Source organism: Bacteroides sp. 3_2_5 (assembly GCF_000159855.2).
In the GTDB taxonomy this organism is placed as follows: Bacteria; Bacteroidota; Bacteroidia; order Bacteroidales; family Bacteroidaceae; genus Bacteroides; species Bacteroides fragilis.
Window position 1 is genome coordinate 1 of the sequence record NZ_JH636046.1, and the last position, 389,325, is coordinate 389,325.

The window sequence follows — 389,325 nt, forward strand, 5'->3', positions numbered from 1 at the left end:
GACAACCAAAGGCCCTCGCTCTGCGAATCGGACTGCAAAGATAACAACTTTTATAATAATGATCCAAATAAAAAGGAAATTATTTTTGTTATTCTGTAAGGCACGTCCTACGCCGTTGCAACATGTCAAAATTAAATGCTGTCCGTCTCTTGGAAAGCGGATGCAAAAGTAAGGCATTAGGAGATAAGAGACAAATATAAAAGGGGATTTTTTTGAAAATATTTTGAATAAAAACGTAAAGGGCTGAGGAAGAGGAAGGTTCTGATAATTGATTATGGAAAAGGGAAAGGTCGGGGAAGGAAAGGGACACATTATTATATTATATAGGGGAAATTTATAGGGGAGAGGGAAAAGGGGATTTGCCGAGAAAGGGAGAAGGAGAAGTGTTTGCGGGAGGAAATTGAGGAGAAAATAGGGAATTTAGCGGGAACTTGACGGAAATTAAACGGGGTTTAAGCAAAAAACTCGGTGGGACCTTGGCGGGAATTGAACGGGAATCAGACAGGAGTCAAACAAAAATTGAACGGAAGCCCGCGTTAACATTGTTAATGCGGTTGGGGAGAGATTTATTTCAGGGGCGGAAAGAACAAAGCTTTGGATTCGAAAAGACTTGTTATTTAAAAACAAAAGGCTTGATTTAACAGAGGGTTAAATCAAGTAATAGGAAGAGGAAAAACAAAAGGGGGAAAAGGATTGAGAATGAAGAAAATAGAGAAAAAAGGGGGGATTTTCTGGGAAAAGGGATAAGTTGCGGATGGAAAGGGATAGTTGCGATTAGGACAAGCATGGGGGCAGGGGATTTTTAAAAGCAAGGTTGGGAGTGAAAGCAAGAGGAGTACAATTACGAAAGACAGGAGAACAGCAAGACAGTCACAAGGACAGGAGGACAAAGAACTAAAGATCGGTTAATTAGTTACGAATCGATTACAAAAAAAGAAGCCATTGAAGAAAATCTATAAAAGAAATAACTCAAAAAGCATCAGACAAAAGCACAAAAGGGAAAAAAGAAAAAGCAAATAGCATAAAGCAAGTGAGTTTGTAATTTGAACTGTGTCAGCAACAAGAAGATATGAATTATTAGCTTTGCTAACACAGTTCAAATTACAGACTCCGATAATACTATCTTTCCCACCATGGGCAACCTTGTTGGTGAGTATGGTATAGAGTTCACCACGCGAAAGGGCAACTTTATCAATAAAGCGATATTCTTTTCAAAAAGCAGCTAATCCTGTGCATGGGTAAACTGATCCCAGTGAAGATAACCACTAATGATTGCAGTATTACTGCTTCGGAAGAACACCGTCAACGTTATACAAAATCCTCAATAACTTACAACTAACCGGATAATTATCAATATAACTCTTTTATAAAAAAGACGCAAAATAAATACTGTGCCATACGGAATCTCTTGTTGCAGGTTTCCCGTCCAGAATATTGCTCAGGAATAACATTCTTCTATTCAAAATAAATAACAACATCACTAGGACTTTCCTGCATATTGACAAGATCAAAATAAGCTAAAATACTTTCAAGAAGTAAAGGCGATAACTACTAGAACTGGAAATAGATGAACGGCTGAATCTCACTGCTCTTCATCTGGATGACCAGATAAATCATAGCCACCATTACAATAGCTTTACCTAAGAAAGGAAGCTTGATCACTCCACGGCAAACGGCATTTTCCCAACTATCCGGAGCAAAATGGAGCAGGAAACCAACTGCCATCAGTGCAAATACCCGCCAATACCCTTCTATCAGTTGTGGGAAAAGCTGTGGACGGAAAGCAGTAAAAATCTGATTCAGCATGTCCATCGAATTGTGAAAGTCAGCATTACGGAAGAAAATCCAACAAAAGCAGACAAAGTGGAAAGTAATGATAACACCCAATACCCGGCGAATACCGTGACTGGTCTCCCCCTTTTTACGCCCAATAATGGACATCCATGCTTTATGAAGAGCAAGTGCCACTCCGTGAAAAGTACCCCAAAGCACAAAATTCCATGAAGCCCCATGCCATAGTCCACCAAGGAACATGGTAATAATCAGATTGAGGTATTGACGGAACTTCCCGTGACGGTTACCTCCCAAAGAAATATAAAGATAGTCGCGTAACCAACTCGACAAAGAAATATGCCAACGTCTCCAGAACTCAGTGATCGACGCTGATTTATACGGAGAATTAAAGTTCAAATTGAAATGGAAACCAAGTAAAAGAGCAATGCCGATTGCCATATCACTATATCCTGAAAAATCACAATAAATCTGCAAAGCATAACCATAAAGCCCCATCAGGTTCTCGACTCCCGAATAGAGTGTCGGGTTATCAAAAATACGCTCAACAAAGTTAATACTTATGTAATCGGAGATAACCGCTTTCTTGAACAAACCTGCCACAATAAGAAAGATACCCCTGCCGAACATTTCCTGCGACACATAGAGCGGTTTACGAATTTGCGGAATAAAATCACGTGCCCGGACAATGGGCCCGGCCACCAACTGTGGAAAGAAAGAGACATAAAAGGCATAATCCAGCAGACTGGTCAAAGGTTTGATCTCTTTCCTATAGACATCAATGGTGTAGCTTAACGACTGGAATGTGAAAAAGGAGATGCCGACAGGCAAAAAGATGTCAAGTGCCGTAAACTCCCCTCCCATCAGCGAGGCAATGACCCCACCCAGAAAATTGGTATATTTAAAGTAGCAGAGTAATCCCAAATTGACCGATACACTGAGTACCACACAAAACTTACGTTTCCAGCGGACATCGGTTCGATCCATCAGCCAGGCTATCACAAAATCGGTAACAGTAACGATGGCCAACAGGAAAAAATAGGTTCCACTACTCTTGTAATAAAAATAATAGGAGAAAAGAGCAACAAACAGAATCCGTGCCGTATTGCAATGTTGCAACAGTGTATAGATTACCATAAACGCAGCGAACAGCCAAAGAAAAATTCCGCTGCTGAATATCATCGGCGCATCCGGATTATATTTGAAAGCCTCCAACAGGCGGCTGAAATCAATATCAATGGGAAACATATTCATTATAGGCTTTAATAATGGCTTCATATAATAATTCTCCCTGAAGCGTATAGCCTTCAGGCAGATAATGTACGTGATCCGGACGCATTAATTGGGCGTCTGACCAGTTCTTGCAGGCGCGCAGGCTTCCGCCCACAACATTATACATATCCCACACCACCAGTTTATGGCGGCGGGCAAAATCATGAATCGTGTTCACTGCCGTTACCGTTCGGGGATTAATAGCGTATGTGCGACGCCGACGACGTTGACGGAAACTTTCATAAGATCCCGGAGGCGTAGTCATCAGGATAGGAACATCAGGCAGACTGTCATGCAACAGTTCAAGCAATTCCTCCATCTGCCGGTAATGTACATTCGAATTGTATTTTCGGTTATGGCTTTCGTTCGTTCCAAACGAAAGTATTAATAGTTCGGGTTTCAGGGCTGCAATGGCTGCAATACGGTCGGGATGCGTAAAAGTCAGGCAAGTGGCTCCGTTCACCCCCATATCCGTATAGGAGATCGCTCCGAATGTTTCGGTCAGACGGGCACCGGTAGTACGAGGAAAAATATGCCCGCGAATGTGACTGTCACCAATATGAACAATGCGCACAGTATCTTCCGAACTCCCGTTTTGCACCAGCCGCAAATGTTCGAGCACCGGAGCCAGTATCCCAAGACTATCCACGACCTCATTCCTCCCTACACCTTTGAAAGCTACGGGAAAAACAATTTTTACCGAAACAGTATCCCCCAATGATCCCGGTTCACGCATCGGCTTACAAGCCTTCGTGCCTTTATCCACCTGCGGACAGGCTGGCAAAAGGTCCTGTGCCCGAACCGACCAAACACCGGAAAGCAAAAGGATCAACACCCCCAGCCATCTATTCAGCCTCATAGGCCTTTCTCCTTTCATACTGTTCTTTTCCATAAATCAATGTTTCGTATAGTAGTCCTGCCAAGTGACGTCCACCCCGGAAGTTGATGTGTGTATAATCATAATTAGCCAAAGAGGGCTTGGCATGCACCAGCTCGGCCATACTACCCTCTCCTCCCATAGCCTCGAACATGTTCCAAAAAGCAATACCACTCTCTGCCGCTATATTCTGCTGGTAGCGGATCAGATTCTTCACTCCGGGCATTGTTCGCAGTTCACCGGTATCAGTCTTATAGTCACGATCGCCCACACTCAACAAAAGAAAACCGGCCTGCGGAAAGCATTCTTTCAGGTGGTTAATGGCTGTGAGAAGTCCTTTCTTATAAGGGTCGTAGTTTCTTCCGCGTTCGGTTGCAACGTTCAGTCCATATTCCAGAATAATCAAATCATAAGGCCGCTGGGCATTAAACTCTTGCAGCATTTTGGATGGTATGCTGCGAAGGGAAAGTCCTGAACTACCACGCAAAGAGAAGTTGTCGACAACAACTCCTTGTGTGCCGTCCATTGCCACCCCATAGAACAAAGTGGAATCTGCCCGATTGATATCCCAGCGTACCGAACCGATACGACCATTCACTTTCATCTGCTGCAAACGACCAGTAGTAGAAAAGTCCCGCGCTTCAGCTTCCCCACGGTTGACACATACAGAAAGATTGACCTCGCCCTTATTATAGAAAAAGATGGATGCTATCTGGCAGGTATCGAGTAAAGAAGCATATTTATTTTGTCCGCGAAGTTCAACGTAAGCTCTTTCACGGGGAACAAAATAGTGCCCGGAAATACCTTGTTTCTTTTTATCAAAGTAAACACTGTCGGTCACTGCATGACTAGACCATCCGCCAAAAGAATGACGTACCGTCGGACGATAGCCGCTGGTCATCGAAGTTATGGTGACAAAGCCTACACCACATCCGCCGAAACGCTTCTGCAACATCTCGCGCAGATCGGCTGTGAAAATATCCGCCTCAATAAAGGAATCACCGAACACAGCTATACGGACCAAGCGACCTTTGGACTGAATTTCGTCCAGCGCACGATAAAAAGGAGTCATCCCTCGCATCGTCGAGTCACTATAATCTTCGATACAAGTCATTCCGCTGCGGCACGTATCTACAAATGCAGGTTTCACAACCGGGACCGGCGGCAGACTGTCTGCCACTACTTCATCTTTATCAGGTTCAGGCATACGGACATCACTCAGCAAATCGACACGCCTCATCGTATGTCCGTCGATCGTTATAGCAGGCAGCCAGTGCATTCCAATTAATGCGAACAGGACGATCAATGTCAGCCATAACGAATATTTCAAATAATTTTTCATGCACGCTCTTAATTTAATAAGAAGTTGCAAAGATAGATAAAACCCATAAAAAGAGAGGAGAATCTGCATGAAATTCACGCAGATTCTCCTCTGATGTTATCTGTGTAGGCAAAGGATTAAATGCTTCGCTCCACGTTAGTGACAAAAGCCCGCAGACCGAGCTGTTCTGTCTGCATGTCCATCCGATGCAACGCATCCAGCAACGGGTCCACCTTCTTGTCATCCACCACCGTTATGATGGCCGAACACATACTAGGCCAGGCGTGGCTGCCGAAATGCGGATCACCGGTCTTCGAACCACGTCCCTGCACACGCTCCAAATAGGTGAAGCCCCGACAACCCAAACGGTCCAGCAAAGCAATGATACGTTCGTAGTAAGCCTGATCGAATGTGATTAATACTGATTTCATATCTTGATTTCTTCTTTATTATTTCTTAATCATTTCATCTTTATGCTCTTCAAAGTAAGCCTCCAGCTCACGTTTCCGTCTCAATACCTTACGCTGATGCTTGATACCTGTACCGGCAAAGACGCAGTACAAAGTAGGAATCAGGACCAAAGTCAGAATAGTGGAAACAGTCAGACCACCGATTACGGCAATCGCCATCGGGCTCCACATCTCCGAACCCTGTCCACCGCCAATTGCCATCGGGATCATACCGAGAACTGTAGTAGCAGTGGTCATCAATACCGGACGAAGACGGCTCTTACCTGCTGTTACGACAGAGTTGAGCACAGCCAGTCCACGTTCGCGGCAAAGAGTGATGTAGTCGATAAGTACAATACCATTCTTTACAACGATACCGATCAACATGATGGCTCCCAAGAGGCTCATTACACTCAGCGTGCTCTTTGTAAAGAAAAGCGCCATCAACACTCCACTGAAGGCAAACGGCAGTGAGAACATGATGATGAATGGATAAGTCAATGATTCGAACTGCGCTGCCATCACAATAAACACCAGTACCACAATAAGAATAGCCAGCGTACCCAGGTCGCGGAACGAATCTTGCTGGTCTTCGTACGAACCGGCTACCTGAATCGTTACGTCCGACGGAATATCCATCTTATCGATGATAGCATTACCCGCATTCACTACATTACCCAACGCTTCGCCCGAGATAACAGCCGAAACGGTCACAATGCGTTCGCGGTCTTTACGTTCGATAGTAGGAGGAGCAAAGCGCTCGACAACTTTACCCAACTCTTTCACACGTACGGCTTCGCCACGACTGTTATAAATAAGAATGTTCTCGATACTTTCAATACTGGTACGATACTCCGGTGCATAACGCACTTTGATATCGTATTCGTCTCCATCCTCACGATACTTGGAGGCAATGGCACCATTGATACGGTTGCGCAGATAGTTACCTGCAGTTGCCAGGTTCAGTCCGTGCAAAGCCAGCTTCTCACGATCGAAGTCTACCTGATACTCCGGCTGATAATCACTACGGCTGATGTTTACTTCCGATACACCTTTCACATTCAGCAGTTCACGTTTCAAACGTGCAGCTACACTGTCGGTTTCTTCCATACTATAACCATATACCTCGAAGTCGGCACTTGCCTGAGCAGACATACCCGTGTTGCTACCACCCAGGATCACCTGTGCTTTGCTGAACTCCGGATATTTCTTCAGGTCCTCACGCATCTCGTCGCAGACTTGTTCAAGGCTGATGTCACGATCTCCCGGATCGACCAGACTGATATTGAACGAAATGATGTGGGAACCATTGTCCTGCATAGAGGCCCAGGTATTGTCTGAGTCGGCCTGACCTACGGTATAGTTACATACGGTCATTACACCTTTGTATTTATTGAGCCACTGGTTAGTCAGTTTCTCTGAGACCTCCTGTGCCAGCTCCTTGCGTGTTCCGATAGGCAACTCCAACTGAACCGCGATACGGGCATTATCCTGTGCCGGGAAGAACTCGGTTCCGATACTCTTGGCACAGAACAAGCTGACCACAAAGAACACGATACAACCGAAGATGACAATCGGACGATGGCGAACCGCCCAATTCAACATACGGGCATAGCCTGTATCCAAAGCATCCAAACCTTTCTCAATAGGACCGAAAAGAAGTTTGAAAGTCCTAGACTGTTTCTTCTGCAAACGTAACAATTGCGAACAGAGCATCGGTGTCAGTGACAAAGCAGCTACTGTAGAAATGAACATGATGGCACACATCATCCAACCCAACTGCTTAAACATCACCCCCGACATACCGCTTACCATTGTCAGTGGGAAGAACACTGCAATCATGGTCAGTGTAGAGGCAATTACGGAAATAGCCACCTCATTCGTTCCGTGCACGGCAGCCTGTTTCGGATCGGAACCGCGCTCGATATGGGTAGTCACATTTTCGAGTACCACAATCGCATCGTCCACCACCATACCGATGGCAATAGAGAGAGATGAAAGCGAGATAATATTAATTGTATTTCCGGTGACTGCCAGGTAAATAAACGAGGCGATCAATGAAAGCGGAATAGTAATACAAATAATCAATGTGGCACGCCAGCGTCCCAAGAAGAGGAACACCACGATAACTACAAACAAAAGGGCGTACAGTACGGTTTCGGCCAAACTGTCGATGGTGTTGAGAATGTTGTCGGATGTATCGACAATCACTCCGAGCTTCACGTCGCTCGGCAAATTCTTCTGCAACTTCGGTAAAGCCTCGGCCACTTTCTTTGAAATATCCACAGAGTTGGCACCCGACTGTTTCTGCACCACAATCATGGCTCCTTTTACCCCATTATTATATGTTTCCTGAGCACGCTCCTCCACGGTATCGACCACGCGGGCCACATCGCGCAGATAGACATTCGCTCCATTGTAGCTACCCACCACAACATCTTCCAATTGTCGCGAATCGTCAAACTCTCCTTCGACACGCAACGAATAGGTCTCATTACCGATATCGAAGTTACCGCCCGGAATATTCTTATTCTCGGCTCCGATAATCGAACTGATTGTTTCGATAGTCAGATTATAGGCTTCCAGTTTGCCGGGGTCGCAATATACCTGGATCTCACGCTGGGGAGCACCACTGATGGATACCGTACCCACACCGGGAATTCGTGCTAACGGGTTCACAACGCGATCGTCCAGGATTTTATAAAGTGCCGACTGACTTTCATTGGCCTGTACCGACAGCAACACAATCGGAATCATGTCGGTGCTAAACTTAAAGATGATGGGATTCTCCACATCATCCGGAAGCTGCGAGCTGACCATATCCAGCTTGTCACGCACATCATTAGTCAGTACGTCGATATCATTACCGTATTCAAACTCCAATGTAATCAGAGACATATTTTCAGACGAACGGGAGGTGATATGCTTCAGGTTACTGACAGCATTCAGCGTATTCTCCAACGGACGAGTCACGTTGTTCTCTATATCCGAAGCACTGGCTCCGGGATAGGCGGTCATTACCATAATCGTATTTGTATCGATGTCCGGATACAAGTCGATAGGTAATTTTGACAAAGAGAAGAGACCAAAAATCACCACTGCAAGGAAGCAGAGGGAGGTCATAATCGGTTTTTTTACCGCTCCTTCGTATAAACTCATTTTTGCTAATTATTAAAATGTGGATAATGCGCCGTATGTCATCGGATTGTATAGCTTTCAACTTATAAAGCTGTACACAACATACGGTTACATTGATTCATTATTTTTCTACCTCTACCTCAGTGCCGTTGATCAATCGGGTCTGACCGGCAATGACTACCTGAGAATTATTGGGTACACCGGATTTCAATTCATACTCGGTACCCATGCGACGTCCCAGTTCCACTTTGTTGTATGTCACTTTTCCATCCTTGTATACATACACATAACGGTCGCCGGCACCAGCTTGCTTCACAATAGCCAAATCGGGAACAACGACGTTCTCTTCCGTACCAAAATTCAGGCTGGCACGGGCAAACATTCCCGGACGTACTTTCTGATTCTGGTTAGGCAATTGAATCTCCACCTGGAATGTACGGGTAGACGGATCGATCGTCGGATAAATCAAGCTGATCTTGCCTTCGAAAGCCTCATCACCGTAGACATCGAGCTTCACATTCACGGGAGCACCTTTCTTCACCTTGGTGAAGTAAACCTCGGATACATTGATCAAAAGTTTGACCGGAGTAATCTTTTCAACGGTCAGCACCGGATTACCACCGCTATACATATCGCCGCTATCGTAATTGCGGGCAGTTACCACCCCACTGATAGGACTCAGCAGAGAAGTATTTTCCAACAAGTTCTGATAAGCAGTTTTCTTCACGTCATAGGCCATCTTTGCAGCATCCCATTCCGATTTTGAAGCACCACCTACCTTATACAGTTCATCGATACGATTGAATTCCACTTCCTGATTGTCCAGTTGCAGCTTAGTCTGTTTCAAGTTGGCAGCATCCATCTGCACTAGTTTCTGGCCTTTGGACACATGATCGCCCACTTCCACAAAGATTTTATCAATACGCACCGGTGATGACGGAGCAATGTTATTCTTCACTTCAGCTTCTACGGTTGCCGTGTATTCCTGTATCTGTTCTACCGGGCGTGCTGTCACATCGGCCAATTTCACTTTCGGCTTTTCCTCTGTTTTTTCAGCAGCACTTTTGTCTTTTCCTCCAGTGCACGAGCCCAATAGCACAACGGCGAGCAGGGCTACTAATTGGAAACATCTTTTCATATTCAAATTTTAATTGTTGTGTGTTTAGTTACTCTGTTACTTCTTCTCTTCCCAATACCTGATCGAGATCAGCCTTAGCAACCAAATAGTCGTAGATAGACTGGTTGTAAGTCAACTGGGCCTGTGTCAGCGCCACTTCCGAATCGTTCAATTCAAGGATAGTCCCTTTACCTACTTCATAACGTTTTTGGGCTATCAAACGTCCTTTTTCCGCCTGTACGATTCCTTCTTTGTTGCTGACTACCTGCTCGGTACTTGCAGCCATATTATCCAGATAACTGGTGGCTTGCATGGTGAGTTGGCGATATACGTTGGTGCGGTTCTCGGCCAGTTGCTGCATCTGGATCTTAGTTTGCTTTACCTTCGTAAAGTTACTTGCCTTAAACAAAGGGATACTCAGACTCAGACCGACAGTAGAATATGGGAACCACTTGTAATGCGACATCTTGAAGTCATTATTCAGCGATGTATACGAATAGTTGAACGATGCAGCCAATGTCGGCATGAAATTGGTTCGCTGCACAGCCAGTGTTTTCTTCAACAAGTCGGCATTTAAGTCTAACTGCTTCAAATCGCTGTTGTTATTCAGATTCAACTGGTTGCTTTCCATCTGACGACGGAACATCACCATTTCATAGTCCTTCAGATTACCATCGGCAGCAATTTCCACCTCCGTATCCATACCCATCAGTACCTGCAACTGCAAGCGGGCAAGATTCACTCCGTTACCGGCAGATACTACCGAGGGTTTCAGGCTACGCACCTGTACGTCGGCGCGTATCTTATCATACTCGCTAACCGTTCCCTGCTCATATTTGGCTTTCACCACTTCATAGTTGGCTTCTGCCTGCGCATAACTCTGCAGGAGCACTTTGTAGCTGTCCTGGGCCAACAACAACTGATAATATGCCTTGGTCACCTGATTCACCAAGTCGAGTTTCGACGAGCGTGCTTTTTCAACAGCCAGTTCCACATCTGTCTTGGTCAGATTGATACTCTTGTAAAGCGTCGGAGCAAATACAGGGAGACTCACATTGAGTCCTCCGTTATACGAGTTGTCCGAACCTACCTGGATGGTCTGCGATTCTCCGCCAAAGTCCATCACCATTGTCTGTTTTTTTAGTGTCCGCGAGTAAGAACCCGTCAATGAAACCTCCGGAAATAGTCCGCCGTATGCCTCCTTCTTAGCCTCTTTTTTCAGCTGAATCTCTTGGCCGGCCACTTTCATTGTGGGGTTTTCGCTCAATGCAATTTCCAGTGCTTTGTCAAGCGTCAGTAGCACGATGTCCTTTGCCTCCTGTGCCTGTACATAACCCACCGAGAGCAGTACAACCACCGCCAAAAGCATCTTTTTGCTTAAGAAACATTTCATTTTGTTCATACAATAATTTTAGTTGTTTATCTTCTTTGGGAATCTCTTTATTCCCTGTCTTAGTGTATCCTTTGTTTTCTATATTCCGTTATAAAATCTTCCAATACCTTTGCCCCTTTCTCTGTCGAGATTCCCCGGATGTAGGTAAACATAATCGCTTCGTAAACCTCAAGGAAGGAGTATTTGTTGCAAATATCCGTATTCATCAATAAGTCGAGCTGTTCGTGAACCAGCAGGTTGACAATGGCAAAATTGACATCATCCCTGAATATGCCCTGCTTAATGCCCATCTTAAAAAATTCGATCGTACTGTCCGAGTCCCGCTCCCGATAGTTCTTCAGCAGACTGTGTACTTTCGGATACTTCTTTATATCTTCAAAAAAACGCTTGTTAGTCCGATGGAATGTCTCAATGCTCCGCTGATAACACACAAGAATGACTTCAAGAACATTCTTTGAGTTGGCCAAGGTCTCTGCCAGAAAAGCATTCATCTCTTCCTGACGTTTTAAAATACACTGGGTCAGCAAGCTCTCTTTATCCTGAAACACTTCGTAAAGTGTACGTTTTGATATACCCAAGGACGCGGCTATGTCGTCCATCGTTATACTCTTGATACCATGTGTAGTAAAAGCCTCCGAAGCTGTCTCAATAATTCTGTCTTTCAATTCTACTCTTTGTGAGTTCTCTTTCGCATTCTCAATCATTAACCCGTTCTTTTGTTGTTAGACTATCGATTATCAGCGTTTTCGTCCAATAAAAACGAAAAACTGAACAAAGATAAGCAGAAAACTCGACGAGTTAATTCAGTTTCCTGATTTAAGCACACATATTTGATAAATATTATAACTTCCGAAACAAATATCAAAACAAGTGTTAACAGAGAATGAGGATACAAAGATAGGGCGAGGAAATACCCTTATAAAGGTATTCCCGCCCATCGGAAGAGAAAAATCGATAAACAGCGGATATACTTCGATGAATGAAGAAGTGAGAGGAATGACAAAGAAGACTCTACTAATACTCGGATCTGGTCCGATTGAGAAAAGCTACCGTTTTATGAATTTCTTTGTACATCACGATATCATCCTTTACAAACGGAACCTCTTTACGATATGCAGCCAGATAGCGCTCAAGGATGGGAGAAGTTTTTGCCGGACGACGAAACTCAATTCCCTGCGCAGCATTCATCAACTCGATGGCAAGGATGTGCTCCAGATTATCCATGATCCGGAAAAGTTTGGTAGCGGCATTGGCTCCCATGCTAACATGATCTTCCTGACCGTTGGAAGAGACTATTGAATCACTCGAGGCCGCATAGCAGTACATCTTATTCTGGCTGACCATAGAGGCAGCAGCGTACTGAGGAATCATAAAACCGGAATTAAGTCCCGGATTGGCGACCAAAAATTCTGGAAGACCACGCAACCCCATAATTAACTGGGCTACACGCCGCTCGGAAATGTTGCCCAGTTCGGCCATTGCGATGGCAAGAAAATCGAAAGAGAGGGCCAGCGGTTGTCCGTGAAAGTTGCCGCCGGATATGATCTGATCTTCATCCGGGAAAATGGTCGGATTGTCCGTCACTGAATTTATCTCAGTCAACAAAACAGAAGAGACGTACCGGATGGCATCTTTCGTTGCCCCATGCACCTGAGGAATACAACGAAAAGAGTAAGGGTCCTGTACATGTTCTTTGGTACGGGCTATCAGCTCACTTCCATGCAGCAGGCGACGGAATATCTCTCCCGTCTCAATCTGACCGGGATGGGGACGGATCTGCTGAATACACTCCATAAAAGGATCGATGCGCCCATCGAACGCTTCAAGTGAAAGGGCAGCAATCATATCTGCCTTCTTTGAAAGCCTCCGGGCTTTGAGCAATGCAAAAACTCCGTTGGCACTCATGAACTGGGTACCATTCAGCAAAGCAAGTCCCTCCTTACTCATCAATCTCACAGGCTCCCAACCAAACTCGTCGAGCACACTGATGGCTTCCCGCTTTTTACCTTTATAATAAACATCGCCAACTCCAATCAAAGGCAAAAAGAGGTTGGCCAACGGCGCCAGATCACCCGAAGCCCCCAAGGATCCGCGATCGTAGACAATAGGCATTACGTCGTTATTGAAAAAGTCGAGAATGCGCTGTACGGTGATGACCTGTACCCCGCTGTGACCCAGGGAAAGAGCATGGGCTTTAAGCAACAGCATCAGCTTGATAATGACCGGGCGTAACTCCTCACCCACACTGCACGCATGGCTTTTCACAAGATTCTCTTGCAAGGTGTTGAGTTCATCGGACGATATGTTTTTACTGCACAACGAACCGAAACCGGTAGTGATGCCATACAGCGGCTCGGTGGAAGCCGCAATTTTCCGGTCGAGATAATCACGGCATTTCCGGATGCGCTGTTCGGCTTCGGGAGCCAGTTCAAGTTTCAGGTTTTCGTTAATGATGCGTTCGATGATACTGAAAGTCAGTTCACCGGAGCCTACATAATAAACATTGTTCATTGGTTCAGTTCTTGGTTGACAACTTCAAGTAATTCTTTCTCACGCATGCATGCCAATTGTTCCAAATGGTCGGCTTCCCGCTTCAGCTCGTCAACAAAGGTTTTATCCTTGAGCGAACCCAGATTGATGCGGACGTTCAGCAAAGCGCCCAATACTGCCGAACGGGCAGCCATCATGGCTACACATGCGTCCGTAATGGCATTCTGATTGCCTAAACGCGCTACATCAGCTATGATCTCCATCAGCTCACAGGCATTGCGCGCCACCTGCATCGGAACGAGGGCCGCAAAACGAGTGGCCTCCTGGATAGCAGCACTACGAGCGGCCTTTTCTTCATCTGTAGATTTGGGTAACTTGAAACAACCGAAAACATGGTCGTATGCCTCGGAATCACGGTCAATGTATTCAACAAAAAGCTCCTGCTGCCGGATGCTCAGACGGGAAATATGCTTCATCAACTCTTCATGTTCTTCGTATCCTTTCTTCCCGATGGTAAGTCCGGCCACCATTGCAGTCAGCGCCGAGGCCACCGCACCGTTAAGAGCAGCCACACTGCCGCCTCCGGGTACAGGATCACTACCGGCTACTTTATCTAAAAATTCTTTTACGGTCAATTCTGCTAACATAATTCTTCAAGTATTATCGGGTTTATATCTCAATTCAGACAGACGGATAAAGCATTCCGCCTTTGATAGTCGTATTTACACAATTCATCCCGACATAATAGGGAAGAATATGGTAATTATCGGAGTCGAGCACTACGAAGTCGCCTTTTTTACCCACTTCGATACTGCCGATAGAGTCGGCACGGTTGAGTGCAGCCGCCCCATTCAGGGTAAGGGCCGTAATTGCTTCTTCTACAGTGAGCTGCATGTGAATGCAGGCTAAGGCAAACGTCAGTGGAATGGAACCGGAGAAACAACTGCCCGGATTCAGGTCGGTAGCCAGGGCTACGGCACATCCGGCATCAATCATGTCGCGTCCCCGTGCATAAGGCTCCTTCAAGGCAAACGCTGTGAGCGGGAGGAGTGTGGCAACCACTCCCTTACGCGCCATGGCTTCGATACCGGCATCGGAAGCATGAAGCAGATGGTCGGCAGATACAGCTCCCAATTCGGCAGCCAGTTCGGCACCTCCCAAAGGGACAATCTCGTCGGCATGAAGTTTTGGTAAGAAACCATAATCTCCGGCAGCTGTAAGCAAACGACGTGACTGTTCGATGGAGAAAACGCCTTCTTCGCAGAACACATCACAAAATTCAGCCAGTGAATCCCGCTGAATCACCGGAAGTAACTCACGGATCAGGAAGTCAATATAATCATCAGGACGCTCTTTATATTCGTCAGGCAACGCATGTGCACCCAGGAAAGTAGGCACAATATCCACCCGTACACCCTCATCTTTATTCAGGCTGCGCATCACCTTGAGTTGCAACAATTCCGTTTCGCGGTTCAGACCGTATCCGCTCTTGCCTTCGACGGTCGTAATTCCCATGGCTGTCATCTTCTTGAGGAGTCCTTCTGCCTTAGAGCGCAAATGAATGAAAGAGAGTTCACGGGTAGCCTGTACTGTACTGGCTATACCGCCGCCACGCTGCATGATAGACATATAACTCTCCCCTTTGAGGCGCCACGAAAATTCTTCGGCCCGCTCTCCCCCAAATACGAAATGGGTATGTGAATCGACAAAACCCGGCAAGAGACACTTCCCACGAGCATTGTAATGCCAGAAGTGATGATAATATCCATCACGCACTTCACCCCGGTTGGGACCGACATAGGTAATGATCCCATCTACAACTTCGACTGTCGCTTTCTCCAAAATTCGCAGTTCCGCCATCTCTTTCCCTTTCCGAGCCGAAAAGCCGAGCGGAGTCACTACTTTGGCATTGAATATAATTAAGTTCTCACTCATGATTCTCTATTCCATTATACGTGATTCAAGCACTTGCCGCATGGAGAAATTCTCCAGACCGAGGTAGTAGGAAGCAGTATCGATCAGTGCTTCCATCGGGACGAGCCCTACGATTTCGCTACCGAGAATGATCACTCCATAGCGACGGGCTTCGATGCGCACCAACTCGAAAGCACGATAAAGTGCCGTACGGGTATAATCGGTCATGTTGATAGACACCTGGGTAATGTTCCGTTCCTTCAGTTCTACCCCCATCGCTTTGACATAACGCAAACCACCATTGATATGACGGATATTTTTGGCTATCTTGGTTGCAATTTCAAGATTATCAGTACTCAGATTGATATTATAGGCCACCAGCGGCATACGGGCACCGATAGCGACTACCCCGGCTGTAGGATGGCATCCGGCAGGACCGTAATCGGGATGCCATTCGGGCAGTTTCATTTTCTCGGCCATCCCTTCGAACTCTCCTTTGCGAACAGCTGCCAGATTTTCACGATGAGGGGCTGTCGCCGATTTCTCATAAAGGAAGACAGGAAGGTGATAAAGCCCGGCTACCTTCTCTCCTATCTCCCGGGAAAGAGAGACGGCTTCGTCCATCGTCACGTTTTTAATGGGAATAAAGGGCACTACATCAACGGCCCCCATGCGGGGATGCTGCCCCCGGTGGTGATTAAGATCTATCAATTCCACAGCCACTCCAATAGCCTCGATAACAGCATCACGCAGAGCTTCCGGCTCGCCGATAAGGGTTACTACCAGTCGGTTGTGATCTTCATCATTGCTATAATCGAGCAATTTCACCCCAGACCGGGCACGGAACGGAGCGACAATACGATCTATCTTTTCCAGATCCCGCCCTTCACTGAAGTTGGGGACGCATTCTACTATTTTATTCCAGTTCATACTACATCGTTTTAAGGGCACCACAGATTACACGGATTCTTACAGATTAAGATTTATTTTTATTCTCATTATTCCGCAACTATTCTCTTTATCAACTCTTCATCTGCCAGATAAGGCAGCGTGATGTGGTAGGCATCACCATGTGACAGATTGAACGCTTCGCTGGTTTCCATCGCATGTTCATTGCGGGCCCACGAACGGCGGGCCACTCCCCCCATCACATCCCAAAGCATAGAAGAACGAAGGATTTCGTCTACTCTCAGGCTCCCGTCACACACCATACCGAAACCTCCGTTGATAGCTTTGCCAACGCCAACTCCGCCTCCGTTGTGCAAAGCTACCAGGCTCATGCCCCGGGCACAATTCCCGGCAAAACACTGTACGGCCATATCGGCCATTACATTGCTGCCATCTTTGATATTAGAGGTTTCACGGAAGGGTGAATCCGTACCACTCACATCGTGATGATCGCGTCCCAGCATAATAGGCCCGACTTCTCCGTCACGCACCATTTGGTTAAACCGGAGAGCTATCTTCAAACGACCGACAGCATCCTGATACAATATACGGGCCTGTGTACCCACCACCAACCGGTTCTTGCCGGCATCCCGTATCCAGTTATAATTGTCCAGATCCTGTCCGCGACGTTTCACATCGATACATTCCATCGCAGCACGGTCCGTTCTGGCAAGATCTTCGGGGTTACCACTGAGACATACCCAACGGAATGGACCGTAACCATAGTCAAAGAGCTCCGGTCCCATAATATCTTCCACATAACTCGGCCAGATAAAGCCGTCTTTTTCATCGGTTCCGTTTCGTGAAATCTCTTTGACTCCGGCATCATAGACAGCTTTCATAAACGAGTTGCCGTAATCGAAAAAATAAGTTCCGCGGGAAACAAGTTTCTTGATCACTGCAAAATGACGATGGAGGGATTCGTCTACCAACCGACGAAACGCTTCGGGAGATTCATGCAACAACCGGGTACGTTCTTCGAAAGTAACTCCGGCAGGACAATACCCACCTTCGTAAACAGCGTGACAGGAGGTCTGATCGGATAAAAGTTCAATAGGAATATCTTCCTGAACGGCATATTCAAGCAGGTCTACTACATTGCCATGATAGGCCACCGAACAGGATTCATGCCGTTCAGCAGCGCTCAGTGCCATCCGGAAAGCGGTATGGAGATCAGTCGTGACATGCTCCACCCACCCTTGCTTGTAACGGGTTTCAATACGCGAGCGGTCCACTTCGGCTATAATCGAAGCAGCACCGGCTATTTCGGCTGCCTTGGGTTGGGCACCGCTCATACCACCCAAACCGGAGGAAACGAACAAATGTCCACTCAAGTTCTTATCTTGAGGGATGCCTAGCTTGAGCCGGCCGGCATTCAGCAGAGTATTGAATGTGCCATGCACAATACCCTGCGGCCCAATGTACATCCATCCGCCGGCTGTCATCTGGCCATAGTTGGCGACTCCCATCTGGGCTGCCTCATGCCAGTCATGCTGATTGTCGAACATGCCTACCATCATTGAATTGGTGATAATGACCCGAGGGGCATCGGGACGGGAATGGAAAAGCCCTAACGGATGTCCCGATTCGATAACAAGCGTCTGTTCACGCGTCAGGAGTTCGAGGTATTGTTTTATCAACCGGTATTGCATCCAGTTCTGACATACCTGCCCGGTCTCGCCATAAGTGACGAGTTCATAAGGATAGAGAGCGATATCAAAACAAAGATTATTGTCGATCATCACCTGAAAGGCCTTGCCTTCAATACAGTTCCCCTGATATTCGTCGACGGGTTTGGCTTTGAGGTCGCCTGCCGGACGAAAACGGTACCCATAGATTCGTCCCCGGGTCCGCAACTCCTCCAGAAATTCAGGAGCCAGTTTTCTGTGCAGTTCCACAGGGATATAACGCAATGCATTTTTTAAGGCCGTGACGGTCTGTGCCGGCGAAAGGGTATATCCACGGTCGGGCGCCCGGCGAATACCTTCGGCGAATACCGGATATTCAGGTAACTGATTGCTGAGAGTCATTTTCATAATAAAAGGAATTAAGGATTACAAACTGTCAGCTCTACAATTTGATAACTCTTCGCAATATAGAAAAAAGGTGGGAATCTACCAAGATTTCAGCAGATTTATTATCAAAAGGTTAGAATAATAAAGAGAGGCAAATGAGTAGTCGCCTGTTGGGTTGTATAGTGGCAAGGCAGCAGTCCCTGCTGCTGATCGAAACGCTACTTCTCTTCCGCCTTCAGCAGTCGCAGATATTTGTCGGTAACTTTGGCAGACTCGCTATTTTCATTCAGATAGGCGGCTTTCCAATCAGGATGCCCCCCAAGCAGTTCTCCCATCCGCTCTTTTCCGACAAATCCTACCTTATTGGTTTCAGGATCTATTTCATAATATACCCGTTTGGATATTAAAGCGGAAGCAGCAATCGCATCGCCGAATTGACCACCCAGCATCACATCCATCGTGGCATCGCTGCCGGCAGCTACGGAACCTAAAGGAATGGCACTAAAATAAATATGGTCTCCAATGCGCAGGGCGGGAGCATACCAACCTCCGAAACGAAACTTCTTATAGCGTAATCTCTTGCAGTTCACATAAAGGGAAGTGTCCGCCTGCACGGCATAACAGCGGGACTTCAGGTATTTGCACATGGAATCGTCCGGACTGGCACTGATCTTATAGTCGGCACCACCGGTCATCAGAATATGATTCTTTGTACGTTTCTCCACTTTCAGCGAGGCAACCGTATCTCCTTCACAAGCGAGCAGCCCTTTCAGATTGGAATATACGACATTCTGCGCAGTAACATCCATCACTACCCAACTCATCAACAGCAGGAAACACAATTTCTTCATAAACGCATCCTATTAAAGACTTTCATGGCGGAAAGGTACACCTTTTAACGAATCGGAGCAAGTTTTCAGAAGAAAAGTTTAAGAAAAAGGAGAAAACACTTGACTTTTGCTCTCCAATGTCGTATCTTTACTATCAGAATCATAAAGTACGTTCAATTTATATTAGGAATGAAAGAGGGAGGCTATTGCTCCCTTTTTTTATGGAATCACTTCACCCAACCTCCCCATAACAGACGGAGCTAAAGATGAGTTCAGGCTCCGTTTGCCCTAAAGCAAGGCTCTGCCGAAACGAAACAGCGGCTCTATTTCACTCGGATCCCGGCTCTGCAAACTCTCTACCCGGCAGCTTCGGCAAGAAAAGACCGGGATATCCGGAGATATACCAAGAAGAATATGAAGAATCTCCGGAAGAGACGGGAAATGTACCTGAAAGGAAAGCGGAAACCGGCTCCAACGTTAATAATAAGTAAATCTGCTCTTGACAAAAACAAGCTCATGCCAAGAGAGCGCCGTACTCACGCTAAATATATTATTTTTGCGGGTCAAACAATCAAGGAAATATGGAACAACTAAATCTCATCATAGACACTTATCAACGGATTATTCTCGAATCGGAATCGAAGCTGGCAAAGGTAAAACAACACATTTACCGTATCGGTACACTCCGACTGATACTTTTCGCGGCAGGAATTGCAGGTATCATTTATTTCTGGGACGAGGGCAGGCTGGTGATCGGCGGTATCGCGGCTATCACCTTCATCCCCTTCATATTATTGGTGAAACTGCACAACCGGTTGTTTCATCAGAAAGATTACCTTGAAAAGAAGATAGAAATCAACCGACAGGAATTACAAGCCCTTACATACGATACGTCAGCTTTCGATAATGGGGAGGAGTTTATCAATCCATCACATCTTTATACTTATGACCTGGACGTATTTGGAGAACATTCACTCTTTCAGTACATAAACCGGACTGCCACGCAACCCGGTAAAAAAAGACTGGCAGAATGGATGAATATGCACCTGAAGAGCAAAGCGGAGATAGAGAAACGACAGGAAGCAGTACGGGAACTGGCTCCGGAGTTAGAAATGCGCCAGCATTTCCGTGTACTCGGATTGCTGCATAAAGGTAAAACTGCTGACGAAGAAGAAATCAGGAACTGGGCTTCGAGTCCGGAATATTATCGGAAGAAATGGTATTTCCGAACTTTGGCTATCCTTATCCCCACCGCCAATGCTGTCTGCATCGGGCTGGCCATAGCCGGAATCATCTCATTCACCACATGGGGAATCGTCTTCGCAAGTATAGGATTGTTCAGTTCTTCATTCTCAAAAGGTATTAGCCGAATGCAGTCTGTTTACGGTAAAAAGATGCTGATACTGACAACCTATGCACGACTCATTCACATTATTGAGGAGAAAAAAATGCGATGCAGCGCATTAAAGGAAATCAAGGAATTGGTGGGAGGTGAAAAACAAACGGCTTCACAAGCCGTAAAACGCCTCACCGAACTCATGAATGCACTGGACCAACGAAACAATATGTTAATGCAATTTGTCCTGAACGGACTATTTTTCTGGGAATTGCGGCAAGTCATGAAGATAGAAGCCTGGAAGGAAAACTATGCAGCCCACCTGCCGGATTGGCTTGAAGCCATTGGCGAAATGGATGCTTACTGTTCGCTGGCCTGTTTTGCGTATAATCATCCCGGATATGTGTTCCCCGAAATTGCATCCAAACCATTTTGCGTGGAGGCCGAAGCATTGGGTCATCCATTGATGAATCGAAATAAATGTGTACGCAATGATATCCGGATCGCAAAGCGTCCTTTCTTCATCATCATAACAGGTGCGAATATGGCAGGGAAAAGCACCTATCTACGTACCATAGGAGTAAGCTATCTGCTGGCATGTATCGGAGCCCCTGTCTGGGCAGAGAAGATGAAGCTATATCCGGCACAACTCGTCACCAGCCTGCGCACGACCGACTCATTGGCAGACAATGAATCGTATTTCTTTGCAGAACTGAAACGACTGAAACTTATTATTGATAAACTGAACTCCGGCGAGGAACTGTTCATCATACTCGACGAAATTCTGAAAGGAACGAATTCGATGGATAAACAAAAGGGCTCCTTCGCACTGATCAAACAATTCATGGCTTTACAGGCGAACGGCATTATTGCCACTCACGATCTCCTGCTAGGCTCTCTTATCAATCTATTCCCCAAAGATATCCACAACTATTGTTTCGAAGCGGACATCACTAACAACGAACTGACTTTCTCCTACAAGCTCAGAGATGGAATTGCGCAGAACATGAATGCCTGCTTCCTGATGAAAAAAATGGGAATAGCCGTCATCGACGACTAATCCCCATTTCGTATTGAAGCTTGAATTAGAATCAGTGTCCTTTTGTCTTAGTCAGGAAAGCGGCAATAGAAGCTGCTTCACCATTCGTGAAATAACGTACGGATGTAACCGGGTTATAAGTATAGGGTACAAATTGGAACAATTGTACGGCGGCAAACTTTCTGTCTTCGGACAGCATTACATCTAAACGCAGATTTCCACTTGTACCACCTTTGGCAGTCGATTGCATAGAGAAATCACCCGACTTCACCATGTCTGTCAATTCATCCAGATGTTTCAAATCAAAAAAGATACTTTGCTCTTTAGCAACACTGCCCGTCGGCAAGTAAACAATCTCCTTGGATTTCCAGAACAACCGGAAAACGCCAATCAAGAACAAGGCGGTGCCTAGTACCATAAGTCCCATACTGATAGTCGATGAACGGTCTTCCATCTCAAAAGTAGAAACAAATGCAATCACTCCTGCCAATAACATAATGCAAGAGAAGATAAGTCCGGAAACACTGGTGCGTTTTGCAATATCTGGGTGTGAAGATGCAAAAATTGTTGCATCGATAGCTTGGGTTGTCATAATATTGAAGTTTAAATTATTAGTAAATAATAGCTGATAAATACTACCACACCTATAACTAACAGGCACGGCAACATAAAATAATAATAGAACTAATAAGTTAAACTCCTATACAATAATACGCCTTAGAGCGAAAACATAGTATTCGCTTACAGGATGACAACAATAAGAAGTAGTGGTTTCATAAAGCTTCCCCCAATGCTGAGATAAAACAGCATCACGGTCTGCCAGCCTTTGAGCAAGGGCTTTTAAAGAAAAAATAGATTCGGCCGCTTGTATACGCTGTATGCGCGACATTGCGATCTGATGCGTCTGAATTCCGGTCCCGGCCAATTCGGCATCAGGGAAATAGGGTGTCTGGGGACTGCTGACTGTTTCGTGCGTATCCCCTTTCATTGTTGACATAGCCATATAGATATCTTGTTCCGCCTGTTTTTCAGCGAAATAGTCGTTAGCTACACTATGAAGTGCCACAGCAAACAACATGAACAATATAATTTTAATGAACTTTGCCATATCTGCCTGCAAATATAACAGATTATTCAGTCCGACTGTTCACCTTCAAATGTTTTTAATGTATCTTTAGTAAAATCAACAAAAAAGGCCACTCTTTTCAGAGCAGCCTTTTTTATATCTATAAGAATAATAGTTGAATTATTCTGCTGATTCAGCTTTCGGTTCTTCAGTTGCAGGTACTTCGGCAGCAGGAGCAGCTTCAGTAGTTTTCTTTGAACGACGAGTACGAGTTGCTTTCTTAGCAACTTTCTCTTTAGCCATGTTTTCGTTGTAGTCAACGAGTTCGATGAAGCACATTTCAGCATTGTCACCCAGACGGTTTCCAGTCTTGATGATACGAGTATAACCACCCGGACGGTCAGCAATCTTCACAGAGATTTCCTTGAACAATTCTGTTACAGCGAGTTTATCCTGCAAGTTGCTAAATACAACACGACGAGAGTTTGTAGTGTCTTCTTTAGACTTTGTGATCAAAGGCTCAACGAATTTCTTCAGAGCTTTCGCCTTTGCTACAGTCGTAGTGATTCTTTTGTGCTTGATCAAAGAACAAGCCATGTTAGATAACATAGCACTTCTGTGAGAAGCAGTACGACCTAAATGATTGAATTTCTTATTATGTCTCATTTTTTATTCTTTATCTAATTTATATTTAGAAATATCGGTTCCAAACGACAGATTCAGACTTTCCAGCAAATCATCAAGCTCGGTAAGCGATTTCTTTCCGAAGTTTCTGAATTTCAGCAGGTCAGTTTTGTTGAACTGTACCAAATCGCCCAATGTTTCAACATCAGCAGCCTTCAAGCAATTGAGGGCACGTACTGACAGATCCATATCGACAAGTTTAGTTTTCAACAGCTGACGCATATGCAATACTTCTTCATCAAACTCTTCATTACCGTCAACGTCATTACTTTCAAGAGTAATTTTTTCGTCAGAGAATAACATAAAGTGATAAATCAGAATTTTAGCAGCTTCTTTCAGCGCCTCTTTCGGGTGAATGGAACCGTCGGTAGTAATTTCAAGTACCAGTTTCTCGTAGTCAGTCTTCTGCTCTACACGGAAGTTTTCTACAGCATACTTAACATTACGTATCGGCGTATAGATTGAATCGATTGGAATTACATTAACATCGGTACAATATTCGCGGTTTTCGTCAGCGGGGACATATCCACGACCTTTGTTAATTGTAATGTCAATCTGCATAGTTGCTTTAGAATCTAAATGACAAATAACTAATTCCGGATTTAACACTTCAAATCCAGTCAAATACTTACCTATGTCACCTGCTTTAAATTCACTAGAATTCTCGATAGTGATGCTCACCTTTTCGCTCTCGAATTCTTCAACTACTTGCTTGAATCTCACTTGTTTCAGATTCAAGATAATGTTGGTAACATCCTCTTTTACTCCAGGAACACTAGAAAATTCGTGCTCAACACCTTCTATACGGATAGTGGTGATAGCAAAACCTTCTAATGAAGAAAGGAGGATACGGCGCAAAGCATTACCAACGGTAATACCAAAACCGGGTTCCAAGGGACGAAATTCGAATTTACCGAATTTGGCATCCGCTTCCAACATTAATACTTTATCAGGTTTTTGAAATGCTAATATCGCCATGAAATTAATTATTATTTAGAATACAATTCAACAATCAAATGCTCTTTAATGTTTTCAGGAATGTCTGCTCTTTCAGGAATGTGCAGCAATTTGCCCACCTTTGAAGCTTCATCCCATTCCAACCAAGCATATTTGCTGTGATTGAAACCAGCGAGAGAATTAGCAATTACTTCCAAAGATTTAGATCTTTCACGAACGCCAATCAACTGACCCGGTTTAACTACGTATGAAGGAATGTTTACTACCTGTCCATCAACTGTAATGTGTTTGTGGCCTACCAACTGACGAGCTGCTGCACGCGTAGGAGCAATCCCCAAACGGAACACGATGTTGTCAAGACGACCTTCAAGCATCTGGAGAAGTACCTCACCGGTAATACCTTTAGCTGTAGCTGCCTTTTCGAACAAGTTGCGGAATTGTTTTTCTAATACTCCATAAGTATATTTAGCTTTCTGTTTCTCACGAAGCTGAATACCATATTCAGAAGTTTTTCTTTTTCTTGAATTTCCGTGCTGTCCGGGAGGATAGTTTTTCTTCGACAAAACTTTATCAGCTCCAAAGATACCTTCACCGAATTTACGGGCTATTCTTGATTTTGGTCCAGTATATCTAGCCATTTCTTTTTAAATATTTAATTGTTTATTCATGAACTCAATTTGTTGCAGCCGCGATTACAGAGAAGAAATTAATGCAATCCAAAAACAAAATCAAGTATCATTTTTATTAAAGGTAAATCTTAAACTCTACGTCTTTTCGGAGGACGACAACCGTTATGCGGAAGCGGAGTTACGTCAATGATTTCTGTAACTTCAATACCGGCACCATGAATCGTTCTGATAGCAGATTCACGACCGTTACCCGGACCTTTAACATATGCTTTTACCTTTCTCAGGCCAAGATCGAATGCAATTTTAGCACAATCCTGGGCAGCCATCTGAGCTGCATAAGGAGTATTCTTTTTAGAACCTCTAAATCCCATCTTTCCTGCAGACGACCAAGAGATAATCTGCCCTTCACTATTTGCAAGAGAAACAATAATATTGTTGAAAGATGAATGAACATGCAATTGTCCATTAGCATCTACCTTAACATTTCTCTTCTTAGCTGCGACTGTTTTTTTTGCCATATCAACAATTATTATTTAGTAGCTTTTTTCTTATTTGCAACGGTTTTCTTTCTACCCTTACGAGTACGCGCATTGTTCTTAGTGCTCTGACCTCTTACAGGCAGACCAATACGGTGACGTACACCACGGTAGCAACCAATATCCATTAATCGCTTAATGTTCAATTGTACTTCAGAACGAAGATCACCTTCAACCTTATACTCTGCACCGATGATCTCACGAATCTTTGCAGCCTGATCATCTGTCCAGTCTTTCACCTTCAGATCTTTGTCTACACCAGCTTTATCTAAAATTTTTGCTGAACTACTACGACCTATTCCATATACATAGGTCAACGCAATCTCACCTCTCTTATTTTGAGGTAAATCTACACCAACTATTCTTATAGCCATATACTAAATTATTTTTTTTGCAAAAATAATAAATTATCCTTGACGTTGTTTATACTTAGGATTTTTCTTGTTAATAACATACAAACGGCCATTACGTCTAACGATCTTACATTCTGGCGTACGTTTCTTTAATGATGCTCTTACTTTCATATCTTATTTTATTTATATCTAAATACAATTCTTCCTTTCGATAAGTCGTAAGGAGACATTTCGACTCTGACTTTATCACCCGGTAGGATTTTAATGTAATGCATTCTCATCTTACCAGAAATATGAGCAGTAATCTCATGTCCGTTTTCTAATTCAACACGAAACATTGCATTAGACAATGCTTCAACTATAACTCCATCTTGTTCTATTGCAGATTGCTTTGCCATATATTATATCGCTTTATCTCCTAAAACTTCTTCTATGAATTTAAATGATGACAGAATATCAGCCTCGCCTGCACCTACCGCAATGGTATGTTCAAAGTGTGCGGCACATTTCCGATCTCTGGTTCTCACTGTCCATCCGTCACGTTCCATAATAACTTGTCGGTCACCTTGCGTAATCATCGGTTCAATCGCAATGCAAAGACCTTTCTTTAAAAGTGTTCCGTATCCTCTTTTACCATAATTCGGTACCTGAGGGTCTTCGTGCATGTCTTTACCAATACCATGACCGACAAATTCACGCACAACACCATAAGAATGGGACTCACAATATTGCTGAATAGCATATCCGATATCACCGATTCTTTTTCCCTGCACAGCATTTTGAATGCCAATATACAACGCCTCTTTAGTTACCTTCAACAACTGACGAACTTCTTCGTCCACTTCACCAACGCAAAAGGTATAAGCTGAATCACCACAGAAACCATTCATGTAGGTACCACAGTCGACCGATACAATATCACCGTCTTTCAACACGATATCTCCCGGAATGCCATGCACTACCTGTTCATTAACCGATGTGCATAAAGAGGCAGGAAACGGATCTCCATATTGATTGGGAAAACCTTTAAAGGTAGGAACAGCACCATGATCTCTGATAAACTCTTCCGCTACCTTATCCAGCTCTTTAGTGGTAACTCCCGGTTTCACAAGTTTGGCAACTTCAGCCAACGTTCTACCAACAAGTAAGTTACTCTGACGGAGCAGCTCTATTTCATCTTCAGTTTTAAGAAATATCATTTCTACTCAAAGAATTAATATGCAGCTACACTACTACCGGTGCGTCCTTTGATACGACCAGACTTCAACAAACCATCATAATGTCTCATCAACAAATGACTTTCGATTTGTTGCAGTGTATCCAAAACAACACCTACAAGAATTAACAGAGACGTACCACCGAAGAATTGAGCAAACTCAGCCTTCACACCAAAGATACCGGCAAATGCGGGCATGATAGCAATGAAAGCCAAAAAGAAAGAACCCGGCAAAGTAATACGTGACATGATATCATCGATATACTCAGCAGTTTTCTTACCTGGCTTAATTCCCGGAATGAAACCATTATTTCTCTTCATATCCTCGGCCATTTGAGTCGGGTTAATGGTAATCGCAGTATAGAAGTACGTAAATAAGATAATCATTACTGCAAAAACAAAATTATACCAGAAACTCGTATGGTCAGTAAATGCATGAACGAAACCACTCACATTGTTAGTGTTAGAAAAACCAATGAAAGTGATCGGAATAAACATAATTGCCTGGGCAAAAATGATAGGCATTACACCGGCAGCATTCACTTTCAAAGGAATGTACTGTCTTGCACCGCCATACTGTTTATTACCAACGATTCTCTTTGCATACTGTACAGGAATTTTTCTTGTACCTTGTACCAAAAGAATAGCTCCGGCAATTACGATCAGCAGGAATACTATTTCAAATAAGAACATGATCAAACCACCAGTCTTGTCGGTCATACGGGAAATCAACTCCTGGAATAATGACTGCGGAAGACGAGCGATAATACCAATCAAGATAATAAATGAAATACCATTACCAATACCTTTATCTGTGATTCTTTCACCAAGCCACAGGATAAACATACTTCCAGCTGCCAAAATAATGGTAGAAGTAACCATGAACAGAGTCCAATCTAATGAAGCATTTAAGGAAGGTCCAGCCTGCATTTTAAGATTGAGCAAATAAGAAGGGGCCTGAACCAACAAAATAGCAATCGTCAAATAACGAGTATATTGATTCATCTTTCTTCTGCCACTTTCTCCCTCTCGCTGAAGTTTCTGAAAATACGGCACAGCGATTCCCAGCAACTGGATAACGATTGATGCAGAGATATAAGGCATAATTCCTAATGCGAAAATAGATGCATTAGAAAATGCTCCTCCTGAGAACATGTTTAACAAGGCTAAAAGGCCCTCGCTTGTTTGTTGATGCAATTGTGTCAGCATACCCGGGTTGATTCCAGGAAGCACGACGTACGAACCGAAACGGTAAATCGCCACAAACAATATGGTAATGAGGATCCGTTGTCTCAGATCCTCAATTTTCCATATATTCTTTAATGTTTCAATAGCTTTTCTCATTGAATCAGAGTTTTACTACATTTCCACCAGCAGCCTCGATAGCAGCAACTGCACTCTTAGAGAATGCGTGAGCTTCTACACTCAGCTTAGCAGTCAAAGTTCCGTTACCTAATACTTTAACCAACTGGCTTGAAGAAATGAATCCAGCTTCAATAAAGTCATTAACACCTACTTTTTCCAACTTCTTAGCTTCAGCTAATTTCTGGATTGTTTCTAAGTTAATAGCTTTATATTCAATTCTATTGATGTTCTTAAAACCAAATTTAGGTACTCGACGTTGAAGAGGCATCTGACCACCTTCAAAACCGATTTTCTTAGAGTATCCAGATCTTGATTTAGCACCTTTATGACCTCTTGTAGAAGTACCTCCTAAGCCAGAACCCGGACCACGTCCGATTCTTTTTCTTGTTTTAGTAGAGCCTTCTGCAGGTTTTAAATTACTTAAGTTCATATTGTAATTCGTTTTATATTCAACAAATAATTACTTAACAATGGCAACCAAGTGTTTAACCTTATCTACCATTCCAAGAATTGAAGGAGTGCTTTCGTGTTCAACCACACGGTTCAATTTGCGAAGTCCCAGTGCATCAAGAGTTCTTTTCTGATCAGCCGGAGCACCAATTCTACTTTTAACTTGTTTGATCTTTATAGTTGACATATCTCCCTCCTTATCCTCTAAATACTTTTTCAACACTAATTCCTCTGTTCTGAGCAATCATTCTTGCATCACGCATCTCGCCTAAAGCCATGATAGTGGCTTTTACAAGGTTATGCGGATTTGAAGATCCTTTTGATTTAGCCAAAACGTCAGTTACACCAACACTTTCCAATACGGCACGCATAGCACCACCGGCTACAACACCAGTACCGTGAGAAGCAGGTTTGATGAATACTTCAGCACCACCAAACTTAGCTGACTGTTCGTGAGGAACAGTACCTTTCAGTACAGGCACTCTTGTCAGATTTTTCTTAGCCGATTCAACACCTTTAGCGATAGCTGCTGTTACTTCACCAGCTTTACCAAGTCCCCAACCGATAATACCTTCTTCGTTACCTACAACTACAATTGCAGAGAAACTAAAAGTTCTACCACCTTTGGTTACTTTAGTAACACGATTAATAGCAACTAATCTGTCTTTCAGTTCTATATCGTTAGTAATCTTAACTCTATTATTAACTCCTGCCATAATGATTAAAATTTAAGTCCACCGTTACGAGCAGCATCAGCTACTTCTTTTACTCTCCCATGATACAAGTAACCATTACGGTCGAAAACAACAGTCGTAATACCTGCTTCCTGAGCTTTTTTCGCAATAATCTCACCCACTTTAGCAGCAACTTCTTTCTTAGGCAACTTCTCAGTCATACCCAGTGAAGAGGCAGCAGCCAATGTCTTACCAGACAAATCGTCGATAATCTGGACATAGATTTGCTTGTTACTTCTAAATACACTCATACGCGGACGTGCAGCAGTACCTGACACTTTATTGCGTACTCTATATTTGATCTTAATTCGTCTTTCTATTTTTGTTGTCATAATAATACAAATTTACGTAAATTACTTAGCACCGGCTGATTTACCAGACTTTCTGCGAATTTCCTCGCCAACAAACTTAATACCTTTACCTTTATACGGTTCGGGCTTACGGAAAGAACGTATCTTAGAGCAAACTTGACCAAGCAATTGTTTGTCACAAGACTCTAAAAGAATAAGAGGATTCTTATTTCTTTCTGATTTTGTCTCTACTTTGACTTCAGGAGGCAACTGTATAAAGATATTGTGTGTATATCCTAATGCTAATTCAATGATATTTCCTTGATTAGAAGCACGGTAACCAACACCAACAAGCTCCAATTCTTTCTTATATCCTTCAGAAACACCAACAACCATGTTGTGTACTAACGAACGATACAAACCGTGAAATGCATGTTTCTGCTTGGGATTATCCAGCATTGCATTTTCGTTTTCAGTTAAAGTGATGTGTCCATCTTCAATAGCAACATTGATAGCCGGGTTCACATACTGGCTAAGTTCACCTTTGGGTCCTTTTACGGTAACCACATCATCTTTCAGAGTAACTGTTACTCCAGCGGGAATACTAATGGGTAATTTTCCTATTCTTGACATTGCTTTTTCCTCCTATTAATATACATAACACAATACTTCACCACCGATTTTCAGTTCAGCAGCTTCTTTGTTTGTCATTACACCTTTGGAAGTAGATATTATAGCAATACCCAAACCATTAATAACACGCGGCATATCTTTGTAACCAGTATACTGACGCATACCCGGAGAAGATATTCTTTCAAGTTTTTTGATTGCGTTAACTTTGTTAACAGAATCATACTTCAAGGCAACTTTAATAGTTCCTTGAGGACCATCTTCTACAAACTTATAATTAAGGATGTAGCCTTTTTCAAAAAGAATCTTAGTGATTTCTTTTTTCAAATTTGAAGCAGGAACTTCTACAACTCTGTGCTTTGCATTAATTGCGTTCCTTAACCTCGTCAAATAATCTGCTATTGGATCAGTCATATAAAAAATAATTAAATTAATCAGGACTACCCTGACAATATTTAAACAATATATTTACCAGCTTGCTTTCTTAACACCTGGGATCAGCCCATTAGATGCCATCTCACGGAACTGGATTCTTGAAACACCGAACTGACGGATGTATCCTTTAGGACGACCAGTCAATTTACAGCGATTGTGCATACGAATCGGATTAGAATTCTTAGGAAGCTCCTGTAATTTCTGTGCAGCTTCAAAAGCTTCAGCAGGACCTCCGGTTCTCACAATCTGCTTCAAGGCAGCTCTCTTTTCGGCATATTTGGCTACTAATTTAGCACGCTTTATTTCGCGTGCTTTCATTGATTCCTTTGCCATAATTTATCAGTCTTTTTTAGCGTTTTTAAACGGTAAACCGAATTCTTTCAATAAGGCATAACCTTCTTCATCTGTTTGCGCAGAGGTTACAAAGGTAATATTCATTCCGAGAATTCTGGTAATACTATCGATATTAATTTCAGGGAAAATGATTTGTTCCTGAATACCAAGGGTATAGTTACCCTTACCATCGAACTTAGTTTCAATACCTTTGAAGTCACGGATACGCGGCAAAGCCACACGAACCAATTTTTCCAGGAATTCGTACATTCTTTCACGACGCAGAGTTACCATAACTCCGATCGGCATTTTCTTACGCAACTTAAAGTTAGCGATATCTTTACGCGAAATAGTAGCTACGGCCTTCTGACCAGTGATAGCTGTCATTTCGTTGATTGCCACTTCAATAATCTTCTTATCAGCAACAGCCATACCTAAACCCTGATTGATAACAATCTTCTTAAGTACGGGTATCTGCATTGTAGAAGAATACTGGAATTGTGACTTCAATGCAGGAACAATGCGCTCTGCATATTCTTTCTTAAGGCTTGCAGTATTACTCATTACTTAATCTCCTCTCCTGATTTTTTAGAATAACGCACTAAAGTTCCCTCAGAACTTACTTTTCTACCAACACGCGTTGCTTTACCAGTTTTTGGATCAACCGGATTCAAGTTTGAAATGTGGATAGGAGCTTCCTGCTTAACTATACCACCCTGCGGGTTCTTTGCATTTGGTTTTGTGCTTTTAGATACCATATTGATACCTTCAACTATTGCACGTCCTTCTTTAACAAGAACCTTCAATACACGACCAGTTTTACCTTTGTCTTCACCAGCATTTACGTAAACTGTATCGCCTTTTTTAATATGTAATTTACTCATTACTTAAATCTTTTACAAAATTAAAGTACCTCAGGCGCAAGTGACACAACTTTCATGTTTGTAGCACGAAGTTCTCTTGCTACAGGACCGAAAATACGACTACCTCTAATTTCACCTGCATTATTCAACAACACGCAAGCATTATCATCAAAACGTATATAAGAACCATCGGGACGACGGATCTCTTTCTTAGTACGTACGATCAAAGCTTTTGACACTGCACCCTTTTTAACATCACTTGAAGGGATGACGCTCTTTACAGAAACGACAATAACATCCCCCACTGAAGCGTAACGACGACCTGTACCACCCAAAACGCGGATACACAGGGCTTCTTTAGCTCCACTGTTGTCACATACTGTAAGTCTGGATTCTACTTGTATCATAATTACTTAGCTCTTTCAATTATTTCTACTAATCTCCATCTTTTAGTCTTGCTCAAAGGACGAGTTTCCATGATGCGTACAGTATCACCTACATTGCATTCATTCTTTTCATCGTGAGCATGGTACTTCTTCGTTTTGCTAACGAACTTACCATATATAGGGTGTTTTTCCTTGAACTTAGCAGCAACGGTAATGGTTTTTTCCATCTTATTGCTCAGCACAACCCCTGTTCTTTCTTTTCTTAAATTTCTTGCTTCCATCAAGCTGATCATTTATTGTTAAGTTCTCTTTGGCGTAACTCTGTTCTCATACGCGCAATCGTCCTGCGTAATTGTTTGATCTGCGCAGGATTTTCCAAAGGAGAAATAGAATGATTGATAACCATTTGGTTGTAATTAACCACTTCTGCTTCTACTCTTTCTACCAAATCATTAGTAGACATTTCTTTAATTTCTGCAATTTTCATAAACCTTACGCATTTTGATTTTGAATATCATAATCACGTCTCACGACAAACTTCGTAGTAATCGGAAGTTTCTGAGCTGCCAAACGCAAAGCTTCTTTCGCGATCTCGTAAGATACTCCTTCAGCTTCAATAATAATTCTACCTGGTGTAACCGGAGCCACGAATCCTTCGGGGCTACCCTTACCTTTACCCATACGTACATCAGCAGGTTTTCTAGTAATCGGTTTATCCGGGAAAATACGAATCCAAATCTGTCCCTGACGTTGCATATATCTTGTCACTGCAATACGAGCAGCTTCAATCTGTCGGCCTGTGATCCATTTAGTTTCTAAAGCCTTAATACCAAAAGATCCAAAAGCGAGCTGGTTGCCTCTCTGTGCATTACCTTTAGCGCGGCCCTTTTGTTGTCTTCTGAATTTTGTCTTTTTCGGTTGTAACATAGTTTCCTAAAATTCAAATTCGTTTAGCGATTATTTTTCTTTCTTTTGAAGTTCTTTCCGCCGCCGTTGTTTCCACCATTGTTTCCACGACCACTCTCTTTGCTTTGTGTAAAGTTGGGAGCTAATTCTCTCTTACCAAAAACTTCACCTCTACAGATCCAAACTTTAATACCGAGAAGACCCACTTTTGTCAATGCTTCTGCATGGCAATAGTCGATGTCTGCTCTGAAAGTGTGCAACGGAGTTCTTCCTTCCTTATACATTTCAGAACGGGCCATTTCAGCTCCATTCAAACGTCCTGAAATCTGAATTTTGATACCTTCCGCACCCATACGCATTGTATTTGCGATAGCCATTTTAATGGCACGGCGATAGGCAATTTTACCTTCTACCTGACGAGCGATGTTGTTAGCAACAATCACAGCATCCAGTTCCGGTCTTTTCACTTCAAAGATATTGATTTGAATATCTTTGTCGGTAACCTTTTTCAACTCTTCCTTCAACTTATCAACTTCCTGGCCACCTTTACCGATAATAATACCCGGACGAGCAGTGCAAACAGTAATAGTAACGAGCTTCAGCGTACGTTCAATTACGATTCTTGATACACTTGCTTTCGCAAGTCTTGCATTAAGATATTTACGGATCTTGCTATCTTCCAGCAAAGAGTCACCGTAATCATTTCCACCATACCAGTTAGAATCCCATCCTCTGATAATTCCTAAACGGTTGCTTATTGGATTAACTTTTTGTCCCATCTACCTTAATTTTGATCTTCGTTATTACTTTTAGAACCAACGAACAATGTTACGTGATTTGAACGTTTGCGAATTCTGTATCCTCTTCCCTGCGGAGCCGGTCTCATTCTTTTGAGTGTAGCACCACCATCAACAAAAATCTTCGTTACGAATAATTCGCCACTTTCAGCTTTACGTTCGTTTTTCTGCTCCCAGTTAGCAATTGCAGAGCGCAACAATTTTTCCACTCTTGCAGCTGCTTCTTTTGAAGAAAACTTCAAAACGCCAAGTGCTCTGTTCACTTCCATCCCACGAATCATGTCAGCCACGAGACGCATCTTACGAGGAGAAGTAGGAACATTTTGCAATTTAGCAAAATACATGGTTTTAAGGGCTTCTTTTCTCTTTTCAGCCGATATTTTTTTTCTTGCTCCCATTATATTTATTACTTTATTATTTCAGATAAATCCTGTTATTTTTTCTTGTTACCAGCGTGTCCTCTGAATGTACGAGTTGGAGCGAATTCACCCAACTTGTGACCTACCATATTTTCGGTAACATATACAGGAATAAATTTATTTCCGTTGTGAACTGCAACTGTATGGCCTACAAAATCAGGCGAAATCATTGAAGCTCTGGACCAAGTCTTAACGACAACTTTCTTGCCTGATTCATTCATAGCAAGCACTTTCTTTTCGAGTTTTACGTTAATATATGGACCTTTTTTTAATGAACGACTCATAGTTTACTCAATTAATCAGATTACTTTTTTCTTCTCTCAATAATGTACTTAGACGATTGTTTCTTCGGAGCTCTAGTCTTAAGTCCCTTAGCGTACAATCCCTTACGAGATCTTGGGTGACCTCCGGAAGCACGTCCTTCACCACCACCCATCGGGTGATCAACCGGGTTCATAACAACACCACGGTTGCGAGGACGACGGCCCTGCCAACGAGAGCGACCTGCCTTACCTGAGCTTTCCAATCCATGATCTGAGTTACCAACACTACCGATAGTAGCTTTACAAGTGCTAAGTATTTGTCTTACTTCACCTGAAGGCAATTTGATTACACAATACTTACCTTCTCTTGAAGTCAGCTGAGCGAAGTTACCTGCTGATCTAACCAGAGCAGCACCCTGACCCGGACGCAATTCAATGTTGTGAATTACTGTACCGACCGGGATATTCTGAAGCGGAAGCGCATTACCAATCTCAGGCGCAGCGTTCTCTCCCGACATCAAAGTCGCACCAACTTGCAATCCATTGGGAGCAATAATATATCTTTTTTCACCATCAGCATAAAATAACAATGCGATACGAGCCGAACGGTTCGGATCGTATTCGATCGTTTTTACAACTGCCGGAACACCGTCTTTATTTCTCTTGAAATCGACAATTCTGATCACTTTTCTATGACCGCCACCTAAGTAGCGCATTGTCATCTTACCTTCGTTGTTACGACCGCCAGATGATTTTTTACCATATACAAGCGACTTTTCTGGTACTGATGCAGTAATTTCCTCGAAAGTACCAATAATCTTATGTCTTTGCCCCGGTGTTGTGGGCTTAAATTTACGTACTGCCATTTTTATTAAATATTGCTATAAAAATCAATAGTATCTCCTTCTTTCAATGTCACGATGGCTTTCTTAAAAGCGTTCGTACGACCATTGATGATACCTGCTTTTGTATAACGGCTCTTATTTTTGCCAGCATACTTCACAGTATTCACATCAACTACCGTAACATTATAAAGGGCTTCAACTTCACTCTTAATTTCCAGTTTATTAGCTTCAGGACGTACAATAAAGCCGAAACGATTCAGCTTATCAGTTATTGCAGTCATTTTCTCTGTCACCAACGGTTTAATAATAATTCCCATTATTTAAGCCTCCTTTTTAGATTAAGATATTGTCAATAGCCTTCAAAGAGCTTTCAGTAAGCACAACAACCCCAGCATTCAATACTCTGTAAGTATTTAATCCTGAGATAGTCTGAACGTTAGCACCTTCGATGTTACGAGCTGACAAATATACATTTTTATTTGCTTCTGGTAAAACTACAAGCAGTTTTTTGTCAGAAACTTTAAGATTTTTTGTCATTTCAACGAAAACCTTAGTCTTCGGAGCCTCAAAGTTGAAGTCTTCTACCACTACGATTGCGTTGTCCTGAGCTTTATACGACAAAGCTGACTTACGAGCCAATGTCTTAACTTTTTTATTCAGCTTGAAGTAGTAGTCTCTTGGTTTAGGACCAAATACACGTCCACCACCTACGAGTACCGGTGAATTCATGTCACCACGACGAGCACCGCCGCCACCTTTCTGACGACCGATTTTACGAGTAGATCCGCTGATTTCGCTTCTCTCTTTTGACTTGTGAGTACCCTGACGCTGGTTAGCCATAAATTGCTTTACGTCCAGATAGATAGCGTGGTCATTGGGCTCAATTCCGAAGATAGATTCGTTTAACGTAACCTTTCTTCCAGTGTCTTCACCTTTAATGTTATATACGTTAACTTCCATTATTTTTCAATTAATACGATTGAACCTTTGCAACCCGGTACAGAACCCTTGATCAAAAGAAGATTGTGTTCCGCGATTACTTTTAATACCTGTAAGTTTTGAACAGTAACTCTGTCGCCACCCATTTGTCCGCCCATGCGCATTCCTTTGAACACTTTTGCAGGATACGAACAAGCACCGATAGAACCCGGTTTACGGGCACGGTTGTGCTGACCGTGAGTAGATTGACCTACACCACCAAAGCCATGTCTTTTAACTACACCCTGGAAGCCTTTACCTTTAGAAGTACCAACAACGTCTACATAGTCTGCGCCGTCGAACAGTTCTACTGTAACAGTATCACCCAGATTTAACTCGTTTTCAAATTCCTTGAACTCGGCCAAGTGTCTCTTCGGTGTTACTCCAGCCTTTTTGAAGTGACCCATCAACGGTTTAGTTGTATGTTTTTCCTTTTTGTCCTGGAAACCCAACTGAACGGCTGCATAGCCATCTTTCTCTACGGTCTTTACCTGAGTAACAACACAAGGACCTGCTTCGATAACAGTGCATGGTACATTCTTACCATCGGCACTGAAAACGGATGTCATTCCGATTTTTTTTCCTAATAATCCTGGCATTTCACTAATTTTTAAATACTACACTTTAATTTCTACTTCTACACCACTCGGCAACTCTAACTTCATCAGAGCATCTACAGTCTTAGCTGTTGAGCTATAGATATCGATCAGTCTCTTGAATGAAGAAAGTTCAAACTGCTCTCTTGATTTCTTGTTAACGAAAGTAGAGCGGTTTACTGTAAAGATACGCTTGTGCGTCGGAAGGGGAATCGGTCCGCTAACAATAGCACCGGTAGCCTTCACTGTTCTAACGATCTTCTCAGCTGATTTGTCAACCAAGTTGTGGTCGTAAGATTTCAGTTTAATTCTAATTTTCTGACTCATTAGTTCTTTTAATTAATAAATTTATAAATAAGATAAAGCGGCAGGCTAAGAGTCATTCGCTAGCCTGCTGCTTAAGATATTTTAGAGTAAATCAGCACGTCCTTTTACTTCTTCCAATACCGCTTTAGCGATAGAGCTAGAAACCTGAGCGTGATGAGAGTATACCATTGATGAAGTGGCACGACCAGAAGTGATAGTACGCAACGCGGTTACGTAACCGAACATTTCTGCCAACGGAACCATTGCTTTTACGATACGGGCTCCTGAACGGCTTGACTCCATACCTTCAACCTGGCCACGGCGTTTGTTCAAGTCACCGATAACGTCACCCATGTTTTCTTCCGGAGTAACGACTTCCAGCTTCATGATAGGCTCCATCAATACAGGACCTGCCTTAGCACAAGCATTCTTATATGCCTGGATAGCACAGATTTCGAAAGACAACTGGTCAGAGTCAACCGGGTGGAATGAACCATCGACCAAAGTCACTTTCAATGAATCCAGCGGATAGCCAGCCAGCACACCATTCTTCATTGCAGTCTGGAAACCTTTCTGAACTGAAGGAATGAATTCCTTAGGAATGTTACCACCCTTCACTTCATCAACGAACTGCAGACCACCTTGAGTAAAGTCTTCATCAACCGGGCCGATGTTCACAATAATATCAGCGAACTTACCACGACCACCAGATTGTTTCTTATAAACCTCACGCAAGTTAACTGTCTTAGTGATAGCCTCTTTGTAGTTAACCTGAGGTTTACCCTGGTTACATTCTACTTTGAATTCACGTTTCAGACGGTCGATAATGATATCCAAGTGAAGCTCACCCATACCAGAAATAACTGTCTGACCTGTCTGTTCGTCAGTTTTCACTGTGAATGTCGGGTCTTCTTCAGCCAGTTTAGCCAAACCGTTAGACAGTTTGTCCATATCCTTCTGAGTTTTCGGTTCCACAGCAATACCGATTACCGGTTCCGGGAAGTCCATTGACTCAAGAACGATCGGAGCTGTTTCGTCACACAGTGTATCACCAGTGTGAATATCCTTGAAACCTACACCGGCACCAATATCACCGGCACCAATCACTTCTACCGGATTCTGTTTGTTTGAGTGCATCTGGAACAGACGAGAAACACGTTCTTTCTTACCTGAACGAGAGTTGTAGATATAAGAACCGGCTTCAATCTTACCAGAGTATACACGGAAGAAAGTCAAACGTCCTACATACGGGTCAGTAGCGATCTTAAATGCCAAAGCTGAAGTTTTATCGTCTTCGCTCGGTTTACGATCTTCTTCGGCACCGGTATCAGGGTTTGTACCAACTACGTTTTCAGCATCCAACGGAGAAGGCAAGAAAGCACAAACATAGTCAAGCAAAGTCTGTACGCCCTTATTCTTGAATGAAGAACCGCACAACATCGGAACTACAGCCATCTGAACAGTTGCATTGCGAAGAGCTCTCAATACTTCTTCTTCTGTAATAGTAGAAGGATCATCAAAGTATTTTTCCATCAACGCATCATCAAATTCAGCTACTTTTTCAAGCATTTTATCTCTCCATTCGTTGGCTTCGTCAACGAGATTAGCAGGAATTTCTTCTATGGTATAGTCAGCACCCATTGTTTCATCGTGCCAGTAGATAGCTTTCATTTTGATCAGATCAACCAATCCTTTGAAGTTTTCTTCTGCACCGATAGGAATAACAACCGGACACGGATTTGCACCCAAAACAGCCTTCATCTGGCGAACAACTTCAAAGAAGTCAGCACCCGAACGGTCCATTTTGTTAACGTAAGCGATACGCGGTACGTTATATTTGTCAGCCTGACGCCATACAGTTTCCGACTGAGGTTCTACACCACCTACAGCACAGTAAGCAGCAACAGCACCATCAAGGATACGAAGTGAACGTTCTACCTCAGCAGTAAAGTCCACGTGTCCCGGAGTGTCAATCAGGTTGATTTTATAAGTATCACCAGCATACTTCCAACGAGTAGTTGTAGCGGCAGAAGTGATAGTAATACCACGTTCCTGCTCTTGCTCCATCCAGTCCATTGTTGCAGCACCATCGTGTACCTCTCCGATTTTGTGAGTCAATCCGGTGTAGAACAGGATACGTTCAGAAGTTGTTGTCTTTCCGGCATCGATGTGAGCCATGATACCGATATTACGAGTCAAATGTAAATCATTCTTTGCCATTTTCTTTTTCCTTTACTTTAAGTTTTTAATCAAATAGGTATTTCTTATAGTAATTAGAATCTGAAATGAGCAAATGCACGGTTAGCTTCAGCCATTCTGTGCATATCTTCTTTACGTTTGAAAGCACCGCCTTGTTCATTGAATGCATCCATGATTTCAGCAGCCAATTTATCAGCCATAGATTTACCGCCTCTCTTGCGAGCGAACAGAATCAGGTTCTTCATTGAGATTGATTCTTTACGATCCGGGCGAATTTCGGTAGGAACCTGGAAAGTTGCACCACCCACACGGCGTGATTTTACTTCAACTTGAGGAGTTACGTTATCTAACGCTTTCTTCCAGATTTCAAGAGCAGTTTTTTCTTCGTTAGGAAGTTTTGCTTTTACTGTTTCCAGTGCAGCGTAAAAGATTTCATAAGAAGTGTTCTTCTTTCCATCATACATCAGATGGTTTACAAATTTAGAAACCTTCTGGTCATTGAACACGGGATCCGGAAGGATAACGCGTTTTTTTGGTTTTGCTTTTCTCATTTGTTCGAAAAATAATGTTTTTGTTCTTGGTTGTCTATTTCTTGACGTCTTCAACTCCCCCTCCGGGGAATTTACTCAACCTTTATAGCTTATTCCAACAAACTAAAACGAAAGTTATTACTTTTAATTAAAATAAATCGAATTCGGAATCACTCCGGATTATTTCTTCTTAGCCGGTGCTGCTTGTCCCGGTTTCGGACGCTTAGCTCCGTATTTAGAACGTCTCTGAGTACGTCCGGCTACACCTGCTGTATCAAGAGTACCGCGAACGATGTGGTAACGTACACCCGGAAGGTCTTTCACACGACCACCGCGAACCAGTACGATTGAGTGCTCCTGCAAGTTGTGTCCTTCTCCCGGAATGTAAGAGTTCACCTCTTTCTGGTTAGTCAAACGCACACGAGCTACTTTACGCATTGCAGAGTTCGGCTTTTTCGGAGTAGTAGTATATACTCTCACGCAAACGCCACGTCTTTGAGGACAAGAATCCAAGGCCGGAGATTTACTTTTCTCGACCAGCACTTCGCGTCCTTTTCTTACTAATTGCTGAATTGTAGGCATTTTAAATTGTTTTTTAATTTATATTATTGTTATATTAATTTCGTAACTATACATTTTGGGCTGCAAAAATACGAATAATATTTGAATAATCAATGCACTACATCTTTTTTTTAATTTTTAAGAGCTTATTTCCGGAAAATCATTTCATCAGAAAGATTTTTAGGTGTAGCCATCCGTACATTAAGGCTACACCCTCCCTCTCGAATGGCTACACCCATCGCACCGGATGGCTACACCCTTTTTATTTTCAGGCTTCTCCTTTTATATCTAATATAGGAGGAGTATCCACTCCGTCTTCCTGCAATCGGATAGGACCGAATGCACGTTCATATTTAGCTATATTTTCTTCAAGCGCCCTTTGCAAACGTTTGGCATGTTCGGGAGCAAGAATCACACGCGACTGTACCCCTGCTTTTGGCAACCCGGGCAATACACGCACAAAGTCGAGTACAAACTCCGAACTTGAATGTGTAATGATAGCCAGATTCGCATAGGTTCCTTGAGCCACTTCCTCTTTTAATTCTATTTGTAATTGATTATCGGGATTTTGATTTTCCATATCTTTTATTATTGATTGATTCTAATTCTTCTGCTACAAAGATACAGATTATGTTTTATAGTAAAGACAAATGCCTTGCACTCTTTTCCATAGAATGCAAGGCATACGAAAACAATTTTTTATTTGAATCCAAAGCATTTTTTAATCAATATCTGGAAAAAGCAGATATTTGAAGAAAAAACAGGAATGGATTTTAAATTATCTCAGGCTATATTAAAAGCGGTAATCAACAATAAGCAGCGAACGATAAACTCAATACATTAATTAGTGTATTCCAATTTACCGTTCACCGTTCATTATCTACCGCTCACTATCAAGAGTTAGGTGTCAATTTTTCTTTCACCTCAGTCGCTTTATCAGCTACTTTTCCGGCTACTTTGGCACCAGCCTTCACGGCTTTGTCTTTTGCTTCGACTACTGCCAGTTCGGCATCAGCCTCTATTTCATGAAGAGCATTGAACACATCATTTTTCAGTTTTTTAGCTTTCGCCGTGCGCGAAAAATGATAAACCAGCGCACCGATGGCAGAACCGATTCCAAGTCCTACCAGGAATTTTGCATTTCCACTTCCCATAAACTATTAATTTTTATATAACCACAATAAACGATACTGTCTCATTGCGAGAAATACTCCCCTCATCGGGAGCGGCTGAAGAAGGAGGCTATCCAGAGAAATAAGATCGCGCCGACAACCGAAGTAATCAGACTACCGATAATTCCGGTTGCTGCCAGTCCCAGAAGGGCAAACACCCAACCGCCCAGCACACCGCCTATAATCCCTAATAAGAGATTGACCAAAAGGCCGAATCCTCCTCCACGCATTATCTTACCGGCAAAATAACCGGCAAGGATACCTATCAAAATGTACCAGATAAAATTCATAATGCTTGATTTATATTGTTTTGATATAGGAACGCTGCAGGCACAGGAATGTTCGGTAAATAAAGAGGGAATTAACGACTATTGATAAACCGGACGCTGAAAACAGTAAAATCTGATCTGTTTTTCGAATAGACACATTGTAACACTTGGTAAAAGAGATTATCTTTGTCCAAAAGAAAATCTTAAGGCCTATGAAAAATATTAATTACAGTATAAAAAAGCAATTTAAAATATCGGACGAAGGAATCTGTTTGTTGCCCATGCTCCTTAGAGCGCTCTGTCGGCTTACTAAAAAACAGCTGTTACTACTGGAAGAAATCTATTCCAATTACTCCTCGTCCACAGAAGGGGAAATCATCACACAATCTCACCGGACGGTGAATGCAAAAAGGATCCCGACTTCTTTTTCGTATGAAGGAGGCATCACACTCGACACGGAAACATTACACTATAGCAGCCCAAGTGAGAAGTTTGCAACAACTTGGAAAAATATATTATTTCATACCATTTCTATCAGAATAATTATCGGACTCCATAAAAGTAATATGGAACCGTCCGAGTGGAGAGAAATCATTCACCAGAACACATATCAGAAATTTCACCGCAAACATAGAAGACGATTGCCATTATCATTCCGTGAACGGTATACACAATACAAAAACAAGGCTTCCGACGCATTCAACCAAGACGCTCCAAAGTAAACCGGCTTCTATCGGGGGGAACACATTACCCAACCTGAACAAAGTAAAGGCAATAGAATGAATTTAATAATAATGACAGCAGCACAGATTGTACATTTTTCACATTAACACATTTAAATCAATTATATCATGGAATTAAAAAAGAAAGAGAATATAGGTTGGATTGACCTGTTAAGGGTACTCGCCTGTTTCTTTGTTGTTTTCTCGCATAGTTGCGATGCATTTATCGGCCAATTTGATGCCAATCGGGAATCGTTCTTAACAGGAGTGTTTTTGGGAAGCCTGATGCGCCCGTGTGTTCCCATTTTTGTTATGATGACCGGGGTATTGCTATTACCCGTACAAACCGACATGGCAGCGTTCTATAAGAAAAGGATAGGACGCCTGATCCCTCCAATGATTTTCTGGTCACTGGTCTTGCCTGTTTTGTATTTCATATATCTGAACTATATCAATCCCGATACTCAAAATCCACTGATCTCGATGCCAGATCACAGTCTTGAAGCTTTATGGTTCAAACTATATACATTTATATTTAATTTCAATTTTGACACAGTCCCGTTGTGGTATCTTTATATGTTGATTGGGTTATATTTGATAATGCCTATTATCAGCGGTTGGTTGGAAAAAGTTTCAAAGAAGGAACTAAAATTATTCTTAGGCATTTGGGGAATCAGCCTGATTGCTCCATATGTAAAAATGTTCGCTCCAGCACTAGGCTATCAGGGCAATTACGGGAATATGGGTCTATGGGGAGTATGTGACTGGAATGACTATGGTACCTTTTATTATTTCTCCGGTTTTATCGGATATCTTCTGCTAGCTTATTATCTCACAAAATATCCACTGAAATGGAGTTGGAAGAAACTATTGAGTATTACCATCCCAATGTTTCTGACAGGATACCTGATCACATCTTATGGGTACGTCATCACACAAAATTACTTCCCGGGAAATTATGCTTATCTGGAAATTGTATGGTACTTTGCAGGTATCAACGTATTTATGATGACCTTCCCGGTTTTTGTAATCGTACAGAAGATAAAGGTACCTTCAAACCACAGGTTATCACACATGGCATCACTCGCATTCGGCATTTATCTGAGCCATTATGTATTTGTATTCATTGCTTACGATTTACTGGATACAGAGTTGCTGCCATATACTGTACGAATTATTTGTATGGCCTGTATTGTATTCCTGACATGTTACGCCATCGTTTGGCTAATGTCAAAAAGCAAATTGACCAATCGCTTCATCCGGTAACGTAACATAAACTAAAAAAAGAGCAATCACCTTTACGGCAATTGCTCTTTTTCAGCTATAGTCAATTGAATGTATTATTCTACTTCATTATAGTCAAGCACTGTCTTCTTATTAGCCAGAATACGATCGTATTCTTCTTTAGAACCTACAATGATCTTGTCAAACTCGCGAAGACCTGTACCGGCCGGAATCAGATGACCGCAAATTACATTCTCCTTCATACCTTCCAACTTATCTATCTTACCATTGATAGCAGCCTCATTGAGTACCTTAGTTGTCTCCTGGAAAGAAGCGGCAGACATGAAGCTTGAAGTTTGCAATGCGGCACGAGTAATACCCTGAAGAATCTGGGTAGAAGTTGCAGCAACAGCATCACGCACCTCAACCGGTTTAAGGTCACGGCGTTTCAGCATACTGTTTTCGTCACGCAACTTGCGGGCTGTGACAATCTGACCGGCTTTCAGGTTTTCAGAATCTCCGGCATCTACAACCACTTTCTTACCCCAAATGCGGTCGTTCTCTTCCATGAACTCGAGTTTGTCCACTACCTGCTGTTCAAGGAAGCGTGTATCGCCCGGTTCGTCAATAGTCACTTTACGCATCATCTGGCGAACAATGATCTCAAAATGCTTATCATTGATCTTCACACCCTGTAAACGATATACGTCCTGAACTTCATTCACGATGTATTCCTGTACAGCCGTAGGACCTTTAATAGCCAAAATATCAGCCGGAGTCGTAGCACCATCGGACAATGGAGTACCTGCACGAACGTAGTCATTCTCCTGTACCAGAATCTGCTTAGACAGCGGAACAAGGTATTTCTTCACTTCACCGGTCTTAGACGTAACGATGATTTCGCGATTACCGCGTTTCACTTTACCCATAGTAACCTCTCCATCGATTTCGGATACGACGGCAGGATTCGACGGGTTACGTGCTTCAAACAACTCAGTAACACGGGGAAGACCACCGGTAATATCACCGGCTTTACCCACAGCACGCGGAATCTTAACGATTACCTCACCTGCTTTCACCTTTTGGCCGTTTTCGATCACTACGTGTCCACCTACAGGTAAATTATATGTACGGATAAGATCACCATCTTCGGTCAGGATGTGGGCCGAAGGAACTTTAGTCTTATCTTTAGACTCAATAATAATAATTTCTCGAAGTCCGGTCGCTTCATCCGATTCAATCTTATAAGTAACATTTTCAATGACACCCTCAAACTCAATCTTACCGGTAGCTTCGGTTATGATAACAGCGTTGAATGGATCCCATTTCGCAATCAGTTTACCTTTTTCTACCACTTCACCATCGGCTACATAAAGTGTAGAACCGTAAGGAACGTTATGGGTAGAAAGTACAATGCCTGTATTGACATCAATGAAACGAACCTCAGCCAAACGACCTACTACCACTTTGGCAGACTCACCAGTTTCGTCCACAATATCTACCGTACGGAGTTCTTCAAATTCCAAACGGGCATTATTTTTAGCAACAATACTTGCATTGGCCGCAATGTTGGCAGCCGTACCACCAGCATGGAATGTACGCAATGTCAACTGTGTACCCGGTTCACCGATAGACTGGGCAGCGATTACACCGACAGCCTCACCTTTCTGAACCATATGGTTCGTAGCCAGGTTACGACCGTAGCACTTCGCACAAACACCCTTCTTCGATTCGCAAGTCAATACCGAACGAATCTCAACGCTTTCAATCGGAGATTCCTGAATCTTCTTGGCGATATCTTCTGTAATTTCTTCACCACCGGCAACCAGTAATTCACCGGTCTGAGGATGAATAATATCGTGTACGGATACACGTCCGAGGATACGTTCGTACAGAGTAGCAATAACTTCGTCATTGTTCTTGAGGTCAGTACAAACCAGTCCGCGAAGCGTACCGCAGTCTTCTTCATTAATAATCACATCATGCGAAACGTCAACCAGACGACGAGTCAAGTATCCCGCATCGGCAGTCTTCAAAGCGGTATCGGCCAAACCTTTACGGGCACCGTGAGTAGAGATAAAGTACTCCAACACAGAAAGTCCCTCTTTAAAGTTAGACAAGATAGGATTCTCGATGATCTGACCACCTTCAGCACCTGCCTTCTGCGGTTTTGCCATCAAACCACGCATACCGGAGAGCTGACGGATCTGCTCTTTAGAACCACGGGCACCGGAATCAAGCATCATGTACACAGAGTTGAAACCCTGATCATCTGAAGAAATAGTCTTCATCAAGATATTAGACAATTCTGAGTTTACATGTGTCCAGATATCAATTACCTGGTTGTAACGTTCATTATTGGTGATGAAACCCATATTATAGTTACTGATCACCTGCTCTACCTCTTCATAACCTCTCTGAACGAGTGTCTCTTTCTCTTTCGGGATAATGATATCACCCAAGTTGAATGACAGACCACCCTGAAAGGCCATCTTGTAGCCTAAATTTTTAATTCCATCAAGGAAGTCAGCAGTCCGAGCAACACCACAAGCTTTGATTACAGCACTAATAATGTCACGCAATGATTTCTTTGAAATAATAGTATTGATGTATCCGACTTCAGGCGGAACAATTTCGTTCACAATTACACGACCTACTGAAGTCTCACGCATTACATCAACGATATTTCCATTTTCGTCAAGGTCTTTTACGATAACCTTCACCGGAGCGTGAATATCTACTTTACCTTCATTGTAAGCTATCAACGCTTCTTCGGGTCCATAGAATGTGAGTCCCTCACCTTTGGCGCCTTTACGGAGTTTGGTGATATAGTACAAACCAAGCACCATATCCTGTGAAGGAACGGTAATAGGAGCACCATTTGCAGGATTCAGAATATTGTGAGAAGCCAGCATCAACATTTGTGCTTCAAGTACTGCCTCATTGCTCAAAGGCAAGTGAACAGCCATCTGGTCACCATCAAAGTCGGCATTGAACGCTGTACATGCCAACGGATGCAATTGGATAGCTTTACCTTCGATCATCTTAGGCTGGAAAGCCTGAATACCCAAACGGTGAAGTGTCGGAGCACGGTTCAACAATACTGGATGACCTTTCATTACGTGTTCAAGAATATCCCAGATCACCGGCTCCTTACGGTCCACGATCTTCTTAGCAGACTTCACAGTCTTTACGATACCTCGCTCGATCAACTTACGGATAATGAACGGCTTGTACAGTTCGGCAGCCATCAGCTTAGGAATACCACATTCATGCATTCTCAACTCCGGGCCAACAACAATTACCGAACGGGCCGAATAGTCAACGCGTTTACCCAGCAAGTTTTGACGGAAACGTCCTTGCTTACCTTTCAGGCTGTCAGACAAAGACTTCAACGGGCGGTTGGCATCAGTCTTAACTGCACTGGATTTACGTGAATTATCAAACAGTGAATCGACAGATTCCTGAAGCATACGTTTCTCGTTACGGAGAATCACCTCGGGAGCCTTAATCTCAATCAATCGTTTCAAACGATTGTTACGGATAATCACACGACGATAAAGATCGTTCAAATCGGATGTAGCGAAACGCCCTCCATCCAACGGAACCAACGGACGAAGTTCGGGCGGAATTACCGGTACAATACGTACAATCATCCATTCAGGTTTATTCCGTCCACGTGATGCACGGAATGATTCTACCACCTGAAGACGCTTCAAAGCCTCATTCTTACGCTGTTGCGAAGCATCATTTCCGGCACGGTGACGCAACTCATAGGATAATGCATCAAGATCGAGACGGGCAAGCAGATCATAGATCGCTTCGGCTCCCATTTTAGCAATAAACTTGTTGGGGTCTGTATCTTCCAGATACTGATTATCTTTAGGAAGAGTATCAAGAATATCCAAGTATTCTTCTTCTGACAACAGATCAAATTCGGCGATACCGTCTTCAGCTTTCACACCCGGCTGAATGACAACATAGCGTTCGTAGTAAATGATAGAATCGAGTTTCTTGGTGGGGAGTCCCAACAAATAACCGATCTTATTAGGCAGCGAACGGAAATACCAGATGTGAGCTACAGGCACGACAAGCTGGATATGTCCCATACGTTCGCGACGTACTTTCTTTTCAGTAACTTCTACACCACAACGGTCGCAGACAATACCTTTATAACGGATGCGTTTATATTTACCGCAATGGCATTCGTAGTCTTTGATCGGGCCGAAGATACGCTCGCAGAACAAACCGTCACGCTCAGGTTTGTATGTACGATAGTTGATGGTTTCAGGCTTTAATACTTCACCACTCGAATTCTCAAGGATTTCTTCCGGAGAAGCCAAACCGATAGAGATTTTCGAGAAATTGCTCTTGATCTTATTTTCTTTTCTAAAAGCCATACTTTTATAATTATATAATATGCTAATTAACTAAATAATGTGCCGATTGGCTGATGCCAATGTGCCAATAAGAAAATATGCTAATTATGAAATGCCACAGCCAATGTACCTTGATCGATACATTGGCATATTGGCACATTAGTTCATTATTCCAAATTGATGCTCAGGCCCAATCCTCTTAATTCGTGCAACAACACGTTCAGAGATTCCGGAATACCCGGCTGTGGCATGGGTTCGCCCTTTACAATGGCTTCGTAAGCCTTAGAACGTCCAACAACGTCGTCCGACTTGATTGTCAGAATCTCCTGGAGAATATGCGATGCACCGAAACCTTCGAGTGCCCAAACCTCCATCTCTCCGAAACGCTGACCACCAAACTGAGCTTTACCACCAAGAGGTTGCTGAGTAATCAATGAGTATGGTCCGATAGAACGTGCGTGCATCTTGTCTTCAACCATGTGACCGAGTTTCAACATATAGGTAACACCTACGGTTGCTGGTTGGTCAAAGCGTTCGCCTGTACCACCATCACAAAGATAAGTTTTGCAATAGCGTGGTAGACCGGCTTTGTCTGTCCACTCGTTCAAGTCATCCAAAGTTGCACCGTCAAAAATCGGCGTAGCGAACTTCACACCCAAATTCTTTCCGGCACGTCCGAGAACAGCCTCAAAAATCTGACCGATATTCATACGAGAAGGCACACCCAACGGGTTCAATACAATGTCTACCGGAGTTCCATCTTCAAGGAACGGCATGTCTTCTTGACGAACAACACGTGACACAATACCTTTATTACCGTGACGTCCGGCCATCTTATCACCTACACCAATCTTACGTTTTTTAGCAATATATACTTTCGCCATCTGAATGATACCTGCAGGCAGTTCATCACCAATTGTGATAGCGAACTTTTTACGCTTCAGTTCAGCATCAAGTTCTTTGTACTTCTTGATAAAGTTCAGGATCAAGTCACGAATCATACCATTCGCATGATCATCATTGGTCCAGTCGCTCAGCTGAATCGCAGTGAAATCAAGTGAATCGAAGTCAGAAGCACTAAACTTAGAGCCTTTAGCTATGACTTCAGCTCCCAAGTAGTCTTTCACGCCCTGAGATACCTTTCCTTCTGTCAATACCATCAATTTCTTTACCAAGATACGTTTCAAGTCAGCTACCTTAGACTCAAATTCATCGTCAATTTTCGGAAGCAACGCCTTATCAGCCAACTTAGAACTACGATTCTTGATGACACGTGAGAACAGTTTCTTATCAATAATTACCCCCTTCAGAGAAGGAGATGCTTTCAAAGAAGCATCTTTCACATCACCGGCTTTATCACCAAAGATAGCACGAAGCAATTTTTCTTCCGGAGAAGGATCAGATTCACCTTTCGGTGTAATCTTACCAATCAATATATCACCCGGCTGAATACGTGCACCGACACGTACGATACCATTCTCGTCCAAATCCTTAGTGGCTTCCTCACTCACGTTAGGAATATCAGAAGTCAACTCTTCCATTCCTCGCTTGGTTTCACGAACTTCGAGTGAATACTCTTCTACGTGTACTGAAGTCAGCAAGTCTTCACGAACCACACGTTCATTCAACACGATAGCATCCTCGTAATTATAACCTTTCCAAGGCATGTAAGCAACCAATAGATTCTTACCCAAAGCGAGTTCTCCATTTTCAGTAGAATAACCTTCTGTCAGAATCTGACCTTTCGTCACACGATCACCTTTATTGCAAGTTGGCCGAAGGTCGATTGTCATATTCTGGTTCGTTTTACGGAACTTCGGTATTCTATATTCTTTTAATGCCGGCTCAAAACTTACAAACTCTTCATCTTCTGTACGATCGTATAGAATACGAATAGTAGTAGCATCTACAAAATCAATCACTCCATCACCTTCGGCAGCAATCTGAGTACGTGAATCACGTACCAGCTGGCGTTCAATACCTGTACCTACGATTGGAGCTTCGCTTCTCAGCAAAGGAACAGCCTGACGCATCATGTTCGATCCCATCAACGCACGGTTAGCGTCATCATGTTCAAGGAAGGGAATCAAAGATGCAGCGATAGAAGCAATCTGTTGAGGAGCAACATCCATCAACTCTACTTCCGAAGGTTCTACAACCGGATAATCGGCATCCTGACGAGACTTAACCTTATTACGGATAAATGTACCGTCATCATTCAACGGAGCATTACCCTGTGCTATGATCTTAGCTTCTTCTTCCTCAGCCGTCAGGTAAACGAGTCCGTTCTCAGACAGATCTACCTTTCCGTTATCTACCTTACGGTAAGGAGTTTCAATAAAGCCGAGATCATTGATCTTGGCAAACACACAAAGTGACGAAATCAAACCGATATTCGGACCTTCCGGTGTTTCAATCGGACAAAGGCGTCCGTAGTGTGTATAGTGAACGTCACGAACCTCAAATCCGGCACGTTCACGAGACAAACCACCAGGACCAAGAGCAGACATACGACGTTTGTGAGTGATTTCAGCCAACGGGTTTGTCTGGTCCATAAACTGTGACAATGCGTTAGTTCCGAAGAATGAATTGATCACAGAAGAAATAGTCTTCGCATTGATCAGGTCAATCGGAGTAAACACCTCATTGTCACGAACGTTCATTCGTTCGCGGATGGTACGTGACATACGTGCCAAACCGACAGCGAACTGATTGGACAACTGTTCGCCTACAGTACGTACGCGACGGTTGCTCAAGTGGTCGATATCATCTACATCTGCTTTTGAGTTAATCAGCTCAATCAGATATTTGATGATCTCGATAATATCTTCTTTAGTGAGGACACGCACGTCCATGTCTGTCGTCAGGTTCAATTTCTTATTGATTCTATAACGACCTACATCACCAAGGTCATACCGTTTTTCAGAGAAGAACAGGTTATTAATAACTTCACGGGCACTGGCATCATCGGCAGGGTCTGCATTACGCAACTGACGGTAGATATAAAGCACAGCCTCCTTTTCCGAGTTACTCGGGTCCTTCTGAAGGGTATTATATATAATAGAGTAGTCGGACTGGTTCGGTTCTTCCTTGTGAATAAGGATGTTTTGAACGCCCGAGTCAATTATTTCATCTATATGTTCCGGTTCGATTACTGTTTCACGGTCGATAATGACTTCATTACGTTCAATAGAAACAACTTCACCGGTATCTTCATCAACGAAATCTTCAATCCAGGTTTTCAAGACACGCGCAGCCAGTTTACGACCTACTACCTTCTTGAGATTAGTCTTATTAACCTTCACATCTTCAGCCAGGTTAAAAATCTCAAGAATGTCCTTGTCGTTCTCAAAGCCGATAGCTCTTAACAGCGTAGTAACAGGCAATTTCTTCTTACGATCAATATAAGCGTACATTACGTTGTTAATATCGGTAGCGAACTCAATCCATGATCCCTTAAACGGGATGATACGGGCTGAGTACAACTTTGTACCATTAGCATGTACACTCTGACCGAAGAATACGCCCGGAGAACGGTGAAGCTGCGACACAACTACACGCTCAGCACCATTGATGACAAAAGTTGCCTTGTCAGTCATGTAAGGTATAGGACCAAGGAACACATCTTGAATCACTGTATCGAAATCCTCATGGTCGGGGTCTGTACAGTAAAGCTTGAGTTTCGCTTTCAATGGAACACTATATGTGAGCCCACGCTCTATACAATCATCAATGGTATAGCGCGGCGGATCAATATAATAGTCCAGAAACTCAAGAACAAAATTGTTTCTTGTGTCGGCAATTGGGAAGTTTTCGGCAAATACTTTATACAATCCCTCTTTTTTACGCTTCTCAGGTGGGGTATCTAGTTGTAGAAAGTCTTGGAATGACTTCAATTGTACTTCCAGGAAATCCGGATATTCAAGCGGATTCTTAGTCGAAGCAAAATTAACTCTTTGATTTACAGTATTTGAAGACATCTGTCAATGAATTTGGAGAACTTAATTTTAAATATATACACAAAAAGGTTAAGAATCCTCTTGTGAAGGATTCTTAACCGAATTACCTGATAACCAGGCTAATGTTATTTAAGTTCAACTTCAGCTCCAGCTTCTTCCAATGTTTTCTTCAATGATTCTGCTTCGTCTTTAGCCAAACCTTCTTTTACTACACTAGGAGCACCGTCTACCATGTCCTTAGCTTCTTTCAAGCCAAGACCACAAGCTTCTTTAACGGCCTTAACAACCTGAAGTTTAGCTGCACCAGCGCTCTTCAATACTACGTCGAAAGAAGATTTTTCTTCTGCGGCAGCAGCACCAGCTGCAGGACCAGCAGCAACAGCTACAGCTGCAGCAGCAGGTTCAATACCATATTCTTCTTTAAGGATAGTTGCAAGTTCATTAACTTCTTTTACTGTCAAGTTAACTAATTGTTCTGCAAAAGCTTTCAAATCTGCCATTTTTTGTATGATTTTAATGTTTAATTTACTAAATAAAATGTGTTATAATTATCTTTCACCAAGAGTTTTGAGAACTCCGTGAAGGGTGTTGCCACCTGATTGAAGAGCAGAAATAACATTCTTGGCCGGTGATTGCAACAGGGCAACGATATCGGCAATAACTTCATTTTTACTCTTAATAGCTACGAGAGCATCCAACTGGTCAGCACCAACATAGAAGCTTTCTTCTGCGTATGCGGCTTTCAGTCCCGGAATACCATCTTTAGATTTATCCTTGATCAGTTTAGCAGGTGCGTTTGCAACATTGCAAAACATCACAGCTGTTGTACCTTTCAAAGAATCGTAAAGAGGAGAGAAATCACCTTCAATGCTTTCAAGTGCTTTATGAAGCAATGTATTCTTGACTACCATCAATTTGATGTCAGCCTTGAAACAAGCTCTTCTCAATTCACTTGTTGCAGCAGCATTCATAGCTGTTGTATCTACCAAATAGAAGTGACCATATTCCTGTACTGTAGCAGCAATCTGCTCAATAATCGTATTTTTATCTTCCTTTCTCATTGTTACTCTGTTTTATTAGATTTCCTCTACTGATTTCGGGTCAATTTTGATACCCGCACTCATTGTACTAGAAAGATAAATACTCTTAATATATGTACCCTTGGCTGCAGTCGGTTTCAACTTATTCAATGTAGAGATGAATTCTTTCGCGTTGTCGCGAATCTGCTCTGCAGTGAATGAAACCTTACCAATTGAAGTATGAACAATACCGCTCTTATCAACTTTGAAGTCAATCTTGCCTTGTTTTACTTCTCTTACAGCTTTAGCAACATCCATAGTTACGGTACCACTCTTCGGGTTCGGCATCAATCCACGAGGACCGAGTACACGACCGAGTGCACCAATTTTACCCATGATAGATGGCATAGTGATAATCACATCAATATCAGTCCATCCACCTTTGATCTTTTCAATATATTCGTCAAGACCAACATAGTCAGCACCAGCTTCTTTTGCAGCAGCTTCAGCATCCGGTGTACAAAGTACCAATACACGTACTTGCTTTCCAGTACCGTGAGGAAGTGAAACGACACCTCTCACCATTTGGTTTGCTTTACGTGGATCAACACCTAAACGTACATCAATATCTAATGAAGCATCAAACTTAGTAAAAGTGATTTCCTTTACCAAAGATGCAGCTTCTTTCAGTGAGTATGCTTTCCCTGCTTCAATTTTTCCTGCAGCTAACTTTTGATTTTTTGTCAGTTTACCCATTACAATTGAAGTTTATTAATTATTAACCGGGAACTCCCCTTTTACAGCGATACCCATACTTCTAGCTGTACCTGCAACCATTCTCATGGCAGCTTCCACAGTAAAACAGTTCAAGTCAACCATTTTGTCCTGAGCAATCGCACGAACCTGTTCCCAAGTAATCTCGGCAACTTTCTTACGGTTAGGCTCAGCAGAACCACTCTTTACCTTAGCCACTTCAAGCAACTGAATGGCAACGGGAGGAGTCTTGATTACAAAATCGAAAGACTTATCTGCGTAGTAAGTAATGATAACAGGTAAAATCTTACCTGCTTTGTCTTGGGTTCTGGCGTTGAATTGCTTGCAAAACTCCATGATGTTGATTCCCTTAGAACCTAATGCAGGTCCAACGGGAGGTGATGGGTTTGCCGCGCCTCCTTTAATCTGTAATTTGATTAGTCCAGCAACTTCTTTAGCCATTTTTTTATTAATTTATATATAACATTAAACGAAGGACAACTACAGCGTAACAATTCTGCGTTATTCCTTTTCCACTTGCATAAAGCCTAATTCAAGCGGCGTCTTGCGCCCGAATATCTTTACCATGACCTTCAGTTTCTTTTTTTCACTATTAACTTCTTCAATGATGCCACTGAATCCGCTAAAAGGACCAAAAGTAACCTTTACAGTTTCGCCTACAATATACGGAACATTTAAGTCTTCACCCGTTTCTTGCAGTTCATCCACTGTACCAAGTATACGATTCACTTCCGACTGTCTGAGGGGAACCGGTTTATCGGAACCTCCCAAGAAACCTATCACATTAGGAGTATTTCTCAGATGGTGAGAAACCTCACCAACCAAAGCAGCCTCCACCAAAACGTAACCAGGAAGATAACTTCTTTCTTTCACAATTTTCTTACCATTGCGAACCTGATATACCTTTTCGGTAGGAATCAATACCTGAGACACATATTCGCCAAGGTCGCTGTTTTTAATATCAGCTTCAAGATACTCTTTCACCTTAGCTTCTTTTCCGCTAATAGCACGCAAAACGTACCATTTCTTTTCAATCTCAGACATCGTAATTCCTCTCTTTTTAATGTGGATAAATTATTTTTTCCATAAAATTCTGGAAACAGAAGTCCATCGCGAACACTACCAATGCGATAAGCAGGGAAGCATATAAAACAACTACCGCACTGTTAGTTAGTTCTGAATACGTAGGCCACGACACTTTATGAACAAGTTCGTCGTAAGATTCTTTAATATAAGCTACTACTTTTTTCATTTCATAAATATTAGCACGGGAGGAGAGGCTCGAACTCCCGACACCCGGTTTTGGAGACCGGTGCTCTACCAACTGAGCTACTCCCGTTTGTACATAATCAGTTCCCGATATTACTACCGGGAACTGATTAATATTTGGTTTTAGTCGATAATTTCAGTAATCTGACCAGCACCTACTGTACGTCCACCTTCGCGGATAGCGAAACGAAGACCGATGTTCAGTGCAACCGGATAGATCAACTCTACAGTGATAGTTACGTTATCACCCGGCATTACCATTTCAGTTCCTTCCGGAAGAGTGATTTCACCTGTACAGTCCATAGTACGCAGATAGAACTGAGGACGATATTTGTTATGGAATGGAGTGTGACGACCACCTTCTTCTTTCTTCAGGATATAAACCTCTGCTTTGAATTTAGAGTGAGGTTTAATCTGACCCGGTTTACAAAGAACCATACCACGTTTGATTTCGTTCTTGTCAACACCACGAAGCAACAGACCTACGTTGTCACCAGCTTCACCCTGATCCAGAAGTTTGCGGAACATTTCAACACCTGTTACAACTGATTTCTTATCTTCACCCAAACCGAGGATTTCGATTTCATCACCTACATGGATAACACCAGTTTCGATACGACCTGTAGCTACAGTACCACGACCTGTGATAGAGAACACGTCTTCTACCGGCATCAAGAAAGGTTTATCAACATCGCGCGGAGGCAGTGGAATCCAAGTATCAACAGCTTCCATCAGTTCCATTACTTTGTCTTCCCATTTTTCTACGCCGTTCAATGCACCAAGAGCAGAACCCTGAATGATCGGAGTATTGTCACCGTCGAAATCATAGAATGAAAGCAATTCTCTCATTTCCATTTCAACAAGTTCCAACATCTCAGCATCTTCAACCATATCGCACTTGTTCATGAATACAACCAGCTTCGGAACGTTTACCTGACGAGCCAAAAGGATGTGCTCACGAGTCTGAGGCATCGGACCATCAGTAGCAGCAACTACAATGATAGCACCGTCCATCTGAGCAGCACCAGTAACCATGTTCTTTACGTAGTCAGCGTGACCCGGACAGTCAACGTGTGCGTAGTGACGGTTAGCAGTTTCATACTCAACGTGTGAAGTATTGATAGTAATACCTCTTTCTTTTTCTTCAGGAGCATTATCGATAGAATCGAAAGAACGAAGTTCAGAAAGACCTTTCTTTGCCAACACAGTAGTGATAGCAGCAGTCAAAGTGGTTTTACCGTGGTCAACGTGACCGATTGTACCAATGTTTACGTGCGGTTTGGTACGTTCAAATTTCTCTTTAGCCATAGCTTTACTTGTTATTTATTTGATTAATAATCAGCATTTACATCTTACAGAGCTGTTACCGGGATTTGAACCCGGGACCTCTTCCTTACCAAGGAAGTGCTCTACCACTGAGCTATAACAGCGAAAAAAGAGAGCGGAAGACGGGGCTCAAACCCGCGACCCTCAGCTTGGAAGGCTAATGCTCTATCAACTGAGCTACTTCCGCATTTGCCAAAGTTTTCACTCTGTCTTCTTTGTGGGCAAAGATGGATTCGAACCACCGAAGGCGTAAGCCAGCAGATTTACAGTCTGCCCCATTTGGCCACTCTGGTATTTGCCCTTTATACGAAACCCAAACATTGAAATAGATAATAAAACTCCCGATTCCACTTATTTAGGTTCTTCTTTTTCTTGAGCCTCTTGTCGGATTCGAACCAACGACCCCGAGATTACAAATCACGTGCTCTGGCCAACTGAGCTAAAGAGGCGTTTTTACTTAAAAAATGCAACCGTCACGTCCTAACGCGAGCGAAACGGCTGCAAATTTAGTTATTTATTTCTTTCCCGCAAAATATTTGCGATATTTTTATTTATTTCGTTGCTTTTCCTTGTATTTAACCAACTGTTTTTCCAATGCTTCCACACACAAGTCGACTGCTTCCTCAAAAGTATCGCATATTTTACTTGCATGAAAATCATTATTCGGAACCAGCACCGTAATGCCGGCTTCTTTATTCTCCGCAGTTTCTGGTTTAACTACCTTTAATGACACCTCCACTTTCTTTATATCTTCGTAATATTTTTCCAACTTAGACACTTTCTTCTGAATGAAAGCCTGCAATTGTTCTGTTGCATCAAAGTGAATCGATTGAATTCTAATTTCCATACTTACCTCCTTTTTTAGGCTCGTGGATGAGCTTGTTTATACACTTTTTTAAGTTCTTCAAAAGTGGTATGCGTATAAATCTCCGTAGTCGCCAGACTACTGTGACCCAAAAGCTCTTTCACCGCACCCAACTCCGCATCATTATTCAGCATCGTTGTGGCAAAAGTATGTCTCAACACGTGAGGACTACGCTTTTTAAGCGTTACCACCTTCGAAAGGTTCCGTTTCACTAAATTATAGACTAGATTCTTATAAAGCCGCTCACCATTCTCTCTTACAAAAAAGGCATCCGACCTTCCGGAAATCATTTCGTTTCTTATATCAACATACTCAAGCATCGTCTCTTTCAACTCATCGCCAAAAGGTATCAAACGCTGCTTATTCCTCTTCCCCGTTACTTTCAGAAGAGAAGCAGAGAAATCCACATCCTTATCATCCAGACCGATCAACTCAGAGAGACGCATGCCCGTAGCATAAAACATCTCAATAATCAGACGATCCCGACAACCTTTAAGCCCTTCACCAAAATCTGTATCATCCAGCAATTTATTCATTTCACTCTCTTTCAAGAAAGAGGGAAGTGGCTTTTTATTTTTCGGTCCTGTTATTTTACGCAATGGATCGACGCTCACCTCTCCCTGTCTGAGAAGATATTTATAAAATGACCGGAGAGAACTTAGCTTACGGTTTACCGAAGTTGAAGTATACCCCTGATCCATCAGTGAAACAATCCACTCACGAACCAGTTCTGGCTTCACCTCCGCCGGATCAAACTTCTCCATCCTTTCCTGAGCAAACTCCCGCAACTGCGAAATATCCTCGCCGTAAGCCAGTACGGTTTTCTCAGAATAATTCCGCTCGTACCGGAGATAATCAAGAAAAGAATCTGTTAACATAATATCGCTACATCTATAATTCTGCAACGAATGTATGAAAAGAATTCAATAATTCAAAGGAAATTACGAATTATTAATCTTCTACTTGCTGAAGTTTTTGCACGTAAACTGCACGTTCTTTCTTAAGTCTTTTAGTTACAGACGGTTTATCAAACTGTTGTCTGCTTCTCAACTCTTTAACGATGCCAGTTTTTTCAAATTTTCTCTTAAACTTCTTCAGCGCTTTTTCAATGTTTTCGCCTTCTTTTACAGGTACTACAATCATTTTGTTATTATTAAATATGTTATGGTTTAAAATTTCCGCAGTCAAATTGCGCCGCAAAATTACACATACTTTCTTTATTCACAAAACTTTCGGCAATTATTTCTCAAAATCAATGCAAAAGGTACAGAAAGTAGTTATCTTTGGAGAGTATAACGATATAATATATATAATGTATGAAACAGTCAATCAGTGAACGGATACATGCATTACGCATGTGGTTTAAACCCAACATTCAAGCATTCATCATTCCCAGCACAGACCCTCACCTCAGCGAATACGTAGCACCGCACTGGAAATCAAGAGAGTGGATATCAGGATTTACCGGCTCGGCAGGTACGGTAGTGATTACTGAAAAAAAAGCCGGACTTTGGACTGACTCAAGATATTTTCTACAGGCAGCAGAGCAATTGCAGGGAAGCGGTATCGATCTATACAAAGAGATGTTACCGGAAACTCCAAGTATCACAAAATTCCTTTCCGACGAGCTACAGCCGGGCGAATCCGTAGGTATCGATGGAAAAATGTTCTCTGTTGAACAAGTAGAAAGTATGCAAGCGGAACTTTCAGCAAAGAACATTCAGATTGTGTTCTGTCCCGACCCCATGGACGAGCTTTGGGAAAACCGACCGCCCATGCTGGAGTCTCCCGCTTTTGTATACGATATCAAATACGCCGGCAAAAGTTGCTCTGAAAAGATTGCAGCCATTCGTACAGAGTTGAAAAAGAAAAGCGCAGAAAGCGTGATGCTGTCAGCTTTAGACGAAATAGCCTGGACTTTGAATCTGCGTGGCAATGATGTACATTGCAATCCGGTAGTAGTGAGCTATCTGCTTATAACAGAAAAAAAAGCAGTATTATTCATTGCACCGGAGAAAGTGACAGAAGAGGTACGGAATTATTTAGAAGAGCAACAGATAGAGATACAAAACTATTCAGATACAGAGATTTACTTATCTGATCTCAATAGTTCAAGTATCTTAATGAATCCTGCAAAAACCAACTATTCTGTTTTCTCTTCGGTAAATCCCCAATGCCGGATTATACGGGGAGAAGCGCCGGTAGCTCTATTGAAAGCCATACGTAACGAACAAGAAATCAAAGGCATTCATGCAGCCATGCAACGTGATGGCGTAGCATTAGTCAAGTTTCTGAGATGGCTGGAGTCGGCTGTTCCCTCCGGAACAGAAACAGAATTAAGCATTGACCGTAAATTGCACGCATTTCGTGCGACACAAGATTTATATGCAGGCGAAAGCTTCGATACCATCGCAGGCTACAAAGAACATGGAGCTATTGTACACTATTCGGCAACCGAGGAAAGCAACGCAACATTGCACCCGAAAGGTTTTCTTCTCCTCGACTCAGGAGCTCAATACCTGGATGGTACTACGGACATTACACGTACCATTGCGTTAGGCGAACTGACTACAGAAGAAAAAACAGATTATACATTGGTTCTGAAAGGACATATCGCACTGGCGATGGCCGTATTCCCTTCAGGTACCAGAGGGGCACAGCTGGATGTCCTCGCACGCATGCCGTTATGGAGTCATAAAATGAACTTCCTACATGGTACAGGTCATGGTGTAGGTCATTTCTTAAGTGTACACGAAGGACCGCAAAGCATTCGCATGAACGAAAACCCCATTGTATTGCAACCCGGAATGGTCACCTCAAATGAACCGGGAGTGTACAAAGGCGGTAGTCATGGAATCCGTACGGAAAACCTGACACTGGTATGCAGCGCCGGTGAAGGCCTGTTCGGTGAATACCTGAAGTTCGAAACAATTACGCTCTGCCCTATCTGCAAGAAGGGAATCATCAAAGAGTTATTAACTGCCGATGAGGTCGACTGGTTGAATAATTACCACCAGCAGGTATACGAAAAGCTGTCTCCCAAGCTGAACGAAGAAGAAAAGGCATGGCTGAAAGAAGCTACAGCAGCAATCTGACAAATCGGAAAAATAGCTCAGTCCTTACTGGCTGCAAAATAGTTATTTATGCAAGTCAGCGGCTGAATTTGAAATAAGTATAAAACAACAATCTATGGCTTTAATAAAATCAGTAAGAGGTTTTACTCCCGAATTTGGAGAAAACTGTTTTCTGGCCGATAACGCCACCATCATCGGCGATGTAAAAATGGGACAGAATTGTAGCATTTGGTTCAGCACCGTGTTGAGAGGAGATGTAAACTCGATCCGCATGGGTGATGGAGTGAACATACAGGACGGAAGTGTCTTACACACTCTTTACGAAAAATCAACCATCGAAATAGGTAACTATGTATCGGTAGGGCACAATGTGACAATCCATGGTGCAACAGTAAAGGACTATGCTTTGATCGGCATGGGATCGACCTTGCTCGATCATGCAGTCATTGGCGAAGGCGCAATCGTTGCCGCAGGCTCACTTGTACTGAGCAATACCATCATCGAACCGGGAAGTATTTGGGGAGGTGTACCGGCCAAGTTCATAAAGAAGGTAGATCCGGAACAAGCTAAAGAACTGAACCAGAAAATAGCTCACAACTACCTGATGTATTCTGACTGGTATAAATAATTCCACCTCTACATAATATACAAAATAGAGGGTGTTCAAAACTCGTATTCACCATAGGCTGCACGGATTTACACAGATAAATATTATCGGTTATCAGCAGATTAAAAATCGTTTTGTGTAAATCTGTGTAATCTGTAGTGAGTTATGAAACACCCTCTATTTTATTTATCTCCTTTCGAACAGGAAACTTAAAAGTTTATCATATGCAGTACTTTCTCCGTTGCTCCGGAATTACCAATGACATAATTACCGGCATTCGTGCCGGTCTTCTTCAGGAATGCTTCATCGGTTAAAAGTCTGTCGAGCAATATTTTCAGTTCATTGTAATCCTTAATGGAATAGGCTCCCCCGGCTTCGATTAGTTGCATAGCTTCCATAAATTTCTGGTATTTGGGTCCGAAAATTACCGGAATGCCATATACAGCCGCTTCAAGCGTATTGTGAATCCCGACTCCAAAACCACCACCGATATAAGCAATTTCCCCATAACGATAGATCGAAGAGAGCAAACCGAAACAATCGATTATCAAGCAGTCCGCCTTCCGGACATTCTTTTCATCTGCACGGGTATAGCGTACAGAAGGACGTTTCAATTTACCTATAATCTCTACCAGATGATTTTCATCGATTACGTGAGGAGCTATAATCAACTTCATCTCAGGGTGACTATTAAAATATTCGATGAAAAGATCTTCGTCCGGCCCCCATGAACTTCCTGCCACAAAAGTAAATGCACCGTTTTTAAACTGCTCCACCAACGGCAACTCTTTTGCCTGCTCCCGAATCTGCAGGACGCGGTCGAAGCGGGTATCTCCCACTACCGTTACCCTTGTGATACCGATCTTGGCAAGAAAACGCTTTGAAGCCTCATTCTGCACAAACAGATGATCAAAATCTTTCAGTACATTTCGATAAGTCCCTCCGTACCATTTGAAAAAAATCTGATCTTTGCGGAAAATAGACGAAACACTGTAAACGGGAATACGACGTTTGTGCAATTCGTCCAGATAGTTCTTCCAGAATTCATATTTAATGAAGAAAGCCATACAAGGATTCACGATATCCAGAAACTTCTTCACATTACGAGGTTTATCAAACGGCAAATAGCAAACAATATCTGCTCCTCTATAGTTCTTCCGGACTTCATATCCCGAAGGAGAAAAGAACGTTTGCAGTATTTTATAATCGGGATATCGCTCCCGTATACTCTCAATTAAAGGACGTCCCTGCTCAAACTCCCCCAGAGAAGCGGCGTGAAACCAAATGTAACGCTCGTCTTTCTCTACCTGTTGGCGAAGAAGATCGTACACCACCCAGTGCCCCTTCATCATCTTCCGGGGTTTGCGACTGAATGGTGCAGCCAAATGCACCAGAAGGTCGTAAATTCCTATTGCCAGATCGTAAAACATACCTCCGGATCCTTATTTCAAAACCTCTACGGCACGTTTCATGCGAGCCAATGTTTCTTCTTTTCCCAACACCCAGGAAATATCGAACATATGAGGACCTTTGCCCTCACCTACCAGCGTCAGGCGGAAAGCATTCATAATATTACCTGTATGATAACCCTTCTCGGCAATCCAATCCATTACTATTTTTTCTTGACCTTCAATGCTGAAATCTTCAATTCCGGCCAATACCTCCGCCAGTTCGGTCATACATTTAGCCGAATCCTCTTTCCAGCGTTTCTTAACCGTCTTTTCGTCATATTCCGTCGGAGCCACAAAGAAGAAACTGCATACCTCCCATAGTTCTTTAACAAAGCTGACACGGTCTTTCATCATACCAACCACCGTCACCACCTTTTCGAAAGGAGCTTCTACTCCATGCTCTTTCAGCACCGGTACAAACAGCTCGGCTATCTCTTTGTCAGATTTCTGCTGAATGTAAGTATGATTGAACCAGATACCTTTTTTATAATCAAATTTTGCACCCGACTTGCTGCAACGATGCAGGTCGAACAGACGGATCAGCTCGTCCATAGACATCACTTCCTGGTCGTTACCCGGATTCCATCCCAGCAGAGCAAGGAAATTGATAACAGCCTCGGGCAGATAACCTGATTCACGATAACCGGAAGAAATCTCACCGCTCTTCGGGTCATGCCACTCAAGAGGGAATACAGGGAATCCCAAACGATCACCGTCACGTTTACTCAGTTTTCCATTGCCTTCCGGTTTCAGCAGCAAAGGCAAGTGGGCAAAAGCCGGCATAGTATCTTCCCAGCCGAATGCACGATACAGCAGCACGTGCAGCGGAGCGGAAGGCAGCCACTCTTCACCACGAATCACGTGTGACACCTCCATTAAATGGTCATCTACGATATTGGCCAGGTGATAAGTAGGCAGTTCGTCGGCCGATTTATATAAAACTTTATCATCAAGGATAGACGAATTGATAACCACTTCGCCACGAATCAAGTCGTTCACATGGATATCCTCGTTCGGTTCTATTTTGAAACGTACCACATATTGTTTTCCGTCAGCGATCAGCGCTTCCACTTCTTCTTTCGGGAGCGTCAACGAATTGCGCATTCCCACACGGGTAGACGCATCATACTGGAAATTAGCTATTTCAGCACGCTTGGCATCCAGTTCTTCCGGAGTATCGAAAGCGATGTAGGCCTTTCCGTTATCAAGTAACACTTGTACATACTTCTTGTATATTTCACGACGTTCCGACTGGCGGTACGGTCCGTATTCTCCTCCGAAACTTACACCTTCATCAAACTGTATTCCTAACCATTTGAAAGACTCCAGAATATATTCTTCCGCACCCGGAACGAAACGGTTGGAATCCGTATCCTCGATACGGAAAATCAAATCTCCCCCATGCTGGCGGGCAAACAGATAATTATACAAAGCGGTACGCACACCACCTATATGCAATGCTCCTGTTGGGCTCGGAGCAAAACGAACTCTTACTTTTCTTTCTGCCATAATTTGCGTTAGTATAGGTAAATCGTGGCAAAATTAAACCTTTTTTTCCACACTATTGTTTTTTTTTGTACTTTTCGCAAAAAATTCAAGGGTTATGGAACACTGGAAGAAGAAAAATAGTTTCTCATACAAAGATTTGTTATATAAAGCGCTGATTTTCGTCGGTACTGTGGCGTTCATTGTTTACTTCCTGCCCCGTGACGGGAAGTTTAACTATCAGTTTGACATTAACAAACCATGGAAGTATGGCCAGTTAATGGCAACTTTCGATTTTCCGATCTACAAAGACGAAGCGGTAGTAAAACGGGAACAAGACAGTCTTCTGGCTTCTTTCCAGCCTTACTTTGAACTGGACAAAGAAGTGGAGAAGAGTGCCCTTGCCAAACTGAAAGAGAATTATCATGCCCATCTGAAAGGCATATTGCCTTCGACGGACTACATCCGATACATCGAGAGAGGCCTGAAAGCCATCTATCAATCGGGAGTCGTATCGACAGAAGAGATGCGAACCCTCCTCCACGACAGCATCTCTTCTGTCATGGTGATTGAAGATAAGTTGGCCAACCAACGGACGACCGACGGCATCTATACCGTAAAGAGAGCCTACGAGAATCTTATATCGGGTGATACCGCCCATTATAACAGAGACATCCTGCGGCAATGTGCACTCAACGAATACATTACCCCCAATCTCATTTACGATTCTGTGCGTACGGAGACAGCCCGGAAAGAATTGCTCGACAACTACTCCTGGGCAAACGGAGTAGTACAAAGCGGCCAGAAAATCATTGACCGTGGAGAGATAGTCAACAAACAAACCTATAACATCCTGGAATCTTTGCGCAAGGAATCTATCAAGCGAAGCGAATCCATCGGACAGAAGCGACTGATCTTGGGCGGACAAATCTTGTTTGTCGGCATATTGATACTCTGCTTTATGCTTTACCTGGAACTGTTCCGCAAAGATTATTATGAACGCAAAGGCAGCTTATCGTTACTCTTCGCCCTGATCGTGTTCTATTGTGTCATCACGGCGCTTATGGTGACAAACAATATATTCAATGTGTACATCCTGCCCTATGCCATGCTCCCGATTATTATCCGGGTCTTCCTCGATTCGCGTACGGCATTCCTGACACATGTCATCACCATACTGATCTGCTCCATCACCCTAAGGTATCCCCACGAATTTATCCTGACACAAATAGCCGCCGGCCTGGTAGCTATCTTCAGCTTGAGAGAACTGTCACAACGTTCGCAGTTGTTCCGCACGGCCCTTCTGGTCATACTGACGTATGCAGCTATCTATTTCGCTTTTGAGCTGATCAGTGAAAACGATCTTTCGAAGCTGAACGTAAGTATGTATATCTACTTCATTATTAACGGTGTACTATTGCTTTTCGCTTATCCTCTGCTATTCCTGCTTGAGAAGACTTTTGGCTTCACGTCGAATGTTACGCTTGTAGAATTATCGAACATCAACAATGATCTGTTGAGAAGAATGTCCGAAACTGTTCCGGGTACCTTCCAACACTCCATGCAAGTGGCCAATCTGGCTGCTGAAGCTGCGATACGTATCGGAGCCAAAAGCCAGTTGGTACGTACCGGAGCATTGTATCATGACATCGGCAAAATGGAAAATCCGGCTTTCTTTACCGAAAACCAGTCCGGAGTGAACCCCCATAAGAATTTAAGTTATGAACAGAGTGCCCAGGTGGTTATCAGCCATGTGACGGACGGATTAAAACTGGCCGACAAGCATAATCTGCCTAAAGTGATCAAGGACTTTATCAGTACTCACCACGGGCGCGGAAAGACCAAGTTCTTCTACATATCCTGGAAAAACGAACATCCGGGCGAAGAACCGAACGAAGAAGTTTTCACGTATCCGGGTCCCAATCCGTTCTCGAAAGAGACAGCCATACTGATGATGGCAGACTCCGTAGAAGCCGCCTCACGCAGCTTGCCGGAGTATACCGAAGAGAGCATCAGTAATCTGGTAGATAAGATTATCGATTCGCAAGTACAAGAGGGGTATTTCAAAGAATGCCCTATCACATTCAAAGACATCGCGACGATAAAAGCTGTATTCAAAGAAAAACTGAAAACGATTTATCACACACGCATCAGCTATCCTGAGTTAAAGAAGTAAGGAGTCCGGCACAAGCATCCTCAAGTATGTCGAGCACGTATTCAAAGCCCTCCGCACCTCCATAATAAGGGTCTGGCACGTGATCGGCAGGGATGCGGGTACAGTATTCCGTCATCCGGTGGATCTTTTTCCACTCTGCCGGAGAGGGTGCTTTCTCCTTCAGATCGTCCATGTTCCGATCATCCATACCGATTATAAGATCGAAGTTGTAAAAATCTTCCGTACAGACAGGACGCGAACGATGTACTAGTTCATATCCTCTGCGGGCGGCATGGGCACGCATACGGCTATCGGGCAGTTCCCCCTGGTGATAAGCCAATATACCGGCTGAATCAATCACAAACTCTTTTTCCAGGCCGGCTTCTTTAATCAGATGAAGCATCACGCCTTCTGCCGTAGAAGAGCGGCAAATGTTGCCGAGGCAAACGAAAAGTATTTTCATTTTCTATCTATTTTTCAATATATTATAAATGATATAAAATCATTGGTTTACACTGTAGTTTACTTTTGCTAATATTGTATTCATGTAGTGGAAAACCATTTGTATAGCAAAAATAGATTTTTTTCTTCATATTAGAAAAAATCTCCGTACCTTTGTGCCGACATATTAAGATTAAAACGAAGAAGCGTTTAGTCATATCCTTGCTGCCAAAAATCGCCAAATTTTAAGCACCACAAAGGATATGGACAACTAAATGCTCACGCACTCGTTATACGGGGGCGTGGGCTGTTGTTCTTTTGTGGTGTGGGTGTTTGGCGATACCTTGGCGGCAGATGAACTAACAGTTCCCACGCCTCTTATTTATATTAACCGTTCGGTTGGGTCTGTCGAACACACAAAATCTTATTTTATATGAAGAAACATGTAATTGGCTTTGCACTTATTGGGTGTATTGCTCTTTCATCTTGCAGTACAGTGAATTATATGAGTACTGACAAATTGAAAGCGAATTATGAGACAAAAATCAATCACACTACATTTCTTGGTAAAACTTTGTTCAAGACTGATAAGAAGAAAAAAGACACCTATGAAAATGTAAAAGTGTACATGAATGAAAATGAAGTAGGAAAAGATTTTGAAGTAGTTGCATTGGGGTCATACACTCCTTGGATTCTGCCATTAGTAAGACCCGAACGTCCAAGACTTGAAAAATACCTCTTATGGAAAGCCGCACGTAAGGCTCGCAAACTTGGCGCAAATGGTGCAATTATTGATAACAAGAACAATTTTCGTGTTATTAAAACCAAGTAAAAACGACATAAATCTATCTTAACAGCAAAAAACATGAAGAAGTATATATATTTTTTTTCTATAACACTATTAGCCACGTTATCATTTACTCTTATGTCATGTGGTGATGATGATGAAAACAATGAAACGAATGGTAACACCATTGAAATTAATGGTGTAATGAGAACTGTATCCACTATTGCAGGATTGGAGGGTTCTTGGAGTAATGGTAGCGGAGAGTTTACACTCACAGTTGACAATGTAAAAAACGGTACTAATGACCTTGAATATTACATGTTTTCCTTTCAAAATGCTGCTGACCTAAAAAAAGGAGATGATGTATCAAAGATGCAACTCACTTTATCCCCTCCCGAAGCCTCTTATTGGGAAAGTTATTCATACCAAAGCGGCAAAGCAACCGTAATGGCTACCAACAAAGAAAAAAGGGAAATAACCATCCAATTTGAACAACTTGAAATGGTATATAAAGGCGACATTTACAAATTTAATGGCACTGCAACCCTTATGTATGATTTTGGGAATTAACACAGTTAAAACAAAACAAGAGGGCTACAAACCCTCTTGCTTCATATTAACCTACAACTTAAATTCTTTTTTCAAACGTTGCACCGTTGAGGCTGATGTATCAGTAAGTTTTGCCACTTGACGCACGGACAACCCTTGTCGTAATGCTTTTAATACGTCCTTGTATTCCTCCCTTTTTTTGTCCACAGATTTAGTACTGCCCTCCTTTCTGCCAAGCCTCCCACCCTTGGCAATATACTGTTGCCTCCCACTATTCAAACGGAATTTGATATTCTCACGCTCTAATTGCGCACAAGTTGAGAGGGTGGCGAGCATTATAGCTGCGAACATGGACGGTTGTTTTTCATCATCCAATAATGTAAACTTTTCTTTCTGCATATACAGATTGATTTTATCATCTACAAGCCCCTTAACGGTTTCCAATACTTCAAAGGCATTACGTCCCAATCTGCTCAACTCCGACACTAACAGCATATCGATACGCTCCGTCCGACAAAACTCTAAAGCCTCAACGAGAACTGGACGTTCCGTATTCCTCTTCGCTCCGCTAACTTTTTCCTCAAATACTTTTACAATTTCCATTTTGGCATATTCGGCATAAGATTTAAGGTCTGCTACCTGCCTATCGGTTGTTTGTCTATCAGTAGTAGAACTAACACGTGCATAGATTATTGCTCTCATATCTTGACTTTTTAATTATACCACAAAGATAGTTCTTTTCTTTATTGTATGCAAATTAATCAAAGAATATTTTGAATACAATTTAGATGTATTCTTTTATATCATTATAGATTTATTTGAATACAATTATTATTTGAATACATAATAATATAATGCTACGCATTTTGTACCACATAAAACTTTAATCTATAATTAATTAAATCAAGAAAGGCTGCTTTCGCAGGGTGCTTTGTTAATACCCCTACGAGAGCGGTCTTATACATCTTAATCAAAGTTGGAAAATTGAAATGCTCTTTCCTTTATAAGAAAAACGTAGCAATCTATTGGTGAAATAATATAGCATATCAAAAAGCAAATCTTGACTTTGGGATTGTGATGCCAATGTAGCCATTAGTAATTCATCGGGAAATGTCTCGCCTTTCCATTGGTAAAACTCTTTGAGATGTTCATTCTTTATTGTCAATTCTACCCGATAGTTTTTATTTTTAAGCCCATTCCATTGTGGAATATAATTTTTGTTTGATTTTTCCAATTCTCGCTTTTTATCATATATCTTCAAACTTAATCCGTCTTTCTTTTTAGGACTAACATAGACACTCAATGTCTTTAATCTACGCTGATTTCCTGTTTTTACGTGTAAAATATCGTCTAAGATTTCATCCTTATTGGAACGTATAGTACCATTCAACACCACTATATAATCATCATCAAATTGTGCCTTACTAATTTTTTTCGCAAAATCAATATTAGTATCTAAAGCGATATGTAAATCTGTAATGTTGTTGAGGCTTAACCCTAATTCGTCTGCAATGTAATCAACGCTGCTCAACCAATTACATTTATTACTGTCATATATGCTAAAGACCTCATAGAATGCCCAATTCTCTATATACAGCCACACATAGTTAACCTTATCGTCTCCCATGCTACGCAGTTTCGTTTTTAATGTAGCGAATTTCCTTTCAACGAAGCCGTGTCCGGCTTCGCCGAAAGGAAACTTTATCATCACATGGAAACTATTAGCAAATAAAGCCTCATCACTTGACACACGCACAAGCCTAAAACTGTCATCGCTATCTATTAATTCATTATATTCATTCAGTTTCTTTATAACTTCATCCGTTGCCCGATAACAGAGAGTCAATTTATCAATGCTTATTATACTCTTTTTCTTTCTCATGTCTTTCTGATTTTATTCTGTTATTTTTATGATATTCTTTTAGGGAAGCACTAAGATGTTCTTTGTGCTCCTTAGTCTTCTTCAATGCTTGAAGACTTTGGGAAATATGTTTGCAGTGGGTTGCCGACTTCTTTCGCCCTCGCAAACGCATACTAATTTTCCTTTTAGTTTCCTCTTTCATATTAATCTATTATTATATAAATAAGTAGTCAGATAAGTAGGAAAGTTCAATATTTGGCTGTACTATTTTTCTGGAAAAAATCTGATATATATGCGCCAAACGGTTATGAGGTAGATAAGTTAAAATATACGCCAATTTTAAGAGCGAGGATACGTAGTACCGTACTTGCGTATTCTTATTTCATTTTTAACCCCTCCTATTCTAATAAACCAAGCTACAAATATGCCAAAAGGGGGATTTTGATAAATTCTGTAACCGCACAATTTTAAATAAGACACACCTACCTAACAGTGTTATTTCAGTCCTCTATTTATAAACTAATGCTCCTCTCGCCACTTTAGATAAGCCTCATACCTTTCTAATTCCTCCACATTTCCATTAGCCATTAAAACTTCTCGGATATTATCTTGACGTTCTTTTTCTTGCTTTTTCGCCATCTCTTTGAACAAATCTTGACCGACAATTAACGACTTATTATTAGCCGAAACAATGCTATTGACATTAAACTCTTTAAGATATGTTTCAATCTCGGACGTATTTCTACCCATATTTTGAGCGATTAGTCCTATCGGTACATTGGCATGATACAACTGACTTGCATAACTATGCCTTGCCGAATAAAAAGTCATAGGTGGCATTCCTAACCGTTTAGCTATACGTTTAAGATTGACATTAACAAGATAATTCATATAAGTCATGCGACAAAATTTAGTTTCCGCATCATCATTATTATGGTCAAAAATCGGAAAAAGATACCTTTCCATATCTTCTTCATCTAATTGGTCGTAATCGTCAAAATAACTACCAAAAGGATTGAGATACGGCATTAAATTCTGACATTCAGCAACTATATGGGTATTTTTATGTGTTTTTGCCCTACAAGTTGATATATCATAATGTAAAACTGTTCGCTTATGTGCTTCGGCATAATCAACACCTCTTAAAGCCGCATCACGCTGATATTTTTCATCATCTACGACTTCAAGCAAATGCAAATCCTTTAATTTCAAATTGGCAATATCCACCAATGCCAAACCTTGAAAGAGATAACTTGTAAGGTATAACGCTAATGAAAATTGTTCGGCATTTATGGGCGTTAACTTGTTTTGACCTTTCAATTTAAACTTCTGATTAACCCAATATTGTTTAAGGTCATGTTCACCAAACACATTGTTATCCTCTATACCTAACATACCATAACGCTGATAATAATACCTCATCAGTTTGGTAATCTCATCAAGCGATAACGCTCTTTTTCGCGTATGGGTATCTAATTTCTTACTGAAAATAAAATTTACAAATGGTGTTTCCTTTATATATTCCTGCCTTTTCGCGTAGTTAAAAACCGCCTTAAATACGTCAAAAAATTTCCTTATTGAATTATCACAATAATGGCAGTGAAGATGTTCTTCAAACTCACTTAACCAATTTGATGTTATTTCAAACAACTCTAAATCAATATTATTAGTATATCTTTTTATGCGGTTTAGCAAGGTACGATAACCTACGGCATTATTATGGCTTTGTTTTTCTTCCTTAAAAAAAGCTATTCGTTCTTCAAACAGCATAAACAAAGTAACTTGTGTCGGAAAAGACTTAGAAAGATGTTTAACAATGGTTGCGGCTGTATAATCATCTTTTCCCTCTAATGACAAAACATAATCACTTGCCTTTGTTAATTCACGAGTAATAACCATGTTATATTTACTCGCACGACTTCCTTTAACCCTTTTTTTGTCCTTATTCCATTCTGTTGATTTACAATATATACCAAGACTTTTATACGAGCGTTTACCATTATAACAAACTCGCAACATAATAGGATGCTCACCGTTAGCAAGTGTCTTACTTGTATATAATATCGGTGTAATGGTCGGTAAAGTACGTTTCATACCCTGCAATTGGTTTACTTTATGGTTTACATTATACTAATATAAAATCCTAAATTGGTTTACATTGCAAAGATATAAAATTATATAATTAATTGATTAATAGAGATAAATAAATTATTAAATATATTCTATTCGTTTCCTAAACAAACAAAAAGTATTTTCTTTTTCATGCTTTCTTACTTTTGAAATATAAAGATATAAAAATCCGCATGCAACAACGTGCCGCATGGATCTCCCAGCTACGCGTTTCTGCATGCGGTATCATATAAGTACAGTCAATAATTCTACAACGAATTCAGTATTTTGTTCGCCTTATTCACTGTTTCGGCAGCCGGAACTTCAGGGAAGTCTCTCAAGTTAAATGTGGAGAGCATTTTTTCCAGCTTCTTAAATCCGGTCTTGTTTTTCTTATCCGTAAATTCCTTGCGAAGGATCGTTATCTTTTCGTGAGCCTGAACACCCTCGATCAATTTCTCGAAACGAATGGAAGAGCGTGCTCCCGGATAAACCAGATAAGTGTCTCCACCGGCCCAGGCCTCAAAACGTGAATCGAGCAGCGGCTCTTTCGGCCAACTATTATAAGCCCAACGCAGATAGCCGTCAAGATGATCTTTGGCAGAATAATAACTCATCCAGGCAGCCTCGGCAGGATCGGAGAAGGTAAAGGTATTCGGGAAAGCTTCCGTACAGCACGTATAATAGGTAGTAGGAAGATTGTTTTGTGCACGACGTGCCAATACCTCCGCCGGATAAGAAGCTCCGATAGGAATACAATAGTCGTAGATATCCGCTTCCAGTTCTTTGTGGAAGTTACCCGCCAGCGATACTTTAAACTCAGGATCGGCTTTGCGGATCACCTGCAATGTTTTCTGCATAACCTCCATCGGGCGTTCGTCCATGGCAATGGTACAAATATCGAACCAACCTTTCTCACGTAAATGTTTAGAGAATGACTTCAACATAGCCACCCACATCTCTTCGTAAGCTTTTTCGCCCGGAGCGGTTTTCACATACTGCATACTGTTTGTAGCCTGATCGAAATATTGGAAAGACAACTTCCACGGAACCATCGAGTAGCAATTGATCTGCTTGTCGATGCCCACGCTCATCATCATCTCTACCCACTTGTCGAACACATCATAATCGAAAGCCCAAGTGCCGTCCACTTTCTTTGTCCAGGTGACCATCGATTCAAAGTAGTCATAAGTCTGTCCGTTCCAAGGTTTATGCATGATGGAAGCCGTAATAATCTTCTGTCCGGCATCCGCCAGCATCTTCATCACAGGACGCATGGCATCTATGTGTGCCTGACTCCAGAGCGGAACCTGATAATAACGTGCCACGGCAAACGGACTCTGCCACAAATCGAGGTGGAAAGCCCACTGAGACGGGGCAGGCAACACGCGTGAAGAGACTTTGATATCCATCTTCAAGGTAGACAGACGGTTATCTCCGTCTTTCACCTCGACCGTACCACGATAGACTCCCGGTGACACAGTCTGGGGAACCTGGCAATTGATCCAGATGGCCTGAGTGCTTTTAGCTTCCATAGGCATCGAAGTCAGCAAGTGGTCAATCGGATCGGCAACCAACAGAGAGTCGTAAATGGAGTGATCGGGACGATAACCACAGCCGCCACGTCCGTCTTTATTCAATTCGTCGGTCATCACATAGCGGACAAAACCTCCGCTGAATGCATCGGCCGGAAGTACATCTCCCTTAGAGTTTTTAAATTCGGAGAGAGAATAGTTCAATCCTTTCAGGTCGGTACCGGTCCAGACAACAGCCTGCGCATGGAGTTTCTCACCGCGCCATCCCTCCAGCGTAATGCTTTTCTGCGGCTGAATCACAGGTACGGCATGTTTCGCATACCGGGTATCGGTATTTCCCCATTGTACCTGAGGGGCTTTGACTGCCGCCCATTCTTTTTCGGAAGGAGCAACCGGATCGGGCAATTCTTTATAAGACTGGATGGGGAACGGGGCCTGTCCGGTCGGTGTTCCACATTGTGTCACTCCTTGCTGGGCAAGAAGCGGGCCTGTACTAACCAGGCAAGAAAGCAAAAGTGTCGTGATTCGCTTCATGGTTTCATTTTTTAAGGGTAATATATTAAGATTGGTTTTCATTACATAGGATCTACATCATAGTAAACAATCAGCGATTTAAACCGTTCGTCTTCTATCATTTCACGTTGTACCCGCAAAAGTAATTCACGGGCACGACTCATCGGCGCATTTTGTTCTATTTTAACAACTATTTTTCGTATGAACAAAGTTTGAATACGGGCAACGGGCGGTTTATCCGGTCCCAGTATCCGGTTTCCGAACAATGCGCGCAGTTTCTCGGCCATGGTGTGTGCCATCACATCAAGCAACGTCTCGTTCCGGTTTTTCAGATAGACATACACCATCCGGTAATATGGAGGATAATGAAACATCTGCCGCTCAGCCAGTTGTCCCGCCACCATATCTTCATAATCGTTCGTCATCACCTGACGGATGATGGGATGGTCTATACTTTTGGTTTGCAACACTACCCTGCCCCGTTTATTTTTTCGTCCGGCACGTCCGGCAACCTGCGCCATCAACTGGAAGGCACGTTCGTACGAACGGAAATCGGGATAATTCAGCATCGTGTCCGCATTGAGTATCCCCACCACGCTGACGTGGTCAAAGTCGAGTCCTTTGGATACCATCTGGGTACCGATCAGTATATCGGTCTTTCCCTGTTCAAAGTCTGCAATAATTTTTTCGTATGCCGACCGCGTACGTGTAGTATCGAGATCCATACGTGCTACGGAAGCTTCCGGAAAAATCAGCTTCACATCATCTTCTATCTTTTCCGTACCAAATCCTCTGTGCATCAACTCGACCCCTTCGCAAGCCGGACACGAACGGGGCAACTGGTAAGTATACCCGCAATAGTGGCAAGTCAGCTGATTGATACCTTTATGATAGGTCAGGCTGACATCACAGTTCTTGCACTTTGGTACCCATCCGCACGTGCGGCACTCTATCATCGGAGCAAATCCCCGGCGATTCTGAAACAGAATCACCTGCTGTTTATTATCGAGTGCCTCGCGGACATATTGCAGCAGCAACGGAGAGAACTGCCCCGTCATCCGCTTCTTGCGGTGCAACTCCTTTATATCTACCGGAATAATCTCCGGCAATTGAATTTCCTTATAGCGTTCTTTCAGTTCCACCCACCCGAATTTGCCGGTAGTGGCATTCTGCCAAGTCTCCACCGAAGGAGTGGCAGTACCCAGCAACGTCTTTGCCCCATACATCGAAGCCAGCACGATGGCAGCATTCCGGGCATGATAGCGCGGTGCGGGATCTTGTTGCTTATACGTATTTTCGTGTTCCTCGTCCACAATGACCAGTCCGAGATTCCGAAACGGGAGGAACACCGAAGAGCGTACCCCCAGAATAATATCGTAACCCTCCTCCGTCAACTGCTTTTGCCAGATCTCTACTCTCTCGGCGTCGGGGAACTTGGAGTGATAGATTCCCAACCGGGAGCCGAACACCCGTTTCAGCCGTTCGGTGATCTGGGTAGTCAACGCTATTTCGGGCAACAGATAAAGCACCTGCCTGCCTTGCCTCAACGTCTCTTCTATCAGGTGGATGTATACTTCGGTCTTTCCACTGGAAGTCACTCCGTGGAGCAGACAGACATTCTTCTCCTGAAAGCTCTGCATGATTTCATGATAAGCCCGTTGCTGGTGCTCGTTCAGCACGTTCAGTTCTACCGTCTTTCCGACCAAACGGTTCAACCGCCCGATTTCCTGATAATAGACCTCGAATATCTGTTTTTCTACCAATCCGTTGAAAATAGCGGGAGAAGCAGAGGCACGTTGCAGAAGTTCTTTCTTGGACACTTCTTTGGATGCACCGTCCCCCAACACGCCGGAAAGCTCCACATACTTCATCAACAACGCCAACTGTTTCGGAGCGCGCTCCAGCTCGTCAAAGATACGCCGGAGATTCTCTTCACCGGAAGCGTCTGCCGCCAGCCGGACCCGGGCTTCCGTTTTGGGTTTATAGGTGCGGCGGAGCTCTTCTTTTACAAACAGAGCTTCCTTGTCGAGCAGCGACTTGATAACGGTGAGAATGTTTTTCAATCCGCTCTCTTTCTCAAGTTTGGTGACACATTGCTCGGGTTCTTTGGCAAGCAGGTCGAGCACCAGTTGCTCGCGTTCAGAAAGAGGAGCATCCGCCTCGAAGTCGGGATTATACTCCACAATCGTCTCGCTCTCCAACTTCAGGCCGGAAGGCAATGCGGCTTTGTAAACATCACCCTGCGTACAAAGATAATAATCGGCCAGCCATTCCCAGAACCGGAACTGACCGGGCAGCAGTATCGGAGAGGTGTCAAGTACGGTAGAGATCTCTTTGACTTCATATTCGGTCGGTGCATAGTGATGCACATTGCGAACAATGGCTGTATAGTACTTCTTCCGCCCGAAAGGTACAACTACCCGGCAACCTATTTGCACCTCTTCAGCCCCTTCGTCCGGAAGGGAATAGGTAAAGCAACGGGGCAGAGGCAAAGGTAATATGACATCTACATACTTTTTCATTGTGAGGACAAAGATACAAAAAATCCCCGACGCAAGCGCCGGGGATTCGTTTATCATAAAATGATTCTGTCTTCTTAGAAAATGTAGGCTGCGGAAATCTGCCACATTTTAGTCTTATAAGAGAAATCAGCCTCTTTCCATTCTGCCGTTTTATTCAACGGAATGTTATAATTGGCACCTACTTGTAAGTGTCTCAACAGCTTCACACCAGCACCTACATTGATTCCTACCTGAGCATTTTTTTTATTCAACCGTCCAAGCTCTCCATAGTTTTTATCACCGGAGAAGTTGAAATAGAAATCCGGACCGGCTGCTACATAGATACCCAATGCGCTACCCAAACCGATAGTATACTTTAAGTTGATTGGAATATCAAGCCCATTCTGTCTGATAGACTCATCACCGACTTTTACACCTCTCTGAGCAAATAAAAGGGCACCGTCAACACCCAGACCTACCAATGGAATAGTAACCTCAGCCATCGGACCGATAAAGAATCCGGTGAAGTTGTCTGTTTTTAAATCAGACTTATTAAAATCAGCTTTTGCCAGGTTTACACCACCTTTCACACCAAACTTGATAAGTTGTGCCTGAGCAGGCATAGCCATACCGATACATACAGCTATCATTAAAGCACTAATAATCTTTTTCATAACTAAGTTGTGTTTAAAATTCGGGACAAAGATATAGTTTTAAATTAAAAAAACATTAAATCTGTTTGCATATTTTCAGCAAAGCTTTCTATTCTATAACATTACGCTACCCTATTTTGTTTTTTGATAACGTTCATATAAAGGCACATGCCATCTATCGGAAAGCCCGTGTGAGCATCTTCCTAAGGCAGCATATACCAGTTGTACAACTCGAGCAGTACCAGTTGTACAACTCGTCATACACCAGTTGCACAACTGGTATCGTCCGGGTTGCCCATCCGGTAGCTTCTCTCCTTAAAAGATACCCTTATCGTCTCAGGATGGAAACATTCAGATGCAGGCAAGAAGAAAAAAACACCTTTTCCGGAACAACGGACCGAAAATCCATGTACCTTTGTGGTACTTCAAGGAAAGATGCCAGAGTGATCGAATGGGCCGGACTCGAAATCCGGTGAACGGCTTGTCCGTTCCGTGGGTTTGAATCCCACTCTTTCCGCAATAATTTTGTTGTTTGTCCATCTCCCCCACAAGTGGAGTCACCAAAAAAGAAGAGATGCACCGAGAAATAAGAATCTACGGCACATCTCTTTTTTTATGTCAAATGCAAGCGGAAGCTTTCTATGCCGGACGAGAGCATACGACGCGACTTTCTTCTTGCGTCCTCGGCGAGGAAGGCTTCCTTACTTTTTGAAGTGAATCAACATCAATACCGGGTTGTCATCGGCTTTCAGGCCGGCTGCTATCTCTTTCAATTCACCGCTCAGCTGACCGGCTTCGTAAGCATCCATCAGGTCTTCGGACTTCAGAACAGCCAAGCCGCAATCTTCGGGATAGCAAAAGAACATGATACCTTCCACACGTTTCGAAGCATCGTCTTTATTCTTCAACAAGTAACGGCAGACTTCCTGCGTGCGACAGTCGTACAGCCACTCTTCACTTTTCAGATCCAATGACTCGATACTGTTCATCGGCACTTCCATAGGTTGCTTAGTCAGAAAGAAATAAGCCCCCGCCGCTCCCCGTAAAAACAAACCATACTTGTTTCCCTCCTCCGAATGTGAAGGAGTACGGACGAGCAATGGCTCTAAGGTGCGGTCCGGATTCATTGCAAACAAGGTATCCGAGTCGGGATTGCCGATATAAAAGCGGGAGCCATTACGAATCAAAGAGGGTTCCAGAAGATAAGCGTATGAATGGTTTTCCGCATTGACAATAAGCTTGACGAGAATATTTCTTTTCTGCACATAGTCCAGTGAATCCAGATGCCCGTCCCGGGTGGAGACCAAAAGATAAGGATAGAAGTTGGCATCCTGATCGTCCGGCACCTTTGACTCCTGTTCCGCTATCAAATAGTCGGGAGAGAACAGGCACATGCGACTCATCCGTTTCCCTTCAGGGAAAGTAAAAGAGTGCTTGAACTTTCCGTCCAGAGAATAGACGTGAATCTGCTGACGGTTCATCTCCTTCAGGTAAAGTTCGCCGTTCGCCGGGTTTACATCTATCGAACCGATATCCTTGTATTCACCCGGGCCGTTACCGACCCTGTGGATGCGGTTGAGTACTTTCCCCTGCCGGCTGAAGAAGCAAACGTCGTTTCCCCGATGTCCTTTGGTTATCACATATTGATCGGTGACCACTTCTACCGAACCGTCGAACAGAAATTCGTCGTTAGTCTCCAAAGGAATATAGCTTATGTCAGCAATATCCTGCAACACGATCTCCTTTTCGGGATAATCTTCATTCATATCAATCACAGGCAGAGCCTGATTCACTGCTTCCTTGCCACCCTGACACGAAGCCAATGCAAGGGATACCCAAAAATAAAACGGGAGTCTTTTCATAGTACAAATTATTAACCGACGGGAAAGATACATATTATTACTGAAACCGATGTACTACTATACCCTAAAAATAAAAAAGAAGGAGATACCCGAACGGTCATCTCCTTCCTCCTACTTACTGAAAATTATACTTCATATTCCTGATATCAATGATTGGGCTTAATATCGAGTTTCACCGGATGAATCATATTTTCCGGTTTAAGGATCGTATCGAGGTCTTCTTTTGAAAGAATGTCATGTTCCAGCACCAGTTCATAGACTCCCTTACCGGTCTCCTGTGCTTCTTTGGCAATCTTGGTAGAGTTTTTATATCCGATAACAGGATTCAGTGCAGTCACCACACCGATACTGTTGTGAACATCTTTCCGGCATTTTTCCTCATTGGCCGTGATGCCGTCTATACACAAGGTACGCAGCGTATCAAAACCATTCATCAGCAAATCGGCAGATTCGAAACAGCACTGGGCCATGACCGGTTCCATCGCATTCAGTTCCATCTGGGCCGCTTCACCACTCATAGCTACACAAAGGTCGTTACCTATTACTTTATAGTCAATCTGATTCATCACTTCGGGAATAACCGGATTGACCTTACCCGGCATAATGGACGAACCGGGCTGCATGGCCGGCAGATTGATTTCGCCCAACCCGCAACGCGGGCCGGATGCCAAAAGGCGCAAGTCATTGCATATCTTATTCATTTTTACAGCTATACGGCGCATAGCAGAAGAGTAACCTACCAGACAAGAAGTGTCGGAAGTAGCTCCTATCAGATCATCGGCCAAACGGATATCTAGTCCGGTAATCTTCCGGAGAGCCGCTATGCATTTGCTTGCATATTCCGGCTCGGCGGTGATTCCGGTTCCGATGGCAGTAGCTCCCATATTGACGGTCAGGAAGTCCTGAGCAGCAAAGTCCAGGTTCTTGACTTCATCCTGAAGGATACTGGCAAAACCATTGAACGTCTGTCCGAGCGTCATCGGCACCGCATCTTCCAGCTGGGTGCGCCCCATCTTGATCACGTGTGCAAACTCTTCGCCCTTTCTTCTGAAAGCATCGATCACCTCCTTAAAATGTTTCACCAGTTTGAGGTGCGTATAATACATACCGATATGAATAGCGGTCGGATAAGCGTCATTGGTAGACTGCGAACGGTTAACATGATCATTGGGCGAACAATATTGATATTCCCCACGTTTATGTCCCATCAACTCGAGTGCGCGGTTGGCTATCACCTCGTTGGCATTCATGTTGGTGGTAGTTCCGGCTCCACCCTGGATCATGTCTACCGGGAACTGGTCATGATGTTTCCCTTCCAGAATTTCTTTACATGCACGAAGAATGGCATTTGCCTGCTCTTCGGTCAGCAGTCCAAGTTCAAAGTTAGCCATAGCGGCTCCCATCTTGGTAATGGCCAGTGCATTGATAAATAAGGGATACTCACAAAGATGATATTTGCTAATGCGGAAGTTCTCTATTCCCCGAAGGGTTTGTACGCCATATAAGGCGGTTTCGGGTACTTCACGTTCACCTATTAAATCACTCTCTGTACGAGTTGCTTTCGATAATTCTTCTTTCATAATATATCTTTATTAACAATTACATTCTTAACTGTGTTTACAATAACCAAACTTAAGCAATATTGTTTTGAAAGCATACATATTCGCAATTTAGTTAACATACTTTAAACAAGGAACAGTTTTTATACATGAAGACAAATAGATGTATCATATTGTAAACCTCCCCTCCCAACAGGGATTTTAATAAAATCTCCTTCATAATGAAAAAATATACTAATAGACAAAAACCTATTAACTTCTTTTTTGTTGATTAGCATATCATTTACCGATTCAGAGACAATTTATTCAATTATCTTTGCCAAAATAAAAAAGAAAGATATGATTCTACAATTGGCTTTTGTACTGACAGCTATCATTATCGGTGCCCGTCTGGGAGGTATCGGACTCGGAGTAATGGGCGGCGTAGGTTTAGGAATACTTACTTTTGCCTTCGGATTGCAACCCACAGCTCCTCCAATCGACGTGATGTTGATGATTGCCGCAGTCATCTCGGCCGCCTCCTGCATGCAAGCAGCCGGCGGGCTGGATTATATGGTGAAGCTGGCAGAAAAGTTATTGCGTAAGAACCCGTCACATGTCACCATATTAAGTCCCATTGTGACCTACCTGTTTACTTTTGTTGCGGGAACAGGGCATGTCGCTTACTCCGTATTGCCTGTGATTGCAGAGGTAGCCACCGAAACAAAGATTCGTCCGGAACGTCCCCTCGGCATAGCCGTCATCGCTTCGCAACAAGCCATCACGGCAAGTCCCATCTCGGCAGCCACGGTCGCCTTACTCGGACTGTTGGCCGGTTTCGACATTACCCTGTTCGATATTCTCAAAATAACGATTCCCGCAACCATTATCGGCGTACTGGTAGGTGCACTTTTTTCTATGAAAGTAGGTAAAGAGCTGGTAGACGATCCGGAATACCAGAAACGATTGGCTGAAGGATACTTCAACTCAAAGAAAATAGAGATTAAAGATGTACACAATAGGCGCAATGCAATGATATCGGTGTTGATTTTCATCTTAGCTACCGCCTTTATTGTATTTTTCGGCTCTTTCGACGGCATGCGCCCCACATTTCTGATCGATGGCGAAACAGTCACCCTGGGCATGTCTGCCATTATCGAAATCGTCATGCTTTCGGCAGCTGCACTTATCCTGCTGATCACGAAGACAGATGGTATCAAAGCGACGCAAGGTTCTGTTTTTCCGGCAGGGATGCAGGCGGTAATCGCTATTTTTGGTATAGCCTGGATGGGCGATACGTTTCTGCAAGGCAACATGGGGCAACTGACCGAATCGATCGAAGGACTTGTCCGCCAGATGCCGTGGTTGTTCGGCATTGCCCTGTTCATAATGTCCATCCTGCTCTACAGCCAGGCTGCTACGGTACGTGCACTGATGCCGTTGGGCATTGCTCTCGGCATTTCACCGTATATGCTGATCGCCATGTTCCCGGCTGTAAACGGATATTTCTTCATTCCGAACTATCCGACAGTAGTGGCCGCCATCAATTTCGACCGGACCGGTACAACAAAAATCGGTAAATACGTATTGAATCATTCGTTTATGATGCCCGGACTGGTATCGACCGTTGTAGCCATCGCGCTCGGATTGCTCTTTATCCAGATATTCTAAAAGAACGGAACTATCTATTTTTTTAACCTAAATAACAGTTGAGTCATGAAAGAATTAAAAAGACTAAGCTTTGTAGTGGTCACACTACTACTTTCCACGATGATGGCTTTCGCGCAAAAGCCTAATATTCACATCCTTGCTACGGGTGGCACAATTGCCGGTACAGGCGGTTCTGCCACTTCCACCAACTATACGGCCGGCCAGGTAGCAATCAGTACGCTGCTCGATGCAGTACCCGAACTCAAGGATATTGCCAACGTGACCGGTGAGCAAATTGTACGTATCGCATCGCAGGACATGAGCGATGAAGTGTGGCTGATACTCGCCAAGAAGATCAACCAACTCCTGAAACGCCCGGACATCGACGGTATCGTTATCACTCACGGAACAGATACGATGGAAGAGACTGCCTATTTCCTGAACCTGACCGTAAAAAGTAACAAACCCGTGGTACTTGTAGGAGCCATGCGCCCTTCTACCGCGCTGAGTGCCGATGGCCCGCTGAACCTCTACAATGCCGTAGTCACTGCCGGAGCCAAAGAATCTATCGGCAAAGGTGTGCTGATAGCCATGAACGGACTGATTCTCGGAGCTGAAAGCGCAATAAAGATGAATACGATCGACGTACAAACTTTCCAGGCACCCAACTCCGGTGCATTGGGCTATATCTTTAACGGAAAAGTATTCTATAACCAGGCTCCGCTCAAGAAACATACGACCCAATCTGTTTTCGACGTAACCAACCTGAACTCTCTTCCCAAAGTAGGCATTGTCTACAGCTACTCGAACATCGATCCCGATATGGTGACCCCACTGTTGCATCATGACTACAAAGGTATCATCCATGCGGGAGTAGGAAACGGCAACTTCCACAAAAACATTTTACCGGTACTGCTGGAAGCACGCAAGAAAGGAATCCTCGTGGTTCGCTCCTCCCGCGTACCTACCGGTCCTACCACAATGGATGCCGAAGTAGACGATACTCAATATCAGTTTATTGCTTCTCAGGAACTGAATCCGCAGAAGTCACGTGTATTGCTGATTCTCGGACTGACCAAAACCAATGACTGGAAACAGATTCAGCAATATTTTAATGAGTATTAACCGGACATCGGACCGATAAAACCTGAACACTTATGAAAAAATTAATGGCCATGTTGCTCCTTGCGGGCAGCATACAAGGAGTCTATGCCCAAAAGACGGAAAAGAAAGAGATGTTTCTTGAAAATAAATCGTTGTATGAAGAGCTGACCAACGTGCAGAAGAAGACGGATAAGTTCAATCTGTATCTCAATATGCAAGGTAGTTTCGACGCCAACTTCCGCGACGGTTTCGACGAAGGAGTATTCAAGATGCGCCAACTTCGTATCGAAGCCAAGGGCAACCTCAACAGCTGGCTCTCCTATCGTTATCGCCAGCGTCTGAACCGTTCGAACGAGGGAGGAGGAATGATCGACAACATACCGACTTCGATTGACTATGCCGGTATCGGTGTAAAGCTGAACGACCAGTTCTCTTTCTTTGCCGGTAAACAATGCACCGCTTACGGCGGTTTCGAGTTCGACCTGAATCCGATTGACATCTACCAATACAGCGACATGATCGAGAATATGAGCAATTTTATGACCGGATTGAACATCGGTTATAACATTACACCTACCCAGCAGCTCAACTTGCAGATCCTGAACAGTCGCAACAGTTCGTTCGACAAGACGTATGGAATCACCGAAGACTCGGAAGGCAAACTTCCGGACCTCAAGTCGGGCAAGATGCCTTTGGTCTATACCCTGAACTGGAATGGTAACTTTAATGAGGTGTTCAAGACCCGCTGGTCGGCTTCCGTCATGAGTGAAGCCAAAGGCAAGAACCTCTATTATTATGCAGTGGGCAACGAACTGAATCTGGATAAGTTCAATATGTTCGTCGATTTCATGTATTCGCAGGAAGGCATCGACCGTAACGGTACCATCACCGGGATTGTAGGCAATGCCGGCGGACACAATGCTTTCAACGCCGGCTACTTGTCGGTAGTGACCAAGCTCAATTACCGTTTCCTCCCCAAGTGGAATGCTTTCGTGAAAGGCATGTACGAAACGGCCTCCGTCACCAAAGCAGCCGACGGCATTGAAAAAGGTAACTACCGTACTTCCTGGGGCTACCTGGCGGGGGTAGAGTTTTATCCAATGAAGACTAATTTGCACTTCTTCCTGACCTACGTAGGGCGTTCATACGACTTCACACATCGTGCCAAAGTACTGGGACAGGAGAATTACAGTACTAACCGATTGTCTTTAGGCTTCATCTACCAACTGCCGATGTTCTGACCTGAAATAAAATAGTCCCGATAAACCGGATGGTTTATCGGGACTATTTTATTATTTTCAATCAATTCGTTCGTATCAATACTCCTCCTCGTTAAAGAAGAAGTCCTCTTTACTGGGGTAATCCGGCCAAATATCTTCTATGCTTTCATAGATTTCGCCTTCATCTTCCATTTCCTGAAGGTTTTCAATCACTTCAAGAGGAGCACCCGACCGCATGGCATAATCAATCAGTTCATCCTTAGTTGCCGGCCAAGGAGCATCTTCCAGTTTAGATGCTAATTCCAATGTCCAATACATAAGCTTTCGTATTTAAAATGTGAATATTAATCCTACTCTCTATTTTTCGGCAAAAGTATAATAAAATATTTCACTTGCAACTATTATTCCAAAATATTTCGTCTTTTCCTTCATTAAAATTCATTTTACGGGACAAGACAAATAAATAATCCGATAAACGGTTGATATAGGCCAGTAAATCGGCTGAGATTGTACAGCTTTCGGATAATGCAAGAATCCGGCGTTCGGCCCTCCGGCAAACGGTACGGCAAACGTGGCAAACCGCAGAGCCACGACTCCCTCCCGGAATAATAAAAGAATGTAAAGGTGGAAGAATTTCGTCGGCGGCATCGATTTCGCGCTCAATGGCTTCCACCTCAGCGGGAGTAATAATACTGACATCATTCAATTGCACCTTCTCCTGATCAGTGGCCAGATGCGACCCGATGGCAAACAATTTATCCTGCACGGACTGCACAAAATTCAAATCATGCTCGTCCATCAAATAAGTTGCCAGCAAGCCCAGATTCGAATTCAGTTCATCGACCGTTCCATACGCTTCCAGACGGATATGGGTTTTCGGAACACGCGTCCCGCCTATCAGGCCGGTCGTTCCCTTATCACCCGTTTTTGTATATACAAGACTCTTTTTCATAATGATAGTATGTTTATTATTTCTGTAAAGGTTAACACATCAAAGGATTCAGAAGTTGACGAGATAGTGCTGTTTTATCTTGGTACGGTCGAAAAAGACAATTCCCAAATCATACAAATCGAATGTAATGCCTGTCCGGTCGTCCTGCTGTATCTTTTTCCAGAGTGCTTTCATCTTCTTCGTATAGCGGATGCCCTCAATAACAAAGAGTCCTCGTCCGGTGGTTCTCGATGCACAAAGGTCAAACACCTGCTCCACAAACTCCTCATTCCGATAATGGTGCAAATACAAAAAATCGACAGGCGTATCTTTCTCCAGAAAGAGCTCCGACAAATCGGAAGCACCCACATAATCGGCTTTAGCATGTCCGGCCTGCAAATACAAAGACGATGCCGATAATGTTCCGGCATCCACAATCGTATCGGGCTGAATATAGTTGACCAGCCGAAACAGCAACCGGTTCACCTTCTTCGATTCATGCTTCCATTTCCTACCGGAGTTTGCCGACATTTTTTTCTGTTCGGCTTCCAACGAACTGTAGGCATAGTAAGGGGTACGCTCATAAATGACGTTGGTTATCAAGTCGAAAGCAAATGGTGAATGAACCCCATATCCACAACGGTGGCGAAAGCGGGCCAACCAGATAAAAGGACGTTTCAAAAGAAAAAATCCGTTCATAATAAATTGAAATATATCGCGTTCAACGCACAAAGATATATAAAACCATTTGAGAAGTAAAGTGTTATATGCAAGTAATTAAAAACCTAAACCTGGAGATTTATGAAGAAGTTAATGTTACTGTCCCTTTTGAGTACCTTTATATTTTACAGTTGCTCGGATGATGATTCATGCACAACCTGTAAGGAAGATAATGGAAATTTGGTCACCCCCGATTTGAGCGTTACCCTATCCGATACACAGAGTCCGATGACGGGTGTATTGGAAGCCTACCCTTGCCAGGCAGGAGGTGCCATTTATTACGGCAATTATATCGAAGGCAAACTGACCCCCTTTCCGGGAATGTATTACCTCCAGAACGGAGAGATCTATGGAGATAAGAACAGGGAAATATCTCTCCCGGTGGGCACTTACAACATGATATACTGGGGTACTCCGAAATATGAAGAGCCGATTTACAGCACCCCGGTCGTCGTCGACCCCCAAATCACTATCGGAGGAGACCTTTCACAACAGTATTTCGGGCTCCGGAAAGTTTCGGCGGATACGACCTATTATCCGGTATTCGACTTAGTGTATACAGTGAAACCGGCACATATCGGCACGGAAGAACTGAGTGCAGCCATGCAACGTGTTGTAGCCGGGCTGAAAGTAATCGTCAAAAACAAAAACAACGGTATCCTAAGTTCCAGTATTGCCGGCATGGAAGTACATGTAGGAGGCATTGCCGAGAAGCTGAACATGTATACAGCCGCTCCGGTCAACCAAACCAAAACAGTATCTTTCCCGCTTGTACTGTCGGCAGACGGCACACAGATGAGCAATGCCACGGTCATGCTTTTTCCATCATCCGCCAAACCAATGTTCAAGCTGATCATCAAGCTTAAAAACGGAAATACCAAAGTCTACCAACAACCACTCAATGCTCCGTTAAAAGCTAATAACAAGTTGACTCTGACATTAACCTTGGGTGATATCTTCTCGGAAGAAACTTCCGGGGGATTCACCATCGATAACTGGCAAGAAGAGAACGAAACAATAGATATACCGACACTGGAATAACCATCAGACTGGCTTCACCGGCATCCGGACTCCACCCGATTGGAGATCAGACTGATCGCTCTTTTAGCGTACATTCATGCCGGACCTACCAAAAAACCGGAAACCTCCTCACGGAGCCTTCCGGTGTAACACTAAAAGTACCGGGCAGGCAGAAGCACTAGGTAAAACTCCCGCCTGCATGTGTTCCGGTATGTCTTCCCTAACCGATGCCGAGCGTTTTCCGTGCCTCGGTTTGTTGATTTTCGCTTAGTTTGTTCTGATAGGCTTCGTACAGATAGTTTCCTACGGGACTGCCGGCATGTTTCACAATCTGTTCCAGCACGAATCCGCCGAAAGCCTCTTTAATTTCATTTATCTCTTTCCCGGTAAAGTCCCGCCCTCTGAATTCGTCGAGAGCCATCAAGGTTTGCATCATCTCCTCGTTCAGTCCGGTTCCTTCCACCAGTACGATATCTCCTATTTTTGCGTTGATCTCTCCCGGTTCCAAAACCACGGGCAGAGTAACGGGAAAGCGGTCACTGTCATTCTCCTGAATAAAGAGCTCCCTCACTTGCGGGGCAGTCACTTTTCCATTGAACACAAAGCGTCCTTCACTGACTATAGTGCTGTCATATCTCACCACACCTTCCATAGCGTCCCGCAAATAAATCGTCCTGCCTTCCAATTTCTCGTTAGTCACCACCCCTCTGAGGTGGTAGGCCCCCTCTTTAGGCGTATGATTACAGGCTCCCATGATGAGGCCCATCAGTAAGACCCCTGTCAAATTCCTTTTCATCTTCTTTATCATCCTATAAGTTATAAAAAATCACCCCATACGTACCCGAGGGCAGAACGGGGTGATCTTTTCGTAATATTCTGGACTTATTTAAAATCTAAATCCGAGTTTCAGGTTGGGCAACGCAAACAAGTTGATGTTGTGATGCCCCACCTTGTAGGCCGACATGCCTTTGGGGCATATCTGAATCATATCGTAGCGGTAAGCTACCGGCTGAACTTCAAATCCCAAAATCAGTCCCTTACCAAGGCTGTATTCGATACCCGCTACAGAGGCTGCGCGCAGTCCGAATATCTGCCCGGTCCGGGTGTTAGGGATATAGACTTCTAACGGAGTGCCGTTGACATCGCTGCCATCGACTACCGCCGCATTGTCCTGCGAGTTCGGGTTTTCACTCGGGTTCAAGTCAGTTCCTCCGGGCGCGTCAGCATCGTCTGTACTCATGTCCGGATCCTCGACCATAATTCCCGTATAAGGAGTTGTTGTCTGGATTCGTCCCATTTGCCAACCTAAAAGCCCACCTACGTACAGATTGATACGTTCGTTCTTTGTATTGAAATAATAGTTTGATCCAATATTGATCGACCAATTGTTCTTGATTTTTCCTTCCAGGTATTGTTTTGCCGGAATTTGCATATCTTGAACGGTTCTGTCTCCCTCAATATAATCTTTCTTGGGCGTAACACCAATATTCATGCTGAACATCAGGTTGATGTCCCAACGGTCAGTCAGAAAATACTTTCCCTGAACACCTATGATATTAACCAAACTGTTATTATTCAAATCTCCTAAAGTGAGGTAGTAGGCCGGATCTGCCGACTGGTGTCCGCTTCCGTTTCCTATTCCTATGTTCGGTGCCAAGGCACTCTTCCCATCCCAGTATCTGGGCAGCAGATAGTCTTCCGTACTGTTGTTGAACATCTGCGAACTACCGAATACCATGGAAACCTGCCACTGACCTTTTTTAGGAGCAAACGACGCATCATCGCTGCTGCTGTATTGCTGCGCCGAGAGTGGCGCAACAGTACATACAGACAGAAGGATTATGCATAGTTTCTTTATCATACTATTTTTCTTTAGAGTTTTTTATTATTCAGCTGCATAAGCATCCAAAAGTTTCTTCAGTGTAGCGTTCAGGCGATCAACCTCAGCCTGTATGAAAGCAACTTCCTGTTCTGCATTCGTAATAGCAGCTTGTAAATCAGACTCGAATCTGTTCTTATCGTCTTTACCCAAAGTCTGGTAAGCTTCAAGTTTTCCTTCAGCGGTAGCAACGGCATCTTTAGCTATCGCGATCTTGCTTTCCTGGTCGGAAATCAATTTCTCAATAGTACCTTTGACTGTTTCGAAGCTATGGTTCACCGGATCGTAAGTTACATAAGTAACCTGTCCACCATTATTTATAGCATTCTTGATTGTTGTCATTAAACTGTTTAATGCCTGAATTTGGCAAGCAGAAGAATTGCTGACAGAATAAGGATTACCGTTACTCATATTCTGAGTATAGTCAAGTAATTTCACTTCCAGTTCAGCTTTCCAGATAGCATCTTGCTTGTCGGCGATACCGGCTTGCAGTGTGGCTATATTGTCTGCTATCGGTTTCTTGGCATCATCAAATTTCTTCAGATCGGCTGTCAGGCTGTTGTCTAAAGCAATCCATTTCTCGATATTGGTAAAGATAGCCACATTTTCCATAGCTGTTGTATACAGGTAATAGCTGCATGTATTGTTTCCGGCTTCTACGTCTTCCGGAAGGTAGTATTTGTCACCTACTTTCTTCGGCTCAACAATACTGCTCAAGGCATCATCTGTTCCAAACAATGTCTTGGAAGCAAGAATCAGTTTTTGGGTAGCTCCGTCGAAATCAGAAAGAGCATTGTTGGAGAAACTAGTCACCAACTGCTGGCTACCTAATATCCAACTATTACTATTACTATTACTCATAGAATTATTAAAGCTACTAAGTGTCACTTGATTGCCTGTCGGAGTTTCGCTATCGTCAACGATTGTGACATTATAAAGTCTGATTTCTTTATTATCTACGTTGTATATTTTTCCCGTTGCTCCGTCCACAGCGTCTCTCAACTGTCCGTAAGCTTTCAAGTCGGCGAGCAATGCGTTGGCTTTATCCTTAGTCTGTTCGGCGGAAGCTAATACTCTATAAGCATCTACTTTTGCGACGATAGCATCGTAAGTGGTAGTCTGCTGATAGTTCTTATAATTAGTTAGCGCTGTCATATAAGCCTTGTAAGCATCCATCCATTCGGTAGAGTCTTTCTTGAAGATGGCATATTTATCTGCTTTATCGATAGCCATTCTGGCCAGCTCACCTTTGGCTTTAGCTATTTCGGCATCGGTAGGTTGAATATTGCTGTTATTTCTATTGGAGGAGAATACACGCTCATAAGCAACATTAAATAAGTTAATATAACCATAAGAGAAAAGCTGACTGCCTCGCCATATGTTTGCAATTTTAATACATTCTAGCATTTGACTCGCCTCGTCATAATTACTTAATGACAAGCCAGACAGATTCAAATCAGCGATCATCGTATATTCGCCCGTTACATTATCCTGTTTGAATACTTTGTTGAACTCATCAGATGTTAAAACGCTGCTTTCTTGAACAAATCCGGCCAGATCATTCTGCAATGCTGCGTCTACCACCGGTATGGTGAAGCTTTTATCTTTCGTATTCAACTTGGCTTTCTCTCTTTCAATATCGGCAAGTACCGGCTGAATCTCCGCTGTTTGCTTAGCAATAGCCTCACTCTTCGCTACCACATCAGCATTGACTGCGGCAATCTGCTTAGAGATCTCCGCCAGTTTCGTGTTCCATTCCGAGGTCGGAGTAGCGGCAAAGGTCTTCATATCTTCCAATACCTTTTCTTGGGTAGCAAGGGCTGCTTTGGCTTCGTCAATACCTGCATTCAGTTTGTCTTCCAGGTATTTGTTATCTGAAAGGAAGTCCAACAAATCACTTTTGGCTTTTAGCAAGCGGGCATTAGAATCTTTGAGGTAATCTAATGCTCCATAAGTGTGCAATTCTCCTTCAGTAATGCCTGCTAAAGCTTCTTTTACGTCCTTGATAGCTTCACCGAACGCTTCGTCTTTTGCAGTAACCATTGCCACTTCTAATGCAGCCAATGACTCTTGAAGGTCTGCGTTAGTATCAGCTTCTTTCTTCTGGATAGCCAGCAGTTGTTCTTTTAGTGAAGCAGCCAGTGTGTCCTGACGCGCCTGGAGAGAGTCTTTCACCCAAGCAGCAGAAGCCTGTTCTTTTTCGAGAGCCACTTTCTTTAATTCCAGGTTCACTTTGTCAGATTCTAAAGACACCTGTTCTCTTTCAATTTTCACTCTTTGGATTTCGGTTAATACGGTTTCAAAAGCAGCCTTTGCCTTAATGAATTCCGCTTTCGCTCCGCGAAGTTGTTCGATTCCCGCCGGTTCATCGTTATCGATACATCCGGTGAATGTTGTAGTTGCTCCTCCCACTAAGAGCGCAGCTACGAGATAAGTCCATTTTCTCATACCTCTGTTTTTAAGTGTTAATAAAAAAAATGTTATGTAAGTAAATCAATGTTTTCTCTTGCCGATGACGGCCTTGCCTCTATCTTATGTAATACCTCTATCTACAGTTACTTTGTAGGTACCCCCAAACAGACTATTGAAGGATGCAAATGGCGTTTTGCCAAAAGGAATAGCAGTAAAAGGGAATCCTTATTTATAATAAGGTATAAAAAAGAATAGTTCTTTGTTTCTGTGTGAAGCAAGGAAGGGAGAAGTATGCAATTCTCTGGATAACTTCCCAACAAGCCGAAGTCTGTAGAAGCTATTATCTGTCTATGAATGAATTATTTTCTCTCTGTCTTTGAAAAAGATGTTTTTTAATTTGCTTTTTTGTGAAAAATGGTTTATGTTTGTCGGACACTTACAATAAAGTTACCTACAAAGTAACTCCACAGAAATCAGCACTTTATCCCTCAAAAGATCGTTTGGCATAACCGATAATACTTAAATTTGTTTCATCCAGTTTCTTTATATTGAATGGTTTCAGATAAGTCTCTGTTACTTTGATAGACGAGTGCCCCATCGCCTCCCGGATAATACCCGGGTGCACTTCCAAATAATAGGCTAAAGTGGCCCAGGTATGGCGGGCTGTATATGAAGTCAATTCGGTAGTCAGTCCCAACAGTTCTCCCAATTTTGTCAGTTGATAATTGAAGATGCGCAATGCCTGCTGATACTCCCGATAGATGGTATCCTCTCCTCCCTCTGCACTCAGAATAGGGAATAAATAGGGAGACTCCGTAGTAGTATCCATATATTCCCGAATGATATTCATGGCATCTTTAGTAACTGTAATGGTGATCTGACGTCCGGTTTTCCTGCGATGATAGGTCAGGATATTCCCATTCAGGTCCTTCTTTTGTATATAAGCCAAGTCAACAAAAGGAAGCCCCCTTAAAAGAAACATCAGCACGAACAGGTGATGAGTTTTCTGCAATAGTTCCGATTGCTTCCGGGTGCACTTCGTGTCGAGCAACTGCCCCATTTCTTCGGCTTTCAAAGCTCGTTTGATATCAGCCTGAGTACCGGTATATACAGCTTTGAACAGATGTGGCACGTGAGGTGCCAGACGCCGGTCGACCGCCCGGTTATAGACAGCCCTGAGCACCCGCATATAAGTAGACACCGTGTTCCAGCTGTTTCCCCGCCGTCTGAGAAACCGTTCGAACTGCTTCAATAACTCAGGTCTTACTCTTTTGAACGGAATGTCGTGTGCTTTCAGAAAAGCAGAAAGGGCATTTCTGCTCGCTTGATAAATGTGAGCCGTACCTAATGCATATTCCGCTTTTCGCTCTTCAATCATGCGATCCATAAAACGGATTAAATCTTTTTCTTTCATCTTATTTTTGTTTTACCTAGTTTATCCGATCAAGATATTGATTTTCGTACACAAAGAAAAATTATCCGCAGGGTTTGTATGTAACCACAGTACTACGATTGAGTACGTTTTATTATAGTCTCATTCGATATACTTTCCTAATATTGCCATCACGAATCATTAATCGAATTATGGCATGAACACAAAATCAAAACAACCCTTACTATCGTTCCCGAAACCCAAGTTTACAACAGGAATGATAAGGTTGAGCATCACCTTGCTCTTTTCCACTCTATGCATTGGTTCATTTGGACAGAAGAAGTCATCGATCACCGTAGAAACCCTCTTGGAAGAGATGACTTCATACGATGAAATGACCCGCTATCCCGCCCTGCCCTACCGCAGCATGCAGCAGAGCAGTTACGATCGCAGATCCGTTTCTCCCGATCGGCCCGGCTGGTTTGCCAATGACGATGGCGAAGGATTTATCCGCCTTGAAGAACACAACGGACGGAAAGAAAAAGTTCTTTTCGAAGACGAAGGTCCCGGCGCCATTACCCGTATATGGCTCACGACCTTTGGCAGCATACATACAATCTTGCGTTTCTACTTTGACGGAAAAGACGAACCGGGCTGGGTGGTGCCCTCTTATGATCTCCAAAAGTTCGGTGTACGAGGACTCAAGAAAGGATTAATCGAACCGGACGATAAATGGATCAGGGGCAGCCTGATTTATCTACCTATCACTTATGCCGACGGTTGCAAAGTAACCATGGAGGAACTCACTCCCGAACGGACAAACAGACATTTTCTATTCAACTACCGCAAATATCCTACAGGCACTCCGGTCGAAACCTTCTCCCGGAAAGTTGCAGAACGTATCCCTCAATCGGTCGAAAAGACATCGGCTACATTGTATAGAAATATAGATAAGGGGTTTGATCCACAGGCCCGCTATGGAAAAGGTGCACTGATCCACCGGCAAAATCTGTCATTAAACAAAGGAGAAAAGCAGCAACTAAACCTCCACAAAGGGAAAAGAGCGATCAGCCTTCTCCAATTCAACGTGAAAACGGATCCGGATCTAAAACCCGGAACAGATGATTTCGCCCGGTTGATGCGCAGTCTGATCATATCCATAAGCTTCGACGGACAGCAAACCGTATGGGCACCATTATCCGATTTTGCAGGCTCCGGTATGGGAGCATTTGCATCTCGGAGTTTTTTCTTCTATTCTGATGGTAAAGGAATCGTTTGCAGTAAATGGCTGATGCCCTATCGACAGAATTGTGAGATCTCTGTTTTAAACCTCTCACCCTACAAAACCGATGTACATATCGATATTGTATCACAACCTTACAAGTGGGACAACCGTTCCCTCTATTTCCATACAGTCTGGAAACAAGAGCGCGGACTGCCCGTTGTCACTTGGATGGAACATGAAAAATGCATGGACTGGAATTTCACCACTATCTCCGGCAGAGGAGTCTATCGAGGAGACCTGCTGTCTCTTTTCAATCATACGACAGAGTGGTATGGAGAAGGCGATGAAAAAATAACAGTAGATCACGAAGCGTTTCCCTCCCATTTCGGGACAGGTACCGAAGACTATTACAGCTTCGACGGATACTTTAAAAGCCAGACTCCATTTGCCGGACAGCCCCGACAAGATATGAAGGACTTTTATGGTTATAACAGTTTCTTCAGAGTCAGATGTTTGGACGGCATACCTTTCAACCAGCAACTAAAATTCGATTTTGAATTACTAGGTTGGGGAAATGGCACAGTAGACTATTCCTCGACTGTATTCTGGTATGGAGACTTAAACTCTCAGGCAGCGGGTTCTTCCGGTATAGAAGAAATAGAAGCAGGTTTGCTACCCACCCCACCCAGTCCCCCGTCTGTAGCATAGCCAATGCTATCGACTTCTGCCAAATCCAACCAACCTCCAAATCTGAAAGGCTGCGTTATGACAGACAAAGGCTCAGCGGACATCCGGGCAAGTGGAATTTAAAAGACCATCTGGTGTGTCATGGCGGTAAAAAAGGTGACTACATCGAATTCGAATTCTCCGGTTTTGAGGACCATGAATACAGTTTGAATCTATTCTGTACCAAAGCAGCCGATTATGGTAATATAAAGTTTTACGTAAATCGTCAGGAAAACGGTAAACAGCTGGACTGTTACAGCCAGGAAGTCGAGGCCACAGGTGCCATAAACCTCGGAATGCACAAACCCATAGATGGTAAGTTTATCCTAAGGATAGAATTGACCGGACAGAATGCATTATCTACAAGTACTTTATTCGGACTGGATTGTATACGGATTGAATAGTTTAAACTTTCATGATCGATAATAGGGTCAGGAGAGGAATGGCCTATCTACTTTTCTCCCCTGATCCCATTTTCAAACTTATCCTAAAATATCAGGTTTGGTTTTTATTCAGTAACCGACGTGATTATTTCCTCACTGAATGCCACGCTATTTGCAAAGACATGATTCACCAATCTACTTTGCGCTTCATTGGCTTTCTCTGTAAACAGTGATAATTTGTCTATATTAGAATTTATTAATTCCTCGCAATGCTTATCAATATTATTTTTATCACTCTTAATCCAATTGATCATATCTTCAAAATCCCAATAATAGTGCCCGATAAGATTATTTTTTCCATGATCATCATCATTCAGAATAGCTACGATTATGCTCTCAATCTCTTCACAAGACCCTTTCAGAGAAGAAATATCTTTAGAAAAAATGGCTTTACCTATCGACTCAAAATATACCCATAAGAAACTTCCATTCGTCGCTACAAATTTATCTTTGAGGTGTTCTCCTTCTTTCACATAATGGTCGAACAGCTTTTCCTGACAAGTCAAAATAGACAGTTCAAGTAAATAAAAGATCACATCATGCCCATTGTTTTCCCAATCTCTATGTTCCAGATATAGCTTCCATAAGCATTCGGCCATTTTCATGGCACTCTTAAAATCATCCTTATCGTAGTACAAATAGATAAGTTCCCGATAAGCATCATAAATCAATCCATGATTTTCATTATTAACCAATAAGTGCTTAACAACTTCATAATAGTTTAAGATAGCTTCATCAATATATCCTCGATCTGCATTCGCACGCCCCCGCCAGAAAGCAATTTCTCCCAAGGTATAACAACAGAATTTTTTGCCGTTTATCTTCCTTTTACATTCATAGTTATCTTTATTTCTGCACCTGAGGCACTCTATAGCTTCATCCAGATAATTGACGGCAAGAGAATACTCTCTCTTTTTTATATTCTCTTTTGCAGCAGCTACACAATTCCTGGTGGAGAGAATGTTTTCACTAACAGGGACTTTTACATCATTTGCATTCAGAGAATAGCCCGAAAAATCATGAAACACCGTTTCGGCACTTATACCAAAAAAATGTTCTAACTCTTCCCTAATCTCTTTTTTCTTTTCATTTGGAATAAGAATCGTACCAAATTTAAGGTTATCATCCTTAGGATCGGAAACTGTGGGAAAAGCTCGCAAGCCAAATAAGAAAACACTGTTTTGCTTCATGATACGACTATTCAGACAGGGTGGTTCCCACAGCCAGAAACAAGGCTCAGCCTTATTTTGATTTCTAGTTTGTAAACTGAAATCGAGTCCTTTCAACAATTTTTGAATACTGCTTTTTTCATCCTCCCCATTGCAATAATTAATCAACCTGAAGTTTGTAGGCTGTCCAAGATCCAACCAAACTAATTTACCATCCGCATCTTCCTTTGGAGAAGTAGCAAACCAAAGCGCAATCAAGAAGTTAGTAGTAAAGTCCGTCAGACAAGTGGCTCCACCTAAATGCTGGATTTCTGCAAGAATCTCTAAATCGGAAAGTTCGGTTTGCAGATCCAATTTGCCATATCCCATTTTTCTGGCATTCGACACTAAATTGACATGGTAACGAATAAAATCATTTTGCTTATTCAACTCCTTTAATCGCCGTCCAGCACTAGATAACACGTGGTATTTTTCATCAGACACCCCTCTGAAAATGAACTTTCCCGGAACATAAGGTTTCGGATCCGCTTCAAGCTTTTCCATTCCTTTCTGAACTTCCTTAAACTTTCTAAAACAGGAGGCCACATCATTTATTTCCAACACTTTCTCCTCATCCTTAGGCAGCATATTCTTTTCCATAATAAACAGTTTTAGTTATAGATTCAAGATCATTATCCCCATAAATATTCCTCAGCATTCTTCATCAATTTCCAAAAAGTAGTTTCGCCCATACAGGAACGTATATTGATGCTGAACCATCGCTCATTCCTGCTCAAATGAGCCATGTAATAATCCGACCCAAACAGCATCTTATCTCCTATCTGATAAGACGATTTTTTATTAACATCATACACATCTTGGGCATAAACATGAAACAAAGCCATCAAATCAGAATTTCCACCACTATATGACATATCGGCATATACCCCCTTATATTTCCTTATCAGTTGGGTGATACATGCAAACCAATTTTCTTTTTGATTGTCACCGTCTTTATAGAATCTAATGCATTCTTTATCCCCTCCAAAATGCGCAAAACAGACTTTCACATCAGGATGTTTCTCCAATATCGACAAAAAATTAGCAGGATCTGAGAAACGATTGCAATATTGCGTTCCCATCTTTTTATTATATACCGCACCATCTTTACTGCAATGTACCATTACTGGAATCTTTTTTTGTTCAATCCAATCCCATAATTCGTCCAAACGTTCATCCTGAGGATAATATCCCAATGCCGGATACAACTTTACACCACAGAATCCTTTATTTTCGATATAATCTTTCACTATCTCAGCAATATCAGGCCGTCTCGGATCTACACAGATAAATGGAAAGATCCGCTCTTTCCATTCCGGAGACGCCACAATCCTCGCTACTTCATCCAATTGTTCCATAAACCCATATCCTTTACGGCACTTGCCAGCTTCCATATACTCAAAGTCAATCGTATGAATGGCAAAACAAGCATCAGATGGATAATAATCTGTAAGCTCTCTCAAAATTTCGAGTTGGTCACAGCGAGTTCCCCGTTCTAAAAACGCCGCTATTTTTTCAGGCAATACTTTGTTTAAAAGTTCAGGTGCGTATTTATGAATCCATAAAATAACATTCATAAATGGAATGAATTTGAGTGGCACATGGTTGAATGTAAAAACATGTGTGTGGACATTAATAAACCTCATAATACAGATTTTTGTTAACACTCAGTGCTGTATTGAAAATTCTAATTAAAATTCAAACAGCGAATTATCCAAATATAAAACTTATTTTTCTAACAAAAAATCCTCAAAAATCCATTTAGCAACTATACATCAAAATTTAAGGGTTATATTGTCAAAAGAAGCGATTATATCGCAATAAATACTTATACATGTTCATTCTTCCGGCTATCAACTAACCGATAATCTTCTTGAAGTCAGATATAGTGACGTTTCTCCTTACAACTCCACCACACAATAGAAATTCCCATTTTTCATTTTCTTGCAAGGCACTCCCAATTTACGAAGTATTCTGCCAAAATGCACGATCTTCGTAGCCGACAGCTTAAAGCCACTCTTCTTTTGTATGCGCCCCAAAATATCGACGGCGAGCAACGTTTCACACTTCTCTCCCTCACGGGCCGAACGGAAGTACTGTTGGAAGAGCTGTTCAACCGGAGTCTGTAGCTCGAACTCCTGATTGTTCTCCACCAGAATAGCCTCTTCTTCGGAAGAGAAATGAGAACGTTCGCCATCACGAAGCTCTTGCACAGCCTGCGCATAAAGTTGCGGATAGTTGATGACGGCATCATTACGGATCTTGCCGGTGATATTGATGCAAATGAAACGGCGACTCCCCGAAGGGTCGGACAGCAGATCACTGTGATTGCTGGTCGCTATGAACGAGGCATAACGCTTCAACTCGCTGACAGCCGATTCGTTAGGCTTGCGCACATTGAGCACCGGCTTTTGGAGTATATGCTTCAGAAAACCCTGATGATTGGCACTCACCTGATCGAACTCGTCCATATTGATCAGCATGAAGCGATTGAGATAAAGCTCGGCATCACGCTTCCGGCTAAAGTCGATGCTGTCGGTATAATAGGCTCTCAAGTCGGGCGGCAGGAGATTGCGGCAGTAAGTGGACTTACCACATCCCTGCGCACCGATCAACAAGGGTGAAACGGAGTTGGCATACTGCTTGTCATTCCCTTTCCAGTGCGCCACCATCGACAAGAACCAACGATGAAAAAAATCGGGCCAATGCGAATTGTCGCAAGGCACGTAGCTGGCTAACGCCCGGATGCGGTCTTTCCCATCCCAACGGGGCAAACTATACAAAAAATCGGTAATAGGTGAATAAATCGGGACACGCTCTGAATTAATCCAACGTTTCACATCCCTGTCCCAGAGTTCAAGCCCCTCGCTGATAGCATTAACAGCAATGGTATTTAGCACCCGGTCGGTCACCGGACGGAAATTGAAACAAAACGTTTTGCGTTCACGATATTCTACCACTCCCGCCAAGGTGTTATAACGAAATTCATAACGCCTGCCCATAAACTCATCGGTACGTACCGCCATGGTCTGCTTGGGGGAGATGCAAGGATTGCTGCCAAAGCGCTTCTCAACCGTATACACATTGTGAACCGTTTCGCGAACCAATATCTCGGGCACTTTACCCCGGAAATGGATTAATGTCCACCCCACCACCTCTTCTTCGGGAATGCCTGAACGAAAACAATTCCGAGTCAGTTCCACAATCAGGAGTTTAGAACCCTCCTCGCGGTCGCAATCTACCGCATTCAGAGCTTCGTACAGCGAGGTTTCAAATAAAGTCGAAATAATTTCGCTCCGTTCGTAACCGGGCATCATGCGTTGCAATGGGTCGGTTTCCGCCTCCACCGTCTCCCGATAAGTGACTTCTTCGGGCATCGACAGGGGCTGTTCCAGACGAATCGGATAAACATCGGGATTGAAAAAGAGTCCCGGATCGAACGAATAACGGCAGCTTTGCTCCGGTACCGGATTCTCAAGAGTGATGTCACGATGCTCCGGCAAGAGTTGTCCCCTGTAGAAGTTCACCGCCCACTGATAGGCATGGGCATGGAAAAGCCTTGCCTCCTCTACGGTTGCGGGCAACGAACCGTCCGGCCGCAAGAAAGGAACAAGTATCTTTACACTCCGCCCACTCGATCCGACAAAAGTGATCATCGTCTGAGGCAGTCCCGCCAGCTTATCACGCAAGCGGACAGCTTCATCAAATCCTGCCAATCCCCTCACATTCAAGAGTATCAACCCATGATAGGCTTTCATCACCGAAACTTCTTCCTTTCTGCCCATCTCTACCGAAAAGTAAATCCGAGGTAGCTTGTCTACCGCCATAATATGCCCACTACCCCCGGCAAACTTCAATGCCCGCCGCAAAGCAGTCACCGGAGAGGTTTTTGTTTCGGTTTTCATATTTTCCAACACGGTTTCAAGTTTCACCGTACGCTGCACTATAAGGGTTTCATCCTTTCGGATGAGGGTTATTTTCATGGTCTTTCCAGTTTTTGATCTGATGGTAAAGATACTCTTTCTTTCTGGGTAAAGCAAGGATATCAGTCAAGAATAAATCAAATATATTTAGTTGAAAACAAAGAGCCATTTACTTGCTTTGACGATAAATATTATGTATCTTTATAGGAACATTATCTAAGCCCGCATGCCCAAACCCATGAGCCCGCGTGCCCGGGCTGACGGGCCTGCATACCCGGGCTTATGAGCCCAGGCATGCGGGCTCAGATGAAGAGTTCGGGAAAAGGACTAAAAGAAGGAAGAAAAACTAAATAAGTAAATAACTATCAACAACTAAAGGACAAACAGATTATGGCAGCACGTTATGATTTCAGAGAAGTCCCTTCGAAGAAAGGGAATGGAGAAGAACCTAAGCTTTACCCTCACATCGTTTCGGGTGGAACCATCCGGACACGCACCATCCTGGAAGAGATCTCGGAAGCCTCCACCTTTACGGTAGGCGACCTGGAAGGGGTACTTTGTGCCTTGACCGAGAAGATTTCCAAATATCTGGTAGACGGATATCATGTAGAGTTGGGCAAAATCGGTTATTTCTCGGCCAGCCTGAAGGCAACACATCCGGTGAAAGACAAAAAAGAGATTCGGGCCCAATCCATTTACTTCGATAACGTTAACTTCAGGGCTTCGATGTGGTTTCGCAGGCACACCAGCGGCTACGTGGAGCGTGCAGGCAAATACGGTTCGCGAAGCTCGTCGCAGCTCAGCGAAGAAGAAAAGCTTTTTCGACTGGAAAGGTATCTAAATGAAAATGCTTTTATCACCCGTTCGGACTACACCCGGCTGACGGGACGACTGAAAAATAAAGCGTTGGAAGATTTGAATCATTTTGTATCTCAGGGAGTTATCGAACGAAGAGGACGAGGAAGCCTATTGGTATTCATCAAAAAAACACCTTCAAAAGAGGAAATTTAACGGGTGGAAGATGGAAGATGAGGGTGGAAGATAAACGGCTAAAAAACCGCATCTTTCACCCTATTAATTTACTGTACACCAACACATTACTTCAAAAAGGTGGAAGATGGAAGATCGAAATGAATTTTTCGTATGAGAGGAGGATTCTTTTCATGAAACTGCCGAACTTCGGTTCCTCTTTTATAAGCTCTGTACACTCAACGTCGGTATCTTCCATAGAGGACAACATCCCCGTAAGACTCTCCTCTATTGACTCAAAAAGTTTCGATTGCTCGGAAATGCATTCATTCGACAACTCAATCTGCTTTTCCAACAAACTGATCTTTTCCAATGCATTGACATACTGTTTTGCTATTATTTCGATATTTTCAAAGGTAACAGCGCAACCATACTCCTTTCCTGGTTCGGCAGGAAGACTATGCGATTCTATAAAATAACACACACTATCATCATTCAATAGCAAAGTATGATTTATGTAGGTAAAAGTTATTTCGGGAAGTTCAGACCAAGAAAGAATATCCTTTATTGTGGTCTCGTATTTTTCAGCAGCTTGCCGTAAAGTAATCCAATTAGCCATACAAGAAAAAGGTTAAAGTTAAATCATCTCCCCTGTACGGTTTTTTGAATGTAATTATATGAAAAGGTACGGGGCATTACTCAATCCCTAAGGTAAGGTATGTGGCGCACCCCTAGCACAAGGACGAGTAAGCCCGTACCAATACAGATACAGGCTACGCTCATCCGGATGCTAGATTTCAATTGCCACATTTTCACCTTACCGGAGGAGGGCATGATATATAGAATATGACCATGCCAATTTTGTTGTTCTGCAAAGATAGATTTTTTTCAGCAGAAACAACATATATCAATGAATGTTTTTAAACTTCACTAAAAATCTTTAGAATGATTCGTTTACCACAAACTGCCTGATCTGGCAGGACGTACCCTTACTCTGCGGATGATGGTCTTTCGACATCCGAAGAGTCAGGCGATGTTTTCCCATCGGTAACTCCGTATCGAACATATACACCCAAGGGATATACAGTCCGCCACTCCAGGCTGTAAACGTATCCAACTTTTTGAATGGGCCACCATCGACACTATATTCCAGTATCCCGGCAGCCGGACCACTCACACAAAAGATACCGACAGCAGTCCCTTCAAAGTCAAGTGTTAACTTCGCTCCGGGACGATTGGTCTCAAGCATAGGTACGTCGACAAAGCCCGGACGCGTTTCGGCAGCAAGCCGGGGAGTCCATGGAGCAACCAACTGCCAACCTTTACCTATATGGGCTTGCCGGATATCGACCAATCTGCCATTTGTATAACTATATGCATCCAGTGGCACGGCAGGAAGAGCATGAGGCTTGGCAGCATCTTTGGCAGTAGCGCAAGGGGCATACATTTCATCGAGTACCTTGTTTATGGTAGCTGCATAATAGGCATGTCCCAAAAGGTTGGGATGTGTGCCGCCAAACTGTTCCCATGTGAATTCACCACTCCGCATCCGGGCAGCAATCTCAGAAGCAAGATTAACAGAAGGAAGCAGGTAATGATTGGCCACCCGCTCATGGTTCAGAATTACATCAGGCATCTGCCCTTTATCCAACTTCGGAATAAAAGGATCGTAAATGAAATGTAACATCATGATATCCATTGACGGATTGGAGACCAAGGCATGCCGGACAATGCCTTCCATGCCTCTTACCTGCTCAATGGCACTAAATCCATTGGTGTCATCATTCACCGCAGCCTCTACAAAAAGCAGATCGACTTTGCCTTTGGACAACACATCATCCGTCAGGCGGAATGCCCCGGGAGTACTGCCGGTCGAAGGAATTCCGGCTGCAACAAAAGTGAACTTTGTATAAGGAAAACGCTGTTTCAAGTCTTCGCAAATCATATCCCGCCATCCCTTCATTTCGGTGATGGAGCCTCCCAGGAAAGCAACCGTACCCACCCGTTCTTTCTCAAACTTCCGATATGAATTCTGATAATTGCCTCTCAGCGTATAACATTGTCCGGCTTCATAGCCAGCCTGATGGCGAACAATAAAATCGACTACCGGAGTAGGATTCTCCAGACTGTGGGGATGATGGTCCCCCCCGGGTTTCAGAATAAGTTCGAACGGAGCCCCCATTGCTGTATAACGTTGACGAACCACTGCCGAGTTTTCGGAAAACGGCACTACCCTGTCACTATCGCCACATACACAAATCACCGGAATACGAGCATCCACCAGAGGTTTCAACCGGTCGATCGGATTACCGGGAAATGTATTCATCCGGGCTTCTGTCAATCCCCATTCGTCCAACATTCCTTTCCATAATCCGGCATTTCCGGACGAACGTCCCGGCCAGCTGAACACATCGCAAACCGGAGCATCGACATAGATACAAGCTACTTTATCCGGATGATCGGCTGCCCAATTATAAGCAAACAATCCTCCCCGACTAAAGCCTTCGAGTGTCACACGGGGAGAGAGACCGTACATCTGTACCATATTCCAATAAAAATCGGTACCTGACTTCCGGGCACGCGGACTTCCGTAAAGGTGGGTCAAGTCATAATAAACCACATGAAAACCCCGCTTCAGCAAAGCCTCATCTACCGAAGCAAAAGCACCGAAAAAAGCAGGACGCCAAATCCAGGGATTACCTGCCGCCGCCCGTTCGGGGCAAACAACAATCGCCTGACGATCCTGATAGGTAAAAGTATATTGATCGAATCCCTGCCACTTGCTTTTATGACCGGGGAAAGGCTGGGAGACGTGTTCAGGTGCTTCTTTACCCGTCAGTTGCCGATAAATGACCCGGGCAATGCAGGCAGCGGCCTTTTCATTGGGATGCACATGATCGGCAAAACACTCTTTCATACCTGTCAGCGGAGTATGCAGATCGATTACTTTCAACTGATATTTAGCAGCCAACTGATCGATAACAGGCATCACGCCGTGTACAATCGTACTGTCATTAATCCCCCACTGTACAGCATAGGCGGGAATAGGGTAACACAGGTAGATTTCAGGTTTTGAGGGTAAAGCGCGAATCGTCCGTATCATCGTTTCCATATCCTTCTTAAAATCCGATTTGTACCGCCAGTTCTGCGGTTTCGTATCATTGGTTCCAAGCTTGATGGTCACAATATCGGGATTATAAGCCAATGCCTGCCGATAGCGTTCCTCCTTCATATAAGGATGGTCACCCTTCATCAACATGGTACGGGCACTGACTCCAAAGTTCCGGACTTCATAACCGTCGCCCAGCATCTGCCCCAGCACAGCGGGATAACTGTCTTTCGCAGGATTGCGCGTACCTACACCATACGTTATACTATTGCCGATACAGGCTATCTTAATCACTTTTTTCTGTGCCGTCACATACTGGGTGACCATCAAAAGCAGGAGTAAGGAAACAATTGCGTTTTTCATTTTTCTATTTGTTTATTCGCCCCCAAAGATACACAACGATTTTCAATAAACATAACCCTATACTACTCAAATAGTGACCCTATATTTAAGAATCTTCCCTGGCCGGAAAAGTAAAAGAAAATAGTAGGAACGATCATTGGTCTTTGCAAGAATTCTCATTACCTTTGTCCGAAACCACTATCAACTAAGTAATGGAAAAAAAAGACGAAGTCTGGCAGGTAGTCAGCAGTAAATATCTATTTCGGCGCCCATGGCTAACCGTACGTTGTGACGACATGCTTTTGCCCAACGGCAATCATATTCCGGAGTATTACATCCTTGAGTATCCCGACTGGGTGAACACCATCGCCATCACCAAAGAAGGAAAGTTTGTATTCGTCCGCCAATTCCGTCCGGGAATAGGTAAACAGCTATACGAACTCTGTGCCGGCGTATGTGAGAAAGAAGACGCTTCACCACTTGTTTCGGCGCAACGGGAGCTACTTGAAGAGACCGGATACGGCAAAGGCAACTGGAAAGAGTATATGGTAATTTCGGCCAATCCGAGTACTCATACCAATCTGACACACTGCTTTCTGGCTACTGATGTGGAGCAAATCGACACACAACACCTGGAAGACACGGAGGCGCTTACAGTACATCTGCTCAGCCTTGAAGAGGTAAAAGAACTACTGGAAAACGGACAGATCATGCAGTCACTGCATGCAGCCCCACTTTGGAAATACATGGCAGAACATAAACAGATCTAAATAAAAAGCCTTGGGGCGTAGGGAGTTTCTCATCGGATGTTGTCTTTATAGGAAAGAACCTATAAAACCAACAAACATTATGAAAGAATTTATGCTGATCGCTTCTCTCGTCTTGTCATTCTGCATTCTTATTTTATGTAGAGACTATATCGTATTTATGCTGAAAAAATGAAAAAGTTTCGCTTTTATGCTTCTTTTTTCGTTTTGACATGACATTACAAAATAAGGAATCATTATTTTGCTTTTCTTTGCAGTGAGAAAGAAGAGCATCATGGATTCCTTTGATAAATATATATCCCGAAACCTTCCGCTGGTCAGCCTGATCAGTGCGGTTTTCATCATATATCCCAATATAGCCTGCACCCCGTGGGAGCTAAACTCTTTGGAACCATCGGAATACCTTGGTTTCTTTTCTTACTTCATATACCGTTTCCTCTTCTTTTGGGGGATGATCGGTTTCCTGATAAACTACAATCTGCGGCAGATCCCGACAGCGCTGTTCAGGAAACGCCTGACTCACAACTTCCTGTTTGCACTGACCGGTTATCTGTTCTTCGCATCCGTTTCGTACACCATCTCTTCGCATGGTTTCCATACGGATTTTCTGGGAAGCACTTTAATCTCCCAGTTCTTCACGCTCTGCTTTTTATGCACTTTGGTAGGATACATCTCCATGCTTTATACCCGGCAAAGAGAAAAAGAACAGGAAATAGAACGTCTCCGTTTTGAAAACTTGCAAAGCCGTTGTAATGCACTGGCCAACCAGGTAAACCCGCACTTCTTCTTCAACTCACTGAACGGAATATCTTCACTGATCCGAAAGAAGAACGATGAAAACACGCTGACGTATGTCAACCAGCTATCCGATATTTTCCGGTATATCTTACAGAGCGACCGCAAAGGAGTGGTTACACTGAGAGAAGAACTGGAGTTCATCCAGTCCTTCCGATACGTAATGGAGGTACGCTTTGCCAATAAACTGAGTTTTACTATCGACGTGGATGAAGCACAGAAGGATGTACTGACACTGCCTGTACTCTCACTCCTGCCATTGGTAGACAACGTCACGGTACACAACAGGATAGACAGTGAACACAAAATGGATATCTCCATCCGGCTGAACGAACAATACGAACTGGTGGTATCCAATCCCATTTACCCCAAACTGTCACCTCCCGACACCAACGGAACGGGATTAAGCAACCTTGAAAACCGCTTCAACTTATTAATGAATAAACAAATCCGGATAGAAACTGATGAAAAAGTGTTCCGGGTATATTTACCTCTAATATAGTGGCTGTTATGAAAGTATTGATTGTAGAAGACGAAACTGCTGCCTATGAAAATTTAACGGATATTCTCACAGAGATAACTCCCGATATCCGGATCATGGCAAATACGGAAAGTGTCACACAAACCGTCGGGTGGTTACAATCTAATCCGGCTCCGGATCTGATATTCATGGATATTCATTTATCGGACGGATCGGCTTTTGCTATTTTCGACAGAATAGAACTGGAGACTCCCATCATATTCACAACCGCTTATGACCGATATGCCATCGAAGCTTTTAAGGTGAACAGCATAGATTATTTATTAAAGCCGGTCAAAGTGGAAGATGTAGAACACGCATTGGAGAAATACAGTAAGCTGACCCGGCAGGACTTATTACAATATTTGTCACAACTGACTCTATTGAAACCTGCACCCAGATACAAAGACAAGTTACTGATTGCACACAAAGACAAACTGTTACCGGTAAATATAAAAAATATTTCTTATTTTTACGCAACCGGCAAAAATACGTATGTATGCTTAAAAGACGGCAATCGTTATCCATACTCCAAGACTTTGGAACAAATTGTTTCCTCACTGAACCCGGAAGACTTCATCCGGGCCAATAAGCAGTTTATCGTAGCGAGGAATAGCGTAACGGATATAACCATCTGGTTCGACAACCGTCTACTTATCACGCTCGATACAGAAGTACCGGAACGTATTTATGTCAGCAAAAACAAAGCATCGGAATTTAAAACATGGCTTGTAAACGATAAATAACAAACTCAATAAAAACAAACGCAATGTTACGAAAAATCAGATTAACATGTGGCATCATCTGCCTGACACTGATCACCTTGCTATTCCTTGACTTTACCGGAACCCTTCACGGTTGGTTCGGCTGGCTGGCAAAGATCCAGTTCCTCCCTGCAGTACTGGCATTGAACGTAGGAGTAGTAGTCCTTTTAATCATCCTGACAGGAGTATTCGGCCGAATCTATTGCTCGGTGATTTGTCCGTTGGGAGTATTTCAAGATGTAGCAGCCTGGATTGGCAAAAAGCGGAAAAAGTTACCCTACTCCTATTCTCCCGCTCTCTCCCTCCTACGCTATGGGGCATTGGCAATATTCATCATCACCCTGGTGGCAGGAGTAAGTTTCATCGCAACTCTATTTGCTCCCTACAGTGCTTACGGGCGTATCGCAAACAACCTGTTCCAACCCATTTGGCTGTGGGGAAACAACCTGTTCGCCCATTTAGCCGAACGGGCCGGCAGCTATGCATTTTATGAAGTAGACATCTGGATAAAAAGTCTGCCTACTTTCATTGTAGCCGCAGCTACTTTTGTCATCCTGATATTATTGGCATGGCGGAACGGACGCACTTACTGCAATACAATCTGCCCGGTAGGGACGGTACTGGGATTTCTTTCACGTTACTCCTTGTTCCGCATCACAATAGATACGGAAAAATGCAATAAGTGCGGACTTTGTGCACGTCATTGTAAAGCGGCCTGCATCAATGCTAAAGAACATACGATCGATTACAGCCGATGCGTGGTTTGCATGGATTGCCTCGGTAAATGCAAGCAGAAAGCACTCAGTTACCAATTGCGGACAACCAAGGCCCGGCCAGCAAAAGCAGAAGAAAATGCTCATGCAGCCTCATCCAAGGAAGTCAATGAAGCACGTCGCAATTTCCTTACCGTAACGGCAATGGCCGCTACGGCATCAGCCCTAAAAGCACAAGAGAAAAAAGTAGACGGAGGACTGGCGGCCATAGAAGATAAAAAGATCCCGAACCGCCAGACTCCCATTACACCTCCCGGTTCGTTGAGTGCACGAAACATGGCAGCACATTGCACAGCTTGCCAATTGTGCGTATCAGCTTGTTCCAACCAAGTATTGCGTCCTTCCACTAACCTGATGAACCTGATGCAACCTGAAATATCATATGAACGCGGATACTGCCGTCCGGAATGTAATGACTGTTCACAGGTATGTCCGACAGGAGCCATACACCCCATTACAGCAGCCGACAAATCTTCCACTCAAATCGGACATGCTGTCTGGATCAAAGCAAACTGCGTGTCGCTGACCGATGGAGTGAAATGTGACAACTGTGCCCGTCATTGTCCGACAGGAGCTATTCAGATGATTGTCGCCGAACCGGAAAAAGAGACTTCTCCCCAAATTCCGGCGATCAACACCGAGCGTTGCATCGGCTGTGGAGCATGCGAGAATCTTTGTCCGGCACGTCCGTTCAGTGCCATCTACGTCGAGGGGCACGAAAGGCATCGTATCATATAACACATCTCAAAAATAAAGACATATCATATGGAAAAACAGAATAATCATATAGACCGAAGAGGATTCCTGAAAATTGTGGGCATCAGTGCCGCTACAACGACAGCAGCTCTTTATGGCTGCGGCTCCGGAACTAAAAGCAGCCAGGGACGGAATGCCTCCTCTCCTGTTCCGACAGACCAGATGACTTACCGCTCAGTAGGCGGAATCAAAGATAAAGTATCCCTCCTGGGATATGGCTGTATGCGTTGGCCTACCGTTCCTTCACCGGAAGGAAAAGGAGACCTTATCAATCAGGAAGCTGTCAACGAATTGGTAGACTATGCCATTGCTCATGGAGTGAATTATTTCGATACATCACCTGTATACGTACAGGGCTGGTCGGAAAAAGCAACCGGTATCGCTCTCAAGAGGCATCCGCGCGAGAAACTTTATATAGCCACCAAGCTATCGAATTTCTCTAACTTCTCACGCGAAAACTCACTTGCGATGTATCATCAATCATTCAAGGATATGCAAGTGGAGTATTTTGATTACTACCTGCTGCACGCCATTGGCGGAGGCGGGATGAAGGTATTCAACGAGCGTTATATCGATAACGGTATGCTGGATTTTCTTCTCAAGGAACGAGAGGCCGGACGCATACGTCATCTCGGCTGGTCATTCCATGGTGACGTTGAGGTTTTCGACCAGGTACTTGCCATGCACGATACGGTGAAATGGGATTTTGTACAGATTCAGCTCAACTATGTGGACTGGCGCCACGCAACCGGAAACAATGTAAATGCGGAATACCTGTACGGCGAACTGGCCAAACGAAATATTGCCGCTGTGATCATGGAACCGCTATTGGGCGGACGGTTATCGAATGTACCGGAGCACATCGTGGGACGGCTAAAACAACGACGTCCCGAAGACAGTGTGGCATCGTGGGCATTCCGCTTCGCCGGTTCACCGGAATTGGTACTGACCGTATTGAGCGGTATGACTTATATGGAGCACTTACAGGATAACATCCGCACTTATTCACCACTGGTTCCGCTGACCGATGACGACAAAGAGTATCTGGAAGAAACCGCGCAACTGATGATGCAATACCCTACCATCCCCTGTAATGACTGTAAATATTGCATGCCCTGTCCATACGGCATCGATATTCCTGCCATTCTCGTACATTACAACAAGTGTGTCAACGAAGGGAATATTCCGCAAAGCCAGTCAAGTGAAAACTACAAAGAAGCACGACGCGCTTTCCTTGTAGGCTACGACCGCAGTGTACCTAAATTGCGACAAGCCAGTCATTGCATCGGATGCAACCAATGTACCCCGCATTGTCCGCAATCCATCCACATACCGGAAGAACTGCATCGCATCGATCGTTTTGTAGAACAGCTCAAGCAGGGGACACTATGATGGAAAAGATAATTGATCTTCTACACTCCGGAGGATATTCCTGTGTCATCGGAAACGGAACAGAGATACGAACCTTCACCCAACGGGGCGTTGCCGATTTATATGACTTATTTCGGCAAGACCCGTCCTTTATGAAAGGAGCCGGCATCGCCGACAAGGTAATTGGAAAAGCAGCAGCAGGTCTAATGGTATTGGGAGGAATCCGGCAGGTATACGCGGATGTTATCAGCCAACCTGCACTTGCACTCCTGCACAATGCCAATATAAAGGTAAGTTATGTACGGCTGGTGCCTTTCATCGAAAACCGGGATAAAAGCGGATGGTGTCCGTTGGAAACAGCTTGCTATGGAATAGAATCCATACAGGAAATATTCCGGATCATCGAAAACTTCCTTTCCAAGATCAGGATGAAGAAAAACCTGCTCGGCATTCTATTGGTATGCGCTTTTCTCAGTTCATCTTTACAGGCACAAGTCCGGAAAGATACGACACAAGCAGGGCATAATTATGAAATAGACGACGTGGTAGTGACCGGTACGAGGAATGAAACCGATATCCGTCACCTGCCAATGACAATCTCCGTGGTGAACCGTGAAACCATCGGGCAACGCTCCGAACCTTCCCTGCTCCCCACATTGACAGAACAGGTTCCCGGATTGTTCACCACCAGTCGTGGGGTGATGGGATATGGAGTGTCAAACGGTGCGGCAGGCGGTATCAGCCTGCGTGGTATAGGTGGCAGCCCCACTACAGGATTATTGGTATTGATTGACGGGCATCCCCAATACATGGGATTGATGGGACATCCCATTGCTGATGCTTACCAATCGATGCTGGCCGAGAAAGTGGAAGTTGTGCGCGGCCCCGCATCCGTACTTTATGGCTCGAATGCCATGGGTGGAGTAATCAACATCGTAACCCGCCGGCAACGGGAAGACGGAGTGAGAACCGGAGTCCGACTGGGATATGGTTCGTATGACACATGGATGACCGAAGCTACCAACCAAGTAAAAAAAGGACGTTTCAACAGCATTATCACCGGATCTTATAACCGGACAAACGGTCATCGCCCCAATATGGAATTTGAGCAATATGGGGGATATACGAGGTTGGGTTATGAACTGGATCACAGCTGGAACGTATCGGCCGATCTGAACCTGACACATTTCAATGCTTCCAATCCGGGAACTGTCAGTACACCGGTTTTTGATAATGACTCGCGCATTACACGCGGCATGACTTCTTTTGCTCTGGAAAACAGATACGAACGTACATCGGGGGCACTCAAGTTTTTCTATAATTGGGACAAACATCACATTAATGACGGATATGGTACGGGAGAAGAACCGTTAGACTACCGCTTCAAATCCAAGGACCGGATGATGGGAATCTCCTGGTATCAGAGTGCCTCTTTATTTTCCGGCAACCGACTGACTGCAGGAATAGACTATATGCAATTCGGCGGTGAAGCCTGGAACCGTTTCATTGCGGACAAACATAAAGAAGGTATCTCGGATAAATCGGAAAATGAGATTGCCGGATATCTCGATTTCCGCCAGGCAATCGGCAGTTACCTGACAATGGATGCAGGGCTCCGTATAGATCACCACACCGTCACCGGAACGGAATGGATACCACAAGTCGGTTTGTCGGTACAATTGCCACAAAACGCAAGCCTGAAAGCAATGGCCAGTAAAGGATTCCGTAACCCAACGATTCGTGAACTGTATATGTTCCGACCGGCCAATCCCGACTTGTTGCCGGAACGGCTGTGGAATTACGAACTATCTTATTCACAACGCTTACTCAAAGGTACTTTTTATTACGGAGTCAACCTTTTTTACATCAACGGGGACAATATGATTCAGACCATTCGCACAGACGGACGCCCACTGAACGTAAACACAGGCAAAGTCGAGAATTGGGGAGCAGAAGCCGACATAGCATATCACATTCACCCCATGTGGAGACTGACAGCTAACTACAGTTGGCTTCATATGGAGCATCCCCTGATAGCCGCACCCGAACATAAACTATATACAGGCATCGATTTCACACAGAAGAAATGGAGTTTCTCCACCGGAATACAATATGTGACAGGACTCTATACGACAGTCGACCCTCAGGAAAAGAAAGAAAACTTCCTCCTGTGGAATCTTCGCGGCAGTTATCGCATTTGCTCTATTGCCGACCTGTTTGTAAAAGGGGAGAATCTGCTGGCACAACGTTATGAAATAAACGCAGGTTACCCCATGCCGAAAGCTACATGTATGGGAGGAATTAATATTAACTTTTAATTATTACAATCATAATTATGGAAACAACATCTATCAAGCTTTATTCATTGAATTACAACGATACGAAAACGTATCTGGCAACACTGCTATTCGTAGTGGGCAATATGGCACTCCCCCAACTTTTCCATCTCATTCCGCAAGGTGGTATCACTTGGTTACCCATCTATTTTTTTACTCTGATCGGAGCTTATAAATACGGATGGAAAGTAGGGTTACTGACAGCACTTCTATCGCCTGTTTTAAACTCATTATTGTTCGGCATGCCCCAACCGGTGATCTTACCCGCCATACTCTTAAAATCGACACTTCTAGCAATAGCTGCCGGTTATGCAGCCCACCGCTACAAACGCATTTCCATCCCTATCCTCCTCCTGGTCGTGTTATCCTATCAGGTGGTCGGCACTTTAGGCGAATGGATCCTTGTCAACGATTTTTTCAGTGCCGTACAGGATTTCCGTATCGGTCTGCCGGGAATGGCTCTGCAAATATTCGGAGGCTATCTGTTTATAAGTCGTTTGATTTATAAATAAATGCGATAACAGACAATCTGCTTGATATAGCCCAACCACAAAAAAATGGAAGATATGACTTTCCGAACCGTCTATCTTCCATTCTGCTTATTTATTCTGCATTCTTCTTCAGCCACTCCACTCTGCGCTGGTCCGGCAGATGCTTCACCTGGAAGTATTCAAACTTAGCATTGAATCCACTACCATCGGGACAAGCCGCCATCAGTCCAACTTTCACAGGAATATGATCCTGCAACCAGGCATTACGCATCAGCGTGTAAGTTTTATCATCAAATGAATAGAAAATCTCTACTGCATCCAGCCGCCTGACAGCCTTTATCCAGATATAAGGTACCGTTTTATCTAACGTTATCACACTCCAGTCACTCGTTTTATGAGTAACAACGGTACTTAAATTAAATTTCCCATCGACAAACTCAATACCCGCTTTAATGTAATTTTCATGATCGATACGGAGCATCAGACCGGCCTGATCGAAACGTTCTTTATACTCTCCGACAACCTTGACTTTCGCTTCAAATTCACCGCCATAAGTGGCATAATAGAAAGGTGCGTCATCTACTGTAAAACCGTAGTGAGAAATACGCCAGTAATCACTTTGCGGAGTAACGGACATGGACAATACATTATTTTTTATCTCCCATTGTTCCGGTTCGTTGAACCATTGCATTTTTTCCAGTGTCTGCCCAAAGGTCATTTGTACCATCAGTCCCATAAGCAGGCTTAAACATACTTTTTTCATTTCTACTTTTTGATTATGTTTATTCTATAATAAATATTTTGTTTTATCTTCTTCCGTAATTTCCCGAATCACGCGACAAGGATTACCCGCAGCAATCACATTGGCAGGAATATCTCTATTTACTACACTTCCCGCACCTATCACTGTGTTGTCACCAATCGTCACGCCCGGTAATACGCACACTTGTGCCCCAATCCACACATTATTTCCGACACGAATGGGACGGGCATATTCCAACCCTCGATTTCTCTGTTCCACATCCAAAGGATGCCCCGCGGTATAGAATCCACAGGATGGAGCGATAAAGACATTATCACCGAACGTTACTTTAGCCTCATCCAGAATGACACAGTTCATATTGGCATAGAAATTTTCACCAATCTCAATGTTATAGCCATAGTCACAATAGAAAGGCTGTTCCAACAGAAAACGTTCTTTCGTCTTGCAAAACAGCCGACGGATAATGGCCTCCCGTTCAGCTATCTGCGAGGGAGGCAAATGATTTAAGGTATAACACAACTCTTTGCAAGCCCGACGTTCGGCTATCAATTCTGTATCATAATTAGCATCGTAAAGCCTGCCTGTACCCATTTTTTCTTTTTCACTTTCCATAAATAACTATGTTTTATGATTACCTTTGCAAAGGTAAAAGCTTGTATCTAAGTACACAATGCTTATTAATAACCATTTCTTTTCCCGATATGGACATTGTTGACAAACTGAACAAAGAGTTCCTGACTCAGCCCTTCTGCAAAAACGAACAGCTGCCGGAAGAACTGAATGAATATAAACGAATCGCATACAACTATGCACGAATAGAAAATTCAATCGCCGTTCTAAGTGATATGCATACCAATATCAGCTATATCTATTATGGAGGAACAGCTGAGACATTGGGCATAGCCCGAAAAGGAGACAATCAAAATCTTGAATCAATCTGGGAAAAAGAAGTCTTTAAATATATCCATCCGGATGACTTGGCGGAAAAGTATGTACAAGAACTTCGTTTCTACCATTTTCTGAAACAGATTCCACACAAAAAACGTGCAGATTACTTTCTTATGAGTAAACTCCGTATGCGTGATCCTTCCGGGAAATATATCCCTATCCTACACAGGATGTTCTATGTAGCTACCCACTCAAACGACAGTATGTGGCTGGCTCTGTGTCTTTACAATTTGTCGGTCGACCCTACTATGAGTTGTAGAGTGATCAACTCGACAAACGGACAGGTCATAGAACTGGAAAAGCAAGATTGCAGCAGATTGCTATCCGATAGGGAGAAAACAATATTACAGTTGATCGATATGGGGAAAACAAGTCATGAGATCGCCCGGGAACTATTTATAAGCAAAAATACCGTCAGCCGACACCGACAAAATATATTGGAAAAGCTTCAGGTAAAGAACTCCATTGAAGCTTGCAGAATTGCCAAAGAACTTAAGTTACTCTTCTAATCAGTTTAGACTGCCTTTCATTAATAATGCGGTCAGTCGTTCATAAGCCTGAACAGTTAGAATAACCTATCGGAAGACTCCAAGTCAAGCAAGATCTTCTTAGCAGGCAGCCCACCGCCATACCCTACTAATTTACGGTCACTGCCGATCACACGATGACAAGGAACAAGTATCGAGATAGGGTTCGCTCCGTTGGCGGAAGCTATGGCACGGATAGCTTTAGGATTCCCCAACTTTTGAGACAACCCTGCATAAGAGATTGTTTTTCCATAAGGAATGTTCAACAGTTCATTCCAAACAGTTTTCTGAAAATCAGTACCTACAAGAAGCAAAGGAATATCGAATGTAGTTCTTCGTCCGGCAAAATATTCATCCAGTTGACCGATCGTTCGTGTGATTACTTCAGATATGCCCTCCTTATAAGAAGCTTGCAACTCTTTTTGTATTCTTCTGTCGATGATGATCCTGCGTTCTTCTATCTTCCAATCACATAAGCAAAGTTTTTCCCGATATGCCCCCAATATCAGTTCTCCACATGGCGATTGATAATATTGTATCTGAATAACATTTTCCATATTTTTTTTCCTTTCTGTTTAATAAGAAATTAATGATCACCTTACATACCACATACCCGCAATCTATGCCCTACACAGCAAATGTACAGAATTTCCGGATGAAACCAGCCGGAGAGTTACTAAAATTACTTTCTATTTTTTGTTTTTACCTAAAGATCTTACCACAGCTAAAAATATTAATATCCGAATTTTCTCTACTGCCATAGACTTCCATTATATCCAATCCCTACAGTTGCTCACGTTTCGGAGCCATACTCCGTAAAATATCTAAAAAGGCTGTGCCATCATGACTCTTCATCATGGACACAGCCCTTCATTTTACCGGTTTTATCAACTATTTTTTATTGTACGACTCCATCAGTCATGGTATAACCTTCCAAGGAGCCTGCTTTCACCTGAATACAAATAAAACCGATAGGACTGTCAGATGCAGCAGAAATCTGACGTTTTCCATCCGGAGCAATACGGAGCCAATCCCCAGCCTGCAATTCTATCTTTTCGCCATCAATAGTGATAAAGCCCTTCCCCGAAAGGATGCCGTAAATTTCTTCATTCTGTTTATGTGAATGAACAAAAGGGACTCCGGCACCGGCCGGAAGATGATTGATAGATACTTCGGCACCCGTCAGGGCAAGACTGTCATGCAACTCTACACGTGCATCTTGTGCTACGCTCATTTTTTGATAATTCTTCATAACTCCTTTATTTATTAATCAATAATAGTATTAAAAAAGATCTCCTTTTCTGTGTTTGAGAGATGATACAAAGGTAAGTAGTTTATAATCATCTAGCAATAAGGTACTTCTATGTCAGTCACTTACCTCTGTGTTACTAATATTGTTTATTAAGTTGTTCAGAAAAGCAGATTTAACCCTCATTAACAGAAAAGACTCCAAAAGCTACCTATCGTAGCATTCCACTTTTATCCCAATGATAGCAAATTATGGCAAGACATACCTCTTCTTACACAAATTACAGATATCATAACCTTGATTACGGATATAAGTGACAAGGAAGAACAATATTGGCCGGAACATCCTATCTTCGCAGAAAATAAGTGACTCCTATGAAAGAAAGAATATTAAATATAGAGACCGTCCATCAATGCAACTGCTGCCTGGGCTGCAAAACACTCCATCCGCTGGTAAGTGTAATCGACCTGTCAAAGAGCAATCTGGAACAGCAAATTATTAAATTTGATTTTTATACCATCCTGATGATGGAAGGGGAGATCGATGGTGTTTTATATGGGCGCAAGTACTATGATTATTCCAATGCATCATTGGTATTCCTCACGCCGGGAGAATCTATCAAAATAAACAAAAGCAAAGCACTTCCCTCAAAAGGGTGGCTGCTGGCATTTCATCCGGACTTGATTTCTCAAACCTCTTTGGGAGAACATATAAAAGATTACTCCTTCTTTTTTTACAATCCGGAGGAGGCACTCCACCTATCTCAACGGGAGAAGGCCAAGGCTGTAGAATGCATATGCAACATCGAAGAGGAACTTCGTCATGCGATAGACTGCCACAGCCAAATTCTGATTTCACGGTACATAGAATTGTTATTAGATCATTGCAACCGTTTCTACGAACGTCAGTTTATCACACGTTGCGAAGCTAACAAAAAGATTATGAAGAAAACAGATGTATTGTTGAAAGATTATATTCTATCCGGAAAATTAAAATACAATACATCGCCTTCATTGGGATACTGTGCAAAAATACTTCAACTGTCATCTCATTATTTCAATGACCTGCTAAAATTTGAAAGTGGAAAAAATATCGATGAATATTTCGAGTCAAAACGTTTGGAAATGGCTAAAAGCATGCTGCTCGACTCTAATAATACGGTAAGTGTAGTTACGGAAAAACTGGGATACCCCAATATACGATACTTTAGCCGTTTATTTAAAAGAATTACCGGAGTGGCTCCGAATAATTACAGACTCTCACAGAATTAGAAACTTTTTCTGATAATAATGGAGGAACTACATCACGTAACTCCTCCATTGTTTCTACGACAACAGCCTATGCTGGATATAAAGCCAGCGTCGCACCCAAATTCTTTTTCATAATATCTCTTTTATTCTGAATTTTCATCCTTTTTACTTATTCCACAGATTGGTGAGTGTTCTCACATAACGTGCTCTCTGCATACGGATTTTATATCCTCTACTATTTGCTCTACGGATAATCCATTCTCTCTCATCAGTTCTTCAGGCCGAAAATCTGTGGGGAATGATTTCTTTATTCCATAATTTTTAACCTTCATATCCGATAAACCATAAAAACTTGCAATTGTTTGCCCGAATCCTCCTTCCACTATGCCGTCTTCAAGAGTAAGCACAAGTTTATGGTCCGTTTTTAAGCACTCCAGCAGTTCTTCATCAATACCTGTGATGAATTTAGGATTTATCAGTGTTACATCATTACCCGTCAGGATTTTATATTTATCGGCAATTTGTACACCCAGTTCAAAGAAATCTCCAAGTGCAATAATCGCAACACCTGAACCTTTTCGTACGACCTGATATTTATTTAGTAAAGAGTAATCCGTGGTATCCTCAATTCCCGTCTCAGGCATCATCATTGGAATTCTGATAGCAATGGGATGCGCTTTCTGTGTAGTGGCATACTTAAACATGGCAAGATACTCCTCCTTGCTCGTCGGAGCAAGATATACCAGATTGGGTATATGTGAAATCATCGGAATATCATAGATCCCCAAATGAGTATTACTATTCATCCCATATACTGAAGCCATAAACACCATGATTACAGCCGGATTATTATTTAAACACAAGTCTGACGAAAGTTGGTCATACGTTCTCTGCAAGAACGGACTGAAAACTCCAAAAATCGGTGTTCCTCCATTCCTGGCAATACCACTTGCCATTGCAACAGCATGTTCTTCCGCAATACCTACATCAACAAACTGTTTGCCGGCACGCTTCCGATAGTCTTCCGTAAATCCTATTACAGACGGTGTTCCCGCAGTAATTGCAACTATATCCGACCTCTTTTCAATCAAGTCTAAAACAGACTCCCTGACAGTTTCATTCACCGGCCATCCGGGTCCTTTGGGAGAACCGTCTTCGATGTGAAAAGGACCTCCTGCATGCCAGTATTCTTTATTTTCTTCTGCATATTTCAATCCCTTACCTTTGATCGTATGGATATGCAATACTACTGCACGGTCTATATCTTTGACAGACGTAAATAATTTTATGAGTGCTGACACGTCATGCCCATCTCCAAGGTAATAATACTCCAACCCCATAGCCTTAAAAATATTATCAGGACTCTCCCCATTCGTGTCTCTAAGCTCTTTCAATCCTTTATAAAGTCCTCCATGATTTTCAGCAATGGATTGATCATTGTCATTGACTATAATAATCATGTTAGACCCAAGCATTGCCGCATTGTTGAGTCCTTCAAAAGCCTCTCCCCCACTCAACGAACCATCACCGATTACAGCGATGATGTTTTCTTTGCCACCTGTGAGATCACGTCCTTTTGCAAGTCCCATTGCCAGTGAAACAGATGTTGAGGTGTGTCCTATCGTAAAGAAATCATGCTCGCTTTCATCCGGATTAGTATATCCGGTGACATCATCATATTTAGCCGGATCAAGAAATGCAGCCATTCTTCCGGTAAGCATTTTATGAACATAGCTCTGATGGGATACGTCAAAAACTATTTTATCAATGGGAGAGTTAAAAACATAATGCAGTGCAATTGTAGTTTCCACCATACCAAGATTCGGGCCGATATGACCACCGTGTTCACTTAATTTCCTGATTAACGCAGTTCTTACTTCCTCAGCCAGCACACTTAGTTGTTCAACTGACAATTTTTTTATATCTTTCGGTAAATTAATATTTTCTATATACATTTTTTATACCTCCATTTAATTTACAACCTAATTTTTTCAAACCATTCCGTAACCAGATCCCGCGTTATCCGTCCATTTAAAAGTTTTCCATCTTTCCACACGATATCCGGATATGCTTTATGAAGATTCTTTTCACAATTTCCTATGCCGCTGCCTCCCGATGTAGCGAACGGAACAACTATTTTACCGGCAAAATCATAACTTTCCAAAAATGTATTAATTATAGTAGGGGCAATATACCACCAGACCGGAAAGCCTACAAACAGAACTTCGTACTTTTCCGGATGAAACAACGTACCGGAAATGGCAGGACGCGAGAGAGCATCTCTCATCTCCACCGAACTACGGCTTTTCTTATCATTCCAGTCCAGGTCAGCCTCCGTATAAGGAACCTCCGGCTTAATTTCATACAGATCTGCTCCAGTAATTGCAGCCAATTTCTCTGCCACAGCTTTAGTTACGCCGCTACATGAGAAGTACGCTACTAAAATCTTTCTGTCATTCATAATCATAACTCTTTCTCCTTGATCTAATTCTAATAATATTTAGTACTCTACATTCACTATGCAAAAGTATGCCGTTACAACAAAATCTACCGTATACAAATTACGGATAAGTGTAACACGATTACGGATTTTGCAAGATATCCGGACGGAGCTTGAACAACAGACCTTGCGACAAATTCCCGATAGAAGAATGTACATACGATACACCTCATTACATAACACTTGAAGAAAAGGACAGAATTATCAATGCCGACCTATCAGCCACTCCGCAACTGGCAATACAGAGGGATATATTTATATTCCAAACACTGATAGGCTGTCGAGTGAGCGACCTATACCGCATGACGCAGAGCCGACCCACGCACGCTACCCGAACTTCTGATAGAAAGGCATGACATTCTAATTGAAAAAATTGGCACACGGTTGAAAACCCATGCCACAGAAACAGATATAGCACGGTTGTTTATCGCATTAGTGGAATACTGTTTCATGCGGAAGTGTCCCATCAAGACTTTCAGAAATGCCTGTACAACCAGTTTAATAAACAAGAAATCGTTCATGAAAGAGGTATTCAGAAAGCATACAAAAATCTCATTTCGCCACTTGGAAACGGCAAAAAGTTGATAAAAGACGTTGGCGAAGACCATGATGCCATCGAAAAATTGAAAGCCTATCTATCCGATTAAAACTCGTTTAATTCGCTTTTGGATTTCACAAATCTAGCTAACTGAATATCATTGTTTTACGATTAATTTTCATTATATATTTGCGCCACTATCCTAATCGGGGTAGTGGCTTTTCGTTTATAATACTGCCAGAACGAGAAGCCTTACAACCGGCAGTTTTAAGAAGGCTATGACAGACTTATTGGCAATTATCCAAAACGGAAACGGCAACATCAAGCTGGAAATCAATGACGAGGATATGGCAGCAATGCAGACTTTGGCTTACGACAGTCTGCGGAAGAACCCAGAAAAAGTAGAGGATTCAAGTTATAATTCCGTTCTATATAATACAAAAGATCAATTAAATAGCTAATTTTGTATTCGGATAAAGGCAACTCTTTCCAAGACATTAGAGAAAAGAAGAAACGTTATGTTTATCTTGTAGGTGAAAACGTAGGAAATTTTCAGACTGATGTAAGAGATAGCATAGTGGTTCTCACGCATATAGCGTGGACCGTTCTTGTTACATCTGCATCAAAGGTTTCCTATGAACTTCACTTAGACGTGGCATAGGTGGCTCACGTTCTTTCATTATAAATTTAATAACCCAATAGAGCCATAGGGATTATTACGAATATGAATAAATTGCTTATGCCATTTATGACGCTTGTTTGCTTGCTTTTTACGGCTTGCAACAAGGATGATATTTTACCCGGTGGACCGATGCTCTGGACGTATGAGATTCTGACACCGGAAAGTGTAGAGTATGAAGGTGGCACCGTAGGTTGGATACCTAAAGAATGTTTCAAGGCAAACGGTAATGAGGGATATATCGTGATGACTTGCAAGAATTTCGATATGCTCAATCCTATTTCGGGCGGTTCTTACACATACGATTGTGGATGGGCAACGCTCAAGGTAGAAGCCAATCAGTTGAAGATTCATTTTCCCCGTCAGGTTTCGGAAGCCCCGGATGCATACGAGGAGATTACAATCTCGACAAATGATGGAAAGAGAACAGCAAGTACAATTATCTGTTTGTCTAGAACCTTTAAGGACGAAGGGCAACCCGATCCAGAGCCGGAACCTCTGCCCGAAGAAGCCAAGTTCAAGATGAAAAAGGCATACTTCACTCCGTTTATGCACCTTGACACCCAATTCCCGGCACCGCTCGATCTGGTGACGTTCAGAATCACGGATATAAACGACAATTACACCCCGCTGGGCTTTCCTGAGTTTACACAATATTACGACTCTATTGTTTGGAGTGCCGAGGGTTTCCCTCATACGTTCAGAGTCTATGAAAGCAATACAACGGAGGGAGGGATGGAAACACATCTTGCTACGGAATGGAGTTCGCACTTCTTCAAAAGCGGTACCATCAAAAATTACCTGAAAGGCTATCGCAAAGGAAAGGTTGAATATGAGACCTCACTCGCTGTGAGACTGTACGAACGTGATTTCTTGGGGATTGAATGGGGGACAATCGTGTTGCAGAGCCCACAGAACCTTACAACCTATTGCCTGCTGGACACAGATTATGAGTATCAGGTGTATGACATCGTGGCAAAGGATTATAACCCCTTTTCTAAAATAATCCCGGTGAACCATAAGCAACTCTCGGATTCAGACTTCCCGGCAGCAGCGCAAAAAGCCATCAAAACACTGATGGAGAATAACATTGGTGAAGGGCAAAATGCTGGTGGAAAAGAGAACCTGTTCAAATGCCTGCCCGAAGAGGGTGTGAAAGCTGAATTGTATTGGGAAAACAAGACTACCCGTATACTGATGTTGCATCAACTCTCCACTGACCCCGATGACCTGACACAAGAGAAGTATTATCTACACGTTGAACCTAAACAATAAAAAAATGAATAAAGTAATAGTCACATTCCTCCTTTTAATTGGTATAGTAGCATCATCTTGTACAACCTCTAAAAGTGTAATATCACAAAAGGCGGACTTGTCGAGGTATGAATATGCCTCAATTATCAACAACGACACTTATCATATTCCGGCTCAACTGATGGAATATGAAATACAACTATTTGATGCCATAGAGAGTTCCCGTCTTAAACTTGTCAATGATATACGTATTGGCGAACTTTCTCCGAATCAACAATCAAAGTTGCTTATGGTAAAATATGGAGTAGATATTTTAGAAGAAGAATCTGTCGTAACTGTAAATTTCATAGATTATCTCACTGGTCGCCCGATAGCTTCATGCCGTGGCGCATATACAACCTTAGGATTCAGCGTATCAGCAGACATTAGAGGTGCTATAAAACGTGTTGCTAAACAAATAGCAGAAACATTTCCTAAGTAATTTATTTCATACAGCGAATTTATAATGGTAAATGAATTGAATAAAGAAATGGATGTGGATAAATACAAAATAAGAAGTTGGTCTAAAGACGATTTTTCCACTTTAGCTAAATATCTTAATAATAAAAAGATATGGGATAATTGCCGTGATAGCCTACCATATCCTTATTCTGAAAACGATGCGCAACAATTCATCCTGTCCGTTTCAAGTCAAAACGAACAAAATAATTATTGTATCGAAGTAAATCAGGAAGCGGCTGGTAATATAAGTTTTGCTCGTGGTATAGATGTAGAGCGCTACAATGCAGAATTAGGTTATTGGCTTGCTGAACCATATTGGGGTAAAGGGATTATGACCCAAATGTTAGCACTGGCTATTAGCAGCTATTTTCATCATACAGATGTGATGCGCATTTGTGCAAATGTTTATGCTGGCAACATAGCATCGATGAGAGTATTAGAGAAAATAGGTTTTCGTAAATGTGGCATACATCGTAATGCCTGTTTCAAGAATGGAGTATTTACAGATTGCCATTATTTTGAATTGCTAAAAGAGGAATTTAGGAATTTGGTTAAATAGTACAAAAACACCCGGCTTTACATTATTGGGTATAAAACTGGGTGTTTATTTGCAAATTACTAATTTTCAGCGTTTATTGCGGAAAGATAGGCTCTCAGACCTCTAAAACATAAAACTGAACCCTCTCTTTTGTGAAGCATTGAAACGTTCAATCTCCAAAGAGAGGGATTTCTTTAATTGCCTTGCCATAAAGTCCAAGAAAACCTGATTGGTTTCTTCATCCTGACATTGGCGTAGGGAAAGGATATATTCTTCTCTATCCTCTTTAAATATCTTCGTCGGGAAAAGGTGATAGCAAAATTGGATGTAGTTCATCAGCAACCGAGCCATTCTGCCATTACCATCCACCCACGGATGTATGGTTACTAAATTCAGGTAGGCATTGAAACTCAGTTCATATTGTTCCCGAAATGTCCCCACTGTTTTCTACTTCGCTTGCAGTATAGCGCAAAGTTCATCTACCTTAGCAGGAACTTTCAGATAGTTCATATAAGCATGTCCACCGACACCAGCCGTAACACCACATAGAGGAAAATCCCCATTCGAAGAATCGAAAGAACCGCCCATTACACTGCGTACACTGCCTGTAGTGCGCATCAGTGTTGCATTCAACCTTTGTAGCAAGGCAGGAGTTATCTGTACAAGGCTACTGGATTCGGTTTTGGCAAGTTCATACGCTTGCTTCAAATCCTCATTCATCAGATGATGCACAAGCGGTTTCCCTTTCGCTGTTACTCCCTCGTCAAAAAGAAGCTGCGTATCAAGTTCCGTAAGCGTTGAGCCTTCAATGGCTGTGGAATGGGTAATAAGAGAAACAGGTAGTACTTATCATAGTCCACCGCTTCATTGATACCAAGTTTCTGAAACTTTTGGTATAACTGTTCTATCTCTTGCCAAACGCCTTGTTCCATTGCTTTTTATTTAATAGGCTTTATTCTTTTCAAAGGTAGTGTATTTACTATGTTCAGCCAAAGAAAAACATTCATTTAATATCGTATTTTTTGCACGTGTGGGGAAAATGTGAGGAAAATTCAGATAAAAGAAAAAGCTAAGTAATTGACTATTCAATACTTAGCTTTTTTCTTCGTACCCAGACCCGGGGTCGAACCGGGATGGAAGTGAATCCACTGGTGTTTGAGACCAGCGCGTCTACCGATTCCGCCATCTGGGCATTGGTTTCAAATGCGGTGCAAAGATACGGCTTTTTTTTGAACTTGCAAGAGTTTTATAAAAAAAAGGAGAAAAAAAGAATAAAAGATCGCATAAACACTTCTATTTTCAGAGAATAAACCGTATTTTAGCAGAAACATTTAAAACAGTCAATATCATGACAAGCAAAGATAATTATTGTGTCATTATGGGCGGAGGTATCGGCAGTCGTTTCTGGCCGTTTAGCCGCAAGACAATGCCTAAACAGTTTCTGGATTTCTTTGGAACAGGTCGTTCACTGTTGCAACAGACTTTCGACCGATTCAACAAAATTATTCCTACGGAGAACATACTTATCGTAACCAATGCGATATACGCAGACTTGGTAAAAGAACAACTTCCGGAATTAGATCCAAAACAAATCTTGCTGGAACCGGCAAGAAGAAATACGGCTCCGTGCATTGCATGGGCATCATATCATATACGTGCTTTAAATCCAAATGCCAACATCGTAGTTGCCCCTTCCGATCATCTGATCTTAAAAGAGGGAGAATTTTTAGCCGCTATAGAGAAAGGACTGGACTTTGTATCAAAATCTGATAAACTTCTCACTTTAGGTATAAAGCCCAATCGTCCAGAAACCGGATACGGATATATCCAAATAGCAGAGCAGGAAGGAGACAACTTCTACAAAGTAAAGACATTTACTGAAAAACCGGAACTGGAACTTGCTAAGGTTTTTGTTGAAAGTGGAGAGTTCTATTGGAATTCAGGCCTCTTCATGTGGAATGTCAATACAATCATTAAAGCAGGAGAAACTCTTCTACCGGAATTAGCATCTAAACTGGCTCCCGGAAGAGAGATTTATGGTACACCTGAAGAAAAAGACTTTATCGAAGAAAACTTCCCGGCATGCCCTAACGTTTCGATAGACTTCGGAATTATGGAAAAGGCTGATAATGTATATGTCTCTTTAGGAGACTTCGGATGGTCAGACCTTGGAACCTGGGGATCATTATATGATTTATCACCTAAAGACGAACAAAGAAATGTAACTCTAAAATGCGACTCATTGATTTACAACAGCAATGACAATATCGTTGTATTACCCAAAGGTAAACTTGCAGTGATAGAAGGTCTGGAAGGGTTCTTGGTTGCCGAATCAGATAATGTATTACTGATCTGCAAAAAGGACGAAGAACATGCCATACGCAAGTATGTGAATGACGCACAAATGAAATTAGGAGAAGATTATATTTAGTACTGTACGAAGTTAATTTCCTAAGTATAGGAAGTTAACTTATTACAGCTAAGAAGTTAACTTCCTATAATTACGAAGTTAACTTTATAAGTGCCACGAAGTTAATAAGAAAAAGGGGCTGAACGTTGCCGTTCAGCCCCTTTACTATTATTTAATGAAGGAAGAATTTTATTTGGCTGTTTCGTAAGCAGAACTAATAGCTTTGGCAATAGAAACAAACTCGTCGTCTGCCAGTTTCAATTTTGGATTAGAGAAAAGCATATCCGATTCTTTTTGAATAGGAATCAAATGAATATGAGCATGTGGAACCTCAAGTCCGATCACTGCTTCACCCACTTTTTTACAAGGAAAAGCTTTTTCAATAGCACGGGCTATTTTTTTGGCAAAAACGTGCATTGCAGCCAGATCTTCATCACTCAAATCAAAGATATAATCAACTTCCTGTTTAGGAACAACCAAAGTATGTCCCTTCACCAACGGATTGATATCAAGGAAAGCAAAAAACTTTTCGTTTTCAGCTACCTTATAGCATGGAATTTCACCCGCTATGATTCTACTGAATATTGTTGCCATAATCCTAATATATAAAATAGGGCAAGCCCGAATATGGACCTGCCCTCATGTTAAAACGAAATGTTTACTACTTCAAGACTGATTTTACCCTGTGGAACTTGGATCTCAGCAACATCACCTACCTTTTTGCCAAGTAATCCCTGAGCAATCGGTGTGCTAACGGAAATCTTTCCTTCTTTCAGATTTGCCTCGCTTTCTGAAACGATGGTATAAGTCATTTTCATACCATTCTTGGTATTCTTCAATTCTACTTTATTCAGAATCTGTACTGAATCTGTTTTCAGTTTCGATTCATCAATAATCTTAGCATCTGCTATAACAGCTTTGAGTTTGTTGATTTTCATTTCAAGCATACCCTGAGCTTCCTTCGCAGCATCGTATTCGGCGTTCTCCGATAAATCACCTTTATCGCGCGCCTCAGCTATAGCCGCAGAAATTTTGGGGCGTTCCACTGTTTCCAGTTCTTTAAGTTCCGCCATCAATTTCTTGTAACCTTCTTCTGACATATAAGCCATGATGTTTTCCTCCTTTTATTTTTAACGGTCATATAAAACAAAAAAGAATTCCAACATGAGTCATGCTGGAACCCTCTTTTCAATTATTTCTTCGCAAAGATAACCTTTTAAATGACATGTGTCAAGCAAAAAGCAATGCTATGTAACATATTTAAACGAAATCTTCTAATTTATAACAACTTAAAGCATAGACTTGATAGTACCTTCCAGATCTTTCACCGTCTCCCCACGGGCCCTCAGTTCATTGTTTCGGTTGATCAGGAAGAAAGCCGGCAGGTTCTGTACGCCATACAAAGCTGCATTGGTTGAGTAAATTCCATTCTCATCGCGCACGCATACCCAAGGCAGATTATCAGCTGATGTTTTCCAGAAATGCTCGTCGGCATCCAATGAGACCTGATAAATCTCCAAACCCTGACTTGCATACTTATTGTATAAATCACGCAGCATCAAGTTATGAGGAGCTGCCACCGCACTTTGATAAACAGTAAAATCAAGCAGAACCACTTTACCTTTCAAGTCAGTCAGCTTACGGATATTACCTTTCATATCTCTCAAAGCAATATCAATCACACCGGTTTCTGCAATTTTTTCTTCCGGTATCTCAATGGTCTTCTGTTGTGGAGTACGGGTATTCTTCATACCTTTTATCACTATATTATATAGATTCTTTGAACGCACCGCGTGCGGATAAGTATTGTTCAGACTGGTAGCCACTGCACCAAAACATTTAATATCATCCTTATTATTCAACGGATCAAAGATCATATAATTGTTTAATTTCTGAAATAGTGCAAAATAAGCAGAAGCAGTATTGGGTGCCGCAAAGATATAATTGATTTTCACATCATCTTTATAATTTTTCAGTAGTACGGCCAAGCTGTCTTCAAAAACATCGTTACCCAATTGATGAGCCTGTGCAGCCTTTACCAACGCATCTACATCTTTTTGCAGACGAACCTGTTTCAGAGTCAGCTCTTTAATTTTTGCAGAGTTCTCCGACCCTTCCACTGTATAAGCAGTAGAGAAATCTGTATAAGGTGCTTGAATGCTAACAGTTTCTGTTGAGTCAACCGAGAAATTAATTACTTTATCTTCAACCCGTAAACGATAAAACTCAGGAGATTCGGGACGCAATTGTTTAAAACTGAATGAACCGTCTCCTTTCAATTTTATAGAATCCAAAGGCACAATTCCTTCAAGTCCGGAAGCTTCCAGATAAAGCATTTTTCCATCTGCTCCCGAAACATCTCCCTTTACATTAAATTTAGGGTCAGAATTACAAGAACTTAAAGCAAGAGCCACAAGAGCTACTAACGTTACTTTTTTCATAATATGCGTGTTATTTTTCAAGCTGCAAATATACTTCTTTTCAAGATTAGTCAAAGCATTTTGCCGCGTTCTTCGTTCCAAAATTGAAAAAAATCAAATTCCTGCTAACTTTTTATCTCATTTTCACGATATTAGTGCAATAAATGTATATCTTTGCGGGAATTTTGAAAGAAAGATATTAGATAAAACAATTTTTATGATTAACCCAATTGTTAAGACGATCGAGTTGGGAGATGGCAGAACCATCACACTCGAAACGGGAAAGCTGGCAAAACAGGCAGATGGTTCTGTGATGCTTCGCATGGGAAACACCATGTTGTTAGCTACTGTTTGTGCCGCTAAAGATGCAGTTCCCGGAACAGATTTCATGCCGCTTCAGGTAGAGTATAAAGAAAAATTCGCAGCATTCGGCCGCTTTCCTGGTGGTTTTACAAAAAGAGAAGGAAGAGCATCTGATTATGAGATCCTTACTTGCCGTTTAGTAGACCGTGCTCTCCGTCCTTTATTCCCCGATAACTATCACGCAGAAGTTTACGTAAACATCATCCTTTTCTCAGCAGACGGTGTAGATATGCCTGATGCATTGGCCGGATTGGCTGCTTCCGCAGCACTGGCTGTTTCAGATATTCCTTTCAACGGACCAATTTCAGAAGTACGTGTTGCGCGTATCGATGGTAAATTCGTTATCAACCCGACTTTCGATCAGCTTGAACAAGCTGATATGGATATCATGGTTGCCGCTACTTATGAAAACATCATGATGGTAGAAGGTGAAATGAGCGAAGTGTCGGAAGCCGAACTACTGGAAGCAATGAAAGTAGCTCACGAAGCCATCAAAGTACATTGCAAAGCACAGATGGAACTGACTGAAATGGTTGGTAAGACTGTTAAACGCGAATATTGTCACGAAGAAAACGACGAAGAACTCCGTAAAGCCGTTCATGATGCCTGCTATGATAAATCATATGCTATCGCAGCTTCCGGCAACAGAAACAAACATGAACGCCAGGATGCTTTCGATGCAATCCGCGACGAATTCAAAGCACAGTTCTCGGAAGAAGAACTGGAAGAAAAAGGTGCTCTGATCGATCGTTATTATCATGACGTAGAGAAAGAAGCGATGCGCCGTTGTATTCTTGATGAAGGAAAGCGTCTGGACGGACGTAAAACAACTGAAATCCGCCCGATTTGGTGCGAAGTAGGCTACCTGCCCGGACCTCACGGATCGGCTATCTTTACTCGTGGTGAAACTCAATCATTGACTTCAGTGACTCTGGGTACTAAACTGGATGAGAAAATCATCGACGATGTTCTCGCTCACGGAAAAGAACGCTTCTTATTACACTATAACTTTCCTCCTTTCTCTACAGGAGAGGCTAAGGCTCAACGTGGTGTAGGACGTCGTGAAATCGGACATGGAAATCTGGCTCACAGAGCATTGAAAAGAATGATTCCGGAAGACTATCCTTATGTAGTACGTGTCGTTTCAGATATCCTTGAATCAAACGGTTCTTCATCGATGGCTACCGTATGTGCCGGAACTTTGGCCCTGATGGATGCCGGTGTGAAAATTAAAAAACCTGTATCGGGTATCGCTATGGGATTGATTAAAAACGCAGGTGAAGAAAAATATGCAGTGTTGTCTGACATCCTTGGAGACGAAGACCACTTGGGCGATATGGACTTCAAAGTGACAGGTACTAAAGACGGTATCACAGCTACCCAGATGGATATTAAGGTAGACGGTCTGTCTTACGAAATCCTGGAACGCGCCTTAAATCAGGCAAAAGAAGGACGTATGCACATACTCGGTAAAATAGAAGAAACAATTTCCGAACCACGTACTGAGCTGAAAGATCACGCTCCTCGTATCGAAACAATGACTATTCCGAAAGAATTCATCGGTGCTGTAATCGGCCCGGGCGGAAAAATCATTCAGGGAATGCAGGAAGAAACAGGTGCAACAATCACTATCGAAGAAATCGACAACGTGGGTCGCATCGAGATCTCAGGAACTAACAAGAAATCGATTGATGACGCAATCCGCTTGATTAAAGGTATCGTTGCTGTTCCCGAAGTAGGTGAGGTATACAAAGGTAAAGTTCGCTCTATCATGCCTTACGGTGCATTTGTTGAATTCCTTCCGGGAAAAGACGGTTTACTCCATATCTCTGAGATTGACTGGAAACGTCTTGAGACTGTAGAAGAAGCCGGCATTAAAGAGGGTGACGAGATCGAAGTGAAATTGATCGATATTGACCCGAAGACAGGTAAATTCAAACTTTCAAGAAAAGTTTTATTGCCACGTCCGGAAAAGAAATAAATAACACTAGTCTTTACTGACAGAGTGATAACCTGGCTATTATTAATAGTCAGGTTATTTTTTTATGGACAATCAGTATAAAAGTCATTCTTTCATTTTGATATTACGAAAAGTTTATGTTGCTTTGTCATAAGAAAATCCAATTAACCTTTAAAATCTATTCATGCCAAGCAACAACAGCCTTCACACCATGGACTTATTCAGCCAGTTCTTTCAAGAAAACCAGAAGAAGTTTCTGTCGTTTGCTTATTCATACACCCGAAATAAAGCCGCAGCCGAAGATATTCTGATGGAAGCAATGGTCAGCCTGTGGGAGAATCGCGAAAAATGGGAAAAAGATTCCAACCTGCATGCATTGCTGCTTACTATCATCAAAAACAAATCACTCAATTATCTTGAACACGAACAAGTGCGTATGAAAGCTGAAGAGGCGATCAATACACATAAGCAACGTGAACTCGATCTCCGTATCTCCACCTTGGAAGCATGCGAACCTGCGACAATTTTCGATACTGAGATACAACGCATCGTATATAAAACACTTGAACAGCTGCCGGAACAAAGCCGCCACATTTTCATATTAAGCCGTTATCACAATACTCCCAATAAGAAGATAGCCGAACAACTCGGCATTTCTATCAAAAGTGTAGAATTTCATATCACCAAAACATTGAAACTGTTGCGTCTCGAACTCAAAGATTATCTTATATCCCTACTTTTTTAAAAAAAACTTCATTTTCTTTTAGGGTTGTCCCAGGGTATCCTGTTATATATACAGAAGGAGGAAATAAAGCCTCTGACAATACATAAACTAAAAACATTTTATGGAACAGGAACTGCTATACAAGTATTTTAAAGGAACCACTTCTGAAGAAGAAGAAAGGCTGATTCTGGATTGGGTGGATGCCTCCCCCGAGAATCGGAAAGCATTTCAAAAAGAACGCATGCTATATGACATAGCCTTATTCACAGACGAAAAACAGATGAACCGGAAAGATAGAAAAGCCCGGATCATCCCTATGCTGAGGTGGAGTGCACGTATTGCCGCCGTAGTCATTGTAGCCATCAGTTTCGGATTCTTGTTTAAGAACTATCAGTATGAAAAATCAGCCTGCCAACAAACCATAACAGTACCTGCCGGACAACGTGCACAAATCACACTGGCGGATGGAACCAAAGTATGGTTGAACTCCAAATCGACCTTAACCTATGCATCCAACTTCGGTCGTAAAGAAAGAAATGTAGAGCTGGATGGAGAAGCCTATTTTGAAGTAGCCAAGAATAAAAAAATACCATTCTTCGTCAATACGGAGATTAATCGGGTGAAAGTGGTAGGAACCCATTTCAACGTCTGCGCCTACAAAGGCAGCAACGAATTTGAAACGACTTTAATTGAGGGAATTGTCGACATCTATCCGATAGGGAGTGATCAGGTAATTACCCGGTTGACAAAAGACGAATTTTTCGGATCGTACAATGGAAAATATAAAAAGACCACTTTGCCTTCGTACGAATATCTGAGATGGAAAGAGGGATTATACTGTTTTGATGATGCACCCTTTAACAGCCTGCTCAACAAACTGGAAAAATATTATAATGTGAACATCAGCGTGAGAAACCTGAACATACTCAACTACCGTTGTACCGGTAAGTTTAAAGAACAGGATGGCATAGAACATATCCTGAAAGTTATTCAGAAAGATCATAAGTTCACCTATAGTATCAACGAAGAGAAAGACAGCATCATCATTGAATAGAAATAAGGAAAGAGCTCAATATAAACCTTAAATTAGTACGAACCATTAAAAACCAGATACGCATGAAAAAATAGAAAAGAAAGTCCATTATTCTCAAAAAAAGAGAATCGGAAAGTACCCCCATACTTTCCGATTCGAAACAGTCAAAAATCGACCTTAATCAATTTATTAACTTAACACGTTACAAAGATATGAGAAAAATTTCTTTGCCGAGGCATTTATGCCCAAAAAATTTTGTTTCAAAACAAATATTGTTAGCCATGAAGATCACTTTATTCCTTCTCTTTTTCGTAGCATTCCAAGCTTACAGTGAGAATGGATACTCTCAAAGCACTAAAATAAGCATACCGCGTTCTAGTCTGAAAGTAAGCGAATTACTATCAAAAATAGAATCTCAGACAGAGTACCTGTTCGTCTACAATAAAAAAAACGTAGACACCAGACGCTGGGTAAACGTGCAAGCCGATAACAAAGCTGTATCCGAAGTTCTCGACCAAGCATTCAAAGGTACCAACATTAAATATGTGATGGAAGGTAACAACATTGTTCTGACCAGAAACAATGATAATGCCATAACTGCACAACAGGACAGAGTAACCGTAAAAGGAGTTGTTACTGATCAGAATGGTGACCCCATCATAGGTGCCAATGTACTCGAGAAAGGTACTACCAATGGCTGTATCACCGATATGGAGGGTAATTTCACCCTCAATGTACCCAGTAACGCCACTCTTGCAATCACCTATATCGGTTATCAGCCACAAAATATCCAGGTGAACGGACGGCAGAGTTTCAACGTTAAACTGCAAGAGGAAGCCATGGCACTGGAACAGGTAGTGGTAACCGCTATGGGTATCAAGAAGAAAGAAGCTTCCTTGACTTACTCAACCCAACAAGTGGGCGGTGACGAATTGACCCGTGCCAAAGATCCGAATATGATTAATGCCCTTGCCGGTAAAACAGCAGGTGTACAAATCACTAAAAGTTCATCCGGACTGGGTGGTTCGGCCAAAGTTTCCATTCGCGGTAGCCGTTCGATCAGTGGAAACAACCAGCCTCTGTATGTTATCGACGGTGTACCGATGCTGAACAGTAGCAATGAACAAGCTTCCACAGCTATTGGTGGTACAGCCGACGCAGGTAACCGTGATGGCGGTGACGGTATCTCAAACTTAAACCCGGACGATATTGAAAGTATGAGTATCCTGAAAGGAGCCTCTGCAGCAGCTCTCTATGGCTCACAGGCTGCCAACGGTGTGATCTTAATTACCACAAAGAAAGGCAAAGCCGGTATTCAAAAAATCACTTTCTCTTCTAATCTGACTGTAGACCACGCCATTTGTTTGCCCGAATTCCAGAACAATTACGCCATGGACCCTGAAGCCAAAAACAGTTGGGGAAAGAATCAAACACTGAAAGATTATAATAACGCCGATAATTTCTTTCAGAATGGTGTAACAGCCATCAACTCCGTATCTTTTATGAACGGCAGCGAAAAGATGCAAACTTACTTCTCTTATGCCAATACTACAGCCAAAGGTATCGTTGAGAAAAATAAGATGCAAAAACACAACCTCAACTTCCGCGAAACGGCTAACTTCTTTAATGATTACCTGAAGCTGGATGCCAACGTGAACCTGATGACACAAACTATCAAAAACCGTCCCACCTCCGGTGGCTATTATATGAATCCGTTGGTAGGTCTCTACGGTTTCCCGAGAGGTGAAGATTTATCCGAATACAAGAATAATTTCGAAGTCTTCGATCCTGCCCGTAACATGAACGTACAGAATTGGTATACTTCTTATCAGGACATGGAACAAAATCCCTACTGGATTACCAACCGCATCAACAGTAATGATAAACGCACACGCGCGATCGCTTCACTAACAGCCAATGTAAAAATTACCGACTGGCTGAATATCCAGGCACGCGGTACAGCCGACTACACACACGACCAGTATCAACAGCGCATGTATGCCTCTACCGCTCCTGCCTTAGCGGGGCAAAACGGACGTTACATCGACCTGAATCATACTGAAACATTGTATTACGGCGACGTCATGGCTATGGTAAACAAAAAATGGAATGACTTTTCATTGAACGGAGCCATCGGCGGCAGTATCAACAGTACAAACGTAAACTCCCTGAGACTGGATTCTAAAACAGCTTCCCTGTACTATCCGAATGTATTTACGGTAGCCAACATTAAAATGACACAGGCTGCCTACATCGATGAACAAATGAATCAGAAGCGAGTGTTGCAGTCTTTGTTCGGAACCGCTCAGTTGGGTTGGAAAGAGAGTCTGTACCTGGATGTTACCGCACGTAACGATTGGTCGTCGACACTGGCCTATACCAAACACAGCAGTTTCTTCTATCCCTCGGTAGGTCTGTCATGGGTACTGAACAATACAGTGAAACTTCCCGAATGGATTTCTTTCGGTAAGATCAGAGGCTCTTGGTCTAAAGTTGGCAATGACCTTCCATTGTTCATCAGCAACACGATCCCGGGCAGCAATGATATCATCGGAGCAGGTGGTGCCATCGTGACTTACTCCAAAGCCCCCTTCAACGATCTGAAACCGGAAATGAGTACTTCTTATGAAATAGGTACCGAATGGAGATTCTTCAATTACCGGCTCGATTTCGATATTACTTATTACCGCACCAATACCAAAAATCAGTTATTCACATTGCCTTCATCGGCAGGTGCCGACTATAAATACTACATGGTAAATGCCGGTAATATACAAAACGAAGGTGTTGAAATCACTCTTGGAGCTACTCCGGTAATGAATGATGCTTTCCGTTGGAAAACCCAATTCAACTTCTCCACCAACAAAAACAAGATTATCAAGCTTCATCCGGATCTCAAGACATTCGTTTATGGTGACGAAAGCTTCTCTTCTTCTTACTCCATGCGTCTGGTAGAAGGAGGTTCATTCGGTGACATTTACGGTAAAGCATTCGAACGTGACGAAAATGGCAGAGTGGCATTTACTACAGATAAAGACGGAGACAAGATCCCGAACGTTATCGGTGGCGGCAATACAGAAAAAGTAGGCAACTGTAATCCGGACTTTATGTTAGGATGGAGCAATACATTCACTTACAAAGGGTTCTCACTCTACTTCTTGATCGACGGACGTTTTGGCGGCGATGTACTCTCACAGACTCAGGCCGAACTCGACCAAAGAGGTGTCAGCCTGAACAGCGGTAAAGCCCGAGATGCAGGATATATCAATATTGACGGAACACAAGTGAAGCCGAGAAAATTCTACACCGCAGTCAGTGGACGTGACGGATGTACGGAGTACTATATGTACGACGCTACCAATATTCGCCTCCGCGAACTCTCTTTGGGCTACTCACTCCCTCAAAGCTGGTTGGCTAAAGCCGGCGGTGCATTTAAAGATGTCCAGTTGTCATTTGTAGCCCGCAACCTGTTCTTCATCTCAAAGAAAGCTCCGTTCGATCCGGATGCCGTTCTTTCGACAGGTAACGATAATCAGGGTATTGACGTATTCGGCATGCCGACTACCCGTAGCTTAGGTTTCAATATTAAGTTCACATTCTAAAAGAGATTCATCATGAAAAACAATATCAAATATATAGCAGGCATACTCTTAGGAGGATTGATCGGATTTTCAGCTTGTACTGATTCTTTTGAGTCGTTCAACACCAACGAAGCAGGATTCGATAATGATAGTAAAAAACAGGATTTCAATTATTATGGCATCCCTTTGGGAATCATTCAGCAAGGAATCTACTTCAACTACGACTGGGGAAGCGGCAAGAACTGGCCTTTTCAGACCATGCAAAACCTGGGGGCAGATCTATTCTCGGGATATGTGCATGACTTCAATCCCTTCAACGAAGGAAAGAACAACAGCACTTACTACATGATGGACGGCTGGAACGGTTCTACATGGGATAACACCTATGGATACATTATGCCGGAAGTACAGAAATCAGAGACTATTAATGAAAAAGACAATATAGGATTCTACGGTATTACCAAGATACTGAAAGTGGAATTAATGCACCGTTTATCCGACCTGTATGGACCGATCGTCTATACTCAGTTCGGATCAAAAACGGGTTCTACACCCGATACGCAACAAGAAGCATACAAAGCTTTCTTCAATGACCTGGATACAGGTATTGCCAAGATACGTGAATATCAGAAAGCCAATCCGGACATTGAGAGTTTTGCAAAATTCGATATCCTGATGCCGCAGGGAAAACGCACATTCAGCGAATGGATACGGTTCGCAAATTCTCTCCGTCTGCGCCTGGCTGTCCGTATTGCCATGGCAGACTCTAAGCTGGCTGTGGCAGAAGCCCAAAAAGCACTTACGGATGAAGAAGGATTGCTGGAAGGCAATGATGAAGTCGTAGCCGTTTCTACCTCTTCAGGTTATACTAATCCTTTCGGAGAAATCAATAAAGCATGGGGCGAAGTGTTTATGAACGCCAACATGGAGTCTCTATTAGTGGGTTACGAAGATCCCCGCATGGAAAAGTATTTTGATAAAGCAACCGGCTCTGATGCAACAAGCCTATCGACTATAAAGGTACTTACAAAGGTATCCGCCAAGGAACAGGCTTTAGTCATAAAAACTACAACGGACATTCAAAAAGTACCATTACCCAACAGACAGACGCCGTACTGATGACTCCTGCCGAAGTATGGTTCCTGCGTGCCGAAGCAGCTCTGCGAGGCTGGAGCAGCGAATCGGTGAAGGATTGCTATGAAAAAGGCGTAAAAGCATCATTTGCACAATGGGGTGCTGCCGGTGCCGAAGCATATCTGGAGAGTGACAGAAAGCCATCCGACTATGTAGACGCTTTCAAAGCAGCCAATAATGTGAAAGCAGTCAACACACTGACCCCAAAATGGGACGATGCCGCCGGCAATGAAGACAAGCTGGGACGCATCATTACACAGAAATGGCTTGCCATGTTCCCTGAAGGAGGAGAAGCTTGGGCAGAACAACGTCGTACAGGCTATCCGAGACTGTTCCCGGTATTGGTCAACCAAAGTGAAGGTACGGTAGATACCAACCTCGGACCACGTCGACTGAACTTCTTCGTAGGTATCAAAACGACCAATCCCGAGCAATATACCCAATTGGTAAATGCATTGGGCGGAATCGACAACTGCGGCACTCGCCTGTGGTGGGACACCGGAAGAAATTTCTGACACACAAAGGTATAAATTTTAATTAGTGGGTTTTCTTCGTATTAGTTGCGGGGAAAAGATTGGGAAGGGGCAAAGTCGAGGGGGACTTTGTCCCCTTTTTTATTAAAAACAGAATCAAAATAGCAAAGAATGAAGAATCCAGATCATGATCTATAACAGATTAACAATAAGCATATTACTCGCCACAAGACGTTTCAAAAGACGTTCGTCTGATGCAACAAAGATAAGATGCTTTTTTTACTTGTGCAAATCTTTTCGCATCGTTTTAATTATCAGTCATTTATCTATTCCCTTTGCATTTTGTACAGAGAGCAAGAATCCTGTTTCAAAAGACGAACGTCTTTTGAAACACAAGAGTCGTTCTATCTATCTAACTTACACAAACTTACCTCAAAATAAAAGCTGTATTCACAGCCTGCCATAGCCGGCCTGTCCATTCTTAATGGGAAGGCCCTGCTGAGTATGATCTATTTTATTCATTTTTAAACATTTGAGTTATGAATACGAAGATAAAACTTCTGTATGTAGGCTTTCGTGCGTTAAGCACATGCTGTCTGTACGCGGCTTTTTTAATGATAACATCGTGTGGCGACAATGTTGTGAACCCCGACAGCCCGGAACCGGACGGGGAAGATATGATTCCTGTTACAGTCAGCCGGGTTGAGGATGGCAGCTATATGGAAAGCCATGTTGATACTCCCGACACAACCGGGGGAAGAACGCTTGTGGACGAATGGGTGCCGGTGAAAGAGCCACCCGCCAGCAAGGCCATACCGGCTGCCGTGCCTTACGAGGGGCCTTCAGCGGTACGGATGACGCTCCGCGAAGAGCCACAAGTCACTACCCGTGCCGCTACATTGGGTAACGGCATTTATTTCCGGTTGATCGCTTTCCGTAAAGTAGGCAGCAATTACGTGTTCCAGTCGGCTGCGGATTTTACGACGAACGGGGCTTCCGCTCCCACACTCAGGCTAGGAAATCTGCTCACCAGAGCGGGAACCGTCCGTGTGATCGGATACTCGTTCAATAGTACGGCAGCGATGGGAACGATCCCTTCATCCTATACTTATAACAGTACTTCCGTCACTATCCCGAATATGAACAGTGACTTTATGGTCTATGACTCGGGGGACATAGCGAATGTGAGCACAATCAGCCACAACCTGTCGGTTAGTTTCACGCAAAAACTCTGCAAGCTGACGGTTAAACTCTCCTTGTCGCAGTTTGTAAGCAACACGTTCACCAACTGTACGGGCGTATACGTTTCTCAGGGCGGCAATGCGTCCGCCTGGACGATAGGCCCCTCTACAAATAATGTAAGTGCCAATACCGGAAATACGTCCACATTCAATATAGCCGATAATTCGACTGCCACTGTACGATTAGTCCCTTTTTCGGGTTCCCGGGCGATCACGGTGCATATCGGTACGCTGACTCTCAGTAATTCCTTCAACGCAAATAACCGGAATATCACCTCGAGTCAGAATGTCCAGTTGCTGCCGGAACGGAGCTATACCATAACACTACAGATCGGACTTGGGATACAAGTGGCGGCAAGTGACATTAACCTGACACAAAACGGATGTACAGCGAGTGATAAAAATGATTTGGCAAAGCTGAGATGGGGCACGGGAAATCTGAAAAGTACAGGAGCGAGTAATAATTATATATGGGGAACAAATACAGATAGAGGTTATTATTACACATGGTACAGTACCTATACAGGAAACACAAATATTAATAATACAGATCCATGTACAAGACTTAATCCTACAACGTATGGTTCAGGATGGCGAACACCAAGTAAAAATGAATTTGACAAATTAGCCAGATGCACAAATAAAATATTACAAAACAACGGTACATGGTTTATGAATGCAACCAAAGGATTATTTTTACCTGCTGCAGGTTGTCGGCAAGACGGAAAGGGTAGTAATACTTCGCCAACAACAGATTCCGGAACTGATGGCTACTACTGGAGTAGCGATATAGGTAATGGAAATAATACAGGGAAAAGACTATATTTTGGTAAACGTTATAACACCGCAGATGTGGCGGACCATGCCAAAAACAAAGGCGTTGACAGTTCGTTGCGTAAAAGGCACTAAACAATAATATTCACTTTTAAAATAGATAAATCATGAAAACAGAACTCAAAGGCTGGCTTGCGGACAATACCGTAACCACCGACAACAAAGAAGACAAAATCCTGGTATTGGAGAGCGCCGGAAACCTGACACTATCCGATGTACTGGATGAAATGAAGAAAGAAGATACCGGCTTGCGGGCAGAGACTTTAAAGCATGCCGTCGATCTTTTTCAGCGTACAGTATCGGAATTGGTACTGAACGGATACTCTGTCAATACGGGGTTATTCCGTGCTGTACCACAGTTTCGCGGTGTAATAGACGGTGGAGTATGGAATCCTGAGAGAAATTCTATCTATGTTTCCTTCAATCAGGATAAGGATTTACGTGAAGCTATCGCACGAACCGGCGTGAAAATTCTGGGAGCCAAAGGCGATTCAGCCTATTTTATCGGTGGTGAAGACGCCGCCACCCGTGCTACGGACGGTAGTGCAACTGCAGGACGTAACTATCGCTTACAAGGCAAGAACATCAAAGTAGCAGGTACAGATCCTGCCGTAGGTATCGTCTTGATTGATGAAAAAGGCACGGAAACAAAACTGCCGATGGATATGATAGCAGTAAACAACCCTTCGGAAGTACTGGTACTCTTACCGGCAGACCTGACAGACGGAATATACAAACTGCGACTGACCACACAATATACCAGTGGCAACCGGCAACTGAAGACACCACATGTCATCAGCCAAACCATCGTAATAGGCAATACAACCGAGGGCGACGGAGATATTGTGGACGACCCGACAGCATAAATCATACCGCATCGCTTCCCTTATGCAGGGGTGCATCGATATCTTGTGCAGTTCTGCACAAGGTGCCGGTGCGCCCCTACACAATGCGGCAATGCAACCAAGCTCTAAAATTACTGATAAACCTGTACCGGAAGTTCTCCCCTTAAAGCCCCCAAAGCATTCAATGCCAAAGCCTCCATCTCATCTTCTCCCGGATACACGAAAACGGGAGCAAGGAAAGAGATACGTTCCCTTAAACGGGAAATTACATAATCGGAATAGGCAATGCCTCCGGTCAGCAGAATGGCGTCTACCTTTCCACATAAAACAGTAGAGGCAGCACCGATACTTTTGGCCACATTATAGATCATAGCATCGAGCACCAACCGGGCATGGTCATCACCTGCCTCAATGGACTGAATAATGGCAGGAATATCAGTAGTTCCCAAATGGGCGGTAAGCCCGGCACGACCCGAAATTCGTTTCTTCAATTCATCTTTGGTGAATTTCCCGCTGAAACAAAGGTCTATCAGTTGTCCGGCAGGAAGAGTTCCGGCTCTTTCGGGTGAGAAAGGCCCTTCGCCATCCAATGCATTATTGGCATCGACTGCACGCCCATGACGATGGACTGCAACGGAAATGCCTCCTCCCAAATGGCAGACGATCAAATCAAGATCTTCATAACGAGTGCCATGTTCGGCAGCATAACGACGGGCAATAGCTTTCTGATTCAGTGCATGCCAGATAGTGATACGCGGCATCAAAGGCGAACCGGTAATACGGGCAACCTCTTCCAGTTCGTCCACCACACCCGGATCTGCAATAAACGCCCGGCATCCGGGTAAAGCTGCGGCCAATTCATCGGCTATCAAACCTCCCAGATTGCAGGCATGTGTACGCATAGCGTGAAGGGTATCCCGCTTCATGGCTTCGTTAACCTCATAAACTCCACCGGGAATAGGCTTCACCAAGCCTCCGCGTCCAATGACAGCATCGAACCGGAAAGGAATATCGTTTACCTCCAACTCTCGGAGAACAAGCGATTTACGAAATTCGAACTGATCGATCACCCGGGGGAAGGCAGACAACTCTTCCACCGTATGGCGGATGTTGCGTACCAACAAAGGAGTTTCATTTTCATAAACAGCGATCTTTGTTGAAGTGGAACCGGGATTGATAACAAGGAGCCTTTCCCCCCGTCCATTCTTCACAGAAGACGGAGTAGAGTTTATATTCAGTTTATCCATATTCTTAGTTTAATTATGATCATCATTCGGAGCATCTTCCTCTCTCTGCCGACCGGGTAGAAGCTGTCAGACACGCCATCGCAATACTATAATACTTGGAAAGTCCGGAATCACTGCGTGACGGTAACACCACCGGGCAAATGGGGCCTTGCAGCAACCCTGCCATATCGGCTTTGGCAAACAACGAAACAGATTTATAGAAAGCATTGCCCGACTCGATATTGGGGAATATCAATACATCGGCCTGTCCGTTGATGGGCGATACAATTCCTTTAATATCCCCGCTGGCCTGCTCGCAAGAGGTGCGTACATCCAACGGACCATCGATAATCACATTACCAAACTCTCCGGCTTCGGCCAACTCCACAATATTAACATAATCGAGCGAATGGGGAAACTTGGCACTTACCTTCTCCGTACAATGGATCAAAGAGATACGGGGTTGTTCTATCCCAAACCGCCGGCAAGTACAGATGGCATACCATATCATCTCAATGCGTTGTTGCAAAGTGGGACGAGGAATAACAGCGGCATCTGAGAAGAACAATAATTTATCATACGTCGGAATCTGCATTACGGCCAAATGAGTCAGAATCTTCCCCTTAGGCAGCAAGCCTTTCTCCTTGTCGAGAATGGCATGAAGCAAATTGTCAGTATTGATAATACCTTTCATCAGAATATCGGCTCCCCCTTCCCGAACAATACGAACAGCTTCACGCGCTGCCTCATCGGGATCTTCAATGTGGAGGGTCTTCACATATTCCGGGTACTTCTGCAGACTGGGATACTTTTGCAGGATGGCCGAGTCACCAATCATCAGGAATTCCGCAATCTCTTCGTCGAGTGCACGGGCAATGGCATATTCTGTATTCGGATCGTTGGCACAGACAACGGCAATCCGTTTCCGTCGGTTTAAGGTTTTGAGATGGGCTGTCAGTTGGTCAAAGTTTCTAATAGGTTCCATAACGTTAGATTTTTAGCAAATATCAGAAAAAGGATCGAGAAGTACATCATGGAATACTGAAAAAATAGACAAACCGAGTAACATTTTGATATAATACAACGCTTTCATTTCTACGGATGCAGGTAATTTCGTTTTTTAATGTAAATTTGTGTCCTGTTAAACTCCTATAATCAAACAGAACCATGAAAACAAAAACATTTCTCGCTCTTTTCTGCCTGTTGTGTATCAGTTCAGGCTTTTCATCGTGCCAACGTCATTCATCCGACCAGTGGAAATTGGTTTGGGAAGATAATTTCGACCAAAAAACAGGCTTTGATCCACAGGTCTGGAGTAAAATACCACGTGGCAAATCAGACTGGAATAACTATATGACCGACTTCGATTCCTGTTTCGACATGCGTGACGGCAATATGGTGCTGCGAGGCATCATCAATCACAGCCAGCCCAATGATACAGCACCCTATCTGACCGGAGGAATCTACACCAAAGGGAAAAAAGCATTCAGCAACGGACGCCTCGAAATACGCGCCAAACTGAACGGTGCACGTGGTGAGTGGCCAGCCATCTGGATGCTCCCGATAGATGCTCCCTGGCCGATGGGTGGAGAAATCGATATCATGGAACGTCTGAATCACGATACAATCGCTTATCAGACTATACATACCAATTATACGCACAATCTGGGTATCAAAGACAATCCGTTATCACACTCCGTAGGTGCGATCAATCCCGACGACTACAATGTATATTCAGTAGAAATGTATCCGGACAGCATTGCATTCTATATCAATGACACACATACTTTCACCTATCCCCGCATCGAAACAGACAAAGAAGGGCAGTTTCCTTTCGACCAGCCTTTCTATCTACTGATCGACATGCAGTTGGGTGGCTCGTGGGTAGGGGCTGTAGACCCGAAAGAACTTCCGGTGGAGATGTATGTAGATTGGGTAAGATTCTATCAGAAAGAGAAATAGAACCTTTTTACCCTACAAGCGTTAAAGACAAATCAGATATCAGCTTATTAAATCACTTTATTAAATGAACTTACAATTTCCCCCATTTCTGCACGAAGGCGATAAAGTAGCCATCGTATCGCCTTCAAGCAAAATAGACAGTATATTCCTGAAAGGTGCCAAGACGCGTCTCAGCTCCTGGGGACTTACTCCTGTCATGGGAGATCATGTCCGAAGTTCATGGGGCTCGTATGCCGGTGCCACCCATCAGCGCCTCAAAGATTTTCAGGCAGCCATGGACGATGAAGAAATTAAGGCCATTTTGTGCAGCCGTGGTGGTTACGGAGCGGTTCACTTGCTGGATAAGCTGGACTTCACACGCTTTCGTAACCACCCGAAATGGCTGATCGGGTTCAGTGACATCACTGCGCTCCACAACTTATTTCAATACAATGGTTTTGCCTCACTCCATGCTCCCATGGCACGCCATCTCGCTGTAACAGGAGAGGAGGATCCATGTTCATTATATCTCCGCGACATTCTTTTCGGTAAACTGCCCGGATATAAATGCCACCGCCATAAGTTGAATCATCTGGGACAGGCCAAAGGCATCCTGCGAGGCGGCAACATGGCTGTGTTCCACGGTCTCCGCGGAACACCATACGATATTCCTCCCGAAGGTACGATCCTCTTCATCGAGGATGTGGGCGAACGTCCTTATGCCATCGAACGCATGATGTATAACCTGAAATTGGGAGGCGTACTTGAAAAGTTATCCGGACTTATCATCGGACAATTTACCGAATACAAAGAAGACTATTCACTGAAAAAGGACCTTTACAGCACACTGGATGCCTTGGTGAAGGAGTATGACTTCCCCATATGTTATGACTTTCCGGTGGGACATGTGACAGAGAACCTACCACTAATCAACGGTGCGGAAGTGGAGTTCGTATCCGGAAAGAAAGGAGTGGAATTGTTAATAAACCCTCCTATCTGACTCACCCTACAGTGAAAATCATTAATTTTGAGGCTTTAAACTCCAAAAGCATAATTATGAAAAGAAACTCTATGTTCATACTGTCAGCTTTCATCCTGTTTTCTGCTTTCTCCTGCGGAACAAACGGCAGCAAGACCACTTCGACCGACATCACCGAGAAAAAGGTAATTGTCCAAGTGCCCCAATTTGACGCAGACAGTGCTTACAAGTACATACAGGCGCAAGTCGACTTCGGACCGCGCACACCAAATTCTAAAGGTCATGTTGCCTGTGGAGACTACCTGGCCGCCAAACTGGCCGAACATGGAGCCAAAGTGATCAGCCAAAACGCTGAATTACCCGCATACGACGGTACACTGCTGAAAGCACGCAACATCATAGGATCTTTTAAGCCCGAAAGCAAAAAACGCATCGCACTCTTTGCGCATTGGGATACCCGTCCATGGGCCGACAATGATCCGAATGAAAAGAATCATCACACACCGATACTGGGCGCCAATGATGGAGCAAGCGGAGTGGGTGTATTACTCGAAATTGCCCGCCAGATCAATCAACAGCAACCGGAACTGGGAATCGACATCATCTTTCTGGATGCGGAAGATTACGGAGCACCTCAGTTTTATACAGGCGAACATCGGGAAGACCAGTGGTGTCTCGGCGCACAATATTGGGCACGAACCCCGCACGTAGATGGCTATAATGCCCGCTTCGGAATTTTACTCGATATGGTGGGCGGCAAAGATGCTACTTTCTTTAAAGAAGTATATTCCGAGAAATATGCCAAAGGTATCAACAAGAAGGTATGGAAAAAGGCTAACGACGCCGGATACGGACGTTACTTTATTAACGAAGTAGGCGGTCAGATCACTGACGATCATCTGTTTATCAATCGCTTGGCAGGTATCCCGACTATCGACATCATTCCAAACGACGAAAATTGTGAACTGTCCAGCTTCGGACCGACCTGGCACACCGTGAATGACAATATGGATGCCATCGACCGCTCTACACTCAAAGCTGTGGGACAAACGGTACTGGAAGTTATTTATAACGAGAAATAATTATTTATCATGTCAATCAACGAATTACAAGACGAAGTCGTTGCTGAATTCAGCGACTTTGATGACTGGATGGATCGCTACCAGTTACTTATCGACTTAGGAAACGAGCAGGAACCGCTCGACGAGAAATATAAAACGGAACAGAATCTGATTGAAGGTTGCCAAAGCCGTGTATGGCTTCAGGCAGACGAAGTAGACGGGAAAATTATCTTTAAAGCAGAAAGCGATGCACTGATCGTGAAAGGCATCATAGCACTGTTGATTAAAGTCGTATCGGGACATACACCCGACGAGATTCTTAATTCGGAACTCTACTTTATCGACAAAATCGGTCTGAAGGACCACCTATCCCCCACACGTAGCAACGGATTGTTGTCGATGGTGAAACAAATGCGGATGTATGCACTCGCATTCAAAGCCAAAGAGGCCAAAGGCTAAATCTCCAGATAAGGATGTGTCAGGACTCGTACTCACCACAGATCACACCGATTTACACAGATAGATATTACTGGTTATCAGCAGATTAAAATCATCCTGTGTTAATATCTGCGTAATCTGTGGTGAATTATGACGTACCTCCATCTTCTTCATCCACCTGATACTCCAGAATATCCCCCGGCTGGCAATCTAGCACTCTACAGATCGCCTCAAGGGTAGAGAAACGAATCGCTTTGGCCTTTCCCGTTTTCAGGATAGAAAGGTTGGCAGGCGTAATGTCAATCTTCTCTGCCAACTCCCCCAAAGATATTTTTCTTCGGGCCATCATTATGTCAAGGTTTACTATTATAGCCATAATTCTATTAATTTTTCAATATTCGGATTCAGATAGTAAGATCTTGTTCTTCTTTCATCTTCAACCCGATGGCGAATACCTCGCCTACAATTAGTGAAACCAGTCCCAGAATGACCAGCATCACAGAATCTATGCTTGTCTCCATAGAATATCCGGACAACGAGAAGACTGAAGACAACTCATAATCATTCATCAGGGCCGGCACTGCCTCACTAATAAAGTTCAGCAACAAGGCGACTCCCAACCATCGCAACCGACGGACATTCTTCCAATTAAAAATATCCGATTTATTGATAGCTACAATCAGCTGAATAAAAAGCACTGTTGACGCAATGATGGCAAAAACAGCCAGAAGCCCGGAAATCACCTGGGCAACCATCATCCAGGTACTCCTGTCGACTTTTACATTCGTAACCATCTGTGTATAGGCAACGGGGACATAAGAGCCGGTCTTTTCATTATAGACAGAATCTTTAAAGGACGAAAAATCCTTGGGCATCAGTGTGGCAATCCGAAAGTTGATAGCCTGCTCTACACTTTGATTACCGGAATGACTTATCTTCATCCCTTCGGAAAAGCCATGACCGAAATCACGCCCCATATTAAACACCGAATAACAGAATACCAGAAAAACCAGTAAACATAGTATGTTCAATCTTCTTTTCATATTATGACTTATTATTCAATCTTTATCGTTTATTTTCATTCATCTTTCCGCCACGTTCCCGGAACCGTAACCTGCTTTATCCGAAGAAAACAGCCTACGAACACCATAGCCGCCACTGCTATCAATAGATAATAGGGAGTCGTACCCGTCACATCCCTGATTGTATCTGCATCGGGATAGGTCAGACTCAGCATGACAGAAATACTGTTGTTCACAATGTGTATCAGGATACAAGGAATCAGACTTCGTGTCCGATAATAAACCCATGCCAGCAAAAGGCCTCCAAAGAAGGCTGCAACTATCTGAGCCGGATTCAAATGAAATACTCCGAAAAGCAGTGCCGAAAGGAAGATGGCTTTCCGGGGAGAATAGCGTTCAAGCAATGCCTTAGTGGCACCACCACGGAACAGAAGTTCCTCAAGAATCGGCCCCAACAAAGTAATGGCCACAATGCCTAACCAACCGGACTGGAGAGCGTCGAACTGCTGTTCCAGAATATCAGGTACCCAAGATAAGACGGCAGTCAACAGATCCATCAGGACAGTCATCGACAAGCCTATCAGAAACGTTATGATCAGAAATGGAAATGAAATGAATGACCAACTTGTCTTGTCTTTGGGTATATAGTGTGCTTTCCATAAATAAAAAAACATCACTGCCATGGAAAGCAGCATCGAAGGAGCCAATGTCAACTCCGAAACCCGGGTGGCATCTACGCTCCCACCATTCATACGGGCAATGATAGTAAAAGGAATACCGATCAGCCCACCGCAAATAAGCTGGATTCCCAGATAAATCAGAATTAATTTGATCGCCGTTTTCATTCAGTCTTTTGTTTTAAATATGTACAAAGATAACGGTTTTAATTGACTACCGCTTCGGTAGAAGAGCCATTTGTATGGTGACCATGCAAAACTGAACTACATACAAACAAAGCTAACATGGAGATGGATACTACCAACATCGTAATGCTCATCAATGACTTTCTCATAAAACTTACTTTGAAGATTCGTTATGTTATTCAATAATAATTTATCGTTTTTCGATATGCAAAGATTCATATTAATTTTCACCTAAACAAGTAATTCGATAATTATTTATCGATAAACAATAAATATAGAATGTTTTTCGATATTTGTAGAGGATAAACGCTGATATAAAGAAGCCTCAAAGAACCAGCGTCAGGGAGAGTATATCCATTTGATAGCGTATTACACCTTTAGACGTCACTCTGACACTATTCATCCTAATCTACTGACACGCACTAAAACACAAATCATCAAACAGGAAGAAGAAAATGCATACAAGACGCATATAACATGCAATAAGATGCAACATCGACCGAAGATTTCCAATAAATATGCATGATATCTTTAGAAGAGAGGTCACATACCATTAAAAGAAAGACATCATTGGGTTAAAACAAAAGCTTCATTAGTTCAAAACTTCACCTGCATGAAGCCGGAAGAGAGACAAAAGAGGACATTTACATGCCTGCAATCATTTTTCAGCACGCATAGAATGATCAGGGAGAGAATAACGATTTGCACCTTAAAACAGAATATTCTGCAAATTAAAGAACACAGAACAGGCTCAAAACAGAACAAGAGACATGTATTATCCGCAATCAGGATGACTATCTGAAAAGCCGAATTCACAAAATAAGCTCCTATTTAAGAGCCGGAAGATAACGGGCCGAATATAACTCACTCAGTGGCAAACAAAAAATACAAAATGTCAATTGACATTTTGTATTTTCCCCAAAAGCGCTTCCACATCGGCTGCATCCTGATGAAGCTGCGCTATCAATCCTTCAATCCCATCGAACTTCAGCTCCGGACGGAGATATTTTACAAAAGAGAGCCGGATAAATTTATCGTAAATATCGGAATGAAAATGGAGGATATTCACTTCTATCGAACGTTCGGGGCCATTCCCTATCGTGGGACGAGTACCGATATTGAGCATACCATTATAAGTATGCCCGTCGAACGTGACATGAACTGCATAGACACCATCGGCAGGAACCAACTTATCAGGATCGTCTACACTGAGATTGGCCGTAGGGAATCCGATTTTCCTTCCTACCTGATAACCGCTCACCACCGTACCATCCAGAAAATAGTCGTAACCCAGACAACGTGCAGCCCGATCTACTTCGCCCTGATGCAACATCTTACGAATGACAGAAGAGCTTATATGGAGATCATCACACACACAGGCACGAGCACGAATCACCTCTATTCCCATTTCAGAGCCATAACGGCAATAATCCTCAAAGCCTTCACTACGATTGTGTCCGAAGCGGTGGTCATATCCGATGACAAGTGTCTGCACCCGATAACGGTCTCTCAGGATATCGGACATAAATTCATGGGCAGTCAGATGTGATACTTCACGTGTAAAATCAAGCATAAAGCAATAATCCACGCCCGTTTCTTCAAGCAGCGCCAGTTTCTCTTCCGAAGTGGTCAATAACTCCGGACGATAGTCTGCATTCATCACCTTACGAGGATGAATGGGAAAAGTAATCAGTGCAGAACGCAATCCACGAGCCGCAGCCAACTCTCTGACTTGTTCTATCAGAAAGCGATGCCCCATATGTACTCCATCGAAGAAACCGATGGTGGCAACACATGGTTCGGGTAGAACTCCCGGTATATTACGGATTATCTGCATGCTGTTTCTCCTATTTATTTTAATTCTCGGCAAAAAGCGGCCTCCAGTCTTCACCGGGTTTCACTGTATAGGTAGAGATGCCCAATGCCTGGGCGCCCTGGCAGTTGGCTTCGGAGTCATCTATGAAAAAAGTTTCGCGCGGATCGAGGTTTGCATCATCAAGCACTCCCCGGAAAATCTCTTCAGCGGGCTTTACCATTTTCATTTCATACGAGAGGTACATCTTTTCAAAATAGTCTTCTACACGGAAGCCCCGATACGGAAACGCATGCTCACATGCCCACTTCCAATGTATCTCGTTGGTATTGCTCAGCAGATAGACCACATATTTCTCGCGGAGTTTCAATAACATATCAAGCTTAAAACGTGGGATATCCACCAAGAAACTATTCCAAGCAGCATCAATTTGCTCATCCGTCACCTCCTGGGTTATCTGCCCGCGGATACTATCACGAAACTGGGCTGACGAGATCAACCCTTTCTCATGTTGCATAAAGATTCCCTGCTGAGAATACATGCCTAACAATTCGTCCACCTTCTCTAATCCCAACTTCCGGAAGTTTTCTATACAACGCTGACGGTCGAGATTAATCAATACACCACCAAAATCAAAAATAAGGTTTTTAATTCCTTTTCTTTTCATCTCTATTCTGTTTTTGAAAGCTTATACACGACAGAGCACGCAAAGGAAACGGAGTTTTTATATCCTGTTCATAAAAGACACTTTCTTTGCGTCCACTGTGATAAATAGCTTTCATTTTCATTTCTGAGTTAAACGTTTAACCAAGCGAATCAATTCTCCAATCCACAAGACGAGAGAAGAAGAACCGATGATGATAAGCCATGTTTGCCAGTCGAGCGGTTCTGTACGGAATACAGCTCCACCGAACTGCACTATAAGAAACTGCCCACCCAGGATGGCCAGTACAATCAATTCCATTCCGTACGACTTCGTAAGACCCTTGAATGCTGAATCGGTAGTGCCAAACACACGAGCGTTGAACAGATTCCAAAACTGAAGCATTACAAAGAAGGTGAAAAAAATGGTCAACCGCTGTACCGTCATTCCACCGTCGGCATTTGTAAAGTAGTATATCATCGCCATCAGTACTACCAGAAAGAGTGTACCGACACCGAATATATTATGTTGCATCGCTTTACTAATAATAAAATCAGTACTGCGACGCGGTTTATCGTTCATAACACTCTCACTTGGCGGAATAGAAGCCAAAGCTAAAGCGGCAAATGTATCCATGATGAGATTTACCCATAACATTTGGGTCACAGTCAACGGTAGTTCTGTTCCCACAATAGAACCGAGCAATACGATGAGAAGTGCCACAAAGTTAATGGTCAGCTGAAATACGATGAAACGCTGGATATTCTTATAAAGTGACCGCCCCCACATCACAGCAGTCCCGATACTGTTGAAAGAGTCGTCCAGCAAAGTGATGTCACTGGCCTCTTTGGCAACTGAAGTTCCGGTACCCATCGAAAGCCCTACCTGTGCATGATTGAGCGCCGGCGCATCGTTCGTTCCGTCTCCGGTCACAGCCACAACGGCTCCTTTCTGCTGCAGCAATTGTACCAGACGCTGTTTGTCGGTAGGACGGGCACGCGACATAATTTTCAAGTCCATCACTCTATCCAATGCTTCTTCATCACTCAATTCGGCAAAAGCAACTCCGGTAATGCGATTGTGTTCCGTATCTTCCGGTTTCCACAGCCCGATCTGACGCGCAATCTCAGTTGCGGTGCCCGGAGTATCCCCGGTCACAATCTTGATACCGATACCTGCCGACTGGCATTTAGCTACTGCCGCAGGCACATCGGGACGTATAGGATCGGAAATAGCAACGACTCCAAGGAAATTAAGGTTATTTTCTGAAACAAGTGCCACACAGTCATCCGGTTCGTTATCTTCCACCAAACGGAATGCAAAACCAAGTGTACGCATAGCCATATTCTGATAACCCAGTAATTGTGCTTCGACAGTCGAACGATATTCCACACTATCCACACGACGGCCATCGAGAATCACCTCCTTACATTTGCCAAGCACGATTTCGGGCGCACCTTTTATATATAATACCTTTTTGCCTATCAACGGCGACTTCACCAAAGTAGCCATAAACTTACGTTCAGTCGAGAACGTCAATTGGTCGAGCACCCGTGCTCCTTCTCTGAGTTCAAGATAGTTACGTTTCTGGCTATTCAGCCACAGCAACAAGGCAACTTCCGTAGGATTACCTACTCCTTTCGGCTTCTCACCCTTTCCCGTTTCTTCAAGAAAAGCAGTGGAGTTAGCACTAATCCCTTCCGAAATCAGTCTGCTGATATCGTCATCTGCCAGTTTCCCACCATCTTTCAAACCATAGAAATTGGGCTCGTGCACCTGCATCAGATTTTGTGTCAACGTACCGGTCTTGTCTGTACAAATCACGGTAATCGCCCCCATTGTTTCGCAAGCGTGCATCTTACGCACCAAATTGTTAGTGGCAAGCATACGGCGCATATTCAGTGCCAGGCTGAGTGTCACACTCATAGGCAATCCCTCGGGAACGGCAACCACGATCAGGGTAACCGCCATCATGAAATATTTCAATGTACGCTCCAACACCGGCAACCAGTCATGCCAACCGTTCAGAGCCCCAAAATCGAAATACAGTACAACGTCTTTTATAAAGAAAATAAGGAAAGCAAGTCCGGCTACGGTAAAACCGATCTTACCGATCAGGTTGGCCAATTTGGTCAGCTGGATATTCAATGGTGTAGGCTCCGTAGTTTGTTCCGTACTCTGACGTGCCACTTTCCCAATCTCCGTAGCATCTCCCACACGAAGTACCTTCATCGATCCATGGCCATCGACCACAGTTGTACCGCGCATCACCAGATTGGAAGCATACGTAGCTTCTTCATCAAAATCGGCTTCGATTATTGTTTTATTAATCACCGGTTCCCCGGTCAGGTTCGATTCGTTCACCTGCAAAGAAATAGCTTCTATCAGTTCGCCATCTGCGGGAATCTCTTCACCGGTCTCCAATACCACAATGTCACCTACTACCACATCTTTACGCGGAATCTCCTGAATACGCCCGTTACGAATCACCTTTACTAAAGTCTCTTCATTAACGGCATTCAGTAAATCGAATTTCTTATTGGCATCGTATTCGAAATAGAAACCGATACCGGTTGCCAACAGGATAGCGGCTATAATACCGATCGTTTCGGCATACTCATTCTCGATAACGGAAATGATAAGAGAGAATACAGCTGCAATAAGCAGCACACGTACAACAGGATCTTCAAATTTTTCCAAATAAAGCTTCAGGAGCGAAGGACGCTTAGGAGGCGTCAGTAGGTTGGCACCATATTTCTCCCGGCTTTGGAGAACTTCTTGATCAGTCAGGCCCAAATGAAAATAATCGTCGTTCTTTGCAGTCATGCAGATACATACATTAAATTAGAAGTTGCAAAAGTACAACATAAATCCGGTATAAGATGTTTCTTAAATCTTTTTTAAGGATTCCAGTTTTCCCAACAGTACTTTTGACGAAATGGGCTTCGTCAGGAAATCGGTAAAGCCGCTATGCATGATTTTCTGGCGGTCTTCTTCATACGCAAAAGCAGTAAGAGCAATGATAGGCACTGTAGCCGACATCTGTCGGATAGCCTCCGTAGCCTCGTAGCCATTCACCTCAGGCATACGGATATCCATCAAGATAATGTCCGGTTGGAATTTCAGGAAAAGAGAAATGGCCTCTTCACCATTGTGAGCCCAATGTAATTCGTAACGTGAAGCGAGGATAGCTTCGCAAAGACGATAATTGTCTTCCATATCTTCGGCCACCAGTATGCTCAGTTTTTTATCACTTCCCGCATCGATAACCGGAACCCGTACTGCAGAAGGCAATTCTTCCTGCTCTTTCTCAATGATGACTTTGGGTTTAATATCGGAATGTTCGGGCAATGTAAACCAAAAGGTACTTCCTTTGCCTACCTCAGATTCGGCTCCGATTTCCCCACCCAGCTTATTTACAATCGTCTTACAGATAGAGAGTCCGAGTCCGTTACCGTTTTTATCACTTTGCAAACGCACAAAACGATCGAAAACGCCCTCCAATTTATCCGCCGAAATACCCGAACCGGTATCGCTAACATAAAACCGAAGTCCATTCTCGGAAGACTGATATCCGATACGGATACTGCCCTCTGTGGTAAATTTGATTGCATTAGATACAAAATTGGACACAACCTGAGCAATTCGGTTACGATCCGTATGAACCATACACGAAGGCAGCCCGGGCTCTGTTATAATCTGTACAGGCGAGTTAGAGCCTATCTTCATACGGAACAATTGTTCCAAATCATTCAGTAACAAGTTGATATCGACATCAGAATAAACAAACTCCAATGTACCGGCCTCAATCTTCGACAAATCAAGAATATCATTAACCAGCTGTAATAGCAATTCGCTGTTCGTATGGAGTATCTCCAGGTATTTTTGCTTTTCTTCTTCTGTATTGGCCGCTGCCAGCAGTTCGGAAAAGCCGACGATGGCATTCAGCGGCGTACGGATTTCATGACTCATATTGGCTAGAAAAGCAGACTTGGAACGATCTGCATTTTCCGCTTTTTCCTTCGCTTCAGCCAACGCCTCTTCCGTTTGTTTAATCGAAGTAATGTCATGCACCGTCAGCACCATGCGCTCTTCACTATCCAGAGTCATAAATACTCCCGAGATCATTACGTCGCACTTTACAAATTCATGCTCGTCTATGGCAATATTCAGTGATGATTGCAAATCAGTAAATTCTTTCTTCTGGCGGAAAGCGTTTCCTATTGCTCCCCTCACCGGACATTCCTGGCAAAAAGCATGGGTTCCGCATCCCCCTTTGGCAGACAAGGCATTCCGGCATTGCAACAGATCACCTACACGCTTCTCTTTACCGTCCGGACTGAGATGAGTCAAATCATAATAATTAGTTTTCAGGACTTTGAAATCAGAATCGATTACCAAAACATACGCATGAATATGCGTCAGAATCGCATCAAACAGACAATTTACATTCTCCAGTTTCCGGTCCGATGCAGATTGCATTAACTTACCTTGTCTCTTTTCCCACAGAATAGCTCCTAAAAAAGCCACACATACCAGTGATAATACAATCTGCCACATCATAGTTTATAATTCCTTGATTAATGTTTTGTTGCTACAGACAAAGGTAGTGCTTTATTAATGAAAAAAGAAAAAATAAATGAACAATACGTCCGATACTTTTGTTATATTTGCATAAACTTAAAAAAAGAGACGACATGAAGTACATTTGCACCGTTTGTGATTTCATTTACGATCCGGAGATAGGTGATCCGGAAGGCGGAATCGAACCCGGAACACAGTTTGAAGATATTCCTGATGATTGGGTATGCCCTCTGTGTGGAGTTGGAAAAGAAGATTTCGAACCGTATAATGGCTAAACGATTCATTAACGATGAACGATAAGCGATGAGCACTCTCAATTACACGCTTTATCGTTCATCGTTCATCACTTTTCTCAAGACGCTTTCTTTTCTTTTACGTCACTGCTCGCTTCTACTACATTTACTACATAGTCACCGAGTTTTTCACATTCGGCGATAATATCCATGTAATAAACTCCCATCTGATAATCATATTCTTTATTATTCACATCCAGGATATTCTGATTCTTCAGTTGATTACGATAGTTATTAATTTCATTCTCAATATTGAATGACTTATTAACATCGATACTCTGATGTTCGGGTTTCTCGACCACGACAATCATTTGCGACAGAGCATCATTGGTCAGTTTCATCATGAAATGAATGTGCTCATATTGCTTCTCTGTGAAATCCTGATTGGTCTGACGCTTCCGGCTGATGGTACGTGCCAGGTTATAGCAACTGTCACCAATACTTTCAATCTCGGTTACCTCACGAAGCATGGCACGTATCTGAAGCTTACTTTCCGAGCTCAAACGCCCTTCAGATACCTGATTCAAGTAATTGGCAATCTCCAATTCCATATTATCACTGATATTCTCGTATTTCTCAATCCGGCTGAAAAGTTTATTGAAGTCATCATCCTTTTCAGTATGCAACAGATCTTGTACCATACCAAACATACGATGAATACGCTCGGAAAACAGATGAATCTCCTTACGGGCCTGAAGTATGGATAATTCGGCCGTAGAAAGCATACCTCCGGTAATAAAGCGCAAGCGTGGCTCTTCATCTTCTTCCTTGGGACGAATAATGGCACACACGGTACGCTCAATCAGTTTCACTCCCCAGATCAGCAGACAGACGTTACATATATTAAAAATAGAGTGGAAAGCGGACAACTTATAAGAAATAGCCACCTCTGCACTTCCCGGATGGAAGAAGGTATCGACCACCCAATTGACGAATACCATAAAAGGATGGAAAATAATTAGCACCCAGATCACACCAAAAACATTGAAAACAAAGTGAGCCAAAGCAGCACGTTTTGCTTGTGAATTAGCAGTCAAGGCAGCCAGGTTGGCTGTAATAGTAGTTCCGATATTCTCACCCAAGACCAATGCGGCACCCAATTCCAGGCTGATCCATCCGTTGGCACACATAATTAAAGTAATAGCCATCGTCGCGGCGGAAGCCTGTACGATCATAGTGAGAATAGTACCGATAAATAAAAAGAGCAGAACCGAGAAAAATCCCATATCTGTATAGTTCTGTACAAAAGCCAGCATTTCCGGGTTGGCATTCAGGTCGGGGGCATTTGCTTTGAGGTACGAAAGCCCCATAAAGAGGAAAGAAAAACCAAAGATAAATTCACCGATAGACTTACGGTTACTTTTACCCGAAAAAATAAGAGGAAGGGCAATGGCTAAAAGAGGAAGGGCAAAAGCAGCCATGTCGACTTTAAACCCAAAAATAGAAATGATCCATGCGGTGACTGTCGTACCGATATTAGCACCCATTATCACACTAATGGATTCGGCCAATGTCAGCAGACCGGCATTTACAAAACTGACCACCATCACCGTCGTTGCCGAAGAAGATTGGATAAGGGCGGTGATCAACACACCTGTTAAAACTCCCGTTACCCGGTTTGTAGTCATTGCTGTCAGAATTCCTCGCAATCTGTCACCTGCGACTTTCTGTAAGCCCTCGCTCATGATCTTCATTCCATAAAGAAAAAGTCCTAACGAGCCAATGAGCTTTAAAAAATCATAAAAAGAATATTCCATCTATAATTATTTTAGTGGTTGTTTGTCTTCTTAGCAATTATGTGATATATTTATCCGTACTATTCACCCCAAAATGACGTGAAATGAAACAGATGTTACAAATATATTGCAAAAATAATAATATTTCTAAAGAATTCCCTATTGGGAGCTCACTTTTGGATATTTATTACGGCTTTAATCTTAATTTTCCTTATCAGGTAGTCAGTGCTAAAGTAAATAATCGCTCTGAAGGACTCAATTTTCGTGTATATAACAATAAAGATGTAGAGTTTCTAGATGTAAGAGATTCTTCGGGAATGCGTACGTATGTGCGTTCTCTCTGCTTTGTGCTCTACAAAGCTGTCAGCGAACTCTTTCCGAATGGCAAACTTTTTGTGGAGCACCCGGTATCCAAAGGATACTTCTGCAATTTGCGGATCGGGCGCCCCGTCACACTTGAAGACGTGTCACAAATAAAGAAACGTATGCAGGAAATTATAGCGGAAGACATTACCTATCACCGCATTGAGTGTCATACAACTGAAGCCGTACGTGTATTCAGTGAACGGGGCATGAATGACAAGGTAAAATTACTCGAATCTTCCGGTTCTATCTATACCTATTATTATACTTTGGGAGGTACTGCCGACTATTATTACGGTAATCTGCTCCCAAGTACAGGATTTATCCACTTATTCGACCTCGTTAAATACTACGACGGACTGTTGCTGCGTATTCCTAACAAAGAAAACCCATCTGTACTGGAAGATGTGGTAAAACAGGAGAAAATGCTCGATGTTTTCAAAGAGCACCTGCGATGGAACTACATCATGGGATTGAACAATGTAGGAGATTTCAATATTGCTTGTGAAGAGGGACATGCCACGGACCTGATCAATGTGGCAGAAGCTCTGCAAGAGAAGAAAATAGCACAAATAGCCGATAGCATTTTCCACCGCGGAGAAAACGGGACTCGTGTAAAACTGGTGTTGATTTCCGGACCGTCATCATCCGGGAAAACAACTTTTAGTAAGCGACTCTCCATCCAGTTAATGACCAACGGCCTGAAACCATATCCCATCTCACTGGACAATTATTTTGTAGACCGTGAAGACACTCCATTGGATGAAAACGGCAATTATGACTATGAATCCCTTTATGCCCTCGACCTGGAGTTATTCAATACACAACTACAGGCTTTGTTGCGTGGCGAGGAAGTAGAACTGCCCCGCTATAACTTTATGTTGGGAAAAAAAGAATATAAAGGTGATAAATTGCGGATCGACGAACATACGGTATTGATTCTTGAGGGAATACACGCCCTTAATCCGGAACTGACTCCGCAAATCCCGGCAGCAAATAAGTTCAAAATATACGTCTCTGCCTTGACAACCATCTCGCTGGACGATCATAACTGGATCCCAACGACGGACAACCGACTTTTGCGCCGTATTATCCGGGACTTCAACTATCGCGGCTATTCTGCCCAAGAGACTATCTCACGCTGGCCCAGCGTACGCGCCGGAGAAGATAAATGGATTTTCCCTTATCAGGAGAATGCCGATGTGATGTTCAACTCCGCCCTTTTATTTGAATTTGCCGTGCTCCGCTGTCATGCCGAGCCCATTCTTACCAGCGTGCCACGTAACTGTCCGGAATATGCTGAAGCATACCGGTTGCTGAAGTTTATCAAATATTTCACTCCTGTACAGGATAAGGAGATTCCTCCAACCTCACTTTTGAGAGAATTCCTGGGAGGAAGCAGTTTTAAATATTAGATAGAGCCATATTCCAAATCATTATCAGACATAGACTTTACAAATACCGGCTTCGGAGAGAGCCTTATTTGTAGAATCTATGCCTGAATTATCAAATTTTATCCACCTTTCAACCAACCGGTAATGCCCGCCATTCCTCTTTGAAGAAGAATCAAAGAAGAAATGAAAAATAAGAGGGGGAAATGAGAGGTTTCTACAAAGATTTTTTAACTTTGTCACTGTTTAAAACCAAATCGCATGAAAATATCGACTTTAATCCTGACCATCCTCGTTTGTTTTAGCACAATCGTCGATGCACAAGGCACACAAAACAGAGCAAATGAACTGATGAAACAAGCGCAGAGTAGTCTGGAACAAAAAGAATACACTAAGGCGCGTTATCTTTTCATCCAGGCCTATGGCGCTTTCGCAACGCAGGAAAATTATCCGAAAGCCGTGGAATGCGGAATTCAGGGAGCAGCTCTGTACCATCGTGAAAATTATTACAAAGAGGCATTCGACCTCTGTAGAGGAATGGATCAGCTAGTCTGGGCCGGTGAACAAAAACAGCAGAAACAATTTTACCCGCTACGTTTCCAAATCACCAAAGAGAGACTGCAGATGTACATCGGACTAAAGAATGCGGCGCAGGCTAAAATTCAATTGGATAAGTTGGCAGAAACCGTAGGCCTGGCCAAGAACGATTCATTAAGCGAGAACCTACTATACACACAGGCAAGTTATTACTACACATTCGGGCAAAACACTCAGGGAGACGCGTGCTTTCAGAAATTAATCAACCAATATAAAGCTCAAAAGAATTACGATAAGGTCAACGAATGCTATAAAAAACTGATTGCCATCGGACGTAAATCTAACAATGCCTCACTGGTGGCCCGCACTTACGAGAACTTCATCGTCTGGACCGATTCGGTAAAAGCAATGACGGCACAAGACGAACTGAACGTACTGAAACGCAAGTATGACGAAAGCCAGCAGATCATTCAGGAGAAAGAAGACACACTTTCGGGCAAACAGTATATGATCGTCGGGCTGTGCACACTGGTAGTAATCCTGATTGCCGGTCTGATATTTGTGGCCATCGTACTGCTTCGTTTCATTGCCGGTAACCGGAAACTGAAAAAGAGCGTACAGATAGCCAATGAACACAATGAACTGAAGACACAGTTTATCCAGAATATTTCAGCACAGATGGAACCTACGCTGGATACACTCGCCTCTTCTGCCGCCGAGCTGTCGGACAAAGCACCTCAACAGGCACAGCAGATGCAAGGACAAGTAGCAGCCCTGAAGAAGTTCAGCAATGATATACAGGAACTTTCCACATTGGAAAACTCTCTGACTGAACCTTATGAAATGAAGGAGATCAACGTAAATACTTTCTGTGAAGCTACCATGGATAAGGTGAAAGAGTTTGTACAACCCGAAGTTTCGACCGTAGTCAATGCTGCCAAACTCCAGATCAAGACCAATCCTGAACAACTGGAACGGATCTTGATTCACTTGCTGAAGAACGCTGCGGAATATACCGAAAGCGGAAAGATATTCCTTGATTTCAAAAAGAGAGGCGCACATACGCACCAATTCATTATATCGGATACCGGTACGGGTATTCCCGTTGAGAAACAAGAGAACCTGTTCAAGCCCTTCACTGAAATCAAAGACCTGACAGAAGGAGACGGTTTAGGACTACCCATCTGCGCCCTGATAGCAACCAAAATGAACGGCAGCCTGACACTGGATACCAGTTATACCAAGGGGAGCAGGTTTATACTCGAATTACATACATAATTAAATAAAAGAAGTGAATGTGCCGCAACTAAAGTGAGCACTCTAAAAAGTTACAGACTGTAATCCATAAACATAAAAGAGCCATATCATTACTCAAAAATAGAGTTTGACATGGCTCTTTTCATTGTTCATAAGGGCAGGCAAATTTCAAATGAGAAGCTCTCCCTTTCTAAATCAGGATTTAAACACATCCTCTCCCGCTATTTTTTTCGGAAGGGAGACGTTATCAGACGGTAAGTTCCAACAACACTTCTCCTTTGGTATTGAGTACTTTCACCTTAAGTATGTCCTTCTTCTTTTCAATCACCATTACCGTTGCACTTTTCATGCTATAACCGCCACCGATAATCACCGGGAAGTTATTGCCAAGGCTGCCTTTGGGATGATAGGCATATTCATGTGTGTGCGCGTTAAGGCTGATATTGAAAGGTGCTTTCTCCAGAAGTTTACCCCAAAGCCCGGAACACAGATTCTCGTAGTCGTTTCCGTAAAGCGGAATGTGATGAATCAGAATCCGCTTAGCGGCTTTCTTAAATTCTTTGGAAGCGAGCTCACGCTTCAAAAATCCTACCTGGTCATTACGCAGCTTCGTAAAATCGTTGAGTCCGTAATATACCCAATGATCATCCGGCTTATCTTCACCGCAATCGAGCATTACGATACGGGTATCTCCCCAGTTGAAGGAGCCGTAAGTCTTATCGCCTACATAATCGAACAGGCTGTGCAGGCCTACCGAATAGGCATTCCGGATCTCGTGATTGCCGCGCATAAAGAAGACAGGTACGCGGTCACCCTCTACGCCTTCGGTCAGTTCGCTGATAAAGGCTGTTGCCTGATCGTGATTGGCGGGGTCGTCTACACAATCGCCGTTGAACACTACAAAATCATAGTCAATCCCCTTTATCTGTTCGCACAATGCCTGAAACGTCTTCGATTGTTTATGCAGGTCGTTGAACACCACAGCCGTAAAACTGTCATCACCGGCTGCGGGTAACGTGAACTCCCTGAGTTCTGTACGGGCTGTATTGCCAAACACCTTTTTGTAGGCCTGGTAAAGCAGGATCTCCTGCGAACAGGTACGATAATAATATTTCTGTCCGGGCTGCAAACTATCGAGGCGAATCTTGTGAAGAGTATTGCCACAAACAACTTGACCATCCAGAAGGGTACGTGCGCGCTTCAGGTTGGAAGGGTCCGTGCCGTACTCCACCCAGCAATAGGCCGGCACGTTGGTCTGCCACATCACTGTGATTCCACCTCCTACGGGATTCTGAAGATAGGGTTTGGTACGGCAAATCCGATTCTCGGGTACCGCCATCCGTACTTCTACCAACAAAGGACGATGATCGGACGCCAGAGGCTCATCGATCACCCGAGCCGAGTTGACAACAAAAGTAGGCGTTTCCTGTTTCAGAGCAATCAGGTAGTCGAGCGTCTCCTTCGGTTCGGAAGCCGGATAAGTGGGCTGCTTCGGGTTGGAAAGTATCTGGAATGTACTCTTCAAATCTTTGATAAAGCCGGAGTCGGCATCCGAGTTGAAGTCACCGGCAAGGAAGAAAGGTTTCCGGGTATTGGCTGTAACGGACTTCAGGATTTCGAGAGACTTCATCCGATCCTCTTCGGTCAGAGAGAGGTGCGTACACGCAAAGACATACTCTGGGAACTCGGCGACAAGCAGCGTGCGTGGCTCTTCACGTCCCGGAAGGGCGAAGGTTTGCACACGGAGCGGAGTCTCTTTCGAAAGTATACCGATGCCATACTTTCCTCCGTCATAATCGATGGCAGGCGCAAAGCAGGGATGCAATTGAGTGCGTTCCGCCAGTTCCTTGAGAACATCGGTCCGGTTGCTCCGGGCAGTCATGCTGTCCAGTTCCTGGATGGCAACGATGTCCGGACGGGCGTTGTTGATCACATTGGCTACACGCTGATAATTGCATATACCGTCCATGCCATTGGCGTTACGGACGTTGTAGGTCATCAGGCGCAGCACATCTTCAGCCTGGGCTGACAGCACAAAAAGTGCTGAGAATAAGAGCAATAATAGTTTTCTCATAAGGGTTCCTCCCTAAAAGATGTCGCGGAAGCCTGTTTCACTACAGAGCTGCATAGGCAGAGAGGCACAGGAGAGGAGCTCTACGGAGCGTGACCTGCAGAACGGGGGTATGCCATAACTCACCACAGAGTGATACAGAACTTCACAGGACGAACTTAATCTATTGATAGATAACAGTATCCATCTGTATACATTCGTGTAATCTGTGGTGAATGCGAGTTTCGACATATCCTCATTCCACGAATCACCGCTTATCGTTTGGAGACCGTTCCACCGGATACCGGCCTATGTCCTTTGCGGGCAGCTCCCGCTACATCTTCATTGTTATATTTTGAGTTATTAAATCTGAATAATAGCACATATACTGTCTCTTCCTGTCGAAAAGAGGGATCAGGGAAGAGGTTTTCTGTACACCAGCGTCAGCCCGTCCACTGCCCCGTACTCTGTCATCAGTTGACGGAAAGCGGCATAATCCGCCGGGCGAATCATCTGTTTCTTCAACTTCAGGCTCCGGGTCACTCGCGTTTTCGCTCCTTCGGGACGGATGGAAATGGTTAATGTACCTACGGCATTGTCCATCTTCTTCTCCATCGGCCGAGTGACAGATTCCATACCTGCAGGAGTATCTACGGTATAGGTGAAAGATTCATCCGCCAGTCCGGGCAACAAGAGGTTGGAAGTGCGCTTGCTATTGAACCGGACGTACTGGGAATCGGCCAGGCTGCCACGCTCTACGGGGAGGGTGAAGACCAGATAGCCATCTTTGGCATTTGCCGCGTCGGGCTGCAATGCATAGTCTTTTCTCAGGGTAACCGGTGGAAGATTCAGTTCAAACGGCTGCGTCAATGAAGCTACATAGGCATAATCTTTCTGCCAGGAAACGGCTGAGGGAGTTTTGCCTTTCAGTGACAGAGCCTGTTGGCTGCCTCCGGCGTCGGTCCACACAAACAGTTCGCGGATGCTGCCTACTCCCAGTGATGCCGTATTCTCAGACGGAGCGCAGACCGCCCCTATCCCGGCTTTCAGTCCGGCCGCTTTCAGCAATGCGGCCATCAGATTCGCCTTCTCGGCCTCCGTGCCGTATGCCGAACGGATCACCTCTGCGGCGGGACGGATGCGATAACCGCTTTCCGCCAACGGGAGGGACGAATAGTAAAGATTATCAATCACATAGTCACGTATCGCGGTTACTTTTTCTTTATCGTCCTTCGCTCCGGCAGTCAGTTTTCCGGCCAGCGCACGAATCCCTGCATCTCCTTCCGGTTGCCATTGTGACGTCAGAAACGACAGGGGTTTCTCCTCAGTCGTGGCAGTCAGCAGAGGCAAATCACCGCCGATCACCGACACCTGCGGCTCACGGCTGAGGGCGGGCAGATTCTTCAGGGTCCAGCTGACTTGCTTCATCCCTTCGGATTCGGTTACGGAAGCTTTCGCCTTGTGGTTGTTAAGGGCATATTCCAGATGTTGCCCCCGGGGAACGGTGATGCTGATCTCGTACTCCTTCACCGGCGAAGAGTGCTCCAGCAACCGGCAGATCTGAATCCCCGGCAAATATCCCGGTTTGGTTGTAATGGAATAGTCCAGATAGATGGTAGCTCCGAGTTCCAGCCCGGTGTGTACGACTACCATCTCGCGCAAAGCATTGAATGCCGGCGCATTGGCTGCTGCCGAGGGGAGCACTTCGACCAGAGCATTGGCGGGGGTCTTGACGATATTTCCGTCTTTCTGGCGGGTATACGACTCGTGAATCTGCAAAGTCTGATAACGGGGATCGTACGTAATGAACGACTCCCCATACGTGCGGTTCATGGCCGTGTGAGTGTACAGCGTCAGGACTTTCGACTGACGATAAACCTGCGTACCATCAGCCTGCAGGGTCCAGCTTTCTTTGATTTTCTTAAATTCCGCTTCCCGGGCGGTGACCGGAAGAGTCAGCGCAAACAGGCAGAGGAGCAGAAGGGTATATATTTTAGTCATGTGTGACGATCATCTTTTTAGAGTTTAACAATCAAATAATCCGCAAAGCTTTTGTAGGCATTCACCGCAGCACGGAATCCTTCCCAGTCGGCTGCCCGATAGATGCGCTTCTTCAAGGCGAGTTTCTGTTTCAGCACCAGTTTGTTGCCAACCTGCTGCAACGAGCCTTCGAAGTCGGCTGCCGGAGCGGCCTTTTGTTCGCTGCGCGGCTCTCCCGCCAGACGATATCCCCGAGGCAGGGCAATCGTTTCGTCCAATTCGACCAGACGAGAGCAAGCATCACGGAAGCCGTATTGGCGGGTTTCCAAGCCGGTATCGATGCGCAGGAACGAGAGAACGCTCGCATAGAGGTTGTTCATCACCATCGGTTTCAACAATAATTCCCGGTCACCGACCAGCGCATAGTCCGGTATCTCGTAACGGAACGTGATGCGAATGGGGCCTGTCTGATAATCCTTCGGCGCCTTTCCGTAGTCCACTCCGAGCATACGGGCTTTGGGAGATACGTTGAGCAACTGGCTTTCCATCGTGCTTTGCCATTCGGTCTGCCAGCCCTGCGTAAAGATGCGGCGGATGCTGCTGTCCGACTGACCTTCGGCGGTGATGGTAAACGAGCCTTTCAGCGTGCCCTTTGCATCGATTTTGTTATCGGCAGTGATGCGGACATAATGATTCTCGGGAGCCGAAACCGGAGTCAGGCACAAGTCGGAACCTCCCGGAATGCCGGGCAGATAGTTCTGCTGCTGCTCGGCACTGCTCCACAACTCGCGGCAGAAAGGAACCCAGGTAGGATCGAGGGGCATATACGTCCCATTCGCCAGCTTCACCACTGCCACACAGTGGTTAAAGTGATCGGCAGGGATGCTTTCGATGCGGCTTCCCGCCATCGTCATGGCCGGATAGGCCTCAAATCCCGCCATACGCAGGAAAGAGATCAGCGTGCCGGCAATGTCCTTGCATACTCCGCAGCGGTCGGTGTAGTTCATCTTCGTGTTATGGAGCGTAAAGCCCTCGCCTTCGCCCATGGTGATGCCCGCATAACGGATATTATCGGCTACCCAATGGGTCAATACGGCGATTTTCTCCATTTCGGTCTTTTTTCCCTTTATCAGTTCGTCCACTTTCTTCTGAGCCTCGGGCAGTGCGGCAAAACTGCCGTATGCCTCGTTCAAGTCGTGAAACCAGAGCGACTTATCCTCCCATTTCGGGGTAGACGACATCATCAGCTTCGGGGCTTCGTCAAAAAGATCCACCATATTGGGCTCTTTCCGGAAAGGAAGCACTTCGTCCACGGCAAACGTATATACCTTTCGCCCGTCCTCATAACGCATTGACGAGGTACAGGCACCGTTATAGAACTGGAACTGAAGCTCTTTTTCCATCGGCATACTGACAACGTATACCTTGCGGCGGGTGGGTTCATTCACCCAAAAAGGAACAATGTCGTAGAACTGCCCGTGCATGGGCGGAATGAAACGCGCGTCATCATCTTCAGCTCCTGCCAGCAGAGCATAAGTAAAGCCTTTCTTACTGATTTCGTAGGAAACGACATCTCCCGGCTCCAGGCGTCCGAGTTCGAGCATGATCTGACGGGCTCCCCAATAAATAGCCCTTGCCGGAGCGGCATAATCGCAGGTCTTGGTCACGTCCACCTGTATGGTTTCGCCGTTGGCACGCTGCACGGTGACTTGTTTGAAACGGGCAAAGGCTGTCAGCGGATCATAATCATACTTGATCACATGGTTATTCACTGCCCCTTTGGGAGTCTGTACTTTAAACGATTTGTACACGGCAAAACTTCCGGAGCCGTTTGGCTGCACAGTTACCGAGGTACTGTCCAGCAGGGTCACGCAGTCAGCTTCGCTCCATGCATTCTGCCCGGCGGCCGGGAGACACATTAAGATTGAAAAAGCACAGCATGAAGATGCCCGGAGGACATTTTTTAATTTACGCATAGTTTATGAATTGAATATTTGTGAATGGTTTTATCGTTTTTCTGTCTGTAACGGACAAAAGTAATATATCGATGGGTAAAAACAAAAGTAATCGAAAGAAGTATTTAAAAATAAAGTATGAGAAAGAAGAAGAGCCTGTTTACACCTGTATCCTTTTAATACCTATTTATAGGAGAGGATAATATATACTTATTTTACCAGAAGCAAGAAATTGTTATTTCAATCTTTAAAAATCGAGATCGAGACGATGATTTTTTGTCATCTCGATGACACTTTTCTGTAGCCCTGAGAACGGCATATTGATATTTCCCAGTCAGATTACCGAGAAATCCTATTTGTAATAAAAAAGCCGCTGTTTCCAGCGGCTTATCTAAAGTTATAAATAAATATTTGATACTATTTATGCAGTGGGATCATCTACGATATCACCTCCCGGATCCTTTTCTTTAATTACATCGTTTAAGTTTGTCAATGAGACACTTCGGGTTAATGCACAACGGCTCAACACTAAGTCAGTCTCTTCTTTAGTAGAAAAGCGCAAGTTGATGGCCTTTATCTGTGATGCTTTCGCCTCATCAAGCGTTTTTACGCCGGTACTGCTCGCCGTTAGGTTAAAAGTACCCAAATGCGGAATATCCACACTTCGCCCGTCTTGCAGATAATTGATAACGGCTGCGCCTAATTTTGAAATCATTGCTAAGCACAAGGCCTCTTGAACCCCGGAAATCTGGCTCAGATAATTGACAAATGTTTCCTGGTCCACCATTCCTCTGTTTTTTAAAACACAATAATACAGTTTTTCAGATTCTTTATTTCCTACATCACTGTTTCGCAACGCCAAGTTATAATACAATCCACTCATGTTTTTATAGGATTAGTAAAGGTTAGTATTAGAAAATTATTTAATTCTCCCAAAGGTATGCCCTTAAAATTTTAAAAACAACTCTTTCTTCTCTTTTTTTCAAGAAACAACAAAAAAAAGATTGCCCGGATTCACATCCAAACAATCTTTGTCAATTAGAAAAATTCATTAATATTATCTTATTATAAAAGAGATCTGCCACCCCGATTCACATCTAAGTGACATCATAATGCTATGAAAAAAAAAAAGTTAAGTTATCTCCGTATAATGTCTTATCAGAATCAGTAACATTCTTATTTCGTAAACGGCAAATATCCGTTTCAATGACTAAATTCCGCCTAAGACAGTAAACGATTCAGATTTTCAACAAAAGTATCTTATTAAAATCAGAAAAACAATCCTTTCCTGATTTTATTTAAAAAAATCGATAAAAAAAAAGATTGCCCGGATTCACATCCGGGCAACCCCATATTAACAAAATTTAAAATAAATCGACCGGATCACTATCCGGACATAATAAAAACTTAATATGTATTACCTGGATTCACATCTTAGTAATACTTCAACTAATGAAAAAAAAAACTATCTTAACGCTTCCACCTCGTCCGGTGTCAGCGGAATCTTCTTTCCTAAGCGGCGGGCGCCTGTCTCGGTTATCAGATAATCCTCCTCATTGCGGATGCCTCCGAAGTCTTTGTAAGTCTCCACTTTATCGTAATTGATAAAGTCGGTGAACTTCTTCTGGCCCTTCCAGAGATCTATCAGTTCGGGAATAAAGTAGATGCCCGGCTCCACGGTATGTACAAAACCCGGCTCCAACGGAATGGCCAGACGCTGCGACTTACGGCCGAACTGCGTGCTCTTGGGCTGTCCGTTATAGCCCACCCAGAGTTCACCCAGATTCTCCATGTCATGCACGTCGAGCCCCATCATGTGTCCCAGCCCGTGAGGATAGAACAAAGCATGTGCACCCTCGCGCACGGCGTCTTCGGCATTTCCCTTCATCAGCCCGAGTCCTTTCAAACCTTCGACCATCACACGTGCCGACAAGTCGTATACATCCATATAAGGAATACCCGGACGAAGTGCTTTCACCGACTCCAGGTGCATGGCGTTCTGTATCTCGTAAACCTCGCGCTGGCGCCGGGTAAACTTTTTATCGGCAGGAACGGTAGACGACATATCGCCTGCATAACCCATCTCCGTTTCTGCGCCGGCATCGATCAGGAACAGATCGCCCGGCTTGACGATATTGCCATGATAATGGTTGTGGAGCGTCTGTCCGTTCACCGTAGCGATGGTAGCAAACGAAAGGTCACCCCCTGCGGCATGCGCCACGGCTTCCATGGCTGCCGATACTTCCCACTCGCGCATCCCGGGACGCAGGATCTTCATGGCCGTAATGTGCATATCCGCCGTAATATCGCAGGCCTTCTCGATTTCGACAATCTCCTCGGACGACTTGTAGTTACGCTGCGCGATCACCGCACGGATAAACGGCACCGAACCCTCCTGACGCGCGGGAGGCACTCCCAGCCAGTCCATCAACTTCAGTTTATGCTCTGCACGGTAGGGCGGCAGGTAATGGATGGCCTGTCCCTTCTGTACCGCCTTGTGCAGATAGCTCACAATGTCGGCCGAAGGCATGGTGATGTCCACTCCCACCCGCTCACTCTTTTCCTTCAGTGTGGGCTGAGTCCCCATCCATACGATATGATCGATGGTCAGTTCATCACCGAATATAATTTCCTTATCTTCATCAATGTCGATTATAGCCGAAAGCCCGGCAAACGAAAGGCCGAAGTAGTAGAGAAAGGTAGAATCCTGACGATAGCGGAACGTATTGTCCTCGTAGTTCAATCCACACTCGTCGTTTCCCAGAAACAACAGTACTCCGGAGCCTAATGTTTTTTTCAGCAGGGCTCTGCGCTGCGTATATGTCTCTTTGCTGAACATAATGGTATATATTAAAGTTATGATGGCAAAGATAGGAACAAAGGATGAATTGACAAAGGAGATAAAGCAAATAAGATTCACAGCAGAGCAATAACCGTCCCGCCATGGAAGAGGCCGGGAATATCTTTCCGGAACACCCCTCCATGTCTTCCCCGCTCCCTCCGGTTTTTCCTTTAACTCCTTTTATCGGATAAATCATTTCGCTATATCGAACAATTCATTACTTTTGTAGCGAGAAACAAAAACTGTAAAGCATTAAACGTATGGCACAAGGTTCCCGTCAGATACAATCGCAGGCGCAGCAGCAGATACAAACGCTCTCACCGCAGCAGATTCTGGTAGTGAAACTACTGGAGCTACCGGCTGTGGAACTGGAAGACCGTGTACATGCCGAACTGCTGGAGAATCCCGCCCTTGAAGAAGGCAAAGAAGAAAGCACCTCCGACGAGACCACTCCTGCCGAAACCTCCGAAGGAGAGATGGAAGGCGATACGGACTATGACTCGCTGAGCGACTATCTGACCGAAGACGACATCCCCGACTATAAACTTCAGGAAAACAACCGCTCCAAAGGCGAGCAAGCAGAAGAGATTCCGTTTTCGGACGCGACGTCATTCTACGAAATCCTGAGAGAACAGCTCGGCGAACGCAACCTGACCGAACATCAGCGCGAACTGGCGGAATACCTGATCGGTTCGCTGGACGACGACGGCCTGCTCCGCAAATCCCTCGAAAGCATCGGTGACGAACTGGCCATCTACGCCGGTATCAACGCTACGGAAGAGGAACTGGAGGAAGCCCTGAGAATCGTACAAGATTTCGACCCTCCCGGACTGGGCGCACGCAGCCTGCAGGAATGCCTGCTGATACAGATCCGCCGCAAAAAACAGTCCCATGGCACAGATCCTCTGCTGGAAACGGAAGAAGAAATCATCAGTGAATGTTACGAAGAGTTCACCCGCAAGCATTGGGAAAAGATCATCAAAAAGCTGGGACTGGACGAAGAACACTTCTATAAGGCACTTGAAGAGATCACCAAGCTCAACCCCCGTCCGGGCGCATCGCTGGGTGAAGCCATCGGACGGAACCTGCAACAGATCGTCCCCGATTTCATAGTAGACACCTACGATGACGGAACCATCAACATCAGCCTCAACAACCGCAATCTGCCGGAGCTGCGCATGAGCCGCGACTTCACGGAGATGGTAGAGGAACATACGAAGAACAAGGCCAACCAATCAAAAGAATCGAAAGAGGCCATGATGTTCCTCAAGCAGAAGATGGACGCCGCACAAGGCTTCATCGACGCCGTGAAGCAACGCCAGAATACATTGATGACCACCATGCAGGCCATCATCGACCTGCAACGCCCCTTCTTCCTCGAAGGCGACGAGTCATTGCTCCGCCCGATGATCCTGAAGGACGTGGCGGAACGCACCGGGCTGGACATCTCGACCATCTCACGCGTCAGCAACAGCAAATACGTGCAAACGAATTACGGCATTTATCCCCTGAAGTTCTTCTTCAGCGACGGATACACCACCGAAGACGGTGAAGAGATGTCGGTACGCGAGATACGGAAGATCCTGAAAGAATGCATCGACAGCGAGGACAAAAAGAAACCGCTGACCGATGACGAACTGGCCGAAATACTGAAAGAGAAAGGATATCCCATCGCACGCCGCACGGTGGCCAAGTACCGCCAGCAACTCAACATTCCGGTGGCAAGACTGAGAAAATAAAAAAGCATAATAAAAGAAACAAACAAAATGGCTGAAGAAGAGAAGATAGAGCAACATATCATAGCTGACAGGACACTGATCCGTACGGCCAGAATCATTTCGGGAATACTGACTCCATTCTCTATCCCCTTCCTGGCTTTTCTGGTATTGTTCCTGTTCTCTTACCTACGCATCATGCCGTTGCAGTACAAACTCATCGTATTGGGAATTGTCTACTGCTTCACCATCCTGATGCCTACCATGACCATCTTCCTGTTCCGCAAAGTGAATGGCTTTGCCCGCCAGGACCTGAGCGACCGTAAGAAACGCTATGTACCGATCCTGCTTACCATCATCTCGTACGTATTCTGCCTGATGATGATGCACAAGCTGAACATTCCCTGGTACATGACGGGCATTATACTGGCTTCACTGGTGGTGCTGGTCATCTGCATCATTGTCAATCTGAAGTGGAAACTGAGCGAACACATGGCAGGTATGGGCGGCATCGTGGGCGGACTGGTTTCGTTCAGCGCGCTGTTCAGTTATAATCCGGTGTGGTGGCTATGCCTCTTCATCCTCGTGGCGGGGATATTGGGTTCGGCACGCATCATCCTGCAACATCACACCCTCGGCGAAGTACTTGCCGGCTTTACCGTCGGTTTCGTCTGCTCACTGCTGGTGCTCCATCCGCTCAGCAATGTTTTGTTCCGTATATTTTTATTTTAAACATAGTATCAATCCTAAAAACTAATCATTATGAACTTCCCACAGAATGTAAAGTACACTAACGAACACGAATGGATCCGCCTCGAAGGCAATGTAGCTTATGTAGGTATCACCGACTACGCTCAGGAGCAACTGGGCGACATCGTATTTGTCGATATTCCTACTGAAGGCGAAACACTGGAAGCGGGAGAAGTGTTCGGTACGATCGAAGTAGTTAAAACAATCTCTGACCTCTTCCTGCCCGTAGCCGGTGAAGTGGTAGAACAAAACCCGGCACTGGAAGAGAATCCGGAATTAGTGAATAAAGATCCGTATGGCGAAGGCTGGCTCATCAAAATGAAACCTGCCAATGCAGCAGACCTTGACAACTTGCTGGATGCCGAAGGATACAAAGCAGTGGTAAATGCATAAAGGCTTTCCCGATTCATTCATTACCACTTGCTTAGTCTTGAATGGTCTCACCACAGATTACACAGATTCTCACAGAACTTTTAATCTTATTATCGATAAAGTAAATCATTAATCTATGAGAATCTGTGTAATCTGTGGTGAAGTTGATTCATTCCATCTCGTTATCAATCAATCTCAAAAGTAGAATAAATATGACTCCAATCGTAAGCATTATCATGGGTAGCACTTCCGACCTTCCTGTCATGGAAAAGGCCGCACAGTTGCTCAACGATCTCCATGTACCGTTCGAAATGAACGCCCTCTCGGCTCACCGCACTCCCGAAGCTGTGGAAGAGTTTGCCAAGAATGCCCGCTCACGCGGCATTAAAGTAATTATCGCTGCTGCCGGTATGGCTGCCCATCTGCCGGGCGTGATTGCCGCATCGACCCCGCTGCCGGTCATCGGTGTACCCATCAAATCGTCTCTTGACGGAATGGACGCCCTTCTGGCGATCGTACAGATGCCTCCGGGGATTCCTGTAGCGACTGTGGGTATCAACGGCGCACTGAACGCCGCCATCCTTGCCGTACAAATGCTTTCATTGGAAGATAAAGAACTCGAAACAAAATTCATAGCCTATAAAGAAGGACTGAAAAAGAAAATCGTGAAGGCCAACGAAGAACTGAAAGAAATTAAGTACGAGTTTAAAACAAACTAAAAAGATGGATTTATTCAACTACTCCCGACGGGAAACTTCGGAAGTGAATATTGGGGCCGTTCCGTTGGGCGGCCCCAATCCTATCCGTATCCAGTCGATGACAAATACCCCCACACAAGACACCGAGGCTTGTGTGGCCCAGGCAAAGCGCATTGTAGATGCCGGCGGAGAATATGTCCGTCTCACTACACAGGGGGTAAAAGAGGCCGAAAACCTGATGAACATCAATATCGGCCTGCGCAGTACCGGCTATATGGTTCCGCTTGTGGCCGATGTACACTTCAGCCCGAAAGTAGCCGATGTAGCGGCACAATATGCCGAGAAAGTGCGCATCAATCCCGGCAACTACGTAGATCCCGGACGCACTTTCAAACAACTGGAATATACCGACGAGGAATATGCCGCCGAACTGCAAAAGATACGTGACCGCTTCGTCCCCTTCCTGAATATCTGTAAAGAGAATCATACAGCCGTCCGTATCGGGGTGAACCACGGCTCACTGTCCGATCGCATCATGTCACGCTACGGTGACACGCCGGAAGGTATGGTAGAGTCGTGCATGGAATTCCTGCGCATCTGCGTAGACGAGAAGTTTACGGATGTCGTCATCTCAATCAAAGCATCCAACACGGTGGTAATGGTAAAGACCGTACGCCTGTTGGTATCAGTGATGGAACAGGAAGGCATGTCATTCCCTCTCCACTTAGGTGTTACGGAAGCTGGCGACGGAGAAGACGGACGTATCAAATCGGCCTTGGGCATCGGCGCATTGTTGGCTGACGGGCTGGGCGATACGATCCGTGTCTCGCTGAGTGAAGAACCGGAAGCTGAGATTCCCGTGGCACGCAAGTTGGTGGACTATATTACAAGTCGCCGGAACCATCCGTACATTCCCGGCATGGAAGCTCCGGATTTCAACTACCTTTCTCCGGTACGCCGTAAAACACGGCCGGTACGCAATATCGGCGGAAACCATCTGCCCGTGGTACTTGCCGACCGCATGGACGGACGTATGGAGACCCATCCGCAATTTACACCGGATTACATTTATGCCGGACGTGCTTTACCCGAACAGACAGAACCCGGAGTTCAATACATCCTCGATGCCGACGTATGGAAAGGAGAACCTGATACGTGGCCTGCCTTCAATTATGCACAATTGGAGTTAATGGAAACATGCGCAGCCGAACTGAAATTCCTCTTTACCCCTTACATGGCGCTTACCCGGGAAGTTGTCGCATGCCTGAAGCAACACCCCGAAGCAGTCGTTGTCTCACAAAGCAACCACCCGAACCGTGTAGGCGAACATCGTGCCCTGGCACATCAACTGGCGGTGGAGGGATTACAGAATCCGGTTATCTTCTTCCAACACTATGCCGAAGATACAGCTGAAGACTTGCAGGTCAAAGCCGGCGCGGATATGGGAGCCTTGATCTTTGACGGATTGTGTGACGGAATTTATCTCTTCAACCAAGGCAAACTGAGCCATGCAGTGATTGATGCCACTGCTTTCGGAATTCTGCAGGCAGGACGTATCCGTACCAGTAAGACTGAATATATTTCTTGCCCGGGATGCGGACGAACACTGTTCAACCTGCAAAGTACGATTGCCCGCGTCAAAGAAGCCACCTCCCACTTGAAGGGGCTCAAGATAGGCATCATGGGATGCATTGTCAACGGACCAGGCGAAATGGCAGACGCCGACTACGGTTATGTAGGAGCCGGACGTGGCAAAATCAGTCTTTATAAACAGAAGGAATGCATTGAAAAGAATATTCCGGAAGAAGAAGCCGTAGAAAAGCTGATAGAACTGATTAAAGCAAACGGGGACTATGAAGAGAAGACTTCTTCCCTGTCCTCTCCCAAAGAAAAGGAAGACAAATAGTTCTTGCGGACGATGGATAACCGTTACCTCAAAGAGAGTATATCATAGTTCACCACAGATCGCACAGATTTACACAAAACGATTTTTAATCTACTGACAATCAATAATATTTATCTGTGCAAATCTGTATTATCTGTGGTGAATACGAATTTTGACTTCCTCTTTAAATAGTATACTTAACTATAAAGTTCTTTATCTCTTACGCTGAGCAAAGACCCACTCCATGAATCCGGGATAGTTGAATGCCGGATTCCAGCTTCCATGATTACAACCGGGAAACTCAATATATTCCACTTCCACTCCTAAGTTCTTCAACGCTTTATAAGCCTCACGCGAGCCTTCTACAGGCACTACATTGTCGGCATCACCGTGAAAAATACGGAAACGAACATTTGCTGCATCGGCCAGACGCACCGGATTCACGGTCCCGCAGATGGGAACGGCAGCAGCAAACGTATCGGGAAAACGGACAGCAAGATCGTACGTCGCCATGCCTCCCATAGAAAGACCGACCACATAGATACGGTTACGATCCACCTGAGGCAAATCAAGATAGGTATCCAACAACTCTTTTACTGCACGCAGTACAGGAGTGATCTCTTGTCCTGCCGGCATCTCCGAAGGAATAAAGGAAGAGGGACGGGAGGTATACGCCCAATAGTCTTTTTCGGGACATTGAGGTACAAGGACAAATGCCGGATACTTCTCCCGGTTCACCGGATTGAGAAACATCTGACCACCATGTGTCAACTGCTTCTCGTTATCACTCCCCCGCTCACCGGCACCGTGCAGAAAGAGTACCAAAGGATATTGCAGTCCCGTCTTTTCCACCTCGGGACGAAGTAGACGGTAATTGAGAGAATCACCCCGGGAAGAGATAAAAACTTTCTTTTGATACATCTCTTGCGAACGGGTACCCACGCCCAAAAGAAAGAGACTGATAAAGAAAAGGACAAACTGTTTCATGGTTATTCGGTATTATTCTACATATTTAGTTTCGGAAGGTAAAGATACACCATTTTCGTTAAAGGCTTCCACAGCAAAATAATAATCCTGATCGATAGTCAGCGATTTCATCTCCAACTCATTGCCACCGTACACCATCCACGAACTGTATAACTTATCAGGGGCGACCCCCCACAGGACGTTGTATCCCTGAGCTCCTTTCACCGACTCCCAGCGAACAGTAACATCACGACGGTCGGTGTGCCGATCCAGAGCCAGCTTTTGAGGTGGCCGGGGAGCCTTGCCGAACCCAAGTCCGAATACACGCAGTTCAGAAATAGCCAGATTCGGAGTAGGTACGTCTATATTCTTATAGCGGATATAGCGTGCGGTAGTCGGGACTTCAAGTTCTACATAGTCATTCGGCGTATCCTTATAGCTGCTCCGGCGATCGACCAGTATATTCCAGGTCTCCCCGTCGGAAGAGCCCTCAATCACATAGCGGTGACGCAATCCGGGAATCCGACCGTATAGATTACTCCGATAGTCGTGATAATTCACCTGTACGGCACAGACACGGGCAGGTTTCTCCAGGTCGATCAGTACCCACTGACGTTCATCATTTGCTTCCGCCAGCCAGAAAGACTTGGTTCTTTCATCCGTCAATGCATCCGGTCCGAACTCACCTTTCGCAGTAGATGCCGTCACCGGTTTGCGATAAGAAAGGAGCATCCATCCACGAAACTGCCCCTTCTTGCCGGGTACGGCCGGAGCATAGCGGGGATAATCACCGAAGCGGGTGTCCACGTACATAATACCGTCTTTATCGAATCCGGCAGGAAACATGCAGAGCCGGCGTTCCCAGTTGACGTTGATGGAAAGAGCCATCGAAGCAAAATGCCAATACTCTCCGCCGGGTCCCTGAACCGTACTGCCGTGTCCGGCTCCGTTCATATATCCCCCCGGTTTGTATGACACGGGATTGTGCTTCTGATAGGTGTAAGGCCCCATCGGATGATCGGCTACATAAACACCGTCGGCATAGACATTGAATTCGGTACCGGGAGCACCATACTGCATATAATACTTCCCATTGTGCTTGGTCAGCCACGGGCCTTCGATATATCCTCCTAAAACGGTATCGCTATGATTCTCACCGAAACGTTCCCAGCCGTGGCGCGGCATGTCGAGATTGAAAAGCTCCTTCACTTCTCCTTTCGGAAGGAACCGGTGATTCTTATCCAGTTCCATACCCCGGATGGGATAAACATTGGACGAACCCCAGAACATATAGGCTTTGCCATCGTCGTCGATAAAAAGATCGGGGTCCTGCAGGTTATGAAGGATGGCGGGTGTAGCTTTCCATTCGCCGCTCTTCGGATTGTCGGAATAGAGAATACTCATAGAACCCGAAGGATCACCGGTGACATAAAGCACTGAGTCTTTATAGTTATGCGCGGCCGGAGCGTTGCTCCCCTGCGGATACCAGTCTTTGGGGGCGATAAAATCCCAGTCCAGCAGATCTTTAGAGTGCCAGTATCCATTGGAACGGGTGACGAACATATAATACTCTCCACGGAACCTGACCACTGCCGGATCGGCACCCGAGCGGTAGGAAATGTCCTTGTCGGAGTTATAGATCATATAGGTATAATCTATGTTCAGCGGGTTGCAATAAGTATCTTGCCGCATGTCTTGCGCAAGGGCAAGGGCGGGAGACCCCAAAGCGAGTAAAAGAAGGAATAGTTGTTTCATGGTTGTAATCTATGGTATATCTTATTCTTCTGAGCCGAACCCCAGTCTCTTCAATCCTCTCTGTACATCGGGATGACTCATGAAGAGTTTCCATATCAAGCCTGAGCGATAGTTTTCAATCATCACAATAATCGGTCCCTGATCGATGGCGAGATAAGAGGAAGCAAACCAGTTTTCTGTCAGGTTGAAGGCATCCTTAAAGCCATATTCTCCCCACAGGCGGTCGCCCAATTCTTCGTAGAAATAACGCATAGCCTCCAGAGAATGTTCCGGAGTATAAGGAATGGAAGAGATGGCTGCGGTCGGGGTAATCACTCCCAAGTCGTTCTGCGGGCAATGTGCCGAGTAACCCTGATGATTGTCGCTCGCTGTCAGTCCCCAGCATTTGCGGCCGTATCCTTTATACTTCTTCGGATTATCGATGCAATAAGCACGGTTGATCAGGGTATGTGCTTTCATCTGCTCACCGTAGTCGGCATAACTGTCTTTGAGTCCGCGCGGATCGAGTCCGAGATAGGAATAATGTGTAAAGAAGAGAGGGCCGCCAAAGTCGGTGCCCAGGGGCAAGCGGATGCCGTAATATTCTTTTCCGTTCTTGAATGTAATGGAGTTGGCCCACCCCTTATGATACACCGATTCACGAATCGGATAAGTAGGCGAAGAAGCCGCCAGAATATAAGTGATATGGCACTCGTTCTGCCCTTTCAGCTGATGGTTCATCGCCCATCCGTTATTGGGTGACCAATGCCAATAAAGCACATCTTCACCTCCACGGGTGAACCAGTCCCACTCTGCCTGATGCCACAGGGTATTGATCAGCCCTCGTATCCGATTCTCTGTCGGATTATCGTGAGTGAAATACTGGTGTGCCGCCAGCAGTCCTTCGAACATAAAGGCAGATTCCACCAAATCGGCTCCATCGTCTTTCCTGCTGAAAGGAATGGTCTTTCCGGTAGCCCCGTCCATCCAATGTGCCCAGATACCATGATAGCTATCGGCTTTATTGAGGAACTCCACTATTTTGAGCAGCCGCTCAGCGCCTTGCTCACGGGTGATGAACCCACGTTCCACACCGACTATAATTGCCATTACCCCAAAGCCCGAACCACCGATGGTTGCTATCTCGAGGCGGTCATTGCTGCGCTCACGGGCCAGACCGGACTCGGGATGGGCAAAATCCCAAAAGTAACGGAAAGTTTGTTTCTGGACAAGAGTCATCAACTCATCATCGGTCAGTCTCGGCTGTTTGCCTGTAGCGGTGGCTTGCAACGTACAAGCACAGATCATAAGAAGAAATAAAAGGGTATGTTTCATTGTTGTTGTTAATTCAAGATTTTATCCCCCGAGAGGGCATGTCGAGACTCATATTTGGTGAATAATGACACGCCCTCAGGTGGCTGCACGGCAGAGACACGGAGATTCCATCGTGCAGTGGGGATAGCGGCTTCCGTTGCCGCAAAGGGCAATCGGAAAGACGCTGTGTGTAATCATGGAATTGATATTATTGGAATGATTCTATTTTAATGAACTGGTTATACATGTTTCATATCAGTTTTTGAGGACTCCCTGCGAGATATCCACCTGCTTCTGCGGGATGAAGAACGTTGCATGTTTTGCTATCGAGAAGTTTGTCTTCCCGTGTGCCTTCATCATCTTCTCCGCATAGCCCGGCACCATCTTGTCCGCACGGATCAGGTCGAAGAAGCGGTGTCCCTCCAAAGCCAGTTCGATGCGGCGTTCGTTCCAGATGATCTCGCGGAGCTTCTCTTTACCGGTTTCCGTAATCTCGGGCAATCCCACTGTCATATCCGCCGGATGCACCGTTCTGCGGGCACGGGCGCGCACCATTTCCAGCTTGTCGAGTGCTTCCCGGCTTTCGCCCAGTTCATTGCAGGCCTCGGCATACATCAGCAGTACATCGGCATAACGCAGGAAGATCAGGTGACAATTCTGTTTGGCAAACGAGTTCTCGTTCCAGTAACCGGTAGGCCAGATGGTCTTTTTGTTGGCACGGGGCGGCACTTCTTTCTTGAAATGAATCTCGCCCTTTCCCTCCAATGTCTCTCCATCGTAGAAAATGGTTGCCGTGCGTCGGGGATCTCCCGCTTCATAGGCTTGGTCGAGAGCTTCGGAAGGAGAGAACATCCCCCAGCCCATCTCACCGCGAATACCCTGCCATTTCACATATTCCGACTCGAGGTTGCGTTCGGTCGATTCGCCCCAGAGGTATTGGTCGGCAAGCATCACTTCGTCCGAATAGTAAGAGTTCGGATTGAACAGGTCGCGATAATCCCGGTGCAGGCTATACTCGCCGCGGCCAATCACCTGACCGGTGTATTTCTTCACGTTGGCATAGTCCTGACGGAAGAGATATACCTTGGCCAGCAATCCTTCGGCTGTTCCCTTGGTGGCGCGTCCCGACTCTTTCGCACCCCACTCCTGACGGGTAGGCAGATGCTCGGCTGCATAGGTCAGGTCTTCGATGATCTGTTGATAGACAGCCTCTTCGGTTGCACGGGGCTGATTGTATTCGCCGGGCTGCAACACCTTGGTCACCAGAGGCACCCCGCCGAAGGCGCGTACGAGATTGAAGTAGAAGAATCCCCGGAAAAAACGGGCCTGGGCGACGCACTTCACCCGGAGCTCTTCGTTCTTCACCGCACCCAGATTGTCCAGAGCCACATTGCATGAAGCGATAGCTTTATAATTGCCTTCCCACCAGCCGTTGATCTCGGAGGTAGAGGCGTCGTAAGTAAAGTCGTTGAACTGGTTCAGACGTGCCACACTGCCGTCCGCCAGTTCGCTGCCTGTATCGGAGTTATCACCGGGTAGCTCGGTGATGGCAAACCATGAGAATCCGATGATGTCCCACGCCCGGAGTTGGGTATAGATGGCGTTAATACTCATCAACGCGCCTTCTTCTTCGCCGAAGAAGACATCTTCGGTCAGCTTTCCCTGCGAATCTACATCGAGGAAATCGGCACAAGAAGAAAGGGTCAGTGCCGAAGCCAGTAATATTGAATATATCTTTTTCATTGTAATGGTTTTGGGTTCACCACAGAGTAACACAGGGTCTCACAGAGTTTAATCTCATAGAATGTTTAAAAGGGAATCATCTCTGTGAGACTCTGTGTTACTCTGTGGTAAATCGTATTCATGTCTATATCATTTAATATTAGAAAGTTACGTTCAGGCCGAAGCGGCAGGTAGCTGTCACCGGATAGATCTGACGGTCGATGCCGCCCAGCACTTCGGGTGTGAAGCCGTTATAGCCGGTGAAATAGGCCAGGTTGTTGCCGGAGAAGTAGACTCTCAGATTCTGCACGGATACCTTCTGCATCCATGATTTCGGGAAAGTATATCCCAGTTCCACCGTTTGCAGTTTCACGTACGAACCGCTCTCTACGTAGCGGCTCGACACCTGATAGTTATTGCCTTCCAGAGTCATTCGCGGTGTCATGGTATTCGGATTTTCGGGTGTCCAGCGGTCGAGGAAGGAGCGGTCCCAGTTGTCCGAACCGGAGAAACGTTCCACCTGCTTGGCATTGAATATCTTGTTTCCGAAGTTGCCTTGGAAGTCGATAGAGAGGTCGAATCCTTTCCAGGAAGCACTGATGCCCAGACCGCCGATGAACTTGGGAGTGGGACTGCCCAGATCCTTGCGGTCGTTGGCCGTGATGTATCCGTCACCGTCTACATCTTCGTATATCAGGTCGCCGGGACCTACGTTGTTCTGATACTGTTGTCCGGCATTTCCGGTGGCAGCGGCGGCACGCTCGTTGTACTCCTTGATCTGCGCTTCGTTCTGGAAGATGCCGATCACGTTGTAACCATAGAAATATTTAATCGGCTTTCCTTCTTCGGTCATCTGTACGGATTTCCCGGCGCCGATATCACCGCTGGCGATGCGTTTGCCGCCCAGACTGATGACTTCGTTTTTGATGGTCGTTCCTGTCAGACGGATACCATACCGGAAGTCTTTCAGCGAATCTTCCCATTTCACGGTAAAGTCCACACCGCTGTTGCGCACCGCCCCTACGTTTGTTTCTACCGGGGTGAGGCCTACGGAAGCCGGTACATCCACCGTCACCAGCATGTCTTTCGTGTCTCTACGATAATAGTCCAGTTCAAGTGAAAAGCGGTTGTTCAGCAGTCCGAGGTCGAAGCCGAGGTCCATCTGCTCCGAACGTTCCCAATGGACGCTCCGGTTGGAGAGTGACGTGATGGTTCCGCCGGGATAGAACACGCCGCCAAACACGGCATCATAGGACGGAGAGATATTGGCGAGCGCCCGGTATTTGTCGTTACCTATTTTATCATTACCGATCTGTCCCCAGCTTCCTCTGAGCTTCAGGTTGCTCAGCCACTGCACGCGGTCTTTCAGGAACGCTTCTTCGGAGACTCTCCATCCGGCAGCTACTGAGGGGAAGTAGCCCCAACGGTTGTCAGGACCGAACTTGGATGAACCGTCGGCACGGACCGAGACAGTCAACAGATAGCGGTCCATCAACGCATAGTTGGCACGGAAGAGATAAGACATCATTGTTTCGTGGTATCCGTTGTTGGCCACCGACTTGGAGCCGGCCGAAGCCTGGTCGAGATACCAGTAGTTTTCGTTATCGGAGAAGAAGTCGCGTCCGGTGCCTTCCAGCAACTCGTAAACACGCTTCTGCGCCGTGATACCTCCCAAGAGGTTGAGCCGGTTCTTATCATTGATCTTCCAGTCATAAGTCAGCAGGTTCTCCCACAACCAGGTGAAGTCGCGGTCCCAGGTTTTGGAGAGGCTGTTGGTTTCGTTCTTCTGTGTTTCCGAAACGTAGTATTTCGGCACGAAGTTGCGGCGGCGTCCGTTGATGTAGTCGATGCCGAGGCTGGTTTTAAAGTCAAGCCCGTTCAGGATATTCCAGTTCAGGAAGGCGCTGCCCACGATACGTTCTTTCCAGTCGTCATTGTTTGTATAATGGAGTGTGGCGACGGGATTGGCAGAAGAGGCGCTTTCGGAATCCATAAAACTCCCGTCTTCATTGTAGGGACGCTTCACGGGACTGATGGTATAGGCAGCTTTCACCACCGCGCTGTTTTCGTTCTTCTTATGGCTGAAAGAGGCCGACAGATTGTGCCCGAGGGTCAGCCGTTTGCTGATCTTGTAGCTATTGTTGGCACGCAGGGTGAAGCGGTTGTAGGTGTTTCCGGTGATGATGCCGTCCTGCTGGTAATATCCAGCGCTGAGGTTGTAGCGCACCTTCTCCGATCCGCCGCTGACGCTGAGCTGATAGTCGCGTACGGAAGCCACACGGAAGATTTCGTCGAACCAGTTGGTTCCTTTGCCCAGTGAAGCAGGGTCGTCAAACTTGGGTTTTCCGCCTGTGTTGACCAGTGCTTCGTTCAGCAGTGTCGCGTATTCGGTGGCATTGGCCATCTCGAAGCTGCTGTTGTTGAACTGGAATCCTTCGCTGGCGGTGAAGTTCACCACCGCTTTTCCCTCCGTTCCCTGCTTGGTAGTGACGATAATCACACCGTTGGCACCGCGCGAACCGTACATGGCGGTCGCCGATGCATCTTTCAGCACCTCCATCGACTCGATGTCGTGTGTGCTCAGGAAAGAGATGTCGTCCATAAACATTCCATCCACCACATAAAGGGGATTGCTGTTATTCGTTGTGCCGATACCACGGATACGTACTTCGGGCGAGCTTCCGGGAGCACCGTTAGCCGAGATATACACACCGGAGACACGTCCCTGAAGGGCATTCGCCACGTTGGGAGTGGCAACTTTCGTGAGGTCTTTGCTCTTCACCGCACCTACCGAACCGGTCAGGTCGGACTTACGTTGTATACCATAACCGATCACGACAACTTCGTCTATCAATTGGTTATCTTCTTCAAGAGAGATATCCAGCTTTGAGGAGGCAGTCACCTTGACCTCCTGCGTTTTCATGCCGATATAACTGAAAACAAGAGTGGCGCCCGAAGGAACATTCGAAATAAAATAGTTGCCGTTAAAGTCCGTAATGGTTCCGGACGATTGACCTTTCAGCAGGATACTGGCGCCAATGATAGGCTCCCCTGTCTTTTTCTCGGTAACAACACCCGAGATGGTCAGACTGCCCTGCGCAAAAGAAAGCATGGAGAGCAGCAACATCATACATAGGGTAAACAGATTTTTTTTCATCGTTTGGTACTGATTTAAAATTCTGCTGCAAACTTAGACGGTAAATTGATGTAAGTCAAAAAAAGGGGTACTACAAGAGTACCATGCAGAAAAAAACAAGATTTCCGCACTACTTCATCCCTACTGCAAAGGAATATAATTAATTAATATTCAATAAAATAAAAAATAGATTCTGAAAGGAGACCGGAATATGACTACTTCATCTGTTCTATTCCTTTCCGTCGATGAAATATTTGCTTTAAAGACTCCGGAGAGGAAAAAAGACTTTTTAGATTCTGCACTCCGGGATGAAAATATCAGAATCGGTTGGTGCATGAACAGGACTTTTTCCAAAAGGAAAAAGGAGAAGAAAAAAAGCTAAGGACATAAGGTAGTTTTGTACAAATAAAGAAATAGGATTATGCCTTATTTAATGTTCGAACTAATTACTAAAAGCTATATAAGAGCATTTCATCCATTAAAAATTGAGATCTCGACGATGATTTTTCATCATCGAGACGATGTCTTTCTGTCGTCTCGATGACAGCATATCGGTATCTGAGCGACAATTTTCATTTTTTTGAATTTTGTATAAAAAGAAAACCGCTACTTGTAGCGGTTTTCCGTATAATATATAATTATTTATGATTTAGTATCAGATTCTCTTTTCCGATCATGTTTTATCGTAACGGGGAGTACATTCGGATTGATTCTATGGTTCTACAAAGATAGGACAATAAATCAAAAATACAATCTTATTTTCTTTATTATTCTCCCTTCAGAAGAAATCGTGCCTTTTTTACATCCCGGCTGTTTCCGCCAATCATTACATCGAAATCACCCGGTTCGCAGACAAACTGCAAATCGTAATTATAGAACTTCAACAATTCCGGCGTGATGCTGAAGCTTACTTTACGAGACTCTCCGGCCTTGAGGAAAATCTTCTCAAAACCTTTCAGTTCTTTCACCGGACGGGTGATGCTGCCCACCAGGTCGCGGATGTAAAGCTGAACCACCTCCGCTCCGTCACGGCTGCCGGTATTGGTGACGGTAACAGTCGCCGTCAGTTCGCCATCAGCACTCATCTCCGTGCTGCTCAGGTGAATATCACTGTAGGCAAAAGTCGTATAAGATAATCCGTAGCCGAACGGGTAGAGTGGCTCGTTGCTCACGTCGAGGTAATTGCTGCGGAACTTCTCAAACCAACGTCCCTCTTGCAACGGACGCCCGGTGTTTTTATGATTGTAGAACAATGGAATCTGGCCTACATTTTGCGGAAAAGTAGCGGTCAGTTTTCCACTGGGATTGACATCGCCGAAAAGCACATCGCTGATGGCATAAGCGGCTTCACTCCCTCCGAACCATACGTTGAGGATGGCAGGCACGTGTTCTTCTTCCCAGGTGAGCACCAGCGGGCGACCGGTAAAAAGCACAAGCACAACGGGCTTTCCGGTTTTGAGTAATTCCTGCAACAGCGCTCTCTGTACATCCGGCATCTCCAGGTTGGTACGCGAACTGCTTTCTCCACTCATTTCGGACGACTCGCCCAGTGCGGCGACAATGACATCGGCCCCGGCAGCCACTTTCAGAGCTTCGTCCAGAAGTTCGCGATCCGTACGGTTATCCCGGTGCAGTTCACGTCCGAACATGGTGGCACGCTTCTCATAGTCGGCATCGCCAATCAGATTACTTCCCTTGGCGGTTACCACTTTTGCCCGGTCACCGACTACTTCCCTGAGTCCTTCGACCAACGAGGGAGCGTTATCCAGCACAGCAGCTACGCTCCAGGTGCCCGGCATGTTGGAACGGGTGTTCGCCAACGGACCGACTACGGCAATGGTTCCTTTCTTGCTGAGTGGCAACACACCTTCATTCTTCAGCAGCACAAAGCTCTCCGAAGCAGTCTTACGGGCAATGGCACGGTGTTCCTTGGTGAAGATCTGCTTCTTGGGACGATTCACGTCGCAATACTTATAAGGATCGTCAAACAGTCCCAGCTTATACTTCGCTTCCAGAATACGGCGGCAGGCGGCGTCGATGGCAGCTGCGGATACTTTGCCTTCCTCCACCGACTTCTTCAGAGTGCCGCTGAAGGCATCGCTCACCATATCCATATCCACCCCGGCATTCAGGGCGAGGGCGGCAACAGTCTGCTGGTCACCCATGCCGTGGTCTATCATCTCGTTGATACCGGTATAGTCCGTTACCACAAACCCGTCGAAGCCCCACTGCTTGCGCAGCACATCGGTCATCAGCCACTTGCTTCCGGTGGCAGGCACACCGTCCACTTCATTGAACGAAGCCATTACGCTGCCGACACCTGCCTCGACTGCGGCCTGGTAGGGTAGCATGTATTCATTGAACATACGCTGGCGGCTCATATCCACCGTATTATAATCGCGCCCCGCCTCTGATGCTCCATAAAGGGCGAAATGCTTCACACAAGCCATTATCTCGTCATTCCGGCTCATATCCTTTCCCTGGTATCCGCGTATCATGGCACGGGCGATGGCTGCGCCGAGGAACGGGTCTTCACCGTTTCCCTCCGACACGCGCCCCCAACGGGGATCACGGCTGACGTCCACCATCGGGCTGAATGTCCACGAGATACCGTCGGCACTGGCTTCGACGGCAGCTATACGGGCGGACTCTTCGATGGCTTTCATATCCCAGGTACACGACAGGCCGAGAGGAATAGGGAAAATGGTTTCGTATCCGTGGATTACGTCCATACCGAACAACAAGGGAATGCCGAGGCGGCTCTCCTCCACCGCCTGCCGCTGTACTTCACGGATGCGTTCCACTCCTTTCAGGTTGAACAGTCCTCCCACCTCTCCGTTACGGATTCGTTTGGCTACATCGCTGCTTTTCGCCTGTCCGGTAGTGATCTCTCCGGTCACGGGCAGGTTGAGCTGGCCGATCTTCTCCTCCAGCGTCATCTTTTTCATTAACTGGTCGATAAAACGGTCCATATCCCGGGGAGCCTTCTGTGCCTGTAACCCGGCGGCCACTACGACCAAAGAAGCGGCAAGCGCCTGCATTCTTCGTACAAAATGTTTCATGGTCTTTACAGTTTTAGTATCTATTTATGAATGTTCTGACTTTCCGGATGCAAATAAAACAAATCTGCGGCAAACAGACTCCATTTACCCATACGGCAAGAATACTGCAAACCGGGAAAAACAAAAAAAGAAGTACTGCATTGGTACTTCTTTCCATATCAAACAGTTCATTGCCAACTATTTGAACGCAATCATAAAATCCGTCAGGCTGCTCTCCGGAGGAAGGCCCAGCTTCTTGCGCAGACGATAGCGGGCAGCATCGACACCTCTCACGGAGATGTTCATCAGCTTCGCAATCTCCTTTGTCGGCAGATTGAGCCGGAGCAATGCGCACAAACGCAAATCGCCGGAAGTCAGGTCAGGGAACTTCTCTTTCAGGTTTCGGAAGAAGTTCTCGTGGATGCGGTCAAAATTGGACTGGAACATGTTCCAGTTCTCTTCATCCGAAACCATATTCTGGTTGATCATTGAAAGCAGCTTATCCAGGTTCTTGCGCGTATACTGCCCCGAGAGTTTCTGCTGTTGCAACTCCTCTTTGAGTGAATTCAGAAATTCCTGATGCGCAATATTGGTCATCACTACCCCCGAAAGCTCTTTGCTTTTGAAACGGAGGTCGGCCTCGAGTTGCTCTTTCTCCAGTTCCATGATCTTCTTCTCCTGCTGCTCTATCTCCGCTTCGTGACGGGCACGTTGCCGCTCAATGACGGCATCTTTTTTCTTCTTGGTGTATACGTAGACTCCATAGAGCAGCCCCAGCAGCAAGGCTATCCCGGAAAGCGCATAGACAGCGACAGCCGGATACGAAAGATACCAGGGCCTCAAAATGCGGAATGGAAGGTCGACAGAGGAAATCACTCCGTTCTCGTCGTATACCTCGGCACGGAAACAATAAGAGCCGAACGGAAGACGGGTAAATTCTTTCTGCAAGTCCGGAAGGCCTTCGGTCCACTTACCGGAGGCGGACAGCCCTTCAAGCCGGTAGCGCACGTTCAGCGCAAAATCGTTGTAGACAGGATAGGCCAGGGAAATGCTGATATTATTGAAAGCTGAAGCTATCTCGTCGGTACCGGAAACGGGCAGTTGTATCCGCTCTCCCGTCTGCTCGTCGGATGCCGAAAAACCCGAAACCCACAAAGACGGCTTCTGACGTGACTTGTACAAACCGGTGCTGTCGGCAGCAATGCGGGCAAAAGAGTTGTTCAGGCAGAGGTAGGAGCAGTCGTTCCGCCTGTCGTATACCATCCGTGCCAGTCCTTCGATGGGAAGGTTGCCGAACATAGAGAAAGGTATTCTCCTCTCAACTTTAAAGTCGCTCACGGTACATCTCACCAGATAGGCTTCGCGGTCACTGAGAAACCAGTAGAGATCTCCCTTCATGACGTCGACGGTATGAATGCCCCTGAGCGTTGCCAACTGTTCGTTCATCGCTTTGTAGGGGATGATGGAATCCGCCATGTCATCGTAAGTGTAGAAGTTCCGCCCATCCGAGAAAGCGACACGCCCGTTCACCTTGAACAAACAGCAGTTTCCACCCTGATTGCCGGACAAGGAATCATACTGTTTCAGGTCCGTCACCTGCTTCAGCTCTTCATCGAGACGTAGCCGGTAGAGCCCCTTTCGCATGTGTTGCACCCAGATATTCCCATGAGCGTCCACTTCGATATTCTTCGCCATGTGACTGAAGTTGCCCACCGAGTTAGCGAAGTACCATTCGCCGGCAGCACTCTTCTTGTAAATATTCAAAAAGGTATAGGTGCCCTGTATCAGGAGTTGCTCGCCGTTGATCTGCGCCTGCCGCATACACATAGCCCCCCGCACATCGGAAAGAAGCCGGGCTTGCATGCCTTTAATCTGGAAAGTACCTTTATTATGACCGCAAAGCACCTGGCCGCCCCACTCTCCAATGGTCCATGCCTGCTCTTCAAGGCCCGGAACCAACTCCAGACGGGTATCTTCAAGCCGGTACAGTCCTTGATTGGATGCGATGTAAGCGTCCTTATCGCGTACCAGCACATCATAAACCATCCCGACTTTGCGGCGAACCGGCTCGAAATGGTAAATCAGCGAATTATTGCGGACATAGGCAATACCATTGTCAAGGGCTGTCCAGATATTATTGTCCATATCACAATACAGGCCCAGAACGGTATTATTCTCCAACTGGTTATCAGCATTCTCCTTCCAAAGCAAGTGTCCCTCTTTGCTGAAAGCATACAGCCCGTTGGAGATAGTGCCTATCACGTAACAAGAGTCTTTTGTCATTACCGCGCGATTAACAGTATGGCGCTTCAGTTCTTCATCACTATCCGTGTGCCAGGGGCGGATGCCGGAAGAAGTATGGATATATCCTCCGCTATTGCGGGTCAGCAACAACATTCCGCCGGGATAAGGCAACCCTGCCAGAACATCGCTATCACCCAACTCCTGACGAGAAATCAGGGGAATAAACTTATCGCCTGCAAAAGTACAGACGCCTCCATTGATCAGTTGGGAATACAGCGTGTCCCCGATCCGGAAAAGGTTCAGGGGAAGTTCAGGGCAACGGACTCCCTTCGTCCCCTTACCGTCGTATATAAAATAGGATCCGAATGACTGGAAGATTATATTTCCTCCCTGCTCTACAATGGTCCATATCTCGTCATTATGGAAATCGAATCCTTTTACCTGCTCTTTCAGAGAATGATACTCCAGCAAGTTCAGGTCGTTCTGTTCAAAATAACCGAACTCTTCGAACGATCCGACATAGATCCGCCTGTCGGAAGCCACATAGACCGCACGCACAATACCCGAAGTCGGCAGTGGAAACAGCTTCCATCGGCTTCCGTCATACCGGAGCAGTCCACTGTTGTTGCCAAAGTACATCACCCCGCATTCATCTTGGGCAACCGCCCAGTTTTCATTTCCGGCATTATAGTCAAGAACAGAATAGTTGCGGACAATGGGTGAGAAAGGGACAGGACTCCCCAGGCAAGAAAAAGAAAAGGTACAGGCAAAAACTAGGAACAATAACAGATTCTTCATCAGTCAGTCGTCTTTAGAAAAATTCTTTGTGCGGAAAAAGCAGAGCTACCCAATCGAACGTTGATAGTTTGTTTTCACCACAGATAACCCGGATGCACAGAATGTATGCTTCCTAAAGGAACTTCTGCGAAAATCGGAGTTATCCGTGGTGTTCTGATCCGGCCGGCCGGATATTTATTTCTTTACCGGAGCACTCAAGGTCTCTTTATATTTCACCGGATCGGCCAATATCTTAAGAGCAGCTTGTAGCCCGTCGTCATCTTTTAATTGCTGGATGATGCCGCCACGTGTGTAGTAGTAACGCTTAATGATTTCATCGGCGATCATCGACCTGATATCTTTAGAGAAATAGTCGAGGTCACGGTCCAGGTTATGAGTCAGCTTCTTCTCCAATGCCTTAATTTCTTCCGAAGCCTCATCCAGATAACCTTCGAACTTGGCAGCCTCTTTTAGCGTCTTCATAATCTTCTCACTTTGCTGATCGTACTTGAAATCAGCTTTCTTCACCATCGCTTTAAAGTCGTTATAGTCGGCATCGGTCACCTTGAACTCCTGTGGAGAAGGAATACTCGGATGCTTCAGGCAATACTGCGTCGCATAGTCGAAAATCAGGTTATCACGTACCAGATAGAAAAGAATATTAGGCAATTTCTCCTGCTTGACTTCGATGTCCGGCATCACTCCTCCCCCATCACGAACTTCACGACCGGCTGCCGTATGGAACACGGTAGTCAGACTATCGGGGATAGTACCTACACTGCCATCTTCATTGCGGTGTTTATAGTCGATGGCCTGCACACAGCGTCCGCTGGGAATGTAATACTTAGAAGTAGTAAGCTTCATTACTCCTCCATAAGGCAATGGGCGAGTGGTCTGCACCAGTCCTTTTCCAAACGTACGGCTACCTACAATCACAGCACGGTCGAAATCCTGGAAAGCTCCGGAAAGGATTTCGGAAGCGGAAGCCGTAGCACCGTTCACCAGTACAGTAATCGGGATATCGAGATCCAGCGGTTCACGTAATGTCTTATAAGTATTGCTGGCCTGTTTGGTCTTTCCCTTCGTCGTTACAATCACTTTACCACGAGGCAAGAAAAAATTAGCAATCTCTACCGCTTCTTCCAAGCGTCCGCCACCGTTACCACGCAGGTCAATCACCAATGAAGTGATACCTTCTTTCTTCAGTTTCAGAAAGGTCTTCTTAAAATCTTTCGAAGGAGTGCCGGAAAAAGTACTCAGATTGATGTAACCTACATTCTTATTAAAAATGGTATCATAAGGAATCATCGGAGTCTGGATGGTTTGACGCACAATATCAAATTCCAATGGCCGTGTTCCTCCTTTTTCGTCCGGACGCTCCACTTTCAGCTTGAAACTGGTACCTACTGCTCCCCGGAGCATCTGGCTGACTTCCTGGTTATTTTTCCCCGCCAAATCTTTTCCGTCAATCTCCATCAGTATATCACCGGCCTTCAATCCGACCTTAGCTGCAGGAGTTCCCTCAAACGGTTCGGCTATCATCGAACGTTTCAGCTTTTGATTGTACGTGATCAAAGATCCGATACCTCCGAACGAGGCATTCAACATTTGCTGCAGTTCGGCCTGATCGTCCTCCGGATAGTATTCCGTATAGGGATCAAGCGAAGACAACATATAGTCGATCCCTTCACGGACCGTCTTATTCGGATCAAGCGTATCTACGTAAAACATATCGAGTTCTTTGACGATAGAATTAAAGGTATCCAGATTTTTAGCAATCTGGAAGTTACGGTCGTCACCGCTCTTGAAACTAAAGAATGCTACAGCAACCAACACTGCTGCCAACAGGACACCATTTCGTCTATTCAGAAACTTTTTCATACACTTTTCGTTAAAATGAGACGTAAAAGTAACTCATTGCCTGCTTACTCTGACAGAACTTCGTTAATATTTAACTTTATTTCATCCCAACGCTCACCGGGAATCGTGGTTCCAACTATCTGTATAACATTTCCGGAGAGAATTGAACCAATCTTAGCACACTTCTCCAAAGAATATCCGCAAGTCAGTCCGTACAGAAATCCGGATGCGAAATAGTCGCCTGCTCCTGTTGTATCAATCACTTTTTTCACCGGAATAGCTTCTACCTTAATTTCTTCAGTACCCTTACGAATATAAGAACCATTGCCGCCTACCTTTACAATGGCAATACTGCATTTCTTACTGATCAACTCAAGAGCTTCTTTCGGATCTTCTTTGCCCGTAAACGCTTTCGCTTCTTCTTCATTGGCAAAAACAATATCTACATATTTATTTATTAATAAGGTGAAGAATTCAAGATCACCCGCTACGATATTATAACTGGCCATATCCAGACAAACCTGCAATCCGGCCTCTTTTGCCAACTCGATGGCATGAAGAATCATATCATGATCCTGTACCAGATACCCCTCGATAAGCAGATATGCATACCCTTTGAACATATCCAGCGTTAAATCTTCGGCTTTCAGCGTAGAGGCAGCACCGAGATAAGTACCGAAAGTACGTTCTCCGTCCGGAGAAATAAAAGTAGAAGCAACTCCCGATGGCAGATCAGACACTAATAATTTATCTTCGATGCCATTTCTTTGCAGATTTGCCCGAAAAAAGTTTCCGTAAGCGTCATTTCCGATTTTTCCGATAAAACCGGTCCCGGCACCCAAACAAGCGAGTCCGAGGATCGTATTTGCAGCCGCTCCACCGGTTGCCAAGTGGGTTTTCATTCGGCTAAATCGTTCGTTAATCTGCTGTAACTTAGCATCATCAATAAGTTGCATGCTTCCCTTGGGTAATCCCATTTCATCAAGGAGTGTATCATCTTTCAGGGTTGCAAGTACGTCTACCAGGGCGTTGCCCAATCCAATTATTTTATCCATTTCACTAATTTTTTTTGCAAAGATATTGCATATTTCAAAATATCCTATTACTTTTGCATCGCAATTGAGAAAAACAAAACATTCTTCCTTAGCTCAGTCGGTTAGAGCATCTGACTGTTAATCAGAGGGTCCTTGGTTCAAGTCCAAGAGGAAGAGCAGATATTCAAATTCTCAGTTATTTAAATTCTTCCTTAGCTCAGTCGGTTAGAGCATCTGACTGTTAATCAGAGGGTCCTTGGTTCAAGTCCAAGAGGAAGAGCAAAAAAGGTTCGTCAACAAGACGAACCTTTTTTTGTTTATACACCCTAGAAAAATAGAGAAAGAGAATGTTGCCTCTGCTGCACAACACTCTCTTTCCTGCTGATAAAAAAGAACCTACTCAAACCTTATCTCTGAAACACCTATTGATTTTCCTTTCTGAGGTTCTATAAGAATACGAACGGATTCCACTTCAAGACTACCGGATGGATGTACTACGTTGAACCGATCGGTACCCATCTGATAAGAGTCCGTCACATAGAGTTCAAGGGGAGTCCAACCGGCATCCGACTTATATTCCACCGACCAACCGGACGGAACAGTTATTTTGTCTTGATCATCCAGCCAATACACGGAAAGTGAATTTAGTAGGAATGGCTCTCTAAAGTCTACCTGCACCCATTGTTTACCCGATCCCTCAGACAGCCACTGTTCTGTAAGCTTGTCTGCAGAAGATTCAGACACTTTTCCATCACAAAGTGCACGCACGGAGATATTCTTCCCTCCGGCAACAGATGAAGCATTCACTCCTTTTACATTACGCAGATAAGCCATGGTCTGCTGACCGATACTGGCTGTAGAAGCCTCTTCGTTTAGCCAAACCAGCATTGTACGGTTATCTCCCCGATTACACCAAGCATAATAAGGAATCATCGTAATCTCTCGTGAAGTGATTCCTCCGACCTTCTTTTCCATTCCGGGCAAAGTGATCCTCTCCAATCCTTGCAGCACGCCGGAAGAGATGTTTGCTACCTTAGCCTGTGCTTCGTTCGTATCCCCCAGATAGAGCCGCTGAACAGGTCCCGCATTATCTACCTCTTCCGCACAATAGACCAGTGGTCCGCGAGTTACAGCAGTTTTACCTATATTTTCACTGACTTCGGGAATACAATCAACAAAACGTACGGGCATCGGTATGTTAAGTTCAACTACGTCACCGGGCTTCCAGTCACGTTTGATAACGGCAAATCCTTTCTCCATCTTGAAGTCGGTTTTCTGCCCGTTGACACTCAATTCTACTTCCGCCTGCTTGGGCTGCTTGTAGGGATAAAGTCCTCCCGGCACAAATTCGTCGGATCGTGCCCACGTAGGAATACGCATACAAACCGAGAATTTGCTTCCCTTTTCAGGTTGTACCGTCAAGCGTACTTTCCCATCAAACGGATAAGCAGAAGTTTGCTCCAGTTTCACACGGGTTCCTTCCAGAGGAATAGTTGTCTGACTGCCACCATAAAGGGTCAGGTAAACTCTGTCTTTACTGTAAGCATACATATAACCCGGCACTTGCAGAATCAAACGAGAAATATTAGGAGGACAGCAGGCGCACCCGAACCATTTGGCACGTCCGCCATTCCCATGATTAAAACGTCTCACTCCATCTGCTTCAAGAGGATTGACATAGAAGAAACGATCACCATGCAGATTGATCCCTGCCAACGAATTGTTGAAAAGTGAAAGTTCCGCTATATCGAGAAACTTAGCATCGCCACTATCCAGATACATGCCATAATTAAAGAAGACATTTGCTACTGCCGCACAAGTTTCATTATAGGCTGTTAAGTTAGGAAGTTCGTAGGGAGCTCCAAAACCTTCCATTCCTTCTACAGCCCCGAGTCCACCTGTAATATGCATGCGGGTCGTCACCAGATTTGTCCAAATGGAATTGAGAGCCTTGGTATAATCGTTCAATCCGGTCAAGGCATCCACCTGCGCCATAGCCGTGTACAAATAAGCCGCACGAACCGCATGTCCCACAGCTTCCGTCTGCTCCTTCACCGGTGCGTGTTGCTGTGCATAAGTGGGTGCCATCACTCCTTCACCCTCAGGACGATAGGTCACTCCCCTGATCTCCAGAAACTTCTTCGCCATATCGAGGTATAGCGGATCATTAGTCACCCGGTATAGTTTACAAAGTGCCAGTTCAATCTCTTCATGTCCCGGAGCCTGGTTAATAGGTTTACCCCCATTATAATTCGGATCACCTCCTTCAAAGAACACTTTATTCACATGCTTGGCACTTTTGATAGCAACGTTCAGTAGTTTATCTTTACCTGTAGCTTGATAGTAAGCTACTGCGGCTTCGTACAGATGCCCCACATTATAAAGCTCGTGACTATGAACCACCCATGAGTAAGGCTTCTCACCCATCTCACGAGGATCGGGATTACCACAAATATGTGAAATATATAAATATCCGTCGTCTTTCTGCGAAGCAGCGATCAGGTCTGCCACTCGATCCATAAACTCTTCCAACTCCTTATTTGGTTGAATCATCAATGAATAAGACACCCCTTCCATCACCTTATAAAGATCAGAGCTTATAAAACGATGAGTTTCAGGAAGAGCGGTAGAGTCTCCTGCCAAGAAAGCGGCACAACGCCGGAAACGCTCTACTGCCGGGGCACTTTGTTCGACAGAGAACGGTACTGTTACATTGATTTCCGTCTGCATCCTATTCTTCCAAAACCCATCGGTCAAAGTTACCTGATTAAAAGGAACGGGTGTTATTGTCTGCGGCTCCTCCTCCGAGCAAGCTGTCGCAAGGATAAGCAGAAATAGCCCTGTTAGTACATTTTTCATTCTAATTTGTTTTTAAAAGTTTCACTTGGGTATGTTTGTCCGTAACGGGTACCTCTATATAATAAGGATGATGTGCATTACCCGCCTCAATATTGAATGTCGTTATCATTTTGTGATCGGTCATGACAGTATATTTACCTTCAGGCATTCCCTCAGCCCGGATAGTTGTGTTATGAGGTTTATCAGAACGGTTTTCTATGCAGAAACTCAGTTCTTCCGTCCCTCTCAGAGTGATCGGGTAATCTTTCCGGAATCCGTCTTGCATCAACTCGACCGAAAAACGGACAGGAGTCATGATACGGACCTGACGACGTACTCCGTCAAAAGGAATGATACTCACTGTTCCATCTTTATCCATTCGGACATTTCCTCCATAACCGATTAATCCGAAATCAGGATCATCGAGCAGATAAACTCCTGAACCGTGAATACCTCCGGTAAGCCCATGGTCTATCTCACCATCAAACCGCCAGGGAGCACGCCCCACTTTGATATAATTCATATAGGTACGTGAGTTCTGATAGGGTGAAAAAGCCCAGCCTACAGCACCGTCATTTTGTTCTCCCCGATACCAATAGCCAAAATCTGTCTTTTTAGTCCCGGTATTCATCAGTGCCCACGAAGCCAACAAAGAATTATATCCATAATTAATATACCTATCCGGCCGGTCCGAAAACCGGTAAGCATAATCGAGTAATGCCACTCCGCCCATTTGGGTCATATAATCCAGATTTACATATTGTCCACTCCATGCTGTACCCAGATTAGCATAACCTGGTTCAAACAACCCTCTCAACGCCAGGTTTCCATCCAACTGACTCTGCATGAAACGATCAATCATCGAAATGTCAAACGAAGTATACGAGTACCATTTTTTCCGATTCTTATCATACCAGAATTGTTCTTCGGGCTTAATGGGATTTAACTTTGCATACTCTGCCACATAATAGGAGGACTCAAAAGCTGTACGGTCAACAAACATCTCGGATCCAAAAGGCCAGGGATCTTCGTAAACCATATAAGTTACCTTCTTCTCCCATTCACGACGCAACTTGGCTGCATCTTTTAATCTACCTTTCTGTTGCAGGGCATTGATAATATCCAGCAGATATCGCTCATGAAAATTACCTTGTTTATAGGCCCAGTCCGTCCAACCATGAAAAGCCCATTGTTTACCCATCAAAATATTATAGGGTACTTCAAAATAAGCCATCGCTGTCCGATAAGCACGTTCCAGATAGCCATCAGCATCCAGATAAGATACCATTTCAGGATTATCCTCTGCTATCCGGTAGAGATTATAATAGATGGCAAAATGAGTGGTATAATCAAAAGTTCGCCACATACGCCCCTTACCGGAACCCCCGTCTTCATATCCGCCATATTTCCCGCTGCGGTTCTGATACCAGTTTTCACTGCCGTAAATGCCATATGGATAGGGATATTCCTCATCCGTGCGTTGCAGCTTGCCCCACACAAAATTTTCTTCATAATACTCCAAAGAAGCAATTTCTTCTTTATTAGGATAAATGACATTCTTCTCACTCACATAGACTGGTTTACTATTGGACGGATCATCAGATCCGCCTACCATAAACTCCTCCCGCAAATCGCCCAAGTGGTCAGGTGAAAGTAACTCGGATTTCTCCATATCCCAAAGACTATAAAGTCCATTATACCATTTGGAAGAATCACGATGTTGTTGTTTGTCCACAATGAAACGCGCCCGTTTTTTTATCAGGGTTTCCAAAGGCTCGGTCACAAAGAAATCGAGAAAGCATATCAAATCATCTCCATAATGAACCGTAATCAGGTTTTCTCCCAAATGGGAGAAACGGAACTTATAGATATATTTATCTCCTTCCTTTTGTCCAAGACTGGTTATCTGTATCTCCTCTGGATATTCTGCCACTAATTCAACAACAGGCAGTTTCGATTGCAAGGCACAATAGACCTCAAACTCAGGAGTGACTACCATACCGGGAGCAACTTTCACAACCACTCCGTGTTTATCATAAATCTTCGTTTTTACCTCTTCATGATTTCCAGTGAGTGTGAAGTTGAAACCTGTCATGTAATGCTCGTAAGGCTGTACGTTTTTTGAGGTAGACGGTAATCTCCAGCTATCATTGGTACGATCTACAGCATTCATTGAATGCAGATAGTACTTGCCATCTTGTGTAGCATATTCTATCGCAGTTCCCTTATGCATAGTCATCAGCAGAATATCACCTTGCCCTGTCAGCGGAGTCCAATAAAAGAAAGAGGCATTTCCATTCAGAGAGAAATGACGGTTCAGGTTCTGATGTGCCTGAATAGACTCATCCAAAGCGCCCACAGGCAGAGCGAACCACATATCCGTCACCTTCACCGGATGATGACTGCGATTAAAAAAATCAATCTCCCAGTCTACTTCTTCTCCTTTAATAGTAAAAGTTTGGTAAAGACGCACATCCGAAGGAAGCTGCCAGAATATCTGTATCTTATCCGGAGTATTCGACAAGACCAGAGGAGTAATATCAGCCAAAGAAACGGCATAACTCTTCCCTCTTACTTCATAAGTCAGACTCAAATCGCCCAGATATTTCCCGTGGTCTACATAATTCCGAACATTGCCCGCACCTTGAAAAACGAGCGAACTCACACCTCTCTCATCCGGACTGACTTCCATCTGTGGTATTACGGCCTGGATAGAAGAAATATTCAGATAAAAAAAGAGTAGAGATAAAATACAATACTTAAGTTTCATAGGCACTATTCTTTATATTAATAAAGTAATCTACAGTAGTTGAGTATTGCTGCCTTCCACAGGTCCTAAAAGGATTGTGCAAAACCCCTTATTAATGGATACCGCGACCGGGCAGACACTCAACTACTGATTTACATTCTACCGAAGGATACTACGGTTTTACCGAAACCTTCACACTGCTAAGTGCTCTCTTATGACTATAGTCATCCAAAGAATTACTTCTTTCCTCGCTATAATCTATTCCTTTATAATCTTTATCACCTACATTGGTAGCAACAGCAGTAATTGTAAAGTCACCGGCTCCGGTGTAAATATACTTATAAGTTTTCTGAATTCCTCCGGTAGTATATACAGAACCTAATGAAACACCGGTATTCCACGGTTCATATTCATCAGTTCCCATCTCTATAAAAGAGAGATAAACATCTCCCTGAAAACCTTTGTACTTTGTATAGTCGGCTTCATGTACCGGAAGACCGGTAGCAGGATCGAGTTCACATTCATACGATTCCAATACTCCGTCTCCGTCCAAATCATATTTATAAGGCGAATCATCAGCTGCCACAAAAGTCGAACGACCATTCACGTACATATCCACTTGACGAAGAATGATTTTTTCTCCATGATCCAAAAAAGGCTGCAAGTAAGTATCCCGGTTGTACATATCACCCAGTTTATAAAATCCTTCCGTAGGACGGCGGGATAATGGATCGTTAGTCTGGAACGCTCCATACGAACGCTCATCTTGGAACGTATAATATTTGTATCCTGCACTATATCCCTGAAAGTCTTCCAACTGTTCGGTATGTAAACCAAAATAAGCAGCTACCCATGCATCATTAGAGTATTTACGTATTGCACGATCAGCATCACACGCTACAAAGCGACTCTCGATAATTGTATTACCCGGTTGATTGGCAAGTCCTCCAAAGATATGAATATTCGGCTTCATCCGGATGCCCGAAGGAATCCGCCGATCTGTCACCGTAAACTTCAATTGATTCGTCCCTATATAGCTCATTTCCATCAGTGCCTCCGGAAAGTCTCCTTTTTTGTAGGGCACTAACTGGATATTATCAATCGCTCCGAAAAACTCAAAATCCTTTTTTACGTCTTCTATACTCTGATAGTCCTTAAAATATTTATAAAACAAGGTCTTCTCCCCATTCTTTGCATAAGAGACCCGATAACATTCTTCATAAAAGCTATCCCAATCATGTTCCATAATAGCTTTAATACGCGAACGCTCAAAGTTTTTTCCTTCATCACCCGTAAAAAGTGTCAGGTACTGAGCATCGGTATTGATCGTTACCGTCACCTCTTCGCCGACTTTCGGATTTTCGGGGGACACAGAGATACTGACAGACGGTGTTTCTACATCTGCACCAAATTTCTCACAAGAAACCAGTGAAGTAGCTGCCACAGCAAGCAGCCCTATAATCAGTTTATTTGTTTTCATATCCATTCGTTTTTAACATTAAAAATATCCCGGATTTTGTTTCATTTCTGGGAAGAACGATAACTCGGTAAACGGTATCGGCATCAGCACACGGTACACTTTCTCTTCATTAAAAAGATGCCAAAGGTATTCCCCACGCGCCGGATCACCAAACGGATCAAAGAATTGTAGAGGATCGCGATAACGGCAGATATCAGCCAGGTCAACCATTGAAACATCAGGAAAGCGTGCTACATCGAGCCATCCGCAATCATCCTCGGCTGCCAATTCGCGTAAACGTTCATACATCAACTCTTTCAGTGCATTAGCCGGACTGATATTAGTCGGAATCATCATAACCGAACCCGGTTGATAAGTATAAGGAGCATCTCCCTGAGAAACAAACATATCTTTAATAGATCCTTGATGGCAAGCACGATCACGGATAATATTCATCGTTTTCACTCCTTCCGAAACATGGCCCTGCATGATTTGTGCCTCCGCTTTCAGCAAGTAAATCTCTGCCAAACGTAAAACAGGATAGTCCACTCCACCATAATTAATATCAAAGGTTGAACTCAACTCACTCGGATTCAGGTTACGGAATTTACCTAATTGCCACCAATTACAGTTCCACAAGTTAGGCTTGTTCTGCCCATTCGTTTCATTCTTCCACCACGCCCGTTCATGACTTTCAAGAGCTACATCCATTACTTTGAGCTGTTCTTCGGTGTAATCGTTCACCTTACCCGGCTCAATATAAAACTCGGGGCCTAATTCACGTCCGGCAGGTTCAAACACCCACAACCCGATAGGAGCTCCACCACTGTTAGGACCGGTTACCCAGCCTTTCACCGAACTCCACATACGACGGGTAATATCTCCAGTTATGGTGTACTTTCCGGTACGATCATAGAGATTCTGCAAGTCATAAGGAGTCGTTCCGGGCTTCGGACTTTCGGCATTGAAACGATCTACCTGGCCATAGTCCATACACACGTCCTTGAAACTGTAATTATGTTCCCACATCGGTATATCATACAGCAACGTCAGCCACGAAGTAAGATTTCTTCCACCGGTTGCTCCGTATTTACCTTCACCGGCAAAACCCATAGGTATCTTGTTTCCTGTACCGACTCCTTCTTCTGCCAATACACTGAACATAATCTCGTTATTTCGTTTGGTAAATACAGCAGGGAAATATTCTTCCAACTTATAAGTTCCGTACACACCGGCAATGATATCGTCACACAACTTCACTGCATCAGCATATAACGTTGTCTTATCTACATCATCAGCTGTTGTTTCATTAATCTTGTTTCCATACATTTCTGCACGGCGGATATAAGAAGCGTGGAATATTTTCATTTTTGCCAACATACCGGCTACGGCACCTTTCGTAACACGACCATAAGCAATGCCCGAACGGTTATCCAAACACTTGTCCAATGCATAGGCCATCTCGTCATAGAGGAACTTGAACATCTCCTGGCGGGTTGCTCGCGGCACATAATCCGGCTTCGGTCCGGTAGGCTCTATAATCAGAGGTACACCGCCATAATAACGATACAATGTAAAGTAAGCATAAGCCCGGAGGAAACGAACTTCTCCCATCAGCATTTCAGTAGCTGATCCGGTGATCGTAGCTTTATCCAATGCAGAATGTCCTGCATTCTCATCAATCACCTCTTTATTGGTTTCCAGCCTCTCAAGTATCAGATTTGCCTGTGCAATATACGCATAATGCTTTGACCACAAATTCAGTACGCTACCCGATGTCGAAGTCAGGTCGAACGGACCTTCATTCATCAATGAAGGCATCATAAACCGGTCACTGGTCATAATTCCATCATTGACATGCCCTGCATTAGCATACAATATAGCTACATTACGTAAAGCAGCATCATAGGAAGTATAGAAAGTTTCAGACGGAAGTTCTGTTTTCGGTAACTGGTCGAAATACCCCTCACACGACACTAAGGCGCAAGAGGTTAAAAGGGCTAATAATATTTTTTTCATGGCAGTACCTTATTAGTATTTAAAATTAAGTGAGAATATATGAGACCGGGCATACGGATAAGCCGAGATATCGACTCCCGGAAGAATACGATTATTTACAGAGCTGCCACTACGTACCTCAGGATCATATCCCGAATAGTTCGTTAAACAGAAAACATTGTTAATCGTATATGTCAGAGCCAGGTCCTTAATTTTCCAAGCCTTTAATATATTTTTCGGCATACGGAAAGTTACAGCCAGGTTATTCATCTTCAGGAACGAACCATCTTCCACCATTTCAGAGTTGGAAGCAGCCCACATATACCCGGACCAATCAATTGCACCAGGACCTGTAAAAGTACCGGTAGGATTATTAGCAAACCAAGCATCTTTATAGTATACAGCCGACTTATTACGAATATCGCCATTGTTCATCAGATTGTATACATTACCATTGATTATATCATTTCCGTATGACCAGCTGAAGTCCATAGCCAGTTCAATGAATTTCCAGCGCAAACGGGTGTTCAAGCCACCGATAAATACCGGATTCACATCTCCTATCACGACACGGTCACTCATATCCACTTTCCCGTCTCCATTAGTATCTGCAAAAGATGGGAATCCGTATGGCATCTCTCTTTCAGTAGCATACCACCAAGGAGAATCAGCACTGCCTATACCATTATAGTCAGAATGCCAATTACTGCGAATGCCTTCCATTTGCAGACCATAGAACAGTCCGAGAGGATATCCCTTTTTTATCAGGACATTTTCCGAACCCGAAGCAGAACCCACCGGACGCCCTTCCAACATCTGTGTCTCAGCACCTAGACTCAGTACTTTGGACTGATTGGAACTAAAGTTCACTGTTGCATTCCACGTAAAGTCTTTCTTATCAATCAGCACACCGCCTACACTGATTTCAAATCCACGGTTACGTACCGAACCGATATTCCTGGTTACTTTTCCAAAACCGGAAGTACGTGGCAGATTCTGTTCAAGCAGCATATCACGAGTTGTCTTGGTATAGAGATCCAATGAAATATTCAGCCGGTTATTAAACATATCTAAATCGAGACCGCCGTTAAACTCTTCCGTTACTTCCCAACTGATTTCGGGGTTTGCCATACGGCTGGTGTACAAGGCCGGAATAGCTCCGTCACCAAAAATGGCTTGTCTCTGGCTGGAAGATAAGGTCTGTGCATAAGCATACGGAGCAATCTGATCGTTACCTACCTGACCATAGCTAAAACGTAGTTTCAAGTTATTAACGTTCTTCTCCAACCAAGATACATTCTTAAAAAATTCTTCTTCTGAAACTCTCCAACCCAATGCTCCGGACGGGAAAAATCCCCAACGATTATCAGGGCTGAATTTAGAAGAACCGTCAGCACGCATAGATGCTTTCAATAAATAACGCCCTTTATAAGAGTAGTTAGCCATCAATACCCCCGAAAGCATTGCTATCTTCTCGTAAGATACACCGGGAGATTTCACATGATTACCACTTTTTGCATCATAAATACCTTCCCATCCCAAATCGGTATTAAACTGAGAATATTCCTGATTAAAGGTTTCATACTTGTTGGTATTAGCCTCGTATACGGCATTTACCGAGAGACTATGTACTTTGTTGAACACTTTATTAAATCCGGCCTGGACTACTCCACGCATATTTAATCCACTTTGCGTAGCGTATGTGGCCAATCCGTTGTTATCGTAGCCTCTCTGAATGGTTTTCGGGATAAATTCTTTCACTTCACCTTTGGGTATACGCACACCAATACCTCCTTTTACAAACCAGTTATCATTGATATTGTAAACCAACTCTGCCTGACCGAAGAAAGTATTATTCTTGTTAGAGTAATCAATATCTTTTAATTTTCTATAAGGGTTATCCATCTTACCTGTATAGTAAAGGTTATCATCTATCTCCTGAAAAGTCCATTCTTTAGGAACAAGCGGAGAGAAAGTCTGTATTTCGTTAAAAATATTCCCTTCTGTCCAGAAAGCACCGCTACGAATATTGTGTTCATATGAAAGATTTGTGTTCAAAGTCAATTGCGGAAGCAATTTAATGCCATTATTCGTTTGGAAATAGAATCGTTTAAATCCGGTATTGATGGCAATACCGTCTTCATTCATCAACGAAAAGATTGTAGAGTTCTGTATGCGGTCTGTCCCCCCTCTGTAAGAAACTTCATAATTCTGTTTAGTACCATTCTGCAAACAAAGATCGGGATAGAATTGGAAACGGGAAGGATTGGTATTCCATATCTGATCTTTATATTCCTGATAGAAATCAGCATTTTGCCAGCGTCCGCTCATAATCATATCACGCATATACGCACGCATATAGTCTTCCGCACCCAGCATTGGAATAGAATTTGCCAGTTTACTGATACCGTAAGTAGCCTTCACAGAGATTTCACTCATACCGGCCGATCCTTTCTTCGTAGTAATCAACACAACGCCATTAGCCCCCTGTGCCCCATAAATGGCAGTTGATGATACGTCTTTCAGGATAGAGATACTCTCGATTGCATCAGGAGAGATAGTAGCCAAAGGACTTTCCAGAGGATCGTCCGAAATAGGGAGAGGAAAACCATCTATGACATACAGAGGTGAACTACCTGCCGTAATAGAACTGGCTCCACGAATCTTAATCGTAATTCCACCACCCGGCGCACCATCATTGTTCATTACCTGCACACCGGATATTTTTCCTTTCAAAGCCTGCTCCAGACTTAACGGGTTGGTTTGCATGAACTGATCGGAACTCAAACTGGATACAGATCCGGTCAAGTCCACTTTACGCTGAGTCTGATAACCGGTCACTACCACCTCGTCAATCAATACTCCCGCATCCATCAGTACATCTATCCGATTTTGGCTACCTACAGTTTTTTCAACCGTATTCATACCAATCATTGAGAAAACAAGTACTTGTCCCGGAGATACATTTTTAATCGTATACTCCCCATTCTCATTAGTAATCACCCCATTGTGTGTTCCTTTCACTTGTACAGTGGCACCAATAACAGTTTCATTACTGCCTTTCTCTCTCACCGTACCCGAAATGCTCTTTGTGTTTTGAGCAAATCCACCTGCAGACACCAGCACAAACATGCATATTAAAAAGACGGCTTTTATCCTGCCTTCCGTATCTGCTCTAAGGTTGTTCAGATCTTTTAGATTCATAATATTAGTAATTTAGTCATTAAAAAGGATTCATACATTTTTAGTTTGTTTGTTAAGTCCCGAAGTCGGATCAGGACGAGTCCATTTTGTGTGGTTCCATACTGAGTTGTTGTTTCATGCATATTTTACTGTTTGTTGTTTCAGCAAAAGTAAGCGAAAAGAGAACCGAACCGTAAAACAATAGATTATTCACTGATACGCATATTCATATTTACATTAAATATTTCTATAGTGAATATAAATATCAGTTTGTGACCATAAGTATCTTTTTGATTCGTTTTTATTTCAGACTTTTGTGTTGTACGTAATTAAGAGACGAATGAAGAAGAGCACTTTTACCCTGATTTTATTTTTTTCTTCTGTTATCCTATATGCACAACAGAATGAACTTATGTTCCACTCCCTGGGTAGTCAACACGGACTTACCTATAGTGCCGTACGGGATATTCTGCAGGATTCAAAAGGATATATTTGGATTGCAACCCTCAAAGGACTGAACAGGTATGATGGATACAACATCAAACAATATTATAAGTCAGATGACGGACTCTCTTCAAACTGCATCGAGAAACTGCTACTCCTCGGTCAGGATACTCTATTGATGGGTACCAATGAAGGACTGTGCTTGTATGATATGATGAGAGAGAAGTTCACCACTATTGTTCCGCAAACCAAGGCCCCACTATATGTATTGGACATGGCCTACGACGGACGTTCAGTTTTCATTGCGTCCGATTCCGGGCTATATGCATATAGTAAGACAGAGCAAAGTATGCCACTACTCCATAAGGGATTGATTGTAAAAGTAACGCTGGATATGAATGGAAATGTATGGGCAGTGAGTCCAAATACGATTTATTGTTTCCGCCCAAACGGACAAATGACCAGAAAAATCACAGCTACTGAGGTTTCTCCGGATTATCCTGTCGAGTTTACTTCTATTTATAAAGATTCGCAGGGGACTCTATGGCTGGGGACGACCGAAAACGGACTGTACCGATACAACAAGAACTATAATCAATTCGTATCCGTGGAGTTCGCTTCACAAGACAGAAAGGATATGCGTTATATTCGCTGCATCCAAGAAGATATGCGTGGAAATTTATGGATCGGAACCGAAAACGGACTTTTCATCTATGACTATACAGATAACAGCTACATACAATATCGGCAGCATGCAAAAGATGTCCAATCCGGACTGACCGATAATGCGATCTATACTATTTATAAAAGCCGGGGTGACATTATGTGGATCGGCACTTTCTTCGGAGGGGTCAGTTACACCAGCCTGACCGAAAATAATTTCCACTACCTGATAGCAGATAATGGGAAACAATACCTGAAAGGAAAAGCAATCAGCAACATCATTAAAGATAAAAACGGAGCTTTGTGGTTTGCATCCGAAGATCATGGAATTTCTATTCTTTACCCGGATGGTCACATCAGGTATTTAAACAAATCGACACACCCGTCATTAAACGGAGATAATGTCCATGCATTAGCCGAAGATCACTCCGGTAATATCTGGATTGGCAACTTTATCGATGGGTTGCAAAAAGTCGATTTAGCAAAAGGCTATATTCGTTCATATAAAAACATAGCAGGGGGACACGCGGGACTATCCAATAATTCAATCTATAAACTTTATGTTCATAATCCTGATACTATGTTTATAGGAACCAGCCAAGGTGTCAATATCTATCATTTCCGGACCGATTCATTCACTCCCTTCCTTCCGGATGTATTCCGGCTTATACGTATTGACGACATCACACGTGATCTCAAAGGAAATATCTGGTTTTCCACACATTTCAACGGTATTTTTCGGTATCATATTCCGACCCATAGTATCCATCGATATCAAAAAGGAGTGACAGGCTGTAAAACAATGACCAGCGATAATATTTATTGTAGTTTTGTTGACTCCAAAGGAGAGGTCTGGTTCGGTACCAGCAACGGAGGATTGATGAAATACAATGCACGTGCAGACAGTATACAGGCATTCGGAAAGGAGAATGAACTCCGGCAAAGAGATATTTATTCCATACAGGAAGATAGCTTTGGCTATTTATGGATGAGTACGGATAACGGTATCTTCTCTTTCAATCCGGAAAGTCGTAGTTTTGCCCATTATAAAGTATCCGATAATCTGGTTTCCAACCAGTTCAATGCCTGTCCGGGCTATAAAGATCCTGACGGTACCCTTTTCTTTGGCAGTATCAATGGGGTATGCTTCTTCCGACCGGAAGGACTGAACCATAACAGTCCTACAAACGATATTCATCTGACTTTCTCGGATTTCAGGATTTTCAATAAACACGTACAACCATCACCGGACGGCATTCTACAGAATAATATCGACAGCACATCTGCCATTCGCTTACCTCACGGCATGAATACCCTGACTTTTGATTTTCTGGTGATCAACTATAATGAAAATTGCCAATCACAACTTTCCTGTGAATACTATCTGGAAGGTATGGAGACCGAATGGAATGCAACACAACAAATCCCACAATCAGTCACATATACCAACCTTGATCCGGGCACCTACCAATTTCACGTACGGGTCATAGGAAAAAACGGAGTTGTATTCGACCGTCGGAAAATAACCATTAACATTCGTCCTCACTTTTTGCTGAGTGGTTTCATGATCACTATTTATTCTCTTATCGGACTTCTTATCAGTTTTATAATTGTCCGCTTCTACCAAGTGCGTATGCGAGACAAAATGGATATCCGCATCGAAAGAATGGAAAAAAACAACCTGCGCGAACTGAATAAACACAAGCTGAATTTTTTCACTTATATCACCCATGAGTTTAAGACTCCTTTATCTATCCTTATGGCTGTATTCGAAGATATATCAATCGGACGAAACAATACAATTACCGGTGAAGAAATGAAAATCATCAATCGGAATATCCAACGGCTTCAATTCCTGATCAATCAACTTTTGGAATTTCGTTCTGTAGAAACCGACCATGCACGCATCGAATATGTCAAAGGAGATATTATGACTTATGGACGCAGCATCTTCGAACTGTTTATTCCCGTCTTCAGACAAAAGCAGATTGTTTTTCAATATGCAACTTCAGCCGACTCTTATTATACGGTATTCGATAGAGACAAGATAGAGAAAATCATCAGTAATCTGCTCAGCAATGCTTTCAAACATTCTGATCCTCAAAGTGAAATCAACTTCAGGATTGACGTAGACAAAGCTTCCGGACAATTGATTCTCTCCTGTCATAACAGCAGTTCATATATTCATCCGGAACAGCGGGAAGCTGTCATGCAGCCTTTTCACAAAACCGATTCATCCGATCAAAAGTATTCCAATACGGGTATTGGACTGGCTTTGGTGAATGGTCTAGTTCAGCTGCTTTCAGGAACAGTTGAGATAGAAAGTCATCAAAATAGCGGTACGACCTTTAAAGTAAAATTACCTTTGGTCGAAGACTCTAAGGATATGATTGCACCGGACGAAACTTTGGATATCGTTAACTCACCCGACGTAGTGGCAGATACTGTATACCTGCTCAATAACTCCGGACTAAAAGAGGATATGAATGCTGCAAATGCCGAGAAAAAGATAACTGTACTTTTGGTAGAAGATAATCCGGATATCAATAACATTTTAAAAAGTAAGCTACTCCGTTTATATAAGGTGAAAACGGCTTATAACGGACAGGAAGCTGTAGAGTTGCTAAAAACACATATCATCGACATTATCATCAGTGACATTATGATGCCTTATATGGACGGATATGAATTGAGTAAATATATTAAAACTTCTCGTGAATACTCCCATATCCCAGTCATTCTCATCACTTCACAGCCTTCGAAAGAAAACGAATTGCAAGGTTTATCTGCAGGAGCCGACGCCTATATCGAAAAACCATTCACTTTCGATGAATTGAATCTTAGAATTACCAACTTGCTTAAAGCCAAAAATAATATCCGCGAACATTATCACGACATGAAAATATTCCAACTCAATGAAGAACTCAACAACAAAGACGAGGAATTTATCAAATCATTGACACAATTCGTCATCGAACACATTGAGAACCCGGAATTGAGTGTCGACCAACTGACCACTCACATGAATATCAGTCGAACTCAACTATACAATAAACTGAAAAAACTATTAAACCTGAGTGCAACCGAGTTTATCAATAAAATCAAGATCGATGTTGCTAAAGTAAAGATTATAAAGACTAATCTGACTATTGCTGAAATCTCATGGCAACTCGGATTCAATAATCCCAGCTATTTCAGTAAGACATTCAAGCGTTTTTGTGGAGTGACACCTAATGAATTTAAAAACGGTAAAAGCCAATAGACAGACCGTTTTGCCATTTTATTCGGTCCATTACGCCTTAACAGTGATCTGAGACATCCATTATTTGTAAATGTCGAATAATCGTCTTTACTCCCATAAACATTACCTATAAAGGTAATTTGAGCTATTAATATTCTTAATATTATATGAATATATGCTCAACAACATTCATACCAGTTCGTACCTGTTTAAAATATTATGTATATATTTGCCATTGTTAATCCAAACACAATGAAAACAGGAACAATATTCAGTGTCGAGGAATTTGCCATCCATGACGGACCGGGAATCCGAACAACGATATTTCTCAAGGGATGTCCTCTACGCTGTGCATGGTGCCATAATCCCGAAGGTATATCGCCACAGCCGCAATACATGATTAAAAAAGGAGTTAAAAGTATTTGTGGATATCAGATAACTGTGGAAGAATTGGTTACCATGATCGAAAAGAACCGGTCCATTTATACGCTCAACCGGGGAGGAGTTACACTAACCGGCGGAGAACCCTTATTTCAACCGGATTTTGTTATCGAACTGCTCCGACAACTTCCGGACATACATACGGCTATCGAAACAAGCGGATACGCAAACACTCACATTTTCAATGAGGTTACTTCTTTAGCTGATCTTATTTTATTCGACATCAAACATACGGACCCGGAAATGCACCGGAAATATACAGGAGTGGATAATGCGATTATACTGGAAAATCTTGCTTTACTCTGTAATTCCGGACGAGATTTTATCATTCGGATACCTTTAATCCCGGGTGTTAATGATACCCGGGAAAACATGAGTGCCATTCTTGAAAAAATCAAAGATGCCAGGAACCTGATACGTGTCGAAATCCTTAGATATCACCGTACAGCAGGTGCCAAATACGCAATGATCGGAGAAACGTATCATCCTCCGTTCGATACCGGAAAGGCGCCACAAATCTATAATGTATTTGAAGAAAATAATATCAAAAATCTAATTGTATGAACGAAAGAATTAACTATCTAAAAACGTATATTTTAGATAAACGACACCATTCACAAAGGAGAACACCGTCAAGTATCGGGCTGGACAAATTGAACACAATTTATGCCCAACAAGGTTTATCTCCTGTAGAACGTGCTACAGCCTGTTTTGCTGCTTTGATGAACGCTGAGCTCCCGGTTATACTTCCGGGTGAAAAGATCGTTTTTACCCGTACCCTTACGCAAGTACCGGATATATATACCCCTGAAGAATGGAACGAAATAAAAAACAAATATTACATCCACGAAAAAGGTACGGTATGTAATATCTCCCCCAATTACGCTTATACCATTCAACACGGACTGGAAGCGAGAAAACAGGAGATCCGAAAGCGTCAGGAAAATCCCTCCTTAAATGAAAAAGAGAGAGTATTCCTCAATAGCATGTACCAATGCATCATATCCATACAGAAACTAATTGAGAAGTATGAACAATATGCATTCCTCAATAACGAGACAGAAATTGCGCACACTTTACATACCATAAAGACCGAAGGCGCTCAAAACTTCAGACAAGCTCTACAGCTTTTGAGAATTCTCCATTTCTCTATTTGGGAAGCAGGCAACTATCACAATACCCTCGGCCGCTTCGATCAATATATGTATCCTTTCTATCAGAGGGACCTGGAAAATGGAACACTCACCAAAGAAGAAGCATTCGATCTGCTTGAAGAATTTTTCCTTGTATGCAATAAGGACAGCGACCTGTATCCAGGTATGCAACAGGGTGACAATGGGCAGAGCCTGGTTTTGGGAGGACGCGATCCGGAGGGCAAATACTTATTCAACGACCTGTCCCGCATGTGCCTGCAGGCAAGTTACGAATTAAAACTAATTGATCCTAAAATCAACATTCGTGTAGACCCAAAGACCCCTGACGAAATATTCACTTTAGGTTCCCGTCTGACCAAAATAGGGCTGGGTTTCCCCCAATACAGCAATGATGATATCATCATTCCGGGACTTATACGGAAAGGCTATTCCAAAGAAGACGCATACAATTACGTAGTGGCTGCCTGCTGGGAATTTATCATCCCTAACCGAGCTATGGATATACCCAACATTGATGCCGTTTCTTTAATCGGATGTGTAGACCGGTGCCTTGAAAAACTAAATACCTGTTCGGACTATTCATCCTTTTATACATTGATGGAGCAGGAAATACAAAAGGAGGTCAATGCGATCTACGAGAAACACCGCAATCTCTACATCATCCCTTCTCCAATGATGTCTTTACTGATGGACGGCACCATCGAAAGAGCCAAAGATATTTCGGAAGGTTCCTACTACAACAACTACGGAATCCACGGAACAGGCATTGCAACCGCTACCGATACCCTTGCTGCCCTGAAAAAATACTATTTCGAAGAGCAAAGCCTGGATTATACAACCCTGCTTACTGCCATAAGAAGCAACTTCAAAGGCTACGAAGAGTTACAAAAAAAATTAAGAGAAGAAGCGCCCAAAATGGGACAGGATGATGACTATGCCGACTTGATAGCCAAAGATCTTCTCGACTCTTTTGATCGGTCATTAGCCGATAAACGAAATGAACGCGGAGGGGTTTACCGGGCAGGTACCGGCACCGCTATGTACTACATTTTCCATTCCAATCAATTACGTGCCACCCCCGACGGACGTAATGATGGCGAGATGATTCCTGCTAATTACTCCCCCAGCCTGTTTTTAAAACAAAAAGGTCCTATATCCGTCATAAAATCTTTTACCAAACAACATCTGGACCGTGTTGTCAACGGTGGTCCCCTCACCCTGGAGTTCGATCAATCCGTATTCAGCAATGACGAAACCATTGAAAAGCTGGGTATGCTCGTGAAAACCTACATCGTTTTAGGCGGCCATCAACTACAACTAAACACAGTCAGCCGAGAGACACTGCTACATGCCCGGAAACATCCCGAACAACACAAAAATTTGATTGTCAGAGTATGGGGATGGAGCGGATATTTTGTGGAATTAGACGAATGTTACCAAAATCACGTTATCAATCGGATCGAATTCGGTCTATAATACATCTGCATTATGAAAAATACAGCAAAGAATTTCATGTTTTACGTTGCCTTCGTGGCATCATTGGGAGGATTACTTTTTGGATTCGATACCGCAGTGATATCCGGAGCCGAGAAATCCATCCAGGTGGTATATGATCTATCCGACTTCAGCCATGGCTTCACCATTGCTATCGCTTTGATCGGTACAATCATCGGAGCTTTCGTCTGTAGTAAACCGGTAGAAAAACACGGACGTCTGAAAGCACTGAAAATTATTGCTTTTCTCTACTTTGTTTCTGCAGTGGGCAGTGCTGCCATCATCGATTGGCATTCCTTTTTATTCTTCCGTTTTGCCGGAGGTTTAGCTGTCGGAGCCTCATCCGTAGTCGGTCCCATGTACATTGCCGAAATATCCCCCTCGCGTTGGCGCGGCCGTTTTGTCGCATTCTTCCAGTTTAATATTGTACTGGGTATTGTACTGGCTTACTTTTCCAACTATTGGATTCATGGCATTGCGCATGATTGGCAATGGATGTTAGGAGTTGAAGCCATTCCTGCCATCGCATTCGCTCTTCTATTATACACCGTACCTGAAAGTCCTCGTTGGCTGGTAAAGCAAGATCGGGAAGCCGAAGCCCGACACGTCATAAAGAAGGTCAGCAATGCAGATATTGAACAGGAAATTCATGAAATCAAAGAATCCCTGGTAACAATAGGAGCCAGTGGCGAAAAACTGTTTCAGCATAAATACCGGAAACCGATCCTCTATGCTTTCCTTATAGCTACTTTCAACCAGTTATCAGGTATCAATGCCATTCTCTATTATGCTCCGAGGATTTTTGAGATGTCAGGTGTATTTACCGACTCAGCCATGATGCAGTCTATTGTTATCGGACTGACCAACCTTACTTTCACTATGATCGGAATGATCCTGATAGATCAAGTAGGACGAAGAAAACTCCTCTATATCGGTTCCATCGGTATGACCCTCTCTTTGGCCTTAGTAGCCAAAGGTTTCTACCAAGACGCATTTTCAGGTTACTATATGCTTATCTGCCTGATGGGGTTTATCGCTTTCTTTGCCATTTCACTGGGTGCCGTCATTTGGGTATTAATCTCCGAAGTCTTCCCAAACAATGTGCGCTCCAAAGGGCAAGTATTAGGCAGCATGACACATTGGGTGTGGTCCGCCCTCCTTTCATGGATGTTTCCCGTTTTCATCCGTACAGGAGGTACCTTCATTTTCAGTTTCTTTGCCATTATGATGTTCCTAAGCTTCTTCTTTGCTCTCAGGCTACCCGAAACAAAGAACAAGTCTCTGGAGCAGATACAAAAGGAATTGACCAATTAACAACTTACGAATAATGAACTAAAAATATGAATCGTATGAAAACAAAACTGATCATTTTATTAATACTCACAACCATGATACACACAAACACCGTAAATGCCCAACATTCACAATTGAAAAGAGCCGATTTTCAACAAACAATTGACGGAAAGCAAACCGATCTCTACTTTCTGAGAAACAAAAACGGCATTGAAATTGCCATCACCAATTTCGGAGGACGAGTCGTTGAATTCTGGACTCCGGATAAAAAAGGGCATTTTGAAGACATCGTCCTCGGACACGATCATGTGGACAAATATCTCCATTATAAAGGTGAAAGATTTTTGGGAGCCACTATCGGACGGTATGGCAACCGGATCAACAAAGGAAAGTTTACCCTGAACGGACAAACTTACCAGTTACCCATCAATGATACTCCCAACAGTCTACATGGTGGCTTTAAAGGATTTGATATGGTAGTATGGGATGTTGAGCAGCCGGACAGCCAGACTTTACAACTCACGTATTTATCCAAAGATGGTGAAGAGGGGTATCCGGGAAATCTCCAAGTATCCATGAGTTACAAGCTTACGGATAAAAACGAATTTATTATCACTCACCAGGCTCAAACAGACAAAGAAACGGTCATCAACCTCACCCATCATTCCTTCTTCAACCTGCACGGTGCAGGCAATAAGGATATCAATGACCATATACTCATGATCAATGCGGATAAGTTTACTCCTGTCGATCAGACCCTAATCCCCACCGGTATTCTCCAGGATGTAGAAGGGACCCCGATGGATTTTCGTCGCCCCACACCTATCGGAAAGCGAGTAAATGATTCGTTCGAGCAACTGGAGTTCGGTCACGGCTACGACCATAATTGGGTATTGAATCGCAAAACCTCCAACACCCCCGAACTGGCAGCAACCGTTTATGAACCCGCCTCAGGAAGATATCTTGAAGTATGGACCACCGAACCCGGACTACAATTCTATGGCGGTAACTTCTTTGATGGTACAATGACCGGAAAGCACGAAAAGAAATACAACTACCGGGCTTCCCTCGCATTGGAAACCCAGCACTATCCGGATAGTCCTAACCAACCGGCATTCCCGTCAACAACCCTCTTACCCGGAGATACTTACAAACATATATGCATCTATAAAATCAATGTACAATGAAAACCACAAAACATTTATCTGTCGCAGCAGTACTAACCGTACTGATGCAAATGGGGTGTCAGTCTCACACAGACAATACCCGGCAAACACTCCACTTGCCCGAGCTAAACGAAGTCCGGATAGAAGATGCTTTCTGGAGTCCGAAACTCGATATCTGGAGGAAAATAACCACTAATGATGTATTAAACAAATTCGAAGGGAAATACACTCCTTTTCCCGGATCGACCGACACGCGTAATGCTTTCCGGAATTTCGATCGTGTAGCTGAAGGGCAGAGAGATATCAAACAGCACGATGGTCCCGAATGGTATGACGGACTCGTTTATGAAAGTATCCGGGGTATCGCCGACTTTCTTGCAAGCCACCCCAATAAAGAACTGGAAAAACGAATCGACGGATATGTAGACCGCATCTATGCCGCTCAGCAAACAGAGCCGACCGGATACATCAACACCCATACCCAACTTATGGAAAACAACCATAGATGGGGAGACAATGGGGGACTCCTTCGTGGACAACACGATGTATACAATGCCGGGATGCTGATCGAAGCCGGAGTACATTATTATCAGGCAACCGGCAAAACACGTTTGCTTGAAATTGCAACCCGCTTTGCCAATTACATGGCAGATTATATGGGTCCGGAACCACGCATGAATATCGTTCCCGCACATTCCGGCCCCGAGGAAGCCGTAATGGCATTATACTGGTTGTATAAAAACGAACCGGAACTGAAAGATAAACTTTCCATACCGGTCCGGGAATCAGATTATTATAATCTGGCCACTTTTTGGATAGAAAACAGAGGGCATCACTGTGGCTTTCCATTATGGGGAACGTGGGGATACCGGAAATCGGAAAAATGGATTAAAGACGCTTGTTATCACCAAGCTGAATTCGGCACACACTCTCGTCCCAGTTGGGGAGAGTATTCACAAGATTCGATCCCTGTACTCGAACAAAAAACAATTGAAGGGCATGCTGTGCGAGCTACCTTGATGGCAACCGGTCTAACCGCGGCCGCACTCGAAAACCAATCACCTCAATACATCGAAACAGCTAAACGTCTTTGGGAGAATATGGCAGGCAAACGGATGTTCATCACAGGTGGAGTCGGTGCTATTCACGAAGACGAAAAGTTTGGTCCGGACTACTTTCTGCCCACCGATGCATATCTGGAAACCTGCGCAGCTGTCGGAGCCGGTTTTTTCAGCCAACGCATGAACCAATTAACTTGCAATGCCCGCTATATGGACGAGGTGGAAAGAGTGCTTTACAACAATGTACTGACTGGCGTTTCTTTGTCCGGTGATAAATACACCTATCAAAATCCCCTGAATACCGATAAGCCCGACAGGTGGGAATGGCATGTATGTCCATGTTGCCCACCGATGTTCCTGAAAATCATGGCTGCCATGCCTAGTTATATCTATGCCTATCAGGGAGATAATGTCTATGTCAATTTATTCATAGGAAGCGAAGTACGTGTCCCTGTCGGTAAAAGCAACAGCGTCCGATTGAAACAATTAACCTCTTATCCCTGGCACGGCGCTCTTTCCATTCAAGTCAATCCCGACAAGGCAAGCACCTTCTCTATGAAAGTCCGTATTCCCGGATGGGCACAAGGTACAGAAAATCCATACGACCTTTACCAATCGAATCTAAAAGCACCGGTCAAGTTAAAAGTTAATCAAGAGGATGTACTTTTGAGGATCGTAGACGGATATGCGGAAATCAACCGGGAATGGAAAAAAGGCGATCACATTGAGCTTGAACTACCCATGCAACCTCGCCTGATCACTGCAAATAAAGCAGTCGAAAACTTACGGGGACAAGTCGCATTGGCATCAGGGCCTATCATTTACTGTTTTGAGGATGCCGATAATCCGGAACTGCAGACATTCAAACTTCAGGCACAAACACCTTTGGAACTCTCCCATGACAGTAATCTGCTCAATGGAGTCAATATCATCAAATGTCAGGGTGATATTCCGGCAAAAGCCATCCCATATTATGCTGTGGCCAACAGGGAAGAGAGCCATAGCTATAAAGTATGGATTCCTCAGAAATAAGAGCCAGACGATTCCTACAAACAAATTTATTCAAGATGAAAAAGAAAGTATCACCATTTATACGTAAATTTGCGGAACGAGAATCATCTTAATTATAGATTATCATTATGGAAAAGAAAACAATCGTAGCACGTGTAGAAGTGCTACCCGGCAAAGAACAAGCATTTCTACAGGCGGCTGATGCTCTAATCAAAGGTACAAGGGCAGAAGAGGGGAATATTAGTTATAACTTATATCAAAACCCGTCACAACCCGTAGCTTTCATTTTCTACGAAGAGTACAAAGACCAGCGTGCCATGGATATACATGCGGCATCCCCCCATTTCCAGGCTTTTGGAAAGGCGATCAAGGAAATGCTGGCATCCGATTTGATAATTGAAACTTTTTAAATAGATACAAGGGTGCTTCAATGCACCCTCATATTTATCACTTCATTTATTCGGCCACGGCCAATGTCAACACACTGATCCGTACTCCTTCAACTTCAAAAAGCGTAGATGCACAGGCCACAGTTGTAGATCCGGTAGTCAGCACATCATCAATAATCAGTACATGTTTCCCTTGGAAACAAGCTACATCACACAATTTGAAAATACCTTCCACATTTTCCGAGCGTTCAAAAGTCGATTTACGGGTTTGAGTCTCTGTATTCTTTTCCCGTATCACGCTCTTCGCATTCAGCGGAATCCCCGTCACAGAAGATATACCACGGGCAATCCATTCACTCTGATTGTATCCTCTCAGCTTCTGTTTTTTCTTATGCAAAGGTACAGGAACAATCACATCCACATGATCAAAGAAACCACAAGAAATTAATTCTGCCGCCATATAGCGTCCCATCACTTCGCCCAGTTCTTTATATCCGCTATATTTCAGCAGATGCAAGATGCGTCTGAAATCACTACCTTTACGATAAAAGAGAAAGGAAGAAGCTCTTTCAAGAACCGGAATACGTCCCCAGAAAAGACACTCAACCGGATTATCCTTTCGCAGATGAAATCCGGTACGGGGTAAGTTCATATTACAACGAATACACAAGCACTCCTCTTCTTTCGACAGCGGAGCTCCACAAACCACACAACAACGTGGGAACAAAAGAGACCAAAAAGAGTCGAACCAAGTATTCATGTGATGTTTTTCAGTTTAGTCAATACCCGGAAAGTTACATTTCCAGTGGAGGCATCTCTTTCAGCAGCCGTTGAAAGACAGGATGTAAAGGGCCATTCGTCGCAATGATATGATGTCCTTCAATAAAATACTCACTTCCAAAGAAATCAGTTACTTTTCCGCCGGCTTCCAACACAATCAGTGCCGCAGCCGAGTAATCCCATTTCCCGATAAAAGCTTCCGCCCAGGCATCAAAACGTCCGGCCGCCACATAACAAAGAGCCGATGCAGCCGAGCCATTCATACGAATTCCTCCTACCACTCCATACAATTGTTTCAGTAAATATTCCGCAGTCCGTTTGTATTGCCTATGGTTATAGGGAAGTTCAGTGATTACAAACGCCTCTTCTATGTTTTCTATTTTCGAGACATGCAGTTCATCTCCGTTCATCCAAGCCTTCCCACCTTTCCAGGCGTAAAAACATTCATCCCTGCAAACTTCATACACCACTCCTAAAAGTAATTCTGTACAGCTCCTCAATGCGATACTGACACAATAAGGAGCATTGTCATGAATGTAGTTAGTTGTCCCGTCCAACGGATCAATAACCCAGCAATAAGGCTCATTCTTATAAACGGCAGAACCTTCTTCCGCAATAAACCCGGCTTCGGGCAGCAACGCAGACAGTTGTGCCACTAACAAGCGTTCAGATTCTTTATCAACATACGACACATAGTCATGCGCATGCTTTTCCACCACACGCTCCCGACTAAAGCTCCTCCGTTCTTTTCTCAAAAAATTCCCGGCTTCAGTTGCTATCCGGCATACTTCAGTAGTAAGTTGTTGAAGATCCAGTCCCATATTCGATTTTTAACGTATTTCGGCAAAGATAAATGATTCTTTTGAAAAAACATTGCAGCATTCGGCATATCTCTGCGTCTAAAAGACATAAAAGACTTAACTATGCAAAAATTCAGATTGACAATGCTATTTATCATTTGCGGCAACGGATTTGCTTATGCGCAAACATTCAACGAAACGCCCATACCTGCCTTTATACTGCACAAAGAAATGAAAACCCCTCAAATCTTCAAACTACCCGAAATAAAGAATACTTTGTCAGAAACCAACCCTGCTTTCAATAACAGTATGCCGTTAGTCAAACAATACGAACTGAGAAAAAAATTCTCCTATCTGGATCCCGTCTTCACCGGTTATTTTAATCAGCAACAGTACCGACTGTTCAATTCCCGCTATTTCGGATACGAATTATACGGTTCCAGTTATTCACTCCGGGGAGTAGGTACACAGAATATGGCAGGTGGCAGATTGGTATATCGTCTTAACAGACAACTGGCTATCCGGATAGGTGGCAACGCCTATCAATACCGCTCTAACGGACGGATGTTTAATGATTTTACTCTTAACGCAGACCTTACCTATCGTCTGAATAATTGGCTGACCGCTTATATTTACGGACAATACCGGCTGGACTGTAATCCCAACTCCGGTGTACAAGGTTTCCCGTTATCTCCACAATCCCATTACGGCGCTTCATTCCGGATAAACCTCCTGGAAAGGAAAGAATATGGTCTCGACCTGAATCTGGGTACCGACAGAAGTTACAATGCTGCTACCCGGCAATGGGAAAATACTTATAAGATAGGCCCAACCATACGATTAAAATAACCAACCCAATATAAACCTGACTATGAAGAAAGGGCTATCCGGTACCGCCAATTTTACCGGATAGCCCTATTTTACAATCAATCTTATTTACATATAAACACTTTACACTCACCGGGAGCAAGCTTTACGACCCATCCGGTAGAAGCCTCAGCCACAAGGCTGCCTTCTATAACATCATATACCCGATCCAATGACAATCCTTCTACCGTCTTTACATTCAACTCCACGTCTACGGGTCCGGATATCCGGTTCAGACAAGCTATTGCTTTGCTTCCGTCACTCAACGGCTTCACCCAGACATCATAATGATCGGCACGAATGGCACGCTCTGCCTGAATGCCCAGCGGATCCTGATCGATAGCAATCAGATCCTTATTCAAAAGTATTTGTAACGTACTATCATTCATCTGCCGTACATCATTGCCACAGAGTAATGGAGAAGCCATCATGCACCAGAGAGCAAAGTGGGACTGATATTGTTCATTCGTACAACCTTCCGATTCATAACCGATACTCTTACTTTTTCCGCCAATCCCCACAACAAGCATATCCGGATCATTCCATCCGCCGGGTCTTGCATATTCACTAAGCGGTGCATTTATTTCAAGAATGTTCAAAATGCCACGTAAACCTCCCTTTTCGTCTGTCGAACGATTCCACAAGTCGCCAATATCACCGGATACTCGCCATAAATGTCCGCCGACTTTCTTCGCCCATTTCCAAGGTTCACGCTGTCCCCACTCACAAATTGAAAAGACGATAGAACGGTCGGTCGCTCTCAATGCCCTCCCCATCTTCTCATATCTTTCCATCGCTTCTACTCTTCCGGCAGGTGCATTGCAATAGTCATACTTCAAAAGATCAACACCCCAGGATGCGAAATCCCGTGCATCAATTTCTTCATATCCATAACTGCCACAAACCCCACCACAAGTTTTATCAGCGGCATCCGAATAAATTCCAAGTTTGAATCCTCGCTCATGCAAGTAATCGGCCACATATTTGATGCCTCTCGGGAACTTTGTTTTATCAATTTGGATATGACCGTCAGCTCCCCTTTCAGGCAACTGCCAAAAGTCATCGATATTAATATAAGCATACCCCAAATCACGCATTCCGTTTTCTACCATTGCATCTGCAGTTTGCAACAGTAGCTCCTCTGTCAGGTGACGTCCGAATGTATTCCAACTGTTCCACCCCATCGGAGGAGTCAGCAACAACTCATCTCCTATATTAATCAGTAGTTCCTGTGTATCGGTTCCAAGGGCATTCTCAGCTTTCAGCATCACTTTGTACGTTCCCTTTTCTACTACTTTTCCCTTGATTATCCCCGTTTCTTTATCCAGCTTCAATCCCTTGGGAAGATTTTCAGCATGCCACTTTATCGGTCGTTCTCCGGAGGTGGGAATATAAAACAAAAAAGGGGTAGCAGGATAGTTTCCCACCACATGAGGGGGATTAATACACGGTTTCCCCTCAAAAATAGCGGTTCGCACTTCGCTCGCCTGTACTGTCGGACTCGCCAGCATCAGACATAAGCAATATAAAAAAGAAACATAACTTGTAATTTTCATACGTTTAAAAAGAATTTATATAGATTTTATTTTAATGTTACAACAACCATTACCGGATTATCCTCTTCATCCAATCGGTTTATCAATTCATCCAGTTCTTTTTTTCTTTCCGGCAGTAAAGCTTTCGAATAGCGTTTACCTTTACTCAGATAACCTACCATCCGGGCATTTGCCAACTGATTTCCCAACCCTGTTCCGGGAGGAGTAAAATCAAATCCTGCCGCCAAATCATCTTTTATAATCACATTTGAAAAACTCTTCTTCTGTTTATCATACAATCCCACAAAGCTATCATTCTTCAGGACATAAAGCACAAAGAAATAACGGTCTGACTCAAAAACCTGTTGTACTGCAATTGATTGAAAACGTTTTCCGGGATCTATTTCATTGGCAGATACATCCACATCCTTCCCCGAACAATCAAATTTCCATGCCAATGTCTTTTTTCTGTTGGCATCAATTTTATAAATCAGATTCTCCAACGCAGGTTTAAAGTAAATATCGCCCCCATAACGATACATTACATCGCGGGTAGATAGGTTAACACCATATTTCTTTCCAGGTTCCATATATCCTTTCCAGATCTTTAGTTTCTTCCCATTTTCATCGATAAGGAACAATTGTTGGGGATTATCCTTTCTCATAAAATAATTATTATCACAATAGAGAATAGATCCCTGACCGTCTACAGCTCCGGTACCCATATTCAGGTGAGGAGCCGGTATACGACGGAGAAATTTACCATTGAAGCCATAACAGATTATATCCTGGAAATCCTGAACATACAGTTTTTGGTTATCAGGGTCAGTAAAAAACAATAATCCTACCGCATATTCTTCAGGCCCCTGTCCTTGCCGACCTATCTTATTCATAAACTTACCATTTTTATCGAACCGATAAAAACTTCTGGTCTGTGCGTCACCCGCAATAATCGAGTTTCCGGCATAAATAATACTACATTCATTCCCCAGCAGACAATTATCAGTAGTTTCTAAAGGGAAATAACGTACATCAGATGCCAGTTCACTCATTAATACCGTCTTAGGACTTTGTGTAACAGCCTTTGCCAAATTCAGCGTGACGGCAGCTGCATTCTTCTGAGCAAATAGTGGAAAAGCCAACACATGGGCTAATAAAATGCAAAATGTAAATGATTTCATAATACCTCCTATCTTTTAAATGTATAAAGAATCACTACCGGATTGGCTTCATCCCCGATATTCAATACATCAGGAGCCTGCTTTAGATATCCTTTTTCACGTAAAGCCAAAAGAATATCAGCATTCACCACTTGTGCGCGTCCCCCATCCGCCATTACATACTCCGGCCAGAAAGGTATCCCTCCATCTATATCATTATCCATGCCAATTACATTGCCGCCTGGAATGGCAGCACTACATTCCAAATAATCATCCGGAATACGCTGCGATTTCAGTTCACCGGTCTTCTTATCGAATCTTTGTATAAAAATAGCATCTCCTTTGTACAGACGCAAGTAAAGATAGTGAGGAGATTCGAACAGATCATAGACTCCAATAATCTGATCCGTTTCAACTGTATTATCCCTGAATTTATTAATATTAGCAATATCCATATAATATTCAGTCGGGTTTTCCCGTTTCAGAACATAAGCCGGCTCTATTCCATTAGCATAAATCCCGGCCACCGTATCATTGCATGCAGTAAACAGCAGTACCCCTTCTGTAGAAGGAGAAAAGCAGATTTCTTTCATGAAACAAACGTCCTGAGAGAGTCCTTGTGGAAAAAGAGACTTAGACTTTAACAGCAAACCATCAGCCTGTTGCAATGCGCCTGCCCATGGTGCTTGTTCAAAAGGCTTCATGACCAATCCTTTCAATGCTCTCTTCCCATCCGCAAAGACATACATTCCACCGGCCTGCTTCGCCGTTGTATCATTCCGTAGAAAAGTTCCGTCATACGAATACACCAATGCATCCCCTCCATACTGGAATATAGATAATTCTTTATTGCTATCATCAACCGCAAGTTCACTTATCATACTATACTCTCCCGGCCCATTTCCCTGGCGGCCGACCCGACGTATGAACTTACCCTTTCGATCAAATTGCAACACTTCTTCAGTCTTTCCGTTATACATAAACATGTAATCCGTCGTCACCTGCAGATTCAGCAGATTGCTAATCAGGCATGAGTCTGTTGTTTCCAAAGGAATATATTGTATGCTCACCACATCTTCTTTCATGGAGATAGGTGTCTCTTCCTGCAAAGCAGAGCGTACATTGACAATCGGGCATTCGGATAAAGAAGAAGATTTTGGCTGGCAGGCCACCAGCCCGAGCAGCCATAAACCGTTTAACAATAATATTGTGTTTTTCATAATGACTGTCTCTCAATATTTATTTTTCAGGGATATGTATACAAAGATACATTTTCAATTTGAAAAATCACTTAAAATCAATCATTTTTATCCCTATTTATAAACCCGACAATCAAATACCATATAAATTTAGTGTGATCAGTCCGGAAAGGTTGGTTGTTCAAGCCACCTTAGCATCTCCGCCTTACTCCTTCTGCAAGTAGCCAGCAATGCTTCTAAATTACGTTTATCCCGTTCACCCATATCAAAACCCGAATTGATGCCCCTCGGATGATGAAGATGATATAACGGTCCTTTTACACGTGCAATGGGCAACTCTAATATCTCCAGACGTTTCACTCTTTCGGCATCTTCGGGACCCCAACCATAAAACGCTTCATTCTCTCCGCCTGCCCGCAGATAGGCAACCCTGTTCACTAGAAAAGCTCCTCCCACCGAAGGTCTCATCCCTATTGAAGTAGCATCCACCTTTTCCAACACCGATACGTCCTTGCGGATTCTGTCACTCATAGCTTCATTCAGAAAGATAAAACGCCCGTCATACGGGAAACACATCACACAGCCCGAACAAATCCTGCCGACCGCTTCTCTCAACTGAACCGGCGGAATAATCACATCCGTATCCCAGATGCCTGCAATCGGAAACTTAGCCGATCTCAACAATATATTTAAATAACGTGTCCGGTAGAATACCGGATCATCATCTTTCACAAACCGATAGCGTAACCTCTCACACGTCTCAGACAAATAAAAACGTTGCTCTGTATCCGCTTCAAGAATATCCACTGATACCTCTGTCTGCTGTAGCAGCAAAGAAAGGATAAACCGAAGATTCTCCGCCCTCTCCGGATTATCTACCCGCAAGGGGATGACAATGCTAACCCCTCTTGTCAGATCCATACCGCCTCCTTTCCAGATATAATCATGCCCTTCTCACAGTACTCCATCAATTTCTCGACTTTAGCATTGAACACATTCAACCGATGCAACAGGCAAAGAATAAAAAACACCTCTTCGAAAAGTGAACTTTCCCTGACTCCGGGCAGCGAGTCTGCTATCCAGTCAATCAGGTAAATTAAATGCTCTTTCATTCGCAGCACCTTGATGTCTTCCTCACCTTTCCTCCGGGACAACCGGTAATACAGATAATAAGCGAGACCACAAATACCTTTCCCGATGCCTAAAGTTCCGATCGCCCTACTATTAATCGTGTTAAATACCCTGCAATCGATCTGCCACAGAATCTCGTCGGCATCCCCTTCCACAAAGCCCTCCTGCAACAGATACTCAATTCCGACACCTACTCCGCACAAACCGTCACCATAAGTCACCGGAAGTTCCAAAGAACAATTCTCCATCACCTCATCCAGCAACACTTCTGCTTTCTCTTCCCACTCTTCTTCAGCCGTCTGCCGATAAAGACGATAGAATCCGATGATTTTCCCCATTTCTCCCATCATCCCCGGATTTTCTATCCCTCTTACGCTTTCCATATTTTCTTTATTGACGTAATCAATCATTTTATTACACCGACCAGGCAACCACTTCCGGAATTTGCCTTTCCTCCTCCGGGGGAAACGTTCTATAATCTCCATAACAACGGGTCAGATAAGTATCGTATCCTGACGGAACCGGAAACTCCACTCCTTCAAATCGTGCAGTATCCAGATATTCCACCTCATCCAGCCGCAAATGAATACGGCTCTCACTCAAATTCCGTTCAAAACTGTTCGACAAAGCATTCTCATACTTACCATCCCAATCATAGATGAAAAGATCCAACTGTAATCCACCGAACTGCATCGGCTCGGCCGGAGTCTTTTTATCCGGAACATACCGGCTGTGCCGATCTCTCAACCGCGCCTCAACCAACCAGCTCCATGGAGCCATGGCCGGTTCTGTTTCCGGAGTCTGAAAAAAATATCCTGAGGCAGTTCCGGTACACCCTTCTCCAAAAAGAGTGCATAATCACTCCTTAACATCCCCACATCCGTATCTGTATCCCAAGGAATAAACCCCTGATGCCGGATAGCTCCCAGCAGTGTACCATAATCGAGCCAATAATCAATATCGTGCTTCTTGCAGACAGTATCGAAAGACTGCAATAAATAAAGCATCCTCCGATGTGCCTCCTTTATATCTATATTCATAATTTATATTTTAATATTCCGGCCAAATACCGGTTTTCCTCTTTACTCCTGATAGCAATACGAATATACTGCTTTCCATACATTCCCCTCTTCAGGCTACAGTCTTTTACCAGAATATCATGCTCTCTCAGCAAAACTTCCGCAAGCTCTCGGGCGTTGTACTTATGGGTCACTTCACATAAAAAGAAGTTTGCTTGTGAAGGAAATACCGCTAAATAGCCTACCTCCTGGAGTTCTTCAAAAAAGAGCGCTCTTTCCTCTCTAAAGCAGGCACATGCCTGCCGGTAGTCGATTGTATATTTGTCCAGAATCTGTAAATAGTACTCCGCCAAAGAGTTTATATTCCAGACCGGAAGTTTCTGCTGTAATTCATCCATTAATTTATGGTCACCGGAAACAGCAATTCCCAATCGTAATCCGGGAATTCCATGTGACTTAGACAGGCTCTTTATCACCACCAGATGATTATACTCCTTCAGTATCTTGTCATCAATCAGAGAAGTTTCTTCTCCTCCCTCCGAGAAGTCAATAAAAGACTCATCCACAATCAGCCGTATCGAACGCTCCTGAGTCCATCCCGCTAATGAAATCAAATCCTCGTAAGGGATACTATTTCCGGAGGGGTTATCCGGATTCAGCAACAGTAATGAAGTCACTCCCTTATCCTCAAAAAATGTTTTCAGGTCGCTTACGGTATAGCGATAACCTGGCCCCAACGGCAAGAAAGTCTCTATCCGGTCATCACCTACCAGATATTCTTCAAATGTAGGAAGAATCACCCCCATTCTACCGGAAAGCAACTCCATCAGCTTTCTTATCAACTCTGCCGCCCCATTCCCCACCGCGACAGCCTCCGCAGGAATGCTCCAGTGCTTCGCCACCAATCGCCTGTTTACATAACTCCCCGAAGGGTATTGCCTGAGCAGTTTATCAAAATTAGCTTTCAGTTCTTCCAGCATCCTTTCTGTCGGGAAATGCGGATTCACCAGATAAGCAAAATCAAACAAGAAAGGGAAACGCCAATACCCTCCATAACGTTTCTGGTAACCGGGCAAAAGCCCTTCTTTCTTACCAAATAGCGTTTCGGCAATATCTAAATCCTGCATGTCGTCTATCTCATACCACTTTTCACCCTCAAGCGGCAAAGCCTTCAGCCCGGCTTTATCCAACAAAGACAAAACGGCCAGTATTTGTTCGTAATATGCACTATTATCAAAACATTTGCAATAGGCTTCCAGAAAAGGTACGTACTTACCTACAGAAAACTCCTTACTAAAACGATAGATATTCACCGTCTTAAAATAAGTAGGAGTTTTTTCGTACGAAAAAGTATGTTTAGATACAAAGTCCACAATAAACTGCTTTTCATCCACAGTCACCATAGTCCCGTCCATCCAACTCTTATAACGGTCTACTACTGCTACATCCGGATACGGTTCTTCGAGCACTCTTTCAAGTATTCTCTTCTCAAAAACAATATCCGATTCTAACAATAAAGTATCATCAGACGCTAAGTGATGCCGCGCCAGAAACAGAGAATAAATATTATTGGTATATGCATAGTAAGGGTTTTCCAGATAATAAATAGGAATTCCGCAATATTCATTTCCCAGATACGCCCGTAGTTTGTCACCTTGAAAACCAATCACAAGCACAATCCTCGATAGTCTTGCGACTGCCAGGTTTGCCAGTAACCGATCTATGATCCGGATACCGTTCACCTCAATCATACACTTAGTGTCATACCGGGTCAATTCTCCCAGACGCCTGCCCATTCCTGCTGCCAATATAATAGCCTGCATATCTGACCCCTTATTAAGTTCCTAACTCCGGCTGACTTTTTGCCAACCGATAATAAAATCCCTCTTTGTCTGCCTCAAACAAGAAGTGCCGCAGTCCATGGCATCCAACCGAATATTATAAAAACAAGCTAATATTTTATGATTTAACATGGCACAAATTAGACTTTCCAATTGCTAATTCATAGTTAGAGGGTGAAGGACAAAGATATTTACACAAACATTCTTTACAAACAGGCAATGAATCACGGGTTCTACGCCAAGACGTTCCTCTTTTTAATTCATTATAAACGATTTCCCTATAATCATCATGCCATTTACCTATAGGGGAAAAGTTCAAATTTGCATACACAAATCCATTCTCTAGCATCCTAATTTTGCCAAAATCATTTGTATTAAGTTTTTGATTTGCAAATATCTCATTTTTAGTCCACTTAGTAGACAATATATCTTGCATATTCAAAAAGACATTGTCTTCAAAAAAAGAATAATTACCTACATTATAGAAAGGAATGATCTTTGCATTTAAGCATAATCTTTCAATTATATCACAAGCCTCATTATATTCATTCCAAGAAGTTATTTTAAACAAATATTCAAACGGTCCTCTACTTTTAGAAATCAGAAGTAAGTTCTCAACATCAAAATCTGCGAAATCAACAAGTATTCTAATAACGGAATTTTCCAAATTCAAAATATGATCAATATCTTCATCATAGCCTCTAAGCTGTGAGTAATGAACATAAAAACTCTTTTTATAGGATATTTCATTAAGTTTTATGAGTAATTCCCTCCAATAAGGATACAAAAACATATTACCACCTGTAAAATGAAGTTCAAATACATTTAAATACTCTAGTTTTTTCAAAATAGCTTCTAATTTTTCAAATGCCAAACTCTCATTACTCTTATGACACCAACACATTTGTTTATAAATCAAATTACAATCTGGACAGTTTTTATTACATTTTCCTGTTAAGCAAATGAACACATCAGTTAAATTACGTAGAACATTTCCTCCAAAAACAGAATTATCCACACCTTCTATATCCTCACCAATATTCACATCAGGAACAGCCACAATTGGCTTCTGAGGAAATTCATCAACATCAAACAAACTACCACAGAAATTAGATTGCATTGAAATCACAAATTCGCCAATAGACTTTCTTCTCAACAGTTCTTCATCCACTTGTGAGCAATACAAATTCTCAGGTAACATCAATTGATCTATAAAAGATAATAAATCCGGGGAACAATTATAAATATATCCTTTCCCACTGATAGAATTATAAACCAATATATGATCTTCTTTTTTCCAAAGAAAAACATATGTTTCTACAATAAACCAATACTTTTTCATGCAAATACCATTTTATTAACTTCTTCAAATAAACTTGGATTCTTCTCAAGCACTCCAAATATCTCAGACAAATAATGTTGATATTGAATTTCATTCATCTTTACGTGACATACCGGTACCCCATTTTTCAAAGGAAACTGTAAGAAGCACTCACCACAATTCTCTATTAAATAGCATCCCCGGCACTGAGATCTCATTTTTTCATAATAAGAATTATATATGCTAGCAATCTCCTCAAAGTTCAAATGTACTTCATTATCTACAGTGCCCAACACATGATGTAAACTGATCCTCTCACATGTTAACAATTTATTATCAGCTGTCACAAACATCTTTTTAAAAAAAGGCAAACAGGTTCCGGTAGGTATTCTCTTTTTCTGCTTGATAGTCCCATACAATACCTCACAATAATGTTTATAAGCGTTATCTAATTGATAATAAAAGAAGAATCCCAATTCCTTATATACTGGAGACCTATCCTTTCTTTTAATCATCATTTCTGGAGACTCTTTATAATCTTTAGCTATTTCTTGATATTTTTGTTCATCACTTAGTGCTGTATGTGAAATCGTCTCTATTAAAGGAATTTTACCAAATTCATTGAATATAAAGTCATGTATATCATCGACCGAAGAATGGCTATTCAGGACTGAGTTAAATTCAACCTTATTCTGAAAGTAATCAGGGTATTGCTGTTGTAGCTTTTTCACATTCTCATACACCGTTTGAAAGGATTGTTCCCCATCAGCCTTTATTCTCAACACATTATGTGCTTCATTGCCATCCATACTGATCAATAAAGAAAAATTGTGTCTAACAATAAAGTCTTTATACCGGTCAAGCAGTAAGGCATTAGTAGTCATACTATATATAAATACCAAACCTGTCCTTTCAGTAATACTTTCGCATAGAGAAACAATTTTTTCAATCAAAGAAAAGTTAACCAAAGGCTCTCCACCATAAAATCCTATTCTGATCGGATGTTCATAAGAAAGATTTTTATTGGAAGTCCACAAAGACATTAAATAATTCAATACAGTTTCAACTGTTTCAAAACTCAGATTTTTTTTCTCCACTTTATCTGAGTACATGTCTCCATAGCAACAATATTGACATCGCAGGTTACAGTTACCTGTTACTTGAAAAAGAACATTATCTATGAATGCAATTTGCTTCTCCACAATTTCCGGAGTTATTTTTCCATCGATAAAATCTTCCTCATTAATCTCTTCAAAGAAACCATTATCCCTCAAAAATAGATATTTATCCAATAACAAACGTTTTTCATCATCACCTATTTCTAAATTCTGATTCATTATTTTAGCAAACAAAGTTTCCTCTCCATCATTGTTGTCCAATGCCTCTATCACCTTTATCACAGGGTGTACATTCAGCAAAGACGACTTTCTACTATTATATAGGTAATAGTTTCCTTCCTCAGTTCTAAAAAAAGTAAATGATTTCATTTTGTTTTCAAATTAGCTATTATCAATATCGGGTTATCATCTTCTCGCACACGTTTCATCAGGTTCAGTATTTGTGGAGCCACAGTCCGTCCGGCAGACTGTTCCTCTTCTATAAATTCTTTCAACTTATAAGGCCAGATGGTAGCTAAAAGCTTTTCATTATACGCCCCCCAAGAAGGAGAGAAGGTCTTCATACCACCCAGATCATCTATAATCTGTTTCACCGCAAACGTCTCACCCGTACGTTTATTGTAAATAGCTGTTAATGGAGAAGTCTCAGGCAGTTTACGCAGCTCCCTGAATGGCATACATTCATAGACAGATAAAAAAACGAAACACTCTGTTTCAAAAACACCGGATACTATATATTTGTGATCCAGCATTTTAATCATTTTTGCATTTTCCAAGTTGCCCGATTCCCAACATTTAAAAGCATCAGAAAACAATCCATCCTCATATAGATACTGGATAGGAAACCGTAATTCTTCATCCAACTCCACCACCCAGCGAGGCATCAGGGAAGTGGGGGTAACAGTAAAAACTGTATCCGTATAAAAATTATAAAATAAGGTCGTATCTTTATAGTAACTCGTGTACTTAAAACGAGGATCTCCGCCACTCATGGACGGTGCGCCCCCTTTCCTGCCCCACGGCATCATACTGCGTTTGGCTACAAACTCGTAATCCGTATTTATGAAATAAACCGTATCCGGAAAATTATAAAACATCAGGTTTTCTCCTGCCGGAGCAAAGCAGACCTTATTGACCATACGCCCAACCGGCGCAGTGTCCATCGTTTTCTGGGCATACCAGCTTAGCTCTTTCCCCGTACACTTCCCCCGGTCATCATATTCTATTATTTTAGAGGCATTCCCATAGAAATGATTATTCAAATACACTATATCAGCCACATGCGCATAGATATCTTCACAAGCCCCTTGACCCTGGCTCCCAATACGGAACAAGAACTGCCCATTCCAATCAAAACAATAGTTTGAGTAAAATATGTATTGGGGAGAAAAGGTCAAACGCTGATAATTGCCTAACATACAATTCGGATTCGTTTCCAAAGGAATATAACTGACACTATCCACCAGCTCCGAAAGCATCATTTCCTCTCGAACATTCTTTATCGCAGTTGACAAATGAATAATATCATCCCGAACAACAGGATTAGGATTCACTGTTTTTTTGTTACTACAAGCCGTGAAGCCCAATATCATAGCACCCAGTATCAATATCATTCGCATAGTTCTATACTATCATTAAGTTAAAAAATAGTTTATGTTTGCTACTTTTCCTGCGAAAAGACAGCAAACATAAACACTTTATTCTCGCTACAGGCTATTACAGATTGTCAAATCTACTTTACTGGACTCATATAATTAGTAGATTTAAAAATTAGAAGATTTAAAAAATTCCGCTTCATGTTTTAATCCCAAATCCGAGTAATAATTATGCTCATTGTATTGATTTGAACAAGCACACGAACATTTACCTGTATCTGTATTGGCCTGAAGATTCTCCTTTCCAAAATAACAATAATTGCCACCGTAAAGATTTGCCATATCACGAGATTCCAAATTAGACTTATTAAGTCCATTCAGTTTAATTGAGTTTAATTTTTTCATAAATATAATTTTAAAAAGTAAAACAATAAAACAGTCACACACTGTATAAAAACAGACATTTTTCTTTAATACAAATTTCTCCTTCAGCCACTTTTCGGATTTAAGGTTCAACCATAATGGACTATTACTAAGGCTATGGGCGGCTCTATTTCCCTAAAGTTCCACGCTGTTTAGATTGACTACTGTCACAAACAATCAGAACCTACAAAGCCTTTAATAATAGTGCCATTCTATCAGACATAGTTTTTAAACTATACATTCTCTCATAATGCGCTCTACAGTTTCGAGATATAATGCCCACCTGGTCATTAGAAAAAAAATCCAAGAAAGCTTGTACAATTTCACTCTTCTTATAGAAGAATGATCCATCCCTTTTTTTCCTCATTTTAATCTTAATACCATGAATGCCGTCTTCAAACATTTCCGATAAACCTGGTGCCGTAGTACCAATGATAGGCAAACCAAACATAAGCATCTCTATAATTGTATAACTACATTGTTCGGTAAAAGACAGTAATACTCCAACATCTGCAATTTGGTATATCTTATACAATTCTTTCTGGTTTAACTTACCTACAAAAGTTATTCGGGAACAAAATCTTACCAAATGAAAGTATCGGTTAAAATCTCCACTTCCAGCTATCACCAAGCGACAAGCGGGCATTTTCTTTAGCAAAATAAGAAAAGCTCCTATCAAGTCATCCACCCCCTTTCCTTCTTCTAAACGACCTGAATAAAGGATAATTCTGTCATTCTGTAGAAAGCCGAATGAATTTCTAATCTTATTCCTTACACTCTTACTTATTTTTATATCATAATCTGCTATTCCATTAGCTATCACAACACTTTTACACATGTCCAACTTATACTCATCACATAAAGTTTTTTGAGTCTGGACCGAAAGAAAAATAACCTTATCTGCAAGTCGCAACATATTGCCACTATCAATGTAATCCTTTAATATGAGACTCTCTTTCAATATATGCTCCCTAAGCAGGCTATGCAATTTATCAACATTTCCTTTCAACGCCAGTACCCAATTGACAAAATGGACTGTCACCCAAATAATTGCTTTGGGACATAGTTCTTTCATCTTATAAGCAATATCATATTGATGCAAATAATTAAAATGAAAGATATTAATTTTATCATCATCCATCATTGTACATAACAAATAAGCCACAGTTCTATAGTACACTCCACTATCACGATATAGTCCTTTGTATCTTAATGGAATCTTCAAATATTTTAGGCCATCCACCTCAATCTCCTTCAACTCTGATTCAGAAGAATCCAATTCAACAATAGTGACAGATAGCTCTATCTCTCCCTTCAGGTATTGAAGCATTTGTTCAACATAAGTTCCAATGCCACAATTCTCCGTATCTACTCGATCAACAACTAAGTAAAAGTGCTTCATAATACACTAATTTACTAATTCTACCATCATTCTTAGCCCAACACCGGCACATCCGTTGGATATACCTATTCCCCACTTCCATAAGTCTTCATCCTGAGGAATATTTGGAAAATCGATCACATCACTCAATAACAAAGGGGCACGATAAACTACTTTCCCTTCAAACCAATCCATATATTTACACCGGAAAATGGATATATGACTATCTCCTTTCTCTATCTTCTGCTTTTTTGCAACTTCATATAAGTCTTCCAAATAGATTTTATCAAAAGGGGTTCCCAATAGATTACCCATTGATCGTGTTAAGACGTACAAGAAAACACCTTCCAAACCCGAAGACAAAGTTTCATCCGATATTCTTCGCACATCTCGCTCCATTATTTTTTCATCAAGATTTCTCAATATCTCATTAATATTCCCTTCAATAAATTTTTGCTCGGAAAGGTATTCAATTGCCCATCCAATTCCACAATACCCATTTGCTAAATCATAGGGCAAATAATTATGCACTTCCTCAAGCACATTATCAAGTAACTCTCCTGCTATTTTCTCATATAAATCATTATGAACATAACGCGAATAATTATAAAGAAAGAGGACAATCCCCATCTTTCCATAATAGAGTCCTATATCATGTACAGAGTTGCTAACCAAAACTAAATGATTAACAATCTTACTCAATATTGCTGACTTATTTATCTCCAAACGATCCATATACTAAATTTATTCAGTATATTATACCTGCTATTAATACCTTTATTAATTCGATCGAAACACTCTTTGGGAATGAAAGCCCCCCATATAATAAAATTGGAGAAAAGCTTTCATTGAGCAAATAACCAAAACTATCTGTAGCATTTGTAAGTTCATATTTTTCTGTTATTAGATTTGTTTGCAAGGTATGCCCACCTTACTTCATATCCAAATATTATCAGAAAAGATGTACCGAACGTAGCCTTTTTTTATACCGAACGTCATATACCTATAGAAATAATCCTTATAAACAGAAATATATCTAAAAAACAGATATATTTGCCTCTGACAAATAATCCTTTTTAACCACACAAGCATGAAAAACACAATACCAATCTTCTTTGCAATCAATGAAGAATACATTGACCATTGCTGTACCTCTATAGTATCTATTCTTGAGAATAATAGATATTTGAATATAAGCATATACATTCTGACAGATTATATTTCGTTAGAAAGCAAAGAGTTCCTTCAGGAAATAAAAAATGTATTTACCTGTGTAACTATCCAATGGGAAATAATAGATTCAGAATCATTCAAGCAACTCAAGAAAAAAGGAGGATACATCACCGAACACACTCTTTATCGTTATGCCATCGCAGATCTTTTTCCCAATCTGGATAAAGCCCTATACCTGGATGCAGATTTAGTAATCAATGGCAGCATAGAGCCATTGTGGGAACTGGATTTGGAAGGTTATTATTGTGCAGGAGTGGATGATATCTTTATAAGACGAATCAATTATAGAAAGATACTGGAACTAGCGGAAAAGGATGTATACATCAATGCAGGCGTACTGCTGTTGAATCTGAAAGACCTTAGAAAAGATAAAATACAGGAAAAGCTATTGCAACACACATCAATTTATATAAACCGGGATCGATATCAGGATCAAGATGCAATTAATTGTATATGTAAAGGCAAAATAAAGCTAATTCCCAATATCTATAATTTCACTACCAGTGAAACTTTGCATACCCCTGAAATGTTATCCGACATCATCATCATTCATTATACCGGAAGTATAAAGCCATGGCATCAAGAGTACACTTGGCAAGTATTAAAAGAGCTATATTGCAAATACAATAGCTCTATGAACAAAATCAAAAATCGACTTTTATCAAGGTGGATGGAACGAACGATTGAGCTTTTTCAATTAAGCCAAAAAACGAACGATACAGAATTAGAAGAGGAGGCAGATAAATTACTGAACAAGATAATAGACCACTGCTCTCTGGCTGTTCCTATCACTTACGAGAATGGGTTATGTGGCATTGGAACGGGAATTGAATATTTACTGCAAAAGAAACTGGTCGAAGGCAATAGTGATGAAATACTACATCAAATAGACTCCGCTGTATATTCAGTCATTGAACAAAAGTCTTTGACTGACCTCGGATTAGGAAAAGGAGTTTCGGGCTTAGCTTACTATTTCTATTCACGTCTATGTACAAGAGAAAACTTCAACACTCCCACAGCCTTAAAAATAAAAGAATATCTCTTCCACCTGATAAATTGGATAGCAGAGTTGCTTCCGGATACAAATAATCGGCCTGTATTATGCGAAGTTTATCTGGTTCTTAGCCTGTTACACGAACTAAACATCCCTCAAGCACCAATAGAGACATTAATGCGCAATAGCCTGTCCCAAATAACAGGCTATTAGTTCCGCAGCTACTAATACTTATATAAAAATCAGAAATCTATCAGTGTCAGGCCATATTCATTATTTCAGCTTCACTACAATCAACGCAGGATTCAATTCTTCTTTTAAAGGTTGAGTTCTGACAGAAATCAAATAATTGCCATCTTGGGAAATATACTCCGGGAAAAAAGTATCACCCTCCAGATAAGGAGGAAGCTTACCTGTAGGTTCACCAAAATAATCCATCTCTTTTTTTGATAATTTTAGTTCGAAAAGATCCGCCTGATGATTTGCCTTATCATAGAATGCAGTTAAGTAATATTGCTTCTTCTGATCTATGTCTACTGTAATAGCCCCTAAGACTAATCCATTAGCAGTCATACTGAACAAAGGAACGTATGGCATGTGCAAAAACAATTCTTCGTCCGGATTTTCCAAAGAGTAGCGCAATCTATCGTTAGATCTCAGCTTTCCCCAGTCGATTATATATTCAGGAGAAAGAGAGTGCTTTACCGTATCCACAGAGAAAATAGTGTCATTAAGCAACTGCTTAAAGTACAACTTATCATGTAAAGATGAAAATTGGGCTTCACGAGGGAAAAAACAAACTCTTTTTGCCTGATAGTTTTGTTGATATGGAATAGCCCCTCTCTTTTCATCCCGTCGATAGAACACAAGACGTTCTTTTTCATCTCCTCCACTCTGAGCTTTAAAACCTATAAAGTTCTTGTCCGACATTGGATAAATGGCAGAAAACATGTCCGGAAGTGCCTGATAGGATTCAATAAACTTCCCATTTAAGGAGTAAACATTAACTTTATTATTTAAGTCTGTAATCAAAACACGATTGTTTATATAAAGCAAATTCATCAACATTGTATATTCCTCCGGACCACTCCCTTTCTGAGCTATATCACAAACAAATTTTCCGGAATGAGAAAAAAGAGAGCACTTCTTACCATATCCTATGATAAAATACTGATCGGTCATTATTAACTGGCTCACGTATGGAATCAGTAACGAATCATTCGTCTCTAATTGCACGACCTCTACACTTTCCGCAATATCATATACAGATTTCTCCACCGGATTCTCGATAGCATCGGCTAAGTCTATTACAGGATAAAGACTATTTTCTTTCTTACTACACGAGTAAAAGAGAAATGTACTTAAACAAAAAAATAAAAGTGATTTCATAATATCGGTAACTTTAAATGATTAATAATGATAATATATCAAAATGGGATTATCTCCAGGTTTGTTGCTTCTCAGTGTTTCATCACTATTTGCATTGATATACCCCGACTTTCGCAATTGCTCTATTTCGCCAGAATTAATACTCGATACATAAATCTTTTGAAGAGGAAACGAATACTGGAAACGGATTGGAATATCACCATTCAAATGGTTTATATATCCTCCGGAAATACCATTAGGAGGATAATTGACTCCCTGAAGAACCTTATTTTTTATATCATATCGCATAAAGCATAAAGTCGGACACGGATGTGGAGCTTTTGGATGATAACAACATAAATAGAGGCTGGAGTTTGTTTCTATGGCCAAAGAGTTGCCGCTGACTCCAATTCCTTGAACATGATCTATTTTATCGCGTGTATTACCACTAAACAAACGATACACCGGAAAAATAGAATCAACAGTTACCTTATACAAAGTGGTATAAGGCTGAACAATTGGGCTGCCACTTCCCCCATTATTCCAAACCAACATGCTTCCATCTGATTGATAAGTGAAACTATAATAGCTAACCTTACACAAAGCCAAAGTGTCAGACGGAACAAAATAGTTCAACTGATGTACCATTTCCCCCTTTTCTGAAAATACGGCTCCGCCAAAATAATTCTTATCAGTCAATGGCATACACCATGGTGAAAAAGCAGCCAGGAATTTTTCATTCAGTCGATGTACATATTGAGAATGATATGGCATATTATACAATTCAGCAATATTTCCTTGATAGTTACCATCATAATCATAGACTTCTGTAGTGCCCTCTGAACCGCCTTCCTGATTCAGATAAAGTAATTCCTTGAATTCATCAGCTCCAATCCATAATTTTAAAGACGAATAATCGTTGGATATAATCTTCTTTATAAGCTTTCCTTTCCTATCGTATTTAAAAACTCCCGCATCACTACCGGCCAATACGAAAATATAATCTTTAGTTACCGCCATACTGAGTATACTGGCACGAACCGGCAATTTCACAAAATTATCCAACTGGACATACGAAATGCTATCTACCAATTCCTTCACTGAGATGGGGTCCTCTCTATCTAAAACACTGGTCATCTCAACAATCGGACAATCAGATGGCACCTGAGCTAACAAATCAATCTTCTCTGAATGAAAAGAAGAGCAACCGATCAGATGCACCAATATACCCAAATACAAGGCCAATCGAACTTTATTCATACCAATTTATATTTAAAACAACAATCCAACATTCTAGATTTCGATAAACAGACAAATCTATTTTTTCAAATGAGCTATTATAAGAACCGGATTATCATCTTCTCGCACGCGCTGCATCAAGTTCAGTATTTGCGGAGCCACAGCCCGTCCGGCAGACTGTTCCTCTTCTATAAATTCTTTCAACTTATAAGGCCAGATGGTAGCTAAAAGCTTTTCATTATACGCCCCCCAAGAAGGAAAGAAAGCCTTCATTCCACCCAGATCATCTACAACCTGTTTCACGGCAAACGTCTCACCCGTACGTTTATTGTAAATAGCTGTTAATGGAGGAGTCTCAGGCAGTTTACGCAGCTCCCTGAATGGCATGCATTCATAGACAGATAAAAAAACAAAACGCTCTGTTTCAAAAACACCGGATACCATATATTTGTGATCCAGCAGTTTAATCATTTTTGCGTTTTCCAAATTACCCGATTCCCAACATTTAAAAGCTTCAGACAACAATCCATCTTCATATAGATACCGGGTAGGAAACCGTAATTCTTCATCTAACTCCACCACCCAGCGAGGCATCAGGGAAGTGGGGGTAACAGTAAAAACTGTATCCGTATAAAAATTATAAAATAAGGTCGTATCTTTATAGTAACTCGTGTACTTAAAACGAGGATCTCCGCCACTCATGGACGGTGCGCCCCCTTTCCTGCCCCACGGCATCATACTGCGTTTGGCTACAAACTCGTAATCCGTATTTATGAAATAAACCGTATCCGGAAAATTATAAAACATCAGGTTTTCTCCTGCCGGAGCAAAGCAAACCTGATTGACCAAATGTCCAACCGGTGCAGTGTCCATTGTTTTCTGGGTAAACCAGCTAAGCTCTTTCCCTGTACACTTCCCCCGGTCATCATATTCTATTATTTTAGAGGCATTCCCATAGAAATGATTATTCAAATACACTATATCAGCCACATGCACATAGATATCTTCACAAGCCCCTTGACCCTGGCTCCCAATACGGAACAAGAACTGCCCATTCCAATCAAAACAATAGTTTGAGTAAAATATGTATTGGGGAGAAAAGGTCAAACGCTGATAATTACCTAACATACAATTCGGATTCGTTTCCAAAGGAATATAACTGACACTATCCACCAGCTCCGAAAGCATCATTTCCTCCCGAACATTCTTTATCGCAGTTGACAAATGAATAATATTATCTCGAACAACAGGATTAGGATCCACTGTTTTTTTGTTACTACAAGCCGTGAAGCCCAATACCATAACACCCAGTATCAATATCATTCGCATAAAAAATTCCATATCCACCTATTCTTTAAATTAGCAATTACAAGAACCGGATTTTGCTCCTCATCCAGTGAATCGGTAAGCATAACCAAACGCTCACTCACAATTCCTCCCTTTTCTTTCTTCTCTTGAATATATTCCTTCAACTCAAACGGCCAAACCGAAGAAAAAAAACTTTAGATTCAAAATAATAATTCTTCTATTTTAAAGTTGCAATCATCAAAATCGGATTGCTATCCTCAGTCGCACTTTCCAAAACTCGGATTAGCTCCTTTTTCTTGGATTCATCTATTACGGTAGATGATTTTATTTGGTCTATATCAATCCAGTTTTCATCACCGCCAGGTTCTAATATATCTATCCAGTATTTACCGGAAGAACGGCTGTCAACAGTAAAATCACCTCCACCTAAATCATTATCTAACACAAAATCACGTTTCATTTGGCGCAAAGGAAAGCTAAACCAGGGGACATCACGCTCGGTTATTGCACTTTGTCGCTTCTGCAGTCTAACACTTCCATCTTTTTTATTATAGCAATAGGTATATACCTCCTCGCCTTTACTACCCACCAAATAAATGAAAGCTTTAGTCGGATAGTAGGACTTGATCGAAAAATAATCGAAAGCCTTTCTATCTTTAAACCATAAGTGAGTAACCTCATAGTCTCCTTTCTCTTCTCTTGTACAAATTACATATTGAGACAAGAGGTCATTCGTCGCATCGTCATAGCAATAAATTGTATCAGTATCTGGATATTTAAGGGTCAGTTGATTATTGTAAGTGTCTATACTGGTTTGATATTCCATCCAAAGATTAATCATTCTACCTTTATCGACACAGTTAGCTATAATTTGCTCTTCTCTACCCATATGTGCTGGATTCTTAAATAATTTTTTTTCTTGAAAAGCCGTGTCCAAAAAAGCAAAAGACCACAATGAATCTTTATCTATTAATTTATATAAAGCTATATTCTGAGCAGCAAAGAAATTTCCATTATATAAGATATATTGACTATATACAGATGAGAATAGATTATTGATTGTCTGCTGATCAACTATTTTCTTTTTAAACTCTCCCTTGAAATTATATACCAAAATACCATTGTTATTAGAAATAATATAGACCTCCTTTTTATATTCATCAACGAGAAAGGTTGAAAAATTGACATATTCTCCTGGAGCTTGCCCTATACTGCCAATTCTATTCAAAAATTTCCCCGTTCGGGAAAAACGATAAATATAAAATTTATTAAAATCATGAATCCATATATCATGTTCTGTCACTTGTATTCGTCTTATTTCACCTAACATAGATTGATCTGTCATTTCCAAAGGAACAATTTCTAGTTTTTCAGCAGATTCACTCAGCAAAAGTGAAGGTACAGTCGATACATCCTCAGAAAGATTAATGACAGGTATTCCTGACTTGGATATAGGCTCTTGCTTCATATTGGAACTGCATCCCAATAGCGTAATTATTAGTAATAATATAGACTTCATCACAATTTATTTATTAGAAACAACATATTTTTCCATCATAGGAACCTACTCTATTATTTTAAAGTTGCAATCATCAAAATCGGATTGCTATCCTCAGTCGCACTTTCCAAAACTCGGATTAGCTCCTTTTTCTTGGATTCATCTATTACGGTAGATGATTTTATTTGGTCTATATCAATCCAGTTTTCATCACCGCCAGGTTCTAATATATCTATCCAGTATTTACCGGAAGAACGGCTGTCAACAGTAAAATCACCTCCACCTAAATCATTATCTAACACAAAATCACGTTTCATTTGGCGCAAAGGAAAGCTGAACCAGGGCACATCACGCTCGGTTATTGTGCTTTGTCGTTTCTGCAATCTAACACTTCCATCTTTTTTATTATAGCAATAGGTATATACCTCCTCGCCTTTACTACCTACCAAATAAATGAAATCTTTAGTCGGATAATAAGAAAAAATGGAAAAATAATCGAAAGCCTTTCTGTCTTTAAACCATAAATGAGTAGCTTCATAATCCCCTTTTTCTTCATCTGTAAAGATTGCATATTGAGGCGAAAGTTGGTTTGTCGCATCATCATAACAATAAATAGTATCGGTATCCGGATATTTAAGGGTCAATTGGGCATTATAAGTATCCATACTGGTTAGATATTCCCTCCAATAATTAACCATTCGGTCCATATTGGCACGGTTGGCTATAATCTGTTCTTCTCTACCTACATGCGCCGGATTTTTAAAATATTTCTTTTTTTGAAAGTCGTCGCCCAAAGAAACGAATGACCACAATGAATCTTTATCTATCGGCCTATACAATCCGAAATTTTGAGTAGCAAAGAATTTTTGATTATTCAAGATATATTGATCATACGGAGATGAAAACAACTGCAAAATCATTTGAATGTCAATAATTTTTCTTTTAAAGTTTCCTTCAAAATCGTATGCTAAAACACCGTTAGTATTGGCTATAATATACACCTCTTTTTTATCTTCATCGACAAGAAAAGTTGAATAAGTGGTATATTCACCCGGACCCTGGCCGATGCTACCTATTTTATTAAGAAATTTTCCCGTACGGGAAAAACGATAAATATAGAATTCGCGTCCATGATCTATCCATATATTATGATCAGTTACTTGCATTTCCGTAATATCACTCAATACAGATTCATCTGTCATTTCCAAAGAAACAATTTCCAATTTCTCCGCCGCCTCACTCAAAAGAAGTGAAGGTACAGTCGATACATCCTCAGAAAGATTAATGACAGGTACTCCTGACTTGGATATAGGCTCTTGCTTCTTATTGGAACTGCACCCCAATAATACAAATACGCCGATTAGCAATAAGGACATGTGTTTCATAGCCACAATTGAATTAAGATTTATTGTTTGTGCATAAGGTCCCCACTATCCAATATTAGAGACGAGAATCTCCCTGCAAATATTTTCACGGCTACAATATACTACATTTTCGTAGTATATAATCTTTTTTTGCAGTTTTTTTTCTCCCATACATCTTTTATAACCTAAACCTAAATAGTATCATTTTGTACCATAAAATATTTCTTAACTGTAGCCAGCTTACGAGTGCTAATCCTATAAATTTTATTATTATCCATCTTTATATGATATGCCCCGTCCTGAAGTACACAATCTACAATACGCTCTTTATTTACTATAATTCCTCTATTTATCAGCAGAAAATCGGCAGGCAATTTTTCCAGAATCACACGTAGGCTTATTAAAAACAGAATACTGTTCCTACCTCCTATTTGTAATATACAGTAAGGCTTGCTATATTCCACAGCAATTAAATCCTGATACAAACATTCTCCATAAGATTTCTTATATGAAAACGTTATCTTATCTTCTCTAAACTCTATTTTATCCATGGCTAACAGATTTGAATTACATCACTCAAAAAGGGACCTCCCTCCTTGGTTCAAAGTTAAATCATGTTGAACCAATTCGCAAATTATCTACCCGGACAAATTCATGAAAAATAATACGATATAAACCACTGTATATAAGCACAATAGACATGAAGCGCACGATTTTAACCCTAAATACCCGGACAGTTACAAGCTTGTAATACAAGTCAATTTTACCATTATACCTACTTTTACCCTCTATATCCACCAATATAATGCCAACGGTTCTTCCAAAAACCTTCTTATGGTCCACTCCTATAAAAGACAATATTTAGTCCATACCTTCTTTTGAATTTTATAAAAAAACATTCGTTCTTTTACTCCAATATTACCACTATAGGATTGTCTTCTTCTTTACTACCCGTTTTCTTTTTCACTTCATCACACAACTCATCAGGTTGCAGCAGAGCTATAAAACAGCCATCAGAACTTACTCCCCTAACTCTGAGAGATTGTCTATTAACTGTATCCAACAGTCTATCTCCGCACATCAACACAACTCTATGATCAGCTTTATAATATAGTCCACAAAAAGCCTGCCTATTTTTAGTATAGAACCCTGTATGAAAATGAAAATAAATACATCTCTCATTTTCCAAAGCATAATCAATCATGATTTTCTTTTCACATCCACCTTCTTCCAACCGATCTTGATATTGCCAAGCCCAATCCCCTAGCTCGAAAATTAAATAAGGTTTAATTTTACTATCCGACAGCGTATAGATCGTATCGTTGAATGTTTGTTTTAATCTAATATCATTCTCAAACCGCCATAAGGAAGGACTATTAATGGCTGTGTAAAACTTTCCACCATTGGCAAATGAAGCCATTGTCAAATCACCGCCATAAGATGCATAATCCCCTAAAAGTTCCGATACAGATTGCAAATCATCCATAGGAAGTAAATCTACCGGTAAACCTACTATATCTGTAATGTGATTAGAGTTTTCGTCTATACAAAACAAGGGTGACGTCCGATTGGAAATATAAAGTTTATTATGTCCCCATAGTTTACCATAAGTAACATATAGATAGCTTTGCTGCAAATTATAGCGTACATTATCATCTATACAAATTCTATCTTTATAATTACCAGCTAAATCATACAATATTAAATCATTACCCCAACCTAAAACATATATTATGTTTTGGTCATAATCAACCCAATAGTTCACTTTTCCCCAAGCATCTTTAGCATATCCCTGCGGATCTGTTCCGACATGACCTATATCCCGAATAAATTTACCGGTAGATCGATCAAAAAGTTTCAGGCATTGATTTACGGAAGATACAAGTATGGCATGCTCTAACACCCGCATATCCGGCATTTCTCCCACAAGGCTACTATCATTTGTTTCCAATGCTACATATCTCACATTAGAAGATATTGTCTGTGCCGTTATCTTTCCCAAAGCATTCATTGCTGCACCCACACTTATCTTATTATCCGGCTCAACATTTTGCATACATGAATACAAAACACATATAAAAATTACATACAAAACTTTCATACAGAATTCATTTTAAGATGTCATTATTATATCACAACCTTTGATCTGTATTATACAGATCAAATTCAGCAGACCACATAAAGTACAATGACGAAATAAACAGTTTCATACCCTATGAAATTAAATTAATTAACGGGAGCGCCTCCAAGCAGTCCTTTCCACAACTACTATTCTCTATATTGCAGTCCATAAAAGCACATATTGTTTTCACCGATTTTATCACCTCCCGTATACGGCAACAAGATCAAAGAATCTGTAAAAGCCAAATCGGGATAGATAGATGCACCGGCAGGAATCACATACTCTGCACTATTCAAAAAATCAGGTGATATACACATGACGGAAAAGGGCTTTCCTCCCACTCCATGACCATCTAAAGGCCCCTGTTGAATACGCCAGAACACATTATGATAGGCATCGTAACACAATGGGAAATAATAACCGGTTTTGAGGCATCCGAAACCGGGCTCCGACCCATTTATATCCGGTAAATGGAAAAAAGGATCTGTAAAGGTAGAAGGAAAATCATATTCTTTACTCTTTTTTACAGACAGATCGTAAACATAAACTTTGGAAGACGCAGGGAAATTATAAATCAACCGGTCACCGTAGGGAAGCACGTTGACACAACCCAGTAATTGCATATCTCCCTCTTTCCTTATCACATCAGGACAATGTATCTCCACTTCATCCCGTATATTCCAATCGTCACACGAAACAATCAGCACTTTCTTCGGATATTCTCCCGTAGTATCTTTCTCATAAAAGTAGAGGGGTAAAGCCACTCTTCCATTCGCAGCATCAAATCCGAAGAAGCTATACACGCTAAAGTAAACAGTAAGATCGGGAACGGCTATTCCATACCCTTCTTCCTTAATCTGCGGAAAATCATTGAGAAGTTTCTTAGACACCACTTTTCCATCCTGACCAACCCGATACAAACCACCGGTATTCAGTATGATAAACGAATCTTTATAATAGCCGATCCCTTTGGGAGCAAGTATCTGATCCGGACCATCCTTAGCCAGAGCTATTTGCTTTAATGGCCGGCGATCAGCCAGATTCAGAATGTCAATGGAATGAAGTTTTCCATTATAAACAATCAGGCACTCTTTACCATCGATCCGGGCTGAAGTAGAATAGCAAAAAGTACCGGCATAGCTTTGTAAATAATCATCATTAACATCAAATGCAAAAGCTTCTATTCTCTGAAGTTCAGTTTTCACCTGCGTTTTTTTCTCTCCACAAGCAATAAGACCCAGAATCAGCATCAAGGTCCATACATTAACAAAAAAGGTGTTCTGTTTCATATTAGTCGTTTTAGTCGTTTTGCAACAAAGCTTTGGGTTCATGAGCAACGTATCAATCCCCTAAGGCATCAAGTAAAAACATATATTCCGCTTCATTCTTCTGCCTGTTTATCAAAAAATAAGGCTTAAAATTATTTCTCCAAAAATAAGGATTGCATTTAATAAAAGCAAACTTTTCAGCGAGAAACAATACATATATTTATTTGCGAATCAATAAAATACGAACATATCGTAATTTAGTGTTGATAATCAGGCGGGTATTAAACAAATCATAGAGACGACCACACACTCAATAGACAAAGCTCGACCAAAGAAATAGAGAAACGTAAGGAAACAGAGTGTTTCTATGACAAATAGTTGCAATATACCGTTCCCAGCTAACCGAACATTGGTAGAATCGGCAAGAAATAGAAATGAAAATGAATAAAAAAAGCAATGATATACAACAAAAGCGAATAAATCCAGAGAAATGGCATAATCATGCAAGCAGGATATGAATAAACAGAATATGGTAAGTTAACTTCATGAAAGGAGTAAGTTAACTTCCTGTCGGTAGAAAACTAATTCTTTGCCAACAGGATGTTAACTTACTAAAAACGGAGGATAAATCAGTGACCCAATTGGGGAAGAAAGAGGCTGGTTGCATACTGAAAAAGAAAAAGCACCGATAGAAGAAAGAAAGCAAACAGCAAGCACAGGAGACAAGTAGACAGACGGATCAAGGAATATCATATCCAAACATCCGCCAATCAGCAAAACAGCTACAATATAGACAAACACAGAAGCCAAATGCAGCGCATTTTTTGCGCTGCATGAATCTTCATCCGAATTTATCCGGTTACAGACAGAGCTTACCGGACAAATTGTAAATTTGACAAAATGAAATTAACTCGTCATTTAGGAGGGAAATCGACTACAATAACGAATTTACTTCTGACCGGTATTTTTTTATCTGTCATTCCGGGTAAAAGTTTAGCCTGCCGGATCAGCCTTAAGGCTTCTTCATCCAATTCTTTCAGCCCACAAGTTCCCTCGCTCTTATTCTTCATAGCCCCGCTCTGAGGATCGAGATCCCATCCATAACTGATGCCTACACCTGTAATTGTTCCGTCTTTTTCTGCTATGCCACGCACAAGGACGCGCTTGCCCTTTTTCGGATCCCAATCTTTATATTTATTATGAGTACGGAAATAATCAATGGCATCAGGAAGTATAGCTGAATATGGAGATACACTCCACACTGTATCCGCCTCCGATGCTACTTCGGACTGAACGGCAGTCTTTACCGGTTCCTCTTTTGCCGGTTGTTGTTCCTGCTCCGTTATTTTCTGAACCGGATTAGCAGAAAGTATCAGACTTTCTCCTTTTGACTTAAACTTACCGACCAGAATATAGTTATTATCGTCAACGGAAATCGAATTCTTTAATTTTGTAAGTCGATCTGATTCTTCTTTAGAAAAACGTTCGGGTCTAGCAAGGACTTTTTCCAATTCATCAATCAAATCTCCCGGATCGAGATTCATCAGAAAACGTCCGTCCTGAAAACAGTCGTACGGATACTCGACCGGAATGCCCCCAAGTTCATCAATCACCAATGTACAATAGGTCCCTTTCAGGCTATGCTTATCTATCAAAACATTCATTGGAGGCATACCCTGCCCATTAACAACCTCTGTTATGATGTTGACCCAATAATGTCCGGGAAACTCCGTATACGTATGCTTGGGAATATCCTGAGTCCCGAAATTGGCGGTAAAAACAGGAACCAAACGATTCTCTTTCGCATCATAGTGATACAAGGAATCTTGTACGGCAGACCAATTAAAGATGAAGAAGTCAAAAGAACCGGCATTCCGGTTACTGCTCACTTCATTGCTGTAATCATCATAAGTATAATAAGGAGTCGAACTGATGGATTGCAATACATTTCCTTTGAGATCTTGTTGCCAAAGCACAAACTTATTTTCTAAATCCTGGAAAGGCAAGATGCCCATAGTCAATAGATTCTTTTTCGTATCTACCCGGAACACTCCTTTAGGAACTCGGGCCGGCAAAGGTATCGGAGGAAGTATATTTCCATCCAAGTCAAAAACCAATAGTTGATTTGAAGTCCACGGAAGCATATAAATCCGATTATTCACTTCATCGATCTGAGCATCATAAATATTGGTATACTCACCGGGACCTTGCCCAAGCCCGCCAATCTGACGCAGGAAAGTCCCATTCTTATCAAATAACTTACAAGGCATTAAATAACTTCCCAAAAGCATGTACCGGTCAGAGACCGCCATATATCCGGACTTGACTAATGCCGTATCCCGGGTTTCAAGCTTGATAATCTCCAGGTCGTCTACCAACTGGCTGAGCCGTATCTGCATGGTATCTTTTATCAACCCGACGTCCAATACCACTATACTGTCAGTACCGGCCTGTTTCCAGGTCGCTACCAAAGGACAATCATCCAAAGATTTCTCATCTGATGTTTTTATTCCCGAACAAGAAGCATGCAAAAGAAGTACTCCGCAAAATAAAAGAGAATGAAGTGATTTCATAGTTTGTGTATTAATAAATAAATCAATGGCAAAGGTAGAGAAAGAAAAAGGAAAAGAAGAAAAAGGAAGCGGACATTACAGTAGTCATTTCCCATTCTTTATCAACACTTTATATTATCAAACATACAATACTGGCGGACATATCACCTGAAACTGCTTCTTTTTCGTTATTTTTGCCTGCACAAAAACAAATAGAATGATGGAACATCCACTTAATCAATTTAAATACTGTCCGAAATGCGGTTCTGCCGCTTTTGAGATTCACAACGAGAAGTCTAAACAATGTACCGATTGCGGGTTCGTTTATTATTTCAACCCGTCATCGGCTACAGTGGCACTGATCTTAAACGAAAAAGACGAGTTACTGGTATGCCGCCGTGCCAAAGAGCCGGCGAAAGGGACGCTGGACCTTCCGGGTGGCTTCATCGACATGAACGAAACGGGTGAAGAAGGAGTAAGCCGGGAAGTAGAAGAGGAGACCGGACTAAAAGTGAAAAAGGCAACCTACCTGTTTTCCCTTCCGAACATTTATATCTATTCCGGGTTTCCTGTACATACGCTCGACATGTTTTTCCTTTGCCAAGTGGAAGATACAAGTCACTTTGAAGCAATGGATGATGTGGCGGACTCGTTTTTCGTCCCATTGTGCCAAATTAATCCCGAAGAGTTCGGGCTGGGCTCTATCAAAAAAGGGTTAAAAAGATTCCTGAAAGAGAGGTAAAATACATAAAAACAAGTACTTTTGTCAAAACTCTGAATTATGAAAAAAAAGATATCACGATTGATATGTGCCGTGGCATGTTGTGTGCCTGTCGCCTTGCAGGCACAAACCAGCGAGAAAATAACGTCTCCCGTAAATCTGTATAAAGAAGGGAAAGAGCTGTTCCTGCAAAAGAACTATGCAGCCGCAATGCCTCCCCTGCGCACATTTGTCCGCCAGAAAGCGGACGTGAACCTGAAAGAAGAGGCTGAATACATGTTGGTATGTTCGGCGTATGAATTGAAAGACCGTAATGCCATCGCGCAACTACGCAACTATCTGGACACCTATCCGGATACTCCTCACGCAAACCGTATTTATGCACTGATTGCCTCTGCTTATTTTTATCAGGGCAACTATGATGAAGCTCTCGCCTTGTTCAACTCTTCCCGCCTTGATTTGCTGGGCAACGAGGAACGGGATGACATGACCTATCAGTTGGCTACCTGCTACCTGAAAGTCGGCAATGTCAAAGAGGCCGCCATCTGGTTCGAAACCCTGAAAGCAAGCAGTCCCAAATATGCGAATGACTGTTCTTACTATATCTCATACATACGTTATACGCAAAAACGGTATGACGAAGCACTGAAAGGCTTTCTCCCCTTGCAGGATGACGCAAAATACAAGGCATTGGTGCCCTATTATATCGCTGAGATTTACGCCGTCAAAAAGAATTATGACAAGGCACAGATCGTAGCACAAAATTATCTGTCTGCCTATCCGCAAAACGAACACGCCGCGGAAATGTATCGGATTCTGGGAGATGCCTATTATCATTTTGGAGATTATCACAAGGCGGTCGCCTCTTTCCGGAATTATCTGGAAAAGGAAAATACTCCACGAAGAGACGCACTTTATATGCTGGGACTGTCTTACTTTCAGACCGGCGTATTTTCCAAAGCTGCCGAAACACTCGGAGAGGTCACTACCGAGAGCGATGCACTCACTCAAAACGCATACCTGCACATGGGACTCGCCTATCTGCATCTGGCTGAAAAAAACAAAGCCCGCATGGCATTCGAGCAGGCTGCCGCCTCGAACGCAAACCTGAAAATTAAAGAACAGGCCGCCTACAACTATGCATTGTGCATCCACGAAACATCTTATTCGGCTTTCGGCGAGTCGGTAACTGTTTTTGAAAAATTCCTCAATGAATTCCCGAACTCAGAATATGCGGAGATGGTAAGTAGCTATCTGGTAGAAGTGTATATGAACACACGGAGCTATGAGGCGGCCCTGAAGTCAATCGACCGCATCGCACATCCCGGTAAACGCATTCTGGAAGCAAAGCAACGTATCTTATTCCAACTGGGCACACAAGCATTCGCCAATACACAATTCGAACAAGCCATCGGTTATTTCGACCGCTCGCTCGGACTCGGACAATACAACCGCCAGACCAAAGCCGACGCCCTCTACTGGAGAGGCGAAGCTTATTACCGCTTGAACCGTATGGAGGAAGCTAAACGGAACTTCACCGATTATCTGCAATTGACCCAGCAGACCCATAACGAGATGTATGCCCTGGCACATTATAACTTAGGCTATATCGCATTTCACCAGAAAGACTATACACAGGCACAAAACTGGTTCCGGAAATATATCAGCCTGGAAAAAGGGGAAAACAAAACGGCACTGGCCGATGCTTATAACCGCATCGGAGACTGTTATCTGGATGTGCGCAACTTTGACGAAGCCAAACATTATTACTCACAGGCAGAAGCGATGAATACTCCTTCGGGAGACTATTCATTCTATCAACTCGCACTTGTATCGGGCCTGCAAAAAGATTATTCAGGCAAAATCACTTTGTTGAATCGCCTGGCAGGTAAATATCCCGCTTCCCCCTATGCCATCAGCGCCCTGTACGAAAAAGGCCGTTCTTATGTATTGATGGACAACAATCAACAGGCCATCGCTTCGTTCAAGGAACTATTGGCTAAATATCCCGAAAGTCCTGTCAGCCGCAAAGCAGCGGCAGAGATCGGATTGCTCTATTACCAAAACGAGGACTACGACCAAGCTATTAACGCTTACAAGCAAGTCGTACAAAAATATCCGGGAAGCGACGAAGCACGTCTGGCCATGCGTGACCTGAAGTCGATCTATGTGGATATGAACCGTATCGATGAATTTGCGGCGCTGGCTTCGGCTATGCCGGGCAACATCCGCTTCGATGCGAGCGAGCAGGACTCACTGACTTATATGGCAGCTGAGAAGATTTACATCCGGGGACGAGTGGAGCAGGCCAAAGAGAGCTTCGGAAAGTACCTGCAAACTTTCCCGGATGGAGCATTCGGACTGAACGCACACTATTATCTCTGCTTGATAGGCAAAGAACAAAAGAACTACGACATGATTCTGGAACATTCGGGCAAGTTGCTTGAGTATCCGGACAATCCTTTCTCGGAAGAGGCATTGATTATGCGTGCGGAAGTACAATTCAATAAAGTACAGTTTGCCGATGCACTGGCAAGCTACAAAATGCTGAAAGAAAAAGCAACTACCGCCGAACGCAGACTGCTGGCCGAAACCGGTATGCTCCGTGCGGCTTATCTGCTAAAAGACGATACGGAAACCATTCATGCGGCAACTGCCTTATTATCGGAAGCCAAACTAAGCCCGGAACTTAAGAACGAAGCCCTGTATTACCGTGCCAAAGCTTATCTGAATCAGAAAGCAGACAAAGCCGCCATGGGCGACTTGAAAGAACTGGCCAAGGATACACGTAACCTATACGGTGCAGAAGCAAAATTCCTGGTAGCCCAGGAACTGTATAACTCACAGAACTATGCCGCTGCCGAGAAAGAGTTGCTGAACTTCATCGATCAAAGCACACCGCATGCCTACTGGCTGGCGCGTGGCTTCATCCTCCTGTCCGATGTATATGTGGCTATGGATAAAAAGTTGGATGCCCGCCAGTATCTGCTGAGCCTGCAACAAAACTACCATGCTGACGATGACATTGAGAGTATGATTGAAAGCAGACTGAACAACCTTAATAAGTAACAGAGTATGAAATATAATAATTATATCCTTTTAGGAATTGCTTTTACTGCACTGCCCGTTTCGATACAGGCTCAGACGCAGCCCAAAGATACGACTGTAAACCGCACCGTAATAGTGGAGCAGCAATATAATCCGGACATAATGGATGCTGCCAAGGTAAATGTCCTCCCCAAAGTTGAAGAGCCCTCCGTAAGCAAAAAGGAGGTGGAGTACGCTACATTCACAACTCCCGCCACTTCGATTCCGGCAGGGACTATAGGCGCTTACACCGGCAAAGAGATACAACCGGGATTCATCCCGGGTTATGTTCGCCTGGGATATGGCAACTACGGTAACCTGGACGTTTTAGCCAATTATCTGTTCCGTCTCTCGGACAGGGACAAACTGAACGTGAACTTCAAAATGGACGGAATGGACGGTACGCTGGATATGCCCTTCGGTGATACCCGAAAATGGAACGCTTTCTATTACCGTACACGGGCCAATGTAGACTATGTACACCAGTTTGCAAAACTGGATTTGAACGTAGCCGGTAATTTCGGCCTGAGCAATTTCAATTATGAACCTTACGGATTCAAAAAGCAGAAATTCACCTCCGGTGACGTACACTTCGGAGTAAAATCAACAGACGAAACCCTGCCCTTGCAATACCGGGCGGAAACCAATCTGATGCTATACGGACGGCAGCAATGCCAACTCTTCGGAGGGGTAAACGAAACAATGGTACGTACTCTGGCAACCGTAAGCGGTTCAGTCAGTGACGAGCAGACAGTAGCTATCGGATTTGCCATGAACAACCTGATCTACGGGAACGAACTGAAAGAAAATAAAGACCGGATAAAGGATATTTTCAAAAATCGTACAACACTTGATCTGAATCCTTACTACGAATTGAATAATGACAGTTGGAGAGTACATGTAGGCGCCAACGTAGACCTCTCTTTCGGAAACGGGAAAGCTGTCCGCGTGTCTCCGGACGTGAAAGCTCAATATGTATTCTCGGACAGTTACGTACTATATGCCAAAGCAACAGGAGGCAGACAATTAAATGACTTCCGCCGGCTGGAAACTTATAATCCGTACCTCGATCCGGGACAGGAGGTAAAAGACACTTATGAACAACTGAATGCCGGACTGGGATTCAAAGCCAGTCCGACACCCGGACTTTGGTTCGACATCTTCGGCGGATACCAAAATCTGAAAGATGATTTATACCAATCGGCAGACGCCTGGGACGGTGGAGACGGAGCAAACTACATTGGTTTGGGACAGACCCATACGGATAACTTTTACGCAGGTATCAAAGCCAGCTATGAGTACAAAGACTTATTTGCTATTTCAGCAGGCGGAACTTATTATCATTGGAATGCGGACGCTCAAACAACCGGTTCAAAATCCTCCGATTATAATGAAGCGTTACTGATGAAACCGGAGTTTGACCTCGGAATTCACACGGAAATTCATCCGATAGCCGCGCTTTGGCTAAACGCAGGCTACCAATATACCCGCAGGGCCGAACGTTATACCGGACTTTACGCGAAAAGTATTCCTGCCGTCAGCAACCTGAGCTTGGGAGCCACCTACAGAATCTTTAAAGGAATTTCGGCATATGTAAAGGCTGACAATCTGCTGAATAAGAAATATCAGTACTACTTATACTATCCGGTTGAAGGAATCAATTTTGTGGGGGGACTGAGCTTCCGGTTTTAAAAGATCCTCAAAACCAGATCCGGTTATTTAGTAAAACTCAGGAGTTAAAGAAGTCATCGGTCTGACCGGAGGTAAAAAGGCCGAAGTGAATTATTACCGGGAATTTACTTCCGATTAAAGGCTTTCACTCCTCTAACTCCTGAGTACAAAAAATTTAAAAGATTCTTATAAAAAAGGTCTTTTTTTGCAAAAAAAATCAGATTCTCTCTATATTATAAGGTAAAGAAAACGTTTTTTTCTACTTTTGCGGGCAATTTATATGTTTTAATATCACAGATATGCAGAAAAACCTTGTCATTGTCGAATCTCCAGCAAAAGCAAAAACGATTGAAAAGTTTCTTGGGAAAGATTTTAAAGTCCTCTCAAGTTACGGACATATTCGCGACCTGAAGAAAAAAGAATTTTCTATCGATATAGAAAAGAATTTCAAACCCAAATACGAAATACCCGCAGAGAAACAAGAGCTGGTTGATAAACTGAAAGAAGAAGCAAGCAAAGCAGAAACCGTATGGCTCGCATCCGATGAGGACCGGGAGGGAGAAGCCATTTCATGGCACCTTTACGAAGTCCTGAAATTAAAACCTGAAAATACGAAACGTATCGTTTTTCACGAAATCACCAAAACAGCTATACTGAAGGCTATCGAACAGCCACGCGACATTGACATCAACCTGGTGAATGCTCAGCAGGCACGCCGTATCTTAGACCGTATCGTGGGTTTCGAACTTTCACCTGTTTTGTGGAAAAAGGTAAAACCTGCACTTTCTGCCGGTCGGGTACAATCGGTTGCCGTACGTCTGATCGTAGAACGCGAACGTGAGATACAGGCTTTCAAGAGCGAAGCTTCTTATCGTGTCACAGCTGTTTTCCTCGTACCGGATGCTGACGGCAAGCTGGTAGAGATGAAAGCAGAACTGGCACGCCGCCTGAAGACAAAGAAGGAAGCCCAAAAATTCCTTGAATCATGCAAGGCAGCCACATTCTCTATCGAAGATATCGTAACCCGCCCGGTAAAGAAAAGCCCGGCAGCCCCATTTACCACCTCAACCCTACAACAGGAAGCTGCCCGCAAACTCGGCTTCACTGTAGCGCAAACCATGATGGTTGCACAGAAGCTTTACGAATCGGGATTAATCACCTATATGCGTACCGACTCGGTGAATCTGTCTGAATACGCCACAGAGGGAAGCAAAGTTGCCATCGCACAGATGATGGGCGACCAATATGTGCATCCACGCCATTTCGCTACGAAGACCAAAGGAGCTCAGGAAGCGCACGAAGCTATCCGCCCGACTTACATGGAAAACCAGACCATCGAAGGATCGGCTCAGGAAAGAAAACTATACGACCTGGTTTGGAAACGTACCATAGCCTCACAAATGGCAGACGCCGAACTGGAAAAGACAACGGCAACCATCGGTATCAGCAACGGTAACGATAAATTTACCGCTACCGGAGAGGTGATCAAGTTCGATGGTTTTCTGCGTGTATACAAAGAATCGTATGATGACGACAATGAACAAGAAGACGAAAGCCACCTGCTGCCACCCCTGAAGAAAGGACAAATGCTGGAACATCAGGGAATCGTAGCTACCGAACGTTTCACACAACGTCCGTCACGCTATACCGAAGCCAGCCTGGTGCGCAAGCTGGAGGAACTGGGAATCGGACGTCCGTCAACCTACGCACCGACCATCTCTACCATCCAGCAACGCGAATATGTGGAGAAGGGGGATAAACCGGGAGAAGAGCGCTCGTTCGATATACTGACCTTGAAAGATAATCAGATTACGGATATCAAACATACGGAAATTGTCGGAGCAGAGAAATCAAAACTATTGCCAACGGACATCGGCACTGTAGTCAATGACTTCCTGACCGAATACTTCCCCAATATCCTGGATTATAACTTTACGGCAAACGTTGAAAAACAATTCGACGAGATAGCTGAAGGCGATAAGAAATGGACAAGCATCATGAAGGATTTCTATAAGGACTTCCATCCTTCAGTAGAAACGACACTGGCTACCAAAACCGAACACAAAGTAGGTGAACGGATTCTGGGAGAGGAACCTAAAACCGGAAAGCCCGTATCGGTGAAGATCGGACGTTTCGGCCCGGTAGTACAGATCGGTACGGCCGATGACACAGACAAGCCACGCTTTGCACAGATGAAGAAAGGACAGTCTATGGAGACCATCACTCTGGAAGAGGCACTGGACTTATTCAAACTGCCGCGCAAAGTCGGAGAATTTGAAGATAAAACCGTAACAATCGGTACCGGACGCTTCGGACCTTATGTATATCATAATTCTAAATATGTGTCTTTGCCCAAAACTTATGACCCGCTGGAGGTCACACTGGACGAAGCTATCGAGCTAATCCTGGCTAAACGTGAAGCGGAAGCGAAAAAGCACATCAAGAAGTTTGATGAAGATGCAGAAATGGAAATCCTCAACGGCAGATACGGACCTTACATCGCTTACAAAGGAAGTAACTACAAAATTCCCAAAGATGTGGTACCGGTCGATCTGAATTACCAGACCTGCCTGGAAATCATAAAACTGCAAAGCGAAAAAGCAGAAAACGCTCCGAAACGCGGACGCTACGCTAAGAAAAAATAGCCACATTCGGGCATCCCGACTGAAAAGTACAAATAATACAGATTATACTTACTTTCTCTAAAAAGTAGATAAGGTCTGTATTGTTTGTACTTTTTTTGTTTTTCAAACTATTATTCAGCAAGTTATCATTTTAATTGTTTATCTTTGTAGAACAAACAAAACGAACAGTCTATGAAGAAAGTCATTTTAGCAGTCGCCTCCATTGCATTGTGGGCTTCTTGTATCGAGGATGAGAAAGATTATTCTCAGATTATCGAAACACGTGTAGCAAATTGCGAAACATCCAAAGATTTCAGCGTACCTGTCAAAGAGGGGTATACCACCTTTGTCACCTCCGGAGAAGATACCCTGGCAATGGCTAATGAACCTATCACCATCCGTATCCCCAAAAACGCCACAATATCGACTCGTGCCGAAGGAGACGGTATCAACATCAGTTATACGATTCTGGACGAAGGATCGGAAACAACTTACGCAAAGGTGTGGCAGGCCATCATGTTCGAAGATACGCAGAATGGTGATTACGATTACAACGATTTGATTATCCATGTAAAGAATACCGCCAGTAATCACGCCTACCAGCATCCCACCGAGACTTGGCAAACGATAGAGATCCAGCCCATCGCATTGGGAAGCACCAAGACGATCAAACTAGGGTGTATCCTATCCGATGGCTCAACGCACATGATCAGCGATGACGTCAGAACTGATTTATTCGGCGGAAGACAGGGATTCATCAATACGGTCAATGACAATGACCCGATACGTTACAAACTGGCTTCAACCAATATAAAAAACTATGCCATGCCCAAGAAAGAAAAAACCTCAGCAGCGTGGGTAGCCTGGTTCATTGAGGTAGACGGAAAACGGATGTACGCTGCCAGCTCAGACATCGATTACAAATCCTACGATATGGTAAATAAGGAAAATATGCCTTATGGCCTGGCCGTTTCGAATGGTAATGGCACGTTCAGCTATCCACAGGAAAAGAACAGTCTTTTTGAGACGTATCCGGGCTTTAGCGATTGGATCAACGGTAAAATAAGCTCCATCGGCAGTTTCCAAAAAGAACTTGTCTACAAATATTGCTCCGGCGGCATTATCGGCGAAGACGGTAAATCACATAAGATCTGGGATTATCTGGATTTAAACTAACCTGAAATAACCGGTCATTATTGGCAGTGGCGATCCATGGCATAAAAAGTGCTTGGATCGCCACTGTCTGTTTTATCCCCTACCTTATGGCAAGACTCCCCCGTAATACAACATACGGGATCTCTTTAGCAGTTGTGTCCCGGCTAAAGAAACCCCGTAGTTTCTATTTTTGTTCAAAGAACTTCTTACATTCTATCCGGCACCTCAATGCCCAGCAATCCCATACCTAAACGGACAACCTTGGCAATATTGGCAGACAGAGCAATACGGAATAACTTCACGTCTTCATTTTCTTCACGCAAGATACTGAAATCATGATAGAACTGATTGTACTCTTTCACCAGGTCGTAAACGTAGTTGGCGATACCCGACGGGCTATAATCTTCACCTGCCTGGCGCACTACCGCAGCAAAATCGGCAACCATCTGAATCAATCCCTCTTCCTTCTCGCTGAGTTCGATATTGGCCGGAAGTACTTCCGGAATCACGATACCCGCTTCGGCGGCTTTGCGCAACACAGACCGGATACGTGCATACGTATACTGGATAAAAGGTCCTGTATTACCGTTAAAGTCGATAGACTCTTTCGGATTGAAAGTCATATTTTTACGGGCATCCACTTTCAGGATAAAGTATTTCAGTGCACCCAATCCAACGATACGTGCAATATCGTCCGCCTCTTCTTGTGTCAAGCCGTCCAGTTTGCCCAATTCCTGAGAGGTTTCTTTGGCTGTCGCAATCATTTCGGCCATCAGGTCATCAGCATCCACCACCGTACCTTCACGTGACTTCATCTTGCCTTCAGGCAGTTCGACCATACCATAAGAGAAATGCACCAGGCTCTTGCCCCACTCAAATCCGAGTTTATCCAGCAAGATAGACAATACTTGGAAGTGATAGTTTTGCTCGTTACCTACCACGTAGATCATTTTATCGATGGGATAATCGGCAAAACGCAGCTTAGCCGTACCGATGTCCTGAGTCATGTATACCGAAGTTCCATCGCCGCGAAGCAACAGTTTGTGATCCAATCCTTCGGCTGTCAGGTCAGCCCAGACAGAACCATCTTCCTTTTTGAAGAAGAAACCTTTCTCAAGGCCTTCCATCACTTTCTCTTTACCTTCCAGGTATGTATTGGATTCATAATAGATTTTATCGAAACCGACTCCCATCTTACGGTACGTTTCATCAAAACCGGCGTATACCCAGTTATTCATCATCTGCCAAAGCGCACGCACTTCCGGATCACCGGCTTCCCATTTCACCAACATCTCACGCGCTTCATTCATCAACGGGGAGGCAGCTTCCGCCTCTTCCTTCGACATGCCTTTCTCCATCAGCTCTGCTACTTCAGCTTTGTAATGCTTATCGAAAGCGACATAATAATCACCTACCAGATGATCGCCTTTTTTGCCTGATGATTCGGGAGTTTCACCCTTGCCATACTTTTGCCATGCCAGCATCGACTTACAGATATGGATACCGCGATCGTTGACAATATTGGTTTTAACCACCTTATTGCCGTTCGCCATGACGATATTGGCCAACGCATTACCCAACAGGTTATTACGAACGTGGCCCAGGTGAAGGGGTTTATTGGTGTTGGGAGAAGAGTACTCAATCATCACCAGCGGGGCATTTTCATCTGCCGATACAATGCCATATTGCGCATCGGCATGAATTTCATTAAGCAGTTCGATCCACGTAGCCGACGCAACGGTCAGATTCAGGAAACCTTTGATCACATTAAAAGCTGCCACAGCCGGTTCATTGGCTTTCAGATACTCACCGATTTCCTGTGCGGTTTGCTCCGGGCCCTTCTTCGACATTTTCAGGAAGGGGAATACCACAAGGGTGAGGTGTCCTTCAAACTCTTTTTTCGTCTTTTGCAGCTGCACCTGCGCGGCAGGTACATCCTGTCCGTAAAGTGCTTTGAGTCCGCTGATTACGGACGTCACAAGTTTATCTTCTATCTTCATATCCAAGTTATTATTCTGCGCGCAAAGATACAAAAAAAGGAGACGCTAAAGCGCCTCCTCTCTTAATTTCTTTTCAACTATAAATGCTTATTTTATAGCATCTGTCAGCTCAGCACCCGGTTTAAATTTAGCAACTTTCTTTGCAGGAATCTCAATTGCCTTCTTGGTAGAAGGATTGATTCCCATTCTTGCTGATCTTTCAGCTACAGAGAATGTACCAAATCCAACCAAGGAAATTTTGTCACCAGCCGACAAAGCTTTTGTAACCGAAGAAAAGAAAGCTTCAAGCGCTTTCTTAGAATCCACTTTACTCAAGCCGGATTCCGCTGCCATTGCATTAATAAGTTCAGCCTTATTCATAATACGTAAATGATTAATTAATATATGTTACACAAAAGATATCCTTAAAATCCTCACAAATATAAAGTAACAAAACAATATATCAAATAAAAACATCAAAAAAACACATCAAATTGTTGAAAAAGAACTAATAGTAGATTATTTTTCTGTTGTAGAACAGAATTTATTCGTATTTTTGCGTTCATTATGATGTGCGAAGAAGCTAATACGCACATTATCACATTAATTACATTAACAAATAAGAAGGATGCCTACTGTAACAAAAAACCTGATAATTATCAATGTTCTCCTGTTCCTCGCACAATTTGTAGCACAAAGCTATGGGATCAACTTATCCGACTATCTGGGTCTGCACTTTTTCCTTGCCGACAATTTTAATCCGGCACAGCTATTCACTTACATGTTTATGCACGGGGGATTCACCCACATCTTCTTTAATATGTTTGCGGTATGGATGTTCGGACGGATTCTCGAACAAGTATGGGGCCCGAAACGTTTTTTATTTTATTATATCCTCTGCGGCGTGGGCGCAGGCTTACTTCAGGAAGGAGTACAATACATACAATACGTGACCGAACTGTCGCAATATACCAGTGTAAACATCGGTACGGGTATCATCCCTATGAGTGAATACCTGAACATGATGACTACAGTGGGAGCTTCGGGAGCCGTGTACGCCATCTTGCTGGCTTTCGGAATGCTGTTCCCCAACCAGCAGTTGTTCATCTTCCCGCTGCCTTTCCCTATCAAGGCAAAATTCTTCGTTATCGGATATGCCCTGATAGAACTGTATGCAGGTTTTGCCAATAATCCGGGCGACAACGTGGCGCACTTCGCGCATCTCGGAGGAATGATATTCGGATTCATCCTGATCATGTACTGGAGAAAAAAGAACAGAAACAATGGGACATATTATAACTGACCTGAAAGAAGCGTTTCGTAGAGGGAACGTCTATATTCAACTGATATTCATCAACGTTGGAGTATTTGTCATTACAACGCTGATCGGTATCTTACTGCAGTTGTTCAACCGGAGTGCCGCCGGTATCTTCGAGCTGCTGGCTTTGCCGGCTTCTTTTACCCGATTTGCATGGCAGCCATGGTCTATCTTCACCTACATGTTCATGCATGCGGGATTTCTGCACATCCTGTTCAACATGCTATGGCTCTATTGGTTCGGGGCACTGTTTCTGTATTTCTTCTCGGGCAAGCACCTGAGAGGCCTTTATATAGTAGGAGGAATCTGCGGCGGACTGCTTTATATGATTTCTTATAATGTTTTCCCGTATTTCCGTCCCATGACCGCCTACTCCACCATGGTAGGCGCATCGGCTTCGGTGCTGGCTATCGTCGTGGCAACAGCCTACCGGGAGCCGAACTATCCCGTACGCCTTCTCTTCTTCGGCAATGTACGGTTGAAATATCTGGCCCTGATCGTGGTACTGACCGATCTGCTGTTCATCACATCGAGCAATGCGGGCGGGCACATCGCCCACCTGGGCGGAGCACTGGCAGGACTCTGGTTTGCAGCAAGCCTGAACAAAGGGAAAGACATCACTTCATGGGTCAACAAGGCGCTCGATGCCATCGCCGCCCTGTTCAGCGCCAAAACCTGGAAGCGGAAACCCAAGATGAAGGTGCATTACGGAAACAATACCCGTCAGAACGACTACGATTACAACGCCCGCAAGAAGGCACAATCGGACGAGATAGACCGGATTCTCGACAAGCTGAAGAAGTCGGGATACGAGAGTCTGACAACAGAAGAAAAAAAGAGCTTGTTCGACGCAAGCAAAAGATAGCACATGAAGCATATAGGCAGATTAGCCCTATTCTTATGTCTGGCTGTCAACGCATTCTTCATCGGAATGTTACTGTTGACAGCTTACAGCCCGTATATCAATCCCGAAGTGCATCCGGTGCAGTCATGCCTGGGACTGACTTTTCCCATTTTTCTCGTCATCAACTTCTGCTTTCTGATCTTTTGGCTCATCGTGCGTTACCGTTTCGCACTGGTACCCCTACTGGGATTCCTCCTTTGCTATCCGCAGTTGCGTACCTATATGCCTGTCAACCCGGGAACGGCCGGACAACCGGAAAACAGCATCAAACTCCTTTCGTACAACATCATGTCCTTTGGGAACATGAAGAAAGAGAACGGACAAAACCCCATCCTGAATTATATAAAAAACAGCAACGCCGACATCGTCTGCATGCAGGAGTATGCCGGCTCCGAAACCGCCAAGATACATCTCAGCAATAAAGAGATCAGGCAGGCATTAAAGGATTATCCGTATCACAACATCAAGCAAGTGGGAAAAACCGGAGCAGGCAGTCAACTGGCCTGTTACTCGAAGTTTCCGATTCTATCGGCACGCATGCTCGACTACCGGAGCAACTACAACGGCAGCATGGTTTACGAGATCAAGATAGGAAAAGACACCGTGCTGCTGATAAACAATCACCTTGAGTCGAATAAACTTACCCGAGAAGACAAAGTGGTATATGAAGACATGCTGAAAGATCCGAAGGCGGGAAAAGTGAAAAGCGGTGTACGGCAACTCGTCAATAAACTGGCAGAAGCTTCGGCCATCCGCTCGGCACAGGCGCGCACCATCGCTCAGGAAATAGCCCATTCACCTTATCCGTCGGTCATCGTTTGCGGCGACTTTAACGACTCCCCGATTTCGTATGCCCACCGGGTCATCTCGCAAGATATGGACGATGCTTTTACTGAATCGGGATGCGGGCTGGGCATCTCATACAACCAGAATAAATTCTATTTCCGGATTGACAATATTTTGGTCAGTAAAAACCTGAAAGCGTCCGGATGCACGGTGGACAATTCCATCAAAGACTCAGACCATTATCCCATCTGGTGCTATATTACGCTCCCCGATTAATCGCAAACGACAATCCCTTTCAGAAGAATCTGAATAGCTTCGCCCGTTACGGCTCTTCCCCAAAGCACGCAAAGGAAGAATTGTTCTTTTGTTCATGATTCATCAGCCTTGCAAGCAAAAAGACAGGAAAAAGACCGATCCGCTAACTCGTCTTTACAAAAAGAATGCCCAACCGGAGGCCGAACAGGAAGAAAACCGGGTCATTGAAGGGTCAAAGCCGGGGATTAAGTAAGAATAAGTCCGGATTCGATACTAAAAGCCTCTTCGTTTTCCGAAAAAGAAGTAAGCATTTCCTTCAAAAGACGGTTACATTTTCTAAAAACGCTTACTTCTTTGCACTGACATCTCCATACGTTTTGAAAACTACGTTTACTGCTCCGGAAAACACGACTTATTCCGGCTCTTCATGCTCTAACCGGTTGCTCTCCGAATCACCTACCGGAGTATCAAAAAGACTAAAATTTCCCTCCCTGAAGAGCACCGGGAATATTTACTTCCAGATCGCTTTCTTTCTGACGGAAAATAAAAGCCGGACAAAACAAAACGATAAACCGGGAAACGAAATAGAGACGTTTTTCCGGCCCCGCCTGTCCCGAGAGTCGAAAAAAAGAAAACTGGGAGGTTTCATTTGACATATTGCCAAAAAGACAAACGATACTTCCGCCAATATCTGTCGAAGCGTCCCAAAAATCCCCTTCACATTCAAATATTTGCCTCCTAATTACTTCTGAATGTGAAAAAAAAACTATATTTGCAGCCTTGTATGCGACAGAAATCAATTAAAATGTAATCATAATAAATTAAAAGTAAAATGCAAAACAAAGGATTTGTAAAGGTTTTTGCGGTATTACTCACGCTGGTATGCGTGTTCTACCTCTCTTTCTCCTTCGTGACTCGCCATTATACCAATAAGGCAAAAGAGTTTGCGAAAGGCGACGTGAAGGTAGAGCAGGATTACCTCGACTCTCTCTCCAACGAGAAAGTATGGTTGGGTAACTATACGCTGAAACAGTGTCGTGAAATGGAAATCAGTTTAGGTCTGGACCTTAAGGGAGGTATGAACGTTATCCTCGAAGTGTCTGTACCCGATGTTATCAAAGCATTGGCTGACAACAAGCCCGACGAAGCTTTCAACAAAGCACTGGCCGAAGCTGCCAAACAGGCAACCACCAGCCAGGACGACGTGATCACACTGTTTATTAAAGAGTATCACAAAGTTGCACCGGGTGCCAAACTCTCTGAACTCTTCGCGACACAACAGCTCAAAGACAAAGTAAACCAGAAATCATCAGACGCCGAAGTTGAAAAGGTGCTGAGAGAAGAAGTAAAAGCTGCCGTAACGAACTCATACAACGTGCTTCGTACACGTATCGACCGCTTTGGTGTGGTTCAGCCCAACATCCAGAGCCTCGAAGACAAAATGGGACGTATCATGGTGGAACTTCCGGGTATCAAAGAACCCGAACGTGTAAGAAAGCTGCTTCAGGGATCGGCTAACCTCGAATTCTGGGAAACATACAACGCCAAGGAAGTAGCTCCTTACTTGCAGGCTGCCGACTCTAAACTCCGCGCAGTCCTGGCACACGAAGCTACCGTCAACGATACAGTTGCCGCAGTAGATTCAACCGCCTTGGCTGCAGCAGAAGCTACTCCCGATAAAGCAGTCAGCGCTGCCGACAGCCTTGCTGCCGCACTGAAAGGCGGAGAAAAGAAACAGCAGGCTTCTTCTGCCGATCTGGAACAACTGAAGAAAGAGCATCCGCTACTGGCTATCCTGAGTGTAAATCCGAACGGAGGCCCTGTGGTAGGTTATGCAAACTATAAAGATACAGCGACTGTCAATTCATACCTCGCTATGAAAGAAGTGGCTGCCGAGTTGCCGAAAGATCTTCGCCTGAAATGGGGTGTTTCTCCGTTCGAATACGATCCGAAAGGACAGACTTTTGAATTGTATGCCATCAAATCAACCGAACGTAACGGTAAAGCACCGCTCGAAGGTGACGTTGTAACCGATGCTAAAGACGACTATGACCAATACGGCAAACCGTCTGTAAGCATGTCGATGAACTCTGACGGCGCACGTCGCTGGGCATTGCTGACCAAGCAGAACATCAATAAGTCCATCGCCATCGTATTGGATAATTATGTATATTCCGCTCCGAACGTAAGTAACGAGATTACAGGTGGTAACTCACAGATCACCGGCCACTTTACTCCGGAACAGGCAAAGGACTTGGCTAACGTATTGAAGTCCGGTAAGATGCCGGCTCCTGCACACATCGTTCAGGAAGACATCGTCGGTCCGTCACTGGGTCAGGAATCTATCAATGCAGGTATCTTCTCATTCGTTGTCGCTCTGATCCTGTTGATGATCTATATGTGCTCTATGTACGGATTCATCCCGGGTATGATTGCCAACGGCGCTTTGGTACTGAACTTCTTCTTCACACTGGGTATCCTTTCATCTTTCCAGGCTGCGCTGACCATGTCAGGTATTGCCGGTATGGTGTTGTCACTCGGTATGGCGGTGGATGCGAACGTGTTGATCTACGAACGTACCAAAGAAGAGCTTCGTAGCGGCAAAGGCGTGAAGAAAGCATTGGCGGACGGTTACTCAAATGCCTTCTCTGCTATCTTCGACTCCAACTTGACTTCTATCATCACCGGTATCATCCTGTTCTATTTCGGTACAGGTCCGATCCGTGGTTTCGCCACGACTCTGATCATCGGTATCCTCTGTTCATTCTTTACAGCCGTGTTCATGACCCGTCTGGTTTACGAACACTTCATGAGCAAAGACAAACTGCTGAATCTGACATTTACTTCACCTATCTCTAAGAAGATGCTGGTAAATACACACTTCGACTTTATGGGTGGCAACAAGAAATGGCTGACTATCACAGGCGTGATTTTGCTGATCTGTATCGGTTCGCTGGTAACCCGCGGTTTGAGCCAGAGTATCGACTTCACCGGTGGACGTAACTTCAAGGTTCAGTTCGAAAATCCGATCGAACCGGAACAGGTACGTGAGCTGATCTCTAACAAGTTCGGTGATGCCAACGTAAGCGTTATCTCTATCGGTACCGATAAGAAGACTGTACGTATCAGTACCAACTACCGTATTCAGGACGAAGGTAACAATGTAGACTCTGAAATCGAATCTTACCTGTACGAAGCATTGAAACCGATGCTGACTCAGAACATCACACTGGCTACATTCATCGACCGCGATAACCATACGGGCGGCAGTATCATCAGTTCACAGAAAGTAGGTCCGAGTATCGCTGACGATATCAAGACTTCAGCCATCTGGTCGGTTGTATTCGCTCTGGTTGCTATCGGTCTTTATATCCTGATCCGCTTCCGTAACATCGCTTACAGTGCGGGTTCTGTAGCAGCACTGACCAGTGATACACTGATGATCTTAGGTGCTTACTCACTGTGCTGGGGCTGGATGCCGTTCTCTCTGGAGATCGACCAGACTTTCATCGGCGCTATCCTGACTGCTATCGGTTACTCAATCAACGATAAGGTGGTAATCTTCGACCGTGTGCGTGAATTCTTCGGCCTGTATCCGAAACGCAACGTAAAACAGTTGTTTGATGACTCTCTGAACACAACTCTGGCACGTACCATCAACACCTCTTTGAGTACATTGATCGTGTTGCTGTGTATCTTCATCCTGGGTGGTGACTCTATCCGCAGCTTCGCCTTCGCAATGATCCTGGGTGTTGTCATCGGTACACTGTCATCTCTGTTCGTTGCTTCTCCGATTGCATATATGATGCTGAAAAACAAAAAAGGTTCGGCACCTGCAACTACTACAGAAGAATAAAGCCTAATATATAAGGTATAAAAAAGCCTCCTCCGCGTAATTGCGGAGGAGGCTTTTTATTTTCTGACAGACCTTCCCTTCACAGAGACACGATCGAATGAAAAAGAAATAAAGGGGCGTGAATACAGGTGCAGTTTACTCAATCTTCCTCATGGTCATTTGACCAAGGTGATCACATCGCATACAAAAAGTAAGTGCATTCTTGCCCCGCCGGGAAGAATGCACTTGCACACAAACAAAACAAACAATAAGCCGATCTGTCACAGATGGGCATTGGCCTTAATTAGAACTTTCACAATCTCACCGGGAGGTATCCTGATGCTTCTTCTCAAGATTCATCTTTGCACCCGGTTTGAATCTCACCGTCTTTTTTCCCGGAATAGTCATTATCTCTCCCGTAGACAGATTATAACCTTTACGGGCTTTGCGCTCTTTTACTTCAAAGGTTCCGAAACCTACCAATGTGACGGATTCTCCCTGATGTAGCGCCTCGGCAATAGCCTCCATCACACCTTCCACCACAATGGCAATCTGCTCTTTCTTTAAATTGCTTTTAACAGCAATACTTCTAATTAAATCAATCTTCTTCATGTTTAGCTTTTTATCAATTATTAAATAAACGTTTCAAAAACTACTGTCTCACACATCGAATCTGGAAGCCGGCTGCAGAATGATATACAACACCTTCTTCTATCACCTTCTCCGATGAAACTTTACTTCCTCTACCCATATACTGCTTACCAAAATCATCGATAATCGTAAAGTAATCACTCAACCAATAATATCCGACGCCTGATTCACGGAGTTGACCGTCAGCAACACTACGCATTCCTGAAGCCGGAAGAAATTTACCATTGTTAAAGTTCCAGCCATTAGCCCAACTGCCAACTTTATTTTCCGGTGTAAATCCATACTGCATATACTCCCGTCCTTTAGGCAGTCTCCACGTTCTATTATCAGGTAGTTCCCCTTTGGAGATCTGCGTACTTACATACTTCTGTGAATACCCAATCAAGCGGCACGGGTCCCCGCCGCCATTTCTGAGGTTAGCATAAGTATGCAACTCCTCCGACGCGAAAGCCATCCAATTGGAAGACCATGTACGCCCGGTGCTTACCGGATCAAACCAGGTAACGGGACTTCCCGTATTGCTCCATGCAACGACTCCGCGACTTTGAAAGAACGCTCCGGTCTCTTCTTTACTGTCCGTAAATACCAATGTGGCATTATCGGTTCCACGACCTGAATTAGATACGGTTACATTGAATTCCATAGCTTGAGCATATTTCCATACTGCATAGACATCTGTATCCTGACCGGGTAGCGGTGTGTAACTTGAACCTAAACCATAGAACTGCCCATTAATCATCCAACCGGTAAAGAAGAAATCCTCATTGCTGCATTTGAGCCTGGGAACTGCCAGAGTCACGTTCTGTCCAGGCATCACATATTCATCCTCAGGTAGCATATCACCAGCATGACCGGTTCCTGAAGGCAAGTTCAGATGATACTTGATCTTAAATCTTTTTGTCCATTCGGCAGATACCTGCATGTTACTTAGAACGGGTATATTGGCCCCCAAAATGTAATGCACACCTCCGACGCTCCAGCCGGTATGTATCCACGCCGGATCACTGCATACCAAACGGGTAGCGGATAAAGTCACCATCTTGCCCGGAGCTATCTTCTGTAAAGCGGGTAAAGGAGTTACGGAAGTGGTCCCTACCGGAGCATTTGCCAGATAGCTTACTTCATAAAGCAGCCACTTAGCAGTTATGGTCATATCCCCATTGACAATGACCGATGTTCCCGGTGCCTTCTCTTGTCCACCTACCAGCCACGCCTGATGTACCTGCAAAGGATCACTGCTATGCAGTTGAACCGGCAACATCACGCTACTTCCCGGCGCCACAATTTCAGAACGCGGATAGCCGGGTACTGTTCCGGACGGTGGCTGCGGTGAGTAAGTTACTTGATAATACCGCGTCCATTCGGGATATATTTTAAGGTCATTTGTCACGATCGTATTTCCGCCAAAAGCGCCTGCCGTCCATGCAGTGTGTTTCCACCTCGGATCACTGCAAACCTGTAAACCTTGGGCTTCCGTTGCTAAAGTAACCGATGAATTCTGGGCTACTTTCACAGGAGACGGCAAAGTACCGGTGACAGTAACACCGGCAGGGGCACCCGCAGGCGCCTTTGCCAGATACTCAACCCAGCAGTCACGTGACCATACGGCAAAAGCCTTTCTGGAACCGGATGCATGCATCACATAGTTTGCGCCCAATCCATGATAAACTCCATCGATGCTCCATCCGGTATGCACATAACCTGGATTACTACATACCAACTGGTTCGTCGAAAGTTTGATACTCGTACCTCCGGCAGCAACATAGACTCCCGGAACCGTTCCGGACACTAAAGCCGTACCTGCAGGAAGATTAGAGTCATACTCTAGAGAAGCACCTTGGCTAAAAGTCGCATGAAAACTGCCAACACTAGTGTTTATAGTAGTATTTTCTCCCAATCCAAGATTATTGCCCCAGCCGGTATGAGTCACAGACGGATCACTGAAAGTCAAAGGGGTAGAGGGCAGCGCAAAAGGTTTGCGTTGCTCCACAAAATGATTGGCCGGCAGTTCCGAGGTTAATGTTGCTCCTCCCGGCGGAGAAGCATAATAAGCGACAGTAGCTAATTCCGGCCAATCGGTAGACGTATTATCTACGACACAACGAACCGGAAGAGCCACGTCCAAAGCAGTTGCCTGTATTGCAGCATCCCCTCCCTGAAACCACAGCGAAGCAGGTTGCCATCCGATACTGCCGGAAATGACAGAAGAACTCCAGTAGTGTCCGGAGACACCCGGTTGCTCGATAAAGGTTCCATCTTCTTTGCGTGAACCCGATGCCGGAAAGTAAAATCGATCCTTTATCAATCTCCCGTGAACAACTTCACCAGTACCGTCTGTCGCAAGTCCCCCTATCGGTAACCAAGATCCTTCAGTTCTATATATACTGTTCAAGACAGCTTCCAAACGTACTTTCACAGGCATCTTCCATTTCTTTCCCGGAGGAGCCCATCCGCGCTGCGTAAGATAACGGCAGATATCACCAATACGATTACCCGGATTATGAATATGTGTCAATACATTCTCCAGATCTGCTCCGGGAGCTAAAGAGGCGGGATTAAACTTAGGAATGTTCGGAGACTGATTGGTTTTCCATACAGGATTCACTTCTGCTGCATCGAGCTGACGCACATCAGTTGCGCTGCTTCCTCCTTGCAGTGCAATTAAGGAACCATACAGAAAATACACTCCCTGTTTTTGGTTTCGGGCAGCAGGAACATACGACGGAACATCATCGAACGTCAATCTGCCTTGTGCCGCGTCCCAATAAATATTAGATGCGGCAGGGAGATCGTTATACACCCGATTCTCTATAACAACGACGGATTCTCCCGCAAGGCCCGACAATTTAGCACTTTGTGGGCCCGCAGCCTCCTCGACAAAGAAGTAAACAGGGACAGAAGGAGAAGTAACGGAAGAGATGACCTCGCTATCCCGGTCCGGAGATGCGGGAGATATTGCCAGTCCAGACTTAGACGTACTTTCAAGAATACGGATCTGGTTGAAATCTCCCAACAAGAGTCCTTGAGAACCTGAAGCATAATTACCGGAAACACCCATACCGGCAGCTTTCAGCTTTATTTCCCTACGCAATCCTCCAACCTGAACATCAAGGGTCGTTTCTCCCTGCGCCCCCTTGGCAAAATCCAACTTAATGGCAGTCGAGTCTGCGGAGATCGAAGTAGTTTTAAGAGTCACACCGGCTATCCCGGACGACATGCTTACCACTCCCGGAGTAACCGTACTTCCCGGACGGCTGTACGCATTGGTCCCTATCACACATACCGTAACATCCTTCTGTTCTTCATCCGTATAAAGCACATAAGAAGAATTCGTCAGCCCCAAATAATAAACACCATTACCTGTTATTTCATGCGAATCGTCTACCACCGTAACATTGCAAAGAATTCCGCTACTACCCGAAGGAGCAGCAATCGCCTCATCCATCGTAGAATAGCCTCCTCCTTCCACACGTACCAAATTTAGCGTATAAAGATAGTTTCTTTTAAATGCCAGCTTTTCTCCTTTACTGTTTTTCAGACTCGCGCGATAATAACGAACCGGTCCGTTATCAAACTTACCGGCAAGAATAACATCCGAACGGTCAGCCGGGCCACCTGCCGTTTCATATACATAAACAGGATAGTCTTCACTTCCCATACCTGCGGTTATATGCCCGGCAAATCCTGTTGAAGAGGCTATAATCGGATTGTCCAACCGGGAAGCACTACCCGATTTATGACCATAATCGGTAAATTGAGCCGTAATAGGTAAAGTTTCATTCACATTTCCATATTCAAAAGCAAGTGCTCCTTGTACCGGTACGTTAATAACAGATACTCCAGTCAAAATAAAACCATCGGAAGCATGTGCACCGGAAGCATCTACGTATAATTTAGATACGATCCGTTTTAGGCGAAGAGGGGTACCGACAGTTCCTACAGTAGTACCTGTGATAATCTGTGGCAATGGACAATAGGCCGACATCGGGATCTTCTTCCCTGTAAAAGGAACTGTCGCTTGCGGAATTGCTAATGCAGAATTACCCGCCACAGGAGAATCCGACGGATCGCCATACAGAAGAAGATTGGTAACTGCATCGGATAAAGTTGTCGTAGTCGTAAGACTTCCCAACTTCACCTGTATCAATTCATCTGCATTTGAAATCAACAGCAAAACCACTGAAGAATTGCAGGCACTTAATTGTGCATAAAGCTCTCCGGCCGAGGTCATATTGGCTTGTACGGCTTCCAAGAAAGTCGCATCTTTATCATTCCCCAGAAAAACCAACACCCAGGGAGGTCCCATAATAGTTTCATCGGCCGCTGTCCCCGAACGTGTGGCAGGAGATTCATAATCGCTTCCTTTATGAAGAGAAAGAAATACGTTCACTTTACCTTCAGGAGCCTCCGGAAGCAAGGGTGAACCTGTTACCGGAGAATCATCTGAACAGGATACCGGCAGAAAAGCCAATATCCCACACATAAGTATCCCAAGAAAGGATTTAATATTTTTATTCAAACACATTGTATCTTACTATTTTAAGTGACAGATTTTCCATTACTATTGGCGGATGCAACGAATGGCAGTTTCAGCAGTGCTAGCATACGGTCTTATAGCAATTCTCGAGCCTAACCTTATAAACCCTCCCCATGCATATATACTTGGCAAATGTGGAATACTAATTTCAGCGGTGGGATATGTAATATCCTTTGTACCATACTTCGCATTATATGGAAAGAAAGTATTATTTAAAATAGAGTAAACTCTTCCTTGTGAACTATCTTGAAATGGATGTAATAGAGCAGCCAGTTCGTTGGCAGTAGGTAATCGCCATGTCCCATTGTCCGGCAATATTCCGGCGGCTAATTTTGCATTTATTTCATTTAGAGGAATACCTACTAAACGACATATATCACCCACCCCCCGTTTTAATCCACTTACACTATGTATCACACGTCCTCTATCATAATCTGCTACGGTGGGTGATGCTATACTCACTCCATTCACAGTAAATCCAGGTAAAGTAACAGAATTGCACCTCAATATATCCCAGAGAAATAAGGTTCCTGTTTCACCTTCAGATGCAAAAATGAGAGTTGCATCAATTGCACCAGAATTAGAAAGTTTCAGATTAGTTGATGCAAATGAACTCTCAGGTACATTTGCCCAACAGGGTTCTACTTTAATATCGCTGAAAACAGGCATTTCGTCCCCCCAATTATAACGAATACCATTCACCAAAAGTCCGACAGCTATCTTAACCGGTGAAGACATAACCGCTACCTGAACATTTGGTAAAGAATAACGTTCCCCTGGCTTCACGAAGTGAATATTATTGGGAAACGAAGGAAAAGCCGAATAAAAAGCAGCTCCGGGATATGGAGGGGTACAAACATACTCTATTTTACAAAATTTAGTCCATTCAGGTATAATCTCCACTTCAGTGCTTCCTACCCCATCAGCACCGGCCACATATGAATCACCAAAATCAAAATGCCGTCCATTTACAAGCCATCCGGAATGAAAATACTTTGTTACCACTTTATTCCCTTCACGTACTTCGTAATCATTGAATTTTGTAGACAGCGCTGGCAATACTATCGTTTCCCCCTCGTTCAACAATGCCGGTGGCGAAACAGTATACAAGTGACTTTCTTGATTCAGAGGATCGGTATTCGAATAAACAACACGATAAACTTTTGAATAATTATTCTCAGAATCAACAACGCAACGAATGACTCCAACCGTCGATGAAGTATTCCAATCTTGCACAGAAGTGCTTAGATATTCAAAGTAAAGTCCCCGGGCTGAAGCACTGATTGCAGCGGAAGCAGACCAATATCTCCCTCTAAACCCATTATCATTAGCTGGAAGATAATAGCGGTTATTTGTACGAATTCCATTGCCAATAACAGTGCTACCCTCACTCGAACTGCCAGAAATATAACCCCAACCCGGAGTAGAAGCAGTAGTTTCCCGAACCCCATCGCCCAAAAGCTTCAGTTCATCTAAAGTAGGCATCCGCCACTTCTTATTTCCGGGTCCCCATTCTCTTTGCGTTATAAAGCGACAGATATCACCTTTCAGATTTTTAGGATCATGTAATCCCTTCTGAAGAATCAGATTCTCATCATCTCCCCCAACAACAGAAAATGCAGAGATCCAGACCGGAGTAGAAATATAACCCCATTTTCTATCACTCTTACGTGTGGCCAGAAAATTATATCCGGTGTTATACCCTTGTAAAGAACCCCAATAAAAAGACGCCCCCTGAAATTTCTCATGTTCCGCTCTGCATCCCGGTGCAGGAGTATCATCAAAAGTAAACTTCTCGAGAACCCTATCAAAATAGATATTAGAACCAGCAAACTCCACTCCTTCCACAGCGATTGTATGCGCAAATCCTCCTGCCATCAATAGCAAAGTGTCCGCAAGAGAAACTTTGTTCCGTTTTATGGTAAGAGTTCCCATGCCTGTTCCTGTATCCTGGTCATAGCTGTAATTGATCTTAGTCCGTATCATATCAAATTTAGAACTCACAGGATCACCTGTAGAATTATAAGTATATAGTACAGGAGATAGGCTGACAGATACAGGAGGCAAGTTTTTGGTTGTAAACGTAACAACACTCTCAGAAGCATACGAATAACCGACATTGACCCGTGAGAAAACGATCTTTGCTCCGGGAATCGTATCATAAGCAGCCGTATTCTGCCATGGTTCTACACTTACATTTACATCGACATTCAGCGGATTCACGGTCAGCATATATCGATAGTAAGTGTTACGCCCAAGTGAGTAGTCAGCCGGAATATCCGTACTCTTTCCCAATAATATTTGCCATGTTTCTGACGCTCCATTACGTTCAGCCTCTATTTCCATAAAAGAAGCACGCCCCTTCCCTGCCGTATTATCCCAAATGTACTCCGGCAAGATAAAGCTATTCTTTCCCTGTACAACAGATGTATACGGATATCCTGAGGGAACATCTTTCTCTCCGGCGATAGAAACAGGTGTAGAAAACGAACGCGTATCAGTAACCGTAAGCCCGCCGGAAAGCGGATAAGCAGAGGGGGAAAGAAAAGAGAACGAAGGTAACTGTTTAACAGTGACCTGCCTGATCTTTATATCTTCATCCGTATTTTTTCGTATCTCCAGACTCGCCTTTGAAGCAATGCGCTCCAACTCAACCGAGAACGCTGAATTCCAGGTTAATCCTTCATCCACACTGACTTCCCCTGTGACCGGAGTTGAAGAGGCTGCATTTCTTATCCGGATATCCAGATGCTTGCATACCACAAACTCTGCCGTATCTATAGGTAGAGTAACCGGTACACTTTTAATTTCTGATAAAGATGGCTCTCCGGTTAATGCGGAATTCATGCCCGTCGTTTCATTACCGATCACAAACAAATCGTAATCACCCGGACGAAGATAGAGTTTAAACACTCCCCCTGTATGCTCTAAACCGGATGATGAAGGATCACTTAAATCGGCACGGCGATTCATTTCCACCTTTCCACTGTTTTTCGCCACAGCAATTACACGCAAGCGCTTCAGAGTCACTCCGGATTCACTTCCTCCTAAAGTGACATTACGAGTCATAAGTTCTACTTCTACCGGATTGTCTCCCGAAGTATATCTTCCTATTTTATCTTCCAGTTCACAAGAGATAAAAGACAGCAGCAAAAAGAATATATATATTCCTTTTACACATCTCATATACTTTTTCTTTAATAAGCTCATTTTATGCAATCAATTTAGATTCAGTTCATTAATAGTATACTCCGCCCTCTACTTTTAAAACTTTATACACTCTCAAAAGAAGGTGTTTTGTGCCGGCCTACGCCTACCTTGTCCTGACAAAGTAGCTTCATCCCGACGACAAAACAACCTTCCAACACGAGAGAGGCACGAATTCACTCTAAAAAACAAATTCTATTTACCCATAAAAACATTCGTAGCCACTCCGTTTGAATTCTCACTTTCCTTGTCAGACCTCCGGAGTAGTACTGACAGTTTCCCAGCCATTTACCCGCAAAGAGATAATGACTCCGTCTTTAGAAAGCACCAATTCAATCAGATAGGTATCCTCTCTATCCAAATCCTCCTGAGTATGGTATGCGGGAGAGGACATAATAGCATTGATCAAATCTTTTGTAAATCCCGGAATAACATCTGTTCCATCGGGATTCAGCAATTTAAGGAACAGATGCCCGTCAGTATACAGGCGCAATACATCAAACTGGAAAACACGGGTATCATCCGCTTGAGATGCGCTATAATAAGGAACATATATAATCGTACCGGCATCGGCCGGCGTAACATTTTCTGAGTTAAAGCGTCCGTTATCAGAGGTGATACGGGCTGATGAACCATCAGCGATTCCCTTCACACGGACTTCTATCTTATTCGTGTTTTTCATTAAGTCTACTACACCTGTCCCACCGTTATCAGCTGTGATCTCCACGGAGTCCAGGCGCCCAAAGAACAACTCACCAAGTGAGTATTCCAAATTTTCTTTCTGCTCAAAATACGCTTTTACACGAAAATCCGAAAGAGTGGTAATCCCCGGAGAGACAGCCGGGCTAAACTGTTGAGGAATACCTGTCTTAAAAATGCCAATCTCGTAATCACCAACCTTACCTCCCAAGCATAAAAGGGTCCATTTCCCCTCAGGAAGGTCAATAGGCATCCGGTAGCCATTCTTCAAATGTGCTCCTTTGTCCCGAAACATTTTGCGATAAATGCCGAGGGAGTCGAACGCATACACATCTATATGGTGGACAGCTTCTCCAAAACGATCGCCTTCACCCGTATGCAAAAGATAACGTGGCTGTAACATAAACATCCGTGAACATTTACTCAAGTCCTCGTAAACACAACTGCTAAATAAGGCTGTATAGAGAGCCAGTCCTAAAATGAGTGAAATAAGTAGAAAAAACGAAGTGCTGTTTTTCTTCCCGACAAATATCATATATCAACTAATATAAAATAAGAAACATTCAAATTGTATCCGGTGCGGGGTATTTCCCGCACCGGAAAAAGACAGAGTAAAGTTAAACTTCAGGCTTAACCTGAACTACAGTCCACTGACCTATGCTTACAGTAAGATCTACAGAAACAGTTTCCGGATCGGGGTCCGGAGTTACAGGAGGAACCGGAACATCCATAATATCCTTGATATCGGCAAGGTTAATAAAGTATACCTTACCGGCTTCAAAGTCTGTAATATAGTTAGTAGCTGTATTATCCTTTAAAGCAACCACATTAAGCCAGCCGGTTTCCGGACCTGAGCCACCAACTTTCTTATCAAACTCAACTTCCATGATAACATGGATCGATTTCTTCATAACATCTTCCTTTGTGGTAGGAGAAGAAAGATCTTGCTGAGGGAAGAAGTTATATCCATCGGCTTGTCCACCCGCAATCTGAGCCACTCCAGTTCCTACACCTGCTCCTAAATCAGTATTAAACATTTTCTCAAACTGACCGGATGGAGCATAATCCGTACCCCAGGCAGCCGACACAATTCTGGTCAATGAAGAAGCACCTCTGGTAAGCTTAACATTATTAATGTAAATCCCCTTTATCTTTAAATCATTCAGATGTGTCCAGGGGCCGGCCAGACTACCCTTTACTTCCACACGCGCCATATCAGGGTTTATTGTCGGAGTGCAAGTTGCATTTCCACCACTTCCTGGATTTATCGTTGCTCCTCCAAACAAACGCACTTTACTTGATGTAGCTGATCCTTGACGAGTGTTTACATTATCAGTTTCAGTACTATTATCACCATTAGCCTCTACCTCAATCCACTGTGCCGCACCAGAAACTGTAATAGTGGACATTGAACCAGCTGTAATGTTTTCACTAATTGTATTGGTAATTGCACCACCTTGTGAAACACGTGCGATAATTTTTACAGGTCCATTAATAGTCACTTTATTCCCCGTAGTAGTCTCAGGATCAATAGCTCTACTCGAAGCTCCGCCGAACTCTGGCAGCTTCACAGTTAAAGCTACCGTCTTAGGAGTACTCTCCGTAATTTTTTCATCGTTGCTACATGCAGCGAACGTCATGGTTGCAGCCATTAAGGCCAGAATCGATTTTGTAATTCTCATTTTAATAAAAATTTAAATTCAACAATAAATAAAGAATCATTAAACTTCTTATAGTATTAAGGTATAAGTATAGTGTACTTTACTCTTCAGAAGCTATTCGCTCCAGCTCCTCCTTCAGGCCCATAAATCTGGGAAGAAGTGCTGTAATATCAGAGTCCATTTCTGTACGGTATACATATTTAGTATCTTTACGGCATGCCTCCAACAGAAGTTCTGCTGCCGCTTGGTAGTCTTCCAAGCGCACATTCACAATCGCTCGGAGATATTCAACCGCAGCTGTTTGAGGCAGTTGCTTTAACAAATCTTCCGACTTTGCATGATAGCCCAAACAAGTCAAGGCAACAGCTGTATTGTAGTCCGGATATTTCTCCAGGATACCCAAAGCTCTCTGATATTCACGATTGGACAGGGCCTCAAGTCCTTGGGCATACTCCTCACGCTCAGGAGTAAGATGGTTCACACTGTCACCCGCTATATCAAAACGACGCGCCAGAGTAGCATCAGCCAAGTCGGCAACAGACGCAATTACGAATGTCAATGTATCCGCCGGAGGAAGACTCCATACGCTATGGTCCGTAGCGAGCACGTTTCCCCGAAGAGTTATATGTAATTTCTTCATTCCCTCACGTACCGGGATGCGATACATATACAGATAGGAGAAGTCTTCCGAAGGATCAGCTGTTTGATTGACCATTGCACTGTCAGCATAAGGGAAGCGGATAATACGGTCACGAATCAAATCCTGATGATCCCGGTTATATTCATTCTCTGCAATCGCTTTTCGGAAGTAGCGATGGGAAGCGATCTCAATAGAATCCCGGCGAGTGAAACTGTAGTTACGAATATCCTCAAGACGCCCACCGGACAGATAAAGTTCCTGAAAGCGGGAAGGAACATCTTTAACTGTCATTGCACGAGGAAAACGATAAGCCGGCCAAAAATCCGTACGGCGATCGTATTTTTTCTGGTACGAAGCACGTATACCAACCGTATCATAACCGGCGATAAATTTTTCCACGCTGCGTTCCAAGACATTACGCTGCATACGTTGCTTCAAAGTATTACGGTTTCCCTCTGCTTTCGTACTGATCCATCCATGACGCTTATCCATAAGTGTCTTCCACTTCAGATAAGCCAGACGTCTACGTCGCTCTGCTTCATAGACCTTCCAGAAAAGCCTCTGCCGTGCAAAAATATCTTTGCGGATACCTTCACGATCCACAAAAGCACTGTCATATTTACTCTCCGGTATAATACCCTTTAGGAAATCATCGTATGCTTTATACTGGCTTTCCTGTGTACGGATAAATTCTTTTCCCCGCAGAATAACAGGAGACAGCAAAACAGAAGAGTCTTTTTCTATCAGTTCCGGGTACATTGTCAACTTCCAGCAACTGTCCAATAGGACTTTAGGAGCTTTTACATAAAACATCAGGGTGACCTCGCCATTACGTTCCAAGATTCGCTCTATACTTTTACGCTGAGCAACAATATCAATGCGATCCATATCAATTGATTTCCAGATATCTTCTTCAAGAGAATCAACCGAAGAAACGGGATTGTCAACAACCACACTATCCCGGAAACCGACAGTTTCGGAGACTGCAAAAACGCTATCCGCAGAAGAAGTATTCGGCAGCTCGACAGTAGCTCCGCCAGCCTGCATAAACAAACGCATAGTCAAAGGAGATTTTGAACCGCATGAATATACCAGCACACAGAGACAGAGCACCCCTAACATTTTATAGATACGATACCCTATCGATATAGTGACGAACTTTTTTTGATGTATCATCTTACAACAGAATAAGAAATGAGATTAATAGAATTAGAATAAATAGACTATATTCACTGCCAACTTGGTCGGAATCAGACGTGCTCCCTTAAAAGTAGCCACTTTCTGCCCGCATGCCTTACAAACATATTTATCATAATGGGTCCACAAGACCCCAAGACCTGCCTCAAACTCTAAATTCCAATGAGGAGAAAGAGGACGATTGTACCCCAAAGAAAGTCCGCCTCCAAAACCGTAGCCTTCGTAACGATATTTATCGCCAAAAACTCCACCGACATTATACATGGTGCTCACTCCGTGAATTCCAAGAAAATAAGAACGCCCATAAGATTCACGGATCCAATAACGCACTCCGGGAGAAGCAGACAAATTGCGAAGTCTCGCATCTCCAAAAGAGAAGGGATTATATTGAAGAGGAAAGTGGAAGGTCCAACGATGGGAAAACTTCAGCCCGAACTCAAGATTCATATTGGTAGTACCCCAACCCAAAACATTAGTTTGCAAAGAATAAACCTGCCCACGAGCTGTTTCGACCCCTAAAAACGTAGAAGAAACAACCAACAGAAAGAGAAACACAGATCGCTTAAACGCCATAACTATTATTCAACTTGTTTTGCTTAAAAAAAACATTAGACTTATCGGATACATAAAATCCGCAATATCTTATACTCCTCCACCGAACCACATCAAGATTCAATTGTTACGGTTACAAAAACCATAGAACATCTATTTTAATCTTCTTACACAGATCAAGTTCATCTATCTCAATAGGATAGATAGTGATAGAAAGTACTCCTGATTATCAGCGTTATATACATAATATTGTTTCAGCAAATGTTTTTCTATGCGATAGGCACATGTCGATTTTAAATAGATCGCTGTATAATAATATATTATATCAAAATCCGGCGAAACATATTATGAAACATTTTAATAAAAACATAAATATATCAAGCTATAATTTACAAAACTAAAAATGAAACTACATTACAAAAAAGAGCACATCTCATGCACCAATTATAAAAGTGAATCGTATGAGGGATTCGGGATTGGAACGCTTACAAGCGGCAGTAACTTCAATAGTCAGACCTTATCTGTTAAAACTAATTTCCTGATCTTCATTCTTGAAGGTGAAGTGGAGATTATTCCCAAAGAAGGCAAAATAAAAAGGGTAATAGCCCAGGAATTCTTTTTCATCTCGGCATTATCCACTTACGAGATACAGGTACGAGTCCCCGGACGCTACATTTATATGAGCTTCCTATACAATGACATTAAACTATGTGAGAAACACATGTTAGAGAGCTATCTAAAAGAAGTGAGAGAAGCATCTGAAGAGGTCGGAATACTATCGGTACGCCACCCGCTGAACTTATTTCTGGAATTAATGGATGCCTACCTGAGAGCCGGAGTCAACTGTAAGCATTTGCACTCCATTAAGGAGAAAGAACTCTTTATTATTTTGAGAACAAGCTATAGCAAACAGGAAATAGTAAATTTATTTCATGAAATCATAGGAACGAATATGAGCTTCAAAGCTGCTGTTTTACTGCATGTTGATCGCGTGAACAATCGTGAGGAATTAGCACAGGCAATGGGAATGAGTATTACCGATCTTGCCAGAAAGTTCAAGGTAGAATTTGGCGAATCAGTATATTCATGGTTGCTGAAACAAAAAAACAAGAAAATTATTTATCGGTTGGCGCAACCCGGAGCCAGTGTAAAAGAGATTGTGTATGAATTCGGCTTCTCTTCAGCGGCCAGTTTCAATAAATACTGCAAAAAGAATTTCGGTAATTCCCCAAGAGAGTTGGTCAGGCAGCTCAAAGACAAGCATATTGATAATCAGAATCTTAAAATATAATCTCGGAAAAGGTGAAGTAAATGGTTGCTTTGGATAAGTGATTCTTTTTGCAGGTGCATTATCTTTGCCCTGTCAAACAAGAATCACTAAAGTAGAGTTTTGTAGTTGAAAGAGCAGAAAGCATGTTTTGTCAGGGTTTTACCCTCGTTATCTATCCTATTGAGATAGATGGAACAGCAGAGGTCCCAAACGGGACAAATCATTTAAAATACCTGCTTACACACGATATACCTTTTCAAAAAGCAATCAGATATGCCTTCCTATGGAGGCTACGACTTGCTCGTTAATCTTATCAATGACCTCACTATTAAAAGACTGAAGATAAATCTGGGTCGTTGCCTCAGAAGTATGCCCAAGCCCTTCGCTGATAGATGCGATAGAAAATCCCTCCTCTTTGGCAATAGTCGCCCAGCTATGGCGGGCAACATAGGTAGTCAGTACAAGAGGCAGGTGCAATCGCCTGCCCAACCGTTTGAGTAGGCGGTTAACATTACCCAATGCATAACGATACTGCATATAAGACGTACGGTCCGAAAAAGACGTTATATACGGCAATACATACGGATAAGAACTCCGATACTTCTCAATCAGAGCTACGAGAGGAGGAATCACACGGACTTGCATGCGTTGCCCCGTTTTATTACGCTCATAATAAATGATTCCATTAATTATCGAGTCATGTTTAAGAAAGACAATATCGACAAAAGGCATACCACGGGCATAGAAACTAAACATAAAAAGATCCCGGGCACGATCCAATAAAGGTTCGGAGGAAAGATCAACAGATACTATACGGGCAATATCATGCTTACACAACGCACGCTTCGCAGTCTCCTGAGTTTGAAGCTTAAGCTCCCGGAAGGGAGACTCACACCCCATATTTATCCCCTGCTTTTGGGCTTTGTTATAGACAGCGCGGAGATTGCGAATATACATATTCACAGTATTTTCAGAGATACCGCGCATACGTAGAAAATGAATATAATCCGTAAGAAAACAATAAGTCAACTCGCGAAACGTAATCTTCTGACCACGCAAAAAACGTCGTAAAGAGTACAATCCGCTAAGGTACAGGCCGGCAGTACCAGAACGCCCCTCCTGCCGAAGCCTCTCTATCTCACGCACAATAAAAGCATCGACATAACGCAAATTGCGCTCCATACGATACTTATCCATCAACTGAGATAAGCTGAACCCCGGCATATTCTGTTGAAGAAAAGCAAAAATCTTCAGCAATCGTTCACGCTCCTGAGAAATGGCATCATTGATAAGTCCCAGATCCTTGCGCTTAAGATTACCGGTTGATGAATAGACAACACGCTCACGATCTGCAGAGAAATTAGAAGTATGAATCTTCCACCCAAGAGAATACTCACTTTTACGCCTGTGATAAACCACACGGATAATCAGAGGATAAATCTCACAATCATTTCTACGATGGGTATTCAACAACACCCTGATACTTAACTTTCCAATTTTCTTCTCCAAAATAAATTATTATTTATAGATTCATTATATTAAATATAAAATGCAAAAATAGAAATTCTCAACGTCCCTATAACAAATAAAAAAGAAAATAGATGAATTAGAATTATAGATAAGAACTGAATTAACATAAAATGAATAAATAGCATATCATAATCGGGTATCGAATCTAAGGAATGATATGTATCATCCTTATTATCATTTGAAAAGTTGAGAAATCTCCAAACTGAGAATACCCTTGTATTGTAGAACACGACACACATCAATATAAATCGGCTATACATATATAATAAGGTATAAATCACATCCAGTCCGTCATCACAAAAAGGAAAGTGGATCCAAACAAAAAACGCAGTTAATCGCTATTGATTAACTGCGTTTCTATCATTGTAGCCCCGAGGAGAATCGAACCCCTATCTAATGTTTAGGAAACATCTATTCTATCCGTTGAACTACAGGGCCATGATAGATATCGGCTGCAAAGATAGCGTATTCTCCTGATTTGGCAAACCCGAAAGAACAGATTTATAAAAGAAGAAGAAGCAAACACATTCATTTAATCCATAAGATAGAAGAGAGATAGTAGAATAGGGTAAGAGACGCCAAAAGTGAAAGAAAATTCAAATAAAATACAGACAGATATCTATCTATTAAACGAATTAGAAAGCAATAAGTCAAAAAACGATCTAAACAGAGATATCAAACTGTTGTAGTCAGAGCCCATATCTGAACAAAATGTAGACAATTTGCTTACTCCAGAGAACAAAATTGCAATAAAACAGCTCTCTTTTAACAAAGCCCCACAGATAAATCAGAAAAGATTTTGTTAAGTCACTTAACTTTGCGAACTTTGCCTGCCACATATACAGGAAAGTGACAAACAAAAAAGACACGCTGGTGGTTAATATTCAAAGAACACACTAACACCGGTTCATGTTAATCCTAAATTTAAATATATAAATAGAATTATGGCAGACGAAATGATGGTTAAAGAATTGGAAGAAGTGGTTGTCCGCTTCTCCGGCGATTCCGGCGACGGTATGCAGTTGGCCGGCAACATCTTCTCGAACGTGTCGGCTACGGTTGGAAATGACATCTGTACATTTCCCGATTATCCGGCAGATATCCGTGCTCCGCAAGGGTCACTGACGGGCGTATCAGGTTTTCAGGTACACGTCGGTGCAAGTAAGATATTCACTCCGGGTGATCATTGCCACGTATTGGTAGCTATGAATCCCGCCGCACTGAAAACACAAATTAAATTCTGCAAACCGCAGGGGCTGGTCATCACAGATTCCGACTCTTTCGGAGAAAAAGACTTGGAAAAAGCACAGTTCAAGACAGGCAATCCTTTCGAAGAAATGGGAATCACACAGCAAGTGCTTGAAGTCCCCATCTCGTCGATGTGTAAAGAAAGCCTCAAAGATTCAGGGCTGGACAACAAAGCCATGTTGCGTTGCAAAAACATGTTCGCTCTCGGTTTAGTATGCTGGTTATTCAACCGCAACCTGTCTGCTGCCGAAAAAATGCTGAACGAGAAATTCGCAAAAAAACCGGAAATTGCCGCTGCCAACATCAAAGTGCTAAATGACGGCTACAACTATGGAGCCAACACACATGCCTCTACTTCCACTTACAAGATTGAAAGTAAAACGCCGAAAGCCGCAGGACTCTATACCGATATTAATGGTAACAAAGCCACTTCATACGGTTTGATCGCCGCTGCCGAAAAAGCGGGATTGGAACTTTATCTGGGATCTTACCCCATCACTCCGGCTACCGATATCCTGCACGAGCTCGCCAAACATAAATCGCTGGGCGTGAAAACCGTTCAATGTGAAGATGAAATCGCCGGATGCGCTTCGGCTGTAGGTGCAGCATTTGCAGGCGATCTGGCTGTAACGACTACTTCAGGACCGGGTGTCTGCCTGAAAAGTGAAGCCATGAACCTGGCTGTCATTGCCGAATTACCACTGGTTGTGGTCAACGTACAGCGTGGAGGCCCTTCTACCGGTATGCCGACCAAGTCGGAACAAACAGACCTGTTGCAAGCCCTTTATGGACGTAACGGTGAAAGTCCGATGCCTGTCATTGCAGCTACTTCACCCACCAACTGTTTTGATGCTGCTTATATGGCTGCTAAAATAGCTCTTGAACACATGACTCCGGTAGTACTGCTGACCGATGCCTTTATCGCAAACGGTTCTGCCGCATGGAAACTACCCAACATGGATGAGTACCCGGCTATAAATCCGCCGTATGTAACACCGGATATGATTGGTACATGGACCCCGTTCCAACGTAACGAAAAGACCGGCGTACGCTATTGGGCCGTTCCCGGGACCGAAGGATTCATGCATCGTATAGGTGGGCTCGAGAAGAGCAGTGAAACAGGCGTTATTTCCACAGAACCGGAAAATCACCAGAAAATGACACTTCTGCGTCAGGCCAAAGTCGACAAGATAGCCGACAGTATTCCTGAACAGGAAGTACAAGGCGATGCTGATGCCGACCTGCTGGTAGTAGGCTGGGGTGGTACTTACGGCCATCTTTATTCGGCTGTAGAGCATATGCGCAAAAATGGAAAGAAAGTGGCACTCGCTCACTTCCAGTACATCAACCCGCTGCCTAAGAACACAGCCGAAATACTGAAAAAGTATAAAAAGATTGTAGTAGCCGAACAGAACTTGGGACAATTCGCAGGATATCTGCGCATGAAAGTACCCGGACTGAATATCAGCCAGTTCAACCAGGTAAAAGGCCAGCCGTTCGTTACGAGAGAACTTGTAGAAGCATTCACTAAATTATTGGAGGAATAAGAGATGAGCGAAACAGTATATACAGCAAAAGATTATAAATCAGGTCAGCCTCGCTGGTGTCCGGGATGCGGTGACCATGCTTTCCTGAACTCCTTGCACAAGGCTATGGCCGAACTGGGAGTAGCTCCGCACAACATTGCCGTGATCTCCGGTATCGGCTGTTCTTCCCGCCTACCTTATTATGTCAACACATACGGCTTCCACACCATCCACGGGCGTGCCGCCGCTGTTGCGACAGGTGCCAAGGTAGCTAATCCGGATTTAACCATCTGGCAAATCTCCGGTGACGGTGATGGTCTGGCCATTGGCGGTAATCATTTCATCCATGCGGTACGCCGTAACATCGACTTGAATATGATCTTATTGAACAACCGCATCTACGGGTTGACCAAAGGTCAGTATTCCCCGACTTCCGACCGCGGATTCGTCAGCAAATCATCTCCTTACGGCACTGTAGAAGATCCATTCCACCCAGCAGAACTCTGTTTCGGCGCACGTGGCCGTTTCTTCGCACGTTGTGTTGCGGTAGACGGACCGGCTTCTGTCGAAGTATTGAAAGCCGCAGCCAACCATAAAGGAGCATCGGTTGTGGAAGTTCTGCAAAACTGCGTCATCTTTAATGACGGCACACACGAATCGGTCGCAACGAAAGAAGGACGTTCTAAAAACGCAATCTATCTGGAACACGGCAAACCGATGTTATTCGGCGAAAACAAAGAGTTCGGCCTGATGCAGGAAGGTTTCGGCTTGAAAGTGGTAAAATTAGGTGAGAACGGCGTGACAGAAAAAGACATTCTTATCCACAATGCTCACAGCATGGATAATACGTTGCAACTGAAACTGGCATTAATGGAAGGACCGGATTTCCCAATCGCACTCGGTGTGATCCGTGATGTGGAAGCTCCTACCTATAACGATGCAGTCGCCGAGCAGATTGATGAAGTGAAAGCCAAAAAGAAGTATCATAATTTCCAGGAATTGCTGATGACCAATGAAACATGGGAAGTAAAATAAAATCCCCCTGTTAATCCCTATAAAGTAAGAAGGAGTGTCATATAACGTTTGTGACACTCCTTTCTTTTTTAATTCGGCTCTAATCCGTATCGCGGAAAATGACCGGCAATTAACAATAACTTCGACAAAAATCTTTCTCAGATGCCCCCTGTCTGAATGATCTTGCTACGTTGGGATTAGGAAAATGAACACATTACAACATTGGCAGAAAAAGCGATTACAATTGAAGAATAGAGAGTTAATTCTCTTTTTCTTTATATTCCATAAAGATCTTTTTCATTTCATTCCAAGCCGCCCCGGCTCTTTTCTGTATCTCCATGTCTTTATGAATAGAGGGATTAAAATAAAAGCAGAATCTCGAATCTGTCGTAACCGCATAGTCATCAAAGAAATACAATGCCAGAGCCTTACCACCTTTGACAACTTCTTTCAGTACAAAGCTGCAACATTCATCGTCTTCACCCACAACCATTGATTGCTCGCCAATTCTCACCCACATCCCGGTATCCAAACAACTCAATTCCAAAGCATCTATAAAAGAATACATTTGCTCCACGTTCCCTAACTGAGTAAAATCAGACAAATATATCTTACGCCATTTATATTCGTCCGTATTTACATATACCGATATTGCATGCCCATTCACACCGCCTAATTTATAGTATTCATCCAGCGGAAAATCCAGGCTACTATATTTTCTCAATGAATCGGGAGAAGCAGTCTTACTTTCAACAGTAACAAAAGAGTCTATTATGAGTTGTTGGGGTAAAGCGTATTTTCTATTTCTTGCCGCCGGATCGTATGCCTGCCCATAACGAGATTCCATATCTATCACTGTATCTGTTTGATGGAAATCTTTTATATTCCATCTTACCCGGCCTGATTTATCGCAGAAACCTAGTTCGTCAAATTCTATTGTTTTCTCTCTTTCAATATGAAATCCGGTTTCCCGGTCATACGTATAAGTACGTGCTTGTTTCACAATCCCATTTCGATGATAATCAAACTCTTTTCTGTACAGCGCTCCTTTTTCAGTATATAGAAACACGCAATAATCTCCTTCTTTCATATAGAGTGCATCTTGGCAATCGGACATAAAGTTACTCAATAATGGCTCATAACTACTATGTATAAAGTCACATGTTGAAGCTTTTATCGTGTCATCCACTTTAAATCCCGAATTGACTATTTCATGACTCTCATACATGCTGGCACTATAACCGACATACTCTTTTTTATCATTGAGACGAAAAACACCTATTACTCTCGAATCGAAGGGATTTATATGCAGTTTCGAATGATGAAAAAAGACAGTACCATTTTTCCCCTTCTCCGGATACGCATCTTTCCAGAAGAGTTCTTCAGGTATAGGAGAATAAGCACCACATACTGTCGACAAACAGACTGTAATATAAACAAACGCTACGATGGCAAATGCCAAAATCGAACTTAAACGAAGAAGTCCACCGGCTTTAATGCCATAGCGGCATAAAATCCCGACAGAGAGAATTACTCCCAAGAATATAATGGCACCCACTGCTTCCCGCCACAACGTCCCGGGTTCAACCCAACTAATAAATGATTGCCATAAAAAAAACCCTAAAATCAGCAAAAGTACAAGAATAATAATACCACCTCCTGTTTGTGCCTTATATCCAAGCAAGAAACTATATGAAAAGAAAAGGCTATAACATAGCAACTTTAAGGATAACATCCCCCCGACAAAAACACTGAGCATATCACTAGTTAAGAAAATAAGCCCGTTAATTATCAATAATGGAATCAAAACCCATAACAGGACTGTTATATATATACTCATATTTTTTCTTTTATTATTCATGATATTTTCCTGTCTTTAAATATAACGCCCATACCATATTAACAAAAAAGAAAGTGTCTCACTGAGGTAACAAGTTAGTGAAGCAAAGATACACAAATAAACAGGGAAATATATTTCTGCTAATCTATATTTTAGAAAGTATCCGGATTCTCTTCAAACTTTGATATGATTCTTATCCGCCTTAGGATAAAGTTGTTGATATATAAGGTGGTGCCCGATCTGCTTTGTAGTAAACGCCTCACTTTATCGAGGCGGAAAAATCCGATTCCGCATGATAGCATCCTGTAAAAAAGGAGTACTGTCAAAATCCAAGATTACTCCACATTCGGTCTTTATGAATACGACAAGCCCCCCAATGATATGCGCAAAAGAGTAAGACGCCTTTTCAATTATCAGAGAAGGGAAGCGCATTGTTTCTATTCTGTATATGCCGGAATACCCGGATCATTTTGTCCATGTATGCTCTGGTCTGTATTTCTTTACAAACAGCTCCGGTCTGTCCGTGGCCAGCACATCCACCCCGAGTTCAATAGCTTTCCGGTCAGACTCTTCTACATCGTCAGTACCCAGTGCCAATGCAAGCACCTTCAATCCTTTCTTATGGCACCGTTCCACCAGGAGCTTATCCAGTGAATCGATCCGAATAACCGCAATATTGGGATTTATTTCAGCTATAACCTTATCAAGTTCGGCACCACCTCCTACATACGCCTGTAATGTCCGAATTTCAGGAGCCACTTGGCGAAAAGCTTTTGCCTCCTTGTCCGACCAGAAAGTAAATGTACAATTCTCTAACATTCCTTCCCTGCGAACCAGATCCAGCAACTGTCCAAAGTCTCCCGTACGATAATCGAGCGTCAGCTTCAGACCGTTCTGTTTAGCCTTCCGCAATAAAACGTCCAACCGGGGAACACACTGTCCGCTGAACTTTTCGCCAAACCATGAACCTGCATCCAATGTATCGATGTCTGCCGAAAGCCACTCTCTAATCAGCCCGGTTCCATTCGTCGTACGATCCAAGGTAGAATCATGCAATAAATAGAATACGCTGTCCTTACTGATACAAATATCACATTCCATGAAGTCAATCTTATACTTTATACATGAATCCGCCGAAGCCAGCGTATTCTCCGGAGCAATACAGTCCGCTCCCCGGTGTCCGCTCAGTTCCGGCAAGCGGACAGGTTCACTCTTACATGCTCCCATCCATAAAGCTAAGAATGCGTAAACGACTATTGAAAATATCTTAGAAAATTTTTTTTCCACTCTGACTATACTCTATCAATGTTTTATAATAGTAGCGGCAAAGATACACAAATCTCTCCTTGCTTGTTTACCTTCAGAAAGCATTTTATAAAAAACAACCTGCCTTTTTTCTCCCCAATCCACATTCCGGGAGCAAAAAGACAGGTTGTCTTACAATCAGTTATCTGACCGGTTTATTCTTTCTCGCCAAAAGCAAGATCACCCGCATCACCCAATCCGGGAACAATATAAGAGTGTTCATTTATCTCAGGATCGATAGCTGCACACCAGATTGTAGTTTTATCCTCCGGCAGAATACTGGCTATATGATCGACAGCCCTTTGGCTGGCAATAATCGAAGCAACATGAATTTCAGACGGATGTCCCTTCGTCAACATGGCCTGATAACTCAGTTCCATACTTCCGCCGGTGGCAAGCATCGGATCTGTAATGATAAGAGTTTTCCCGTCGATACGCGGTGAAGCGATGTATTCAATATGTATGTCGAATTTCAACGTATCCTTGTACTTACGATAAGCAGAAACAAAAGCGTTCTCGGCATAATCGAAATAGCTCAGGAATCCTTGGTGGAAAGGTAACCCGGCACGAAGAATCGTACTAATAACCAATGGATTGTCCGGTGTTCTGACAGGTGCTATCCCCAATGGAGTTTGTATCTCCTTCACCGAATAAGCAAACGTCTTGCTCATTTCATAAGCCATTACCTCGCCGATACGTTCAATGTTGCGACGAAAACGCAAACGGTCGTTCTGAACCTCAACGTTCCTTATCTCTGATACATACTGATTCAATATTGAGTCTGTCTCACTTAAATTAATAATCTTCATCTTTTCAACTGCGTTTTAATATTCAGGTTTTATACGGTGCAAAGTAAGTGATAATCTTTCAATTTGCAACGTTCAGTTTGCAGATATTGTTACGTAAACATAAAACGGTTTCTATTAAAGAAAAATTTCTCTAATATATTCTTTGTTTCCAAAGAAAGCATTACTTTTGTAGTCGATTTACAAGGGGATGTTTAAAAACATTCCATTCCGAACGCCAGAAAGAGATAATAAACAATATACCAATTTTAATTAATTCAAAAGAAAATGGCAAATTTAGATTTAAGCAAGTACGGTATTACAGGTGTAACTGAAATCCTGCACAACCCGTCTTACGATGTTTTGTTCGCTGAAGAAACAAAACCAGGTCTGGAAGGCTTTGAAAAAGGTCAAGTAACAGAATTGGGTGCTGTAAACGTAATGACTGGCGTTTACACAGGCCGTTCTCCTAAAGATAAATTCTTCGTTAAGAATGAAGCTTCTGAAAATTCAGTATGGTGGACTTCTGAAGAATACAAGAACGACAACAAACCTTGTTCAGAAGAAGCTTGGGCTGACCTGAAAGCTAAAGCCGTTAAAGAACTTTCTAACAAACGCCTGTTCGTTGTTGATACTTTCTGTGGTGCTAACGAAGGTACTCGCATGAAAGTACGTTTCATCATGGAAGTAGCTTGGCAGGCACACTTCGTAACTAACATGTTCATCCGCCCGACAGCTGAAGAACTTGCTAACTACGGAGAACCTGATTTCGTATGCTTCAACGCTTCTAAAGCAAAAGTTGATAACTACAAAGAACTGGGTCTGAACTCAGAAACTGCTACAGTTTTCAACCTGAAGACTAAAGAACAAGTTATCCTGAATACTTGGTACGGTGGTGAAATGAAGAAAGGTATGTTCTCAATCATGAACTACATGAACCCGCTTCGTGGTATCGCTTCTATGCACTGCTCTGCTAACACAGATATGGAAGGAACTAGCTCTGCTATCTTCTTCGGTTTGTCTGGTACAGGTAAGACTACTTTGTCTACTGACCCGAAACGTAAATTGATCGGTGACGACGAACACGGATGGGACAACGAAGGTGTATTCAACTACGAAGGTGGTTGCTACGCTAAGGTTATCAACCTGGATAAAGAAAGCGAACCGGATATCTTCAACGCTATCAAACGTGACGCTCTGTTGGAGAACGTAACAGTAGCTGCTGATGGCAAAATCAATTTCGCTGACAAATCAGTAACAGAAAACACTCGTGTTTCTTATCCTATCTACCACATCGAAAACATCGTTAAACCGGTGTCTAAAGGTCCTCACGCTAAACAAGTTATCTTCTTGTCAGCTGATGCCTTCGGTGTATTGCCTCCGGTATCTATCTTGAACCCGGAACAAGCTCAGTACTACTTCCTGTCTGGATTTACAGCTAAATTGGCTGGTACAGAACGTGGTATCACTGAACCGACTCCGACATTCTCTGCTTGCTTCGGTGCTGCATTCTTATCATTGCACCCAACTAAATATGCAGAAGAATTGGTTAAGAAGATGGAAATGACCGGTGCTAAAGCATACTTGGTTAACACAGGATGGAACGGAAGCGGTAAACGTATTTCTATCAAAGATACTCGTGGTATCATCGACGCTATCCTTGACGGTTCTATCGACAAAGCTCCTACTAAGGTTATTCCTTTCTTCGACTTTGTTGTTCCTACAGAACTTCCGGGTGTTGATCCGAAGATCCTTGATCCTCGTGATACTTACGCTGATCCTGCACAGTGGAATGAAAAAGCAAAAGACCTTGCCGGTCGCTTCATCAAGAACTTCGCTAAGTTCACTGGAAACGAAGCTGGTAAGAAGTTGGTTGCTGCTGGTCCGAAACTCTAATCAGACAAAGTTAACAACTTTAAATAATCGAAAGGCGACTCTGCAAAGGGTCGCCTTTCTTTTTTGTCCTGTACCGCACAAGAACCTACCGACTAAAAAATCTCTTCTCAATTAACATTGTTAATGCCGCTTGCATATCACTTTCTTCCTATATGCAAACAACAAGTCTTTTGCGCCTAAAAGATTTGTTATCTGTCATCAAAACACTTATTTTAAGACCATGTTAAAACAAGTATTTCAACAACCCAATGCACATTCTTCATCTTACTGATTTTCAATATGTCAGATAGAAAAGAGCCCTATTACTGAAAGATATCATCCATTTGTTCTTCAAAGACATAATTATCATTCTGATAAGTACCTCTCGCTTCGAGATCAAAAGAAAAAATCAACCGAACGATACAATTCCCCGGTACGGAGACGAAATAAATCATACAAAGAATGAAATTTGCGTAAAGAATGGAATTATTTAATTTCCCAGAATACAATCAGCCCATTGGCAAAATCAACAACCTGATAAACGATATAATAAAAGTAGTGATAAACATTTCAACGGAAAAGTCGGCTAAGTTCTTTCAGTACTTAGGAATTATACGAAAAGACAACAGATAGCTCTTAGGACCAGTTAACCATTGCATTTGCAATTATTAGTATTTATTATGGGGTCAAAGATAATAAGAAGTTAATATCCCCGCAACTTTTTACTATATTTTTTTATACCAACATAATTTATATAATAAAGATTTAATAGAATTAAGATTTTTATTTATCCGGTTAGCACTGAGATGGCAGAAGAAACATGCGGATAGCGTTCACAACTCTTCCCATAAACAATAATCAACTATATTTCAGATGCATATATAAGTAAAAGGTAGAAAATAGGTATTATACCTCCCACTCAGAAGCATTAAAATATTCGACCAAGCATCTTCACCGTTTTACACTCCGTTTAGTACACCATTAATAATCAATCTAATACAGATGGTAAAAGTACTGAAAGAACCTATCTCATGTAGCTCTATTTTTTCCAGATAGCAATCAGCATAGTTCAGCAAGGTTATTGAACAGACTTAATATTATAAACCAAAAGCTAATGCCTATGAGAACCTGAAAAAATCCCCTCAAACCGATGTAGATTAGACAGTCTGATCTATATCCTCCAAATCACATTTTATGTTTAACCGAATAATTTAATGTATGACAAAAAGAACTTGCCAATTTCCGAAGCACACATGCCTTCGAGAAATCAACTTTTTGAAGATAGCAGGTATCAGTCTCCTGCTATTCTGCACGACATCACAAATTGCCGTAGCAGACAGTTATGAAAAAAATGCTGTCACAGCCACACAGCAGAGTAAAACAGAGAAAATAACAGGTAAAATAGTCGATGAGAGCGGAGAGGCCATCATCGGTGCCTCGGTAAAAGTACAAGGAAGCACTATCGGTACCATCACCAATATGGAAGGAGAGTTTATGATACCGAATGTCCCCAACAAGGCCGTACTCGAAATCAGCTACATCGGATACAAGCCCTTAGAAGTCGCTGTCGGAAAATCCAAAGATTTACGCATCACGATGGAAGAAGACACTAAAACGCTGGATGAAGTCATCGTAGTAGGTTACGGTACGACTTCTAAACGTAAAACAACCGCCGCTATTGCCAGTGTCAATACAGAAGACATTATCAAAGCACCGACGGCAAACATCACCCAAAGCCTGGCAGGACGTGCTCCCGGTCTGTTGGTCACAACCAGCGGAGGCGGTCTGAATAACTTTTCCAGTGTCTCTATCCGTGGAGGGGGCACTCCGCTTTATGTAATAGACGATGTGATTTCCGAAGAGCGGGATTTCCGCAATCTGAATGCTGAAGACATCGATCAGATCACAATCCTGAAGGACGCCGCTTCTACCGCCGTTTACGGAGCACGTGCCGCCAACGGTATCGTAATGATAGTAACCAAGCAAGGCAAAGCAGGGAAAATGAGCGTCAATTATAACTTTAACTATAACTGGAGCCAACCTGCCAATATGCCCAATAAGCTGGATGCCCACGATGCAGCCTTCTACAAGAACATGAGTATGACCAATGACGGATTGGCACCGGCCTATACGGACGATGAACTGGAACTGTTCCGCAACGGATCAGATCCACGCAGATATCCTAATACGGACTGGCAAAAACTCTGTTTGAAGAACTTCGCACCGGAAATGCAACATACCCTGACTGTCACCGGTGGTAGCGAAAAGATAAAAGCATATACCTCTTTGGGGTTCTACGATCAGAAGTCACTCTATAAGTTCGATGTAAACAGTTTCAAACGCTACAACTTCCGCACAAATATCGTAGCAGATTTCAAAGAAATAGGTTTGAAAGTAACTTCCAGCATCGAAGCTTACAAAACGGACTTAAGATCGCCTAATGCCAAATCGGGAGACAGCTATTATCACACCTGGGGACACATCCAGAATAAAGCCCCCTGGGAAATAGCATACAATCCGAACGGACAAATATTCAACACACCGGATAACCCATTGATGGAGATCTCCCCCGACGCCGGATACACTAAAAACGAAAACCTCAGTGCCATAGCAAACCTCGCACTGGAGTGGAGCGTACCTTATGTACCGGGCCTACGATTGAAAGCACTGGGTAACTACCGCATCAACAACGACAAGTCAAAAAGTTGGAAAAAATCACCTTTAGCATACGATTGGGATGGCAACCCCAACGATCCCGGCAAACCTTCACTGAGCAAGTCTTATTCAAACTGGTCATCGTACACCGTGCAAGGCTTTGCCAATTATGACCGTACTTTCAATCAGGTACACACAATCAGCGCCACAGCCGGTATCGAAGCCTATAAACTCTTTAAAGACGATGCCTCGTTATCCCGCGAAGAATATTTGCTGGACGTAGACCAGATCGGTGCAGGTCCTGTATCTACAGCCAAAAACAGTTCTTCGGAAGGTGAAGAAGCGCGTGCCGGTGTAGTAGCCCGACTGAAATATGACTATGCCAGCAAATATGTGGCCGAGGCCAGCCTCCGTTACGACGGTAGCGACAATTTCCCGCGAGGTAAACGCTGGGGAACATTCTATGCCGGCTCTCTTGCATGGGTCATTTCGGAAGAAAGTTTCTGGCAGACATTAAAAGACCGTCATATTTTCGACCAGTTCAAGGTAAGAGCTTCTTATGGCGAGATCGGTTCAGACGCCATCGGACGCTATGCTTACCTGCAATCATACGGACTGAACGACCGTGGCTACCTGCTTAACGGAAGTTGGTATCCGGGATTTTCCGAAGGTGCCTTGGTCAGCAAAGACATTACCTGGTATACTACCCGCGACTTTAACATCGGATTCGATTTCGGATCGCTCAACAACCGTCTTTCGGGTTCTGTAGACTATTTCCGCAAGAGCACCAAAGGTTATCTGACCTCTCCGTCGGCAGTAGCTTATACCGACCCGTTGGGCATCGCATTACCCCAAGTAAAGTCAAATGGCGAGTTCATCCGCCAAGGTGCCGAGTTCATCCTGCAATGGAAAGAGAAAAGAGGTGATTTTGAATACACACTTTCGGGCAATTTCACCTACTTCGACCAATACTGGAACATCAATCCGAACGAAGCGGAAACCGATACCAAGAACCCATACAAACGTACTACACAAGCCAAAGGATATTGGGGTATCGGATACGACTGCCTGGGCTATTATCAGAATCAGGAAGACATCATGAACTCACCCAAACGTCAGAGTTCCGTCAACTTAGGTGCAGGCGACCTGAAATACAATGACTTCAACGGCGACGGTATCATTGACGGTTCCGACCAGCACCGCATCGGCAAAAACAGTATGCCCCGCGGCCAATACGGCTTCAGTGCCGACTTGAACTACAAAGGCTGGTTCATGAACATGCTGTGGCAGGGAGCTACTCCGGCCGACCTTTATATGGGCGGTATGATTCAGGGAAGCCAAAGCGGCAGCGGTTATCCTCCTGTTATCTATGACTTCCAGACCGACGTATGGACTCCGAATAATACGGGAGCCCGCTATCCACGTTTGAGAAGTACGGCAAGCTACAACGGCAGTAACAACTACGGCAGCTCAGACTTCTGGCTGATCAACACAGGCTATCTTCGCCTGAAGACATTATCCATCGGCTACGACTTCAAACATAAACTACTCAAAAGAGTGGCATGGATGAATAAATGCAACGTTTCTCTGAATGGTTATAACTTACTGACTTTCAGCAAAGCGAATAAGTTCGACATCGACCCGGAAATCGGCGACGGCAACCTCTACACCTATCCGGTTTCAAGAGTATACTCCATCAGTGTCAACGTAGGATTCTAAATAGTATGAACTTAAAAAGAAGACAATATATGAAATTCATAAAATACATCACTCCTGCGCTCTTTTGCGCAGCACTGACACTCCAGAGCTGTGAACACTTCCTGGATACGAAGCCTATGGAATCTTATTCGGAAGACCTCGTCTGGAGCCTAAAATCGACAGCGGACGCTTTTGTATTGCAAACCTACAACAATGTCCTCCCCTTCTATCACGATATCCGCACGGAGGAGCAATGGACCTTGAATTCGGTCATGCGCCAGAACTGCCCGAATGAAGCCAGAGATCTTATGAACCGTGACTGGTCATGGGGATTCAACCAGTTCGGCACCATCCGCCGATGTAACCTGATCATCGAAAAATCGCAAGCATCTACAGGTTTGTCCGATGCAGATAAAAAAGCATTGGTAGCCGAAGGAAAGATGCTGCGTGCAATGACCTATTATTATATTGCCAAGCATTGCGGACGTGTGATCTGGGTAGACCATGTATTGGCTGAAACGGATGAATTCAACTTACCGCTCACAGAATCTATCGACAAAACGTACGACCTGATCCTGAAAGATATAGATGATGCCATCGCAGGACTGCCCGAAACCTCCCTGCAAGGGCGTATCAATGCCAATGCAGCCCGTGCGCTGAAATCAGAAGTATGCCTGACAGCTGCTGCCTACAGCACAGACGACACCCGCAAGAAGTCACTCTTCGAACAGGCCGTAGCTGCAGTAGACGGTATACAAGGATACACACTGGACAGCAATTACGGCAGTATGTTCAACCAGGATGGTGCCAGGACATCTCCCGAAATCATTCTGGCACAATATTACAGCAAGGATAACACCAACGGTGCAGGTACACTTATGCAGGAGATGCTTCCCAACCAGAGCAACAAACGCCTGGAAGACTACGGAGGACGTCCGTTCTTCAATCAGGACCTGGTGTTTGAATGCTGGCTGGAACACTCACCTTCCCAGAATCTGGTGGACGATTATTTAGTAATAGACCAGATTACCAACCAAGGAGTGAAATGGAATGAGTCGACCCAGTTCGTGAACAACACGACACCATTATCCAATGCCGACGTAGCCGACATGGCTGTAGATGCCAAGGAGCTGGATGACAACAGCCTGGCATATCAGACAAACAGCAACGCTCCGGACGTGCAGATCAATGACTTTATGTACAAGAACCGTGACCAACGCTTCTATCACTCCATCCAGTATGATTCGTGCATGTTCTACAATGAGCTGATCACTCTTCATAAGGGCGGAAACCTGCATAGGACAGCCGTAGACGGTAAGACACCGGGCAACGGATACATCCCCATAACGAACTACATCTGGCGCAAATATATCTATGTCAATGCCGAACGCGTCTTCTGGAACAATCCGACCGACTACCATTATGTCATCTTCCGCTACGGACGTGCATTGTTGAATAAGGCCGAAGCCTTGCTCGGACTGGCCCAATACGATGCCTCCAAAGTGAGCAATGCGGTAGCCACATTCAACCGGACACGTACCACTCACGGCAATCTGCCTCCTTCCATCGCCACTTCACTGGCCGACGCATGGCACGATTATAAGATTGAACGTCACGTAGATCTGGCTCTGGAAGGCGATTACTACTGGAGTCTGTTACGCTGGGGCATGTACGGCGGCGAAGCCAATCACGGGAAACCCGCAGGAGACATCATTCCGGAATTGAGTTCACCGGCCACCTTTGTTGAGATCAGCCAAGACAGACATCGCATGTTTGTAGGTACTGTAGGATATACCAATGCCGACCGTACATTCTCCAAGAAACGCTACCTGTTCCCGATCACACAAAGCATCATCAATGCCAACTCCGCCATCAATGACAGCGACCAGAACCCGGGATGGTAAACCTAACAGTTCATTCATTAAATAAATTAAGAAGAAAATAATATGAAGAGAATCAAATTATCAGATACTAAATGGTTTATGTTACTGCTGCTGATGTGTGTTCCCATCATCAGTTCTTGCAGTAAAGAAGATCTGCCCGCCTACGAAGAGGCGGAAATAACCAAAGTAGGTGCTTATCACCGCTTCTACTCCGGTGATAAGGATGCCATCACGGGAGAAAACATTGTAGCCGAAAAAGAGCTGGACCGTACAAACAATATCGACTCGGAGCACGGTGTAGCCACTGCCGTATTTACAATTCCTGCCGCAGGGGGCAAATTCACAGAGGCCGAACGCGCTAAAGTGTCATTGAGTAACCTCGTGGTTTACGTCAATGTATCTACCGCCGCCCGCGTCACCCCATTGGACGGTTCACCCAAATTCGGTGTTCCTGCCGATTGGACCCGGGAGCATAAATACAGCGTAATGGCTGCCGACGGTACAAAGAAAATCTGGACAGTGAAAGTTACTCTGAATAAATAAGTCCCCACTCGATTATGACTCGTAGAAGTCACAGATTCAATAGGTAAGTATTGCTTAATTATCAGATGTTCTCTGAAGCCGTCGGGTAAACATATTTATGGAAATAAATAGTAACCCGGCGGCTTCTATTTAGCCTCAAGTGATCCACTAATACAAAAAAATCATATACCTTTGGATACCCAATTCATCTTATTCAATAATACATTTAAAGCAAGAGACTACATACCATGAAAAAGTATCTGCACATCCTACCCGCCTGCTTTTTATTTTACGCTGCCGCCCATGCACAGCAGAAAGATACTGTCTACGTCACCGACTTCGGAGCAGTCCCCTACTCGTACGAGAACTGTGTTACACAAATACAGGCTGCCATCGACGAATGTAAACGCACGGGAGCCAAAGTGCTATCGCTGCCCGAAGGCCGCTATGACATCTGGCCCGAAGGAGCCACCCGCAAAGAATACTACATATCGAATACATCCACCGAACAGGAATGTCCCTCAAAAGTAAAGACCGTGGGACTGATGCTCCATGAAATCGATGACCTGACCATCGAAGGAAACGGAGCCACCCTGATGTATCATGGGAAAATGACGACCATCGCCCTGGAACATTGCAACGGGGTGAGAATAAACAACCTGCACATCGACTTTGAACGTCCTGCAGGATCTGAGATTCAATACCGGAAAGTGACCGGAGGAGAAACAGAAGTAACCCTGCACCGCGATACGCGTTATGAGATTGTGAACGGAAAGATCCGGCTGTATGGCGAGGGATGGCGTTCCAACAGGAATCACTGCATCGAGTACGACCCGGATACGGAATCTTTCACCTACAGCCAGGGGTGGAATACACTGTCGGCATCCGATGCCAGAGAGATTGCTCCGGGCATCGTCCGCTTCAATACCCCGGCGGAATTTATGCCCAAAGCAGGAAACACACTGACCGTCCGCGATATTATCCGCGACCAGGTGGGGCTTTTCATTCTTGAAAGCAAAAACATCACGCTGAGCAGGCTACAGATGCACTACATGCACGGGTTGGGCATCGTCAGCCAGTATACCGAAAACATAACGATGGACAGAGTCAAGTGTGCTCCCCGCCCCGATAGCGGCAGGTTATTGGCAGCCTCAGCGGATATGATGCACTTTTCGGGATGTAAAGGAAAAGTAATCATAGACAGTTGTTATTTTGCCGGAGCACAAGACGATCCGGTCAATGTGCACGGAACCAACCTGCGCGCCCTTGAGAAAATAGATGCGCAAACCCTGAAGTTACGCTTCATGCACGGACAGAGCTATGGATTCAATGCTTACTTCAAGGGAGATACCGTCGCCTTTGTCCGGGCAGCCACCATGGAACGCTTTGCCTCGGCAACGGTCAGGGACGTAAGGCGAATATCGGACAGAATAGTGGAAGTACGTTTCGACCGGGACATTCCGACAAGCCTGGAGCTCAATCACGATTGCGTAGAGAACATGACCTGTACCCCCGAAGTGGAAATACGTAACTGCTACTTCACACGAACCAGTACAAGAGGAACTCTGGTCACCACTCCAAGAAAGGTGGTGATAGAGAACAATACGTATTACAAAACGGGCATGAGCGCCATACTGATTGAGGCCGACGCCGAAGGCTGGTACGAATCGGGACCGGTCAAAGATGTATTGATCAAAGGCAATACCTTTATAGACTGTGCCTATAATGGAGGCCCCGGCCATGCTGTGATCGCCATACATCCTTCCAACAAAATCATCGATGCCGAACGCCCGGTACACCAGAACATCCGCATAGAGGATAACACGTTCAGAACATTCGACTACCCGGTGCTCTACGCCAAGAGTACGGCAGGACTCTTGTTCAGGAACAACACCATCGGCCGCACGGAAACTTTTCCTGCCGCATCCGGCAATCCGTACGTTTTCTATCTGAACGGCTGCAAGAAGGCAGTGATAGAAGGCACCGTATTCGAAGGAGAGACTCCCCGGCAGAGTATAAAAACAGAGAATATGAAAAGAAAAGACCTGAAAACAACGATCAAATAATCCCTTACGCTTATGAAAAAGCCTTCATCAACTCCTTCTCCCCGCCTGGCCTCACTGGACATCCTGCGCGGTTTCGACCTTTTCCTGCTGGTCTTCTTCCAGCCGGTATTGTGGACATTGGCACATCAGCTCAACCTCCCATGGCTGAACAGTATTCTTTTCCAGTTCGATCATGAAGTATGGGAAGGGTTCCGTTTCTGGGATCTGGTAATGCCTCTTTTCCTCTTCATGACAGGAGCCTCCATGCCGTTCTCGTTCTCCAAGTTTAAAGACAATCCGGACAAAGGCCCCGTTTACCGCAAAATCATCAAACGCTTCATCCTTCTGTTCATCTTCGGAATGATTGTACAGGGCAATCTGCTGGGCCTCGACCCGAAACATCTGTATTTATACTCCAACACCCTTCAAGCCATTGCCACAGGCTATCTGATTGCCGCCATCATACAGTTGCATTGCAACTTCCGCTGGCAGCTGATCGTCACAGCCCTGCTATTACTGATCTACTGGATACCGATGACCTTCCTGGGCGACTTCACTCCGGAAGGAAACTTTGCCGAGAAGGTGGACAGGCTGGTACTGGGGCATTTCCGCGACGGAGTGTTCTGGAATGAAGACGGCAGTTGGAGCTTCTCTGCTCACTACAACTACACCTGGATCTGGAGCAGCCTCACTTTCGGGGCTACCGTGATGCTGGGAGCTTTTGCCGGAAAGATAATGAAAGCAGGTAAGGATAATCGCCGGAAAGTGGTACAGACCTTGCTGATAATCGGCATATCCCTGATAGCCTTCTCGCTGATATGGAGCCTGCAAATGCCCATCATCAAACGGTTGTGGACAAGCAGCATGACGCTTTTTTCCGGCGGACTTTGCTTCCTGCTGATGGGTGCCTTCTACTACCGGATAGACTACAAAGGACACAGCCGCGGGCTGAACTGGTTGAAAATATACGGCATGAACTCCATTACGGCTTATATCTTGGGAGAGGTCATTAACTTCCGTTGCATAGCAGCATCCGTCAGTTACGGACTGGAGCAATACTTGGGTGGTTATTATCAGGTGTGGTTAAGCTTTGCCAACTATCTGATTGTATTCCTTATCTTACGGATCATGTACAGGCAGAAGATATTCCTGAAGATCTGAGTGGAAAGATCGGAAGTGTCAGCCATCTGCAGAATCATAGCGCAAAAAGAAACCGAATAGCACTTTTCGCTAACAGAGCTCCTATTCGTTTCGGATGCTTCAGGAGAAAAAAAGGGCCGAACGGCAGCTTTCGGAGGTGAAAAGCCGGGCCCCGGGGGTAAAAGAGCCTTGCTTTTCGGAAAAAGAAGCAAGTATTTACTCCGAAAGGAGTAAGCATTTACCCGGAAAGAAGTAAGCATTTTCCTAAAATGTCCTTATGTTCCGGAAATATCTCCTATTGTTGTCCGGAATATCTCCTATTGCTATCCGAAACGGGTCTTGGCGGAAGAATTTTTCCTCCCGTTGACCATTGCAGACAAAGCGTTGTACACTGACAGAAAAGCAGGAAGGAGACCGGAAAAGGAACCATTTACCGGCAGAACCGTCATTCCACCTTCAAAGTAAAAGCAAACAAGCTCAAAGATGGGAAATGTGATATCGGACTTTACACGCAGGGCGCGTTTTTTTCGCCCGGACTGCCAGTCGGTCCGAAAGAAACGATTCTGAGGAGGTCCGATAATCAAAGTGACACTTTGCTCACGGGAGATTCCGGGAAGGGGAACACGCATAATAAAATAGAACGTTTAACAGATATTTTTTATAAGTATGAGACTACATGTACTATCACTCACATGCCTGCTGCTTACAGTAGGAGGCACAGGGCCGGTCGCAGCCCAAAAGCCACAAAACTATCCGTACGGTGTTCCTTCCGAACCCTGGGAGGAATCTTTCGGAAATCATCGGGCGGTACTGCAAATAGAGAAGCCGGCACAAATCGCGAACCTCGACTTCCAATGGCGGCGTCCGGACAAAGATGCAGGACACAGACGATTTCTTATCATCCACGCTGCAACGGGAGATACCATCCGGAATATCCGCCGGATAGAGGTGAACGACGAACACTGCCGTTTGCAGTTCGGTCCGGTGGAACAAAAAGGCACTTACTACTTCTACTACCTCCCCTACCAAGTGCAAAAGGGATACGGATTCTACAGTGGCGGATACCTTCCGAAAGAAAACGAACCGGATGCAGCCTGGCAGGCTCAAGGCGGGTCAACCCTGAAAAGCACTCGGGCCAAAGTGGTCAGAGTAGAGTCGCGGCAGGCTTTCGACAGTTTTTACCCGATGGAAGTTGCCGCAACGGCCCGGGAGAAAGAGAACTACATCAACCGGCACAAAGCCTCCCTCTACCTCTTTGCCGAAGATCGCAGGTTCCCCATCCGGATGCGCAGCAACCTCCCCACCAAATGGCTGGCAGACAAACAGGGAAAACTGTTTCGGGGAGAAGCAGCCCCCAATGAATACTATACTTTCCAGATCGGGCTTTGGGCAGCCGTGAACCAAGCAGACAAGATTGCTTACCGGGCTTCTTCCCTGAAGTGCGGCCGGGAAATAATACCGGCAACAGCCATTACCTGTTTTAATGTCGAAGGTACCGATCCTTACGGAAAAGCGTTCAAAAAAGAAGTAAACGTCCCCAAAGGAGAGGTACAGGCTCTCTGGTTCGGAATAGATATACCCGACGGGCAGAAGGAAGGCATCTATACAGGCACCATCACCCTCAGCGATGCTAGCGGAGCACAAAGCTCGATCCCCTTGAGTATACGGATTGCGGGAAAGGCATTGCCCGACAGAGGTGACAGTGAATTATGGAGATGCAGCCGCCTGAGATGGCTTAACTCGACATTGGGCATAGCCGATACACCTACCGCACCCTACACAGCCATGACTGTGAATGAGAACCGTATCGGTTGTCTCGGGCGTAGCATAACGATAGACGAAGGCACAGGACTGCCCGCACAAATCCGTTCATGGAACAACGACGTGCTGAGCAGTCCCATAGAGTTTGTCATCCAAACCGCCGGTGGAGTGAAAAGCCTGAAAGCTGTCCCCGAACTGACGGAGCGGACAGAAGGCCATGTAGCAGGCAACTGGAAAGCCGAAGACGAAGATATGACAGTCAGCTGCAAAGCAATCATGGAGTTCGACGGATGGATAAACTACATATATACCATCACCCCAAAAAAGCAGATACAGGTGAAAGACGTCCGTCTGGTATTGCCGGTCAGGAATGAAATAGGAACTTATTTTCTGGGCATGGGGCTTCCGGGGCAACCTACTCCTCAACAGTATGACGGTAAATGGGATGCCCCCGAGAAAACGGTGAACAACTTCGGAGTGTCCATCCCCACCTCCAAAGAGCAACAATGGCTGTGGCCTTTCGACAGTTTCTGGATCGGGAACGAGCATGCAGGTATCCACTGCGAATTCAGGGGAAGCACCTACAGCGGTCCGCTATTGAATCTGTACCGTCCGGCCTATCCGGAAAGCTGGTTCAACGGGGGTAAAGGCGGATTCGCCATACGGAAAGAGGCAGACGGAGTGAAAGCTGTGGCATACAGCGGAGAGCGCATGCTCGAAGCGGGCAGTTCCATTACATTTGATTTTGCCATGATCATCACTCCGGTGAAAATGCTGGATATGAAAAGCCAATTTACAGACCGCTATTACCACAATGGCCCCAAACCCACACCTTCACAAGCCGACATCGAAGCAGGAGTACGCATCATCAATGTCCATCAAGGCAATGACTACAATCCGTTTATCAACTACCCCTTCCTGACGGTAGACAAAATGAAAGAGTTCACCAAAGAGTGGCATGCCCGGGGATGTAAAATAAAGATATACTATACGCTGCGCGAACTGAGTAATGCCACCGCCGAGATATGGGCCATCCGCAGCCTAGGAAACGAAATCCTGAGAGGCGGAAACGGCGGGGGATTCCCATGGTGCCGCGAGCACTTCGTGACGAACTACACACCGCAATGGTACGAACACTTTGACAATGCTGACAAGCAGGGTACCACTGCCGATGCATCTATCCTGACAGCCGAAGGAGACTCCCGATGGTACAACTATTATATAGAAGGATTGCGCTGGATGGTGCAGAACATGGACATCGACGGTATCTATCTGGACGACGTTTCCTTCGACCGCCGTATCCTGAAACGAATGCGCCGGGCTATGGAAAGCGTTAAGCCAGGATGCCTCATCGATTTACACTCGAATACGGGATTCTCAAGGGGACCCGCCAATCAATATACGGAGTTTTTCCCGTATGTAGATAAGCTGTGGTTCGGCGAAAGCTTCCTTTATGATAAAATGACACCGGCCAACTGGCTGGTCGAGTCATCGGGCATTCCTTTCGGACTGAGTGGCGACATGCTGTACAGAGGTGGGAACGCATGGTTAGGGATGCAATATGGAATGACCGTCCGTTATCCATGGTACACCGAAGGAGTCAACTGCGATCCGCGCCAGGTATGGAAGATATGGGATTCATTCGGCATTGCGGAAGCCACCATGCTCGGGTTCTGGGAAGAACATCCGGCTGTAAGCACATCGGACGAAGCTGTCAAAGTCACTGTCTATCGCAAACCGGAGAAAGTACTGCTGTCTTTAGGTAATTATTCGGATGAAGTGAAAACCGTAAAACTGAATATAGACTGGAAACAGATCGGCCTGAACCCACAAAAGGCAAAGCTGACAACACCCGAAATACCGGACATGCAACAGGCGCATGAATGGAATGTAGACACACCGATAGTGACAGCCCCCCGGAAAGGTTGGATAATTTATCTTACCTCCGAGTAAACGTCACATAGTCTGCACAAGATTCAAGGTTTTTCTTTATCTTTGTGCAGACTATGACAAACCAATACTAACTCTAATAACACCCAAACATGAAGAAACTTTATTCACTTCTCCTCACCGCCCTGTTTGCCTTGCCGGCGGCGCATGTCCATGCCACCGACTACACGCAAGGGCTCTCCATCTGGTTCGACACACCGAATACACTACAAGGCAGAGCCATCTGGTATGGCAGCCGCCCCGATCTCTGGAAAGGAGAAAGCAAACCGGAGAGCGCAGGAGACACTGCCCGGAACCCCGATGCCAACTGGGAGTCGCAATCATTGCCCATTGGAAACGGAAGCATCGGAGCCAACATCATGGGCTCGATAGAAGCGGAACGCATCACCTTCAACGAGAAAACTCTCTGGAGAGGAGGACCTAATACTTCGAGAGGAGCCGATGCCTACTGGAATGTAAACAAACAGTCGGCACATGTACTGAAAGAAATACGCCAGGCCTTTACCGACGGAGACCAGAAAAAGGCCGAAATGCTGACACGCAAGAACTTTAACAGCGAAGTGCCTTATGAGTCGAACCGAGAAAAACCTTTCCGTTTTGGTAACTTCACCACAATGGGAGAGTTTTATATAGAAACCGGACTCAGTACAGTGAACATGAGTGACTATAAACGTATTCTCTCTTTGGATTCGGCATTGGCCGTTGTACAATTCAAGAAAGATGATGTAGCCTACGAACGCGATTACTTCATTTCCTATCCTGCCAACGTGATGGCAATCCGCTTCAAAGCCGACCGGCCGGGCAAGCAGAACCTTACTTTCAGTTACTCCCCCAATCCGGTATCGACAGGAAGCATGTCGGCAGACGGTGCCAACGGCCTCGCATACACTGCCCACCTCGACAATAACGGCATGCAATATGTAGTGCGCATTCATGCCATTGCCAAAGGCGGAACACTATCGAACGCAAATGGAAAAATCACCGTAAAAGACGCTGACGAAGTAGTATTCCTTGTCACTGCGGATACCGATTATAAGATCAATTTCGACCCGGACTTCAAAGACCCTAAAGCATATGTGGGAGTAAATCCTGCCGAAACCACCCGTCAATGGATGGACAATGCCGTAGCCATGGGATATGATGTACTCTTCAAACAGCATTACGACGACTACGCCGCTCTGTTCAACCGGGTAAAACTACAACTGAACCCGGACGCACAAAGCGCCAACCTGCCCACCGGCAAACGCTTGCAAAACTACCGGAAAGGGCAACCGGACTTTTATCTGGAAGAACTCTATTATCAGTTCGGACGTTATCTGCTCATAGCCAGCTCAAGACCGGGTAACATGCCTGCCAACCTGCAAGGCATCTGGCACAACAACGTAGACGGTCCGTGGAGAGTGGACTACCATAACAACATCAACATACAGATGAACTACTGGCCGGCTTGCTCGACCAACCTCTACGAATGTACATTGCCGCTGATCGACTTTATCCGTACGCTGGTAAAACCGGGACAGAAAACAGCGCAGGCTTACTTCGGAACAAGAGGATGGACAGCATCGATCTCAGCCAATATCTTTGGATTCACCACGCCGCTTGAAAGTGAAGAAATGGCCTGGAACTTCAATCCAATGGCAGGCCCCTGGTTGGCAACGCATGTCTGGGAGTATTATGATTACACCCGCGACAAGAAATTCCTGAAAGAGACCGGATACGACCTGATCAAAAGCAGCGCCCAGTTTGCCACAGACTTTTTATGGCGCAAACCGGATGGAACCTACACCGCAGCTCCGTCTACCTCACCCGAACACGGACCGATTGACGAAGGAACCACTTTCGTTCACGCCGTAATCCGCGAAATTCTGCAGGATGCCATTGAAGCAAGCAAAGTACTCGGAGTGGACAGCAAGGAACGTAAACAATGGCAAGAAGTGCTGACACATCTGGCTCCCTACAAAGTGGGCCGCTACGGTCAGCTGATGGAATGGTCGAAAGACATCGATGACCCGAAAGACGAGCACCGCCACGTCAACCACCTCTTCGGACTGCACCCGGGACATACGCTCTCACCCATCACCACACCCGACCTTGCCAAAGCTGCCAGAGTGGTACTTGAGCATCGCGGCGACGGAGCAACCGGATGGAGTATGGGATGGAAACTTAACCAATGGGCACGTCTGCAAGACGGTAACCACGCCTACAAACTTTTCGGTAATCTGCTGAAAAACGGTACACTGGACAATCTGTGGGATACTCACCCGCCTTTCCAGATCGACGGAAACTTTGGAGGTACCGCCGGTATCACAGAGATGCTGCTGCAAAGTCACATGGGCTTCATCCAACTATTGCCCGCACTTCCGGATGCCTGGAAAGACGGAAGCATCAGTGGAATCTGCGCCAAAGGGAACTTTGAGGTAGACTTGTCATGGAAAAACGGACAGCTTGCAGAAGCAACCATCTTCTCAAAAGCAGGCGAACCTTGTACGGTGAGATACGGAGATAAAACTCTCTCTTTCAAAACAAGTAAAGGAAAAGTTTATAAATTGGCTTTAGATGCAGACCGACTGGTCATCAAATAATACTTTATTATAATTCTATCAAATAAAAATATCCCCGGAAGAAAAGTATTTTTTCCGAGGATATTTTTGCTTTATTACACAGAGTTCACTCCATCCGGAGAAGTATATTCATCATACAGAGATATCCAAACCTAATGTTACTGCCATCCGGATCTTACTACTAACGTTCTACTATCTTTATTGTAAAATCCAAAAAGTATCCTATTTAACATTTTGGTATTTCTCAACTCCAACATTCCTAAATATAAACACTATTAAACAGAACCGGATAGAAAACCGGAACGAAAAGACAAAACCTTAATGTAAAGCCTCAAAACAAAAAGACAAAAAATTCTTCTCAGGAAAGAGGTGCTCATTATTAATATTAAATAATGCTCACCTATATATTATGAGTGGAATAAAAGTGGGGTATAGTTCTCACGGAACTTATCGTTATTCAAGTGTTTCTGCAAATGTGTCTTAACCTTTGGCCTGTTCTTGTATTAATACTTTTTTGTTAACTTAGGCTAACTTGTGTTTATAAAATCACAATATCTCTCGGCAAAGATGCGATAACTTTTAATAATATGCAAGAATTTATAATAATAATTTTCTTTATCACTGCTCTTTGCACCACTATTTTATTAAAAAGCAGCAGATAATGAATAAAACGTGCCGCCTCAGAGGAAGGTGGTAGAAAAATAAGCCTCTCTCTATTTGCAAAAGGTTAATCAGCGGGACTTAGTAGTTCCTGTATCATTTAACATAATCAGCTTCCCGGACCAATACGACTACCCGTACAGGTGAAATAATAAAGAAAAAGGACGAATCAGAAGGTTCGAAGTTATATAAAAGCCGATTTATCACTTTTTTCCAAGTTCCGTGAGAACTTAATCACCTTTGGACAAACAAATTTAATAAACAAATCAGCATGGTTCAGAAAGGAGCAAGAAAAGAATGACATACATACAGTAACCTCTAATAATTATGCTTATGAAGTAGAAAAAACGAATCCTTTACAAACCTTATTCCGGAAACAAAATAAAATCCGGAATCCTAAAACAAACTATCAAATTAATGTTTAACCGAACAATTTAGTGTATGACAGAAAAAACTAACCTGTTTCCGAACCTAATCCGGTTTCGAGAAACAAATCGCCTGAAAATGGCAATCGCTGCTTCTATCATGCTATGGTGTGCTACACCTCAGCAAGCGGCAGCCGATACTTACGAAAAACACGAAATCGCCTCCGTACAGCAGCAGAAAGTGAAAACAACAGGTACGGTACTGGACCAGAACGGAGAAGCCATGATCGGCGTATCCGTCAAAGTGAAAGACAATGCCACTATGGGTACCATCACTGACCTGGAGGGAAAATTCTCTATCGATGCACCCAAAGGTGCTACACTCGAGATCTCCTACATTGGCTATAAAACCGTTACAGTCAAAGCAGAAGGTACAGCTCTCCACATTACGATGAAAGAAGACGCCGAGGTACTGGATGAAGTTGTTATCGTGGGTTATGGTTCACAAAAGAAGGTGAACGTAACCGGTGCTGTCGGTATGGTAAACTCCGAAGTACTCGAAGCCCGTCCGGTACAAAATGTATCACAGGCATTGCAGGGTGTAGTACCGGGTCTGAACCTCTCGGTAGGTAACTCCGGCGGTGCACTGGATAGCTCAATGAGTATCAATATCCGTGGTGCCGGTACCATTGGCGACGGCTCCGGATCTTCTCCCCTTATTTTGATCGATGGCATCGAAGGTGACCTGAACTCGGTTAACCCGAACGACATCGAAAATGTATCCGTACTGAAGGATGCAGCCTCTGCTTCTATCTATGGTGCCCGTGCCGCATTCGGTGTAATCCTCGTTACAACCAAGAGTGGTAAGAGCGGCAAAGCAAAAGTCAGCTATAACGGTAACGTACGTTTCTCCGATGCGCTTTGTGTTCCGGAAATGATGGACTCTTATCAATTCGCACTCTACTTTAACCGTGCAGCCGAAAATGCCGGTGACTCAGGCCCATTCAGCCAAGAAGCGCTCGACCGTATTCTTGCCTACCAAGCCGGAACCCTGAAAGAGACAATGACCATGAACGAACAAACCCGTAAATGGCAGGCTTATGGCGGTGCTAATGCCAACACCGACTGGTTCAAAGAATTCTATAATGACTGGGTTCCGTCACAAGAGCACAGCCTGAGCATCAGTGGAGGTTCGGAGAAAACGCAGTATACCATCAGCGGAAGCTTCCTCGATCAGAACGGTCTGCTTCGCCATGGTAGCGATAATTTCCAACGCTATACGATGAACGGTAAAATCACAAGCCAGATTGCTGACTGGTTCACTGTCACTTACTCAACCAAATGGACACGCGAAGACTTTGACCGTCCATCCTATCTGACAGGTCTCTTCTTCCATAACATCGCCCGTCGCTGGCCGACCAATCCTGCTTACGACCCGAACGGACATCCGGTAGACGGCATGGAAATCGAACAGTTGGAAAACGGTGGAAAACAGATCAATCAGAAAGACCTGAACACGCAACAGCTACAGTTCATTTTCGAACCCATCAAAAACTGGAGAATCAATGTGGAAGGTAGTTTACGCACAACGAACACGAACGAACATTGGGATGTATTGCCGGTATATGCATACAACGCAGATAACGAACCGTACCTGATTTCATGGAACGGCGGCGCACTCGGCCTCTCTCAGGTAAACGAGTATTCATATAAAGAAAACTACTACACGACCAACATCTACTCGGACTACTTTAAACAGTTTGACAGCGGACACTACTTCAAAGTTATGGCCGGTTTCAACAGTGAGCTTTATAAAACCCGTTATGTCCAGGCTCAAAAGAGCACACTGATTTCAAGTTCGGTGCCTACCATCAACACAGCCACCGAAGACCCGAAAGCATGGGGAGGATATGCCCACAATGCCGTAGCCGGTTTCTTCGGACGTATCAACTACAATTATAAAGACCGATACATGGTGGAAGCTAACGGACGTTACGACGGTTCGTCACGTTTTATAGGTGACAAACGCTGGGGATTCTTCCCTTCATTCTCTGCCGGATGGAACGTTGCACAAGAACCATTCTTTGAAAGAATCGCCGAAAAATGCAGCATCGGTACATTGAAACTCCGCGCTTCTTGGGGACAATTAGGTAATACAGATACCAAAGACGCATGGTATCCTTTCTATCAGACTATGCCGACAGGCTCCAACTATGGCTGGTTGCTGAACGGAGCATTACCCAACTATGCCAACAATCCGGGCATTGTCAGCATGAAGAAAACATGGGAAACCATCGAAACATGGGATGTCGGTTTGGACTGGGGATTGTTTAACAACCGCTTGACCGGTTCGTTCGACTACTTCGTTCGTTATACTTACGATATGATCGGTCCGGCTCCCGAATTGGCAGCATCTCTGGGTACAGGAGTGCCAAAGATCAATAATGCGGATATGAAGTCCTACGGTTTTGAACTTGAACTGGGTTGGAGAGACCGTATCCGGGATTTCTCTTATGGCGTGAAATTCGTTCTGTCTGATTCTCAGCAGAAAATCCTGAAATATCCGAATGAAGACTACAACATCGGTACTTATTACAAAGGCCAGAAACTCAATAATATCTGGGGATACAAGACAATCGGTATCGCACAAAGCCAGGAAGAAATGGACGCCCATCTGGCAAAAGTAGACCAATCGGCCTTGGGTAGTAAATGGGGAGCAGGCGACATCATGTATGCCGACCTCGACGGTGATGGCAAGATCAGCACAGGAAGCAATAAGCTGGGAGATACAGGTGACCGCGTTATCTTGGGTAACAGTACACCGCGCTTTAACTACGGTCTGACTATCGATGCAAGCTGGAAAGGAATCGACTTCCGCGCATTCTTCCAGGGCATCGGTAAACGTGACTATTGGCTGCAGGGCCCGTACTTCTGGGGATCAACCGGTCTTGGACAATGGCAGGCTGCCGGCTTCAAGGAACATTGGGACTTCTGGCGTCCGGAAGGTGACCCTCTGGGAGCAAACACCAATGCTTACTACCCACGTGTAGCAAGAAACGGCGGTAAGAATACAAATGTACAGAGCCGTTATTTGCAGAATGCAGCTTATTGCCGTCTGAAAAATATCCAGATAGGCTATACTTTGCCTAAAACATGGACAGAAAAAGCAGGTATGTCGTCTGTACGTGTCTATGTATCCGGAGACAACCTGCTTACTTTCTCTGATATCACAGGCATCTTCGACCCGGAAGCAATCGGAAGTACATATGATGCGAACAACGGTAAACTGTATCCGTTGCAGAGAGTCATTTCAGTCGGTTTAAATGTTAACTTCTAAAAAACACCAAGATTATGAAAATTAAAATGAAATATATCGTGGCGCAGGCTTGCCTCGTAGCGGGAGCATCCATAGCTCTGACTTCGTGCAACGACTTTCTGGACAGAGAGCCGCTGGATCAGGTCACCCCGCAAGAGTATTTCCAGACTGCAGACCACCTGGCAGCATATACCATTTCAAAATACAACTCTATGTTCTCAACACATAGCGGATGGAATGCCGGTACGGTAAACAATGATGGCGGTACAGACAACATGGTAGTGGGTGGTTATAACTCTACCTACTATGAAAAAGGAATCTGGAAAGTACCTTCAAACAATGGCAACTGGTCCAACGGATTGTCACTGGCCCGTTATTGCAACTACTTTTTCGAACAGGTGCTGCCTAAATATGAAGCCGGAAAAATTTCGGGGGCAGAAGATGATCTCAAACACTACATCGGTGAAATGTATTTCATGCGTGCCTTGATATATTACAACCAGCTACGTAAATACGGAGATTATCCTATCATCACTGAGGTACTTCCGGATGATGAAGCGATACTGATTGAAAAGAGTGTACGTCAGCCACGCAATAAAGTGGCCCGCTTCATTCTCGAAGATCTCGACAAAGCCATCGGGTTAATGAAAAACCAAGGCTTCATGAACAACAATCGCCTGAACAAGCAATGTGCATTGCTGATCAAATCACGTGTGGCATTATACGAAGCTACATTTGAGAAATATCATCAGGGAACAGGCCGCGTGCCGGGTGACGAAACATGGCCGGGAAAGAGCGTACATCCGAATTTCTCACTTGATGTAACAGCCGAAATCAACTTCTTCCTCGACCAGTGTATGGATGCAGCCTCACAAGTAGCGGACGCTATCACACTGACTGAAAACACAGGGGTATTCAATCCGCTCAGCGACAGCGAATATTCCGGTTGGAATCCTTACTTTGAAATGTTCTCTGCCGAAGACATGAGTGGTTATTCCGAAGTTCTTTTCTGGAAAGATTATCTTCGTTCGGGAAGTATCAACATCAGCCACGGTGCTCCCAACTATATTTATTCAGGTGGAAACAATGGAATGTTGAGAAGCTATGTACAGACTTTCCTGATGGAGAACGGATTGCCCTGGTATGCCAGCAACAGCGGATTTAAAGGTGACAGCAGAATTCAGGAAGAAAAGGAAGGACGTGACCAGCGCCTGCAACTTTTCTTATTCGGTGAGAAAGACAAACAGGCTCCGAGAGCCGATGGTGACGGCACTATGCCCGAGTTCGGCGAACCTGCTCTCTTTGAATTGCAGGAAGTCAGAGACTTGACGGGATATCGCATCCGCAAGTGCCTGACTTATAAGAAAGACCAGATCATCTCCGGTTCCGACCAGTCGACCACAGGATGCATCATCTATCGTGGTGTGGAAGCTTACCTTAACTATCTGGAGGCATATTACCTGAGAAACGGTAAGGTCGACGGAAAAGCAGCCCAATACTGGACCGCTATCCGCAAACGTGGCGGAGTGGACACAGACTACGAAAAGACCATCCGCAATACGGATATGAGCAAGGAAGTAGACTGGGCAAAATACTCCGGTTCTACATTGGTAGACGCAACTTTATTCAATATCCGTCGCGAACGTCGTTGCGAATTCATCGGCGAGGGTATGCGTTGGGACGACCTGATGCGTTGGAGAGCTATGGATCAGTTGCTCACAACCAAATATATTCCGGAAGGATTCAACTTCTGGGATGAAGCTTATGATGACTATGTGGCAATGAAGAATGACAAAGGCGAGCCCAAATACAAAATTGTATCAGACGGTAGCTCAACGGCCAATATGTCAGCCAAAGAATTGGGTAAATATGTACGTCCGTACTCAATCGTCAAAGCAAACAACGCTGTATTTGACGGTTATACATTCGCTAAGGCATACTACTTGTATCCGGTGCCGATACGGCAAATGGAGCTTTTGTCTCCGGACCGTTCAGTCAACAATTCTGTGCTTTACCAGAATCCATACTGGCCAAGCAAAACAAGCGAACCTGCTATCGAATAATAGTTTTCCAATAGGAACTAAAATATAAAAAGTATTGATTTTTAGTATATAATAAAGTTGTTGTGGTAAGAGATTTATAGCAGCTACACAAATTTGAAAAAGGAAAATTGGGAAAAGGGCATCCGTGAGGATGTCCTTTTTTATATTATTATATAGGAAAAAAAAGCATATATAAACAGAAAAGGCTGTGCAAAATTACACAGCCTTTCGTTAGATAGATATATCCGCAAATATTAGCTCTTATTGGCGCGTTTACGTTCAGTTTCATCCAGAATAACCTTACGCATACGCATTGCTTTCGGAGTAACTTCTACATATTCGTCTTCCTTAATGTATTCCAAGGCCTCTTCAAGAGAGAACTGTACAGGAGGAATCAAACGGGCTTTCTCGTCAGAACCGGAAGCACGCATATTAGTCAACTTCTTCGACTTAGTCACATTTACAACCAAATCTTTTTCGTGAGCATGCTCACCCACTACCTGACCTGCATACACCTCTTCCTGAGGGAAAATAAAGAATTTACCACGATCCTGCAATTTGTCGATAGCATAAGCAAATGCAGTACCACTCTCCATAGCGATAATCGAACCATTGGTACGACGTTCTATGTCTCCTTTGAACGGCTGATATTCCTTAAAGCGGTGTGCCATGATAGCCTCACCTGCCGAAGCCGTCAGAACATTCGTACGAAGACCGATGATACCACGCGAAGGCATATCAAACTCAAGGTTGATGCGTTCACCGGTATTCTCCATCATAGTCATCTCACCTTTACGGCGGGTTACCATATCGATGATCTTACTTGAATATTCTTCAGGTACGTTAATCGTAAGCTCCTCAATCGGTTCACATTTTACTCCATCTATTTCTTTATAGATTACTTGCGGCTGTCCGACCTGTAACTCGTAACCTTCGCGACGCATGGTTTCGATCAAGACAGAAAGGTGAAGCACACCACGGCCTGATACAACCCATTTACCGTCTTCTTCGCTCTTACGTACGCGCAAAGCCAGATTCTTATCCAATTCCTTGGTCAGGCGATCATGGATATGACGTGAAGTTACAAATTTACCATCTTTACCATAGAACGGAGAGTCGTTGATGGCAAACAGCATACTCATAGTCGGTTCATCGATAGCAATAGGTGGCAATGCTTCCGGATTTTCATAATCACAGATCGTATCTCCGATCTCGAATCCGTCAATACCTACCAAAGCGCAAATATCTCCCGAAGAGACCTCAGTCGTCTTCACACGACCCAGACCTTCGAATACATGAACCTCTTTAATCTTAGATTTCACAATGCTGCCGTCACGCTTAGCCAAAGACACGTTCATGCCTTCTTTCAGTGTACCACGATGAACACGCCCTACAGCAATACGGCCTGTATATGAAGAGTAGTCAAGTGAAGTGATCAGCATCTGAGGAGTACCCTCCAATTGCTCCGGAGCAGGAATGTTCTCTACAATACAATCCAGCAAAGGCACAATACTGTCCGTCTGTTCTTTCCAGTCCGTACTCATCCAGTTATTCTTGGCCGAACCATAGATTGTCGGAAAATCAAGTTGCTCTTCGGTAGCATCCAGGCTGAACATCAGGTCGAAGACCATCTCGTGTACTTCGTCCGGACGACAGTTCGGTTTGTCTACCTTATTAATAACAACAATCGGTTTCAATCCGATTTCCAAAGCTTTCTGCAGCACAAAGCGCGTTTGCGGCATCGGGCCTTCAAAAGCATCAACCAACAGAATGCATCCGTCGGCCATGTTGAGCACACGCTCTACTTCGCCACCGAAGTCGCTGTGTCCCGGAGTATCAATAATATTAATCTTAGTTCCGTTGTAATTGATAGAAACGTTTTTAGAGAGGATCGTTATCCCTCGTTCACGCTCCAAGTCGTTGTTATCCAGAATTAATTCTCCGCTTGTTTGGTTGCCGCGAAACAAGTTTCCGGCTAAAAGCATTTTATCGACGAGAGTCGTTTTCCCATGGTCAACATGGGCAATAATTGCAATGTTTCGAATATTTTGCATATAATACCTATTATTTGGCGACAAAGGTACAAAAATTGGATTAGAAAAAAGGGATACTATAGAAAATATTTCCTGCAATTCATTGTGGGATAAAAGATAATGCCTATCTTTGCACGCTCAAAGAAACATTTTATAGATCAATAATTTTATTAATTATGTATTTAGACGCTGCTAAAAAGCAAGAAATCTTCAGTAAGTACGGAAAGTCTAACACTGATACTGGCTCAGCTGAGGCCCAGATAGCTTTGTTTTCATACCGTATTACTCACCTGACTGAGCACATGAAGCTCAACAGAAAAGATTATAGTACAGAAAGAGCTTTGACTATGTTGGTAGGTAAACGTCGTGCTTTGCTCGACTACCTGAAAGCAAAAGATATCACCAGATATCGTGATATCATCAAAGAGCTCGGCTTGCGTAAGTAATCACTTACTGCGAACAAAATTTAAAAGCCGTTTCCTCTCTATGGAGGAAACGGCTTTTATTTTTTATCTTTCTCCCTTGCTTGGATATAAAATTTCATTAATTTTGCAGCAAAACGAATTAAATTATAACCTTTTACCGGGAAAATACATTCAACATTATGGATACAAGCAAAATCGTAGGAGAAAAAATTAAATCACTCCGTGAGAACAAAGGAATCTCAATAGAAGAACTTGCCGAACGCTCAGGATTGGCCATTGAACAAATAGAACGTATCGAAAACAATATTGACTTGCCTTCATTGGCTCCACTTATCAAAATAGCCCGCGTATTGGGCGTACGTCTGGGCACTTTCCTCGACGACCAGGACGAAACAGGTCCGGTAGTCTCACGCAAGATGGAAGCTACAGACACGATCAGCTTCTCAAACAACGCCATCCATTCGCGCAAACACATGCAGTATCATTCACTGTCCAAGTCAAAAGCCGACCGCCATATGGAGCCGTTCATCATCGATGTAGCCCCTACACAAGACAGTGATTTTGTACTTTCTTCTCACGAAGGAGAAGAATTCATCATGGTCATGGAAGGTGTCATGGAAATCAGTTACGGAAAAAGCACTTACCTGCTCGAAGAAGGTGACAGTATCTACTATGATTCCATCGTCCCCCATCACGTTCATGCTTATGAAGGACAAGCCGCCAAAATCCTGGCAGTAATCTATACACCCATTTAATGATCAGCAATGATCGCTCTACACATTACTAAAAACATGCAACTATACGAAAGAACACTCGGACAATGGCTTGAACATTGGGCCGAAACAACACCGGACAAAGAATATATTGTATACTCCGACCGCAACTTGCGCTTCACCTGGAAGCAATTCAACAAGCGGGTAGACGATATGGCGAAAGGATTGATTGCCATCGGAGTGGAAAGAGGTACCCACGTCGGAATCTGGGCAGCAAACGTACCGGACTGGCTTACCTTATTATATGCCTGCGCGAAGATAGGTGCAGTCTACGTAACGGTAAACACCAACTATAAACAAGCCGAACTGGAATACTTGTGCGAGAACTCGGATATGCATACGCTCTGCATTGTCAACGGCGAAAAAGACAGCGACTTTGTACAGATGACCTACACCATGCTTCCGGAACTGAAAACCTGCGAACGAGGACATCTGAAAAGCGAGCGTTTTCCTTATATGAAGAACGTAATCTACGTAGGACAGGAGAAACATCGCGGAATGTACAACACACAGGAGATCCTGTTGCTAGGCGATAACATAGAAGACACCGAGCTCAACGAACTCAAGTCGCAGGTCGATTGCCACGATGTGGTAAACATGCAATATACATCAGGAACAACCGGATTTCCCAAAGGGGTTATGCTGACACATTACAATATCAGCAATAATGGTTTCCTGACCGGAGAACACATGAAATTCACGGGCAATGATAAACTCTGCTGTTGTGTTCCATTGTTCCACTGCTTCGGTGTAGTGCTGGCCACCATGAACTGTCTGACTCATGGTTGTACTCAAGTGATGGTGGAACGTTTTGACCCGCTGATCGTATTAGCCTCTATCCATAAAGAGAAATGTACAGCACTTTATGGAGTACCCACTATGTTTATTGCCGAACTGAACCATCCGATGTTCGATATGTTCGATATGTCGAGCCTCCGCACCGGTATCATGGCCGGCTCACTCTGCCCGGTAGAATTGATGAAGCAAGTGGAAGAGAAAATGTATATGAAGGTTACCAGTGTATACGGACTGACAGAAGCAGCCCCCGGAATGACTGCTACACGCATTGACGATCCGTTTGACGTACGTTGTAACACCGTAGGGCGTGACTTTGAATTTACGGAGGTAAAAGTGCTCGATCCTGAAACTGGTGAAGAATGCCCGGTCGGCGTACAGGGGGAAATGTGCAACCGGGGATATAACACCATGAAAGGATATTACAAGAATCCACAAGCTACGGCTGAAGTGATAGACAAAAACAATTTCCTACACTCAGGAGACTTGGGAATCAAGGACGAAGATGGGAATTATCGTATCACAGGACGTATCAAAGATATGATCATCCGTGGTGGAGAGAATATCTATCCCCGTGAGATAGAGGAATTCCTCTATAAGCTCGACGGAGTGAAGGACGTACAGGTATCGGGCATCCCATCTAAAAAATATGGAGAGGCAGTAGGGGCTTTCATCATTTTGCACGAAGGAGTAACTATGCAGGCTTCGGACGTACAAGACTTCTGCCGGAATAAAATCTCCCGCTACAAAATCCCTAAATACATTTTCTTCATTGACGAATTTCCCATGACCGGGAGCGGTAAGATACAAAAATTCAAACTGAAGGATTTAGGACTGAAGCTCTGTGAGGAGCAAGGTATCCAGATTATATAAAGCAGATATGCATGATAAGTGATTAGCGTCTGACGCTAATCACTTATCACTGTCACTATTTTGCCATAGGCAGAGTAAAATAGAAAACAGTTCCTTCTCCCTGTTTGGAACGTACCCAGATACGCCCGCCCATCTTTTCGACAAGCATCCGGCAGATAGTCAGTCCCAATCCGGTCCCTTGCACAAAATCATCTATTTTTCCGAAACGCTGAAAGATGGTGGCCACCCTTTCTGCCGGAATACCTTTCCCCGTATCAGACATGTAAAACTGTACCATATCCGCCTTCTTCTGAAATCCAAAATGAATTTCTCCGACAGAAGTAAATTTAATGGCATTGGTAATCAGATTAACCAAAACCTGAGAAATACGTTCCCAGTCTCCTTGTATGCAAAGTTGCGAATCTACCTCGTCCAGCACAAGCCGAACTTCCGGCTTAACCGATTTCACATGCAATTCATATAACTGTAAACAGATATCTTTCAGCCTCACCGGGTGATAAGAAAGCTCCAAGGAACCGGCTTCAAGTGCCGAAAGATCAAGAATATCATTAAAGAGATTCAACAGAACAGTCGAGTTGTGTTCCACAATATCGGCATACTGTCGCTTTTCACACTCATTGTCCGCTTCAATAATCAGTTTGGAAAAACCTACAATCGCATTCAGAGGAGTACGGATTTCGTGGCTCATATTAGCCAAAAACGAAGATTTCATCCGGTCGGCCTCTTCTGCCTTAATCCGGGCAGCTATAAGCTCCTTTTCCGTCTTCTTGATTTCGGTTACATCCCACGATACTCCGATAATATAAGGATGCTGACCTCCCGAAGGGACAACTGTTTTCATTGTAGTGACCGTACGGACCTCACCGCTCATAGTTGTATAATTCTCCAGATATTCAATACGTCCCAACTTCATCACCTTCAAATCGTCTTCCCGGAAATGTTCGGCATCTTTCTTGTCCGGGAATATATCTGCATCCGTACTACCGACAGCCCTCTGGACAGAGATTCCGGAATGCTCGGCAAAAGCTTTATTCCAATAAAGATAACGAAAATCATTTCCGGTATCCTTCACAAATAAATAGACGGGAATATTGTTCAAAATGTCATTCATCAACGAATTGAGACGTACAATCTCACTTCGCTGGGTCTCATTGATCTTAGCCATCTCAGTCTCCTGCGAGACATCGCGACACATACATAACAAATACTGATCATCCAGCGGAAAAATACGATTTTCATAATGATGGAGTACCCCGTCCAGCATTAATGAATGTTCAGCTGTCGAACTCTTACCGGTATGGATGACTTTATCCATGTTGTGACGAACACTTTCATACGCTTCTTCGGGAACAATATCTTTTACATTTGAATTAATAATACTATCGGAGGTGGTACCTTCCACATGATTTGTTGTAGGAGATGAAGCCAACTCCACAATGTTCGCATTATGGTCAAAAACAGTCAGCATATCAGGCAATGCATCTAAAATCCGAGTACTGTACCGTTCACGGAATCGCCCTTTTTTCAGAGAGTCGAGTTCGGAAGAGAGGCCTTCCACCTTCTTTTCCAATTTACATACAATTTCCAGTAGTTCCTCTTTCGTTTTATGCTCGTAATGTCCCATGGATTTGAGTCTATTTAAATCTGTTTTGTTGTATATAGCATCACATTACTTGCAAATATAATACATATATCCAAAAAATATCCTACAAATCGAAGTTATTATTGATTAAAAAAGTCGATAGCTTTTGCCCTACTACTCAGAATGTTCTATCTTTGCACCACTTTATATTTTAAACAATTTACATTTATGTCCACAGAATTATTCTCTACCCTGCCCTACAAAGTGGCAGACATCACGCTTGCCGACTTCGGTCGCAAGGAAATCGACTTGGCAGAAAAAGAGATGCCCGGCCTTATGGCTCTTCGCGAAAAATATGGAGAATCCAAACCATTGAAAGGTGCCCGTATCATGGGATCACTGCACATGACTATCCAGACTGCCGTCCTGATCGAAACACTGGTAGCCCTGGGAGCTGAAGTGCGTTGGTGCTCTTGCAATATATATTCAACTCAAGATCATGCTGCAGCGGCTATCGCAGCTTCAGGTGTTGCCGTATTTGCCTGGAAAGGAGAAACATTGGCAGACTATTGGTGGTGTACCTTGCAGGCCCTGAACTTTGAGGGGGGCAAAGGACCGACAGTGATTGTCGACGATGGCGGGGATGCCACTATGATGATCCATGTAGGTTACGAAGCAGAAAACAATGCTGCTGTATTGGACAAAGAAGTACATGCCGAAGACGAAATAGAATTGAATGCTATACTGAAAAAAGTGCTGGCAGAAGACAAAGAACGCTGGCACCGGGTAGCGGCTGAAGTGCGCGGAGTTTCGGAAGAGACAACGACCGGCGTGCATCGCCTATACCAGATGCAGGAAGAAGGCAAGTTGTTGTTCCCTGCCTTCAACGTAAACGACTCGGTTACCAAATCTAAATTCGATAACCTGTACGGTTGCCGCGAATCACTGGCAGACGGCATTAAACGTGCCACAGACGTAATGATTGCCGGTAAAGTAGTTGTAGTATGCGGTTATGGAGATGTAGGTAAAGGCTGTTCACACTCTATGCGTTCCTACGGAGCCCGGGTGCTGGTTACAGAGGTCGATCCTATCTGTGCACTGCAGGCTGCCATGGAAGGTTTTGAAGTAGTAACCATGGAAGACGCCTGCAAAGAAGGTAACATCTTTGTCACTACTACCGGTAATATCGATATCATCCGTATCGATCACATGGAACAAATGAAAGATCAGGCCATTGTTTGCAACATCGGCCATTTTGACAATGAAATCCAGGTAGATGCACTGAAACATTATCCGGGTATCAAACGTGTCAATATCAAGCCACAGGTAGACCGCTATTATTTCCCTGACGGTCACAGTATCATTCTGTTGGCAGACGGTCGGTTGGTAAACCTGGGATGTGCCACAGGACACCCGTCATTCGTAATGAGTAATTCATTCACCAATCAGACATTGGCCCAAATCGAGTTGTTCAACAAGAAATACGATATCAATGTATATCGTTTACCTAAACATCTGGATGAAGAAGTAGCCCGCCTACACCTTGAAAAAATTGGTGTGAAGCTGACCAAGTTGACTCCGGAGCAGGCTGCCTACATCGGTGTGTCTGTTGACGGTCCTTACAAAGCGGATCATTACAGATATTAAAAAAGTTACGATTGGACGATTTACGAATAACGACTGAAATTACTTTTTCTCACTTCAGGATAGTAAATCGTCTAATCCTAAGTCAAACTTCAATTGTAAATTGTAAATCGTCTAATCGTAAATGAAAAAATTTCTTCCTGACCTGATTGCCATTCTGGCATTTATAGTTATCTCTTTCATCTATTTCTTCCCTGCTATCACCGAAGACCGGATTCTCTTCCAGCACGACACCGTGGCCGGAGCCGGAGCCGGACAAGAAGCCAAAGAATATTATGAGAGAACAGGTGAACGTACCCGCTGGACCAATGCACTCTTCGGAGGTATGCCTACCTACCAGATGTCCCCGAGTTACGACTCTACCGAGCCGCTGACATTTGTACAGAAAGTATATCACCTTTTTCTTCCGAACTACGTATGGCTCACATTTATCATGATGCTCGGGTTCTATATCCTGCTAAGGGCATTCGGCATACCGGCATGGCTCGCAGGGTTAGGAGGAATCATTTGGGGATTTTCGTCCTATTTCTTCATTCTGATAGCTGCCGGACATATCTGGAAATTTATTACTTTAGCCTATATTCCACCTACGATAGCAGGTATAGTACTTGCTTACCGAAAAAAATATCTGTTAGGAGGTATTATCACCGCTTTATTCATGGCTATGCAGATATTGTCCAACCATGTGCAGATGACTTATTATTTCTTGTTTGTTATTCTTTTCATGGTAGGCGCATTCTTCGAAGACGCCTGGCGAAAAAAAGAACTCCCCCAATTCTTCAAAGCTACCGGCGTGCTGATTGTTGCAGGACTGATTGGAGTATCCATCAACCTCTCAAACCTATACCACACTTACGAATATAGTAAAGAAACGATGCGTGGTAAAAGTGAACTGAAATATGAAGGAGCTGCCGCCAAACAGACTAGTAGCGGCCTCAACCGCGATTACATCACTCAATGGAGTTATGGTATCGGTGAAACATTCTCCCTGCTGGTCCCCAATGTCAAAGGAGGTGCTTCCGTACCGCTGTCACGAAGTGAGAAAGCAATGGAAAAGGCTAATCCGATGTATAGCAGCCTCTACTCACAGCTAACTCAATATTTTGGCGATCAGCCGATGACAAGTGGTCCGGTCTATGTAGGCGCATTCGTACTAATGCTTTTCATTTTGGGATGTTTCATTGTAAAAGGTCCTATGAAATGGGCACTGCTGGGAGCTACCATCTTCTCTATCCTACTTTCATGGGGTAAAAACTTCATGGGATTGACAGACTTTTTCATCGATTATATCCCAATGTACAATAAGTTCCGGGCTGTATCCTCTATTTTGGTAATTGCCGAGTTTACTATTCCTTTGCTCGCCATCCTTACCCTGAAGGAAATACTCACCAAGCCGGAATTATTGAAAGAGAAACTGAAATACATCTATATCAGTTTCGGATTAACCGGGGGATTGGCACTGCTCTTTGCCATTGCGCCCCGTCTGTTCTTTCCTACCTATATTCCAGGTAACGAAATGGCAGCTCTGCAAAATGCCCTGCCTGCCGACCAACTATCGCCCATTATTGCCAATCTTGAGGAAATGCGTGTACACCTTTTCACCTCTGATGCTTGGCGAAGTTTCTTTATCGTCACCATCGGCACCCTGCTTTTACTGGCCTATAACGCCAAAAAGCTGAAAGCAACCTGGACTGTTGCCGCTATTGCTCTATTATGCCTGGGAGACATGTGGAGCGTAAATAAACGTTATCTGTACGACGAACAGTTTATCCCGAAATCAGAGCAGACTGCTACATTCCGGAAAACACAGACAGATGAACTAATCCTGCAAGACCCATCACTGGATTATCGTGTACTGAACTTTGCGGGCAATACATTTGAAGAAAACAATACCTCTTATTGGCACAAGAGCGTAGGCGGTTATCATGCTGCAAAGCTTCGCCGTTATCAGGAAATGATAGACCATCACATCGCTAAAGAAATGCAGGCAGCCTATCAGGAAGTAGCTACAGCCGGTGGACAAATGGATAGCGTAAACGCTGCTAAGTTTCCTGTATTGAATATGCTGAATACGAAATACTTTATATTCCCTGCCGGACAGCAAGGTCAAACAGTCCCCATTGAGAACCCATATACTTTCGGAAATGCATGGTTCATAGATAAAATACAATACGTGAACAATGCAAACGAAGAAATCGATGCCATCGGGCAAGTCGACCTGCAACAAACCGCTATAGTAGACTCTAAGTTTAAAGAGGCACTGAAAGGAGTGAACGAGGGGTACAAAGACTCACTGTCTACGATTCGTTTGACCAGTTATGAACCTAACCAATTAGTATACGAGACTTCCTCACCCCAAGACGGTATAGTGGTTTTCTCCGAAATATATTATCCGGGGTGGACGGCAACCATTGATGGCAAGCCCGCCGATATTGCCCGTGCAGACTACATTTTACGTGCTATGAATGTCCCGGCAGGTAAACACACCATCGAAATGCGTTTTGATCCGCAAAGCCTGCATATTACAGAAGGTATTGCATACGGAGCGATGGCGTTATTGCTGGTAGGAGTAATAATCCTGATATGGATCTATCGAAAAAAATATAGTGAAAACAGCAAATAATCATTAATTAAATGATGAAAGAGGGTGTTTCATAACTCACCACAGATTACACGGATTTACACAAAAACGTTTTTAATACACTGATAGCCAATGATATTTATCTGTGTAAATCAGTGTAATCTGTGGTGAATACGAGTTTTGACACATCCCTCTTTATTGTTTTAATATAATAACGACAAGGATTATAATAGACAAAGGAAGTTCACAATAATCTTCAAGCAAAAGTATATGATAATTGGATGTTCCGGATGGAGGTTATACATCAAAACCAACATTACACAGGAAATCTTCTTTTAGCATTCTGTCAAAATGTATTTTGAGATTCCTCAGAATCAATTCTTTGTGCCCTGGAAACAAGAAGAGAGTAAAAAACGCAGGAATACCCTTTTCCAGGAAGTCAGAGAGTCGGAAAATACAGTGAAATGCTACCATAAAGACAAGATACCAAGGGCATTTACTCTTAGGAAGAAACCTGGAAATCTCATAAACATTCGGAATAACACTTTTAAAAAGAGTCCTCCAAACTCTGTTCTAGAAGAAAAAGCAGTTCTTTTTCCCTAAATTAAGGGATGTTTCGAGAAGGAAAACCGATGCTTTCATCAGAATGCAGACTTCTTATTCATAAGAAGTTAACTTCCTACTCTCAGGAAATTAATTCTCTGTCGGCAGGAAGTTAGTTATTTGCCGACAGGAAGTTAACTTCCTTCCGATACCTCTCACATAATTTCCCGGTAACAAGTGATCTGAAAAGAAATATCTGATGATTCCTCTTCTATTTCGCAACATTTCGCCAAAGCAGATGCCAGCAGAAAAATAAAACAGCAAACATTTTGATACCGAACAGCGCTCTAAGCTATCAAACAAAAAGCGCTATCCTTCCTCTGAATAGAGGGTAAAAGACAGCGCTTGATCTATCACTAAGAATCTTCTTACATAGTAGGAGGTAATGTTACCTTGAAATTTGGATTTTCCGTATGTTGCTGATGGATAATCCCAACCATTTTCTTCACAATATCAGGATTTTCGGCAGCTACATTATGATCTTCATGGATATCTGTCGCCAGATTATAAAGGAAAGGAGTACCTTTCTTGACAACCATTTTCCAGTCTCCCATACGTACACCGATCTGGTTCGTTTCATTAAACTCCCAATAGAGAAAATCATGTTTCTTCTGGTTCTTTTTACCCAGTATGGTCGGAGCAAAAGAGATACCATCAAAATAATCCGCTTCCTTTTTCTTATTCACATATTTTTTCGTGAAGTTCTTCACGCCTGTCAAATCACACAAGGTAGGCATGACATCGTAGAAAGCACATTGATGATCATTCACTGTTCCGGCAGCAACCTGACCGGGCCAACGGACAATAAACGGAACACGGATACCTCCCTCGTAACACTGGCGCTTCAAGCCACGTAACTTTCCGTCACGCCCGAAGAAAGTAGGATCGGCTCCGCCTTCCTCATGGGGCCCATTATCACTGGTAAAGATGACAATCGTATTCTCATCAAATCCTTTCTCTTCCAACTTCTTCAGAACTTCGCCCACATAATAGTCCAAACGGGTGATCATACCCGCAAACTGTGCATGCACATGGGTAATGGCGTTATATCTGGATCCTTTTTGACCACCAAAAGCTTTGTCATCAGCAAACTGTGTCTTATAATGATTCAAAATAGAGTCTTCCGGTTGCACTAACTCTGCATGCGGCAAGGTATAGGTAAAGATTCCGAAGAAAGGTTGTTCACCATCCTGTTTCTCGATCCATTCCATCGCTTTCTGATGAATCAGATCAGCTGAGTATTGAGTACGTTTATGATAATCTGGACCGTACATCGGATATTTGATATTCTCTTCCATCACAACACGTACAACACCTGTATCACCCAACGACGGACTATAACGATTCAGAAAATTGGGATAATAGAGATGTGCCTGAAATTGACAGATATATCCGTAATATTCATCGATTCCTCTTTTATCCGGAGTGGACGCCGAGCCTTCGTATCCCCCCGCCCATTTACCAAACATACCGGTTGTATATCCGTTATCTTTCATTATTTCGGGCAGAATGACATGTTCCGGATCATAGGGATGTTGTCCGACAACTGAAAATTCTTTATTATCGCCATACATCACTGTAGACGCCTGAGTCCAATACTCTTTATTACCACGCACTTCGCAATGTCCGGTATGTTGTCCGGTCATCAACGATGCGCGCGAAGGTGCACTCACCGGACTTCCGGCATAGGCTTGCGTAAAGCGCATGCCTTCACGGGCCATGTTGTCAATATTAGGGGTGCTGATGTATGGCTGTCCATAGCAACCCAGATCTCCATACCCCATATCATCACACATAATAAAGATGATATTCGGTTTTTGAGGGGTATGGGCCTTTTCTTTATGGGCAAATGCTTGCAGACTGCCTAATCCGACAAGTAATGCACTACTATAAATAATTTTTTGATTCATTCTTGGGTTTGTTTCGAGTCCATTTGGTTTTAACTTCACCACAGATAACACAGATTTTCACAGATTAATAATTTATTTTATTGATAACAAGATTAGAAGTTCTGTGAAAATCTGTGTTATCTGTGGTGAAACAAGTTCATTGCTATTCCGTTTCAATTATTCCCACCCCGGATTGTTAGGTGCAAGTGCCGGATTCAAGATAATTTCTTGAGTAGGAACCTCATAAAGATAATATCTCTCCTGCCAGCCTTCACCTGCTTTGATAGGGTCCGGTTGTAAATAAATATATCCTTCTGTCATGGCTCCGTCGGCAGGGTCCGGTCCACCGGTCGTTTCATTCAATAAGAACTGGGCACCATGTCTGAACTTATCTTTCGTCATCCACATTCCTTTAAACTGGCGGTTAAGGAACCAGGGCGCCATTCTCCAACGGCGGATATCGTAGAATCCGAAGCCTTCACCCATTAGCTCGACAATACGTTCACGGCGCACTTCCCATAAAACAGGATCTACCAGAACACCTTGTTCATTTCCTTTCGGATAATAGCGTCCACGGTTCGGATCAAAACTATCATCAATATCGGCAACCTTCATATCGGCCACACCGGCGCGTCTACGCAACTTATTAATAGATTCGTCGGCCACTGCCTGAGTGAACTGTCCGGTCTCACACATGGCTTCGGCATAATTCAATAAAACCTCTTCGATCTTAAAGATAGGCTTATCCGATGTGTTCAGAGTGACACCTCCGTTACGGTTCGTTTCCCAGTTGCTCCAATTCTTCCAGAAATAATATCCCGAGCGGCTTCTCACAAAACCTGTAGCTCCGATACCCCCCATAAAGTTTGGTGAAGAAGGTACCAATGAAGCACTCCAGTTCTGTCCGGGAAGGCGTTTCATACCAATACCGGGATTATCACAGGATTCGTTAGGACCCATAATATCGATATATTCACGATCTGCCGGATCATCGGTATAATCCCATGTTCTGGGATCTTCTTTCGTCTTCACCTTTGCTTTCACTTTATACGGTGGCATTACTACGTGATATAAACGCGGATCACGGTCACGGAAAGTAGCATAGGGAGTTTTATCTCCATGATAATTTGCAGAAGTAGCAATCGGCTTGCCATCTTTACACAGATAAAGGTCAACAGTATGCTGATTCATCTCTACATTGTGGCTATCCATATGTTCCAATGCACTAAAATTGGCCATCTTGATGTCTTGAACAAACTCCATATACAAGATGACACCCGGCACTTTGCCCAAATCTTCTGTTGTCCACATCTCTCCATATCCGGCTGCGGGCTGACCGTCTGTTCCGTAATAAAGAGTAGGGTAATCATTCATCAACAGACGGGACACCCGAATACATTCGTCAAAGAACTTCTGAGCTCCGTCTATTCCGTGATATTTGCGCCAAGTGGCTTCACGCAACGCAAATCGTGAGATAGCCGCACGAATACAATCGCGATTAATGGTATTTGCACCATCTTGCTTCTCAAAATCTCCAATATTCGCTTCAGCCCATTTCAAACGGTTCAATACGGAATCGGCCACAATTTCGCGGTCAACACGGGGACCGTAAGCCTCAGGAGAATTTTCGTTAAGGGCCGTATTAACCCAAGGCACCGCCCCAAAACGATTGATAAGCTCCATGTACCAGTATGAATGGAAAAAATACCCTACTGCACGCTAATGGTCCTTTTCGGCATCGGTCATTTCCGACTTATCGATGTTAGCAAGCAAAATATTGGCACGACGGAATGTGCCGGAAAAGCCCCAACCATTGCCCGAAGCTACACTCTGAACTCTTCCGAAAGCATAGTCATTGCCCGACTCATTGGCACGGCTTTCCAAGTATCCGGCATTCATATCACCTGCATAGCAGGAACCTTGTCCGGTTCCGTTAATGGTATTGGCTATATTATTATCCTTGAATATCTCATAACAAGGCCATGCAAACGACTTAAAGTTATCATAAGATCTAAAAGCATTATTTTCTGTCAGACTGGTGACAGGCGCATGCTCCAGAAAGCTGTCATTACATCCGGCCAGTCCGATTCCGGCTAAAATAGCCAATGATAGATATATCTTTTTCATTTTTAATTCTTGATTATGCGTTTATAATGTAAAGTTGATACCAAACGAAACGGTACGGAATGCCGGATAGTTCCAGCTCAGAGTTTCGGGATCGATACCTGAAGGTAATGAAGAGAAAGTTGCCAGATTTTCTACACTGACAAAACCCTTTAACTGATTTAAGCCGATTCGGGATATCCATGTTTTAGGAACGGTATACGACAAAGTAACGTTCTTGATGCGGAAGTAAGCGGCATTAGATAAATATTTATCTGTCTTACGTCCGTAATTGGAGCCGACTGTAGGATTTTGTCCATACATACGCGGATATTTGGCATTCGGATTTACGGCAGTGTAATCTCCATTGGCTGCATCTACCGGCCTCCAATAGTCAGTCAAACCATCAAACAGCGGTTGGTATTTGATATCGTTTACTGAATAAATATACATCGGGAATACCAGGTTATTGGCAATCCATGCATCACGCTGGCCGGTTCCCTGCATCATAATATTCAAGTCGAAACCCTTATAATTAGCACCGAGAGTAATACCATACAGATATTTAGGCAGGCTATTGCCTATTACTTTCTGGTCGCCGGGATTATCTAATGTACCGTCTCCGCTATCAATCTGATTTGTACTTTTGTCATCATCACGGAGATTTTTGAACTTCAAGTCACCAGGACGCGGACTGACACCTTTAATAGAGGCCACTCCATCTTTAAGTTTCCAACTATTAGTATCTACAAAATCATCTACCGTATAGAATCCGTCCACTTCATATCCCCAGATTTCTCCCAGTCTCTGTCCCGGATAAAAATTACTCAGCAGCTTAGAAGCAGCATTGTCGTCGTACTTAGTAATTTCAGAATAGCTATCAGAAAGATTGAATCCGACACGATAGTTGAACTTACCGATACGGTCTCTCCAGTTCACTGCCAGTTCCCAACCACGAGTACGCATATCGGCTGTATTCTGGAAAGGAGAACTTGCACCTACCACAGCAGGAAGCTGCATACCCGGAGCCAACATTCCTTTTGTATCACGCTGATACCAGTCGAACACAACATTCATACGATTACCGAACATATTCAAGTCGAGTCCGATATCCGTAGTGGCCACTTTTTCCCAAGTAAAGCTTGTACTTACCAGATTCGGTAAAGAGTTGATAGCAGTTACATAATCACCTCCAGACAGCCAACCGTTGTATTTATTGCTAACGCTCATAGTTGGGAAGTATGCATAGTTCACTACATTCTGGTTACCGATCACACCGTAAGATGCCCGAATCTTCAGACCGTCAATATAATTGCGCGTAACTTCCATAAACTTTTCCTGAGCTACGTTCCAACCCAAAGATACAGATGGGAAGAAACCAAAACGGGAATCTTTCGGGAACTTGGATGAACCATCGTAACGACCGTTCACTTCCAGCAAATACTTATCCATATAGTTGTAATTGACCCGGAAAAATCCTCCTCGAACAGAGTATTCATTATAACTGTCTGTCGCTTTCAGGTCACCTGTACCCGAACCCAATGCCGGTACTTCAACAACAGCCTGATTATAAGACAATACATTTACACCTTCTGTATACTTGGACTCCTGGTTGAAACCGGCCATTACACTGAAATGATGGTCTTTGTTGAGATCAAACTTGTATGTTCCGTAAATATTGAAAGCATTGTAGTCGGTAAATTGCTTCTCTTTCTGCAAATAATCTTTTGCTGCATTCCAGATGTTATTACCTCCCTGAATATCTGTATACTGAGTTTTTCCGGTATAGAAATTATAATCATACATGTTCTTGTCAAATGTATACTCGAATACTGCCTCAAAACCTTTGAACGGTTTCAGAATAGATTTCACGAAAACACGCGGATTATCATACGACTTTTTCCATTTATTTGCTAACAATACCTGGTTGCGCGGTGTGTTGAAAGGCAAATCCTGAGAAATTGTAGAACAAACATCCGAAGGCATATTACCTTCCGGCTGATAAGAAACCTGATTACTGCCAAACATACTTCCCAAACCGGAATTAGGTTGCGACTGATTGGTACGTGCATAACTCATAGTCAACTCCTGGGTAAACCATTTGGTTATATCAGCAGAAATATAGGAATTGATGTTCAAGCGCTCATAGGTGTCTTTATCGGTGATCAGCACACCGTCCGTCGATACATATCCCGCCGACATACGATAACGCAATTTATCCGTACCACCGGATACAGAAAGATTGTGGTTCATCTGGAAGCTGGTCTCCATAAAATTCTTATAGGGATCATGCTCATTCAAATAATACAAAGCTCCATCCGTATCTGCGAAAATACCGTCACCTACAGTTTTGATAGATGAAGGATCCTGCCTATACTGTGTGAGGTATTCTTTCCACTTTGAAACGCTGGGTGAACCATACGACCAATAAGCATCAGAATATCCCCCGTCCTGATAAGCCTGCAGATAATCCATCAAAGATGCCTGTTTAGGCAGATTGGTTGCAGTAGCAAAACCAAAATTATTATTATAATTCAGACGAAAGGCCGTAGCTTCTTTCGGACGCTTGGTAGTCACTAAGACAACACCGCCGGCTGCACGTGCACCATAAATAGCTGCCGAAGCGGCATCTTTCAATACAGTTACGGTCTCAATATCTTCCGGATTCAACATATCGAGACTCCCCTCTACGTTATCAATCAAGATAAGGGGAGCGACATTGGCACCATAAGATCCGTCGCTATTCTTGATACCCACCGAATAGGCACCACGCAACTGGAATGACTTTCCGCTACCCGGAGCATTTCCACTATTAGAAACCAGCAGTCCCGGAACTGTACCTTGCAATGCATCAGAAGCCGTCATTATGGGACGATCGCCAATAATTTCGTCCATTTTAATAGATGAAACGGCCCCCGTCAGGTTCGCTTTCTTTTGTGAACCGAAACCAACTACCACCACTTCATCCAAAGTACGGGAATCATCCTTCAGTACTACTTTCAGAGGGGCCCCCGCTATGGCTTTCAATTCTTGCGTTACATAACCAATGTAAGAGATAACAATAACAGCACCCGGACTTACCGACAAGGAGAAATCTCCATTTATATCACTGATAGAACCATTTTGAGCATTATTTTTCTCCATAATGGTAGCTCCAATGACCGATTCACCCAAAGTATCCCTGATATTGCCTTTCACAACGATCTTATTACTCTGTTGTGGCGTTGCAACCACTACCGGGGTACTCTTCAGAATAACCTCATTGTCTTTGATAACATAGCTGATACCGCTATCTTTAAACAAAACATTCAGCACTTCCTCTATGGAACCTTCACAATGGATGTCACGGATCTTTGCATTGCTCAAATCGGCCGCCTTGTAGAAGAACGTATATTTACTGTTCTTCTCAATAACTTGAATAGCCTGTTTAATGCTCATTGCTTTTCCCTGCACGGTTATCTGTCCTTGCACGGCAAAAACGGACATAGGATACAGGAGCATAAACATAATTACGCCTGTCAGAAAACGCCTGTTACAGACGCTAAAACATAGTCTCATGTCTTTCATTTTTTGATTATACGATTAATTAGTGATTGATAAAAGCGATTATTTATAAATAATGATTTTCTGTGTTTCTTTTTTAAATTTCAAATTCATATTAATACAAATCTTTTCGATGACTTTAGAGGCAGGGTCATCATAGCGCATATAACCCGTGAACAAGTCATTGCGAGCTACTTTCCTATCGAGTTCTACCGGAATGTGGTAAATATCATGAATAGCTTCTATTAAATCATCCATGCGCATGTCGACAAATTTATAACGCCCTTCATCCCAACTGATATTACCTATGTTCTTTAATATCACTTCATCTTTTTCGGGATGAAAAACAATCTGCTGCAAAGGTTTCATTTCAACTTTTCTCTGTGAAGCCTTCACATTGAAGTCAACCTTTCCACTAAAAAGAGTCACCTCCGTACCATCCTGACAGGTAGACTGCACACGAAAGACCGTTCCTTTGACTTCGACAAATGCCTGATCGATATATACTTTAAAATTATGTCCTTTACGCTTAGTTACTTCAAAAGTAGACACTCCCTCCAGCCATACTTCCCGGTTACTCATAAAATCCTGTGAAAAACGAAGACGGCTCCCAGCCTGCATCCAGACTTTTGAACTGTCGGGAAGTACATACAACCGGCTATTTGAAGAAACAACTTCAGTATACTCAATTATACGCTGTGAAGCTGTATGCCCTTTATCAAAAAAGAAAATACCACCTCCGATAATCAATAAAGCCGTAATACATGCAGCTAGTGCAACCCTCCAATATCTGAGTTGAAGTTTCTGACTACGCTCAACAGGAGCCTGGCATCTGGAGTCAATCTTATCCCAGATCCTTCTTTCAATAGCACCATTTTCCACTATATTTTTTGCCGCATCGAATTGTTTTTTCATTTTCGTCTCCACAACATTCCAATGTGCCAGCTCTTCCATTTCTTCCGAAGAAGACTCACCTGCAATCAATTTGCGGACAAGCCTATCATATTTATTAGAAATCTTCATATTCTTTATATTTCTTTCCAAAAATCCAAGCTATATTTATAAATCTATCCATAAATACACTATTTATAAAATTCCCCCCTATATGTTTTCGGCTTTTTTTCTGTTTTATAAATTGAGTATGCTATATTTGTAATTCAAACGTAACGCTTAATGAACGAAAAAGAAGCAATTATTAAACTAAAGACCTGCAATGATAAAGCCGCCTTTGCATTCCTCTATCGCTCTTATTGGGCTAAGGTTTACAATTTTACGCGACTTTACATCACCTCTGCGGTCGATGTGGAAGAAATCGTTCAAGAAGTTTTTATTAAAATTTGGGAGAATCGGGAAGCTTTGGATGAAGAACAAAATTTTGCCGGATACTTATTTATCACGATGCGCAACCTTGTTTTCAACCGTTCCCGTAAGAATCTGAATGAACCCTTCTACCAACTATCAGTGATAGAAGCTGTCGAAGAATCATACGATATAGAAGAAGAATTGGACGCAGCCAATCTGCGCACACATATCTCAGCACTGATCTCAATGCTGCCTCCCCGGCAGCAGGAAGTGTTTCGTTTAAGCAGGGATGAGGAACTTTCTTATCGCGAAATTGCAGAAAGACTACAAATATCAGAAAGAACAGTGGAACACCACATCTCCGATGCCCTAAAGTTTCTACGAAAAAACATCAAACTCTATTTACTGTTCCTTTCATTATAAATGAAGTAGCGCTGCTCTTCCCCGTTGGGACAGAACAGCGCCGATCATCAGTTTTTTATGAAAAACGAAACTTTCTTTCATAGAGAGGTATTACACTTACATAACAATTCTCTCTTCACAGAGATACTATTAACACTATATATAAACATGATGATTTTCATTAATAAATCAAAAATAAACATTTCTATAAAAATAAGAAATGGAAATCGACTAATAGAACAATTATGCCGATAAAAATGTTCTCTACATTTTTAGTAAACGTTTACTTAGATACCTTACCGGATACCAGACGGACAAGAATCCGACAGCAAAAACGGTAATAAATATCACGATGACATCCCACAAATGTACACTGACCGGATAAGCATCAACTACAAAATTTCCTGCAGCACTACCTCCACCCAATGAAATAATCCCGTACGTCATCTGAACCCAGCACAACAGCAATCCGAGTACAATTCCGATTATGGCTCCATAAAAGGAAATCATACATCCTTCAAAAAGGAAAATACGCGAAACCAACCGATCGTTAGCTCCAAGCTTGCGAAGCGTATCCACATCTTCCTTTTTATCCAGAATAAGCATCGACAACGAACCTATCACATTAAAACAGGCAATCACTAAGATAAAAGTGAGAAACAAATATGAAACCAGTTTCTCTATCTCCATGATACGAAATACATCTTCCTGTTGTTCGTAGCGGTTACGAATAACAAAATCATCTCCCAGTTCTTTCTTAATCTTTGCTTTGACGAAGGAAAGATCAGAGCCGGGTTTTAACTTTAGTTCTATTGCAGACACTTCGGTAGTATAGTCAAGCAAACGTCGGGCAAAATCCAACGAAGTAAGAATATACTGTCCGTCATATTTCTGCTGATTGACCACAAACACAACACCGGGCGAATACAAATAATCCATATTAAAGGAAGCAGCCGGATTCGCCATATTAACCTTTCCGCTCCTTTTAGGAATATATATCTGCAACGGATCAACAAATCTGATTCCAGTCCCCAATGTAGAGACAAGCTCTATTCCCATCACCCCGTAATCAACAATAGAATCATTCAACAAAAACTCACCTGCACCATAAAGGATACTATCTATCGCAGTCAACTGCTCAAAATTATTTTGTACTCCCTTTATGACGGCCATCGTCTGGCGGTCCTTATATCGTACCATCGCATTCTCTTCAAGTGTTTCAGTCAGCACATCTACTTCCGGCATCTGCCGGATAGCTTGAATACGAGGGTCCTGTGCATCAAAAACTTTCCCTTCGGCAATCGTCACTTTCAGTTCCGGATCAAATACAGTAAACAGATCGGCCACTGTATCCTGAAAACCGTTGAATACGGAAAGTGTACACACCATCGCCATCGTAGCCAATGCCACTCCACACACAGAAATAGCAGAAATGATATTGATGGCATTGTGCTTTTTCTTTGAGAAAAGATATCGCCGGGCTATGTAGAAGGGGAGGTTCACTTCAACAAAGCATCTATCTTTTCAATGTAGTCCAACGAATCATCCACGAAAAACTTCAATTCAGGAATGATACGTAACTGATGACGAACACGAGTACCGAGTTCGAAACGAATGGACTTCATATTATTATTGATATTCTTTACCATTTCTTCACTCTTTTCAGAAGGGAAGATACTAAGATATACACGAGCTATACTCATGTCGGGACTGATACGTACAGCGCTTACTGATACCAGTACACCGGGCATAGCTTTAGTCTGCAACAGAAAAATCTCACTGAGTTCTTTCTGTAACAGACGTGATATCTTGTTTTGTCTCGTTGTTTCCATAAATTTTTCTACGTAATTATTTTATCAAACAAGCAATTAGTACTTGTTACAATAGAACACAAAGTTATAGAAATATATCGTTTGATAGGCCAATAATATGTTATTTTTAATTTTCATTATTGAATTATTATTCAAAAAACGATCTTCACGGAAAGCACATAAGCAGACGTTACAAGAAAACATACACTTTTGAAATAAAATGTCGGTCTGAAATAAACCGACTCTACAGAAAAGATTTAAAGCAATTATCAACGAATACAAGAAGATGGACAGCCAGCTATTACAATCACTTATCACAGCCCAAACAACGAAAAGTCATTCTACTTTTTACGAATTATAGTCAACCCGTCACGTAAAGGCAGAATTACTTTTTCTACCCGTTCATCATGTGCCACCAACTCATTGAAAGCCTTGATTCCGATCGTCTGGTGATCATTGCTATGTGGTTCTTCAAGCACATGACCATCCCACAAAGTGTTATCAGCTATGATATAACCTCCTACAGAAAGATGTGCAAGAGTCATTTCATAATATTCAATATACTTACGTTTGTCACCATCCACAAAAGCAAGATCAAACGTAATGCCCAATGCAGGTATTAACCGGAGAGCATCCCCAATATAAAATTTAATTTTATCAGCATAAGCTGAGTTTTCGAGCCAGGGACGGGTAAAGTCTTCTTGTTCATCATTAATCTCGAATGTGTGAAGCATTCCGCCCTCCTCAAGCCCCTCGGCCAGACAAAGAGCGGAATAGCCACTATAAGTCCCTATTTCCAATATTTGGCGAGGCCGTATCATACGAACAAACATCTTCAACATACGTCCCTGCAGATGACCGGAAGCCATACGAGGACGCAGGAGTTTAACATGCGTATCCCGATAAAGAGATTTCAAGTATTCACCTTCCTCATCGATATGCTGCAAGATATATTCGTCTAAAAGATCGGTCTCTTTCATCTCGTCTCTTATAAATAACGGTTGCTATTAGGCAACACACTATCACCGGCATGCTTCAAAGCATCTTCCACGACATTGATTTCGAGGAAAGAAGTCTGCGTTCCGGCTTTACCGCTACTCAGATAACCCACCATATCAGTTGGATGCAAACGTCCTTCTTTCAACAAACGGCGCAGAGCTGCAAAATAGTACTCCTGCCCGTTGGCAAGTTCAGGCATATAAATCGCTTCCACACCATAAGAAAGTGCAAGGTGACGCATAGTCTTCTCCTTATAACAAATTGCAAGTACCGGATATTTACCACGGAAAGCTGCCAAATTGCGTGCAGTACGCCCTTGATAGCTATCTGTAATGATGGCACGTATCTTTAGCTTAGTAGTTGCTTTTACAGCTTGTTTAGCAAGGAAAGCTGTGACATCATTACTGTTTTCGTCCAAAGGAATGCGAATGTCATTCTCCCCCAACTTGTCCTTCTCAGCCTGTGCAGCAATCTTAGTCATCGTTTTCACGGCCTCTACAGGATATTTGCCATAGGCAGTCTCACCACTCAACATCAAAGCGTCTGTACGGTAATAGATTGCATTGGCAATATCGGTTACTTCCGCACGAGTCGGACGTGGATTATTAATCATCGTATGCAACATTTGTGTTGCCACGATTACCGGTTTTTTGGCAAGGATACATTTGCGTATCAACATACGCTGAATTCCCGGAATACGTTCCTGCGGTACTTCAATACCCAAGTCACCACGAGCTACCATTACTCCATCGGCAACTTCCAGGATCTCATCAATGTTATCGACACCTTCCTGATTTTCGATCTTGGCAATAATGCGGATATCACTATTGTGAGCGTCCAGTATTCCACGGATATCAAGCACATCCTGGCGGTTACGCACAAAAGAATGAGCAATGAAATCGATATCTTTCTCTATGGCATAAAGGATGTTATTACGATCTTTCTCGGTTAAAGAGGGGAGATTGATACGAACACCCGGAACGTTTACACTCTTACGGCTCCCCAAAGTTGCCTCGTTCTGGACTTCACAAAGTAAGTATTCGGTTGTTTTATCAATAACTCGCAATTCAAGGTCACCATCATCTATCAAAATAGTCCCCCCTACATTCAGGTCATGCACAAAATTCGGATATGAAACGGCAATGCATTCACGGGTAGTCTCACGATCGGGATCTCCTACGATTTTAACTTTCTCACCGATCTGATAAAGTATGGGGTCCGCATTGGCAGTGGTACGCACTTCCGGTCCCTTGGTATCCATAAGGATGGCAATGCGATTGGACACGGCACGCACATTGGCAATCAACGCCTCAAAACCTTCACGACTGGCGTGGGCTGTGTTCATACGAACCACATTCATCCCTGCATCAAACAACTCTTTTATAAAATCTACATCGCAACGTCTGTCTGAGATGGAAGCTACGATTTTAGTCTGTTTCAGCAACATAATCTATCTACCTATTTATATTTATACCTATTTATCTAATAAAGCTTCGAGTGCCAGACGATATGAGTTCAATCCAAATCCACAAATAACACCTTTACAAGCACAAGCAATCATAGATACATGGCGGAACTGCTCACGGGCATGAACATTGGATATATGAACTTCAATTACAGGAGAGGTTACGGAGCGGATAGCGTCCTGCAAAGCAATGGAAGTGTGTGTATAAGCTCCTGCGTTCAATATGATCCCATCCACATCGAATCCGGTTTGCTGAATAATATCTATGATTTCCCCTTCAACATTCGACTGGAAATATCCCAGTTCCACATCGGGATATTTTTTACGAAGTTCAGCCAAATACTCTTCAAATGTAACGCTTCCATATATAGAAGGTTCACGCTTGCCCAAAAGATTAATATTGGGACCATTAATAATTTGTATCCTCATAACACAATCCTGCTATTTTTAATACCTTTGTCTTCGAGAACAATATTTCAAGGTGCAAAGGTAGAAAAAAGAAATGAAATTAGAGGAAAAAACAAAAAAGAAGGATGAGCAAGGGCTGATTATCAAAAAGTACCAACAGTATCTGAAACTGGAAAAGTCCTTATCCAAAAACACACTGGAGGCTTACTTGACAGACCTGGAGAAGTTACTAAGTTTTCTATCAGCCGAAGGCGTGGAGATACTTGAAGTCAGCCTGACAGATCTTCAACGCTTTGCTGCCGGATTACATGATATTGGTATCCACGCCCGTTCACAGGCACGTATCATTTCAGGTATTAAATCCTTTTTCCACTTTTTGATTATAGCTGATTATATAGAAGCCGATCCCAGCGAATTGCTGGAAGGTCCCAAAATCGGATTTAAACTTCCGGAAGTACTGACCGTAGAAGAAATAGACCGGATTATTTCGACAATAGACCTGAGTAAGAACGAAGGGCAACGAAATCGGGCAATCCTGGAAACGCTTTACAGCTGTGGATTACGGGTTTCCGAGTTAACCGGACTAAAACTATCAGACTTGTACTTTGACGAAGGTTTCATTAAAGTAGAAGGAAAGGGCAGCAAGCAACGATTAGTCCCTATCTCTCCCAAAGCGATCCAGGAAATAAAGCTTTATTTCTTGGATCGAAATCGGATCAATATAAAAAAAGATCATGAAGATTATCTGTTTTTAAGCAGGCGAGGTACCCATTTATCACGAATCATGATCTTTCATCTCATCAAAGAGCTGGCCGATATGGCGGGAATTACCCAAAATATCAGTCCGCACACATTCCGCCACTCCTTTGCGACACACTTACTTGAAGGAGGCGCCAATCTGCGGGCTATCCAATGCATGTTGGGGCATGAGTCTATTTCGACTACCGAAATCTACACCCACATCGACCGCAATATGTTGCGAAGTGAAATCATAGAACATCATCCACGCAACATCAAATACCGACAAGAAAAAAAGCCGTTTCGGTAAACAATAGAGGCTGATTTGGTGTTGTTTAAGAAGGAAAATAGTGCTAAACAACCCGTAAACACGATAGTTTTCATTAAATTATAATAAAATTAAGAGTGTATTTGCCTAAATGTATAAGAATTAATATCTTTGCGTGGCATTTATGGGCAATCCACAGATGCATATTGAATAGACAAAATTTCAATTACAAACATTTAATTTATACCTAAAATGATCAAGAAGTTGTATTTGCCTTTACTTATGGCATTGGTTGTTGCATTGTCATCATGTAGCAACAAAATGGGTGCACTGTCATCTGATTACTTCACTACGACTCCTCAGGTACTGGAAGCTGTAGGTGGTAAAGTTCCTGTGACTATCAACGGAAAGTTCCCTGAAAAGTATTTCAAAAAGAACGCAGTTGTTGAAGTAACTCCGGTTCTGAAATGGGAGGGTGGACAAGTTAAAGGACAGCCTGCCGTATTCCAGGGTGAAAAAGTAGAAGGTAACGACCAGACTATCTCTTACAAGATGGGTGGTAATTACACGATGAAAACTACATTCGACTACGTTCCTGAAATGGCAAAATCTGAACTTTACCTTGAGTTCAACGCAAAAGTCGGAAAGAAAACAATCGCTATCCCTGCTGTAAAAATCGCAGACGGTGTGATCTCTACTTCTGAATTGATTAACAACACTTTGAGCAGTGCTAATCCGGCTTTGGGTGACGACGCTTTCCAACGTATCATCAAAGAAGCACACAACGCTAACATTATGTTCCTTATCCAACAGGCTAACATCCGCTCAAGCGAATTGAAGACTGCTAAGGAATTCAACAAAGAAGTTGCTAATGTAAACGATGCTGAAAACAAGAAGATCAGCAATATCGAAATTTCTGCTTACGCTTCTCCCGATGGTGGTGTGAAGTTGAATACAGGGTTGGCTGAAAACCGTGAAGGTAACACAACCAAACTGATCAACAAAGACCTGAAGAAAGCTAAAATTGAAGTTCCGGTTGATGCTAAATATACTGCACAGGACTGGGAAGGTTTCCAAGAACTGGTTTCTAAATCAAACATTCAGGATAAAGAATTGATCCTTCGCGTTTTGTCTATGTATCAGGATCCTGAACAAAGAGAAACTGAAATTAAGAACATCTCTTCTGTTTACAAAACTTTGGCTGACGAAATTTTGCCGCAGTTGCGTCGTTCTCGTTTGACTTTGAACTATGAAATCATCGGTAAGTCTGACGAAGAAATCGCTAATCTGGCTGCAACAGATCCGAAACAGTTGAACATAGAGGAAATTCTGTACGCTGCTACACTGACTAACGACCCGGCTAAGAAAGCTGACATCTATACTAAAGCTTCTCAGCAGTTCCCGAATGACTATCGTGCATTCAACAACTTGGGTAAACTGGCTTATCAGGCAGGTGATCTGGACAAAGCTCAATCATACGTGAAGAAAGCAGAAAGCATTAAATCTGCACCTGAAGTAAACATGAACTTAGGTCTGATCGCTCTTGCTAAAGGTGACAAAGCTGCTGCTGAATCTTACTTAGGCAAGGCTGCCGGTGCAAAAGAACTGAACGAAACACTGGGTAACCTGTACGTAGCTCAGGGACAATACGAAAGAGCAGTTAACGCATTTGGTGATACTAAAACAAATAGTGCTGCTTTGGCACAGATCCTTGCTAAGGACTACAACAAAGCTAAAAACACATTGGCCGGTATCGCAACTCCGGATGCTTACACAGACTACCTGATGGCTGTTTTGGGTGCAAGAACTAACAACACTTCTATGCTGACAAGCAGCTTGAAGAGTGCTGTAGCTAAAAACCCGGCTCTGGCTAAGAAAGCTGCTACAGATCTTGAGTTCGCTAAATATTATACGAATGCAGATTTCATGAGCATCGTAAAATAAGCGAGACTTCATTGAGCAAAACATAAAAAAGAGAGTTGTCCGTCACACAAATGACGGACAATTCTTTTTTTTTATCCACAAAACCCTTACTTTCGCAAAAAAGAATGAAGAATGAGAAAGATAGGGCTTCTATTTATTACCATATTTTGCTTACTTGCATGCAAAAACAACAGTTCCAGGATCAGTCTGGAAGGCGAGATCAAGGGATTGACTAATGACACACTCTACCTGTATGGGACAGATGCTTTGTACGATCGTATAGATACGATTTATGCAGAGAAAGGCAAATTCAGCTACAACCTCAATATCGATTCTACAGTAATTGACACACTGACTACAGCCGTACTCCTGATAAACGGTCATGTAGAGTATCCTGTTTTTTTGGATAAAGGAAATCAAATTACGATCAAAGGAAATATTGATGATCTCAGCTATCTGGACATAAATGGCAATGAACCAAATACGAGTTTGAGCCTTTTTATGAAAGAACAAAGAGGCTTAGGCAGTGCATCAGACAAAATGATGCAGGAGAAGGCCGAAACATTTATCCGCCAACACAACTCTTCATTGGCAAGTGTTTATCTGCTGGATAAATACTTTGTACAGACTCCGCAACCAGACTATATCAAAATAAAAGAAATAACTGAGGCTATGACAGGTGCACTCCTCGACCGCCCGTATATCGAGAATATCAGCGACTACATCGATCAATTGGAAAAAGTGACTGTCGGGAAATCTGCTCCTTACTTTAGTTTACCCAATGAAAAAGGCGAGAAATTATCACGTTCTGCCGAGAGATTCAGAAATAGATATCTCCTGCTTAATTTCTGGGCTTCATGGTGTGATCCGCAACCTGAAGCCAATGCAGAATTAAAAAGACTGAATAAGGAATATAAGAAAAACAAAAATTTCGCAATGTTGGGAATATCACTCGACATAGATAGAGAAGCATGGGAAACAGCCATTAAGAAGGATACTTTGAGCTGGGATCAAGTATGTGATTTTACAGGACTTAGTTCGGAAACAGCCAAACAATATGCCATACTGACGCTTCCTACTAATATACTGCTCTCTCCCACCGGCAAAATTCTAGCAAGAGATATCCAGGGAGAAGCGCTTACCGATAAGCTGAAAGAATTACTAAAAACGGAAGAGAAAAAACCAGGGAAATCTATCCGCTAAACCGAGTTACTAACCTAAAATCATTGAAAACACGTGCTAATAAAAGTATTCGGAGCGGCTGTACAAGGCATTGAAGCAACCCTCATTACAATAGAAGTCAACAGTTCACGAGGATGCATGTTCTACATGGTAGGTCTTCCTGATTCAGCCGTTAAAGAAAGCCATCAGCGCATTCTGTCTGCCTTACAAGTGACCGGCTACAAAATGCCAACCAGCAATATAGTCATTAATATGGCTCCGGCAGATATTCGCAAAGAGGGTTCATCCTATGATCTCCCCCTGGCCATTGGCATGCTTGCAGCTGGCGAAACAATCTCATGCCAGAAGCTATCACGTTACATGATGATGGGTGAATTAAGTCTTGACGGAACTATCCAACCCATCAAAGGAGCCTTACCTATAGCCATCAAAGCACGCGAAGAGGGATTTGACGGATTAATCGTACCTTCACAAAATGCACGGGAAGCGGCGGTAGTCAATAATCTGTCAGTATATGGAGTAAATAATATACAGGAAGTAATTGAGTTCATCAATGGTAAACGTGAACTGACACCAACCATAGTCAATACCCGTGAAGAATTTTATGCGTGTCAGAGTGATTTTGAATACGATTTTGCAGATGTAAAAGGCCAAGAGAACGTTAAACGGGCACTTGAGGTAGCGGCGGCAGGAGGACACAATTTAATTATGGTAGGAGCCCCCGGAAGTGGTAAATCAATGATGGCCAAAAGATTACCTTCCATACTTCCCCCCTTATCCTTGGGAGAAAGCCTTGAAACAACCAAAATACATTCGGTCGCTGGTAAATTAGGACGCAATTCCTCTCTGATATCTCAGCGGCCTTTCAGGGACCCGCATCACACCATCTCACAAGTAGCGATGGTAGGAGGAGGCAGTTTCCCACAACCGGGAGAGATCAGCCTAGCACATAACGGGGTACTCTTCCTGGATGAACTCCCGGAATTTAATCGTAGCGTGCTCGAAGTATTGCGTCAACCTCTTGAAGACCGGCGTATAACCATTTCACGAGTGAAAAGCACTATTGACTATCCGGCCAGCTTCATGTTGGTAGCCTCCATGAATCCGTGTCCTTGTGGCTACTACAATCACCCGACAAAACCATGTGTCTGCAATCCGGGACAAGTACAAAAATACCTGAATAAAATATCCGGCCCCCTGCTGGACCGAATAGATATCCAAATTGAAATAGTTCCCGTACCATTTGAAAAGATTTCAGACCGGCAACAGGGAGAATCCAGCGCTGCCATTCGCCAAAGGGTAATCAAAGCCCGCCAGAAACAGGAAGAAAGATTTTCCGGCTATCCGGGAACTTATTGTAATGCCCAGATGACCAGCAAGCAACTTTCTTCTTTTGCACAACCTGACACGAAAGGGCTATTACTGCTAAAGAATGCCATGGAACGCCTGAATCTTTCAGCCCGTGCCTATGATCGTATCTTAAAAGTATCCCGCACAATAGCTGATTTAGAAGAAAGCGAACAAATACAACCCAGCCATTTGGCAGAGGCAATCAGTTATCGGAATTTAGATCGGGAAAATTGGGCCGGGTAACGTCAAGAATAAAAGCATTATGAAAAAGAGCTTTCTTATTATACTCTGTTTAGCTTTACTATCTTGTGTGACCGGATGTAAAGATTCAACTCAGACTTTACTCAAGAAGTCTGTAGAAATGGAAGGTATTTCTACAGACAGTATGCTATTTTATCTTCAACAAATACAGTCCCCCAATCACCTGAGTGACAAACAACGGGCAGAATACTGCTTTCAATTGTATAAAGCCACATTGTGGAAAACCCAAAAGCCCAAAGATTCACTATTAAAAGTCTGTATCCCACTTTTCCTACATGTTGGAGATACTGCCCAATGGTTACAAGCCCAACTGGAACAGGCCAATAGTTTCTTTTATAAAGATCAACCGGATTCTATTTTACATTCTGCCCGGGAGCTTCGGGACAAAACAGAGTATATGACTCCCACCCAACAAAGATATTACTATAACATACAAAAATTCACCTATTTCAATCAAAAAAAGTATCCAGAAGCACTAAAATTGGCTAATAAGGTGTTGGCCCTGAATAACCCTTCTAATGACACTCTTTCTTTATTTTATGATCATCGGACCCAATTGGAAATATTAAGAAAAATGGGAAAGACCGATGAAGTCATAGAAGGGTATTACAAAATGTTGGAATGGTTTGCTCCTTCCAAAGAATATCATTATCTAACTTACACCATAGCCGAAGACATCGTAAACTATTATCTAGGACAGCAAGACTTCGACAAGGCACTGGAATCTGTGCAAAACCTCCGCCTGTATCGTCGCAATCGCTATGATATACCTTACTACCAATTGATCCGAGGCCAAATATTCCAGTCCCTGCATCAATTGGACTCGGCCGGATATTATTATAAACAGGCAGCTACCTCAACTTCACCCTATATCGCCATTGAGGCTACCTCACGTTTATACCAGCTGACAAATGCGACCCAGCAACCGGAACAGGCATATTATCTGGCTAAAACAGAAGATATACTATATAAAGACCTCACATCAAACCTCAAAGCAAAAGAAACCACCAGAAAATATAATGAAGTAAAGCTCCAGAACGAACTCTATCAACTACGCCTTACCCAACAAGAAAAAGAGCTGTGGATGAGGGGAATAGCAGTTATTTTATTACTTATAGCTCTACTAATACTCTTTTTCTATCATCAGGAAAAGAAAAAAAGACTAGTATCGGAACGAAGGCTACAAGCAGAACAGGCCGGAGAAGAAGCTCGTCGGCTACAACATGAAAATGAACTATTACATAAAGAAGCCGAATTAAGTGCACTGCGCGAAAAAGAGATTATCATGCGCAACAAAGAAAGCGAGATGCGTGAAGCTTTGTTCCGTCATATTTCTTTCCTTCAGAAACTTCCTTCTCTCCACATCGAGAACTCTACAGATGACAATCCGAATAGGAAGAAAATTACTGTAAGCGATGCAGAATGGTGTGAAGTGAAGCAAGCGGTAAATGACGCATTTAATAATTTTGTTGATCGTCTGCAAGAAGATTATCCGCAACTCAATGAAAAAGATATCTGCTTTTGTTGCCTGGTAAAGATTAACGTGAACATACAAGATCTATCGGATATCTATTGCGTCAGCAAAGCGGCCATAACCAAACGCAAATACCGAATTAAAACAGAAAAGATGCATATTTCTGACGAAACTCTCAGCCTGGATGCCATTCTTCAAAACTTCGGATAGTATTTGTCCGCCTATCCGAAGAGGCTATATTTACATAACCATTTATAAAACAACAATTTAAACTATATTCATACAATCATTCTTGTCCGCCTGTTTTTTTGCCTTCTCTTACCTTAATATCTAATTTTGCTGTTACAAAACGCGTTTGATTATTCATCTAATTATTTATGCTTATGAAAACAAGAATGATCTATCACAGTTTGGCAATCTGTTGTCTATTGCCTGCTTTTGCTTTTACAACCGGTGAAAACGACCCATTTATCAAATCGCCTACTGTTGCCAAACTAACAAATACCCCTAACGGTCCGCTAATCAGTTGCGATCTGAAGGCACTAAAAGATACTGTAAACTTCCCATTGAGCCAGTTAACAGAAGAATTACAGATTGTAAAATTAGACAATCGGGACGAAGCACTTATTGGCGGCTGGATACGAACAACCGTCGGAGAAAAATATATTTTAGTGAGCAATAACAAACAAACTCCTTATAAACTATTCGACCGGACAGGTAAATTTATCACCAATATCGGATCTTATGGACAAGGCCCGAATGAATATCTAAACACTTATGCCGAACAACTGGACGAAGCCAATAATCGCATCTATATCCTACCCTGGCAAAGCAGCAAGATATTGGTATTCGACTTGAAAGGTAATGCATTGGATCCTATCCCCCTGTGCCTGAGAGTTCCTAAAGGAAAATTCCGGGTAAACACAGCTAAGTCAGAAGTCACAGTCACAGTCCTGCCATTCCCTAAATGGCCGGCAGTAGTCTGGACACAAGATTTAAAGGGTAAACGTAAAAACTTTGTAGCACCGGGAAGCCTTGCCATGCCACAAGACTTCAGTAACGAAGTGTCAATGGGGAATAACACAGCTGCCTACGATGTGATGTTAATGAAAATCATGCCACAACCAAGTGTAGATACCCTCTACCATTATAATACCGCCAGCAACAAACTGGAAGGACGTTTCACCGTCAAGTATCCTTCAAATGATAAAATCCCCTGGCATGCATATTATGAAATCCCCAAATATTTCATCGGTGATGTCTCTTTCCCAATACAAATAGACGAAAGTACATTCTCCGGCTCTAAACCGGCTTATTACATGGTTGACAAAAAAACATTGCATGGCAATTATGTGCGGCTTTACAACGATTTTATCAGTACCCCGAGTCAGACGATCTATCCTTCGTTCAACAATGGATATTATGTCACTAATATGGAGCCTATGGCATTGAAAGAGATACTAGAGAAAGAAGTAAACAAAAAAGGACTGACCGCAGATAAAAAGAAAAAGGTACAGAACTTGATCAAGACGTTAAATGACAATGACAATAATATTGTAATGTTCGCCAAACTGAAACAATAACAAGATGGTTTATAGAAAAATCTCCCTATAGAAGAATTTTTATTTTTAGATACAGAAGACCGGTAATATTCCTAATAGAACGTTACCGGCCTCTGATCGTTTCACTTATTACTCTTTATTTCCGAAAAAACTGTTCTGCACGTCCCGGTGAAAATAGTTCCCATAAAGAAGCTACTGTCCAACCCGGAGCAAATATATCATTATAATATCCTTTCCCGTTTTTGCCATAATCCCAATTGGTATGTTGCACTACCTCAGGATAATATCCGCACTTAGCCACTCCACACAGATGCCCTTCATAAGGGAGTAACTGACGCATTGAAGTACTGATTACTTCGGCAAACTGTGAGAAACGAGGTTCGCTATACTCTTTGGAAAGCCAATTTAGTATAGAAGCAAATTCAAAGATAAACACATCGATGTGATTGTTTTCCACAGATACATTGCCCCATCCGCGCGTCTTGAGCCCAATATCTCCCAACATCTGTCCGGGTGCAAAAGGTACATCCCACAAATAATACCATGACAAAGCAAAATAAGCTGCTTTTTTTGTCAATCCCGTATAGTGTTCACGTTCTTTGCCCTGACTTACCAAAGCTAAATAATAAGTAGCTGTAGCCGCATATAAAGAGGCCTCTTTATCCTCACAGTTTGCATCAAGAGTAGACGAAAAATAATCCGATTTAGAGATTAATTCTTTCTCCAGATATTCGGCGGTCCGTTTAGCACTTTCCAGATAACGTTTATCCTTGAAATATTTATACCCCATCACTAAAGGCAGAGTAGCCGATGGTGTACTTCCGCCACTCTTATCTACAATAGAAAGATCATCCTTAAATTTACGGGGAAAACTTCCTTCCGGATTTTGCAACTGCAGGAATACATCAAGCATTTTACGTACCTTCGCTTCCCACTCAGGATGTTTACGTCCGTTTCTTTTCTCAAAATCCAGATAATGAAATATAGCATAAATACCTTCGGACTGACGCCGAATGCTAAATACCGTCTCCTCATAACCGGTACGGTAGTCAACGAACTCTTTGAAAAAACCTGCAGGAGAAAACCCATTCACCAAATAAGTATCAAAGACTTTCGCTGCATTCTCTTTTAAATCAGCCCGATTATTCTTCCAGCCATATTCCCAGGCATTAAATGCGTTCAGCAAAACTCGTCCCACAAAACCAACCTCTGCCGAACCTGTATTTTGGCAATCATCAGTACGCATATGTACCCCTGAATTATAGTTCAGAGGACGATCACCTACAAAACTCTCAATAAAAAAATGGCTAAGAATCTCTTTAGTATAATCAGGAGTATAATCCGTTTCCACAGGTTTCGGTTGAAAAGTATCATAGCAATATTCCCAAGTATGACTTACAAACTCGGCAAAATCCTCCCCTTTTCCTTCATGAATTTCCCAAGTTAGTGAAATACTCTCTCCTTTCTTTAATAGTTGGAAAGCAGTGACTGAAGGTGCAAGTGTAAGTTTACGAATATAGGTTTTTGGAGCCTCTTTATACGGAAAACCAAATGCCAAAGCAGCCGTTCCATCCAGATTTTCAAATCCGGTGAAACCGAGTGAAGTAGTTCCCGAAAGAATCACCTCACCTTCCTTATGAGTACTCAAAGCGTCCTGAATATATTCTGCCCGGCGGACCACAGTCATGTATTTCTTTTGTTTTTCATCAAAAATACCGGTCAAAGGCGTGCTCAATCTATCTTCACGCACTACCCAGCTATCGGAAGTATGAAACGATGGAGCCTCTTTAGGTGAACGTAAATTACGACGATACCAGAAACCTGGCAAATAAAACTGGCAATCATCATGACGAAAATCCGTTCTGATTCGCTCTTCAAAATTGAAGTACACATCTTCCATAGCCGTCAGAACCACCGTTACCTGCTGTTTATCATCCACAGTTGATATCTGCTGAAAGATAGTTACCGGTATTTTCTCTTTTGCTTTCCACTCATAATCGAAATAACTATCCGATAGTTTACTGAGAGTAAGCGGATATTCCACAGCCGGATTCCCCGGGACTTTAAGTGCCAAAGAAGCTTGTGACTTTTCCGGAGAATAATTAGCTGCCCCTGCAGTTCCGGAAAAAGCTACTGCCAGACACACCATTGTCTTTAAAATCATTTTCATAAGGGTCTTTTCATTTTAGTAATTTCTATTTGTCGAATGATGATGACAAAGTTACCCTAACCGGCAGTTCTTTTATAAAACAAATAACCCAATTAATGACAAAAATGTCCTAAACACATAGATTCATAACAATATCCGACCTTTTTTTAGCATTACCCTATAAAGTCCTTTGGAAGTACCCCGAATTGTTTCAAGAAACATTTAGAGAAATAAGAAGGCGAATTAAATCCCACTGTATAACAAATTTCATTGACGCGACTCTTGCCCTCTTTCAGCAATTGTGCCGCTTGCTTTAAGCGTTCCAAACGGAGGTACTCATTCGGGCTTAAGTCCAATACACCTTTAATTTTTCGATAGAAGCTGGATCGACTCATCTTCAATGCATCTGCCATATCTTCCATGCTGAACTCCGGATTATGCAGATTAGCCTGAATAATATCATTCAACTTCCATATAAACTCTTCATCGGCTTTGGTCAAAGCCATCGTATTGGCTGCCACAAAGGGTGACTTCGCAAAAGTCTGACGTAACTTTTCACGATTATGAATCAGGCTGGAAATATTTGCGAGCAGATATTCCACAGAGAAAGGCTTTTCAATATAAGCATCAGCCCCCAGTTCCAATCCTTCGATTTTCGATTGAATATTAGTCTTGGCAGTTAGCAGTACAACGGGAATATGACTATAACTCAAATCTGACTTAATAGTTTTACACAGTTCAAAACCATCCATCTGAGGCATCATTACATCACTCACCACCAGATTAACATAATGATTATCTAAAACAGCAAGTGCTTCAATTCCATTCATAGCAGTTAGAACCGAATACTCTGTTGTAAGTTGCTTCCTGATAAAAGCTAACATATCCGGATTATCTTCTACCACTAGAATCATCGGTTTCTTTTCTTTCGTATCGGTTTCTTCCTGTTCCCATCCACAAGAGTTCTCCTCAACCTGTGATACGTTTTCAGCCGAGAGAGTAATTGTAGAATCTTGATTCACCGGCAAGGTCAAGCAAAAGCAATTCACCTCTTCACCCTTTTCCATCATCAGACTACCTTGATGTAATTCTGCCAAAGAACGTGATAGGGCCAACCCGATACCTGTTCCGGTAGTTACTTCATCTTCTTTATCCAACCGTACGAAAGGTTTAAAAATTTCCTCTTTCATTGTATCAGGAATCATCTCCCCATCATTAAAAGTTCGTATGTGAAATACTTTTTCGTCTGTTTCCAAAGAAATCCGGAGATAAGTAGAGGCATATTTCACTCCATTATTCAGCAAGTTACTGATTATTTTTGTCAAAGCTTCCTGATTGACATCCGCCATAAAGCACTCCTGTGGAAGTTCTAATATAAAATCCAATCCTTTTTGCTTGGCCAAAGAAGTAAAACGGAGATAGGTTTCACGAAGCACTGCAACAACGTCACATTCAGTAAAGTTCAACCGGAATCCCCGTGTTTCTGTCTTTCGAAAATCCAACAACTGATTGGTAAGATTCAACAAACGCTCCGTATTCTGCTTCATGATATACAAATCCTCTTTCGTTTCCGAATCCACTTCCTTTTTCAGGATAATATTTTCCAAAGGACCTTTAATCAGGGTCAGCGGAGTTCGTATTTCGTGAGCAACGTTGGTAAAGAAATCAATCTTAGCATGATAGACTTCCCGTTCTTTCTCTTGTTCAAGCATTTCCATTTGACGATGTTGCTTCCGATAATTCCGTCTTTTAAAGTAGAAGATGACACAGACCAGACACCCCATGAAAAATAATACATAGAAACAATATGCCCATCCGGACAAGTAGAATGGAGGAAGAATAGAAAGATGAAGTGAAGTCTCCTGTTCATTCCACACTCCGTCACTATTAGAGGCCTTTACTTTAAACACATAATCTCCATAGCCTAAATTGGAATAAGTCACCAAAGGGCTTTCTCCTATTGTCAACCAGCCTTCGTCAAAGCCCTCAAGCTTATACATCAGTTTATTCATCCTTGGAGCCTGATAACTTAGAGCAGCGATACGAAAAGAAAAAGAATTTTGATCGGCAGTGAGTACCACTTTGTCAGAAAACGTAATACTGCTCTTCAAGGGTGAATCGGTTTCTCCAACCGGCACCTCTTTATTAAACAGCAAGAAATCAGTAATAGCTACTGCCGGCACCTGCCTGTTTTCAGCGAAAGTTCGGGGATCAAAAGCTACAAATCCGTTAATACTACCCAAATAAATGTTACCGGCCTCATCTTTAAATCCCGAACGGTAATTAAACTGGTTGGTCGGTAAGCCATTAGCAGTAGAGAATACTTTCATTTCCATGGTTTTGGGATCAAAACGGACCAACCCATTATTTGTAGTAAGCCACAAAAAACGATCATCATCTTCCACAATCTGGTAAACCACATCATTGGGAAGTCCATCTTTCAGCCCATAGCGTGTAAATGTTTCCGTATCAGGATGAAATAGGCAAAATCCCCCACCTTGTGTAGTTAGCCATATCTGGCGATACGAGTCCTCAAAAACACTCAGCACTTTATCATATGGCAGACTCTTTTCATCCTCGGCATCAAATACATAGTTTTTCCATCTTCGTACACTTACGTCATAACAATAAGCTCCATTGGCATAAGTTGCCAACCAAAGATTTCCATAAGAATCTTCTTTAATATCATAAACAAACTTACCATTCAACTCCGGAATGCGGTCAAAATTATCCTGAGTACGGTTGTAACGCAGTAAACCAAACAGTGTACCCAGATAAATTTCTCCGGCAGAAGTCCGACAAATAGAGAAAATGCTATTATCGTTCAACGAATGTGGAGTATGACCTTCCGTATACGTCCTCAGAACCACTCCCGTCCGTGTATCAATCACCCGAAGTCCTTTAGAGAATGTTCCCACCCACAAATGACTGCCATCCATGCACAAACCATGGATATTAGTAAATCCGGCACTTGGCTCAAAAAAGTGGAATTCTTTCGTTTTCGGATTAAAGTGATTTAATCCGCCGTCTTCCGTTCCTATCCACAAAGTACCGTCATCCGCCCGACAGAATTCACGTACCCGCTTACCATGCAGACTATTTGCTATATTCTTAGGATAATATTTTGCAAAATAGGTATATTGTCTGGGATAATAATCCACTCCTCCGAAATAAGAACCGATCCAGAGCCCTTCTTCACGATCTTTATATAAAGCATAGATAGCATTGTCTGACAAAGAATAAGAGTCATAAAGAGAAGCACGTAAATGAATGAATTGCGCTGTACGCAAATTATAAATATAAATCCCGGACTCAGTCCCTATCCACAATTCATTATCAGAATATGGCAGCAGATCACGACAAAAAATAGATTCACCACTCTCATCGATAGCCAACAGGTTACGCACTTGCCCCGAAGTCAGATTCAACTCACTCACACCTTCCTTCACAGAACCAATATACAAACAATTATAGTTTCCTTGAACTATTTTGGTGATTACTCCTCCTTCAAATTCTCTTTTACCATCTTCTGGCGATCCATAAGGATGCACAGTTGCCAGATTATCTTTGGAGTAATAAAGACCGTCACCATAAAATCCGAGCCAAAGAGTTCCACCGCTATCGAAAGTAAAACATTTGATATTGGAAGAAATCTCACTTAACGGATAATTGCGAAGTAGTTTTTGACGAGTATCGTAACAGAACATTCCCTGAGCCTCCACAGCTATCCAAACCCTGCCTTGCTTATCCCCTGCAATCATTGAAACAGAACGTTCTATCCTTGTCTTCTCCAAGCTCTGGCAATCGAATTCCTCAAAAGCCTCCTTCTCAGGATAGTAAATATATACTCCTGCATCAGTACCGACCCAAATGTTACCATTGAAATCTTCGTAAAGCGAAGTGATAAAACTGTTTCCAATGCTACGTGGATTAGCAGCATCATGCTTAAACTTACGAAAAGACAATCCATCATACCTGTTCAAGCCATCTTTGGTACCAAGCCACATGAACCCCTTCCGATCCTGCAGAATCGCATTAACCGTATTCTGTGACAAACCGTTTCGGATACTCAGGTTCTTAAAATAATAATGTTCTTCAACCGATTGCGCCTGGCAAAAGATTGTAATGAAAAAACAGGCTAAAACGCAGAATGTATTCTTCATGATGGAGTGAAAGGATTACAACTCTACAAATATAGGCCAAATGGAGTCCGAAAAATAGAATAATTATCCCAATCTATGAAAAAATAGTCCTAAATAGTCTCTTAAAGTTCTACAATCCTTTTCTGATGACAAAACAAGAGGTCTCCATTGTCATTGTGCAAATGCATACCATTGCCCTCACAATAACGGAAAAAGCTACAATCAGCACACTCTCCCTTACGGGCCCACTCACGATTACGAAATACCTGAAAACGTTTTTCCCACACTTCCATAAAATCATCTTCATAAATATTGCCCTGATGGAAATTACTGCGAATGCTGGGACACGACGAGATCGAACCATCTGCCAGAACAGAAGCTACACTGATACCTGCATTACAGGAATAAAAATGATCACGTACTTCACTTTCATATTTACCGAGAAAACCTTCACAACCATAACTCAAGTGGACACGCCCCTCTTTCCGTACCTTCTTAATGAATTCCAGGACTCCGGTAAACTCCTCGTCTGTTAGCTGGAATTCCAGATGATTGGCTGCACGCCCTACCGGAAAAATAGTAAAAATACGCCAATTACGTACTCCTATAGTGTACAGATAGGCTTTCAGCTCTTCCAGATAAGAGTAGTTTTTCCGATTGACACAAGTCACGACATCCCATGTCAGTTCCGGTTCATGCACTAACATCTTGATAGCTTCCAACGCTTTTTCATAACTATCCGGATTGCCACGCAACCAGTTATGTTCCTCCGCAAATCCATCCAGACTGATCGTAACAGCATGCAGGCCGGCAGCCATCAGACTATCGAGCCGTTCGCGGGTCAAATACAACCCATTGGACACAATCCCCCATGGATAACCTTTGCGATAAAGAGCCATCCCCACCTCTTCAAGATCATCCCGCATCAGCGGTTCACCTCCGGTTATGATGATATTAACCTCATTAGGATTGACGTGCGGCGTAATCGAATCTACGACTTGAAGAAAATCCGCTGCAGGCATATCCTTCTGCTCCGACATTTTTCGACAATCACTGCCACAATGCTTACAAGCCAAGTTACACTGTAATGTACATTCCCAGAAAAGTTGACGCAACGGATGCAATTCCCTGAGGTTATTTCTTATCTTTAAGGCTATTTCCAACCCCAGGCGTTTGCGAAGTGACAATCGTCCAGAATTATTTTTCATTGTCTTTTGCTGTCTCCTTCTTGATTTCAATTGTTTTATCAATACTTGTTTCTCCACGGTACCAATAGCTGCCACCTGTAAATCCACCGGCTTCTACCTCGACACTATCCTTAGAATAAGTACCATTGGCATCACCATCCACATCGCGAACGATAAAACGATATTTTTTAGATGGAAACTCCGTCCTTTCAGTAGCAAAAGCTCCATCTTTATCAGTGATCAGCGTATCCGGATAACTGAGCCATTCTTTGCCATCGCCCGTATGCACAGCTCCGGTGACCACTTCTATACCCGGTACAGGTTCCTGCGTATCCGCATCAATCACTTTGCCCTTCACCCGATATTTAGCAGAAGGCATCCCATATTCTACAGGTATATCTCCACCTCCATTGTCACAAGACACAAATCCAAACAACATAAGTAATCCTGAAAGCGCCCGATTACTGTATCGTAGCCATTGTTCGTTTTTCTTTTTCATATATAGAATTCGCGTTTAAAGTCCATCTCATTTTAATAAACGCAGAAGTAAGTGTAATACTGCATCTGATATCCTTCTTTTTTATTCCGAAAGTAATGTTTATTTTTCTATGCGAATACGGGCATCAACGGCAACAACCTCCTTTTCTGTTGCCAGCAACGGATTTATATCCATTTCTTTGATTTCTGTCGCAAAACGAAGCAGTGTGGATAAGCGTACAATAATTTCTGCAAATTTATCCTCGTTTACTCCTTTTTGCCCACGAGTTCCCTGTATTATTTTATAGGCCCTGAGGGAATGAATCATCGAATAAGCCTCTTCATAAGATAAAGGAGCCAAACCGGACGAAACATCTTTCAAAACTTCCACAAAGATGCCACCCAGTCCACAGAGCACCACGTGCCCGAACTTTTCTTCATATTTAGCCCCGATAAACAACTCCGTTCCCTTCAGCATAGGCTGCACCATGATAGCACGTGCCTCAGGTATCTGCATCATGCGGTCAAACTCAAACGCCAAATGCTGTTCACCTTTAATATTGAGTACCACTCCTCCTACATCCGATTTATGAACCGGCCCCACAACCTTGGCCACCACCGGAAATCCACAGCGTCGCGCGAAAGCAAGTACTTCGTCTTTATTACCCGATACAAATTCTTCGACTACCGGAATACCGGCAGAATGAAGCAACGCCTGAACATAATGGGGTTCGATATAGCCGTTCTGCGGAATAGAATCAATAATCCTACGAATGCGGGGTACATCTACACCAAAAAGTTCAATTTCCGGAACAGCAGGTTTTGGAGCATTTATGATACGTGACAAAGCAGTTCCCAACATCACTTCATCAGCAAAGTTGACATGACCTTTCTCTAAAAAAAAGGCAACCTCTTCACCGGCCGTACGCACAGAAGGAAGAACCGGGAAAAGTGGCTTTTTACAAGTCAGCATCTTTTGATGCAATACCTCATAAGTCTCAAACATAGTCACTAATCCCGGTGTGCCGAATATGGCGAGAATCGCATCTATGTTTTCGAACTTTTCTTCACAATAATCAATGGCAATACTTAAGTGCTCGGGGGTTCCGGTTGCCAAAATATCAATCGGATTGCCTACGGAAGCCCCGGGAAAAAGCTTGCTCTTCAACTCTTCAGCGACCGGACCCTCCAGTTTAGGTACATTGAGTCCACCTTTCGAAAGAGCATCAGTCAGCATCACCCCCGGTCCACCAGCATGAGTGACAATAGCGAAATTCTTTCCTTTTAACTCAGGCAAAGTAAAAATACAACCGACGGTTGTCAATTCACCCCGCGAATAGCATCGCACTATACCGGCTTTACGAAACAAAGCTTCCACAGCTGAATCAGAACTGGCTATAGCTCCCGTATGAGATGATGCAGCGCGACTTCCGCTCTCCGAACTCCCTGCTTTAATAGCCGCGATTTTACAACCCTTACGAATCAATGAAGAGGCATGGAACAGCAGACGATCCGGATTCTTGATGCTTTCTATATAAATCAACTTGATCTTGGAGTCTTTCCGGACATCAAAATTTTCGTCCATATATTGCAATACATCTTCTACACCTATTTGCTTAGCATTACCCACCGACCACACAGAATTAAACTGAAGTCCTTTTGTCACTGCCGATTCAAGAATAAACACCGCAGTAGCGCCAGAACTGGAAATTAGATCTACTCCATGGGGATTCAGATTGGGAATGGGTTGCGTAAACACACTGTGATGCCAGGTATTCATTAATCCGATGCAATTCGGGCCAATTAATGACGCTCCATATTTATTAACAGTTTCAAGAATGCGCTCTTCCAATAAAGCGCCTTCCTGCGTTTCTTCTCCAAATCCGGCCGAAAGAATTATGAAAGCCCGCGTCTGCTTCTCTGCGGCCAGTGTTTCCACCACCTCCGGACAAAGAACTGCAGGAATAGCAAGAATAGCAAGATCTGTATCGGGTAACTCCTTTGCATCGGCAAAGGAAGGCACTCCCTGCACTTCTGTTTCTTTGGGATTGACAGCCCGAAGTTCTCCCTGATAACCACCGTTAATCAGATTCTTCAGAATAGCGCCGCCCGGCTTATGTGTATTGTTCGAAGCCCCCACTACGACAATGCTCTGGGGACGGAGTAACTGAGTTGTAATCATAGATTGCATATTATACGATTATTCATTCACAAATATATTGTTTTAGAAACAACCGACAAACAAATCTCACCTAAAAGATACAAAGCAAGAAGATCTCCGAACTGGCAATATTATCAGAAAATGACTGTTTTTTCCACTACTATCCTTATATATCTCATAAAAAACAGATATTAGCAAAAGCCTCATCTGTCAATAATACACCGGCTTTCCATCCTCCAACAAGAAAGGACGCTGCATACGGCCCATATAAGTATTTCCACATACAAGAAACAAAGACCGGACAGGTACCTCTCCAAAATCGAGCGTACGAGAATCTTTAGAAGTCACTTCTTTAACCGGTTGCCAGCCGTCTTTCCAATAATACAAAGTATATGCTTCATCGCCCAACTCTAAAACCCGCTTTACATCATACGTAAGAATACCATTCAGCACAGTGGTCTGCCGGATCGGAGTAATGAAGTGAATGCTATCCGGAGTCATCACAAACGGATTCCCTGTCGGAACCAACTTTCCTTTCTTATCCGCCATCTGAAAATAAAGTAATCCGTAAGGTAACACACGGTGCAGCACACTGTTGCTTTCTACTCTTCCCTGCGACACTACTTTGAAAGCTCCACGGTTAAAAGTAGCTATATAAGCCACCGTATCCGATGTATGTACAGGTAACCGGACACTATCGGACAAATAATATTCGGCAGTTACCTCTTTCAGTAAACGATTGGCCAATTGTGCATTCCAACGGTTACGCCCTATTTTCGGCTCTGGCTGACGTTCATAGCAGACGCGCTGTACCAAAGGAGCAATCCATTGATTCCGTTCCGGTTCGCGCTCATAAGGAGAAAAATAGAAAAATTTTCCATTTTCATCGGTAAAGCTGTTATAAGCATGTCCTCCATTCACTTTGCCATGGTATGGAAGAATATCAAGATTCAGGGGGATACCGACAGCACGCATCAACTGTACAGCATTCAACGCCAGATGATCACAGGTGCCCCCTCCCAGCTTTTCTATCAACTCGATAGAGAAGTCCCCCGGTATTTTGGCAGCATCATGAAGATATTTCTTTCCATGCTGTGAGTTAAAGAAGAAAACAATCTCTCTCATGGTAGCCCCTGCTCGTGCCAACGAGTCGACCGTCATTTTATAACGTGTATAATAGTAAGAACGCCATCGGTCCAAAGGCTCCTGTTTTAACCGATAAGGCAATATATTCCGACAAAACTCTCTAAAAGATAATTGTTTGCACCAAGGATACTTTTGCCAGACTTCAAAAGCCAGATCTATGTTTTCTATCAAATAGTCGGCTGTTATACACGTTAAGTCCGGCTCGGGTTCTTGTTGTATATAACAACTATCACTCTCCCGAAGCAAATAACGGATAGTTCCTTTACCAATCATATTTTCAATCAAAAAGCAGGCAGCTTTATGTTTCAACGAATCGCCTTCGTAATGCCCTAATACTTGTTGAAGTTCCTTCCGATTGTCTCCCGCCAATGTGAGAGCCTGCTCCAATGGCGCATCATGTACCGGGGTGCAAGAGAAACAGAGAAGAAGTAAAAATAATATGCCGGTAAAATGCTTCATCAGGAATCAGTCTTTAGTCTTTTAAGGTTAATAAAATGATCTCTTCCAAAGATATATCGTTTTTTGCAATTATCCGGAGAAAATACAGCCTTTTTTATCCTGGCAGAAAAATTGGCATCATCGTTTTTGTGCTTCCATACAAAAAATGGTTCTTCTTCAAATTTGGTGGTAAGTTTTCTTTTACTCATGGAATCTAATTCAGTTTTCGGAAGTGTAAGCCCTCTTTTATAGTTGACAAAAAAGCAAGTATCCCGGCTTTCACCCGCAGAGTCCATCCGTGAGGTAAAGAAGCGAATCTTAGACTAAACCATTTGAAAATCAAGATCTTAAAAAAGCAAGACTTCTGTCCTTAAAAGCTTTGTTTTAACACAGAGTTAAAACTTGTTCTTTGGATGTGAATAAAAAGTTCTTTAAATGCAAAAGACTTGTTATCTGCGCACAAGAACCTGACAACCTGCAAAGGACGTTAACAATGTTAATTGAAGAAAGGTATAAGGATGAAGACACCGGTTCAGGCGGCGTAAACTCACTTCCGAAACTTGAGCTATCTTATTCAGCCGGTGTCTGTCTTTTCTTATTAAAGCAAGCAAAAAGGACAATTATCAACTTGAAAAAAAAGAAATAAAGAATTGACCACCAAATTTGAAGAAGCCCCCAAAAAAGCATTTCGATCTTCCACCCTCTGTTTTAGAAGGTAAATCGGGAATAGAAATCTGAAAAGCAGCAAGATAGGATTGCTTTCTTATCCATTTATGTCCTTGAAAGCATTTCATCTTCCTTACTATCTTTAGCGGAAACGGTCTGTTCTGTATCTCGTCCCGTATATGCAGGCTGATGAGCCCAGGTATGCGGGACGAGGTAAAGAACATATAATATCACCTAATATTCTTATACCAAAGATATTACATAACCAGGATGTTCCTTTAGAGTTATTGAGCTTTCCCTGATAATTTCACATAAACAGGAGATGACGGGACATTACAATAAATAGCAATATCTTTATTAAAATATCCCGGAGATTCAGCTTTATACTTTATTTTAATCACCAAGCTATCTTTCAGGGAGACAGGCCTCCGACTATATTCTACCGAAGTACAGCCACAAGAAGTAACTATATTTTCAACCGTCAAGGAAACCACTCCAAGATTTTTTATAATCAACATTGCTTCTTTTTCTTCACTCCAATCGAAGACTCCCATATCAATCGTTTCGGGTAAGCTTATTTTCGTCTGAATCAAATCTCGACTTTCACATATACTATCAGATAAAATCAAGTTTAAATACAGAGTCCTCACATTAGGATTATGAATCGGGTTTCCGATAGCAATCACTTTATTTCTATTATCAAGTAGAAAAGTTTGAAAAGCCAAATTGGATGGGATTTTATTTATTTTATCGAAAGAGCCTTTTATATCAAGACACACAGGATACGAAAAATCATTATATACCAAAAGATGAACCATCTCTTTTTTATCTCGAGGATGAAGAATAAATATAACTTTTACCGTATGATCCGATACAGAATCAAGGTAAGAAATAAAGTCTTTCCAAACGGGCAACTTAAGTTTACACCCCATACAACCAATGGAATCGGCATAAGTCACTATTGTATATCGGCTATCTTTAAGAAACCATTTTACCGTATCTTCTCCCATAGTAGTAAATACCAGATCATCAGGATAAATAATTTCCTTTCCATCCCACTCATCAATCATATGAGCAATCCGAGATTTATCAGAGTTTTGACAAGATACAAAAAGCAGGATACATACAAAAATAAATATAGCCCTCATAAGCAACAAGCATTTTACACAAACCACGAAACCCGAGGCTAAATATACAAAAAAATAGCCACACAAGCCCAAAACAGATAAAATTTTTAATAAACACGTATATTAACACTGTTTTTTTTAAAATAAGAAGTAAATATAAACTATATTTGCAAATAATAACCTTTAATAAAAATAGTATGAAACAAACTTTATCCAAAGCTGTAGTAACTATAATTATAGCATGCACAGCATTGTACGCTTGGAATCATAAGCAACCGGTTTTAACCAATGTACAGTTACAAAATCTGGAAGCAATAGCCGCCGGTGAAGAAGGGGCATGTATTAGATGGATAGAACAAACGTGTTACTATAGTTTCTCAGAGGAACATGATAATGAACCACATTATGAGTGCAATGGTTCGAGTGGACAAGCAGGAATGACATCTTGCGGCGTAATAAATAATAAAAAGCCAACATTTGGCTATGTAAAAGGCACTTGTCTAATATGCATAGAACATTAACCTTAAAACAAACATTATGAGAAAAGCACTTCTAACCGTTATTTCCTTTACATTGTGTCTGTACATCACCTCCTGTAGCCAATCATCCAAACCAGAAAAAGCTAGAACAATAGAAACAATTGCAACGGATGCACAACAGACATTATCTTTTAATCACGAACCTTTATCCATTGACCCAATCGGCATAGGCGATATTATTGTCACCGATACATTTCTAATATTAGCTCTAAATAAAGAGGAGAATATGCTGCATGTATACAACCTTCCCCATCTGCAATTTCTTGGAAGTTTTCAGAAAATAGGAAACGGACCGGATGAAGTTATACTCCCTAGTGCTTTTACACAATGGTTTAACAAGGACGGGCAGATACAACTTGTAATGAGATCCTATCAAAAATTCACAGGTTTATTAAATATATCCAAGTCTTTGATAGAAAATAAGGCTATTTATGATAACAAATATACCTATAATGCTCCCAAAGGAAAGAATAGTTTTCAACAGTCCAGCGTTTCATATCTTTTAGGAGATTCCATATTTCTCATAAACAGGAGTATCATAATGCGTCCACAAGACAATCAAAATGATTTTTTTGAAGTTTACGATTACAAAAACGACAGCATCCTGCGCAGTTTCTACGCCTCCAATTTCCCCAAGGAGTTGCTAGAACATCACGGAAGAGATCAAGCTTTCCAAAAAGATATTGCAATCAGCAATGATTGCAAGAAGATGGTCATTGCATACAGATTCCTCAATATGATAAGTATAGTAAATATTGAAAAGGAGGAAATTAATAACCTATTCACTGATGGAAATAAATTAAATTGGGAACAGGTAATAGAAGGCACTCCCAAACCTTATTATACCAAAGTACACTGCAATAATGCATATATCTGGGCCATGGCAATAGAGGGGGAAGACCCTTCAACATTCCGCTCTCGCCTGGATATCTTTGACTGGAAAGGCAATTATCTATGTAAAGCCCATCTGGACAAATGGGTTTCCTCTTTCAGCATAGACGAAAGAAACCAAACCATGTATGCTGTAACTGCAGATGACATGCTTGTTCGATACAACATCAAAGAACTACTGGACCAGCTTCCCTAACGGCTTTTCTTCTTCATATAACAGCCCCATACTCTGCATTGAATTCAACGAAGAGTATGGGGTTATTATTCAAATCATCCATCTTATTTATAAAGAATTCCTCAGAAAGTCGTTATCTTTGCACGTTCCCAAGTAGATAACAATAAATACACGCAATATATCAATGGAAAAGAACTTTAAAAGAACTACCGTCACATCGGCACTGCCGTATGCGAACGGCCCCGTCCATATCGGCCATTTGGCCGGTGTATATGTACCGGCAGACATCTATGTCCGCTATCTGCGACTGAAAAAAGAAGATGTACTTTTCATCGGAGGTTCCGACGAACATGGGGTACCCATCACCATCCGTGCCAAAAAGGAAGGTATCACTCCGCAGGATGTAGTAGACCGCTATCACTTCCTGATTAAGAAATCATTCGAAGAATTCGGTATCTCGTTTGACGTATACAGCCGTACATCATCCAAAACACACCACGAACTGGCTTCAGACTTCTTCAAGAAGCTATACGAAAAAGGAGAGTTTATCGAAAAAACTTCGGAACAATATTATGATGAAGAAGCACACCAGTTTCTGGCCGACCGCTACATCACCGGTGAATGTCCTCACTGTCATTCGGAAGGTGCCTATGGTGACCAATGCGAAAAGTGCGGAACTTCACTGTCGCCCACTGACCTGATTAATCCGAAAAGTGCCATCAGCGGAAGCAAACCGGTCATGAAAGAAACCAAACACTGGTATCTGCCACTTGACAAACATGAAACATGGCTGCGCCAGTGGATATTGGAAGAACACAAAGAATGGCGTCCGAACGTGTACGGACAGTGTAAAAGCTGGCTCGATATGGGTTTGCAGCCGCGTGCGGTCAGCCGTGACCTCGACTGGGGGATTCCTGTTCCGGTAGAGGGTGCTGAAGGTAAAGTTCTCTACGTATGGTTCGATGCACCAATCGGTTACATATCCAATACAAAAGAACTGCTTCCCGATTCATGGGAAACCTGGTGGAAAGATCCCGAAACCCGTCTGGTTCACTTTATCGGAAAAGATAATATCGTATTTCACTGCATCGTATTTCCGGCTATGCTGAAAGCTGAAGGCAGCTATATCTTGCCGGATAATGTACCGAGCAACGAATTTCTGAATCTGGAAGGAGACAAAATATCCACTTCACGCAACTGGGCAGTGTGGTTACACGAGTATCTGGAAGACTTCCCCGGGAAACAGGACGTATTGCGTTATGTATTGACAGCCAATGCACCCGAAACCAAGGACAACGACTTTACCTGGAAAGACTTCCAGGCACGCAATAACAACGAATTGGTAGCGGTCTACGGTAACTTTGTGAACCGTGCGATGGTATTGACACAGAAGTACTTCGAAGGTAAAGTACCCGCTGCGGGCGAACTTACAGATTATGACAAAGAGACACTGAAAGAATTCTCCGATGTTAAAGCCGAAGTAGAAAAGCTGCTCAATGTATTCAAGTTCCGTGATGCACAGAAAGAAGCCATGAATCTGGCTCGTATCGGAAACAAATACCTGGCCGATACAGAACCCTGGAAACTGGCAAAGACGGATATGGAACGTGTAGGTACTATCCTGAATATATCTCTGCAACTGGTAGCCAACCTGGCTATCGCTTTCGAACCATTCCTTCCGTTCAGTTCGGAACGCTTACGCCAGATGCTGAACATGGATAGCTTCGACTGGGCAGAACTGGGACGGAACGACCTGCTTCCTGCCGGACATCAACTGAATAAGCCGGAATTATTGTTCGAAAAGATAGAAGATGCCACAATTGAAGCACAAGTACAAAAGTTGCTCGATACAAAGAAAGCAAACGAAGAGGCTAATTACAAAGCCAAACCGATCCGCGCCAATATCGAATTTGACGACTTCATGAAACTCGATATTCGCGTAGGTACTGTTCTCGAATGTCAGAAAGTGCCTAAGGCCGACAAATTATTGCAGTTTAAAATAGACGACGGACTGGAAACACGCACCATCGTCAGCGGCATTGCACAACATTACAAACCGGAAGAGCTAGTAGGCAAGCAAGTTTGCTTCATCGCCAATCTGGCTCCACGAAAGCTGAAAGGTATCGTCAGCGAAGGTATGATCCTGAGTGCCGAAAATAATGACGGCAGCCTGGCCGTTGTTATGCCCGGACGGGAAGTGAAGCCGGGAAGTGAAGTGAAATAAATAACTAAAGTAAGGGTGTATTCAGGACTCTATGAAAGGAGACCGGATACACCCTTTATTTTTACTAACGGTCGTGAGCGGAAATATAATATGGCAGAACAGTCGCTAAAAGAAAAAACAGCCAAAGGATTATTCTGGGGTGGATTCAGCAATGGCATCCAGCAATTACTGAACCTGCTGTTCGGAATTATCATCACCCGTATGCTGGATTCGACAGACTACGGTATGATTGGTATGCTGGCTATATTTACCGCCGTAGCCAACTCTATACAAGAGAGCGGATTTACGGCCGCTCTGGCCAATAAACAGACGTTCCGTCATGAAGACTACAATGCGGTGTTCTGGTTCAGTTTTCTAATGGGTGCATCGCTTTACCTGCTGCTCTTTTTTTGTGCCCCGTTTATCGCAGCATTCTATAAGACTCCACAGCTTATTCCTCTATCCCGCTTCCTTTTCCTGGGTTTTCTGATTTCAAGTTGCGGAACTGCCCATAATGCGGTATTATTTAAAAAACTAATGGTGAAAGAAAAAGCGAAAGCAACCATTACCGCACTATTGTGTTCAGGCACCATAGGAATTGTCATGGCATACAATGGAATGGCTTTCTGGGGGCTGGCCGTACAGCAAATCACCTATATTTTCATCGCTAATGCGCTGTTATGGTACTTTTCTCCGTGGCGTCCTACTTTTTCGTTCAATTTCAAACCTATCAGGGAGATGCTTCCGTTCAGCAGTAAACTGCTTATCACCAATGTATTTCATTACATCAATGATAACATATTTTCTGTTCTGCTGGGGCGCTTTTATACCAGTCAGGATGTAGGTTACTATACTCAGGCCAACAAATGGACCAATATGGGCTTCTCACTGATCAGTAACATGATCAACGGAGTATCTCAGCCTGTCCTGGTCGAAACCTCTTCCGACGCCATGCGACAGAAAAATATATTTCGGAAGATGTTGCGCTTCACCGCCTTTATCTCTTTCCCGGCCATGTTCGGACTGGCATTGATAGCCAACGAGTTCATCGTAATTGCCGTCACCGCCAAATGGCAGGCATGTGTACCCATCATGCAGATTCTTTGCATCTGGGGAGCATTTGTCCCCATTACTTATATGTACTCCAATCTTCTGATCAGTAAAGGAAAGTCGAATCTTTTTATGTGGAATACCATTGCACAGAGCCTGGTTCAACTCACAATGCTTCTTTGTACTATCTCACAAGGCATACTCGTCATGGCCGTGATTTATACGGTTATCAACATCGGTTGGCTACTGATATGGCATTATTTCGTAAACAAGCAGATTCACATCACCCTATGGGAAGTCATGAAAGATATCACTCCGTACCTACTGATCTCCGGAGGAGTCATAGGAACCAGCTATTTCCTCACGATCGGCTTCCATAACCTATATGTATTGCTGATTCTTAAAATAGGAATAGCCGTAAGCCTTTATGTGTTCATCATGTGGATCGGCAAATCGGTGATCTTTTTTGAAAGTGTACAATTTATCCGGAAAAAACTCTTGAAATAAGTCATGAACATCCTGATCCAACAAACCAAAGCATTTCCTCATCGTGCCAATAGCTTTTATTGGTTCTATGCGCAACTGACCGAATGGCTGACTGCACACGGAGTGGACAGTAAGCTTTACTTTTCGTACCTGGAACTGGCTGACAGCGAATTTGAGAACGGCCTCCTGTTGCCCGATCATTATTCTCAATTCTATACTCCCCGCAACATCGAAGCAATCTGTCGCTTCATTATCGACAAACAGATAGACGTGATTCTCGATTACTCCCATGTCATCACCGGAGATACACGCAAATATTACCTCGAAATCAAAAAAAGAAATCCCGGAATCAAAATATGCACGATGATCCACAACTGTCCCAGCCATACGACACAGTTAAAACAATACGAGTTATCTACACTCCGGTTCAAAGACGTGCATGGACCCAAGAAACTTTTTCAGTGGATGCTGCCACAACTCTACATCAGCTTATTAAAAAAAGTGGTCAGCCATCAAAACCGTTCGGCATACGACACGCTCGACGAAGTGGTACTGCTGTCACCCGCTTATATACCCGAATTCAAGAAACTTATAGGCAAAAAAGACGCATGGAAGTTATCTGCCATCCCTAATGCCATAAAACCTGTGCATAGTAACATCCCGATTGAGGAGAAGGACAAAGAAATTATCTTTGTTGGCAGAATGGCAACCGAAAAGGCATTACCCAAATTACTAAAGATATGGGGCATGGTTCAGGATAAACTACCGGACTGGAAACTCACCCTTGTAGGAGATGGTCCCCAATTCGGCACGTGCCGGCAAATTATTGCCGAGAAAAAATTGAAACGGGTCTGCCTGACCGGCCATCAGATGTCGATCCCCTATATAGACCGTGCCCGGATTCTTTGTCTGACTTCCGTCATAGAAGGACTACCCACCGTATTTACAGAAGCAATGTCACTGGGGGTGATTCCTATCGGATTCGATTCTTTCAATGCGATCTATGACATGATAGATGACGGCATAGACGGATTCATTATTCCCGACAACAATTATGAACAATATGCAGAAACCATTCTACGGTTGGCACAAAATGACACACTCCGCTGCCGGATAGCCTACAAAGCTCAAAAGCGGAAAAACAGATATGACATAGAACAGGTAGGACCACTGTGGATGGAAACTTTCCGTAAACATGGATTAATTAAATAGGAGAACACAATGAAGGTCACGATATATCCATACTCTATCAACAAAGGTGATATACGCGTTAATCCGTATATCAGCGACTTCATCCATGCACTGCAACAGAACGGAATCACAATTGCCAATCCCCCGCACAAGAATCCGTTATTCAGCCTCATCCCAAGAAAAGCAGATAGCGATGCTTATATCTTTCATTGGCCGGAGAATGTACCCGACTACAAATATGGAATGTTGCAGACTCTTGCTGCTATCTGGCTTCTTTTCAAAATTAAATGCCACCATAAGAAGATCATCTGGTTCTTGCACAATAAGCAGCCCCATGTGATGAAACACCGATGGTCGAAAAAGTTATTGATACATCTGCTCCTCCGCAAAGCCGATTTGATAGTGACACATGCTACAGAAGGTATCAAAGTGGTTCAGGATCAATATCCGAAGGCTGTAGCCAAAACGGTATTCTTGCATCACCCTACTAAAAACCGGATAGAAGAATACATCCCCCAACCACCGGAAACCGACCTGCTGATCTGGGGAAATATCTCCCGATACAAAGGGGTACCGGAATTCGTACGTTTTGCTACTCAGCATTCATTAAAACTGAAGACTAAAATCATCGGGAAATGCAGTTCGCAGGAACTCCTGGAAGAACTACACAAAGAAAGTAATGAGATGATCAGCATAGAGGACCGTAGTATTCCTTTCGAAGAGCTAAAACAAGAGATCCGCAGATCACGTTTCGTACTGGTACCTTATGCTGCCGAGTCTATCTTAAGTTCCGGCATACTGATGGACTCTCTCTCATTCGGAGCCAAAGTCATCGGACCGGCTGTAGGCTCTTTCAGGGACTACGCCACCGAACCCTTGCTTAACGTATATACTTTCCATACGTTCGATGATATACAGGAACTCGTTGACAAGGCAAACGAAGCAACAGATATAGCCGGTTACAACCGGTTCCTCAATGCACATAGCTGGAACGAATTCGGCAAAAAGTTTCAAAATTTACTTCAGAAAATAATACAGTAATGAAAGTACTCTATACATTCGGCGGCATGCCCCATTATCTGAATGCCATGCTCAACAAACTTCATAACAAAGGAGTGGAAATCACCGTTATCACTCCTCAAAAAGGAAATGCCACTATCGGTAAAGGTGTAAAAATGGTAGAGGGAGGAACATACAGGCACCTCACCGCCATTGAGAAGAAAGCATTCTACGGAAAAAGCTCCTATCCCTCCCTACCGGAAATAGTACGTGAAGAGAAACCGGATATTCTGATAATGGGATGGCCCTATTTCCTGCAAGTGTTCTTTCAACCCCGATTGAGAAAGGCTATGAAAGAGTGCCGGACACGGTTGGTTATCCGTGAAATTCCCTTCCAGACCCCTCCCTACGGGAAAATAAAAGAATATTTCCATGAAAACCCGATGTATGATGAAAACATGCGGCTGGTCAGTACCGGAACCGGCTTTTATCTTAAACAATGGCTGACAGCGAAAATACGTAAATACTGCTACGCACGCATTACCGGAACGCTGAATTACTCGACCGCTGCATACGATATTCTTCCTTCCTATGGAGTGAAGCAGGAGCAAATACATGTCACTTACAACTCTACGGACACAGATGCCTTACTGAAGGAGAAAGAAGCCGTACTCACCTCGCCCCCGCTTCTTCCTCCTTCCTCCAAAAGAGCGCTACACATCGGCCGATTAGTGAAATGGAAAAGGGTGGATCTGCTGATCGATGCGTTTACAAAGGTTATTGCCAGTCATCCGGACGCGGAACTGGTAGTGGTAGGCGATGGACCGGAGCTGGATAACCTGAAAAAACAGGCAGCCGACCTGAATCTGACAGAACAGGTTCGATTCATCGGTGCAGTATACAGTCCCAAAGAACTGGGAGCCTATATGAATGAATCGACTGTCTATGTACTCGCGGGCATGGGAGGATTATCCATCAATGATGCCATGACCTACGGACTGCCCGTGGTTTGTTCGGTATGCGACAGCACCGAACGTGACCTGGTGACGGACGGAGTGAACGGACTTTTCTTCAAAGAAGGCAATGCCGACAGCTTGAGCGACAAGCTCAACAAACTGTTTGCCTCTCCCGAACGTTGTGCCTCTATGGGACGTGAGTCGGAACGAATCATCCGCGAGAAAATCAACATTGAAACGGTTAGCGAACGTTATTTGCAAGCTTTCCGAACTTTTATGCAGTAAAAATGGAGTACGACCAAAAAGAATGATTATCTTTAGGCAGACATTAATCATTTAATAGCTCTACTACTATGACCGATCTTACCATTCTCATCGCAGTCATCGCATTGGCGTTATGGCCAATTGTATTCCTGATATCGCGTATCCTGCACGAGCGGAACAAACGTGCGAAGCCATCGGGTGACACTGCCTCTGCCGAAACGGAAGAAGTGACAGAGGAAATGACTACCTCCGCACTGATCATGAGCATCCTTCAACAGCTCGGTTGCCAACCGGAAGTGAATGAAGAAAATCATATCAGCTTCAAGTATCAGGGAGACGATTTCCTTGTCGCAGCCGAAGACGGTCTCCGGTTAATCATTGTATGGAATCCTTGGTGGGCGTCCATCAGCATCGACAATCAGGCATTACCCTATCTGAAAGAAATTATCAATGCAGTCAATATGAACTCATTAGTGACTACTGTCTATGCGCTGGACGAGGATGAAAAAACATTTGGTATCCACAGTAAATGTCATATGCTCTTCGCTCCCGAAGAAGAGGAGCCGGAAAAAAGTTTCACCGACCTGCTGGACAGTTTTTTCACTACCCACAATACTATTAAAGAAAACCTGAAACAATTGGGTAACGGAATGCCGGATATGGAAAAGAAAGAACGAGTAAGAATCAAAGGATTTGCTGCCTACAAGGACAACAGCACGGAACTGAAAGGGGAATGAACTTCCCCTCTTCCTCTTGCCCGTACAGCCTATAAACGAATCATGTGAGCTTTAACGGGTTAATGCCGACAGGATGCGTTCACAAGCATGCCCGTCACCATAAGGATTATGTGTTTCGGACATACGACGGTATAACTCCTTATTACGGAGCAGCTCAGTCACATTACTGACAATCGCCTCAGCATCCGTCCCCACCAGTTTTACAGTTCCCGCCTCTACTGCTTCAGGACGTTCCGTGGTATTTCGCATCACCAACACCGGCTTGCCAAGTGAAGGAGCCTCCTCTTGTACTCCACCGCTATCGGTCAGCAGCAAAGTGGAGTGCTGCATAGCGTAAATAAACGGCAGATAATCCAACGGCGAAATAAGATATACATTGTCTACTCCTGACAGAAGTTCGTATACGGGTTTCTGTACATTCGGGTTCAGATGTACCGGATATACAATATCCATCTCGGGATGCAACGCGGCTAATTCTCTAATCGCTTTACAAATATGTAAAAATCCTTCCCCAAAGTTCTCACGACGATGCCCGGTAACCAGAATATATTCACGTTGTCCCACTTCGTAACCTTTGTCACGAAGTTCCTGATGCAACTTTTCTTTGATTCCCGGCTTCTTCGAAATAATGTCAACAGCCATCAACAAAGCATCGATAACCGTATTACCGGTAACAAATATCTTCTTTGCGTCGATGTTTTCCTGTAACAGATTCTGTTTCGATTTCCCGGTAGGAGCAAAATAGTAGGTACAAATACGGTCGGTCACCTGACGATTCATCTCTTCCGGCCAGGGAGACAGCATATCATAGGTACGCAAACCGGCCTCAACATGTCCCACGGCAACCTGCCGATAGAATGCAGCCAGTGAAGCGGCCATCGACGTAGTGGTATCTCCGTGTACCAGCACCGTATCCGGACAGAAATCTTTCAGCACATCGCGCAGGCCCAGAAGAACTTTAGTGGTGATGTCGTACAAGTCCTGGTTGGGTGCCATAATATTCAGATCGTAGTCAGGAATGATGTCGAACACTTCAAGTACCTGGTCCAACATCTGACGATGTTGTGCCGTCACACACACTTTCGTTTCAAAGTGTTCAGTATCTCTTTGCAAGGCTTTCACCAACGGGGCCATCTTAATGGCCTCAGGACGGGTACCGAAAACAAGTAATATCTTTTTCATTATACGATCAGACTATTTACGATGGTTCATTAAGACGATATGCCAGTTCTCTTTCTACTTTCTTACTCCGCAGAAGTCCAACTCCAATTTACTTTCTTCACGGGGCAACTCCACAAACGGAGTGTGACGTACCAGCCATACCACGATATCCGCTTTCTGATAAGCCTCCCGATAGTCAGTCAGATGGAAACTGGCATGTGAAGCGACATTGGGTTCTACAATCAGCACCTCTGCACGCGACTCAGATACAATGCGGGAAGCAATATATTTAGCAGGAGATTCACGCAAATCATCAATATTGGGTTTAAAGGCAAGTCCCATGCAAGCCACTACCGGTTCACGATCGTTCTTCTCGACAAATTGCTGACAAGCTTCCATTACTTTGTTGGCACACCAATCAGCTTTATAATCGTTCGTCTCACGGGCACGTTTGATGATTTGTGCCTGTTCGGGATAGTCCGAAACAATAAACCAAGGATCTACGGCTATACAGTGTCCTCCCACTCCGCAGCCGGGTTGTAGGATGTTCACACGCGGATGTTTGTTAGCCAATTCTATCAGTTCCCAGACGTTGATACCCGCTTTGTCACAAATCATGGACAATTCGTTGGCAAACGCAATCTGAGAGTCGCGCGAAGAGTTCTCGGTCAACTTACACATTTCTGCCGTACGAGCATTCGTCGGGTGGAGTTTACCCTGTACAAAGGCAGAATAAAACTCTATGGCTTTAGCGGTCGACTCGGGATTGACGCCACCGATCACCCGATCGTTATGAACCAGTTCATAAAGCGTATTACCCGGCAATACACGTTCGGGACAATAGGCTATGTATATTTTGTCTTTCAGTTCCGGGCGCTCTTTATAAATGACTTCAGCCATACGTTCGGTCGTAAATACCGGTGAAGTGGACTCGATAACAAACAAGTTTCCTTCTCTCAGATAAGGAATTACGGAGCGGGTAGCCGATTCCACATAGGTGATATCTGCACGGTGGTTTTGTTTGAAAGGGGTAGGCACTACCACAAAAAAAGCATCTGCCTGCTCAGGTTTCGAAACGGCACGGAGATTACCTGTTCGCACCACCTCTTTTACAATCTGATCCAGTTCCGGTTCCACAATATGTATTTTACCCTGATTGATGGTTTCTACGACCGAAGGATTAACATCCACACCTACAACTTCATAACCATGTCCGGCGACCACGGCAGCAGTAGGAAGTCCGATATAGCCTAATCCTAAAAAAACAACCTTTTTCATACGTATATCTCCTTATCTATAAGTGCCGCAAAAGTACAAATAATATGTGACTTTGTACGGTTTCTCACCGAAAACCACTACTTTTGCCAAAACATTTCGATCGAATGAGAGTTTTAATAATCAATACTTCCGAACGTTTGGGCGGAGCGGCCGTCGCAGCAAGCCGCTTGATGGAATCGTTGAAAAACAACGGTATCAAAGCCAAAATGTTGGTGCGCGACAAGCAAACCGACCAGATCAGCGTAGTAGGTCTGCAACGTAACTGGTGGCAAGTATGGAGGTTTGTGTGGGAACGCATTGTCATCTGGAAAGCCAACCGCTTTAAGAAGAACAATCTTTTCGCAGTCGATATAGCCAATACAGGCACAGACATTACAAGCCTGCCGGAGTTTCAGCAGGCAGATGTCATCCACCTGCATTGGGTGAATCAGGGAATGTTGTCACTGAACGATATCCGGAAGATTCTGAAATCCGGTAAACCGGTAGTGTGGACCATGCACGATATGTGGCCCTGTACAGGCATCTGCCATCACGCCCGTGAGTGTACCAACTACCATCAGGAGTGTAACCACTGTCCATACCTGTATGGAGGGGGAAGTAAGAAAGATCTGTCCAACCGTATCTTCCGTAAAAAACAACAACTCTACAAAGAAGCACCCATTACCTTCGTCACTTGTAGCCAATGGCTGAAGGGACAAGCTGAAAAGAGTGCTTTGCTGACAGGAGAAACGGTAATCAGTATACCTAACCCCATTAACACCAATCTATTTAAACCCAGAAACAAGAAAGAGGCACGCAGCAAATGCCATTTACCCCAAAACGGAAAACTGATTCTTTTCGGTTCGGCCAAAATCACGGATAAGCGGAAAGGCATCGATTATCTGATTGAATCGTGTAAATTACTGGCTGAGAAGCATCCTGAACTGAAAGATTCTCTAAGTGTAGTCGTTTTGGGCAAGCAATCGGAACAACTCAAGCCGTTGCTTCCTTTTAAAGTATATCCACTCAACTACGTGAGTAACGAGCATGAACTGGTAGATGTTTACAATGCGGTCGACCTTTTCGTTACTCCCTCACTGGAAGAGAACCTGCCCAATACTATCATGGAAGCTATGGCATGCGGAGTGCCTTGTATCGGCTTCAATGTCGGCGGCATCCCGGAAATGATAGACCATCTGCACAACGGGTATGTGGCACAATACAAATCATCCGAAGATTTTGCCAACGGCATCTATTGGGCACTGACCGACCCGGATTATCCGTCTCTCTCGGAACAGGCCAACCGAAAAGTAATCGCCAACTACTCGGAAGGCATTATTGCCAAAAGATACATTGATGTCTACAATAAAATAACAGGAAGATATGCATAGCCATCCCAGTCCCAAATTCTCCGTGATCACAGTGACCTACAATGCCGAAAAGGTATTGGAAGATACTGTGCAAAGCGTAATTTCGCAGACCTATCATCATGTAGAGTATATCATCATCGACGGTGCATCGAAAGACGGGACTTTAGAGATTGTCAACCGATACCGCGACCGCATCCACCAATTGGTGAGCGAACCGGACAAAGGACTTTATGACGCAATGAACAAAGGAATCGCCCTGGCAACGGGCGACTATCTCTGCTTTCTGAATGCCGGAGACAGTTTCCACGAAGACGACACTTTGCAAAAGATGGTTCACTCCATCAATGGAAATGAGTTGCCCGACATACTGTATGGCGAAACAGCCTTAGTGGATGCCGAGAGGCATTTCCTCCGTATGCGTCGGTTATCGGCACCAGAGACACTGAACTGGAAAAGTTTCAAGCAGGGAATGCTTGTGTGCCATCAGGCTTTTTTCCCCCGCCATACACTTATCGAGCCTTATGATCTGCAATATCGTTTCTCGGCGGATTTCGATTGGTGTATCCGCATCATGAAAAAAGCACGTACTTTTCACAATACTCACCTTATCCTGATTGATTATCTGGCAGAAGGCATGACGACACAAAATCATAAGGCATCGCTTTTGGAACGATTCCGCATCATGACCCGCCACTATGGCCTGCTAAGTACCCTCGCACATCACGCATGGTTTGTGGTAAGAAGTTTCTCCCGCAACTCAGCTACTCCTTCCGATGCACCCTTCTGAATGACATGTATCGGACGGGAGCTATGTACATCCACCGGCTTCGGATCAATCAGATAGATTTCCGCGTTTCGGGGAACGTAGTTAAGCAGCCCCGCCGCCGGATACACATTCATGGACGTACCGATGATAACAAAAACATCAGCTTTCTCCACCCAATCGATAGCCGTCTCTATCTCCGGTACGGACTCACCGAACCAGACAATAAACGGGCGGAGTTGCGAACCATCTCCGGCAAGGTCACCTATCTTCACTTCAAATTCTTCGGGTTTCAGTTCTTTAATGTAATGCGGATTGTTTGGGTCGCGGCTTGAGCAGACCTTTGTCAACTCTCCATGCAAATGAATAATATGACTGCTACCGGCCCGTTCGTGCAAGTTGTCAATGTTTTGGGTCACAATTGTTACCTGGAAATCTTTCTCCAGTTCGGCCAGCAGTTCATGCCCGCGATTCGGTTCCACTTCCAGCAACTGCTTGCGGCGTTCATTATAGAAATGGGTCACCAGTTCGGGGTCGCGTGCATAACCTTCGGGAGTGGCTACTTGTTCTACCGGATAACGATCCCACAATCCTCCTGCATCACGAAAGGTACTGATGCCACTCTCAGCGCTCATTCCGGCGCCTGACAATACAACCAGATTTTTCATACTAGCTTTTATTTTTAAGTAAACCGGCCTCACTCCCCACCTCTCAAAAGAAACGTGAAAGAAGGCCTTACAAATTTAACCAAAATCCTTGAATAAACGAATATATCGTCCAACATTCCATCATCCCTTAACCTACCTTTCATCACTTTCCGTCCTTGGCTCTACAGCCAGATATCATACGTTAACACACAATGAGGCGGTATGACATACTGACACGGAGAGATTTAACGTCCAAACAGGGGATGTCAATCGTTCTCTCTTCACGGAAAAAGCGAAAAAAGACAGAAAGAAATACAAACGATGCTTTTAAGGAACCTTATCTATCACAGTAACGAAGTTAGTCGATAATAAGAATTTTTAAAACCAAAAAGTAAAATCATTCAAATAAAACACTTACTTTTGCCGCTTGTTAATTTGCAACTGACTGAAAGTGAAATAGAACATTCAGTCTCCAACAAAAAAATATATGGATAAATTTAGTTATGCAATTGGTCTCGGAATCGGCCAGAATTTGTTAGGAATGGGTGCTAAAGGCATCGCAGTAGATGACTTTGCTCAAGCTATAAAAGATGTGCTCGAAGGAAATCAGACAGCCATCAGCCATCAGGAGGCTCGAGAAATCGTAAACAAGTATTTCGAGGAGCTGGAAACCAAAATGAATGCAGCGAACATCGAACAAGGAAAAGCATTCCTCGAAGAAAACAAAAAAAGACCGAACGTTGTTACCCTGCCAAGTGGACTACAATACGAAGTAATCACTGAAGGTACAGGCAAGAAAGCACAGGCTACCGACCAGGTAAAATGCCACTACGAAGGTACCCTGATTGACGGAACCCTGTTCGACAGCTCTATCAAACGTGGACAGCCTGCCGTATTCGGTGTAAACCAAGTAATCCCGGGATGGGTAGAGGCTTTGCAACTGATGCCGGAAGGTTCAAAATGGAAACTTTTCATCCCTTCTGAACTGGCTTACGGCGCACAGGGAGCCGGTGAAATGATCCCTCCTCACAGCACACTCGTGTTCGAAGTAGAATTAATCGAAGTATTATAAAAATAAAATCGTAAAGCAAAATGAAAAAAGTAAGTATTTTGGCTGCTGTAGCCATGGCAACAGGCTTGGCTTCATGCACGGCTCAGGCTCCTAAAGCCACTCTGAAAACAGATGTAGATTCATTGTCATACGCTATTGGCATCAGCCAGACTCAGGGTCTGAAAGACTATCTGTCACAGCGCATGGAGATGGATACAACATACATGGCAGATTTCCTGAAAGGTGTGAACGACGCTGCCAATAAAACAAGCAAAAAGGATCAGGCTTATCTGCTCGGCTTGCAGATCGGATCACAAATGGCAGGTCCTCAGGCTATCAAAGGCATGAACCACCAGTTATTTGCTGATGATTCAACTATGACTGTTAACAAGGGCGATATTCTTGCAGGCGTATTTGCAGGCGTACTCAATAAAGATATGAAGATGCGTCCCGAAGAAGCTCAGGTATTGATTCAGAAAATGATGGAAAGCATCAAAGGAAAAGCTGCCGAAAAGAAATATGCTGATAACAAAGCTGCCGGTGAGAAGTTCCTTGCTGAGAATAAAACTAAAGAAGGAGTAAAAACCACTGCAAGCGGATTACAGTACAAGGTGATTACTGAAGGTAAAGGTGAAATTCCTAACGATACTTGCAAAGTGAAAGTAAACTACAGAGGTAAACTGATCGACGGAACAGAATTCGAAAGCACTTACGAACGTAAGGAGCCGTTCGTGACTAACGTCGGCGGAGTTATCAAAGGTTGGACTGAAGCCCTGAAAATGATGCCTGTCGGTTCAAAATGGGAACTTTATATCCCGCAGGAACTGGCTTATGGCTCAAGAGACATGGGACAGATCAAACCGTTCTCTACATTGATATTCGAAATAGAATTGCTGGATATTGAGAAATAAGAAATTAACAGGCCTTATTTAAAAAGAACAGGAGAGATGCCGGACGTAATCGTCCGGCATCTTTTTTATCCGGATAATAAAAATAGAAAGTATACGATTTTTCTGTTTTTTCTGACTTTTATATAGAGAAATTAAAATAAATCTCTATATTTGCTTACTATTTGATAACAATTGGAATTTACATTTATTATTATGGAAAAAATAGACAACCTTGACAGGCAGATTCTGGAGATTATTTCTCAGAACGCCCGTATCCCTTTTAAAGACGTGGCAGCAGAATGCGGCGTTTCACGTGCGGCCATCCATCAACGCGTGCAGAGACTGATCGATCTGGGAGTCATTGTAGGCTCTGGTTATCACGTAAACCCGAAATCTCTGGGATATCGTACCTGTACTTATGTCGGTATCAAACTGGAAAAAGGATCTATGTATAAAGCTGTAGTGGCCGAATTACAGAAAATTCCCGAGATCGTAGAGTGCCACTTCACAACCGGCCCTTACACCATGCTGACCAAAGTATATGCACGCGACAACGAACACTTGATGGACCTACTGAACAACAAAATGCAAGAGATACCGGGAGTAACCGCCACCGAAACCTTGATTTCTCTGGAGCAAAGCATCAAGAAAGAAATTCCTATTCACGCAGATAAGTAACCGATGGAGTGGTTGAATGAATATCACCTGTCAGGGCTGCTCATTGGTATTTGCACGTTCCTGATTATCGGCTTATTCCACCCCGTTGTGGTAAAAGCTGAATATTACTGGGGAACGAAATGCTGGTGGATTTTCCTGATATTAGGTATCGCGGGAGTAACTGCCTCGTTGAGCACAGACAATATACTCGTTTCGTCTTTATTGGGCGTATTCGCTTTCTCTTCTTTCTGGACCATCAAAGAAGTCTTTGAGCAAGAAGAGAGGGTGAAAAAAGGTTGGTTTCCTAAGAATCCTAAACGAACATACAAGTTCTGAGACATACGGGAAAGAGTCAGTTTTTTGACTAAAATGCTTGCATAATTCATCAGAAAGCATTAATTTTGTCCCCGCATCCGATAGAAAGGATACATCGGGCTTATAGCTCAGTTGGTTAGAGCAACAGACTCATAATCTGGAGGTCCTAGGTTCAAGCCCTAGTTGGCCCACTGAAATCGACTATAGATCAAATGATCTATAGTCGATTTCGTTTTATATATACTCCAAACATTTTTTTCAATGATTCAGCCATAGTTTAAAAGCTGAAAGTTTCTCCTCGCTTATCGTAATTTTCTGTTTATAAGGAGGGCGCACAGTTACCACTATCTTTCCGTTAAAGAAAGGCTCGGCATGGTCAATGGCATCAATGCAGACAAGAACCTGGCGGTTGGCGCGAAAGAAACGCTCCGGATCGAGTTGTTCCATCAGTTTGTTTAAAGACAAATCTAGAATATGTTCCTGACCTTTGCGGGTAACAGCAAACGTTACTTTGTTCTCGGAATAAAAATAGGCAATATCTGCCACTTGTAACGACCAGAAACGATCTACTCCGGAAATAAGAAAACGGGTACGGTAACGTTTCTCTTTGTATTGAAGTGCCTCAAGCAGAGTACCTAAGTAATCTTCCGGCCTGGGAACAGCATTGGTCAGCAAGCTCTCATATTTAGTGATTGCATCCGACAGGCGTTTTTCGTCTATCGGCTTAAGTATGTAATCGATACTATTGACCGTAAATGCACGAATGGCGTACTGATCATACGCCGTAGTGAAAATTATGACGGAAGAAGGGTGTGCGGCAGAGAGGAAGTCAAAAGCATTGCCATCTGCCAGATGTATATCGAGAAAGATCAGATCGGGATGCGGATGCTCGTCAAACCAGGCAACGGCTTCGTCTACACTCCCTGGTATCAGAGTAAGCTCCCATTGAGGGCGAAGTCCGGATACCATGGAATGTAGCAAACGGGCTGCCGGAATTTCATCTTCTATAATGGCTACATTTATTTTATTCATACAGTAAAGGTACTTTTACGATAAATACTTTTTCATCATTGTGGACAATTATCTCTTTGCCGAGCATCAACTGGCAACGATTGGACAGGTTCTTCAGCCCTACACCCGGCGATTCATGACTTTTTTTAGGCTGTATGGGGTTACTCACCACAAGATATCCTTCCTCTAACCGAAGATCTATCTTCATAGGCTTGCTGAGAGTAATAGAATTATGATTGATGACATTCTCTGCCAGTAACTGCAAAGTCAGCGGAGGCAGCATACAACTAGTATAGCCGGAAGCTATACAACAGTTACAACTAATGCAATCTCCCAAACGAACTTTATGCAGAAAGAGATAAGATTGCAGGAATTCCAGTTCTTCCGTCAACGTTACCAATGTTTTATCCTGACATTGCAAAACATAACGGTATACACTGGACAAATGCTTGGTGAAATGAACAGCATTACCCGGGTTATATTCTATTTCAGCAATCAGCGTATTGAGACTATTAAACAGAAAATGGGGATTCAGTTGACTTTGTAAAGCCGCATAACGTGCAGTGTCGTTCTCTGTTTGCAGTTTTGCGGCCTCCTGTTGCAGTTTCAGGTTATTCTGAATGGAACGATTTGCCAATAATAAGCCCACAATGACAAGCTCTACGAGCCATACCACGATCAGGATACGCCAGCCTCCATTGGAGAAAGTAAATAGGTTGTCAATGCCTGCCAATAGCTTAGCAGCAATCAGCAGGCTATAGTTCAACAACAGGAATAACAAGATAACGGCAACATAAATAACTATTATCTTCCAACGATGGCGGATATTGAGTGCATACTGAGTGTTTATCCACGAACTGATCCGAAGCGTAGAATAACCAAGCACATTGAAAGCGGTAATAAAGAAGACGAATGCTCCCTTTGAATAGAGAACATCCGCTACTTTAGGAGTCAGCTCCGTATAGTTGACAAGCAGGAGATAGGAAAAGATACCTAATCCCGAGAATAACAGACCATATAACAGGACATTCCATTTCATGCGAACAAAGCTATCATATTTCGGGTAATTATCATAAACTATTTAATATTTATTCAAAGCTCTGATCAATTCCGAATAAGCCCCTTGTGCCGAGACTTTTGCCTGTACATGGTTCAGTTGGGAAGCTTGCCGGTACGTTTGGGCCTCAATCACCTCTATTACAGAGGCCTTCCCTTCAGTATACCGCTCCAATGCCATACGCTCATTTTCGAAGGCTTTACTCAGTGAACCTTCGGTGAGGCGCACCTGTTCCATAGTCTGCGACAATGAAACACGGGCTGTCTCCACTTCCAGTTTCACCTGGTCGGTGACCTGATTCAAATAATCAGTAGCCATTCCTACTTTGAAAGAAGAGGCTCGCTTTTCATCACGTCTTTTTCCCCACTCAAACAAGGGAACGGATACTTTGGCATAAATGGCATAATTGGGATCCAAATCGGAACGGAAATCATAACCGGGAGCAGAATAGCTTCCATCTACACCTATATAAAACTGTGGCTTATACTTAGCATACGTTAATTTTTTCGAACTTTCTGCTATTTTAATCCGGGCATAGGCCATCTTAAGTTCCGGACGATCTATTTCACCCTCACCCCACAGATCTTTATCCGCCCTAACGACAGAAATCGTATCTTCTATTTCAGTCGGAGCATGAAGTTCCACGCCAATCAGAGAATTTAGTGCCATACGTCCTGTTTCCAGATTTCTTTTTGCTTGCAACAGTTGGTATTCCGCTTCATTCAGTTTTACCTCCGCCATCAGCAAGTCCTGCGGATCAACCAATCCTGCTTCCACCCGCTCCCGTATGGTTTGGAAGAAGGTGGCAACCGAATTGCGATATTCCGTAGTTACACGGACTATTTCTGCACGCGCAACAGTGTTCCAATATTGCATATCCGTCTGATAGGATACTGCGGAACGGAAATAATCTGCCTGATGTATTGCCAGACTTTGCTGATGTTTAGCCATCCGGATACTTTCCAATAACCGCCCACCCGTATAAACCGGTTGTAACAAAGAGAGGGAAGCACCGTATTTCATATTTCTTCCTTCAAAAGCCAACGGAGTCTGCATCGAAGGCAAGTCGATATTCAACTGAAGAGGATTACCGGTATACTGAAAATTCGCCTCTCCCGACAGTTTAGGGCGTAGATCCTTCTGTGCCGCTTTCTCCAATTCGATACTTGCAGCTATATTTTTGTCCGCAGCTTTCAAGTCATGGTTATAATCTAAAGCCATCGACCTGTACTTTTGCAGCAAACTATTTTGCTGAGCAAAAGCAACTGTCGGCACACACAGCAAAAAGATAAGCCATCTATTTATTTTCTTCATCATCATTTCTCTTTTATCTTATAAAATATTGCATATAATGCCGGAGTCACAAACAAAGTCAGCAAAGTAGCGAATGTCAACCCGAAAATGATAGTAGCCGCCATCCCGCCAAATGCTATGTCAAACAGTAAGGGAACCATCCCCAGTATGGTGGTTGTGGCTGCCATCAGTACCGGACGGGTTCTTGAAACCGTAGATTCGATCACGGCCGTATAAGGAACGACTCCTTCCCGGCGTTGCACATCTATTTCGTCCAACAGTACAATCACATTCTTAATAACCATACCCAATAATCCCAACCAACCGGCAATCGGGAAGAATCCGAAATCAAATCCCGTCAAGAGCATACCGACAGCCACTCCGATAATGGACAGCGGAAGAACACATAGAATAATGACCGGATCGCGAAAGTTACCAAACAAGGCAACCAGAATAACGACCAGTACCAGAAAAGCCAGCGGAAAGAATTTACCGATTGCCTGCATCGCCTCTCTCTGATCTTTGTATTGTGAGTCCCAAAAAAAAGTATAACCTTCGGGCAACTTCATCGCTTCAATCTCTTTACGAATTTCCCCATGCACTTCCGCCATGGTATACCCGGATTTTACTCCACACATGGCAGCCATAGACAATTGACGGTTATAAGTACGCATCTGAGGCCACTCCCATGTCGTCTCGATTCGTTCGGTCACTTGCGACAAAGGTGCCGAATGCTCACCGTTCCATACAGAGAAATTACCTAAAGAACGAGCATCCGTAATGTCAGCTCCTTCCGACTTCAATAGTACAGGAACCTTTTTCTCATCATCGCGATAAACACCTACCCTGGTTCCGTCGCTGATCGATTTCACAGACTCCATCATCTGTGATTTGGTTATACCGAGAGCACCTGCCTTCACGGGATCATAAACCGGGCGCATCACCATCGACATATTTCCCCATTCATTGCGTGCATCTGCGACTTTTGGGTTACGACGCATAATCTCGATCGCCTCACCTGCCAAAGAGTCTAGAACAGCCGGATCGGGCCCCAGAAAGCGGGCTTCTATCATGGCTTCCGTCAGCGGGCTTAATTCGAACTTATTCACCTTAATCAGCGGTTCCGGATATTTCAAACGAATGGAATCCTGCAACAGAGCATTCAGTGCCCGCGACTCTTTGGAACTTTTACATTTCACTAGCAACTGGGCATAGTTGGATTGAGGACCGAAAGATATATTTGAAAGATAATAGCGAGGCGGAGTGCGGCCGATATAAGACGAAACCATTTCGGTCTCTTCATGAGTACGGATATAATCGGATATTTCACCGGCTATCCGGTCCGTCTCCCCGATTGTTGTTCCCTCAGGCAGCCACATATCGACAGTAAAGTATTGCTTATCCAGAGCGGGCACAAAAACCTTCGGAATAAATTTGAAACTCCATGCCGAAAGCAACAACAGAACAACCAACGAAGCTATAGTCATCGTGCGATGCCGAAGTACCCAACGCAATGATTTCCTGAAAAGATGATAATATTTTCCATCAAACAGAGATGCTTTCAGCTCTTCAGGACGGGGACGTCTTACAAACTCCTGAATGAAGAACGGAGTCTGCGTTAACGCAAATACCCAACTGAACATTAACGAAACACCGATCACTACCACCAGTGAGGACAACAGCTCACCTGTGATATGGGGTGAATAGTAAATCGGAAGGAACGTGAGAATAGCAATAACCGTTGCCGCCAATAAAGGTAAAGCAGTAGACGAACATGCACGCATGATAGCAACCCGTTTACGCATTCCCCGTTCCATGTTAATCAGAGCAGAATCGGACACGACAATGGCGTTGTCAACCAACATTCCCATAGCAATGATAATTGCAGCAAGCGACATCCGTTGAAGGGCAATATCACATGCCATCATAACAATTAGAGTAGCAAAAATGGAGAACACCAGCCCGCTACCTATCAAGAGCCCATTTTTGAATCCGATAAAGAACAGCAGAATCGCAACAACAGTAATAACTGATATGATCAGGTTCAGGATAAATCCCTGATTTGCTACCGCCGATTCATAGCCCTGATCGTAGATAGAAATCAGTTCGTAGCCATCAGGCATCGATTGTGACAATTCACCGATACGCATTTTAACATTTTCAGCCATGTCCACTACATTTCCTGTAGGTACGGTAGAAATGGCGATCCCAACTGCCGGACTACCATTTATGCGCATTTGATTAGCCGGAGGAGTCTGATATCCTTCCTCTATCTGTGCAATATCGGCCAGACGGAAATGCTCTCCGGTACGCGAAACAATGGTCAGATCACGAATATCATCCAGCGAATAGAAATTGCCGGTAGATTCTATACGGATGCGATTGGTGCCGGCATCAATACCACCGGCATCGACCATTTTATTCTGGGCTTCGAAAGCTCGCATAATATCCGCAGTCGTAACTCCACTTTGTGCCATAACAGAAGGACTGATCAAGACATCGATTGTCGGTGTTTGTACACCATAAATCTCAATTTTCGCTACATCCTTAACTTTTAGTAATTCATTCTTTATAAATTTAGCCTGGTCTTCCAGTTCCCTATATGTATGCCCATCACCGGTCAGTCCGTAAAATACACCGAGTACATCTCCAAAGTCATCATTTACGATAGAAGTTCCGGCCCCGGCAGGCAATTTATCTTGTACATCATTTACTTTCCGACGTAATTTATCCCATAATTGCTGCATCTCTTCAGCACGAATCTCTTTTTTCACATAAACCGTGATCTTAGAAAGTCCGGCACGATTCTCGGTTTTCAGATAATAAAGTTCTCCTAGCGACTGTATGGCTTCCTCTAAGATATCAGTTACTTGCGACTGCACCTCTGCGGGAGAAGCCCCCGGGTAGGAAGTCAGTACCAATGCTTGTTTGATAGTAAAGGGAGCATCCTCCAGCTTTCCCATTTTAAAATAAGAAAACAGACCTCCTGCCAGCACCAACACCAATAATAAAATAGTGACGGCTCTTTTCTGCAAAAAATACTTCACCAGCTTCATAATGAGTTTGTCTTAGTAGAGATTTCCACTTTCATACCATCCGATAAAAAACGAAGTCCGCTCGTAGCTACCGTTTCACTGGCCCTCAATCCTTCGGTTATGGTAACATAGCCACCGGGAAGCAGATTTCCTTTTTTCACTGTCCGTCGATTCACTTGTCGGGTATTCGTATCAATAACCCACACATATTCACCTTCCGAGGGACGATAACATAATGCCGTTTGGGGAATGGAAACACCTGTCAGATCCGTTGTTCCGGGAGCATCAAAGATTGCTTTTCCCGACATACCCGCCAATAATTTCCCTTCTTTATTAGGTAAAACAGCCGTTAGTAAATAAGAAAGATTATTGCGGGTTGTCCCCTTCGATACTTCCACAATCTGTGCCTTATAATACTTATCGGGCTGGGCATCAAAATAGATCCGGACACTATCTGTGGGGTGTGAGGCAAACGCAATATTCTGAGTAACATAAATCTCTATCTTCAACCGATTTATGTCAATAAAGGATATAACAGGCTGAGCCGGCTTCACATCCTGGTATTTTTCTATATAAACTTCTCCCACATAACCATCAAAAGGAGCTGTCAGACGAGTGTCTCCCAGTTCATTGGAAGCCGTATCGAAAGCAGTTTTGGCAGTAGTATAATCCGCCTTAGTCTTTTCATATGTACTCGCCGAAACATTATTCTTCTCATACAGCTTCTCTATCCGTTCAAATTCAGCTTTAGCTTGGTGATAGATGGCTTCAGCCCGTTCTTTGCGAATATGGAAATCACGCGGGTCTATTTCAGCAATAATACTGCCTTGTTTGTAATGGTTACCGGCATATACATCCAAACGATCAATAGGGCCTCCGACACGAAACGATAGCTCAGAGGTACGAAAAGGTTGTGCGATAAACGGGAACTCCGTTGTCTTGATCCCAGAGGCCGAAACTGCTTGTGCTGTCTTGACAATTAAGTCCTGACTCTGCTTACTGTCTTTATCCGTGCAAGAAAATAGCAACAGGAGAGCAGCTAATAATACACTTATCTTCATATCTTATCTTTTAAATTTTCGACAAAAATAGATAATCGGATAATTCAATAGGGGAGTAAAGATACTGAAGCCGGAAAACTGAAGGTTGAATCTGGAATATACCGGATGAACCAAGAAAGAGGTGGTCAGGAATCCTTGTTAAACAGGGTATGGTATAAAACAAGTCATCCCCTTCGGTCTTTCGACCGAAGGGGATGAACCATCTGAAAAAAACGGCGACTACCTACTCTCCCACTGTTACGCAGTACCATCGGCGTAATCAGGCTTAACTTCTCTGTTCGGAATGGGAAGAGGTGGAACCCTGATGCTATAGTCACCTGAATAAGGCAGACATAATGTACAAAAGTAAATTCAGCGGTCTATTATATAAATAGTGAAGCTAAACGGATATATAAACCATTGAAGGCGGATAAAAGAAAGTCATCGGGCAATTAGTAACGCTCGG

296 protein-coding genes, 11 tRNA genes, 1 rRNA gene and 6 pseudogenes are annotated in these 389,325 nt (G+C 43.4%); 113 read left to right on the top strand and 201 right to left on the bottom strand.

What is annotated here, in order from left to right; genetic code table 11:
* Positions 1-1,551 precede the first annotated feature (1,551 nt).
* From BSHG_RS02080 to BSHG_RS02015, 14 genes are all read right to left on the bottom strand, one after another.
* Positions 1,552-3,039: an MBOAT family O-acyltransferase gene (locus BSHG_RS02080; protein ID WP_008661359.1), complete on the bottom strand. Its 1,488-nt coding sequence runs from the start codon at positions 3,037-3,039 to the stop codon at positions 1,552-1,554.
* Positions 3,026-3,922 carry an SGNH/GDSL hydrolase family protein gene (locus tag BSHG_RS02075; RefSeq protein ID WP_005791610.1) on the bottom strand — a complete coding sequence of 299 codons (897 nt, stop codon included), beginning with the start codon at positions 3,920-3,922 and terminating at the stop codon, positions 3,026-3,028. The genes BSHG_RS02080 and BSHG_RS02075 overlap by 14 nt, the downstream gene beginning before the upstream one ends.
* Positions 3,909-5,282 carry an SGNH/GDSL hydrolase family protein gene (locus tag BSHG_RS02070; protein ID WP_005791608.1) on the bottom strand — a complete coding sequence of 458 codons (1,374 nt, stop codon included), beginning with the start codon at positions 5,280-5,282 and terminating at the stop codon, positions 3,909-3,911. Before BSHG_RS02070 ends, BSHG_RS02075 begins: the two co-directional genes overlap by 14 nt.
* Positions 5,283-5,398: 116 nt before the next feature.
* Positions 5,399-5,692, bottom strand: coding sequence for a PG0541 family transporter-associated protein (locus BSHG_RS02065; RefSeq protein ID WP_005791607.1), 294 nt, complete (start codon positions 5,690-5,692; stop codon positions 5,399-5,401).
* 18 nt (positions 5,693-5,710) lie between these two features.
* Positions 5,711-8,869, bottom strand: a complete 3,159-nt coding sequence (locus BSHG_RS02060; protein WP_005791604.1) for an efflux RND transporter permease subunit — start codon at positions 8,867-8,869, stop codon at positions 5,711-5,713.
* A gap of 100 nt (positions 8,870-8,969) precedes the next feature.
* Positions 8,970-9,986 carry an efflux RND transporter periplasmic adaptor subunit gene (locus BSHG_RS02055; protein WP_005797650.1) on the bottom strand — a complete coding sequence of 339 codons (1,017 nt, stop codon included), beginning with the start codon at positions 9,984-9,986 and terminating at the stop codon, positions 8,970-8,972.
* Between the two features lie 28 nt (positions 9,987-10,014).
* Positions 10,015-11,367 (bottom strand): TolC family protein, encoded by a 1,353-nt coding sequence (locus BSHG_RS02050; protein ID WP_005791600.1) that lies wholly within the window; start codon positions 11,365-11,367, stop codon positions 10,015-10,017.
* Positions 11,368-11,417: 50 nt separating this feature from the next.
* Positions 11,418-12,062 carry a TetR/AcrR family transcriptional regulator gene (locus tag BSHG_RS02045; RefSeq protein ID WP_008661364.1) on the bottom strand — a complete coding sequence of 215 codons (645 nt, stop codon included), beginning with the start codon at positions 12,060-12,062 and terminating at the stop codon, positions 11,418-11,420.
* A gap of 310 nt (positions 12,063-12,372) precedes the next feature.
* Positions 12,373-13,869: a histidine ammonia-lyase gene (gene hutH / locus BSHG_RS02040; RefSeq protein WP_005797649.1), complete on the bottom strand. Its 1,497-nt coding sequence runs from the start codon at positions 13,867-13,869 to the stop codon at positions 12,373-12,375.
* Positions 13,866-14,495 (bottom strand): cyclodeaminase/cyclohydrolase family protein, encoded by a 630-nt coding sequence (locus tag BSHG_RS02035; RefSeq protein WP_005791594.1) that lies wholly within the window; start codon positions 14,493-14,495, stop codon positions 13,866-13,868. The genes hutH and BSHG_RS02035 overlap by 4 nt, the downstream gene beginning before the upstream one ends.
* 34 nt (positions 14,496-14,529) lie before the next feature.
* Positions 14,530-15,783, bottom strand: coding sequence for an imidazolonepropionase (gene hutI / locus BSHG_RS02030; RefSeq protein WP_008661367.1), 1,254 nt, complete (start codon positions 15,781-15,783; stop codon positions 14,530-14,532).
* Between the two features lie 6 nt (positions 15,784-15,789).
* Entirely contained in the window at positions 15,790-16,692 is a 903-nt protein-coding gene (gene ftcD / locus BSHG_RS02025; RefSeq protein ID WP_008661368.1) for a glutamate formimidoyltransferase, read from the bottom strand.
* A gap of 68 nt (positions 16,693-16,760) precedes the next feature.
* Positions 16,761-18,746 (bottom strand): urocanate hydratase, encoded by a 1,986-nt coding sequence (locus tag BSHG_RS02020; protein WP_008661369.1) that lies wholly within the window; start codon positions 18,744-18,746, stop codon positions 16,761-16,763.
* Positions 18,747-18,943: 197 nt separating this feature from the next.
* Positions 18,944-19,576: a DUF6563 family protein gene (locus BSHG_RS02015; protein ID WP_008661371.1), complete on the bottom strand. Its 633-nt coding sequence runs from the start codon at positions 19,574-19,576 to the stop codon at positions 18,944-18,946.
* Between the two features lie 245 nt (positions 19,577-19,821).
* Here BSHG_RS02015 and BSHG_RS23375 point away from each other — a divergent pair, with 245 nt between their 5' ends.
* Positions 19,822-20,046: a hypothetical protein gene (locus BSHG_RS23375; protein WP_045899403.1), complete on the top strand. Its 225-nt coding sequence runs from the start codon at positions 19,822-19,824 to the stop codon at positions 20,044-20,046.
* A 90-nt stretch (positions 20,047-20,136) separates the two neighbouring features.
* A complete protein-coding gene (locus BSHG_RS02010) occupies positions 20,137-21,951 on the top strand; it encodes a MutS-related protein (RefSeq protein WP_008661373.1) in 1,815 nt (604 codons plus the stop codon).
* 31 nt (positions 21,952-21,982) lie between these two features.
* Here BSHG_RS02010 and BSHG_RS02005 read toward each other — a convergent pair whose 3' ends face one another.
* From BSHG_RS02005 to BSHG_RS01825, 38 genes are all read right to left on the bottom strand, one after another.
* Entirely contained in the window at positions 21,983-22,522 is a 540-nt protein-coding gene (locus tag BSHG_RS02005; protein ID WP_005791581.1) for a hypothetical protein, read from the bottom strand.
* Between the two features lie 108 nt (positions 22,523-22,630).
* Positions 22,631-23,038, bottom strand: coding sequence for a hypothetical protein (locus tag BSHG_RS02000; protein WP_032497113.1), 408 nt, complete (start codon positions 23,036-23,038; stop codon positions 22,631-22,633).
* 138 nt (positions 23,039-23,176) lie between these two features.
* Positions 23,177-23,662, bottom strand: a complete 486-nt coding sequence (gene rplQ, locus BSHG_RS01995; RefSeq protein ID WP_005791577.1) for a 50S ribosomal protein L17 — start codon at positions 23,660-23,662, stop codon at positions 23,177-23,179.
* A gap of 3 nt (positions 23,663-23,665) precedes the next feature.
* Positions 23,666-24,658, bottom strand: a complete 993-nt coding sequence (locus BSHG_RS01990; protein WP_005782229.1) for a DNA-directed RNA polymerase subunit alpha — start codon at positions 24,656-24,658, stop codon at positions 23,666-23,668.
* Between the two features lie 11 nt (positions 24,659-24,669).
* Complete coding sequence (gene rpsD, locus BSHG_RS01985) at positions 24,670-25,275, bottom strand: 30S ribosomal protein S4 (RefSeq protein WP_008661380.1); 606 nt, start codon at positions 25,273-25,275, stop codon at positions 24,670-24,672.
* Positions 25,276-25,394: 119 nt separating this feature from the next.
* A complete protein-coding gene (gene rpsK, locus BSHG_RS01980) occupies positions 25,395-25,784 on the bottom strand; it encodes a 30S ribosomal protein S11 (protein ID WP_004296327.1) in 390 nt (129 codons plus the stop codon).
* A gap of 11 nt (positions 25,785-25,795) precedes the next feature.
* The gene (rpsM, locus tag BSHG_RS01975) at positions 25,796-26,176 is read right to left on the bottom strand and encodes a 30S ribosomal protein S13 (RefSeq protein ID WP_002558050.1); all 381 of its coding nucleotides are present in this window, start codon (positions 26,174-26,176) and stop codon (positions 25,796-25,798) included.
* Between the two features lie 33 nt (positions 26,177-26,209).
* Positions 26,210-26,326 (bottom strand): type B 50S ribosomal protein L36, encoded by a 117-nt coding sequence (gene ykgO, locus BSHG_RS22660; protein WP_002558051.1) that lies wholly within the window; start codon positions 26,324-26,326, stop codon positions 26,210-26,212.
* A gap of 8 nt (positions 26,327-26,334) precedes the next feature.
* On the bottom strand, positions 26,335-26,553 hold the full coding sequence (gene infA, locus BSHG_RS01970) for a translation initiation factor IF-1 (protein WP_002558052.1): 219 nt from the start codon (positions 26,551-26,553) through the stop codon (positions 26,335-26,337).
* A 3-nt stretch (positions 26,554-26,556) separates the two neighbouring features.
* Positions 26,557-27,354: a type I methionyl aminopeptidase gene (gene map, locus BSHG_RS01965; protein ID WP_005791569.1), complete on the bottom strand. Its 798-nt coding sequence runs from the start codon at positions 27,352-27,354 to the stop codon at positions 26,557-26,559.
* Between the two features lie 14 nt (positions 27,355-27,368).
* Positions 27,369-28,715: a preprotein translocase subunit SecY gene (secY, locus tag BSHG_RS01960; RefSeq protein ID WP_008661383.1), complete on the bottom strand. Its 1,347-nt coding sequence runs from the start codon at positions 28,713-28,715 to the stop codon at positions 27,369-27,371.
* Between the two features lie 4 nt (positions 28,716-28,719).
* Positions 28,720-29,166, bottom strand: coding sequence for a 50S ribosomal protein L15 (rplO, locus tag BSHG_RS01955; RefSeq protein ID WP_005804135.1), 447 nt, complete (start codon positions 29,164-29,166; stop codon positions 28,720-28,722).
* A gap of 30 nt (positions 29,167-29,196) precedes the next feature.
* The gene (rpmD, locus tag BSHG_RS01950) at positions 29,197-29,373 is read right to left on the bottom strand and encodes a 50S ribosomal protein L30 (RefSeq protein WP_004296332.1); all 177 of its coding nucleotides are present in this window, start codon (positions 29,371-29,373) and stop codon (positions 29,197-29,199) included.
* Between the two features lie 10 nt (positions 29,374-29,383).
* Positions 29,384-29,902 carry a 30S ribosomal protein S5 gene (gene rpsE / locus BSHG_RS01945; protein ID WP_005791564.1) on the bottom strand — a complete coding sequence of 173 codons (519 nt, stop codon included), beginning with the start codon at positions 29,900-29,902 and terminating at the stop codon, positions 29,384-29,386.
* 5 nt (positions 29,903-29,907) lie between these two features.
* Positions 29,908-30,252, bottom strand: a complete 345-nt coding sequence (gene rplR / locus BSHG_RS01940; protein ID WP_005791562.1) for a 50S ribosomal protein L18 — start codon at positions 30,250-30,252, stop codon at positions 29,908-29,910.
* 21 nt (positions 30,253-30,273) lie between these two features.
* Entirely contained in the window at positions 30,274-30,843 is a 570-nt protein-coding gene (rplF, locus tag BSHG_RS01935; RefSeq protein ID WP_005791561.1) for a 50S ribosomal protein L6, read from the bottom strand.
* A gap of 15 nt (positions 30,844-30,858) precedes the next feature.
* Positions 30,859-31,254: a 30S ribosomal protein S8 gene (gene rpsH, locus BSHG_RS01930; protein WP_005782213.1), complete on the bottom strand. Its 396-nt coding sequence runs from the start codon at positions 31,252-31,254 to the stop codon at positions 30,859-30,861.
* Between the two features lie 54 nt (positions 31,255-31,308).
* Entirely contained in the window at positions 31,309-31,608 is a 300-nt protein-coding gene (gene rpsN / locus BSHG_RS01925; protein ID WP_008661388.1) for a 30S ribosomal protein S14, read from the bottom strand.
* A 6-nt stretch (positions 31,609-31,614) separates the two neighbouring features.
* Positions 31,615-32,172: a 50S ribosomal protein L5 gene (gene rplE, locus BSHG_RS01920; RefSeq protein WP_008661390.1), complete on the bottom strand. Its 558-nt coding sequence runs from the start codon at positions 32,170-32,172 to the stop codon at positions 31,615-31,617.
* Positions 32,172-32,492, bottom strand: coding sequence for a 50S ribosomal protein L24 (gene rplX, locus BSHG_RS01915; protein ID WP_005791554.1), 321 nt, complete (start codon positions 32,490-32,492; stop codon positions 32,172-32,174). Before rplX ends, rplE begins: the two co-directional genes overlap by 1 nt.
* Before the next feature lie 20 nt (positions 32,493-32,512).
* Positions 32,513-32,878 carry a 50S ribosomal protein L14 gene (gene rplN / locus BSHG_RS01910; protein WP_004296340.1) on the bottom strand — a complete coding sequence of 122 codons (366 nt, stop codon included), beginning with the start codon at positions 32,876-32,878 and terminating at the stop codon, positions 32,513-32,515.
* A gap of 2 nt (positions 32,879-32,880) precedes the next feature.
* Positions 32,881-33,150, bottom strand: coding sequence for a 30S ribosomal protein S17 (gene rpsQ, locus BSHG_RS01905; RefSeq protein WP_008770213.1), 270 nt, complete (start codon positions 33,148-33,150; stop codon positions 32,881-32,883).
* Positions 33,147-33,344 (bottom strand): 50S ribosomal protein L29, encoded by a 198-nt coding sequence (gene rpmC, locus BSHG_RS01900; protein ID WP_005782204.1) that lies wholly within the window; start codon positions 33,342-33,344, stop codon positions 33,147-33,149. Before rpmC ends, rpsQ begins: the two co-directional genes overlap by 4 nt.
* A gap of 5 nt (positions 33,345-33,349) precedes the next feature.
* A complete protein-coding gene (rplP, locus tag BSHG_RS01895; protein WP_005791549.1) occupies positions 33,350-33,784 on the bottom strand; it encodes a 50S ribosomal protein L16 in 435 nt (144 codons plus the stop codon).
* Positions 33,785-33,807: 23 nt separating this feature from the next.
* Positions 33,808-34,542, bottom strand: a complete 735-nt coding sequence (gene rpsC, locus BSHG_RS01890) for a 30S ribosomal protein S3 (protein ID WP_005782201.1) — start codon at positions 34,540-34,542, stop codon at positions 33,808-33,810.
* Between the two features lie 5 nt (positions 34,543-34,547).
* Positions 34,548-34,958 carry a 50S ribosomal protein L22 gene (gene rplV, locus BSHG_RS01885; RefSeq protein ID WP_004291236.1) on the bottom strand — a complete coding sequence of 137 codons (411 nt, stop codon included), beginning with the start codon at positions 34,956-34,958 and terminating at the stop codon, positions 34,548-34,550.
* 35 nt (positions 34,959-34,993) lie between these two features.
* Positions 34,994-35,263 (bottom strand): 30S ribosomal protein S19, encoded by a 270-nt coding sequence (rpsS, locus tag BSHG_RS01880; RefSeq protein WP_005782197.1) that lies wholly within the window; start codon positions 35,261-35,263, stop codon positions 34,994-34,996.
* Between the two features lie 20 nt (positions 35,264-35,283).
* Entirely contained in the window at positions 35,284-36,108 is an 825-nt protein-coding gene (gene rplB / locus BSHG_RS01875) for a 50S ribosomal protein L2 (RefSeq protein WP_005791545.1), read from the bottom strand.
* Between the two features lie 5 nt (positions 36,109-36,113).
* Entirely contained in the window at positions 36,114-36,404 is a 291-nt protein-coding gene (gene rplW / locus BSHG_RS01870) for a 50S ribosomal protein L23 (RefSeq protein ID WP_005791542.1), read from the bottom strand.
* Between the two features lie 16 nt (positions 36,405-36,420).
* Positions 36,421-37,047, bottom strand: a complete 627-nt coding sequence (gene rplD / locus BSHG_RS01865) for a 50S ribosomal protein L4 (RefSeq protein ID WP_005782191.1) — start codon at positions 37,045-37,047, stop codon at positions 36,421-36,423.
* A complete protein-coding gene (rplC, locus tag BSHG_RS01860; protein WP_005782189.1) occupies positions 37,047-37,664 on the bottom strand; it encodes a 50S ribosomal protein L3 in 618 nt (205 codons plus the stop codon). The genes rplD and rplC overlap by 1 nt, the downstream gene beginning before the upstream one ends.
* Positions 37,665-37,682: 18 nt before the next feature.
* A complete protein-coding gene (gene rpsJ, locus BSHG_RS01855) occupies positions 37,683-37,988 on the bottom strand; it encodes a 30S ribosomal protein S10 (RefSeq protein WP_005782187.1) in 306 nt (101 codons plus the stop codon).
* Positions 37,989-38,069: 81 nt separating this feature from the next.
* Positions 38,070-40,187: an elongation factor G gene (fusA, locus tag BSHG_RS01850; protein WP_005791539.1), complete on the bottom strand. Its 2,118-nt coding sequence runs from the start codon at positions 40,185-40,187 to the stop codon at positions 38,070-38,072.
* Positions 40,188-40,240: 53 nt separating this feature from the next.
* Positions 40,241-40,717, bottom strand: a complete 477-nt coding sequence (rpsG, locus tag BSHG_RS01845) for a 30S ribosomal protein S7 (RefSeq protein ID WP_005791536.1) — start codon at positions 40,715-40,717, stop codon at positions 40,241-40,243.
* A 159-nt stretch (positions 40,718-40,876) separates the two neighbouring features.
* Entirely contained in the window at positions 40,877-41,278 is a 402-nt protein-coding gene (gene rpsL / locus BSHG_RS01840; RefSeq protein WP_005675419.1) for a 30S ribosomal protein S12, read from the bottom strand.
* Between the two features lie 247 nt (positions 41,279-41,525).
* The gene (locus tag BSHG_RS01835) at positions 41,526-41,837 is read right to left on the bottom strand and encodes a DUF3467 domain-containing protein (protein WP_005791533.1); all 312 of its coding nucleotides are present in this window, start codon (positions 41,835-41,837) and stop codon (positions 41,526-41,528) included.
* Between the two features lie 313 nt (positions 41,838-42,150).
* Positions 42,151-42,411 (bottom strand): YtxH domain-containing protein, encoded by a 261-nt coding sequence (locus BSHG_RS01830; RefSeq protein ID WP_005791531.1) that lies wholly within the window; start codon positions 42,409-42,411, stop codon positions 42,151-42,153.
* 62 nt (positions 42,412-42,473) lie between these two features.
* Positions 42,474-42,719, bottom strand: coding sequence for a GlsB/YeaQ/YmgE family stress response membrane protein (locus BSHG_RS01825; protein ID WP_005791529.1), 246 nt, complete (start codon positions 42,717-42,719; stop codon positions 42,474-42,476).
* Between the two features lie 191 nt (positions 42,720-42,910).
* Here BSHG_RS01825 and BSHG_RS01820 point away from each other — a divergent pair, with 191 nt between their 5' ends.
* On the top strand, positions 42,911-43,420 hold the full coding sequence (locus BSHG_RS01820) for a hypothetical protein (RefSeq protein ID WP_008661406.1): 510 nt from the start codon (positions 42,911-42,913) through the stop codon (positions 43,418-43,420).
* Between the two features lie 129 nt (positions 43,421-43,549).
* Positions 43,550-44,686, top strand: coding sequence for an acyltransferase (locus tag BSHG_RS01815; protein ID WP_008661407.1), 1,137 nt, complete (start codon positions 43,550-43,552; stop codon positions 44,684-44,686).
* Positions 44,687-44,760: 74 nt separating this feature from the next.
* Here BSHG_RS01815 and rpoC read toward each other — a convergent pair whose 3' ends face one another.
* From rpoC to rpsU, 17 genes are all read right to left on the bottom strand, one after another.
* Positions 44,761-49,044, bottom strand: coding sequence for a DNA-directed RNA polymerase subunit beta' (rpoC, locus tag BSHG_RS01810; RefSeq protein ID WP_008661409.1), 4,284 nt, complete (start codon positions 49,042-49,044; stop codon positions 44,761-44,763).
* Positions 49,045-49,190: 146 nt separating this feature from the next.
* A complete protein-coding gene (gene rpoB, locus BSHG_RS01805) occupies positions 49,191-53,003 on the bottom strand; it encodes a DNA-directed RNA polymerase subunit beta (protein ID WP_005791521.1) in 3,813 nt (1,270 codons plus the stop codon).
* A gap of 104 nt (positions 53,004-53,107) precedes the next feature.
* A complete protein-coding gene (gene rplL / locus BSHG_RS01800; RefSeq protein WP_005782165.1) occupies positions 53,108-53,482 on the bottom strand; it encodes a 50S ribosomal protein L7/L12 in 375 nt (124 codons plus the stop codon).
* 48 nt (positions 53,483-53,530) lie between these two features.
* Positions 53,531-54,043, bottom strand: coding sequence for a 50S ribosomal protein L10 (gene rplJ / locus BSHG_RS01795; protein ID WP_005791518.1), 513 nt, complete (start codon positions 54,041-54,043; stop codon positions 53,531-53,533).
* Positions 54,044-54,058: 15 nt separating this feature from the next.
* Positions 54,059-54,757 (bottom strand): 50S ribosomal protein L1, encoded by a 699-nt coding sequence (gene rplA, locus BSHG_RS01790; protein WP_005782161.1) that lies wholly within the window; start codon positions 54,755-54,757, stop codon positions 54,059-54,061.
* A gap of 15 nt (positions 54,758-54,772) precedes the next feature.
* Positions 54,773-55,216: a 50S ribosomal protein L11 gene (rplK, locus tag BSHG_RS01785; protein WP_008661412.1), complete on the bottom strand. Its 444-nt coding sequence runs from the start codon at positions 55,214-55,216 to the stop codon at positions 54,773-54,775.
* Between the two features lie 60 nt (positions 55,217-55,276).
* Positions 55,277-55,819, bottom strand: coding sequence for a transcription termination/antitermination protein NusG (gene nusG, locus BSHG_RS01780; RefSeq protein WP_005782159.1), 543 nt, complete (start codon positions 55,817-55,819; stop codon positions 55,277-55,279).
* Positions 55,820-55,835: 16 nt separating this feature from the next.
* A complete protein-coding gene (gene secE / locus BSHG_RS22665; RefSeq protein ID WP_005782157.1) occupies positions 55,836-56,027 on the bottom strand; it encodes a preprotein translocase subunit SecE in 192 nt (63 codons plus the stop codon).
* 14 nt (positions 56,028-56,041) lie between these two features.
* A tRNA-Trp gene (locus tag BSHG_RS01770) sits at positions 56,042-56,114 on the bottom strand.
* Positions 56,115-56,167: 53 nt separating this feature from the next.
* On the bottom strand, positions 56,168-57,352 hold the full coding sequence (tuf, locus tag BSHG_RS01765; protein ID WP_005782155.1) for an elongation factor Tu: 1,185 nt from the start codon (positions 57,350-57,352) through the stop codon (positions 56,168-56,170).
* A 50-nt stretch (positions 57,353-57,402) separates the two neighbouring features.
* Positions 57,403-57,474: transfer RNA gene (locus tag BSHG_RS01760), tRNA-Thr, on the bottom strand.
* A 10-nt stretch (positions 57,475-57,484) separates the two neighbouring features.
* Positions 57,485-57,557: transfer RNA gene (locus BSHG_RS01755), tRNA-Gly, on the bottom strand.
* A 31-nt stretch (positions 57,558-57,588) separates the two neighbouring features.
* A tRNA-Tyr gene (locus BSHG_RS01750) sits at positions 57,589-57,671 on the bottom strand.
* A 74-nt stretch (positions 57,672-57,745) separates the two neighbouring features.
* Positions 57,746-57,819, bottom strand: a tRNA-Thr gene (locus BSHG_RS01745).
* Between the two features lie 98 nt (positions 57,820-57,917).
* Positions 57,918-58,217 (bottom strand): ribosome hibernation-promoting factor, HPF/YfiA family, encoded by a 300-nt coding sequence (gene hpf / locus BSHG_RS01740; RefSeq protein WP_005782154.1) that lies wholly within the window; start codon positions 58,215-58,217, stop codon positions 57,918-57,920.
* A gap of 14 nt (positions 58,218-58,231) precedes the next feature.
* The gene (xerC, locus tag BSHG_RS01735; protein WP_008661416.1) at positions 58,232-59,113 is read right to left on the bottom strand and encodes a tyrosine recombinase XerC; all 882 of its coding nucleotides are present in this window, start codon (positions 59,111-59,113) and stop codon (positions 58,232-58,234) included.
* A 73-nt stretch (positions 59,114-59,186) separates the two neighbouring features.
* The gene (rpsU, locus tag BSHG_RS01730; RefSeq protein ID WP_005782152.1) at positions 59,187-59,378 is read right to left on the bottom strand and encodes a 30S ribosomal protein S21; all 192 of its coding nucleotides are present in this window, start codon (positions 59,376-59,378) and stop codon (positions 59,187-59,189) included.
* 173 nt (positions 59,379-59,551) lie between these two features.
* Between rpsU and BSHG_RS01725 the strand changes: the two genes are divergently transcribed.
* Both BSHG_RS01725 and BSHG_RS01720 read left to right on the top strand, forming a co-directional pair.
* On the top strand, positions 59,552-61,330 hold the full coding sequence (locus tag BSHG_RS01725) for an aminopeptidase P family protein (RefSeq protein ID WP_008661418.1): 1,779 nt from the start codon (positions 59,552-59,554) through the stop codon (positions 61,328-61,330).
* Positions 61,331-61,424: 94 nt separating this feature from the next.
* Positions 61,425-61,937, top strand: a complete 513-nt coding sequence (locus tag BSHG_RS01720; protein WP_005791506.1) for a gamma carbonic anhydrase family protein — start codon at positions 61,425-61,427, stop codon at positions 61,935-61,937.
* Between the two features lie 188 nt (positions 61,938-62,125).
* Here the strand turns inward: BSHG_RS01720 and BSHG_RS01715 are convergent, their stop codons facing one another.
* Entirely contained in the window at positions 62,126-63,346 is a 1,221-nt protein-coding gene (locus BSHG_RS01715) for a 3-deoxy-D-manno-octulosonic acid transferase (protein ID WP_008661421.1), read from the bottom strand.
* A gap of 12 nt (positions 63,347-63,358) precedes the next feature.
* Complete coding sequence (gene gltX, locus BSHG_RS01710; protein ID WP_005791502.1) at positions 63,359-64,876, bottom strand: glutamate--tRNA ligase; 1,518 nt, start codon at positions 64,874-64,876, stop codon at positions 63,359-63,361.
* 94 nt (positions 64,877-64,970) lie between these two features.
* On the opposite strand from gltX, the gene BSHG_RS01705 reads away from it, so the two are divergent.
* Positions 64,971-67,028, top strand: a complete 2,058-nt coding sequence (locus BSHG_RS01705; protein ID WP_005804119.1) for an HD family phosphohydrolase — start codon at positions 64,971-64,973, stop codon at positions 67,026-67,028.
* Here the strand turns inward: BSHG_RS01705 and BSHG_RS01700 are convergent.
* Positions 67,003-67,470 carry a low molecular weight protein-tyrosine-phosphatase gene (locus BSHG_RS01700; protein WP_008661425.1) on the bottom strand — a complete coding sequence of 156 codons (468 nt, stop codon included), beginning with the start codon at positions 67,468-67,470 and terminating at the stop codon, positions 67,003-67,005. The genes BSHG_RS01705 and BSHG_RS01700 overlap by 26 nt on opposite strands.
* Before the next feature lie 411 nt (positions 67,471-67,881).
* Between BSHG_RS01700 and BSHG_RS01695 the strand changes: the two genes are divergently transcribed.
* Both BSHG_RS01695 and BSHG_RS01690 read left to right on the top strand, forming a co-directional pair.
* Positions 67,882-68,280: a hypothetical protein gene (locus BSHG_RS01695; protein WP_008661427.1), complete on the top strand. Its 399-nt coding sequence runs from the start codon at positions 67,882-67,884 to the stop codon at positions 68,278-68,280.
* A 33-nt stretch (positions 68,281-68,313) separates the two neighbouring features.
* Complete coding sequence (locus BSHG_RS01690) at positions 68,314-68,805, top strand: hypothetical protein (RefSeq protein ID WP_008661429.1); 492 nt, start codon at positions 68,314-68,316, stop codon at positions 68,803-68,805.
* A gap of 51 nt (positions 68,806-68,856) precedes the next feature.
* Here the strand turns inward: BSHG_RS01690 and BSHG_RS01685 are convergent, their stop codons facing one another.
* The 7 genes from BSHG_RS01685 to BSHG_RS01655 form a co-directional block, all read right to left on the bottom strand.
* Positions 68,857-69,486 carry a recombinase family protein gene (locus BSHG_RS01685; RefSeq protein ID WP_008661431.1) on the bottom strand — a complete coding sequence of 210 codons (630 nt, stop codon included), beginning with the start codon at positions 69,484-69,486 and terminating at the stop codon, positions 68,857-68,859.
* A 268-nt stretch (positions 69,487-69,754) separates the two neighbouring features.
* Positions 69,755-70,666 (bottom strand): hypothetical protein, encoded by a 912-nt coding sequence (locus BSHG_RS01680; RefSeq protein WP_008661433.1) that lies wholly within the window; start codon positions 70,664-70,666, stop codon positions 69,755-69,757.
* Complete coding sequence (locus BSHG_RS23605) at positions 70,635-70,847, bottom strand: hypothetical protein (protein ID WP_008661435.1); 213 nt, start codon at positions 70,845-70,847, stop codon at positions 70,635-70,637. The genes BSHG_RS01680 and BSHG_RS23605 overlap by 32 nt, the downstream gene beginning before the upstream one ends.
* 317 nt (positions 70,848-71,164) lie before the next feature.
* Positions 71,165-72,739 (bottom strand): site-specific integrase, encoded by a 1,575-nt coding sequence (locus tag BSHG_RS01670; protein ID WP_008661438.1) that lies wholly within the window; start codon positions 72,737-72,739, stop codon positions 71,165-71,167.
* A 284-nt stretch (positions 72,740-73,023) separates the two neighbouring features.
* On the bottom strand, positions 73,024-74,823 hold the full coding sequence (locus tag BSHG_RS01665; protein WP_005791495.1) for a DUF4091 domain-containing protein: 1,800 nt from the start codon (positions 74,821-74,823) through the stop codon (positions 73,024-73,026).
* Between the two features lie 41 nt (positions 74,824-74,864).
* The gene (gene priA, locus BSHG_RS01660; protein ID WP_011203607.1) at positions 74,865-77,324 is read right to left on the bottom strand and encodes a primosomal protein N'; all 2,460 of its coding nucleotides are present in this window, start codon (positions 77,322-77,324) and stop codon (positions 74,865-74,867) included.
* A 74-nt stretch (positions 77,325-77,398) separates the two neighbouring features.
* Entirely contained in the window at positions 77,399-77,977 is a 579-nt protein-coding gene (locus BSHG_RS01655; protein ID WP_005791491.1) for a porin family protein, read from the bottom strand.
* Between the two features lie 408 nt (positions 77,978-78,385).
* Between BSHG_RS01655 and BSHG_RS23190 the strand changes: the two genes are divergently transcribed.
* A tRNA-Ser gene (locus BSHG_RS23190) sits at positions 78,386-78,473 on the top strand.
* 184 nt (positions 78,474-78,657) lie between these two features.
* Here BSHG_RS23190 and BSHG_RS01650 read toward each other — a convergent pair.
* Complete coding sequence (locus tag BSHG_RS01650) at positions 78,658-79,818, bottom strand: 6-bladed beta-propeller (protein WP_005797612.1); 1,161 nt, start codon at positions 79,816-79,818, stop codon at positions 78,658-78,660.
* Positions 79,819-79,964: 146 nt separating this feature from the next.
* The gene (gene aspA / locus BSHG_RS01645) at positions 79,965-81,398 is read right to left on the bottom strand and encodes an aspartate ammonia-lyase (protein WP_005791488.1); all 1,434 of its coding nucleotides are present in this window, start codon (positions 81,396-81,398) and stop codon (positions 79,965-79,967) included.
* Positions 81,399-81,716: 318 nt separating this feature from the next.
* On the opposite strand from aspA, the gene BSHG_RS01640 reads away from it, so the two are divergent.
* The 3 genes from BSHG_RS01640 to BSHG_RS01630 are packed head-to-tail and all read left to right on the top strand — an operon-like array spanning position 81,717 to position 85,351.
* Positions 81,717-83,027 (top strand): anaerobic C4-dicarboxylate transporter family protein, encoded by a 1,311-nt coding sequence (locus BSHG_RS01640; protein ID WP_005791486.1) that lies wholly within the window; start codon positions 81,717-81,719, stop codon positions 83,025-83,027.
* A 45-nt stretch (positions 83,028-83,072) separates the two neighbouring features.
* Positions 83,073-84,131, top strand: a complete 1,059-nt coding sequence (ansB, locus tag BSHG_RS01635) for an L-asparaginase 2 (protein ID WP_005791484.1) — start codon at positions 83,073-83,075, stop codon at positions 84,129-84,131.
* Positions 84,132-84,163: 32 nt separating this feature from the next.
* Entirely contained in the window at positions 84,164-85,351 is a 1,188-nt protein-coding gene (locus BSHG_RS01630) for a porin (RefSeq protein ID WP_005814336.1), read from the top strand.
* 75 nt (positions 85,352-85,426) lie between these two features.
* On the opposite strand, the gene BSHG_RS01625 is transcribed toward BSHG_RS01630, so the two are convergent.
* The 3 genes from BSHG_RS01625 to BSHG_RS01615 form a co-directional block, all read right to left on the bottom strand.
* A complete protein-coding gene (locus BSHG_RS01625) occupies positions 85,427-85,648 on the bottom strand; it encodes a DUF2795 domain-containing protein (protein WP_002558131.1) in 222 nt (73 codons plus the stop codon).
* 70 nt (positions 85,649-85,718) lie between these two features.
* On the bottom strand, positions 85,719-86,282 hold the full coding sequence (locus tag BSHG_RS01620) for a cob(I)yrinic acid a,c-diamide adenosyltransferase (RefSeq protein WP_005791480.1): 564 nt from the start codon (positions 86,280-86,282) through the stop codon (positions 85,719-85,721).
* Positions 86,283-86,330: 48 nt separating this feature from the next.
* Positions 86,331-86,960: a hypothetical protein gene (locus BSHG_RS01615; RefSeq protein ID WP_008770196.1), complete on the bottom strand. Its 630-nt coding sequence runs from the start codon at positions 86,958-86,960 to the stop codon at positions 86,331-86,333.
* A gap of 102 nt (positions 86,961-87,062) precedes the next feature.
* Between BSHG_RS01615 and BSHG_RS01610 the strand changes: the two genes are divergently transcribed.
* The gene (locus BSHG_RS01610) at positions 87,063-88,022 is read left to right on the top strand and encodes a FimB/Mfa2 family fimbrial subunit (RefSeq protein WP_008661449.1); all 960 of its coding nucleotides are present in this window, start codon (positions 87,063-87,065) and stop codon (positions 88,020-88,022) included.
* Positions 88,023-88,221: 199 nt separating this feature from the next.
* On the opposite strand, the gene BSHG_RS01605 is transcribed toward BSHG_RS01610, so the two are convergent.
* The 4 genes from BSHG_RS01605 to BSHG_RS01590 all read right to left on the bottom strand — a co-directional run bounded on the left by BSHG_RS01605 (position 88,222) and on the right by BSHG_RS01590 (position 93,706).
* Complete coding sequence (locus tag BSHG_RS01605; protein ID WP_008661451.1) at positions 88,222-88,797, bottom strand: DUF4369 domain-containing protein; 576 nt, start codon at positions 88,795-88,797, stop codon at positions 88,222-88,224.
* Positions 88,798-88,887: 90 nt separating this feature from the next.
* Positions 88,888-89,862 (bottom strand): BT1926 family outer membrane beta-barrel protein, encoded by a 975-nt coding sequence (locus BSHG_RS01600; RefSeq protein ID WP_008661453.1) that lies wholly within the window; start codon positions 89,860-89,862, stop codon positions 88,888-88,890.
* 24 nt (positions 89,863-89,886) lie between these two features.
* A complete protein-coding gene (locus BSHG_RS01595) occupies positions 89,887-92,328 on the bottom strand; it encodes a hypothetical protein (protein ID WP_008661455.1) in 2,442 nt (813 codons plus the stop codon).
* Positions 92,329-92,773: 445 nt separating this feature from the next.
* Positions 92,774-93,706: a Tsr26 family tyrosine-type DNA invertase gene (locus BSHG_RS01590; protein WP_005797599.1), complete on the bottom strand. Its 933-nt coding sequence runs from the start codon at positions 93,704-93,706 to the stop codon at positions 92,774-92,776.
* Positions 93,707-93,881: 175 nt separating this feature from the next.
* On the opposite strand from BSHG_RS01590, the pseudogene BSHG_RS0220775 reads away from it, so the two are divergent.
* A pseudogene (locus tag BSHG_RS0220775) lies at positions 93,882-96,019 on the top strand (glycoside hydrolase family 172 protein).
* A gap of 104 nt (positions 96,020-96,123) precedes the next feature.
* Here BSHG_RS0220775 and BSHG_RS01585 read toward each other — a convergent pair.
* From BSHG_RS01585 to BSHG_RS01575, 3 genes are all read right to left on the bottom strand, one after another.
* The gene (locus tag BSHG_RS01585) at positions 96,124-97,866 is read right to left on the bottom strand and encodes an FRG domain-containing protein (RefSeq protein ID WP_005804093.1); all 1,743 of its coding nucleotides are present in this window, start codon (positions 97,864-97,866) and stop codon (positions 96,124-96,126) included.
* A 32-nt stretch (positions 97,867-97,898) separates the two neighbouring features.
* Positions 97,899-98,843, bottom strand: a complete 945-nt coding sequence (locus BSHG_RS01580) for an amidohydrolase family protein (protein WP_225550716.1) — start codon at positions 98,841-98,843, stop codon at positions 97,899-97,901.
* A 324-nt stretch (positions 98,844-99,167) separates the two neighbouring features.
* Positions 99,168-101,249, bottom strand: coding sequence for a VapE domain-containing protein (locus BSHG_RS01575; protein WP_005804089.1), 2,082 nt, complete (start codon positions 101,247-101,249; stop codon positions 99,168-99,170).
* 330 nt (positions 101,250-101,579) lie between these two features.
* Here BSHG_RS01575 and BSHG_RS01570 point away from each other — a divergent pair, with 330 nt between their 5' ends.
* Positions 101,580-102,200: an HU family DNA-binding protein gene (locus BSHG_RS01570; RefSeq protein WP_008661462.1), complete on the top strand. Its 621-nt coding sequence runs from the start codon at positions 101,580-101,582 to the stop codon at positions 102,198-102,200.
* 91 nt (positions 102,201-102,291) lie between these two features.
* Here the strand turns inward: BSHG_RS01570 and BSHG_RS01565 are convergent, their stop codons facing one another.
* Complete coding sequence (locus tag BSHG_RS01565; protein WP_008661464.1) at positions 102,292-102,777, bottom strand: hypothetical protein; 486 nt, start codon at positions 102,775-102,777, stop codon at positions 102,292-102,294.
* 321 nt (positions 102,778-103,098) lie between these two features.
* Entirely contained in the window at positions 103,099-105,630 is a 2,532-nt protein-coding gene (locus BSHG_RS01560; protein WP_008661465.1) for an alpha/beta fold hydrolase, read from the bottom strand.
* Positions 105,631-105,821: 191 nt separating this feature from the next.
* Here BSHG_RS01560 and BSHG_RS01555 point away from each other — a divergent pair, with 191 nt between their 5' ends.
* The 7 genes from BSHG_RS01555 (at position 105,822) to BSHG_RS01525 (ending at position 114,203) form a co-directional block, all read left to right on the top strand.
* Positions 105,822-106,379: an NUDIX hydrolase gene (locus BSHG_RS01555; protein WP_005791456.1), complete on the top strand. Its 558-nt coding sequence runs from the start codon at positions 105,822-105,824 to the stop codon at positions 106,377-106,379.
* 271 nt (positions 106,380-106,650) lie between these two features.
* Complete coding sequence (locus BSHG_RS01550; protein WP_032497512.1) at positions 106,651-107,673, top strand: sensor histidine kinase; 1,023 nt, start codon at positions 106,651-106,653, stop codon at positions 107,671-107,673.
* An 8-nt stretch (positions 107,674-107,681) separates the two neighbouring features.
* Positions 107,682-108,437, top strand: coding sequence for a LytR/AlgR family response regulator transcription factor (locus tag BSHG_RS01545; protein WP_008661470.1), 756 nt, complete (start codon positions 107,682-107,684; stop codon positions 108,435-108,437).
* A gap of 23 nt (positions 108,438-108,460) precedes the next feature.
* A complete protein-coding gene (locus BSHG_RS01540; protein WP_005791450.1) occupies positions 108,461-109,966 on the top strand; it encodes a 4Fe-4S binding protein in 1,506 nt (501 codons plus the stop codon).
* A 27-nt stretch (positions 109,967-109,993) separates the two neighbouring features.
* A complete protein-coding gene (locus BSHG_RS01535) occupies positions 109,994-111,376 on the top strand; it encodes an aldo/keto reductase (RefSeq protein WP_005797578.1) in 1,383 nt (460 codons plus the stop codon).
* The gene (locus tag BSHG_RS01530; protein ID WP_008661474.1) at positions 111,373-113,673 is read left to right on the top strand and encodes a TonB-dependent receptor domain-containing protein; all 2,301 of its coding nucleotides are present in this window, start codon (positions 111,373-111,375) and stop codon (positions 113,671-113,673) included. Before BSHG_RS01535 ends, BSHG_RS01530 begins: the two co-directional genes overlap by 4 nt.
* Positions 113,674-113,690: 17 nt before the next feature.
* Positions 113,691-114,203 carry an ECF transporter S component gene (locus BSHG_RS01525; RefSeq protein ID WP_005782103.1) on the top strand — a complete coding sequence of 171 codons (513 nt, stop codon included), beginning with the start codon at positions 113,691-113,693 and terminating at the stop codon, positions 114,201-114,203.
* A gap of 91 nt (positions 114,204-114,294) precedes the next feature.
* Here the strand turns inward: BSHG_RS01525 and BSHG_RS01520 are convergent, their stop codons facing one another.
* Positions 114,295-114,945, bottom strand: coding sequence for a DUF1349 domain-containing protein (locus BSHG_RS01520; protein ID WP_005791447.1), 651 nt, complete (start codon positions 114,943-114,945; stop codon positions 114,295-114,297).
* Positions 114,946-114,969: 24 nt separating this feature from the next.
* Positions 114,970-115,557, bottom strand: a complete 588-nt coding sequence (locus BSHG_RS01515) for a sugar O-acetyltransferase (RefSeq protein ID WP_008661477.1) — start codon at positions 115,555-115,557, stop codon at positions 114,970-114,972.
* A gap of 8 nt (positions 115,558-115,565) precedes the next feature.
* On the opposite strand from BSHG_RS01515, the gene BSHG_RS01510 reads away from it, so the two are divergent.
* Positions 115,566-116,402, top strand: coding sequence for a response regulator transcription factor (locus BSHG_RS01510; RefSeq protein WP_008661478.1), 837 nt, complete (start codon positions 115,566-115,568; stop codon positions 116,400-116,402).
* Positions 116,403-116,458: 56 nt separating this feature from the next.
* Here the strand turns inward: BSHG_RS01510 and BSHG_RS01505 are convergent, their stop codons facing one another.
* Positions 116,459-116,977 (bottom strand): methylated-DNA--[protein]-cysteine S-methyltransferase, encoded by a 519-nt coding sequence (locus BSHG_RS01505; RefSeq protein ID WP_005791444.1) that lies wholly within the window; start codon positions 116,975-116,977, stop codon positions 116,459-116,461.
* Positions 116,978-117,318: 341 nt separating this feature from the next.
* Positions 117,319-117,672, bottom strand: coding sequence for a cupin domain-containing protein (locus BSHG_RS01500; RefSeq protein ID WP_005782089.1), 354 nt, complete (start codon positions 117,670-117,672; stop codon positions 117,319-117,321).
* Positions 117,673-118,043: 371 nt separating this feature from the next.
* On the opposite strand from BSHG_RS01500, the gene BSHG_RS01495 reads away from it, so the two are divergent.
* A complete protein-coding gene (locus tag BSHG_RS01495; protein WP_008661482.1) occupies positions 118,044-118,940 on the top strand; it encodes a helix-turn-helix domain-containing protein in 897 nt (298 codons plus the stop codon).
* A 173-nt stretch (positions 118,941-119,113) separates the two neighbouring features.
* On the opposite strand, the gene BSHG_RS01490 is transcribed toward BSHG_RS01495, so the two are convergent.
* Positions 119,114-120,874: a 1-deoxy-D-xylulose-5-phosphate synthase gene (locus BSHG_RS01490; RefSeq protein ID WP_008661484.1), complete on the bottom strand. Its 1,761-nt coding sequence runs from the start codon at positions 120,872-120,874 to the stop codon at positions 119,114-119,116.
* Positions 120,875-120,894: 20 nt separating this feature from the next.
* A complete protein-coding gene (locus tag BSHG_RS01485) occupies positions 120,895-121,380 on the bottom strand; it encodes a flavodoxin (protein ID WP_008661485.1) in 486 nt (161 codons plus the stop codon).
* Between the two features lie 158 nt (positions 121,381-121,538).
* Here BSHG_RS01485 and BSHG_RS22690 point away from each other — a divergent pair.
* From BSHG_RS22690 to BSHG_RS01465, 6 genes and pseudogenes are all read left to right on the top strand, one after another.
* Positions 121,539-121,730, top strand: a pseudogene (locus BSHG_RS22690) (recombinase); the annotation flags it as partial.
* Positions 121,731-121,782: 52 nt separating this feature from the next.
* A pseudogene (locus BSHG_RS23805) lies at positions 121,783-122,066 on the top strand (DUF6043 family protein).
* A gap of 169 nt (positions 122,067-122,235) precedes the next feature.
* Entirely contained in the window at positions 122,236-122,418 is a 183-nt protein-coding gene (locus BSHG_RS23380) for a hypothetical protein (protein ID WP_005791439.1), read from the top strand.
* 278 nt (positions 122,419-122,696) lie between these two features.
* Positions 122,697-123,911, top strand: coding sequence for a hypothetical protein (locus BSHG_RS01475; RefSeq protein WP_008661487.1), 1,215 nt, complete (start codon positions 122,697-122,699; stop codon positions 123,909-123,911).
* Between the two features lie 4 nt (positions 123,912-123,915).
* Positions 123,916-124,371: a hypothetical protein gene (locus tag BSHG_RS01470; RefSeq protein WP_005791437.1), complete on the top strand. Its 456-nt coding sequence runs from the start codon at positions 123,916-123,918 to the stop codon at positions 124,369-124,371.
* A 48-nt stretch (positions 124,372-124,419) separates the two neighbouring features.
* Positions 124,420-124,950, top strand: coding sequence for a GNAT family N-acetyltransferase (locus BSHG_RS01465; protein ID WP_008661490.1), 531 nt, complete (start codon positions 124,420-124,422; stop codon positions 124,948-124,950).
* Between the two features lie 102 nt (positions 124,951-125,052).
* On the opposite strand, the pseudogene BSHG_RS22705 reads toward BSHG_RS01465, so the two are convergent.
* Positions 125,053-125,861, bottom strand: a pseudogene (locus tag BSHG_RS22705) (Fic family protein).
* 176 nt (positions 125,862-126,037) lie between these two features.
* Positions 126,038-126,121: transfer RNA gene (locus BSHG_RS01460), tRNA-Leu, on the bottom strand.
* A 156-nt stretch (positions 126,122-126,277) separates the two neighbouring features.
* On the opposite strand from BSHG_RS01460, the gene BSHG_RS01455 reads away from it, so the two are divergent.
* Positions 126,278-127,360 (top strand): mannose-1-phosphate guanylyltransferase, encoded by a 1,083-nt coding sequence (locus BSHG_RS01455; RefSeq protein WP_005791384.1) that lies wholly within the window; start codon positions 126,278-126,280, stop codon positions 127,358-127,360.
* A gap of 168 nt (positions 127,361-127,528) precedes the next feature.
* On the opposite strand, the gene BSHG_RS01450 is transcribed toward BSHG_RS01455, so the two are convergent.
* The 3 genes from BSHG_RS01450 to BSHG_RS01440 all read right to left on the bottom strand — a co-directional run bounded on the left by BSHG_RS01450 (position 127,529) and on the right by BSHG_RS01440 (position 129,780).
* Complete coding sequence (locus BSHG_RS01450; RefSeq protein ID WP_005791382.1) at positions 127,529-127,933, bottom strand: HIT family protein; 405 nt, start codon at positions 127,931-127,933, stop codon at positions 127,529-127,531.
* Between the two features lie 50 nt (positions 127,934-127,983).
* Positions 127,984-128,448, bottom strand: coding sequence for a transcription elongation factor GreA (gene greA / locus BSHG_RS01445; protein ID WP_005791379.1), 465 nt, complete (start codon positions 128,446-128,448; stop codon positions 127,984-127,986).
* A gap of 180 nt (positions 128,449-128,628) precedes the next feature.
* Positions 128,629-129,780: a TlpA disulfide reductase family protein gene (locus BSHG_RS01440; RefSeq protein WP_005791376.1), complete on the bottom strand. Its 1,152-nt coding sequence runs from the start codon at positions 129,778-129,780 to the stop codon at positions 128,629-128,631.
* A 196-nt stretch (positions 129,781-129,976) separates the two neighbouring features.
* Here BSHG_RS01440 and pnp point away from each other — a divergent pair, with 196 nt between their 5' ends.
* The 7 genes and pseudogenes from pnp (at position 129,977) to BSHG_RS01410 (ending at position 141,968) form a co-directional block, all read left to right on the top strand.
* Positions 129,977-132,103 carry a polyribonucleotide nucleotidyltransferase gene (gene pnp, locus BSHG_RS01435; protein ID WP_005791373.1) on the top strand — a complete coding sequence of 709 codons (2,127 nt, stop codon included), beginning with the start codon at positions 129,977-129,979 and terminating at the stop codon, positions 132,101-132,103.
* 163 nt (positions 132,104-132,266) lie between these two features.
* Positions 132,267-132,827, top strand: a complete 561-nt coding sequence (locus tag BSHG_RS01430) for an RNA polymerase sigma-70 factor (RefSeq protein ID WP_005791370.1) — start codon at positions 132,267-132,269, stop codon at positions 132,825-132,827.
* A gap of 100 nt (positions 132,828-132,927) precedes the next feature.
* Positions 132,928-133,860, top strand: a complete 933-nt coding sequence (locus BSHG_RS01425) for a FecR family protein (RefSeq protein WP_005791368.1) — start codon at positions 132,928-132,930, stop codon at positions 133,858-133,860.
* Positions 133,861-134,120: 260 nt separating this feature from the next.
* Positions 134,121-137,441 (top strand): TonB-dependent receptor, encoded by a 3,321-nt coding sequence (locus tag BSHG_RS01420; RefSeq protein ID WP_005804036.1) that lies wholly within the window; start codon positions 134,121-134,123, stop codon positions 137,439-137,441.
* A 12-nt stretch (positions 137,442-137,453) separates the two neighbouring features.
* Positions 137,454-139,069: pseudogene (locus BSHG_RS0220810) on the top strand (SusD/RagB family nutrient-binding outer membrane lipoprotein).
* A gap of 497 nt (positions 139,070-139,566) precedes the next feature.
* Positions 139,567-141,177 (top strand): hypothetical protein, encoded by a 1,611-nt coding sequence (locus tag BSHG_RS01415; RefSeq protein ID WP_008661497.1) that lies wholly within the window; start codon positions 139,567-139,569, stop codon positions 141,175-141,177.
* A gap of 32 nt (positions 141,178-141,209) precedes the next feature.
* Positions 141,210-141,968 (top strand): DNA-binding domain-containing protein, encoded by a 759-nt coding sequence (locus BSHG_RS01410; protein ID WP_005791353.1) that lies wholly within the window; start codon positions 141,210-141,212, stop codon positions 141,966-141,968.
* 110 nt (positions 141,969-142,078) lie between these two features.
* Here the strand turns inward: BSHG_RS01410 and buk are convergent, their stop codons facing one another.
* Positions 142,079-143,194: a butyrate kinase gene (buk, locus tag BSHG_RS01405; protein WP_008661499.1), complete on the bottom strand. Its 1,116-nt coding sequence runs from the start codon at positions 143,192-143,194 to the stop codon at positions 142,079-142,081.
* Positions 143,195-143,216: 22 nt separating this feature from the next.
* Entirely contained in the window at positions 143,217-144,158 is a 942-nt protein-coding gene (locus BSHG_RS01400; RefSeq protein WP_005791349.1) for a phosphate acyltransferase, read from the bottom strand.
* A gap of 182 nt (positions 144,159-144,340) precedes the next feature.
* Between BSHG_RS01400 and BSHG_RS01395 the strand changes: the two genes are divergently transcribed.
* From BSHG_RS01395 to BSHG_RS01380, 4 genes are all read left to right on the top strand, one after another.
* Positions 144,341-145,135, top strand: coding sequence for a glycoside hydrolase family 16 protein (locus BSHG_RS01395; protein ID WP_005814249.1), 795 nt, complete (start codon positions 144,341-144,343; stop codon positions 145,133-145,135).
* Positions 145,136-145,199: 64 nt separating this feature from the next.
* On the top strand, positions 145,200-146,114 hold the full coding sequence (locus tag BSHG_RS01390) for an LD-carboxypeptidase (RefSeq protein ID WP_005791345.1): 915 nt from the start codon (positions 145,200-145,202) through the stop codon (positions 146,112-146,114).
* A gap of 56 nt (positions 146,115-146,170) precedes the next feature.
* Complete coding sequence (locus BSHG_RS01385) at positions 146,171-147,175, top strand: M20 family metallopeptidase (protein WP_005797516.1); 1,005 nt, start codon at positions 146,171-146,173, stop codon at positions 147,173-147,175.
* 9 nt (positions 147,176-147,184) lie between these two features.
* Complete coding sequence (locus BSHG_RS01380) at positions 147,185-147,613, top strand: SufE family protein (protein ID WP_005791341.1); 429 nt, start codon at positions 147,185-147,187, stop codon at positions 147,611-147,613.
* Positions 147,614-147,740: 127 nt separating this feature from the next.
* Here the strand turns inward: BSHG_RS01380 and BSHG_RS01375 are convergent, their stop codons facing one another.
* The 8 genes from BSHG_RS01375 to BSHG_RS01345 form a co-directional block, all read right to left on the bottom strand.
* Positions 147,741-147,968 carry a helix-turn-helix domain-containing protein gene (locus BSHG_RS01375; protein ID WP_005791339.1) on the bottom strand — a complete coding sequence of 76 codons (228 nt, stop codon included), beginning with the start codon at positions 147,966-147,968 and terminating at the stop codon, positions 147,741-147,743.
* A gap of 28 nt (positions 147,969-147,996) precedes the next feature.
* On the bottom strand, positions 147,997-148,635 hold the full coding sequence (locus BSHG_RS01370; protein ID WP_005791337.1) for a DUF2975 domain-containing protein: 639 nt from the start codon (positions 148,633-148,635) through the stop codon (positions 147,997-147,999).
* Positions 148,636-148,670: 35 nt separating this feature from the next.
* Positions 148,671-149,459 carry a CPBP family intramembrane glutamic endopeptidase gene (locus tag BSHG_RS01365; RefSeq protein WP_005797512.1) on the bottom strand — a complete coding sequence of 263 codons (789 nt, stop codon included), beginning with the start codon at positions 149,457-149,459 and terminating at the stop codon, positions 148,671-148,673.
* Between the two features lie 38 nt (positions 149,460-149,497).
* The gene (locus BSHG_RS23670; RefSeq protein WP_255344011.1) at positions 149,498-149,626 is read right to left on the bottom strand and encodes a hypothetical protein; all 129 of its coding nucleotides are present in this window, start codon (positions 149,624-149,626) and stop codon (positions 149,498-149,500) included.
* Positions 149,627-150,372: 746 nt separating this feature from the next.
* On the bottom strand, positions 150,373-151,314 hold the full coding sequence (locus BSHG_RS01360) for a bifunctional riboflavin kinase/FAD synthetase (protein WP_005791333.1): 942 nt from the start codon (positions 151,312-151,314) through the stop codon (positions 150,373-150,375).
* A gap of 19 nt (positions 151,315-151,333) precedes the next feature.
* The gene (locus BSHG_RS01355; protein WP_005791331.1) at positions 151,334-151,957 is read right to left on the bottom strand and encodes an HAD family hydrolase; all 624 of its coding nucleotides are present in this window, start codon (positions 151,955-151,957) and stop codon (positions 151,334-151,336) included.
* A gap of 117 nt (positions 151,958-152,074) precedes the next feature.
* Positions 152,075-154,759 (bottom strand): calcium-translocating P-type ATPase, PMCA-type, encoded by a 2,685-nt coding sequence (locus tag BSHG_RS01350; RefSeq protein WP_008661504.1) that lies wholly within the window; start codon positions 154,757-154,759, stop codon positions 152,075-152,077.
* A gap of 63 nt (positions 154,760-154,822) precedes the next feature.
* A complete protein-coding gene (locus BSHG_RS01345) occupies positions 154,823-156,496 on the bottom strand; it encodes an ATP-binding protein (protein ID WP_005791324.1) in 1,674 nt (557 codons plus the stop codon).
* Positions 156,497-156,630: 134 nt separating this feature from the next.
* Here BSHG_RS01345 and rd point away from each other — a divergent pair, with 134 nt between their 5' ends.
* Positions 156,631-156,792 carry a rubredoxin gene (gene rd / locus BSHG_RS01340; protein WP_005804009.1) on the top strand — a complete coding sequence of 54 codons (162 nt, stop codon included), beginning with the start codon at positions 156,631-156,633 and terminating at the stop codon, positions 156,790-156,792.
* Between the two features lie 77 nt (positions 156,793-156,869).
* Here rd and BSHG_RS01335 read toward each other — a convergent pair whose 3' ends face one another.
* Complete coding sequence (locus tag BSHG_RS01335) at positions 156,870-158,567, bottom strand: Na/Pi cotransporter family protein (protein WP_005791319.1); 1,698 nt, start codon at positions 158,565-158,567, stop codon at positions 156,870-156,872.
* A gap of 83 nt (positions 158,568-158,650) precedes the next feature.
* On the opposite strand from BSHG_RS01335, the gene BSHG_RS01330 reads away from it, so the two are divergent.
* Both BSHG_RS01330 and BSHG_RS01325 read left to right on the top strand, forming a co-directional pair.
* Positions 158,651-160,324: a nucleoside kinase gene (locus BSHG_RS01330; protein WP_005791317.1), complete on the top strand. Its 1,674-nt coding sequence runs from the start codon at positions 158,651-158,653 to the stop codon at positions 160,322-160,324.
* Positions 160,325-160,561: 237 nt separating this feature from the next.
* A complete protein-coding gene (locus tag BSHG_RS01325; RefSeq protein ID WP_008661510.1) occupies positions 160,562-162,115 on the top strand; it encodes a sensor histidine kinase in 1,554 nt (517 codons plus the stop codon).
* 226 nt (positions 162,116-162,341) lie between these two features.
* Here the strand turns inward: BSHG_RS01325 and BSHG_RS01320 are convergent, their stop codons facing one another.
* The 5 genes from BSHG_RS01320 to BSHG_RS01300 all read right to left on the bottom strand — a co-directional run bounded on the left by BSHG_RS01320 (position 162,342) and on the right by BSHG_RS01300 (position 170,918).
* The gene (locus BSHG_RS01320; RefSeq protein WP_005797500.1) at positions 162,342-164,168 is read right to left on the bottom strand and encodes an endonuclease/exonuclease/phosphatase family protein; all 1,827 of its coding nucleotides are present in this window, start codon (positions 164,166-164,168) and stop codon (positions 162,342-162,344) included.
* A 390-nt stretch (positions 164,169-164,558) separates the two neighbouring features.
* The gene (locus tag BSHG_RS01315) at positions 164,559-166,145 is read right to left on the bottom strand and encodes a DUF3857 domain-containing protein (protein ID WP_008661513.1); all 1,587 of its coding nucleotides are present in this window, start codon (positions 166,143-166,145) and stop codon (positions 164,559-164,561) included.
* Between the two features lie 17 nt (positions 166,146-166,162).
* On the bottom strand, positions 166,163-168,100 hold the full coding sequence (locus BSHG_RS01310; protein WP_008661515.1) for a DUF3857 domain-containing protein: 1,938 nt from the start codon (positions 168,098-168,100) through the stop codon (positions 166,163-166,165).
* 400 nt (positions 168,101-168,500) lie between these two features.
* The gene (locus BSHG_RS01305; RefSeq protein ID WP_005803999.1) at positions 168,501-168,962 is read right to left on the bottom strand and encodes a DNA-binding protein; all 462 of its coding nucleotides are present in this window, start codon (positions 168,960-168,962) and stop codon (positions 168,501-168,503) included.
* A 582-nt stretch (positions 168,963-169,544) separates the two neighbouring features.
* Entirely contained in the window at positions 169,545-170,918 is a 1,374-nt protein-coding gene (locus BSHG_RS01300; protein ID WP_008661518.1) for an aminopeptidase P family protein, read from the bottom strand.
* A 263-nt stretch (positions 170,919-171,181) separates the two neighbouring features.
* On the opposite strand from BSHG_RS01300, the gene rpoN reads away from it, so the two are divergent.
* The 5 genes from rpoN to BSHG_RS01275 all read left to right on the top strand — a co-directional run bounded on the left by rpoN (position 171,182) and on the right by BSHG_RS01275 (position 176,362).
* On the top strand, positions 171,182-172,660 hold the full coding sequence (gene rpoN, locus BSHG_RS01295) for an RNA polymerase factor sigma-54 (RefSeq protein ID WP_008661519.1): 1,479 nt from the start codon (positions 171,182-171,184) through the stop codon (positions 172,658-172,660).
* A 27-nt stretch (positions 172,661-172,687) separates the two neighbouring features.
* Complete coding sequence (locus BSHG_RS01290; RefSeq protein ID WP_005791307.1) at positions 172,688-173,368, top strand: membrane protein; 681 nt, start codon at positions 172,688-172,690, stop codon at positions 173,366-173,368.
* 30 nt (positions 173,369-173,398) lie between these two features.
* Positions 173,399-173,779 carry a glycine cleavage system protein GcvH gene (gene gcvH, locus BSHG_RS01285; RefSeq protein WP_008661521.1) on the top strand — a complete coding sequence of 127 codons (381 nt, stop codon included), beginning with the start codon at positions 173,399-173,401 and terminating at the stop codon, positions 173,777-173,779.
* Between the two features lie 191 nt (positions 173,780-173,970).
* Positions 173,971-174,477: a 5-(carboxyamino)imidazole ribonucleotide mutase gene (purE, locus tag BSHG_RS01280; protein ID WP_005797496.1), complete on the top strand. Its 507-nt coding sequence runs from the start codon at positions 173,971-173,973 to the stop codon at positions 174,475-174,477.
* 4 nt (positions 174,478-174,481) lie between these two features.
* Entirely contained in the window at positions 174,482-176,362 is a 1,881-nt protein-coding gene (locus tag BSHG_RS01275) for a 4-hydroxy-3-methylbut-2-en-1-yl diphosphate synthase (RefSeq protein WP_008661523.1), read from the top strand.
* Positions 176,363-176,554: 192 nt separating this feature from the next.
* On the opposite strand, the gene BSHG_RS01270 is transcribed toward BSHG_RS01275, so the two are convergent.
* The 9 genes from BSHG_RS01270 to BSHG_RS01230 form a co-directional block, all read right to left on the bottom strand.
* Complete coding sequence (locus BSHG_RS01270) at positions 176,555-177,328, bottom strand: prolyl oligopeptidase family serine peptidase (RefSeq protein ID WP_008661525.1); 774 nt, start codon at positions 177,326-177,328, stop codon at positions 176,555-176,557.
* 12 nt (positions 177,329-177,340) lie between these two features.
* Positions 177,341-179,062 (bottom strand): family 43 glycosylhydrolase, encoded by a 1,722-nt coding sequence (locus BSHG_RS01265; RefSeq protein WP_008661526.1) that lies wholly within the window; start codon positions 179,060-179,062, stop codon positions 177,341-177,343.
* A gap of 21 nt (positions 179,063-179,083) precedes the next feature.
* Positions 179,084-180,376 carry a glucoamylase family protein gene (locus BSHG_RS01260; RefSeq protein WP_005791295.1) on the bottom strand — a complete coding sequence of 431 codons (1,293 nt, stop codon included), beginning with the start codon at positions 180,374-180,376 and terminating at the stop codon, positions 179,084-179,086.
* 234 nt (positions 180,377-180,610) lie between these two features.
* The gene (locus tag BSHG_RS01255; protein WP_080698869.1) at positions 180,611-182,098 is read right to left on the bottom strand and encodes a RagB/SusD family nutrient uptake outer membrane protein; all 1,488 of its coding nucleotides are present in this window, start codon (positions 182,096-182,098) and stop codon (positions 180,611-180,613) included.
* Positions 182,099-182,237: 139 nt separating this feature from the next.
* On the bottom strand, positions 182,238-185,234 hold the full coding sequence (locus BSHG_RS01250) for a SusC/RagA family TonB-linked outer membrane protein (protein ID WP_008661529.1): 2,997 nt from the start codon (positions 185,232-185,234) through the stop codon (positions 182,238-182,240).
* A 746-nt stretch (positions 185,235-185,980) separates the two neighbouring features.
* Positions 185,981-188,275: a beta-glucosidase BglX gene (bglX, locus tag BSHG_RS01245; RefSeq protein WP_008661534.1), complete on the bottom strand. Its 2,295-nt coding sequence runs from the start codon at positions 188,273-188,275 to the stop codon at positions 185,981-185,983.
* Between the two features lie 177 nt (positions 188,276-188,452).
* Positions 188,453-191,296 (bottom strand): hypothetical protein, encoded by a 2,844-nt coding sequence (locus tag BSHG_RS01240; protein ID WP_008661535.1) that lies wholly within the window; start codon positions 191,294-191,296, stop codon positions 188,453-188,455.
* A gap of 174 nt (positions 191,297-191,470) precedes the next feature.
* Positions 191,471-193,156, bottom strand: coding sequence for a S41 family peptidase (locus BSHG_RS01235; protein ID WP_005791282.1), 1,686 nt, complete (start codon positions 193,154-193,156; stop codon positions 191,471-191,473).
* A gap of 44 nt (positions 193,157-193,200) precedes the next feature.
* On the bottom strand, positions 193,201-194,190 hold the full coding sequence (locus tag BSHG_RS01230) for an adenosine kinase (protein ID WP_005791279.1): 990 nt from the start codon (positions 194,188-194,190) through the stop codon (positions 193,201-193,203).
* A gap of 82 nt (positions 194,191-194,272) precedes the next feature.
* Between BSHG_RS01230 and BSHG_RS01225 the strand changes: the two genes are divergently transcribed.
* Both BSHG_RS01225 and BSHG_RS01220 read left to right on the top strand, forming a co-directional pair.
* Positions 194,273-194,346: transfer RNA gene (locus BSHG_RS01225), tRNA-Asn, on the top strand.
* Between the two features lie 29 nt (positions 194,347-194,375).
* Positions 194,376-194,449 (top strand) — tRNA-Asn (locus tag BSHG_RS01220).
* Positions 194,450-194,565: 116 nt separating this feature from the next.
* Here BSHG_RS01220 and BSHG_RS01215 read toward each other — a convergent pair.
* From BSHG_RS01215 to BSHG_RS01195, 5 genes are all read right to left on the bottom strand, one after another.
* Positions 194,566-197,028: a glycoside hydrolase family 127 protein gene (locus BSHG_RS01215; RefSeq protein ID WP_008661536.1), complete on the bottom strand. Its 2,463-nt coding sequence runs from the start codon at positions 197,026-197,028 to the stop codon at positions 194,566-194,568.
* Position 197,029: 1 nt separating this feature from the next.
* Positions 197,030-199,777, bottom strand: coding sequence for a DUF5695 domain-containing protein (locus BSHG_RS01210; RefSeq protein ID WP_008661537.1), 2,748 nt, complete (start codon positions 199,775-199,777; stop codon positions 197,030-197,032).
* 151 nt (positions 199,778-199,928) lie between these two features.
* Positions 199,929-201,236: a hypothetical protein gene (locus tag BSHG_RS01205; RefSeq protein WP_005791272.1), complete on the bottom strand. Its 1,308-nt coding sequence runs from the start codon at positions 201,234-201,236 to the stop codon at positions 199,929-199,931.
* Positions 201,237-201,254: 18 nt separating this feature from the next.
* Positions 201,255-203,234, bottom strand: a complete 1,980-nt coding sequence (locus BSHG_RS01200) for a RagB/SusD family nutrient uptake outer membrane protein (protein ID WP_005797472.1) — start codon at positions 203,232-203,234, stop codon at positions 201,255-201,257.
* A 12-nt stretch (positions 203,235-203,246) separates the two neighbouring features.
* Positions 203,247-206,417, bottom strand: coding sequence for a SusC/RagA family TonB-linked outer membrane protein (locus tag BSHG_RS01195; RefSeq protein WP_008661538.1), 3,171 nt, complete (start codon positions 206,415-206,417; stop codon positions 203,247-203,249).
* A gap of 319 nt (positions 206,418-206,736) precedes the next feature.
* Here BSHG_RS01195 and BSHG_RS01190 point away from each other — a divergent pair, with 319 nt between their 5' ends.
* The 7 genes from BSHG_RS01190 (at position 206,737) to BSHG_RS01160 (ending at position 218,774) form a co-directional block, all read left to right on the top strand.
* A complete protein-coding gene (locus tag BSHG_RS01190) occupies positions 206,737-210,765 on the top strand; it encodes a two-component regulator propeller domain-containing protein (RefSeq protein WP_008661539.1) in 4,029 nt (1,342 codons plus the stop codon).
* 198 nt (positions 210,766-210,963) lie between these two features.
* Entirely contained in the window at positions 210,964-211,749 is a 786-nt protein-coding gene (locus BSHG_RS01185; protein WP_005797469.1) for a glycyl-radical enzyme activating protein, read from the top strand.
* Positions 211,746-213,815, top strand: a complete 2,070-nt coding sequence (locus BSHG_RS01180; RefSeq protein WP_008661540.1) for a pyruvate formate lyase family protein — start codon at positions 211,746-211,748, stop codon at positions 213,813-213,815. Before BSHG_RS01185 ends, BSHG_RS01180 begins: the two co-directional genes overlap by 4 nt.
* Before the next feature lie 12 nt (positions 213,816-213,827).
* A complete protein-coding gene (locus tag BSHG_RS01175; RefSeq protein ID WP_008661541.1) occupies positions 213,828-215,147 on the top strand; it encodes a sugar porter family MFS transporter in 1,320 nt (439 codons plus the stop codon).
* A gap of 35 nt (positions 215,148-215,182) precedes the next feature.
* Complete coding sequence (locus BSHG_RS01170) at positions 215,183-216,313, top strand: aldose epimerase family protein (protein ID WP_005803976.1); 1,131 nt, start codon at positions 215,183-215,185, stop codon at positions 216,311-216,313.
* Positions 216,310-218,385, top strand: coding sequence for a glycoside hydrolase family 127 protein (locus BSHG_RS01165; RefSeq protein WP_008661543.1), 2,076 nt, complete (start codon positions 216,310-216,312; stop codon positions 218,383-218,385). Before BSHG_RS01170 ends, BSHG_RS01165 begins: the two co-directional genes overlap by 4 nt.
* Positions 218,386-218,492: 107 nt before the next feature.
* Positions 218,493-218,774, top strand: coding sequence for a putative quinol monooxygenase (locus tag BSHG_RS01160; protein ID WP_005791253.1), 282 nt, complete (start codon positions 218,493-218,495; stop codon positions 218,772-218,774).
* Between the two features lie 46 nt (positions 218,775-218,820).
* On the opposite strand, the gene BSHG_RS01155 is transcribed toward BSHG_RS01160, so the two are convergent.
* Together BSHG_RS01155 and BSHG_RS01150 are read right to left on the bottom strand one after the other, a co-directional pair.
* The gene (locus BSHG_RS01155; RefSeq protein WP_005803971.1) at positions 218,821-219,513 is read right to left on the bottom strand and encodes a ComF family protein; all 693 of its coding nucleotides are present in this window, start codon (positions 219,511-219,513) and stop codon (positions 218,821-218,823) included.
* A gap of 34 nt (positions 219,514-219,547) precedes the next feature.
* Complete coding sequence (locus BSHG_RS01150; RefSeq protein ID WP_008661548.1) at positions 219,548-220,354, bottom strand: inositol monophosphatase family protein; 807 nt, start codon at positions 220,352-220,354, stop codon at positions 219,548-219,550.
* A 123-nt stretch (positions 220,355-220,477) separates the two neighbouring features.
* On the opposite strand from BSHG_RS01150, the gene BSHG_RS01145 reads away from it, so the two are divergent.
* The gene (locus BSHG_RS01145; protein ID WP_008661550.1) at positions 220,478-221,182 is read left to right on the top strand and encodes a hypothetical protein; all 705 of its coding nucleotides are present in this window, start codon (positions 220,478-220,480) and stop codon (positions 221,180-221,182) included.
* An 83-nt stretch (positions 221,183-221,265) separates the two neighbouring features.
* Here BSHG_RS01145 and BSHG_RS01140 read toward each other — a convergent pair whose 3' ends face one another.
* The 14 genes from BSHG_RS01140 to BSHG_RS01085 form a co-directional block, all read right to left on the bottom strand.
* Positions 221,266-222,756 carry a putative Ig domain-containing protein gene (locus BSHG_RS01140; protein ID WP_005791246.1) on the bottom strand — a complete coding sequence of 497 codons (1,491 nt, stop codon included), beginning with the start codon at positions 222,754-222,756 and terminating at the stop codon, positions 221,266-221,268.
* 26 nt (positions 222,757-222,782) lie between these two features.
* Positions 222,783-223,916, bottom strand: coding sequence for a 6-bladed beta-propeller (locus BSHG_RS01135; protein WP_005803968.1), 1,134 nt, complete (start codon positions 223,914-223,916; stop codon positions 222,783-222,785).
* 8 nt (positions 223,917-223,924) lie between these two features.
* Positions 223,925-225,115, bottom strand: coding sequence for a 6-bladed beta-propeller (locus BSHG_RS01130; protein WP_008661551.1), 1,191 nt, complete (start codon positions 225,113-225,115; stop codon positions 223,925-223,927).
* A gap of 138 nt (positions 225,116-225,253) precedes the next feature.
* Positions 225,254-226,015: a galactosyltransferase-related protein gene (locus BSHG_RS01125; protein WP_005791239.1), complete on the bottom strand. Its 762-nt coding sequence runs from the start codon at positions 226,013-226,015 to the stop codon at positions 225,254-225,256.
* Complete coding sequence (locus tag BSHG_RS01120) at positions 226,006-226,608, bottom strand: hypothetical protein (RefSeq protein ID WP_005797449.1); 603 nt, start codon at positions 226,606-226,608, stop codon at positions 226,006-226,008. Before BSHG_RS01120 ends, BSHG_RS01125 begins: the two co-directional genes overlap by 10 nt.
* Before the next feature lie 31 nt (positions 226,609-226,639).
* Complete coding sequence (locus tag BSHG_RS23810) at positions 226,640-227,005, bottom strand: LicD family protein (RefSeq protein WP_225550712.1); 366 nt, start codon at positions 227,003-227,005, stop codon at positions 226,640-226,642.
* Positions 226,969-227,232 carry a LicD family protein gene (locus BSHG_RS23815; RefSeq protein ID WP_410488869.1) on the bottom strand — a complete coding sequence of 88 codons (264 nt, stop codon included), beginning with the start codon at positions 227,230-227,232 and terminating at the stop codon, positions 226,969-226,971. The genes BSHG_RS23810 and BSHG_RS23815 overlap by 37 nt, the downstream gene beginning before the upstream one ends.
* A 29-nt stretch (positions 227,233-227,261) precedes the next feature.
* On the bottom strand, positions 227,262-229,067 hold the full coding sequence (locus BSHG_RS01115; protein ID WP_008661555.1) for an aminotransferase class I/II-fold pyridoxal phosphate-dependent enzyme: 1,806 nt from the start codon (positions 229,065-229,067) through the stop codon (positions 227,262-227,264).
* Positions 229,068-229,203: 136 nt separating this feature from the next.
* A complete protein-coding gene (locus BSHG_RS01110) occupies positions 229,204-230,427 on the bottom strand; it encodes a TIGR04150 pseudo-rSAM protein (RefSeq protein ID WP_008661558.1) in 1,224 nt (407 codons plus the stop codon).
* Positions 230,424-231,893, bottom strand: coding sequence for a radical SAM peptide maturase (locus tag BSHG_RS01105; RefSeq protein ID WP_008661562.1), 1,470 nt, complete (start codon positions 231,891-231,893; stop codon positions 230,424-230,426). Before BSHG_RS01105 ends, BSHG_RS01110 begins: the two co-directional genes overlap by 4 nt.
* Positions 231,890-233,143: a 6-bladed beta-propeller gene (locus BSHG_RS01100; RefSeq protein ID WP_008661563.1), complete on the bottom strand. Its 1,254-nt coding sequence runs from the start codon at positions 233,141-233,143 to the stop codon at positions 231,890-231,892. The genes BSHG_RS01105 and BSHG_RS01100 overlap by 4 nt, the downstream gene beginning before the upstream one ends.
* A 144-nt stretch (positions 233,144-233,287) precedes the next feature.
* Positions 233,288-233,524 (bottom strand): TIGR04149 family rSAM-modified RiPP, encoded by a 237-nt coding sequence (locus BSHG_RS01095; protein WP_008661565.1) that lies wholly within the window; start codon positions 233,522-233,524, stop codon positions 233,288-233,290.
* 202 nt (positions 233,525-233,726) lie between these two features.
* Positions 233,727-234,944, bottom strand: coding sequence for a TIGR04157 family glycosyltransferase (locus tag BSHG_RS01090; protein ID WP_008661566.1), 1,218 nt, complete (start codon positions 234,942-234,944; stop codon positions 233,727-233,729).
* 6 nt (positions 234,945-234,950) lie between these two features.
* Positions 234,951-235,658, bottom strand: a complete 708-nt coding sequence (locus BSHG_RS01085) for a lanthionine synthetase LanC family protein (protein WP_008661568.1) — start codon at positions 235,656-235,658, stop codon at positions 234,951-234,953.
* A gap of 355 nt (positions 235,659-236,013) precedes the next feature.
* Here BSHG_RS01085 and BSHG_RS01080 point away from each other — a divergent pair, with 355 nt between their 5' ends.
* Entirely contained in the window at positions 236,014-237,363 is a 1,350-nt protein-coding gene (locus tag BSHG_RS01080; RefSeq protein WP_008661571.1) for a glycosyltransferase family 8 protein, read from the top strand.
* A 60-nt stretch (positions 237,364-237,423) separates the two neighbouring features.
* Here BSHG_RS01080 and BSHG_RS01075 read toward each other — a convergent pair whose 3' ends face one another.
* From BSHG_RS01075 to BSHG_RS01035, 9 genes are all read right to left on the bottom strand, one after another.
* Positions 237,424-238,539 (bottom strand): 6-bladed beta-propeller, encoded by a 1,116-nt coding sequence (locus BSHG_RS01075; protein ID WP_005803950.1) that lies wholly within the window; start codon positions 238,537-238,539, stop codon positions 237,424-237,426.
* A gap of 21 nt (positions 238,540-238,560) precedes the next feature.
* Positions 238,561-239,778 carry a hypothetical protein gene (locus BSHG_RS01070; protein WP_008661573.1) on the bottom strand — a complete coding sequence of 406 codons (1,218 nt, stop codon included), beginning with the start codon at positions 239,776-239,778 and terminating at the stop codon, positions 238,561-238,563.
* Between the two features lie 57 nt (positions 239,779-239,835).
* Positions 239,836-241,098 carry a 6-bladed beta-propeller gene (locus BSHG_RS01065; RefSeq protein WP_008661574.1) on the bottom strand — a complete coding sequence of 421 codons (1,263 nt, stop codon included), beginning with the start codon at positions 241,096-241,098 and terminating at the stop codon, positions 239,836-239,838.
* 184 nt (positions 241,099-241,282) lie between these two features.
* Positions 241,283-242,584, bottom strand: coding sequence for a 6-bladed beta-propeller (locus tag BSHG_RS01060; protein ID WP_008661575.1), 1,302 nt, complete (start codon positions 242,582-242,584; stop codon positions 241,283-241,285).
* Positions 242,585-242,637: 53 nt separating this feature from the next.
* Positions 242,638-243,948 (bottom strand): 6-bladed beta-propeller, encoded by a 1,311-nt coding sequence (locus tag BSHG_RS01055; RefSeq protein WP_008661577.1) that lies wholly within the window; start codon positions 243,946-243,948, stop codon positions 242,638-242,640.
* Between the two features lie 170 nt (positions 243,949-244,118).
* Positions 244,119-244,478, bottom strand: a complete 360-nt coding sequence (locus BSHG_RS01050) for a LytTR family DNA-binding domain-containing protein (RefSeq protein WP_005791209.1) — start codon at positions 244,476-244,478, stop codon at positions 244,119-244,121.
* A 356-nt stretch (positions 244,479-244,834) separates the two neighbouring features.
* Positions 244,835-246,028: a DUF4934 domain-containing protein gene (locus tag BSHG_RS01045; protein ID WP_008661579.1), complete on the bottom strand. Its 1,194-nt coding sequence runs from the start codon at positions 246,026-246,028 to the stop codon at positions 244,835-244,837.
* Positions 246,029-246,195: 167 nt separating this feature from the next.
* Positions 246,196-247,338 (bottom strand): DUF4221 family protein, encoded by a 1,143-nt coding sequence (locus tag BSHG_RS01040; RefSeq protein ID WP_008661580.1) that lies wholly within the window; start codon positions 247,336-247,338, stop codon positions 246,196-246,198.
* Between the two features lie 893 nt (positions 247,339-248,231).
* Entirely contained in the window at positions 248,232-249,890 is a 1,659-nt protein-coding gene (locus tag BSHG_RS01035) for a 6-bladed beta-propeller (protein WP_008661581.1), read from the bottom strand.
* Between the two features lie 25 nt (positions 249,891-249,915).
* On the opposite strand from BSHG_RS01035, the gene BSHG_RS23680 reads away from it, so the two are divergent.
* The 6 genes from BSHG_RS23680 to BSHG_RS01010 all read left to right on the top strand — a co-directional run bounded on the left by BSHG_RS23680 (position 249,916) and on the right by BSHG_RS01010 (position 259,148).
* A complete protein-coding gene (locus BSHG_RS23680; protein WP_005791201.1) occupies positions 249,916-250,041 on the top strand; it encodes a hypothetical protein in 126 nt (41 codons plus the stop codon).
* A 48-nt stretch (positions 250,042-250,089) separates the two neighbouring features.
* Positions 250,090-250,611, top strand: coding sequence for an NUDIX domain-containing protein (locus tag BSHG_RS01030; RefSeq protein WP_005791198.1), 522 nt, complete (start codon positions 250,090-250,092; stop codon positions 250,609-250,611).
* Positions 250,612-250,650: 39 nt separating this feature from the next.
* Complete coding sequence (locus BSHG_RS01025) at positions 250,651-253,659, top strand: tetratricopeptide repeat protein (protein WP_005791196.1); 3,009 nt, start codon at positions 250,651-250,653, stop codon at positions 253,657-253,659.
* A gap of 6 nt (positions 253,660-253,665) precedes the next feature.
* On the top strand, positions 253,666-255,369 hold the full coding sequence (locus tag BSHG_RS01020) for a TonB-dependent receptor (RefSeq protein ID WP_008661582.1): 1,704 nt from the start codon (positions 253,666-253,668) through the stop codon (positions 255,367-255,369).
* A gap of 278 nt (positions 255,370-255,647) precedes the next feature.
* Positions 255,648-257,993: a type I DNA topoisomerase gene (topA, locus tag BSHG_RS01015; RefSeq protein WP_005791192.1), complete on the top strand. Its 2,346-nt coding sequence runs from the start codon at positions 255,648-255,650 to the stop codon at positions 257,991-257,993.
* 171 nt (positions 257,994-258,164) lie between these two features.
* Positions 258,165-259,148, top strand: a complete 984-nt coding sequence (locus BSHG_RS01010) for a DUF4842 domain-containing protein (RefSeq protein ID WP_008661584.1) — start codon at positions 258,165-258,167, stop codon at positions 259,146-259,148.
* 185 nt (positions 259,149-259,333) lie between these two features.
* Here BSHG_RS01010 and argS read toward each other — a convergent pair whose 3' ends face one another.
* Both argS and BSHG_RS01000 read right to left on the bottom strand, forming a co-directional pair.
* The gene (gene argS / locus BSHG_RS01005; RefSeq protein WP_005803924.1) at positions 259,334-261,127 is read right to left on the bottom strand and encodes an arginine--tRNA ligase; all 1,794 of its coding nucleotides are present in this window, start codon (positions 261,125-261,127) and stop codon (positions 259,334-259,336) included.
* A gap of 87 nt (positions 261,128-261,214) precedes the next feature.
* Complete coding sequence (locus BSHG_RS01000) at positions 261,215-261,487, bottom strand: HU family DNA-binding protein (RefSeq protein WP_005791188.1); 273 nt, start codon at positions 261,485-261,487, stop codon at positions 261,215-261,217.
* A 247-nt stretch (positions 261,488-261,734) separates the two neighbouring features.
* Here BSHG_RS01000 and BSHG_RS00995 point away from each other — a divergent pair, with 247 nt between their 5' ends.
* The 4 genes from BSHG_RS00995 (at position 261,735) to secDF (ending at position 268,225) form a co-directional block, all read left to right on the top strand.
* Positions 261,735-262,409, top strand: a complete 675-nt coding sequence (locus tag BSHG_RS00995; RefSeq protein WP_005791187.1) for a rhomboid family intramembrane serine protease — start codon at positions 261,735-261,737, stop codon at positions 262,407-262,409.
* Entirely contained in the window at positions 262,390-263,289 is a 900-nt protein-coding gene (locus BSHG_RS00990) for a rhomboid family protein (protein WP_005791185.1), read from the top strand. The genes BSHG_RS00995 and BSHG_RS00990 overlap by 20 nt, the downstream gene beginning before the upstream one ends.
* Before the next feature lie 3 nt (positions 263,290-263,292).
* Positions 263,293-264,390: an endonuclease/exonuclease/phosphatase family protein gene (locus BSHG_RS00985; RefSeq protein WP_005791183.1), complete on the top strand. Its 1,098-nt coding sequence runs from the start codon at positions 263,293-263,295 to the stop codon at positions 264,388-264,390.
* A gap of 811 nt (positions 264,391-265,201) precedes the next feature.
* Positions 265,202-268,225: a protein translocase subunit SecDF gene (gene secDF, locus BSHG_RS00980; protein ID WP_005791181.1), complete on the top strand. Its 3,024-nt coding sequence runs from the start codon at positions 265,202-265,204 to the stop codon at positions 268,223-268,225.
* A gap of 300 nt (positions 268,226-268,525) precedes the next feature.
* Here secDF and BSHG_RS00975 read toward each other — a convergent pair whose 3' ends face one another.
* The 7 genes from BSHG_RS00975 to BSHG_RS00945 form a co-directional block, all read right to left on the bottom strand.
* Positions 268,526-268,834: an HU family DNA-binding protein gene (locus BSHG_RS00975; RefSeq protein WP_288209724.1), complete on the bottom strand. Its 309-nt coding sequence runs from the start codon at positions 268,832-268,834 to the stop codon at positions 268,526-268,528.
* 22 nt (positions 268,835-268,856) lie between these two features.
* Positions 268,857-273,380 carry a hypothetical protein gene (locus tag BSHG_RS00970; RefSeq protein WP_008661586.1) on the bottom strand — a complete coding sequence of 1,508 codons (4,524 nt, stop codon included), beginning with the start codon at positions 273,378-273,380 and terminating at the stop codon, positions 268,857-268,859.
* A 36-nt stretch (positions 273,381-273,416) separates the two neighbouring features.
* Positions 273,417-276,578 carry a hypothetical protein gene (locus BSHG_RS00965; RefSeq protein WP_008661587.1) on the bottom strand — a complete coding sequence of 1,054 codons (3,162 nt, stop codon included), beginning with the start codon at positions 276,576-276,578 and terminating at the stop codon, positions 273,417-273,419.
* Positions 276,579-276,849: 271 nt separating this feature from the next.
* Positions 276,850-277,833, bottom strand: coding sequence for a FimB/Mfa2 family fimbrial subunit (locus BSHG_RS00960; RefSeq protein WP_008661588.1), 984 nt, complete (start codon positions 277,831-277,833; stop codon positions 276,850-276,852).
* An 82-nt stretch (positions 277,834-277,915) separates the two neighbouring features.
* Positions 277,916-278,980, bottom strand: a complete 1,065-nt coding sequence (locus tag BSHG_RS00955) for a hypothetical protein (RefSeq protein ID WP_008661589.1) — start codon at positions 278,978-278,980, stop codon at positions 277,916-277,918.
* A 79-nt stretch (positions 278,981-279,059) separates the two neighbouring features.
* Complete coding sequence (locus tag BSHG_RS00950; RefSeq protein WP_008661590.1) at positions 279,060-280,775, bottom strand: hypothetical protein; 1,716 nt, start codon at positions 280,773-280,775, stop codon at positions 279,060-279,062.
* 33 nt (positions 280,776-280,808) lie between these two features.
* A complete protein-coding gene (locus tag BSHG_RS00945; protein ID WP_008661591.1) occupies positions 280,809-281,369 on the bottom strand; it encodes a DUF3575 domain-containing protein in 561 nt (186 codons plus the stop codon).
* Positions 281,370-281,751: 382 nt separating this feature from the next.
* Between BSHG_RS00945 and BSHG_RS00940 the strand changes: the two genes are divergently transcribed.
* The gene (locus BSHG_RS00940; protein WP_005791978.1) at positions 281,752-282,639 is read left to right on the top strand and encodes a helix-turn-helix domain-containing protein; all 888 of its coding nucleotides are present in this window, start codon (positions 281,752-281,754) and stop codon (positions 282,637-282,639) included.
* Positions 282,640-282,885: 246 nt separating this feature from the next.
* Here BSHG_RS00940 and BSHG_RS00935 read toward each other — a convergent pair whose 3' ends face one another.
* On the bottom strand, positions 282,886-284,127 hold the full coding sequence (locus BSHG_RS00935) for a site-specific integrase (RefSeq protein ID WP_008661594.1): 1,242 nt from the start codon (positions 284,125-284,127) through the stop codon (positions 282,886-282,888).
* A 387-nt stretch (positions 284,128-284,514) separates the two neighbouring features.
* A tRNA-Arg gene (locus BSHG_RS00930) sits at positions 284,515-284,586 on the bottom strand.
* Between the two features lie 506 nt (positions 284,587-285,092).
* Between BSHG_RS00930 and BSHG_RS00925 the strand changes: the two genes are divergently transcribed.
* Positions 285,093-286,943, top strand: a complete 1,851-nt coding sequence (locus BSHG_RS00925) for a 2-oxoacid:acceptor oxidoreductase subunit alpha (RefSeq protein WP_005791976.1) — start codon at positions 285,093-285,095, stop codon at positions 286,941-286,943.
* 3 nt (positions 286,944-286,946) lie between these two features.
* Complete coding sequence (locus BSHG_RS00920) at positions 286,947-287,957, top strand: 2-oxoacid:ferredoxin oxidoreductase subunit beta (RefSeq protein ID WP_005791975.1); 1,011 nt, start codon at positions 286,947-286,949, stop codon at positions 287,955-287,957.
* Positions 287,958-288,195: 238 nt separating this feature from the next.
* Here the strand turns inward: BSHG_RS00920 and BSHG_RS00915 are convergent, their stop codons facing one another.
* From BSHG_RS00915 to upp, 3 genes are all read right to left on the bottom strand, one after another.
* A complete protein-coding gene (locus tag BSHG_RS00915; protein WP_008661595.1) occupies positions 288,196-289,776 on the bottom strand; it encodes a hypothetical protein in 1,581 nt (526 codons plus the stop codon).
* A gap of 465 nt (positions 289,777-290,241) precedes the next feature.
* Positions 290,242-291,003, bottom strand: a complete 762-nt coding sequence (locus BSHG_RS00910) for a glycerophosphodiester phosphodiesterase family protein (protein WP_005803918.1) — start codon at positions 291,001-291,003, stop codon at positions 290,242-290,244.
* A gap of 233 nt (positions 291,004-291,236) precedes the next feature.
* A complete protein-coding gene (upp, locus tag BSHG_RS00905; protein ID WP_005791972.1) occupies positions 291,237-291,890 on the bottom strand; it encodes a uracil phosphoribosyltransferase in 654 nt (217 codons plus the stop codon).
* Between the two features lie 264 nt (positions 291,891-292,154).
* Between upp and pckA the strand changes: the two genes are divergently transcribed.
* From pckA to BSHG_RS00875, 6 genes are all read left to right on the top strand, one after another.
* Entirely contained in the window at positions 292,155-293,762 is a 1,608-nt protein-coding gene (gene pckA / locus BSHG_RS00900) for a phosphoenolpyruvate carboxykinase (ATP) (protein WP_005791971.1), read from the top strand.
* A 1,197-nt stretch (positions 293,763-294,959) separates the two neighbouring features.
* A complete protein-coding gene (locus BSHG_RS00895; protein WP_005797388.1) occupies positions 294,960-298,115 on the top strand; it encodes a SusC/RagA family TonB-linked outer membrane protein in 3,156 nt (1,051 codons plus the stop codon).
* A gap of 29 nt (positions 298,116-298,144) precedes the next feature.
* The gene (locus BSHG_RS00890) at positions 298,145-299,998 is read left to right on the top strand and encodes a RagB/SusD family nutrient uptake outer membrane protein (protein ID WP_008661596.1); all 1,854 of its coding nucleotides are present in this window, start codon (positions 298,145-298,147) and stop codon (positions 299,996-299,998) included.
* A 42-nt stretch (positions 299,999-300,040) separates the two neighbouring features.
* Positions 300,041-300,520, top strand: coding sequence for a DUF5018-related domain-containing protein (locus BSHG_RS00885; RefSeq protein ID WP_005791963.1), 480 nt, complete (start codon positions 300,041-300,043; stop codon positions 300,518-300,520).
* Positions 300,521-300,747: 227 nt separating this feature from the next.
* Positions 300,748-302,565, top strand: coding sequence for a right-handed parallel beta-helix repeat-containing protein (locus BSHG_RS00880; RefSeq protein ID WP_008661597.1), 1,818 nt, complete (start codon positions 300,748-300,750; stop codon positions 302,563-302,565).
* 12 nt (positions 302,566-302,577) lie between these two features.
* Positions 302,578-303,705, top strand: a complete 1,128-nt coding sequence (locus tag BSHG_RS00875; protein WP_005791961.1) for an acyltransferase family protein — start codon at positions 302,578-302,580, stop codon at positions 303,703-303,705.
* Between the two features lie 302 nt (positions 303,706-304,007).
* Here BSHG_RS00875 and BSHG_RS00870 read toward each other — a convergent pair whose 3' ends face one another.
* Positions 304,008-304,313, bottom strand: a complete 306-nt coding sequence (locus tag BSHG_RS00870; RefSeq protein ID WP_008661599.1) for a hypothetical protein — start codon at positions 304,311-304,313, stop codon at positions 304,008-304,010.
* Positions 304,314-304,350: 37 nt separating this feature from the next.
* Between BSHG_RS00870 and BSHG_RS00865 the strand changes: the two genes are divergently transcribed.
* The 4 genes from BSHG_RS00865 (at position 304,351) to BSHG_RS00850 (ending at position 316,360) form a co-directional block, all read left to right on the top strand.
* The gene (locus tag BSHG_RS00865) at positions 304,351-307,398 is read left to right on the top strand and encodes a glycoside hydrolase domain-containing protein (RefSeq protein WP_008661601.1); all 3,048 of its coding nucleotides are present in this window, start codon (positions 304,351-304,353) and stop codon (positions 307,396-307,398) included.
* Between the two features lie 89 nt (positions 307,399-307,487).
* A complete protein-coding gene (locus BSHG_RS00860) occupies positions 307,488-309,977 on the top strand; it encodes a glycosyl hydrolase family 95 catalytic domain-containing protein (protein ID WP_005791960.1) in 2,490 nt (829 codons plus the stop codon).
* 1,080 nt (positions 309,978-311,057) lie between these two features.
* Positions 311,058-314,318: a SusC/RagA family TonB-linked outer membrane protein gene (locus BSHG_RS00855; protein ID WP_005791958.1), complete on the top strand. Its 3,261-nt coding sequence runs from the start codon at positions 311,058-311,060 to the stop codon at positions 314,316-314,318.
* 14 nt (positions 314,319-314,332) lie between these two features.
* Positions 314,333-316,360, top strand: a complete 2,028-nt coding sequence (locus BSHG_RS00850; RefSeq protein ID WP_008661604.1) for a RagB/SusD family nutrient uptake outer membrane protein — start codon at positions 314,333-314,335, stop codon at positions 316,358-316,360.
* Positions 316,361-316,593: 233 nt separating this feature from the next.
* Here the strand turns inward: BSHG_RS00850 and typA are convergent, their stop codons facing one another.
* Entirely contained in the window at positions 316,594-318,393 is a 1,800-nt protein-coding gene (gene typA, locus BSHG_RS00845) for a translational GTPase TypA (protein ID WP_005791956.1), read from the bottom strand.
* A 155-nt stretch (positions 318,394-318,548) separates the two neighbouring features.
* Between typA and rpsO the strand changes: the two genes are divergently transcribed.
* The 3 genes from rpsO (at position 318,549) to BSHG_RS00830 (ending at position 321,238) form a co-directional block, all read left to right on the top strand.
* A complete protein-coding gene (rpsO, locus tag BSHG_RS00840) occupies positions 318,549-318,818 on the top strand; it encodes a 30S ribosomal protein S15 (RefSeq protein WP_005791955.1) in 270 nt (89 codons plus the stop codon).
* A 158-nt stretch (positions 318,819-318,976) separates the two neighbouring features.
* Positions 318,977-319,552, top strand: a complete 576-nt coding sequence (locus BSHG_RS00835; protein ID WP_005781772.1) for a helix-turn-helix domain-containing protein — start codon at positions 318,977-318,979, stop codon at positions 319,550-319,552.
* Between the two features lie 36 nt (positions 319,553-319,588).
* Complete coding sequence (locus BSHG_RS00830; RefSeq protein ID WP_011203709.1) at positions 319,589-321,238, top strand: AMP-binding protein; 1,650 nt, start codon at positions 319,589-319,591, stop codon at positions 321,236-321,238.
* Positions 321,239-321,293: 55 nt separating this feature from the next.
* Here the strand turns inward: BSHG_RS00830 and BSHG_RS00825 are convergent, their stop codons facing one another.
* Positions 321,294-322,862, bottom strand: coding sequence for a PAS domain-containing sensor histidine kinase (locus tag BSHG_RS00825; protein ID WP_005791952.1), 1,569 nt, complete (start codon positions 322,860-322,862; stop codon positions 321,294-321,296).
* Between the two features lie 186 nt (positions 322,863-323,048).
* On the opposite strand from BSHG_RS00825, the gene ahcY reads away from it, so the two are divergent.
* Entirely contained in the window at positions 323,049-324,467 is a 1,419-nt protein-coding gene (gene ahcY / locus BSHG_RS00820) for an adenosylhomocysteinase (RefSeq protein ID WP_005781763.1), read from the top strand.
* A gap of 121 nt (positions 324,468-324,588) precedes the next feature.
* The gene (locus BSHG_RS00815) at positions 324,589-327,087 is read left to right on the top strand and encodes a YfhO family protein (protein WP_005797373.1); all 2,499 of its coding nucleotides are present in this window, start codon (positions 324,589-324,591) and stop codon (positions 327,085-327,087) included.
* Between the two features lie 929 nt (positions 327,088-328,016).
* Here BSHG_RS00815 and BSHG_RS00810 read toward each other — a convergent pair.
* From BSHG_RS00810 to BSHG_RS00800, 4 genes and pseudogenes are all read right to left on the bottom strand, one after another.
* Positions 328,017-329,558, bottom strand: a complete 1,542-nt coding sequence (locus tag BSHG_RS00810; RefSeq protein WP_011203710.1) for an arylsulfatase — start codon at positions 329,556-329,558, stop codon at positions 328,017-328,019.
* 156 nt (positions 329,559-329,714) lie between these two features.
* Positions 329,715-331,664: pseudogene (locus BSHG_RS0220830) on the bottom strand (RagB/SusD family nutrient uptake outer membrane protein).
* A gap of 21 nt (positions 331,665-331,685) precedes the next feature.
* Positions 331,686-335,198, bottom strand: coding sequence for a SusC/RagA family TonB-linked outer membrane protein (locus BSHG_RS00805; protein WP_008661612.1), 3,513 nt, complete (start codon positions 335,196-335,198; stop codon positions 331,686-331,688).
* Positions 335,199-335,246: 48 nt separating this feature from the next.
* A complete protein-coding gene (locus tag BSHG_RS00800; protein WP_008661614.1) occupies positions 335,247-336,227 on the bottom strand; it encodes a FecR family protein in 981 nt (326 codons plus the stop codon).
* A gap of 129 nt (positions 336,228-336,356) precedes the next feature.
* Between BSHG_RS00800 and BSHG_RS00795 the strand changes: the two genes are divergently transcribed.
* The gene (locus BSHG_RS00795) at positions 336,357-336,908 is read left to right on the top strand and encodes an RNA polymerase sigma-70 factor (protein WP_005791946.1); all 552 of its coding nucleotides are present in this window, start codon (positions 336,357-336,359) and stop codon (positions 336,906-336,908) included.
* A 243-nt stretch (positions 336,909-337,151) separates the two neighbouring features.
* On the opposite strand, the gene BSHG_RS00790 is transcribed toward BSHG_RS00795, so the two are convergent.
* The 5 genes from BSHG_RS00790 to aroQ all read right to left on the bottom strand — a co-directional run bounded on the left by BSHG_RS00790 (position 337,152) and on the right by aroQ (position 341,591).
* Positions 337,152-338,390, bottom strand: coding sequence for an FtsX-like permease family protein (locus BSHG_RS00790; protein WP_008661617.1), 1,239 nt, complete (start codon positions 338,388-338,390; stop codon positions 337,152-337,154).
* Complete coding sequence (rbfA, locus tag BSHG_RS00785; protein WP_005791944.1) at positions 338,387-338,719, bottom strand: 30S ribosome-binding factor RbfA; 333 nt, start codon at positions 338,717-338,719, stop codon at positions 338,387-338,389. Before rbfA ends, BSHG_RS00790 begins: the two co-directional genes overlap by 4 nt.
* A gap of 320 nt (positions 338,720-339,039) precedes the next feature.
* Positions 339,040-339,678 (bottom strand): O-methyltransferase, encoded by a 639-nt coding sequence (locus BSHG_RS00780; RefSeq protein WP_005791943.1) that lies wholly within the window; start codon positions 339,676-339,678, stop codon positions 339,040-339,042.
* Positions 339,679-339,686: 8 nt separating this feature from the next.
* Complete coding sequence (pyk, locus tag BSHG_RS00775) at positions 339,687-341,144, bottom strand: pyruvate kinase (protein ID WP_008661620.1); 1,458 nt, start codon at positions 341,142-341,144, stop codon at positions 339,687-339,689.
* 27 nt (positions 341,145-341,171) lie between these two features.
* Positions 341,172-341,591 carry a type II 3-dehydroquinate dehydratase gene (gene aroQ, locus BSHG_RS00770; RefSeq protein WP_005791941.1) on the bottom strand — a complete coding sequence of 140 codons (420 nt, stop codon included), beginning with the start codon at positions 341,589-341,591 and terminating at the stop codon, positions 341,172-341,174.
* Positions 341,592-341,664: 73 nt separating this feature from the next.
* On the opposite strand from aroQ, the gene xerD reads away from it, so the two are divergent.
* From xerD to BSHG_RS00740, 6 genes are all read left to right on the top strand, one after another.
* Entirely contained in the window at positions 341,665-342,618 is a 954-nt protein-coding gene (gene xerD / locus BSHG_RS00765; RefSeq protein ID WP_008661622.1) for a site-specific tyrosine recombinase XerD, read from the top strand.
* A 210-nt stretch (positions 342,619-342,828) separates the two neighbouring features.
* On the top strand, positions 342,829-344,520 hold the full coding sequence (locus BSHG_RS00760; protein WP_008661623.1) for a tetratricopeptide repeat protein: 1,692 nt from the start codon (positions 342,829-342,831) through the stop codon (positions 344,518-344,520).
* Positions 344,521-344,631: 111 nt separating this feature from the next.
* Positions 344,632-345,702: a TlpA disulfide reductase family protein gene (locus BSHG_RS00755; RefSeq protein WP_005791938.1), complete on the top strand. Its 1,071-nt coding sequence runs from the start codon at positions 344,632-344,634 to the stop codon at positions 345,700-345,702.
* Between the two features lie 33 nt (positions 345,703-345,735).
* Positions 345,736-347,274 (top strand): YifB family Mg chelatase-like AAA ATPase, encoded by a 1,539-nt coding sequence (locus BSHG_RS00750; RefSeq protein ID WP_008661626.1) that lies wholly within the window; start codon positions 345,736-345,738, stop codon positions 347,272-347,274.
* A 19-nt stretch (positions 347,275-347,293) separates the two neighbouring features.
* Positions 347,294-348,976, top strand: a complete 1,683-nt coding sequence (locus BSHG_RS00745; RefSeq protein ID WP_008661628.1) for a hypothetical protein — start codon at positions 347,294-347,296, stop codon at positions 348,974-348,976.
* Between the two features lie 173 nt (positions 348,977-349,149).
* Positions 349,150-350,349: a 6-bladed beta-propeller gene (locus BSHG_RS00740; RefSeq protein WP_008661629.1), complete on the top strand. Its 1,200-nt coding sequence runs from the start codon at positions 349,150-349,152 to the stop codon at positions 350,347-350,349.
* Between the two features lie 115 nt (positions 350,350-350,464).
* On the opposite strand, the gene BSHG_RS00735 is transcribed toward BSHG_RS00740, so the two are convergent.
* The 6 genes from BSHG_RS00735 to BSHG_RS00710 form a co-directional block, all read right to left on the bottom strand.
* Entirely contained in the window at positions 350,465-352,498 is a 2,034-nt protein-coding gene (locus BSHG_RS00735) for a hypothetical protein (protein WP_005791934.1), read from the bottom strand.
* Between the two features lie 152 nt (positions 352,499-352,650).
* Positions 352,651-356,640, bottom strand: coding sequence for a two-component regulator propeller domain-containing protein (locus BSHG_RS00730; protein ID WP_008661631.1), 3,990 nt, complete (start codon positions 356,638-356,640; stop codon positions 352,651-352,653).
* A 101-nt stretch (positions 356,641-356,741) separates the two neighbouring features.
* Entirely contained in the window at positions 356,742-357,827 is a 1,086-nt protein-coding gene (locus BSHG_RS00725; protein ID WP_008661633.1) for a TIGR04133 family radical SAM/SPASM protein, read from the bottom strand.
* Positions 357,817-358,305, bottom strand: coding sequence for a radical SAM-associated putative lipoprotein (locus BSHG_RS00720; RefSeq protein ID WP_008661636.1), 489 nt, complete (start codon positions 358,303-358,305; stop codon positions 357,817-357,819). The genes BSHG_RS00725 and BSHG_RS00720 overlap by 11 nt, the downstream gene beginning before the upstream one ends.
* Positions 358,306-358,404: 99 nt before the next feature.
* Positions 358,405-360,465, bottom strand: a complete 2,061-nt coding sequence (locus tag BSHG_RS00715; RefSeq protein WP_008770054.1) for an acetate--CoA ligase family protein — start codon at positions 360,463-360,465, stop codon at positions 358,405-358,407.
* Between the two features lie 189 nt (positions 360,466-360,654).
* Complete coding sequence (locus BSHG_RS00710) at positions 360,655-362,049, bottom strand: hypothetical protein (protein ID WP_005791929.1); 1,395 nt, start codon at positions 362,047-362,049, stop codon at positions 360,655-360,657.
* Between the two features lie 394 nt (positions 362,050-362,443).
* On the opposite strand from BSHG_RS00710, the gene BSHG_RS23735 reads away from it, so the two are divergent.
* Positions 362,444-362,674, top strand: coding sequence for a hypothetical protein (locus tag BSHG_RS23735; protein WP_008770051.1), 231 nt, complete (start codon positions 362,444-362,446; stop codon positions 362,672-362,674).
* 304 nt (positions 362,675-362,978) lie between these two features.
* Here BSHG_RS23735 and BSHG_RS00705 read toward each other — a convergent pair whose 3' ends face one another.
* Positions 362,979-363,914, bottom strand: coding sequence for a DUF1573 domain-containing protein (locus tag BSHG_RS00705; RefSeq protein WP_008661641.1), 936 nt, complete (start codon positions 363,912-363,914; stop codon positions 362,979-362,981).
* Positions 363,915-363,988: 74 nt separating this feature from the next.
* Between BSHG_RS00705 and BSHG_RS00700 the strand changes: the two genes are divergently transcribed.
* From BSHG_RS00700 to BSHG_RS00665, 8 genes are all read left to right on the top strand, one after another.
* Positions 363,989-364,342, top strand: a complete 354-nt coding sequence (locus BSHG_RS00700; RefSeq protein WP_005797207.1) for an NVEALA domain-containing protein — start codon at positions 363,989-363,991, stop codon at positions 364,340-364,342.
* Positions 364,343-364,358: 16 nt separating this feature from the next.
* The gene (locus BSHG_RS00695) at positions 364,359-365,447 is read left to right on the top strand and encodes a BF3164 family lipoprotein (protein WP_005791926.1); all 1,089 of its coding nucleotides are present in this window, start codon (positions 364,359-364,361) and stop codon (positions 365,445-365,447) included.
* 163 nt (positions 365,448-365,610) lie between these two features.
* Positions 365,611-367,650: a methionine--tRNA ligase gene (gene metG, locus BSHG_RS00690; RefSeq protein WP_005791925.1), complete on the top strand. Its 2,040-nt coding sequence runs from the start codon at positions 365,611-365,613 to the stop codon at positions 367,648-367,650.
* 90 nt (positions 367,651-367,740) lie between these two features.
* Complete coding sequence (locus BSHG_RS00685; RefSeq protein WP_005814097.1) at positions 367,741-369,186, top strand: lipopolysaccharide biosynthesis protein; 1,446 nt, start codon at positions 367,741-367,743, stop codon at positions 369,184-369,186.
* A gap of 3 nt (positions 369,187-369,189) precedes the next feature.
* Positions 369,190-370,377 carry a glycosyltransferase gene (locus BSHG_RS00680; protein ID WP_008661647.1) on the top strand — a complete coding sequence of 396 codons (1,188 nt, stop codon included), beginning with the start codon at positions 369,190-369,192 and terminating at the stop codon, positions 370,375-370,377.
* A gap of 9 nt (positions 370,378-370,386) precedes the next feature.
* Positions 370,387-371,397, top strand: coding sequence for a glycosyltransferase (locus BSHG_RS00675; RefSeq protein WP_008661648.1), 1,011 nt, complete (start codon positions 370,387-370,389; stop codon positions 371,395-371,397).
* Positions 371,397-372,596, top strand: a complete 1,200-nt coding sequence (locus tag BSHG_RS00670) for a glycosyltransferase family 4 protein (RefSeq protein WP_008661650.1) — start codon at positions 371,397-371,399, stop codon at positions 372,594-372,596. Before BSHG_RS00675 ends, BSHG_RS00670 begins: the two co-directional genes overlap by 1 nt.
* Before the next feature lie 68 nt (positions 372,597-372,664).
* Positions 372,665-373,312, top strand: coding sequence for a hypothetical protein (locus BSHG_RS00665; RefSeq protein WP_005791920.1), 648 nt, complete (start codon positions 372,665-372,667; stop codon positions 373,310-373,312).
* A 51-nt stretch (positions 373,313-373,363) separates the two neighbouring features.
* On the opposite strand, the gene wecB is transcribed toward BSHG_RS00665, so the two are convergent.
* Complete coding sequence (gene wecB / locus BSHG_RS00660) at positions 373,364-374,494, bottom strand: non-hydrolyzing UDP-N-acetylglucosamine 2-epimerase (protein ID WP_005791919.1); 1,131 nt, start codon at positions 374,492-374,494, stop codon at positions 373,364-373,366.
* A 54-nt stretch (positions 374,495-374,548) separates the two neighbouring features.
* Positions 374,549-375,751: a UDP-N-acetyl-D-mannosamine dehydrogenase gene (gene wecC, locus BSHG_RS00655; protein ID WP_008661652.1), complete on the bottom strand. Its 1,203-nt coding sequence runs from the start codon at positions 375,749-375,751 to the stop codon at positions 374,549-374,551.
* Between the two features lie 104 nt (positions 375,752-375,855).
* Between wecC and BSHG_RS00650 the strand changes: the two genes are divergently transcribed.
* Positions 375,856-377,121, top strand: a complete 1,266-nt coding sequence (locus BSHG_RS00650; protein ID WP_008661654.1) for a glycosyltransferase family 4 protein — start codon at positions 375,856-375,858, stop codon at positions 377,119-377,121.
* Complete coding sequence (locus BSHG_RS00645; protein WP_005803856.1) at positions 377,114-377,887, top strand: glycosyltransferase family 2 protein; 774 nt, start codon at positions 377,114-377,116, stop codon at positions 377,885-377,887. The genes BSHG_RS00650 and BSHG_RS00645 overlap by 8 nt, the downstream gene beginning before the upstream one ends.
* On the opposite strand, the gene BSHG_RS00640 is transcribed toward BSHG_RS00645, so the two are convergent.
* A complete protein-coding gene (locus BSHG_RS00640; RefSeq protein WP_005791915.1) occupies positions 377,821-378,531 on the bottom strand; it encodes an SIR2 family NAD-dependent protein deacylase in 711 nt (236 codons plus the stop codon). The two genes, BSHG_RS00645 and BSHG_RS00640, sit on opposite strands and share 67 nt — an antisense overlap.
* A 466-nt stretch (positions 378,532-378,997) precedes the next feature.
* Here BSHG_RS00640 and BSHG_RS00635 point away from each other — a divergent pair, with 466 nt between their 5' ends.
* The 5 genes from BSHG_RS00635 (at position 378,998) to BSHG_RS00615 (ending at position 381,614) form a co-directional block, all read left to right on the top strand.
* Positions 378,998-379,582, top strand: coding sequence for an FKBP-type peptidyl-prolyl cis-trans isomerase (locus BSHG_RS00635; RefSeq protein WP_005791914.1), 585 nt, complete (start codon positions 378,998-379,000; stop codon positions 379,580-379,582).
* 20 nt (positions 379,583-379,602) lie between these two features.
* Complete coding sequence (locus BSHG_RS00630) at positions 379,603-380,472, top strand: FKBP-type peptidyl-prolyl cis-trans isomerase (protein WP_005803854.1); 870 nt, start codon at positions 379,603-379,605, stop codon at positions 380,470-380,472.
* 192 nt (positions 380,473-380,664) lie between these two features.
* Positions 380,665-381,129: an Lrp/AsnC family transcriptional regulator gene (locus BSHG_RS00625; protein ID WP_010993802.1), complete on the top strand. Its 465-nt coding sequence runs from the start codon at positions 380,665-380,667 to the stop codon at positions 381,127-381,129.
* Positions 381,130-381,132: 3 nt separating this feature from the next.
* Positions 381,133-381,444: a DUF4491 family protein gene (locus BSHG_RS00620; RefSeq protein WP_008661659.1), complete on the top strand. Its 312-nt coding sequence runs from the start codon at positions 381,133-381,135 to the stop codon at positions 381,442-381,444.
* A 96-nt stretch (positions 381,445-381,540) separates the two neighbouring features.
* A tRNA-Ile gene (locus BSHG_RS00615) sits at positions 381,541-381,614 on the top strand.
* 67 nt (positions 381,615-381,681) lie between these two features.
* Here the strand turns inward: BSHG_RS00615 and BSHG_RS00610 are convergent.
* The 6 genes from BSHG_RS00610 to rrf form a co-directional block, all read right to left on the bottom strand.
* Positions 381,682-382,455 carry a LytR/AlgR family response regulator transcription factor gene (locus BSHG_RS00610; RefSeq protein ID WP_005797186.1) on the bottom strand — a complete coding sequence of 258 codons (774 nt, stop codon included), beginning with the start codon at positions 382,453-382,455 and terminating at the stop codon, positions 381,682-381,684.
* The gene (locus BSHG_RS00605; RefSeq protein WP_008661662.1) at positions 382,448-383,473 is read right to left on the bottom strand and encodes a sensor histidine kinase; all 1,026 of its coding nucleotides are present in this window, start codon (positions 383,471-383,473) and stop codon (positions 382,448-382,450) included. The genes BSHG_RS00610 and BSHG_RS00605 overlap by 8 nt, the downstream gene beginning before the upstream one ends.
* A gap of 42 nt (positions 383,474-383,515) precedes the next feature.
* A complete protein-coding gene (locus BSHG_RS00600; RefSeq protein ID WP_008661664.1) occupies positions 383,516-384,805 on the bottom strand; it encodes a TolC family protein in 1,290 nt (429 codons plus the stop codon).
* Between the two features lie 2 nt (positions 384,806-384,807).
* A complete protein-coding gene (locus tag BSHG_RS00595; protein ID WP_008661666.1) occupies positions 384,808-387,840 on the bottom strand; it encodes an efflux RND transporter permease subunit in 3,033 nt (1,010 codons plus the stop codon).
* Positions 387,837-388,880 (bottom strand): efflux RND transporter periplasmic adaptor subunit, encoded by a 1,044-nt coding sequence (locus tag BSHG_RS00590; protein WP_005797182.1) that lies wholly within the window; start codon positions 388,878-388,880, stop codon positions 387,837-387,839. The genes BSHG_RS00595 and BSHG_RS00590 overlap by 4 nt, the downstream gene beginning before the upstream one ends.
* Before the next feature lie 210 nt (positions 388,881-389,090).
* Positions 389,091-389,201, bottom strand: a 5S ribosomal RNA gene (gene rrf, locus BSHG_RS00585).
* Positions 389,202-389,325 lie beyond the last annotated feature (124 nt).

Coding starts and splice junctions, on each gene's coding strand:
- BSHG_RS02080 (WP_008661359.1), bottom strand. CDS start 3,039: ATGTTTCCCATTGATATTGATTTCAGCCGCCTGTTGGAGGCTTTCAAA.
- BSHG_RS02075 (WP_005791610.1), bottom strand. CDS start 3,922: ATGAGGCTGAATAGATGGCTGGGGGTGTTGATCCTTTTGCTTTCCGGT.
- BSHG_RS02070 (WP_005791608.1), bottom strand. CDS start 5,282: ATGAAAAATTATTTGAAATATTCGTTATGGCTGACATTGATCGTCCTG.
- BSHG_RS02065 (WP_005791607.1), bottom strand. CDS start 5,692: ATGAAATCAGTATTAATCACATTCGATCAGGCTTACTACGAACGTATC.
- BSHG_RS02060 (WP_005791604.1), bottom strand. CDS start 8,869: ATGAGTTTATACGAAGGAGCGGTAAAAAAACCGATTATGACCTCCCTC.
- BSHG_RS02055 (WP_005797650.1), bottom strand. CDS start 9,986: ATGAAAAGATGTTTCCAATTAGTAGCCCTGCTCGCCGTTGTGCTATTG.
- BSHG_RS02050 (WP_005791600.1), bottom strand. CDS start 11,367: ATGAACAAAATGAAATGTTTCTTAAGCAAAAAGATGCTTTTGGCGGTG.
- BSHG_RS02045 (WP_008661364.1), bottom strand. CDS start 12,062: ATGATTGAGAATGCGAAAGAGAACTCACAAAGAGTAGAATTGAAAGAC.
- hutH (WP_005797649.1), bottom strand. CDS start 13,869: ATGAACAATGTTTATTATGTAGGCTCCGGTGAACTGACTTTCAGTATC.
- BSHG_RS02035 (WP_005791594.1), bottom strand. CDS start 14,495: ATGTTAGCAGAATTGACCGTAAAAGAATTTTTAGATAAAGTAGCCGGT.
- hutI (WP_008661367.1), bottom strand. CDS start 15,783: ATGAGTGAGAACTTAATTATATTCAATGCCAAAGTAGTGACTCCGCTC.
- ftcD (WP_008661368.1), bottom strand. CDS start 16,692: ATGAACTGGAATAAAATAGTAGAATGCGTCCCCAACTTCAGTGAAGGG.
- BSHG_RS02020 (WP_008661369.1), bottom strand. CDS start 18,746: ATGAAAATGACTCTCAGCAATCAGTTACCTGAATATCCGGTATTCGCC.
- BSHG_RS02015 (WP_008661371.1), bottom strand. CDS start 19,576: ATGAAGAAATTGTGTTTCCTGCTGTTGATGAGTTGGGTAGTGATGGAT.
- BSHG_RS23375 (WP_045899403.1), top strand. CDS start 19,822: ATGAGTTCAGGCTCCGTTTGCCCTAAAGCAAGGCTCTGCCGAAACGAA.
- BSHG_RS02010 (WP_008661373.1), top strand. CDS start 20,137: ATGGAACAACTAAATCTCATCATAGACACTTATCAACGGATTATTCTC.
- BSHG_RS02005 (WP_005791581.1), bottom strand. CDS start 22,522: ATGACAACCCAAGCTATCGATGCAACAATTTTTGCATCTTCACACCCA.
- BSHG_RS02000 (WP_032497113.1), bottom strand. CDS start 23,038: ATGGCAAAGTTCATTAAAATTATATTGTTCATGTTGTTTGCTGTGGCA.
- rplQ (WP_005791577.1), bottom strand. CDS start 23,662: ATGAGACATAATAAGAAATTCAATCATTTAGGTCGTACTGCTTCTCAC.
- BSHG_RS01990 (WP_005782229.1), bottom strand. CDS start 24,658: ATGGCGATATTAGCATTTCAAAAACCTGATAAAGTATTAATGTTGGAA.
- rpsD (WP_008661380.1), bottom strand. CDS start 25,275: ATGGCTAGATATACTGGACCAAAATCAAGAATAGCCCGTAAATTCGGT.
- rpsK (WP_004296327.1), bottom strand. CDS start 25,784: ATGGCAAAAAAAACAGTCGCAGCTAAGAAGAGAAATGTTAAGGTAGAT.
- rpsM (WP_002558050.1), bottom strand. CDS start 26,176: ATGGCTATAAGAATAGTTGGTGTAGATTTACCTCAAAATAAGAGAGGT.
- ykgO (WP_002558051.1), bottom strand. CDS start 26,326: ATGAAAGTAAGAGCATCATTAAAGAAACGTACGCCAGAATGTAAGATC.
- infA (WP_002558052.1), bottom strand. CDS start 26,553: ATGGCAAAGCAATCTGCAATAGAACAAGATGGAGTTATAGTTGAAGCA.
- map (WP_005791569.1), bottom strand. CDS start 27,354: ATGATATTTCTTAAAACTGAAGATGAAATAGAGCTGCTCCGTCAGAGT.
- secY (WP_008661383.1), bottom strand. CDS start 28,715: ATGAGAAAAGCTATTGAAACATTAAAGAATATATGGAAAATTGAGGAT.
- rplO (WP_005804135.1), bottom strand. CDS start 29,166: ATGAACTTAAGTAATTTAAAACCTGCAGAAGGCTCTACTAAAACAAGA.
- rpmD (WP_004296332.1), bottom strand. CDS start 29,373: ATGTCAACTATAAAGATCAAACAAGTTAAAAGTAGAATTGGTGCTCCG.
- rpsE (WP_005791564.1), bottom strand. CDS start 29,902: ATGGCAGGAGTTAATAATAGAGTTAAGATTACTAACGATATAGAACTG.
- rplR (WP_005791562.1), bottom strand. CDS start 30,252: ATGACAACAAAAATAGAAAGACGAATTAAGATCAAATATAGAGTACGC.
- rplF (WP_005791561.1), bottom strand. CDS start 30,843: ATGTCAAGAATAGGAAAATTACCCATTAGTATTCCCGCTGGAGTAACA.
- rpsH (WP_005782213.1), bottom strand. CDS start 31,254: ATGACTGATCCAATAGCAGATTATTTGACGAGGTTAAGGAACGCAATT.
- rpsN (WP_008661388.1), bottom strand. CDS start 31,608: ATGGCAAAGGAATCAATGAAAGCACGCGAAATAAAGCGTGCTAAATTA.
- rplE (WP_008661390.1), bottom strand. CDS start 32,172: ATGAGTAATACTGCAAGCCTTAAGAAAGAATATGCAGAGCGCATTGTT.
- rplX (WP_005791554.1), bottom strand. CDS start 32,492: ATGAGTAAATTACATATTAAAAAAGGCGATACAGTTTACGTAAATGCT.
- rplN (WP_004296340.1), bottom strand. CDS start 32,878: ATGATACAAGTAGAATCCAGACTTACAGTATGTGACAACAGTGGAGCT.
- rpsQ (WP_008770213.1), bottom strand. CDS start 33,150: ATGATCAGCTTGATGGAAGCAAGAAATTTAAGAAAAGAAAGAACAGGG.
- rpmC (WP_005782204.1), bottom strand. CDS start 33,344: ATGAAAATTGCAGAAATTAAAGAAATGTCTACTAATGATTTGGTAGAA.
- rplP (WP_005791549.1), bottom strand. CDS start 33,784: ATGTTACAACCGAAAAAGACAAAATTCAGAAGACAACAAAAGGGCCGC.
- rpsC (WP_005782201.1), bottom strand. CDS start 34,542: ATGGGACAAAAAGTTAATCCAATAAGCAACCGTTTAGGAATTATCAGA.
- rplV (WP_004291236.1), bottom strand. CDS start 34,958: ATGGGAGCAAGAAAAAAAATATCGGCTGAAAAGAGAAAAGAAGCCCTT.
- rpsS (WP_005782197.1), bottom strand. CDS start 35,263: ATGAGTCGTTCATTAAAAAAAGGTCCATATATTAACGTAAAACTCGAA.
- rplB (WP_005791545.1), bottom strand. CDS start 36,108: ATGGCAGTACGTAAATTTAAGCCCACAACACCGGGGCAAAGACATAAG.
- rplW (WP_005791542.1), bottom strand. CDS start 36,404: ATGGGAATTATTATTAAACCGTTGGTGACAGAGAAAATGACTGCAATA.
- rplD (WP_005782191.1), bottom strand. CDS start 37,047: ATGGAAGTTAACGTATATAACATTAAAGGTGAAGACACTGGAAGAAAG.
- rplC (WP_005782189.1), bottom strand. CDS start 37,664: ATGCCAGGATTATTAGGAAAAAAAATCGGAATGACATCCGTTTTCAGT.
- rpsJ (WP_005782187.1), bottom strand. CDS start 37,988: ATGAGTCAGAAAATTAGAATTAAACTGAAATCTTACGACCACAACTTG.
- fusA (WP_005791539.1), bottom strand. CDS start 40,187: ATGGCAAAGAATGATTTACATTTGACTCGTAATATCGGTATCATGGCT.
- rpsG (WP_005791536.1), bottom strand. CDS start 40,717: ATGAGAAAAGCAAAACCAAAAAAACGCGTTATCCTTCCGGATCCCGTG.
- rpsL (WP_005675419.1), bottom strand. CDS start 41,278: ATGCCTACAATTCAGCAATTAGTAAGAAAAGGACGCGAAGTGCTGGTC.
- BSHG_RS01835 (WP_005791533.1), bottom strand. CDS start 41,837: ATGGAAAATCAAAATCCCGATAATCAATTACAAATAGAATTAAAAGAG.
- BSHG_RS01830 (WP_005791531.1), bottom strand. CDS start 42,411: ATGGGAAGTGGAAATGCAAAATTCCTGGTAGGACTTGGAATCGGTTCT.
- BSHG_RS01825 (WP_005791529.1), bottom strand. CDS start 42,719: ATGAATTTTATCTGGTACATTTTGATAGGTATCCTTGCCGGTTATTTT.
- BSHG_RS01820 (WP_008661406.1), top strand. CDS start 42,911: ATGAAAAATATTAATTACAGTATAAAAAAGCAATTTAAAATATCGGAC.
- BSHG_RS01815 (WP_008661407.1), top strand. CDS start 43,550: ATGGAATTAAAAAAGAAAGAGAATATAGGTTGGATTGACCTGTTAAGG.
- rpoC (WP_008661409.1), bottom strand. CDS start 49,044: ATGGCTTTTAGAAAAGAAAATAAGATCAAGAGCAATTTCTCGAAAATC.
- rpoB (WP_005791521.1), bottom strand. CDS start 53,003: ATGTCTTCAAATACTGTAAATCAAAGAGTTAATTTTGCTTCGACTAAG.
- rplL (WP_005782165.1), bottom strand. CDS start 53,482: ATGGCAGATTTGAAAGCTTTTGCAGAACAATTAGTTAACTTGACAGTA.
- rplJ (WP_005791518.1), bottom strand. CDS start 54,043: ATGAGAAAGGAAGATAAAAATACGATTATTGAGCAGATTGCTGCTACA.
- rplA (WP_005782161.1), bottom strand. CDS start 54,757: ATGGGTAAACTGACAAAAAATCAAAAGTTAGCTGCAGGAAAAATTGAA.
- rplK (WP_008661412.1), bottom strand. CDS start 55,216: ATGGCTAAAGAAGTTGCTGGACTAATCAAATTACAGATTAAAGGAGGC.
- nusG (WP_005782159.1), bottom strand. CDS start 55,819: ATGTCTGAGATTGAAAAGAAATGGTACGTTTTGCGTGCTATTAGCGGA.
- secE (WP_005782157.1), bottom strand. CDS start 56,027: ATGAAAAAAGTAGTAGCTTATATTAAAGAATCTTACGACGAACTTGTT.
- tuf (WP_005782155.1), bottom strand. CDS start 57,352: ATGGCTAAAGAGAAATTTGAACGTACCAAACCGCACGTAAACATTGGT.
- hpf (WP_005782154.1), bottom strand. CDS start 58,217: ATGGAAATTAGAATTCAATCGATTCACTTTGATGCAACAGAACAATTG.
- xerC (WP_008661416.1), bottom strand. CDS start 59,113: ATGTTAACAGATTCTTTTCTTGATTATCTCCGGTACGAGCGGAATTAT.
- rpsU (WP_005782152.1), bottom strand. CDS start 59,378: ATGATTGTAGTACCTGTAAAAGAAGGCGAAAACATTGAAAAAGCGCTG.
- BSHG_RS01725 (WP_008661418.1), top strand. CDS start 59,552: ATGAAACAGTCAATCAGTGAACGGATACATGCATTACGCATGTGGTTT.
- BSHG_RS01720 (WP_005791506.1), top strand. CDS start 61,425: ATGGCTTTAATAAAATCAGTAAGAGGTTTTACTCCCGAATTTGGAGAA.
- BSHG_RS01715 (WP_008661421.1), bottom strand. CDS start 63,346: ATGTTTTACGATCTGGCAATAGGAATTTACGACCTTCTGGTGCATTTG.
- gltX (WP_005791502.1), bottom strand. CDS start 64,876: ATGGCAGAAAGAAAAGTAAGAGTTCGTTTTGCTCCGAGCCCAACAGGA.
- BSHG_RS01705 (WP_005804119.1), top strand. CDS start 64,971: ATGGAACACTGGAAGAAGAAAAATAGTTTCTCATACAAAGATTTGTTA.
- BSHG_RS01700 (WP_008661425.1), bottom strand. CDS start 67,470: ATGAAAATACTTTTCGTTTGCCTCGGCAACATTTGCCGCTCTTCTACG.
- BSHG_RS01695 (WP_008661427.1), top strand. CDS start 67,882: ATGAAGAAACATGTAATTGGCTTTGCACTTATTGGGTGTATTGCTCTT.
- BSHG_RS01690 (WP_008661429.1), top strand. CDS start 68,314: ATGAAGAAGTATATATATTTTTTTTCTATAACACTATTAGCCACGTTA.
- BSHG_RS01685 (WP_008661431.1), bottom strand. CDS start 69,486: ATGAGAGCAATAATCTATGCACGTGTTAGTTCTACTACTGATAGACAA.
- BSHG_RS01680 (WP_008661433.1), bottom strand. CDS start 70,666: ATGAGAAAGAAAAAGAGTATAATAAGCATTGATAAATTGACTCTCTGT.
- BSHG_RS23605 (WP_008661435.1), bottom strand. CDS start 70,847: ATGAAAGAGGAAACTAAAAGGAAAATTAGTATGCGTTTGCGAGGGCGA.
- BSHG_RS01670 (WP_008661438.1), bottom strand. CDS start 72,739: ATGAAACGTACTTTACCGACCATTACACCGATATTATATACAAGTAAG.
- BSHG_RS01665 (WP_005791495.1), bottom strand. CDS start 74,823: ATGAAGCGAATCACGACACTTTTGCTTTCTTGCCTGGTTAGTACAGGC.
- priA (WP_011203607.1), bottom strand. CDS start 77,324: ATGAAAAAGTATGTAGATGTCATATTACCTTTGCCTCTGCCCCGTTGC.
- BSHG_RS01655 (WP_005791491.1), bottom strand. CDS start 77,977: ATGAAAAAGATTATTAGTGCTTTAATGATAGCTGTATGTATCGGTATG.
- BSHG_RS01650 (WP_005797612.1), bottom strand. CDS start 79,818: ATGAAAAGACTCCCGTTTTATTTTTGGGTATCCCTTGCATTGGCTTCG.
- aspA (WP_005791488.1), bottom strand. CDS start 81,398: ATGAAAGAAGAATTATCGAAAGCAACTCGTACAGAGAGTGATTTAATA.
- BSHG_RS01640 (WP_005791486.1), top strand. CDS start 81,717: ATGATTCTACAATTGGCTTTTGTACTGACAGCTATCATTATCGGTGCC.
- ansB (WP_005791484.1), top strand. CDS start 83,073: ATGAAAGAATTAAAAAGACTAAGCTTTGTAGTGGTCACACTACTACTT.
- BSHG_RS01630 (WP_005814336.1), top strand. CDS start 84,164: ATGAAAAAATTAATGGCCATGTTGCTCCTTGCGGGCAGCATACAAGGA.
- BSHG_RS01625 (WP_002558131.1), bottom strand. CDS start 85,648: ATGTATTGGACATTGGAATTAGCATCTAAACTGGAAGATGCTCCTTGG.
- BSHG_RS01620 (WP_005791480.1), bottom strand. CDS start 86,282: ATGAAAAAGAGTCTTGTATATACAAAAACGGGTGATAAGGGAACGACC.
- BSHG_RS01615 (WP_008770196.1), bottom strand. CDS start 86,960: ATGAACGGATTTTTTCTTTTGAAACGTCCTTTTATCTGGTTGGCCCGC.
- BSHG_RS01610 (WP_008661449.1), top strand. CDS start 87,063: ATGAAGAAGTTAATGTTACTGTCCCTTTTGAGTACCTTTATATTTTAC.
- BSHG_RS01605 (WP_008661451.1), bottom strand. CDS start 88,797: ATGAAAAGGAATTTGACAGGGGTCTTACTGATGGGCCTCATCATGGGA.
- BSHG_RS01600 (WP_008661453.1), bottom strand. CDS start 89,862: ATGATAAAGAAACTATGCATAATCCTTCTGTCTGTATGTACTGTTGCG.
- BSHG_RS01595 (WP_008661455.1), bottom strand. CDS start 92,328: ATGAGAAAATGGACTTATCTCGTAGCTGCGCTCTTAGTGGGAGGAGCA.
- BSHG_RS01590 (WP_005797599.1), bottom strand. CDS start 93,706: ATGAAAGAAAAAGATTTAATCCGTTTTATGGATCGCATGATTGAAGAG.
- BSHG_RS01585 (WP_005804093.1), bottom strand. CDS start 97,866: ATGGAAAAGAATATGCTGCCTAAGGATGAGGAGAAAGTGTTGGAAATA.
- BSHG_RS01580 (WP_225550716.1), bottom strand. CDS start 98,843: ATGAATGTTATTTTATGGATTCATAAATACGCACCTGAACTTTTAAAC.
- BSHG_RS01575 (WP_005804089.1), bottom strand. CDS start 101,249: ATGAAAATAACCCTCATCCGAAAGGATGAAACCCTTATAGTGCAGCGT.
- BSHG_RS01570 (WP_008661462.1), top strand. CDS start 101,580: ATGGCAGCACGTTATGATTTCAGAGAAGTCCCTTCGAAGAAAGGGAAT.
- BSHG_RS01565 (WP_008661464.1), bottom strand. CDS start 102,777: ATGGCTAATTGGATTACTTTACGGCAAGCTGCTGAAAAATACGAGACC.
- BSHG_RS01560 (WP_008661465.1), bottom strand. CDS start 105,630: ATGAAAAACGCAATTGTTTCCTTACTCCTGCTTTTGATGGTCACCCAG.
- BSHG_RS01555 (WP_005791456.1), top strand. CDS start 105,822: ATGGAAAAAAAAGACGAAGTCTGGCAGGTAGTCAGCAGTAAATATCTA.
- BSHG_RS01550 (WP_032497512.1), top strand. CDS start 106,651: ATGGATTCCTTTGATAAATATATATCCCGAAACCTTCCGCTGGTCAGC.
- BSHG_RS01545 (WP_008661470.1), top strand. CDS start 107,682: ATGAAAGTATTGATTGTAGAAGACGAAACTGCTGCCTATGAAAATTTA.
- BSHG_RS01540 (WP_005791450.1), top strand. CDS start 108,461: ATGTTACGAAAAATCAGATTAACATGTGGCATCATCTGCCTGACACTG.
- BSHG_RS01535 (WP_005797578.1), top strand. CDS start 109,994: ATGGAAAAACAGAATAATCATATAGACCGAAGAGGATTCCTGAAAATT.
- BSHG_RS01530 (WP_008661474.1), top strand. CDS start 111,373: ATGATGGAAAAGATAATTGATCTTCTACACTCCGGAGGATATTCCTGT.
- BSHG_RS01525 (WP_005782103.1), top strand. CDS start 113,691: ATGGAAACAACATCTATCAAGCTTTATTCATTGAATTACAACGATACG.
- BSHG_RS01520 (WP_005791447.1), bottom strand. CDS start 114,945: ATGAAAAAAGTATGTTTAAGCCTGCTTATGGGACTGATGGTACAAATG.
- BSHG_RS01515 (WP_008661477.1), bottom strand. CDS start 115,557: ATGGAAAGTGAAAAAGAAAAAATGGGTACAGGCAGGCTTTACGATGCT.
- BSHG_RS01510 (WP_008661478.1), top strand. CDS start 115,566: ATGTTTTATGATTACCTTTGCAAAGGTAAAAGCTTGTATCTAAGTACA.
- BSHG_RS01505 (WP_005791444.1), bottom strand. CDS start 116,977: ATGGAAAATGTTATTCAGATACAATATTATCAATCGCCATGTGGAGAA.
- BSHG_RS01500 (WP_005782089.1), bottom strand. CDS start 117,672: ATGAAGAATTATCAAAAAATGAGCGTAGCACAAGATGCACGTGTAGAG.
- BSHG_RS01495 (WP_008661482.1), top strand. CDS start 118,044: ATGAAAGAAAGAATATTAAATATAGAGACCGTCCATCAATGCAACTGC.
- BSHG_RS01490 (WP_008661484.1), bottom strand. CDS start 120,874: ATGTATATAGAAAATATTAATTTACCGAAAGATATAAAAAAATTGTCA.
- BSHG_RS01485 (WP_008661485.1), bottom strand. CDS start 121,380: ATGAATGACAGAAAGATTTTAGTAGCGTACTTCTCATGTAGCGGCGTA.
- BSHG_RS23380 (WP_005791439.1), top strand. CDS start 122,236: ATGACAGACTTATTGGCAATTATCCAAAACGGAAACGGCAACATCAAG.
- BSHG_RS01475 (WP_008661487.1), top strand. CDS start 122,697: ATGCCATTTATGACGCTTGTTTGCTTGCTTTTTACGGCTTGCAACAAG.
- BSHG_RS01470 (WP_005791437.1), top strand. CDS start 123,916: ATGAATAAAGTAATAGTCACATTCCTCCTTTTAATTGGTATAGTAGCA.
- BSHG_RS01465 (WP_008661490.1), top strand. CDS start 124,420: ATGGATGTGGATAAATACAAAATAAGAAGTTGGTCTAAAGACGATTTT.
- BSHG_RS01455 (WP_005791384.1), top strand. CDS start 126,278: ATGACAAGCAAAGATAATTATTGTGTCATTATGGGCGGAGGTATCGGC.
- BSHG_RS01450 (WP_005791382.1), bottom strand. CDS start 127,933: ATGGCAACAATATTCAGTAGAATCATAGCGGGTGAAATTCCATGCTAT.
- greA (WP_005791379.1), bottom strand. CDS start 128,448: ATGGCTTATATGTCAGAAGAAGGTTACAAGAAATTGATGGCGGAACTT.
- BSHG_RS01440 (WP_005791376.1), bottom strand. CDS start 129,780: ATGAAAAAAGTAACGTTAGTAGCTCTTGTGGCTCTTGCTTTAAGTTCT.
- pnp (WP_005791373.1), top strand. CDS start 129,977: ATGATTAACCCAATTGTTAAGACGATCGAGTTGGGAGATGGCAGAACC.
- BSHG_RS01430 (WP_005791370.1), top strand. CDS start 132,267: ATGCCAAGCAACAACAGCCTTCACACCATGGACTTATTCAGCCAGTTC.
- BSHG_RS01425 (WP_005791368.1), top strand. CDS start 132,928: ATGGAACAGGAACTGCTATACAAGTATTTTAAAGGAACCACTTCTGAA.
- BSHG_RS01420 (WP_005804036.1), top strand. CDS start 134,121: ATGAAGATCACTTTATTCCTTCTCTTTTTCGTAGCATTCCAAGCTTAC.
- BSHG_RS01415 (WP_008661497.1), top strand. CDS start 139,567: ATGAATACGAAGATAAAACTTCTGTATGTAGGCTTTCGTGCGTTAAGC.
- BSHG_RS01410 (WP_005791353.1), top strand. CDS start 141,210: ATGAAAACAGAACTCAAAGGCTGGCTTGCGGACAATACCGTAACCACC.
- buk (WP_008661499.1), bottom strand. CDS start 143,194: ATGGATAAACTGAATATAAACTCTACTCCGTCTTCTGTGAAGAATGGA.
- BSHG_RS01400 (WP_005791349.1), bottom strand. CDS start 144,158: ATGGAACCTATTAGAAACTTTGACCAACTGACAGCCCATCTCAAAACC.
- BSHG_RS01395 (WP_005814249.1), top strand. CDS start 144,341: ATGAAAACAAAAACATTTCTCGCTCTTTTCTGCCTGTTGTGTATCAGT.
- BSHG_RS01390 (WP_005791345.1), top strand. CDS start 145,200: ATGAACTTACAATTTCCCCCATTTCTGCACGAAGGCGATAAAGTAGCC.
- BSHG_RS01385 (WP_005797516.1), top strand. CDS start 146,171: ATGAAAAGAAACTCTATGTTCATACTGTCAGCTTTCATCCTGTTTTCT.
- BSHG_RS01380 (WP_005791341.1), top strand. CDS start 147,185: ATGTCAATCAACGAATTACAAGACGAAGTCGTTGCTGAATTCAGCGAC.
- BSHG_RS01375 (WP_005791339.1), bottom strand. CDS start 147,968: ATGGCTATAATAGTAAACCTTGACATAATGATGGCCCGAAGAAAAATA.
- BSHG_RS01370 (WP_005791337.1), bottom strand. CDS start 148,635: ATGAAAAGAAGATTGAACATACTATGTTTACTGGTTTTTCTGGTATTC.
- BSHG_RS01365 (WP_005797512.1), bottom strand. CDS start 149,459: ATGAAAACGGCGATCAAATTAATTCTGATTTATCTGGGAATCCAGCTT.
- BSHG_RS23670 (WP_255344011.1), bottom strand. CDS start 149,626: ATGAGAAAGTCATTGATGAGCATTACGATGTTGGTAGTATCCATCTCC.
- BSHG_RS01360 (WP_005791333.1), bottom strand. CDS start 151,314: ATGCAGATAATCCGTAATATACCGGGAGTTCTACCCGAACCATGTGTT.
- BSHG_RS01355 (WP_005791331.1), bottom strand. CDS start 151,957: ATGAAAAGAAAAGGAATTAAAAACCTTATTTTTGATTTTGGTGGTGTA.
- BSHG_RS01350 (WP_008661504.1), bottom strand. CDS start 154,759: ATGACTGCAAAGAACGACGATTATTTTCATTTGGGCCTGACTGATCAA.
- BSHG_RS01345 (WP_005791324.1), bottom strand. CDS start 156,496: ATGATGTGGCAGATTGTATTATCACTGGTATGTGTGGCTTTTTTAGGA.
- rd (WP_005804009.1), top strand. CDS start 156,631: ATGAAGTACATTTGCACCGTTTGTGATTTCATTTACGATCCGGAGATA.
- BSHG_RS01335 (WP_005791319.1), bottom strand. CDS start 158,567: ATGGAATATTCTTTTTATGATTTTTTAAAGCTCATTGGCTCGTTAGGA.
- BSHG_RS01330 (WP_005791317.1), top strand. CDS start 158,651: ATGAAACAGATGTTACAAATATATTGCAAAAATAATAATATTTCTAAA.
- BSHG_RS01325 (WP_008661510.1), top strand. CDS start 160,562: ATGAAAATATCGACTTTAATCCTGACCATCCTCGTTTGTTTTAGCACA.
- BSHG_RS01320 (WP_005797500.1), bottom strand. CDS start 164,168: ATGAGAAAACTATTATTGCTCTTATTCTCAGCACTTTTTGTGCTGTCA.
- BSHG_RS01315 (WP_008661513.1), bottom strand. CDS start 166,145: ATGACTAAAATATATACCCTTCTGCTCCTCTGCCTGTTTGCGCTGACT.
- BSHG_RS01310 (WP_008661515.1), bottom strand. CDS start 168,100: ATGCGTAAATTAAAAAATGTCCTCCGGGCATCTTCATGCTGTGCTTTT.
- BSHG_RS01305 (WP_005803999.1), bottom strand. CDS start 168,962: ATGAGTGGATTGTATTATAACTTGGCGTTGCGAAACAGTGATGTAGGA.
- BSHG_RS01300 (WP_008661518.1), bottom strand. CDS start 170,918: ATGTTCAGCAAAGAGACATATACGCAGCGCAGAGCCCTGCTGAAAAAA.
- rpoN (WP_008661519.1), top strand. CDS start 171,182: ATGGCACAAGGTTCCCGTCAGATACAATCGCAGGCGCAGCAGCAGATA.
- BSHG_RS01290 (WP_005791307.1), top strand. CDS start 172,688: ATGGCTGAAGAAGAGAAGATAGAGCAACATATCATAGCTGACAGGACA.
- gcvH (WP_008661521.1), top strand. CDS start 173,399: ATGAACTTCCCACAGAATGTAAAGTACACTAACGAACACGAATGGATC.
- purE (WP_005797496.1), top strand. CDS start 173,971: ATGACTCCAATCGTAAGCATTATCATGGGTAGCACTTCCGACCTTCCT.
- BSHG_RS01275 (WP_008661523.1), top strand. CDS start 174,482: ATGGATTTATTCAACTACTCCCGACGGGAAACTTCGGAAGTGAATATT.
- BSHG_RS01270 (WP_008661525.1), bottom strand. CDS start 177,328: ATGAAACAGTTTGTCCTTTTCTTTATCAGTCTCTTTCTTTTGGGCGTG.
- BSHG_RS01265 (WP_008661526.1), bottom strand. CDS start 179,062: ATGAAACAACTATTCCTTCTTTTACTCGCTTTGGGGTCTCCCGCCCTT.
- BSHG_RS01260 (WP_005791295.1), bottom strand. CDS start 180,376: ATGAAACATACCCTTTTATTTCTTCTTATGATCTGTGCTTGTACGTTG.
- BSHG_RS01255 (WP_080698869.1), bottom strand. CDS start 182,098: ATGAAAAAGATATATTCAATATTACTGGCTTCGGCACTGACCCTTTCT.
- BSHG_RS01250 (WP_008661529.1), bottom strand. CDS start 185,234: ATGAAAAAAAATCTGTTTACCCTATGTATGATGTTGCTGCTCTCCATG.
- bglX (WP_008661534.1), bottom strand. CDS start 188,275: ATGAAACATTTTGTACGAAGAATGCAGGCGCTTGCCGCTTCTTTGGTC.
- BSHG_RS01240 (WP_008661535.1), bottom strand. CDS start 191,296: ATGAAGAATCTGTTATTGTTCCTAGTTTTTGCCTGTACCTTTTCTTTT.
- BSHG_RS01235 (WP_005791282.1), bottom strand. CDS start 193,156: ATGAAAAAGTTTCTGAATAGACGAAATGGTGTCCTGTTGGCAGCAGTG.
- BSHG_RS01230 (WP_005791279.1), bottom strand. CDS start 194,190: ATGGATAAAATAATTGGATTGGGCAACGCCCTGGTAGACGTACTTGCA.
- BSHG_RS01215 (WP_008661536.1), bottom strand. CDS start 197,028: ATGAAAAATGTACTAACAGGGCTATTTCTGCTTATCCTTGCGACAGCT.
- BSHG_RS01210 (WP_008661537.1), bottom strand. CDS start 199,777: ATGAAACTTAAGTATTGTATTTTATCTCTACTCTTTTTTTATCTGAAT.
- BSHG_RS01205 (WP_005791272.1), bottom strand. CDS start 201,236: ATGAAAACAAATAAACTGATTATAGGGCTGCTTGCTGTGGCAGCTACT.
- BSHG_RS01200 (WP_005797472.1), bottom strand. CDS start 203,234: ATGAAAAAAATATTATTAGCCCTTTTAACCTCTTGCGCCTTAGTGTCG.
- BSHG_RS01195 (WP_008661538.1), bottom strand. CDS start 206,417: ATGAATCTAAAAGATCTGAACAACCTTAGAGCAGATACGGAAGGCAGG.
- BSHG_RS01190 (WP_008661539.1), top strand. CDS start 206,737: ATGAAGAAGAGCACTTTTACCCTGATTTTATTTTTTTCTTCTGTTATC.
- BSHG_RS01185 (WP_005797469.1), top strand. CDS start 210,964: ATGTATATATTTGCCATTGTTAATCCAAACACAATGAAAACAGGAACA.
- BSHG_RS01180 (WP_008661540.1), top strand. CDS start 211,746: ATGAACGAAAGAATTAACTATCTAAAAACGTATATTTTAGATAAACGA.
- BSHG_RS01175 (WP_008661541.1), top strand. CDS start 213,828: ATGAAAAATACAGCAAAGAATTTCATGTTTTACGTTGCCTTCGTGGCA.
- BSHG_RS01170 (WP_005803976.1), top strand. CDS start 215,183: ATGAAAACAAAACTGATCATTTTATTAATACTCACAACCATGATACAC.
- BSHG_RS01165 (WP_008661543.1), top strand. CDS start 216,310: ATGAAAACCACAAAACATTTATCTGTCGCAGCAGTACTAACCGTACTG.
- BSHG_RS01160 (WP_005791253.1), top strand. CDS start 218,493: ATGGAAAAGAAAACAATCGTAGCACGTGTAGAAGTGCTACCCGGCAAA.
- BSHG_RS01155 (WP_005803971.1), bottom strand. CDS start 219,513: ATGAATACTTGGTTCGACTCTTTTTGGTCTCTTTTGTTCCCACGTTGT.
- BSHG_RS01150 (WP_008661548.1), bottom strand. CDS start 220,354: ATGGGACTGGATCTTCAACAACTTACTACTGAAGTATGCCGGATAGCA.
- BSHG_RS01145 (WP_008661550.1), top strand. CDS start 220,478: ATGCTATTTATCATTTGCGGCAACGGATTTGCTTATGCGCAAACATTC.
- BSHG_RS01140 (WP_005791246.1), bottom strand. CDS start 222,756: ATGAAAATTACAAGTTATGTTTCTTTTTTATATTGCTTATGTCTGATG.
- BSHG_RS01135 (WP_005803968.1), bottom strand. CDS start 223,916: ATGAAATCATTTACATTTTGCATTTTATTAGCCCATGTGTTGGCTTTT.
- BSHG_RS01130 (WP_008661551.1), bottom strand. CDS start 225,115: ATGAAAAACACAATATTATTGTTAAACGGTTTATGGCTGCTCGGGCTG.
- BSHG_RS01125 (WP_005791239.1), bottom strand. CDS start 226,015: ATGGATCTGACAAGAGGGGTTAGCATTGTCATCCCCTTGCGGGTAGAT.
- BSHG_RS01120 (WP_005797449.1), bottom strand. CDS start 226,608: ATGGAAAGCGTAAGAGGGATAGAAAATCCGGGGATGATGGGAGAAATG.
- BSHG_RS23810 (WP_225550712.1), bottom strand. CDS start 227,005: ATGGCTCCATGGAGCTGGTTGGTTGAGGCGCGGTTGAGAGATCGGCAC.
- BSHG_RS23815 (WP_410488869.1), bottom strand. CDS start 227,232: ATGCTTTATTTATTGCAGTCTTTCGATACTGTCTGCAAGAAGCACGAT.
- BSHG_RS01115 (WP_008661555.1), bottom strand. CDS start 229,067: ATGCAGGCTATTATATTGGCAGCAGGAATGGGCAGGCGTCTGGGAGAA.
- BSHG_RS01110 (WP_008661558.1), bottom strand. CDS start 230,427: ATGAAAAAGTATTGGTTTATTGTAGAAACATATGTTTTTCTTTGGAAA.
- BSHG_RS01105 (WP_008661562.1), bottom strand. CDS start 231,893: ATGAAATCATTTACTTTTTTTAGAACTGAGGAAGGAAACTATTACCTA.
- BSHG_RS01100 (WP_008661563.1), bottom strand. CDS start 233,143: ATGCGAATGATATTGATACTGGGTGCTATGATATTGGGCTTCACGGCT.
- BSHG_RS01095 (WP_008661565.1), bottom strand. CDS start 233,524: ATGAAAAAATTAAACTCAATTAAACTGAATGGACTTAATAAGTCTAAT.
- BSHG_RS01090 (WP_008661566.1), bottom strand. CDS start 234,944: ATGAAGCACTTTTACTTAGTTGTTGATCGAGTAGATACGGAGAATTGT.
- BSHG_RS01085 (WP_008661568.1), bottom strand. CDS start 235,658: ATGGATCGTTTGGAGATAAATAAGTCAGCAATATTGAGTAAGATTGTT.
- BSHG_RS01080 (WP_008661571.1), top strand. CDS start 236,014: ATGAAAAACACAATACCAATCTTCTTTGCAATCAATGAAGAATACATT.
- BSHG_RS01075 (WP_005803950.1), bottom strand. CDS start 238,539: ATGAAATCACTTTTATTTTTTTGTTTAAGTACATTTCTCTTTTACTCG.
- BSHG_RS01070 (WP_008661573.1), bottom strand. CDS start 239,778: ATGAATAAAGTTCGATTGGCCTTGTATTTGGGTATATTGGTGCATCTG.
- BSHG_RS01065 (WP_008661574.1), bottom strand. CDS start 241,098: ATGGAATTTTTTATGCGAATGATATTGATACTGGGTGTTATGGTATTG.
- BSHG_RS01060 (WP_008661575.1), bottom strand. CDS start 242,584: ATGAAGTCTATATTATTACTAATAATTACGCTATTGGGATGCAGTTCC.
- BSHG_RS01055 (WP_008661577.1), bottom strand. CDS start 243,948: ATGAAACACATGTCCTTATTGCTAATCGGCGTATTTGTATTATTGGGG.
- BSHG_RS01050 (WP_005791209.1), bottom strand. CDS start 244,478: ATGGATAAAATAGAGTTTAGAGAAGATAAGATAACGTTTTCATATAAG.
- BSHG_RS01045 (WP_008661579.1), bottom strand. CDS start 246,028: ATGAAAGTTTTGTATGTAATTTTTATATGTGTTTTGTATTCATGTATG.
- BSHG_RS01040 (WP_008661580.1), bottom strand. CDS start 247,338: ATGAAACAGAACACCTTTTTTGTTAATGTATGGACCTTGATGCTGATT.
- BSHG_RS01035 (WP_008661581.1), bottom strand. CDS start 249,890: ATGAAATCACTTCATTCTCTTTTATTTTGCGGAGTACTTCTTTTGCAT.
- BSHG_RS23680 (WP_005791201.1), top strand. CDS start 249,916: ATGGCAAAGGTAGAGAAAGAAAAAGGAAAAGAAGAAAAAGGAAGCGGA.
- BSHG_RS01030 (WP_005791198.1), top strand. CDS start 250,090: ATGGAACATCCACTTAATCAATTTAAATACTGTCCGAAATGCGGTTCT.
- BSHG_RS01025 (WP_005791196.1), top strand. CDS start 250,651: ATGAAAAAAAAGATATCACGATTGATATGTGCCGTGGCATGTTGTGTG.
- BSHG_RS01020 (WP_008661582.1), top strand. CDS start 253,666: ATGAAATATAATAATTATATCCTTTTAGGAATTGCTTTTACTGCACTG.
- topA (WP_005791192.1), top strand. CDS start 255,648: ATGCAGAAAAACCTTGTCATTGTCGAATCTCCAGCAAAAGCAAAAACG.
- BSHG_RS01010 (WP_008661584.1), top strand. CDS start 258,165: ATGAAGAAAGTCATTTTAGCAGTCGCCTCCATTGCATTGTGGGCTTCT.
- argS (WP_005803924.1), bottom strand. CDS start 261,127: ATGAAGATAGAAGATAAACTTGTGACGTCCGTAATCAGCGGACTCAAA.
- BSHG_RS01000 (WP_005791188.1), bottom strand. CDS start 261,487: ATGAATAAGGCTGAACTTATTAATGCAATGGCAGCGGAATCCGGCTTG.
- BSHG_RS00995 (WP_005791187.1), top strand. CDS start 261,735: ATGCCTACTGTAACAAAAAACCTGATAATTATCAATGTTCTCCTGTTC.
- BSHG_RS00990 (WP_005791185.1), top strand. CDS start 262,390: ATGGGACATATTATAACTGACCTGAAAGAAGCGTTTCGTAGAGGGAAC.
- BSHG_RS00985 (WP_005791183.1), top strand. CDS start 263,293: ATGAAGCATATAGGCAGATTAGCCCTATTCTTATGTCTGGCTGTCAAC.
- secDF (WP_005791181.1), top strand. CDS start 265,202: ATGCAAAACAAAGGATTTGTAAAGGTTTTTGCGGTATTACTCACGCTG.
- BSHG_RS00970 (WP_008661586.1), bottom strand. CDS start 273,380: ATGTGTTTGAATAAAAATATTAAATCCTTTCTTGGGATACTTATGTGT.
- BSHG_RS00965 (WP_008661587.1), bottom strand. CDS start 276,578: ATGAGATGTGTAAAAGGAATATATATATTCTTTTTGCTGCTGTCTTTT.
- BSHG_RS00960 (WP_008661588.1), bottom strand. CDS start 277,833: ATGATATTTGTCGGGAAGAAAAACAGCACTTCGTTTTTTCTACTTATT.
- BSHG_RS00955 (WP_008661589.1), bottom strand. CDS start 278,980: ATGAGAATTACAAAATCGATTCTGGCCTTAATGGCTGCAACCATGACG.
- BSHG_RS00950 (WP_008661590.1), bottom strand. CDS start 280,775: ATGATACATCAAAAAAAGTTCGTCACTATATCGATAGGGTATCGTATC.
- BSHG_RS00945 (WP_008661591.1), bottom strand. CDS start 281,369: ATGGCGTTTAAGCGATCTGTGTTTCTCTTTCTGTTGGTTGTTTCTTCT.
- BSHG_RS00940 (WP_005791978.1), top strand. CDS start 281,752: ATGAAACTACATTACAAAAAAGAGCACATCTCATGCACCAATTATAAA.
- BSHG_RS00925 (WP_005791976.1), top strand. CDS start 285,093: ATGGCAGACGAAATGATGGTTAAAGAATTGGAAGAAGTGGTTGTCCGC.
- BSHG_RS00920 (WP_005791975.1), top strand. CDS start 286,947: ATGAGCGAAACAGTATATACAGCAAAAGATTATAAATCAGGTCAGCCT.
- BSHG_RS00915 (WP_008661595.1), bottom strand. CDS start 289,776: ATGAGTATATATATAACAGTCCTGTTATGGGTTTTGATTCCATTATTG.
- BSHG_RS00910 (WP_005803918.1), bottom strand. CDS start 291,003: ATGGGAGCATGTAAGAGTGAACCTGTCCGCTTGCCGGAACTGAGCGGA.
- upp (WP_005791972.1), bottom strand. CDS start 291,890: ATGAAGATTATTAATTTAAGTGAGACAGACTCAATATTGAATCAGTAT.
- pckA (WP_005791971.1), top strand. CDS start 292,155: ATGGCAAATTTAGATTTAAGCAAGTACGGTATTACAGGTGTAACTGAA.
- BSHG_RS00895 (WP_005797388.1), top strand. CDS start 294,960: ATGACAAAAAGAACTTGCCAATTTCCGAAGCACACATGCCTTCGAGAA.
- BSHG_RS00890 (WP_008661596.1), top strand. CDS start 298,145: ATGAAATTCATAAAATACATCACTCCTGCGCTCTTTTGCGCAGCACTG.
- BSHG_RS00885 (WP_005791963.1), top strand. CDS start 300,041: ATGAAGAGAATCAAATTATCAGATACTAAATGGTTTATGTTACTGCTG.
- BSHG_RS00880 (WP_008661597.1), top strand. CDS start 300,748: ATGAAAAAGTATCTGCACATCCTACCCGCCTGCTTTTTATTTTACGCT.
- BSHG_RS00875 (WP_005791961.1), top strand. CDS start 302,578: ATGAAAAAGCCTTCATCAACTCCTTCTCCCCGCCTGGCCTCACTGGAC.
- BSHG_RS00870 (WP_008661599.1), bottom strand. CDS start 304,313: ATGCGTGTTCCCCTTCCCGGAATCTCCCGTGAGCAAAGTGTCACTTTG.
- BSHG_RS00865 (WP_008661601.1), top strand. CDS start 304,351: ATGAGACTACATGTACTATCACTCACATGCCTGCTGCTTACAGTAGGA.
- BSHG_RS00860 (WP_005791960.1), top strand. CDS start 307,488: ATGAAGAAACTTTATTCACTTCTCCTCACCGCCCTGTTTGCCTTGCCG.
- BSHG_RS00855 (WP_005791958.1), top strand. CDS start 311,058: ATGACAGAAAAAACTAACCTGTTTCCGAACCTAATCCGGTTTCGAGAA.
- BSHG_RS00850 (WP_008661604.1), top strand. CDS start 314,333: ATGAAAATTAAAATGAAATATATCGTGGCGCAGGCTTGCCTCGTAGCG.
- typA (WP_005791956.1), bottom strand. CDS start 318,393: ATGCAAAATATTCGAAACATTGCAATTATTGCCCATGTTGACCATGGG.
- rpsO (WP_005791955.1), top strand. CDS start 318,549: ATGTATTTAGACGCTGCTAAAAAGCAAGAAATCTTCAGTAAGTACGGA.
- BSHG_RS00835 (WP_005781772.1), top strand. CDS start 318,977: ATGGATACAAGCAAAATCGTAGGAGAAAAAATTAAATCACTCCGTGAG.
- BSHG_RS00830 (WP_011203709.1), top strand. CDS start 319,589: ATGCAACTATACGAAAGAACACTCGGACAATGGCTTGAACATTGGGCC.
- BSHG_RS00825 (WP_005791952.1), bottom strand. CDS start 322,862: ATGGGACATTACGAGCATAAAACGAAAGAGGAACTACTGGAAATTGTA.
- ahcY (WP_005781763.1), top strand. CDS start 323,049: ATGTCCACAGAATTATTCTCTACCCTGCCCTACAAAGTGGCAGACATC.
- BSHG_RS00815 (WP_005797373.1), top strand. CDS start 324,589: ATGAAAAAATTTCTTCCTGACCTGATTGCCATTCTGGCATTTATAGTT.
- BSHG_RS00810 (WP_011203710.1), bottom strand. CDS start 329,558: ATGAATCAAAAAATTATTTATAGTAGTGCATTACTTGTCGGATTAGGC.
- BSHG_RS00805 (WP_008661612.1), bottom strand. CDS start 335,198: ATGAGACTATGTTTTAGCGTCTGTAACAGGCGTTTTCTGACAGGCGTA.
- BSHG_RS00795 (WP_005791946.1), top strand. CDS start 336,357: ATGAACGAAAAAGAAGCAATTATTAAACTAAAGACCTGCAATGATAAA.
- rbfA (WP_005791944.1), bottom strand. CDS start 338,719: ATGGAAACAACGAGACAAAACAAGATATCACGTCTGTTACAGAAAGAA.
- BSHG_RS00780 (WP_005791943.1), bottom strand. CDS start 339,678: ATGAAAGAGACCGATCTTTTAGACGAATATATCTTGCAGCATATCGAT.
- pyk (WP_008661620.1), bottom strand. CDS start 341,144: ATGTTGCTGAAACAGACTAAAATCGTAGCTTCCATCTCAGACAGACGT.
- aroQ (WP_005791941.1), bottom strand. CDS start 341,591: ATGAGGATACAAATTATTAATGGTCCCAATATTAATCTTTTGGGCAAG.
- xerD (WP_008661622.1), top strand. CDS start 341,665: ATGAAATTAGAGGAAAAAACAAAAAAGAAGGATGAGCAAGGGCTGATT.
- BSHG_RS00760 (WP_008661623.1), top strand. CDS start 342,829: ATGATCAAGAAGTTGTATTTGCCTTTACTTATGGCATTGGTTGTTGCA.
- BSHG_RS00755 (WP_005791938.1), top strand. CDS start 344,632: ATGAGAAAGATAGGGCTTCTATTTATTACCATATTTTGCTTACTTGCA.
- BSHG_RS00745 (WP_008661628.1), top strand. CDS start 347,294: ATGAAAAAGAGCTTTCTTATTATACTCTGTTTAGCTTTACTATCTTGT.
- BSHG_RS00740 (WP_008661629.1), top strand. CDS start 349,150: ATGAAAACAAGAATGATCTATCACAGTTTGGCAATCTGTTGTCTATTG.
- BSHG_RS00735 (WP_005791934.1), bottom strand. CDS start 352,498: ATGAAAATGATTTTAAAGACAATGGTGTGTCTGGCAGTAGCTTTTTCC.
- BSHG_RS00730 (WP_008661631.1), bottom strand. CDS start 356,640: ATGAAGAATACATTCTGCGTTTTAGCCTGTTTTTTCATTACAATCTTT.
- BSHG_RS00725 (WP_008661633.1), bottom strand. CDS start 357,827: ATGAAAAATAATTCTGGACGATTGTCACTTCGCAAACGCCTGGGGTTG.
- BSHG_RS00720 (WP_008661636.1), bottom strand. CDS start 358,305: ATGAAAAAGAAAAACGAACAATGGCTACGATACAGTAATCGGGCGCTT.
- BSHG_RS00715 (WP_008770054.1), bottom strand. CDS start 360,465: ATGATTACAACTCAGTTACTCCGTCCCCAGAGCATTGTCGTAGTGGGG.
- BSHG_RS00710 (WP_005791929.1), bottom strand. CDS start 362,049: ATGAAGCATTTTACCGGCATATTATTTTTACTTCTTCTCTGTTTCTCT.
- BSHG_RS00695 (WP_005791926.1), top strand. CDS start 364,359: ATGAGAAAAGCACTTCTAACCGTTATTTCCTTTACATTGTGTCTGTAC.
- metG (WP_005791925.1), top strand. CDS start 365,611: ATGGAAAAGAACTTTAAAAGAACTACCGTCACATCGGCACTGCCGTAT.
- BSHG_RS00685 (WP_005814097.1), top strand. CDS start 367,741: ATGGCAGAACAGTCGCTAAAAGAAAAAACAGCCAAAGGATTATTCTGG.
- BSHG_RS00680 (WP_008661647.1), top strand. CDS start 369,190: ATGAACATCCTGATCCAACAAACCAAAGCATTTCCTCATCGTGCCAAT.
- BSHG_RS00675 (WP_008661648.1), top strand. CDS start 370,387: ATGAAGGTCACGATATATCCATACTCTATCAACAAAGGTGATATACGC.
- BSHG_RS00670 (WP_008661650.1), top strand. CDS start 371,397: ATGAAAGTACTCTATACATTCGGCGGCATGCCCCATTATCTGAATGCC.
- BSHG_RS00665 (WP_005791920.1), top strand. CDS start 372,665: ATGACCGATCTTACCATTCTCATCGCAGTCATCGCATTGGCGTTATGG.
- wecB (WP_005791919.1), bottom strand. CDS start 374,494: ATGAAAAAGATATTACTTGTTTTCGGTACCCGTCCTGAGGCCATTAAG.
- wecC (WP_008661652.1), bottom strand. CDS start 375,751: ATGAAAAAGGTTGTTTTTTTAGGATTAGGCTATATCGGACTTCCTACT.
- BSHG_RS00650 (WP_008661654.1), top strand. CDS start 375,856: ATGAGAGTTTTAATAATCAATACTTCCGAACGTTTGGGCGGAGCGGCC.
- BSHG_RS00645 (WP_005803856.1), top strand. CDS start 377,114: ATGCATAGCCATCCCAGTCCCAAATTCTCCGTGATCACAGTGACCTAC.
- BSHG_RS00640 (WP_005791915.1), bottom strand. CDS start 378,531: ATGAAAAATCTGGTTGTATTGTCAGGCGCCGGAATGAGCGCTGAGAGT.
- BSHG_RS00635 (WP_005791914.1), top strand. CDS start 378,998: ATGGATAAATTTAGTTATGCAATTGGTCTCGGAATCGGCCAGAATTTG.
- BSHG_RS00630 (WP_005803854.1), top strand. CDS start 379,603: ATGAAAAAAGTAAGTATTTTGGCTGCTGTAGCCATGGCAACAGGCTTG.
- BSHG_RS00625 (WP_010993802.1), top strand. CDS start 380,665: ATGGAAAAAATAGACAACCTTGACAGGCAGATTCTGGAGATTATTTCT.
- BSHG_RS00620 (WP_008661659.1), top strand. CDS start 381,133: ATGGAGTGGTTGAATGAATATCACCTGTCAGGGCTGCTCATTGGTATT.
- BSHG_RS00610 (WP_005797186.1), bottom strand. CDS start 382,455: ATGAATAAAATAAATGTAGCCATTATAGAAGATGAAATTCCGGCAGCC.
- BSHG_RS00605 (WP_008661662.1), bottom strand. CDS start 383,473: ATGAAATGGAATGTCCTGTTATATGGTCTGTTATTCTCGGGATTAGGT.
- BSHG_RS00600 (WP_008661664.1), bottom strand. CDS start 384,805: ATGAAGAAAATAAATAGATGGCTTATCTTTTTGCTGTGTGTGCCGACA.
- BSHG_RS00595 (WP_008661666.1), bottom strand. CDS start 387,840: ATGAAGCTGGTGAAGTATTTTTTGCAGAAAAGAGCCGTCACTATTTTA.
- BSHG_RS00590 (WP_005797182.1), bottom strand. CDS start 388,880: ATGAAGATAAGTGTATTATTAGCTGCTCTCCTGTTGCTATTTTCTTGC.